This window comes from Burkholderia sp. JKS000303 (assembly GCF_002563755.1).
Taxonomy (GTDB): domain Bacteria; phylum Pseudomonadota; class Gammaproteobacteria; order Burkholderiales; family Burkholderiaceae; genus Burkholderia; species Burkholderia anthina_B.
Window position 1 is genome coordinate 3,244,217 of record NZ_PDBZ01000001.1, and the last position, 461,373, is coordinate 3,705,589.

General features: G+C 67.6%; 380 protein-coding genes and 10 pseudogenes (2 of these 390 only partly in view). 222 read left to right on the plus strand and 168 right to left on the minus strand.

What is annotated here, in order from left to right; all coding sequences use genetic code 11:
- Positions 1–179, plus strand: the 3' end of a protein-coding gene (locus BX604_RS15570; protein WP_098551576.1) for an SDR family oxidoreductase. It extends 631 nt beyond the left edge of the window; 179 of the gene's 810 nt are visible here — the last part of the coding sequence; the start codon falls outside the window, past its left edge; the stop codon is at positions 177–179.
- 79 nt (positions 180–258) lie between these two features.
- Here the strand turns inward: BX604_RS15570 and BX604_RS15575 are convergent, their stop codons facing one another.
- The 6 genes from BX604_RS15575 to BX604_RS15600 form a co-directional block, all read right to left on the minus strand.
- Positions 259–966, minus strand: coding sequence for a dihydrodipicolinate reductase C-terminal domain-containing protein (locus BX604_RS15575; protein ID WP_098551577.1), 708 nt, complete (start codon positions 964–966; stop codon positions 259–261).
- A 162-nt stretch (positions 967–1,128) separates the two neighbouring features.
- Complete coding sequence (locus BX604_RS15580; protein ID WP_098552898.1) at positions 1,129–1,902, minus strand: DUF4410 domain-containing protein; 774 nt, start codon at positions 1,900–1,902, stop codon at positions 1,129–1,131.
- A gap of 202 nt (positions 1,903–2,104) precedes the next feature.
- Positions 2,105–3,451, minus strand: a complete 1,347-nt coding sequence (locus tag BX604_RS15585; protein WP_098551578.1) for an ATP-binding protein — start codon at positions 3,449–3,451, stop codon at positions 2,105–2,107.
- Positions 3,451–4,164 (minus strand): response regulator, encoded by a 714-nt coding sequence (locus tag BX604_RS15590; RefSeq protein WP_098551579.1) that lies wholly within the window; start codon positions 4,162–4,164, stop codon positions 3,451–3,453. Before BX604_RS15590 ends, BX604_RS15585 begins: the two co-directional genes overlap by 1 nt.
- Positions 4,165–4,205: 41 nt before the next feature.
- Positions 4,206–4,511, minus strand: coding sequence for an EF-hand domain-containing protein (locus BX604_RS15595; RefSeq protein WP_098551580.1), 306 nt, complete (start codon positions 4,509–4,511; stop codon positions 4,206–4,208).
- 113 nt (positions 4,512–4,624) lie between these two features.
- On the minus strand, positions 4,625–5,734 hold the full coding sequence (locus tag BX604_RS15600) for a hypothetical protein (RefSeq protein WP_098552899.1): 1,110 nt from the start codon (positions 5,732–5,734) through the stop codon (positions 4,625–4,627).
- A gap of 504 nt (positions 5,735–6,238) precedes the next feature.
- Between BX604_RS15600 and BX604_RS15605 the strand changes: the two genes are divergently transcribed.
- From BX604_RS15605 to creD, 5 genes are all read left to right on the plus strand, one after another.
- On the plus strand, positions 6,239–7,147 hold the full coding sequence (locus BX604_RS15605) for a sterol desaturase family protein (protein WP_098552900.1): 909 nt from the start codon (positions 6,239–6,241) through the stop codon (positions 7,145–7,147).
- A gap of 105 nt (positions 7,148–7,252) precedes the next feature.
- Complete coding sequence (locus tag BX604_RS15610; protein WP_098551581.1) at positions 7,253–7,966, plus strand: SDR family NAD(P)-dependent oxidoreductase; 714 nt, start codon at positions 7,253–7,255, stop codon at positions 7,964–7,966.
- Positions 7,967–8,054: 88 nt separating this feature from the next.
- Positions 8,055–8,771 carry a two-component system response regulator CreB gene (gene creB, locus BX604_RS15615; protein ID WP_098551582.1) on the plus strand — a complete coding sequence of 239 codons (717 nt, stop codon included), beginning with the start codon at positions 8,055–8,057 and terminating at the stop codon, positions 8,769–8,771.
- Between the two features lie 16 nt (positions 8,772–8,787).
- Positions 8,788–10,239 (plus strand): two-component system sensor histidine kinase CreC, encoded by a 1,452-nt coding sequence (gene creC / locus BX604_RS15620; RefSeq protein ID WP_098551583.1) that lies wholly within the window; start codon positions 8,788–8,790, stop codon positions 10,237–10,239.
- Positions 10,240–10,351: 112 nt separating this feature from the next.
- Positions 10,352–11,728 (plus strand): cell envelope integrity protein CreD, encoded by a 1,377-nt coding sequence (gene creD / locus BX604_RS15625; protein ID WP_098551584.1) that lies wholly within the window; start codon positions 10,352–10,354, stop codon positions 11,726–11,728.
- A gap of 73 nt (positions 11,729–11,801) precedes the next feature.
- On the opposite strand, the gene BX604_RS15630 is transcribed toward creD, so the two are convergent.
- The gene (locus BX604_RS15630) at positions 11,802–12,224 is read right to left on the minus strand and encodes a RidA family protein (RefSeq protein ID WP_098551585.1); all 423 of its coding nucleotides are present in this window, start codon (positions 12,222–12,224) and stop codon (positions 11,802–11,804) included.
- Between the two features lie 236 nt (positions 12,225–12,460).
- Here BX604_RS15630 and BX604_RS15635 point away from each other — a divergent pair, with 236 nt between their 5' ends.
- Positions 12,461–12,667 (plus strand): oxidoreductase-like domain-containing protein, encoded by a 207-nt coding sequence (locus tag BX604_RS15635; protein ID WP_098551586.1) that lies wholly within the window; start codon positions 12,461–12,463, stop codon positions 12,665–12,667.
- An 86-nt stretch (positions 12,668–12,753) separates the two neighbouring features.
- Here the strand turns inward: BX604_RS15635 and BX604_RS15640 are convergent, their stop codons facing one another.
- A complete protein-coding gene (locus BX604_RS15640; protein WP_098551587.1) occupies positions 12,754–14,214 on the minus strand; it encodes an MFS transporter in 1,461 nt (486 codons plus the stop codon).
- A 157-nt stretch (positions 14,215–14,371) separates the two neighbouring features.
- Here BX604_RS15640 and BX604_RS15645 point away from each other — a divergent pair, with 157 nt between their 5' ends.
- Positions 14,372–15,244, plus strand: coding sequence for a LysR family transcriptional regulator (locus tag BX604_RS15645; protein ID WP_096501540.1), 873 nt, complete (start codon positions 14,372–14,374; stop codon positions 15,242–15,244).
- Between the two features lie 57 nt (positions 15,245–15,301).
- Positions 15,302–15,622, plus strand: a complete 321-nt coding sequence (locus BX604_RS15650) for a DUF7660 family protein (protein WP_098551588.1) — start codon at positions 15,302–15,304, stop codon at positions 15,620–15,622.
- A 51-nt stretch (positions 15,623–15,673) separates the two neighbouring features.
- Here BX604_RS15650 and BX604_RS15655 read toward each other — a convergent pair whose 3' ends face one another.
- Positions 15,674–16,573, minus strand: coding sequence for a LysR family transcriptional regulator (locus BX604_RS15655; protein ID WP_098551589.1), 900 nt, complete (start codon positions 16,571–16,573; stop codon positions 15,674–15,676).
- 98 nt (positions 16,574–16,671) lie between these two features.
- On the opposite strand from BX604_RS15655, the gene BX604_RS15660 reads away from it, so the two are divergent.
- Entirely contained in the window at positions 16,672–17,670 is a 999-nt protein-coding gene (locus BX604_RS15660; RefSeq protein ID WP_098551590.1) for an NAD-dependent epimerase/dehydratase family protein, read from the plus strand.
- A 35-nt stretch (positions 17,671–17,705) separates the two neighbouring features.
- Here the strand turns inward: BX604_RS15660 and BX604_RS15665 are convergent, their stop codons facing one another.
- From BX604_RS15665 to BX604_RS15685, 5 genes are all read right to left on the minus strand, one after another.
- Complete coding sequence (locus tag BX604_RS15665) at positions 17,706–18,407, minus strand: DUF2848 domain-containing protein (protein WP_098551591.1); 702 nt, start codon at positions 18,405–18,407, stop codon at positions 17,706–17,708.
- 50 nt (positions 18,408–18,457) lie between these two features.
- A complete protein-coding gene (locus BX604_RS15670) occupies positions 18,458–19,777 on the minus strand; it encodes an MFS transporter (RefSeq protein WP_098551592.1) in 1,320 nt (439 codons plus the stop codon).
- Between the two features lie 87 nt (positions 19,778–19,864).
- Positions 19,865–20,551 carry a DUF4286 family protein gene (locus BX604_RS15675; protein WP_098551593.1) on the minus strand — a complete coding sequence of 229 codons (687 nt, stop codon included), beginning with the start codon at positions 20,549–20,551 and terminating at the stop codon, positions 19,865–19,867.
- A 100-nt stretch (positions 20,552–20,651) separates the two neighbouring features.
- Positions 20,652–21,698, minus strand: coding sequence for a LysR family transcriptional regulator (locus tag BX604_RS15680; RefSeq protein WP_098551594.1), 1,047 nt, complete (start codon positions 21,696–21,698; stop codon positions 20,652–20,654).
- A gap of 136 nt (positions 21,699–21,834) precedes the next feature.
- Positions 21,835–22,626, minus strand: coding sequence for an SDR family NAD(P)-dependent oxidoreductase (locus tag BX604_RS15685; RefSeq protein ID WP_098551595.1), 792 nt, complete (start codon positions 22,624–22,626; stop codon positions 21,835–21,837).
- Positions 22,627–22,979: 353 nt separating this feature from the next.
- Between BX604_RS15685 and BX604_RS15690 the strand changes: the two genes are divergently transcribed.
- The 15 genes from BX604_RS15690 (at position 22,980) to BX604_RS15760 (ending at position 44,008) form a co-directional block, all read left to right on the plus strand.
- The gene (locus BX604_RS15690) at positions 22,980–25,124 is read left to right on the plus strand and encodes a hydantoinase/oxoprolinase family protein (RefSeq protein ID WP_098551596.1); all 2,145 of its coding nucleotides are present in this window, start codon (positions 22,980–22,982) and stop codon (positions 25,122–25,124) included.
- Positions 25,125–25,135: 11 nt separating this feature from the next.
- The gene (locus BX604_RS15695; protein ID WP_098551597.1) at positions 25,136–27,460 is read left to right on the plus strand and encodes a hydantoinase B/oxoprolinase family protein; all 2,325 of its coding nucleotides are present in this window, start codon (positions 25,136–25,138) and stop codon (positions 27,458–27,460) included.
- Positions 27,461–27,503: 43 nt separating this feature from the next.
- Positions 27,504–28,010, plus strand: a complete 507-nt coding sequence (locus BX604_RS15700) for an acetone carboxylase subunit gamma (protein WP_098551598.1) — start codon at positions 27,504–27,506, stop codon at positions 28,008–28,010.
- Positions 28,011–28,365: 355 nt separating this feature from the next.
- Positions 28,366–30,393: a sigma-54-dependent Fis family transcriptional regulator gene (locus tag BX604_RS15705; RefSeq protein WP_257146330.1), complete on the plus strand. Its 2,028-nt coding sequence runs from the start codon at positions 28,366–28,368 to the stop codon at positions 30,391–30,393.
- A gap of 341 nt (positions 30,394–30,734) precedes the next feature.
- A complete protein-coding gene (gene ypfJ, locus BX604_RS15710; protein ID WP_098551600.1) occupies positions 30,735–31,625 on the plus strand; it encodes a KPN_02809 family neutral zinc metallopeptidase in 891 nt (296 codons plus the stop codon).
- A gap of 235 nt (positions 31,626–31,860) precedes the next feature.
- Positions 31,861–32,592, plus strand: a complete 732-nt coding sequence (locus BX604_RS15715) for a helix-turn-helix transcriptional regulator (RefSeq protein ID WP_098551601.1) — start codon at positions 31,861–31,863, stop codon at positions 32,590–32,592.
- Between the two features lie 211 nt (positions 32,593–32,803).
- Complete coding sequence (locus tag BX604_RS15720) at positions 32,804–34,306, plus strand: aldehyde dehydrogenase family protein (protein WP_098551602.1); 1,503 nt, start codon at positions 32,804–32,806, stop codon at positions 34,304–34,306.
- A gap of 88 nt (positions 34,307–34,394) precedes the next feature.
- The gene (locus BX604_RS15725) at positions 34,395–35,735 is read left to right on the plus strand and encodes an aspartate aminotransferase family protein (protein ID WP_098551603.1); all 1,341 of its coding nucleotides are present in this window, start codon (positions 34,395–34,397) and stop codon (positions 35,733–35,735) included.
- A 246-nt stretch (positions 35,736–35,981) separates the two neighbouring features.
- Positions 35,982–37,484 carry an APC family permease gene (locus BX604_RS15730; protein ID WP_098551604.1) on the plus strand — a complete coding sequence of 501 codons (1,503 nt, stop codon included), beginning with the start codon at positions 35,982–35,984 and terminating at the stop codon, positions 37,482–37,484.
- On the plus strand, positions 37,481–38,071 hold the full coding sequence (locus BX604_RS15735; protein WP_098551605.1) for a DUF3156 family protein: 591 nt from the start codon (positions 37,481–37,483) through the stop codon (positions 38,069–38,071). The genes BX604_RS15730 and BX604_RS15735 overlap by 4 nt, the downstream gene beginning before the upstream one ends.
- Positions 38,072–38,140: 69 nt before the next feature.
- A complete protein-coding gene (locus BX604_RS15740) occupies positions 38,141–39,079 on the plus strand; it encodes a helix-turn-helix domain-containing protein (protein WP_098552901.1) in 939 nt (312 codons plus the stop codon).
- 166 nt (positions 39,080–39,245) lie between these two features.
- On the plus strand, positions 39,246–40,454 hold the full coding sequence (locus BX604_RS15745; protein ID WP_098551606.1) for a porin: 1,209 nt from the start codon (positions 39,246–39,248) through the stop codon (positions 40,452–40,454).
- A gap of 554 nt (positions 40,455–41,008) precedes the next feature.
- A complete protein-coding gene (locus BX604_RS15750; protein WP_098551607.1) occupies positions 41,009–42,247 on the plus strand; it encodes an ABC transporter substrate-binding protein in 1,239 nt (412 codons plus the stop codon).
- Positions 42,248–42,281: 34 nt separating this feature from the next.
- A complete protein-coding gene (locus BX604_RS15755) occupies positions 42,282–43,151 on the plus strand; it encodes a carbohydrate ABC transporter permease (protein ID WP_098551608.1) in 870 nt (289 codons plus the stop codon).
- A complete protein-coding gene (locus BX604_RS15760; protein WP_098551609.1) occupies positions 43,148–44,008 on the plus strand; it encodes a carbohydrate ABC transporter permease in 861 nt (286 codons plus the stop codon). Before BX604_RS15755 ends, BX604_RS15760 begins: the two co-directional genes overlap by 4 nt.
- Before the next feature lie 9 nt (positions 44,009–44,017).
- Here BX604_RS15760 and BX604_RS15765 read toward each other — a convergent pair whose 3' ends face one another.
- Positions 44,018–45,040 (minus strand): LacI family DNA-binding transcriptional regulator, encoded by a 1,023-nt coding sequence (locus BX604_RS15765; protein WP_098551610.1) that lies wholly within the window; start codon positions 45,038–45,040, stop codon positions 44,018–44,020.
- A 6-nt stretch (positions 45,041–45,046) separates the two neighbouring features.
- Between BX604_RS15765 and BX604_RS15770 the strand changes: the two genes are divergently transcribed.
- The gene (locus tag BX604_RS15770) at positions 45,047–45,967 is read left to right on the plus strand and encodes a phosphatidylinositol-specific phospholipase C (RefSeq protein WP_179894815.1); all 921 of its coding nucleotides are present in this window, start codon (positions 45,047–45,049) and stop codon (positions 45,965–45,967) included.
- 305 nt (positions 45,968–46,272) lie between these two features.
- On the opposite strand, the gene BX604_RS15775 is transcribed toward BX604_RS15770, so the two are convergent.
- Positions 46,273–46,884, minus strand: coding sequence for a LysE family translocator (locus BX604_RS15775; RefSeq protein WP_098551611.1), 612 nt, complete (start codon positions 46,882–46,884; stop codon positions 46,273–46,275).
- Between the two features lie 84 nt (positions 46,885–46,968).
- Between BX604_RS15775 and BX604_RS15780 the strand changes: the two genes are divergently transcribed.
- Positions 46,969–47,496 (plus strand): GNAT family N-acetyltransferase, encoded by a 528-nt coding sequence (locus tag BX604_RS15780; protein ID WP_098551612.1) that lies wholly within the window; start codon positions 46,969–46,971, stop codon positions 47,494–47,496.
- Positions 47,497–47,511: 15 nt separating this feature from the next.
- On the opposite strand, the gene BX604_RS15785 is transcribed toward BX604_RS15780, so the two are convergent.
- Positions 47,512–48,573: an alkene reductase gene (locus BX604_RS15785; protein WP_098551613.1), complete on the minus strand. Its 1,062-nt coding sequence runs from the start codon at positions 48,571–48,573 to the stop codon at positions 47,512–47,514.
- 81 nt (positions 48,574–48,654) lie between these two features.
- Positions 48,655–48,963, minus strand: coding sequence for an ArsR/SmtB family transcription factor (locus tag BX604_RS15790; protein ID WP_098551614.1), 309 nt, complete (start codon positions 48,961–48,963; stop codon positions 48,655–48,657).
- 395 nt (positions 48,964–49,358) lie between these two features.
- Between BX604_RS15790 and BX604_RS15795 the strand changes: the two genes are divergently transcribed.
- The 7 genes from BX604_RS15795 to BX604_RS15825 all read left to right on the plus strand — a co-directional run bounded on the left by BX604_RS15795 (position 49,359) and on the right by BX604_RS15825 (position 56,197).
- Positions 49,359–49,745, plus strand: a complete 387-nt coding sequence (locus BX604_RS15795; protein ID WP_257146331.1) for a thioesterase family protein — start codon at positions 49,359–49,361, stop codon at positions 49,743–49,745.
- Between the two features lie 13 nt (positions 49,746–49,758).
- Positions 49,759–51,102: a phenylacetate--CoA ligase family protein gene (locus BX604_RS15800; protein WP_098551616.1), complete on the plus strand. Its 1,344-nt coding sequence runs from the start codon at positions 49,759–49,761 to the stop codon at positions 51,100–51,102.
- Positions 51,102–51,860: an enoyl-CoA hydratase/isomerase family protein gene (locus BX604_RS15805; protein WP_098551617.1), complete on the plus strand. Its 759-nt coding sequence runs from the start codon at positions 51,102–51,104 to the stop codon at positions 51,858–51,860. Before BX604_RS15800 ends, BX604_RS15805 begins: the two co-directional genes overlap by 1 nt.
- A gap of 2 nt (positions 51,861–51,862) precedes the next feature.
- Positions 51,863–52,582, plus strand: coding sequence for an HAD family hydrolase (locus BX604_RS15810; RefSeq protein ID WP_098551618.1), 720 nt, complete (start codon positions 51,863–51,865; stop codon positions 52,580–52,582).
- Positions 52,579–53,718: a branched-chain amino acid ABC transporter substrate-binding protein gene (locus tag BX604_RS15815; protein WP_098551619.1), complete on the plus strand. Its 1,140-nt coding sequence runs from the start codon at positions 52,579–52,581 to the stop codon at positions 53,716–53,718. The genes BX604_RS15810 and BX604_RS15815 overlap by 4 nt, the downstream gene beginning before the upstream one ends.
- A 118-nt stretch (positions 53,719–53,836) precedes the next feature.
- Positions 53,837–54,232, plus strand: coding sequence for a thioesterase family protein (locus BX604_RS15820; RefSeq protein WP_098551620.1), 396 nt, complete (start codon positions 53,837–53,839; stop codon positions 54,230–54,232).
- A 240-nt stretch (positions 54,233–54,472) separates the two neighbouring features.
- Complete coding sequence (locus BX604_RS15825; protein WP_306668217.1) at positions 54,473–56,197, plus strand: sigma-54 interaction domain-containing protein; 1,725 nt, start codon at positions 54,473–54,475, stop codon at positions 56,195–56,197.
- Positions 56,198–56,278: 81 nt separating this feature from the next.
- Here the strand turns inward: BX604_RS15825 and BX604_RS15830 are convergent, their stop codons facing one another.
- Positions 56,279–57,418, minus strand: a complete 1,140-nt coding sequence (locus BX604_RS15830) for a patatin-like phospholipase family protein (RefSeq protein WP_098551622.1) — start codon at positions 57,416–57,418, stop codon at positions 56,279–56,281.
- Between the two features lie 266 nt (positions 57,419–57,684).
- Positions 57,685–57,993, minus strand: a complete 309-nt coding sequence (locus BX604_RS15835; RefSeq protein ID WP_098551623.1) for a DUF4148 domain-containing protein — start codon at positions 57,991–57,993, stop codon at positions 57,685–57,687.
- Positions 57,994–58,128: 135 nt separating this feature from the next.
- Here BX604_RS15835 and BX604_RS15840 point away from each other — a divergent pair, with 135 nt between their 5' ends.
- The 5 genes from BX604_RS15840 to BX604_RS15860 all read left to right on the plus strand — a co-directional run bounded on the left by BX604_RS15840 (position 58,129) and on the right by BX604_RS15860 (position 63,042).
- Positions 58,129–58,536: a hypothetical protein gene (locus BX604_RS15840; protein ID WP_143748046.1), complete on the plus strand. Its 408-nt coding sequence runs from the start codon at positions 58,129–58,131 to the stop codon at positions 58,534–58,536.
- A gap of 354 nt (positions 58,537–58,890) precedes the next feature.
- A complete protein-coding gene (locus tag BX604_RS15845; RefSeq protein ID WP_098552903.1) occupies positions 58,891–59,568 on the plus strand; it encodes a response regulator transcription factor in 678 nt (225 codons plus the stop codon).
- 74 nt (positions 59,569–59,642) lie between these two features.
- Positions 59,643–60,983, plus strand: coding sequence for a sensor histidine kinase (locus BX604_RS15850; protein ID WP_244108985.1), 1,341 nt, complete (start codon positions 59,643–59,645; stop codon positions 60,981–60,983).
- 35 nt (positions 60,984–61,018) lie between these two features.
- Positions 61,019–61,705, plus strand: a complete 687-nt coding sequence (locus BX604_RS15855) for a response regulator transcription factor (protein ID WP_098551625.1) — start codon at positions 61,019–61,021, stop codon at positions 61,703–61,705.
- A gap of 239 nt (positions 61,706–61,944) precedes the next feature.
- Positions 61,945–63,042, plus strand: coding sequence for a porin (locus BX604_RS15860; RefSeq protein ID WP_179894843.1), 1,098 nt, complete (start codon positions 61,945–61,947; stop codon positions 63,040–63,042).
- A 384-nt stretch (positions 63,043–63,426) separates the two neighbouring features.
- Here BX604_RS15860 and BX604_RS15865 read toward each other — a convergent pair whose 3' ends face one another.
- On the minus strand, positions 63,427–63,705 hold the full coding sequence (locus BX604_RS15865; protein ID WP_098551627.1) for a DUF4148 domain-containing protein: 279 nt from the start codon (positions 63,703–63,705) through the stop codon (positions 63,427–63,429).
- A gap of 344 nt (positions 63,706–64,049) precedes the next feature.
- Here BX604_RS15865 and BX604_RS15870 point away from each other — a divergent pair, with 344 nt between their 5' ends.
- Positions 64,050–65,231: a porin gene (locus BX604_RS15870; protein ID WP_098551628.1), complete on the plus strand. Its 1,182-nt coding sequence runs from the start codon at positions 64,050–64,052 to the stop codon at positions 65,229–65,231.
- Between the two features lie 76 nt (positions 65,232–65,307).
- Here BX604_RS15870 and BX604_RS15875 read toward each other — a convergent pair whose 3' ends face one another.
- The 8 genes from BX604_RS15875 to BX604_RS15910 form a co-directional block, all read right to left on the minus strand.
- Complete coding sequence (locus tag BX604_RS15875; protein ID WP_098551629.1) at positions 65,308–66,804, minus strand: efflux transporter outer membrane subunit; 1,497 nt, start codon at positions 66,802–66,804, stop codon at positions 65,308–65,310.
- Positions 66,797–68,008, minus strand: coding sequence for an efflux RND transporter periplasmic adaptor subunit (locus BX604_RS15880; RefSeq protein ID WP_098551630.1), 1,212 nt, complete (start codon positions 68,006–68,008; stop codon positions 66,797–66,799). Before BX604_RS15880 ends, BX604_RS15875 begins: the two co-directional genes overlap by 8 nt.
- Complete coding sequence (locus BX604_RS15885) at positions 67,998–71,246, minus strand: efflux RND transporter permease subunit (RefSeq protein ID WP_098551631.1); 3,249 nt, start codon at positions 71,244–71,246, stop codon at positions 67,998–68,000. The genes BX604_RS15880 and BX604_RS15885 overlap by 11 nt, the downstream gene beginning before the upstream one ends.
- A 167-nt stretch (positions 71,247–71,413) precedes the next feature.
- Positions 71,414–72,088, minus strand: a complete 675-nt coding sequence (locus BX604_RS15890) for a response regulator transcription factor (protein ID WP_098551632.1) — start codon at positions 72,086–72,088, stop codon at positions 71,414–71,416.
- A 25-nt stretch (positions 72,089–72,113) separates the two neighbouring features.
- Positions 72,114–73,037 carry a LysR family transcriptional regulator gene (locus tag BX604_RS15895; RefSeq protein WP_098552905.1) on the minus strand — a complete coding sequence of 308 codons (924 nt, stop codon included), beginning with the start codon at positions 73,035–73,037 and terminating at the stop codon, positions 72,114–72,116.
- 341 nt (positions 73,038–73,378) lie between these two features.
- Positions 73,379–73,753: a hypothetical protein gene (locus BX604_RS15900; RefSeq protein WP_098551633.1), complete on the minus strand. Its 375-nt coding sequence runs from the start codon at positions 73,751–73,753 to the stop codon at positions 73,379–73,381.
- Between the two features lie 144 nt (positions 73,754–73,897).
- Positions 73,898–74,239: a cupredoxin domain-containing protein gene (locus BX604_RS15905; protein WP_098552906.1), complete on the minus strand. Its 342-nt coding sequence runs from the start codon at positions 74,237–74,239 to the stop codon at positions 73,898–73,900.
- Positions 74,240–74,256: 17 nt separating this feature from the next.
- Positions 74,257–75,201 (minus strand): metallophosphoesterase family protein, encoded by a 945-nt coding sequence (locus BX604_RS15910; protein WP_098551634.1) that lies wholly within the window; start codon positions 75,199–75,201, stop codon positions 74,257–74,259.
- A gap of 255 nt (positions 75,202–75,456) precedes the next feature.
- On the opposite strand from BX604_RS15910, the gene BX604_RS15915 reads away from it, so the two are divergent.
- From BX604_RS15915 to BX604_RS15925, 3 genes are all read left to right on the plus strand, one after another.
- Entirely contained in the window at positions 75,457–77,046 is a 1,590-nt protein-coding gene (locus tag BX604_RS15915) for an inorganic phosphate transporter (protein WP_098551635.1), read from the plus strand.
- A gap of 80 nt (positions 77,047–77,126) precedes the next feature.
- Positions 77,127–78,881 (plus strand): ABC transporter permease, encoded by a 1,755-nt coding sequence (locus BX604_RS15920; protein WP_098551636.1) that lies wholly within the window; start codon positions 77,127–77,129, stop codon positions 78,879–78,881.
- 11 nt (positions 78,882–78,892) lie between these two features.
- Positions 78,893–80,233, plus strand: a complete 1,341-nt coding sequence (locus BX604_RS15925) for an ABC transporter ATP-binding protein (protein ID WP_098551637.1) — start codon at positions 78,893–78,895, stop codon at positions 80,231–80,233.
- Positions 80,234–80,263: 30 nt separating this feature from the next.
- On the opposite strand, the gene BX604_RS15930 is transcribed toward BX604_RS15925, so the two are convergent.
- Positions 80,264–81,142: a MurR/RpiR family transcriptional regulator gene (locus BX604_RS15930; RefSeq protein WP_098551638.1), complete on the minus strand. Its 879-nt coding sequence runs from the start codon at positions 81,140–81,142 to the stop codon at positions 80,264–80,266.
- Positions 81,143–81,512: 370 nt separating this feature from the next.
- Here BX604_RS15930 and ggt point away from each other — a divergent pair, with 370 nt between their 5' ends.
- Together ggt and BX604_RS15940 are read left to right on the plus strand one after the other, a co-directional pair.
- On the plus strand, positions 81,513–83,264 hold the full coding sequence (gene ggt, locus BX604_RS15935) for a gamma-glutamyltransferase (protein WP_098551639.1): 1,752 nt from the start codon (positions 81,513–81,515) through the stop codon (positions 83,262–83,264).
- A gap of 250 nt (positions 83,265–83,514) precedes the next feature.
- Positions 83,515–84,843, plus strand: a complete 1,329-nt coding sequence (locus BX604_RS15940) for a dicarboxylate/amino acid:cation symporter (protein WP_098551640.1) — start codon at positions 83,515–83,517, stop codon at positions 84,841–84,843.
- A 161-nt stretch (positions 84,844–85,004) separates the two neighbouring features.
- On the opposite strand, the gene BX604_RS15945 is transcribed toward BX604_RS15940, so the two are convergent.
- The 6 genes from BX604_RS15945 to BX604_RS15970 all read right to left on the minus strand — a co-directional run bounded on the left by BX604_RS15945 (position 85,005) and on the right by BX604_RS15970 (position 91,933).
- Positions 85,005–86,510 carry a cytochrome c gene (locus BX604_RS15945; RefSeq protein WP_098551641.1) on the minus strand — a complete coding sequence of 502 codons (1,506 nt, stop codon included), beginning with the start codon at positions 86,508–86,510 and terminating at the stop codon, positions 85,005–85,007.
- Between the two features lie 4 nt (positions 86,511–86,514).
- Positions 86,515–88,167, minus strand: coding sequence for a GMC family oxidoreductase (locus BX604_RS15950; RefSeq protein ID WP_098551642.1), 1,653 nt, complete (start codon positions 88,165–88,167; stop codon positions 86,515–86,517).
- A gap of 5 nt (positions 88,168–88,172) precedes the next feature.
- Complete coding sequence (locus BX604_RS15955) at positions 88,173–88,859, minus strand: sorbitol dehydrogenase family protein (protein ID WP_257146332.1); 687 nt, start codon at positions 88,857–88,859, stop codon at positions 88,173–88,175.
- 377 nt (positions 88,860–89,236) lie between these two features.
- Positions 89,237–89,854, minus strand: a complete 618-nt coding sequence (locus BX604_RS15960; RefSeq protein WP_257146333.1) for a GlcG/HbpS family heme-binding protein — start codon at positions 89,852–89,854, stop codon at positions 89,237–89,239.
- A 340-nt stretch (positions 89,855–90,194) separates the two neighbouring features.
- Complete coding sequence (locus BX604_RS15965) at positions 90,195–90,596, minus strand: DUF3331 domain-containing protein (protein ID WP_098551645.1); 402 nt, start codon at positions 90,594–90,596, stop codon at positions 90,195–90,197.
- Positions 90,597–90,640: 44 nt separating this feature from the next.
- Positions 90,641–91,933 carry an NAD(P)/FAD-dependent oxidoreductase gene (locus BX604_RS15970; RefSeq protein ID WP_098551646.1) on the minus strand — a complete coding sequence of 431 codons (1,293 nt, stop codon included), beginning with the start codon at positions 91,931–91,933 and terminating at the stop codon, positions 90,641–90,643.
- A gap of 148 nt (positions 91,934–92,081) precedes the next feature.
- Between BX604_RS15970 and BX604_RS15975 the strand changes: the two genes are divergently transcribed.
- Complete coding sequence (locus BX604_RS15975; protein ID WP_098551647.1) at positions 92,082–92,735, plus strand: TetR/AcrR family transcriptional regulator; 654 nt, start codon at positions 92,082–92,084, stop codon at positions 92,733–92,735.
- 13 nt (positions 92,736–92,748) lie between these two features.
- Here BX604_RS15975 and BX604_RS15980 read toward each other — a convergent pair whose 3' ends face one another.
- Positions 92,749–93,660 carry a LysR family transcriptional regulator gene (locus tag BX604_RS15980; RefSeq protein WP_098551648.1) on the minus strand — a complete coding sequence of 304 codons (912 nt, stop codon included), beginning with the start codon at positions 93,658–93,660 and terminating at the stop codon, positions 92,749–92,751.
- Between the two features lie 113 nt (positions 93,661–93,773).
- Here BX604_RS15980 and BX604_RS15985 point away from each other — a divergent pair, with 113 nt between their 5' ends.
- A complete protein-coding gene (locus BX604_RS15985) occupies positions 93,774–94,535 on the plus strand; it encodes an SDR family NAD(P)-dependent oxidoreductase (RefSeq protein WP_098551649.1) in 762 nt (253 codons plus the stop codon).
- Positions 94,536–94,568: 33 nt separating this feature from the next.
- On the opposite strand, the gene soxR is transcribed toward BX604_RS15985, so the two are convergent.
- Complete coding sequence (gene soxR / locus BX604_RS15990; RefSeq protein WP_098551650.1) at positions 94,569–95,045, minus strand: redox-sensitive transcriptional activator SoxR; 477 nt, start codon at positions 95,043–95,045, stop codon at positions 94,569–94,571.
- A 79-nt stretch (positions 95,046–95,124) separates the two neighbouring features.
- Between soxR and BX604_RS15995 the strand changes: the two genes are divergently transcribed.
- From BX604_RS15995 to BX604_RS16005, 3 genes are read left to right on the plus strand one after another with little or no spacing between them, the layout of a single operon-like run.
- The gene (locus tag BX604_RS15995; RefSeq protein ID WP_098551651.1) at positions 95,125–96,345 is read left to right on the plus strand and encodes an efflux RND transporter periplasmic adaptor subunit; all 1,221 of its coding nucleotides are present in this window, start codon (positions 95,125–95,127) and stop codon (positions 96,343–96,345) included.
- Positions 96,346–96,358: 13 nt separating this feature from the next.
- Positions 96,359–99,532 (plus strand): efflux RND transporter permease subunit, encoded by a 3,174-nt coding sequence (locus BX604_RS16000; RefSeq protein WP_098551652.1) that lies wholly within the window; start codon positions 96,359–96,361, stop codon positions 99,530–99,532.
- The gene (locus BX604_RS16005) at positions 99,529–101,010 is read left to right on the plus strand and encodes an efflux transporter outer membrane subunit (RefSeq protein ID WP_098551653.1); all 1,482 of its coding nucleotides are present in this window, start codon (positions 99,529–99,531) and stop codon (positions 101,008–101,010) included. Before BX604_RS16000 ends, BX604_RS16005 begins: the two co-directional genes overlap by 4 nt.
- A gap of 97 nt (positions 101,011–101,107) precedes the next feature.
- Here the strand turns inward: BX604_RS16005 and aceE are convergent, their stop codons facing one another.
- Positions 101,108–103,789, minus strand: coding sequence for a pyruvate dehydrogenase (acetyl-transferring), homodimeric type (gene aceE, locus BX604_RS16010; RefSeq protein WP_098551654.1), 2,682 nt, complete (start codon positions 103,787–103,789; stop codon positions 101,108–101,110).
- 173 nt (positions 103,790–103,962) lie between these two features.
- Between aceE and BX604_RS16015 the strand changes: the two genes are divergently transcribed.
- Entirely contained in the window at positions 103,963–104,418 is a 456-nt protein-coding gene (locus tag BX604_RS16015) for a MarR family winged helix-turn-helix transcriptional regulator (protein ID WP_098551655.1), read from the plus strand.
- A gap of 18 nt (positions 104,419–104,436) precedes the next feature.
- On the opposite strand, the gene BX604_RS16020 is transcribed toward BX604_RS16015, so the two are convergent.
- On the minus strand, positions 104,437–105,426 hold the full coding sequence (locus tag BX604_RS16020; protein WP_257146334.1) for a transketolase-like TK C-terminal-containing protein: 990 nt from the start codon (positions 105,424–105,426) through the stop codon (positions 104,437–104,439).
- A gap of 216 nt (positions 105,427–105,642) precedes the next feature.
- On the opposite strand from BX604_RS16020, the gene BX604_RS16025 reads away from it, so the two are divergent.
- Positions 105,643–106,290, plus strand: coding sequence for a glutathione S-transferase family protein (locus tag BX604_RS16025; protein WP_098551657.1), 648 nt, complete (start codon positions 105,643–105,645; stop codon positions 106,288–106,290).
- A 202-nt stretch (positions 106,291–106,492) separates the two neighbouring features.
- Positions 106,493–108,010 carry a purine-cytosine permease family protein gene (locus BX604_RS16030; protein WP_098551658.1) on the plus strand — a complete coding sequence of 506 codons (1,518 nt, stop codon included), beginning with the start codon at positions 106,493–106,495 and terminating at the stop codon, positions 108,008–108,010.
- Positions 108,011–108,181: 171 nt separating this feature from the next.
- Here the strand turns inward: BX604_RS16030 and tnpA (BX604_RS16035) are convergent.
- Positions 108,182–108,602: pseudogene (gene tnpA / locus BX604_RS16035) on the minus strand (IS200/IS605 family transposase); the annotation flags it as partial.
- A gap of 10 nt (positions 108,603–108,612) precedes the next feature.
- Here tnpA (BX604_RS16035) and BX604_RS16040 point away from each other — a divergent pair.
- Positions 108,613–109,065, plus strand: a pseudogene (locus tag BX604_RS16040) (RNA-guided endonuclease InsQ/TnpB family protein); the annotation flags it as partial.
- Between the two features lie 166 nt (positions 109,066–109,231).
- Here the strand turns inward: BX604_RS16040 and BX604_RS16045 are convergent.
- From BX604_RS16045 to BX604_RS16055, 3 genes are all read right to left on the minus strand, one after another.
- Entirely contained in the window at positions 109,232–109,987 is a 756-nt protein-coding gene (locus BX604_RS16045; protein ID WP_098551659.1) for a glucose 1-dehydrogenase, read from the minus strand.
- A gap of 43 nt (positions 109,988–110,030) precedes the next feature.
- On the minus strand, positions 110,031–110,567 hold the full coding sequence (locus tag BX604_RS16050; RefSeq protein ID WP_098551660.1) for a VOC family protein: 537 nt from the start codon (positions 110,565–110,567) through the stop codon (positions 110,031–110,033).
- Positions 110,568–110,784: 217 nt separating this feature from the next.
- The gene (locus tag BX604_RS16055; RefSeq protein WP_098551661.1) at positions 110,785–111,678 is read right to left on the minus strand and encodes a LysR family transcriptional regulator; all 894 of its coding nucleotides are present in this window, start codon (positions 111,676–111,678) and stop codon (positions 110,785–110,787) included.
- A gap of 129 nt (positions 111,679–111,807) precedes the next feature.
- Here BX604_RS16055 and BX604_RS16060 point away from each other — a divergent pair, with 129 nt between their 5' ends.
- From BX604_RS16060 to BX604_RS16075, 4 genes are all read left to right on the plus strand, one after another.
- On the plus strand, positions 111,808–113,139 hold the full coding sequence (locus BX604_RS16060; protein ID WP_098551662.1) for an MFS transporter: 1,332 nt from the start codon (positions 111,808–111,810) through the stop codon (positions 113,137–113,139).
- Positions 113,140–113,147: 8 nt separating this feature from the next.
- Complete coding sequence (locus BX604_RS16065) at positions 113,148–114,245, plus strand: M14 family metallopeptidase (RefSeq protein ID WP_098551663.1); 1,098 nt, start codon at positions 113,148–113,150, stop codon at positions 114,243–114,245.
- A 154-nt stretch (positions 114,246–114,399) separates the two neighbouring features.
- Positions 114,400–115,545, plus strand: a complete 1,146-nt coding sequence (locus BX604_RS16070; RefSeq protein ID WP_098551664.1) for a porin — start codon at positions 114,400–114,402, stop codon at positions 115,543–115,545.
- A 65-nt stretch (positions 115,546–115,610) separates the two neighbouring features.
- A complete protein-coding gene (locus BX604_RS16075; RefSeq protein ID WP_098551665.1) occupies positions 115,611–116,045 on the plus strand; it encodes a DoxX family protein in 435 nt (144 codons plus the stop codon).
- Positions 116,046–116,057: 12 nt separating this feature from the next.
- On the opposite strand, the gene BX604_RS16080 is transcribed toward BX604_RS16075, so the two are convergent.
- Entirely contained in the window at positions 116,058–116,975 is a 918-nt protein-coding gene (locus BX604_RS16080) for a LysR family transcriptional regulator (RefSeq protein WP_098551666.1), read from the minus strand.
- 298 nt (positions 116,976–117,273) lie between these two features.
- Between BX604_RS16080 and BX604_RS16085 the strand changes: the two genes are divergently transcribed.
- The 3 genes and pseudogenes from BX604_RS16085 to BX604_RS16095 all read left to right on the plus strand — a co-directional run bounded on the left by BX604_RS16085 (position 117,274) and on the right by BX604_RS16095 (position 120,805).
- On the plus strand, positions 117,274–118,590 hold the full coding sequence (locus BX604_RS16085) for an MFS transporter (RefSeq protein WP_098551667.1): 1,317 nt from the start codon (positions 117,274–117,276) through the stop codon (positions 118,588–118,590).
- A gap of 151 nt (positions 118,591–118,741) precedes the next feature.
- Positions 118,742–119,988: pseudogene (locus BX604_RS16090) on the plus strand (MFS transporter).
- Between the two features lie 205 nt (positions 119,989–120,193).
- A complete protein-coding gene (locus BX604_RS16095) occupies positions 120,194–120,805 on the plus strand; it encodes a cysteine hydrolase family protein (protein WP_098551668.1) in 612 nt (203 codons plus the stop codon).
- Positions 120,806–120,845: 40 nt separating this feature from the next.
- Here the strand turns inward: BX604_RS16095 and BX604_RS16100 are convergent, their stop codons facing one another.
- From BX604_RS16100 to BX604_RS16110, 3 genes are all read right to left on the minus strand, one after another.
- Positions 120,846–122,471, minus strand: a complete 1,626-nt coding sequence (locus BX604_RS16100; RefSeq protein WP_098551669.1) for an amidohydrolase — start codon at positions 122,469–122,471, stop codon at positions 120,846–120,848.
- Between the two features lie 371 nt (positions 122,472–122,842).
- Complete coding sequence (locus tag BX604_RS16105; protein ID WP_257146335.1) at positions 122,843–123,658, minus strand: helix-turn-helix transcriptional regulator; 816 nt, start codon at positions 123,656–123,658, stop codon at positions 122,843–122,845.
- A 213-nt stretch (positions 123,659–123,871) separates the two neighbouring features.
- Positions 123,872–124,348, minus strand: coding sequence for a nuclear transport factor 2 family protein (locus tag BX604_RS16110; protein ID WP_098551670.1), 477 nt, complete (start codon positions 124,346–124,348; stop codon positions 123,872–123,874).
- A gap of 263 nt (positions 124,349–124,611) precedes the next feature.
- Between BX604_RS16110 and BX604_RS16115 the strand changes: the two genes are divergently transcribed.
- The gene (locus BX604_RS16115; RefSeq protein WP_098551671.1) at positions 124,612–125,010 is read left to right on the plus strand and encodes a winged helix-turn-helix transcriptional regulator; all 399 of its coding nucleotides are present in this window, start codon (positions 124,612–124,614) and stop codon (positions 125,008–125,010) included.
- 548 nt (positions 125,011–125,558) lie between these two features.
- Here BX604_RS16115 and BX604_RS16120 read toward each other — a convergent pair.
- Positions 125,559–125,936: a YXWGXW repeat-containing protein gene (locus BX604_RS16120; protein ID WP_098551672.1), complete on the minus strand. Its 378-nt coding sequence runs from the start codon at positions 125,934–125,936 to the stop codon at positions 125,559–125,561.
- A 622-nt stretch (positions 125,937–126,558) separates the two neighbouring features.
- Here BX604_RS16120 and BX604_RS16125 point away from each other — a divergent pair.
- Entirely contained in the window at positions 126,559–127,671 is a 1,113-nt protein-coding gene (locus BX604_RS16125) for a porin (protein ID WP_098551673.1), read from the plus strand.
- Between the two features lie 200 nt (positions 127,672–127,871).
- On the opposite strand, the gene BX604_RS16130 is transcribed toward BX604_RS16125, so the two are convergent.
- Positions 127,872–128,270 carry a GreA/GreB family elongation factor gene (locus tag BX604_RS16130; protein WP_098551674.1) on the minus strand — a complete coding sequence of 133 codons (399 nt, stop codon included), beginning with the start codon at positions 128,268–128,270 and terminating at the stop codon, positions 127,872–127,874.
- 514 nt (positions 128,271–128,784) lie between these two features.
- Here BX604_RS16130 and BX604_RS16135 point away from each other — a divergent pair.
- Positions 128,785–129,114, plus strand: coding sequence for a DUF4148 domain-containing protein (locus BX604_RS16135; protein ID WP_098551675.1), 330 nt, complete (start codon positions 128,785–128,787; stop codon positions 129,112–129,114).
- Positions 129,115–129,267: 153 nt separating this feature from the next.
- Here BX604_RS16135 and BX604_RS16140 read toward each other — a convergent pair whose 3' ends face one another.
- Positions 129,268–129,729: a CBS domain-containing protein gene (locus tag BX604_RS16140; protein ID WP_098551676.1), complete on the minus strand. Its 462-nt coding sequence runs from the start codon at positions 129,727–129,729 to the stop codon at positions 129,268–129,270.
- A 176-nt stretch (positions 129,730–129,905) separates the two neighbouring features.
- Between BX604_RS16140 and ribA the strand changes: the two genes are divergently transcribed.
- Positions 129,906–130,556, plus strand: coding sequence for a GTP cyclohydrolase II (gene ribA / locus BX604_RS16145; RefSeq protein ID WP_098551677.1), 651 nt, complete (start codon positions 129,906–129,908; stop codon positions 130,554–130,556).
- 112 nt (positions 130,557–130,668) lie between these two features.
- Here ribA and BX604_RS16150 read toward each other — a convergent pair.
- From BX604_RS16150 to BX604_RS16160, 3 genes and pseudogenes are all read right to left on the minus strand, one after another.
- A pseudogene (locus tag BX604_RS16150) lies at positions 130,669–130,936 on the minus strand (IS3-like element ISBvi4 family transposase); the annotation flags it as partial.
- A gap of 60 nt (positions 130,937–130,996) precedes the next feature.
- A complete protein-coding gene (locus BX604_RS16155) occupies positions 130,997–132,280 on the minus strand; it encodes an EAL domain-containing response regulator (protein ID WP_098551678.1) in 1,284 nt (427 codons plus the stop codon).
- On the minus strand, positions 132,277–135,003 hold the full coding sequence (locus tag BX604_RS16160; RefSeq protein WP_098551679.1) for an ATP-binding protein: 2,727 nt from the start codon (positions 135,001–135,003) through the stop codon (positions 132,277–132,279). Before BX604_RS16160 ends, BX604_RS16155 begins: the two co-directional genes overlap by 4 nt.
- Before the next feature lie 243 nt (positions 135,004–135,246).
- Here BX604_RS16160 and BX604_RS39620 point away from each other — a divergent pair, with 243 nt between their 5' ends.
- The 15 genes from BX604_RS39620 (at position 135,247) to BX604_RS16240 (ending at position 172,856) form a co-directional block, all read left to right on the plus strand.
- Positions 135,247–136,395 carry a helix-turn-helix transcriptional regulator gene (locus BX604_RS39620; protein WP_143748047.1) on the plus strand — a complete coding sequence of 383 codons (1,149 nt, stop codon included), beginning with the start codon at positions 135,247–135,249 and terminating at the stop codon, positions 136,393–136,395.
- A gap of 307 nt (positions 136,396–136,702) precedes the next feature.
- Complete coding sequence (locus BX604_RS16170) at positions 136,703–137,215, plus strand: AmiS/UreI family transporter (protein ID WP_098551681.1); 513 nt, start codon at positions 136,703–136,705, stop codon at positions 137,213–137,215.
- A gap of 91 nt (positions 137,216–137,306) precedes the next feature.
- Positions 137,307–138,539: a formamidase gene (fmdA, locus tag BX604_RS16175; protein ID WP_098551682.1), complete on the plus strand. Its 1,233-nt coding sequence runs from the start codon at positions 137,307–137,309 to the stop codon at positions 138,537–138,539.
- Positions 138,540–138,595: 56 nt separating this feature from the next.
- Entirely contained in the window at positions 138,596–138,916 is a 321-nt protein-coding gene (locus BX604_RS16180; RefSeq protein ID WP_098552908.1) for a zinc ribbon domain-containing protein, read from the plus strand.
- 546 nt (positions 138,917–139,462) lie between these two features.
- Positions 139,463–139,924, plus strand: a complete 462-nt coding sequence (gspI, locus tag BX604_RS16185; RefSeq protein ID WP_373562418.1) for a type II secretion system minor pseudopilin GspI — start codon at positions 139,463–139,465, stop codon at positions 139,922–139,924.
- Positions 139,908–140,570, plus strand: a complete 663-nt coding sequence (locus tag BX604_RS16190) for a PulJ/GspJ family protein (RefSeq protein WP_098551684.1) — start codon at positions 139,908–139,910, stop codon at positions 140,568–140,570. The genes gspI and BX604_RS16190 overlap by 17 nt, the downstream gene beginning before the upstream one ends.
- A 499-nt stretch (positions 140,571–141,069) precedes the next feature.
- Complete coding sequence (locus BX604_RS16195) at positions 141,070–141,615, plus strand: STN domain-containing protein (RefSeq protein WP_179894816.1); 546 nt, start codon at positions 141,070–141,072, stop codon at positions 141,613–141,615.
- A 3-nt stretch (positions 141,616–141,618) separates the two neighbouring features.
- Positions 141,619–142,167, plus strand: a complete 549-nt coding sequence (locus BX604_RS16200) for an RNA polymerase sigma factor (RefSeq protein ID WP_098551685.1) — start codon at positions 141,619–141,621, stop codon at positions 142,165–142,167.
- An 11-nt stretch (positions 142,168–142,178) separates the two neighbouring features.
- Positions 142,179–143,156, plus strand: a complete 978-nt coding sequence (locus BX604_RS16205; protein WP_244109070.1) for a FecR family protein — start codon at positions 142,179–142,181, stop codon at positions 143,154–143,156.
- Between the two features lie 383 nt (positions 143,157–143,539).
- Positions 143,540–155,953 (plus strand): filamentous haemagglutinin family protein, encoded by a 12,414-nt coding sequence (locus BX604_RS16210; RefSeq protein ID WP_098552909.1) that lies wholly within the window; start codon positions 143,540–143,542, stop codon positions 155,951–155,953.
- Positions 155,954–156,146: 193 nt separating this feature from the next.
- On the plus strand, positions 156,147–156,860 hold the full coding sequence (locus BX604_RS16215; RefSeq protein WP_098551687.1) for an STN domain-containing protein: 714 nt from the start codon (positions 156,147–156,149) through the stop codon (positions 156,858–156,860).
- 6 nt (positions 156,861–156,866) lie between these two features.
- Positions 156,867–157,415, plus strand: coding sequence for an RNA polymerase sigma factor (locus BX604_RS16220; protein WP_098551688.1), 549 nt, complete (start codon positions 156,867–156,869; stop codon positions 157,413–157,415).
- 8 nt (positions 157,416–157,423) lie between these two features.
- Positions 157,424–158,413, plus strand: coding sequence for a FecR family protein (locus BX604_RS16225; protein ID WP_257146336.1), 990 nt, complete (start codon positions 157,424–157,426; stop codon positions 158,411–158,413).
- Positions 158,414–158,938: 525 nt separating this feature from the next.
- Complete coding sequence (locus BX604_RS16230) at positions 158,939–171,751, plus strand: filamentous haemagglutinin family protein (protein ID WP_098552911.1); 12,813 nt, start codon at positions 158,939–158,941, stop codon at positions 171,749–171,751.
- A gap of 349 nt (positions 171,752–172,100) precedes the next feature.
- Positions 172,101–172,856 carry a S1 family peptidase gene (locus tag BX604_RS16240; protein ID WP_098551690.1) on the plus strand — a complete coding sequence of 252 codons (756 nt, stop codon included), beginning with the start codon at positions 172,101–172,103 and terminating at the stop codon, positions 172,854–172,856.
- Positions 172,857–172,887: 31 nt separating this feature from the next.
- On the opposite strand, the gene BX604_RS16245 is transcribed toward BX604_RS16240, so the two are convergent.
- Positions 172,888–173,154: a hypothetical protein gene (locus tag BX604_RS16245; RefSeq protein WP_098551691.1), complete on the minus strand. Its 267-nt coding sequence runs from the start codon at positions 173,152–173,154 to the stop codon at positions 172,888–172,890.
- A 288-nt stretch (positions 173,155–173,442) separates the two neighbouring features.
- Here BX604_RS16245 and BX604_RS16250 point away from each other — a divergent pair, with 288 nt between their 5' ends.
- The 4 genes from BX604_RS16250 to BX604_RS16265 all read left to right on the plus strand — a co-directional run bounded on the left by BX604_RS16250 (position 173,443) and on the right by BX604_RS16265 (position 193,155).
- Positions 173,443–175,662, plus strand: coding sequence for a tetratricopeptide repeat protein (locus tag BX604_RS16250; RefSeq protein ID WP_098552912.1), 2,220 nt, complete (start codon positions 173,443–173,445; stop codon positions 175,660–175,662).
- Positions 175,663–175,810: 148 nt separating this feature from the next.
- Positions 175,811–177,979 (plus strand): tetratricopeptide repeat protein, encoded by a 2,169-nt coding sequence (locus BX604_RS16255; protein WP_257146337.1) that lies wholly within the window; start codon positions 175,811–175,813, stop codon positions 177,977–177,979.
- Positions 177,980–177,990: 11 nt separating this feature from the next.
- A complete protein-coding gene (locus BX604_RS16260; RefSeq protein WP_098551693.1) occupies positions 177,991–180,294 on the plus strand; it encodes a tetratricopeptide repeat protein in 2,304 nt (767 codons plus the stop codon).
- A gap of 333 nt (positions 180,295–180,627) precedes the next feature.
- Positions 180,628–193,155, plus strand: coding sequence for a filamentous haemagglutinin family protein (locus BX604_RS16265; RefSeq protein WP_257146338.1), 12,528 nt, complete (start codon positions 180,628–180,630; stop codon positions 193,153–193,155).
- Between the two features lie 220 nt (positions 193,156–193,375).
- On the opposite strand, the gene BX604_RS16270 is transcribed toward BX604_RS16265, so the two are convergent.
- Positions 193,376–194,911 carry a substrate-binding domain-containing protein gene (locus tag BX604_RS16270; protein ID WP_257146339.1) on the minus strand — a complete coding sequence of 512 codons (1,536 nt, stop codon included), beginning with the start codon at positions 194,909–194,911 and terminating at the stop codon, positions 193,376–193,378.
- A gap of 219 nt (positions 194,912–195,130) precedes the next feature.
- Positions 195,131–196,471 (minus strand): substrate-binding domain-containing protein, encoded by a 1,341-nt coding sequence (locus tag BX604_RS16275; RefSeq protein WP_098551696.1) that lies wholly within the window; start codon positions 196,469–196,471, stop codon positions 195,131–195,133.
- Between the two features lie 633 nt (positions 196,472–197,104).
- On the opposite strand from BX604_RS16275, the gene gspD reads away from it, so the two are divergent.
- The 3 genes from gspD to gspF are packed head-to-tail and all read left to right on the plus strand — an operon-like array spanning position 197,105 to position 202,168.
- Positions 197,105–199,441, plus strand: a complete 2,337-nt coding sequence (gspD, locus tag BX604_RS16280; protein ID WP_098551697.1) for a type II secretion system secretin GspD — start codon at positions 197,105–197,107, stop codon at positions 199,439–199,441.
- On the plus strand, positions 199,438–200,949 hold the full coding sequence (gspE, locus tag BX604_RS16285; RefSeq protein WP_098551698.1) for a type II secretion system ATPase GspE: 1,512 nt from the start codon (positions 199,438–199,440) through the stop codon (positions 200,947–200,949). The genes gspD and gspE overlap by 4 nt, the downstream gene beginning before the upstream one ends.
- Before the next feature lies 1 nt (position 200,950).
- Positions 200,951–202,168, plus strand: a complete 1,218-nt coding sequence (gene gspF, locus BX604_RS16290; protein WP_098551699.1) for a type II secretion system inner membrane protein GspF — start codon at positions 200,951–200,953, stop codon at positions 202,166–202,168.
- 8 nt (positions 202,169–202,176) lie between these two features.
- Here gspF and BX604_RS16295 read toward each other — a convergent pair whose 3' ends face one another.
- The gene (locus BX604_RS16295) at positions 202,177–202,623 is read right to left on the minus strand and encodes a type II secretion system protein N (RefSeq protein WP_098552913.1); all 447 of its coding nucleotides are present in this window, start codon (positions 202,621–202,623) and stop codon (positions 202,177–202,179) included.
- 100 nt (positions 202,624–202,723) lie between these two features.
- Here BX604_RS16295 and gspG point away from each other — a divergent pair, with 100 nt between their 5' ends.
- The 8 genes from gspG to BX604_RS16335 all read left to right on the plus strand — a co-directional run bounded on the left by gspG (position 202,724) and on the right by BX604_RS16335 (position 208,755).
- Positions 202,724–203,182: a type II secretion system major pseudopilin GspG gene (gspG, locus tag BX604_RS16300; protein WP_098552914.1), complete on the plus strand. Its 459-nt coding sequence runs from the start codon at positions 202,724–202,726 to the stop codon at positions 203,180–203,182.
- 40 nt (positions 203,183–203,222) lie between these two features.
- Positions 203,223–203,780: a GspH/FimT family pseudopilin gene (locus BX604_RS16305; RefSeq protein WP_098551700.1), complete on the plus strand. Its 558-nt coding sequence runs from the start codon at positions 203,223–203,225 to the stop codon at positions 203,778–203,780.
- Complete coding sequence (gene gspL, locus BX604_RS16310) at positions 203,731–205,305, plus strand: type II secretion system protein GspL (RefSeq protein ID WP_143748048.1); 1,575 nt, start codon at positions 203,731–203,733, stop codon at positions 205,303–205,305. The genes BX604_RS16305 and gspL overlap by 50 nt, the downstream gene beginning before the upstream one ends.
- A complete protein-coding gene (gene gspM, locus BX604_RS16315; protein ID WP_098551702.1) occupies positions 205,269–205,781 on the plus strand; it encodes a type II secretion system protein GspM in 513 nt (170 codons plus the stop codon). Before gspL ends, gspM begins: the two co-directional genes overlap by 37 nt.
- Positions 205,782–205,949: 168 nt before the next feature.
- Complete coding sequence (locus BX604_RS16320; protein WP_098551703.1) at positions 205,950–206,681, plus strand: STN domain-containing protein; 732 nt, start codon at positions 205,950–205,952, stop codon at positions 206,679–206,681.
- A 6-nt stretch (positions 206,682–206,687) separates the two neighbouring features.
- Positions 206,688–207,236: an RNA polymerase sigma factor gene (locus BX604_RS16325; RefSeq protein ID WP_098551704.1), complete on the plus strand. Its 549-nt coding sequence runs from the start codon at positions 206,688–206,690 to the stop codon at positions 207,234–207,236.
- An 11-nt stretch (positions 207,237–207,247) separates the two neighbouring features.
- Positions 207,248–208,243, plus strand: coding sequence for a FecR family protein (locus BX604_RS16330; RefSeq protein WP_098551705.1), 996 nt, complete (start codon positions 207,248–207,250; stop codon positions 208,241–208,243).
- Between the two features lie 242 nt (positions 208,244–208,485).
- Positions 208,486–208,755 (plus strand): FecR/PupR family sigma factor regulator, encoded by a 270-nt coding sequence (locus tag BX604_RS16335; RefSeq protein WP_098552915.1) that lies wholly within the window; start codon positions 208,486–208,488, stop codon positions 208,753–208,755.
- Positions 208,756–208,940: 185 nt separating this feature from the next.
- On the opposite strand, the gene BX604_RS16340 is transcribed toward BX604_RS16335, so the two are convergent.
- Positions 208,941–209,771: a hypothetical protein gene (locus tag BX604_RS16340; RefSeq protein WP_098552916.1), complete on the minus strand. Its 831-nt coding sequence runs from the start codon at positions 209,769–209,771 to the stop codon at positions 208,941–208,943.
- Positions 209,772–209,931: 160 nt separating this feature from the next.
- Between BX604_RS16340 and BX604_RS16345 the strand changes: the two genes are divergently transcribed.
- The gene (locus tag BX604_RS16345) at positions 209,932–211,617 is read left to right on the plus strand and encodes a type II toxin-antitoxin system Phd/YefM family antitoxin (protein ID WP_179894817.1); all 1,686 of its coding nucleotides are present in this window, start codon (positions 209,932–209,934) and stop codon (positions 211,615–211,617) included.
- Between the two features lie 33 nt (positions 211,618–211,650).
- On the opposite strand, the gene gspK is transcribed toward BX604_RS16345, so the two are convergent.
- On the minus strand, positions 211,651–212,643 hold the full coding sequence (gene gspK, locus BX604_RS16350; protein WP_098551706.1) for a type II secretion system minor pseudopilin GspK: 993 nt from the start codon (positions 212,641–212,643) through the stop codon (positions 211,651–211,653).
- A 32-nt stretch (positions 212,644–212,675) separates the two neighbouring features.
- On the minus strand, positions 212,676–213,257 hold the full coding sequence (locus BX604_RS16355; RefSeq protein WP_098551707.1) for a hypothetical protein: 582 nt from the start codon (positions 213,255–213,257) through the stop codon (positions 212,676–212,678).
- Between the two features lie 611 nt (positions 213,258–213,868).
- On the opposite strand from BX604_RS16355, the gene BX604_RS16360 reads away from it, so the two are divergent.
- The 17 genes from BX604_RS16360 to BX604_RS16440 all read left to right on the plus strand — a co-directional run bounded on the left by BX604_RS16360 (position 213,869) and on the right by BX604_RS16440 (position 229,581).
- On the plus strand, positions 213,869–215,155 hold the full coding sequence (locus BX604_RS16360) for a TIGR03032 family protein (RefSeq protein ID WP_257146340.1): 1,287 nt from the start codon (positions 213,869–213,871) through the stop codon (positions 215,153–215,155).
- A gap of 7 nt (positions 215,156–215,162) precedes the next feature.
- A complete protein-coding gene (gene cysC / locus BX604_RS16365; protein ID WP_098551708.1) occupies positions 215,163–215,849 on the plus strand; it encodes an adenylyl-sulfate kinase in 687 nt (228 codons plus the stop codon).
- 152 nt (positions 215,850–216,001) lie between these two features.
- Positions 216,002–217,636, plus strand: coding sequence for a ShlB/FhaC/HecB family hemolysin secretion/activation protein (locus BX604_RS16370; RefSeq protein ID WP_098551709.1), 1,635 nt, complete (start codon positions 216,002–216,004; stop codon positions 217,634–217,636).
- Between the two features lie 91 nt (positions 217,637–217,727).
- Entirely contained in the window at positions 217,728–219,500 is a 1,773-nt protein-coding gene (locus BX604_RS16375) for a DUF2341 domain-containing protein (protein ID WP_373562424.1), read from the plus strand.
- 19 nt (positions 219,501–219,519) lie between these two features.
- A complete protein-coding gene (locus BX604_RS16380; RefSeq protein ID WP_009687060.1) occupies positions 219,520–219,930 on the plus strand; it encodes an ExbD/TolR family protein in 411 nt (136 codons plus the stop codon).
- A gap of 8 nt (positions 219,931–219,938) precedes the next feature.
- The gene (locus BX604_RS16385; protein WP_098551711.1) at positions 219,939–220,637 is read left to right on the plus strand and encodes an energy transducer TonB family protein; all 699 of its coding nucleotides are present in this window, start codon (positions 219,939–219,941) and stop codon (positions 220,635–220,637) included.
- Between the two features lie 83 nt (positions 220,638–220,720).
- Positions 220,721–222,529 (plus strand): putative porin, encoded by a 1,809-nt coding sequence (locus BX604_RS16390; protein ID WP_098551712.1) that lies wholly within the window; start codon positions 220,721–220,723, stop codon positions 222,527–222,529.
- Between the two features lie 11 nt (positions 222,530–222,540).
- On the plus strand, positions 222,541–223,233 hold the full coding sequence (locus tag BX604_RS16395) for a hypothetical protein (protein ID WP_098552918.1): 693 nt from the start codon (positions 222,541–222,543) through the stop codon (positions 223,231–223,233).
- A gap of 56 nt (positions 223,234–223,289) precedes the next feature.
- Complete coding sequence (locus tag BX604_RS16400) at positions 223,290–223,886, plus strand: YbjN domain-containing protein (protein ID WP_098551713.1); 597 nt, start codon at positions 223,290–223,292, stop codon at positions 223,884–223,886.
- Positions 223,883–224,314, plus strand: a complete 432-nt coding sequence (locus BX604_RS16405) for a hypothetical protein (RefSeq protein ID WP_098551714.1) — start codon at positions 223,883–223,885, stop codon at positions 224,312–224,314. The genes BX604_RS16400 and BX604_RS16405 overlap by 4 nt, the downstream gene beginning before the upstream one ends.
- 87 nt (positions 224,315–224,401) lie before the next feature.
- Positions 224,402–225,265: a peptidylprolyl isomerase gene (locus BX604_RS16410; protein WP_373562425.1), complete on the plus strand. Its 864-nt coding sequence runs from the start codon at positions 224,402–224,404 to the stop codon at positions 225,263–225,265.
- 8 nt (positions 225,266–225,273) lie between these two features.
- Positions 225,274–226,101 carry a hypothetical protein gene (locus tag BX604_RS16415; RefSeq protein ID WP_098551716.1) on the plus strand — a complete coding sequence of 276 codons (828 nt, stop codon included), beginning with the start codon at positions 225,274–225,276 and terminating at the stop codon, positions 226,099–226,101.
- Positions 226,102–226,132: 31 nt separating this feature from the next.
- Complete coding sequence (locus BX604_RS16420) at positions 226,133–226,498, plus strand: hypothetical protein (protein ID WP_257146341.1); 366 nt, start codon at positions 226,133–226,135, stop codon at positions 226,496–226,498.
- Positions 226,499–226,556: 58 nt separating this feature from the next.
- Entirely contained in the window at positions 226,557–227,963 is a 1,407-nt protein-coding gene (locus BX604_RS16425) for a Do family serine endopeptidase (protein WP_257146342.1), read from the plus strand.
- Positions 227,964–228,048: 85 nt separating this feature from the next.
- Positions 228,049–228,519: a hypothetical protein gene (locus BX604_RS16430; RefSeq protein WP_098551717.1), complete on the plus strand. Its 471-nt coding sequence runs from the start codon at positions 228,049–228,051 to the stop codon at positions 228,517–228,519.
- A gap of 34 nt (positions 228,520–228,553) precedes the next feature.
- Positions 228,554–228,826 carry a hypothetical protein gene (locus BX604_RS16435; protein ID WP_143748050.1) on the plus strand — a complete coding sequence of 91 codons (273 nt, stop codon included), beginning with the start codon at positions 228,554–228,556 and terminating at the stop codon, positions 228,824–228,826.
- A gap of 173 nt (positions 228,827–228,999) precedes the next feature.
- Positions 229,000–229,581 (plus strand): GNAT family N-acetyltransferase, encoded by a 582-nt coding sequence (locus BX604_RS16440; RefSeq protein ID WP_098551719.1) that lies wholly within the window; start codon positions 229,000–229,002, stop codon positions 229,579–229,581.
- Between the two features lie 49 nt (positions 229,582–229,630).
- Here BX604_RS16440 and BX604_RS16445 read toward each other — a convergent pair whose 3' ends face one another.
- Positions 229,631–230,017: a VOC family protein gene (locus tag BX604_RS16445; RefSeq protein ID WP_098551720.1), complete on the minus strand. Its 387-nt coding sequence runs from the start codon at positions 230,015–230,017 to the stop codon at positions 229,631–229,633.
- Between the two features lie 42 nt (positions 230,018–230,059).
- On the opposite strand from BX604_RS16445, the gene BX604_RS16450 reads away from it, so the two are divergent.
- Complete coding sequence (locus BX604_RS16450) at positions 230,060–230,398, plus strand: hypothetical protein (protein WP_143748051.1); 339 nt, start codon at positions 230,060–230,062, stop codon at positions 230,396–230,398.
- Positions 230,391–230,591, plus strand: coding sequence for a hypothetical protein (locus BX604_RS16455; protein WP_257146343.1), 201 nt, complete (start codon positions 230,391–230,393; stop codon positions 230,589–230,591). The genes BX604_RS16450 and BX604_RS16455 overlap by 8 nt, the downstream gene beginning before the upstream one ends.
- A gap of 366 nt (positions 230,592–230,957) precedes the next feature.
- Here BX604_RS16455 and BX604_RS16460 read toward each other — a convergent pair whose 3' ends face one another.
- The 3 genes from BX604_RS16460 to BX604_RS16470 form a co-directional block, all read right to left on the minus strand.
- Entirely contained in the window at positions 230,958–231,719 is a 762-nt protein-coding gene (locus BX604_RS16460; protein WP_175801802.1) for a hypothetical protein, read from the minus strand.
- 52 nt (positions 231,720–231,771) lie between these two features.
- Positions 231,772–232,380, minus strand: coding sequence for an acyl-homoserine-lactone synthase (locus tag BX604_RS16465; protein WP_098551723.1), 609 nt, complete (start codon positions 232,378–232,380; stop codon positions 231,772–231,774).
- Positions 232,381–232,590: 210 nt separating this feature from the next.
- Positions 232,591–233,034, minus strand: coding sequence for a DUF4902 domain-containing protein (locus tag BX604_RS16470; protein ID WP_098551724.1), 444 nt, complete (start codon positions 233,032–233,034; stop codon positions 232,591–232,593).
- Positions 233,035–233,107: 73 nt separating this feature from the next.
- Between BX604_RS16470 and BX604_RS16475 the strand changes: the two genes are divergently transcribed.
- Complete coding sequence (locus tag BX604_RS16475; protein ID WP_098551725.1) at positions 233,108–233,827, plus strand: autoinducer binding domain-containing protein; 720 nt, start codon at positions 233,108–233,110, stop codon at positions 233,825–233,827.
- Positions 233,828–233,873: 46 nt separating this feature from the next.
- On the opposite strand, the gene BX604_RS16480 is transcribed toward BX604_RS16475, so the two are convergent.
- The 5 genes from BX604_RS16480 to BX604_RS16505 form a co-directional block, all read right to left on the minus strand.
- Positions 233,874–234,581: an MgtC/SapB family protein gene (locus tag BX604_RS16480; protein ID WP_098551726.1), complete on the minus strand. Its 708-nt coding sequence runs from the start codon at positions 234,579–234,581 to the stop codon at positions 233,874–233,876.
- 319 nt (positions 234,582–234,900) lie between these two features.
- Positions 234,901–236,448, minus strand: a complete 1,548-nt coding sequence (locus BX604_RS16490) for a TolC family protein (protein WP_098551727.1) — start codon at positions 236,446–236,448, stop codon at positions 234,901–234,903.
- Positions 236,435–238,528 carry an FUSC family protein gene (locus BX604_RS16495; RefSeq protein ID WP_098551728.1) on the minus strand — a complete coding sequence of 698 codons (2,094 nt, stop codon included), beginning with the start codon at positions 238,526–238,528 and terminating at the stop codon, positions 236,435–236,437. Before BX604_RS16495 ends, BX604_RS16490 begins: the two co-directional genes overlap by 14 nt.
- Positions 238,509–239,558, minus strand: a complete 1,050-nt coding sequence (mdtN, locus tag BX604_RS16500) for a multidrug transporter subunit MdtN (protein ID WP_098551729.1) — start codon at positions 239,556–239,558, stop codon at positions 238,509–238,511. Before mdtN ends, BX604_RS16495 begins: the two co-directional genes overlap by 20 nt.
- A complete protein-coding gene (locus BX604_RS16505; RefSeq protein ID WP_098551730.1) occupies positions 239,555–239,848 on the minus strand; it encodes a hypothetical protein in 294 nt (97 codons plus the stop codon). The genes mdtN and BX604_RS16505 overlap by 4 nt, the downstream gene beginning before the upstream one ends.
- Positions 239,849–240,406: 558 nt before the next feature.
- On the opposite strand from BX604_RS16505, the gene BX604_RS16515 reads away from it, so the two are divergent.
- The gene (locus BX604_RS16515) at positions 240,407–241,555 is read left to right on the plus strand and encodes a metallophosphoesterase (protein ID WP_098552921.1); all 1,149 of its coding nucleotides are present in this window, start codon (positions 240,407–240,409) and stop codon (positions 241,553–241,555) included.
- 6 nt (positions 241,556–241,561) lie between these two features.
- Here the strand turns inward: BX604_RS16515 and BX604_RS16520 are convergent.
- A pseudogene (locus BX604_RS16520) lies at positions 241,562–241,747 on the minus strand (malonic semialdehyde reductase); the annotation flags it as partial.
- A 105-nt stretch (positions 241,748–241,852) separates the two neighbouring features.
- Here BX604_RS16520 and BX604_RS16525 point away from each other — a divergent pair.
- The 3 genes from BX604_RS16525 (at position 241,853) to BX604_RS16535 (ending at position 244,319) form a co-directional block, all read left to right on the plus strand.
- A complete protein-coding gene (locus tag BX604_RS16525) occupies positions 241,853–242,449 on the plus strand; it encodes an alpha-ketoglutarate-dependent dioxygenase AlkB family protein (protein WP_098551732.1) in 597 nt (198 codons plus the stop codon).
- 328 nt (positions 242,450–242,777) lie between these two features.
- Entirely contained in the window at positions 242,778–242,984 is a 207-nt protein-coding gene (locus BX604_RS16530; RefSeq protein WP_098551733.1) for a hypothetical protein, read from the plus strand.
- 390 nt (positions 242,985–243,374) lie between these two features.
- Positions 243,375–244,319 (plus strand): IclR family transcriptional regulator, encoded by a 945-nt coding sequence (locus BX604_RS16535; RefSeq protein WP_098551734.1) that lies wholly within the window; start codon positions 243,375–243,377, stop codon positions 244,317–244,319.
- 107 nt (positions 244,320–244,426) lie between these two features.
- On the opposite strand, the gene BX604_RS16540 is transcribed toward BX604_RS16535, so the two are convergent.
- Positions 244,427–245,506 (minus strand): porin, encoded by a 1,080-nt coding sequence (locus BX604_RS16540; RefSeq protein WP_098551735.1) that lies wholly within the window; start codon positions 245,504–245,506, stop codon positions 244,427–244,429.
- Positions 245,507–245,953: 447 nt separating this feature from the next.
- Between BX604_RS16540 and BX604_RS16545 the strand changes: the two genes are divergently transcribed.
- The 14 genes from BX604_RS16545 (at position 245,954) to BX604_RS16610 (ending at position 259,324) form a co-directional block, all read left to right on the plus strand.
- On the plus strand, positions 245,954–246,271 hold the full coding sequence (locus BX604_RS16545) for a non-heme iron oxygenase ferredoxin subunit (protein WP_014898924.1): 318 nt from the start codon (positions 245,954–245,956) through the stop codon (positions 246,269–246,271).
- Between the two features lies 1 nt (position 246,272).
- Positions 246,273–246,584, plus strand: coding sequence for a recombinase-like helix-turn-helix domain-containing protein (locus BX604_RS16550; protein WP_098551736.1), 312 nt, complete (start codon positions 246,273–246,275; stop codon positions 246,582–246,584).
- A gap of 54 nt (positions 246,585–246,638) precedes the next feature.
- Complete coding sequence (locus BX604_RS16555) at positions 246,639–247,709, plus strand: aromatic ring-hydroxylating dioxygenase subunit alpha (protein WP_098551737.1); 1,071 nt, start codon at positions 246,639–246,641, stop codon at positions 247,707–247,709.
- Positions 247,702–248,472, plus strand: a complete 771-nt coding sequence (locus BX604_RS16560; RefSeq protein WP_098552922.1) for an SDR family oxidoreductase — start codon at positions 247,702–247,704, stop codon at positions 248,470–248,472. Before BX604_RS16555 ends, BX604_RS16560 begins: the two co-directional genes overlap by 8 nt.
- Before the next feature lie 34 nt (positions 248,473–248,506).
- Positions 248,507–249,034 carry a cupin domain-containing protein gene (locus BX604_RS16565; RefSeq protein WP_014898928.1) on the plus strand — a complete coding sequence of 176 codons (528 nt, stop codon included), beginning with the start codon at positions 248,507–248,509 and terminating at the stop codon, positions 249,032–249,034.
- An 18-nt stretch (positions 249,035–249,052) separates the two neighbouring features.
- Positions 249,053–249,949, plus strand: a complete 897-nt coding sequence (locus BX604_RS16570; RefSeq protein ID WP_098551738.1) for an alpha/beta fold hydrolase — start codon at positions 249,053–249,055, stop codon at positions 249,947–249,949.
- Positions 249,946–250,803 carry an IclR family transcriptional regulator gene (locus tag BX604_RS16575; protein WP_098551739.1) on the plus strand — a complete coding sequence of 286 codons (858 nt, stop codon included), beginning with the start codon at positions 249,946–249,948 and terminating at the stop codon, positions 250,801–250,803. The genes BX604_RS16570 and BX604_RS16575 overlap by 4 nt, the downstream gene beginning before the upstream one ends.
- Positions 250,800–251,597: an SDR family oxidoreductase gene (locus BX604_RS16580; RefSeq protein WP_098551740.1), complete on the plus strand. Its 798-nt coding sequence runs from the start codon at positions 250,800–250,802 to the stop codon at positions 251,595–251,597. Before BX604_RS16575 ends, BX604_RS16580 begins: the two co-directional genes overlap by 4 nt.
- Positions 251,590–253,260, plus strand: coding sequence for a thiamine pyrophosphate-binding protein (locus tag BX604_RS16585; RefSeq protein WP_098551741.1), 1,671 nt, complete (start codon positions 251,590–251,592; stop codon positions 253,258–253,260). Before BX604_RS16580 ends, BX604_RS16585 begins: the two co-directional genes overlap by 8 nt.
- Positions 253,253–254,092, plus strand: a complete 840-nt coding sequence (locus BX604_RS16590) for an aspartate dehydrogenase (RefSeq protein ID WP_098551742.1) — start codon at positions 253,253–253,255, stop codon at positions 254,090–254,092. Before BX604_RS16585 ends, BX604_RS16590 begins: the two co-directional genes overlap by 8 nt.
- Positions 254,093–254,172: 80 nt before the next feature.
- Positions 254,173–255,663 (plus strand): aldehyde dehydrogenase, encoded by a 1,491-nt coding sequence (locus BX604_RS16595; RefSeq protein ID WP_098551743.1) that lies wholly within the window; start codon positions 254,173–254,175, stop codon positions 255,661–255,663.
- Between the two features lie 18 nt (positions 255,664–255,681).
- A complete protein-coding gene (locus tag BX604_RS16600; RefSeq protein WP_098551744.1) occupies positions 255,682–256,644 on the plus strand; it encodes a VOC family protein in 963 nt (320 codons plus the stop codon).
- A complete protein-coding gene (locus tag BX604_RS16605; protein ID WP_098551745.1) occupies positions 256,641–257,885 on the plus strand; it encodes an NAD(P)/FAD-dependent oxidoreductase in 1,245 nt (414 codons plus the stop codon). The genes BX604_RS16600 and BX604_RS16605 overlap by 4 nt, the downstream gene beginning before the upstream one ends.
- Positions 257,886–257,923: 38 nt before the next feature.
- Positions 257,924–259,324 carry an MFS transporter gene (locus tag BX604_RS16610; protein ID WP_098551746.1) on the plus strand — a complete coding sequence of 467 codons (1,401 nt, stop codon included), beginning with the start codon at positions 257,924–257,926 and terminating at the stop codon, positions 259,322–259,324.
- A gap of 145 nt (positions 259,325–259,469) precedes the next feature.
- On the opposite strand, the gene BX604_RS16615 is transcribed toward BX604_RS16610, so the two are convergent.
- Entirely contained in the window at positions 259,470–260,396 is a 927-nt protein-coding gene (locus tag BX604_RS16615; RefSeq protein ID WP_098551747.1) for an ADP-ribosylglycohydrolase family protein, read from the minus strand.
- 181 nt (positions 260,397–260,577) lie between these two features.
- Here BX604_RS16615 and BX604_RS16620 point away from each other — a divergent pair, with 181 nt between their 5' ends.
- The 4 genes from BX604_RS16620 (at position 260,578) to BX604_RS16635 (ending at position 264,198) form a co-directional block, all read left to right on the plus strand.
- Positions 260,578–260,805, plus strand: a complete 228-nt coding sequence (locus BX604_RS16620; protein ID WP_098551748.1) for a DUF3079 domain-containing protein — start codon at positions 260,578–260,580, stop codon at positions 260,803–260,805.
- 193 nt (positions 260,806–260,998) lie between these two features.
- Positions 260,999–262,666 carry a hydroxylamine reductase gene (gene hcp / locus BX604_RS16625; protein ID WP_098551749.1) on the plus strand — a complete coding sequence of 556 codons (1,668 nt, stop codon included), beginning with the start codon at positions 260,999–261,001 and terminating at the stop codon, positions 262,664–262,666.
- Between the two features lie 13 nt (positions 262,667–262,679).
- Positions 262,680–263,702 (plus strand): 2Fe-2S iron-sulfur cluster-binding protein, encoded by a 1,023-nt coding sequence (locus BX604_RS16630; RefSeq protein WP_098552923.1) that lies wholly within the window; start codon positions 262,680–262,682, stop codon positions 263,700–263,702.
- Between the two features lie 94 nt (positions 263,703–263,796).
- The gene (locus tag BX604_RS16635) at positions 263,797–264,198 is read left to right on the plus strand and encodes a PPC domain-containing DNA-binding protein (protein ID WP_098551750.1); all 402 of its coding nucleotides are present in this window, start codon (positions 263,797–263,799) and stop codon (positions 264,196–264,198) included.
- A gap of 33 nt (positions 264,199–264,231) precedes the next feature.
- On the opposite strand, the pseudogene BX604_RS16640 reads toward BX604_RS16635, so the two are convergent.
- The 3 genes and pseudogenes from BX604_RS16640 to BX604_RS16650 all read right to left on the minus strand — a co-directional run.
- Positions 264,232–264,492: pseudogene (locus tag BX604_RS16640) on the minus strand (divalent metal cation transporter); the annotation flags it as partial.
- 388 nt (positions 264,493–264,880) lie between these two features.
- A complete protein-coding gene (locus BX604_RS16645) occupies positions 264,881–265,129 on the minus strand; it encodes an adhesin (protein ID WP_098551751.1) in 249 nt (82 codons plus the stop codon).
- A 630-nt stretch (positions 265,130–265,759) separates the two neighbouring features.
- Positions 265,760–266,194 (minus strand): universal stress protein, encoded by a 435-nt coding sequence (locus BX604_RS16650; RefSeq protein ID WP_098551752.1) that lies wholly within the window; start codon positions 266,192–266,194, stop codon positions 265,760–265,762.
- A gap of 394 nt (positions 266,195–266,588) precedes the next feature.
- Between BX604_RS16650 and BX604_RS16655 the strand changes: the two genes are divergently transcribed.
- The 6 genes from BX604_RS16655 (at position 266,589) to BX604_RS16680 (ending at position 271,564) form a co-directional block, all read left to right on the plus strand.
- Complete coding sequence (locus tag BX604_RS16655) at positions 266,589–268,073, plus strand: amidase (protein ID WP_098551753.1); 1,485 nt, start codon at positions 266,589–266,591, stop codon at positions 268,071–268,073.
- A 326-nt stretch (positions 268,074–268,399) separates the two neighbouring features.
- Positions 268,400–269,092, plus strand: coding sequence for a hypothetical protein (locus tag BX604_RS16660; protein ID WP_098551754.1), 693 nt, complete (start codon positions 268,400–268,402; stop codon positions 269,090–269,092).
- 124 nt (positions 269,093–269,216) lie between these two features.
- Positions 269,217–270,050, plus strand: a complete 834-nt coding sequence (locus tag BX604_RS16665; protein ID WP_098551755.1) for an arylamine N-acetyltransferase family protein — start codon at positions 269,217–269,219, stop codon at positions 270,048–270,050.
- 114 nt (positions 270,051–270,164) lie between these two features.
- Entirely contained in the window at positions 270,165–270,341 is a 177-nt protein-coding gene (locus BX604_RS16670; RefSeq protein ID WP_098551756.1) for a ribbon-helix-helix protein, CopG family, read from the plus strand.
- Between the two features lies 1 nt (position 270,342).
- On the plus strand, positions 270,343–270,693 hold the full coding sequence (locus BX604_RS16675; protein ID WP_098551757.1) for a VOC family protein: 351 nt from the start codon (positions 270,343–270,345) through the stop codon (positions 270,691–270,693).
- A gap of 10 nt (positions 270,694–270,703) precedes the next feature.
- Positions 270,704–271,564, plus strand: coding sequence for a class I SAM-dependent methyltransferase (locus tag BX604_RS16680; protein ID WP_098551758.1), 861 nt, complete (start codon positions 270,704–270,706; stop codon positions 271,562–271,564).
- Positions 271,565–271,579: 15 nt separating this feature from the next.
- Here BX604_RS16680 and BX604_RS16685 read toward each other — a convergent pair whose 3' ends face one another.
- Entirely contained in the window at positions 271,580–276,430 is a 4,851-nt protein-coding gene (locus BX604_RS16685; protein WP_098551759.1) for an NAD-glutamate dehydrogenase, read from the minus strand.
- Between the two features lie 262 nt (positions 276,431–276,692).
- On the opposite strand from BX604_RS16685, the gene BX604_RS39625 reads away from it, so the two are divergent.
- A complete protein-coding gene (locus BX604_RS39625) occupies positions 276,693–277,751 on the plus strand; it encodes an SAM-dependent methyltransferase (protein WP_244109107.1) in 1,059 nt (352 codons plus the stop codon).
- Between the two features lie 21 nt (positions 277,752–277,772).
- On the opposite strand, the gene BX604_RS16695 is transcribed toward BX604_RS39625, so the two are convergent.
- The 3 genes from BX604_RS16695 to BX604_RS16705 form a co-directional block, all read right to left on the minus strand.
- Positions 277,773–277,961 carry a 4-oxalocrotonate tautomerase gene (locus BX604_RS16695; RefSeq protein ID WP_014898956.1) on the minus strand — a complete coding sequence of 63 codons (189 nt, stop codon included), beginning with the start codon at positions 277,959–277,961 and terminating at the stop codon, positions 277,773–277,775.
- Between the two features lie 61 nt (positions 277,962–278,022).
- Positions 278,023–278,799, minus strand: a complete 777-nt coding sequence (locus BX604_RS16700) for a class II aldolase/adducin family protein (protein WP_098551760.1) — start codon at positions 278,797–278,799, stop codon at positions 278,023–278,025.
- Positions 278,774–279,667: an urea transporter gene (locus tag BX604_RS16705; RefSeq protein ID WP_098551761.1), complete on the minus strand. Its 894-nt coding sequence runs from the start codon at positions 279,665–279,667 to the stop codon at positions 278,774–278,776. Before BX604_RS16705 ends, BX604_RS16700 begins: the two co-directional genes overlap by 26 nt.
- A 124-nt stretch (positions 279,668–279,791) precedes the next feature.
- On the opposite strand from BX604_RS16705, the gene BX604_RS16710 reads away from it, so the two are divergent.
- Positions 279,792–280,346 (plus strand): putative glycolipid-binding domain-containing protein, encoded by a 555-nt coding sequence (locus tag BX604_RS16710; protein ID WP_098551762.1) that lies wholly within the window; start codon positions 279,792–279,794, stop codon positions 280,344–280,346.
- On the opposite strand, the gene BX604_RS16715 is transcribed toward BX604_RS16710, so the two are convergent.
- The 5 genes from BX604_RS16715 to BX604_RS16735 form a co-directional block, all read right to left on the minus strand.
- Positions 280,307–281,221, minus strand: coding sequence for an alpha/beta fold hydrolase (locus tag BX604_RS16715; RefSeq protein WP_098552925.1), 915 nt, complete (start codon positions 281,219–281,221; stop codon positions 280,307–280,309). The two genes, BX604_RS16710 and BX604_RS16715, sit on opposite strands and share 40 nt — an antisense overlap.
- Positions 281,222–281,225: 4 nt before the next feature.
- Complete coding sequence (locus tag BX604_RS16720; protein WP_098551763.1) at positions 281,226–282,131, minus strand: metal-dependent hydrolase; 906 nt, start codon at positions 282,129–282,131, stop codon at positions 281,226–281,228.
- The gene (locus BX604_RS16725; protein ID WP_098551764.1) at positions 282,128–283,069 is read right to left on the minus strand and encodes an SDR family NAD(P)-dependent oxidoreductase; all 942 of its coding nucleotides are present in this window, start codon (positions 283,067–283,069) and stop codon (positions 282,128–282,130) included. The genes BX604_RS16720 and BX604_RS16725 overlap by 4 nt, the downstream gene beginning before the upstream one ends.
- A 21-nt stretch (positions 283,070–283,090) precedes the next feature.
- Positions 283,091–284,668 carry a flavin-containing monooxygenase gene (locus BX604_RS16730; RefSeq protein WP_098551765.1) on the minus strand — a complete coding sequence of 526 codons (1,578 nt, stop codon included), beginning with the start codon at positions 284,666–284,668 and terminating at the stop codon, positions 283,091–283,093.
- A 246-nt stretch (positions 284,669–284,914) separates the two neighbouring features.
- Positions 284,915–285,586 (minus strand): lysoplasmalogenase, encoded by a 672-nt coding sequence (locus tag BX604_RS16735; protein WP_098551766.1) that lies wholly within the window; start codon positions 285,584–285,586, stop codon positions 284,915–284,917.
- Between BX604_RS16735 and BX604_RS38415 the strand changes: the two genes are divergently transcribed.
- Positions 285,576–285,785 carry a hypothetical protein gene (locus BX604_RS38415; RefSeq protein ID WP_143748052.1) on the plus strand — a complete coding sequence of 70 codons (210 nt, stop codon included), beginning with the start codon at positions 285,576–285,578 and terminating at the stop codon, positions 285,783–285,785. The genes BX604_RS16735 and BX604_RS38415 overlap by 11 nt on opposite strands.
- 40 nt (positions 285,786–285,825) lie before the next feature.
- Here BX604_RS38415 and BX604_RS16740 read toward each other — a convergent pair whose 3' ends face one another.
- From BX604_RS16740 to BX604_RS16750, 3 genes are all read right to left on the minus strand, one after another.
- Complete coding sequence (locus tag BX604_RS16740) at positions 285,826–286,659, minus strand: MerR family transcriptional regulator (protein ID WP_098551767.1); 834 nt, start codon at positions 286,657–286,659, stop codon at positions 285,826–285,828.
- Between the two features lie 9 nt (positions 286,660–286,668).
- Positions 286,669–287,235 carry a GNAT family N-acetyltransferase gene (locus tag BX604_RS16745; RefSeq protein WP_098551768.1) on the minus strand — a complete coding sequence of 189 codons (567 nt, stop codon included), beginning with the start codon at positions 287,233–287,235 and terminating at the stop codon, positions 286,669–286,671.
- 71 nt (positions 287,236–287,306) lie between these two features.
- On the minus strand, positions 287,307–288,230 hold the full coding sequence (locus tag BX604_RS16750) for a LysR family transcriptional regulator (RefSeq protein ID WP_098551769.1): 924 nt from the start codon (positions 288,228–288,230) through the stop codon (positions 287,307–287,309).
- A 131-nt stretch (positions 288,231–288,361) separates the two neighbouring features.
- Here BX604_RS16750 and BX604_RS16755 point away from each other — a divergent pair, with 131 nt between their 5' ends.
- The gene (locus BX604_RS16755) at positions 288,362–289,360 is read left to right on the plus strand and encodes a quinone oxidoreductase family protein (RefSeq protein WP_098551770.1); all 999 of its coding nucleotides are present in this window, start codon (positions 288,362–288,364) and stop codon (positions 289,358–289,360) included.
- A gap of 57 nt (positions 289,361–289,417) precedes the next feature.
- Here the strand turns inward: BX604_RS16755 and BX604_RS16760 are convergent, their stop codons facing one another.
- Entirely contained in the window at positions 289,418–290,932 is a 1,515-nt protein-coding gene (locus BX604_RS16760; protein WP_098552926.1) for an MDR family MFS transporter, read from the minus strand.
- Positions 290,933–291,160: 228 nt separating this feature from the next.
- Between BX604_RS16760 and BX604_RS16765 the strand changes: the two genes are divergently transcribed.
- Positions 291,161–292,720: a methyl-accepting chemotaxis protein gene (locus BX604_RS16765; protein WP_098551771.1), complete on the plus strand. Its 1,560-nt coding sequence runs from the start codon at positions 291,161–291,163 to the stop codon at positions 292,718–292,720.
- Between the two features lie 185 nt (positions 292,721–292,905).
- Here the strand turns inward: BX604_RS16765 and BX604_RS39630 are convergent, their stop codons facing one another.
- From BX604_RS39630 to BX604_RS16785, 4 genes are all read right to left on the minus strand, one after another.
- The gene (locus tag BX604_RS39630; protein ID WP_257146345.1) at positions 292,906–293,337 is read right to left on the minus strand and encodes a hypothetical protein; all 432 of its coding nucleotides are present in this window, start codon (positions 293,335–293,337) and stop codon (positions 292,906–292,908) included.
- Entirely contained in the window at positions 293,304–294,521 is a 1,218-nt protein-coding gene (locus BX604_RS16775; protein ID WP_179894818.1) for a DUF6402 family protein, read from the minus strand. Before BX604_RS16775 ends, BX604_RS39630 begins: the two co-directional genes overlap by 34 nt.
- Positions 294,522–294,712: 191 nt before the next feature.
- The gene (locus BX604_RS16780) at positions 294,713–296,380 is read right to left on the minus strand and encodes an ATP-binding domain-containing protein (protein WP_098551772.1); all 1,668 of its coding nucleotides are present in this window, start codon (positions 296,378–296,380) and stop codon (positions 294,713–294,715) included.
- A 132-nt stretch (positions 296,381–296,512) separates the two neighbouring features.
- On the minus strand, positions 296,513–297,367 hold the full coding sequence (locus tag BX604_RS16785) for a helix-turn-helix domain-containing protein (RefSeq protein ID WP_098551773.1): 855 nt from the start codon (positions 297,365–297,367) through the stop codon (positions 296,513–296,515).
- 497 nt (positions 297,368–297,864) lie between these two features.
- Here BX604_RS16785 and BX604_RS16790 point away from each other — a divergent pair, with 497 nt between their 5' ends.
- Together BX604_RS16790 and BX604_RS16795 are read left to right on the plus strand one after the other, a co-directional pair.
- Complete coding sequence (locus tag BX604_RS16790) at positions 297,865–298,074, plus strand: hypothetical protein (protein ID WP_098551774.1); 210 nt, start codon at positions 297,865–297,867, stop codon at positions 298,072–298,074.
- A 332-nt stretch (positions 298,075–298,406) separates the two neighbouring features.
- On the plus strand, positions 298,407–298,682 hold the full coding sequence (locus BX604_RS16795) for a hypothetical protein (protein ID WP_098551775.1): 276 nt from the start codon (positions 298,407–298,409) through the stop codon (positions 298,680–298,682).
- Between the two features lie 132 nt (positions 298,683–298,814).
- Here BX604_RS16795 and BX604_RS39995 read toward each other — a convergent pair.
- A pseudogene (locus tag BX604_RS39995) lies at positions 298,815–298,910 on the minus strand (manganese catalase family protein); the annotation flags it as partial.
- A gap of 446 nt (positions 298,911–299,356) precedes the next feature.
- On the opposite strand from BX604_RS39995, the gene BX604_RS16800 reads away from it, so the two are divergent.
- The gene (locus BX604_RS16800; protein ID WP_098551776.1) at positions 299,357–300,664 is read left to right on the plus strand and encodes an Nramp family divalent metal transporter; all 1,308 of its coding nucleotides are present in this window, start codon (positions 299,357–299,359) and stop codon (positions 300,662–300,664) included.
- Between the two features lie 123 nt (positions 300,665–300,787).
- Here BX604_RS16800 and BX604_RS16805 read toward each other — a convergent pair whose 3' ends face one another.
- Complete coding sequence (locus BX604_RS16805) at positions 300,788–301,069, minus strand: hypothetical protein (protein WP_098551777.1); 282 nt, start codon at positions 301,067–301,069, stop codon at positions 300,788–300,790.
- 438 nt (positions 301,070–301,507) lie between these two features.
- A pseudogene (locus BX604_RS16810) lies at positions 301,508–302,140 on the minus strand (hypothetical protein).
- A 260-nt stretch (positions 302,141–302,400) separates the two neighbouring features.
- Between BX604_RS16810 and BX604_RS16815 the strand changes: the two are divergent.
- The 5 genes from BX604_RS16815 to BX604_RS16835 all read left to right on the plus strand — a co-directional run bounded on the left by BX604_RS16815 (position 302,401) and on the right by BX604_RS16835 (position 309,104).
- Positions 302,401–303,735, plus strand: coding sequence for an NAD(P)/FAD-dependent oxidoreductase (locus BX604_RS16815; protein ID WP_098551778.1), 1,335 nt, complete (start codon positions 302,401–302,403; stop codon positions 303,733–303,735).
- 60 nt (positions 303,736–303,795) lie between these two features.
- Entirely contained in the window at positions 303,796–304,920 is a 1,125-nt protein-coding gene (locus tag BX604_RS16820; protein ID WP_098551779.1) for a potassium channel family protein, read from the plus strand.
- A 307-nt stretch (positions 304,921–305,227) separates the two neighbouring features.
- The gene (locus tag BX604_RS16825) at positions 305,228–305,833 is read left to right on the plus strand and encodes a M17 family peptidase N-terminal domain-containing protein (RefSeq protein ID WP_098551780.1); all 606 of its coding nucleotides are present in this window, start codon (positions 305,228–305,230) and stop codon (positions 305,831–305,833) included.
- A 154-nt stretch (positions 305,834–305,987) separates the two neighbouring features.
- Complete coding sequence (locus BX604_RS16830; protein WP_098551781.1) at positions 305,988–307,466, plus strand: sensor domain-containing diguanylate cyclase; 1,479 nt, start codon at positions 305,988–305,990, stop codon at positions 307,464–307,466.
- A 207-nt stretch (positions 307,467–307,673) separates the two neighbouring features.
- Positions 307,674–309,104: an MFS transporter gene (locus BX604_RS16835; RefSeq protein WP_098551782.1), complete on the plus strand. Its 1,431-nt coding sequence runs from the start codon at positions 307,674–307,676 to the stop codon at positions 309,102–309,104.
- A gap of 25 nt (positions 309,105–309,129) precedes the next feature.
- Here the strand turns inward: BX604_RS16835 and BX604_RS16840 are convergent, their stop codons facing one another.
- Positions 309,130–309,834, minus strand: a complete 705-nt coding sequence (locus tag BX604_RS16840) for an alpha/beta fold hydrolase (RefSeq protein WP_098551783.1) — start codon at positions 309,832–309,834, stop codon at positions 309,130–309,132.
- 63 nt (positions 309,835–309,897) lie between these two features.
- Positions 309,898–310,875: a helix-turn-helix domain-containing GNAT family N-acetyltransferase gene (locus BX604_RS16845; RefSeq protein ID WP_098551784.1), complete on the minus strand. Its 978-nt coding sequence runs from the start codon at positions 310,873–310,875 to the stop codon at positions 309,898–309,900.
- 220 nt (positions 310,876–311,095) lie between these two features.
- Here BX604_RS16845 and BX604_RS16850 point away from each other — a divergent pair, with 220 nt between their 5' ends.
- Positions 311,096–311,428 carry a cupin domain-containing protein gene (locus tag BX604_RS16850; RefSeq protein ID WP_098551785.1) on the plus strand — a complete coding sequence of 111 codons (333 nt, stop codon included), beginning with the start codon at positions 311,096–311,098 and terminating at the stop codon, positions 311,426–311,428.
- A 21-nt stretch (positions 311,429–311,449) separates the two neighbouring features.
- Positions 311,450–311,659 (plus strand): annotated as a pseudogene (locus BX604_RS40000) (H-NS family nucleoid-associated regulatory protein); the annotation flags it as partial.
- On the opposite strand, the gene BX604_RS16860 reads toward BX604_RS40000, so the two are convergent.
- Both BX604_RS16860 and BX604_RS16865 read right to left on the minus strand, forming a co-directional pair.
- Positions 311,622–312,380: an SDR family oxidoreductase gene (locus BX604_RS16860; protein ID WP_096499903.1), complete on the minus strand. Its 759-nt coding sequence runs from the start codon at positions 312,378–312,380 to the stop codon at positions 311,622–311,624. The pseudogene BX604_RS40000 and the gene BX604_RS16860 overlap by 38 nt on opposite strands.
- A gap of 115 nt (positions 312,381–312,495) precedes the next feature.
- The gene (locus BX604_RS16865; protein WP_098551786.1) at positions 312,496–313,440 is read right to left on the minus strand and encodes a LysR family transcriptional regulator; all 945 of its coding nucleotides are present in this window, start codon (positions 313,438–313,440) and stop codon (positions 312,496–312,498) included.
- A 183-nt stretch (positions 313,441–313,623) separates the two neighbouring features.
- On the opposite strand from BX604_RS16865, the gene BX604_RS16870 reads away from it, so the two are divergent.
- A complete protein-coding gene (locus tag BX604_RS16870) occupies positions 313,624–314,838 on the plus strand; it encodes an FAD-dependent monooxygenase (protein ID WP_098552929.1) in 1,215 nt (404 codons plus the stop codon).
- 90 nt (positions 314,839–314,928) lie between these two features.
- On the opposite strand, the gene BX604_RS16875 is transcribed toward BX604_RS16870, so the two are convergent.
- Positions 314,929–316,329, minus strand: coding sequence for an LLM class flavin-dependent oxidoreductase (locus BX604_RS16875; RefSeq protein WP_098551787.1), 1,401 nt, complete (start codon positions 316,327–316,329; stop codon positions 314,929–314,931).
- Positions 316,326–317,585, minus strand: a complete 1,260-nt coding sequence (locus tag BX604_RS16880; RefSeq protein ID WP_098551788.1) for an acyl-CoA dehydrogenase family protein — start codon at positions 317,583–317,585, stop codon at positions 316,326–316,328. Before BX604_RS16880 ends, BX604_RS16875 begins: the two co-directional genes overlap by 4 nt.
- 285 nt (positions 317,586–317,870) lie before the next feature.
- On the opposite strand from BX604_RS16880, the gene BX604_RS16885 reads away from it, so the two are divergent.
- Positions 317,871–319,109, plus strand: a complete 1,239-nt coding sequence (locus BX604_RS16885) for an SfnB family sulfur acquisition oxidoreductase (RefSeq protein WP_098551789.1) — start codon at positions 317,871–317,873, stop codon at positions 319,107–319,109.
- Between the two features lie 140 nt (positions 319,110–319,249).
- On the opposite strand, the gene BX604_RS16890 is transcribed toward BX604_RS16885, so the two are convergent.
- A complete protein-coding gene (locus BX604_RS16890; protein WP_098551790.1) occupies positions 319,250–320,173 on the minus strand; it encodes an alpha/beta hydrolase in 924 nt (307 codons plus the stop codon).
- A gap of 61 nt (positions 320,174–320,234) precedes the next feature.
- Positions 320,235–321,338, minus strand: coding sequence for an OpgC domain-containing protein (locus BX604_RS16895; protein ID WP_098552930.1), 1,104 nt, complete (start codon positions 321,336–321,338; stop codon positions 320,235–320,237).
- Positions 321,339–321,730: 392 nt separating this feature from the next.
- Between BX604_RS16895 and BX604_RS16900 the strand changes: the two genes are divergently transcribed.
- Positions 321,731–322,879 carry a porin gene (locus BX604_RS16900; RefSeq protein ID WP_098551791.1) on the plus strand — a complete coding sequence of 383 codons (1,149 nt, stop codon included), beginning with the start codon at positions 321,731–321,733 and terminating at the stop codon, positions 322,877–322,879.
- 46 nt (positions 322,880–322,925) lie between these two features.
- Here the strand turns inward: BX604_RS16900 and BX604_RS16905 are convergent, their stop codons facing one another.
- Complete coding sequence (locus BX604_RS16905; protein ID WP_098551792.1) at positions 322,926–323,837, minus strand: LysR family transcriptional regulator; 912 nt, start codon at positions 323,835–323,837, stop codon at positions 322,926–322,928.
- A 143-nt stretch (positions 323,838–323,980) separates the two neighbouring features.
- Between BX604_RS16905 and BX604_RS16910 the strand changes: the two genes are divergently transcribed.
- Complete coding sequence (locus BX604_RS16910; protein WP_098551793.1) at positions 323,981–324,997, plus strand: aldo/keto reductase; 1,017 nt, start codon at positions 323,981–323,983, stop codon at positions 324,995–324,997.
- Positions 324,998–325,123: 126 nt separating this feature from the next.
- Positions 325,124–325,864 (plus strand): sulfite exporter TauE/SafE family protein, encoded by a 741-nt coding sequence (locus BX604_RS16915; RefSeq protein WP_175801857.1) that lies wholly within the window; start codon positions 325,124–325,126, stop codon positions 325,862–325,864.
- A gap of 21 nt (positions 325,865–325,885) precedes the next feature.
- On the opposite strand, the gene BX604_RS16920 is transcribed toward BX604_RS16915, so the two are convergent.
- Both BX604_RS16920 and BX604_RS16925 read right to left on the minus strand, forming a co-directional pair.
- On the minus strand, positions 325,886–326,272 hold the full coding sequence (locus tag BX604_RS16920) for an ester cyclase (protein WP_098551795.1): 387 nt from the start codon (positions 326,270–326,272) through the stop codon (positions 325,886–325,888).
- 48 nt (positions 326,273–326,320) lie between these two features.
- Positions 326,321–327,217 (minus strand): LysR family transcriptional regulator, encoded by an 897-nt coding sequence (locus BX604_RS16925; RefSeq protein ID WP_098551796.1) that lies wholly within the window; start codon positions 327,215–327,217, stop codon positions 326,321–326,323.
- Between the two features lie 505 nt (positions 327,218–327,722).
- Between BX604_RS16925 and BX604_RS16930 the strand changes: the two genes are divergently transcribed.
- From BX604_RS16930 to BX604_RS16940, 3 genes are all read left to right on the plus strand, one after another.
- Positions 327,723–328,562, plus strand: coding sequence for a peptidoglycan DD-metalloendopeptidase family protein (locus tag BX604_RS16930; protein ID WP_098551797.1), 840 nt, complete (start codon positions 327,723–327,725; stop codon positions 328,560–328,562).
- Between the two features lie 217 nt (positions 328,563–328,779).
- Positions 328,780–329,682, plus strand: coding sequence for a class A beta-lactamase (gene bla, locus BX604_RS16935; protein ID WP_098551798.1), 903 nt, complete (start codon positions 328,780–328,782; stop codon positions 329,680–329,682).
- A 95-nt stretch (positions 329,683–329,777) separates the two neighbouring features.
- Complete coding sequence (locus BX604_RS16940; RefSeq protein WP_098552931.1) at positions 329,778–330,650, plus strand: LysR substrate-binding domain-containing protein; 873 nt, start codon at positions 329,778–329,780, stop codon at positions 330,648–330,650.
- Between the two features lie 22 nt (positions 330,651–330,672).
- On the opposite strand, the gene BX604_RS16945 is transcribed toward BX604_RS16940, so the two are convergent.
- Positions 330,673–331,008, minus strand: coding sequence for a hypothetical protein (locus BX604_RS16945; RefSeq protein ID WP_098551799.1), 336 nt, complete (start codon positions 331,006–331,008; stop codon positions 330,673–330,675).
- Here BX604_RS16945 and BX604_RS38425 point away from each other — a divergent pair.
- Positions 331,007–331,333 (plus strand): hypothetical protein, encoded by a 327-nt coding sequence (locus BX604_RS38425; protein ID WP_143748054.1) that lies wholly within the window; start codon positions 331,007–331,009, stop codon positions 331,331–331,333. The genes BX604_RS16945 and BX604_RS38425 overlap by 2 nt on opposite strands.
- 35 nt (positions 331,334–331,368) lie before the next feature.
- Here the strand turns inward: BX604_RS38425 and BX604_RS16950 are convergent, their stop codons facing one another.
- From BX604_RS16950 to sapR, 9 genes are all read right to left on the minus strand, one after another.
- A complete protein-coding gene (locus BX604_RS16950; protein WP_044843241.1) occupies positions 331,369–331,623 on the minus strand; it encodes a GlsB/YeaQ/YmgE family stress response membrane protein in 255 nt (84 codons plus the stop codon).
- Positions 331,624–331,771: 148 nt separating this feature from the next.
- Complete coding sequence (locus BX604_RS16955; protein ID WP_257146347.1) at positions 331,772–331,963, minus strand: hypothetical protein; 192 nt, start codon at positions 331,961–331,963, stop codon at positions 331,772–331,774.
- Positions 331,964–332,012: 49 nt separating this feature from the next.
- Complete coding sequence (locus BX604_RS16960; protein WP_098551800.1) at positions 332,013–332,789, minus strand: ABC transporter ATP-binding protein; 777 nt, start codon at positions 332,787–332,789, stop codon at positions 332,013–332,015.
- Positions 332,786–333,700 (minus strand): ABC transporter ATP-binding protein, encoded by a 915-nt coding sequence (locus tag BX604_RS16965; RefSeq protein WP_098551801.1) that lies wholly within the window; start codon positions 333,698–333,700, stop codon positions 332,786–332,788. Before BX604_RS16965 ends, BX604_RS16960 begins: the two co-directional genes overlap by 4 nt.
- A 1-nt stretch (position 333,701) precedes the next feature.
- A complete protein-coding gene (gene nikC, locus BX604_RS16970; protein WP_098551802.1) occupies positions 333,702–334,616 on the minus strand; it encodes a nickel transporter permease in 915 nt (304 codons plus the stop codon).
- Between the two features lie 66 nt (positions 334,617–334,682).
- Positions 334,683–335,753, minus strand: a complete 1,071-nt coding sequence (locus BX604_RS16975; RefSeq protein ID WP_098551803.1) for an ABC transporter permease — start codon at positions 335,751–335,753, stop codon at positions 334,683–334,685.
- 10 nt (positions 335,754–335,763) lie between these two features.
- Entirely contained in the window at positions 335,764–337,365 is a 1,602-nt protein-coding gene (locus BX604_RS16980; RefSeq protein WP_098551804.1) for an ABC transporter substrate-binding protein, read from the minus strand.
- Positions 337,366–337,430: 65 nt separating this feature from the next.
- On the minus strand, positions 337,431–337,994 hold the full coding sequence (ddpX, locus tag BX604_RS16985) for a D-alanyl-D-alanine dipeptidase (protein WP_098551805.1): 564 nt from the start codon (positions 337,992–337,994) through the stop codon (positions 337,431–337,433).
- 17 nt (positions 337,995–338,011) lie between these two features.
- Complete coding sequence (gene sapR, locus BX604_RS16990; protein WP_098551806.1) at positions 338,012–338,893, minus strand: sap1 transcriptional regulator SapR; 882 nt, start codon at positions 338,891–338,893, stop codon at positions 338,012–338,014.
- A 255-nt stretch (positions 338,894–339,148) separates the two neighbouring features.
- Between sapR and BX604_RS16995 the strand changes: the two genes are divergently transcribed.
- Both BX604_RS16995 and BX604_RS17000 read left to right on the plus strand, forming a co-directional pair.
- Positions 339,149–339,397 carry a helix-turn-helix domain-containing protein gene (locus BX604_RS16995; RefSeq protein ID WP_098552932.1) on the plus strand — a complete coding sequence of 83 codons (249 nt, stop codon included), beginning with the start codon at positions 339,149–339,151 and terminating at the stop codon, positions 339,395–339,397.
- A 3-nt stretch (positions 339,398–339,400) separates the two neighbouring features.
- Positions 339,401–340,735 carry a type II toxin-antitoxin system HipA family toxin gene (locus BX604_RS17000; protein ID WP_098551807.1) on the plus strand — a complete coding sequence of 445 codons (1,335 nt, stop codon included), beginning with the start codon at positions 339,401–339,403 and terminating at the stop codon, positions 340,733–340,735.
- A gap of 35 nt (positions 340,736–340,770) precedes the next feature.
- Here the strand turns inward: BX604_RS17000 and BX604_RS17005 are convergent, their stop codons facing one another.
- From BX604_RS17005 to BX604_RS17040, 7 genes are all read right to left on the minus strand, one after another.
- A complete protein-coding gene (locus BX604_RS17005) occupies positions 340,771–342,024 on the minus strand; it encodes a hypothetical protein (protein WP_098551808.1) in 1,254 nt (417 codons plus the stop codon).
- Between the two features lie 26 nt (positions 342,025–342,050).
- The gene (locus tag BX604_RS17010; RefSeq protein WP_098551809.1) at positions 342,051–342,593 is read right to left on the minus strand and encodes a class I SAM-dependent methyltransferase; all 543 of its coding nucleotides are present in this window, start codon (positions 342,591–342,593) and stop codon (positions 342,051–342,053) included.
- Between the two features lie 80 nt (positions 342,594–342,673).
- A complete protein-coding gene (locus BX604_RS17015; protein ID WP_098551810.1) occupies positions 342,674–344,263 on the minus strand; it encodes an ABC transporter substrate-binding protein in 1,590 nt (529 codons plus the stop codon).
- A 136-nt stretch (positions 344,264–344,399) separates the two neighbouring features.
- Positions 344,400–344,732 carry a sugar ABC transporter ATPase gene (locus BX604_RS17020; protein ID WP_098551811.1) on the minus strand — a complete coding sequence of 111 codons (333 nt, stop codon included), beginning with the start codon at positions 344,730–344,732 and terminating at the stop codon, positions 344,400–344,402.
- A gap of 243 nt (positions 344,733–344,975) precedes the next feature.
- A complete protein-coding gene (locus BX604_RS17025) occupies positions 344,976–345,305 on the minus strand; it encodes a hypothetical protein (RefSeq protein WP_098551812.1) in 330 nt (109 codons plus the stop codon).
- A 147-nt stretch (positions 345,306–345,452) separates the two neighbouring features.
- The gene (locus tag BX604_RS17030) at positions 345,453–347,012 is read right to left on the minus strand and encodes a DHA2 family efflux MFS transporter permease subunit (RefSeq protein ID WP_098551813.1); all 1,560 of its coding nucleotides are present in this window, start codon (positions 347,010–347,012) and stop codon (positions 345,453–345,455) included.
- A 415-nt stretch (positions 347,013–347,427) separates the two neighbouring features.
- On the minus strand, positions 347,428–348,330 hold the full coding sequence (locus BX604_RS17040) for a LysR family transcriptional regulator (protein WP_098551815.1): 903 nt from the start codon (positions 348,328–348,330) through the stop codon (positions 347,428–347,430).
- Between the two features lie 147 nt (positions 348,331–348,477).
- On the opposite strand from BX604_RS17040, the gene BX604_RS17045 reads away from it, so the two are divergent.
- Positions 348,478–350,508, plus strand: a complete 2,031-nt coding sequence (locus BX604_RS17045; RefSeq protein WP_098552933.1) for an FUSC family protein — start codon at positions 348,478–348,480, stop codon at positions 350,506–350,508.
- Positions 350,509–350,550: 42 nt separating this feature from the next.
- Here BX604_RS17045 and BX604_RS17050 read toward each other — a convergent pair whose 3' ends face one another.
- Both BX604_RS17050 and BX604_RS17055 read right to left on the minus strand, forming a co-directional pair.
- Positions 350,551–351,471 carry a bestrophin family protein gene (locus tag BX604_RS17050; RefSeq protein ID WP_098551816.1) on the minus strand — a complete coding sequence of 307 codons (921 nt, stop codon included), beginning with the start codon at positions 351,469–351,471 and terminating at the stop codon, positions 350,551–350,553.
- A 12-nt stretch (positions 351,472–351,483) separates the two neighbouring features.
- Positions 351,484–353,808, minus strand: coding sequence for an FdhF/YdeP family oxidoreductase (locus tag BX604_RS17055; RefSeq protein WP_098551817.1), 2,325 nt, complete (start codon positions 353,806–353,808; stop codon positions 351,484–351,486).
- A 152-nt stretch (positions 353,809–353,960) separates the two neighbouring features.
- Here BX604_RS17055 and BX604_RS17065 point away from each other — a divergent pair, with 152 nt between their 5' ends.
- The gene (locus BX604_RS17065; RefSeq protein ID WP_098551819.1) at positions 353,961–355,382 is read left to right on the plus strand and encodes an aminotransferase-like domain-containing protein; all 1,422 of its coding nucleotides are present in this window, start codon (positions 353,961–353,963) and stop codon (positions 355,380–355,382) included.
- A gap of 52 nt (positions 355,383–355,434) precedes the next feature.
- Here BX604_RS17065 and BX604_RS17070 read toward each other — a convergent pair whose 3' ends face one another.
- On the minus strand, positions 355,435–356,670 hold the full coding sequence (locus tag BX604_RS17070) for a mechanosensitive ion channel family protein (RefSeq protein WP_098551820.1): 1,236 nt from the start codon (positions 356,668–356,670) through the stop codon (positions 355,435–355,437).
- A 295-nt stretch (positions 356,671–356,965) separates the two neighbouring features.
- Here BX604_RS17070 and BX604_RS17075 point away from each other — a divergent pair, with 295 nt between their 5' ends.
- On the plus strand, positions 356,966–358,684 hold the full coding sequence (locus tag BX604_RS17075; protein ID WP_098551821.1) for a SulP family inorganic anion transporter: 1,719 nt from the start codon (positions 356,966–356,968) through the stop codon (positions 358,682–358,684).
- Between the two features lie 26 nt (positions 358,685–358,710).
- On the opposite strand, the gene BX604_RS17080 is transcribed toward BX604_RS17075, so the two are convergent.
- Positions 358,711–359,586, minus strand: coding sequence for a LysR substrate-binding domain-containing protein (locus tag BX604_RS17080; RefSeq protein WP_098551822.1), 876 nt, complete (start codon positions 359,584–359,586; stop codon positions 358,711–358,713).
- Positions 359,587–359,628: 42 nt separating this feature from the next.
- On the opposite strand from BX604_RS17080, the gene BX604_RS17085 reads away from it, so the two are divergent.
- Positions 359,629–360,279, plus strand: a complete 651-nt coding sequence (locus tag BX604_RS17085; RefSeq protein ID WP_098551823.1) for a LysE family translocator — start codon at positions 359,629–359,631, stop codon at positions 360,277–360,279.
- Between the two features lie 30 nt (positions 360,280–360,309).
- Here BX604_RS17085 and BX604_RS17090 read toward each other — a convergent pair whose 3' ends face one another.
- From BX604_RS17090 to BX604_RS17115, 6 genes are all read right to left on the minus strand, one after another.
- Positions 360,310–361,764, minus strand: a complete 1,455-nt coding sequence (locus BX604_RS17090) for a DHA2 family efflux MFS transporter permease subunit (protein WP_098551824.1) — start codon at positions 361,762–361,764, stop codon at positions 360,310–360,312.
- Positions 361,761–362,324 (minus strand): cysteine hydrolase family protein, encoded by a 564-nt coding sequence (locus BX604_RS17095; protein WP_098551825.1) that lies wholly within the window; start codon positions 362,322–362,324, stop codon positions 361,761–361,763. The genes BX604_RS17090 and BX604_RS17095 overlap by 4 nt, the downstream gene beginning before the upstream one ends.
- Positions 362,325–362,394: 70 nt before the next feature.
- Complete coding sequence (locus BX604_RS17100) at positions 362,395–362,850, minus strand: MarR family winged helix-turn-helix transcriptional regulator (protein WP_098551826.1); 456 nt, start codon at positions 362,848–362,850, stop codon at positions 362,395–362,397.
- 115 nt (positions 362,851–362,965) lie between these two features.
- The gene (locus BX604_RS17105; RefSeq protein WP_098551827.1) at positions 362,966–363,211 is read right to left on the minus strand and encodes a DUF7661 family protein; all 246 of its coding nucleotides are present in this window, start codon (positions 363,209–363,211) and stop codon (positions 362,966–362,968) included.
- 44 nt (positions 363,212–363,255) lie between these two features.
- The gene (locus BX604_RS17110; protein ID WP_098551828.1) at positions 363,256–364,335 is read right to left on the minus strand and encodes a serine hydrolase; all 1,080 of its coding nucleotides are present in this window, start codon (positions 364,333–364,335) and stop codon (positions 363,256–363,258) included.
- Between the two features lie 196 nt (positions 364,336–364,531).
- Positions 364,532–364,780 (minus strand): hypothetical protein, encoded by a 249-nt coding sequence (locus BX604_RS17115; protein WP_098552934.1) that lies wholly within the window; start codon positions 364,778–364,780, stop codon positions 364,532–364,534.
- 93 nt (positions 364,781–364,873) lie between these two features.
- Between BX604_RS17115 and BX604_RS17120 the strand changes: the two genes are divergently transcribed.
- Together BX604_RS17120 and BX604_RS17125 are read left to right on the plus strand one after the other, a co-directional pair.
- Positions 364,874–365,749: a LysR family transcriptional regulator gene (locus tag BX604_RS17120; RefSeq protein WP_098551829.1), complete on the plus strand. Its 876-nt coding sequence runs from the start codon at positions 364,874–364,876 to the stop codon at positions 365,747–365,749.
- Between the two features lie 71 nt (positions 365,750–365,820).
- Positions 365,821–366,105 (plus strand): transcriptional regulator, encoded by a 285-nt coding sequence (locus tag BX604_RS17125; RefSeq protein WP_098552935.1) that lies wholly within the window; start codon positions 365,821–365,823, stop codon positions 366,103–366,105.
- A gap of 51 nt (positions 366,106–366,156) precedes the next feature.
- Here BX604_RS17125 and BX604_RS17130 read toward each other — a convergent pair whose 3' ends face one another.
- The 3 genes from BX604_RS17130 to BX604_RS17150 form a co-directional block, all read right to left on the minus strand.
- Positions 366,157–366,900 carry a transporter gene (locus tag BX604_RS17130; protein ID WP_098551830.1) on the minus strand — a complete coding sequence of 248 codons (744 nt, stop codon included), beginning with the start codon at positions 366,898–366,900 and terminating at the stop codon, positions 366,157–366,159.
- A 67-nt stretch (positions 366,901–366,967) separates the two neighbouring features.
- Positions 366,968–369,730 (minus strand): magnesium-translocating P-type ATPase, encoded by a 2,763-nt coding sequence (gene mgtA, locus BX604_RS17135; RefSeq protein WP_098551831.1) that lies wholly within the window; start codon positions 369,728–369,730, stop codon positions 366,968–366,970.
- A gap of 724 nt (positions 369,731–370,454) precedes the next feature.
- Positions 370,455–372,119, minus strand: coding sequence for a S8 family peptidase (locus BX604_RS17150; protein WP_098551834.1), 1,665 nt, complete (start codon positions 372,117–372,119; stop codon positions 370,455–370,457).
- Positions 372,120–372,553: 434 nt separating this feature from the next.
- Between BX604_RS17150 and BX604_RS17155 the strand changes: the two genes are divergently transcribed.
- Positions 372,554–373,450: a glutamate/aspartate ABC transporter substrate-binding protein gene (locus BX604_RS17155; protein ID WP_098551835.1), complete on the plus strand. Its 897-nt coding sequence runs from the start codon at positions 372,554–372,556 to the stop codon at positions 373,448–373,450.
- Between the two features lie 327 nt (positions 373,451–373,777).
- On the opposite strand, the gene BX604_RS39020 is transcribed toward BX604_RS17155, so the two are convergent.
- Positions 373,778–373,915: a hypothetical protein gene (locus BX604_RS39020; RefSeq protein WP_175774248.1), complete on the minus strand. Its 138-nt coding sequence runs from the start codon at positions 373,913–373,915 to the stop codon at positions 373,778–373,780.
- Between BX604_RS39020 and BX604_RS17165 the strand changes: the two genes are divergently transcribed.
- The 4 genes from BX604_RS17165 (at position 373,914) to BX604_RS17180 (ending at position 378,170) form a co-directional block, all read left to right on the plus strand.
- A complete protein-coding gene (locus BX604_RS17165; protein ID WP_098551837.1) occupies positions 373,914–374,756 on the plus strand; it encodes an ABC transporter substrate-binding protein in 843 nt (280 codons plus the stop codon). The two genes, BX604_RS39020 and BX604_RS17165, sit on opposite strands and share 2 nt — an antisense overlap.
- 78 nt (positions 374,757–374,834) lie before the next feature.
- Positions 374,835–376,337, plus strand: a complete 1,503-nt coding sequence (locus BX604_RS17170; RefSeq protein WP_098551838.1) for an amino acid ABC transporter permease/ATP-binding protein — start codon at positions 374,835–374,837, stop codon at positions 376,335–376,337.
- A gap of 23 nt (positions 376,338–376,360) precedes the next feature.
- Entirely contained in the window at positions 376,361–377,701 is a 1,341-nt protein-coding gene (locus BX604_RS17175) for an amidase family protein (RefSeq protein ID WP_098551839.1), read from the plus strand.
- A 70-nt stretch (positions 377,702–377,771) separates the two neighbouring features.
- Positions 377,772–378,170 (plus strand): ectoine synthase, encoded by a 399-nt coding sequence (locus BX604_RS17180; RefSeq protein ID WP_098551840.1) that lies wholly within the window; start codon positions 377,772–377,774, stop codon positions 378,168–378,170.
- A 67-nt stretch (positions 378,171–378,237) separates the two neighbouring features.
- Here the strand turns inward: BX604_RS17180 and BX604_RS17185 are convergent, their stop codons facing one another.
- The 3 genes from BX604_RS17185 to BX604_RS17195 all read right to left on the minus strand — a co-directional run bounded on the left by BX604_RS17185 (position 378,238) and on the right by BX604_RS17195 (position 380,666).
- Entirely contained in the window at positions 378,238–378,912 is a 675-nt protein-coding gene (locus tag BX604_RS17185; RefSeq protein ID WP_098551841.1) for a GntR family transcriptional regulator, read from the minus strand.
- 85 nt (positions 378,913–378,997) lie between these two features.
- On the minus strand, positions 378,998–379,858 hold the full coding sequence (locus tag BX604_RS17190) for an urea carboxylase-associated family protein (protein WP_098551842.1): 861 nt from the start codon (positions 379,856–379,858) through the stop codon (positions 378,998–379,000).
- Between the two features lie 292 nt (positions 379,859–380,150).
- Positions 380,151–380,666, minus strand: a complete 516-nt coding sequence (locus tag BX604_RS17195; RefSeq protein ID WP_098551843.1) for a hypothetical protein — start codon at positions 380,664–380,666, stop codon at positions 380,151–380,153.
- Between the two features lie 350 nt (positions 380,667–381,016).
- On the opposite strand from BX604_RS17195, the gene BX604_RS17200 reads away from it, so the two are divergent.
- Both BX604_RS17200 and BX604_RS17205 read left to right on the plus strand, forming a co-directional pair.
- Complete coding sequence (locus BX604_RS17200; RefSeq protein ID WP_098551844.1) at positions 381,017–382,264, plus strand: multidrug effflux MFS transporter; 1,248 nt, start codon at positions 381,017–381,019, stop codon at positions 382,262–382,264.
- 93 nt (positions 382,265–382,357) lie between these two features.
- Positions 382,358–382,897 (plus strand): GNAT family N-acetyltransferase, encoded by a 540-nt coding sequence (locus tag BX604_RS17205; protein ID WP_098551845.1) that lies wholly within the window; start codon positions 382,358–382,360, stop codon positions 382,895–382,897.
- A 30-nt stretch (positions 382,898–382,927) separates the two neighbouring features.
- Here the strand turns inward: BX604_RS17205 and BX604_RS17210 are convergent, their stop codons facing one another.
- A complete protein-coding gene (locus tag BX604_RS17210; protein WP_098551846.1) occupies positions 382,928–383,617 on the minus strand; it encodes a hypothetical protein in 690 nt (229 codons plus the stop codon).
- Between BX604_RS17210 and BX604_RS17215 the strand changes: the two genes are divergently transcribed.
- Together BX604_RS17215 and BX604_RS17220 are read left to right on the plus strand one after the other, a co-directional pair.
- Positions 383,603–385,324 (plus strand): TPM domain-containing protein, encoded by a 1,722-nt coding sequence (locus BX604_RS17215; RefSeq protein WP_098551847.1) that lies wholly within the window; start codon positions 383,603–383,605, stop codon positions 385,322–385,324. The genes BX604_RS17210 and BX604_RS17215 overlap by 15 nt on opposite strands.
- Positions 385,325–385,402: 78 nt before the next feature.
- A complete protein-coding gene (locus tag BX604_RS17220; protein WP_098551848.1) occupies positions 385,403–386,023 on the plus strand; it encodes a LemA family protein in 621 nt (206 codons plus the stop codon).
- Positions 386,024–386,040: 17 nt separating this feature from the next.
- On the opposite strand, the gene pbpC is transcribed toward BX604_RS17220, so the two are convergent.
- Both pbpC and BX604_RS17230 read right to left on the minus strand, forming a co-directional pair.
- Positions 386,041–388,290 carry a penicillin-binding protein 1C gene (pbpC, locus tag BX604_RS17225; protein ID WP_098551849.1) on the minus strand — a complete coding sequence of 750 codons (2,250 nt, stop codon included), beginning with the start codon at positions 388,288–388,290 and terminating at the stop codon, positions 386,041–386,043.
- Positions 388,291–388,297: 7 nt separating this feature from the next.
- Positions 388,298–394,342: an alpha-2-macroglobulin family protein gene (locus tag BX604_RS17230; protein ID WP_098551850.1), complete on the minus strand. Its 6,045-nt coding sequence runs from the start codon at positions 394,340–394,342 to the stop codon at positions 388,298–388,300.
- Between the two features lie 305 nt (positions 394,343–394,647).
- Between BX604_RS17230 and BX604_RS17235 the strand changes: the two genes are divergently transcribed.
- The 7 genes from BX604_RS17235 (at position 394,648) to BX604_RS17265 (ending at position 400,736) form a co-directional block, all read left to right on the plus strand.
- The gene (locus tag BX604_RS17235; protein ID WP_098551851.1) at positions 394,648–395,154 is read left to right on the plus strand and encodes a sugar dehydrogenase complex small subunit; all 507 of its coding nucleotides are present in this window, start codon (positions 394,648–394,650) and stop codon (positions 395,152–395,154) included.
- Positions 395,154–396,773, plus strand: a complete 1,620-nt coding sequence (locus tag BX604_RS17240) for a GMC family oxidoreductase (protein ID WP_098551852.1) — start codon at positions 395,154–395,156, stop codon at positions 396,771–396,773. Before BX604_RS17235 ends, BX604_RS17240 begins: the two co-directional genes overlap by 1 nt.
- Positions 396,774–396,775: 2 nt before the next feature.
- Complete coding sequence (locus BX604_RS17245) at positions 396,776–398,053, plus strand: c-type cytochrome (RefSeq protein ID WP_098551853.1); 1,278 nt, start codon at positions 396,776–396,778, stop codon at positions 398,051–398,053.
- A 175-nt stretch (positions 398,054–398,228) separates the two neighbouring features.
- On the plus strand, positions 398,229–398,648 hold the full coding sequence (locus BX604_RS17250; RefSeq protein WP_098551854.1) for a DoxX family protein: 420 nt from the start codon (positions 398,229–398,231) through the stop codon (positions 398,646–398,648).
- A gap of 63 nt (positions 398,649–398,711) precedes the next feature.
- Complete coding sequence (locus BX604_RS17255; protein WP_098551855.1) at positions 398,712–399,818, plus strand: porin; 1,107 nt, start codon at positions 398,712–398,714, stop codon at positions 399,816–399,818.
- A gap of 219 nt (positions 399,819–400,037) precedes the next feature.
- Positions 400,038–400,349 (plus strand): NB-ARC domain-containing protein, encoded by a 312-nt coding sequence (locus tag BX604_RS39640; protein ID WP_257146348.1) that lies wholly within the window; start codon positions 400,038–400,040, stop codon positions 400,347–400,349.
- 123 nt (positions 400,350–400,472) lie between these two features.
- Complete coding sequence (locus BX604_RS17265) at positions 400,473–400,736, plus strand: PAAR domain-containing protein (RefSeq protein WP_098551856.1); 264 nt, start codon at positions 400,473–400,475, stop codon at positions 400,734–400,736.
- Positions 400,737–400,890: 154 nt separating this feature from the next.
- Here the strand turns inward: BX604_RS17265 and BX604_RS17270 are convergent, their stop codons facing one another.
- Together BX604_RS17270 and BX604_RS17275 are read right to left on the minus strand one after the other, a co-directional pair.
- On the minus strand, positions 400,891–402,216 hold the full coding sequence (locus BX604_RS17270) for an MFS transporter (protein ID WP_098551857.1): 1,326 nt from the start codon (positions 402,214–402,216) through the stop codon (positions 400,891–400,893).
- Positions 402,217–402,271: 55 nt separating this feature from the next.
- Positions 402,272–403,456 carry a M20 aminoacylase family protein gene (locus BX604_RS17275; protein WP_098551858.1) on the minus strand — a complete coding sequence of 395 codons (1,185 nt, stop codon included), beginning with the start codon at positions 403,454–403,456 and terminating at the stop codon, positions 402,272–402,274.
- A 181-nt stretch (positions 403,457–403,637) separates the two neighbouring features.
- On the opposite strand from BX604_RS17275, the gene BX604_RS17280 reads away from it, so the two are divergent.
- Positions 403,638–404,540, plus strand: coding sequence for a LysR substrate-binding domain-containing protein (locus tag BX604_RS17280; RefSeq protein WP_098551859.1), 903 nt, complete (start codon positions 403,638–403,640; stop codon positions 404,538–404,540).
- A 193-nt stretch (positions 404,541–404,733) separates the two neighbouring features.
- Positions 404,734–405,054, plus strand: coding sequence for a pyrimidine/purine nucleoside phosphorylase (gene ppnP, locus BX604_RS17285; protein ID WP_012366195.1), 321 nt, complete (start codon positions 404,734–404,736; stop codon positions 405,052–405,054).
- A 125-nt stretch (positions 405,055–405,179) separates the two neighbouring features.
- Here the strand turns inward: ppnP and BX604_RS17290 are convergent, their stop codons facing one another.
- The 4 genes from BX604_RS17290 to BX604_RS17305 form a co-directional block, all read right to left on the minus strand.
- Complete coding sequence (locus BX604_RS17290) at positions 405,180–405,512, minus strand: hypothetical protein (RefSeq protein WP_175774274.1); 333 nt, start codon at positions 405,510–405,512, stop codon at positions 405,180–405,182.
- 507 nt (positions 405,513–406,019) lie between these two features.
- Positions 406,020–407,807, minus strand: coding sequence for a chloride channel protein (locus BX604_RS17295; protein ID WP_098551860.1), 1,788 nt, complete (start codon positions 407,805–407,807; stop codon positions 406,020–406,022).
- Between the two features lie 29 nt (positions 407,808–407,836).
- Positions 407,837–408,250 carry a MarR family winged helix-turn-helix transcriptional regulator gene (locus BX604_RS17300; protein ID WP_098551861.1) on the minus strand — a complete coding sequence of 138 codons (414 nt, stop codon included), beginning with the start codon at positions 408,248–408,250 and terminating at the stop codon, positions 407,837–407,839.
- Between the two features lie 104 nt (positions 408,251–408,354).
- Entirely contained in the window at positions 408,355–409,530 is a 1,176-nt protein-coding gene (locus BX604_RS17305; protein ID WP_098551862.1) for an HPP family protein, read from the minus strand.
- Positions 409,531–409,894: 364 nt separating this feature from the next.
- Between BX604_RS17305 and BX604_RS17310 the strand changes: the two genes are divergently transcribed.
- Positions 409,895–410,860: a LysR family transcriptional regulator gene (locus BX604_RS17310; RefSeq protein ID WP_098551863.1), complete on the plus strand. Its 966-nt coding sequence runs from the start codon at positions 409,895–409,897 to the stop codon at positions 410,858–410,860.
- Between the two features lie 49 nt (positions 410,861–410,909).
- On the opposite strand, the gene BX604_RS17315 is transcribed toward BX604_RS17310, so the two are convergent.
- Positions 410,910–412,286: an MFS transporter gene (locus tag BX604_RS17315; protein ID WP_098552937.1), complete on the minus strand. Its 1,377-nt coding sequence runs from the start codon at positions 412,284–412,286 to the stop codon at positions 410,910–410,912.
- Positions 412,287–412,356: 70 nt separating this feature from the next.
- Complete coding sequence (locus tag BX604_RS17320; protein ID WP_098551864.1) at positions 412,357–413,295, minus strand: 2-hydroxyacid dehydrogenase; 939 nt, start codon at positions 413,293–413,295, stop codon at positions 412,357–412,359.
- On the opposite strand from BX604_RS17320, the gene BX604_RS39645 reads away from it, so the two are divergent.
- From BX604_RS39645 to BX604_RS17360, 9 genes are all read left to right on the plus strand, one after another.
- Positions 413,294–413,416: a hypothetical protein gene (locus BX604_RS39645; RefSeq protein WP_257146349.1), complete on the plus strand. Its 123-nt coding sequence runs from the start codon at positions 413,294–413,296 to the stop codon at positions 413,414–413,416. The genes BX604_RS17320 and BX604_RS39645 overlap by 2 nt on opposite strands.
- Positions 413,409–414,317, plus strand: a complete 909-nt coding sequence (locus BX604_RS17325; RefSeq protein ID WP_098551865.1) for a LysR substrate-binding domain-containing protein — start codon at positions 413,409–413,411, stop codon at positions 414,315–414,317. The genes BX604_RS39645 and BX604_RS17325 overlap by 8 nt, the downstream gene beginning before the upstream one ends.
- Before the next feature lie 269 nt (positions 414,318–414,586).
- Positions 414,587–415,618 (plus strand): TRAP transporter substrate-binding protein, encoded by a 1,032-nt coding sequence (locus tag BX604_RS17330; RefSeq protein ID WP_098551866.1) that lies wholly within the window; start codon positions 414,587–414,589, stop codon positions 415,616–415,618.
- A gap of 3 nt (positions 415,619–415,621) precedes the next feature.
- Complete coding sequence (locus tag BX604_RS17335; protein WP_098551867.1) at positions 415,622–417,508, plus strand: TRAP transporter large permease; 1,887 nt, start codon at positions 415,622–415,624, stop codon at positions 417,506–417,508.
- A gap of 8 nt (positions 417,509–417,516) precedes the next feature.
- Positions 417,517–418,593 carry a LacI family DNA-binding transcriptional regulator gene (locus tag BX604_RS17340; RefSeq protein ID WP_098551868.1) on the plus strand — a complete coding sequence of 359 codons (1,077 nt, stop codon included), beginning with the start codon at positions 417,517–417,519 and terminating at the stop codon, positions 418,591–418,593.
- Entirely contained in the window at positions 418,590–419,615 is a 1,026-nt protein-coding gene (locus tag BX604_RS17345) for an NAD(P)-dependent oxidoreductase (protein ID WP_098551869.1), read from the plus strand. The genes BX604_RS17340 and BX604_RS17345 overlap by 4 nt, the downstream gene beginning before the upstream one ends.
- Entirely contained in the window at positions 419,612–420,451 is an 840-nt protein-coding gene (locus BX604_RS17350; protein ID WP_098551870.1) for an amidohydrolase family protein, read from the plus strand. Before BX604_RS17345 ends, BX604_RS17350 begins: the two co-directional genes overlap by 4 nt.
- A 629-nt stretch (positions 420,452–421,080) precedes the next feature.
- On the plus strand, positions 421,081–421,851 hold the full coding sequence (locus BX604_RS17355; protein ID WP_098551871.1) for a hypothetical protein: 771 nt from the start codon (positions 421,081–421,083) through the stop codon (positions 421,849–421,851).
- Between the two features lie 20 nt (positions 421,852–421,871).
- Positions 421,872–423,005, plus strand: coding sequence for a transporter substrate-binding and LysM peptidoglycan-binding domain-containing protein (locus BX604_RS17360; RefSeq protein WP_098551872.1), 1,134 nt, complete (start codon positions 421,872–421,874; stop codon positions 423,003–423,005).
- Between the two features lie 85 nt (positions 423,006–423,090).
- On the opposite strand, the gene BX604_RS17365 is transcribed toward BX604_RS17360, so the two are convergent.
- Positions 423,091–424,179, minus strand: coding sequence for a calcium:proton antiporter (locus tag BX604_RS17365; protein ID WP_098551873.1), 1,089 nt, complete (start codon positions 424,177–424,179; stop codon positions 423,091–423,093).
- 545 nt (positions 424,180–424,724) lie between these two features.
- On the opposite strand from BX604_RS17365, the gene BX604_RS17370 reads away from it, so the two are divergent.
- From BX604_RS17370 to BX604_RS17385, 4 genes are all read left to right on the plus strand, one after another.
- The gene (locus BX604_RS17370; protein WP_098551874.1) at positions 424,725–426,278 is read left to right on the plus strand and encodes a 3-hydroxyacyl-CoA dehydrogenase; all 1,554 of its coding nucleotides are present in this window, start codon (positions 424,725–424,727) and stop codon (positions 426,276–426,278) included.
- Positions 426,279–426,336: 58 nt separating this feature from the next.
- Positions 426,337–427,659 (plus strand): phenylacetate--CoA ligase PaaK, encoded by a 1,323-nt coding sequence (gene paaK, locus BX604_RS17375; RefSeq protein WP_098551875.1) that lies wholly within the window; start codon positions 426,337–426,339, stop codon positions 427,657–427,659.
- A gap of 40 nt (positions 427,660–427,699) precedes the next feature.
- Positions 427,700–428,500, plus strand: coding sequence for an enoyl-CoA hydratase-related protein (locus tag BX604_RS17380; protein WP_098551876.1), 801 nt, complete (start codon positions 427,700–427,702; stop codon positions 428,498–428,500).
- Positions 428,501–428,628: 128 nt separating this feature from the next.
- The gene (locus tag BX604_RS17385; protein WP_098551877.1) at positions 428,629–429,300 is read left to right on the plus strand and encodes a MarC family protein; all 672 of its coding nucleotides are present in this window, start codon (positions 428,629–428,631) and stop codon (positions 429,298–429,300) included.
- Positions 429,301–429,313: 13 nt separating this feature from the next.
- On the opposite strand, the gene BX604_RS17390 is transcribed toward BX604_RS17385, so the two are convergent.
- Positions 429,314–430,168 (minus strand): oxidoreductase, encoded by an 855-nt coding sequence (locus BX604_RS17390; protein ID WP_098551878.1) that lies wholly within the window; start codon positions 430,166–430,168, stop codon positions 429,314–429,316.
- 243 nt (positions 430,169–430,411) lie between these two features.
- Between BX604_RS17390 and BX604_RS17395 the strand changes: the two genes are divergently transcribed.
- A complete protein-coding gene (locus tag BX604_RS17395) occupies positions 430,412–431,392 on the plus strand; it encodes an aldo/keto reductase (RefSeq protein WP_098551879.1) in 981 nt (326 codons plus the stop codon).
- Between the two features lie 36 nt (positions 431,393–431,428).
- Here the strand turns inward: BX604_RS17395 and BX604_RS17400 are convergent, their stop codons facing one another.
- The 3 genes from BX604_RS17400 to BX604_RS17410 form a co-directional block, all read right to left on the minus strand.
- Positions 431,429–432,295 carry a CPBP family glutamic-type intramembrane protease gene (locus BX604_RS17400; protein WP_098551880.1) on the minus strand — a complete coding sequence of 289 codons (867 nt, stop codon included), beginning with the start codon at positions 432,293–432,295 and terminating at the stop codon, positions 431,429–431,431.
- A gap of 92 nt (positions 432,296–432,387) precedes the next feature.
- The gene (locus BX604_RS17405; RefSeq protein WP_098551881.1) at positions 432,388–433,044 is read right to left on the minus strand and encodes a VC0807 family protein; all 657 of its coding nucleotides are present in this window, start codon (positions 433,042–433,044) and stop codon (positions 432,388–432,390) included.
- 175 nt (positions 433,045–433,219) lie between these two features.
- The gene (locus BX604_RS17410; RefSeq protein ID WP_098551882.1) at positions 433,220–434,284 is read right to left on the minus strand and encodes a 2,3-butanediol dehydrogenase; all 1,065 of its coding nucleotides are present in this window, start codon (positions 434,282–434,284) and stop codon (positions 433,220–433,222) included.
- A gap of 465 nt (positions 434,285–434,749) precedes the next feature.
- Between BX604_RS17410 and BX604_RS17420 the strand changes: the two genes are divergently transcribed.
- Positions 434,750–435,244, plus strand: a complete 495-nt coding sequence (locus BX604_RS17420; RefSeq protein WP_098551883.1) for a DUF3331 domain-containing protein — start codon at positions 434,750–434,752, stop codon at positions 435,242–435,244.
- A gap of 24 nt (positions 435,245–435,268) precedes the next feature.
- Here BX604_RS17420 and BX604_RS17425 read toward each other — a convergent pair whose 3' ends face one another.
- The gene (locus tag BX604_RS17425; protein WP_098551884.1) at positions 435,269–436,468 is read right to left on the minus strand and encodes a GNAT family N-acetyltransferase; all 1,200 of its coding nucleotides are present in this window, start codon (positions 436,466–436,468) and stop codon (positions 435,269–435,271) included.
- A 160-nt stretch (positions 436,469–436,628) separates the two neighbouring features.
- Here BX604_RS17425 and pdxR point away from each other — a divergent pair, with 160 nt between their 5' ends.
- On the plus strand, positions 436,629–438,101 hold the full coding sequence (gene pdxR / locus BX604_RS17430) for a MocR-like pyridoxine biosynthesis transcription factor PdxR (RefSeq protein ID WP_098551885.1): 1,473 nt from the start codon (positions 436,629–436,631) through the stop codon (positions 438,099–438,101).
- A gap of 34 nt (positions 438,102–438,135) precedes the next feature.
- Here pdxR and BX604_RS17435 read toward each other — a convergent pair whose 3' ends face one another.
- Positions 438,136–439,032 carry a LysR substrate-binding domain-containing protein gene (locus BX604_RS17435; RefSeq protein ID WP_098551886.1) on the minus strand — a complete coding sequence of 299 codons (897 nt, stop codon included), beginning with the start codon at positions 439,030–439,032 and terminating at the stop codon, positions 438,136–438,138.
- A gap of 196 nt (positions 439,033–439,228) precedes the next feature.
- On the opposite strand from BX604_RS17435, the gene BX604_RS17440 reads away from it, so the two are divergent.
- From BX604_RS17440 to BX604_RS17460, 5 genes are all read left to right on the plus strand, one after another.
- Complete coding sequence (locus BX604_RS17440; protein WP_098551887.1) at positions 439,229–439,888, plus strand: RraA family protein; 660 nt, start codon at positions 439,229–439,231, stop codon at positions 439,886–439,888.
- A gap of 29 nt (positions 439,889–439,917) precedes the next feature.
- Positions 439,918–440,598 (plus strand): RraA family protein, encoded by a 681-nt coding sequence (locus BX604_RS17445; protein WP_098551888.1) that lies wholly within the window; start codon positions 439,918–439,920, stop codon positions 440,596–440,598.
- 3 nt (positions 440,599–440,601) lie between these two features.
- The gene (locus tag BX604_RS17450; protein WP_098551889.1) at positions 440,602–441,246 is read left to right on the plus strand and encodes an RraA family protein; all 645 of its coding nucleotides are present in this window, start codon (positions 440,602–440,604) and stop codon (positions 441,244–441,246) included.
- Positions 441,243–442,460 carry a pyridoxal phosphate-dependent aminotransferase gene (locus BX604_RS17455; protein WP_098551890.1) on the plus strand — a complete coding sequence of 406 codons (1,218 nt, stop codon included), beginning with the start codon at positions 441,243–441,245 and terminating at the stop codon, positions 442,458–442,460. Before BX604_RS17450 ends, BX604_RS17455 begins: the two co-directional genes overlap by 4 nt.
- 72 nt (positions 442,461–442,532) lie before the next feature.
- Positions 442,533–443,330 carry an alpha/beta fold hydrolase gene (locus tag BX604_RS17460; RefSeq protein ID WP_098551891.1) on the plus strand — a complete coding sequence of 266 codons (798 nt, stop codon included), beginning with the start codon at positions 442,533–442,535 and terminating at the stop codon, positions 443,328–443,330.
- A gap of 87 nt (positions 443,331–443,417) precedes the next feature.
- Here BX604_RS17460 and BX604_RS17465 read toward each other — a convergent pair whose 3' ends face one another.
- A complete protein-coding gene (locus tag BX604_RS17465; RefSeq protein ID WP_098552938.1) occupies positions 443,418–444,671 on the minus strand; it encodes an MFS transporter in 1,254 nt (417 codons plus the stop codon).
- Positions 444,672–444,811: 140 nt separating this feature from the next.
- On the opposite strand from BX604_RS17465, the gene BX604_RS17470 reads away from it, so the two are divergent.
- The gene (locus BX604_RS17470) at positions 444,812–445,687 is read left to right on the plus strand and encodes a LysR family transcriptional regulator (RefSeq protein WP_098551892.1); all 876 of its coding nucleotides are present in this window, start codon (positions 444,812–444,814) and stop codon (positions 445,685–445,687) included.
- Positions 445,688–445,785: 98 nt separating this feature from the next.
- Here the strand turns inward: BX604_RS17470 and tnpA (BX604_RS17475) are convergent.
- Positions 445,786–446,263, minus strand: a pseudogene (gene tnpA, locus BX604_RS17475) (IS200/IS605 family transposase).
- A 7-nt stretch (positions 446,264–446,270) separates the two neighbouring features.
- On the opposite strand from tnpA (BX604_RS17475), the gene BX604_RS17480 reads away from it, so the two are divergent.
- From BX604_RS17480 to BX604_RS17490, 3 genes are all read left to right on the plus strand, one after another.
- Positions 446,271–447,473, plus strand: coding sequence for an RNA-guided endonuclease InsQ/TnpB family protein (locus tag BX604_RS17480; protein WP_098551893.1), 1,203 nt, complete (start codon positions 446,271–446,273; stop codon positions 447,471–447,473).
- A 286-nt stretch (positions 447,474–447,759) separates the two neighbouring features.
- Complete coding sequence (locus BX604_RS17485) at positions 447,760–449,397, plus strand: trypsin-like peptidase domain-containing protein (protein WP_098551894.1); 1,638 nt, start codon at positions 447,760–447,762, stop codon at positions 449,395–449,397.
- 239 nt (positions 449,398–449,636) lie between these two features.
- Positions 449,637–450,848 (plus strand): MFS transporter, encoded by a 1,212-nt coding sequence (locus BX604_RS17490; RefSeq protein WP_098552939.1) that lies wholly within the window; start codon positions 449,637–449,639, stop codon positions 450,846–450,848.
- Between the two features lie 123 nt (positions 450,849–450,971).
- Here BX604_RS17490 and BX604_RS17495 read toward each other — a convergent pair whose 3' ends face one another.
- The 7 genes from BX604_RS17495 to cobA form a co-directional block, all read right to left on the minus strand.
- Positions 450,972–451,670, minus strand: coding sequence for a fumarylacetoacetate hydrolase family protein (locus BX604_RS17495; protein ID WP_098551895.1), 699 nt, complete (start codon positions 451,668–451,670; stop codon positions 450,972–450,974).
- 129 nt (positions 451,671–451,799) lie between these two features.
- A complete protein-coding gene (locus BX604_RS17500) occupies positions 451,800–452,741 on the minus strand; it encodes a helix-turn-helix transcriptional regulator (protein WP_098551896.1) in 942 nt (313 codons plus the stop codon).
- Between the two features lie 174 nt (positions 452,742–452,915).
- Positions 452,916–453,656 (minus strand): SDR family NAD(P)-dependent oxidoreductase, encoded by a 741-nt coding sequence (locus BX604_RS17505; protein ID WP_098551897.1) that lies wholly within the window; start codon positions 453,654–453,656, stop codon positions 452,916–452,918.
- Positions 453,657–453,867: 211 nt separating this feature from the next.
- Positions 453,868–454,467: a uracil-DNA glycosylase family protein gene (locus tag BX604_RS17510; RefSeq protein WP_098551898.1), complete on the minus strand. Its 600-nt coding sequence runs from the start codon at positions 454,465–454,467 to the stop codon at positions 453,868–453,870.
- A gap of 110 nt (positions 454,468–454,577) precedes the next feature.
- A complete protein-coding gene (locus tag BX604_RS17515) occupies positions 454,578–455,630 on the minus strand; it encodes a CmpA/NrtA family ABC transporter substrate-binding protein (protein ID WP_098551899.1) in 1,053 nt (350 codons plus the stop codon).
- 5 nt (positions 455,631–455,635) lie between these two features.
- Positions 455,636–456,232, minus strand: a complete 597-nt coding sequence (locus tag BX604_RS17520; protein WP_098551900.1) for an ANTAR domain-containing response regulator — start codon at positions 456,230–456,232, stop codon at positions 455,636–455,638.
- Between the two features lie 156 nt (positions 456,233–456,388).
- The gene (cobA, locus tag BX604_RS17525) at positions 456,389–457,159 is read right to left on the minus strand and encodes a uroporphyrinogen-III C-methyltransferase (protein ID WP_098552940.1); all 771 of its coding nucleotides are present in this window, start codon (positions 457,157–457,159) and stop codon (positions 456,389–456,391) included.
- A gap of 662 nt (positions 457,160–457,821) precedes the next feature.
- Between cobA and BX604_RS17535 the strand changes: the two genes are divergently transcribed.
- On the plus strand, positions 457,822–459,147 hold the full coding sequence (locus tag BX604_RS17535; RefSeq protein ID WP_098551901.1) for an MFS transporter: 1,326 nt from the start codon (positions 457,822–457,824) through the stop codon (positions 459,145–459,147).
- 21 nt (positions 459,148–459,168) lie between these two features.
- Positions 459,169–461,373, plus strand: partial view of a nitrite reductase large subunit NirB gene (gene nirB, locus BX604_RS17540; protein WP_098551902.1) — the 5' portion only. It continues 393 nt past the right edge of the window; 2,205 of the gene's 2,598 nt are visible here — the first part of the coding sequence; its start codon is at positions 459,169–459,171; its stop codon lies off the right edge, out of view.

The following is a 461,373-nucleotide window of genomic DNA, read 5'->3' on the forward strand; positions in this document are numbered from 1 at the left end:
CGGTCGCCGCGCAGATCGCGCGCGACATTCCGCTCGCACGGATGGGCGAGCCGGAGGACATCGCGAACGCGATGCTGTTTCTCGCGTCGGCCGATGCCGCGTACATCACCGGGCAGACGATCGTCGTCGACGGCGGTGCGACGTTGCCGGAGAGCGGGGCGGTGCTGGGCGACGGGTAACGCGGGCGAAGAGGGCCGCGCGGTGGACGGTGGGTGCGGTCGTCGGCGCTGTCGACGGCCGTGCCGTGCGTTCGCGCGATTACAGCCAGCCGTTGCGGATGAACTCGACGATCGAATAACGGCGGCGTTCGAGATCGCGCTGGCGCACGGCATCGACGATGCGCGACACGCCGTCAGCATAAGGCGATGCGCCATGCACGCGGGATTCGAACTGCAGGCTGCATGCGCCGTCCTCGATGCGGATCCGGTGGAAGGCATGGCGGCCGAGCTGGTCGTCGGGAATCTGCAACGCATCGCGCTGCTCGGCGGGGTCGCGCACGGAGCGGATGGCCTGCGCCGGCACGCCGAGCGACTGACCGATGTCGACCGCGGTGCCGGGTACGGACGTCTTGCTGGCCTGATGCGACTCGGTCACGCTGATGTTGCAGTCGCGAAACAGATGTCCGCTGGTTTCCAGCATGCTCATGAACTTGAGCATCAGGATGTTCGTGTTCGGACAGAGCACGACGGGGAAATCGTGCGATCCGGTTTCGAGGTCGGAGCCGGTGGACAGCTCGATGAGCGTCGAACCCGTTGCGCGGCAGAACGCGATGGCGTCGGGCAGCTCGCGGCCGGAGCCGGCATGGACGACGATTGATCGGGCGTCGCTACGTCGGGCGTCACTACGTCCGGCATCGTCTCGCATGCCATCCGACCAGGGCATCACGTGACAGATTGCGGGATCGAGCTGATGCGAGCGGAGCAGTTCGGTTGCCAGCTTGCCGGTGCCAACGACGAGTACTTGCATGGGATAGACGGGTTGCGGTTCGGGTTTCGGTGCGGAAGCGGCACGGGCCGCTCAAGGGCCCGGCACGATCACGATGCACCGCGCGGCGCATCGTGATCGCGCATTATGCCCGGCCGCCCGCCTGCGCGTGCAGGCATGCGGTACCGGCGTAGCACCGGCGTATCAGCTTGCCGACGCCGTCAGCACCCATGCGTTCGCCGTGTTCTTCGCCGCGAACTGCTTGGCGATCGAGCGGGCGAGGCGGTCCGTATCCGATGCGATGGTGTCGTGCTTCACTTCCGACACGCCATGCAGGCCGGCACCGACGGCCGCCGACGTCGCGACGCGCCCGGCCACCGCGCCGACACCCGCGGTCTCGACCATGCCCGGCATATGGCCGCTGTTCGCGCTGGCGGAGAACGTGTCGAGCGGTTGCGGCGCGCCGTGGGCCGGCTGGAACAGCACGGCGACCGACGCGCCCACTTCGCTCTTGCCCGCGCCGAGCCCGATCAGCGTGCGTCGGCGGCGATTGCCGGCGTCGATCGTGTCGAACCGGCCCTGGACGACCAGCGCGTCGCGATCGTTCGGCACCGGGTTGTCTGCGCGCAGCGCCGGAATGCCCTGCGAGCGAAGTTCGCGCACGAGCGCGTCGGCGAGTTGCTGGCGCGTCTTCAGCGCGGTCTGCTGGCGTTGCGCGTCGGCGGACGAACCGCTCATCACCGTCGCGAGCTTGCTGATCATCCCGCCGTCGACCTTCACGGCGTTCGCGTTCGCATCGAACGTCGACACATAGACGACGGCTGCATGAACCTGCGGCAGCGCGCGCGCCACCGGCGCCGCGGCCGTGGTCGAGGTTGCAGTCGATGCACAGCCGGTCATGACGAGTGAACCGGCGATCAGCGCGGCACTGGTCAGACGTTTGGCTTGGGCGGCGAGTGCGTGAAGGGAAAGGGACATGTCGATCTCCGTGGCCTGGATGAAGGTGCCGATACTGTCGCGGCATTCAGGCACGCGAACGATCGGAAGCTGGGCGTGGACGCTGGCGGGGGAGCGGTTTCATGCCGTTGCGCAACACGCAGGCGAAGTATGCGGAGATCGGGCGCCACGCGCCACGCAGGAATTATGTCGACGTATGTCATGCGCCGGCGCGCATCGCGTATCAAGCGGAAAGCGCTGCGGGGGCCGGATGCGATGCGTCGAGCGGCAGCGCGACGACGGCCTCCAGGCCGCCGCCGTCGCGATCGCGGAACGTCAGCGAGCCGCCGTGCAACCGCGCGATCCGGTCGACGATCGCGAGGCCGAGACCGGTGCCGCCCGAGTGGCCGCGCGCGTTCGCGCCGCGGCTGAACGGCGCCTTGAGTCGTTCGAGTTCGTCGGCGCGGATGCCGGTGCCGCGATCGCACACCACCGCATACGCGATCCCGTGTTCGGTCCAGGTTCGCACGCCAAGGCCGGTCCGTCCGTAGACGACCGCGTTCTGCATCAGGTTCATCAGCAGCCGCATCAGGCTGATCGGACGGAATGCGAACGGCGGCACGTCGCTCTCGTCGAATTCGAATTCGTGCCCGAGCCCCGCGAAATCCGCGACGAGCTGGCCGATCAACGCATTCAGGTCGCCGGTCTGCGGGCTCTCTCGCTCGCCGCTGCCCGCGTAGTCCATGAACTGCTGCAGGATCGTGTCGATCTGGTCCAGGTAGTGCTCGGCCGATTCGGTGAGTGCATCGTGGGTGCCGCGCGGCAGCGCCATCGCGATCGCGAGCCGCAGCTTGGTGAGCGGCGTGCGGATGTCGTGCGACACGCCGGCCAGCATCAGCGAACGGGTCGTTTCCGCCTGTTGCAGCGCATCGGCCATCCGGTTGAACGCGCGGCTCACGTCGGCGATTTCGGTCGGCCCGTCGGTCGGCAGCGGCGGCGGCCGCTCGCCGGCCGTGACGCGTTGCGCGGCGCGTGCCAGCGCGTCGAGCGGACGGTTCAGGTGGAGCTGGATCAGGTAGCCGGTCAGCGCGGCGAGCAGCGCGAGCCCGACCGACAGCACGAGGGCGGTCGTGATGCCGCTCGCCTGCGCATCGGCGGCCATCGGCAACGAGATCCAGACCGGCGCGCCGGCGGCATGCAGGCGGATCCACAGCCGCTCGTCGTTGCCCGACTGCCAGCGCGCCGGCAGCTCCGCCGGCAGATGGCGCGCGAGCGCCTGCATGAACACGTCGCGCTGCCAGGTCCGGAAGAAGGCGGCCAGGTTCGGCGGCTGCGGCGGCCCGGCGGGCGGCGGCTCGGTCCGGCCGCCGAGCTGCGCGACCACCGCGCGGCCGGTGTCGGGCGGCAGGCTGGCGAGCGTGCGGTCGAGCAACTGGACGTAGTCCGAGAAAATGATCGACGCCCGCTCGATGCGCGGCCGCTGCACGTAGTGCAGCAGCACGACAAGCGAACAGGCGAGCGACAGCGCGACGAGCGCGACCAGCAGCGCGATGTTGCGCGCGAGCAGCGAGCGCGGCAGCGGGAGTCGCATCACGATTCGACGCCGGCCACCAGCATGTAGCCGATGCCCCAGACCGTCTTGATGAAGCGCGGCTTGGCCGGATCGTCCTCGACGATCTGGCGCAGCCGCAGGATCTGCACGTCGACGCTGCGATCGAGCGCGGCGTGATCGCGTCCGCGCGCGCGGGCGAGCAGGTTTTCGCGGCTCACGGCGCGGTTCGGCGACGAGCCCAGCGCGTGCAACAGCAGCATCTGCGCCGAATGAATCTCGACAGGCATGTCGTTGCGCATCAGCGTCTGCTGGCCCACGTCGAACGTGAAGGCGCCGAAGCGCAGCCGTTGCGACGTCACCGTCGGCTCGCCGGCCGCCATTTTCTGGCGGCGCAGTAGCGCCCGGACGCGGGCGACGAGTTCGTCGGGAAGAAACGGCTTGGCGAGGTAATCGTCGGCGCCGGTTTCGAGGCCGATCACCTTGTCCGCCGCATCGCCTTTCGCGGTGAGCATCAGGATCGGCAGCGTGTGGCCTTCGGCGCGCAGCCGGCGGCACACGCTCAGGCCGTCCTCGGGCTCCATCATCAGGTCGAGCACCAGCAGGTCGTACGGTTCGCGCTGCAGCAGGCGGTCGAGCCGCTTGCCGTCGGCGACCGCACGGACCTGGAAGCCGTGGCCGGTGAGGAAGCGTTGCAGCATGTTGCGCAGCTCCGCCTCGTCGTCGAGCACGACGATCCTGCAGGACTGTTCCATCGGCTGCCTCCGTGCGTGGCGCGACCGGGCGTGGTCCGCGCTCAGCGGGCCGCCATGCGCTGACGCATGAAGCCGGCGAGCTGCTCGAGCGTGACGTAGCCGTTGCGCTGCGTATCGATCTCGTCGAAGTGCTGCGCGACCATCGGCATGCCCGCGGCGGCCTGCTCGCGGGTGAGCTTGCCGTCGTGCGTCGTGTTCGCGTTCGCGAAGCGGGTCTGCAACTGCGAGAGCGCACGTTCGACGCGTGCGCCGCCGTTCGCTGCGCCGGCCGGCATCTGCTGCGCCGACGCTGCTGCTGAGACGATACACAAAACGGCGACGGCAATCATCTTCTGGATGGACTTCATGGGGTTTCTCCTTGCGTGGCCGACGCGCTGCGCCGGCTGGGTGGTTGATGAAACGGATGGAAAACGAACAGGATGTCAAACGAAACGGTTGGACCGGGCCGGCCCGGTGCAGCTCACGCCCAGTGCGCGGGCACCCAGACGCGGCCGACCCAGTGGCCGGGCACCCAGACGACCGCCCGCGGCGGGTGCGCGACATACACGGCGCGCGGCGCGACGTACACGGAACGCGGCAGCGGCGGCGCGAGGTACAGGACCTTCGGCGGCGGCGGTGCGACGTAGACGACGCGCGGTGCAGGCGTGACGACGACCGTCCTGGGTGCCGCGACACGCACGACTTTCGGCGGCGGCGTCACGACGACGGCCTTGGGCGGCACCGGCGCGATGACGACGGCGGCCGGCGCGGGCGGCGGCGCGGTGACGACCGCGGTTGCCGGCGCAGGCGGCACGACAGCGACCGTCGTGGTTGCCGGCGGCGGCGCGCTCACGACCACGGTGGCCGGCGGGGGCGGGGCCACCGGGACGACGACCGGCGCGGGCACCGGCACCGCGCCGGCCGCGACGACCACTGTGCCGCCGGCCGTCGTGCTGCCGTGGATCACGGCCGTCCCGCCGGTCGACACCGTACCGCCGTGCACGACGGTCGAGCCGCCCGATGTCGTGATGACGCCCGGCGCGACACGCGTCGCGCTGCCGGAATGCGTGACGCTCTGGCCGTCCGCGCCGGTCACGGTGCCCGAGCGCGAGCAGGTGGAGCCCGCGCAATTCGTCGATGCGCTGTGGCTCGCCGTGTTGCCGCCCGATCCGGTGATCGTGCCGCTCGACGAGTACTGGCCCGGGCCGTCGCGCGTCACGCTGCCCGACGTCGATGCGCTGCGGCCGTCCGAGCCCGTCAGCGAACCGGTGTGCGAGCAGGTGCCGTCCGCGCAGCTCGTGTCGCCGCTGTGCTGGACGGAGCGGCCGTTCGGGCCGACCGCGGTGCCGCTGTTCGAGAACTGGCCGGGCGCGGTGCGCGTGACGGTGCCCGTGTTGGTCGCGATGCCGCCGCCGGGACCGATCACGCCGCCCGCATGCGAGCAGCTGCCGCCGCCGCAGGAACCGGCGTGCGCGCCGCTGTAGGTGCCGTGCGGCGTGTAGGCGGTGCCGTGGCCGGCCCAGCCGGCGAAGGCCGGTGCGCTGGCAAGCGTGACGAGGGCGGCGGCGGTGAAGAGGAAGCGGTGTTTCATCGGGTGTCCTTGCGGTTCGTTGCGGTGCACGCAGTGGCGTGGCGACGGGACGAACTTTAGGACGACGACGCGCGCCAGTCGCGTCATAAAAGATGTCGTGGTGTTACACGTCGAGTGCGTTTTTCGGTACGACGAATCGGCGGCCGGGCGGTGTCGGTTGAGGATGTTTCAAGCCTGGCGCGGCTTCGGCGGAAGCGGTCGAGCGTGCTCGACGTGCGGCGCGATTCGGGTGGATGTGCCGTGAGCAATCCGGATTCATGTCGCCATGACATGGGGCGACATATTTGCCGCCAGCCGAACGCAACGTGTAACCGCAGCCCCCCAGGCCCCGCCGACGCAGCGCCACGGCCACGTCAGGCGCCCGAACCCATCCCCCGCGACATACTGCGACACATTTGATGCGTGGCGTTGCCGCACCGCGCCCACTACATTGCGTGTCATTCGACGCGACCGCAGCACGTGCTGCCCATGACGCGTCCGATTCAACCGAAGGAAAGACTCATCATGCTCATGACCACCGGAAAGCTCGCGTACTTCGCCACACTATTCATCGTCGCCGTGTCGCTCGTCGAAGCGGCCGTGCTCACCTGGCGCCGCAGCCGCCAGCCCGAACCGTTCGACTGGAACGAGGTCTGGCTGTCGCTTGCCGATCTCGTGGGCCGCAAGCTGCTCGCGCTGGTGCCGCTGTCGCTCGCCACGCCGATCTTCGATTTCGCGTGGGCGCACCGGCTGTTCACGATCCCGCTGCACAGCGTCACGCTCGCGCTGCTCGTGTTCGTCGGCCAGGAGTTCTGCTACTACTGGTATCACCGCGCGTCGCACCGGGTCCGCTTCTTCTGGTCGACGCATGCCGTGCATCATTCGCCGAACCAGCTGACGCTGTCGTCCGCGTTCCGGCTCGGCTGGACCGGCAAGATCGCCGGCGCGGCGATGTTCTTCACGCCGCTCGTCTGGCTCGGCGTGCGCCCGGAAGCCGTGCTCGCGATCCTGTCGCTCAACCTGATGTACCAGTTCTGGCTGCACAACACGTGGATACCGAAGCTCGGCTGGTTCGAATACGTGTTCAACACGCCGTCCGCGCATCGCGTGCACCATGCGTCGAACCTCGACTACCTCGACGCGAACTACGGCGGCGTGCTGATCGTGTTCGACCGGCTGTTCGGTACCTACGTCGCGGAACGCGCGGACGAACCGTGCCGCTACGGCCTCGTCACGCCGACCCGGTCGCGCAACCCGTTCGTCGTCGAACTCGAGCACTGGGCGAGCCTGGCCCGCGACGTCGCCACCGCCCGCGACGTCTGGACCGCACTGCGCTTCGTGATGCTGCCGCCGGGCTGGCGCCCGGACAACGGGGGCGAGACGACGGAGGAACTGCGTCGCCGCAGCCTCGTCGCCGTGCGCACGGATGCGTGAACGGCGCTACGCTGTCGCAACGCCGGCGCGCTACACCCGGGCCGCGGCCGGCATCGGTCTCGTAGCGCGCATAATCGAACCCCCTCGACACAGGAGAACGCATCGATGGAACACGAACTGAAAGGCAAGGCAGTCGCGATCACCGGCGGTTTCGGCCATCTCGGCCTGGCAACCGCCGCCTGGCTCGGCGCGCGGGGCGCACGCGTCGCGCTGATCGGCCGCGGCGCGGCGCCGGACGCGCAGGCGCTGCCCGGCTTGCCGGCCGACGCGCTGCGCATCGGCGGCATCGATCTCGTCGATCCGCAGGCGGCCGTGCAGGCGCTCGACACCGTGAATCGCGAATTCGGCCGGGTCGACGCGCTGCTGAACATCGCCGGTGCATTCGTGTGGCAGACGATCGCCGATGGCGATGCGGCCACGTGGGACCGCATGTACGAACTGAACGTGAAGACGGCGCTGAATGCGTCGAAGGCCGCGCTGCCGTACCTGGTGGCGAGCCAGGCCGGCCGCATCGTCAACATCGGCGCGGGCGCGGCGTTCAAGGCCGGCAACGGGATGGGCGCGTATGCGGCCGCGAAGGCGGGCGTCGCACGGCTCACCGAGGCGCTGGCGGCGGAACTGCTCGATCGCGGCGTGACGGTAAACGCGCTGCTGCCGAGCATCATCGACACGCCGCCGAACCGCGCGGACATGCCCGACGCGGACTTCTCGCGCTGGGTGCGGCCCGAACAGCTCGCGGCGACGATCGGCTTCCTGCTGTCGGCCGACGCGCAGGCGATCACCGGCGCATCGATTCCGGTGAGCGGCCGCGTGGCGTAACGGATGGCGGTCTCGCGGCGGGGCGGTGCGTGCCGCATCCGGCCGTGCGTACAATGTCGCACCGGATTGCGCGACAGAACCCGAGACCATGAATCAGCCACATATCCTGATCGTCGAAGATGAAATGGCGATCGCGGACACGATCGTCTACGCCCTCGGCACGGAGGGCATGCAGACCGTGCACTGCACGCTCGGACAGGCGGCGCTCGACCGCTTGAGCGACACGCGCTTCGACCTCGTGGTGCTCGACGTCGGGCTGCCGGACCTCAGCGGCTTCGAGGTGTGCCGCCGGCTGCGGACGTTCTCGGACGTGCCGGTGATCTTCCTCACCGCGCGGCACGACGAGATCGACCGGATCGTCGGCCTCGAAATCGGCGCGGACGATTACGTGGTCAAGCCGTTCTCGCCGCGCGAACTGGCCGCGCGGGTGCGCGTGATCCTGCGCCGCTTCTACCGGCCGGCGGTGCCGCATCCGCATCATGCGGCGGCACCGGCGCCGAACGCGCCCGAACCCGTTGCGCCGGGCTTCGAACTCGATACCGACGGCGCGCGCGTGGCATGGCTCGGCCACCCGCTGAACCTGACACGCTACGAATTCGGCCTGCTCGCACTGCTCGTCCGGCATCCGGGGCGCATCTACTCGCGCGAACAGTTGATGGACCTCGTGTGGCACGAGGCATTCGACTCGGCCGACCGCACGGTCGACACGCACATCAAGACGCTGCGCGCGAAACTGCGCGCGATCGACCCCGCACGCGACCCGATCCGCACGCATCGCGGCATGGGTTATTCGCTGCAACCGTGACGACCGGCACAGCACCATGCATATCGGCCTGCGCATCTTCTTCGGCTTCTTCCTGATCGTCGGTCTCGCCGCGCTGATCACGCTGCGGGTGTTCGTGCAGGAGGTGAAGCCCGGCGTACGGGAAGCGATGGAGGACACGCTGGTCGACACGGCCCAGGTGCTCGCGACACTCGCATCCGACGACATGGCGAGCGGCCACATCGCCGACGGCGCATTCGCGCGCCAGCTCGACACGCTGCACGCGCGTCCGGTCAGCGCGACTGTCTGGGGCATGCACAAGGACACGATCAGCTACCGGATCTACGTCACCGATGCGCACGGCATCGTCCGCTACGACTCGGCCGGCGTCGCGGTCGGCCAGGATTATTCGCGCTGGAACGACGTGTACCGGACCTTGCGCGGCGAGTATGGCGCGCGCAGCACGCGCGCCGATCCGAACGACGACAGCAGCACCGTGATGCACGTCGCGGCGCCGATCCGGCACGGCGACGCGATCATTGGTGTGCTGACGATCGCGAAGCCGAACCAGACGGTCGCGCCGTTCATCGCGCGCAGCCAGCGCAAGATCATGCTGTACGGCGCGTTGCTGATGGGCGGCGCGATCCTGATCGGCGTCGCGTGCACGTGGTGGCTCGTGCTCGGGCTGCGGCGCCTGCAGCGCTATGCGCGCGCGATCGCGGCCGGCGAGCGCGCGACGATGCCGCTGCAAGGCGCGAACGAACTGGCCGAGCTGGGCCGCGCGGTGGAAACCATGCACCAGCGTCTGGAGGACCGGCAATACGTCGAAACCTACATCCACACGCTCACGCACGAAATGAAGAGCCCGCTCGCGGCGATCAGCGGTGCCGCCGAACTGCTGCACGAAGAGATGCCGGTCGCGAACCGCCGGCGTTTCACCGAGAACATTCGCCGCCAGGCTGGCCGTCTGGAGCAGATGATCCGCAAGCTGCTCGCGCTCGCCGAAGTGGAGCAGAAGCAGCGGCTGTCGGTACACGAACCGGTCGCGCTGCTGCCGGTGCTCGACCAGCTCGTCGAGGACCTTGAACCGCGCGCACGTCAGCGCGGCGTGAGCGTGCGAATCGACGCCGACCGGACGGCCGGCGCGACGGTCGTCGACGGCGATCCGTTCCTGCTGCGCCAGGCGCTCGGCAACCTGCTCGACAACGCGCTGGATTTCGCGCCGCGCGGCAGCGCGATCCGGGTCGCACTCGAACGGCACGCGGCGGGGCGCGGGCAGGTCGCGGTCGTGCGCGTCGCCGACGACGGCCCCGGCGTGCCCGACTACGCGCTGGCGCGCGTGTTCGAGCGCTTCTATTCGCTGCCGCGTCCCGACGGGCAGGACCGCAGCACGGGGCTCGGCCTGTGTTTCGTCCGCGAAGTCGCGATGCTGCATCGCGGCCAGATCGCGCTCGCGAACCGCGACGAAGGCGGCGCATGCGCGACGCTCACGCTGCCGTCGCCGGGCTGAGCGCGCTTCACGTCCGCCACACACGCGCCACACCTTCGCTTCACACCGGCTTCAATCGGCCTTCACCGGGCCGGCTCATGCTGACCGTACCTTCACTCCGGTATCCGTCAGCATGAATCGAGTCCTGTTGTTCAAGTCCCTGATCACCGCGTTCCTCGCGCTGCTGATCCTGATCCCGCTACAGATGGTCGGCGGCATCGTGCAAGAACGCGCCGCGTATCGCGACAGCGCGCTGCAGAGCGTCTGGTCCAGCTATGCGGGGCCGCAGACGGTGACGGGCCCTGTGCTGGTGGTGCAGTACACGGAAGTCACGCGCGTGCGCGACGACACACCGGCCCGCGGCGCGCCGAAGACGAGCCTGCATCGCGAGAGCCGGCGCCTGTTCGTGTTTCCGAAGACGCTGAACGTCGACGGCACGCTGGCGACGAGCGTGCGCTATCGCGGCATCCACAAGGCGCTCGTGTACGACCTGCAGAGCCGGCTGTCGGGCACGCTGGTGCTGCCGGACCTGACGAAGCTGCCGCAGGCCGACGCTCACGTGAGCTTCACGATCGACAGCGCATACGTGTCGATCGGCATCGGCGATATTCGCGGGCTGACGTCGCAGCCGGTGCTGAACGTCGGCGGTCAGCCGCTCGGCCTGGAGCAGGGCACGCGGCTCGACAACCTGCGCCAGGGCGTGCACGCGAACCTCGATCTCGCGGCGCTGGCGGACGCGCATCCGGGGGCGGTCGTGCCGTTCAGCATCGCGCTGCCGCTGCGCGGTGCGGAATCCGTTTCGTTCGCGCCGGTGGCCGACCAGAACGATTTTTCGCTGAAGTCGACGTGGCCGCATCCGAGTTTCGGCGGCACGTTCCTGCCGCATAGCCGCACCGTCGACGCACACGGGTTCACCAGCAACTGGCGCGTGACGTCGTTCAACACGAAGGTGCGCGAGCAGATCGCATCCGGCAGCGGGGAGGGCGCGCTGGAGACGGCGTCGGTATCGGTGATCGAGCCGGTGAACGTCTATCTGCAGACCGAACGCGCGACGAAGTACGGCGCACTGTTCGTGATCCTGACGTTCGCGAGTTTCTTCATGTACGAACTCGTGAAGCGGTTGCGCATTCACCCGATCCAGTACCTGCTGGTCGGCCTGTCGCTCGCGCTGTTCTTCCTGTTGTTGCTGAGCCTGTCCGAGCACATCGCGTTCGGTTACGCGTATCTCGCGGCAAGCGGCGCATGCATCGGGCTGCTCGGCTTCTATCTGTCGTTCGTGCTGCACAGCGTGAAGCGCGGCGCCGGATTCGCCGGGTTGCTCGCGATACTGTACGCGGTGCTCTACGGCTTGCTGCTGTCGGAGGACAACGCGCTGATGCTCGGCTCGCTGCTGCTGTTCGCGATCCTCGCCGGGATCATGACGCTCACGCGTCGCATCGACTGGTATGCGCTGGGTGCCGCGTGGCAACCGCTCGCCGACAAGACGAAGCCCGAGGCAGCGGCGAAGTAGGCGCGACGGCCGCGGCAACGCGGTCGGCCGGTCGCATCCCGGCCGTCGCGTCGGCCGCCGCCGGGCCGTCGATTCATGCGTGCGGAGGCGGCCTGCGGAACCGCGTCAGCGGAATTTCCGCGATCGCCGCGATTTCGATCAGCAGATCGGGGTGGTACAGGCGTTCGACCTGGACGGTCGTCGTCACGGGATAGGGTTCGGCGAAGAACGTCTTGCGAACGTCGCCGGCCTGCATGAATGCGTCGATGTCGGTCGCGTAATGCACCAGCGAGATCACATCCTGCATTTGCCCGCCGAGCGCGGCGAGCACGTCCCGGATGTTGCCGAGCGTCTGCCGGATTTGCGCACGCATGTCGCCGGCACCGACGACGTGTCCGTCCCGGTCGAGTGCGACTTGCCCCTTCATATGCACGATCCGGCCGTCGCCCTGAATCACGGCCATCGAGAACGCGCCGAACGGCGCCCAGACTTCCGGTGGATTCACAGCTTCGGCCATGACGCGACTCCCGAGGGATGAGGGTTCGGCGGTCCGGACGGCGACGGCGTGCATCGCGACTTTCCCGGACGCCGGTTATGCAGGCAGCGAGCGTGGGGCGTCGACATGGCCGTCCGGGCCGCCGATAATCGGGCCATTATGGGCGAACGCGCGGCAACGCGTCGGCACATTGATCGCGAACGGATGTGACGCGGCATCCGCGTATACTGGACGGGTCTTTTCATCCGATTGTCGCCGTGTCCAAGTCTCCCGCCCCTGAATCCCCCGAATCCCCCGCAGACGATCCGCGTCCGACCCCGCCCGTACAACCCGAACTGGAAGACTGCTGCAACAGCGGCTGCTCGCCGTGCGTTTTCGACCTGTACGACGAAGCGCTGGCGCGCTACCGCGTCGAGCTGGCCGAATGGGAAGCGCGGCATCCGCAACAGAAGCATCGGCAGTGATGTGACGCCGATGCCGGCGAGCGGTCGCGCATGCACCGCTCCCGCTCCCGTTTCGCTGTCGCCCATGCGTTCCCGGCCCGGCAGCGTCACGCGTGGGCCTGCGCCCGCCGATGCATCGGCCCCAACGCGGCCGACAGCGCGATGCATACCAGCAGCAGGGCCGTCAGCGCCCACATCGCCGTCCTGAAACCCGCGACGTAATCGGCTGCGGCCGGCTGCGTGCCGAGCCGCGCGAAGAACAGCCCGCCGAGCGTCGCCGCGCCGACGGCCGCGCCGATCTGCAACATCGCGGTGACCATGCCGGATGCGACGCCCGCGCGGGCCGCGTCGACTTCCGCGAGCACGATCCGCACGACTGACGGCAGCACGAGCCCCTGTCCGATCCCGATCGCCGCGATGCCGGCATAGAAGCCGGCGCCGGGCGCATGGTCGCCGGCCAATGCGGCGGCGGTCGCGACACCGGCTGCTAGCAGCGCGAAGCCGAGCGTGAGCACGCGATAGCCGCCGAACCGGTCGACGAGGCGCGGCATCAGCAGCGGACTCGCCAGGAAGCCGATGCCGAGCGGCAGGATCGCGAGCCCGGATGCGAGCGGCGACCAGTTCAGGCAGCCCTGCAGATAGATCCCGTAGCTCAGGAAGAACGCGCTCAGCATGTAGAACAGGAACGCGAGCGTGAGCCCGAGCGCGATGACCGGATTGCGCAGCAGGCGCACGTCCAGCAGCGGATCGCGGCCGCTGGCGAGCCGGCGCGCTTCGACCGTCAGCAGCGCGCCGAGCATCGGCAGCGCGCCGACGATGCACGCGACCATCCACAGCGGCCAGCCGGCTTCGCGCCCGTGCGTGAGCGGATAGACGAGCATCAGCAGGCACAGCGACAGCAGCACCGTGCCGGGCACGTCGATGCGCTGGCCGCGCGGCGGCCGGCTTTCGGGGATGAAGCGCCAGCTGCCGATCAGCGCGAGGATGCCGATCGGCAGGTTGACGAGGAAGATCGCGCGCCAGCCGAGCCCGAACGGATGCAGGCTGATCAGCGCGCCGCCGCCGAGCTGGCCGATCACGGCAGCAAGCCCGAACACGAAACCGTAGAAGCCCATCACGCGTACCTGCTCCTGCGGGCTGAACACGCTGCGGATCGTCGCGAGCACCTGCGGCGCGAGGATCGCCGCGAACAGGCCCTGCAGCACGCGGCCGCCGACGAGCACCGCGCCGCTGCCGGCGAGCCCGCACAGGGTCGACGCGACCACGAAGCCGGCCATGCCGATCATGAACATGCGCTTGCGGCCGTACAGGTCGCCGAGGCGGCCGCCGGTGATCTGCACGACCGCGTTCGCGCACGCATAGGCCGACACGACGAGCTCCAGCTGGGCCGGGCGGGCGCCGATGCCGTCGCGGATGGCCGGCAACGCGAGATTCACGATGAAGTAGTCGAGCGGCGGCAGAATGGCGCCGACCAGCAGGACCACGAGCGCCCAGCCATGATGGCTGCGCGCCGGTGCCGCGGCGGCTGTGCCGGCCGGCGCGCAACGGGCGAGGGTGTTGTCGGTCATGTACGAAGGTCCGAAAGAATGAGGGCCGCATGCAGAACCGGACGAGCCGGCTTGGGCAGCATTGCCATTGAAGCGACATTCTGCGGATCGTCGATGATTCGGAAAAGCGGGAATAGGTGGTAGCATCCATCGGGTTATTCGATGGATGGGGGTGGCGATGCGCGGTTTCGACCTGGATCAGTTGCGCACTTTCGCGGCGGTGGCGGATGCGGGCAGCCTTACGGCGGCCGCGCCGCGGCTGCATTTGTCACAGTCGACGGTCAGCGAGCAGGTGCGCAAGCTCGAAGCGCGCGCCGGCGTGCCGTTGTTCGTGCGCAGCAAGCGCGGCGTCGAGCCGACGCCGGCCGGCGCGAGATTGCTGCAGCACGCACGGCGCATCGTCGCGTTGAACGAGGCGGCGTTCGACGAGCTGCGCGGGCAGGCGATCAAGGGCGAATTGCGCGTCGCAATCACCGATTACTACCGGACGCATGAAGTCGCGGGGCTGCTCGCGCGGCTGCGGGAGTGCTACCCGCAGCTGAGCCTGCACGTGAGCGCGATGAAGAGTGCCGAGATCGAAACCGCGCATGCGCGCGGGCAGATTGATCTCGGCGTCGTGATGAACCTGTCGAGCGGCCCGTTCCGGCCCGCGTCGGCCGATACGCGCTGGGTGTTGCGGCGCGAGCCGTTGTCGTGGGTTACGTCGCCGGCGCTGGCCGAGCAGTTGCCCGAGCCGTTGCCGCTCGTGCTGCTGCCGGACGACTGCATGATGCATCAGATCGCGGTGCGCTCGCTCGACGAGCAGCACGCGCCGTACGTGCTCGTGCACAGCGCATCGGGCGTCGCGGGGTTGCAGTCGATGCTGGCGGCAGGGCTGGGCGTGGGTTGCCTGTGCGCGTCGGCGATCGGTGAAGGGCTCGTGCGGCTCGGCCCGAAATACCGGCTGCCGGTGCTGCCCGACGCGGTGTTCTCGCTGACGCCGCCGATGCCCGGCGAACGCGAGACCGTCACGCAGGCGCGCGAGGTGCTGTCGCGGCAGTTGCTGATGTGAAATCGTGCCGCGCGCGGGGTGTCGGCATGGATTCGGGGGACCGGCAGGGGGCCACGCATGAACGACGAACTGAAGAGCCAGATGGCCGAGCGGTTGCAGCACGCGCTGGAGCGGGTGGTCGACGAGCGCTCGTTGATCCATTTCCTGCGCGTGCTCGGCCATGACTGGCACAAGGAGCGCCAGCTCGAGGCCGACGTGCCGCCGGGGCCGTATGCGGCCGCGGTGCTCGGCTGGGAGAACCGCTCGATCGGCGAATACCTGGAGGCGATGGTCGACTGGGCCGAGGCGTCCGAGGAAGGGCTGCAGTGCTACGACCTGCCAGCCAATCCGTGGCGGCGCATCGCGGACATCCTGCTCGCCGGCAAGATCTACGAGTAGCGCGCGGCGCGGCGACGTGTCGATGCGGGCGGGGCGGCAGGGGCGTGGGGCCTAGTCGGCCGTCCCCTCGGCATACGCGCGCAGCCCGTTCGCCAGCGCATCGAACACGGCCCGGCAACGCGGGCTCGTGCGCAGATCCTCGTGCATGACCACCCAGGTTTCCAGCGTCATCGCGAGCGTGTCCGGCAGCACGCGGGCGAGCCGTGCATCGCGTTTCGCGAGCCCGCTCTGGCAGAAGCCGATCCCGTAGCCGGCGCGGATCATCGCGAGTTGCGCGAGATTGCTGTCGGTGCGCAACGCGAACGCATCGCGCTTCCACATCGGCATCCCGCGGCTCGCCGAGCGGATGAACGGCGTGACCGTATCGAAGCCGATCAGCGCGTGGTGCGCGAGATCGTCGATCGTCGACGGTGCGCCGTTGCGTGCCAGATAGTCGTCCCGTGCATACAACCCCACTTCGATCTCGCCGACGCGCCGTGCGACGAGCGCGTCCTGCGCGGGCGGCGTCATCCGCACCGCCATGTCGGCTTCGCGGTTCAGCACGTCCTGGATGCGGTCGGTCGGCACCAGTTCGATCACGAGCCCCGGATGGTCGCGCCGCAACTGCGCGAGCATCGGCGGCAGCACCTCGACCGCGATCACGTCGCTGGCCGAAATGCGCACCGTGCCGCGCACGCCCGCGCCGTGGCTCGCGGCCGCGCGCTCGAACGCGGCTGCCGCGCTGCGCAACGCCTCCGCATGGCCGCGCAGCGCGAGGGCGGCCTCGGTCGGCAGCAGCCCCGACGGCGAGCGCGTGAACAGCGTCTGGCCAAACGCGCTTTCGAGCGCCGCGACGTGGCGGCCGGCCGTCGGCTGCGTGATGCCGAGCGCGCGCGCCGCGCCCGACAGCGAGCCTTCCGTCAGCACGGCGAGGAAGGTCCGGTAGCGTTCCCAGTTCAGATCGGTGGTCATGCATAAATGTATAGCCGATCCATAAGGTTCGGCAATTCCTTGTTAGCCAGCCGCGCGCCAGAATGCGCTCATCGACGGTTCATTCAGGGAGAGCGGCAATGACGACGAACGCAGGCGGGACGCAACGACAGGCACTCGTGCTCGGCGCGAGCGGAGGCATCGGCGGCGAGGTCGCGCGCCAGTTGCGCGACGCAGGCTGGCAGGTGCGGGCACTCAAGCGCGGGCTCGACGCCGAGACGGTGGAGCGCGACGGGATCGCGTGGATGCGCGGCGACGCGCTCGATCGCGAAGCGGTGGTCCGCGCCGCGCGCGGCTGCAGCGTGATCGTGCATGCGGTGAACCCGCCCGGCTACCGGAACTGGAGCGAACAGGTGCTGCCGATGATCGACAACACGATTGCGGCGGCGACGGTGGAGCAGGCGACTGTCGTGCTGCCCGGGACGGTATACAACTACGGCCCCGACGCGTTTCCGGTGTTGCGGGAAGAGGCGCCGCAGCATCCGACGACCCGCAAGGGCGCGATCCGCGTCGAGCTGGAACGGCGGCTGCAGGCGGCGACCGCGCAGGGCGTGAGGACGATCATCGTGCGGGCCGGCGATTTCTTCGGCGCGCACGCGGGCAACAACTGGTTCGGGCAGGGGCTCGTCAAGGCCGGGCGGCCCGTGGCCGCCATCAGCGTGCCGGGCCGGCCGGGCGTCGGCCATCAATGGGCGTACCTGCCGGACGTCGCGCGCACGATGGTCGAACTGATCGAGCGGCGCGACGCGCTGGAGCCGTTCGCGCGCTTTCATCTCGGCGGCCACTGGGACGCGGACGGCACGCAGATGGCGCAGGCCGTGCGCCGCGTCGCGCAACGGCACGGGATGCGGCCGACGGTGCGGCGTTTCCCGTGGTGGCTCGTGTGGGTGGCCGCGCCGTTCGTCACGACGATGCGCGAGATGCTCGAAATGCGCTATCTGTGGCGCGAGCCGCTGCGGATGGACAACGCGCGCGTGACGGCGGCGCTCGGCCGCGAGCCGGTGACGCCGCTCGATACGGCGGTGGAGGAAGCGCTGGCGGGGTTGGGGTGCTTGCGGCGCGCGGGCGCGGCGGGGTAAGCCGGTATCCGGCGGATGTATACCGCCGCCCGCCGTTACGCCACGACCGGCAACACCTCGACCGCATACCGGTGCCGCAGGCTGCGCCCGAGCACCGGATCGTGCAGTTCCATCTCGAACGCATCGCCGTCGCCCATCGCCGCGATGGCCCCATGCACGACGACGGTGCCGCCGAACATCGCGCAGCGCGCGGGCATCGTACGACGGTCGTCGAAGCGCTGCCACAGCGCATCGGGCGCGAGCAGCCCGCTGACCGCGCCATGCTGATACGCGACGCGTTCGCCGTCGCGCTTGAGCCACCACGAACGCATCTCGATCGCATCCCAGTGATCGGCGACGTCCGCGTAACGCCACGCGTCGCGGCCGAGCGGCTTCGCGCATACCTGCTTCGACACCGCGACGCCATACGCCTCGACCTCCCGATCGGTGTGATCCGACCCGAGCGTGACCAGCGTGCCGGCCGGGCTGTCGATCAGCACGCACTCGATCTCGCCGCCCGAGCGCGCGCCGAGCACGCCGATCGACGGCGCCTGCGTGAGCAGCGCGGATGCCACGCGATAAAAGCACGGCGTGGTCGACGGCGGCGCGACGCCGAGTGCCGCGAGTTCGTCGATGTGTGCGCGGATCGCCGCGGGATCGCGTCCGGCCCAGCCGGCGATCACGACGCGCTCGATCTCGACGTCGACGGCGGCCGGCGCGCCTGGCAGGGAAATCACGTTGAACGACAGGGCTTGCATGCGGATATCCGTTTGAAGTGCGAATGAATGAAACGATCGACGGGTGATGCTCAATCGGCGAGCGGCCGATGCGCGGTTTCGCGCGCGGCGAGCAGCGCGACCGACGTGACGACGAGCGCGGCGGCGACGTACAGCGACACGGCCGTCGTCGTGCCCGTCTGGCGGAACAGCGCGGCGATCACGAGCGGCGCGAAGCCGCCGCCGACGATGCCCGCGAGCGTGTACGCCAGCGACGAGCCTGCGTAACGCACGCGGGTCGGAAACTGCTCGGTGACGAATGCGCCTTGCGGGCCGTACATCACCGCATGGATCACGAGGCCGATCGCGACGGCCGCGACGATCGCGGCGGGCCGTGCCGAGTCGAGCATCGTGAAGAACACGAACGCCCACACGATGCCGGCGATCGCGCCGGCGAGATACACCGGACGGCGCCCGAAGCGGTCCGACAGCGCACCGAAGAACGGCACCGCGAGCGCGTTGCAGGCCGTGCCGACCATCACGGCCGTCAGTGCGACGGGGCGCGACAGGTGCAGCACGGTCGTCACGTAGGTCAGCGTGAACACGACGATCAGCGCGTACAGCACGTCCGAGCCGATCCGCGAACCACCGGCGATCAGCAGGCGCCGCCAGTGGCACTTCAGCACTTCGACGACGGGCACTTCCGCGGTCGCGTGCGATTCGGCCAACTGCTCGAACTGCGGCGTTTCGTCGACGCCGCGGCGCAGCCAGAAACCGAACACGACGAGCAGCGCACTGGCCGCGAACGGCACGCGCCAGCCCCACGACAGGAAGTCGCCGGACGTGGTCGACAGCGTGACGAGCGCGATGCAGCCGGTGCCGAGCAGCGTGCCGAACGACGGGCCGATCTGCGTCCACGACGCGGACAGCCCGCGGCGTTTCTGGTCGCCGTGCTCGACCGACAGCAGCACCGCGCCGGCCCATTCGCCGCCGAGCGCGACGCCCTGCACGAAGCGCAGCGCGACGAGCAGGATCGGGCTCAGGATGCCCGCCTGCGCATAGGTCGGCAGGGCGCCCATCAGCGCGGTCGTCAGCCCCATCAGCACGAGCGTGAGCATCAGCACCGCGCGGCGGCCGATCCGGTCGCCGAGGTTGCCGAACACGAAGCCGCCGAGCGGACGCGACACGTAGCCGACCGCATAGGTCGAGAACGCGAGGATCGTGCCGGCCAGCGGATCGACCGACGGAAAAAACAGGTGATTGAAGACGAGCGCGGCGAGCGTGTTGTAGATCGTGAAGTCGTACCACTCGAGCGACGTGCCGATCATGCTCGCGGTCGCGAGTCGGCTGTTGCGGACGCGGCGGGGCGCGTGGGCGGCGGGCTGGGCGAGAGTGCTCATGGTGTCGGGCATGTCGTGACGGATGACGGGATGGCGCGCGTGGCCGACGGGCCGGCCGCGTGCTGCGAGCGCGCGGCGCGGCCGTGGCGGCGTCGGGGTTCAGGCGGACAATGCGGCGGCTACAGGCTTCGTTTCGGCATCGTGGCGGGCGACCGCGAGCGGCGCGGCCGCGCGCCACAGCAGGTCGAACGTGCGCACGTCGTCGTGCCCGGCGAGCGCGGCGGCGACACGGCGCGTGGCGGCTGCGTCGCTGCCCTCGATCAGCACGAGCGCGTCGGCGGCCGGACGCGCGGCCGCATCGGCGCCGATCGGCGCGGAAAGATCGGGTGCGGTGCGGAACAGCCGTGCCGCATGGATGCCGGGTTCGCGCAGCGCGTCGTCGAAGCGTTCGCGCAGGCCCGGCACGTCGATGCGTTCCGGCGGCAGCACGAACAGCGCGAGATGCACGCCTTCGCCGTCGCCGGCTTCGATCGTCAGGTCGCCGACCCGTCGCTGCGTGCCGGTCATGCGCTCGAAGTTCGCGAGCGACCAGGGCGTCTGATGCGTGAACGCGCGCCGGTATGCGTCGCTGCGGAACGCGTCGAGCGTATCGGTCACGTACAGCGCGAGGTATTTGCGCGGGCCGTTATCGGTCGCGCGAAAACGCCGCGCATGCGTGAAGCCGGGAATCGCGACGCGTTCCTGCATGTGCTCGCGGTCGTACCACGCGTTGAAATCGGCTTCGTACGTCGGGTCGATATCCGTCCAGACGCAGAGCTGGCCGTGAGGAAGGGAAAGGCGGGTCATCGCGAAGTTCCTTGAGACGGGGTGTGTCAGGAACTGCAGTGTCCCGAAGACGGGCCGCGCCCGTCCAACAAGAAAACAAATTCGCGGTGAACAGGTTTTCTTATGAGCGGCGCGGACGGCGTTTCGCAGGCGGGGCGGGCGGGGCGGATTTCGGCGTGCGTTTTGCCGCCGCGGTTTTGGTTCTGGTTGCCGGCCGGACCGGCGCGTTGTCGATGGTATCGGTATCCGCATCAGCCTTCGCCGACGCGCCCGGCTTCGCATGACTCGCGGCCGCCGACATGGCACGCGCGACTTCGCTCGCCAGTTCGGCGATGCGCGCGGCGACCGGCAGGCCCTGCGTGCGATACGACGCGACCAGCGGCAGCGCGGGGAATTCGGGTTCGACATCGAGCAGTTCGAGCGCGCCTTCCTGCAGTTCGCGGCCGATGATCGCGGGCGGCAGCGCGGCGACGCCGAAGCCGTCCGCGACGAGCCGGATCATCGCGGCGACCGACGTGATGCAGTTGATGCTGGCCGGCCGCTCGACGGCCGCGAACAGCCGCTCGATCGTCGCGTGCGGGCCCGAGTGGCGCGAGAAGCTGATGATCGGATACGCGGCGAGCCGCGCGACGTCGAGCCGTTCGCCGCCGAGCCCGAGGCGCGGGCTCGCCGCCCAGTGCACCGGGAATTCGCACAGCGGCAGGTTCGTGAAGTCGGGGCCGGGCACCGGGTCGGTCTGCAGGATCAGGTCGACGCCGTCGGTGCTCAGCAGCCGGATCAGGTGCAGCGTCGTGTCGCTCGTGATCTCGACGTCGAGGCGCGGATAGCGCTCGCGCAGTTGCGCCATCAGCGCCGGAAACCAGCTGTGCACGATCGACTCGATCACGCCGATCCGGATCAGGCCGGCGTCGCTCGCCGCATCGATGTCGCGCCGCATCTCGCTGTCGAGCCGCACGATCCGCTCGGCATACGCGAGCATGCGCCGGCCCGCGGGCGTGAGCGTGGCCGAACGCGTGTTGCGGTCGAACAGCCGCACGTCGAACGCCTCTTCCAGCGACGCGATGCGGCTCGATACGGCGGCCTGCGTCGTATGCAGCTTCTCGGCCGTGAGCCGGAAGTTTTCCAGCTTCGCGAGCCAGACGAAGGTTTCAAGAAACCGGATGTTCATCGAATCCCGAACGGTGAGGCGGTGCCGCGCGCGGCGGCGGATCGGTCGATGTTAGCGGATTTTCGGGGCGGCAAACGATTCGGGCGAGCAGGGCGCCGGAAGACGAGCGAGGCGCGCAGCGGCGCAGCGCCTTTCGTCACAGCGTGTCGAACGCGAGCGTCGGTACGTCGACGACCATCGCGCCGCCGTCCGCGACGAGCGTCGCGCCGGTCACGAACGACGCGTCCGGCGACGCGAGAAACGCGCACACGGCCGCGATCTCGTCCGGATCGGCCGCCCGCCGCAGCGGCACGTCGGCGCTCACGCGCCCATACGCGCCGTCGAGCGTGTCGCCGTATGCGGACATCAGCGGTTCCATTTCCGCATCGGCCATCGGCGTGCGGACCCAGCCCGGGCAGACCGCATTCGCGCGCACGCCGTGCGGCCCGTAATCGCGGGCGAGCGAGCGCGCGAGCCCGAGCAGCGCATGCTTGCCGACCGTGTAGCCGCACACGCCGGGGCCGGCCGCGAGTGCGGCGATCGACGCGACCAGCACGATGCTGCCGCGCTGCGCGATCAGGTCGGGCAGGCACGCGCGGGCGCTGACGAACGCGGTGTCGAGGTTCGCGTGCATCGCGTCGCGCCACCCGGCGTCGTCGGTTTCGTCCGCGCGGCCGAGGCCGTGGCCGCCCGCGCAGGCGACGAGCGCGTCGACGCGGCCGAACCGTTCGGCGATCTCCGGCAGGAAGCCGGCCCAGTCGGCCGTGCTCGCCGCGTCGCCCGCGAGCGCGAGGCCGCCCGTTTCGGCGGCCAGCGCGTCGAGCGGCGCGCGCCGCCGTCCGATCAGCACGACGCGGTCGCCGCGGGCCGCGAAGCGGCGCGCGCATGCAGCGCCGATGCCGGTGCCTGCGCCGGTGATCGCGATCGTACGGGGGGGCGGGTGCGTCATGTCGTTCTCCGGAAAGGTGTCGTGTCGGGTCACTTTAGCGGGCGGCCCGCCGCGCGCCTATCAGCCGAATGGCTGAACGCGAACGCGGGAGCGCAGCCGGCGGCGCCGACTGATATCCGGACGCCGGAGCAGTCCGGAATCCGGACGTCCGTCGCGACGTCGCGCGCCCGCGCGAATGCGCCCGATTCGACGACCCCGCGCCAGGCATGGCCTGGCGCGCTTCGAGCGGCCCGATCCGCCGAATGGCACGGTTGTTGCCTCTTTGCAGACGAGCCGGCGCCCGGGATCGCACGATGGCCTCGCTCGAACCGGAACACGGCTCATCACGACTTCAATCATTGGAGACATCAACCATGGAAGGACTTTCGCAAGTCCAGGTCTTGGGCATCGACGCGGGCGGCACGATGACCGACACCTTCTTCGTGCGCGAGGACGGACGGTTCGTCGTCGGCAAGGCGCAAAGCAATCCGGAGGACGAATCGCTGGCGATCTTCAACTCGTCGCAGGATGCGCTCGCACACTGGCAACGCGACGTCGACGACGTCTATCCCGAACTCGTCACCTGCGTGTATTCGGGCACGGCGATGCTCAACCGCGTCGTGCAACGCAAGGGGCTCGAAGTCGGGCTGCTCGTCAACAAGGGCTTCGAACACGTGCACCTGATGGGGCGCGCGATCCAGAGCTACCTCGGGTACGCGCTCGAAGAGCGCATCCATCTGAATACGCACCGCTACGACGAGCCGCTCGTGCCGTTGTCGCGCACGCGCGGCGTCACCGAGCGTACGGACGTCCAGGGCGAAATCGTCATTCCGCTGCGGGAAGACGAAGTGCGGCAGGCTACGCGGGAGCTGGTCGCCGCCGGTGCCAAGGCGATCGTCATCTGCTTTCTCCAGTCGCACAAGAACGCGACGAGCGAGCGTCAGGCACGCGACATCGTGCGCGACGAGCTGGCCGGGCGCGGCGTCGATCTCCCGGTTTTCGCGTCGGTGGACTACTACCCGCAGCGCAAGGAAAGCCACCGGATGAACACGACGGTGCTCGAGGCGTATGCGGCCGAACCGTCGCGGCAGACGCTCAAGAAGGTGAGCGACCGCTTCCGCAAGCACGGCGCGAAATTCGACCTGCGCGTGATGGCGACGCACGGCGGCACGATCAGCTGGAAAGCGAAGGAACTGGCGCGCACCATCGTGTCGGGGCCGATCGGCGGCGTGATCGGCTCGAAGCTGCTCGGCGAGGCGCTCGGCTACGACAACATCGCGTGCTCGGACATCGGCGGCACGTCGTTCGACATGGCGCTCATCACCAAGGGCAAATTCGCGATCGCGTCCGACCCGGACATGGCGCGCCTCGTGCTGTCGCTGCCGCTTGTCACGATGGACTCGGTCGGCGCGGGCGCCGGCAGCTTCGTGCGGCTCGACCCGTACAGCGGCGCCATCAAGCTCGGGCCGGATAGCGCCGGCTATCGCGTCGGCACGTGCTGGCCGGACAGCGGCCTGACGACGGTGTCCGTGTCCGATTGCCACGTCGTGCTCGGCTACCTGAATCCCGACAACTTTCTCGGCGGCCAGATCAAGCTCGACGTGGAGCGCGCCCGCGCGCACATCCGCGAGCAGATCGCCGAGCCGCTCGGACTCTCGGTGGAAGATGCGGCGGCCGGCGTGATCGAGCTGCTCGACCTGCAGTTGCGCGAATACCTGCGCTCGAACGTCAGCGCGAAAGGCTACAGCCCGACCGAATTCGTGTGCTTCTCGTACGGCGGCGCCGGGCCGGTTCATACCTATGGCTACACCGAAGGGCTCGGTTTCAAGGACGTCGTCGTGCCGGCGTGGGCGGCAGGCTTCTCGGCATTCGGCTGCGCGTGCGCGGATTTCGAGTATCGCTACGACAAGAGCGTCGATCTCGCGTTGCCGCAACTCGCATCCGACGACGACAAGGCGGGGGCCGCGCAGACGATCCAGAAGGCCTGGGCCGAACTGACGGCCAAGGTGATCGACGAGTTTCGCATCAACGGCTTCAGCGAGCGGGACGTGATCCTGCGGCCGGGCTTCCGGATGCAGTACATGGGTCAGCTCAACGACCTCGAAATCGAATCGCCGATCGCGAGCGCGTCCGGTGCGCACGACTGGGACAAGATCGTGACCGCCTTCGAAGACACCTACGGCCGCGTGTACGCGAGTTCCGCGCGTTCGCCGGAACTGGGCTTCTCGGTCACGGGCGCGATCATGCGCGGCATGGTCATCACGCAGAAGCCGGTATTGCCGGAAGACCCGGTCGCCGATCCGGCGCCGCCGGCCGACGCGCACGTCGGCACGCGGCGCCTGTACCGGAACAGGCAGTGGCACGACGCGGTGATCTGGCGCATGGAGTCGCTCAAGCCGGGCAACGAGATCGCGGGCCCCGCGATCATCGAATCCGACGCGACGACCTTCGTCGTCCCCAAGGGCTTCGCCACCACGCTCGACAAGCACCGCCTCTTCCACCTCAGGGAAGTCAAGTAAGGAGACATGCGATGAACATGATGTCCAGCCAGGAAGTCGGTTTCGCCGATCTGCTGAAGAACGGCCAGACGCTCAAGCAGTTTCGCGACGGCATTCTCGAGCGCACGGCGCAAACCGGCCATTACAACGGGCTCGAGCGGCTCGCGCTGCGCGAGCGCGATCCGATCCGCTACGAGAAGATGTTTTCGAAGCTGCGCGGCGGCCTCGTGCATGCGCGCGAAACGGCCAAGAAGATCGCCGCGAGCCCGATCGTCGAACAGGAAGGGGAGCTGTGCTTCACGCTCTACAACGCGGCGGGCGACTGCGTGCTCACGTCGACCGGGATCATCATCCACGTCGGCACGATGGGCGCGGCGATCAAGTACATGATCGAGAACAACTGGGAAGCCAACCCGGGCATTCAGCCCGGCGACATGTTCACCAACAACGACTGCTCGATCGGCAACGTCCACCCGTGCGACATCGCGACGATCGTGCCGATTTTCGCGCACGGCAAGCTGGTCGGCTGGGTCGGCGGCGTCACGCACGTGATCGATACCGGCGCGGTGACGCCGGGCTCGATGTCGACGGGCCAGGTGCAGCGCTTCGGCGACGGCTACATGATCACGTGCCGCAAGACCGGGGTGAACGATACGCCGCTGCGCGACTGGCTGCACGAGAGCCAGCGCTCGGTTCGCACGCCGAAGTACTGGATTCTCGACGAGCGCACGCGCATCGCCGGCTGCCACATGATCCGCGACCTGATCGAGGAAGTGATCGCCGACGAAGGCCTCGACGCATACGAGGCCTTCAGCTACGAGGTGATCGAGGAAGGGCGCCGCGGCCTGCAGACGCGCATCAAGGCGATGACGCTGCCCGGCAAGTATCGCAAGGTCGCGTTCGTGGACGTGCCGTACAACCATCCGGACGTGCAGACGTCGTCGGCGTTCGCGAAGCTCGACTCGATCATGCATTCGCCGGTCGAGATGGAGATCCGCAAGGACGGCTCGTGGCGGCTCGATTTCGAGGGCGCGAGCCGCTGGGGCTGGCACTCGTACAACGCGCACCAGGTCGCGTTCACGAGCGGCATCTGGGTGATGATGACGCAGACGCTGGTGCCGACGCAGCGCATCAACGACGGCGCGTATTTCGGCACCGAATTCCATCTGCCCAAGGGCGCATGGATGAACCCGGACGACCGCCGCACCGGACACGCCTATGCGTGGCACTTCCTGGTGTCGGGCTGGAGCGCGATGTGGCGCGGCCTGTCGCAGGCGTATTTCAGCCGCGGCTATCTGGAGGAAGTCAACGCCGGGAACGCCAACACGTCGAACTGGCTGCAGGGCGGCGGGATCAACCAGGACGGCGACATCCATGCGGTGAACAGCTTCGAGGCGTCGTCGTGTGGCACCGGCGCGTGCGCGATCAAGGACGGCCTGAATCACGCGGCCGCGATCTGGAACCCCGAAGGCGACATGGGCGACATCGAGATCTGGGAGATGGCCGAGCCGCTGCTGTACCTCGGCCGCAACGTGAAGTCGAATTCCGGCGGCTACGGCAAGTATCGCGGCGGCTGCGGATTCGAGACGCTGCGGATGGTCTGGAAGGCGCAGGACTGGACGATGTTCTTCATGGGCAACGGCTACATGAACAGCGACTGGGGGCTGATGGGCGGCTACCCGCCTGCGACCGGCTATCGCTTCGAAGCGCATCGCACGGGCCTCGAGGAGCGCATCGCGCGGGGCGAGAGCCTGCCGCTCGGCGGCGATACGAATCCGGACCTGCCGGACTACGAAAGCCACCTGAACGCCGGCGCGCTCGTCAAGCGCGACCAGCAGTGCATGACCACCGAGGACTGCTACAGCAACTACGATCTCTACCTGAACTACCTGCGCGGCGGCCCCGGCTTCGGCGATCCGCTCGACCGGGAAATCGACGCGATCGAACGCGATCTCAACAACGCGGTGCTGCTGCCCGAATACGCGCAGAAGGTCTACGGGGCGGTCGCGACACGGGATGCCAACGGCATCTGGACGGTCGATCCGCAGGCGAGCGCACTGCAGCGCATCGAGATCCGCAACGCGCGCCTCGCGCGTTCGCAACCGACCCGCGAATGGATGAAGGGCGAGCGCGAACGGATCCTGCTCAAGCACGCGTCGACGCAGGTGCAGCACATGTTCGCGACGAGCTTCGGCCTGTCGACGAAATTCGAGCAGCAGTTCCGCGCGTTCTGGGAACTGCCGGACACGTGGACGCTCACCGAGGACGAGCTCGACGTGCCGACCTACGGCTCGAAATTCCGCATGGACCTGTCGAAGATGCCCGACGTCAATACGGTGGTGCTGGTCGAGGAGTGAACCGGACGCCCCTACCCACCATCACCCGCATGGAGAACTGAAGATGTCTACCTACACCAAGGAACAGATCAGGAACATGGTCGACGGCAAGCTCGACTGGGACACGACGTTGCGCATGCTGTCGATGCCGAAGGACGGCGAGCGCTTCCGGATGTATGTCGACGCGCTGCAGCAGAAGCTCGGCTGGAAGGACCGTATCGTGCTGCCGCTCGGCCCGCACCTGTACATCGTGCAGCAATGGGCGACCAAGCACTGGGTCACGCAGTGCGACTGCGGCCACGTGTTCTGCGATTACCGCGAAAACTGGAAGCTGCACGCGAACGTCTTCGTGCGCGAATCCGACGAGGCGATGGACGAGGTCTATCCCCGCCTGATGGCGCCCGACACGCAATGGCAGGTCTATCGCGAATACTACTGTCCGACCTGCGCAGCGATGCACGACGTCGAGGCGCCTACGCCGTGGTATCCGGTCATTCACGACTTCGAACCCGACATCGATGCGTTCTATTCGGAATGGGTGAATCTGCCGGTTCCGGAGCGCGCGCAATGATCTGACCGGCGAGGCTGTTCCCGGGGCTCGGCATGCGCCGGCCCCGCTCCGCTTCGGCCTGGTTCGCGCCAGGCGTTCGATTTCCGGCCGTTCGATTTTCGAACGGCCGGTTTCTTTTCGGTCGCCGGCATGCGGCGGCGCATCGCGCCGCACGACGGCTCGCGGGCCACCGCCGGCTGGCGCGCGCATTGCTTGCAGTGGTGCATCTCCGGACGGTCGTCACGGCGCCGTAACGGAGTACGATAGTCGCCACGCTCGCCGCCAGGTTGCGGTCGGGCACCCCGCAAAGTCGACAAAAAAGGCCGCTGCGACGGCCTTGCGGTTCGTGTCGTCACGAAACCGCCAGGAGACAGACATGCAACAGAGAGGCACGCCGATGGACTGGTTTCCCAGTCCACACCACGACGCGAGCATCATGGCCGCATGGGAGCATCTGGTGACGGGCAGCGACTGGCGTTCGCCCGACGTACGCGGCGTGGTCGACGATTCGTGGCAGCGCTGTCTCGTCAGCCACGTCGATCCCGGCGTCGATCGCGCGCCGCCGCCGCTCGATGAAGACGGGCTCGTGCAGCGGCGCAGGTCGAACGGCCGCCTCGTCGACGCCAGCCTGCCGCTGATGCAGCAGACCCGGGATTTCCTTGCACAGACGGGCACGGTGATGCTGCTGGCCGATCCGAGCGGCATGATTCTCCAGCACGAGGGCGACATGCGGATCGTCGAGCCGGCGCGCGAGGTCGGCCTCATTCCAGGCTGCGAGTGGACCGAGCTGAATTGCGGCACCAATGCGATCGGCACCGCGCTCGCGCTCAGGGAGCCGGTCCAGATCCACGGCGCGGAGCACTTCTGCGCGGGCATCAAACGCTGGACCTGTTCGGCGACCGTCATCCAGGATCCCCGCGACGGGCACGTCCTGGGCGTGATCGACATTTCGGGGCTCGCGCAGACCTACAACCCGTACAGCCTTGCGCTCGCGGTATCGCTCGCGGGCCGTATCGAAAGCCGGCTCGCGAAGGAGGGCATGGCGCGCCGCCTGAGCCTGCTGGACCGCTGCGCGTCGCGCTTCGGCGCGTCGTCCGCCGATGCGGTGATCGTCGTCGACGAACGCGGCCGGCTCGTCAAGGCCAATGCCCAGGTCGTGGCGGTGCTGCGCCGGCTCGGATTCGACATCCGGTGCGACGCGGCATTCGCGTTGCCCGAACTCGAGCGCTACGCGGACGACGGCCGCCTGCCGGCGAGTGCGCCGGCATGGCTGTCGAGCAGCCACGTCGAAACCGTGCGCGACGGCGCGGACGTGCTGGGCTACATGATCGTGACGCCGGGCATCGCGAATCCCCGCGGCGCCGTGCCGATCGCGCGCGGACGGGAACGGCGCGGCGGCGAGCCGCGCGGCTTCGAGCGCATCGTCGGCGACAGCGCCGCGCTGCGGGAGGCCGTGAATCGCGCGCGCCAGCTCGCGCCGTCCCGGGTGCCGGTGCTGCTGCTCGGCGACACCGGCGTCGGCAAGGAACTGTTCGCGCAGGGTATCCACCGGGCGAGCGATCGTGCCGACGCGCCGTTCGTCGCGCTCAACTGCGGCGGGTTGTCGAGAGACCTCCTCGCCAGCGAGTTGTTCGGCTATGCGGAAGGGGCCTTTACCGGCGCCCGCAAATCCGGCGCCGCGGGCAAGATCGAAGCGGCCGACGGCGGCACGCTATTTCTCGACGAAATCGGGGAAATGCCGCTCGACATCCAGCCGCATCTGCTGCGGGTGCTGGAGGAGAGCGAGATCTACCGCCTCGGCGAGAACACGCCGCGCAGGGTGAATTTCCGGCTGGTCGCGGCGACGCACCGCGATCTGAAGGATGCCGTTGCGACAGGCCGGTTCCGGATGGATCTGTACTACCGGATCGCGGTCACGACCGTGTCGATTCCGAGCTTGCGCGAGCGCGGCGAGGATCTGCCGGCGCTGATCGCGCATTGGCTCGGACACCTGTGCGAGTCCTATGGCCTTGCCCCGCGCTCGTTCGACGATGACGCGTACGAGCGGCTGTTGCGCTATGCGTGGCCCGGCAACGTGCGTGAGCTGCGGAACGCGATCGAAGGGGCGTTGCTGCTGTCGGATCGCCCGGTGATCACCGCCGACAAGCTGCCCGCCGAGATCGGCCTGGCGGCCTCGCGCGATGCGCACGCCACGCAGCCCGTCGATGCGCTCGCGCCGGATGCCGGCGAGTCGTTGAGGAAGGCAGAGGCGGAATCCATCCGGCGCGCGCTTGCGCGTCATGCCGGCAATCTGACGAAGGCGGCGAGTCAGCTCGGCATCGCGAAGAGCACGCTCTACGAAAAGATCCGCAAGTATCGCTTGCTCGACGCGGTGAGCGACGTCCGCCGGAGTCGCGCGAAGTAAGTCGCGGCAGGTCCCTGGCGGCGCGGACAAACCGGGTTCTTCCCCCCGGCGTCCCGTCCTGCCGGGCCGCACGAACCGTCATTTTGCAAAGAATGACGATGTCGCCGGCCTGATTGCCCGCTCCATGCTTCATAATTTTTAAGATAAGACGTCGGAGTTGGCAAAACGGTGTGTGCGCCGCGCTTGTCACCCGGGATCCGGGTGGCGCGTCCGTCATGTGTCGACAGGTCCGCGCGGGAACGACCGGACGGCGCCGTGCGATAGCGAGCCGGCCGACCGGAATCAATCGCCTGGCGGGGGCTGTCCCGTCAGCGCAACGACAAAAAAGGGAGGGCCCGGCAATGAGGCTGGACGACGAAAGAGAAAGCGTGAACGTAGAGGATCGCCGCGGCGGCGGCGGTTTCGTCGGCGGACGCGGCGCGACGATCGGCATCGGTACGATCGTGGTCGCCTTCGCCGCGTCGTATTTCTTCGGGATCGACCCGCGCGTGATCCTGGAAGGCGCATCGGCGCTGCAAGGTGCGCAGCAGCAGACGCAGCAGGCGCAACCCACGCCCGCGCAGCGTCAGGGCGCGTCGGCGAACGATCCCGGCGCGGTGTTCACGCGCAAGGTGCTCGGCAATATCGAGCGCACGTGGACGAATGTCTTCAATACCCAGTTGCACGCGCAATACGAGCCGCCGAAGCTCGTGATGTTCACGAACTCGACGCCGACCGCGTGCGGCACCGGCCAGACCGCGATGGGGCCGTTCTACTGTCCGGCCGACCGCAAGGTGTATATCGATCTCGGCTTCTACGACGAACTGCGCAAGCGGTTCGGCGCGGGCGGCGATTTTGCGCAGGCCTATGTGGTCGCGCATGAAGTCGGCCACCACGTGCAGAACCTGCTCGGCATTTCCGACAAGGTCGACGCCGCGCGCCGGCGTTCGAGCGAGGCGCGCTCGAACGCGCTGTCGGTGCGGATGGAACTGCAGGCCGACTGCTTCGCCGGCGTGTGGGCGAACAATGCGCAGCGCGCGAACCAGCGGCTGATGGAGCCGGGCGATTTCGAACAGGGGCTGAAGGCGGCGGCCGCGATCGGCGACGATCGGCTGCAGCAGCAAGGGCAGGGCTACGTCGTGCCGGAGAGCTTCACGCACGGCACCAGCGAGCAGCGCGTGTACTGGCTGCGGCGCGGGATGGAGTCGGGCGAGGTGAGCGCCTGCGATACGTTCGCCGCGAACGCGCATTGATGGGGCGCCGCGCCGGTGCTTCAGGCCGGCGCATGCGATGTTTCGCGCCCCGTTCCGCGTGCGTCGTCGATTGCGCGACACCCCACGCTGAACTTCCCTCGTCGCGACCCGGCCCCGGCGGGCGGCTTTCCCTCCGCCGCCCACGGCCGATTTGCCGATTTGTGCTCACCGGCGCATTTCGGCGCCGGTAGGCTGGCCCGAACTTCGACGCGTTCGGCCGCCCGCCGATTCCTCCATGCCGACCTCATCCGTTCCCGCCGATCACGAAGCCGCCGACTGGCAACGCGCGCTGCGCGCGTGCGTCGATGCGTTCGACGCATTCGCGAGCCCGTCCGCGATCGTGTTCTATCGGCTCGACCAGAGCGGCGAGCCGGCCGATTTCGAGCTGTTCGGGATGCCGGAGTCGATGCATCGCACCTATATCGCGCGCTACCGGATGCTCGATCCGCTGCATCCGTCGCGCTGCGCGGCAGGCGAGCGTGCGGTCGTCACGCTCGCGTCCCAATTGCCTGACGAAAGACGCGATGCGTCCGCGTACTGGACCCGCTTTCTGCGGCGGCACGATGTGGCCGATGTCGTCGAGATCTGGTTGCGCGACGAAGCGGGGCGGACGGTCGGTGCGTTTTCGCTGCTGCGCTTCGGGACCGGCGAGGCCCTTGGCAACAGCACGGCCGGACGGTTCGCGCCGGGCGAGATCGACGCGCTGGCGCGGTTGCAGCCGGTCGCGGAAGCGGCGCTGGGCCCGCTGCTGCGCGCGCGCCGCGGGATTCACCGGATCGGCTGCGAGGCGCGGCTGACCTACCGCGAGGAGCAGATCGCGCGGCTCGTGCGCGACGGCCGTTCGAACAAGGAGATCGCGCGCGACCTCGCGCTCGGCCAGCCGACCATCAAGACGCACCTGATGCGCATGTATCGCAAGCTCGGCGTGTCGAATCGCACCGAACTGGTCGGGGCGCTGTTCCTGTAAGTTTTTCCGGATTCGCCTGCGTGCCGCGCGATTGGTCTGACGATAGCGCGGCACTCGCACGTCGCCATCACACCTTTCCGAGTCACTCGCATTTCGATTCCCCACGCGCTGCCAATTTGCGCTCACCGGGCGCGATCCCCCGTCGATACAGTGGCCTGAAGCCCGCATGCCCGAGCGCATGCGGCCAGCCACGACAACTATCGAGACGCCCATGAGCAACACGAACTTCGTCGCCGTCAGCGACGCCGTGCGCACCTTCGTCGCGCGCGACTTCGGCCTTTTCATCGACGGTGACATGCAGCCCGCGCACTCGCCGGCCCGGCTCGACGTGTACGACCCGGCGACGGGCGAACGGCTCGCGACGGTCGCCGATGCCGACGCGCACGACGTCGATCGCGCGGTCGCCAGCGCGAAGCACGCATTCGACTCGCGCGTCTGGCGCGGGCTGCGCCCGGCCGACCGCGAGCGCATCCTGCTGAAGCTCGCCGACCTGATCGAAGCCGACACCGAAACGCTCGCGCAGCTCGAAACGCTGAACCAGGGGAAGTCGATCCACGTGTCGCGCGCGATCGAAGTCGGCGCGAGCGTCGAATACGTGCGCTACATGGCCGGCTGGGCGACCAAGATCACCGGCCAGACGCTCGACGTGTCGATTCCGTTCCCGCCCGGTGCGCGCTATACGGCCTATACGCGCAAGGAGCCGGTCGGCGTGGTCGCCGCGATCGTGCCGTGGAATTTCCCGCTGATGATCGCGGTGTGGAAGCTGATCCCCGCGCTCGCGGCCGGCTGCACGATCGTGCTGAAGCCGTCGCCGGAAACGCCGCTTACCGCGCTGCGTCTCGCCGAACTGGCCCGCGAAGCCGGCGTGCCGTCCGGCGTGTTCAACGTCGTCACCGGCGGCCGCACGTGCGGCGCCGCGCTGTCGGGCCACCCGTCGATCGCGAAGATCTCGTTCACCGGCTCGACCGCGACCGGCAAGCTGGTCGGCGCCGCGGCCGTGCAGAACATGACGCGCTTCTCGCTCGAACTCGGCGGCAAGAATCCGATCGTGATGCTCGACGACGTCGACGTCGCGCAGGCGCTCGACGGCGTCGCGGCCGGCGCGTTCTTCAACCAGGGGCAGGTGTGCGCGGCTGCGTCGCGCATCTACGTGCACCGCAGCAAGTTCGCGCAGCTCGCGGACGGCCTCGCGGGCGTCGCGCAGTCGATGAAGCTCGGCGCGGGCCTCGACACCACCGCGCAGATCAACCCGCTCGTCTCCGCGCACCATCGCGACAAGGTCGTCGCGCACATCGAAGGCGCGCGTCGCGCGGGCCTCACGTTCCTCGCGGGCGGCACGCCGGCCGACGACTTGCCCGGCTACTACGTGAAGCCGGCGGTGATCGCCGATCCGCATCCGGACAGCGCGATCGTGCACGACGAAGTGTTCGGCCCGGTGATCGTCGTCGTGCCGTTCGACGATGCGGCCGACGCGGTGCGCCTCGCGAACGCGTCGCCGTACGGCCTCGCGGCGAGCATCTGGAGCAACGACCTGAAGCGCGTGATGAACCTCGTTCCGCAGATCGAGGCCGGCACCGTCTGGGTGAATTGCCATATCCCGCTCGATCCGTCGATGCCGTTCGGCGGCTACAAGCAATCGGGCATCGGCCGCGAGTTCGGCCAGTACGCGATCGAAGGCTTCACCGAAACCAAATCCGTCTGCATCGCGCACTGACGCGCGGCGCCCGTTCCCGCACCTGAATACCCTGAAGACCGCGATCCGGAGCGATCGAGGTTCAAACGATCCGAAAGTGGAGACTGCAATGAGCTACAACGAAGCGAAGTTCTGGCACCCGATGCTGCACCCGAACGAAATGAAACAGCGCAAGCCGATCCGCATCGTGCGCGGCGACGGTTGCTACGTGTTCGACGAAGAGGGCCGCAAGCTCGTCGACGGCGTCGCGGGCCTGTGGAACGTGAACGTCGGGCACAACCGCCAGGAAGTGAAGGACGCGATCGTGCGCCAGCTCGACGAGCTCGAATACTTCCAGCTGTTCGACGGCATCTCGCATCCGCGCGCGGAAGAGCTGTCGAAGAAGCTGATCGACATGATGGAGCCTGAAGGCATGCGCCGCGTGCTGTACAGCTCGGGCGGCTCCGACTCGATCGAGACCGCGCTGAAGATCGCGCGCCAGTACTGGAAGGTGCGCGGCCAGGCCGATCGCACGAAGTTCATTTCGCTGAAGCAGGGCTATCACGGCACGCACTTCGGCGGCGCGTCGGTGAACGGCAACACGGTGTTCCGCCGCAACTACGAGCCGAACCTGCCCGGCTGCTTCCACGTCGAGACGCCGTGGCTGTATCGCAACCCGTTCACGCAGGATCCGGAGGAACTCGGCCGCATCTGCGCGGAAATGCTCGAGCGCGAGATCCAGTTCCAGAGCCCCGACACGGTCGCCGCGTTCATCGCCGAGCCGGTGCAGGGCGCGGGCGGCGTGATCGTGCCGCCGGCCAACTACTGGCCGCTCGTGCGCGAGGTGTGCGACCGCTACGGCGTGCTGCTGATCGCCGACGAAGTCGTGACCGGTTTCGGTCGCAGCGGCAGCCTGTTCGGCAGCCGCGGCTGGGGCGTGCGCCCGGACATCATGTGTCTCGCGAAGGGCATCTCGTCCGGCTACGTGCCGCTCGGCGCGACGGCCGTGAATGCGCGCATCGAGGATGCGTTCGCCGCGAACGCGGACTTCGGCGGTGCGATCATGCACGGCTACACGTACGCGGGCCACCCGGTCGCCTGCGCGGCCGCGCTCGCAAGCCTCGACATCGTCGTGAAGGAAGACCTGCCCGCGAATGCGGCGAAGCAGGGCGCGTATCTGCTCGAAGCGCTGCAGTCGTTCCCGGAACGTTTCGCGGCGGTCGGCGAGGTGCGCGGCAAGGGGCTGATGCTCGCGCTCGATCTCGTCGCGAACAAGACGACGCGCGAGCCGATCGACCCGCTGTCCGGCTACGCGAACGCCGTTGCGGAAGTGGCGCGCGAGCACGGCGTGCTGGTGCGTCCGGTCGGCACGAAGATCATCCTGTCGCCGCCGCTCGTGATTCAGCGCGAGCAGCTCGACCGGATCGTCGACGCCCTCGCGGCGGGCTTCGAGGCCGTGCCGTTCGCGTGAGCGCCTGACGGCATGCGCACGTGACGACGAACCGGCGGCGGGCGGCGAGGCTGCCGCCGCCGGTTTGCCGATTTGGGCTATGACCGGATTATTTTGCCTGCGTATTTTTTCGACATCGAAGCGAGTTTGAATGGACAGGGGCCCGGGTGCCGAAGCGCTGAAGCGCCGGCCCGGGCCGACCGCGAAGCAACGAACCGGAGCGGGCGCCAAAGCGCCGCCGCCGGTCGATCAAGGAAGGAGACAACGATGTCCGGATGGTCTGGAATGACCGGCGCCGCGGGCGATACGCCCGCCGGCACGCCGGTGGAGGCGGGCGGCGGCACGGTGCTGACGGCGGGCGCGGTCGGCTTTCCGACCGCGCTGGCGAGCGCCGTCGGCCTCATCATGGCGAGCCCGGTGATCCTCACCGCGACGTCGGGTTTCGGGATGGGCGGCTGGGCGTTCGCGGTCGCGATGATCATCGCGTTCGTGATGATGCAGGCGCAGGCGACCACCTTCTCCGAAGCCGCCGCGATGCTGCCGACGGCCGGCTCGGTTTACGATTACCTGTCGTGCGGGCTCGGCCGCTTCTGGGCGATCACCGGCACGATTTCCGCGTATTTCCTCGTGCACGTGTTCGCCGGCACGGCGGAAACGATCCTGAGCGGCATCATGGCGCTCGTGAACTTCGAGTCGCTGAACGCCGCATTCGAGAAACACAACAGCTCGTGGCTCGTCGGCGTCGCGCTCGTCGTCACGTTCGCGATCACTAACATCATCGGCATCAAGGTATTCAGCAAGCTCGAGATCGTGCTGACGGCCGGCATGTGGCTGTCGCTGATGATCTTCGGGATTCTCGGGCTCGCGGCCGCGCCGGCCGTGCATCTCGACGGCTGGTTCGGCGGCTCGGAAGTCGGCACGTCGGTGCCGGCCGTGCTGTCGCTGGTCGGGATGGCGATGTTCATGTTCGTCGGCTGCGAGTTCGTCACGCCGCTCGCGCCGGAAATGAAGGCGCCGGGCAAGACGATTCCGCGCGCGATGGCGCTCGGCCTCGTCGGCGTCGCGATCTGCATGTTCCTGTACGGCGCGGCGATCCGGCGCCAGGTCGCGAACGTGCCGGTCAGCCCGGACGGTCTCACGCACCTGCTCGATACGCCGGGCGCGATCCCCGCGTTCGCGCTGCAGGTGCTGGGGCCGTTCGGGCGCGTATGGTTCGGCGTCGCATTCCTGTGCGCGGGCGCCGCGACCATCAACACGCTGATGGCCGGGCTGCCGCGCATCCTGTACGGGATGGCGATCGACGGCGCGCTGCCGCGCTGCTTCGGGTATCTGCACCCGCGCTTCAAGACGCCGGTGGTCGGCATCGTCGCGGCGGCGATCGTGCCGATCTTCCATGCATGGCTGATCAACGGCAACCTCGACAGCATCCTGCACCTCGTGCTCGCCGCGACCTGCGCGTGGGGCACCGCATACCTGCTCGTCACCGCGTCGGTCGTGATGCTGCGCATCCGCCGCCCGGACCTGCCGCGCCCGTACCGCTCGCCGCTGTTCCCGCTGCCGCAGATCGTGTCGAGCGCCGGCATCGTGCTCGCGATCTGGTACATCACGCCGCCCGGCATGAACGCACGCGACATCTACGTGCCGTTCGGCGCGATGCTCGGGCTCACCGCGCTGTACGCGCTGTTCTGGACGGTCGTCGTGCAGCGCCGGCATCCGTTCAAGCCGGTGCCGGTGGAAGAAGTGCTGCGCAACGAGCACGTCGCATCGTGAGGGCCGCGCTCGCCCGCTGGCGCGCGGCGCCCGATACGCCGCCGCCCGGCCACCGGCCCGGTGCGATCGCCGCCCGCGTGCTCGCCGACCTGGGCGCCGCGCGCGATCCGCACGCCACGGCCGGCGGCACGATGGCGCGGCTGCCGAACGGCGTGCGCGTGCGCGTCGACGAACGGGTCGACCGGCAGTTCCTGATGCATACGGTCAGCGTGGCGGTCGCGGTTGCCGTGCGCGGGCCGGCCGCCGAGGGCAGCGCCCGCGTGCTGCAGACCGGCTGGCTGCGACGCACCGGCGTCGCGGCCGAACCCGCGCCGGGTTGTGACCCCGAATTTATGAGGACGGTGGCCGCGCTCGTCGCGGAGCCGTCGCTCGCCGACGCGCTGCGCCCGCTGCACCTGACCGACTGCACGATCGCCGCGCGCGACGGGCGCTGGACGCTTGCCATCGTGCCGTTCGGCGGCAGCGAAGTCGTGAACCGGATGCCGTCGTTTCGCCGTTACGTCCGGCTGACGGGCGAACAGGCCGCCGCGCTGTCGGCGGCCTGTCTCGCATTCGAAACCGCACTACGCGGAATTTTGCGGGGGTAAGCTGTGACGTTGCGTGCCGTGCGAACCCGGCGGGCGCGATGAAGAGTCAGGGTTTTACCGGAGATGCCGATGCTGTTCCAGTCACGCTCACACGAAGACGTGCACGACCACGGGCTCGCGATCGCGGGCTGGCATCAGGTCTACCGCCAGATGACGCCGGGCCGGTTCAAGGGCACCGTCACCCAGGTGCTGTACGACGACTTCCATTTCTTCCGCGAGACGACCAACCGCCGTGTCGCGCAAACCGGCCTCGCGCCGGGCGGACGCACGTCGCTCGCGGTGCCGCTGTCGGTGCCGCTTGCCGGCACGTTCCAGGGCCAGCCGATCGACGGCTATGCGCTGCTCGCGCTGCGCGCCGGCGAGGATTTCGAATTTCACACGCCGGAAGGGATGGGGCTCGTCGGGATCAGCGCCGCATCCGACATGGTCGATGAGTTGTGCGAAGCGGAGTTCGGCACGGCCGGCGCGCGCAAGCTGCGCCATGTCACGCGGCTGTCCGACGCGCAGGGCGTCGCGCTCGGCGCGCGGCTGTCGGCCTTGATCGACGACGCGCAGCGCAACCCCGCCTGCCTCGAATACGCGGCCACCCGCAAGATGTTCCGCGACGCGATGCTCGGCATGTTCCTCGATGCGCTCGACCAGGGCATCGGCGTCGAGCGGCGCGACATCACGCATGCCACCTACAGCGATATCGTCAGCCGTTGCGAGAAGCATCTGCGCGATCGGCCCGAGGAACCCGTTACCGTGCTCGAGCTGTGCCGCGCGCTGCGCTGCAGCCGCCGCACGCTGCAGACGAGCTTCCAGCGCGTCGCCGACGTCACGCCCGTCGGCTACCTGCGTACCATCCGGCTGAACGCGGTGCGGCGCCAGCTGCGCACGACGTCCGCGCAGCAGCTCGGCGTCGGCGAGGCCGCCGCGAGCTGGGGCTTCACGCATCTCGGCTATTTCGCGCGCGAGTATCGCGACCTGTTCGGCGAGTTGCCGTCGCAAACCTTGCGGCCGGAATGACGTCCGAACCTCGCGACGGCGTCGTCGAGCGCCGTCGCTCTCCGTCTGCTTCACCATTTGCTGATTTGGGATAGGGGTCCCGAATTTTCGCTGGATAGAGTCCTGTCACCCATATCGACAACACCATCGGTTTGCAGTGCGAATCGATGAAATCAGAGGGCGGGACATGAAGATCGGACGACGACTGGCCGCGGCGGCGGCTACGCTGGGTTGCATGCACGCACACGCGCAAACCTCCGGCAGCGTCACGCTGTACGGCACGGTGGACACCGGCATCATCTATTCGACGAACCAGCAGTTCACGCGCGCCGACGGCAGTACGAGCGGCGGGCATGCATGGCAGATGGGCGGCGGCAACCTCGTGCCGTCGCGTTTCGGCTTCCAGGGCGACGAGCTGCTCGGCGGCGGGCTCAGCGCGGTGTTCTCGCTCGAGCAGCAGTTCCTGTCCGCGAACGGGCAGGCGCTGCAGGGCGGCACCGCGTTCAGCCGGCAGGCGTGGGTCGGGCTGCGCAAGGACACGATCGGCACGCTCGGCCTCGGCCGGCAATACGACTCGTACACCGACATGCTCGGCGCGTATGCATCGAGCAACAACTGGGCGACGCCGTACGGCTCGCATCTCGGCGACGTCGACAACCTGAATGCCGCGTTCAACTTCAACAACGCCGTGAAGTTCACCAGCGCCGACTTCAACGGCCTGACGGTCGGCGGCACGTTCAGCTTCGGCGGGCAGGCCGGCGACTTTTCCGCGAAGCGCGGCTATTCGGTCGCGGCGACCTACAACCGCGCGCCGGTCGCGTTCTCGGTCGGCTATCTCGACCTGCACCAGCCGCTCGACGCGGCGCTCGGCGGCGCGAGCGGCTATATCGGCGACTTCGCGTGCAGCAACCCCGGCGCGATGTACTGCCTGCTGCAGGACGCCGGCTCGATGCGCGCGTTCGGCGCGGGCGGCTCGGTGACGCTCGGCGCGGCGACGCTCGCGCTGACCTACACGCACACGCGGCTCGGCGACAGCCGCTACTTCTCGACCGACGCGCAGCCGCGCACGCAGGCGTTCACGTTCGACATCGGCGAGCTGAACGTCACGTACATGTTCACGCCGGCGCTGCAGGGCGGCGTCGCGTACATCTTCAACGCCGCGCATACCGACGGGCGCGGCACCACGCGTTTCCACCAGGTGAACATCGGCACGAACTACAGCCTGTCGAAGCGCACCGCGCTGTATGCGGTCGCGATCGGCCAGATCGCGAGCGGCACGGGGCTCGGCACCGATGCGGACGGCAATGCGGTGAACTACGCGCAGATTCCGGTGCTCGCGAACAGCAATTCGAGCCGTCAGCTCGCGGTGATGGCCGGCATTCGCGTGAACTTCTGACCGGGAACGGCGGGGCGGCGGCACGCCGGTTACGGGTTGCCGCCGGCCCCGCGCGTACAAGGGCCGGGGCCGGTCAATTGATGGAAAGCCTTGCTTGAAAAAAATCGCCCGTATGCTTAACTGAACGGGCTGGATGGGCAGAAACTGAATATGGCAAGCAATGGCGCGAAGGATCGGGGACGGTCGTTCGGCCATTGTCATCAGGAACCGGATCGTTGTGCCCGGTGCGGCGTCAGGGGAACGGGAAAGCGGCATCCCGCGCTGAACCCGCACGCGCCGGCAGACCTTCGAGCGGCCCGCAGCGAATTTCGCTGAGGCGCGAGGTGCGCGGGAATCCGGCCGAGCCGGCTCCCGCGCGTTCGACGGTCCTGCCGGCGCGCGCGGTGTCGGCGCACGGGCACGAGCCTCGGGGCATCGGGCTTGCCGCTTGCCACAATACCTTCACGGTCTACGTGAACAATGGCGACGCTTCAGGCGACCCGAAGTGTCGCCGGCGTTGCACACGTGTGCAACGCCTGGCTGTCCCGCTACCTACGTCGATCGAGAGAGACCTCATGACCCTGCTGAGCCGCCTGCGCGCGCTGTCCGCCGCCGTTGCGCTGTCCTTCGCCGCCTCGCACGCCTTCGCGGCGGATCTCGTCATCGCTGGCCGCGACGACATCTACGGCAAGGGGCTGGCCGACGCCGTTGCCGGTTTCAACAAGCTGCATCCCGGCACCGACATCGAGCTGCTCAAGCTGCCGAACGCGAACCTGTACCAGAAGCTGAAGCTGTCGCTGCGCGAAAGCACCGGCACCTACGACCTCGTGATGATGGACGACACGTGGGCGCCCGAATTCATCGGCAACGGCTGGCTGAAGCCGCTGCCGGCGTCGCTGGCGGACGCCGATCTCGTGCCGTCCACGGTCGCGCTCGGCCGCAACCCGGCGGGCGCGCTGTACGCGCTGCCGATCGTCGGCAACGTCGAGATGTTCGCGTACCGCAAGGACCTGCTCGCGAAATACAAGCTGCAGCCGCCGCGCAACTGGGACGATGTGCTGAAGATCGCGCAGACCGTCGGCGGGGCGGACAAGGGCGTGTCGGGCGTGGTGTTCCGCGGCACCAAGGGCAACCCGATCGTGACGGGCTTCCTGCCGATCCTGTGGGCCTACGGCGGCGACGTGTTCGACCATGCGGGCAATGTGACGATCGACTCGCGCGAGTCGCAGGCCGCGCTGAAGACTTTCCTGGCGCTGAAGGCATTCGCGCCGAAGGACGTCGACGTGTACGGCGCGGCCGAAGTGCGCGATGCGCTGCAGCGCGGCACGGCCGCGCAGTCGATCGAGGTGTGGCCGGCGTGGGTTCCGGCGCTCGACGATCCGAAGCAGTCGCGCGTGGCCGGGCAGATCGCGCTGCAGCCGCCGCCCGGGCAGACTGCCGGCCCGGCGCCGATGCTCGGCATCTGGCAGATGGGCATCCCGAAGGACGCGCCGCACGCGAAGCTCGCGCAGGATTTCCTCGCGTACCTGACCGCGCGCGATACGCAAACGCGCCTGGCCGGCATCGGCATCCCGCCGACGCGCCGCAGCGTGTTCACCGATCCGGCGCTGGTCCGCCAGTACCGCTGGTATCCCGATCAGCTGAAGGCGCTCGAGGCCGGCCGTGCGCGGCCGCGCGTGAAGGACTGGCAGCAGATCGAGAGCATTCTCGGCGACCAGCTGCAGCTCGCGCTGACCGGGCAGGCCGCGCCCGACGCCGCGCTGCGCCAGGCGCAGCAGAAGATCACGCAGGCGATGGCCGCGGCCGGCAAGTGACGGCCCGTCGTCACGCATCGTCCGGAGTCCGCGCATGAAATCGCTCGGCCGCAGCCTGCCGTTCGTCGCGTTGCTCGGCCCCGCGCTGCTGGTGCTGGCCGCGCTCGCGCTGTACCCGGTCGCGCAGGTGCTGATCGATTCGTTCTGCCAGGTCGATTACGCGGCCGGCCATCGTGCGTTTGCCGGGCTCGCGAACTATCGGGCGGTGCTCGGCGATGACGCGTTCACGGCCGGCTTCGGCAACACGCTGCGCTTCACGATCGTCGCGTCGCTGGTCGAGGTCGCGCTCGGCTTCGGCCTCGCGCTGCTGTTCGTGCGCGCGTTCCCGGGGCGGCGCATCGCGCTGCCGCTCGCGATCCTGCCGATGATGCTGTCCACGCTCGTGTGCTCGGCGATCTGGCGCAACTGGCTGAACTTCGACGGCTTCCTGAACGCGCTGCTGGCGACCTTCGGCATCGAAGGCGTGCGCTGGCTGTCCGATCCGCATCTCGCGCTGTGGTCGCTCGCGCTCGTCGACGTGTGGCAGTGGACGCCGATGGCGTTCCTGATCGTGCTCGCCGGGTTGCAGTCGATCCCGCAGGAGCTGTACGAGGCCGCGCGCACCGACGGCGCGAGCGAGTGGCAGTGCCTGCGCGACATCACGCTGCCGCTCGCGGCGCCGCAGATCGGCCTCGCGATGCTGCTGCGCTCGATCGACACGTTCAAGCTGTTCGACAAGGTCTATGCGCTGACGGGCGGCGGCCCCGGCAATGCGACGCAGACGCTGTCGACCTATATCTACGACACGGGCTTCCGCTTCTTCAACGTCGGGCCGGCGAGCGCCGCGTCGGTGTTGATGCTCGCGGCGTCCGCGCTGCTGGTCTCGGGATACGTATGGCAGACGGTTCGCAAGCGGCGCGCATGACGGCGCGATCCGCAGGCATCGCGCACGCGCGCACAGGCGCCGCATTCGGCCGCGCGGTGCCGTGGGCGCTGCGCGTCGTCGCGCTCGCGCTGTTGCTGCTGCCGTGCCTGTGGATGGCCGGCGCGGCCTTCATGCCGACGCTCGAACGCCTCGATCATCCGCTGCGGATCTGGCCGGCCGCGCCGACGCTCGAGCATTTCGCGTCGGTGTGGTCGAACGGCATCGGCGCGCCGCTCGCCAATTCGTTGCTGGTCGGGTTCGGCACGACGCTGCTCGCGTTGGCGCTCGCGTTCCCGGCCGCGTATGCGCTCGTGCGGCTGCGCTTTCCGGCGCGGCTCGACCTGTTGTTCCTGATGCTCGTGCTGGCATTGAAGCTGATGCCGCCGATCACGATCGCGGTGCCGCTGTTCGCGCTCGCGAAGCGGCTGCATCTGCTCGATTCGACGTTCGGCCTGATGCTCGCTTACCAGATCTACGCGCTGCCGATGGCGATCTGGATGCTGCTCGCGTTCGTGCGCGACGTGCCGGTCGAATACGAGGAGGCCGCGTGCATCGACGGCGCGGGGCTCGCGCGGCGGCTCGTGCAGATCGTGCTGCCGCTGTGCGCGCCGGGGCTGATCGCCACCGCGATCTTCGTGTTCATCGCCGCATGGAACGAGTTCCTGATCGCGCTGCTGTTCGTGTCGACGCCGAGCCGCTTCACGCTGCCGCTCGCGATCGCCGGCTACGTGACGGAAAACGGCATCGACTGGGGCGACCTGATGAGCGCGGGGCTGCTGGCGTCGCTGCCGACGCTCGCGGTGGCCGGCTACGTGCAGCGCTACCTGTTGCGCGGGTTCGCGGGCGGATTGAAGTGACGCGGCGCGTCACGCGCAGCTATGCCGCACCACGTGCGTAACCGGCACCACGCGCGTGCGCGACGGCCCGTCGAACGTCTGGATCCGCTCGGCGAGCATGTCGATGGCCGCGTGTGCGAGGCCGTGCGTGTCCTGGCGCAGCGTCGTGAGCCGGTATGCGTCGTATTCGGCGGCGGGAATGTCGTCGAAGCCGATCACGCGCAGGTCGTCGGGCACGCGCAAGCCGAAGGCGTTGCGCGCGGCGTCGATCACGCCGAGCGCGAGCAGGTCGGACGAGCAGAACACGCCGTCCGGACGGTCGCCGGATGCGAACAGTTGCCGTGCGGCATCGAGCCCGCACGCATGGGTGTCGGATTGCGTGTCGAGCACGCGCACGAGCGTCGCGTCGAACGCGTCGCCTTGCTTCAGCGCTTGCGCGAACGCTTCCGCACGCGAGCGTGCGCTGTAGCTCGCCGTGCGCGGCCCGACGAACGCGAGCCGGCGCGCGCCGGCCCGCACGAGCCGTTGCGCGGCGTGGGCCGCGGCTGCCGCGTTGTCGCTGACGACGACATCCGCGCCCGGCAGGTTCGCCGCGCGGTTGATCATCACGACGGGAATCCGGTGTTCCAGATACTGCCGCGCGACCGACAGCGGCGGCGACGCGGACGTCATCACGAGCCCCGCGATCCGGTAGCTCAGCAGCCGTTCGAGCGATTGCCGGACCTGGCGCGGATCTTCCGCATTGGTCACGAGCGGCGTGAGCGCGCGCTGCCCGAGCGCGGCCATCAGGTCCGACAGCAGTCGCGCGCGGAACGGATTTTCGAAGCCGGCCGTCACGACGCCGATCATGCTGCTGCGCTGCGTGATCATGTCGCGTGCGATCAGGTTGACCTGGTAGCCGAGCGCACGCGCGGCCACCATCACGCGTTCGCGCGTTTCAGGGGCGATGCTCGCCGTCGGCGAGAAGGCGCGCGACACTGCGGAGCGCGACACGCCGGCCCGCACCGCGACATCCGACGCGGTCACCCATGTTTTTCTTTCCTTGTCCGTCATCGACTCATGATTCCTTCGCGACACGAAGCACACACGCCGCTGGCCGACTGGATGTCGGCGCTCGACGACACGCGGCCGCTGCATACGCTGACCCTACCGGGCAGCCATGACACCTGTGCGTATACCGTCGACGATACGCTCGTGCGCACCCAGCGTGCACCGCTTGCCGCGCAGCTCGAGCACGGCGTGCGGCTGCTCGACATCCGCTGCCGGCACCGGCGCGATACGTTCGACATCCATCACGGCGGGATCGCGCTCGGGATGACGTTCGACGACGTGCTTGCAGACTGTACGCGCTTTCTCGATGCGCATCCGCACGAATGCATCGTGATGTCGGTGAAGGACGAGTGGCCCGCGCACGCGTGCACGCGCAGCTTCGATGCGACGTTCGACGCGCATCGTGCGCGGCATCCGCGGTTGCGCTGGCATGCGGGCAGTGCGCTGCCGGCGCTCGGCGACGTGCGCGGCACGATGGTGTTGTTGCGGCGGTTTCGCAGCAGCCGGCCGCTCGGTATCGATCTGACCGCCTGGCCCGACAACGCGACGTTTGCGATCGATCATCCCGATGCGGCGTTCGTGATCCAGGATGAATACCGGGTGCCGGTGGCCGGGTCGATTGCGTACAAGTGGCGGGTGATCGATGCGCTGCTGAGCGGCATGCCGACGCCGCAGAGCGGCCGCTGGGCGATCAATTTCTGCAGCGGCACGGGGATGGGTGCGAATCCGTCGGTGGTCGCGCACGGCGACGGCAGGGTGGAGGGGATTCACGCGCGGCTCGCGGAACGGTTGCGCGAGCAGCCCGGGCCGTGCGGCGCGATGCTGCTCGACTTCTGCGATGACGATGATTGGGCGCTGGTGCGGGCGTTGGTGGCGTGCAATGAGCATGCGCAGGGGGCGGGTGTCTGGCGCAGACCGACGGGGTGCTAGTGCAAGGGCATGTCAAGCGTGAACTGGTCAGATTTGTTTGTCACACTTCCTGACGAATCACCGGACGGCTGTCGAACGGGGGTGAAGTCGACGGATGGTCGCAGCGGCGAGGCTCCCGATTCGGTTGAGTCCGACGTGGACGGACTGAATGTTGCCGGTGTGGTCACCCGTGCGGCGCAGCAACCGGTTTCTATCCTGGACCGTGAGGGTTGCCTGCTCGTATCGGGGCGCAGAAACAAAAATGGCACCTCCCGGTGCCATTTTTTATGCGCGGCTTGTGCGCGAGAAACGGTGCCTCAACCCACTCACCGCGTCGCGATCGCCACCGCCGCACCGGCCATCGCGGTCGCGCTCGCGCGGTTCGCGATCCGTTTCGCCCGCGCCGAAGTCAGAAATGCCCGCGCACGCACCGCGAGCAGCGACCAGAAGCAGTCGGTGAGGATCAGGATCCCGAGCATCGTGCCGACCAGCTCGGCCCACGCGAGCACGCCGACATGCGTCAGATCGACGATCGTCGGCAGCAGCGCCAGATAAAACAGCATGATCTTCGGGTTGCCGAGCGTGACCAGCGTGCCCGCGACGAACATGCGCCACGGCGACTGGCCGTGCGGCAGCTCGTCGGCCCGCGTGTCGGTCGGCGCGGTCCACATCTTCCACGCGAGGAACAGCAGGTACACGACGCCGAGCAATTTCAGCACGAGCAGGCCCGTCTCGAACGTGCGCGCGAACGCGGACAGCCCGGCCACCGCCAGCGTGAGCCACAGCGCTTCGCCGATCCACATCGCGGCGAGGAACGGCAGCACGTCGCGCATGCCGTTCGTCAGCACGCGCGCGACGAGCGCGGCGACGCTCGGGCCGGGCGTGCAGGCGATGACGAGCAGGGCGATGGCGAACACGGCGAGTGCGGACAGCGTCATGGCGAACCTCGTGAACAGGGGCGTTCGAAAGATGTGAAGTTTCGATTATAGTGACGGCCGTTCCCGCCTGCCTACCTCGTCGTGATGACAGCATCGATCCGGATTCGCCGCGCCACGCGCGAAGACGCGGCCGCCATGGCCGCCGTGGAAGTCGCCGCCGCGCAACGCTTTCGCGATATCGGCATGGCCGACATCGCCGACGGCGAGCCGACCGATGCGGCCGACGTGCTCGTGCGCATCGACGGCGGCCGCGCGTATGTGGCGACAGATGAAGCGGGCGTGTGCGTCGGCTTCGCGTTCTACCGGCTGCTCGATGCGCAGCGGCTGTATCTCGAGGAACTGGATGTCGCGCCGTCGCATGGCGGGCAGCGGATCGGCGCGCGTCTGATCGAGCAGATCGTCGCGCGCGCGGCCCAAGAGGGCGTCGCGCAGATCGTGCTGTCGACGTTTCGCGACGCGCCGTGGAATGCGCCGTACTACGCGCGCCTCGGCTTTCACATCGTCGACGACGCCGCGCTCGACGACACGCTGCGCGCGATCCGCGCGTATCACGTTGCCCGCGGGCTCGACGAGACGCAGCGTGTGTTCATGCGCGCGGACGTGCGCGCATGAACGGGTTGCCGGCCGTCAGGCCGCGTCGCTGAGCGCCGGGTAGTCGGTGTAACCCGTTTCGCCTTCCGCGTAGAACGTCTCCGGCACCGGCTTGTTCAGCGGCGCGTCGAGTTCGAGGCGCCGCGGCAGGTCCGGGTTCGCGATGAACAGCTTGCCCCATGCGATCGCGTCGGCATGGCCATTCGCAAGCGTTGCCTGCGCGGATTCCAGCGTGAACTGCTCGTTCGCGATCAGCGGGCCGCCGAACGCTTCCTTCAGGCGCGGGCTCAGCTGGTCGCCCGAATACGATTCGCGCGTGAAGATGAACGCGATCTTGCGGCGACCGAGTTCGCGCGCGACATAACCGAACGTCGCGGCCGGATCGGAGTCGCCCATCGTGTGCGCGTCGCCGCGCGGCGCGAGGTGCATGCCGACACGGCCCGCGCCCCACACGTCGATGGCCGCGTCGACCACTTCGAGCATCAGGCGCGCGCGATTCTCGATCGGACCGCCGTATGTGTCGGTGCGGTGGTTGGTGCTGTCCTGCAGGAACTGGTCGAGCAGGTAGCCGTTCGCGCCGTGGATCTCGACGCCGTCGAAGCCGGCCTTCTTCGCGTTCTCCGCGCCCTTGCGGTACGCGGCGACGATGCCCGGAATTTCATCGAGTTCGAGCGCGCGCGGCGTCACGAACGGGCGCGGCGGACGCACGAGGCTCACGTTGCCGCTCGCGGCGATCGCGCTCGGCGCGACCGGCAGGTCGCCGTCCAGGAATACCGGGTCGGACACCCGGCCGACGTGCCAGAGCTGCAACACGATGCGGCCGCCGGCCGCGTGCACGGCTTGCGTCACACGCTTCCAGCCTTCGACCTGCTCGTCGGACCAGATGCCCGGCGTGTCCGCATAGCCGACGCCCTGCGGCGTGACCGATGTCGCTTCGCTGATGATCAGGCCGGCCGACGCACGCTCGGCGTAGTAGCGGGCCATCAGGTCGTTGGGTACGCGGCCGGCGCTTGCGCGGGCGCGGGTGAGCGGCGCCATCACGACGCGGTTCGGCAGGTTCAGGTCGCCGAGGGTAACGGGATCGAACAGGGTGGGCATGGCAAATAACCTCTTCACGAAAAACGGGCAAGCCGGTGCAGTGCACACGGCCGATACCCGTGTGGCCGATTCGGCCGATGGCTAGAGTTCGCGGCGCAGCGCGGCGTGAAATGCGTCGATGACGGCCTCGTTGCGCCGGAAGAACGCCCACTGGCCGATCCGTGTCGATGTCACGAGCCCCGCGCGCTGCAGCGTCGCGAGGTGCGCGGAGACGGTCGACTGCGACAGCCCGCAGCGCGCGTCGATCTGGCCCGCGCAGACGCCGTGGTCATACGGCAGCGTCTGCGCCGGGAAATGCGCGTCGGGCGTTTTCAGCCAGACGAGGATTTCCCGGCGCACGGGGTTCGAGAGCGCTTTCAGGATCGCGTCGATGTCGAGTTCGGTCGGCATGGAAAGGGTGGGTGTCGGGGCGTTCGCTCAGGTGAGCCGGTGCTGACGGGGTATCGTCGATGGCCGAATCTTATATCGGAAAGTGACGATATGCACGGAAGGCACTGACGTCAATGGGGTTGATAGGCGTTGCCGCATGAAGGCGGCATTTTCGGGGCCAGATACTTGAGAAACGCTTCCGATCTGCTCGATGGTCACCGTCAACTTCCCTTCTGATCGTAAAGATTTTTTCCGTTCAAATTTGATACGGTGATCCGCCGCGTTGACCGCATACGCCCGCCGGACAAGGGTTTGCGGTGTGGTCGCGGCTTGGCACGGGCTTTGCGTGACTAGAGCGCAAATGAACCGGAGGAGCCCGCCCGATGCCCGCGAAACGTACGACGGTCCCGACAGCGATGGGGATGCCCGAGCCGGGCGAGCGTTGTCGCCGCGACGCGGCGGCACGCGATCCCGACGTGCTGTCCATGTCCGCCTTGATGGGCCTCGTGGAAGCCGCGTGCGTCGACGCGATGTGCGACCGAATGCGGGGCGATGAGTGGTCGATCGGCCGCATGACGCATTTCACGCATCTGGCGCCGACGCCCTCGGATGTCCCGGTTTTCGTCACCGCGACGTTCCGGACGTTCGACGGTGAACGGTACTGGTTCGATGTCGTTGCGGCCGATGCGGCGGGGCCGGTCGCGAGCGCGAGTCATGCGCGCTCGATCGTGGAGCGTTCGGCACTGGCATTCCAGTGTGCAAGCCGTCGCGGCGGTGCCGGCGAGATAGATTCGTCATGCTAAAGGAAGCGAGAACATGAAAGTGGAGTCGTCAATCAACGCAAGCAACGCGCTTTTCGACGAGGAATTCGAAACCCTGTCGCCCGGGCAGGTGCGCCGGCATCAAGACGGGCTATGGTCGCCGCAGTGGGGCTACATCCGTTCGATGTCGACGTTCTATCGCGGGAAGCTGTCGCGCTGGATCGACCGGGAGGTGACGCTGGATTCGCTGCAGGAGCTTCCCTTTACCGAGAAGGACGAGCTCCGGATCAGCCAGGAGACGACCGCTCCATTCGGTGATTACGTGGCCTGCGGCGAGGCGGGCGTGTCCCGGCTGCATCGTACGTCCGGGACCACCGGCCGCCCGCTGATTCTCGCGAACAGCGCGGCCGATGCGCACCGCATCGCACAGGTCGGCGCGCGGTCGATGTGGGCCGCCGGGTTGCGGCCGACGGACCGCGTGGTTCACTGCCTGAACTACTGCATGTGGACCGGCGGCTTCACCGATCACACGATTCTCGAGGCGACCGGCGCGACGGTCGTGCCGTTCGGCGTGGGCAATACGCGCCTGCTGATCGATTCGATCGTCAATCTCGGCATCAACGCGATTTCGTGCACGCCTTCGTATCCGGGGCTCATCGAACAGGTCCTGCGTGAATCGACCGATCTGCGCCCCCGCGACCTGAAGCTGACGTTGGGCCTGTTCGGCGGCGAGGCCGGGCTCGACAACCTGGATCTGCGCAATGCGATGGAAGAGAAGTGGGGTTTCAGGATTCGCAACGCCAACTTCGGTCTGTCGGAGGTGCTGAGCATTCTCGGCGGACAAACCGACTGGACCAACGATTTGCTGTATCACGCGAGCGACGTCGTCTTTGCCGAAATCGTCGATCCGGCCACGTTGCAACGCCTGCCGATCGAGGAAGGAACCGTCGGCGAACTCGTCTGTACGCACTTGCAGAAAGAGTGCCAGCCGCTCGTTCGCTACCGCACGCGGGACGTCGTCACCGTGACCGGTGTCGATCGCGGGCCGGACGGCCGCACGGCGTGGCGTTTTCGCGTGACCGGCCGGACCGACGACATGTTCAACGTGCGCGGCATCAACGTGTTCCCGAGCGCCGTTCGCGTGGCCGTCGAATCGCTGCCGCAATGGGCGTCGGGGATCTTCCGGATCGTGCTCAAGGGAGATGGGCCGTACGACCGGATCACGATGACGGTTGAAGCCGCGCAGGGGCTGCCGGCCACCGACTGGCCGAAGGCCAGGGAGCAGGTCGAGGCGGCGATCCGCACGCGGGTCGGTTCGACGGCAGACGTGACGATGGTGCCGTTCGAGCATTTCCCGCGCACCGAAGGAAAAACCCGCTGGGTCGAAAAGGAGGCGTGATGAGCTACGCAAGAATCGAGAAGTCAGGCGCCGTGTCGACGGTGATCCTCAATCGCCCGGAGCGGCTGAATGCGATCAGCGGCGACCTGCTGGACGATCTTCATCGGGCGCTGGTGGAGGTCAATGCCGATGACGGCTGCAACGCGATCGTATTCACGGGCGCGGGCCGGGCCTTCTGCGCGGGCGACGATCTGAAGGAGTTCGACAAGCAGACCGAGAGCGACGCAAGCATCCGCAGTCACGTCGAACGCATCCAGCAGATCACGCGCGACCTGATGTTCAACGGCAAGCCGGTCATCGGCGCCGTGCACGGGTTTGCCGTCGGCGGCGGATTCGAGTGGCTGCTCAACTGCGATATGGTCGTGGCGTCGGACGACCTGGTGTGCTTTTTCCCCGAAATGGAGTGGGGGCAGTTCGTCACCGGCGGCGTGACGCAACTCCTGCCGCAGAGCATCGGCCATCAGCGCGCGATGGAGCTGTGGCTGCTGGGCGAGCGCCAGTCGGCCCGGCAACTGCATGCGCTGGGCCTCGTCAATCGCGTCGTCGAAGCGGGGAAGGTCGTCGACACCGCACTGGAGCTCGCCACGCGTGTCGCCGAACGTTCCGTCTTTTCGGTATCGAGACTGAAGCGTCTGCTGACGATGGAGCTGTCGACCGATTTGACCCGCAGTCTCGAACTCGAGCAATCCGCAACCGTGGCGGCGTTTGCGACACCCGACGCCGCCCGCCGTGTCCAGGCCTTTGCCGCAAGGAAATGACCATGAATATCAAAGCACTGACGTTCGACTATTTCGGCACGCTGGTGGATGTCGACAAGGGTGGCATGGCGGGGATCGCCGAAGTCATGCGCATCCTCGGCGTCGCTTCTTCGCGCCCGGTGTTCGACGTGTACCTCGACTGGGACATGCGCAATGTGCAGACCTATCGCGGCGGCGCGTACCGCAGCTATCGCGCGGTCGCGCAGGATGCCCTGACCGGCTGCCTCGACGCGCTGTTCCCGAACACGCTCGACGGCCACGACGTCGAGGCGCTCACCGACGTGCTGCTCACGCACCTCGTCGAGTCGTCGCCGCCGCACGCGGATGCGATCGAGTTTCTCGACTGGGCCGGGTCGCGCTATCCGCTGATGCCGATCACGAACATGGACAGCGACCTCTGGCGCAGAAGCCAGCTCACGCGCTATTTCGAGCATGTCACGACGGCCGAGATGGCCAAGGCGTACAAGCCTTCGCATCTGATATTCAGCCTCGCGCTGGATCGCCTCGGGCTGGACGCGCACAACGTGCTGCACTGTTCGCTCGCCAGCTGGGCGGATATCGACGGCGCGAAGCCGCTCGGCATGCACGTGGCGTGGATCAACCGCGCCGCGGACACGCTCGGCCCGTGGCAGCCGCGTCCCGATTTCGAGTTCAAGACGCTGTCGCCCGTTCGCGATGTCCTGACCCAGTCGCAGTCCGCCACTTCGGGGGAATTGAAATGAAGCGCACGATCCTGATGTTGGCCGTCACCGTGGTCGGTGCCGGCGCTACCGGCGTGTCGTCCTGGGCGAGTGCCGATACTGTCGTCAAGATCGGCGCGGCCGGCCCGCTGACGGGCAGCTCGGCCCAGAGCGGCAAGGACGACGAACGCGGCGTGCAACTGGCCATCAACGAGCTGAATGCCCGCAAGCTGGTGATCGGCGGACAGCCGGTCAAGTTTCAACTGGTGTCGGTCGACGATCAGGGCGACCCGAAGGTGGGCGTGAACGTCGCGCAGAAGCTGGTCGACGGCGGTGTGGCCGCCGTGATCGGACACTACAACTCCGGCGTGAGCATTCCGGCCGCGCGGATATACAACGATGCGCACGTCGTGATGATCACGGGCGCATCGTCGAACCCGGAGCTGACCCGGCTGGGGTTTCCGTACGTTTATCGTCTCGCGACGAACGACAACGTGATGGGCCGGCGCATGGCCGATTACTCGGCCAACGTGCTGAGGCTCAAGCGCGCGGCCGTGGTCGACGACCGGACGGCCTACGGCAGCGGCGTGGCGGACGTGTTCGTGAAGACCGCTGAAAAGGACGGCATGACCGTCGTCGCGCGCGAGTACAGCACGGACAAGACGACGGACTTCAAGGGCATCCTGACGCACATCAAGGCGACCAATCCGCAGGTCGTGTTCTACGGCGGCTATTACGCGCAGGCGGCGCTGCTTGCGCGCCAGATGGTCGATCTCGGCATCAACGCGGTGCTGGTCGGCGGCGACGGCATCTGTTCGCCGGAGTTCAGCAAGCTGTCGAACAACGTGCTCGACAACAAGATGTTCTGTGCGCAGGGTGGCGCGCCGCTCGACAGTCTGCCCGACGGCATGCGTTTCAGGAGCCGCTTCAAGAGCACGTTCGGCGCCGACGTGGATACCTATGCGCCGAGTTTCTATGCGGCAACGCTGGTCGTGGCCGATGCGATGCAAAAGGCCAATTCGACGTCGCCCGAGGTGTATTCGAAGGTGATGCGCGAGCAATCGTTCAGCAGCATGCTCGGGCCGGTGAAGTTCGATGCGCAGGGCGACTGGGTCGATGCGCCGGTGACCGTCTACAAGCTGTCGGGCGGCACGCTGACGCCGGTCGGCGCGAAGTAGCGAACGCGGCGTCGAAGCCGGGCCGTGCGCCGATGCATGGATGAACGGCCCGACGCCGTGACGATTCAGCCGCGCTGCATCGGCAGTGCGGCAATGGTTTGACCGACAAGGAGATTTCATGATCCATTCCGGAGCGACGGCGACCCTGACGCGTCGGGTCGCCGTGCAGGACCTGGCTTCCGCGTTCGGCAACGATTCGGATGAAACGTATCCGGACGTGATGTCGACGCCCGCGATGCTCGGCCTGATGGAGCGGGCATGCGCGGAAATCATGCGCGGCGAACTGGGGGACGGGCAGTTGTCGGTCGGCGTCACGACACAGCTGACGCATTCGGCGCCCACGCCGGTCGACGCGCAAGTGAGCGCCACGGCCAGCTTCCGCGGGCGGGAAGGCAGCCTGTTCGTATTCGATGTCGTCGTGCACGATCCGAAAGGGCAGGTCGGTAGCGGAACGCATGCACGCGCGATCGTCGATCGCGCCGCCATCGAGAAAAAGGCCGGGTCGCGCCGTTGATCGTCGTCACGGCCGGCAGTGGCCGGCACTGGCGCGAGCGTTCGTCGCACGGGTGGCACGGGGTTCAACATGAACGGTTTTTGCGCTGGTAAGCTGGACGGATCTGCCACCGTGCTGCGAACGATAATGGACGAGCGAAGTCTGAGCGCTGCTGACCGATCCGGCGATCTCCGGTCCGCGATTGATACGGCTTGCTGGCGCGATGCGAGGCGGGTGGCGGCGCACCGGTTCGGCGCGTACGTGCTGACGTTGAGCGACGATGCCGTTCCGCTCGAAGCGGCGGACGACGATGCGCGCGCGCTGGCAGCGCAGTGCGGCATCGACGTCGGCGCGCTGGAATTCGACCGGCTGCTGCACGATGCGCGCGACTCGCTGCGGGCAAGCGGCGACGCAACGGTCGACGTGCCGCATGCTGGCGCGGACGGCCTGCACTGTGCCGCTACCTGCGTGTCGGCCGGATCCGCCCGGGTCTACCTGCTCGCGTTGCGGCGAGCCGGGCGCGACGCGCGATCGCTGCACGACATGCTCGCGCTGCTCGACATCACGCTGGGCGTCTCGCTGAAAAGTCATTTCGATCTCGTCGCGCACCAGACGCTGGTGGAGGAGCAGAAGGCGATCATTGATCACATCGGCGACGGGTTGATGGTGCTGGGTCGAGGCGGCATCGTGCGTCATGCGAGTACCGTCGCGGGGCGGATTCTCGGGATCGATCCGGTGGCCAGCATCGGGCAGCCGCTCGAGGCGCTGATCGACTTCGAGCCGATCATCGCGCCGATCTTCACGACGGGCGTGGGTTACGTCGATCGCGAACTCATCATTGATTCACCCGCGCGTCACCTGCACCTGATCGACACGGCGATTCCCGTGAAGAACAGCTGCGGGCAGGTGGTTTCCGTCGTCAACACGTTCCGCGAGATCAAGCGCGTGCGTAGCATCGCCGGCAAGTATGCGGGCAACTACGCACGCTATACGTTCGAGAACATCGTGGGGCAAAGCGACAGCCTGCTCGACGCGATCGGCGCTGCCCGCAAGGCCGCGCACGGCTCGGCGAATCTGCTGCTCAGCGGCGAGAGCGGCGTCGGCAAGGAGGTGTTCGCGCAGTCGATCCACAACGCGAGCGCGCGCCAGGCCCAGCCGTTCATTGCAATCAACTGCGCCGCGCTGCCGCACGACCTGATCGAAAGCGAGCTGTTCGGGCACGCGCCGGGCAGTTTCACCGGGGCGACCAAGGAAGGGCGGCCGGGGAAATTCGAGTCCGCCGACGGCGGCACCGTCTTTCTCGACGAAATGTCGGAGCTGCCGATCGACGTGCAGGCGAAGCTGCTGCGCGTGCTCCAGGAACGCGAAGTGACCCGGCTCGGCGATACCAGGGGCATCCCGATCGACGTGCGTATCATCTGTGCGAGCAACCGCGATCTGGAAGCGATGGTGGCGGCGAAGGAGTTCCGGGAGGATCTGTACTATCGCTGCAACGTCATCGAGATCTCGATTCCGCCGTTGCGATCGCGCAAGGCCGACATCACGGCGACCGCGAACTTTTTCCTGAGCAAGTACGCGACGCTGCTGAACAAGAAGACATTCGGGTTCAGCAAGCGGGCGCTCGATCAGATGCATGCCTATGCATGGCCCGGCAATGTCCGGGAGCTGGAGAATCTCGTCGAGCGCACCGTGAACCTGAGCGACGAAGGCACGATCGACGACGTGTCGGCGTTGTTGCGCCCGCCGCGTGGCGCAGGCGGGATGTCCGATCCGATCCCGGCACCGCTCATGCACGGAACGCCCGACACGCGGGCCGATCAGGCGATTCAGTCGCTGAAGGACGTCGAGCGCGACGCAATCCGTCACGCGCTGGCCGCGTGTCGATTCAACGTGACGCGCTGCGCGGCCCTGCTCGAAATCTCGAAGCCGGCGTTGTATGCAAAGGTGAAGCGATACAACATCAAGCTCGAACGGCCGTTGCATTAGCGGGATCCGGCCATTCGGCGCGTGGGGCGATGCCGGTGCCGAATGGCTCGGTCGGTCGAGCGCGGCCAGGCCGCGGCGGTATCAACCATGCTGCTCCCCGACCCGGTTCTCCTCCGGACTCCATACGCTCAACCCCTCCGTCGGGTCCATCGGCAGATCCCACGGCCGCGCGGCGATCGTCTGCATCGTCGCGTCGAACCCGGCTTGCCGGCGCGCCGCGATGCCGTCGGGCGTGAAATCGATGTCCTTCCACTGATCGTCGCCGTCGAGCCGCGGCGCCGCGAGCTTGATCACGCGCATCGTCGTCTGGCAGCCGTACGCGGCGAGCGCTTCCACGTCGGCCGACGTGCGCTCCGCCTCCGGGACGTGCATGACGAGTTCCTTGATCACGTGACGCAGCCGGTGAATCTGCTGTTGCCGCGCGATGGTGGTGTCCGTGCGGCTCGCGTACTGGATGTCCTTCTGCCGCTCCGACACCTGCCAGATGCTGGTCGGCTCGGGGCCGACCGGATTCCACATCTGCACCGAGAAGATGATCGAGCTGCGGCGCGGCGCGTCGTCCAGCACGACCTCGACCGGCGTATTCGAATAGAGACCGCCGTCCCAGTACGGCGCGCCGTCGATCCGCACCGCCGGAAACGCGGGCGGCAGCGCGCCCGAACTCATCACGTGCTCGATGCCGAGCGGCCGGTCGCGCGAATCGAAATAGCGCATCGCGCCGGTGCACGCATTGACCGCGCCGACGGTCACGCGCGGCTGCCCCGCGTTCAGCCGGTCGAAATCGACGAGCGACGCGAGCATGGCGCGCAGCGGATCGACCACGTAGTACGACGCGTGCTCGACGCCGACGTGCGCGAGCGGCCCGAGCCACGCGGCCGGGTTCGGCCGGAAAAATCCCGGGAGGCCTGCGCCGATGACGCCGAGTTCGGCGCCGATCTTGTCCCAGCTCGTCGGGAAGCCCGGCACGTTGAACACGGGCCGCTCGGTGACGCGGCGCCAGAACTCGGCCATGCGTCGCGCGCGGTGTCCGGGGGCGTTGCCGGCGATCAGCGCCGCGTTGATCGCACCGATCGACGTGCCGATGATCCAGTCGGGCTGGATGCCGGCCGCGTCGAGGGCCTCGTAGACGCCGAGCTGGTACGCGCCCAGTGCGCCGCCGCCCTGGAGGACGAGCACGACTTGCCCGGGCAGTTTCGCAGGTGCGGGTTGATTCGCCGTCATCGCTGGCCTCGTGGTCGGTGACGGCCGGTGGCGCCGGCCGGATGGAATCAGTGTAGGCGATCGGCGGATGGTTCTCGTGCCGGAATCGTTCGGGGCGGGCCGGGCGCAGCCGGGTTGGCCGTCGACCGCAAAGCCGGCATCGCAATGCCCTGCGTGCGAGCGGACTCGCCACGCGCCCCAATAAAAAGAGCCGCACGGCAATGCTGCCCGTGCGGCAAATCTCGCTCGTGATTCGGTGATTCCGTACTGCGGTGATCCGATCGTGCTTACGGCGTGTTCGATGCGATCGAGCTGCCGGCGGCGCCGTGGCAATCCTGTTGATACTCGGCCATCAGACGCTGCTGCGCGCTGTCGATGTCGTCCGGGTAATCGCCTTCGTCGCCGGCGGACGGGTTGTAGCCGACCGCTTCCAGTTCCGACAGTTCGTTGATCACCTGAGCGTGCGTGACGGGGCCCTTGGTGTGGACGAACGGGTATTCCGAGCATTGCTGCTGCGTCAGTTTCGGCGCGGCGTGCGCGGCGGTGCCCAACACCATCAGCAACGTGCAGGCCAGTACGCGGGGATTGAGTTTCATGAACGACTCCTTGGTGACGATCGTCCGGGCGAACGTGTCCGGGCGGTGGGTGACGGTTCGGCCGGTGCACGGCGCGAATCACGAGTCGAAGGCTAAGGGAGCGGGAATATCGGAACGGCAGAGCAAAGATGAAACTTGTTTCATGCACGCGAGAACCGGCTGCATGTCCGCCAGTCGTTGCGGGCGCATCTAAAAATCCGTTCACGTTTGCGTTCGCGATTGTTTAATCGCACGGGCTTATCGTCGCGTCTGTCGATCGCGCCGCGTCCGGTGCGAATCCGGGCCGCGGGCCCGGCGACCGATCACCTGGAGCGGATGATGAAAGGAAATACGGCAATGATCCTGATGGCGGCATCGCTGATGGCGGTGTCGGCGCTGTCGGAGGCGAAGGTTCAGGGTTCGGGCGTCGCCATCGCCGATGCGACCTTGCTGCATGCGCGCGTCGAGCGCGAACATCGAGCACAGGCGCTCGTGCATCGGGCCGCGGCATCGCACGCCGCGCAGGCGGCACGCCAGGCGGAGGGCGCGCCGCAACATTCGTGAGCGCCGGCGTAGCGGGGCGCGTGCCCCGCTGTCGATCTTCCGCGGCGCACGGCTGCCCGCTGCTTCGCACACCGTCCCCCGCAGCACCCGCCATTCCGATCCGGCATCGCTCGCATGCACCGGCTGCATCGGCGCGCCCGCTTCTTAAATTTTTTTTCATGAAACTGATCGGCGGCCGCCATGTACGCATGTGTAATCTGCGTACGACCGCCGGGATTCGAGCGCGGTCTTTCCCGGGACATCAGCGCGATGCGCTGCAAGTGCGAACCGAATATGGCAACATCAACGCCTTTGAACAGCCAGACACGTGTGCCGCACGCGATGGCCGATGGTGGTGCGGCATGCGAAACGATGATGCCGCGAGTGCTCACGATCGAAGACGATGAAATCAGTGCGAAAGAAATCGTCGGCGAATTGAAATGCCTGGGCTTCGATGTCGAGTGGGTGTCGAATGGCCGCGACGGCATGGCGCGCGCGATCAGCGACGAATACGACGTCATTACGCTCGATCGCATGCTGCCCGGAGTCGACGGGCTCACCATCCTGATGACGATGCGCAGCATCGGGGTTCGTACCCCGGTACTGATGCTCAGTGCGCTCGGCGACGTCGACGAGCGCGTGCGCGGCCTGCGCGCGGGCGGTGACGATTACCTGACGAAACCATTCGACCCCGAGGAAATGGCCGCGCGCATCGAGGTCCTGCTGCGCCGTAGCCAGGCGTCGCCCGCGCAAGCCGAAACGACGCTGAGTGTCGGCCCGCTGACGCTGAACCTGGTGTCGCGCAAGGTCTATCGCGACGGCGACGAGATTTCGCTGCTGCCGACCGAATACCGCGTGCTCGAATTCATGATGCGGCACGCCGGTCAGACCATCACCCGCACGATGCTGTTCGAAGCCGTGTGGGGCTACCATTTCGACCCCGGCACCAACCTGATCGATGTCCACATGGGACGCCTGCGCAAGAAAATCGAGCCGCCGGACTCGAAACCGTTGATCGTGACCGTGCGCGGGTCGGGCTACATCCTCTCGTGACTACGACTGTACTGACTGACACGCCCGGCGCGGCGCAAACGTCGCCGCCGCCGCGGCGCTGGTATTCGACCACGATGCGGCTGGTGGCCGTCTACGCGGTGACTTTTTCGCTGTCGGTGATGCTGCTGCTCGGCGTCCTCGCGACGGCGATCACGCACGGCATGGAGCGCGAAACCGACGTCGTGATCGACTGGCAGATGATCTACTTCAATTCGATACCCGATACCGAATTGGCGAACGCGATCCATCGCCGGCTCGAGCACGAGCGGATGCACACCAACTATTACGGTCTCTTTACGGCGGACGGCCGGCACATCGCGGGCGACGTGCTGGAGTTTCCGCCCGAGCTCAAGACGGACCGCAGCGGCACGACGCTCAACCACACGCTGAAGATCTCCAGCGGCCAGATCGCGCCCGTCGTGCGCGCGATGGGCGAGCAGCGCCCGGACGGCGACCGGCTCGTGCTCGCGCGTGATCTCACGCACATCCTGCGCATTCGCGAGGCGATCATCAATGCGCTGGTGGGCGGCGGCATCTTCTGCTTCGCGACCGGCATCGCGGGCGGTTTGTTGCTGAGCATCCGGCAGATGCGCCGGCTCAAGGAAATCCGGCAGGTCACGCAGCGCATCGCGCAGGGCGATCTCGGGCAGCGTCTGCCGGTTGGCGGACGCGACGAGATCGACATGCTGGCACATCTCGTCAACCACATGCTGTCCGAAGTCGAGCGTCTGATGAACGAGGTCAAGGGCGTCTGCGACGGCATTGCGCACGATCTGCGCACGCCGCTCGCGCACGTTCATACGCTGCTCGCGCATGCGGCCGAACGCAAGGCGGTGAGCGACGATGCGGAACTCGCGAGCCTCGTCGGGCGCGCGCGAGCGGAAACCGACGAACTGCTCGGACGCTTTCGCGCGATGCTGCGCATTTCGGAGATCGGCACGCTGCAGCGGCGCGGCGGTTTCGCCGAAGTGGACTTGCGGCAACTGGTCGCCGACGTCGGCGAGCTGTTCGAGCCGCTCGCCGACAGCCGCGAGATCCAGCTCGTCGTATCGGCGGACCAGGTCGAGCCGATCCACGGCGATTTCGCGCTGTTGTTCGAAGCGCTCACGAACCTGCTCGACAACGCGCTGAAGTACACCACCGCGGGCGGCGTCGTGCGTCTCGACCTGCGGCAGACGTCGTATGGTCCGCAGATCGACGTGGTCGACAACGGGCCGGGCATCGCACCGGAGGAGCGCGAGGCCGTGCTGCGGCATCGCTATCGCAGCAAGCGGACGGGGCACCTGGCCGGCTCGGGGCTCGGGCTGAGCATCGTGTCCGCGGTGATCCACGTGCACGATTTCTCGCTGCGGATCGACAGCGCCAATCCCGGCACCTGCGTGACGATCGAATGCTGGTCGAAGACGCTGTCATGACGGGTGCCGCCTTTCCACGCCTGGCAGAGTGCTGAATGCGCATCCTGTTCGTCACGACCCCGCATCCCGACGCCGCCTGGCTGTACAAGGCGCTGCAGGAGAGCGGTCACAGCCTGCAGCGCGCCGACGATCTGCGCGACGGCGCGTTCCTGTCCGCACAGGAACACTTCGACGTGATCGTCGCGATGGCATCCGAGCCGGCCGGCTATCCGGCGCTGCTGGCTGCGTTGCCGTCGTTTGCGCACGGCGGCAGCGGCGCGACGCTGGTCGTCGTGCTGGGCCGCGCGCTCGTGCAGGATCGCGTTGCCGCGCTGCGCGCGGGCGCCGATGCGTGTTTCTCGCAGCCGTATTCGTTCATCGAAATGCACGAGCGCATTCACGCGCTGCGGCGCATGGTTGGCGCGAGTGCCGCTCCCGACGTGCAGGCCACGAGCGGCGTCACGCCGGATACGCTCACACGTGAGCTGCTCGACGGCGAGCTGCGGCTCGCGGTGACGCGCCGCGAATATCTGCTGCTCGAATGCCTGATGCGCCAGGTCAATGCGCCGGTGGCGCGCGAGCAACTCATCCGCTACGCGTGGCAGGATCAGGAAGATGTCGATCCGTCCAGCGTCAATCTCGTCGTCTGCCGGCTGCGCCGCAAGCTGGCCCGTTTCGTCTCCGGCGTCGAGATCGAGACGGTCAGCCGCTACGGCTATCAGATCACGTTCGCGTCGCGCTGACGCGCGGCGTTCTTTCCCGCCTGTTGTTCGACCCGATACCGGTGTTTCGACCGGGGACGACGCACGTCGTCAATATCCGCCGCATGCGGATCCAACACAAAAACTGAAAGACGGAATTGCAAGTGCATGATGTTTTTGCGCCGATATATTGGCGCCCACGCAATCAATAAGAACAGGATTGCGAACGATCCATCTCCGTCTAGAAAAAGGGACCATCGAGCATGAACAGGATATTCAGACTGAACCGGGTGATCGTCGCACTGGTATGCGCCGGCGCGGCCGGCATCGCGCATGCGCAAAGCAGCGTGACGCTGTACGGCGTGCTGGATACCGGCATCGACTACGCGAACAACGTGAACGGCCAGCATCTGTGGCAGATGGCGAGCGGCGTCAGCGCGGGCAGTCGCTGGGGGCTGCGCGGCAAGGAGGATCTCGGCGGCGGCCTGTCGGCGATCTTCGACCTCGAAAGCGGGTTCAGCTCGACCGACGGCAGTCTGGGCAGCGGCCTGGCATTCTCGCGCAACGCGTACATCGGGCTTGCGAGCAAGACCTACGGCACGGTGACGCTCGGCCGGCAGTGGGATCCGATCGTCGACCTGATCGAGCCTTATTCGTTGAACGATGCATACGGCGGCTGGTATTTCTCGCATCCGAACGACATGGACAACCTCGACAACGGCTTCGCGATCAGCAACGCGGTGAAGTACACGAGCCCGACCATCGCGGGCTTCACCGGCGAAGCGCTGTATTCGTTCGGCGGGCAGGCCGGGCAGTTCTCGAACAATGCCGCGTACAGCGCGGCCGCGTCGTACACGAACGGGCCGTTCTCGGCCGGCGCCGGCTATTTGCGCGTGAACGATCCGGAGCAGTCGATCCAGAGCTACCAGAACGGCACCGGCTACACCAATGCCGTATACGGCGACTACCTGCAGAATGCGCGCAGCCAGGGCATTTTCGCGGCGGGCGCGTCGTACCAGCTCGGCGCGTTCAAGCTGATGGGCAACTTCACGAACGTCGATTTCCAGCAGAGCGACGACGGGCAGGACGTGAAATTCCAGAACTACGAAGTGGCCGGCACGTATGCCGCGACGAGCGCGCTCAACTTCGGCGCGGGCTTCACCTATACCGAAGGCCGCGATCATGCGACCGGTCAGGAGCCGAAGTATCAGCAGATCAACCTGAGCGCGGAGTACGAACTGTCGAAGCGCACCGCGGTCTACGCGCTGGCGGCCTATCAGCATGCGACGGGCGGGGCGGTCGCGCAGATCGCCGGTTTCGATCCGTCGTCGAACGGCAAGCAGGTGGTCACCCGTATCGGGATCCGCCACTCGTTCTGAGTCTTGTGCTGTCCGATGTAAAGCAGGCGCACCGTCCGAAAGGGCGGTGCGCCTGTGTCGTTGAGGCGCGGGATTGACGGCCCGGCGCTATGAGCCGAAATAGACGTTGCAGAAATCGGCCGGTCCGACGCAACCGTCGGGCGTGTCGGGGCGGGCAGCCGCGCAGCCGGACAGCAGGGCGCCGGCCGCGACGGCCAGCGCCACGAGTCGCGCGGCGCGTTTGAAAGCAGGGGAAATATTCATCGGGCGGGAAGGCAGCAGGCGTGAACGCAGGAACGGGGCGCGCCGAACAGGCCGGCGCGGGTGGGCGCGGTCGGTGGCGCCGCCGGCCGCCGGCGCGATGCACGCACCGGCGGGCAGGCGGCGGACGGCGACCGGTGCGTGTCAATTATGGGCATACAGCGTCTTGTTCAGGTACGCGAGCTGACCGTCCTGTTGCGCATGAACGAGTTCCTGGTAGACCTGCGCGCGCGTTTTCTCCTGTATCGGGCTGCCGTACGACCCGGCCCACGAACCGGCCTGTACCACCGCCGCGCCACCTGACATGCCGGGCGACGACACCGACGCGAGCTGCTGCGGCGCGGGCGACGCGTTCGACTGGGCAAAGGCCGGAACAGCGGCCGTGGCGCATACGGCGGCAAGGGCGATCATCATGGCTTTCATATTCGTAGTCCTCACAATATCTGGGTTGATTGGCCGAAGCGGAAGGCGTTCGCGTATTCGCACTCCGGTTGATCAAGAGCATAGTCACCGGGGGGTAGCGGATCGGTAGTCGAAGCATGAAAAGAAATTTATCCGGCGGCATGCGAAAACGCGCGTCGGCGCGCATTGAAAAGCGGTGTCGCGAACATGAAAAAAGCTTCATGAAACAGGGCGTTTTCATCACCGCCGTGTCACCCGCCTTGCCTAAATTCCGGCTAGCGCATCGCGGGTCGAATCGCGTCGTGGCAATGGCCGCGGCAGCCCGTCCGATGCGTGAACCATCGACTATTTTTCCGGAACGAAACATGACAAAGACATGGGCAATCACGCTGCTGACGCTGGCAGGCACGTTCGCAACCGCCGCGCAGGCGCAAAGCAGCGTGACGCTGTACGGCACGCTCGATACCGGCATCGACTACGTCAGCAACCAGAAAGGCACGGGCGGGGCGGGGCACGCCAACTGGATGATGGAGAGCGGCAACCTGAGCACCAACCGCTGGGGGCTGCGTGGTAGCGAGGATCTCGGCGGCGGCCTGAGCGCGGTGTTCGATCTCGAGAACGGCTTCAACATCGACAACGGCAAGCTCGGCAACGGCGGCGACCTGTTCGGCCGCCAGGCGTGGGTCGGTCTCGCGAGCCGGCAGTGGGGCACGCTGACGATGGGCCGCCAGTACGACTTCCTCGTCGATTTCGTCGCGCCGTTGTCGGCCACCGGTTCCGGGTTCGGCGGCAACATCGCCGATCACCCGTTCGACAACGACAACCTGAACAACGACATGCGGATGAACAACGCGGTGAAGTTCCGCAGCGCGACCATCGGCGGGTTCACGTTCGGCGGCGCCTACGCGTTCAGCAACGCGGCGGGCGGCTTCAGCGACAACAACGCGTTCAGCGTCGGCGCGGCATGGGCGGGCGGCCCCGTGAACCTCGCGGTCGCCTATCTGCAGGCGAGCCAGCCTGGCGGCGTGAACGCACCGGAGAACACCGGCGGCGCGCTCAGCAGCACGGACGGCGACGCGATCATGACCGGCGCGCGGCAGCGCACGTTCGGCGCGGGCGGCCGCTACACGTTCGGGCCTGCGGCGGTGGGGCTGGTGTTCACGCGCACGATGCTCGATGACCCGCGCCAGATCTCGCAGGGCGGCGCCTATGCGGCGCTCGCCGGCCAGATGCTGACGTTCGACAACTACGAAGTGAACGCGCATTACGCGATCACGCCGATGCTGTCGATCGGTGGTGCGTACACGTTCACCGACGGCCGCTTCGAGACGGCCGGCGCGAGCGTGTCGCCGAAGTGGAACCAGTTCATGCTGCAGGCCGACTACGCGCTGTCGCGGCGCACCGACCTGTATCTGGAAGGCGTCTACCAGCACGTCAGCGGCGCGGACGGCATCGCGGTGCTCGGCAATGCGTCGATCTACTCGCTCGCGCCGTCGGCGAACAACCGGCAGACGATCGTCGCCGCGGGTATCCGGCATCGCTTCTGAGCCGGCGCGACGATTGACGGGGCATGGCGTAGAAACGCCGCCGGGGTTGCCGGCGGCGTTTTTTTATCGCGGCGCGTCAGCCGGCGTGCGGCGTGCCGGCGGCCGCCACCACCGGCTGCGGCTTCGGCGACGCATCGGGATGCGCGTCGGACGGCGCCGCATTCGCCGTCGCGGACCAGCCGCCACCGAGCGCTTCGATCAGGCCGACGGAGGCGAGCTGACGCCGCGTGTCGAGGTTCAGTGCGGCGATCTCGGTGTGAAGTTCGGTGGTCTGCGCGGTGACCACCTCGAGATAGCTGACCACGCCGTCGCGGTACTGCGACATCGACAGTTGCAGCGTGCGTTGCGCGGCGGCCAGCGCCGAATCCTCGCGTGCCGCTTCGTCGCCGAGATGGTGAAGCAGCGCGAGATTGTCCTCGACCTGCTGGAACGCCTGCAGCACGACCGCCTTGTAGTGCGCGCCGTTCTCCGCGAGCTTCGCGCGGGCGGCCTGCGTCGCGGCTTCGCGGCGGCCGCCGTCGAACAGCGTCATCATCAGGCTCGGGCCGATCGACCAGATCTCGTTCGGTGCGACGAGCCACGGCGACAGTGTGTCGCTCTGATAGCCGCCGTCGAGGCCCAGCGAGATGTCCGGGAAGAACGCCGCGCGCGCGACGCCGATCTTCGCGTTCGCGGCCGCGACGCGTCGCTCGGCCGCCGCGATGTCGGGCCGCCGCTGCAGCAGCGTGGCCGGGATGCCGGCCGGCACCGACGGCAGGTACGCGGTATCGAGCGACGGCGGCAGCGAGAACGACGACGCGGGCACGCCGGTCAGCGTCGCGATCGCATGCTCGTACAGCGCGCGCCGTGCCTGCACGTCGGCCGCGGACGCCTGCGCCGAATCGAGCTGCGTTTGCGCGCGCGACACGTCGAGATCGGATGCGATGCCGCCTGCATGCCGGCTCAGCGTCAGCTGGAGTGCGTGCCGATACGTGCTGATCGTGTCGGCGAGCAGCTTCTGCTGTTCGTCGAGGCCGCGCAGGTTGAAGTACGCGTCGGCGAGACTCGCCTGCAGGCTCAGGCGGACCGACGCGAGATCGCCGGCGCTGGCCTGCAATTCGTCGCGGCCCGCCGCGACTTCGTTGCGCACCTTGCCCCACAGATCGAGGTCGTAGCTCGCGCCGACCTCCAGCGTGTTCGAGCCGTACACGTTCGGCTGGCCGGAGCCGCGCAGCGGGCGGAGCGCGGACTGGCGGTTCGACGACACGTTCGCGCTGGCGCCGATGGTCGGAAACAGGCCCGAACGGGCTTCGTCGAGATACGCGCCGGCTTCGTCGTGCCGCGCGACGGCCGCCGCGACGTCGGGGTTGGCGCGCGCGACCTGCTGCTCGAGCGTGTCGAGCTCGCGGTCGCGGTAGACGCTCCACCACGCGTCGCGCTCGATCCGGTCGGCGGGTTTCGCCTGCTGCCATGCGCCGGCTTCCTTGAACGTCGTGGGCATCGCCGTCGCGGGAACCTGATAGGTCGGCGCGAACGAGCATCCCGTCACGAGCGCGAGGCTCGCCAGCGCCGCATAGAGTCGTCGCTCACCCATGGGCGCGCCCCCCGTTGTTCGCGGCGAGCGATGCGGCAGCGGCCGGCGTGCGCGGCGCGGCGAGCCGTACCGGGTCGCCGCTTGCAAGCGAGTCGGGCGGATTGTCGATCACGCGATCGCCGGGGGCCAGGCCCGACGCGATCACGACCTGCGTGCCGAGGTCGGTGCCGACCGTCACCGACTTGAGCCGGGCGCGCTGATGCGCATCGACCACGGCCACCTGCAGGCCGTCCTGCCGGAAGATCAGCGAGCTGGCGGGAATCAGCAACGCGTGCGCATCGGTCGGCATCGCGAAATGCACTTCGGTGTATTCGCCGGGAATCAGCAGGCCGGCCGGGTTGTCGACCATCAGCTGGACCAGCAGCGTGCCGGACTCGGGCGTGATCGCGTCGTCGGTGTCGACCAGCTTCGCGTCGAAGTGCATGCCGGGATGCTCGGGCACCGTCAGCGTCGCGGTCATGCCGGGATGGATTGCCGCCGCTTCGCTTTGCGGCACGCTGACGTACACGCGCAGCTTGCGGGCGTCGGACACGGCGAACAGCTCGGGCCCGTTGCCGCTGCCCGCGTCGATCAGCGCGCCGATGTCGGTCTTGCGCGCGGTCACGACGCCGTCGAACGGCGCGGTGATGCGCTTGAACGATTCGAGCGCCTCGAGCCGCTTCACGTTCGCCTCGTTGGCGGCGACCGTCGCGCGCTTGGCGAGCAGGTCGCCGGTCTTTTCGTCGGCGGCCTGCTGCGACACGGAATCCTGCTGCAGCATCTTGGTCCAGCGCGCCGCGGTGGTTTCCGCGAGCTTCTCGTTCGCGAGCGAGTTCTGCAGGTCGGCGCGTGCCTGCTGCAACTGCTGGTCGAGATCCGGCGTGTCGATCAGGCCGAGCAGCTGGCCGGCTTTCACGGGCGTGCCGATGTCGGCATACCACGCATGCAGGTAGCCGGACACGCGCGCATAGATCGGCGCGTTGACGAGCGCCGACAGGCGCCCGGGCAGCACCATGCCCTGCGTCGCGCCGTCGTGGCCCGGCTGGTACGCGGCGACCGTCGGGATCGCCTGCTCGGCCGACCACGCCGACGTTTCCTGTCTGGCGTGCACACGGCTGGAAATGCCGGTGGCGACGATGCCGGCGGCCACCAGCAGCGTCACGAGGCCGACGAGCCGGAGATGACGCAGGCGCGTCGGGGATTGGATTTCGATCTCAGTTGACATGCGTGACTCCGGATTCGGAAGAGGAAAGGTCGCGTGCTGCGGGCGGCCGCAGCGCGTCGCGCCGGTGAACGAGGCTGAACACGACGGGCACGAACAGCAGCGTCGCGAACGTCGCGCAGAGCAGGCCGCCGATCACCGCGCGGCCCAGCGGCGCGTTCTGCTCGCCGCCGTCGCCGAGGCCGAGCGCCATCGGTGCCATGCCGATGATCATCGCGAGCGCCGTCATCAGCACTGGGCGAAAGCGCGTGAAGCCGGCTTCCATCGCGGCGACCAGCGCGTCGCCGGTCGCGGCGAGCCGGTCCCGCGCGAAGCTCACCACCAGGATGCTGTTCGCGGTCGCGACGCCCATGCAGAGGATCGCACCCGTCAGCGCGGGCACCGACAGCGGCGTGTGTGTCGTGAACAGCATCCAGACGATGCCCGCGAGCGCGGCCGGCAATGCCGTCACGATCACGAATGCGTCGGACCACGAATGGAAGTTCACGACGATCAGCAGGTAGATCAGCGCGACCGCGCCGAGCAGCCCGAGCAGCAGCTCCGAGAATGCGCTGTTCATCGTCTGGACCTGGCCGCGCACCGTGACGACCGAGCCCTTCGGCACGTCGTGCGCGGTGGCGTGCACGATCGCGTCGATGCGCGAGGCGACCGCGCCGAGATCCTGGCCCTGGGTCGTCGCATAGATGTCGAACAGCGGCTTGATGTTGTAGTGCGACACGATCGCGTCGCCGACGCCGCGCTGGATCGTTGCGATCGCACCGAGCACCTGCGAGTTGCCGTTCGCGCCCGTCACCGGCAGGTTCTTCAGGTCCGACAGCGACGTCATCCGGTATTGCGGCGTTTGCGCGACGATCGGATAGGACACGCCGTTGTTCGGGTTCAGCCAGAACGTCGGCGACACCTGGCCGGTGCCGGACAGGCTCGCGACCACCGAGTTGGTCACGTCGTGCTCGGTGATGCCAAGCTCGTCCGCGCGCGAGCGGTCGACGTTGATCGTGAATTGCGGATAGGTGGTGGCCTGCTGGATGCGCGCATCGGCGACGCCCGCGACGAGCCGCACCTGGCGCAGCAGCTCGGTCGCATAGCGGTGGTTGGCCGCCTGGTCCGGGCCGGCGATCTGGATGTCGATCGGCGCGGGCGAGCCGAAGTTCAGGATCTGGCTGACGATGTCCGCCGGCAGGAACGAGAACGTCGTGCCGGGAAACGCGCGCGGCAGCACTTCGCGCAGCCGGCGCACGTAGCTGGCGGTCGGTGCATGGTCGGCGCCCAGCGAGACCATGATGTCGCCGTCTTCCGGCCCGATCGTGCCGCTGTTGTTGTACGTCAGGTTGATGCCGCTGTGCGGCAGCCCGATGTTGTCGACGATGTTCGCGAGCTGCTTCGGCGGAATCACGCCCCGCACCGCGTTCTCGATGTGGTCGAACTCGTCGGCGGTGTCCTCGATGCGCGTGCCGACCGGCGTGCGCACGTGGATCGTGATCTGGCCGGCGTCGATGTCCGGGAAGAAGTTGCGGCCGAGCCACGGCACCAGCAGCAACGAAGCGGCGACCGCGACGAGAAAGCCGGCGATGAAGCGCTTGCGGTGCGTGAGCGCGAGGCCCAGCACGATCCGGTAGCGTGCGCGGATCCGCTCGAAACGGCGCTCGAAGCCGCGCTGCAGGCGCACCAGCGGATTGCGCGACGGCGGCTGGTGCGCATGCGCGCCGTGCGTCGTCGCCATGACGGCCGCCAGTTCACCGGAGGCGTGGCCGCCCGATGCATGCGGCTTCAGCAGGTACTGCGCCATCATCGGCACGAAGGTGCGCGACAGGATGAACGACGCGATCATCGCGAAGATCACCGCTTCGGCCATCGGCACGAACAGGAAGCGTGCGATGCCGTCCAGTTGCAGCATCGGCACGAACACGATGCAGATGCAGAGCAGCGACACGAACGCCGGCATCACGATCTGCGCGGCGCCGTCCATGATCGCGTGCCGGACCTCCTTGCCCTGTTCGAGGTGCCAGTTGATGTTCTCGATCGTCACCGTCGCATCGTCGACCAGGATCCCGACCGCGAGCGCCAGACCGCCGAGCGTCATCACGTTGAGGGTCTCGCCGAGCGCGGCGAGGCCGGCGATCGCGGCCAGCACCGCGAGCGGGATCGACGCGGCGATGATCAGCGTCGAGCGCCAGCTGCCGAGGAACAGCAGGATCATCGCGGACGTCAGCGCCGCCGCGATGATGCCTTCACGCGCCACGCCGCTCACGGCGCCCGTCACGAACGTCGACTGGTCGCCCATCGTGACGAGCTTCAGGCCCTGCGGCAGCGTCTGCTCGATCAGCGGCAGCTTCGATTTCACGCCGGAGATGATCGCCAGCGTCGACGCCGAACCGTTCTTCAGGATGCTCATCAGCACCGCGCGGTGGCCGTCGACGCGCACGATGTTCGGCTGCGGCGGATAGCCGTCGCGCACGTGCGCGACGTCGCGCATATAGATCAGCGTGCCGTCGACCGACTTGATCGGCAGCGCGTTCAGCGCGTCGATCGCGGTCGGGCTGTTGTTCAGCTTGATGTTGTACTCGAAGCGGCCGATCTTCTGCGTGCCGGCCGGGATGATCTGGTTTTGCTGCGCGAGCGCGTTCGCGACGTCCTGCGCGGACAGCTTGCGCGCCTGCAGCGCCTGCGGGTCGAGGTCGATCTGCACTTCACGCGTCTTGCCGCCGTACGGCGTCGGGATCGCGACGCCCGGCACGCTGAGCAGCTGCGGGCGGATGAAGTTCTCCGCATAGTCCTCGAGCTTCTGCTCGTCCAGCGTGTCGCTCGTCAGCGCGATCTGCAGCACCGGCACCGTCGACGCGTTGTAGTTCAGGATCTGCGGCGGCGTGACGCCGGGCGGCATCTGCTTGAGCACCGTCTGCGAGATCGACGTGACCTGCGCGGTGGCCGTGCGGATGTCGACCGTCGGCTGGAAGAAGATCTTCACGATCCCGTAGCCGCGGAACGATTGCGACTCGATGTGCTGGATGTCGTTGACCGTCGTGCCGAGCGTACGTTCGTAGTAGGTGACGATACGGCCCGACATGTCGTCGGGCTGCAGGCCCGAGTAATTCCAGATCACGCTGATGACCGGAATGCGGATGTCGGGAAAGATGTCCGTCGGCGTGCGCAGCGCGGCGAGCGGGCCGATCAGCAGGATCAGCAGCGCCAGCACGATAAAGGTGTAGGGCCGGGTTAAGGCGAGCCGGACTATTTTCAGCATGAGACGCTGCTCCGTTCAATGACATCGATGAAGGCGCGGACTCGCATGGAGCAGGGAAAACACCGACATGCGGCCGACGTGTGCATTCTGGAGAGCCGCGCCTAACAGCAAGCTGCTGGAAAGATGAAAGAAGTTTTAGTCGGGCGCGCGCGGCGGCGCGCACGACGTCAGCCGAGCATGTAGCCCGAGCCGCGGATGGTCCGGATCAGCGGTGATTCGCCGGGCAGGTTGACCTTCTTGCGCAGGCGGCCGACGTGCACGTCGATCAGGTTGGTGCCGGGATCGAAGCGGCAGCCCCACACCGCTTCGAAGATCATCGTGCGCGTCAGCACGCGGCCTGCGTGGCGCATCATGAATTCGAGCACGCGGAATTCGGTCGGCAGCAGTTCCAGCTCGTGTGCGCGATGCATGACCTTGCGGCGCACCAGGTCGAGCTCGAGCGCGCCCGTGCGCAGCACCGTCTCGACCTTCGAGTGGTGGGTGCGGCGCCGCATCAGCACGTCGATGCGCACCGACATCTCGTTGAGCGAGAACGGCTTGATCAGGTAGTCGTCGCCGCCCGCGCGCAGCCCCTGGATGCGCTGGTCGACGTCCGACAGCGAGCTCATCACGAGCACGGGCGTTTCGATGCCGCGCCCGCGCATGGTCGAGACGATCGTGAGGCCGTCGAGGTCCGGGAGCATCCGGTCGAGCGTCACGACGTCGTATGCGCCGATCATCGCCTTGACCATTCCCTCGTGTCCGGTGCGTGCGACGTCGACGACATGGCCGTCGGCATGCAGGGTGCGCGCGATGTCGTGTGCGATCAGCGCGTCGTCTTCGATCGTCAGTATTCTCGGCATGGTGCGTCGTCGAGCGTCCCGGCGGTCAGGCAACGGCCAGCAGCGGCGCAGGGTGTTCCTGCGCGCGGTACTGGCCGACGGTGAAGTCAATGAAGCTGCGCACTTTCATCGACAGGTAATTGCGGCCCGGATACAGGATCGACACGCAGCGCGGGCCGCCGTTGAACGCGTACTGGTCGAGCACGGGCACGAGCGTGCGCTGTTCGATGTCGCGCGCGACGAGCGGCAGCGGCAGTTGCGCGATGCCCATGTGATGGAGCGCGGCGATCCGCACCATGCCGCTGTCCGTCGACGTCAGTGCGCCGCCGACGTAGACGCGGTAGTTGCCGTCCGCGTCCGAGAACTCCCAGGTGCGCGACGAGCCGTCGGACACCGTCAGCAGGCTGTGCTCGCACAGCGCGCCGGGGTCGCGCGGCGTGCCGTTGCGGGCGAGATAGACGGGCGACGCGACGACCAGCTCGGTGGTCGTCGTCAGCGCCCGGCTGACCAGCGTCGAGCTTGCGAGCCGACGATCGTCCGAGAAGCACACGTCGTAGCCGCCTTCCACCATGTCGATGTGCGTGCCGGAGGTCGTGACGTCGAAATTCACGCGCGGGTGCAGCGCACGATACGCGGCGAGCAGCGCGCCGAGCCCGGCACTGGCGAAGCTCATCGACGACGCGATGCGCAACGTGCCGCGCGGATCGCGGGTGGCCTGCACGAGATTCGATTCCATCTCGTCGAGCTTGTCGATGATCGTGCGACAGCCGTCCAGATATTCCTTGCCGGCCTCGGTCAGCGACAGGCTGCGGGTCGTGCGGTTCAGCAGCCGGATGTTCAGATGGGCTTCGAGCATGCCGACGCTGCGGGTGACTGCCGCGGCCGACATGCCGAGCTGGCGTGCGGCGAGGCTGAAGCTGGCCAGATCGACGACACGCGCGAAGACGCGCATCGCTTGGAGCTGATTCATGATCGCGTGCATATAGGATGGGACGCGGACATCATCCGCGATGGCGAATGAACCGGAGCCGATACGTTGGTTAAGTTTTTTTTAAGTTCATATGACGTGAAAAATATCGGCGTATTGCGTGCGCGGCGAACACGGCAGGGTGCGGCCGGAGAAGGGAGTCGGACGGAAAGAACGGCAGGGGAATCGCACCACATATATGGAGTGCGAATGATTGTGGATGACGTAAATCGATGAGGCAACGAGACGCGCCGGCGGACGCGATGAACGCGTCACGCCGGCGGACAGAAGCGCACGGAACGTGCGCCGGGAAAGAGGGAATGGGGCGACGCGCGCGGTGCGCGTCAGTTCGGCAGGCTCATCGCCGCTTCTTCGGTTTCCAGGTGCCGCGACAGGCTTGCCAGAAGTTGCTTGAGACTCTGCGTGGGCAACGCGAAGCTCGTCCACCCGAGGCCCGTATGGCGCATGAACAGCACGGCGCCGTCGTAGAGCAGCGGCCTTTCGGTGTACCAGCACGGGTCGAGTTCCATCACGTACTTTTCGTCGCGTGACGGTTCGTCGGGAATCGCCGGTTGCATCTGCGCGCGCAGCAGGCTCAGATACTGAATCACGGCGTCGATATCCTCCGGGTCCAGCAGGGCCGACGACTGCTCTATCGAGACCAGCACCGCCTGCTTGCCATACTCGTTGATCATCTCGATCTTCATCGGGCGTGTCATGTCTCGCCTCCTCGTCAATCACGCGACACCGGGAATTATCGTGTCGACGCGCCGCGCGTAGATTGCAAGATCGTCGTCGCCAGATGAAACTTTATTTAAACGGCGGCAGCGCACCGGCGCGAGCGAACGATGCGCCGCCGCCGCTCATTCGACGGTGATCGTCTCCTTCATATAAGGATGGATTCCGCAAAACACCTTGTACACGCCCGGCTTGTCGAAGCGGAACGAATAGGTTTCGTCCTGGTCGAGCGCCTTCGAATGAAAGATCCCCGCGTCGTTGACGACGGTATGCGGTTCCGCGTCGAGGTTCTTCCACGTGATCGTCGTGCCGGTCTTGATCGTGGTCGACATCGGCGAAAACATGAAATTGCGGATCGTCACGAGCGCGTCGGACGGACCCTGCGCGAATGCGGCGAGCGGTGTGCCGCCGATGGCCGCACACAGGATCAGCGCGGCCGGCAGCATCGGTTTCCTGAAGAGGTTCATGTCGGTCTCCCGGTGCGTCATGCGAGCGTCGCGTCGTGCAGCGACGATGCGAGCGGATGGCCTGCGAAGTCGACGGTCGTGACGCCGAGCATCGCGGGCAGCCGGTCGCGCGGCACCGTGAGCGGCACCGGCCCCGGCCCGTTGCCGGCCGTCGGCTGCGGGAACGCGGTGGAGCGCGCGGTATGGAACGTCACGTTGCCCTCGACCTTCGACACGATCTGGTGGATGTGCCCGTTCAGCACGGTGACGGAGCCGAAGCGGCGCAGCAGCGCCATCGTCTGCGGCGCGTCGCCGGTGCCCCAGCCCCACGGTTCGTAGATGGTCCACATCGGCATGTGCGAGAACACGACGATCGGCGTGCTCGACGACTGCCCCTTCAGGTCCTGCGCGAGCCACGCAAGCTGATCGTCGCCGAAGCTGCCGAGCCCGTTCGGCTTGAAATGCATCACGTTGACGAGCGCGACGAAGTGCACGCCTGCGTGATCGAAGCTGTAGTAGCCGCGATTGTCCGATGCGTTGCCGAACCGGCTGAAGTACTCGGCGCCCGACCCGTCGGTGACGTCGTGTTCACCGGGCACCGTGTGCAGTTCGGGCACGCGCAGCGCGGACAGCAGTTGCGACGCGCGGTCGAATTCCTCCGGTCTGGACAGGTGCGTGATGTCGCCGGTGTGGATCGCCAGCGCGGGCGCGGCGGACATCCCGTTGACGAGGTCGATGGTCTGCCGCAGCGTCGCCGCGACATCGGGATTCGCGTCCTTGTTGAAGCCGATGTGCGTGTCGCTGATCTGCACGAACAGCGGCCGGCCCGCAGCGGCGGGGGGGAGCTCGCCGTTTTGCGCGAGCGCGAGGTCGAACGGCGTCAGGATGCCGCCCGACAGCGTAAACAGCGTACCGACGCCGCCGAACGCCATGCATTGCAGGGCTTTGCGGCGCGACGGACGGGTGGGAGTCGATGAAGACATGTGAGCCTCGCAATCGTATGACGGAACCGGACGGCCGGATCGTCCGGAAATAAACCGGCGTCGTTCGCTTGCCATACCGATGCGGCGACGGATTTATTCCCGTGCGTTACAAGGCCGGACGCCGATGCGAGCGGCTCGCGAGGCGGTATGGGGTCGCAGCAGGATGACCTGTCAATGTCTTGTAAGTGACATGTCACATTTGCGTCATGGCCGCCCTATAGCCTGCGACACCGAATCACCTCTCCGGAGCCCCTCATGCCGAATCTCGCGGCAACGGAAACCAGCGGTGCGGCCAGCCATCGCACGCGCACCATCAGCCTCGCGCTGTTTTTTCTGATCATTGCCTGCGGCATCGTCTATGTCGGCGTTCACCTGAGCGCGGATCTCGGTCCGGTCAAGGAAAGCTCGATCCTGCCGTTCCTGCTGCTCATCGTCGCGCTGCTGATCGCGCTCGGCTTCGAATTCGTGAACGGTTTCCACGACACCGCGAACGCGGTCGCGACCGTCATCTATACGCATTCGCTCGATCCGCACCTGGCGGTGGTCTGGTCGGGGTTGTGGAACCTGTGCGGCGTGCTCGTGTCGAGCGGCGCCGTCGCGTTCGGCATCCTGCAGTTGCTGCCGGTCGAACTGATCCTGCAGGTCGGCAGCGGGTCGGGCTTCGCGATGGTGTTCGCGCTGCTGATCGCGGCCGTCACGTGGAACCTCGCGACCTGGTATTTCGGGCTGCCGTCGTCGAGCTCGCATACGCTCGTCGGTTCGATCATCGGCGTCGGGCTGATGAACCAGATCGTCAGCGGCCCGTCGGGCACGAGCGGCGTCGACTGGAACCAGGCGCTCGGCGTCGGCAAGGCGCTGCTGTTCTCGCCGCTGGTCGGCTTCGTGCTGTCCGCGCTCGTGTTGCTGCTGCTGAAGGCGGTCGTGCGCGTGCCGGCGCTGTATCAGGAGCCGAAGGGCAACAAGCCGCCGCCGTTCTGGATTCGCCTGCTGCTGATCCTCACGTGCACGGGCGTGTCGTTCGCGCACGGGTCGAACGACGGGCAGAAAGGCATGGGCCTCATCATGCTGATCCTGATCGGCGTGATGCCGACCGCCTATGCGCTGAACAAGGCCGTGACGCCCGACCAGACGAGCACGTTCGTCGCCGTCGCGCGCCACGCATCGACGACGCTCGTGAAGTATGCGGACCCCGCCGCGCAGTCGGGCAACGCGCGCGCCGACGTCGAGGCCTATGTGCGCACCCACAAGCTGGCGCCCGCGACGATCCCCGCGCTGCGCCAGCTCACCGACACGATCGCCGACCAGGTCGCGCAGGCCGGCGGCATTTCGAGCGTGCCGCAGAACCTCGTCGACAACGTGCGCAACAACATGTACGTCGCGTCCGAGGCGATCCGGCTGATGGAAAAGGCGAAGGCGCCGGCGTTCTCCGTCGAGGATGCGAGCGCGCTCGACGCGTTCAAGCGGCAGATGGACCGCGCGACGAAGTTCATCCCGACATGGGTGAAGGTCGCCGTCGCGATCGCGCTCGGTCTCGGCACGATGGTCGGCTGGAAGCGGATCGTCGTGACGGTCGGCGAGAAGATCGGCAAGTCGCACCTCACGTACGGGCAGGGCGCGTCCGCCGAAGCCGTCGCGATGCTGACGATCGGGATGGCTGACGCATACGGGTTGCCGGTGTCGACGACGCACGTGCTCGCGTCCGGCGTGGCCGGCACGATGACCGCGAGCGGCGCGGGGCTGCGCTGGGACACGGTGCGCAATCTCGTGCTCGCGTGGGTGCTGACGTTGCCCGCGTCGATCGCGCTGTCGGCCGTTCTGTACTGGGCGCTGCACGGCCTGTTCTGAGCCGTGTCGGCTGATGCCACACCCGGCCGCGCGTCACGCGGCCGGCCCCATCGATTTTCAATTCCACCAAGACGCTACCGATGGATATCAGTTTCTTCGATCCGAATCGCACCGCCAACGCGTCTGCGTGGCGTGTGCTCCCCAACCGCTGGGATGCCGTCGCGTTTCCGCTGATCATCGGCATACTCGCGATGGCGATCGTCGGCTTCCATCAGACGATGGCGCCGATCGGCGTACTGCAGACGCAGAAGATCTCGCTCGATCCGTCGAACCTGCCCGAATATGCGTTGCGCACCACGCTGCGGATGCTCGCGGCGATGGTCGCGTCGCTCGTGTTTACGCTCGTCTACGGCACACTTGCCGCGAAAAGCCGCCGTGCAGGCATGGTGCTGATCCCGATCCTCGACATCCTGCAGTCGGTGCCGGTGCTCGGCTATATCTCGTTTACGGTCACGTTCTTTCTCGCGCTGTTTCCGGGGCGCGTGCTCGGCGCCGAACTCGCGGCGATCTTCGCGATCTTCACGAGCCAGGCGTGGAACATGACGTTCAGCTTCTACCAGTCGCTGCGCACCGTGCCGCGCGACCTGAGCGAAGTGTCGCGCGGCTTCCACCTGACGTCGTGGCAGCGTTTCTGGAAGCTCGAGGTGCCGTTCTCGATGCCGGGCCTGATCTGGAACATGATGATGTCGATGTCGGGCGGCTGGTTTTTCGTCGTCGCGTCGGAGGCCATCACCGTCGGCAACCAGACCATCACGCTGCCGGGCATCGGCGCGTATCTCGCGCAGGCCATCTCGGACAAGAACCTCGGTGCGGTGGGCTGGGTGATCGTCGCGATGTCGGTCGTGATCCTCGCGTATGACCAGTTCCTGTTCCGTCCGCTCGTCGCGTGGGCCGACAAGTTCCGGATGGAGAACACCGCATCGGGCGACGCGCCGCAGTCGTGGCTGCTCGACATGCTGCGCCGTACGCACCTGATCCATCAGTTGCTGGTGCCGGCCGGGTGGCTGCTGTCGCAGGCCGCACGGATTCCGCTGCGCGTGCCGTCGTTCAAGGGTGTCGGTGCGCGCGTCGCGTCGAGCCGTCGCTCGTCGCGCATCGGCGACATCGTGTGGGGCGCGTTCGTGATCCTGCTGACGGCGTACGTCGCATGGCGCGTCGTCAGCTTCGTCGCGACCGGCGTGACGATGGGCGAGGTCGGCCACGTGCTCGTGCTCGGGCTCATCACGCTGCTGCGCGTGCTGGTGCTGATCGCGATCGCATCGGTGATCTGGGTGCCGCTCGGCGTGCTGATCGGGCTGCGCCCGAAGCTGGCCGAGAAGATCCAGCCGCTCGCGCAGTTCCTCGCCGCATTCCCCGCGAACCTGCTGTTCCCGGTGTTCGTCATCGTGATCGTTCACTTCCACCTGAACGCGGATATCTGGCTGTCGCCGCTGATCGTGCTCGGCACGCAGTGGTACATCCTGTTCAACGTGATCGCCGGCGCGATGTCCTATCCGAACGACTACAAGGAAGCGACGAAGAACTTCCGCATCCGCGGCTGGCAGTGGTGGCGGCAAGCGATCCTGCCCGGCATCTTCCCGTACTACGTGACCGGTGCGATCACCGCGTCGGGCGGCGCGTGGAACGCGAGCATCGTGTCCGAGTTCGTGCAATGGGGCGACACGAAGGTCGTCGCGCACGGCCTCGGCGCATATATCGCGCAGACCACCGCCGCCGGCGATTTCCCGAAGATCATCCTGGGCATCGCCGTGATGTCCCTGTTCGTTACCTTGTTCAACCGTCTGCTGTGGCGTCCGATGTACGCCTATGCGGAATCCCGGCTCCGTCTCGATTGAGAGTAAGCGCGATGCAAAATTCGACTGTCATCAACGCCCCTGCCCAGACGCCGCTCCAGCCGCCGCGTCTCGGTGAAGAAATCCTGCGTGTCGAGCACGTGAACCGCGGCTTCAACAAGTCGCAGGGTGAACTGCTCGTGCTCGACGACGCGAACCTGTCGCTGCGCGAAGGCGAGATCGTCGGGCTGCTCGGCCGTTCCGGGTCGGGCAAGTCCACGCTGTTGCGCATCATCGCCGGCCTGATCGAGCCGACCGGCGGCGACGTGACTTATCTCGGCAAGCCGCTGAACGGCCCGGCCGAAGGCGTCGCGATGGTGTTCCAGACCTTCGCGCTGTTTCCGTGGCTGACCGTACTGCAGAACGTGGAAGCCGGGCTGGAAGCGCTCGGCGTCGGCGCGCGCGAGCGGCGCGAACGCGCGCTGGCGGCGATCGACCTGATCGGTCTCGACGGTTTCGAAAACGCATACCCGCGCGAGCTGTCGGGCGGGATGCGCCAGCGCGTGGGCTTTGCGCGCGCGCTCGTCGTCGATCCGACGATCCTGCTGATGGACGAGCCGTTCTCCGCACTCGACGTGCTGACCGCGGAAACGCTGCGTACCGACCTGCTGGACCTGTGGACGCAAGGCCGGATGCCGATCAAGTCGGTGCTGATCGTCACGCACAACATCGAGGAAGCGGTGTTCATGTGCGACCGGATTCTGGTGCTGTCGTCGAATCCGGGCCGGGTGATCGCCGAGATCAAGGTGCCGTTCAAGCATCCGCGCAACCGGCTGGATCCCGATTTCCGCAAGCTGGTCGACGACATTTACGCGAAGATGACCGCGCGCCAGACCAACGAGTCGACGAAGAAGGGGCTGGAGCCCGGCAGCTGGCTGCCGCGCGTGTCGACCAACCTGATGGCGGGTCTCATCGAAACGCTGGCGATGGCGCCGTACCACGGCCGTGCGGACATGCCGGAAATCGCGCGCACGCTGCATCTCGAAGTGGACGAACTGTTCCCGATCGCCGAAGTGTTGCAGTACCTCGGTTTCGCCGATGTGCGGGAAGGCGACATGTTCCTGACGCCGCCGGCGCGCGTGTTCGCCGAATTCGGTACGCAGGAGCGCAAGCTGATGTTCGCGGATCATCTGCTCAAGCATGTGCCGCTGGCTGCGCGGATCAGGAAGGTGCTCAACGAGCGCCCGGGCCATCGCGCGCCGCGCGTGCGCTTCGAGCAGGAGCTGGAGGATTTCCTGTCGGACGAAGCCGCCGAGGAAACGCTGGATGCGGTGATCGACTGGGGCCGTTACGGCGAAGTGTTTTCGTATAACGACAAGACGGAAGTGTTCAGTCTCGAGGACGTCGAAAGCTGACCCCCGCGCCCGAATGGCGACTACCGGCCGTCATTCGGGCAAATCCCGCAGGTTCGTATCCAGCTCGATGCCGCCGGTATTGAGCCGCTCGATCTTCTCCATCCGCTGCCGCGCGAGTTCCGGAAGCTGGTTCGTCACGCCGATCACGAGTGCTTCGGCCAGCGCCAGCGCCGGCACATTCGTTTGCAGCATCGCGAACGGCCGCCCGAGGATCCGCAGCACGATCTCCGCGAACGCGCTGATCGGCGAACGCCATTCGTCGGTGATCAGCAGCACCCGCGCGCCGAGCTGGTGCGCGGCCTGCGCGAACCGGATGCTGTCCTTCTGGTAGCGGCGGAAATCGAAAATGACCAGCACGTCGCCGGGCCCCATGTCGGCCAGCGCGACGGACGAGAGATTCACGTTCGGCTCGACGTATTGAACGTGCGGCCGCGCATATGCGAGCGTGAACGAAAACAGCGACGCGAGCGGCGCCGTATATCGCCCGCCGCCACAGAAGACGCGCACGTCCGGATCGGCCAGCAGCGTCACGGCCTGGTCGAAGGCGGCCGCGTCGAGTCCTTCGATCGTCGTCGCGAGCGATTGCGAGAGCCGCTGGAAGATCGCCGCATGGCTGTCGCGCATCCCGGATTCCGAGTGGAACGCATCCATGCGCGCGAGCGGCGAGTTCATCGCCGTGTCGATCTCGTCGTGCAACGCCTGCTGGAACGACGAGTAGTTCGGGAAGCCGATCCGCACGACGAAGCGGAACACGGTCGGGTCGCTGACTTCGGCTTGCTTCGCGAAGCTCGCGATCGGCCCGAGCCCGAGGCTCGGGTACCGATCCAGCAACGCCTGCGCGACCTTCTGTTCCGACGGCGTAAAGCTATCCATCTGGGATAGCAGCAACGCCCTGATGCTTGTCCCCATCGGGCACTCCGGCTTTCTCGTATCTGAATGACAAACGGCAGACCTGCGTCTGCCGGCGACTCCACGCATGTTAGCCGATCGGCGCGCCACGGGCCGCGTGCGGCTGCCGATTAGAGGGACGTATCGCCCGCCGACGCATTCCTCTTGGCGTGTAATAAAACAAACATGTAAGGCATGCCTGGTAGCGCAAGGCTTCGAGAGAAATTCACTGAATACCCTAGGTTTTGGCATGAAAATGCGAGTGCTATGATCGCGGCCTTGCTGAAATGTATCATTCATTACATGTCGGGTCAGCAGTGACGACCTGCCTGTCGGCGGGTCGCGCATCCCGGCATGGCCCGGTTATTTGAATTGTCTGGAGGATTCCGTCATGAGGCGGCTCGTAGTACTCACCCTGTTGTCGGCCATGAGCGTGTGCGCGTTCGCGGCGTCGGAACCCGCGGTCGAAGCGAAGAACGGCATGGTCGTGTCGTCGCAGCATTTCGCGTCGCAGATCGGCGTCGACATCCTGAAGGAAGGCGGCAACGCGGTGGACGCGGCGGTGGCGGTCGGCTACGCGCAGGCCGTGACCAACCCGTGCTGCGGCAACATCGGCGGCGGCGGTTTCATGACCGTTCACCTGGCCGACGGCCGCGACCGATTCATCAACTTCCGCGAAACGGCGCCGGCGGCGGCTTCGGCGAACATGTACCTCGATGCGAAGGGCAACGTCATTCCGGACGACAGCCTGTACGGCTATCGCGCGGTCGGCGTGCCGGGCACGGTCGCGGGCCTCGATCTCGCGCAGCGCAAGTACGGCAAGCTGACCCGCAAGCAGGTGATGGAGCCGGCGATCCGGCTCGCGCGCGACGGGTTCGTGCTGACGCGTGCCGATACGGACATCCTCGACACGACGATCGACCGCTTCAAGAAGGACCCGGACGCCGCGCGCATCTTCCTGCGCCCGGACGGCTCGCCGCTGCAGCCGGGCGACCGCCTGGTGCAGAAGGACCTCGCGCGCACGCTGGAGCGCATTGCAGAGCAGGGCCCCGACGCGTTCTATCACGGCGAGATCCCGAAGATCGTCGAAGCGGCCGCCAAGCGAGGCGGCGGGCTGATCACGGCGGCGGATTTCGCGGCGTATCGCGCGCAGGACATGGCGCCGCTGACTTGCACGTATCGCGGCTACGAGTTCGTGTCGGCGCCGCCGCCGAGCTCGGGCGGCGTGACGATGTGCGAGACGCTGAACATCCTCGAAGGGTATGACATGCGCAAGCTTGGCTACCATTCGGCCGCGTCGATCCACTACATGACCGAAGCGATGCGCCACGCGTACGAGGATCGCAACACGCTGCTGGGCGACCCGAACTTCATCGACAACCCGATCGCGAAGCTCACGAGCAAGGAATACGCGGCGCAGATCCGCAAGAGCATCCACGCCGACACGGCGACGCCGTCGGTCGACGTGCAGCCGGGCGTCGGCGTGCACGAGAAGCCGGAAACGACGCATTACTCGATCATCGACCACGACGGCAACGCGGTGTCGACGACGTATACGGTCAACGGCCGCTTCGGCGCCGTGGTCATCGCGCCGGGCACGGGCTTCTTCCTGAACGACGAGATGGACGACTTCACGGTCAAGGTCGGCGCGCAGAACATGTTCGGCCTCGTGCAGGGCACGCGCAACTCGATCGCGCCGGGCAAGCGTCCGCTGTCGTCGATGGCGCCGACCATCGTGAAGAAGGACGGCAAGGTGTTCATGGTGGTCGGCTCGCCGGGCGGCTCGCGGATCATCACGATCACGCTGCAGACCGTGCTGAACGTGATCGACTACGGGATGGCGCCGCAGGACGCGGTCGATGCGCCGCGTATCCATCATCAATGGCTGCCGGACGAGGTCTATTACGAAACCTACGGCCTGTCGCCCGACACGCTCGCGATCCTGCGCAACATGGGCTACAAGATGGTCGAGCAGACGCCGTGGGGCGCCGCCGAGCTGATCCTGGTCGGCCTGCCCGGCACCGAAGCGGCGAGCCGCCAGAGCTCCGGCAACGACTCGTCGGTCTCCGGCAACGTGCGCGTCGGCTTCGTGTACGGCTTCAACGATCCGCGCCGCCCGGCCGGTTCGGCGATCGGGTACTGATCCCGGGCGCGCTCCAGCGCGCAGCACGCTGAACGGCTGCAACCGGCGTTCGCCCCGCGCGCGAACGCCGGGGCGGCGGCAGCGCGTCCGTTCGCCGGCTTTCGCAGTCCCTTTCGTCGTCCCTTTCGCAGCAGCAAGCGCGGCGGCGGCCCGGCATGCCGGGCACGACCGACCCGCAGCACGCGCCGTGGCACGGCACCGGCGCGCGTCCTTCGTCCTTCAATTCCTGCCCCGTGCGTCGAATTCCGCTATGAACAAACGAATGTCCGCAGCAGTCTGGATCCTGCTCGCGATGGCGGCCGGCATCCTCATCGGCTACCTGATCTATACGCAATTTCCGAACAAGCAGTCGGCCGCCGAGATCGCCGGCTACATCTCGCTCGTGTCCGACGTGTTCCTGCGGCTGATCAAGATGGTGATCGGCCCGTTGGTGTTCTCGACGCTCGTCGTCGGCATCGCGCACATGGGCGATGCGTCGTCGGTGGGGCGCGTGTTCGTGAAGGCGCTCGGCTGGTTCGTCACCGCCTCGCTGATCTCGCTGCTGCTCGGGTTGCTGATGGCGAACCTGCTGCGGCCCGGCGAGAACCTCGGCCTGCCGCTGCCGGACATCGGCGCGTCCGCGCATCTCGCGACGTCGAAGTTCACGCTGAAGGATTTCGTCGGCCACATGGTGCCGAAATCGTTCGCCGAAGCGATGGCCAACAACGAGATCCTGCAGATCGTCGTGTTCTCGATGTTCTTCGGCGTCGCGCTGTCGGCGCTCGGCGAGCGCGGCAAGATTCTCGTCGCCGCGATCGACCAGCTGGCGCACGTGATGCTGAAGATCACCGGCTACGTGATGAAGCTCGCGCCGCTCGCGGTGCTGGCGGCGATGGCGTCGACGGTTGCGATCAACGGGCTGTCGATCCTGCTGAAGTTCGCGGTGTTCATGGGCGACTTCTACGTGAGCCTGTTCCTGCTGTGGAGCACGCTCGTCGCCGCCGGCCTGCTGTTCCTCGGCCGCCGCGTGTTCAAGCTGCTCGTGCTGATCAAGGAAGCGTTCATGCTGTCGTTCGCGACGGCCAGCTCCGAAGCCGCGTACCCGAAGATCCTCGATGCGCTCGACCGCTTCGGCGTGCGGCGCAAGATCTCGAGCTTCGTGATGCCGATGGGCTATTCGTTCAACCTCGACGGCTCGATGATGTACTGCACGTTCGCGTCGCTGTTCATCGCGCAGGCGTACGACATCCACCTGTCGCTCGGCACGCAGATCACGATGCTGCTGATCCTGATGCTGACGTCGAAGGGGATGGCCGGCGTGCCGCGCGCATCGCTCGTCGTGATCGCGGCGACGCTGCACCAGTTCGACATTCCCGAAGCCGGGCTGCTGCTGATTCTCGGCGTCGATACCTTCCTCGACATGGGGCGCTCGGCCACCAATGCGGTGGGCAATTCGATCGCCAGCGCGGTGGTCGCGAAGTGGGAAGGGGCGCTGATGTCGGAGTCCGAGGCCGCGGCGCATGCCGCGCATCTCGACGCCGAACTGGAACGGCAGACCAGCGGGGCCGCGCCTGACGCCGGTCGGGCAAGCCTGGTCTGAGCTTGCGTTTGCGAACGATGAGGCATCACGCGCCGGGACAACCGGCGGTTCGCGAGGTTGCCGCGCATCGCGGCAACCTCTGACGACGACATCGCGTTCATGCCGTCAGTCACGGCTGCCGCGGCGAACGTCCGGCGGCATCGTGACAAGGCCGCAGCCGATCAGACCGTGCTCTGGCCGGGCGCCACGCGACGCGCGCGGCGGTGCCGGACCATGATCCCGAGTGCGATCAGCAGCACGACAAGCACCGACGCCGGCAGCATCAGCGGCCGGGCCCGCACGAGCAGCGGAACCGGGCCGCCGCTGCGCACGACGGCTACATCGTCCGGCGTCACGGTCACGTCGGCATTGCCGTACTGCGCGAGCACATAGTTCGCGATCGCGGCGACCTGATCGTCCTTCAGCGGCTGGACGTACGAATCCTCGCCGAACGACGGCATCAGCACGTGCTGGCCGCCTGCGTCGCGGTCGACACCGTACAGGATCGCGGCAATCAGGTTCGACGGATTGCGCGAGCCCGTGGCGGTGTTGTTCGACAGCGACGGATACGCCTGACTCGGGCTGCCCTTGCCGTTGGCCTGGTGACAGCTCGCGCAGTAACCGCTGAACAGCGCCGCGCCCGTCGTCAGCGTGCCGTTCGCATTCAACGCGGACGCGCCGCGCAACGTTGCTTCGCTGCTGACTGCGCTGCCGTGCGTGAATGCCGGTACAGACTCGCGCTCGTCACGGATCGGCTTCGTGCTGCGCAGATACGTGACGATAGATTGCAGGTCCGCGTCCGACAGATACTGCAGGCTGTTCTGCACGGCTTCCGCCATCGGGCCGGCCGCCTGGTTCTTCCCGGGGGCGCGGCCGGTCTTCAGGTACGACACCAGCTCGTCGTCGGTCCACGCGCCGATCCCGCTCACCGGATCCGACGTGATGTTCGGCGCATACCACGCGCCGAGCTGAGCACCACCCAGGTTGCGGCCGAAGTCTTCGGCCATCAGCGCGTTGCGCGGCGTGTGGCACGCGCTGCAGTGCGCGAGCACGTTGGTCAGGTACGCACCGCGATTCCACTGCGCGTCGTGCGCCGGGTCGGCCTCGAAACGCTTGTTCGTCAGGAACAGCATGTTCCAGCCGGCCATGGCGGTGCGCATGCCGAACGGGAACGGCAGGTTCGTCACGGGGGCGGGATCGTCGACCGGCTTCACGGCGTGCATGAAGTACGCGTAAAGCGCGAGCACGTCGTCGTCGGTGAGGCCGCTGTACGACGTATACGGCATCGCCGGATACAGGCGTGCGCCGTCCGCGCGCACGCCTTCGCGCAGCGCGCGGGCGAACTGCGCCTCGGTGTAGTTGCCGATGCCGGCCGTTTTCGACGGCGTGATGTTGCTCGAATAGATCTGCCCCATCGGCGACGCGATGCCGTAGCCGCCCGCGAACGGCTTGCCGCCGTCGAGCGCGGTATGGCAGGCCATGCAGTCCGCCGCGATCGCGAGCTGATGGCCTTTTTCGATCAGCGCCGCATCGGCTGACGTCGACGTTGATGTCGACGTCGTGCCGGCCGTTGCGTCCTGCGCGAACGCGGGCGTGCCGACGCCGCCGCCGAACAGTCCGAGTGCGATGGCTGCGCCGTAGCCGGCGGCGCGCAGCGTGCGAAGTTGTCGTTGGATCGTGTGTTTCATCGCATCAACCCTTCGCGAGGCTGGCGGAAATCGAATCCGCGGCCTTCAGGCCGAGGGCCGCCATCGACAGCGTCGTGTTGACGACGGACGCCGACGGCATCGCGCCGCCGCCCGGCAGCCACAGGTTCGCATGGTCATGCGCGCGGCAGTCGCCGTCGACGACCGAGCTCTTCGGATCGGCGCCCATGATGGTGCCGCCCATGATGTGATTGTTCGCGTTCAGCGACGTCGTGATGTTGAACTCGACGGCGTCGAACAGGCTGCCGATATGCGTGAGCTGCTTGCATGCCGCGTCGTAGCCGCGTCGCACATAGTCGCCGACGTCGTAGTGGATGTCGGGGCACGCGAGGCCGAGCGGATCGACGCGCGTCTTGCTGAGCGTCAGGCGGTTGTTCGGATCGGGCAGCGGTTCCAGGCTGATCGACAGGTCGACGCCGTAGATCGCGCGACGCCGGATTTCCTCGTCGAGCGCCTTGCCGACCAGGCCGAGCTTCAGCGCCTGCTGCGTGGCCGGCCCGACGCGCGAGATGTTGTTCAGGATCATCTTGTTCGCCGAATACTGCCCGCGGAAATCGCCGTCGCGCGGGCCGACGATGCAGCTGCTCTGCGCGGGGCCGCGGCCGAGCCACATCGGCTCGTTCGCGAGGAACGTGCAGTGGAAGCCCGAGTGATCCATCATGTTGCGGCCGACCTGGTCCGAGCCGTTCGCGATGCCGTGCGGATTGCGCTCGTTCGCGGCGAGCAGCAGCAGGCGCGGCGTCTCGATGCCGTTGCACGCGAGCACGAACATCTTGCCGCTCGCCTTGTGCGACTTGTGCGACGTGTCGTACCAGTGCACGGCCGTCACGCGATTGTTTGCATCGGTGTCGATCTTGTAGACGACCGATTCGGCGAGCACCTTCGCGCCCTTGCGCTCCGCGCGCTCGATGTGATGGATGCCGTTGTACATCGCGCCGATCGGGCAGATCGGCTGGCAGTTGTTGTTGCCGCAACAGACCGGGCGGCCGTGCCACGGCCGCGTGCTGCGCGCCTGTGGAATCGGGATCGATTGGTAGCCATGCGCGTTGACGACTTCGGCGAAGCGCCGGTCGCCATGGCCCCACGGCACCATGTCCATCGGATACGGGCGGCTGCGCTGCGATGGCGACTGCATGGCCGGATCGCTCGGCCCGGCGACGCCCATCTGCTCTTCCGCGCGGCAGTAGTACGGCTCGAGCTCGTCATAGGAGATCGGCCAGTCGCGGCCGACGCCATACGTCGACTTCATCCGGAAATCGACCGGCAGGTGGCGCCAGCTCGACGCGGCCCAGTGCCACGTCGTGCCGCCGACCGTGCGCAGATAACCCTGCTGGAAACTCTGGCCGTCGCGGCCGCTCAGGCCGACGTAATTGTTCTTCGGAAAATACAGCGGGGCCGGCGCGTTCGGCGCCTGCGGGTAGAGCCCCTGGAAGTCGGAGCCCACGCGATTGTCGAAGGGCATGTTGCGCCAGTTCTCGACCGCCTGCGCGCGTTCGATGCGCAGGCCGGATTCGATGATCAGCACCGAATGGCCCTGGCTGACGAGTTGATCGGCGATCAGGCCGCCCACCACGCCGGAGCCCACGATCACGACGTCGGCCGACACGTCGCCGTTCGATTCAAAGACAGGAGTTCTCATGGGATTCAGGCGTGCTTTTGCGGGAGCGGGGTGGTTGCTGGCGCAACCGTTTTGCGGGGCGGCGCGACATCGGCCGGCGGCGGTTCGGCGGTCCACCACAGCGGGCCGTTCGAACAATAGGTCGGTGCGCTCATCCCGTCCTGGACGGTGTCGTACATCAGCGCATCGGCATAGGCGACCATGACGGCCTTCTGGCCATGTCCGACGGTGCCCGTGTACCACGCGGCGACGATCGCGAGCGCCGTGTCGTGCAGACCGGCGCTGTCGGCATCGGCCAGCAGTTGCGCGGGCGTCTGGCCGGCGCGGACGCGTTGCGCCAGCGCGGTCGCACGCGCGGCAAAACCGGCATCCGTGCGACTGAAGGCGTCGACCAGGCGCGAGGCCGTCGTCGGGTCGAGATTCGCATGGCCTGTCAGCGCTTTCGACAGTGCGAGAAAGGTTTTGCCGTCGAGCGACGGCTGCTGTGCGAAGGCGGATCCGGGGGCGGCGGTCAACAGCCCGACTTGCGTCAGCGCCGCCGCCATCACTTTCAGCGCCGTTCTCCGGGTAACGCCGGCGCGCGCAGTGACGCGCCTTTCATGATCGTGTGGGGCCATGTCGTTTTCGTCTTTTTGCGAGAGATATTTTCTTTCTTCGAAGATTCCGCGAGGGGAGTCGCTCCCGGTCGCAACGACCGGAATGTCTTCCTTCACAGCATTGCGTCACGCATCCGAACACACCGGCAAACGATCATGACCGGCTGAACGGAGAATGCCACATGCCGTGAGAATCGGCTTTTTATCTGTCAAGGCGGGGCATAATCCGGGCACGTGAAAATGGAACCGGTTCCATTTTCACGTCCAATGCTCCGTTCAAATTTTCATCGGGCGGGGAGGAGTGTAGCGATATTGCCCGGATCGCGTATTTTCGCGACGGAATCGGGCGCTGAATGCCGGCCGACGCACGGTTAATCCGCCGGGCCGCAACCGGCGCCGGACATGCGAGAGTCGGCCGTAATTAAAATGTCAGAATTTGATTATTCTTTTGAAGGAATAATCGTTTCGTCGAGAATCTGCCTGTTGCGTGCGATTTACTTGATTGCCGCCGCACCGGCAGCCGCGATCACGCTGTCCTGCACGCCCGCGCCGCCGCTGGTGCCGATCGCGCCGATCAATTGCCCGCCGATCACGATCGGAATGCCGCCTTCGCCGGCGAGAATACCCGGAATGCTGAGGTTGCCGGTCGCGCCGCCATTGTTGATCGCGTTCTGCATATCCTTGGTCGGCCTGCGGAAACGTACCGACGCACGCGCTTTGGCTTCGGCGATCTCGACGGACGCGAGTTGCGTGCCGTCCATTTTGTCGCACGAAATCAGATTGCCGCCGCTATCGACGATGACGACCGCGTATTTCCAGTTTCGGTGCCGCGCTTCGGCTTCGGCCGCAGCAATGACGGTCCGTGCCTGCGCGAGCGTAATGGGCGGGCCATACGGAATGTCGTACGGGAGTCGTTCGGGAACCGGCGCCGGCGCGGTCGATTGGGCGTGTGCATGAGCCGCGAAAATGGCGGCAGCCGCGATGAGGATTCGGGATTTCTTTGCAAGCATACGTCGCTGATACGGTTGGGCCTGGTTGATTGCAGGCGTCGGTCGGTGGCGAGGGCGGGGCGCTTCCGCAATTGAACGGCTGCCGGGTTCGATGGCCGGCATTCGCGGTGGTCGCGAGCGAAATATATTGCATTCCCGGCCGGTTTGCAGCGAAGCGAGATGGACGGCGGGATCAATACTTGCCGCGCCCGGTCACGTCATCGTGTGCATGACGGGACGTGGCCGATCGTCGTCGACAACGACGCAGCAGTCGTTCAGGCGCTTGCCGGCCGGCGAAGCCGACCCTGTCGATATCGGCCTGACACCCGCCGAACGGGATGTGAGCGGCCGGTGTGGTTCGCGCGGCTCGCGATCGAACGCGTCGAGGTCCGTGCGGGATGTTTACCCTCGGCATTGCATGCCGGGAAAACCGTTCGGATAACAGATGATCTGACCAGGCGCGTCACGCATCGGCCGTCTCGGAAACCGCGATATCAATGCATGTCGCGAGCACCATCGCGGCGGCATTGCCCGGCGCCGAGCCGAGCAATTGCGGCGCGTAGACGCTGTCGCCGGCCAGGATCGGCCGCCCCGACAGCGCGCAGACGCCGCGCTTGCGCGTCGTGAACAGCCGCCACTTCTGATAGCCGTAATGACCGGTGCACGCATCGCACCACGAAATCATCACGGTGTCGGCCGTGGGCCGTTCGAGCACGCTGATGGTCGGCTTGCTCGTCGGATCCCACGACGGCAACCGGTCGCGCGTGACGCTGCGCCGTCGCGGGCCGCCCCACGAGACGGGGGGCATGTCGAAGCTGCCGATCGCGGCAACGGTCATGAGCCAGGGCGCTGCACTGTCGTTCATGTCTGCTTTCCTCGAAACGTTACGCGATGCCGCGACGCGTGGCATCACGACAGGCGGATGCGCGGCTGCACGCAGCCGTTGATCCGTTCGGCGATCCACAGCAAGGTCGCCTTGGAGAATCCGTGCAGCGCCTGCTGGTGCCGCCGGTACAGCATCAGGTGGCTGAATTGCGCGAAGCGCCCCTGGATGAACCCGCCGCGAAAGAACCCGAACTGCCCGAGCGTGCCGAACGCGTCGTAGTCGCTGATCGACACGAGCGCGCCGAAATCGTGGAACGCGAACGGCGGCATCGGCTTGCCGTCGAGCCACGCGGGCAGATGCTTCGCGAGATGCTCGGCCTGCTGCGTCGCGACCTGTGCGGTCGGCGGCAGCGGCCGCTCCTGGCCGTCGAGCTGCAGGCTCGCGCAATCGCCGATCGCGAACACGTGCTCGTCGGCCGTGGCCTGCAGCGTGGGCTGGACCAGGACCTGGTTCGCGCGGTTCGTGTCGAGCGCGCCGAGCGCCTGCATGAAATCGGGCGCCTTCACGCCGGCCGCCCACACCATCAGATCCGCTTCGGCGAACGAACCGTCGCCATAGTGGAATCCGTTCGCGTCGGCGGCCGTCACGCGCGTCGACGTCAGCACATGAAAGCCGATCTGCTCGAGCCGCCGCTGCGCGGACGCGGAAATCTTCGGCGGAAACGCCGCAAGGATGCGCGGGCCGCTTTCGAGCAGCGTGAGCTGCAGCCGCTCGCGCACCGTCGCATCGCCGTAGGCCTGCGCCACTTCGAGCAGGCGGCTCAGTTCGGCCGCCAGTTCCACGCCGGTTGCGCCCGCGCCGACGATCGCGACGCGAAACGGCTCGTCGCGCGCGATGCTGCGGAACACCCGCATCCGCAACGCTTCGTTGAAGGTTTCGGCCTGTTGCTGGCTGTCGATGAAGTAGCAGTGCTCGCGCACGCCCGGCACGCCGAAATCGTTGGCCTGGCTGCCGAGCGCGAGGATCAGCACGTCGTATTCGATCTCGCGCGCGTCGATCACGCGTTCGCCGTCCTGCGAGCGAATCTCGCCGAGCTGCACGCGGCGGCGCGCGCGATCGAGCCCCTTCAGTTCGCCGGGCTGGTACGTGTAGCCGTGATCGCGGGCATGCGCGAGGAAGATGACCTGCTGTTGCTGCACGTCGCGCGTGCCGGCCGCGATCGTATGCAGCATGGGCTTCCAGACGTGGGTCGGGCTGCGGTCGACGACGGTGACTTGCGCGCGCCCGGAGCGGCCGAGGCGTTCGCCCAGGCGGGTCGCGAGCTGCAATCCGGCGATCCCGCCGCCGACGATCACGATGCGAGTAGGGGTTGTCATGAATAAATCATCACGTGATGAATAAGGTATGATCCTAGCGCCTCTCGACTTCGCGTGTCAACGGAGCGTGGCAGGCAGCCCGGTCGCGAGCACGCGAAACCGGGGCCCGAAAACGGGCATTCGATTCATTCAACGGGAGCAGGAAAACGTGGCTGAAGTCACTGAGCGCGCGCCATCGAAGCGGCGTACGCGCGGGCGGCCGCTGGCGGACGCGTCCGTCGGTCCGGACGTGATATTGCGGGCCGCGCGCCGCACGTTCGCGAAGCGTGGCTACGATGCGACGAGCGTGCGCGAGGTCGCGCGCGAGCTGGGCATCGACGCGGCGCTGATCGCCCATCATTTCGGCACGAAGGAAACGTTGTGGCTGGCCGTCGTCGACCAGATCGCCGACCTTGCCCAGCCGCAGTTCGACGCGTTGCGCGCGCTGCGCACGTCGTCATTGCCGCATCGCGAGCGCGTGCGGCGCGCGATCGAGCTGTGCGTCGATCACGAATTCAAGGAGCCGGACATCGGCATGTTCTTCTCCACGGCGGCGACCGAGGAGGGTGCCCGGCTCGACTGCCTGCAGCAGCGGATCGTGCACCCGTATCACGACGCGATGTTTCCGCTGCTGGCGGACGCGATCGAGGCCGGCGAGATCCGCCCGGTCGATCCGAACGTGCTGTTCTTCATGATCGCGAGCGCGGTCGGCACGACGGTGGCGTACAGCCACATGTTGCTGGAGTTCACGTCGCTGCCCACGCGGCAGGATGCGTTCCGCCAGGCCGTGCTCGACATCGCGCTCAACATCCTGCACGTCTGAGCGCCGCGCGCGGTCACGTCGCCGCGACGAGCCCCAGGGTGTCGACCGCCTGCCGCGCGGTCTCCCGCAGCGCATCGACGAGCGGCGACGGCGTCCGGTACGCGATGGCCAGTTCGTACGCGAGCGGGCTGCCCGCGCCGGTCAGTTCGCAGAACGTAATGCCTTGCGGCTGCATCGGCACGAACAGCCGCGGCATCAGCGCGACGCCGATGCCGCCCGCGACGAGCCCGGCCGTCGTCTGCATCTGGCGCGGCTGCTGAACCACGCGTGGCGCGAAGCCGGCCTGCGCGCAGGCGGTCACGATCAGCGCATGCATGCCGGGCCCGTGATGCGCGGCGAACAACACCCACGGTTCGTCCGCCAGCTCGGCCAGCGCGATGCGCCGGCGGCGCGCGAGGCGGTGGCCGTCGGGCAGCGCGGCGACCATCCGGTCGCGCAGCAGCGACTCGACGTGCACGTCGGCGGCGTCGGCGACCGGCGGCACGACGAGGCCGACGTCCGTGCGGTCCTGCCGCAGCGCGAGCACCTGCTCGGCGGTCGTGCCTTCTTCCAGCTGGAAATCGACGTCCGGATGCCGCTCCTGGAATGCGCGGAGGATCAGCGGCAACAGCGCGTTGACCGTGCTGTCGACGAACCGCAGCCGCAGCGTGCCGCCGAGGCCGGCGCCCGCGCGCCGCGCGACGGCCACCGCGCGCTCGGCCTGCTCGATCGCGCGCCGCGCTTCGAGCAGGAACGCGTCGCCGGCCGGCGTGAGCGTCGAGCCGCGGTTGTCGCGTTCGAACAGCGCGACCCCCAGCGCGTCCTCGAGCTTGCGGATCGCGGCGCTCAGCGGCGGCTGCGCCATGTGCAGGCGCTCGGCGGCGCGCCGGAAGCTCAGCGTTTCGGCGACGGCAATGAATTGCCTGAACTGGCGCAGATCAATCATGCGATACCTTTTTCGTATCAGTCGGTCATCGAATTCGTATTTTACCTATCGCTGCGCATTGCCCAGACTGCCAATGTCATCAATCGTCAACACCGAGGAAAGGAGGGCAGGACATGACGGGCAGCGAACAGCAGCGAACGGCGATCGTCACGGGCGGGTCGAGCGGGATCGGCTTCGCGATCGCGAGCAGGCTGGTGGAAGACGGCTATCGCGTTGCGATCGTCGGGCGCGACGCACGGAGGCTGGATGCCGCCGTCGCGCGGCTCGGCGCCGCGGCGATCGGGCAAGCGGCCGACCTGAGCAAGCGACACGACGCGACGGCGGCCGTCGATGCGATCGTCGCGCAGTGGCCGCGCATCGACGTGTTGGTCAACAACGCGGGGCTGACGGGGCGCGTCGGCGCGGATACGGAGGCGGCCGACGCCGAAACCGTGTGGGACACCGTGCTCGATGCGAACCTGAAAAGCGCGTTCGTCGCGACGATGGCCGTGTTGCCGTACCTGGCCGACCGCGCCGCGCGGATCGTCAACCTCGGCTCGATCGCGGCGCGCGCCGGCAGCCTGCTGCCGGGCGGCCTCGCGTATGCGGCGGCGAAGGCGGGCATCGAAGGGTTCACCGTCGCGCTCGCGCGCGAGCTCGGGCCGCGCGGCGTCACGGTCAATACGGTCGCGCCCGGTTATATCGCCGACACGCGCTTTTTTGGCGACGGCGGCGTGGCGCCGGCCATCGCGGCGACGATCCGCGAGCAGACGCCGGTCGGCCGTGCCGGGCATCCGGACGATGTCGCGGATGCGGTCGCATGGCTCGCCGGGCCGCGCGCGGCGTTCGTCACCGGCGCGACGATCGCGGTGAACGGCGGCTGGCGGGTCGGGTGACAGGGCAGGCCGGCGCGGCGCCGGCCGCCTGCGTCAGTCGAGATCGGGCGGCGTATCGCCGAGCCAGCGCCGCGCGCCGGGCCCGTTGCGGCCCGCGCGATCCTCGGGGTTGGTCAGCTTGCAGCGCTTGAGCGACAGGCAGCCGCAGCCGATGCATTCGTCGAGATTGATGTAGAGCCGCTGCAACTCCTCGATCCGGTTGGCGACGCGCTGCTTCCAGCCGCGCGACAGCCGCTGCCAGTCCTTGTTGGTCGGCGCGGCGTCTTCCGGCAGGCTCACGAGCTGTTCGGCGATCTCGTCGAGCGAATAACCGATCTTCTGCGCGAACACGATGAACGCGATCAGCCGCAGCACCGCGCGCGAATAGTGGCGATGGCTCGAACCGTTGCGATGCGACTTGATGAGCCCGCGCGTCTCGTAGAAGCGCAGCGTCGACGCCGGTACGCCGCTGCGCGCGGCCACTTCGCGGATCGACATCAGCGGCCATTTCGGTGTTTCGTCGATACCCATGACGCCCTCCGGGAAAACTTGACTTAAAGTTAACGTCAACTTTTATGCTACGCGGCAGTTTAACCCGTCGCGAGGCATCATGCTCTCCTTATCCCTACGCAGGACGTCGCCTTTGGGCGCGGCCTGCGCTCTGCTGCTGGCGTTGTCGGGCTGTCACGACGGCAAAGACGCATCGTCGGCCCATCCCCTTCCCGAAGTCGGGGTGACGACCGTCGCACCGCGCACGATCCGCCTCGCGGACGAATTCAACGGACGCGTTGAAGCCGTCGATGCGGTCGAATTGCGGCCGCGCGTGAGCGGCTATCTGCAACGCGTTGCGTACAAGGAGGGCGATCTCGTTGCGCAGGGCACCGTGCTGTTCGAGATCGACCCGCGTCCGTACCGGATCGCGCTCGACCGCGCGAACGCGCAGCAGCAGCGCGCCCGTGCGGCCGCGAGCCTCGCGAACGTGCAGCTCAAGCGCGTGCAGACGCTGATCGATGCGCATGCAACGTCCCAGGAAGAGCTCGACACCGCCCGCGCGACCGCCGAGCAGGCGCGCGCCGATCTGCAGGCGGCCGATGCGGCCGTCGCCGATGCGAAGCTCAACCTCGGCTTCACCGACGTGCGCGCGCCGATCGCAGGCCGCGTCGGCCGCGCGATCGCAACCGCCGGCAATCTCGCACGCGCGGACGACACGCTGCTGACCACCGTCGTGTCGCAGGATCCCGTCTACGTGTATTTCGACTGCGACGAACAGAGCTATCTGCGCTACAACGCGCGGCGTGCCGATCCGAAGCATCGCGCGATCGGCGCCGATCCGGTGCGCGTGGGCCTTGCGAACGAGACGGGCTTTCCGCACGCGGGCACCGTGGACTTCCTCGACAACCGGCTCGATCCGCAAACCGGCACGATCCGCGCGCGCGTGCGGCTGTCGAATGCGGACCATACGTTCACGCCGGGCCTCTATGCGCGCGTGCAGCTCGTCAGCGGCCGCGACCAGGATGCGCTGCTCGTCGACGACAAGGCCGTGCTCACCGACCAGGATCGCAAGTACGTGTATGTGATCGGCGCCGGCGACAAGGCGCTGCGCCGCGACGTGACGATCGGGCGCGAGCTCGACGGCGAGCGGATCGTCGAGAAGGGGCTGCAGTCGGGCGACCGCGTGGTCGTCGACGGCGTGCAGCGGATCTACTATCCGGGCGCGCAAGTGAAGCCGAAGGCGCTACCCGCGCGGGCGGATGCGGGTGCCGGCAGCGGCCCGGGCAGCGGTACCCAGGCCATGGCCAACGCGGACGCCGGCGCGCCGGCCGCGCAATAACGGGAGACACGTGATGGATTTCTCCCGATTCTTCATCGACCGCCCGATCTTCGCGGTCGTGCTGTCGATCGTGATCTTCGCGCTCGGCCTGATCTCGATCCCGATGCTGCCCGCCGGCGAATATCCTGAAGTCGTGCCGCCGAGCGTCGTCGTGCGTGCGACGTATCCGGGCGCGAACCCGAAGGAAATCGCCGAATCGGTCGCCGAACCGCTGGAAGAGGCGATCAACGGCGTCGAAGGGATCATGTACATGAAGTCGGTTGCCGGTTCGGACGGCAGCCTGCAGGTCGTCGTCACGTTCCTGCAGGGCGTCGATCCCGACACGGCCGCCGTGCGCGTGCAGAACCGCGTGAGCCAGGCACTGTCGCGCCTGCCCGACGAGGTGCGCCAGTACGGCGTGACCACGCAGAAGCAGTCGCCGACGCCGCTGATGTACGTGAGCCTCTATTCGCCGGACAACAGCCGCGATTCGCTGTACCTGCGCAACTACCTGACGCTGCACGTGAAGGACGAGCTGTCGCGCCTGACCGGCATCGGCGACGTCGGCGTGTACGGCTCCGGCGACTACGCGATGCGGCTCTGGCTCGACCCGAACCGGCTCGCGTCGCGCGGGCTGACCGCGAGCGACGTGATCGCCGCCGTGCGCGAGCAGAACGTGCAGGTGTCGGCCGGCCAGCTCGGCGCGGAGCCGTCACCGAAGAAAAACGACTTCCTGGTGTCGATCAACGTGCGCGGCCGGCTGCGCACCGTGCAGGAGTTCGGCGACATCGTGCTGCGCAACGGCGACGACGGCCAGGTCGTGAAGCTGTCCGACGTCGCGCGCATCGAACTCGGCGCGGGCGACTACACGTTGCGCTCGTATTTCAACGACAAGCATTCGGCGGTGGTCGGCATCTTCCTGTCGCCGGGCGCGAACGCGCTCGACGTCGCGAAGGCCGTGTATGCGAAGCTCGACGAACTGTCGAAGCGCTTCCCGCCGGGCGTCGCGTATCGACCGGTGTGGGACCCGACCGTGTTCGTGCGCGAGTCGATCCGCGCGGTGCAGCACACGCTGATCGAGGCCGTCGTGCTGGTCGTGCTCGTCGTGATCCTGTTCCTGCAGACCTGGCGCGCGTCGATCATTCCGCTCGTCGCGGTGCCGGTGTCGGTGGTCGGCACGTTCGCGTGGCTCTACCTGCTCGGCTATTCGATCAACACGCTGACGCTGTTCGGGCTCGTGCTGGCGATCGGGATCGTCGTCGACGATGCGATCGTCGTCGTCGAGAACGTGGAGCGCAACATCGCGCAGGGCCTGAGCCCGCGCGACGCCGCGCACCAGGCGATGCGCGAGGTGTCGGGGCCGATCGTCGCGATCGCGCTCGTGCTGTGCGCGGTGTTCGTGCCGATGGCGTTCATGTCGGGCGTCACCGGCCAGTTCTACAGGCAGTTCGCGGTGACGATCGCGATCTCGACGGTGATCTCCGCGATCAACTCGCTGACGCTGTCGCCCGCGCTCGCCGCGAAGCTGCTGCGCCCGCACGGCGCGCCGAAGGATGCGCTTACGCGTGGGCTCGACCGTGCGTTCGGCTGGCTGTTCCATCCGTTCAACCGGTTCTTCGAGCGCAGCGCCGATCGCTATCACGGCGTCGTCGCGCGCACGCTGAAGCGGCGCGGCGTGGTGTTCGCCGTCTACGCGGCCTTGCTCGCGGCCACCGCGCTGCTGTTCAACGCGGTGCCCGGCGGCTTCATCCCCGTGCAGGACAAGCTGTACCTGTTCGCCGGCGCGAAGCTGCCGGAAGGCGCATCGCTTGCGCGCACCAGCGCGGTGACCGAGCAGATGACGAAGATCGCGCTCGGCACCGACGGCGTCGAGATGGTGCCGGCGTTTGCCGGGCTCAATGCGCTGCAGGGCGTGAACACGCCGAACATCACGAACTCGTACGTGATCCTGAAGCCGTTCGACCAGCGTCACCGCACCGCCGCGCAGATCAACGCGGACCTGAACGCGCGCTTCGCGGCGATCGGCGGCGGCATCACCTATGCGCTGATGCCGCCGCCGATCCAGGGGCTCGGCAACGGTTCCGGCTACTCGCTGTATCTCGAGGATCGCGGCGGGCTCGGCTACGGCGAACTGCAGAACGCGTTGACCGCGTTCCAGGCGGCCGTCGCGAAGACGCCGGGGATGAGCTATCCGGTCAGCTCGTACCAGGCGAACATCCCGCAGCTCGAGGTGAAGGTCGACCGGCTGAAGGCGAAGGCGCAGGGTGTCGCGCTGACCGACCTGTTCAACACGCTGCAGGTCTATCTCGGCTCGATGTACGTGAACGACTTCAATGCATTCGGGCGCGTGTATCGCGTGATGGCGCAAGCCGACGCCGGGCACCGGCAGACCGCCGCCGACATCGCGAACCTGCGCACGCGCAACGCGAAGGGCGAGATGGTGCCGATTGGCTCGATGGTGACGGTGGCGCCCGCATACGGGCCGGACCCGGTCGTGCGCTACAACGGCTATCCGGCCGCCGACCTGATCGGCGACGCGGACCCGAAGGCGATGTCGTCGTCGCAGACGATCGCGAAGCTACAGCAGATCGCGAAGGACGTGCTGCCGCCCGGCATCACGCTCGAATGGACCGACCTCAGTTACCAGCAGGTCACGCAGAGCAACGCGGCGATCGTCGTGTTCCCGCTCGCGGTGATGCTCGTGTTCCTCGTGCTCGCATCGCTGTACGAGAGCTGGACGCTGCCGCTCGCGGTGATCCTGATCGTGCCGGTGTGCATGTGCGCGGCGCTGTTCGGCGTGTGGCTGTCCGGCGGCGACAACAACGTGTTCGTGCAGGTCGGTCTCGTCGTGCTGATGGGGCTTGCGTGCAAGAACGCGATCCTGATCGTCGAATTCGCGCGCGAGCTCGAAATCCAGGGCAAGGGCGTGATCGAAGCGGCGCTCGAAGCGTGCCGGCTGCGGCTGCGTCCGATCGTGATGACGTCGGTCGCGTTCATTGCCGGTTCGGTGCCGCTGCTGATCGGCAGCGGCGCGGGCAGCGAAGTGCGCGCGGCAACCGGCGTCACCGTGTTCGCGGGGATGCTCGGCGTCACGCTGTTCGGGCTGTTTCTCACGCCCGTGTTCTATGTGGCGATCCGCAAGCTCGCGGGCGGCACGCCGGCCGTGTGGAGCGAACAGCACGGCACCCTCGAAGGAGAAAACCGATGAGCGCCGCTTTTCGTCTTTCCGCGCTCGCGATGTCGGTGACGCTTGCCGCCTGCGCGGTCGGCCCCGATTTCAAACGACCCGACCCGGCGACCGCCGCGCGCTTCGCGCGTGACACGCATCCGGCTACGCAGGATACGTCGCCGCCCGATGCGTCGGCCGCTGCCGACGCCACGTTCTGGCGCGGCTTCGGCGATCCGGCGCTCACGCAGCTGATCGATGCGGCGCTCGCGGCGAACCAGGATCTGCAAGTCGCGGTGTCGCGCTACGACGCGTCGAACGCGCTGCTGTCGCAGGCGACGTTCGACCGCTATCCGACGATCACCGCGAGCGGGCAGATCGGCCATCAGCTGATGAGCAAGGATCAGGCGTTCGGCGCGCCGCGCAGCCAGCGCGATACGCCGGTCTCGAGCGTCGGGATCAACGCCGCATGGGAGCTGGACCTGTTCGGGCGCGTGCGCCGCTCGATCGAGTCGCAACGCGCGGAAACGGCGGCCAGCGCGGCCGACGTGCGCGCGGTGCGCGTCGCGATCGCGGGCGAGGTCGCGAGCACCTACGTCGATCTGCGCGGTTCGCAGGAGCGGCTGCGGATCGCGCGCGAGAACGCCGACAACCAGAAGCAGACGCTCGCGCTGATCAATGCGCGCGTCGGCGCGGGCCGCGGCTCCGAACTCGATGCGGCACGTGCGCGTGCGCAGTACGAGTCGACGACGTCGCGGGTCGCCGTATACGAAGCGGCGATCGGCGTCGACGAGCACCGGCTCGCGGTGCTGACCGGGCAGACGCCGGACGCGCTGATCGGCCGGTTCGACGTGCCGAAGGGCGCGACGGTGCCGTTGCCGGCGCTCGCCGCGGACCTCGATCCGGGCACGCCGGGCGATCTGCTGCGCCGGCGCCCGGATGTGGCTGCGGCCGAAGCGCGGCTGCATGCGGCGACCGCGCGGGTCGGCGTCGCGACGGCCGACCTGTTTCCGCGCTTCACGCTGTCGGGGTTGCTCGGCAGCGCGACGAGCAGTTACGGGTTCTTCCGCGCGGGCAGCGACACGAACCTGATCGCGCTCGGCATCGACTGGTCGTTCCTCGACGTCGGCCGCGTGCGGGCACGAATCGCCGCGAGCGACGCGGAAGCGGCCGGCCAGCTCGCGCAGTATCGGCAGACCGTGCTCGGCGCGCTGGAGGAAACCGAGAACGCGTTGCTGCGGGTTGCGCGTACGCGCGACGAGACCGCCCATCTGGTGCGTGCCGCGGACGACAGCGCACGCGCGGCGCAGCTCGCGCAGACGCGTTTCTCGGCCGGTGCGATCGACTACTACGAAGTGCTCGACGCGCAGCGGACGTTGCTGCAGGCGCAGGACGCGGCCGCCGACGGGCAGATGCGCAGTGCGGCGTCGACGGTCGCGCTGTACAAGGCGCTCGCGGGCGGCTGGCCGGCGGGAACGGCGCGGCCGGCACCCGGCCCGCTCGCGCAGTCGCGGCCGTAACGCGGGCAGGGGCCGCGCGGCAGGCGAAAACGAAGGTGCCTGCCGCGCGGCCCGACGCGCACGAAGTGTGCGACGTGTGCGACGTGCGCTCACGCGCTTACACCGTCGCCGGGTCGACCTTGCCGATGTCGATCCCGTAACGCCGGATCGCCTCGCCCACCTGCGTGCGCGCGATCGTGCCGTCGTCGGCGAGCGCCTTCAGCGCCGCGATCACGATGAAGTGCCGGTCGACCTCGAAGAACGTACGCAGCGCTTCGCGCGTATCCGAGCGGCCGAAGCCGTCGGTGCCGAGCGACACGAAGCGCCGGCCGTCGACGAAGCCGCGGATCTGGTCGCCGATGATCTTCATGTAGTCGGTCGTGACGACCACGGGCCCGGTGCGGCCGTCGAGGCATTGCTGCACATAGGGCACGCGCGCCGGCGCATCCGGATGCAGCAGGTTCCAGCGCTCCGCGGCGAGCCCGTCGCGGCGCAGCTCGGTCAGGCTCGTCGCGCTCCACACATCGCTCGTCACGCCGAAGTCCTGCGCCAGCAGGTCGCTCGCGGCGAGCACCTCGCGCAGGATCGAACCGCTGCCCATCAACTGGACATGCGGCGTACCCGTGCGCGCCGCGCCGTCCCGCAGCAGATAGAGGCCCTTGAGGATGCCGGTTTCTGCGCCGTCGGGCAGCGCCGGATGCGGGTAGTTCTCGTTGAGCAGCGTGATGTAGTAGTACACGTCTTCGTGCTCCGCATACATCCGTCGCAACCCGTCGCGCACGATCACCGCGAGTTCGTACGCGTAGGTCGGGTCGTACGACACGCAGTTCGGAATCACCGACGACAGCACGTGGCTGTGCCCGTCGTCGTGCTGCAGCCCTTCGCCCATCAGCGTCGTGCGTCCCGACGTCGCGCCGAGCAGGAAGCCGCGCGTGCGTGCGTCGCCCGCCGCCCACGCGAGATCGCCGACCCGCTGCAGCCCGAACATCGAATAGAAGATGTAGAACGGAATCGTCGGCAGCCCGTGGTTGCTGTACGCGGTGCCGGCCGCGATCCACGACGCGATCGCGCCCGATTCGTTGATGCCTTCCTGCAGGATCTGCCCGTCCTTCGCTTCCTTGTAATAGCTGAGCTGGCCGGCATCCTGCGGCGTGTAGAGCTGGCCGAGATGCGAATGGATGCCGATCTGGCGGAACAGGCCTTCCATCCCGAACGTGCGCGATTCGTCCGGCACGATCGGCACGACGAGCTTGCCGAAATTCGGGTCCTTCAGCAGCGTGCCGAGGATGCGCACGAAGGCCATCGTCGTCGACAGCCCGCGCTCGCCGCTGTCCTTGAGCTGGCCGTCGAACGCGGCGAGCGGCGGCACCGGCAGCGGCGCGACGTCGCTGAAGCGGGCCGGCACGTGGCCGCCGAGCGCCGCGCGGCGTTCCGCGAAATAGCGTGCTTCGGCGCTGCCGGGTTCCGGCTTCAGGTAGGGCAGTTCGTCGAGCTGTGCGTCGCTGACCGGCAGCGCGAAGCGGTCGCGGAATGCCCGCACGGCATCCGCGCTCATCTTTTTCAGCTGATGGTTCACGTTCTGGCCTTCGCCGGCTTCGCCCATGCCGAAACCCTTGATCGTCTTCGCGAGCACCACGGTCGGTCGTCCGTCCGCGCGCATCGCCTGCGCATAGGCCGCATGCACCTTCTCCGGATCGTGGCCGCCGCGCGCCAGTTTCCAGATGTCGTCGTCGGACAGGTCGGCGACGAGGTCGAGCAGTTCGGGGTACTTGCCGAAGAAGTGCTCGCGCACGTATGCGCCGCTCTGCGACTTGAAGGTCTGGTAGTCGCCGTCGACGCATTCCATCATCCGCTGGCGCAGCAGGCCGGTCGTGTCGCGTTCGAGCAGCCGGTCCCAGCCGCTGCCCCAGATCACCTTGACGACGTTCCAGCCGGCCGCGCGGAACGTGCCTTCGAGTTCCTGGATGACCTTGCCGTTGCCGCGCACCGGGCCGTCGAGGCGCTGCAGGTTGCAGTTCACGACGAAGATCAGGTTGTCGAGCCGCTCGCGTCCGGCGAGCGAGATCGCGGCGAGCGATTCGGGCTGGTCCATTTCGCCGTCGCCGAGAAACGCCCAGACCTTGCGACCCTGATGCGGTTTCAGCCCGCGATATTCGAGGTAGCGCATGAAGCGCGCCTGATAGGCGGCCGTGAGCGGGCCGAGCCCCATCGAGACGGTCGGGAACTGCCAGAAGTCGGGCATCAGGCGCGGATGCGGATAGGACGACAGACCGTCGCGTCCCGCTTCGCGGCCGGTCTCGCGGCGGAAGTTGTCGAGCTGCGCATCCGTGATGCGGCCTTCGAGATACGCGCGGCCATAGATGCCGGGCGCCGAGTGCCCCTGGATGTAGACCATGTCGCCGTCGAACGTGTCGGTGCGGCCGCGGAAGAAGTGGTCGAAGCCGACGTCGTACAGCACCGCGGCGGACTGGTAGGTCGCGATGTGGCCGCCGACGTTCGAATGCCGGCTGGCGCGCAGCACCATGACCATCGCGTTCCAGCGGATCATCGCGTTGAGCCGCCGCTCGAGCGCGAGATCGCCCGGATAGGCCGGCTGCCGCGCGCGCGGCACGGTGTTCACATAGGCGGTCGTCACGCGGCCGTGCAGGTCGCCGTGGCGGGCCGCATCGAGATCGGCCAGCTGGTCGAGCAGGTAGTGCGCGCGCGGACGGCCTTCGAGCGCGATGACGGATTCGAGCGCATCGAGCCATTCACGGGTTTCCTGCGGATCAATGTCGGGTAGCGCGAGAGGTGCGGTCATGCAGTGTCTCCAGAAGCATCAGGCTGCGCGGGGCGACGGTCGTGGCGCCGCTGCGCGTGACGGAAGGGCCGCCGATGGGCGGCCAGATAGTTGCAATTGCAATCGTATCGAGGCCCATTGTATCGAGGTAAAATTTAATTGCAACTGCAATTCAACGAGAGGAACGACCTGACATGAGTGCACCCGAACCGGATCTGTGGTTCTCGTTTGTCCGCGCGCACCGCACGATGATTCGCGAGATCGAGCGGCGCCTCGCGGACGCCGGCCTGCCCGCGTATGCGTGGTACGACGCGTTGTGGGGGCTGGAAAGCGGGCCCGACGGCACGCGTCGCATGCACGAACTGGCCGACGTGCTCGCGATCGAGCGCTACAACCTCACGCGGCTCGTCGACCGGCTCGAACAGGACGGGCTCGTCACACGCGTGCGTTCCGCGGATGACGGCCGCGCCGCGTTCGCGAGCATCACCGACAAGGGCCGCACGCTGCGCAAAAAGATGTGGAAGGTGTACCAGTCGACGGTCGCGGAGCTGTTTCTCGACCAGTTCGGCGCGAAAGAGCAGGCGGCGATGGCCGCCGCGCTCGATCGCACGATTGCCGCTGCGCGCGATGCGGCGGCCGACGCGAAGTAGCGGCCAGCGTCGCGCGTTTCAGTCGCGCGCATACCGCTGCATGGCCCGTGCGGCCCAGTCGGCCGGCACGCGGCCGTCGTCGGCCAGCATGCGGATCGCGACCGCGGCGATCCAGCGCGCATCCGGCGCCGGCGCGCCGGGGCCGGACAGATCTGCGCCGAGTGCCGTGAAGCGGGCAGGGACGAACGCGCCGATCTGCGCGGCGACGTGTCGCGCATAGCCCGTGACCGCGAGCACCGGCGTGCCGTCTTCGCCGAGGCACGCGCTGACGTGCGCGATGCGCGGCGCGGCGTGCGGGTGCAGCAGGTTCCAGCGTTCGGCGGCGCGCGCGTCGCGCGCGAGCCGCGTGTAGCTCGGGCAGCTCCAGATCGTCGAGTCGATGCGCCATTCGTCATGCAGCAGGTCGGCGGCTTCCAGTACCTGCGCGAGCGTGCTGCCCGCGCCGCACAGACGAACCTTGGCGGCGGGGCCGGCCGCCGCGCGCCGGCCGGCCCGCACCATGCCGTTGAACGCGTCGCGGGCCGCCGTGGCGGAAAGCGGCCGCACGCCGGGCACGCAGCCGTCGTGGCTCGCGAGATAACAGAATCCGGGCTGGCCGGCGACATAGAGCGCGCGCAGCGCGCCGCGCAGGATCGCGAGCGCTTCGTCGCCCGACGCGGGATCGTATGGCGTGCACGCCGGGTTCGCGGCCAGCCAGTGCGGGACGTCGGGCATCACGCCCTTGGGCCATGACGAGCGGGACGTTTCCGCGTCGTTCACGAAGATCCCGCGGTCGACCGTTTCGGCCGACGCCAGCCGCAGCCGGTCCGTCGCATGTGCCTGCAGCAGGTACAGCAACGGCCGTTCGAACTGTCCGGCCGGATCGAGAAAGCGCAGCGGCCACGCGCTGATGCGGCGCGGTGTCGCCGCCGCGGGGACGTCGGGGCGGATGACCCAGACGCGGCCCGAGGTCGCCGCATCGCGTTCGAGGCAGTCGGCGGCCGCGCGGATCGCATCGAGCGGGGTCATCGCGTCGCGGCGGGGCGAGAGTCGCCGCGTCGTCAGCCGTTCAACGCAGGCCGCCGCGGCGCGGCGGGTGTCGGGCGTCCGCACGGGCGGACCGGATCGCGCAGTCTGCATGTCCCTCCTTCGAGTACTGGCATGTTGCCGGGCGTGTCGATCCCGGCATAGGATTGCAATTGCAACGATTGTAGTTGCAACGATAAACGAATGACAAGGACCGACATGACATCGACGCACACACTCACGTTCCATACGGCCGACACGCCGAACGGCCACAAGATCGGCATCTACCTGGAGGAGGCCGGGCTGACCTACGACCGCGTGTACGTGAACCTGTCCGCCGGCGAGCAGCGCAGCCCGGCGTTCCTCGCGATCAACCCGAACGGCAAGATCCCGGCCATCGTCGACCATGACACCGGGCTGGCCGTGTTCGAATCCGGCGCGATCCTCAGCTACCTCGCCGCGAAAACGGGCTGCCTGCACCCGGATACGCTGGCCGAGCGCACGGCGGTCCAGCAATGGCTGCATGTCCAGATCGGCGGCATCGGACCGATGCTCGGCCAGCTCTGGTGGTTCCTGCGTGCATCGAAGACGGTCAATGCAGAGGCGATCGACCGTTATCGGAACGAGGCGCGGCGCCTCTATGGCGTCGTGAACGGACGATTGGCGGAATCGCCGTATCTCGCGTCGTCGCGGTATTCGATCGCCGACATCGCCGCCTTCCCGTGGCTGCGCGCGACGGCCGAACTCGAGATCGACATCGGCGGCTACCCGCACGTCGCGCGCTGGCTCGCCGACATCGAGAGCCGGCCGGCCGTTCAACGGGGCCTGATCGCCTGCCGCGCGCCGGCGGCCGTGCCCGCGCACTGACGTTGCATCGCCCGCGCCGCAGCGATGGCGCGGGATCCCGCCGATTCCCTGCCGCAAAACATTGTTCTCCTTCGTCGTAAACGTCTCGAATGCGTGATATTTGCGCCGCCTGATCCGGTTTAGAGTGGCCGCGAATTGATGACGATGTGTCGTATGGCCGCTGTCGCGGGCCGTACCGACGCACCAGAGGAGCTGGAGACAAATGAGTGAAGGCAGGATTACGCAAGTCGAATCGTTCGGTTTCGAGCGCATTCCCGACGTATCGCGCTATGCGCGTCCGATCGATCTGTTCCGGCTGCTGTTCGGCGGCTGCAATACGTTTTCCACATCGGTGCTCGGCAGCTTTCCGGTGCTGGTCGGGCTGTCGTTCAAGGCGGGTGTCGCCGCGATCGTGCTCGGCGTCCTGGTCGGCACGTGCATCCTCGCGCCGATGAGCCTGTTCGGCCCGCGCAACGGCACGAGCGACCCGGTCTCGTCCGGCGCGCATTTCGGCATCCACGGCCGGATCGTCGGTTCGTTCCTCGCGCTGCTCACGTCGATCGCGTTCTTCTCGCTCGCAGTGTGGAGCTCCGGCGACGCACTCGTCGGCGGCGCGCACAACATGGTCGGCGTGCCGGTCAACGGCTTCACGCTCGGCGCGGCGTACATGGTGTTCGCGGTGCTCGTGCTGATCGTCTGCATCTACGGCTTTCGCTTCATGCTGTGGGTCAACAAGATCGCCGTGTGGGCCGCGAGCCTGCTGTTCGTCGCCGGGCTGTTCGCGTTCGCCGGCCTGTTCGACGTGAACTACGCGGGCACGCTGAACCAGGGCAGCGCGGGCTTCTGGGCCGCGTTCGTCGGCGCGGTGCTGGTCGCGCTGAGCAACCCGGTGTCGTTCGCGTCGACGCTCGGCGACTGGGCGCGCTACATTCCGCAGCACACGCCGAAGCGGCGCGTGATGGGCGCCGTGTTCGCCGCGCAGATCGCGACCTTCGTGCCGTTCTTCTTCGGCCTCGCGACCGCGACGATCATCGCGTCGAAGGCGCCTGCGTTCATCGCGTCGAACGACTACGTCGGGGGGCTGCTCGCCGTGTCGCCGCGCTGGTTCCTGCTGCCGATGTGCCTGATCGCGATCATCGGCGGGATGTCGACCGGCACGACCGCGCTGTACGGCACGGGCCTCGACGTGTCGAGCATGTTCCCGCGCTTCCTGAACCGCGTGCGCGCGACGCTGCTGATCGGCACGATCGCGATCGCGTTCATCTTCGTCGGCCGCTTCTGGTTCAACCTCGTCGAAAGCGTCGCGACGTTCTCGACGCTGATCGACACGTTCAGCTGCCCGTGGATGGCGATCATGGTGATCGGCTACGTGACGCGCCGCGGCTTCTATCTCGCCGACGACCTGCAGGTGTTCAACCGCGGGCTGCGCGGCGGCCACTACTGGTTCACGCACGGCTGGAACCTGCGCGCGATGGGTGCCTGGCTGCCGGCGGCGTTCATCGGTCTGTCGTTCGTGAACCTGCCGGGGCAGTTCGTCGGGCCGCTCGGCAATCTCGCGGGCGGGCTCGATCTCAGCGTGCCGGTATCGCTGGCGGTCGGCGGGCTGCTGTATTTCGTGCTGCTGACGCTGTATCCGGAGGCCGACGGCGTGTACGGCCCGCACGGGCGCTGCCTGGTGCGCGGCGGCAAGCAGGGCGCGCGCGGTGTCGGCGCGCCGGCGATCCAGCCGAAGGGGTACTGAGCGCCGCATCGCGCGTTGTATCGCGTCGAAAGACACCATGCCGCCGCGCGGGAGAACCGCCGGCGGCATGGTCGTTTTTGGACACTTGATCTGAATGCGCGTCAAACCTCGTTCGTCAGGACGAGGAAGGATAGCGCGGACGCCGTAGGCGTCCTTTGCGGCTGCTAATGCGGTTTTTTGCTGTTCGATGTATTGGCGGACGATTTCGATAGGCGCTCCGCCACAATTTCCCGCAAAGCAAGACGGAGACCACGGCGCCCCGTCCCACGACTTTTTCCGAATGCGGGCGCATTCTGCCGGTTCATGCGACTTGAGACGCCGTTGAAGCTGTTCACCAGGGACGACACGGAATCCTTGGGCGGGTAGTGCACCAGCAGGTGTACATGGCCGTGCGCACCATCGAACTTCACCCGTTCGGATTCGAAGTCCAGACAGACACTGGCGAAGATGCTGCGCATGTCGTTCAGCATCTCCGTGGTAAGCACATTGCGCCGGTGCTTGTGGTCAGGAAGACCACATGCACACGGATCAGAAAGACGCAATGGCGACCACGTCGAATGGCTTGACTCTCGCTTGTGGGCCACGCATACAATGGCCCGATCTACCTGCACAAAGCCACGACCACGATCAGCCAAAACCACGCGATGGTGTGCATCGAGGACTTGCGGGTACGAAACATGTCGAAGACGGTGGCTGGCAGCCCCGATGCGCCGGGCAAAAACGTTCGGGCCAAGTCCGGCCTGAACAAAGCCATCCTCGATCAGGGCTGGTTCGAATTTCGTCGTCAGCTGGACTACAAGCTGGCGTGGAACGGCGGCTGGCTCATTGCCGTGCCGCCGGCGAATACGAGTCGCACGTGCCCGGTCTGCGAATACGCGAGCGCGGAAAACCGGCAGACGCAGGCCGCATTCCGCTGCGTCGCGTGCGGTCATGAGGAGCATGCCGATGTGGTCGGTGCGATCAACATACTGGCGCGGGGACACCGCGTTGCAGCCTGTGGAGAGCCGGTGCAGTCAGGCCGCTCCGTGAAGCAGGAACCCGCCGAGGCGCTCTGAGATAAGCATCATCGTCTCAGACGCGGCAGGAATCCGCCGCCTTCAGGCGGCGGAGGATGTCAAGAGCGATGCATATGACGGGCCGGCCCTGACTGATCACTTCTCCGGGCTGCAAACGAAAACGCCCGCCAGGGCACAGGCGGGCGTGTGTCGGCCGAGGCGCGAGTCAGTGGAACGTGCTGCCCGCGAGCATCCCGCCGTCGACGATGAATTCCGAACCCGTGCAATATGCGGATTCGTCGGATGCGAGGAACAGCACGAGGTTCGCCACTTCGTCCGGTTTGCCGATGCGCGCGATCGGCAGCCCGCTATAGATCGACGACGGGTCGAAATCCGCGTATTCCGGCGGGCGCGCCATCACGGTGTCGATCCCGCCCGGGTGCACCGAGTTCACGCGGATCCCGTAGCGGCCGAACTCGAGCGCGGCGGCCTTGGTCATCCCGCGCACCGCGAACTTGCTCGACACGTATGCGCTGCCGCCCGCCACGCCCTCCATCCCGGCCGTCGACGACACGTTGACGATCGAGCCGCCGCCGGCATCCTTCAGCGCGGCGAGCGCCGATTTCATGCCGAGCCAGCAGCCGATCTGGTTCACGTCGATCACCTTCCGGTAGTCGTCGAGCGAACACGATTCGATCGGCACGAGCTTCAGGATCGCCGCGTTGTTCACGAGGATGTCGAGCCGGCCGAAATGCGCGAGCGTCGCCTGCACGGCGGTGTGCCAGTCGTCTTCGTTCGTGACGTCGAGATGCTGGAATCGCGCGGCGTCGCCGAGTTCGGCCGCGACGCGCCGGCCTGCGTCGTCGAGCACGTCGGCGATCACCACGCGCGCGCCTTCGGCGACGAACCGTCGCGCTTCCGCCTCGCCCTGGCCGCGGGCGCCGCCCGTGATCAGCGCCACTTTGCCTTCGAGTCGTTTCATCGTGATTGCTCCTGTGAGTGAAGTGGGACGCGTGCGGGCCCGCTCATGCGGCGGCGGCCGACGCGTCGATGATGCGGACCGGATCGGCGCCGTCCCATGCGCGCGCTTCGGCGATGCCGTGCGCGATCATGTCGCGCATCCCGGCGCCTTCGATCACTTCGACGCGCACGCCGGGATCGTCGGCGTCGTCGAGATAGGCGACGCGCGTGGCCGGGTTGGCGGCTTCGAACACGACACGCAGGCCGCGTGCCGTGAGCCGCGCCACCGCGGCGTCGAGATCGTCGACCACCCAGGCGACGTGATGCAGGCCCGCGAGCGGTTGCCCGTGCGCGTCGCGGTAGGGCGACGGCGCGTCGTTCGTCACATGGATCAGTTCGATCTGCAGGTCGCCGCGATACGCGAGCCCGACGTCCATCGTGACCGTCACCGGCTCGCCGAGGTAGCGGCCTTCGAGGCGCACGTTGCGAAATACGGTCCACGGGCCCGCGTCGTGGCGGGCGCGCCAGCGCGCGATGCTGCGGTCGAGATCGGCAACCACATAGCCGATCTGGTCGATGGGGCCGAGGACGGGGTCGTTCATGCTGTCTCCGTGACGAGGACGCGCGAGTGGGCGCCGCGCCGCTCGATGCGGATGGCGGCGCGTGACGAATGACGGCCATGATCGCAACAAAGCGGGCGTTTCGTGCCACCCAAACGGACTAGCCGCGGCGGATCAGTGCAGTGACGAGGTGGCGTACCGGGCATCGTTGCGATGCCGGGTCACGCGCGAGAGGAAGCGGGAAGGGACGGGAGACGCGTCAGCGCGGCGCGAGCACGTCGCGCACGCAGTCGATGAATTGCGCGGCGGCCGGCGTCAGCGAACTGCCGCGCCGCTGGATCGCGCACATCTGCAGCACCGGCATCGGATCGTCGAGTTCGACCCGCCGGATGCCCATGCGCTTGAATACTTCGTCCGCGAGCGGCTCGACGAAGAAGCCGACGTGGTCCATCTGGGCGACCAGCGCGAGCGCGGTCGAGATCGAATCGCCATGTACGACGCGCGACGGCACCGGTAGCCCGAACGCGCCGAACAGCCACTTGGTCGCCGACATCGGATCGTTGCCGTCGCCGGGCAGCACCCATTCGGCATCGAGAAAATCGCGCACGGCGCGCCGGTTGCGCAACGGGTGCTTGTTGCGCACACCGAGCATCAGCCGCACGGGCGCGAGCGGTTCGCTGACGAAGTCGTCGTCAAGTGTCTGCGGGTCGACATGCATGATCGCGAAGTCGGTCTGCGCATCGCGCAGCCGGGCGAGCGTGCCGGGCAGCCCCGATTCGGTGACGTGCACGGTCACGCCGGGACGCCGCTCGCGCAGCAGCCGGTAGGCCGGCACGAACACCGTTTGCGCGAACGACGTGCTGACCGCGACGCGAACGTGCCCGAAATTGCCGTCGCGCAGTTGCACGATCTCGTCGCGGGCGCGCTGCATGTCGTCGAGCAGCAGCCGTGCGCGCGGCAGCAGCGCCGCGCCGTATTCGGTCAGCACGATGCCCTTGACGCTGCGCTCGACGAGCGGCGCGCCGATCTCGCGCTCCAGTTCGCGGATGATTTTCGTGACGGCCGGCGCCGACACGCCGAGCTGCCGCGCGGCGCCGCGGATGCTCATCTGCGCGGCCACGGCCACGAATGCATGCAGCTGGTTCGGTTTCATCGCAGCCCCATGGTGCTAACCAAATGGCAACGAGTGTAATGGATTGTTGTCTTTTCGGGTAACGCTCGCCCGCCTAGAATGCGTCGCATATAACCGGTGCGATACCGCACCCAGAAGGAGACACCCGTCATGGAACCCCAACCGCAGGCCGGCGAGCAGACGCGCCGGACGATTCTCGCGACGACCGTCGGCAACGCGCTCGAGTACTACGATTTCACGGTCTACGGCTTTCTCGCGTTCATCATCGGCAAGCTGTTCTTTCCGTCGTTCGATCCGGCCGGCCAGTTGTTGCTGGCGGTCGGCACATTCGGGGCCGGATTCGTGATGCGTCCGCTCGGCGGCGTCGTGATCGGCGCGTATGCGGATCGCGCGGGGCGCAAGCCGGCGATGGTGCTGACGATCTTCCTGATGGCGCTCGGCTGCGGGTTGATCGCCGTGGCGCCGACTTATGCGGCGATCGGCGTGGCCGCGCCGATCCTGATCGTCGTCGCGCGCTCGATCCAGGGGTTTTCCGCCGGCGGCGAATTCGGCGCATCGACGACCTTGCTCGTCGAGCATGCACGGCCGCGCACACGCGGCTACATGGCGAGCTGGCAGTTCGCGAGCCAGGGGCTCGGCGTGCTGATGGCCGCGCTGACGGTCGCGATCCTGTCGTTCGCGCTGACGCCGGAAGCACTCGAACGCTGGGGCTGGCGTGTGCCGTTCGCGCTCGGGATGCTGATCGCGCCGGTGGGCGCGTACATCCGCCGCCGGCTCGAGGAAACCCACAGTGGCGATCCCGCGCGGGCCGTGGCGGGCGGCGCGCGCCGCGGCGGCCGCGTCGCGACGCTGTGCCGCGACCACGGGCGCGCGGTCGTCGTCGCGATCATGGTCACGATGGGCGGCACGGGCGCATCGTACGTCGTCAGCTTCTATATGCCGACCTATGCGATCCGCGAACTCGGGATGAGCCCGGCCATCGCGCTGTCGGCCGCGGCGCTCACGGGGGCGCTGGCGCTCGTCAGCGCGCCGTTCGTCGGGCGCTGGTCGGACCGCGTCGGCCGCAAGCCGCTGATCGTCGGGGGCCGGATCGCGCTCATGCTGCTGATCTACCCGGCGTTCGCCTGGCTGAAGGCGTCGCCGACGCCGGGCGTGCTGTTCACGGTGGTCGGCCTGCTGACGGCCGTGCTCGCGATCCAGGCCGTGCCGAGCATCACGATCCTGCCGGAGATGTTTCCCGAGTCGGTGCGTGCAACGGGCATGTCGCTCGTGTACAGCGTCGGCGTCGCGGTCTTCGGCGGCTTTGCGCCGTTCATCAGCACGTGGCTCGTCCACGCGAGCGGCAACAAGGTCGCGCCGGCCTGGTACCTGATCGTCGTCGCGCTCGTGTCGATGGCCGGCCTGCCGTATCTGCGCGACCGCACCGGCGAAGCGATCGACGCTCCCGCCGTATCCGGCGTTTCCTCCTACTCGAAGGTCTGACCCGCACCATGGAACGTACCCCTGTCACCCGTCATTTCTCCGGCTCCTATGCCGAAGCCCGCCGCAAGTTTCTCGATGCCGCCGTGCACCGGCGCGCGACGCTGGAGTCGTTCGTGCTGCCCGACCAGCGCGGTGCGCTCGGCGAAACGCTGGCGATCGACGTTGCAGGCATCGGCGTTGCCGACGCCGAGCGGCTGCTGATCCTCAGTTCGGGCACGCACGGGCCGGAGGGCTTTTGCGGCTCCGGCTGCCAGATCGCCGCGCTGTTCGACGACGACCTGATGGCCCGGCTCGCGCGTGCCGGCGTCGGGCTGCTGCTGATTCATGCGGTCAATCCGTATGGCTTCTCGTACCTGCAGCGCACCAACCAGGACAACGTCGACCTGAACCGCAACCACATCGATTTCAGCGCGGCGTTGCCGGCCAACGACGCCTATCCGGAGGTCGACCGCCTCGTGCTGACGAGCACCTGGCCGCCGTCGCCGGACGACGAGCAGGCGCTCGCCGACTATATCGCCCGCAACGGGATGCTCGCGTATCACAGCGCGCTGAGCAGCGGCCAGTACGCGACGCCGGACGGGATGTTCTTCGGCGGTCGCGAGCCGACGTGGAACAACCGCACGATGCGAACGATCCTGCGCGAGCGCGCCGCGCATGCGACGACGATCGCATGGATCGATGCGCATACGGGGCTCGGGCCGCGCGGCCATGGCGAGAAGATCTACGCAGGGCGCAACGTCGCCGCCGAACTGGCGCGCGCACGCGCGTGGTGGGGCGCGGACGTCGTCGCGCCGTTCGACGGCGAATCCGAATCGCCGGGCGTGTCGGGCCCCGTCGCGTCAATCGTGCACGACGAGTGCCCGCGCGCGAACGTCGGCCTGATGGCGCTCGAATTCGGCACGTTGCCGTTCGACGAGGTGATTTACCGGCTGCGGGCGTCGCACTGGCTGCTCCGCCATCCGGATGCGCCGGCCGAACTGCGCCGCGAGATTCTGCAGCGGATTCGCGACGCGTTCTATGGTGACGACGACGCATGGAAGGGCGCGGTCTGGGGGCAGACCCGCACGGCGCTGTTGCAGGCGCTGATGGGGCTGGCCGCGGCCTAAGCGTGGCAGCGCAGACGGCAGGAGGCCGTCTGCCGATGGAAGGACGGGCAGGGCGATTGCGTCGGTCCGATCGCTCGGACGATGGCGGAATCGTTCGTCGGTATCAAGCAACCCTGCAATACCAAAAACATAAAATTAATATTCAGGAGATCTTATGAAATTAATCGGCATCATCGCGGCAGGCGTGGCGGCTTCGTTCGCCAGCGCCGCGCATGCGCAGAATTCCGTCACGCTGTACGGCACCGTCGACAACGGCGTGAACTACGTCAGCAACCTGGGCGGCGGCAAGGCGTTCCAGGCCGTTTCGGGCACGCTGTACGGCAACCGCATCGGCTTCAAGGGCAGCGAGGATCTCGGCGGCGGGATGCAGGCGATCTTCACGCTGGAGAACGGCTACGACGCGAACACGGGGCGGCTCGGGCAGGGCGGCCTGATGTTCGGCCGGCAGGCGTTCGTCGGCCTGACCGGGCCGTTCGGCACCGTCACGCTCGGCCGCCAGTACGACGAGCTGAGCGGCGAGTATCTCGGGTTGCTGGCGGCCGGCTGCAATTTCACCGGCTATCTCGGCGCCCATGCGGCCGATGTCGACAATCTCAACGATACGGCCCGCATCAACAACGCGATCAAGTACAAGACGCCCGATTTCAACGGCTTCTCCATGGCCGCGCTGTACGGCTTCGGCGGCGTGCCTGGCAGTTTTTCCTCGAATCGCGTGATCAGCGTCGGCGCGCGGTACGCGCGCGGGCCGCTGACCCTCGATGCCGCCTACGAGACGGTCAACAATCCGGCCGTGACGCTGTGGGGCGCGAGCGCGAACCCGTCGCCGGACGCGGCGTTCTCCACCGCGCTGCCCACGCCGATCTGGGGCGGCTACCAGTCGGCATCGAAGCTGCAGACCTACGGCGCGGGCGGCAGCTACGCGCTCGGCAACGCGACATTGCGCTTCGTGTACACCAACACGCGCTTCCAGAACATCGTGCCGACGCTGAACACGCCGTATCGCGGCAGCGCATCGTTCGACAACTACGAGGCGAACGTCACGTACCTGGTTACGCCGGCCGTGTCGCTCGGTGCGGCGTACACGTACACGACGGCACCCGACGCGAAGTACCAGCAGTTCAACGTCGGTGCGCAGTATTTCCTGTCGAAGCGTACGACGCTCTACATGGTCGGCATCTACCAGCACGCGTCCGGTCTCGACTCGTACGGACGCCAGGCCGTTGCGCAGATCAACCAGACGACGCCGTCGTCGACCGCCAACCAGCTGCTGATGCGGATCGGTCTGCTCGTCAAGTTCTGATGCATCGCGCGGCGGCAGGCGGCGCCGCGCGTGACCGATATTCAATTCCGATGGAGAGAGACACGATGTTCGAAGCAGGGTTTGAACGCTATCGCGACGCCACGATCCTGGTGGCGCGCGTCGCGATGATGTGGCTGATGGTGCGGTTCGGCTGGGACAAACTGATGGCCGTATCGCATACGGTCGACCTGATGGCCGGCTACGGACTGCCGTTTCCGGCGCTGGCGGCGGCCGTGGCGATCGGTGCCGAGCTCGGGCTCGGGCTGCTGCTGATGCTCGGCTGCGGCACGCGGCCGCTGGCGGTGCTGATGGCGGCGTACACGCTCGCGACCGCACTGACCGGTCATCGCTACTGGACGATGACGGGCGGCGCGCAGATGGCGAACGCGATCCATTTCTACAAGAACGTGAGCATCGTCGGCGGGTTGCTGCTGCTTGCCGTGACGGGGGCGGGCGCCTGGTCGTTCGACGGATGGCGTGCCGCGCGCCGCCGCGCCTGACGGATCCGCGCGTTATCCCGCGTGCGGCCCCTTGACCGTCAGCCGGCAGACGGTCGCGAGCGCGAGCAGGTTCGGGTCGCGTTCGCGCCGGTGCAGGAAGCTCAGGCCGATCGTCTGACGGATGGTCGGCCCCGCGAGCGGCACCAGCGCGATCTTGTGCGCAAAGAGGTCGCGCACGCGGCCGGGCAGCAGCGCATGGCCGACGCCGCCTGACACCAGGTTGATCAACGAGAAGATGTCGCCCACGCGCATCACGACGTTCGGCGTGACGCCCGCGGCCCGAAACGCTTCCGTGAAGCCGTGGTGCGTCGCGAAGCCTTCGCCGAGCGACACGAACGGCTCATCGCGGCACGCCACCAGATCGATCGCGTCGCGCTGCGCATACGGTGAATCGATCGGCGCGGCGAAGAACATTTCATCCTCGAACAGTGCGATCGATTCGATTTCGGCGTCCGGCTCGGGCAGCGCCATCAACGTCGCGTCGATCGCGCCTTGCCGCAGCTTGTCGAGCAGGTCGGCGTTCGAGCCGAGCACGAGTTCGGCCTGCAACTCGGGGCGACGCTCCTTCAACGCGATCACGACCTCGGGCACGGTGCGGATCGTCAGCGAATACAGCGAGCCGATCTTCAACTGCCCGGCACCGTAGCCGGCGGCTTCGCGGGTCGAGCGGATCCCGTTCGCCATCGTCTTCAGCACCTCGGCCGCGACTTCGGCGAGCACTTGCGCGGCGTCGGTCGGAATCAGGTTGCGTCCTTCGTGACGGAACAGCGCGCAGTGCATGCCTTCTTCGAGCGTATGCAGCGCGCGATGCACGCTGACCGTGCTGACGTTGAGCGCCTCGGCGGCTTTCGCGAGGTTGCCGGCTTCCATGAAGGCGAGCAGCACCTCGAGCTTGCGGAAGGTGATCTCTTCGTTGATGCGAGTGCGCATGGTCGGGGCAGCGGGAAGGGCGATCGATGATTCTGCCGCAGAACCCCGGACGCAACAATGCGCGAATATCCGGAATGGGCATGTCGCGGGGTGGCGCGGCGAGACATTTAATCTGCGGTTAAGCATCCACCGCTGCCGTTAATTGATGCGGGTTTTCGGTGTCCCTATCATCGGTTCATGCCGGCTATGCGTGCGGGCCGGATGCCTTTCTCGTCCGGCCGCGCGCAGCGGTTCACGATTGCCCGCCGCACACGGCGGCGGCCATGCGGTACGGCCCACGACACAGCAGGAGACAAGCATGCGGGACTCACGTCGGAACACGCGGCATCGGCAGGTGGTGGCTGCCGTCATCGGCAATACCCTCGAGTGGTACGACTTCATCGTCTACGGTTTTTTCTCCGGCATCATCGCGCGGCTGTTCTTTCCCGCAGAGAGCCAGTACGCATCGCTGCTGATGTCGCTTGCGACGTTCGGCGTCGGCTTCTTCATGCGTCCGGTCGGCGGCATCGTGCTCGGGCTCTATTCGGATCGCAAGGGCCGCAAGGCCGCGATGCAGCTCATCATCTTCCTGATGACGCTGTCGATCGCGCTGATCACGTTCGCGCCGTCGTACGCGACGATCGGCCCGGCCGCGCCGATCCTGATCGTCGTCGCGCGACTGCTGCAAGGCTTCGCGACGGGCGGCGAATATGCGAGCGCCACGGCGTTCCTGGTGGAGAGCGCGCCTGCGAACCGGCGCGGGCTGTACGGCTCGTGGCAACTGATCGGCCAGTGTCTCGCGGTGTTCTCGGGCGCGGCGATGGGCGCGTGGGCCACGCAGTCGCTGTCGGACGCGGCGCTGCACAGCTGGGGCTGGCGCGTGCCGTTCGCGCTCGGGCTGCTGATCGGGCCGGTCGGTTTGTGGATCCGCCGTCACATGGACGAGACCGAGGCGTTCCTCGACGCGAGCAAGTCGGTCGTCGAGCCGCCCGCGAGCGTGTCGCGCGTGCTGCGCGACAACCTGCGCGGCGTGCTCGTGTCGATGGGGCAGACGATCACCGGCACGGCCGTGTTCTACGTGATGCTCGTCAACATGCCGACGTTCGTGCACAAGACCTTCGGGCTGCCGCTCGACCAGGTGTTCAAGGCGCAGATGATCGCGGTCGCGTTGCTGACCGTGACGATTCCGGTGTCCGCGATCGTGTCCGACCGCATCGGCCGGCGTCCGGTGCTGCTCGCCGGGATGCTCGCGATGCTGACGGTCACCTATCCGCTGTTCTCGTGGCTCGCCGCGGCGCCGAGCATCGGCCGCCTGCTCGTGATGCAACTCGTGATCTGCACGATCATCGGCGTCATCTACGGGCCCGCGCCGACGACGCTCGCCGAGCAGTTCGCGACGCGCTCGCGTTCGACCGGCGTCGCGCTCGCGTACAACGTCGCGGTGATGGTGTTTGGCGGCTTCGCGCCGTTCATCGTCACGTGGCTCACGCGCGCGAGCGGGTCGCCCGTCGCGCCCGCGTGGTACGTGCTGTTCGCGGCGTCGTTCGGGCTCGCCGCGACCGTGTTCATGCACGACGGCGCGCCGTGCGTGCTCGCCCGCCGGCAGTTTCGGGCCGAGCCGCTGAGCGCCGACTAGCGGCCCTCCGCTCCGGGCCGGTCAGTTATCGGCGCATGCGGCGGGCAGGCCATCTGCGCCGCCGATGGTCAGTATCGCGGGCGGCGGCCTACCGGGGGCGCCGCCCGCTCATTACGCTTGGGCGATCATCCACGCTGTCCGGAAGGTCGCCATGTCCCGGCTCGATTACACGCTGCTCGGCCCCTGCCTGCTCGCCATCGCGATCGACGCGATGGGCTTCGGTCTCGTCTATCCGATGATGTCCGCGATCTTCAGCGATCCGCATGCGGGCATCCTGCCGGCCGATGCCGGCGAGCACGCACGCAATTTCTACCTCGGTCTCGGCTACGGGATCTATCCGTTGTGCATGTTCTTCGGCTCGTCGCTGATGGGCGAGCTGTCGGACCGCTACGGCCGCCGCCGGATCCTGCTGCTGTGCCTGCTCGGCCTCGCGGCAGGCTATGCGCTGATGGCGGCCGGCGCCTGGCACGCGGGCGTCGCGCTGCTGCTGGCCGGACGCGGGCTCACCGGTCTCATGGCCGGCTGCCAGGGCATCGCGCAGGCGGCCATCACCGATCTGAGCACGCCCGAGAACAAGGCATACAACATGAGCATCATGTCGCTCGCGTTCAGCGCCGGTGTGATCGTTGGCCCGGTGCTCGGCGGCGTTACGTCCGACCGGACGATCTCGCCGCTGTTCGACTACGGCACGCCGTTCGTGCTGGTTGCGGCGCTGTCGCTGGTCTGCGCGTGCTGGACCTGGACGTCGTATCGCGATACGGCCGTGCCGCGCGGCGATACGCGCATCGATGTGCTGCTGCCGCTGCGGATCGTGTGGGAAGCCGCGAGCCAGCGTAACGTCGCGTTCCTGTCGGTGGTGTTCTTCCTGATGCAGGTCGGCACGGGCTCTACCTGCAGACCATCATGCTGTTGCTGCAGGCGAAGTTCGGTTATACGAGCGCGCAGCTCGGGCTGTTCAGCGGCTTGATCGGCGTGTGTTTCGTATTCGGCCTGCTGTTCGTCGTGCGGCTGATGTTGCGTGTGTGGGGCGTGGTCGACATCGCGAAGACGGGGCTGCTCGTCGCCGGTCTCGGCCAGATGCTGTCCGCGCTGTTTCCGCACGAGCCGGTGCTGTGGGCCCTCGCGATGGTGGTCGGCTGCTTCGACATGGTCGCCTACACGACCATGTACACCGCCTTCTCCGACGCCGTCAGCGAGGACCGGCAGGGCTGGGCGCTCGGCGTCGCGGGCTCGGTGATGGCCGTCGCGTGGGTCGTGACGGGCGCGCTCACCAACCTGCTGCCGGTGTTCGGCGAGACCGGGCTGCTGCTGATCGGCGGCGCCGGCTTCCTGCTCAGCTTCGTGATGATGGCGTTCTACGGACGCAAGCAGGCCGGGGCGCGCGCGGCATTGTCGTAGGCGGTCGCGTACAGGTTGGCCCGATTCTGTCGGACGTTGTCCTGCGGGCCGCTGTCGCGCGCGGCTGCGCGGCCCGACACTGGCGCTTCGCGGTCACGGCAGGCCCGCCACCGGCGGTAACCGGGCCGAGCGATCGCGTCCGGCGGCGCTGGCCCGGCCGTGCCGCCGTTCCGTTCGATGTGCCAACCTGAGTAGAGAGCGACCCATGCAACATCCGACCATCCGCACCCTGGCCGGCGCGAGCGCGCCGACGTCGATCGACGCCGCCCGCACCGCGCTGCTGGTGATCGATTTCCAGAACGAGTATTTCAGCGGCCGCCTGCCGATTCCGGAAGGGCCGCGTGCGCTGGGCAACGCGCAGCGCGTGATCGCATTCGCCGATCGCGCGGGCATTCCGGTATTCCACGTGCAGCACGTCGGCGCGGCCGGCGGCCCGATCTTCGCGGACGGCAGCGACGGCTTCCGTTTTCATGCGGACCTGCAACCGGCGCCGCAGCACACGGTCGTGAAGAAGACGTCGGTCAGCGTGTTTCCGACTACAGACATCGACGCGCGCCTGAAGGCGGCCGGGATCGACACGCTGATCGTCACCGGGCTGATGACGCATGCGTGCGTTGCCGGCGCGGCACGCGATGCGGTGCCGCTCGGCTATGCGGTGATCGTCGTCGACGACGCATGCGCGACGCGCGACCTGGATGTTGCGGACGGCAGCACGGTGCCGTACCGCGACCTCCATCGCGCGACGCTCGCCGCGCTGTCGGACACGTTCGGCGATGTGCTGACGACCGATCAGGTGCTCGCGCTCGACGTCGCCTGACGAGCGCCCGGCCGGCGTCTGGCGCTCGCCCGGCCGGTGCTCAATCGGCCCACCCAGGCGCGGCATACACGACTTCGCCGCGGAAGCAGGTCTCGAGCACGCGTGTTTGCGCGAACGTGCCGACCGGGTGTTCGAACGGATTGCGGTCGAGGATCGCGAGACTCGCGTCCTTGCCCGCTTCGAGCGAGCCGGTGCAATCGTCGAAGCGCAGCGCATACGCGGTGTTCACCGTATAGGCCTCGAGCATCGTGAGCAGGTCGAGGCGTTCGTGCGGATTCCACGGCGGGCTGTCGGGCTGGTCGATCAGCCGGTGCGTGACGCCGGTCTGGATGATCTGCATCGGGTCCATCGTGCTGACCGACCAGTCGGAACCCGCCGCGAGCATCGCGCCCGCGTTGCGCAGGCTGCGGAACGGATAGTTGCGGGCGGTGCGTTCGGCGCCGAGCAGGTCGCGATAGAGCTGCTGCTGCTCCTCGCGCGCGGCCGTCCACAGGGTCTGGACGCTCGCGATCGCGCCGAGCCGGTTGAAGCGGCCCATGTCGGCCGGATCGACGAGCTGCAGGTGCGCGAGCTGCGCACGGCGGTCGCGCATGCCGTTGCGGATCTGCACGTATTCGAGCGCGTCGAGTGTCATGCGTACCGCGCGGTCCGCCAGCGTATGGAAGTGCAGGTCGAAGCCGGCCGTATCGGCGAGCAGGCAGATTTCGTTGAGTGCGTCCTGGCGCCACAGCGCGAGGCCGCAGTCGTCGGTGCCGGCGTACGGTTCGAGCAGCGCGGCGGTTTTCGATTCGGGCACGCCGTCGACGAAGATCTTCACCGTATGCAGGCGCAGGTTGTCGCGCTCGTACTCGCGACGCCACGCGACGAAGCGCTCGATCTGTTCGCGCGGATCGCGGCGCGGGTTCGCGTAGAGGCCCGCGCTCATGTACGTCTTCAACTGGCCGGCACGTTGCGCGGCGGCATAGGCCTTGAGCTCGGCCTCTTCGACGCGCGCGTCGAACCAGCCCGTGATCCCGTAGCCGTGCGCCATCGCATGCGCTTTCGCGAGCGACTTCGGATAGCCGGCCGGACTCAGTTGCGGAATGATCGGGCAGACGCGGTAGAACGCCGCTTCGTGCACGACGCCGTTCGGCGCGCCCGATGCATCGCGCTCGTACACGCCGCCGGTCGGGTTGGGCGTATCAGCCGTAATGCCGGCCGCTTCCAGCCCCTTCGTATTGAGACAGCCGCTGTGCACGTCGAAGCCGACCACGAGCAGCGGCCGATCGGGCACGATCCGGTCGAGCAGTTCGCGGCTCGGATACGCGCCGAACGCGGCGAGGTTCGCGCCGCCGAGATAGACCCACGGTTCGTTCGGCGTCGCGTCGGCACACGCGCGGATGCGCTGCAGGATCGCGTCCGGGTCGTTGATTCCGGACAGATCGAAATCGCCGAGAATCTGATGACCTTCGAGCGGGTGCACGTGGCCGTCGATCAGGCCCGGCAGCATCAGCCTGCCGGCCAGATCGACCATGCGCGTCGCGGGGCCGGCGAGCGGGCGGATGTCGTCGTCGCGACCGACGGCGACGATCTTGCCGTCCTTCGTGGCGAGCGCCTGCGCGAAGCGGCGCTGCGCGTCGCCGGTGTAGAGCAGGCCGTTCAGATAGACGGTGTCGGCGTGTTGCATGTGTCTCCTCCGGATCGGGGAATCGACGGGCGCACGCGTCCAGCGGGCGGGCCGTCAGGCTCGTCCGGTCGCGTGGACCCGGTCGGTTGGAATGGAATGAAGGGCGTTATGCCCGCGTGCGGCGCGGTACGCGATGCCGGTTCTGACGTGCGATGTGCGTCGGCCCGTCGTCGCGGAACGCATGCCCGGCCGGGCATGCGTTCATCCGTGGTTCGGCATCGCGTGTCTCCGTTGCATCCGACGCGCCGCTGTCGTCGGGTGAGTCAGATACTAGAAGCGGGCCGGCGGGCTGTCTGTCATCGTTTTAAGGACAAGCGCGACAAAGGCGGGAAGGCGGGGCGTCCGGAAGACGCAGACGGGGATGCGATTCTCTAGCGATCGCCGGCGGCCGGCGCGTCTTCGTCCGTCACGCACCATGCGAAGAGCCCGGCCCGGTTCGCGATGCCGAGCTTCGCGAGTGCACGGCCGAGGTAGGTGCGCACGCTGCTCGGCTTGAGCGCGAGCGTGTCGGCGATCTGCGGGACGGGCCGGCCTTGCAGCACGGCGCGGCACACGAGCCGCTCGCGCTGCGACAGCGCGGCGCCGCTGGCCGTGAGCCGTTGCTCGAACCGTTGCAGTAGCGCGCCGTCGTCCTGGCGCGGCGTGAGGCGCGCCAGGCGCGCGTGCTGGATCAGCAGCGGCAGCACGAAATCGCCGAGCTGCCGCAGCAGGCTCAGCTCGGCCAGCGTATAGGACGGCTGGCCGCGCCGCCGGAACAGCGAGAACGCATAGACGTAATCGCGCTCGCTGCCGAGCAGCGTGCAGTCCTCGCCGAGGTCGCCCAGCGCGAACTGGCGTCCGTACTCGGTCGCCGTGTCGATTTCCTCGTTGCACGAGAACACGAGCTGCGAATCGGTGACGCGTTCGATATGCGGCAGCAACGTGTCGTTGCGCCAGTCGCCCTGTGTATACAGATCGAGCGCATGGCGCGTGCCGCCGGGATCGTCGCCGCCCGCGAAGAACAGCACGTCGACGCCGTCGACCGCCTGCGATCCCGCGCCGCGCCGATAGCGGGTCGCGACGCTGTAGTGGGATTGCGTATCGACCGTTTCGCGCAGCCATGCCCAGAGCCGGGCGGGGAACTGCGGACTGCCGAGGCTGGCGACCAGGTCGCCGGCGCGATTCAGGGAAATGTGGGCGGGGTTCATCGTGGACACCATCTTCGCGAACGGCCGCCCGCGTCGGCCGTGCTGCGCGCGCGGTGGCGCGCGCACGGATGACGGCCCCGATCCGGTCAGGGGAGCCGGGGCGGCGTGGCGGCGATGCACGATTGTAGGTGACTTCGCCGGCGCCGGGCGGCCATGCCGTTGCGCGCGGTGCCCGCCGCGCGCCGATGGGCACCGATGCGCGGTCGCGGCCGGTCAGAACATCGTGTTCGCGTTCGCGGACTTTTCCGGCACCGGCTGGATCACGTCCCAGTGTTCGACGATCTGTCCGTCCTTCACGCGGAAGATATCGACGACCGCTTCGCCGCGATCGCCCGGATGTTCGGTCGCATGCACGTGCAGATAGACGAGATCGCCGTCGGCCGCGCTGCGGACGATGCGTGCGCGCGATTCCGGGTTCTTCTGAAAGGCGCCGACGAAGTACGACACGAACGGCTTCTTGCCGTCGGGCACGTGCGGGTTGTGCTGTTTGTAGTTGTCCGCGACGACGCCCGCGGCTTCGACCGCTTCATGCTTGTTGAAGAAGCGGTCGTAGAACCTCAGCACGAGCTGGCGGTTGGCTTCCTCGGAGGCCACGTCGCGCGTGGCCGGGCCGGCGGCCAGCGCGGCCGTCGATGCGGCGAGCAGGACGAACGCGGCGATGGTGCGAACGGGGAAGCGTAGCGATGACATGTCGGGGTTCCTGGTCTGGCGATTCGTGGATGGCGCGCGGTATGCGACTGCGGGTCGCGCCGATCGTGAGGATCGGTGCGTGACCGGGTGTGGCTCGCGCGATGCCGGCGTGCAGCCGCATGCTTCGTAGAACTGGTGAAACCGTGCGGCCCGTCGGGTCGCTCGAATGGTACAGTTGCCGCGAACCCGTCACAAGAAGTCACTGCGGTGTGAACAGGTCACACCGCAGTGACCTCGTATTGCCCGTGAAAGAGAATCCCGCCATGCCGTTCCCGTTCCCGTCTCCGTCCGCCGACGATTCCGTCGAACTCGATCAGCCCTGTCCGATTCGCGATGTGCTCGACCGTATCGGCGATCAGTGGAGCCTGCTCGTGCTCGAAGCGCTGTCCGGCGGCACGTTGCGCTTCAACGAACTCGGCCGCGCGATCGGCGACGTGTCGAAGCAGATGCTGTCGCGCACGCTCAAGCGGCTCGAGCAGGACGGCTTCGTCAGCCGCACGCTGTACGCCGAAGTGCCGCCGCGCGTCGAATATGCGCTGACCGAGCTCGGTCAGTCGTTCCTGACGCCGATGCACGCGATGATCCGCTGGGCCGACGAGCATCATCGTGCGATTTGCGCCGCGCGTCGTCGTGCGCGGGAGCTGGAAGGCAGTGGGCGTTGAGCGGAGCGCGGCACGCCGGGGCGCCATCCCGATGCGTGGCGAACCGGCGCGTATGCGCTTGCTTTGGTATCGGATGATTTCGTCATCCGAATTTTTCCGGCGAAACGGATGGGCTGCGCGTGTGCTATTGCGAAGGCGTGCGTACGCGCTGGCGAACCGAGCGGCGGCCAAGGTGTTGGTTCGCCGCGATCGTGGCGGGACCAGAATGGCATCCGCCGGATCGTTCACGTGGTGAGCGGGCTGCCTGCGATGCATTGATTGCGACGCGCGTTGAGGCGGTGCTTTCGTGTCGCGGTGCGATGGGGAGAGGGCGGAGTGGCTCGTGAGTGTCGATCGTTTCGTATCGACGTGGCCGGGATGTCACGGAAGCCCGATACAAGCGTGGCGCAGCCGGACGTCCGATCCATCGCTGTTCTGGTTCGGATCGGCGCTCGTGCGCTCAGGTGATATCGACCGATACCGGCGCCGGGCATGATCGTTCAGCAGCCGAACGGCGCGGAACCGGCCGCCGTCCGACTGCGCAGGGCCATCGCCGACGCGTCTGCTGCCTATCGCCACGCGCCGTCGACATAGATCCACACCTGGCCCTGGCGCCGCCAGTAGCCGGGGACCCACCGATGCCCAGGGCGACGGGCGACCCACCGACCGGACACCCATATATAGCGGCCGCGCTGCCAGCTCCAGTAGCCGTCGGTCCACATGTAGCCGTGCGACCTCGGCGGCGGCGGGCGGCGGTCGTGTCGCGGCGCGGGCGGCGCAAAGCCAGGCCGATTCGGATAAGGCGGCTTGCCGGGCCCGTGGTTCGGACCCGGCGGCCGGTATCTCGGCGGCGGCGCGGGCTGAGCCGAGGCGGTACGCAACCAGCCGCCGGTACCGACGAGGGCGGCGGTCAGTCCGATGGCGCGCAACAGTGAGCGTCGATTCATGGCGGGTCCTCTCCTGTAATAGGGTCTGCCTTACATTAACCTGCCAGTTCCGCGGCCGCGTTACGGCGGGCGTTAAGGCTGTTACTGCATGTCACGACGGTGACCACCGCCTCTGCTGCCTTTTTGCGGCCAGCGTCCCGCTGCAGGCGCCTGTGCAGGCGAATGGCGGCTGCAGCAGCGGCGTCCCCCTTCGTTTACTGTTGTTTACCAATTGGGCGTTGCATTTTTAGTCGGTCAAACCCGAGATTCGCGATGAAATTGGGTAAAAATTGCCGATTTCGTGGTGACGCCCCGTTCTGCTTGTTGTTTCTATGCAACCGTCAAGCTGGTGACATGAAAGAATGGTGGGATGGAGGCCTCCAAAAAGCACGCGTCAAGAAGCCAAAAAAATAAGCTAAAACAAATACTTATAACGCGTCCCCATTTCTATTATTTCTAGTTCTGGAAAAGCTTATTTCTTTATTTGCGGATCGCTCCCCTAGGGTACACCCCTAAACTCACGGTTCCCAAACGGGCAACTATCCGGGCGCAGCCAGCAGTACCGATGGCGTTTCCGGACGGTTGCAGACCGTTTATGAACAAGGTCGCGAGACCTGCCTCTTTTTAGAAGGGAGCTCCACGAATGAACAAGACTCTGATCGTTGCAGCAGCTGCAGCATCGTTCGCTACCGTCGCTCACGCGCAAAGCAGCGTCACGCTGTACGGCGTGCTGGACGCAGGCATCACCTACCAAAGCAACGTCCAGAACGCAGCCGGCCAAGGCAAGTCGCTGTGGTCGATGGGTTCGGGCATTGACCAGAGCCGCTTCGGCCTGCGTGGTTCGGAAGACCTCGGTGGCGGCCTGAAGGCAATCTTCACGTTGGAAAGCGGCTTCGGTATCGGTAACGGCAAGTTCGCGAACGGTGGCAACAACACCATTTTCAACCGTCAAGCATTTGTCGGTCTGTCGAGCCAGTACGGCACGGTTACGCTGGGCAAGCAGTATGACTCCGTTCAAGACTACCTGGCTCCGCTGACCGCAACGGGTTCGTGGGGTGGTACGTACTTCGCTCACGTCGGCAACAACGACAACCTGAGCACGAACGGCGGCTACTCGAACAACAACTCGATCAAGTTCACGAGCGCTAACTACGCTGGCCTGCAATTCGGCGGCACGTACTCGTTCTCGAACGACACGAACTTCGGCAACAACCGTGCATACAGCGGCGGCGTGGCTTACCAGTTCCAAGGCCTGAAGCTGGCAGCAGCTTACTCGCAAGCGAACAACCCGAACGCAACGTCGTCGGGCGCAGTTGTGTCGAACAACGCACTGTTCAACGGCCAAGGCCGCCTGCGCACGTACGGCGCGGCAGCTGCATACGCATTCGGCCCGGCGCAAGTTGGCGCAGCATGGACGCAATCGCGTGTTGACAACCAAGCTGACGGCGGCGGCACGTTCCACGCTGACAACTACGAAGTCAACGCAAAGTACAACCTGACGCCGGCTCTCGGCCTGGGTGCTGCTTACACGTACACGAACGCGAAGGTTGACGGCAGCAGCGCGCACTGGAACCAGTTCGGTCTGCAAGCTGACTACGCTCTGTCGAAGCGCACGGACGTGTACGCACAAGCTGTGTACCAACGCGCATCGAAGAACGCAGGCGGCGCGTCGATCTACAACGGCGACCCGACGACGGCAGCAAGCTCGTCGATCAACCAAACCGCAGCAACGGTTGGTCTGCGTCACCGTTTCTAAGCGTGACGGCTGGGTAACCAGCTTCGCAGCATCAAAAAAGGCGCCTTCGGGCGCCTTTTTTTCATCCATCGACGGCTGAAGCGGCTGGAGCGATGGCGGTGCCGGCGATGCATGGCGTCCGGACGCAAAAAAGCGAGGCCTCGTGCCTCGCTTTTTTCGTTTTGCGCCGCGACAGGGCGCGCGCTGGCCGGCCGGCGGCTTTAGCGCGTGTATTCGCCGTTGGCTTCCGGCTGGAACACGATGGCGGAGACCTTCATCAGCTTCTCGGCACCGCTCGGCTGCATGACTTTGACGAGCTGGCCGCGCTGCGTACCCAGCAATGCCATCCCGACCGGCGAGAACACGTTCAGGCGCCCCAGTTCGAGATTGGCGGCATCGGGATAAACAATCGTCCACGTGGCCTGTTCCTGCGACGCTTCGTCGAGCAGCGTGATCTGCGAGTTCATCGTGACGACGTTGGCCTTCACGGCGTCGGGCTGGACGATGTCGGCGCGCTCGAGCAGGGTGTCGAGCATCGTCTGGAATCGGGGATTGCTTTCGGCGTGCTTCTCGAGGCGGGCGACGTCGAGTTCGGTCAACTGGTAAAGGCGTTGTTTCATGGAGGTTCTCCAAATGATCGGCATGGGGCAGGCGTGGCGTGCCTATGAGGATCGCCCGGAGCCCGTCTGACGTGGCTCCGGGGAGGAGACCAGTCCGTCAGATCAGGCGCCGGGCAGCGGCGAGCGGCGCCTGGGCCGTACGTCGAGCGCAGGGGTGCGCCGGATGGCCGACGCGCGCACGCACGCCGGCCGGACCGGACGGCGAAACGAAAAGGGGCGTGAGCGCGTACATGACGGATCGAATATCGGCGGGTGAATAAAACCTTACGATTCTACAACATAACCTTCCGGGACGGTGATTCAGGTGTCGGCCTTTCGTCAGGCATTGTTGTGGAAATGGTTTAAGTGATAGCGATCTCATAGGCGAACAGCCGCCAATATTTGCCAAAAATGCAACGCTGTATGTCCAAACCAAGGGTTTCCCCTTGGTATCGCGAGCACTACACTTCTTCCATCGCTTCAGACAGTTCTGCCGGAAGCGACGTCAAAAGAGAACATATTTCGGAGGTCCACCATGAAGTCGATCATCTATGCAGCGATCGCTGCATCCGTCCTTGCCGCCCCGATTGCATCGTTCGCACAGTCCGACCAGGGCTTGACTCGCGCACAGGTCCGGGCCGACCTCGTGCAGCTCGAACAGAACGGCTACAAGCCGCTTGCGAGCGATTCGCAATATCCGCAGAACGTCCAGGCCGCAGAACAACGCATCCAGCCGAACCAGCCGATGCTCGCGCAAGCCGATACGAGTGGCTACGGTTCGGTGCCGACCGCCGCCGGCCAGTCGGGCCGCCGCATGATGCGCGAAGCGCCGAACCCCGTGAATTCGGTCTACTTCGGCAACTGATCACCCCGGGGTCTGCCCGAGCACAGCACATGACCGACGGGACGCGCGCCATTTGCGCGCGTCCGCGTCAGCAGAGCAGAACCTCCGTCGCCGCATTCCGGCGGCTTTCCCGCCCAGACGCTCGCGCGTTTGGGCCTTTTTTGCTGGGGCGGGTCAGGCGGACGTGACCGTGGGCGTGCCGTGGATGTAGTGTTCGAGCTGGCTGATCGTGAACTGCTGGTCGGCAATCACGCTCTTCACGAGGTCGCCGATCGAGATCAGGCCGATCAGCTTGCCGCCGTCGAGGACGGGCAGGTGGCGCATCCGGTGCTCGGTCATCAGCGCCATGCACTCGTCGGTGGATTGTGCCGGTTCGACGTAGCGCACCTTGGTCGTCATGATTTCGTCGACGCGGGTGGCCTTCGACGAACGATCCTGCAGCACGACCTTGCGCGCGTAGTCTCGTTCGGTAACGATGCCCGCGATGTCGTCGCCGTCCATGACCAGCAATGCGCCGATGCCTTTTTCCGCCATCAGCTTGATGGCGTCGTAGACGAAATCGGCTTTCGTGACGGTATAGATCGTGCGGCCCGAATCAGGCTTGGCTTTGAGAATCTGCGCGACAGTCGTGCTCATTTGCTTTCTCCGTGTGCAGAACGATGCAGGGAAGGCAGGGCGTGATGCGCGTCACCCGACGAGGCCAGTATAGCCGGGCCTGCGGCGGCAGTCGCGTGACGTTTCCAGATTAGCGGTAAACTCCGGTCACGCACTATCCACACAACTCCTATATTCCTGATCGTTCGATTGAATTCATGATGTCTTCGCGTCCCCAATCGCCCACGCCGGGCACTGGCCAGGTCGACGAGTGCGTGACGCTCGTCGCCACCGCGTCGCTGCCCACGCGCTACGGTACGTTCACGTCATACGCTTTCCGCGTATCGGGCAGCGATGCCGAACACCTCGCGCTCGTGATGGGCGACGTCACCGGCGAGCAGTCCGTGCTGACGCGGCTGCATTCCGAGTGCCTGACCGGCGACGTGTTCGGCTCCTACCGCTGCGATTGCGGCGAGCAACTCGATCTCGCGCTGCGCTACATCGCCGCGGAAGACCGTGGCGTGCTGCTGTATCTGCGCGGCCACGAAGGGCGCGGCATCGGCCTGAGCAACAAGATTCGCGCGTATGCGCTGCAGGAGCAGGGGCGCGACACCGTCGAGGCCAATCTCGATCTCGGCCTGCCCGACGATGCGCGTGAATACGACTCCGCCGCCGCGATCCTGCGGATCCTTGGCGTGACGTCGGTGCGACTGATGAGCAACAATCCGAAGAAGTTCGACACGCTGGCGAAGCACGGCATTCCCGTGTGCGAACGCGTGGCGCTTGCGGTGCCGATGCGCGAGGAAAACGAGCGCTATATCCGGACCAAGCAGGTCAAGTTCGGCCACTACTTCGAAGAAAACGAATAATTCTGGCTGGGGACGCAGCGAGGCGAGTGTTGGCCTCGCGTGGCACTCAATGGCATCCAGCCCGTGCTCAGGGCAGGTATCCGCCGGAACCACTTGCCGGCTCGGCCGGGCTTCGGCTCAGGCGCTCGGGCCTGAAACGCTCCCGGGTTCGCCGATGCGCCGCGAGCCCCTCCGCTTCCGGGCGAGGTTCCTGCTGCGTTCTTTCAGACGGCGTGCGCTTGCGCCACGCATCGTAGCCGCTTACCGATACGCCCTGTATGCGGCACATCGGCGTGGATGGTCCTGCCGCATGGGTTCAACCGCGCCGTACTTCACCGCGACGCCTTCGCGAAGGGTGTCGCGAACGCTTTTAGCGGATCGCGCGCCATTTTGACTTCGGCCTCCATTGCCCTGCGAGCGATTTCGGGCGTTTGCATGCGCGTTTCATACGGATACCGGGCCTAGCCCGCAGGCAACATCTGCCGCCAGTTCTCCGCGTCCCAGCGCGCGCCGGTCAGGTCGCCCTGACAAAGGTCGCAGCCCTCCCATTTGAAGAATTGCAGGTCCGCCGCCCGCGTGACGCCGCTGGCGAGCACCTGCACGCCGAGCGTGTGTCCGAGCGCGATCACCGCGCGCGCAATGGCCGCGCGTTCCGCATCGTCGGCCACTTCGCACGCATCGCTGGCCGCAATCTGCAACCGGTCCGGCAGCAGCCGGCGCAGATGCGCGAGCGAGATCGGGCCGTTGCCGATGTCGTTCAGCGTGATCGACACGCCGAGTTCCCGCAACTGCGCACAGGCGTCGCGTGCGGCTTCGGCGCTGTCGAAGACGGACGGCAGGTTCCCCGGCAGCTGGATGTCGAGCGCGCTGCCCGGCAGGCCGGCGTCGGCCAGCGCGTCGCGCACGAGGCTCGCGAGATGCTGAAACGTATCGGCGTCGTTGCCGGCCGCGGCGAGCAGCAGCGGCACGCTGATCCGCAGCGGCCGGCCGGCCGCGTCATGCCCGGGCGCGCGGTGGCCGCGCTCGGCATGCCACGCGTTCGCCAGTGCGCACGCATCGCGCAGCAGCGCCGCGTTGACGGCCGAGATCCGCGCCGCGTCGCGGATCCGGCCGGAGAGGGCCGCGTGCGCCATCCAGCCGTCGGCGACCGGCCATTCCGGCAGCAACGCAACGGACGCCGGCGTGCCGTCGGCCAGCTCGAACTGGCACTGGGCGAGCAGGCGGTAGCGGGTTGCTTCCAGCGCACGGGCGATGGCGGCGGCGTCATCGTCCGCGATGTCGGCGCCGTCCTGCGGCGCATGCCGTTGCTGGAGCGTCTTCAGGTACTGGTAGCTGCGCAGCCCGGCAATCACCACCGAGAGCAGTTTCTGCGCGGTGAGCTCGGTCTTGACGAAATAGCCGTTGATCTCATAGTCGGTCACGACCTGCGCCTCCGGCGCCATGCCGGGGTGACCGGTGCGCAACACGATCTGCACGTCGGTGTTGCGCAGCTGCTGGCGGATGTGCTGCACGACGTCCAGCCCGGCATGGTCCGTCTCCATCACGACATCCAGCAGCATCAGCGCCGTGTCGGGGTGGGCCGCGAGGTGGGCGATGCATTGCTCGCCCGAGTACGCGCTGTGGAAGATCACCGGGCGGCCGGAAAACGTCAGGTCGCGCAGCACGAGGCGGGTGACTTCGTGCACGGTGGGTTCGTCGTCGACCAGCAGGACCTGCCACGGGAGCATCGATGCGTCTGCGTTCATGAGGGATTTCCGGAGGGAACAACGGGAATGGTGGCCTTGGCCGACGGCGTGACGCGCGGTACCCGCACCAGAAAGGTGACGCCACCGCCGGCCCGGTCTTCCACCGAAATGGTGCCGCACAGCCGCTGCGTGATCAGGTTGTAGACGAGGTGTAACCCCAGGCCGCTGCCGCCCTGGCCACGGCGCGACGTAAAGAACGGCTCGAAGATCTTCCCGTGCAGCGCACGCGGAATGCCGCAGCCGTCGTCGCCGTGGCGGATCACGATCTCGTCGTTGTTCGCCTGCCCCGCGCTGATGCTGATGGTGCCGGTGCGGCCGCCGGCGAAGCCGTGCTGCAGCGAATTCATCACGAGATTGGTGGCGATCTGCGCGATCGGGCCGGGATAGCTGTCCATCACGATGCCGGGCGGGCAATCGACCTGCAGCGACACGCGGGTATCGCGCAGCGTCGGCTCGAGGCTCAGCAGCGTATTGCGCAGGTAGTCGCCGAGGTCGAAGCTGCGCCGCTTTTCGCTGGTCTGGTCGACGGCCACCTGCTTGAAGCTCTGTACGAGCTGCGCCGCGCGGTTCGCGTTGGCCAGCATCAGCTTGGCCGATTGAGCGGCGTCGGCCAGGTAGCGTTCCAGCTCGGCGGGATTCAACGCGCCGCGCGCGTGCAGCGCCGACGTCGCGTCGGTGCGGTCCTGCAGATAGGACGCTGCGCTGACGACGATGCCGACCGGCGTATTGATCTCGTGTGCGACGCCGGCGACCAGTCCGCCCAGCGACGCCATCTTCTCGGACTCGACCAGCGTCTTGCGCGCGGATTCGAGATGGCGCAGCGACTCGACCAGCTCCGCGCGCGCGAGTTCGCGGCTTTCGTGCGTGAGGACGATCCACCACGCGCCGAACGCGAGCAGCGGCAGCATGGCCGCGTAGGTGCGCAGCAGCAGATTGCCGAAACCCGGACCCGGCGGCGCGGCGCCGACGGACATCAGACGCCACGCCAGCAGAAAGAGGGCGCCCATCGCGGCGGCCGCGATCAGCAGCAGACCGAGGAAGCGGGCGAGGCGCCCGGTGAAGCTCGGCGCGAGCACCCGGGCCAGTTCGCCGTGGCTCGCCGGCGCGTGCGCGTCGAGCGCGTCCGGGCGCTTGCACGCGTCGTGGCAGTGGTTGTCGAGCCCGCAGCACAGCGAACAGATCGGGCCCTGGTAGAACGGGCAGTGCGCCATGTCCGGCGCTTCGTAGTCGCGCTCGCACACGCAGCAGCGGATCGTGTCGTCCGCGTCGTGCTCGCGGTAATGGGTATTGTCGCGCGCGATGTAATAGCGCCCGCCGGTGACGAACGCGATCGCGATGGCGCTGACGAACGACGCAAAGAGCGAGATGAATGCCGAATAGGCCTCTGCGAGCGGGCCGAACAGCCCCGCATAGGCGCCGACGCCGGCCAGCGACGCGATCAGCATCGCGCCGCAGCCGACCGGATTGAAGGCGTATAGGTAGGCCCGGCGGAATTCGACGTGGCGCGGGCTGATGCCGAGCGGCTTGAGCACCACCAGGTCGGCCGCGAGCGCGCCCAGCCACGCAATCACCAGATTCGCGTAGACGCTGAGCACCGCTTCCAGCGTGCTGAAGATGCCGAGCAGCGTCAGCAGCAGCGCGATCACGACATTGAACACCAGCCAGACCACGCGCCCCGGATGGTAGTGCGTGAGCCGCACGAACACGTTCGACCAGGCCAGCGAGCCGGCATACGCATTGGTCACGTTGATCTTGATCTGCGAGACCAGCACGAACAGCAGCGCCGCCGCCAGCACGAGCTCGTGCTGCTCGAACACCTGGCCGTACGCCCACTGGTACATATGGATCGGTTCCATCGCCTGCCCGCTGGGAACGCCGGCCTTGATGGCCAGCACGGCCAGCAGGCTGCCGGCCAGCACCTTGAGCCCGCCGATCAGGATCCACCCGGGGCCGGCGAGCAGCAGCGCGCTCCACCAGGCGACGCGGTTTTCACGCGTGCGCTCCGGCAGGAAGCGCAGATAGTCGACCTGCTCGCCAATCTGGCCGACCAGCGAAAACAGCACGCCGGTGGCCGCGCCGAAGGCGAGCAGGTCGAAGCGCGGCGAGCCGCCGTTGCGGCCGGTGAAGGCCGCCCATTGCGCAAGCACGTGCGGATCGCGGTACAGGATATAGATGAACGGCAACACCAGCAGCACGATCCACAGCGGTTGTGTCCACATCTGCAGCTTGTTGATCAGCGTGACGCCGAAGAACACCAGCGGCACGATCACCAGCGAGCAGATCAGATAGCCGAGCGTGAGGTTGAGCCCGGTGGCCAGTGCGAGCGCTTGAGCGAGGATCGCCGATTCGAGCGCGAAGAAGATGAACGTGAACGACGCGTAGATCAGCGACGTGACGGTCGAGCCGACGTAGCCGAAGCCGGCGCCGCGCGTGAGCAGGTCGATGTCGACGTTGGACACGCTCGCGTAGTAAGCCACCGGCACGCCGATCAGGAAGATCAGCAGGCAGACCAGCACGATCGCCGGAAAAGCGTTCTGGAACCCGAAGCTCAGCGTGACGCTGGCGCCGATGGCTTCCAGTGCGAGGAACGACGCGCCGCCCAGCGCGGTGTTGGCCAGCGTGAACGGCGTCCAGCGGCGATACGAGCGCGCCGCATAGCGCAGTGCGTAGTCTTCCAGTGTCTCGTTCGCGACCCAGGATTGATATTCTCGTTTGATGCGCATGGTGAGGGCGTCGATGCGGATTGCGCTGACTGCGGGCGCTCCGATTATTGTCGGATTCCCGATGCTGCGCAATGACGCGCGGGCGTCGGGCGCGGGCCGTGCGATCCGCGCGTGACCGCGCAGGTCTTGACTTTTATGGCCCGAGCGAAAAGACTTGCCGGCAACCATTCAGCATGCAGATCGCGCTGTTTCAGCTGCGCTGCCCGACAAACCCGCAGTAGGGGACCCAAGGAGGAGGCGCGGTTGCCAGCGCACAATGCCGATTCGCCCGGGACGGGCGAGCTGCTATACCGCATCCATGCCGCCCGCGACGAGGATGCATGGCGCGGCGTGATGGCGCAACTGCGCGAGCGCTTCGACGCCGCGTCGGCGGTGCTGGCGCAGCGTCATCTGGCCCGTGGCCAGGGCGAGGTGCTGTACGGCGCGCCGGACGATCCCGCGTTCGCGCGCGTCTTCGCCGAATACGCGCCGCGCAATCCATGGTTCCTGTCCACCGACGCATGCCAGCCGCTGCATGTCAGCAGCGGCGACGAGATACTGGGCGGCCGCGAGCTGGTCGGCACCGACTACTACAAGGCCTTGTTGCACCCGCAGCGCTTGCGGCACCGGCTGTGCGGCGTGGTCGCGCGCGACGACGATGCGCTGTGCTACGTCGAGCTGTATCGCAGCGAAGGGCAACGGCGTTTCGGCGCGAAGGAAAAGAGCGAGTTTCGCGGGTTGCTCGCGCATATCGCGCTGGCGATGGAGAACCGCTGGCACCGCCGCCATGCGGCCGATCTGGAGCAGGCGCTGATGCATGTCGTCGACGGCCATGCGAATGCGACTTTCCTGGTCGAGCCGGACGGCCGCATCGCCTACAGCAACCGCAATGCGCAAGCGCTGTGCGAGCAGGACAGCGGGTTGTATCGCGATGGCCCCTATCTGGCCGCCGTGACGCCGGCCGATCAGCGCGCGCTGCGCGAGACACTCGCCGACCTGGCCCGGCAAGCGGGCGAAGGCGGCCCGCGCGCCGGACTGCCGCCCACCCAGGTGCTGTCGGTGTCGTCGCCCGGCGCGCGCCTGCCTACCACGCTGACGTTGCAGCCGGCCGGCGCGTCGCTGCGCGGCGGCGCGGAGCACGCGCGTGTGCTGCTGGTGGTCAGCGCGCGTCGCCAGCGCGCGGAGCATGCGCACCATGACTGTTCGTTCGCGCGCCAGTTCAAGCTGAGCGACGCGCAGGCGCGCGTCAGCGCGCTGATTTTCGACGGGCACTCGATTGCCACGCTCGCGCAGACGCTGCACGTGTCCGAGAACACGGTGCGCAGCCATCTGAAGCAGGTCTTCCAGAAGACCAATACGCACGGCCAGATGGAGCTGGTGCGGCTGCACGCGCAGCACTGCCCGAACGCCTGACGCTTCGTGGCGCCGGTGTCGCCGCTTGTGTCGGCGGGCGCCTTTCACCCTCGTCCTCATGGTGTCGAACGCGCGTCCGCGCGGGTTTCGCTTCGTCATTGACGACACGATGGCTCACCCAGTCGGGTGAGCCCGCCTCCCGTTGTCGGGTGATGTGCAATTCGTCGCCGGGAGGGATTCGCATCGCCGGCCAACTGCCTATAGTTGACGCGTTCCCGCTCGCCGCAGAACGAAAACAGCCATCCAGGCCGCGGCAGCCGGCGACACGACGACAACACACGAAGACAAAACATCGAAGGAGACGTCGATGCTAGGCCTGACATTGCTGTACGTGGGTGCGGTGCTGTGTCTCAACGGCCTGTGGTTGCTCGGACGGATCGGCGACCGCGAAATCTGGGTCGTCAACATCTTCTCGGGCGGCGTCACGATGCTGGTGTCGTTGCAGCTGATCTTCGGCAGCGACGCGAGCATCGCGTCGATCAAGGCGGGCGCGCTGACGCTGCTGTTCACCTTCACCTATCTGTGGGTCGCGCTGAACCGGTTCAACGGGGCCGACGGGCGTGGCCTCGGCTGGTTCAGCCTGTTCGTGTCGATCACCGTGATCCCGGTCGCGATCGAGTCGTTGCAGCGCGCGACGACCATCTGGGACGTCTGGTTCGCGTGGTGCTGGGTCGGCTGGGGCGTGCTGTGGTTCCTCTATTTCGTGCTGCTGGCGCTGCAGCGCCCGATCCTGCGGCTGACCGGCATCGCGACCGTCGTCGCCGGCATTGCGACCGGCTGGCTGCCGGGCTATCTGCTGCTCAGCGGCGCGCTCAAGTAGGTCACGCGAGTTTGCAGTCCGCCGCCGCCGGCGGCGTCGTTGAAGTTCGCCATCCCGACGATGGCCGGATCCACCAACAGGAGACAGGCATATGACCGATACCCTTATCAAGGTAGACCTGAAGCAATCGGCCTACGAGAACGAGATGGTGCACAACCGCTGGCATCCGGACATTCCGATGGCCTGCTGGGTCAACCCCGGCGACGATTTCATCCTGGAGACCTACGACTGGACCGGCGGTTTCGTGAAGAACAACGAGTCGGCCGACGACGTGCGCGACATCGACCTGTCGATCGTCCACTTCCTGTCCGGGCCGGTCGGCGTGCGTGGCGTCAAGCCCGGCGATCTGCTGGTGGTCGACCTGCTCGACATCGGTGCGAAGGCGGACAGCCAGTGGGGGTTCAACGGCTTCTTCTCGAAGAAGAACGGCGGCGGCTTCCTGACCGACCATTTCCCGCAGGCGCAGAAATCGATCTGGGATTTCCATGGCGTCTATACGTCGTCGCGCCATGTGCCCGGCGTGCAGTTCGCCGGCCTGATCCATCCGGGCCTGATCGGCTGCATGCCCGATCCCGCACTGCTTCGCAGATGGAACGAGCGCGAGCTGGGCCTGATCGAGACCGACCCGCACCGCGTGCCGCCGCTGGCCAATCCGCCGTTCGGCCCGACCGCCCACATGGGCAAGCTGCACGGCGACGCGCGCGCCAAGGCCGCCGCCGAGGGCGCGCGCACGGTGCCGCCGCGCGAGCACGGCGGCAACTGCGACATCAAGGACCTGTCGCGCGGCTCGCGGGTGTACTTCCCGGTCTATGTCGACGGCGCGGGCCTGTCGGTGGGCGATCTGCACTTCAGCCAGGGCGACGGCGAAATCACCTTCTGCGGCGCGATCGAGATGGCCGGCTGGGTGCACATGCGCGTCAACGTGATCAAGGACGGGATGGCCAAATACGGGATCCGCAATCCGATCTTCAAGCCGAGCCCGATTACGCCGAACTACAACGACTATCTGATTTTCGAAGGCATCTCGGTGGACGAGGGCGGCAAGCAGCACTATCTCGACGTCAACGTGGCCTATCGGCAGGCCTGTCTGAACGCGATCGAATACCTGACCAAGTTCGGTTATTCGCGTGCGCAGGCCTATGCGATTCTGGGCACGGCGCCGGTACAGGGGCATATCAGCGGCGTGGTGGACATTCCGAACTCGTGCGCGACGCTGTGGATACCCACGCAGATCTTCGACTTCGACATCCGGCCCGATGCGAACGGCCCGGTCGTGCATGTCAAGGGCGATGCCGACGTGCTGCTCTCTCCTGACCTGAACTGAGTGCGCCGCGCGCCGGCCCGGCCGGCGCGCCCAACCCCCGATCCGGAGCCATGCCGATGCCGATCTATGACTACGCCTGTTCGTCCTGCGGCGACTTCACTTCCGTGCGGCGCATCGCCGAGCGCGATGCGCCGATTGCCTGTCCGGCCTGCGGCATCGCGGCGCAACGCATCGTGGCCGCCACTATGCTGGCACTGATGCCGGCGGCGCAGCGCAATGCGCATGCGGGCAACGAACGCAGCGCCCACGCGCCGACGGTGTCGCAGGGGCACCGTCACGGGCCGGGTTGCGGCTGCGGCGGCGCGCAGGCCAGGGCCGCGTCGGCCGGCGGCGCCAAATCCTTCGTCGGCAAGCGGCCCTGGATGATCAGTCACTAGTGTCGCGAGCGGGACATTCGTTGCATTGATCGGTTTCGCGCAAACCGTCGTCAGTGAGGATCACGGATCAGTACGGTCCTTCGTCAATCCGCTCCTTTCGACCGGTCCGTCGTGTCCGGCTCAAGTCCCGACGCCACCATCCGATCCGCCGCCGCGACGGCGGCGCGATCGGCCGCATGGCAGATCGACGAACGGCGGGGAGACCGGAATCCGGTAACGAACGCCGTCCCGACCGCCACACGCCCCCCGCTCAAATGGTGCGTATCTTTCGACATGCGAGTGCCACGCGCGCGGCTTAACGTGCTGACTGCACGCCGGCCGTCGGTCGGCTGCAGTGCGGGATGAGTCGGCGCGTTGAGATCCGGCGATGGCTTGCTGGGCCGAGGCGATGCCATATCGGGCCGAGCACCTGTCGACGTGCGCTGCTGACCATGCGCGTCACCGTTCGACCGAATCGCGGCAACACTGCCCAGGCGAGACCCCGATCAGGCCGGCGCGACCGGACGGCGAGACGCGGCCACGAACGGGGACTCCATGGATTCACGCGTGACGACCGAACGACAGGCATACGCCAGGCGCGACAACATCGGCCATGCCGGACGTCGCCGCGCGTGCGGCAGGCCATACGCGGTGCGATCGCCGCAACCGGGCTTCACGCTGATCGAGGTACTGGTCGCGCTGGCGATCGTGGCGATCGCGCTGGGCGCGGTGATGCGCGCGATCGGTTCGCTCGCGTCCGATACCGACGCCGCGCGCATGCGGTTGCTCGCGCTGTGGAGCGCGGACAATGCGCTCGGCGCGATACGCATCGCATCGACCTGGCCGCCGGTTGGCAGCAATACGTTCGCGTGCCCGCAGGGCGCGTACCGGTTCGTGTGCCGGCAGTCGGTGAGGGCATTGCAGAGCCCGCTGGTGCGCGAGGTCACGGTGAGCGTCTATCCGTCGGCGTCGAGCGCGACGTTGCTCGCACAAATGACCACCGTGGTGCAGGATGAAGCGCGGCACTGACGCGCGCGCACGATGGCGCGCCCGCGGCTTCACGCTGATCGAGATGCTGGTCGCGATCGCGCTGCTGGCCGTGATCGCGCTGCTGTCGTGGCGCGGTCTCGACGCGACGATCCGCGGACGCGACACGGTCGCGGCGACGCTTTCCCAGACGCGTCTGCTCGGCCGCTATTTCTCCCAACTGCAATTCGACCTGCTGAACCTGGTGACGGCCGACGAAGTATTCGGGCCGCCGCTGCGGCTGCGCCCGAACGAACTGGTGCTCGTCCGACACGTCGGGGTTGGCGGCGGGCCGACGCAGGTGCAGGTGGTGCGCTACGCGCTGAACGGCCGGGAGCTGACGCGCAGTGCGTCCGGGCCGCTCGCATCGCTGAGCGAGGTCGAGGACGCGTTGCACCACATGGATGCGTTCCCGAGCGTGGTCGTCAGTCGCGACGCGGGTGCGATGCAGCTATCGGTCTGGATCGCACCGGGCGGATGGACCACCAGCCAGGCGGCCGTCGAGCAGACCTACGCGAAGTTTCTCGCGCAGCACGGCCTCAGCAACATCGCGTCGCTCGGGATGCCGCTACCGCGCGGGATCCGGTTCGCGGTCTCGCTGGGGAAGCCGCCGGTCGACTACGTGCGCACCATGCCGATCGGTCAGTGAACGGCGTTGCCGGGCGGGGCGCCGCGGCCGATATGCGGATTTCGGCCGCCCGATACGTCTTCACTTGTACGAGCGGGTCCTGCGTGCGCGTCCGGGTACGGCTGCCGGGCGATCGCACCGGCGGGCCGGCGCGGCGGCGGGCGCCGCCGGGCGATTGCTCGGACGAACAGGCTGCATGTCATGTCCGCGTCAGGTCATCGCGATGTCATCCGGTGCTTTTACGATCGACTGATCCGTTTCGCGCGTGACGCGGGTGTCGCGTGCGGCCGGTTGATCTCATTTTCCTGTCGATCCGATGAGCCGGACCTGCGCGTCAATTGCGGTCTTGGCGGCGGCCCTTGCGTCCGTCGCGTTGCATGGCGCGGCGTGGGCCCAGGCGTCGTCGACGTCGCTCGCGGATTCCGCGGCCGGCGACGACGGCCCGGTCGCGCTCGATATTCCAGCGCAGCCGCTTGCTGCGGCGCTCAAACTTTTCAGTCAGAGAAGCAACTTGTCCGTGATGGCGCAAAGCAGCCTGCTGGATCAGCGCACGAGCACCGCGGTGCATGGCGTCTTGACGCCACGCGACGCATTGCTGCGTCTTCTCGACGGCACGGGGCTGGAAGCCCGCTTTCCGTCGTCGCGTGCAGTGGCGATCGTGCCGTCGCCGGCTGCGTCGTCCGGGCCGAATCCGGCCGGCGCGCCGCTGTCGTTCGAGATCGCGGAGTCGGCCATCGACGGCATCCATCACGGCGGCGCGGACTACGGCCCGTACGTCGCGTCGATGCAGGCGGCGCTGATCGGCGCGCTCTGCCGCTCGCCGCTGACGCGCCCCGGCGCGTACCGGCTGGCAGTGCAACTGCGCGTCGGTCCGGCGGGAGACGTGAGCGCCTTCCGCGTGGGCGGGTCGACCGGCGACGCGTCGCGCGATGCCGCGGTCGGGCGCGCGATCCGGTCCCTTGCGTTCGACGCGCCGCCGGCGGGCATGCCGCAGCCGGTGACGATTTTGCTGCGTCCGGCACAGGGCAACGTCGTGCCGGGCTGTACGTCGCAGGGCGGGGGTTAGCGGATGGCCGAAGACGCGCGAACCCGCCTGCGCACGCTGTTCGTTGCGAAGTACGCCCACCTGCGGCGCCGGCTCGAGTTCATCGTCGGCTCACGCGATGGCGCGGCCGACGCGATGCAGGAAACCTGGCTGCGGCTCGACACGATGAACGATCCGGCGCAGGTCGCCAATGCCGATGCGTATCTGCTGCGGATGGCGGCGAACGTCGCGATCGACCAGCACCGGCGCGAGCAGCGGCACCTGAGCACGGGCGACGTCGACGCGCTGTTCGAGGTCGGCGACGAACTGGCCGATCCGGACCGGATCGTGTCCGCGCGCCGCGATATCGAGGCGCTCCAGCAGGTACTCGACACGTTGCCGTCCCGTCAGCGCGCGATTCTGGTTGCCGCGCGGATCGACGGGCTGCTCAATCGCGAGATCGCCGAACGCTTCGGCATTTCCGAGAGCCTGGTCGAAAAGGAGCTACGCTCTGCATTGCGCGCGTGCCGCGACGGCCTGCGGCAGCACATGGCGCTGGAAGACGGCAGCACGCGCGGGCGGCGCAAATTCTGATGACTCAATCGATGACGAACACCGAACGTTCGCGTCAGGACGCGATCGATGAACAGGCGGAGTCGTGGCTGATCCGGCTGCGCTCCGGCGCGGCGTCGCGCGAGGATGCCGAGGCGTTCCGCCACTGGTGCGACCTCGATCCGCGCCATCGCGAAGCCGCGCAGATGCTCGGTCGACTGTGGGGCAATCTTGCACCGGCGCTGCGCGACGAGCCGGCGCCACGCCGCGCCACGGTTGCGCAGTCGCGCCCGCAGATGGGCCGGCGCCTGTTCGTCGGCGGCGCGGTGGCGGCCGCGGCCGGCTGGCTCGCATGGCGGCCGCCGCTGGCGCTGTGGCCGTCGGTTGCCGATCTCGCGGCCGACTATCGCACCAGCACGGGCGAGCAGCGTCGGCTCGCGCTCGCGCGCGATGTCGTGGTCGACCTGAACACCCGGACCCGGATCGACCTGCTGTCGTCGGCCGCGCCCGCGGCCGGGATCCGGCTGCTGGCCGGCGAGGCGGACATCCAGACGGACATCGCCGGCGCGCCGGGCGCGGCGCGGCCGTTCGACGTCGTGGCCGCCAGCGGGCGGGTGCGCGCATGGCGCGCCGGATTCAACGTGCGGCTGTCCGGCGATACCGGTTGCGTGACGTGCGTGACGGGCTCGGTCGAACTGCGGCATCCGCATGGCCGGGCGACGGTGTCGGCGGGGCAGCAGGTCATCTATGACGACCGGATGGTGCATGCGCCGTCGAATGTCGATACCGCCAGCGTCACCGCATGGCGTCGCGGCATGCTCGTGTTCGACAACGTGCCGCTGGCCGCCGTGATCGACGAAATCAACCGTTACCGGCCGGGCAAGCTCGTGCTGCGCAATCCGCGGCTGGGCGATGCGCGCGTGCAGGCGCAATTCTCGCTGCGCCGGCTCGACGATGCGATCGTGATGGTGCGCGACGTGTTTGGCGCGCATGTGACGATGCTGCCGGGAGGCATCGTGCTGCTGAGTTGATTCGGCATGCGACGCGACTCGATTGCTGTCCGCCGTCAGGTCAGTCGCGTAACCCGATGCCGCTGACCGATAAACCGGGCTCCGTGCCGCCGCACGGAGCCCGGTTTTCTTTTTTCGGGCCGTTGCGTCGAACGACGCGCGAGCGACATACGGCTTGGCAAGAATGTCCGGCATCGGCTGTCCGGCGCCGTGCGGGTTCCGACCCGGCCGCCACACCGAAATGCGATATCCGCGAAGCCGCTTCGTCAGGGCGTTAGATGACGGATGTTGCTAACGGGGAATTCGCTATGAGCGGTCGTACGCAGAGGCAGTCGAAATCGGTCCAATCCGCCGGGCAGGCGCGCCTGCTTCGGGTCCGCCCGCTGTGTCACGCGATCGCGCTGATGCTCGCTGCGGGTAGCGGCGCGCACGCGCACGCGGCGGGCATCATGAATCTGGGGCAGGTGGCGGCGCGCGCGCCGGGCGGCGGCGCGGCGGGTGCGGGCGGTTTGCCGGGTGCGGCGAACCTCGGCGTGTCGCCGCAGCAGGCGCTGCAGGCGAGCCAGCCGTCGATCCGCAACCTCGGACATGCGGCGCAGGCGGTGGCCGCGCAGATCGCCGCGCAGCAGAGCGCGGCGGCCGCGGCGGCGGCGCTGCCGTCGACCGTGCCGAACGGCCTGACACCGGGCGGGTTGCAGGTGGCGGCGGGCGCGACGAACGACCCGAACAATCCGGTGCTGTGGTTCAACGCAAACGCGCCGACACAAAACGTCGATGCGTCCGGCCACGTGAACGTGGACGTGAAGCAGACGGGCCAGAACGCGGTGCTGACGTGGGAGACGATGAACGTCGGGCGTCAGACGACGCTGAACTTCGACCAGTCGGCGGGCACGCAGACGAACGGCGCGAACAACTGGGCGGTGCTGAACCGGGTGAACGACCCGAGCGGGCGGCCGAGCCAGATTCTGGGGAACGTCACCGCGCAGGGCGCGGTGTACGTGATCAACCGCAACGGCGTGCTGTTCGGCGCGGGCTCGCAGGTGAACGTGCATTCGCTGGTCGCGTCGTCGCTCGATCTGCTGAACATGAACGACTACAACCAGACCTACGTCAACCGCCTGCCGGTCGCGGTCGGCAATCTGGTACAGGATGCGGCAGGCATCGTCGCGAGCAACCAGCAGTTCCTGAGCCTGCCGGCCGGCACGACCGGCGGCCTCGCGTATCCGGCATCGGGATCCTCGGGCACCGTGCAGGGCGAGGGCGGCGTGCCGTACGAGGTGCTCGGTCTGGGCAACCAGGTCGGCGTGAGTTCGTCGAGCCAGTATCAACCGTCCGGCGGCATCACGATCGAGCCGGGCGCGTCGATCACGACGCACATCAACGGCACGATCAGCGACGGCGGCTTCGTGATGATCGCCGCGCCCGACGTGACGAACGGCGGCCGCATCACCGCGACGGCCGGGCAGGTGGTGCTGGCCGCGGGCGTTGGCGTGAGCCTGCGGCCGAACACGAACAATCCGCAAGTGCTGCTGCCGGAGCTGACCGGCAAGATCATGATCCCGATCGACACGTATTCGTCGATCGACCTGACGCCGGCTGGCACGCTGACCAACACCGGCATCATCGAGGCCGCGCGCGGCAACGTGAACCTGCTGGGCAGCCGCGTCGCGCAGAACGGTGTGGTCGGCGTGACGACGAGTGTGAACGCGCCGGGCACGATCACGATTTCGACGGTCGACGAATACAACGCGAACAACCCGGCCGGCAACGCGTATTTCGGGCGCGCCCTGCTGACGAACAGCGACGGATCGGGCGTCAACGACACCAATCGCGCAGGATTGCTGAGCTTCGGCCCGAACTCGGTGACCGCCGTGCTGGCCGACCAGGACGGCCAGAAGGTGACGTCGGCGCCGGGCACGAGCTTCACGCCCGGCAGCATCTCGATGACGGCCGGCTCGGTCTGGTTCCAGGGCGGCTCGCTCGTCGAGGCGCCGGGCTCGAACGTTTCCGTCGCGGCGCTGTCCCCTGCAACCTATGCGCCGTCGCCGGACATCCAGGCAGTCGGCGGCCGGATCTACGTGGACGACGGCGCGACGATCGACGTGTCGGGGCTCGCGAACGTCGCACTGCCGATCTCGGATACGCTGGTGACGGTCGGCCGCGTCGGCCTGAACGAACTCGCGGATTCGCCGCTGCTGCGCGACGGTTTCCTGTTCGGCCTGAAGAACGTCGTCGTCGACAGCACGCTGTCCGGCACGCGCAGCGACGGCGTGCAGTGGGTCGGCAGCCCGATCCTGAACCTGTCGGGTTATGTAAACCTGATTCCGCGCACGGTCGACCAGTTGCTGACGAACGGCGGCACGATCACGCTGTCGGGTAACGAAGTGATGACGGCCGCCGGTTCGTCGATGAACCTGAACGGCGGCTACGTGCACTACGACGGCGGGATGGTGAATACGACGCGGCTCGTCGACGCGAACGGCGCGATCGTGCCGATCGGGCAGGCGAGCCCGTACGACAGGTATGTGGGCATCGCCGGCGAGTTCATTGAATCGCACCCGCGCTGGGGCGTGACGAAGACCTGGTACAACCCGCTACTGAACGCAGGCGTCTACGTGGGCGACTACATCGTCGGCGGCAACGCCGGGACCTTGAACCTGTTCGCGACGCAGGCGCTGGTGCTCGACGGCGACATTACCGCCCAGGCGTTTGCCGGATCGAAGCAGGTGCAGGGCAATAGCGAGCCGTCGGGCGGCACGTTCAGTCTCGGCAACAACGCGCAGCTCACGCAGGGCAGCACCACGTCGACGTCGGGCGACAAGAGCCTCGTGATCCTTCAGCCGCAGGCGCCGCAACTGGACGCGCTGGCGCCGGGCTTCGGGATCGCGACGCCGCTCGATCGCGACGCGCTGAATGCGCTGCCCGACACCGATCCGGACAACCTGCTCGCGACGCACGTCGTGCCGGTCGACACGCTGAACCGCGGCGGATTCTCGAAGCTCAACGTCATCGAGGACAAGATGGCGGGCAAGGGCTATGTCGTCACGGACGGCACGCAACTGAAACTGCAACCGGGCGGCAGCATCACGCTGGCCAACGGCATCCTCAGTCCGCACCCGATCACGGTGCTCGGCGATCTGGTCGTGCCGTCGGGCACGATCGCGCTGTCGACCTATGGCGATATCGTGGTGGGCCCGGACGCGCTGCTCAGCACCGCCGGCCAGTGGGTGAACAACGACACGCAGGCCGCGGCCGGCACGACGCCGGGCGGCAGCCACTACGTGAACGGCGGCAGCATCGTGCTGTCGGCCGGCGGCGGGATCGACCTGCAGGCGGGCAGCGTGCTCGACGTGTCGAGCGGCGGGCAGATGCTGTCGAACGGCCGGCTGCTGTCGAGCAACGGGATCCCGGTCGGCAAGGGCGGCAACGTATCGCTGATCGCCGACGCGAACCCGCTGTCGTATCTCGCGCCGCCGCCGGACGTCAACCTGAAGCTGGACGGCACGATTCAAAGTTACGGCTTCGCCGGCGGCGGCACGCTGACGTTGCAGACCTCGGGATTCCAGATCGGCGGCGATGCGTCGTCGGCACCCGCGTGGGCGCTCGCGTTGCCGGCCGATTTCTTTTCGCGGCAGGGGTTCGGCAGCTATCTGCTGAAGGCGATGTTCGATGCAAGCGTCGTGCCGGACACGACCGTGCTCGTCACCCAGCAGAACCTGATTCCGGACGTGCCGGCGCTGCAGCGGGCGCCGAGCGGCGCGAATCTCGCGGCGGGCGGGCTCACGTCGATCGGCGCGATCGACGCGTATCACCGGCAGCCGACGCAGATCGCGCTCACCGGCGGGAACTACCTGTGGGCCGGGCCGAACTACCTGAACCTGACGGGGCTGTCGGCCGGGCCCGTGCCGATCTACCCGGATGCGACCGGCAGCGTGCTGATCGGGCACGGCGCGTCGATCGTCACCGATCCCGGCGGCAGTATCGGGCTCGGTTCGCCGACGCAGGTCACCGTGCTCGGCTCGCTGGTCGCGCCGGGCGGCGCGATCACGCTGAGCGCCGATTCGCACGCCAACAGCCCGTACTCGCAGAGCGGACAGTTCGACTCCGGCTATACGAGCGCGGGCAAGTCGGTGTGGCTGGGATCGGACGCGGTGCTCGACGTGTCCGGGGTCGCGCTGACGAACCCGCTCGCGGCGCCGGTGAAGAACGGATCGACGATCGGTGTGCCGGTGACGGGCAAGGTGCTGCCGGGCGGTTCGGTCGCGCTGTCCGACGATTCGGGCTTCGTGGTCGCGCAGGCCGGTGCGCGGATCGACGTGTCCGGCGCGTCGGCGCACTTCGACCAGCTGCAGGCGAACGGCACGTACGCGTCGCAGCCGGTGTGGAGCGACGCCGGCTCGATCACGCTGGCCGCGTCGCACGGGCTCTTCTTCGATGGCACGCTCGACGCGCATGCCGGCGCGGCGCAGGCCCAGGGCGGCACGCTGGCGATCCTGCCGCGTCTGAGCGGTGCAACCGCGCTGGTCGTGCGACAAGGCGGCACGCTCGTGCCGGCCGGGTTGACGCCCGGCCAGGATTTTTCGAGCGCGATCGATCCGACGACCGGCCTGCCCGTCGTCGCGCAAGGGGGCGTGATCCAGTTCGCGGCTGATCGGTTGAACGGCTCGGGGATCGCCAGTCTCGTGCTCGGCGATCCCGCCGTGATCGGCGTACCGGTCCCGATCGTCTTTGCCGGCGACGTCGATCTGAAGCTGGCCGAATCGGTGAGCGTGAACAGCGGACGTATCGCCGCGATCAGCGACGCGCAACTGAAGACGCTGCTGTCGACGCCGCCGGCGCAATCCGATCCGTACTCGACGCCGACACCGGTGCTGCAGACGATGCTCGCGCAGCCGCAGCCGGCGATCGGAAGCACGGTGACGATCGATGCGCCGTATGTCGCGTTCTTCGGACCGCAGATCACCGGATCGACGGAACCGTTCAGGCCGGTCGCCGCGGCCTCCGATGCGACGCTGAACGTGAATGCGTCGTTCATCGATCTCGAGAATCAGTTCCAGCTGAACAACTTCGACAACGCGAATTTCACGAGTCGCGGCGACATCCGGCTCAGCTCGACGAATGCGCCGCTGACGGCGGACACGCCGCTCGCGCCGGGCAAGCTCTATACGCCCGGCAACCTGACGTTCAAGGCGGCGGACGTGTATCCGTCAACCGGCAGCACGTTCATCGTCGATGCGGTCGGGCCCGTTGACAGTGCGACGGGCAAACCGGTGCCGACGACGGTCACGTTCGAATCGAACGGCACGTCCGGTACGCCGCTGTCGGCCGGCGGCACGCTGCTGGTCGATGCGACGCACATCGTGCAGGGCGGCACCGTGCGCGCGCCGTCGGGCACGCTCGTGTTTGGCGTCGGCGATCCGTCGAATGCGGCGACGCAGGCGCAGTTCGACAACCTGCCGCTGGTCGCGACCGACTCGGTGACGTTGGCAAGCGGCAGCGTGACGTCGGTGTCGAACGGCAACCTGACGCTGCCGTACGGCACGACCGTGGATGACGTCGAGTGGCAGTTCAACCCGTCGGCGGGCAACGCGCGCCCGGACCTGAGCGCACCGCCGGCGAAATTCATCGGCGTGAACGGCAGCAGCGTGGCACTCGACAAGGGCGCGACCGTCGACCTGTCGGGCGGCGGCAACCTGCAGGCGGTCGAATGGGTGCAGGGCACCGGGGGCACGCGGGACGTGCTGTCGCAGTACAACGTGAGCTACGCGACCAACGCGTCGGGCGTTGCGGTGCCGGTGAATGCCGGCAGTACCGATGTGTATGCGATCGTGCCCGGTGTGCAGTCGCCGGTCGCCGCTTACGATCCGGTGTTTGCGCAAACCGTGCAGCCGGCGACGAATGCGAACGGTTCGGTGAGCAGCGCGACGCTCAGTGCGGGCGTCGGGCAGGCGTCGCTGACGAGTGCGATCGGCAAGGCCGTGTATCTGTCGGGGGTGCCGGGGCTGACTCCGGGCTACTACACGCTGCTGCCGGGCAAGTATGCGACGCTGCCGGGCGCGTATCGCGTGACGGTGTCGAGCACGACGGGCAATGTCGCGCCCGGCGCGAGCACGGTGTTGCCGGATGGGACGGTGGTGACGGCGGGTTACTTCGCCAATGCGCTGACGGGCAGCCGCGGCGCGATGCCGACGCTGTTCAACGTGCAGTCGGGGCCGGTGTGGCAGCAGTACTCACAGTACACGCTGCAGGACGCCAACAGCTTCTTCCCGGCGCTCGCCACGGGCAAGGGGAATGTGACACCGCCGTTGCCGATGGACGGCGGGCAACTGGTGCTGGCCGCGACGAAGGCGCTCGCACTTGGGGCGACGCTGAATACGGCGGCGGCGACAGGCGGTGCGCCGGCCGAGGTCGATATCGCGTCGCAGGATATTCAGGTTACGGGTAGTGGCGCGCCTGCATTGGCGGGGTATTTGCAAGTGAGTGCGGATGCGCTCGATTCGTTGAATGCGGGCAGCTTGCTGATCGGCGGTACGCGCACGGCCACCACGAACGGTGTGACGATCACGCCGATCGCGAATAGCGTCGTGGTGTCGAACGACGGCAATACGTCGCTGAAGGGGCCGGAGATTCTGCTGGTCACGAAGGCCGATGCGAACGGCACGGATCCGAGCGCGGCGAACGGGCTGCGCGTGGATGCGGGCGCGTCGATTACAGCCGACGGCGATTACCCGGCGGCGAAGGACCAGCCGATCGCGATCGCAGGCGACGGCGCGCTGCTGCGCGTGTCGAACGGCGCGATGGCGCCGCTCACGCGCACCGATAGTACGGGCACGGGGCTGCTGACGGTCGGTGCCGGCGCGACGCTCGCGGGCGGGCAGGCGCTGACGCTCGATTCGTCGGGCGACCTGAAGGTCGATCCGAGTGCAGTGCTGTCGGCGAAGGCGATCACGGCCGATGGCTCCGCGATTACGTTCACGAACGCAGGTGGAGCGGCTGCTGCGACCCTGCCGGGCTTCGTGATCGACCCGGCCGGGCTTGCGCAGTTCGCGAACGCGCAGCAAGTCACGCTGCGCAGCTATGGCGCGATCGGTTTCGTGGGCGACGTGAACGCGACGTTCGGCAACAGTGTCGATTTGAGCGCGGGCACGTTCACGAGCGACGGCGGTCATGTGACGTTGAATGCGCCGCAGATCGCATTCACGAACGAAGAGAGTGCACCGAACGCGACCTCGACCACTGGCAGCGGCACGCTGACGGTCAACGCGAAGGAGATCGACTTCGGCACGGGGACGAAGACATTGAGCGGATTCGGCTCGGTCAGCATGACCGCGACGGGCGGGATCGTCGGGCAGGGCACGGGCACGTTCGACTTCGGCGCATTGCCGGTGACGCTTGCCGCGCCCGTGTATCTGGCCGATACGAGTTCGGCGTCGACGGTCCAGACGACCGGCGCGCTGACATTGAATGGCGCACCGGGTAGCGCACTGACGAAGACGCCGGTAGGCGGTGCATTCAACTTCATCGGCGGCACGCTTGCCGACAACGGCGCGACGATCATGGCGCCGGCAGGCAACGTGAGCCTTGAGGCGACGAGCGGCGACCTGACGATCGGCAGCGGTTCGACGGTGAGTTCGGCGGGCGTATCGAAGCAGTTCTTCGACGTGACGCAATACGCGCCGGCAGGATCGATTACGCTGACCGCGGACCACGGTACGGTCGACGTGCAATCCGGTTCGACGCTGGACTTCTCGGGTGCGACCGGTGGTGGCGCAGCAGGCAGCCTGACGTTGTCAGCTCCGCAACAGGTCGTGAACCTGAACGGCACGTTGAAGGGCGGTGCGGCGGCCGGCTACGCGGGCGGTTCGTTGTCGCTCGATACGAGCGGCGCGGCGGACCTCGACGCCCTTGCTAAAACGCTTGCCTCAAGCGGCGTGAACAACGCGATCACGATGCATACGAAGGCGGGCAATCTGACGCTGTCTTCAGGCAACACGCTGACCGCGCATACGGTCTCGCTGACCGCGGACGGCGGCGCGGGCAACGCCTCGGACACCGCGAACGGCAACGTGAACGTGCTCGGCACGATCGACGCATCGGGCAACGCGGGCGGGGAGATCGACCTGTATGGCCGCAGCGGCGTGGATATCGAAGGCACGCTGCTCGCGCGCGGCTCGGACGCGAAGCAACGCGGCGGCAAGGTGAACATCGGCACGAGCGCGGTGTTCGATCCAACGATCGTCGACGCGAACGGCCACTCGATCGCGACCAACGCGACCTACGGCTACGAGAACATCGAACGGGCGAACTCGGGCCGGATCGTGCTGGGCGCGAACGCGCTGATCGACGTATCAGGCGGCACGGCAGGCGGCCTGTCGGGCGGCACGGTGAATTTCCGCGCGCCGCTGTTGATGGACGGCACGACCAACGTGACGCTGAACGCGCCGTCGGATCCGAAATACGGAATCAAGGGTTCGCGTTCGACGACGCTCGAAGCCTATGCGGTATGGAGCACGACAGACGCGACGACAGGCGCGCAGCACTTCGACGGTATCGTCGATCCGGCCGGCTGGTACGACGCGACGGGCAACCTCGTGTCGGGCACGTTCACCGACGGCAATGGCAACACGGTGCTGAACTACACCGCGGGCAGCCTGAGCGCGGATCAACTGAAACCGTACCTGAGCGCCGACTATTTCGTACCGGCAACGGCGAACGCCGATCACCAAACCTTCTACGGCTATCAGAACGGCGACGCGACGGCGGCGGCGCCGGGCACGCTGATGGGCTTCGTGCGCGACGGGCTCGCCGCGATGCCGGATCCGTTCGCCGGCACCGGGATCGCGAACGCGCGCGTGGTGCCGGGCATCGAGCTCGACAACCCGAGCGCCGCGATCAACGGCGGCAACATCCAGGTGCTGACGAACTGGAATCTCGGCGCGGGCGCGTCGGCGTCCGATCCCGCGTTCCGTTTCCACGGCCAGGCGCCGATCGTGACGCTGCGCGCGGAGAACGGCGTGAAGGTCAATGCCAGCCTGACCGACGGCTTCTTCCAGATCGGCAATCCGCTCGGCGGCGGGTCGATCGTGGTGCCGCCGCTGTCGTCGCTGGACGCCGCGCAAGCGGCCTACCAGACGCCGAACGGCACCTATGCCGAATACGGCTACGGCGTCTGGTACTACGGCCAGACGTCGCTCGGCGGCCCCGCGCACCACATCACGTTCGGCCCGGGCCAGCCGGTCGGCGGTACGCCGGAGGAAATCGCCGAGTACTACACGCTCTATACCGCGTATGCGGAGTATCTCGGCCGGACCGCGACCTCCGACATCACCGCACCGCTCGGCTGGAAGCCGAACAACAGCAACATCCAGATCATCTTCCAGTTCCATTTCGGCGGGCAGCCGCAGGTTGGCGCGCCGGTGGCGCCGGTCGCACCGACCGCGGCCGAGCAGGCCGTCAATCCGGCGTCGTACCTGATCTACCTGAACGACTACAACAAGTACCTCGTCGCGACGAGCCAGTTCTACGCGAAGACGCTGAAGGAAGCCTATGTGCCGGCGGTGACGCCGCCGGCCGTCCAGCCGGTCGCGGTGATCACGTCGACGTCGATCGCGTTGCCGGTGCAGACCGACAACACGCCGGCGCCGGTCGCGACCGCCGGCAACCCGCTGCCGCTTCAGTCCGCGTCGCTGGCCGGCGGCGACAGCAGCTCGTTCCGCGTGGTGTCGGGCGCCGACCTGAGCAGCGTGAACCCGCTCGCGCTGCAGGCGCGCGCCGCGTTCAACGGCGGCAGCCCGAACGACGGAAGCGTCACGATGGACGGGCATACCGCGTATCTCGACGGCAACGGCATGCTGCTGCTCGCGCCGACGATGATTCGCACCGGTACCGGCTCGATCGACGTGGCCGCGGGCAACAACATCGCGTTGTTCGACCTGACCGCCAAGGACGATCCGGCCAACCCGCGCGTGCCGGGCGTGATCTATACGGCCGGCGCGCCCGATCCGAACGCGCCGGCACAGGGCACGACGACGCTGATCGTCAACGCCGGCGGCAACTCGTACCTGCCCGACATCCTGGTGTCGCCCGTCGTCAACCCGGACGCGGCCGGCGACATCCGGCTGCGCGCGCAGGGCGACATCACCGGCATCGAGTACACGACCGATACGACTGGCGCCGTCACCGGTCTCACGGGCAGCGACACGAGCCAGTACTGGTGGCAGTGGATGCAGATCACGCCGACCCGCACGTTGAGCGCCGGCAACACGTCGTCGTATGTGCCGATCACGCGCACGTCGATCGATTTCGGCGAGTTCAACCAGGGCGTGATGAGCGTCGGCGGCAACGTGTCGATCGACGCGGGCGGCAACATTGCCGATCTCGGCGTGTCGCTGCCGACGACCTGGTATCTGGACCGCACCGGCAAGGTGGTGACGGTCGGCGGCGGCAACCTCAGCGTGCACGCGGGCGGCGACATCCTGAGCGGCGACTACTTCGTTGCCCGGGGCACCGGCACGCTGACCGCGGGCGGGCAGATCGCCGCCGATTTCAGCGTGCCGCCGCCGTACCTCGGGCAACCGCCGCTGCCGGTGGCGACGGTGCTGGCGGTGCAGGACGGGATCTTCGACGTGAGCGCGCGGCAGGGCGTCGACATCGGCGCGGCGGTCGATCCGTCCTATACGAGCAGCAACGCGTCGCGCTACTTCGTGTACCCCGATGCGCAGCCGTATTCGGCGACGTCGGCGGTCAACGTGCAGTCGACCACCGGCGACGTGCGGTTCGGCACGCTCGGCAGCAACCTCGTGGGCGGCGGCACGGACCTGCCCGCAAGCCTGAACCTGACCGCGTTCACGGGGGGGATCATGGTCGCCTCGGGCGGCGTGCTGTTCCCGTCGGCGTTCGGTCAGCTGAACCTGATCGCGGATCAGTCGGTGAGCCTGTCGAGCCCGACCGCGACCTTCGGCATGTCGGATTCGGATCCGGCGGCGATGCGCTCGCCCACGCAGCCGTTCGCGGTCGCGAACGCACACGGTGCGAGCCCGTTGCACGCGGACGATACGAGCCCGGTGCGAATCTACAGCGTGAACGGCAGCGTGACCGACGGCGTACTCGATACGTCGAACGGCAACAGCGCAGGCTTCTACAAGAACATCGTCGACGTCGTGCTGCCGAAGCCGGCGCTGATCCAGGCCGGCCAGGACATCGTGAACCTCGCGTTCGAAGGGCAGAACCTGCGCGAAGCCGACATCACGCGGATCCTCGCCGGCCGCGACATCTACGACACGACGGTCGCGCCCAACAGCGGCGGCGCCGCGCCGCGGCTGTTGCTGGCCGGCCCGGGCACGTTCGACATCGAGGCCGGCCGCGACATCGGGCCGCTCACGAACCAGGCGCAGCTCTATGCCGCACTGACGTCGGCCTACCGCCCGACGCAGACCGGCATCGACGCGATCGGCAACGCCGACAACCCGGCGCTGCCGCACGAGAGCGCGAACATCAACGTGCTGTTCGGCGTCGGTCCGGGCGTCGACAATGCGGCGTTCATCTCGGCGTACATCGATCCGGCGAGCGCGGTGCCCGGCGTGCCGAGCGCGACGCCGGCGCTGATCGCGTTCATGGAGCAGTACGACGCCGGGCAGGTCATCGATACCGGGCTGGCCAGGGACAAGCAGGCCGCGCAGGCGCAGGTGGGCTCGCTGACGGCCGGCGACGCGTGGAAGCAATTCCAGGCGCTGCCGTCGTACGTGCAGCAGCTGTTCGCCGAGCAGGTGCTGTTCAGCGTGCTGAGCCGCGTCGGGCTCGACTACAACGATGCGGCGAGCCCGTACTACCAGCAGTACGCGCGCGGTTACCAGGCGATCAACACGCTGTTCCCGAGCGCGCTCGGCTACACGGCGAACAATCTCGGCGGCGGCACGAACGGCGCGAACCATCCGGTCACCACCGGCAACCTCGACATCCGCAGCACGACGATCCAGACGCAGCAGGGCGGCAACATCTCGATCCTCGGGCCGGGCGGGCGCGCGCTGATCGGCAGCACCTCGGCGCCGCCCGCGATCGTCGGCTCGTACGGCGCGGTCGTGGCCGGCCCCGGCACGATGGGGATCCTGACGCTCGAGCAGGGCGACATCGACATCTTCACCGACCAGAGCGTGCTGCTCGCGCAGAGCCGGATCTTCACCGAGCAGGGCGGCAACATGACGATCTGGAGTTCGAACGGCGACATCAACGCCGGCAAGGGCTCGAAGTCGGTGGCCGACACACCCGCGCCGAATTATGTTTGCGATCCGAACCATTACTGCACGGTCGACGCGCGCGGCGAAGTGACGGGCGCGGGCATCGCGACGTTGCAGACCATCCCGGGCGCGCCGGTCAGCGACGCGAACCTGATCGCGCCGCGCGGCACGGTGGACGCGGGCGATGCGGGGATCCGCGTGTCGGGAAACCTGAACGTCGCGGCGCTGCATGTCGCGAACGCGGACAACATCCAGGTGCAGGGCAAGGCAACGGGTATCCCGATGGTGCAGGCGGTCAACACCGGTGCGCTGACCGCGGCGAGTTCGGCGGCGTCGGCGGCGGGCCAGATGGCGCAGGATCTCGCGAAGAACAACGCGGGCGACGGCCAGCGGCGCTGGACGATCTCGGTGCAGGTCGAAGGCTTCGGCGACGCCGGCGGTGCGGACCAGAAGAAGCGGCGCGGCAGCGAAACCGTCGGCTACCGGCCGAACGCGTCGGTTGCGGTGCTCGGCCTCGGCGAGCCCGGCGACACGCAGCGGCGCTTTCTCACGCGGGAGGAGCAGAACCGGTTGAACGGAAGCTAGGGCGGCGTTCGTCTCGTCCGGCAGGCGGGCGACGGACGCAGGGATGCGACCGTGCCGCCGGCCGGTGCCGGCCGCCGGCACGCGCCGCTGACTTGGGAGTGTCACATCCGGTTTCTAGGATATGCCGTCCGGTTTCATGCGGATGGCGCTTCGGAGACCACGTCGCGTCGAACCTATTTTCCGGTTTCGAGCTATGACAGGCTACCGGGCGGCGGCCGGTGCGCTCGCGCTTGCCGCCTGCGTCGCGGGATGGGGTTTCATGACGACGCAGTATGCCCGGGGGCAGGATGCCGAGGTAGCCGATGCGCAACGCTTCGATCTGCCGGCGCAGCCGCTGGCGGACCTGCTGCGTGCGTTCTACGCGACGCGCCTCGTCGTCGTCGCGCCGAAGCCGTTGATCGACGGTCGCGTCAGCGCGCCGGTCCACGGCACCTATACGCCGGCGGACGCGTTGCGCATGGCGCTGGCCGGAACCGGCCTGCGGGCGAATGTCGTCGGCGCGGACCAGGCGGTCGTCGAGCCGGACGATGCGGCGCCGCCGGCCCGCGCGCAGTCAACGACGAACACCACCGACGGGGCACTGGATGGCGGCGACTTCCGTCCTTATATCGCGATGATCCAAGCGAACCTGACCACCGCGCTGTGCGCGTCGCCGCTGACCCGGCCGGGCGATTACCGGCTGGCCGCGCAATTGCTGATCGATCGCGGCGGCAAGGTCGCGATGGTCGACCTGCTCGCGTCGACCGGCATGCCCGCGCGGGACGCGGCGATCGGCCGCTCGCTGCGCGGGCTGACGCTCGACGTGCCGCCGCCCGCCGGGTTCCCCGAGCCGGTGACGATCCTGCTGCGCCCGGCGGGCAACGGGATCCACGCCGACTGCCCGGCCGCCGAACAGGAGGCGCGGTAACGCATCATGACCGACAGCACCCGCAGTCACCTGAAGAAGCTGCTCGAATCGCGCTACGCGCACTGGCTGCGCCGCTTCGAGCGGCTGGTCGGAACGCGCGACCGGGCCGCCGACCTGTTGCATGAAACCTGGCTCAAGCTGGAGAATGCGAGCGTGCCCGGTACCGTTTCGAATTCCGAAGCGTATCTGATGCGCATGGCGAACAACCTCGCGATCGACCAGCATCGTCGCGACCAGCATTACGTCGACCAGGCGGACATCGACGAGGTGCTCGAGATGCCCGACGATCGCGCCGATCCCGAACGGATCGTCGGTGCGCGGCTGACGGTCGACCTGCTGGCCGAGGTGTTGCAGGAACTGCCGCCGCGGCGCCGGGCGATCCTGCTCGCGGCGCGCGTCGAAGGGCAGCTCAACCGCGAGATCGCCGAGCGGATGGGCATCTCGCTGCGGCTCGTCGAGCTCGAGTTGCGCCACGCGATCGGCTATTGCCTCGAACGGATGAACGCGCGCGGCGAAAGCGGCGAGAGCCATACCAGCGGGCGGCGGAAATTTTGAATACCTCGATGATGACCCATCCGGACGACTCTCCCGACGACGTACAGGCCCAGGCCGCCAGGTGGCTCGTGCACCTTCGCTCGGGGCAGGTCACGCCGGCCGAGCTCGATGCGTTCCGGCAATGGTGCGCCGCGCATCCGCAGACCGCGGCGACGGTTCGCCAGATGTGGGCCGGACTGCGCCCGGCCGGCGTGCGCGTTGCCGAGCAGGAGGCGGCGGCAGGGCGCGCGGCGGCGGCCGGCACACGCCGCCAGGCCGCGTTGCGGCCGGGACGGCGCGCGTTCGTCGGTTTCGCGGTGGCGGCCGGCGCGTCGTGGCTCGCGTTGCGTCCGCCGTTCCGGCTGTGGCCCGCGCTCACGGATCTCGCCGCCGACTACCGCACCGGCACCGGCGAACAGCGCCAGATCGCCGTTGCGGAAGGCGTGACCGTCGCGATGGGCGCGCAGACGCGGATCGATGCGCTGCGCGCGTCGGCCGGTGCCGCGCCGCAGCGCGGCATCGACCTGCTCGCCGGCGAGGCGGAGATCGTCGCGGAGCCGGCCGCGCGCGGCTTCGTGGTCGTCGCGGGGCGCGGCCGGATGCGTGCGACGCAGGCGCGCTTCGATGTCCGTCGCGGCGACGACGGGCAGGTCTGCGTCACGTGCGTGTCCGGCTCGGTCGCGTTCGAGCATCCGCACACCAGGCTGACGCTGTCGCCCGCGCAGCAGCTCGTGTACGACGACCGGTTCGTCCATCCGGTCGCGACCGTCGATCCGGTCGCGGTCGTCGCGTGGCGGCGCGGGATGCTCGTGTTCGACGGCGTGCCGCTCGCGCAGGTCATCGACGAAATCAACCGCTATCGCCACGGGCGCGTGATTCTCCGGAACGCGTCGCTGGGCAGGACCAGCGTGGCCGCGCAGGCGCCGGTCTCGCGGCTCGATGCGCTGATCGACACGCTCGGTCACGCATACGGCGCGCGCATCACGCGGTTGCCCGGCGGCATCGTCGTGCTCACCTGACCCTCACGCTTACCACCGCCTGCCGTCGTGTCCCGGCGGCAGGCGCACCCCGCGCGCTTGCGGTATCCGGCGCGTCGCCCGTCATTTCCCATGAGGCCGTGAATTCCGGCGCTTCCCGTCCCGCGCGTGCAATACGCGGATGAGAGGCTGCCGGTCGGGCCCGTGCGCGTCCCGTCGACCGTCATCCGAGCCACGCTGCGTTGTGCTTTTGCGGTATCCGGATTCTCGCGCGTCATCGTAGTGAGTCGTCCAGTTCCTGTCTCGCGCTCCCGGGCCTGCCGGATACCGGCGCGTGCGTTCGTGCACGCACACCGGCATCGGCCGCTCGCCCGGCGCGCGGCGGAGGGTTGCCTGTCCTCGAACTGGTCATCCATTCGTTGTCGTTTGCCTAACCAAATCGGGTTCGTTATGCCATCGCGGGTGTCGGGAAGCAGCGGTCGTACCAGCCAGCAGTCGGGCGCGGCCAGGGCCGCTCAGGAAGCGTATTTGCTGCGGCTTCGGCCGCTTCACCATGCCGTGGTGCTGATGCTCGCGGCCGGCGTGGCCGGGCATGCGCACGCGGCGGGCATCATGAATCTGGGGCAGGTGGCGGCACGCACGCCGGGCGGCGGTGCAGCGGGTGCGGGCGGGTTGCCCGGCATGCCGAATCTCGGCGTGTCGCCGCAGCAGGCGCTGCAGGCGAGCCAGCCGTCGATCCGCAACCTCGGGCACGCGGCGCAGGCGGTGGCCGCGCAGATCGCCGCGCAGCAGAGCGCGGCGGCCGCGGCGGCGGCGCTGCCGTCGACCGTCCCGAACGGCCTGACGCCGGGCGGGTTGCAGGTGGCGCCGGGCATCTCGTTCGCGAAGGACGGCAACGGCAATCCGGTCAGCCAGAACACCGACGCAGGCAATCCGCTGCTGTGGGTCAACGCGAATGGGCCGACACAGACGACGGACAGCAGCGGTCACGTGAATGTCGACGTGAAGCAGACGGGTCAGAACGCGGTGCTGACGTGGGAGACGATGAACGTCGGGCGTCAGACGACGCTGAACTTCGACCAGTCGGCGGGTACGCAGACGAACGGCGCGAACAACTGGGCGGTGCTGAACCGGGTGAACGATCCGAGCGGGCGGCCGAGCCAGATTCTGGGGAACGTCACCGCGCAGGGCGCGGTGTACGTGATCAACCGCAACGGCGTGCTGTTCGGCGCGGGCTCGCAGGTGAACGTGCATTCGCTGGTCGCGTCGTCGTTGAACCTGCTCGACGTGAAGAACCAGCCGATGCCCACGCCCGACGGCATCGTTGCGAGCAACCAGCAGTTCCTGAGCCTGCCGGCCGGCACGACCGGCGGCCTCGCGTATCCGGAATCGGGCAACTCGAATCCCAGCGGCCTGCAAGGTGCGACCGGGGTGCCGAACGAAGTGCTCGGGCTCGGCAATCAGGCGAACCTCGGCGGCCCGTATCAGGCACCGGGGGATATCACGATCGAGCAGGGCGCATCGATCACGACGCATACGAACGGCACGGCCAGCGACGGCGGCTTCGTGCTGGTCGCCGCGCCGAACGTGACGAACGGCGGCAGCATCACGGCGACGGCCGGGCAGGTCGTGTTGGCCGCCGGCGTCGGCGTCAGCGTGAAGCCGAATCCGGGCAATCCGCAGATCCTGGCGCCGGAACTGAGCGGACAGCTCGTCAAGGTCGATCTGCAAACCGGCGCATCGATCGACGTCACGCCGGCCGGCACGCTGACCAACACCGGGATCGTCCAGGCCGCGCGCGGCAACGTGAACCTGCTGGGCAACCGCGTTGCGCAGAACGGCGTGGTCGGCGTGACGACCAGCGTCAATACGCCGGGCGCGATCACGATCTCGACCGCCGACGAATACAGCTCGAATACGCCGTCGGGCGCCGCGTATCCGGGGATGGCCGGCGTGGGCGGCGGAACCGGCGGCGGCGACGACGTGCATCGCGCTGGCCTGCTGAGCTTCGGCCCGGAATCGGTGACGATGGTGCTGCCGGACGACAACGGCCAGACGGCGACGTCGACGCCGGGCACGGTTTTCACGCCGGGCAGCATCGCGATGAAGGCGGGCGCGGTGTGGTTCCAGGGCGGCTCGCTGATCGAGGCGCCCGGTTCGACCGTGTCGGTGACGGCATGGACGCCGTCGATGGCTGGCGCCGTGGCGGCCGGACAGACGGCGGTACCCGGGCGTATCTATCTGGACGACGGTGCGACGATCGACGTGTCGGGGCTCGCGAACGTCGAGTTGCCGATCGCGCAGACGCTGCTGACGGTCGAGCGGATCGGGCAGAACGAACTCGCTGATTCGCCGCTGCTGCGCAACAGCTTCCTGTTCGGCCTGAAGGGCGTGGTGGTCGACAGCACGCTGTCCGGCACGCGCAGCGACGGCGTGCAGTGGGTCGGCAGTCCGATCCTGAACCTGTCGGGTTATGTGAACCTGATTCCGCGCACGGTCGACCAGTTGCTGACGAACGGCGGCACGATCATCCTGTCGGGCAATGAAGTGATGACGGCCGCCGGTTCGTCGCTGAACCTGAACGGCGGCTACGTGCATTACGACGGCGGGATGGTGAACACGACACGACTCGTCGATGCCAATGGCGCGATCGTGCCGATCGGGCAGGCGAGCCCGTACGACACCTATGTGGGCGTCGCCGGCGAGTTCACCGAGTCGCATCCACGCTGGGGCGTGACGAAGACCTGGTACAACCCGCTGCTGAACGCGGGCGTCTACGTGGGCGACTACATCGTCGGCGGCAATGCGGGCACGCTGGATCTGTATGCGGCGCAGGCGCTGGTGCTCGACGGCGACATTACCGCGCAGGCGTTCGGCGGATCGAAGCAGGTGCAGGGCAATGCCGAGCCGTCGGGCGGCACGTTCAACCTCGGCGTCGATCCGAAGCTCGCCAGCGGCGCGGTGATCGGCCTGGCGTGGAACCAGTCCAGTGGTGCGCCGTCCGGCCTCTCCGGCCTCGTGATCGTGCAGGACCAGGCGCCGCAACTGACCGACCTGTTGCCGGGGTTTTCGATCGATACGCCGCTCGTCGCGAGCGCGTCGCCGGCGCCGACGATGGCCGCCGCTGATCCGGACAACCTGCTGACGACGATGGTCGTGCCGGCCGCGACGCTCAACCGCGGCGGCTTCGCGAACCTGAGCGTGACCGAGGACCTGACCGCGGGCAAGGGCATCGTGGTCGCGCCGGGCACGCAGTTGAACCTGCAACCGGGCGGTTCGATCGCGTTCAACAGCCCGCCGGTCGGCGCGGACGTCGACGTCGGCGGGCGCCTGTCGGCGCCGTCGGGCTCGATTTCGATCGCGAGCGGCGGCAACGTCGTCGTCGGGCCGCAGGGCACGATCAGCACCGCCGGCCAGTGGGTGAACAACGACGTGCGCGCCCAGCCGGGCACGACGCCCGGCAACAGCCAGTTCATCAACGGCGGCAGCATCGCGCTGTCGACGAACGAAAGCTCGGTCGGCCTGAGCGACGGCACGTACGCCGACACGACGGGTTCGATCCTGCTGCAGCCGGGCAGCGTGCTCGACGTGTCGAGCGGCGGCGAGATGCTCGCGAACGGCCAGTTGCTGATGCAGAACGGCGTGCCGATGGGGCGGGCCGGCAATGTGTCGCTGATCACGTACGCGACGCCGTCGTACTCGCAATACGGCAATGGCGACGTTCACGGACACGCGCTGCCGACCGCGCAGCCGACGGCTGGCACGGTCGCGCTGGGCGGCTCGATCCTGAGCGAAGGGTTTGCGGGCGGCGGCACGCTGACGTTGCAGGCGCTCGGTTTCCGGATCGGCGGCGATCCGGCGGCGGCGTCGCCGTGGGACGTCTATTTGCCGGCGAGCTTCTTTGCGCAGCAGGGCTTCGGCAAGTACGTGCTGAACGCGTATTACGACACGACCGTGGCGTCCGGCGCGACGATCGCGCTTACGCAGCAGAACCGCCTGCCGGACGTGCTGGCGTTGCAGCAGGCGGGCACCGGCGCGGACCTGTCGGCGGCGGGCCTGACGACGAGCGGCCAGCTCGACGCGTATCACCGGCAGGCGACGAACCTCGTGCTGACCGGCGGCAACTACGTGTCGTGGCGCGCTTCGCCGACGACGATGCCGTCGTATCCGGGCGTGACCGGCGCGGTCACGCTGTCGGCCGGCGCGTCGATCCACGCCGATGCCGGCGCGAGCATCGGCATCGGTTCGCCGGTGCAGGTGACGGTGCTCGGTTCGATGGTCGCGCCGGGCGGCTCGATCACGCTGAGCGCCGATACCGGCGGCGTGTTCGCGCAGCCGGGGCAATCCGGCGTATTCGTTCCGAGCGACAGCCGTTCGGTGTGGCTCGGCGCCGACGCGACGCTCGACGTGTCGGGTATCGCGCTCGCCAATCCGCTCGCCGCGCCGGCCCGGATCGGCGCGGCAATCGGCGTGCCGGACACCGGCAGGGTCTTGCCGGGCGGCGCGGTGACGCTGTCGAGCAACAACGGCTATGTCGTCGCGCAGGCCGGCTCGAAGATCGACGTGTCCGGCGCGTCGGCGCACTTCGACCAGTTGCAGGCGAACGGCACGTATGCGTCGCAACCGGTGTGGAGCGATGCGGGCTCGATCACGCTGGCCGCCGGATATGGCCTGTTCGCGGACGCAACGCTGTCCGCCCGGGGCGGCGCCGCGCAGGCGAGCGGCGGCACGCTGACGATCCTGCCGCGCCAGAGCGTCGGCGTGCCGGGGGCGACCGGACTGGTCGTGCGGCAGAGCGGGACGCTCGTGCCGGCCGGGCTGGCCCCGGGCGACGATTTCACGGCCGCGATCGATCCGACGACCGCGCAGGCGATCGGACAGCCGACCGGCGTGATCCAGTTCGTCGCCGACCGCCTGGACGGCTCGGGCATCGCGAACCTGGTGCTCGGGGACAGCACGCCGTCGTCATTGCCGATGCCGTTGCCGCCGATCGTGTTTGCCGGCGACGTGACGCTGGCGTTGCCTGCATCGGTGACGCTGAATACCGGCCGGATCGCCGCGCTGGGCCTCGACCAGTTCGACGCGCTGCTGTCGACGCCGGCGCAGCAGTGGGGCCGCGACAACGCGCTGTCGGCCATGCTCGCGCAAGCGCCTGTGCATCCGCTCGGCACGCACGTGACGATCGACGCGCCGTATGTCGCGGTGACCGGCCCGGTGAATACGTCGTTATCCTTGCCGTTTGCGCCGGTCGCGACGGTGTCGGATGCCACGCTGAACGTCAATGCGTCGTTCATCGACCTGAGCAACCAGTTTCAGTTGAACAACTTCGGTCACGCGAACTTCGACAGCCGCGGCGACATCCGGTTGAGTTCGACCAGCGTTGCAACGAACAACCAGGCCGCGCTGGCGCCCGGCATGCTGTATACGCCCGGCAACCTGACGTTCAAGGCGGCGGACGTGTATCCGTCGACCGGCAGCACGTTCATCGTCGACGCGGTCGGGCCGGCCGATCCGGTCACGGGCCTGCCTGCGCCGACGACGGTCACGGTCGCATCGAACGGTGCGTCCGGTACGCCGTTGTCGGCCGGCGGCACGCTGCTGGTCGATGCGACGAACATCGTGCAGGGCGGCACCGTGCGCGCGCCGTCGGGCACGATCGCATTCGGCGTCGGCGATCCGTCGAATGCGGCGACGCAGGCGCAGTTCGGCAACCTGCCGCTCGTCGCGACCGACTCGGTGACGTTCGCCAACGGCGGCATCACGTCGGTCTCGAACAACGGCGCGATCATTCCGTACGGCACGACCGTGGATGGCGTCGAGTGGCAGTTCAATCCGTTCACGGGCGTGACGGCACCCGACCTGAGCGCGCCGCCGTCGAAGTTCATCGGCGTGAACGGCAGCCGTGTGACGCTTGCGAAGGGCGCGACGATCGACCTGTCCGGCGGCGGTGACCTGCAGGCGGTCGAATGGGTGCCGGGCACCGGCGGCACGCGCGACGTGCTGTCGCAATACAACGTCAGCTATGCGGGCGGCAAGGGCGCGACGGCCGTACCGACCAATGCCGGCGCGGGGAACGTCTATGCCATCGTGCCGGGCGTGCAGTCGCCGGTCGCGGCGTACGATCCGGTGCTCGCGCAAACCGTGCAGCCGGCGGTCGCCGCGAACGGGACGCCGACGACCTCGACCGAGACCCTCGGCATCGGCCAGGCCGCCATCAACGACGGGATCGGCAAGGCCGTGTATCTGTCGGGCGTGCCGGGGCTGGCGGCGGGCTACTACACGCTGCTGCCGGGCAAGTATGCGACGCTGCCGGGCGCGTATCGCGTGACGGTGTCGAGCGTGGCCGGCAACGTCGCGCCGGGCGCGAGCGCGGTGCTGCCGGACGGGACGGTGGTGACGGCGGGTTACTTCGCCGATGCGCTGACGGGCAGCCGCAGTGCGACGCCGACGCTGTTCAACGTGCAGTCGGAGCCGGTGTGGCAGCAGTATTCGCAGTACACGATGACGCGCGCGAACCATTTCTTCACGACGCTTGCGGCAAGCAAGGGGAACGTGACGCCGCCGTTGCCGATGGACGGCGGGCAGCTGGTGCTGGCCGCGACGAAGGCGCTCGCGCTCGGGGCGACGCTGAATACGGCGGCGGTCACGGGCGGTGCGCCGGCCGAGGTCGATATCGCGTCGCAGGATATTCAGGTCACGGGCAACGGAAGCGCGGCGCTGGCGGGCTATCTGCAGATCGGCGCAGATGCGCTCGATTCGCTGAACGCGGGCAGCTTGTTGATCGGCGGCACGCGCACGGCTACGACGAAGGGCGTGACGATCACGCCGATCGCGAATAGCGTCGTGGTGTCGAACGACGGCAATACGTCGCTGAAGGGGCCGGAGATCCTGTTGGTCACGAAGACCGATACGAGCGGCACGGATCCGAACGGGGCCAACGGGCTGCGTATCGATGCGGGTGCATCGATTGCGGCTGACGGCGATTACCCGGCGGCGAAGGATCAGCCGATCGCGATCGCAGGCGACGGCGCGCTGCTGCGCGTGTCGAACGGCGCGATGGCGCCGCTCACGCGCACCGGTGGCACGGGTTCGGGGTTGCTGACGGTCGGTGCGGGCGCGACGCTTGCGGGTGGGCAGGCGCTGATGCTTGATTCGTCAGGTAACCTGAAGGTCGACCCGAGTGCAGTGCTGTCGGCCAAGGCGATCACGGCGGATGGTTCCGCGATTACATTCACGAACGCTGGTGGCGCAGCTGCTGCGAACCTGCCGGGCTTCGTGATCGATCCTGCGGGGCTTGCGCAGTTCGCGAACGCGCAGCAAGTCACGCTGCGCAGCTATGGCGCGATCGGTTTCATCGGTGATGTGAACGCGACGTTCGGCAACAGCGTCGATTTGAGCGCGGGCACGTTCACGAGCGATGGCGGTCATGTGACGCTGAACGCGCCGCAGATCGCGTTCACGAACGAGGCCGGTGCACCGAACGCGACCTCGACCACCGGCAACGGCACGCTGACGGTCAACGCGAAGGAGATCGACTTCGGCACGGGGACAAAGGCGCTGAGCGGTTTCGGAAACGTATCGATGACCGCGACGGGCGGGGTCGTCGGGCAGGATACGGGCACGTTCGACTTTGGCGCGTTGCCGGTGACGCTCGCCGCGCCGGTGTATCTGGCCGATACGAGTTCGGCGTCGACGGTGACGACGACCGGCGCGCTGACATTGAATGGCGCAACCGGCACCGCATTGACGAAGACGCCGGTAGGCGGTGCCTGGAGCTTCGTCGGCGGCACCATTGCCGATAACGGTGCGACGCTTGCCGCGCCGGCGGGCAACGTAAGCCTGGACGCGACGAGCGGCAACCTGACGATCGGCAGCGGCTCGACGGTGAGTTCGGCGGGCGTATCGAGGCAGTTCTTCGACGTGACGCAGTACGCACCGGCAGGATCGATCGCATTGACGGCAGACCACGGCACGGTCGACGTGCAATCCGGCTCGACGCTGGATTTCTCGGGCGCGACCGGCGGCGGCGCGGCCGGGAGTTTGACGTTGTCTGCGCCGCAGCAGGTCGTGAACCTGAACGGCACGCTCAAAGGCGGTGCGTCGAATGGTTATGCGGGCGGCTCGCTGTCGCTCGATACGAGCGGCGCGGCGGACCTCGACGCCCTTGCTAAAACGCTCGCCTCAAGCGGCGTGAACAACGCGATCACGGTCCACACGAAGACCGGCAACCTGACGCTGTCGGCCGGCAATGCGCTGACCGCGAGGGCTGTCTCGCTGACCGCGGACGGCGGTGCGGGCAACGCCTCGGACACCGCGAACGGCAACGTGAACGTACTCGGCACGATCGACGCATCGGGCAACGCGGGCGGCGAGATCGACCTGTACGGCCGCAGCGGCGTGGATATCGAAGGCACGCTGCTCGCGCGCGGCTCGGACCCGACCCAGCGCGGGGGCAAGGTGAACATCGGCACGAGTGCGGTATTCGATCCGACGATCGTCGACGCGAACGGCCACTCGATCGCGACCAACGCGACCTACGGTTACGAAAACATCGATCTGGCCCACTCCGGTCGGATCGTGCTGGGCGCAAACGCACTGATCGACGTATCGGGCGGTACGGCCGGCGGCCTGTCGGGCGGCACGGTGAATTTCCGCGCGCCGCTGTTGATGGACGGCACGACCAACGTGACGCTGAACGCGCCGTCGGACCCGAAATACGGGATCAAGGGTTCGCGCTCGACGACACTCGAAGCCTATGCGGTATGGAGCACGACGGACGCGACGACGGGCGCGCAGCACTTCGACGGCATCGTCGATCCGGCCGGATGGTACGACGCCAGCGGACATTTGCTGGCCGGCACGTTCACCGCGCAGGGCACCGGCGGCGCGACGTTCGCATTCGCGCCGGACGGGCACGGCGGCGGCACGCTGACGAACAACGCGACCGGCGCGCAGGCGACGCTGACCGGTAGCCAGACCGATCTCGCATCGCTGTACAACGGCGTCGCGTCGATCGATTTTCCCGGCATGGACAGCACGTACTTCGTGCCGACCAGCCCGAACGCCGATCACCAGACCTACTACGGCGGGCAGATCGCCAAGGCGAGCGACGGCACGCTGACGATGGTGCCCGGCACGCTGATGGATTTCGTCCAGAACGGCCTCGGCGCGAACGGGCCGACGCTCGCCGGGCAGCCGTCGAGTATTCCGAATTTCCGCGTGGCGCCGGGCATCGAGCTGGACAATCCGAGCATGGCGATCAACGGCGGCAACATCTCGATCCTGTCGAACTGGAACCTGGGCACCGGGTTGCCGAACAATAGCGGCACGATCGTCCCCGTCTTTCGCTACCAGCACACGATCGCGCCGATGCTGACGTTCCGGGCCGCGAACGATTTCGATGCGCAGGCGAGCATCACGGACGGCTTTTTCCAGAACACGGTGGCGACGATCCTGGGGGCGGCGGGGAATGCGGGGGCGACCGGTACCTATACCGATGCGCTGACGCTCTACAACAGCCTGATGTCGGTCGACGATCCGGCGTCGATCACCGTGCAGTTCACCGACGGAACGAGCCAGTCGCTGACCGGGATCGGCAGCGACGCGACGAACCCGCTGCACGACCCGAATCTCGCACTGAGCGCACCGCTCACGAATCAGTCCGCGGAATACTATTCCGACTATCTCCAGTACGCGAATGCGTGGGGAACGTATTACGGCAACTGGGCCAGCGGACGCTATGAGTTCCATATGCTGCCGTGGTCCCCGTTGCATGTCGCGGCGCCCGTTCGCGCGAACTACGCGTCGTATCAGGATTATCTGACGGCGTACTTCGGCGGGGCGGATAGCTGGCTGTGGGGGTACAACACGACGTCCGTCGCCGGGGTAGTCCGGAACGGGGCCGTCCTGATCGAGAAGTTCGGCACACCCACACCACCGGATTTTTCATCGAATCCCGGCGATTACGGGCAGTACCTGGCCGTCTACGACCGCTATCTGGACAAGGTCTCCGGCACGAAATCGCTGCCGTCGCCGTTCGTGAATCCGAAGAACGCGTACAGCTTCTTCTACGCGCCGACCGCACCGTTGTCGATCCCGTACACGGGGCTCAATATCGGGACCTTGCCCGGCAATCTGCCGGCCAGTGTCGCAACGCCCGACAACCCGTTGCCGATCAGTTTCGCGTCGTTGCTCGGCGGCCAGAGTGCGTCGTACCGGATCGTCGCCGGCGCCGACGTCGCGAGCGCCAATCCGCTCGCGATGCAACCGATCGGGATGTCCGGTGCCGGCAGCGCGTCGGGCGGCAACGTGACGCTGAGCCAGCATACGGCCTACGTCGATTCGAACGGGCTCACGCTGCTGCAGCCGACGACGATCCGCACCGGCACGGGCTCGATCGACGTGGCGGCGGGCAACGCATTCACGCTGGCGGACCCGATCGCGCCCGGCGTCGTCTATGCGGCCGGCGCACCGGCGCAGACGGAGCCGCCGCAGGGTATCGTCGCGGCGCTGATGAGCGGCGGCTCGGGACGGCAGGACATCCTGGTCACGCCGGCCGTCAATCCGGACTCGGCCGGCGACATCACGATTCATGCGCAGGGCAACATCAACGGCGTCGAATACGTGACCGACGCGACGGGCACGGTGACGGGCCTGGCCGGCAACAGCATCAGCCAGTACTGGTGGCAGTGGATGCAGATCTCGCCGGGCATCACCAACGGTCAAGGTGCGTTCGCGCCGTTGACGCGCACGTCGATCGACTTCGGCGCGTTCGGCCAGGGCGTGATGAGCGTCGGCGGCAACGTGTCGGTCAGCGCGGGCGGCACGATCTCGGACCTGGCCGTATCGTTGCCGACCACGTGGTACCTGGACGGCAGTGGCAAGCCGGTCACCGTCGGCGGCGGCAACCTGACGGTGCACGCCGGCGACAGCATCCTGAGCGGCACCTACTTCGTCGCGAAGGGAACCGGAACGATCGCGGCCGGCGGCCGCATCGGGCCGGATATCGCGGTGCCGTCGCGCGTCACCGGTCAAGGCCCGGTGGGCGTGTCGACAATCCTCGCGACGCAGGACGGCGTGTTCGACGTGACCGCGCGGCAGGGCGTCGAGCTCGGCGCGGTGCTCGATCCGTCGTATTCGAACGCGTTCCCGCAGGCCGGCGGTGTGCCGTCCGGGAACATCACGCTCGCGAACTATTTGCAGTACGCCGACAGCCAGGGCTACTCGCCGACTTCCGCGGTGAACGTGCTGTCCACGACCGGCGACGTCCGGCTCGGCGCGATCGGCGGCCTGTTGACCGGCACGAACGGGGTGCTGCCCGCCAGCGTGAACCTGACGGCATTCAGCGGCGGCATCGACATCGAAACGGGCGGCACGCTCTATCCGTCCGCGATCGGACAGTTGAGCCTGATCGCCGATCAGTCGGTGCATCTGTCCAACATCGCGGCGAGGTACGTGAACGATGCGGCGCTGTCGAACCAGTTCGGGATGTCCGACGCCGATCCGGCGATGATGCCGTCGCCGACGAACCCGACTGCGACGGTTCCCGCGCTGATGGGTACGACGCTCGGTTCCCATGCGCCTGGCGCACTGCACGGCGACGACACGACGCCCGCGCGGATCTACAGCCTGGACGGCAGTATCGTGAACGGCATGGCCGATGCGTCCGGTAGCGGCTTTTACCGGAATCTCGTCACGTTGTCGATCGACAAGCCCGCGCTGCTGCAGGCCGGGCAGGACATCGTCAACCTCGCGTTGTTCGGCCAGAACCTGCGCAGCTCGGACGTGACGCGTGTGGTGGCCGGCCGCGACATCTACGACACGCCGCTGCCGTTCAACGCAGGCGCGATACCGGTGCTGGCGCTCGGCGGACCGGGCTGGTTCGACGTGCAGGCCGGGCGCAACATTGGCCCGCTGACGAACCCGGTGCAGCTCTACAACGCGCAGGGGAACACCGGCTCGCTCGGCACGTTCTTTGCCGGTATCGACGCAATCGGCAACGCGAACAATCCGAACCTGCCGCACGAGAGCGCGAACGTGAACGTGCTGTTCGGCGTCGGGCCCGGCGTCGATTTGCAAGGGTTCATCTCGACCTACATCGCGCCGGGCAGCGCGGTGGCCGGCGTGCCGGGCGCGACGCCAGCGCTGATCGCGTTCATGCAGGACTACGACGCCGGGCAGATCGTCGACACCGGGCTGGCCAGGGACAAGCAGGACGCGCTGGCGAAGGTGAGCCAGATGACGGCCGATGATGCGTGGAAGCAATTCCAGGCGCTGCCGTCATACGTGCAGCAGTTCTTCGCCGAGAAGGTGCTGTTCAGCGTGCTGACGCAGGTCGGCGAGGATTACAACAATCCGGCCAGTGCGTATTACCAGAAGTACGCGCGCGGCTACGAAGCGTTGAACACGCTGTTCCCGGCCTCGCTCGGCTATACGGCGAACCACCTCGACGGCGGAGGCAATGGCGCGAACCAGCCGGTGAGCACTGGCAACCTCGATATCCGCAGCACGACGATCCAGACCCAGCAGGGCGGCAACATCTCGATCCTCGGGCCGGGCGGGCAGGCGCTGGTGGGCAGCACGTCGGCGCCGCCGCAGATCGTCGACAGCAGCGGAAGCGTCGTCGCCGGCCCCGGCACGATGGGCATCCTGACGCTGGAAAAGGGCGACGTGAACATCTTCACGGATCAGAGCGTGCTGCTCGCGCAGAGCCGGATCTTCACCGAGCAGGGCGGCGACATGACGATCTGGAGTTCGAACGGCGACATCAACGCGGGCAAAGGCGCGAAGTCGTCAGCCGATACGCCCGCGCCGCAGTACGTGTGCGATGCGAACCATTACTGCACGGTCGACGCGCGCGGCGAAGTGACGGGCGCGGGCATCGCGACGTTGCAGTCGCTGCCGGGCGTGGCGGCGGGGACGGTGAACCTGATCGCGCCGCGCGGCACGGTGGATGCGGGCGATGCAGGGATTCGTGCGGGCAACCTGAACGTGGCGGCGCTGAGGGTGGCGAACGCGGACAACATCCAGGTGACGGGCAAGGCGACCGGTATCCCGATGGTGCAGGCGGTGAACACGGGCGCACTGACCGCGGCGAGTTCGGCGGCATCGGCGGCGAGCCAGATGGCGCAGGACCTCGCAAGGAACAACGCGGCGGGCGGCAATCAGCGACGCTGGACGATCTCGGTGCAGGTCGAGGGCTTCGGCGACCCGGGCGGCGATGACAAGCGCAGGCGCCGCGGCGCGCAGCAGCTCGGCTACGACGCGTCCAGCTCGGTGGCCGTGCTCGGGGTCGGCGCGGTCGGCGACGCGCAGCGAACCTTGCTGAATCCGGGCGAGCAGGCGAAGCTGGGGAGGGCGATCAAGGTCGGCAGGCTCTGATGCGGGATGGCATCGCCCGATCCGTCTTGTTGTTATGAGGGCATTTCCGCATGAGCGGACGGAGGTGGGCGATGCGCAACGGCCTGGCAACGATCGCCGCGATCACGGAGGCGGATCGCGCACCGGTCGACGTGGATGACGCGCGACACGGCGGTCGCGAGCGGCGCGCCGGTACGTCATCTGCCGGACGCCCGTGCCGTCGTCGGTGCGGCGGCGGCAATCCGGAAACGAATGCGCAAAGACGATCCGGTCCGCATGCGCGGTTCGACGCGTGCGATCGGTCGGCAAAGCACCGGATCCGGCCCGGCCGGCCGCTTTGGCGCGACTCGCCCGGCGTCGGCTCACCTGAATGAAGCGCGTGCTGCGCACGGCATCGGCGGCGGCGCTGTTGTTCGCCGTCGCCGCGGTGGCCCAGACGACGCGCGAGCCGGTGATGAACGCGCCGTCGAAGCGGATCGACGCGTTCGCGCTGGAGGCCAACGCGACGGGCTTCTTCGTCAACGACGATGGCGACCTGCTGACCGCGCGTCATGTCGTCGACGCGTGCCGGACGCTGTTCGTGATCAAGGATGCGCGCGTCGCACGGGCGACGGTCAAGGCGGTGAGCCGCGACCGGGATCTGGCCGTGGTCACGAGCACGATCCGGCCGTTGCTGGCGGCCAGCTTCGCGCGGCGCGCCGACGTGCATGCGGCGCAGCCGGTGTTCGCGGCGGGTTATGACGTGCTGCGGCACATGCCGGATCGCGCGACGACGCTGTACAACGCGTTCACGCGCGCCGACGCGCGCAGCGATGTCTCGGACGAGTTCACGCTGATGTCGGCCGCGACCCACGGCGCGAGCGGTGCGCCGGTGCTGGATCAGGCGGGCCGGGTGATCGGGCTGATCACCGACCGCGCGACGGTGGCTGGCGACGATGCGCGATCGGTCGCGACGCGCTCGGACGCGGCAAGCTATGTGATCGCGATCCGCGGCGATCCGATCAAGGCCTTCCTGCGCACGTCCGGCGTGCCGTTCAGCGAATCGGACGCGCCGCAACTGGAGCCGATGCAGGCGCGCGGGCCGCGCGCGGCGACGCTGGAGGCCGGGATCCTGTGCGGGGAATGAAAAGGGCGTCGGCGCACACGCGCAGCGGACGTTAGAAGTCCGCCGGGCCGAGCGGCACGCGCTTGCCGTCGGCGGAAAAGCCGCGGTTCGTGACGGCCAGCGCAATCCTGTCGATCTCGCGCGCGAAGACCCGTGCCAGGTGCGGGCCGCCGGCGTCCGTCGCGCCCAGTGTCCGGCGTGCGACTTCGTGAGGAATCTCGAATGCGGTGTAGCCCCATCCGAGGTGGTATGCGGAGAACCACAGGTTGTTGTCTTCCGTGACGAACGGTGTCGTCAGCGATACGCTCGTGTCGTGCATGATTCGCAAGCCGCTCGTGGATGACCCGAACGCATTATCCGGTTTCATTGCGACAGCGCAACATCGCTTCGAACACGAAGAATTTGCGCCGACGGCATTTCCGCGATGCCTGCCGATCGACGCAGGCCCACCGCGACGCCGCGTCCGTCGTGCCGGCCGAAATGGTCCGTAACATTCGTCATACGCGTGTTGTCGCGCGCCCGCTAGTCTGATGCAGGAACGTGCCACTACCCGGAGCGATCGCTTCGGGCGAGAGGTGGCGCTGTGCAACACGACGAGGGGGCGAAGATGGCGGTTGAGTACCCGCATCACGCGGCGGCAGGTGCGTCGGCCGCCGGTGCGTCCGACAGCCGGAGCCGCGCGGCGAACCTGTCCCGTGCACGGGACTGGCACGCGGCCGGCCGGTTCGACGACGCGGCGCGCGAATACGAGGGCGTGCTCGCGAACGAGCCGGATCGCGCGGACGCGCTGCACCTGTATGGCGTGCTGCAGCATCAGCGCGGCAACACGGCCGACGCGAAACGGTTGATGCGCCGCGCCGTGTCGATCGCGCCGGACGCCGCCATGCTGTCGGACCTCGGCGTGCTGGCGGCGGCGGACGGCGACCTCGACGCGGCGCTGGCGAATTTCGAGGCGGCGTTGCAACTGGATCCGCACCACGTGGCGACGCTGGTGCGCCGCGGCAACACGATGATCGGCGTGCGCCGGTACGCGGCGGCGCTGGCGGATTACGATCGCGCGCTGGACGCGTCGCCGTTGCTGTTCGATGCGCTGTGCAATCGCGGCGCGGCGCTGCGTGCGTTGGGCCGGCTGCAGGATGCGCTCGACACATACGAGCGTGCGCTGACCGTCGATCCGCGTTCGTTCGAATCGCTGTACAACCTCGGAAACGTGCTGCGGGACTTGCAGCGTCCCGCCGATGCGCTGCTCAACTACGAGCGCGCGCTGGCGCTCGCGCCGAACCATCCGGACATCCTGTCGGTGAAGGGCCGCACGCTCGTCGAGCTCGGCCGGCCGAAGGAAGCGCTCGCCAGTTTCAACGAAGCGATCGCGGCGCAGCCGGATTCCGTCGAGGCGCTGTACAACAGCGCGGTCGCGCTGGAGCGGCTCGGGCGCGCGGAAGAAGCGATGCAGCGCTGCGACCGGGTGCTGACGCTCGATCCGCGGCACGCGAAAGCCCATGCGACCCGCGGCAATGCGCTGCTGCACCTGAAACGGTACGAAGACGCGCTCGCCGACTACACGCGCGCGCTCGACATCGAGCCCGGCGCGGTGGACGTGCTGTGCAATCAGGGCACCGCGTTGCGGCAGCTCGAACGTCACGATGCGGCGTTGCAGTGCTACGACGCCGCGCTGGCCGCGAACGCGGCATTCGCGGAAGCCTGGTGCAATCGCGGCAACGTGTTGCAGGACCTGCGCCGTTACGACGCGGCATTGGCATCGTTCGACCGTGCGCTCGCGATCAACCCGAAGTACGCGATGGCGTGGTTCAACCGCGGCAGCGTGCTGCTCGAGATGCTGCGGTTCGACGACGCGCTGGCGTCGTTCGACCAGGCGATCGCGTTCGAGCCGAACTACGTCGACGCGCACTTCGCGCAGGGCTTCATCCATTTGCGGAACGGCGACTTCGCGCGCGGCTGGCCGAAATACGAATGGCGGCTGCGCGACCCGAAATCCGAACATCGCGATCGCGTATTCGCCCGGCCGCGCTGGACCGGCACCGAGTCGCTCGACGGCCGCACGATCCTGATTCATGCGGAGCAGGGGTTCGGCGACACCATCCAGTTCTGCCGTTACGCGGAACGCCTCGCCGACGCGGGCGCGCGGGTCGTGCTGGAGGTCCAGCCGGCACTGCGCTCGCTGATGGCGTCGCTGCGCGGACCCGCGCAGGTCGTCGCGCGCGGCGAGCCGTTGCCGGCCCACGATTTTCACTGTCCGCTGCTCAGCCTGCCGTTCGCATTCCAGACGGACGCCGCGACCATTCCCGGCAAGACGCCGTACCTGCAGGCGGATCCGGGCCTGGTGCGCGACTGGGAGAGCCGGCTCGGCGCGCGGCGCAGCCTGCGCGTGGGCCTCGCGTGGTCAGGCAACCCGGAACACCGCAACGATCGCAACCGGTCGATCGCGCTGGCCGAACTGATGCCGCTGCTGGATCTCGACGTCGAATGGATCAGCCTGCAGAAGGTCGTGCACGCGCGCGACGCGGCGCTGCTCGAACGGGCGCCGATCGACAGCTTCGACGTGGAACTCCGTGATTTTTCGGATACGGCGGCGCTGATCCGCTCGCTGGATCTGGTCGTGTCCGTCGATACCGCCGTCGCGCATCTGGCCGGCGCGCTCGGCTGTCCCGTCTGGATCCTCGTCACCCATCTGTCCGAGTGGCGATGGATGAGCGAGCGCAACGACAGCCCGTGGTATCCCGCTGCGCGACTGTTTCGGCAACCCGCCGCGGGGCGCTGGCCGGACGTGATCGACGCGGTGCGGGCGGAAATCGCCGGTCTGATTTAGCCGGATGACACAAGGTGCAAAGGGCGGACAGACGCCCGGGAGAGGAACAATGGGGTCTCGGGCGGGTAGCGGCTCGCAGCGCGAAGCGCGGTCGCGGTCGGCGTCGGCGCGCGCGGACGAACGGAATGCGTCGGCGACGATCGACGACATGTTGCGACGCGCACGCGCGTCGCACGAGCGCGGCGCATTGCCGGACGCGGAACTCGGTTATCGCGAAGTGCTCGGCGTCGATCCGGATCATGTGGACGCATGGCATCTGCTGGGCGTGCTGCATTTTCAGCACGGCCGGCTGGAGGACGCCGACGCGGCGATCGCGCGTTCGATCGCGCGCGCACCGTCGGCGCTCGCGCTCGCCAATCACGCCTCGGTGCTGGTCGGTCTCGGCCGCCGCGACGAAGCGCTGGCGCGGCTCGACCATGCGCTGACGCTCAATCCCGCGCATCTGCGCGCGTTGCTGCTGCGCGCCGGCGTGCTCGCGGACCTCGGGCAGCACGCCGAAGCCGTCGTCGCGTACGACCGGCTGCTCGAACATGCGCCGACGCTGATCGAAGCGCTGTGGCGGCAGGCGGCCGCGCTCCATGCGCTGCAGCGTCATGCGGATGCGCTGCACGCATGCGACCGCGCGCTGGCGGTCGATCGCCGCGCGTTCGACGCGCACCGGCAGCGCGCGCGGATCCTGCGCGACCTGCGCCGGTTCGACGAAGCGCTCGAACACTATGCGCACGCGCTGGCGGTGACGCCGAACAGCGCGGAAATGCTGCTGATGCAGGGGCTGACGCTCGCGGATCTCGGCCGGCTCGACCAGGCGCTGGCCAGCCTGAACGAAGCGATCGCCGGGCAGCCGGATTTCATCGACGCGCTGTACAACAGCGCGGTGATGCTCGAGCGCATCGGCCGTTACGTGGATGCGCTCGCGCGCTGCGATCGCGTGCTGGCGCTGGATGCCGCGCATGCGGGGGCGCTTGCCAATCGCGGCAACGCATTGTTCGGGCTTGCGCGCTATCCCGATGCGCTGGCGAGCTACGACGCATCGCTGGACGTGGCGCCGCAATTCATCGAGGTGCTGTGCAATCGCGCCAGAACGCTGACGCGCATGCGGCGCGAGACGGAAGCGCTCGCGAGCTGCGATCGGGCCATCGAGATCGACGCTGGCTATGCGCTGGCGTGGTTTACGCGCGCGCGCATCCTGCAGCGCTTGCACCGCTACGCGGACGCGCTCGCCGGTTATGACCGCGTGCTCGCGCTCGACCCGGCCGACCAGCTGGCTCATTATCAGCGCGGCAACGTGCTGCGCTCGATGATGCGTCACGACGAAGCGCTGATGGCCTACGACCGTGTGGTCGCGCTGGATCCGGAGAACATCGCCGCGAACTTCACGAAGGCGTTCGTCTATCTGCAGATGGGCGATTTCGAGCGCGGCTGGCCGGCATACGAATGGCGCTGGCGCGAAGATCAGGTTGGCGCACACAAGCGCGCGTTCGCGCAGCCGCTGTGGCTGGGGAACGAATCGATCGACGGCCGGACGATCCTGCTGCACGCGGAACAGGGGCTGGGCGACACATTGCATTTCTGCCGCTACGCGAAATTCGTCAAGGCGCTCGGCGCGCGCGTCGTCATCGAGGTGCAGGGTGCGCTGAAGTCGGTGCTGGCGGATGTCGAGGGCGTCGACGAGGTGGTCGGCTATGGAGAACCGTTGCCGCCGTTCGATATTCACTGTCCGTTGCTGAGCCTGCCGCTGGTGTTTCGCACGGATTCTGCGTCGATTCCGGCCGACGTGCCCTATCTGCGCGCGAGCCCCGAACGGATCGCGGCATGGCAGGCGACGCTCGGCGAGCGGACGCGTCCGCGCGTCGGTATCGCGTGGTCGGGCAACCCGAATCACCTGGACGACCACAATCGCTCGATCCTGCTCGAACATCTGCTGCCGCTGCTGACCGACGACGTCGAATGGATCAGCATCCAGAAGGTCGTGCGCGACGAGGACCGGCCGGTGCTGGACGCGTCGCCCATCCGGCACTTCGGCGACGCACTCGGATCGTTTGCCGATACGGCCGCGCTGATGGCATGCGTCGACTGCATCGTGAGCGTCGATACGTCGGTCGCTCACCTGGCCGGCGCGCTCGGCAGGCCGTTGTGGATCATGCTGCCGTTCCTGCCCGACTGGCGCTGGCTGCTCGATCGCGACGACAGTCCGTGGTATCCGAGCGCGCGGTTGTTCAGGCAGTCGCGTGCAGGCGAGTGGGGCGACGTGTTCGAGCGGATCGGAGCGGCGCTGAAGTCGTTGCCGAATGCGGTGCCGGCCGCGATACCGACCTGAGCGGAGGAGCGATGGCGCACGCGAAGCGGCACGAGGATAGGATCCGCGGCGGGGGCCGGGCGGCATCCGATGCGGACGCGACGGACCTCACGGGCGGACGTGCCGCCGTGATGGGCGCGGCGATACGAGATGCGCTGCAAAGGGCGCGCGCGTTGCTCGAGCGCGGCGAGTTCGCGCATGCACAGCCGCTGTATCGCGGCGTGCTCGCGATCGATCCCGGGAATACCGAAGCGTTGTTGCTGCTCGGCGTGGCCTGCGACCAGGGGGGCGATTGGGTCGAGGCCGAGCGCCTGATGGCGCGCGCGCTGCGGAGCGAACGGCGCTACGCATGGGCGTTCGCCAACCACGGGCTGGTGCTCGTCAAGCTCGGGCGCCATGAAGCCGCGCTCGAACCGTTGCGGGAAGCGCTGCGGCTCGACGGGCGGCATGCCGCCGCCCACGTCAGCCTCGGCAACGCGCTGCTCGCGCTCGAACGCCATGCCGACGCGCAGAAGGCCTATGAGCAGGCGCTGGCCATTGCCCCGGCGCTCGCCGAGGCGTGGAGCAACCGCGGCAATGCGCTGCGCGCGCTCGGCCGTCCCGCCGATGCGCTGATCAGCTTCGATCGCGCGCTGGCGATTTCCGGGAACGATTTCGCGACCCATACCAATCGCGGTCATGCGCTGCGCGATCTCGGCCGGCACGACGACGCGTTGCGCAGCTATCGGCTCGCGCTGGTCATTCGGCCGCGCGTGCCCGAGTTGCTGTCGCAGTGCGGGGCGATGCTGCTGGCGCTGGGGCATGATGCGCAGGCGCTGGCCGCTTTCGATCAGGCGCTCGACGTGAAGCCGGACGACGTCGACATCCTGTATCAAAGCTGCGTTGCGCTCGACCTGCTGCACCGCTATGAGGAACTGCTCGAGCGGTGCGAGCGCATCAGGGCGCGCGCGCCGGACCATGCAGGTGCCGGGCTCGGGCGGGCCAACGCGCTGCAGGGCTTGCGCCGCCATGCGGAAGCGGCCGACGCGTATGCGCAGGCGCTCGCCGGGCATCCGGACCTGCTGGTGGCGCTGAGCAATCAGGGCGTCGCGTTGCGGATGCTGGACCGCTATGCCGACGCATTGAACAGCTACGACGGCGCGCTCGAGCGGATCGGCGCGAATGCGCAACTGCTGATGAGCCGCGGACACGCGTTGCAGCAACTGGGTCGCTACGACGACGCGCTCGCGAGCTACGCGGCGGCCGCCGAAGTCGAGCCGGCCGATGCGGATGGCTGGGCGCTGCGGGGCGGCGCCATGCAGCAGTTGCTGCGCTTTGACGACGCACTCGACTGTTACCGCCGGATGCAGTCGATGGCGCCCGACAACGACGCGGGGCATCACGAGGAAGCCTATTGCCGGCTGCTGATCGGCGATTTTGAGCAAGGCTGGAAGAAATACGAATACCGCTGGGTGGATCCTGACGCCACCCGGTCCCGCCGTCACGCTCACCGGCCGTCCTGGTCCGGGAGCGAACCCGTTGCCGGCAAGACGATCCTGCTCCATTCGGAGCAGGGCTACGGCGACACGCTGCAGTTTTGCCGCTACGCGAGTCTCGTCGAGGCGCGTGGCGCGCATGTCGTGCTGGAGGTGCCACCCGCGTTGAAGGCGCTGTTGTCGTCGCTTCAGGGCAGCCCGCAACTCGTCGCGATTGGCGAGCCGTTGCCGGCCTTCGATCTGCAATGTCCGTTGCTGAGCCTGCCGCTGGCGTTCGGCACCGACCTGGCGACCCTGCCCGCACCGGTGCCGTATCTGCGCGCGGACGTCGCGCGCGTGCGGGCCTGGGCGCGCAGGCTGGGCGAGGGCGCGCGGCCTGGACCGCTCAACATCGGGCTCGCGTGGTCCGGCAATCCGACGCACAACAACGACATGAACCGCTCGATCGTGCTGGCGGCGCTCGCGCCGTTGTATTCGCAGCGCGCGAGGTTCGTCAGCCTGCACCAGCAGGTACGCGAGCGGGACACCGCGGCATTGGCCGACAGCGGCATGCTCGACGTCGGCGCCGATTTGCGGGATTTCGCGGATACGGCGGCGTTGATCGCGTCCCTCGATCTGGTCATTTCGGTCGACACGTCGGTCGTGCACCTGGCCGGTGCACTCGGCAAGCCGGTCTGGGTGCTGCTGCCGCGCGTGCCTGACTGGCGCTGGCTGCTGAAGCGGGAAGACAGCCCGTGGTATCCGACCGCGCGACTGTTCCGCCAGGACAAGCCGGGCGACTGGCCCGCCGTGATCGAGCGGGTCGGGCAGGCGCTGGCGCGACACATCGATGAAAGGCCCGCGCATGCCGGCGACGTTTGATGTGGGTACGGACGCGGCCGGCTGAACGGCGCGGATCCGGACGGCCCTAAAAAGGTACGTACCTTTCCTGACGACCGGAATCGTCCGTAACACCCGAAACGCATCTGCCACGTCGAGTCCGTACCTTTGGCACATTTACCGACCGATCCGGGCGGGTGTCGTCGCGGCTGCGTTTGCCGGCCGTGCGGCGGCCGCCTGCCGGATCCGGCGGTCCATTCTTTGTATTCGGGACAGTCGACAATGGCAGCACGTGTGCGCGTTCAACAAACGGTCTCCCTCTCACCGGCCTGCCTGCGGGCGAATCTCCGGCCGCTGTGCCACGCAATCGCGTTGATGATCGCGGCCATCGCGCCGGTGCACGCGCACGCGGCGGGCATCATGAATCTGGGGCAGGTGGCGGCGCGCGCGCCGGGCGGCGGCGCGGCGGGTGCGGGCGGGTTGCCGGGCGCGGCGAACCTCGGCGTGTCGCCGCAGCAGGCGCTGCAGGCGAGCCAGCCGTCGATCCGCAACCTCGGGCACGCGGCGCAGGCGGTGGCCGCACAGATCGCCGCGCAGCAGAGCGCGGCGGCCGCCGCAGCGGCGCTGCCGTCGACCGTGCCGAACGGTCTGACGCCGGGCGGGTTGCAGGTGGCGGCGGGCGCGACGAACGACCCGAACAATCCAGTGTTGTGGTTCAACGCGAACGCGCCGACGCAAAACGTCGATGCGTCGGGCCACGTGAACGTGGACGTGAAGCAGACGGGCCAGAACGCGGTGCTGACGTGGGAGACGATGAACGTCGGGCGTCAGACGACGCTGAACTTCGACCAGTCGGCGGGCACGCAGACGAACGGCGCGAACAACTGGGCGGTGCTGAACCGGGTGAACGATCCGAGCGGCCGGCCGAGCCAGATTCTGGGGAACGTCACCGCGCAGGGTGCGGTGTACGTGATCAACCGCAACGGCGTGCTGTTCGGCGCGGGCTCGCAGGTGAACGTCCATTCGCTGGTTGCATCGTCGCTCGATCTGCTGAACATGAACAATCATCTGGTGCAGACACCCGATGACGTGGTCGCGAGCAACAAGCTGTTCCTGAGCATGCCGGCCGGCACGACGGGCGGGCTGGCCAGCCCCGAGGCGACCAACCTGACCACGCCGTCCAATGCGAACGTGCCGAACGAGATCCTCGGGCTCGGCAATCTGGCCACGGTCAGCGAGTCGAACCCGTACCCGATGCCGGGCGACGTCACGATCGAGCCGGGTGCGTCGATCGCGACGCACGCGAACGGCACGGTCAGCGACGGCGGCTTCGTGCTGGTGGCGGCGCCGAACGTGAACAATGGCGGGAGCATCACGGCGACCGCTGGCCAGGTCGTGCTGGCCGCGGGCGTGGGCGTGAGCCTTCGGCCGAATCCGAACAGCCCGCAGGTGCTGTTGCCGGAGTTGAGTGGTCAACTCGTGACGGGGAGTGGATTGCAGCAAACGGACGTGACGCCGGCCGGCACGTTGACCAACACGGGCATCGTCCAGGCCGCGCGCGGCAACGTGAACCTGCTGGGTAGTCGCGTCGCGCAGAACGGCGTGGTCGGCGTGACGACCAGCGTGAATACGCCGGGCACGATCACGATTTCGACGGTCGATGAGTACAGTTCGAACAATCCGTTGGGGCAGTCGTACACGGGTGGGCAGCCCGTTGGTTACACCGGTGGGAATGCGGGAGCGGCCGACACGCACCGCGCCGGGCTGCTGAGCTTCGGTCCCGATTCAGTGACGGCGGTGCTGCCGGACAACAACGGGCAGACGGCGACGTCGGCGCCGGGCACGGTCTTCACGCCGGGCAGCATCGCGATGACGGCGGGTGCGGTGTGGCTCGAGGGCGGTTCGCTGATCGAGGCGCCAGGCTCGAACGTGACGGTGGTCGCGTTGACGCCGTCGGCGGCGCACGATGCGACGCCGCCCGGGCAAACCGCGATGCAGGGCCGCATCTACGTCGATGACGGCGCGACGATCGACGTATCGGGCCTCGCGAACGTCGAGCTGCCGATTGCGCAGACGCTGCTGACGGTCGAGCGGATCGGTCAGAACGAACTTGCTGATTCGCCGCTGCTGCGCAACAGCTTCCTGTTCGGCCTGAAGGGCGTGGTGGTCGACAGCACGCTGTCTGGCACGCGCAGCGACGGCGTGCAGTGGGTCGGCAGTCCGATCCTGAACCTGTCGGGTTATGTAAACCTGATTCCGCGCACGGTCGACCAGTTGCTGACGAACGGCGGCACGATCACGCTGTCGGGTAACGAAGTGATGACGGCCGCCGGTTCGTCGATGAACCTGAACGGCGGCTACGTGCACTACGACGGCGGGATGGTGAATACGACGCGGCTCGTCGACGCGAACGGCGCGATCGTGCCGATAGGGCAGGCGAGCCCGTACGACAGGTATGTGGGCATCGCCGGCGAGTTCATTGAATCGCACCCGCGCTGGGGCGTGACGAAGACCTGGTACAACCCGCTACTGAACGCAGGCGTCTACGCGGGCGACTTCATCGTCGGCGGCAATGCCGGGACGCTGGATCTGTATGCGACGCAGGCGCTGGTGCTCGACGGCGACGTTAGCGCGCAGTCGTTTGCCGGATCGAAGCAGGTGCAGGGCGATGCCGAGCCGTCGGGCGGCACGTTCAACCTCGGGCGTGATCCATCGACTGCGCTGTCGTTGGCCGCGTCGGGCAACCTCGCCGGGTTGACACAGGGCGCGCAGGGCGTCAGCACGGGCACCACCGGCACATCGGGCCTCGTGATCCTGCAGGATGCTGCGCCGCAACTGGGCAGTCTGTCACCCGCGTTTTCGATCGACACGCGGCTCGATCCGGTCGCGCTCGGCGCGCTGTCGGGCACTGACCCGGACAACGTGCTGGCCACGACCGTGATCCCGTTGAGCACGCTGAACGCAGGCGGATTCGCGAAACTGAACATCACCGAAGACCAGACCGGCGGCAAGGGGCTCGTGGTGGCCGACGGTGCGCAGCTCAAGCTTCAACCCGGCGGCAGCTTCAATTTCAGCGCGTCGTCGGGCAACGCACTCGTGGCCGGGGCCATGGTCGTGCCGTCGGGCACAATTTCGATCTCGGCCGGCGGCAACATCACGGCCGGCCCGAACGCTGTGATCAGCACGGCGGGTCAGTGGGTCAACAACGACGTGCAGACCGCAGCGGGCACGACACCGGGCAACAGCCAGTTCATCAACGGCGGAAGCGTGACGCTGTCGGGGGCGGGCATCGACCTGCAACCAGGTAGCGTGATCGACGTATCGAGCGGCGGCCAGATGCAGGCGAACGGCCAACTGATGATGAGCAACGGCATTCCGGTCGGCAGCGGCGGCAACGTGTCGCTACGTACCTTTGTCGGGCAGCTCGGTTTTCCTGCCCAATTGCCGTCCGACGATCGGCTGCAACTGGATGGAACGATTCTGGGCTTCGGCTTTTCAGCAGGCGGCACGTTGACGCTGCAGACGCCGGGTTTCCAGATCGGCGGCGATCCGGCCGCGGCGCCATCCTGGGCGACGGTGCTGCCGGTCGATTTCTTTGCACGGCAAGGTTTTGGCAAATACGTGTTGAATGCGCTGTTCGATGCGACCGTCGCACCGGGCTCGACAGTCATGCTGACGCAGCAGAACCTGATTCCGGACGTGCCGGCGTTGCAGCAGGCAGCGAGCGGCGCCGACCTGTCGGCAGGCGGTCTGACGACGATCGGGACACTCGATGCCTATCATCGCCAGCCGACGAACCTGGTCATGACGGGGGGCGGTTATCTGACGTGGCAAAACAACGGCCAGCCAGGCGTCACCGAACCGGTTCCCGTCTATCCCGGCGTGACCGGCAGTGTGAGCGTGGGGCAGCACGCATCGATCGTCGGCGACGCAGGAGCGAGCATCGGGCTAGGCTCGCCCACGCAGGTGACGGTATCGGGTTCGCTGATCGCGCCGGGCGGTTCGATCGCGCTGACGGCGGATGCATTGCCGCAAGGACATGAATTGACCGGACAGTACACCGCGAGCGGCGGCTTCACGAGCGCGAGCAAATCGGTGTGGCTTGGGCCGGACGCGGTACTGGACGTGGCGGGCGTGGCGCTGGGCAATCCGCTGGCGGCGCCGGTCAGGAAGGGATCGACGACGGTCGTGCCGGACACGGGCAAGGTGCTGCCAGGTGGTTCGGTCACGATTTCGGACGATTCGGGGTACGTGGTCGCGCAGGCGGGTGCGCTGATCAATGTATCGGGTGCGTCGGCGAATTTCGACCAATTGCAGGCCGGCGGCGGATACGTCACGCAACCGGTATGGAGCAATGCAGGCTCGATCACGCTGGCGGCTTCCAGCGGTCTCTACTTCGACGGCACGATGAAGGCGCAACCGGGCGCGGCGCAGGCGCAGGGCGGTACGCTGTCGATCCTGCCGCAAGCTAACGCGGTGTCGAGAGCGGTCGGAATGGAGGGAGCGGGCGTTGCGCTGCCAGGGGCCACCGCGCTGCTGATTCAGCAGAGCGGTAATCTGGTGCCGGCGGGCCTCGCACCGGCGCAGGTATTCGATCAGCCACTGACCGGTGTGCTGCAGTTCGCCGCGGACCGGCTCACGGATTCTGGCATCACGACGCTGGTGCTGGGGGACGGCACCGCGCTCTACGCGCCGCCTATCGTCTTCGCGGGCAACGTCGACCTGCATCTGGGTAGGGCCGTGATCATCAACACGGGCCAGCTCGCGGTACTCGGCAGCCAGCAGGTGCAGTCCCTGTTGACCACGGCGGCACCGACAGGCGGCAGCCCTCGTCCATTGTCTGTGCTGTCGGGTCTGTTGCCGGACGGCGTGTCGTCCACGACGGTCGATACTGCAGTCACGATCGATGCGCCGTATGTCGCGCTCGTCGGCCCGTATCTGGGCGTCGGCACGCAGAATGCACCCTTGTCGCCTGCCATGGCACTGGCCGACGGCACGTTGAACGTCAACGCGGCGTTCATCGATCTCGAGAACCAGTTTCAGCTGAGCAACTTCGGCCAGGCGAATTTCACGAGCCGCGGTGACATCCGGCTCAGCTCGACGAACCCGACGGCGTCGGGCAACGGCGCGCTGACGGCTGGCGCGCTGTTCACGCCGGGCAACCTGACGTTCAAGGCGGCGGACCTGTACCCGTCGACCGGCAGCACGTTCATCGTTGATGCGGTCGGGCCGACCGACCCAGTCACCGGCAAGCCGATGCCGACGACGATCACGTTCGAAGCGAACGGCGCGTCCGGCACGCCGCTGTCGGCGGGCGGTACGTTGCTGGTCGATGCGACGCACATCGTGCAGGGTGGCACCGTGCGCGCGCCGTCAGGCGCGCTCGTATTCGGCGTCGGCGATCCGACGAATGCGGCGACGCAGGCGCAGTTCGACAACCTGCCGCTGGTCGCGACCGACTCGGTGACGCTGGCAAGCGGCAGCGTGACGTCGGTGTCGAACGGCAATCTGACGCTGCCGTACGGCACGACCGTGGATGGCGTCGAGTGGCAGTTCAATCCGTTGCCGGGTGTCGTACAGTCCGACCTGAGCGCGCCGCCGTCGAAATTCATCGGCGTGAACGGCAGCAGCGTGGCGCTCGACAAGGGCGCGACCGTCGACCTGTCGGGCGGTGGCGACCTGCAGGCGGCCGAATGGGTGCCGGGCACCGGCGGCACGCGCGACGTGCTGTCCCAGTACAGCGTCAGCTATGCAAACAACGCGACGGGAACGGCGGTACCGGTGAACGCCGGCGCGACGAACGTCTACGCGATCGTGCCCGGAGCGCAGTCGCCCGTGGCGGCCTACGATCCGGTGTTTGCGCAAACGGTTCAGCCGGCGACGAATGCGAACGGCACGGCGGGCACGCAGACGGTCAGCGCAGGCGTGGGACAGGCGTCGCTGACGAGTGCGGTCGGGCAGGCCGTTTATCTGTCGGGTGTGCCGGGGCTGGCGGCGGGCTACTACACGCTGTTGCCGGGCAAGTATGCGACGTTGCCGGGCGCATATCGCGTGACGGTGTCGAGCACGACGGGCAGCGTCGCGCCGGGCGCGAGCGCGGTGCTGCCGGACGGGACCGTGGTGACGGCGGGTTACTTTGCCGATGCGCTGACGGGCAGCCGCAGCGCGACGCCGACGCTGTTCAACGTGCAGTCGGGGCCGGTGTGGCAGCAGTATTCGCAGTACACGATGAAGGGGGCCAACGACTTCTTTACCGCGCAGGCGGCGAAGAACGGTAGTGTGAGTCCCCCCCTGCCGATGGACGGCGGGCAGCTGGTGCTGGCTGCGACGAAGGCGCTCGCGCTCGGGGCGACGCTGAATACGGCGGCGGCGACAGGCGGTGCGCCGGCCGAGGTCGATATCGCGTCGCAGGATATTCAGGTCACGGGCAACGGAAGCGCGGCGCTGACCGGCTATCTGCAAGTGAGTGCGGATGCGCTCGATTCGTTGAACGCGGGCAGCTTGTTGATCGGTGGAACGCGCACGGCCACCACGAAGGGCGTGACGATCACGCCGATCGCGAACAGCGTCGTAGTGTCGAACGACGGTAATACGTCGCTGAAAGGCCCCGAGATTCTGCTGGTCACGAAGACCGATGCGAGCGGCACGGATCCGAATGCAGCGAGCGGATTGCGTGTGGATGCGGGTGCATCGATTGCAGCCGACGGCGATTACCCGGCGGCGAAGGATCAGCCGATCGCGATCGCAGGCGACGGCGCGCTGCTGCGGGTGTCGAACGGCGCGATGGCGCCGCTCACGCGCACCGATAGTACGGGTACGGGGCTGCTGACGGTCGGCGCGGGCGCAACGCTCGCGGGTGGGCAGGCGCTGACGCTCGATTCGTCAGGTAACCTGAAGGTTGATCCGAGCGCGGCGTTGTCGGCCAAGGCGATCACGGTGGATGGTTCTGCAATCACGTTCACGACCACGGGCGGTGCAGCTGCGGCGAACCTGCCGGGCTTCGTGATTGATCCGGCAGGACTTGCGCAGTTCGCGAACGCACAGCAAGTCACGCTTCGCAGTTATGGCGCGATTGGGTTCATCGGTGACGTGAGCGCGACGTTTGGCAACAGCGTCGATTTGAGCGCGGGCATGTTCACGAGCGACGGCGGTCATGTGACGTTGAATGCGCCTCAGATCGCATTCACGAATGAAACCGGGGCACCGAACGACACGGCGACGCCGGGCAGTGGCACGCTGACGGTCAACGCGAAGGAGATTGATTTCGGCACGGGGACGAAGGCGCTGAGCGGTTTCGGAAACGTATCGATGAGCGCGACGGGCGGGATCGTCGGGCAAGGTACCGGTACGTTCGACTTCGGCGCGTTGCCGGTGACGCTTGCCGCACCGGTGTATCTGGCCGATACGAGTTCGGCGTCGACGGTCAAGACGAGCGGTGCGCTGACATTGAATGGCGCACCGGGTACTGCACTGACGAAGACGCCGGTAGGTGGCGCGTGGAGCTTCATCGGCGGCACGCTCGCCGACAACGGCGCGACGATCATGGCGCCGGCGGGCAACGTGAGCCTGGAGGCGACGAGCGGCAACCTGACGATCGGCAGCGGTTCGACGGTGAGTTCGGCGGGCGTATCGAAGCAGTTCTTCGACGTGACGCAGTACGCACCGGCAGGATCGATCGCATTGACCGCAGACCACGGCACGGTGGATGTGCAATCCGGTTCGACGCTCGACTTCTCGGGCGCGACCGGCGGCGGTGCGGCCGGGAGTTTGACGCTATCGGCCCCCCAACAGGTCGTGAACCTGAACGGCACGTTGAAGGGCGGTGCGGCAGCCGGCTACGCGGGCGGTTCATTCTCGCTCGACACGGGCGGCGCAGCCGACCTCGACGGCCTAGCTAAAACGCTCGCCTCAAGCGGCGTGAACAACGCGATCACGATGCATACGAAGGCGGGCAATCTGACGCTGTCTTCAGGCAACACGCTGACTGCGCATACGGTCTCGCTGACCGCGGACGGCGGGGCGGGCAACGCCTCGGACACCGCGAACGGCAACGTGAACGTGCTCGGCACGATCGACGCATCGGGCAACGCGGGCGGGGAGATCGACCTGTACGGCCGCAGCGGCGTGGATATCGAAGGCACGCTGCTCGCGCGCGGCTCGGACGCGAAGCAACGTGGCGGCAAGGTGAACATCGGCACGAGCGCGGTGTTCGACCCGACGATCGTCGACGCGGACGGCCACTCGATCGCGACCAACGCGACCTACGGCTACGAGAACATCGAACGGGCGAACTCGGGCCGGATCGTGCTGGGCGCGAACGCGCTGATCGACGTATCGGGCGGCACGGCCGGCGGCCTGTCGGGCGGCACGGTGAATTTCCGCGCGCCGCTGTTGATGGACGGCACGACCAACGTGACGCTGAACGCGCCGTCGGATCCGAAATACGGAATCAAGGGTTCGCGTTCGACGACGCTCGAAGCCTATGCGGTATGGAGCACGACGGACGCAACGACGGGCGCGCAGCACTTCGACGGTATCGTCGATCCGGCTGGGTGGTACGACGCCAGCGGACATTTGCTGGCCGGCACGTTTACCGCGCAGGGTACGTCGGACACACCCGCGACGTTTACGTTCACGCCGGACGGCACTGGCGGCGGAACCGTGAAGAACGACGCGACCGGTGCGACGTCAACGGTGACGCAGGCGCAATTGCAGAGCGGTAATGCGACGATCGGCTTCGACGGGTTGCAAGGCATGTTCTTCGCCCCGGTATCGGGCGGCGCGAACGTGGATCACCAGACGTTCTACGGCTACGGGAACGGCGACGTGACGAACGGGCCCGGCACGTTGATGGGTTTCGTCCAGCACGGACTGGACGGCGTCGCGACCCAGTTTGCCGGGACGCCCGTCGCGAATTTCCGCGTGGTGCCGGGCATCGAACTCGACAATCCGAGTCCCGCGATCAATGGCGGCGACATCTCGATCCTGACGAACTGGAATCTGGGCGCGGGCGAATCGCCCACGCAACTGGCGTACCGGTTCGACGGCCAGGCGCCGGATATCACGTTCCGGGCTGAAAACAACGTCAAGGTTCAGGCAAGCCTCACGGACGGGTTCTTCCAGATCGTCAATCCGACCGCGCCGCCGTTGACAACCGTGACCATCACGCCGCCGTCGCCTTACGACTTTCATGATCTTTACCGTCGCTTCTACTACAACAGGTACTGGAAATATCATCTCGCCTATGGCGGCGATTATGGTCCGAAATACGGGTTTTCCTACAGCCTTGCGGGCCAGAACAAGACCCAGTTCAACAGTTTCATCCAGGCAGCTGCGTCGTCGACCGTGTTTGCCGGCGGGGATCCCGAGGCGATCGCGCAATACTATGGCGAGTACAAGGAATATCTTGATTACGTCATGGGTCCAGGTCAGCCGACGGTGCTGGGGCTTGGTGCCAGGGACGGGTTCTTCAACAACCCTGTTGTGAAGGGACAACCTACGTTTACAGAAGCCGTTCCAACAGTTGCGGAAGAAACGAGTCACCCGGGCTCGTATCTCGCCTATCTTCAAAGCTACGAAAGCTATATAACCGCCATCGAAGCATTCGTAAATGTCCCATTGAGCCCAAAGCCAAATATCGCCCAGCTGCAACCGCCACCCGTTGTACTGACGGCGCCGATACAAGCCGGAACGACCACGGTTGGCCATATTCCTACCGACAATACGCCGTCGCCTGTCGCAACATCGAACAATGGCCTGCCTGTCCAGTCATCGACACTCAACGGCGGGGCCAGCACTTCCTGGCGAGTGGTCGCGGGCGCGGATTCGACCAGCGCGAATCCGCTTGCCGTTCAGGCGGCATCGCTGTTTCCTTCGGTTAGCACGGGAAGCGTGACGGTCGATGGGCACTTTTCCTATTCGGATTCGAACGGGAGCGTACTGACCGCTCCCACGACCATTCGTACCGGTGCAGGCTCCATCGATATCGCAGCGGGAAACAACATTGCGTTACTGGACAACGTCGCGCCGGGCGTCATCTACACAGCCGGTACGCCGACCGCAGCGGCAGGTGCGCCGGGTGTGGGAACCGCGGCGACGATCGTGAAAGGCAATGCGTCCCAGGGGCGCCCCGACATTCTCGTTTCCTCGAGCGTCAACCCGGATTCGGCGGGAGATATTTCCATTCACGCTCAGGGTGACATCACGGGCGTCGAAAACGTGATCGACCAAACCGGTGCGATATCGGGCTGGAAGGGCAACAACATCAGCCAGTTCTGGTGGCAGTGGATGGAGATCGGCAATCCGGTCGGCTCCGTCGGACTCGGCACGCCCGTGACGCAGACGGTTCAGACGTCGATCAACTTCGGCGGATTCGATCAAGGCGTGATGAGCGTCGGCGGTAACGTCTCGGTGACGGCCGGTGGCAACATCACGGATCTGGCGGTGTCGCTGCCCACCACGTGGTACCTGACCCAGGCCAATACGGATACGCCGACCGTCAATACGGTAGGCGGCGGCAATCTGTCCGTGCGCGCGGGCGGAAACATCCTCAGCGGCGACTACTTCGTCGCGAAAGGGACGGGAACGATCACTGCAGGCGGACGGATCGGCACGGACGGTGTGGATTACACGACCTATAGCTTGGATAATGCCGTTCGAGGATTGGATCCCATCGTCTCCTTGGGGCAGGTCGGTACGGTATTGGCGGTTCAGGACGGGGTGCTGAACGTCAGTGCGCGTCAGGGCGCGAATATCGGCGGTGTACTCGATCCGTCATACTCGGACGCGACCGCGGCCGCCGTGCGAGATTACCACCAGCAAGCCGACGCCCAGGGCTATTCGTCGACGTCGGCGGTCAATGTGAATGCCGTGACGGGCAACATCGACTTTGGAACGTTGGGCACGACGTTGGCGGGTGCGAACACGACTTTGCCCGCCAGCCTGAACCTGACCGCCTTCACCGGGGGGATCGCGCTCGATTCCGCCAGTACGCTTTATCCGTCGGCCACGGGCCAATTGAATCTGATCGCGGACCAGACGATCAACTTCTCGAACATCGCGCTGAGTGGCACGACGTTCGGCATGTCTGACTCGGATCCGTCATCGATGCCGTCGCCGACGAAACCTCAGGCGACGCCCAACGCGCACGCCTCGACCGCACTGCATGCCGACGATACGGCGCCGGCGCGTATCTATAGCCTGAACGGCAGTATCGTCAACGGGGTCCTTCAGCCGGCCGGTACAGCCGACGCGGGGCGCTACGACAACCTGGTCACGGTCGGTATCGATAAGCCGACCGTGATTCAGGCTGGGCAAGACATCGTGAACCTGGCGTTCCTGGGGCAGAACCTGCGTCGTTCGGACGTGACGCGCATTGTGGCCGGGCGCGATATTTACGACGCACCTGCGAACGGAACGGTGCCGGCGCTGGTGATAGGTGGCCCCGGCTGGTTCGACGTGCAGGCTGGACGCAATATCGGGCCGTTGACGACGGCGGGTGTGGCTGCAGGCGCCGCACTGACCGGGATCGACGCAATCGGCAACGCGAACAACCCGAACCTGCCGCACGAGAGCGCGAACGTCAACGTGCTGTTCGGCGTCGGGCCCGGCGTCGATTTGCAAGGGTTCATCTCGACCTACATCGCGCCTGGCAGCGCGGTGGCCGGCGTGCCGGGCGCGACGCCGGCGCTGATCGCGTTCATGCAGGACTACGACGCCGGGCAGATCGTCGACACCGGGCTGGCCAGGGACAAGCAGGACGCGCTGGCGAAGGTGAGCCAGATGACGGCCGATGACGCGTGGAAGCAATTCCAGGCGCTGCCGTCATACGTGCAGCAGTTCTTCGCGGAGAAAGTGCTGTTCGGCGTGCTGACGCAGGTCGGCGAGGATTACAACAATCCGGCCAGTGCGTATTACCAGAAGTACGCGCGCGGCTACGAAGCGTTGAACACGCTGTTCCCGGCCTCGCTCGGCTATACGGCGAACCACCTCGACGGCGGTGGCAATGGCGCGAACCAGCCGGTGAGCACCGGCAACCTCGACATTCGCAGTACGACGATCCAGACGCAGCAGGGCGGCAACATCTCGATCCTCGGGCCGGGCGGGCAGGCGCTGGTGGGTAGCACGTCGGCGCCGCCGCAGATCGTCGACGGCAACGGCAAAGTAGTCGCCGGCCCCGGCACGATGGGTATCCTGACGCTGGAAAAGGGCGACGTGAACATTTTCACGGACCAGAGCGTGCTGCTCGCGCAAAGCCGGATCTTTACCGAGCAGGGTGGCGACATGACGATCTGGAGTTCGAACGGCGACATCAACGCGGGCAAAGGCGCGAAGTCGTCAGCTGATGTGCCCGCGCCACTGTATGTGTGTGATGCGAACCACTATTGCACGGTCGACGCGCGCGGCGAAGTGACGGGTGCGGGCATCGCGACGCTGCCGAGCGCGGGCGTGGCGGCGGGGACGGTGAACCTGATCGCGCCGCGCGGCACGGTGGACGCGGGCGACGCGGGCATTCGCGCGGGCAACCTGAACGTTGCGGCACTGCGAGTGGCAAACGCGGACAACATCCAGGTGACGGGAAAGGCGACCGGTATCCCGATGGTGCAGGCGGTGAACACGGGCGCGCTGACCGCGGCGAGTTCGGCGGCATCGGCGGCGAGCCAGATGGCGCAGGACCTCGCAAGGAACAACGCGGCGGGCGGCAATCAGCGGCGCTGGACGATCTCGGTGCAGGTGGAAGGTTTCGGCGAGACCAACGGCGACGATCGGCGAAAGCGGAACAGGGCCGAACAAGTCGGATACGACTCGTCCAATGCCGTTTCCATTCTGGGATTCGGCAAGGTTGGTGCATCTCAACGAATGGCGCTCAGCGACGAAGAACAGCGGAGGCTGGGGAAAATGTAGGTTGCGGACGGTGTGTCGCGAGATGCCGGAATAACCTCGCCGAGCGTGCTACTCGGCGGGGGGCGGGTAAAGCGTCTGGCATTTTCGCTCGCGTCACGATTTTTTGTTGGCGTTGAAGCCGCCGGCTTCGACACGTCGCCCGGACGGGTTTTCCTATCAATTGCGCCCCCCGTCGAGTCCTCTGGGAGGCGCGTCTACTGCGTTTTGAACAGCTCACTGATTATCGACCGGCGTAAGGTCGGCAAGGGCCCACTGCGCCGCCGGTTTTGATGTTCAGGCCGCTGCCGGGCGTCAGGAAGTCAGCCTTGATGGCAGTGGAGAAGACCGACGGCACCGTATCGAAGCCGTTGCCGTGAATGATCGCGGCATTGCTGAAGTAGTGCAGGTTCAGGAAGTCGACGACGGAGGCGGCGACCGACGGGCTGCTGCCAGTATTCGCATAGCACTGGCTGAGGATGATCTGGCTGGTGCCCGAAACCGGGTAGCCGGTCGTCGGGTTGCTGGCCTGCGGCACCCATTGACGCGGGTCGGCGGCGTTGGCGCCCGTGGGCACCGTTACCGTGCCGAGTGCCACGGTCGCGTTTCGGTACGTCGGCGCGACGTCCTGGTTGGTCGTCGCGTTACGCAGGCTCGCCACGGACAGGTTGTTTATCTGGGCCGGCGCGCTCGACGGTGCGAGAAACGTGTTGGTGTACGCGGGACTCAGGTAGCTGATGCCGGCACCTGCAAGCGCCAGCAGGCTGGCCGCGACACCGCCGCTGCCGGTTGCCGACTTGAACGTCCACGGAACGCCGGCGGTGAACAGGCCCGCGAAGTTCTGCGTTTCCGAGAAGCTGATGTTCGAGTTCGCGGCCACGGTGACGCCGTTGCGAACGAACGGCGTCGTGTGGCAGACCTGCGCGAGGTGGGCGGTCAGCAGGTCGGTCGTGCCGCTGTTGTCGGCACGATAGACGACCGTGATCGGGGCGTTCAGCGTGTAGGTGCTGGCGCCGCTGGTGATATCCGGGTTGACGACCTGATTCCAGTTCGTCAGCTTGCCCGAGAAGATCCCGCACAGATCGTCGTCGTTGAGCGCGACCATCGGCGCCGACAGGTGGCTCGAGTTGTTCGGATCGACCAGCTTCGGTCCCGTGCCCGTCGGCGCGTTCACGAGGGGAATCGTGATCGGTGTAACGACGTACGGAATCTGGATCAGCGGGCCGTGGGTGACGCCGAGACCACCGGTCGACGTATAGGCCGAGATCTGCGCCGACGACAGCGGCGCATCGCTGTTCGCGAAATCGACCGGGCCGGATGCGGTGATCATGGAGCCAGCACCGACGGCGGTAAACTTCGTTGCGTCGTTGGTCAGGAACGCGGTCTGACCCAGGCCTGAGCTGGCGGACCAGTACGCGATCGAGCCATCGGCAACCGGGAAATTGGCCGGGAGGATTTCAGTGCTGATCAGCGGTGTGACCAGCGACGAACCGCCGCCGAGCAGTGGCGGAGCAGTCTGCGCCATCGCGGCCGAAGCACCGATGGTGGAAATGACGAAAGCGACAGCTTGACAGATCTTGCGCTTGCTGGATTCCATGAGAATTTTCTCGAACGAAGATAGACGGGAAGCCTGCTGATTCGCAGCCGGAGTGTCGTGTTGGCCGTCGAATCTGTCGGGCGAAACAGGAAAATTTCGGTCAAACGTGCGATTGACTGCCCTTGGTCTCAGGCGTTGGATGCACGTCTCGATCGGTCGGGGATCGCTCTCGACTTGCTGCATCGTGTTTTGCGATTCCAGTGAACTTTTTCCATGTCCCATCTCGGGTAAAAGGCTGCGAATCGTCGGCTGGATAATTGTTATCTAGGTACTCCATGCCATTGCGACGCCAAGGACGAGTTTCCGATGGCAGATTGAATATTTTCAGTAGGACGAATGAAATAACGCCTCCCCGAAGCTTCCGGGGAGGCGCGTCTACTGCGTTTGTAAACAGCTCGTCGATTACCGGCCGGCGTAATTCTTGCAGGAGCCCACGGCACCGCCAGCGCTGATGTTCAGGCCGCTGCCGGCCGTCAGGAAGTCAGTCTTGATAGCACCGGAGAAGGTCGACGGCACCGTATCGAAGCCGTTGCCGTGAATGATCGCGGCGTTGCTGGAGTAGTGCAGGTTCAGGAAGTCGACGACGGACGCGGCAACCGACGGGCTGCTGCCAGTGTTCGCGTAGCACTGGCTGAGGATGATCTGGCTGGTGCCCGAAACCGGGTAGCCGGTCGTCGGGTTGCTGGCCTGCGGCACCCATTGGCGCGGGTCGGCGGCGTTGGTGCCCGTGGGCGGCGTCACCGTGCCGAGTGCCAGGGTCGCGTTCTGGTACGTCGGCGTGACGTCCGCGTTGGTTGCCGCGTTACGCAGGCTCGCCACGGACAGGTTGTTCGTCTGGGCCGGCGCGCTGGACGGTGCGAGGAACGTGTTCGTGTAGTCCGGGCTCAGATAGCCGACACCAGCACCCGAAAGCGCCAGCAGGCTGGCCGCGACACCACCGCTGCCGGTTGCCGACTTGAACGTCGAAGGCACGCCGGCGGTGAACAGGCCCGCGAAGTTCTGCGTTTCCGAGAAGCTGATGTTCGAGTTCGCGGCCACGGTGACGCCGTTGCGAACGAACGGCGTCGTGTGGCAGACCTGCGCGAGGTGGGCGGTCAGCAGGTCGGTCGTGCCGCTGTTGTCGGCACGGTAGACGACCGTGATCGGGGCGTTCAGCGTGTAGGTGCTGGCGCCGCTGGTGATATCCGGGTTGACGACCTGATTCCAGTTCGTCAGCTTGCCCGAGAAGATCCCGCACAGATCGTCGTCGTTGAGCGCGACCGTCGCCGCCGACAGGTGGCTCGAGTTGTTCGGATCGACCAGCTTCGGCCCCGTGCCCGTCGGCGCGTTCACGAGGGGAATCGTGATCGGCGTGACGATGTACGGAATCTGGATCAGCGGGCCGTTGGTGACGCCGAGACCACCGGTCGACGTATAGGCCGAAATCTGCGCCGACGAGAGCGCTGCATCGCTGTTCGCGAAGTTCACCTTGCCCGTCACCGTGACCGTGCCGGCGTTGAACTGCGACGGATCGTTGTTCAGGAAGGCCGTCTGGCCCTTGCCGGAACCGACCGAGTAGTAGGTGATCGTGCCGTCGGCAGCCGGGAAGTAGGCCGTCGTGATTTCGGTGCCGATCGTCGGTGCGACGAGCGACGAACCGCCGCCTTGCAGCAGCGGAGCGGTCTGCGCCATCGCAGCCGAAGCACCGATGACGGAAATGATGAGAGCGACAGCTTGACAGATCTTGCGCTTGCTGGATTTCATGAGAATTTCCTTAGACGAAGATAAACGAGAAGCTTGCTGATTCGCGGCCGGAGTGCCGTGTTGACCGCCGAATAAATGTAGGGGGAAATGCTTAAATCGCGTGTGAATTTTTCATAACGAATGGTGCGCAACATTTTCAACGGTTACGCGATTCGATTATTCGGCTTGATAAAACCTGTGAGTGCGGTCGATTCACATGCGAATGCGCATCTGGAGTGCCGACCCATGACACGCATGTCGTGCGCTTAACCCGGTACCAAGTCGTCTTCATGGCAAAAGCTACGGAACATTTCTGTCGCAACGAATTTCCCGAACTTATTCCCGATGTCTGCTGCTCGAATATCAAATGAAAAGCGGAATCGACGAAGAATATTATTTTCGAGATTGATTAAAGAATGTCGATGACAAATAAAACCCCGCCAGCGAATAACCCCGCCCGCCCAAAAAGGTAGCCCAACATCCGTCACAAATTTGCGCTGCTTCGATCCTTAGTCTTTCCCGGCACTTCCATTCGGCACGCATCACGCCGACGGACTCGACCCGCAAACGCGGCCAGCGAGGTGAATGCCGGAGTCCCGACGCGCGCGTCGGCCGCGTTCGCCAAGCCTGTCTGCCGCTCGTCACCCAGCCCAGATGACACGCACCCGCTCCGGTTTCGGCCGTCTCTCGTTTCGTTGCACGTGGTTGGCCATCGGTCTCCTCGTCGTTCGGTTCGCGCACGCGCAGGTGCTGCTGAACTTCACGAACGCCGACGTGAACCTGGTCGCGAAGGCGATCGGCGCGGCCACCGACACGACGATCATCGTCGACCCGCGCGTGAAAGGGCAGATCAACCTCGTGTCCGACAACGCAGTCACGCCGGAGCGCGCGCTGAAGAGTCTCGAAGCGTCGTTGCGGATGCAGGGCTTCGCGCTCGTGCGCGACCACGGCATCCTGAAGGTCGTGCCGGAAGCCGATGCGAAACTGCAGGGCGGTCCGACCTACGTCGGCAACACGCCGCGCGCGAGCGGCGACCACGTGATCACGCAGGTGTTCCGCCTGAAAAACGAATCGGCGACCAACCTGCTGCCGGTGCTGAAGCCGCTCGTCAGCCCGAACAACGCGATCGGCGCGTACCCGAACGACAACGCGATCGTCGTCACCGACTATGCGGACAACGTGCGCCGCATCGCGGAGATCATCAACGGCATCGACGCGGGCACGTCGCAGAAGGTCGCGGTCGTGCCGCTGCATCATGAAAGCGCGGTCGATCTCGCGCCGGTCGTGCAGAAGATGCTCGACCCGAGCGCGACCGGCAACACCGATGCGACGCTGAAGGTCTCGGTCAGCGCGAACCCGCGCCTGAACGCGCTGCTGCTGCGCGCGACGGACCCGGGCCGCATCGCCGACGCGAAAGCGCTGATCGTGCAGCTCGACGCGCCGACGCGCGTGCCGGGCAACATGCACGTCGTGCGGCTGCAGAATGCGAATGCGACCGAGCTCGCGAAAGTGCTGCGCGGGATGATGGGAATGGCGGCCGACACCGGCACGTCGTCGTCCGACAAGTCGTCGCTGAAGCGCTTCAGCGACATGGATGGCAGCTCCGGCAAGAACGGCACGGGCAGCGCGAGCACGTCGACCGGCACGCCGGGCCTGCCGCCGCTGCCCGGCACGACCGACGCCGCATCGACGGCCGCGAACGGCGATCCGGCGACGAGCCGCGGCGGCCTGCTCGCGGGCGCGACGGGCGGCACGGACACGAGCGCCGGCACGATCCAGGCCGACCCGGCGACGAACTCGCTCGTGATCACCGCGCCCGAGCCCGTCTACCAGAACATTCGCAACGTGATCGAGCAACTCGACCTGCGGCGCGCGCAGGTCTATCTCGAAGCGATGATCGTCGAGCTGACCGCGACCGATGCCGCGAATCTCGGCGTGCAATGGCAGGGCGCGCTGCAGTCGGGCAACGGCAACAACGCGCTGTACGGCGGCACGAACTTCAACACGTCGACGAGCCAGGGCATCGTGAACCTGACCGCGCAAGGCCAGTCGCTCGGACAGACGCTGTCGACCGCGACCGCCACGACCCTGCTGAACAACGGCATCAACATCGGGTTGCTGCACCGGTTCGGCAAGTTCTTCGGGCTCGGCGCGCTGGTGCAGGCGCTGGCGACGGTCAGCAACGCATCGATCCTGTCGTCGCCGAACCTGATCACGCTCGACAACGAGGAAGCGCGCATCGTCGTCGGCGCGAACGTACCGGTGCAGACGGGTTCGTACTCGACGGCGAGCGCGGTGTCGAGCACCGGCGTGAACGCGTTCAACACGTTCGATCGCAAGGACGTCGGCATCGTGCTGCACGTGAAGCCGCAGATCTCGAAGGGCGGCGTGATCCGGATGCAGATCTACTCGGAGGACTCGTCGGTCGATGCGACGTCGATCAACAATCCCGGCGGCGTGACGATCATCAAGCGCTCGGTGCAGTCGACGGTGCTGTCCGACGACGGCGAGATCATCGTGCTCGGCGGGCTGATCCAGGACAACTACTCGGACGGCAACAACAAGGTGCCGTTTCTCGGCAACCTGCCGCTGATCGGCTCGCTGTTTCGCGCGGAGAGCAAGAACCGCACGAAGACCAACGTGATGGTGTTCCTGCGCCCGGTGATCCTGCAGGACAGCGACACGACGGCGGCGATCTCCGGCGACCGCTACGACCTGATGCAGCGGCAGATGAACGACTACCGGTCGGACAACCGGATCGAGCGCGATCGCAACAGTCCGGCGCTGCCGCCGCGCGCGCCGGGCCCTGCACAGGGCGCGCCGGCCGCGGCGGGGATCTTCGATCTGGGCCGGATGACGCGCCAGGAATCGGCCGCGCCGGATGCATCGCCGCGCGGTGTGGAAGGCGGGCAACCCGGTGCCCGCGACGAACCGGCGCCGCCGCTCACGGCCGCACCGCCCGCCATCGACGCGACGCAGGGGCAACCATGAGCACGGATGCGCTGATCCAGTCCGTATCGTCGCCGCCGGCTGACGCGCATGCCGGTGCACGGCAGCCGGTATTGCCGCTGCCGTACGGTTTCGCACGCAACGGCCGGATCCTGATCGCAAACGAAACCGCGCGTGCGCATCCGGACCTGCATGAGGTGTGGATCAGCGATCGCACGCCGCCGAGCGCGATCGCCGAGGTCGCGCGGCGTATCGGCCGCCTGTCGCTGGTGTGCGTGGCCGACGACGTGCTTGCCGACGCGATCAACCAGGCGTACGCGCGCCAGGACGGCAGCGCGGCGCAGATCGTCGGCGAGGTCGAAGGTGAAGTCGACCTGTCGCGCTTGATGCAGGACATTCCCGAAGTCGAGGATCTGCTCGAATCGGAAGACGACGCGCCGATCATCCGGATGATCAACGCACTGCTCACGCAAGCGGCGCGCGAACAGGCATCGGACATCCACATCGAGCCGTTCGAGAACGCGTCGGTCGTGCGCTTTCGCGTCGACGGCACGCTGCGCGACGTCGTGCGCCCGAAGAAGGCGCTGCACGGCGCGCTGATCTCGCGGATCAAGATCATGGCGCAGCTCGACATCGCCGAGAAGCGCCTGCCGCAGGACGGCCGCATCACGCTGCGCGTCGGCGGCCGGCCGGTCGACGTGCGCGTGTCGACGTTGCCGACCGGGCACGGCGAACGCGCGGTGCTGCGTCTGCTGGAAAAGGATGCGGCGCGGCTGAATCTCGAAGCGCTCGGGATGGGCCGCGACACGCTCGGCCAGTTCGACAAGCTGATCGCGCGCCCGCACGGGATCGTGCTGGTGACGGGGCCGACCGGTTCGGGCAAGACGACCACGCTGTACGCGTCGATGTCGCGGCTCGAAACGGCGACGACCAACATCATGACCGTCGAGGATCCGATCGAATACGACCTGTCCGGCATCGGCCAGACGCAGGTGAACGAGCGGATCGGGATGACCTTCGCGCGTGCGCTGCGTTCGATCCTGCGTCAGGATCCGGACGTGATCATGATCGGCGAAATCCGCGACCTCGAAACCGCGCAGATCGCGGTGCAGGCCTCGCTGACGGGCCACCTCGTGCTCGCGACGCTGCACACCAACGATGCGGCGTCCGCCGTCACGCGTCTGACCGACATGGGCGTCGAGCCGTACCTGCTCGCGTCATCGCTGCTCGGCGTGCTCGCGCAGCGTCTGGTGCGCCAGCTCTGCCCGGTGTGCAAGGAAGAGCGGCAGGAAGACGGCCGCACCGTGTGGCATCCGGTCGGCTGCGCGAAGTGCGGCCATTCGGGCTATGCGGGCCGGCGCGGCGTATACGAACTGCTGGTGATCGACGACGCGATCCGCTCGCTGATCCACCGCAACGCGGCCGACGCGGAGATTCTCGCCGCGGGCCGTGCGGAAGGCATGCGCACGCTGCGCGACGACGCCGAACGCTGGCTCGCGGCCGGCGCGACGTCGCTCGAGGAAGTGTTGCGCGTAACGGGAGGACACTGACATGTCGGCATTTCGCTACGAAGCGATCGACCCCGCCGGCCGCACGCTGAAAGGCGTGCTGGAGGCGGACAGCGCCCGCGCGGGGCGCAGCCAGTTGCGCACGCAGGGCTTGATTCCGCTCGTCGTCGAGACGGCCGCGACGCGCTTGCACGGCGAGCGCAGCCAGCGCCTCGCGCTGGGCCGCAAGCTGTCGCAGCGCGAGCAGGCGATCGTCACGCGCCAGCTCGCGAGCCTGCTGATCGCGGGGTTGCCGCTCGACGAAGCGCTGTCGGTGCTGAGCGAGCAGGCGGAGCGCGACTACGTGCGCGAACTGATGGCGTCGATCCGCGCGGAAGTCGTCGGCGGCCATTCGTTCGCGAACGCGCTCGAACAGCATCCGCGCGACTTTCCCGACATCTATCGCGCGCTCGTCGCCGCGGGCGAGCACACCGGCAAGCTCGGCATCGTGCTGTCGCGGCTGGCCGACTACATCGAGCAGAGCAATGCGCTCAAGCAGAAGATCCTGCTCGCGTTCACGTATCCGGCCGTCGTCACGCTGATCGCGTTCGGCATCGTCACGTTCTTGCTGAGCTACGTGGTGCCGCAGGTCGCGAACGTGTTCACCAGCACGAAGCAGCAGTTGCCGTTCCTGACGGTGCTGATGCTCGCGCTGTCGGATTTCGTGCGGCACTGGTGGTGGGCGGCGCTTGCCGCGTTCGCGGCAGTCGTCGTCGCGATCCGCAAGGTGCTGTCGCAAGCGGGCCCGCGGCTCGCGTTCGACCGCCGGCTGCTGCGCACGCCGCTCGCGGGCCGGATCGTGCGCGGCTACAACACGGTGCGCTTCGCGAGCACGCTCGGCATTCTGACGGCCGCCGGCGTGCCGATCCTGCGCGCGCTGCAGGCCGCGGGCGACACGCTGAGCAACCGCGCGATGCGCGCGAACATCGACGACGCGATCGTGCGCGTGCGCGAGGGCTCGTCGCTGTCGCGCGCGCTCGGCCATACGAAGACGTTTCCGCCGGTGCTCGTGCACCTGATCCGCTCGGGTGAAGTGACCGGTGACGTGACGACGATGCTCGACCGCGCGGCCGAAGGTGAAGCGCGCGAGCTGGAGCGCCGCACGATGTTCCTGACGAGCCTGCTCGAACCGCTGCTGATCCTCGCGATGGGCGGCATCGTGCTCGTGATCGTGCTCGCGGTGATGATGCCGATCATCGAGCTGAACAACATGGTGCAGTGATGCGCGGGTCAGCGCACGAACGCACCCGGATTCTGCGCGGCGGGCAGCGCGATTTCGCGCTGCAGCCCGTCGCGATCGACGACGATCGAGCGCGCGCGCACCTCGGCCAGTGTGCCGGCGTTGCCGACCGTGCTGCCGAGCCGCACGACGCGCGCGGGGTCGCCGCCGATGCTGACGATCGCGGCCGCGCGACGCGCGTCGAACGACAGGATGCCGAGCAACTGGATCGCGTGCTGCGCGTCGTCGCCGGGCGGGGTGCCGAACAGCCGCGCGCCGGCGGACACGTCGAACGGCGGCGGCACGGCGCGCGCGGGCACGGGCAGGTCGGGCGTGCGGAGCACGTGCACGGACCACGCGACGACGCCCGCGAATGCGAGGCCGGCGGCGAGCGTGGCGACGGCCGGCGCGGCGGCGGACGGAGGCGGGAAGGAGCGAAGCAGGTCGGCGGGTTTCATCGCGGTCTGACGATTGAGGGTTCGGCGGTGGAGTCGATCGGGGTTGCGGTCCGCGTTCGCGCGGCATGTCGACATTCTTTGATGCGAGGGTGAATGCATGATGACGCCATACGTTACGCACGCGCCACGGCGCGTTTCACGCCGCGCGCGACGCGGCTTCACGCTGATCGAGATCATGGTGGTGATCGCGATTCTCGGGATTCTCGCGGCGCTGATCGTGCCGAAGATCATGAGCCGTCCCGACGAGGCACGCCGGATCGCCGCGAAGCAGGACATCGGCACGATCATGCAGTCGCTGAACCTGTATCGGCTCGACAACGGCCGCTATCCGGCGCAGGAGCAGGGGCTGACCGCGCTCGTGCAGAAGCCGGCGACCGATCCGGTGCCGAACAACTGGAAGGACGGCGGCTATCTGGAACGGCTGCCGCGTGATCCGTGGGGCAACGCCTACCAGTATCTGAATCCGGGGACGCACGGTGCGATCGACGTGTTCAGCTACGGCGCGGACGGCAAACCCGGTGGCGAGGGCAACGATGCTGACATCGGCTCCTGGCAGTAGCGGCGCGCCGCGCACGGGTCGCGTGTCCGGCGCGCGCCGCATGCCGGCCGTGGCCTCGGCCACGGTCGACTGCGGTTGCCGTCGCCGCGGCCCGCAACACGCTGCCCGGCAGCGCGGGACGCAACCGCGTTTTCTCCGGCGCGCGGCGGGTTTCACGCTGCTCGAAATGCTCGTCGTGCTCGTGATTGCCGGGCTGCTCGTCGCGGTCGTCGCGCTCGCGCCGTCGCGCAACCGCCGGACCGATCTCGCGGAAGAAGCACAACGTCTCGCCAGCCTGCTCGAATCCGCCGCCGACGAGGCGCAGGTGCGCTCGCAGGCCATCGCATGGCAGCCGGTGAGCGGCGGCTACCGGTTCCTGCAGCGCACCGAAAGCGGCGCGTGGTCGCCGATGACCGACGAGTTGTTCCGCGCACGGCGCTGGAGCGCCGACGTGACAGGCGTATCAATTCGCTACACGGGCGGCGGCGGGGCGGTATCGCGCATCGTGATCGGCGACGAAAGCATCGACGTGCCGGTGACGATCACGCTGTCGTCCGACACGGTGCAGCTTGCCGTCATGTCGACCGGCATCGGCAACTACGTTGTGCGCCGGCCATGAGCGACGCGATGCGCATGCCCGCACGGCGACGGTCCTGGAGCGCGCGATGTCGAGCCTGATCGTACTGTTGCCGCCGCTCGACGTGTTCGATGCCGCGTCCTGGGCCGCGATGCCGATGCCGTATGCGCGCTTCGACGGCCGCGCGCGGCTCACGCACGCGGGCGACGCGCTGCCGCACGCATGGCCGCAGGCCGCCGTCACGGTGCTCGTGATGGCGGCGCGCGACACGTTGCTCGTCGACGTCGCGTTGCCGCCCGTCACCGGCGCGAAGTTGCGCCGGATCCTGCCGCATGCGGTCGAAGCGTTTCTGATCGACGATGTGCAGCGCTGCCATGTCGCGATCGGACCGGCAGACAAGGGGGCGTCGCTGCGGCGCGTCGCGGTGGTGGAGCACGAACGGTTTCGCGCGATGCTCGACGCGTTCGCCACCGCCGGCCATCGCCGCGTGCGTGTCGTGCCGTTGATTCATTGCCTGCCGGTTCGCGACGATGCGTCCTCCGCATCTGCGCCGCCGCCGGACGAGCACGCAAGCGACGTGACGACCGAGACGGTCACGACGACGCAAGCGGATGCCGTGACGGAAACCGCCGCGAACATCGACGCGGGCCCGGCGGACGAAGCCGACGTGCTGATCGTGCCCCGTGCGACGCCACACGACGAAGCGGATCGGGACACACACGAAGAACGGCAGTGGGTTGAACTTGCGGTGAGACAGCGCCTGTCCGGTTACGGATTCACCGCGCATGGAACGGCGCTCGATGGCGTGATTGCCGAACTGGCGCGCAGCCAGCCGGTTCGCGTGCATGCGCTGGTCGTCACGACGTACGACCACGCGCCGCACGACGGCGACTCGCGCGACGCGCAGGCCGATACCGATACCGGAAGGCCCGCTGCCCCCCATGCTGCCGCACCGGCGCGAACCGCATCGTCCGTCGCCAGTGCATTCCCGCTCGCCGCACGGACCTTGCCCTGGGAAATGCTCGCGCGCGGCGCGCTCGATTGCCCGTTCGATTTGTGCCAGTTCGAGTTCGCATCCGGTGCGCGCGCGGCGGGCATCGCGCCGGGCTGGCGTCCGTGGCGGTTCGCGCTCGGCCTCGCGGCGGCGTCGCTCGTGCTGGCGATCGCAATCGTCAACATCGACGGATACCGACTGCACGCACGCGAAAGCGCACTGAACGCGCGGATGATCGACACCATGAAAGCCGCATTCCCCGGCACGACGACCGTACTCGATCCGCACGCACAGATGCGGGCCGGGCTCGAACGGCTTCGGGGCGCGGCGGGCGAATTGCGCGCGTCCGACTATCTGGTGCTCGTGGCAGCGCTGTCGCGCGCGCTGGCGCCGATCCCGTTCGACGCGGTCGCGACGCTCGACTACCGCGACGGCACGCTCGACCTGACGTTCCGGCCGGGCACGACGCTCGATGCCGGCGCCTTGCGTCGCCGATTGCAGGCACAGGGCCTGTCCGTTCAGGAGGATGACGCGAAATGGACTCTCGGTTCCGCGCGGCCCGCGCCGCGCTGACGGCCTGGCTCGACGCACGCGCGCCGCGCGAGCGCAGGCTGCTCGCGGCGGGCGGTGCGCTCGCGCTGGCGGCATTCGGCTACACGGTGTTGTGGGAACCCGCGCAGACGAGTCGCGCGCGGATCGCCGCGCGGTTGCCCGAACTGAGCATGCAGCTTGCCGACGTCGAAGCGCAGCTCGGCGACGTGCGCCGGCTGCGCGCGGCCGCGGCGATCCGCGCGCCGGCCGGCACTGTGCTGCGCGATGCGCTGGCCGCGTCGCTCGCGAATGCGGGCATCGCCGGCGCGCGGGTGGCGGTGCTCGGCGGCGGCATCCAGGTCGATGCGAAGGGCGTGCCGTTCGCCGCATGGATGGACTGGCTCGAACGCGCGCGCCGCGAGCAGCGCGTGCGCGTCACGGCCGCGCATGCCGGCAACGACGGCAAGTCCGGCATCGCGACGGTATCGGCAACGCTGCAGCCGGCCGATGCACCGTGAGCGACGTGCGCGCGGCGCCGCCACCACACATCGCGATCCGCCATCCGGCCGCCGCTTCACCGCGCTGTCACAGTCGCTCCCGACAATCGGACGTTCGCTTGCTAAAAGGCCGGACACGGGGCCGGCCGCGTTGCGGCCACGCGTCATTCCCGATCCGGCCATCGATTCATGACACGTTTACGGGCGCCGGCCGGTGTCCTGGCGCTGGCGCTCTGCCTGATGTTCATCGCCTCCTTCGCACGCGCGCAGGAAGCGGTGCGAGGTGGCCGCCAGCCGGGCACCACCGTTCATTTCGACCTGCCGGCACAGCCGCTCGCGAAGGCGTTGCAGGATTTCGCGCGGATCAGCGAGCTGATCGTGCTCGCGCCCGCGCCGTTGCTGGAGGGGCGTACCAGCGCGCCGATCGCCGGCGATTTCCTGCCGCGCGACGCGCTCGAACGCGTGCTGGCCGGAACCGGCCTGCGAGCGGATTTCACACGGCCGGACGAGGCAATCATCGTCGCGCAACCGGCAACAGGGGACGCGGCGCCGGATGCGCCGGACGCGATGTCGGGCGGCGCGCTGCCGATCGACGGCATCGGCGATTCGGACGAACGGCGCGCGTTTGCGGGCATGCTCCAGGCGCGCCTGATCGACGCGCTGTGCGCGCTGCCGGCACTGACGCCGGGCGGCTATCGGCTCGTCGCGCAGCTGCGCATTGACGACAAGGGGGCGGTGGTGGCGGTCAACCTCGTGGCATCGAGCGGTCTTGGCGTTCGCGACGCGGCGATCCTGCGCGCGCTGCGCGTGCTGAAGCTCGACACGGCGCCGCCCGCCGGGTTGCCGCAGCCGGTGACGATCCTGCTGCGCCCGGTCGGCCGCGGCGTGCATTTCCGCTGCCCGGCGGACGCGCGAGGCTAGGCGACGATGACCGACGACACCCGCACGGGCCTCCGCAAGCGCATTGCCGCGCAGTATGCGTCGCTGGTCAGGCGTCTCGAACGTGCGACCGGCTCGAAGGACCGCGCGGCCGACGCGCTGCACGAGACCTGGCTGCGCCTCGAGAACGCGAACGTGTCGTCCCAGGTCGGCAATGCGGACGCCTATATTCTGGGGATGGCGAACAACGTCGCGATCGACCAGTACCGGCGCGAGCGTCGCCATCTTCACGAGGACGATCTCGATGGGGTGCTCGAACTGCCCGACGAGCTCGCGGATCCCGAGCGCATCGTCGCCGCGCGCCGCAAGGTCGATGCGCTGAAGGAGGTGCTGCGCGGGCTGACGCCGCGCCGCCGCGCGATCCTCGTTGCCGCGCGCGTCGACGGCCTGCTGAATCGCGAGATCGCCGAGCGCTTCGGCATTTCGCTGCGCCTCGTCGAAAGCGAGCTCAGCGCGGCGATGAAACACTGCCTTCAACGCATGCAGGACGAAGGCGATTCGTACCCGGGTTCGCGCGGCGGACCCCGTAAATTTTGAGTCTCTCGACGATGACGAAAGCCGAGCCCGATCCCGCCGACAACGCGCACGACACCGCGAGCGCGTGGCTGCTGCGGCTGCGTTCCGGGGACGCGGGCGCAGCCGATATCGACGCATTCGAACGTTGGTGTGCGGACGATCCGCAGGCCGCGCACCGGCTGCGCGATACATGGAGCACGCTGCGCACCGCGGCGGCCGAGCTCGCGCAGGAAGAACGCGCGAGCGGCGACGCATGGGCCGGGGTAGCGAGGCGCGAACGCGCGATCCGCACCGGCCGCCGTGCGTTCGTCGGGTTCGCGGTCGCGGCAGGCGCATCGTGGCTCGCGCTGCGTCCGCCGCTGGGCCTGTGGCCGTCGCTCGGCGAACTGGCCGCGGACTACCGCACCGGTACGGGTGAACAGCGCCAGATCGCGCTGTCGTCGCGCGTGACGGTCGAAATGAACACGCAGACGCGGCTCGACGTGATCGCGACGCAGGCCGAGCGCGGCGTCGAACTGGTGGCCGGCGAGGCCGAAATTGACGCGCCGCCGGCCGTCGCCGGCCGTGCCGGCGCGCTGCAGCCGGTGACCGTCGTCGCCGGCCGCGGCCGGCTGCAGGCGGAGGTTGCCCGCTTCAACGTGCGCCGCATCGACGACCAGGTGTGCGTGACCTGCCTGTCCGGCACGGTCGCGCTCGATCATCCGGGCGGACGGCGCGCGCTCGGCGCGAACGAGCAGGTGACCTACGACGACCGGCGCGTGCAGCCGGTCGCGCGCATCGATCCGGGCGCCGTCACCGCGTGGCGCCGCGGCATGCTCGTGTTCAACGGCGTGCCGCTCTCCGACGTGATCGACGAGATCAACCGCTATCGCCGCGGCAAGGTCGTGCTGCGCAACGCGTCGCTCGGCGCGAACCGGATGCAGGCGCAGTTTCCGATCAACCGGCTGGACGACGTGATCGACATGCTCGGCCATCTGTACGGCGCGCACGTGACGCGGCTGCCCGGCAACATCGTGCTGCTGAGTTGAGCTGAGCGCCGCCGCGCGGTCCGCCGCGCGCCTGCCTGATTTCCATTGACGCCGCGACCCGCCGCCGTGCGGGTTCTGCGCGCCCGATCCGACTTGATCCTTGAGGGCCGGCAAACGGCCGGCTGCGGCGTCGCGGCCGGGCAGCGCGTCGCCGGTCCCGGAGCGGGTGTGGCAAAGCGCCCCGGGCGCGTTTATCCGCGCGGGGAGGTCGGGTGCATTGGGCTTCGGGCGGCGACGTGATCATGACGATATCGAAACCGGACATTCGGGGGCGGCGCGCGCAGGACGCGGACGACGCGATCCGCGAAGGCGCGATTCGCTGGCTGCTGTGGCTGCGCAACGGCGACGTGGTCGCACGAGAACTCGACGCGTTCGAGTGCTGGTGCGCGCAGAGCATCGAGCATGCGGTGGCCGTCTACGACGTGATGTGGCTCTGGGCGATGCTCGGCATGCTCGGCGCGACGGAGCCCGACGGCGCGACGGAGCCGGACGGCACACCGCTCGTGCACTGACGGGCGGCAGCGCCGCCGCGCAGAGCGCATCGAAAGAAAGTCTGCGGGTTACGTGAGCCCGCTTCGACCTTGTTTACGAGGGCCGTGCAGCGAAGACCGGCGGCCGGCGCACCTGGCCGGCTGCCGGATCGACGCGCGTGGCAGCAGCCGGCGAGCGCCGGCGGGGGGGGCCGACACCGGCGCGATCAGTTCGACGCCGGGCCGTCGTCGTGCGCGCTGGCGCGCGCGGCGGCCCAGGCGGCGTCGAGCGGGTCGCCGGCACTGCGGTGCGGTTCGAGCAGAAACGGAAAGCGTTCGACGAACGGTGCGGATTCCTGCAACGCCACGATATGGTTGACCATCCATTGCAACAGATCGCTGCCGTGCCGGACCTGCGCCGCGCGCCAGTCCGGCATGCCGGCGAACAGCGCCGAGAACGCGGCCCAGCGCGACGGCCGGTCGTTGTCGCCGGGCCGGAAATAGGTGTTCAGGCACACGTCGTCGCTCGCGGTCAGCGCACCGACGAACAGCCCGCGCGCGGTCGGCACCGCGAGCTGCCGCCAGTGTTCGGCGAGTGCGAGCGAACGCACCACGCGCGCGAGCACGAACGCGACACGCGTTTCGTGCTCGATCGCCGCGAGCGTCAGCGTGCCGTTGCGCTGCATGCAGCGCGCGACCGCGTGCGGCCGGATCACGCTCGTCGCGAAACTGCGCAGCACGAGATCAGGCACCGTCAACTGCAACTGGAACTCCCGCAGCCCGTGCTCGGCACTCATCGTCGAGAAATTGACGAACAAGCCTTCGCACGCGCCGAGCGCGCCGACATACGGTTCGAGCCCGAGCCGCGCGAGCCGTGGCGCGATCTGGCGCGCGAGCAGGCGCATCAGGTTGCGGCGGTTTCGCTCGCCGGCATAGGTATCAATGCCGTTCGCGATGATGTCGCCGATTTCCCCGCGCCGCGCGTCGGCGACGAGGCGCGGCGAGCGGCTCAGGTCCAGCCGGGCGCGGCCGTGTGCCACGCGGGGGTCTACATACATGCCGGGGCCTTGTACGTGCGTTGCGTGCGGATCGGTGCGCACGTGCGCGGCGATCCGTTCGGAAGCGATGCTCGGGCACCCGGGGCGGCACGTCAAGTGCGGCGGTCGCGTCGGGCGGCTGCCCAATCCACAACGATGAGGTGATCAGGTGATACGCACGGTGTTGGAACGCTTTGTCGAACACAGCCCGATGGCGATCATGACGCGGCTCGTGATGCAGGGCGCGATCCACGACGAGTGGCTCGACGCGGGCGTCGACCTGGACGACGAGCCGGACGGCGAGCAGATCCGCGAGGCGGTGTTCGCGTGCGTGGTCGATGTGCTCGTCGCGCTCGCGGCCGGCGCGGGGCACGCGAACGGCCAGCCGGCCGCGCCGGTGGCGATCTCGCCCGCGTTCGCGCCGGCCGTCACCGCGCTGCACGACCGGATGAGCCGGTTGCGCGCCGGCTGGGGGCGCATGCTCGTGAAGGACAGCGTCGACCTGCTGTTGCCGCTGACGACGCCGCATGGCGCCAGCGGCCCGGCCGCCGGCTGGCGGTTGCGCGTGCTCGACGGCGGCCGTCTGCCGGCGGGCCTGGCCTGTGCGCCCGGGCCCGCCGGCTGCACGCACGGCGCCGCACTATCGGCCGACGGCGCGCTGCCCGTCTACGATCCGGATCTCGGCATGATCGTCGATCTAGTGCCGTACGAACGGAGCCGCATGCACGAGCGCGCGTTCGCCTCCGGGCTGTTCGCCGCGGCGCAGCCGGGCGAACTGTGGATCGTCGACGGCCGCTTCAATACGGCCGCGATCCTGTCCGGCTGGCCGCGCCGGGGCGGCGCGCTGATCGTGCGCGAGCACGGCTGCACGCCCGGGTGGCGGCCGCTCGATGCGCCGCGCGAATGCGGGGCGCTCGACGGCGGCCATGTGTACGAACAGGCGGTCGAGATGCCGGGCGACGGCGGCTCGGTCGGTACGTTCCGGCGCATCGAATGGCGGCCCGACGACGCGGTGGCTGCTACGACGCCGGCGGCGAGCGTGCTGACGAACGCGCCGGCCGCGCAGTTCGACGCGGCGCACGTGATGCGGCTGGCGCGCCGACGCTGGCGCGATGCGCAGCCGCTGCCCGTCGAGACGGTGCTCGACGACGGGCCGCTCGCGAACGTGCCGGCGCGTGCGGTGCTGCTCGCGCGCGGGATCGCGGCGGTCGCGTACAACGTGTACGGCGTGATGGCACGCGCGGTGCAGGCCGCGCTCGATCTCGACGCGCGCGACGTCGACCGGCTGCCGTCGCATATCGCGACCGGCGTGCGCATGGCCTACGCCGGCATGATGATCGCGCTGCCGCCCGCGTGGTGGCGGCGCTACGACCAGTTGCCGGCGACGGCGCTCGGCGAGGCCGTGCGGCTGCTCGCGGGTCACGTCGATCCGCGCAGCGAGCGCCGCCGGCGTCGCGAGAGCCGGTTGACGGTGAAGTCGCAGGCGCTGCTGCGCGCGGCGGCGGTCGACGGGCTGCTGCACGACGAAGGCGACGACGCGACGTCGAACGTCTTCAGCCTGCGCACGATCGCGATGGCGACGCGCGACTTCAGCAGCAATCCGTCGAAGGCGCTGCGCCATGCGAGCGAGGCGCTCGTGATGGTCACGAAATACAACCGGCCGATCGCGCTGCTGGTGTCGATCGAGGACTGGAACCGGCTGCTCGGCGAAGTACGCGAGACGAGCGTGCGGCGGCTGTCGCTGGATTATGCGGAGGCGGTTCATATCGAAGCGCCCCATGCCGGCGCGGTCCATGCGGAAGCCGCGCAGCGCACGTCGGCAGCGGTGCTCGGCGAGTTGCCGCTGACCGGGCGCCGCATCGCGTAGCCGCCGCGCCGGATCGCGCCCCGGCGCGGCCGGTCAGCCCGCGAGCCGGTGCACCCAGATCACCGACGTCCACGCGAAGTCGCCGATCCCGTAGCGCGCGATCAGCGTGTCGATCCGCGCGTTGACGCGCGCCGAGTGGATCCGGCAATGGACGATGAAGTACCCGCTGTCGACGCCGGCAAGCGCGCCTTCCGGCAGCGTCGCATTGCTCTGCAGCGGCGCGAGGATGTTCGCGACATCGCCGGTATTGACGAAATACGCGGTGTTGCGCCGGTCGACGAGCCGCTGTGCCTGGCTGCGCGACAGCGTGGGGATCGCCGCGACGAGCACCGGCTCGGGCGCGGTGTTCACGTTGACGTTCGTCAGGTCGGGCAGCACCGTCACGACTGGCGTGAGCGTCGCGATCGCGCGTGCGTCGTAGCCGGGAATCCGCGCGAGGTCGTCCGCGGTGACGAGCTGCAGCGGCCAGCCGCCCGGGCCGGCCGCGTCGCGCAGCGAGCGCAGCATGTAGTCGGCGGTGCGCTCCGCGAGCGCTGGATCCAGCGACAGTTCGCCGAGCAGCCGGCGATAGGCGAGCACGCCGTTTCCGTTGACCTGCCAGGGCTTGCCCGGCGCGCTGCGTGCGACGAGATTCGTCAGGTTGAAGCGCGCCTGCGCATCCTCGACGTGCCCGGAGATCCATGCGCGCGCGAGTTCGGCATTCAGCGCGGCGGCATCCGGCGGCAGGAAGTCGCCGAGCTGCACGTCGCGAACCGGTGCCGACCACGTCTGGCCCATCACCGTGACGGTCGACGTCGCGCTCTGCGCGCGCAGCAGCGCGCGCGCCCATTCGACGGCCGCCCGTTCGGCCCACATCGTCTGCGTCGCGAGGCGCTGGTTCTCGACATCGCGCGTCGCGACCTGCTGGCGCCACAGCACGCTCGCGGCGAGCGTCGCCGCCAGCGCAACGACGAGCAGCACCGTGATGAGCGCGATGCCGCGCGAGTGCGACGGAAAGCGCATGCGAAGCGGAGCGGGTCGAGGCATGGTCGTGTTCCTGGATGCGAGGCGCGCGGCCGTCAGGCTTCGAACGCCAGCCACGCATGCAGCATGCTGGCATGCGCGGATGACGAGAATCCGAATCCCGCGACGAGCGCCGCGACCCACGCGGCGAGCGACGCGTCGCGCGGCCCGCCGGTCGACCACGCGAGCGGGCCGATCAGCGCCGAGATCGCGTCCGCGCGCCACAGCAGCAGCGCGAACAGCACGCACGCGAGCGTCATGGCGACGCCGAAGCAGTGCGCGGCGACCGCGCGACGGCTGGTGAACGGCGTGCGGTGATGATGCTGGTTCGCGGCGACGATCGCGATACCGTTCGCGATCGGCACGATGGCCATCGCCGCGGCCCAGAAGAACGGCTGGTCGCTCGACGGGTTGATCAGCAGCAGCGTGCCGATCGACCAGAATGGCGGCGCGAGCATCGTCATCGCGACCCACGACAGCAGCTGCCAGCGCAGCCACGGCCCGCGCCAGCGCAATGCGCGTGCGTGCGGCATCGCGCGGGCGCGGCCGGCACCGCGCACGCGGTTGCCCGCGGCGCCCGCCTGTGCGGCGGTCCGCATCCCGGCCAGCCAGCGCCTGAGTATCGTCGCGATCGACATCGTGTCACCGTAGGTGTGCCCGTTACATTCACCAAGACGTTCGGCCGGCCGCTATCCCGCAGGAATCGCGGCGGGATCGCCGGACGCCGGCCGATCCGGATGAAAGTTCCGTTCAATGTCATAAAAAGTTACCTGTTCGAAGCCGACGATGAGCTAATTGCCGTACGGAATACGTAAGTTTTGCCGCTTCCGGCAGCATGCCGGCGGGCGGCCGACGTGTATCGGTGGCACCGGTGAGCGGCAGGGCGGCGCGCGTGCGTGAGAGGGTGCGACGTGTCAGGTTCCGTGTTGCCCATCGAGCGGCGGTCGACACCCGCATCACTGACGTCGAGTGACGGCGCGATGATCGACGCGCGCCAGCCGATGGACAGGCCGATGCGTCCGGTTCGCGCGACGCGCCATCTCGTCCCTGGTTTCATTGCGTGCGCGAGCGGCGCGGCCGCCGCGCAGCGGCTTCCCTGACGTGCATTTCCTCTCCCGAAGCATCGTGATCGCACCTTCCGCGACGAGGTGGCCGACTGCGCTGCCGGCCGCTCGGCGGTGAATTGCAAAAAAATGTGCGGCAATGCGCAAGTCGTTGCGTCTAGGTAGGTGTGAGCTGGATTCGGGGAGTGCGCTTCGATGTGCAACGCGACCCGGGTGCGGACGCAACGAACCGCGATGCGACGTGCGCAAGGCCGATCGGCCGTCGTCGCGAGCGGCGCGCAACCAACGGGTACATCGACGTGGAACAGTTCGACAACAGTCGCTCGACGAGCGAATCCGCAACGCAGCAGGCTGTCACGACCTCGACGCAGCCCGACGGACGCGCCGATCTCGACGCGCCGTACATCAACCTGCGCGATACCGGCCGCTTCCTCGACGTGCTCGCGTCGCTGCGCTGCTCGCTCGCGATCAGCCGCCGCCCGTCGGGCGTCGCGCTGGTCGGCGTCGACGACGGCATTCCGACGCTGTCCGCCTGCCTGCTGCCGCGCTCGATGGGCATGGCGGTCGCCGGCAACCGGCTCGCCATCGCGACGACGCACGAGCTGATGGTGTTCGCGAACGTGTCGACGCTCGCACCGGAATATCCGCCGCGCCCCGCCCATTACGACGCGATGTTCGTCCCGCGCATGTCCTATTACACCGGCGATCTCGATCTGCACGACATGGCGTTCGACAAGCAGGTGGTGCTCGCGGTCAACACGCGCTACTCGTGCATCTGCGTGATTGACGGTTACTTCAATTTCACGCCGATCTGGCAACCGCCGTTTGTCACCGCAATGGCGCCCGACGATCGCTGCCACCTGAACGGGATGGCATTCAGCGAAGGCAAGGTGCGTTATGCGACCGCGCTCGGGCAAAGCGATGCGCCGTTCGGCTGGCGCAAGAACATGGCCGGCGGCGGCATCGTGATGGAAGTGCCGTCGGGCCGGATCGTCGCATCCGGGCTGTCGATGCCGCATTCGCCCCGCGTGATCGGCGGCCGGCTGCATGTGCTGGAAGGCGGGCGTGGCCAGGTGCTGCAGATTGATCCGCAGACGGGCGCGATCCATGTGCTCGCGACGCTGCCGGGCTTCACGCACGGGCTCGCCGAGTACGGCGGTGTGCTGTTCGTCGGCCTGTCGAAGCTGCGCGACAAGCGCGGGCCGCAGGGCCTGCCGATCGAGAGCGGGCAGGAACCGCTCGTCGCTGGCGTCGCCGCGCTCGATGCCGGCAGCGGCGAAGTGCTCGGGATCCTCCAGTTCTTCAACGGCGTCGATGAGGTGTTCGACGTGCAGGTGCTGCCGAACGTGCGGCGCGGCGAGATTCTCGGCCCGCGCGAATGGAACGACACGCCGTCGATCGCGACGATGCACGGCGGGTTCTGGCAAACGCGTCCGCGCGAAGCGGACGAGCCGGCCGCGACCGGTCGGTGAGCGCGCGATGAACAGTCGTTCTTGCGGGTTATCCCTGCCGGTTCCGTCTTTGTCGGTAGGGGCTGCCGATCGGGCATCCGATGACGACGCGGCGCCGTCGGAGACGCGCGGGCATGCACCGGCGTTCGCGGGCACGGGCGGTGGCGTGCTGTGGTTGACCGGGTTGCCGGGCGCCGGCAAGACGACGCTTGCCCAGACGCTCGTCGTGCGGCTGCGCCAGCGCGGCACGCTGGCGGTGGTGCTCGACGGCGACCGGTTGCGCAATGGCATGAATCGCGACCTCGGGTTTTCGGAGCGCGACCGGTTCGAGAACGTGCGGCGCACTGCCGAGGTTGCCGCGCTGTTCGCCGAAACGGGCTTCGTCGTGATTGTCGCGATGATCTCGCCGCGTGCGGCGATGCGCGAGCAGGCCCGCGTGGTGATCGGCGACGTGTTTCGCGAAGTGCATGTGAGTGCGCCCGTCGAAGTGTGCGCGGCGCGCGATCCGAAGGGCCTGTATGCGAAGGCGTATCGCGGCGAGCTGCCGGAATTCACCGGTGTGTCGGCGCCGTACGACGCGCCGGCGAACGCGGCGCTCGTGCTGGACACCGCGAGCGATTCGATCGGTGCGTGCATCGATGCGCTGCTGCGGCTCGCGGCCGACGCGTTCGGTCGCGGCCTCGAATTGGCGACGGCAGTGCACGGGAAGCGCTGACCGAAGCAGGCACGGTGAAGGATGAAGGTTTGATCGATATATTAAGGATGACTGATGGTAAGTCATCAAACTGAAACAGGGCTTTGATAGCGGGCAGGCCGAATGGCGGCCTGCCTGCCCAGCGGGATTCGGAACAACAAGGGGAAGGGCGCATGCCGCCGAGAGTAGACCGTAAATCACACGACCAGCGGCGACGACGCCGGTGCCTGGCCGGCGTTGCGCTGGTCGGCGGGCTGAGCCTCGCGTCCGGCGCGCGTGCGCAGGACGCCGCGCCCGATGCGAAAACCGCGCAGGGCGCGCCGCGCACGTTCGACGTCAACGAGTTCATCGTGCGCGGCAACACGACGCTGCCGTCCATCGAGATCGAGAAGGCCGTCTATCCGTTCGAAGGGCCGGGCCGCACGCTCGCCGACGTGAACGCGGCGCGCGACGCGCTGCAAAAGGCGTATCAGGACCGCGGCTATCAGTCGGTCGTCGTCGAGCTGCCGCAGCAGCAGGTGAAGAACGGCGTGATCCTGCTGCAAGTCGTCGAGGCCAAGGTGGGCCGCTTGCGTGTCGACGGCGCGCAATACAACTCGCCGCAGAAGATTCGCGACGCCGTGCCCGCGCTCGCGGAAGGCGCGGTGCCGGATTTCAATCAGGCGCAGCAGCAGTTGACCGACCTGAACCGCTCGGCCGACCGGCAGGTGATTCCGGTATTGAAGCCGGGCACGCTGCCGCAGACCGTCGACGTCGACCTGAAGGTCGACGATCACAGCCCGCTGCACGGCTCGCTCGAGCTGAACAACGACAACAGCCCCGGCACGTCGACGCTGCGCACCACGGCAAGCGTCAGCTATTCGAACCTGTGGCAGCTCGGTCACGTGATATCGGGCACCTACGTGCTGGCGCCGCAGCATCCGACCGACGCGCGCGTCTACTCGTTCTCGTATCTCGCGCCGCTGAAGGACACGCACTGGAGCCTGCTCGCGACGATCGTGCATTCAGACAGCAACGTCGCATCGGTCGGCGGCACCAACGTGCTCGGCAAGGGCACGACCTACGGCTTCACCGCGATCTATGCGCTGCCGTCGTCGGACACGTACGCGCATTCGGTCAGCGTCGAGATCGATCGCAAGCACTACGACGAAAACGTGAGCCTCGCGGGGCAGACGTCCACCGCGCCGCTCACCTACGTGCCGGTCACGTTTGCGTACAACGGCCAGTTGAGCCTGCAGCAGTCGCAGACGTCGTTCTCCGCGTCGCTGACGACGAACATCCGCGGGCTCGGCAGCGACTGGGGCGCGTGGGACAACAAGCGCTACAACGCCACGCCGGATTTCCTCTACGGGAAATTCGACGTGAACCACACGCAGCGCTTCAAGAACGACATGCAGGCGAACGCGCACGTGAGCGCGCAGATCTCGAACTCGCCGCTCGTGTCGAGCGAGCAGTTCGCCGCCGGCGGGATGAACAGCGTGCGCGGCTACATGCAGGCCGAAGACACGGCCGACAGCGGCGTGATCGGCTCGCTCGAAGTGAGAAGCCCGTCGCTCGCGAAATATCTCGGCGGCCGCGTGAACGAATGGCGCTTCCATGCGTTCGTCGATGCCGCGCATCTGTGGCTGCTGAGCCCGCTGCCGGAGCAAACGTCGAGCTTCAACCTGCTGAGCGTCGGCGTCGGCACGCGGCTGCAGCTGTTCAAGTATGCGAGTGCGGACTTCGAGGCGGGTTGGCCGCTGAAGGCCGGCGTCTATACGAAGCAATACAGCCCCAGGTTCGATTTCTACGTGCGGCTGGGGTTCTGACCTGACGGATTTTTGATCGGACGGGTCCCGCGCCGAGCGCCGGGATCGTTCATACCGGGAGTGGATCGTGAAGCGAGTCTTGTTTTTACTGATGGCGGTGATGCTGGGCGTGCTGCCCGGCATTGCGAACGCGTGGTGGCAGAACGACTGGTCGTACCGGAAGGCCATCACGATCGATGCCGGACCGAAGGGCGCGAACCTGACGGAATCGGCCGGCCGCGTGCCGCTGCTCATTCGCCTGCATTCGGGCAACTTCCAGTTCGACGGCGTCGCCGACAACGGCGCGGATATCCGCTTCGTCGCGGCCGACGACAAGACCCCGCTCAATTACCACATCGAGCAGTACGACGCGATGCTGGGCGTCGCGCTGATCTGGGTCGACATTCCGCAGATGCCGGCCGGTACCGCGCAATCGATCTGGATGTACTACGGCAACAAGAAAGCGCCGGACGGCGGCAAGCCGGCCGAGACCTTCGATGCGGACTACACGCTCGTCTATCACTTCAACGGTGCGTCGGGCGTGCCGCCGAAGGACGCGACCGCATACGGCAACAACGCGCAAAACGCGCCGTTCAAGACCGTCGAGGACGGCATCGTCGGCAAGGGTGCGCAGTTCGACGGCAGCAGCGCGCTGACGCTGCCGGCCAGCCCGTCGCTGAACGTCGCGGCAGGCGGCAGCTTCACGTTCAGCGCGTGGGTGAAACCTTCGGCGCTCGCACCGAACGCGCTGCTCTACAGCCGCCGTGACGGCGCGAATGCGCTGCTGATCGGTCTCGACAACGGCGTGCCGTTCGCGGAAATCGACGGCGGCGCGGCACCGGTGCGCGCACCCGGCACGACACCGGTCGTGGCGAACCAGTGGACCTATCTCGCGGTGACGGCCGACGGCAAGAACCTGACCGTCTATGCGAACGGCAAGCAGGTCGCGCAAGTGGCCGCGACGCTGCCGGCGCTGACGGGCGCGGCGGCGGTCGGCGCCGACGTCGCCGGCGCGCCGGCCGGCTTCGCCGGTTATACGGGCGCGATCGACGAACTGCGACTGTCGAAGATCGCGCGCTCGCCGCTCGCGATCGCGGTCGACACGCTCGCGCAGGGCTCCGAATCGAAGCTCGTCGCGTACGGCAACGACGAGAAGCAGTCGGGCTTCGGTTTCGGCTACTTCGGCGTGATCGTGCAGTCGGTGACGGTCGATGCGTGGGTCGTGATCGCGATCCTGCTCGGCATGGCGGTCGTGTCGTGGGTCGTGATGTGGACGAAGGCGCGCTATGTCGGCACCGTCGACAAGGCGAACCAGTATTTCGTGCAGCGCTTTCGCGAAGTGGCGGGGCGCCACCTGGTCGGCCTCGCGCACGTCGAGGAGGCGAGCACCGAAGGGCGCCGCTTGTACCAGTCGTCGCTGTACCGGCTCTACAAGGCCGGCGTGCATGAAATCCACAGCCGGATGGACGGCAACGGCCGCACGGTGATCACGAGCGAGTCGATCGAGGCGATCCGCGCGTCGATGGACGCCACGCTCGTGCGCGAGAACCAGCGGCTTTCCAAGTCGATGGTACTGCTGACGATCGCGATCTCGGGCGGCCCGTTTCTCGGCCTGCTCGGTACGGTGGTCGGCGTGATGATCACGTTCGCGGCGATCGCCGCGGCCGGCGACGTGAACGTGAACGCGATCGCACCGGGTATCGCGGCCGCGCTGCTGGCGACCGTCACGGGCCTGTTCGTCGCGATTCCCGCGCTGTTTGGCTACAACTATCTGCTGATCCGCAACAAAAACGTGACCGCGAACATGCAGGTGTTCGTCGACGAATTCGTCACGCGCCTCGCCGAAGCGCACCGCACGCCGGATCACGCGGTGCTGGCCGACTGAACGCACGCAGGAGACCACCATGCAGGTTCAGGACGACGACAAGCCGTACGACGACATCAACATCACGCCGATGCTCGACCTCGCGTACGTGCTGCTGATCATCTTCATCATCATGACGACCGCGTCGGTGCAGGGCATCAAGGTCGATCTGCCTAAGGCGAGCTCGTCCGCGAGTCTCGCGAAGCCGAAGACCAAGGCGATTACGGTCGCGGATTCGGGGCAGATCTTCCTCGACGCGTATCCGGTCACGATGGACGAGCTCGAAAGCCGGTTGCGTACCGAGAAGGCGACCAGCCCCGAGTTCCCGATCGTGCTGAAAGGCGACGCGGCGGTGCAGTACCAGCGCGTGATGGACGTGCTCGACCTGCTGCGGCGTCTCGACCTGTCGCAGGTCGGGCTCGTGACCGGCAAGTCGAAACAGGGCGGCTAGGAACGGCGATGGAAATGACCTACAACGGCGGCTCGCCTGACAAGGGCCCGGGCCGCTACGTGAAGCCGGTCGTGATTGCGCTCGTGCTCGCGGCGATCGCGGCGCTGATCTGGCATTTCGCGAGCGATACCGCGGGCGTGAAGCGCGCGAGCGCACCGCAGGTGACGACGGTGATTCCGCTGCCGCCGCCACCGCCGCCGCCGAAACAGAAGCCGCCGCCCGAGAAGGTGAAGGAGGAGGTGAAGACGCCGGTCGACAAGCCGACCGTCGCGCCGAAGCCGTCCGAGGCGCCGAAGCCGTCGGACAACCAGCCGAAGCAGATGACGATGAACGCGCCCGCGCAGGCCGGCACGGACAGCTTCAACATCGGCGCGGGCGATGGCTCGGGAATGGTCGGCAGCGGCGGCGGTGGCCGGTTCGGCAACGCGAGCTACGCGCAATACATGGTCTACGTGCTGCAGCGCGCGATCGAGCAGGACAAGGGCGTGCAGGACGCGGGCGGTGCGCGTTTCGCGGGCAGCCTGAACCTGTGGATGGATCCGTCGGGGCATATCACGAAGGTCACGATCGCGCAGTCGACCGGCGACGCGAAGATCGACGCGGCCGTGATCGCGGCGGTCGAGTCGCTCGGCAGGGTCGACGAGGCGCCGCCGCCCGCGACCGCGTATCCGGTGCTCGTCAGGTTGCAGGGCCGCAAGCCCGCCTGACGGCGCGCGGCGAACACGTCATGGGGCAGGTCCGACGCTCGGACGCTGCCGGAAGAAGAACAGTCATTGTTCGGAGTGCTTTGATGATGCAAAAGATGAACGGACGGGGTGGGGTTCCCCGCAGCGGGGCGACGCCCCATCGACTGTCGCGCGTCGGCGCGGCGGCGCTGACGCTCGGGCTGACGTGCGCGTCCGCGAGCCATGCGCAGTCGCTCGAGACGCAGGCGGCGACCGGCAAGGCCGCGCCGACCGAGAGCGTGGTGGTCAACCTGATCAACCTGCTGGTCAAGCGCGGCGTGCTCACGCAGCAGAGCGCGAGCGAGCTGATCAGCGAAGCGCGCACGGAAGCCGTGCAGGCGAGGACGGCACGCGCGCCTGGCGCGGTGGGCGGCGCCGCGGTCGTCAACGCGCCGACGCAGCCGGGCGACGTGTCGGTGCCGTACGTGCCGCAGGTGGTGCGCGACCAGATCCGCGACCAGGTGAAGCAGGAAGTGATCGCGCAGGCGAAGTCCGAGAACTGGGCGCAGCCGAACACGTTCCCCGACTGGGTGTCGCGCATCAAGATCGACGGCGACATGCGCGTGCGCGACGAATATCACTTCTACGGCAGCCGCAACACGAACGGCGTGACGAATTTCGCGGCGATCAACCAGGGTGGCGGGTTCGACGTGAACTCGAATACCAACCTGACACAGCTCCCGACCCAGAACACCACGCAGAACCGCAACAACCTGCTGCGCTACCGTGCGCGGCTCGGCGTGACGGCGACGCTGTCCGACGACATGATCGCCGGCCTCCAGCTCGCGAGCGGCAACGACAACGGCCCGGTTTCCACCACGGGCACGGCCGGCGGCGGCTGGGGCAAGAAGAACATCTGGCTGAACAAGGCGTTCTTCGCGTACCGGGCGTCGCCGTGGCTGAACCTGACGGCCGGCCGCTTCGACAATCCGTTCTTCAAGTCCGACCTGGTGTTTGCCGACGACCTGATGATGGACGGACTCGCCGCGAACCTGCGCCATGCGCTGCCGTGGAATCCGGACGTCACGCTGTTCGGCACGCTCGGCGTGTTCCCGATCCAGTACACGAGCGAGAACTTCCCGTCCAACAGCACCGACAAGGCCGGCAGCGACACGAAGTGGATGTTCGGCGCGCAGTTCGGCGCGGAGTGGAAGATCGACGCGAAGAACCGCCTGAAGGGCGCGGTCGCGTACTACGACTTCCAGAACATGCGCGGCACGCTGTCGTCACCGTGCGCGCTGGGGCAGGGCCCGACGAGCTGCAGCACCGACAACGAGGCGCCCACCTTCATGCAGGGCGGCAACACGCTGATCGCGCTGCGCAACATCGTGCAGAACCCGCAGCTCGCGCCGGGGATGACGCCGCAGCCGCAACTGTTCGGGCTCGCGTACAACTACCGGCTGCTCGACCTGAAGGCGCAGTGGGACACCGTCGTCGCCGACCGCTTCAAGCTGAGGCTCGACGGCGAGTACGTGCGCAACCTCGCATACAACGACAACAAGGCGTTCGCGGCCGCGTCGCTGCCGGTCAACAACTACGAATCGACGTCGATCAACGCGACGCGTGCCGATTATCGCAGCGGCCCGAACGGTTTCCTCGCGAAGGCGACGATCGGCGAGCCGGAGCTGCGCGAGAAGGGCCAGTGGAATTTCTCGGTTGCGTACAAGTACCTGCAGCCGGACGCCGTGCTCGACGCATTCAACGATCCGGACTTCCATCTTGGCGGCACCAACGCGCGCGGCTACGTGCTCGGCGCCGCGTATGCGGTCGCGCGCGACACGTGGGTGTCGGCCCGCTACCTGAGCTCGAAGGAAGTGTACGGGCCGCCGGTCTCGATCGACGTGCTGCAGCTCGAGCTCAACGCTCGCTTCTGATGGAGTGCCCGATGAATACTGCTCAACACGCGCTGCTCGCGGCGTCCTTCGCCGGCGCGCTGCTGTCTGCCGCCGGCCCTGCCGCCGCGCAGAGCATCGAGGACAAGCTGCGCGGCCAGTTGCGCTCGACCGTGCAGGAGCTGCGGCAGTTGCAGGACACGCAGTCGCAGCTCCAGGCGGAAAAGACGGCCGCCGAGCAGCAGCGCGACGCCGCGCTCGCGCAGTTGAAGACCGCGCAGGCTCAGCTCGCGGCGGCGAAAGGCGATTCGGGTGCCGAAGCGGCCGCGCGGCGCGCGCTTGCACAGGAGCGCTCCGCGCGGGAACAGGATGCGCAGGCGCTCGCGAAGTACAAGGCGTCGTACGAGGATCTGCTGACGGTGTCGCGTTCGCGCGACGCGCAGCACACGCAATTGCAGGGCGAAATCAGCGCGCGTGACACGCAGCTGAAAACCTGCCAGGCCCACAATGCCGAACTGTACCGCGTCGGTCACGACATTCTCGACGCGTACGAGCATGTCGGCATCGGCACGCTCTTCGCGTCGCGGCAGCCGTTCGCGAACGCGGCGCGCGTGAGGTACGACGATCTCGCGCAGCGCTACGGCGACGCGCTGTATGCGGGCAAGTACGACCCGGCCGCGCGCCCGGCGGTCGCCGCGAATGCGTCCGCGCCTGCCGCGGCGGCCGCACCGGCAGGCGCCCCCTGACGGACGGCGCACGCGCCGAACGATCCGATCGACTCGTTGAAAAAAGGAACCGAACCATGCAGGACAACAGAATGGAAGCGTCGGGCGAGCGCCCGGCAACGGATGCGCTGCTCGAGGCGGTCGGCATCGAGCAGCTCGCGGACGTGTTTCGCGCCGCCGGCTACCGCGTGACGGCCACCGAGCAGAACGGCGCGGTGCAACTGATGAGCGCGAGCCAGGGCGTCGGCTTCGCCGTGCGCTTCGGCAACGCGGTGCCGGCGGCTGTCGGGCAGGACGCCGCCGACGCGCGCTACCTCGACTACACGCTCGGCTGCGTGCTGCAGGTGCAGGGCGATCTGCCCGCGCAACTGGTCGCCGACTGGAACCGCACCAAGCGCTTCGCGCGACTCGCGAGTCACGGGCCGTTCCTTGCGCTCGAAATGGACGTGATCGTTGCCGGCGGCGTGTCGACGCGTTACGTCCGCTCGACGATCGAGCTGTGGGACCGCATGGTGCAGGAATTTCTGCTGCACCTGCGTAACCGGCCGGCGCTGGCCGAACAGGAAGCCGCTGCGCGCACGGCGGCGGCCGGCCCGCAGGGCGACGGCGATGCTGCCGACGTCGATGCGACCGGTGACGCACGCGCCGAACGGACGGAGGCGGCCGGACGATGAACGGGTTCGCGCGGATCGGCGCGACGCTGCGGGCGCTGTGGAAGGGCGTCTCGCAGCCGCGGTCCGCGCAGGTCGTCGATGCCGACGATGCGCCGACCGCGTGGATCGACTATGCGACGCGCGTCGCGCAGCAGTTGACGGTCGCGCTCGACGACGGCGCCGACGCGGCCGCCAGCCGCGTGCGCACGCATCTGGAACACGAGGCGACGCGCGACAGGGAAGACGGCATGCCGCCGTGCGCGCTGCGGCTGAAGGCGTGGCTCGACGGCAACGGCGCGATCGAGCGGGTCGAGAGCACACCCGGATTCGGTCCGGCATTCGCGACCGACCTGAGTGCGGCGCTGGTCGCTCGGGCGGTGGGCGTTGCGCCGCCGTCCGGGATGACGCAGCCGGTGGTGGTGCGCGTGCTCGTCGCGCGCGCGCCGTAAATGAAGGCGGGCGTCGTGCATCGCACGAGGTCCGGGATCGAAGGCAGCAATCAGACAGGAACGGGAAAGACGGTGAAGAATCTTGCAATGATCGTGGGCAGCCTGATGCTGAGCATGCCACTCGTCGCGGCCGCGCAGGACGACGTGATCGCGAATGCGGCGCAGGCGTCGGTGACGCAGTCCGATATCACGACGCTGTTGAAGTCGCTCGGCGACGAAGGGCGCACGCGTCTCGCGGCCGATCCTGCCGCAATGGATCAGGTCGTGCGCGCGACGCTGGCGCAGAAGGCCGTGCTCGCCGAAGCGAAGGCGAAGGGCTGGGACAAGCAGGCCGACGTGCAGACGGCTGTCGAGCAGGCGCGACGCGACATCATCGTGCGCAGCTACCTCGCGTCGGTCAACGCACCGCCGGCCGACTACCCGTCCGACGCGGAGATCCAGACCGTGTACGACCAGAACCGCGCCGCGTTCACCGCGCCGCGCGCGCTGCACGTCGCGCAGATCTATATCGCCGTTGCGTCGAACGCGGACGCCGCGACCGTCGACAAGGCCCGCAAGCAGGCCGCCGATCTCGCGAGCCGCGCACGCAACGGCGATTTCGCCGCGCTCGCGAAAGCGAATTCGCAGGACAAGGCGAGCGCCGCCAACGGCGGCGACATGGGCTTCGTGCCCGAACCGATGCTGGTGCCGGCCGTGCGGCAGGCGGCCGATGCGCTCAAGCCGGGCCAGGTGTCCGCGCCGATCCAGACGCCGACCGGCTTTCATGTGGTGAAGCTGATCGACGTGCGCGCCGCCGCGCCGCGCCCGCTCGCGGACGTGAAGGAGCGCGTGCGCGCGATGCTGCGCGCGCAGCGCACGCAGCAGGGCGTGCAGGCGTATCTCGCGAAGCTGGGCGGCAACGCGCCGATCAACGAAGACGCGCTGAAGAAGGCGCTCGCGACCGCGCAATAGGCTCCGCCATGATCCTGACGAGTTCCGTGCCGGACGGCGACGGGGCCGATGTGCATGCACCCGGCCCCGCGACAGCCGGGCCGGCGCGCACCAGCCCGGCCGAGATCGACGCGTTTCCGGTCGGGCGCGGCGGGATGCCGCCGCATTGTCCGCTTTGTGCGGGGGCGCTCGAGCCGGTGCCCGGCATGCCGGGCCATGCGCGTCACCGCAGCGCGCGCGTCGCCGCGCGCTGCGTGCTGACGACCCGGCAGTGCCAGCCCGACGAACTCGCGGTGCGCGGCCTGCGCGACGTGCGCGTCGCGGCCCGCCATCGCGCGCGCTTCGTCGAACAGTGGGCGCGGCATTACGCGCTCGTGCGGCGCGTGTGGCCGGCGTTCACGATCGGCCGGTTCACGACCGTGCTCGCATGCGCGGACGTACAGGACCTGTGGTCGTATCCGGCGTTGCGCGACGACGACCTCGCGGCCGTCCTGCTCGCGCTGGCCGGTTTCATGCGGGTGCCGGACGAACGCGCGCCCGACGATCCGGAGCCGGCTGACGACGCGGTGCGCTGGGTGCGATTCTGGTTCGAGGCGAGCATGCGCGACGTCGGCGATCTGTGGACGGCGGGCGCGGACGCGCCGCGCTTCTTCCGCGTCGACTATCGCGGCACGCGTGCGACGCTGTTTCCGACCGGCGCGCAGGTGCAGGCCTGGCAGCCGATCGGCGGCATGCGCGACGCGTGGACGCAGCACGATGCCGCGCCGAGCGCGGAGATCACGCGGTCCGACCATGCGGCATTCGCGCGTTTCGTCGCGCGCGAGCCGGGGCAGGACGGGACTTTACGCGGCCGCTGAAGCGCGGCGGCTCACGCATACGGAGGGTGACATGACCGGACAGCGGAACACGTGCGTGGCGTTCGCGTGCCTGTTGCTGGCGGGCGTCGCGCATGCACAGGGCCGGCCGCCGGCCGCCGGCAACCCGGCGGCGGCACCGACGCGGCCGGTCTGCGTCGATGCCGAGGTGGACGGCAAGCGCGCGCTGTCGTACGACTGCCTGAGCGCGCAACTGAAGCCGTCGCCGACACCGGAGGCCGGTGCGTCGCAGACGGCGGCGGAAGGTCTCGCCACGGCGCCGTCGAACCGGCTCGGCACCTTCAACCTGTCGACCGAGCAGAACCGCTTCGGCGCGAACTGGGGCAAGTCGGTCACGCCACAGCGTCCCGCAACGCCCGTCGCCGTGCCGCCGAAATGAACGCGCGTGGCGCGCGACACCGCGGTCGTGGCCGCGCGAACGAAGGGGGAAGACGACGGTGAATCCGGAACTCTGCAAGCGAACTGCCGCGGCGCTCGCGCTACTGGCCGCGCTGTCGACGGTCGCGCCGGCGTCGGCTGCCGACAAGCCCGGGCCCGCAGCGGCGATGGCCGCGAGCACGGTGACGCTGCCGAACTTCGCCGTGCTCGTGAAGCGGTATGGCGCGGCGGTCGTCAACATCAGCGTCACGCGCGAGGTCACGCAGATGGGTATCCGGCTGCCGCCGGGCATCACGCCGGACAATCCGCTCGCACCGTTCTTCGCGCGCCGCGTGATCGGCAATCGCGAGGAGGTCAGCCTCGGCTCGGGCTTCATCGTCGGCGCGGACGGCATCATCCTGACCAACCGGCACGTGGTCGGCGACGCGGCGACGGTCGACGTGAAGCTGACCGACAAGCGGCAGTTCAAGGGCAAGGTGATCGGCAGCGATCCCGTATCCGATGTTGCGGTGATCCGGATCGACGCACGCAACCTGCCGACGGTCGTGACCGGCGATCCGGCCCGCACCGAGGTCGGCGACTGGGTGATGGCGATCGGCTCGCCTTACGGATTCGCGAACACGGTCACGCAGGGCATCGTCAGCGCGAAGGCGCGATCGTTGCCGGGCGAGAGCTATATCCCTTTCATCCAGACCGACGTCCCGATCAATCCCGGCAATTCGGGCGGCCCGCTGTTCGACCTGAACGGTCGCGTGATCGCGATCAATTCGATGATCTATTCGAAGACCGGCGGTTATCAGGGGCTCGCGTTCGCGATTCCGATCGATCTGGCGCTCGACGTGAAGGACCAGTTGCTGCGGACCGGCAAGGTGACGCGCGGCCGCCTCGGCGTCGCCGTGCAGGAAGTCGGCCAGGCACTGGCGCGCTCGTTCGGGCTGCCCGATCCGGACGGCGCGGTGGTCACGCAGGTCGAGCCGCGCGGCCCCGGCGCGGTGGCCGGGCTGCAGGCCGGCGACGTCGTGCGGGCGATCGACGGCAATGCGGTCACGGATTCGGCCGACCTGCTCGGCACCGTCGCCGGCATGCGGCCGGGGCGCACGGTGGATCTGCTCGTGTGGCGCGCGGGACGGGCGATGCACATGCAGGCGACGATCGGCGCATTCGACAGCGGCACCGGAACGGGCGGCAATTCGCCGGCGCTCGCGCGTATCGGGCTCGTGCTGCGTGCGGCCAACGAGCAGGAGCGGCGCCAACTCGGCGCGAGCCAGGCGCTCGTGATCGAGCAGGCCAGTGGCGAGGCCGCCCGTGCGGGGTTGATGGCCGGCGATGTGGTGTTGTCGGTCAACGGCACGCCGGTTGCGAGCGCCGGAGGGCTGGCGGAGGAAATCGACCGGGCGCGCGGCACGATCGCGCTGCTCGTGCAGCGCGGCGGTGCACGGCTGTATGTGCCGGTCGAACCGGGTTGAACGCGGGGCGGCGGACGGCAGGACAGGGTCGTTGAAGCGGCGGCGCATCGCGCAACGCCGGGACTATGAGTCAACAGGAATCGTCATGCAGCGAAACCAGTGGTATCGCGTATCCGGACCGGTAGCGGCGTTCGTCGTCGCCTGGGCGCTCGTGACGGGCATGCCGGCTCGTGCGCAGACGGCCGACGTGCCGCAGACCTGGATCAGCTATGCACAGCTGGTCGGCCGGCAGTTCCAGGGATGGCTCGAAGGCGACGGGCCGGCGGCCGACGCGCTGCACGCGTATCTCGAGGATCGCGTGGTACACGCGACGGCCGACGCACCGCCGCCGGCGATCGTCGTTCGCGCATGGATCGGCGCGACCGGCGCAGTCACGCGTGTCGAGTTCGACACGCTCGGCGATGCGAACGCCGATGCCGCGCTACGGCAACTATTGACCAAGGCCGGCCCGCTGACGGAGCCGCCGCCGCCTGACATGCGCCAGCCGCTGCGTGTGCGTCTGAGGTTGATGCCCAACCCGGATGCCGACAACGGGGCGGTCAAGTCCGGCCCCTGACGACGAGAGACGCAGCGATGCGCGGAACGCGATCATGGTCCTCCTGCTGACGGGGCTGGTCTGTGCGAATGCGGCACTGCTTGTGTTCGCGCTTCATGTCGATCCGCTGACCGGGCGCATCGGGCACGCCGCCCGGCGGGCGTGGTGCGCGCAGTTGCGTACGGGGTGGCGCACATGCTGGCTGACGGCGTGGCAATTCGTGCGGAACACCTTCACCGGACAGCATGCCCCGTCGCGTTCGGCCCGTTTGTTGGCGACGGCCGATCTGGACGCGAGGATAGGCGCGGGAGAGCGTATTCGCTTTTAGATGCGGGTTAAGAATTACCCGCCCCGTGACATTCGAGCGTTTCATTGCCATCATCGAGCCGTTTCTGCAGCGCGAGCGTGCGTCGCGTGACGTGCTGCAGGCCGGACTGAACAAGGCCGAATCGTCGTGCGGAGCGGCGCAGGAGCCGGCACGGCGACGAGGGATCGACAGGCATGAACGCATCTTGGGAAATCGAGACCGCCCGGCTGAGGTTGCGTCGGTGGCGGCCGGACGACGCAGCGCCGTTTGCGGCGATCCATGCGGATCCCGACGTTACCGCGTGGTTGGCACGCGGCCCGATGAGCGTTGACGAGGCGCGCGCCGGCATCGAGTGTTTCGAAGCGCATTTCGACGAACACGGTTTCGGTCAATGGGCCGTCGAGCGCAAGACCGACCGCGCGCTGATCGCGTTATGCGGACTGTCGCGCGAGGTGCGCGAGGTGCGCGAGACGCATCCGATGGCGCCCTGTGTCGAGATAGCGTGGCGGCAGGCTCGTGCCGCGTGGGGGCACGGTTACATCGCCGAGGCGGCTGCCGCGGTGTTGGCCGACGGGTTCGAGCGAATCGGGCTCGCCGACATTTTCGCGTGGACCGCGCAACGCAATCTGCGATCGCAACGCGTGATGCAGCGAATCGGCATGGTGCGGCAACCGGTGCGCGACTTCGACCATCCGGTGTTGCCCGAGGGGCATGTGCTGCGGCCGCACGTCGTTTATGTTGCGCGGGCGTCTGCATCCGATTGTCGGGGGGCATAACCGGCGCGTAGCCGGCTGGCGCGAAGTGTTGCGTCGCGTGGGCCGTTTCTCAAGGCCATCCGGCGTTCTGCAGGACGATCCGGTAGCCGTCGGCGTCCTCGAACGTCTGTCCTGATGCATCCCAATACGGATTGAACGACGTCACGCGCATGAAGCCGTGCGCGGCTGCGCGCACACAGGCGGCTTCCCATGCGTGAGGGGCGGGCAAGTAGAAGACGATCAGGTCTTCCGGCGTCGGCGACGGCGCAACCGGATGTGCCGGACAGTGCGTGAATTCGAAGTGGTAGTCGAGGCCTTCACGGCCGAGCATCACGCCGGAGAAGCCGTCGTGATCGTCGAAGCGCGCGAGCACCGACAATTCGAACGCGTCGCAGTACATGCGCTCGGTTCGGGCCAGGTCGACGACGGGGCGGGCAATGCGCAGGTGGGCGTGCATGAGGGCCTTGGGCGTGCGTGGCGGTTCCGGCGATGATAAGTCGTGAGTGTGTCGCTTGTGCAAGCGTCCGCGCGTGCGGCTATCGCAATCGTATTGATATTGTCGCGCCCGTTGAACGCGTTTTTGGGAAACCACCACCATCAGACAATCGTCTCCATTGCGATCGTGCGCGATGCCACGTGCTTCGACAGTTTCCGGATATGGGCGCTGTACAGCGCGATCGGCGGCTCGTGTGCGGGCGCAATGGTGGCGTTCCGCCTGTCGCGAGTCGATATGGCAAGCGTGATGACGGAGTCGCCTTTGTTCCGTTTATGGCTGTTGCCGGCGGTCCGGTGCGATGCGCCGCATGCATGCCGGATCCGCTGCGAACACGATGCGTAAGCCCGACCTGCGCCGGCCGGTTGCCGGACCTTATCGTCAGTCTCGCTGGATGGCTGCGCCGGAAGTCGCGTTTGGCTGGGTCGCGAAGGGGACGCTGGTGTTAGCGGGGCTGGCAGTCGTCGCGCTGATGGCGCTGACGGGCGATGCGAGCGGCGTGTCGGACCTTCCTGGTCGTATCTGCTGCTGGTATTGATCGTGGTGCTCGCGCTGCTGTTTGCCTTCCTCTACTACTGGCCAGCGCTGGCAAAGGTATACGCCGCGGGCGGATAGAGCGGTGATGCGGCCCCGATAAATTATCGCGGGCAAGAAAAAGCCCGCTACTGGAGCGGGCTGAATCCATGTTTGGAGACATGGAGGAGACAGACGCAACTTTAAGGGAAAACCCGAGGGATGGCAAGCCCTAGTTGTAATTGTGCAACGCAGCGCTGCGGCGTCTTCCCGATAACGGCGAACCGGCTTGTCGTGCGGACATTGCCGGCGCTCGGCAGGGGGCTGCTGCCGGAGCCGGTTTGCATCCCGTCCGGCGGCCGTCACCCGGCGGCACGGTCGCCGTCGCACCTCACATGCCGCCCGCCCATGCATGCGCGGGAAATGCACCGAATCGTTCCTGCGCGACCGGCACGGCGTACTTGTTGCGCATTTCGGTCTCGATCCATGTACAGGCGTCGCGCGCGCAGTCGGTCAGGACGTGTCGCGTCGCGTGTCCGTCGATGTCGTAGACGAAACGCACGCCGACCTCGTCGTCGGACACTTTTCGCTGAAGCTGGTTGAGCTGCAGTTGCGGCCCGTGTCGCTGCGACAGCGCGCGCAGCTCGTCGAAGTGATATTCGAGCCAGTCGGCGAAGAACAGCGCATCGCTGTGGCACCGCAACCGGAATGCCGCGCTGCGCGACGGACGCGCGGTGGCGTCGCCGCCAGCCGATGGCTCGCCGTTCGGCACGTCGGCCGCATCGACGGGTGCGAGCGGCTGCCGGATCTGCCGATACGGTTCGCGCTCGCGCAGCGCGTGCCACAGCAGCTCGTCGCCGGCGGCGCCGGACGGCTGCATCGTCAGGTCGTGCCGGCCGTCGCCGACAGCGGCGACGTCGCGAATCACGAGGCGCAGCGAGCAGAGCGGTGCGTCGGCGGCCAGCAGCGTGGCGGCGCGCGGCAGCCCGCAGACGAGCGGCGCGGCGCCGGCCGCACGGAACACGAGCCCGCGGCGATCGAGCCGCACGAGCGGCAGCGGCCGCGGAAATGACGGGTACGCAACCGCGATGCGGGCGCCGCTGGCGCTCGTCAACCCGGGCATCATCGCGCGAAAGACCTGAGACTGGTCCACGGTGATTCTCCTTCGTTACGATGCCGCCCGGACGGACTACGCGCGTTCCGGCTCAGGCGGCGATGGCTTGCCGGGCAGTTTCTCCCGGCTCGATTCCAAGTGCAGCAAACGTTTGCGGATCAATGTCGATCCAGCACGCGACGACCAGACGACCGTCCACCTGTTTCGGCGGGCCTGCGCGGTGCGCGTGCACGCCGATCCGGCGGAACAGCCGCTCCATGCTCGCGAACGTCACGCCGATCAGCTGCCGCGCGCCCAGTTGCGCCGCGCATTCGACGACCGCGGCGAGCATCGGGCGTACGGCCCACTCGGCGTTGCCCGCACCGCCTTCATCGCCCGTCGCCGCGAACCGCGACAGCTCCCAGACGGCCGCCGATTGCGGCAGCGGGACGTCTTCGGCGATCAGGTCGGCAAACAGCGACTTCAGCAGATACGGGCGGGTGGTCGGCAACAGACGGGCGCATCCGCACATCTCGCCACCGGCGTTCCTCGCGAACACGTAGACGGTATCGTCGCGATCGAACTGGTCGCGCTCGAAACTTTCGTTCGCCGACGGGAGCGCCCAACCGAGCTGTTCGACGAACACATGGCGCCGATAGCGCCCTAGATCCGCTGCAAGTTCGTGTGGCAACCGCCCTTCATCGTGAACGAAGGTCCGCATGGGTGTCCTCGGATCTGTACTTTGGTATGCCCGCATTACAGCGCGCGTCCCGAGGGGGCGGTAACTGGTAACTCTTACAGGGTGAGGGTGGGCCGACACGGTTTTTCCGGTGGCACCGGTTTCTTGCTCAACGGGATTGAAATGCCGGCCGCTTTTGCTTATAAAGAGCGCCAGTCGTGCGGAAACATCAGAGGAATGCGCGACCGGTTGTCACTGGAGCGTCGGACCGGCATGATAGGCATCGTTGCGGCCGAGCAACGCCGAGGCGACCGCGGCGGCCCAGTCGACGCCTGCGAGCCGCGCGGCAAGCGTGGCGGCGGTGCGGGCCATGCCGAGGTCGGCGCCCGCAGCGTCGACGACCATGATGTTGCTGCGGATGTCGTCGCCCGCGATCACGAACGTGCCCGTTGCGCGTTCGAGATACCAGTCCCAGCCGAGCGTCAGGTATGCGACGCCGGCACTGGCCGGGCGATGCCATTCGGTGTAGCCGGCCAGGCGTGCATCAATCGCGCTGTCGCGCAGTTCGGCGAGCAGCGATGCATCGAGGCCGCTCGCGACATGGTCGAGCACGAGCGTGGCCAGTGCGGTTTCGCACAGGCGCACGTAACCGTCCGGGGACGGGCCGCGGACCGGATGCAACAAAGGTGAAGTCATGCGCGGAATGTATCAGCCCCCAACTGGCGCTGGCACCTGACAGGTATGACAGCGTGACGTTGTCGGAGAAAGAATGGAATTGCGCTGGCAGGATGCCTACCAACAATTTAGCGCCGCGGAAGACGAGCAGCAGCTCTTCCAGCAGATCGCCGCTTATTCTAAACGCCTGGGCTTCGAATATTGCTGTTACGGCATTCGCGTGCCGCTGCCCGTATCGAAGCCGGCGGTTGCAATCTTTAACACTTATCCCGACGGCTGGATGGCGCACTACCACGCGCAGAACTACATCGAGATCGACTCGACGGTTCGCGACGGCGCGCAGAGCACCAACATGATCGTCTGGCCGGACGTCGACCAGATCGACCCGTGTCCGCTCTGGCAGGACGCGCGCGAGTTCGGGTTGTCGGTCGGCGTCGCGCAGTCGAGCTGGGCGGCGCGCGGCGCGTTCGGGCTGCTGAGCATCGCGCGTCATGCCGACCGGCTGACACCTGCCGAGATCAACATGCTGACGCTGCAGACGAACTGGCTCGCGAACCTGTCGCATTCGCTGATGAGCCGTTTCATGGTGCCGAAGCTGTCGCCCGAGGCGGGCGTCACGCTGACCGCGCGCGAGCGCGAGGTGCTGTGCTGGACGGCCGAAGGCAAGACCGCGTGCGAGATCGGCCAGATCCTCGGCATCTCGGAGCGCACGGTCAACTTCCACGTCAACAACATCCTCGAGAAGCTCGGCGCGACCAACAAGGTTCAGGCAGTGGTCAAGGCGATTTCGGCCGGGCTCATCGAGACGCCCTGACCGGGCGCCGGTGGTGGGGCGGTCACGCTGCGCCGCCCGCCGCCGCTCATTCCATCAGCGGTTCCGCTTCCTTCGCGGTCCAGCTCACGCTGGAAATGCTCTTCTCCATGCTCATCCGGCTCGCGATCTGCTCGAGCTTCTGCTGATCCTTCGGATGCAGCTTCAGCGTCGCCGTCACCTTCAGCCGATCGGGCTGATCGGGCACGTCCTCGCTCGTCAGGCTCTGGAACGACAGCGGTTTCGCGTACATCGAATTCGACAACAGCGTGCGGATGTGCACTTCGTCGGCGGTCAGGCATATCACGGTGATCTGGTACTCGCGCACGAGATCGGCGTTCGACACGGGCGTCGCATTGATTGCCTGGCTGACGCCGCGCAGCACCGTATTGGTGAGCAGCACGACGCCGGTGCCGGCGAGTGCCGGCACGTAATGGCCGGAACCCGACAGCACGCCGACGGCGGCCGAGCACCACAGCGTCGCGGCCGTATTGATGCCCTGGATCGAACCCTTGTCGCGCATGATCACGCCGCCGCCGAGAAAGCCGACGCCGGACACGACGTACGCGGCAATCTGCGTGACGCCGGCTACGCCGTTGCCGGTCAGCACGCCGAGCGTGACGAACAGGCACGCGCCGCTCGCGACGAGCGTGATCGTGCGCAGGCCCGCCGTGCGTTGGCGCATCTGGCGCTCGAGGCCGATTGCGACGCCGCAGGCGAACGCGGTGAAAAGACGAAGTGCGAAATCGAAAGTCATGGTTGTCCTGCCGTGCAAGGCGTGCATGCCGGTCCGGGTCGCGACGGCGCAATGCCGAAGGCGACACGATGGTGGTCATCGCGCACGACTGTAGCGCGCGAATGCGTCGTTCAGTGTGAAACGGGTGGCGTGCGGGCTCGCGGAACGCGAGCCGGGCAGGAGAACTGCGTCGGACAGGCGTTCAGGCGGCAAGCGGCGCACGCAACGGAGTGCTGCAACTGTCCACGATGGTTCCTGAAGGGAGAATGGGCGGCATTCTAGTGGGCCGCGCGCACTGGCGTCAACGAGTTTGGCTGCCGGCCGGGCACGGCCGGCAGCGTCACTGCGACGAACCGATCGTGCCTGTCGCGAGCGCCAGCGCGGCGGCGGCGGACAGCGCGCCGGCGTAGCTGTCGACCTCCGCGTTGCGCGCCGCGAGCAGCTGGCTTTGCGCGATCGTCGCATCGGTGACCGAGCCGACGCCGTTGCGGTACGCGGTCAGCGCCGCGTCGTAGCTGGTCTGCGCGGCGTCGACGAGCGCCTTGGCCGCGTCGTGCGACGCGAGGCTCGTCTGCACCGCGTTCTGCGCGGCGACGACCTGGCGGACGGCTTCCTCCTTGGTCCGCGTGAGCCGCGCGGACGCGCTCTGCGCGTCGTTGCGCGCCTGCATCAGCACGGCCGAGCGCAGGCCGCCGTCGTACAGCGGGATCGTCACGCCGAGGAACACACCGCCGCCGTAGCGGCTGCCGTTCAGGTTGACGGTCGGCGCCTGGTCGCCGATCGCCGGCAGCGCGGAGATGGCCGTGCCGCCGCTTGCATACGACGTCGACGCGGACAGGAAGATCTTCGGCATGAATGCGGCTTCCGCGGCCTTGATTTTCGCGCGATTGGCCTGCTCGAGCGCATACGCGCCCTGCAGGTCGGGGCGGCGCGCGATCGCGTCCGACACGATCGCGTCCACCGACGACGCGAGCGCGGGCGGCAGCGGCCGCTTCGGCAGCGCCGCGATCGACGGCTTCGACAGCGGCGAGATGCCGAGCGCGGCAACCAGTGCGAGGTAGCTGTCGCTTTGCGCACCGTTCGCCTGCACGAGTGCGAGATTCGCCTGCGCGCGGTTCTGCGTCGCCTGCGCAAGCTCGACGACCGTGCCGACGCCATGCTTCAGCCGCGCGCGGGACGCCGCGAGGATCGCGTCCGCGTTCACGAGGCCCTGCTGCGCGCTGGCCGCGCGCGAGCGGGCGGCTTCGTAGCGGTAGTACGCGACGGTCACGTCGTGGATCACCTGCTGGTGCACGGCCGTGAACGCGACGTTCGACGCGACCGACGCCTGTTCGGCTGCCTCGACGCGGGCCGCGCGACCGCCGAAATCGAACAGCAGCCATTGCAGTGACAACGCTGAAATCGTGCCGTGCACGGTCGAGTTGCTCGACGCGTCGCCGAGAATCGTCGAGGTCGACCCGTGGCTCGTCTGGTACGCGCCCATTGCCGTCGCGGACAGGTTCGGCAGGTACGCGGCCTTCGCGATGCCGACCGCGAGCGCCGCGTTGCGCGCGTCGTTCCACGCGATGCGGGTCAGCGGGTTCGTCGTTTCGGCGAGATCGATCAGCTCGGGCAGGGTGTACGGATGCGCCGCATCGAGCGCGGCGGGCGGCGGGACCGACGCGAGCGCGGGCGAGGCAGGCAGCGTGTAGTCGTGCGGTGCGCGTGATGCGGATGCCTGCGGCGGCGCCGGCACGATGTCGCCGGCGGCCGACGTCTGCGGCTGCCACGGACGGTCGGGCGCTTCCGGCGCCAGGTCGATCGACGACGTCGCGCAACCGGTCAGCGCGACGGCAGTCGCGAGCGCGGCGGCGGCGAGCGACGCGGCCGGCGGTTCAGGTACGCGCATGAGGGGCGGGCTCCTTCGAGGTGGCTCGACGGGCGGCGTCGGCGATGTGCGCGAGCCGCGTGTCGATCAGGTTCAGCAGCGCGTCGCGTGCAGGGTCGGCGGGGGTGGCGGCCGGCGGCGGGGCCGGCACGGCAGTGACGCCCGCGGTCGATGACGAGGGTGCGGGCGTAGCGGCGTCGGCAGCCGGGTCGTCGTCGCGCAACGCGGCGACGCGTGCGAGCCGCGCGACGATCGCCGCGTCGCCCGGCGTGCGCTCGGCGAGCAGGAACAGCGGGCCTTCGAGCGCACCGAGTTCCGCGAGCGCGCGTCGCCGGGTGGCGAGCCACGTGGCGGCCGGCCGTACCCACGACGGCTCGTAGTGGACGAGGCCGAGCTCCTGCGCGATCGCGCCGTGGCGCGCGAAGGCTTCGGCGGCGAGCGTGCGGCGTTCGGACGGCTGCGCGATCTGCACGACGCGGCGCCACTGCTCGAGCAACGTGGAAAGTGCGATGTCGATCTGCTTGCCGATGCTCACGGGCCAGATGCGCGTGAAGACGAGATACACGACGACGTTGCCGAGCAGGATGCCGATCGTGCGATCGCGCGCGATCGTCAGGTCGAAGCCGGGGCCGGCGCCCTGGATCACGCACAGGAAGAATGCGAACGCGATCTGGAAGCCGGCATATCCGATGCGCGGCGAGCCGAACGCGACCCACGCGGACAGCCACGCGCCGGCGAACACCAGCGCCATCAACTGTCCCACCGACGACAGCGCCGGGACGACGAACACGAGCGCCGCGGTGCCGAGCAGCGCGCCGGCGATGCAGCCGACGATCCGCAGCGTGAGCTTCTCGACCGTCTCGGCCGTTGAGCCGAGCGACACGATATAGCAGGTGACGACGCACGTATGGATGCCCGACCAGTCGAGCTGCGAATACAGCAGATAGCAGAAGATCGCCGCGGCGGTCGTCTTCAACGCATAGCGGATGTGGTCGGGGTTGCTGCGCGCATCCGGCAGGAAGAAGCCGCCGCGCGGCGCGGGTGCGGGCGATGCGGCAGGTTTGGGGCGGGCGGCAGCGGACGTGTCGACGGGGTGGGCCGGCGCCGGTGCTGCCGCATCGGCCACCTGGCCCGGTTCCGCGAAGCGCGTGATCGCGCTATGGAGATCCGCCGCGGCGATGCGCGCGAGTGGCGGCAGTGCATCGGCCGGCGGCAGCGTGAGCGTCACGTCGACCGGATAGCCGCCGCGCTCGAGAATGGCCGCCATCTCGTCGAGCGTGGCCGCGATCGGTGTCGCGAACGCGGCGGGCAGTCGCGCGTCCGGTTCGCGATCGGCCAGCGCGACGCCGACCATCAACGCGGTGCTCGATGCGATGGCCTGTCGCAGCGCCGCGACGTCGGCCACGCTCGACGAGCCTTCGAGTTTCGACAGCTTGAGCCACGTCAGCAACTGCTTGTCGCCTTCGCGCAGGCTTGCGTCGAACGCGCCGCGCGTGTCGTCGTCGCCGCACAGTCGCAGCGCGGCAAGTCGCAGCCGCTTCGCGAGCTGCGCGAGCATGAGCCGGCGCGGCGACGGCGCGATCAGCAGGTTGACGACGATCGCGACGCCGACCGGGATCGCGACCGTCAGCCAGATATAGAGCAGCGCGCGCGTCGCGGCTTCGCCGAACGGCGCGAGGCCGAGCTGGTCGAGCCCGAAGCCGACGATCATCGCGAGGATCGCGCCCACGGGGCGCAGCTTGCTGGCCGACGTCAGGTACAGCAGCCCGACCGACAGCACGGCCATGCACGCGACCCGCAGGATCGAATAGTCGATGCTGAAGATCGCGATGCCGAGCACCAGCCCGATCACGATCGTGACGATCAGCAGCAGCGCCGCGGCGAGCACGACGCTCGTCACGCGGTCGGCGCGGATCATGAAGAACACGACGTAGGCGGACAGCGCCGCCTCGGGCGTACCGTACATGCTCGTCACGAGCACGGTCAGCGCGCAGATCAGCGCGACCCGCACGGCCATCGCGGTGCGTCCCGGAAACGGCGCGAGCAGTCGCAGGACTTCGCGCGGGCCCGGCGACCGAACCTCAGCGGCAGGCTGAGCCATGCCGGACCTCGACGATCGCGCTCGCGCCGACACGCACGAGCTTGCCGTCGGGTTCGTCGAGCTTCACGCGCACCGGAAAGCGCTGCGCGACGTGCACCCAGTTCACCGAGCGCTGCACGATCGGCAGCGCGCGCGGCAGGTTGATGCGATCGCTGTCCGAGATGCCCGCGCCGATGCCGACGACCTTGCCCGTCAGCGGGCGGCTGCGGTCGATCATCGAATAGACGGTCGCGCAATCGCCGACTGCGATGCGGTTCAGCGACGTTTCGCGGAAATTGCCGACGGCGAACCATTCGCTCGCGTCGATCAGCGTGAAGATCGACTGGTTCGGCGCGAGGGTTTCGCCGGCGAGCACGGTCAGCCCGGTCACGAGCCCGTCGTGCGGCGCGCGCACGACCGTATCGTCGAGGGCATGCTGCGCGCGGGCGAGTGCGGCTTCGCGCGCGTGGAGCGTCGCGATCGCGTCGGCGTCGTCGCCGATCGTCTGTGCCGATGCGCGCTGTTGTTCCTGCGCCTGCGCGAGCGATACGGCCGCGTCGCGCTGGCGGACCTTCGCCTGGTCGAACTGCTGCGCGCTGACGTAGCCTTGCGCGGCGAGCGGCGCGAGCCGGTTCACGTCGCGCGTCGTGAGATCGTGGTTTTGCGTTGCGCGCTTGACCTGCTCGGCGGCGACCGCCGCATTCGAGCGCTCGCCGATCAGCGACCGATGGCGCGTGTCGAGCGACGCGCGCGCGAGTTCGAGATCGGCCTGCGCCTGCGCGACCGTCAAGCGATACGGCACGGGATCGATTTCGTACAGCAGGTCGCCTTTCGCGACGCGCTGGTTCTCGTGCACCGCGAGCTGCACGATGCGCCCGCCGACGGGCGACGCGACGTGTACGACGTCCGCGTCGATCGACGCGTCGTCGGTGGACGGATAGGCCGTCGTGCGGTGATATGCATACGCGAGCGCCGCGATGCCGAGCGCGACGATCGCGAGCGCGATCACGCGGCCTTTCGTCGAGGGGCGGGTGACGCCGGCGGCCTTCATGCGAACGGCCCCGTGCCGGTGAGCCAGACGATGACCGCGACCACGAGGCCGATCGCCGTGCATACGGCGAGCTGGTAGGGCACCGTGGCGGCCCAGCCGGTCGCGACGAACACGCGGTGCGCCACGATCGCGCCGGCGATGCCGACGATCGCACTGACGAGCCACAGCGGGAAATACGCGCCGAACAGCACGTACGACGGTGCGCCGCGCGAGGTGCAGCCCGCGAGCGGCAGGGCGGGCGCCAGAGCGGCGGCAACGCGCAGGGGCGCGCGCGGCGTTGTTTTTCTCATGGTGTGGCGAGCTCGACGTTTGGGGTGGATGCCGGGCGCGGCGCAATGCGCATCGTCGCCGCGACGACGATGCCGTGATACGGAGCCGATGATAAATCAGCACGATGCAGACCGCCAGCCGTGCGGCGGGCCCGGGATTTTGCCGGCGAATGCTCGTGTAGGGTTGCTAACGGACTGTAAAGGATCGTCAGACGATACCGGGGCAACGGCGTTGGTTCGCCAAGGCGGCGGAATGGCTGCGTGAATGCCGGATTGCCGCATCAACGCCAGGGAATCCGGGCGGTAGGGCCGGCCGATGCGATTGACGCCTGCATTCGGTGCGGCGCGGCCGTCTTGCGGTGGCATCGCACCGGGATGGTGCTGCCGGCCGATGCGTCGACGCTCGCCACCGGACGAAGCCGCCCGGTGCTGCCGGTGGCGCCGCCCATCGTGTCAACCGGTATCTGTGTACCATCCTGCGTAGGTGCGCCGCGCGGCGCGCAGCCCGTCGACACGCGATGTCACGGCGCCGTTCGCCGCGCCGCGCGGAAGCGGTATCGCTACGAGGACGAGCGTTCCATGCGAAGTTTCTTTGTCCGGTTCATTGCAATCGGCGTGCTGTTCCATCTGTATGTCGGGCTGCGGATCATTCCCGACGCGTTTGCGTCGCCGCTCGCGCGCACGATCGCGGCGCTGGTGCTGGCGAGCTTCGTCGTGCTGATCCCGGTCGGGATGTTCTCGCGGCGCTTCGACGAAGGCTGGGCCGCGACGCTGGTCGGCTGGGTCGGCTCGATCGTGATGGGGTTCTTCTCGTCGTTGCTCGCGCTGACTTTCCTGCGCGAACCGGTGCTGCTCGGCGTGGTCGCGTGGCGGTATCTCGGGCATGACGGCGCCTGGCGCGGCGCGGCATCCGACACGGCGCTCGCCGTGCTGGCGGGTGCGGTGCTGGTCAGCGCGATCGGTTTCGTCGGTGCGCGCCGCACCGCGGCGGTCAAGCGCGTGTCGATTCCGGTCGACGGGCTGCCGGCGGCGCTCGACGGGATGACGATCGTGCAGCTGTCGGACATTCACGTCGGGCCGACGATCAAGCGGCCTTATATCGAGCGGATCGTGCGGGCGGTCAATGCGCTGAATGCGGATCTCGTCGTCGTGACGGGCGACGTGGTCGATGGTTCGGTCAAGCGGCTGCGCGAACACACGGCGCCGCTCGGGCGCATGCAGTCGCGCCACGGCAGCTTCCTCGTGACGGGCAACCACGAGTACTACGCCGGCGCGCATGCGTGGATCGACGAGTTCCGGCGCATCGGGTTGAAGGTGCTGCTCAATGAACACGTGCTGATCGAGCACGACGGTGCGCGCGCGGTGCTCGCGGGCGTCACCGATTTCACGGCGGGCGGGTTCGATCCCGCGCATCGCAGCGACCCCGAGCAGGCGCTCGCGGGTGCGCCGCACGATGTCGCGACGAAGATCCTGCTGGCGCACCAGCCGCGCAGCGCGGAAGCGGCGAACCGGGCCGGCTTCACGATCCAGCTGTCGGGCCATACGCACGGCGGCCAGTTCCTGCCGTGGCCGCCGTTCGTGCGCCTGCAGCAGCCGGTGATCGGCGGGCTGAACCGGTTCGGCGCGATGTGGCTCTATACCAGCCGCGGCACCGGTTACTGGGGGCCGCCGAACCGCTTCGGCGTACCGTCCGAGATCACGCTGATCCGTCTGGCGCGCGGCCGGTAGCGCGCGTCAGACGATGCACGCGATATCGTCGAAATCGAAGCGCGGGCTGCGGGGGAACCGGCCCGCCGGGCCGCCGTAGCCCAGATTCACGAGGAAGTTGGCGCGGGTCGCGGTGCCGGCGAAGAATTCGGCATCGACCTTCGCGGCGTCGAAGCCCGGCATCGGGCACGCATCGGGGCCGAACGCACGCGCGGGCGTGTCACGCGCCGGAATGACAGCGCATGGCGGCGCGCGTCGCCGTTGGCTACCATGCAGACATGGTTCGTTTGCACCGTTCATTCCCTGCCTGATCCCGACATGTCGACGCCCGATCTTTTCGCCGATACACCCGTGCCCGACGTGGACTGGTACCCGGACTGGCTCGCGCCGGCCGACGCCGATCGCATGCTGGCCGCGCTGCTCGACGAGGTCGCGTGGCGGCAGGACACGATCCGCACGCCGCGCGGCCGCATTCCGCTGCCGCGGCTCACCGCGTGGCAGGGCGAGCCCGATGCCGTCTACGTGTATTCGGGGATCCGCAACGTGCCTGCGCCGTGGACGCCGGCCGTGCTCGACCTGAAGCGTGCGGTCGAGGCGACCTGCGGCGCGGGTTTCAACAGCGTGCTGCTCAATCGCTACCGCAACGGGCAGGACGGCCTCGGCTGGCATGCGGACAACGAGCCGGAGCTCGGCGACGCGCCGGTGATCGCGTCGGTGAGCCTCGGCGCGATGCGCGTGTTCGACTTGCGCCATCGTGCGACCGGCGCCGTGCATGCGTACCGGCTGACGCATGGCAGCCTGCTGGTGATGCGCGGCCGCACGCAGGCCGAATGGCAGCACCGCGTGCCGAAGGCGCCGGCCGTGCAGGGCGAGCGCGTCAACCTGACGTTCCGGCGCGTGATCGCGGCGGGGTGAGCCGCGCCCCGTGCCGGGCGTCGGGCTTCGGTCGGGTCGGATCACGCCCCGTTTTCCCGTAAATACGGATGCGTGCGCGTCCATGCGGCACGTTGCCGCACGAGTGACGCACCAGCCGCCGGCCATGTGTCCGAGAGGCTTGTCGCACAAGGGTTTCGGGTAGTTTCGATCGACCGCCTGGTTCCAATAGGCAGGTGAAAGCCCTGATGGTGCGTCGCAACATTTATTGACTAGACTAGCGAATGGCTGAAACGCGCCGCCAGCCGGCGCATCTTTTTTGACATGTCCGAGCGTCGCCGATGCGGCGCACAGGGCAGGAGCACAACCCGTGACCGTACTGGACTCATCCTTCGAACCCTCGCTGCACGTCTTTGAACAAGACGGTGGATGGCAATGGGCGCTGACGGTGACGCGTGCGTCCGGCGTCGGTGTGAAGGTCGTCGCATTCAGCACGGACGGCTTCCGGGGCGAAGCGGAGGCGTACGCCGCCGGCCAGCTTGCCCGCGCCGAATATGACGACGCCGTGACGGCCTGACGCCGTAGCGCGCCGATCCCGTTCGCGGCTCGGCGCGAACGTTCGTTTCCGCATGTTTTTCCCGCAGGTTTTCCGTTCGTCCATCGACCGCAGCGACGCGGTGCGCTATCCCGCACCGGATGCACGCGTATCGGCGCAATGTGCGTCGCGCATTGCCGCAGACCGCCGCCGCCCTGGGGCGACGTTCCGATGGGCAGCCCCGTCTATCGCTGTTATCCTTCCGATCGCATCAGGCTATATGACAGTCCGGCTGGCCGGTCGGCTGCACCGGGCCGTCGGCTGTCCGCGCCGGATCGTGTTGATCCGGTCCGGTCGAAAATCCATAATCAAGCATTGCGGGACTTTCGTGAACGCTTTCATTCCGTCCATGTGCACAGGGTCAATTCAACGATGAGCGGTGCCCCGAAACCGCCGGCGAAGCCGGCCAGCGCGCCGCGCGCGACAGCCAGCGACGACGCCAGCCAAGACGCGTCCAAGCAGGCCGCGGGCGACGACGAGTCGTCCGGCGGCGGGTCGTCGTATCTGGTGCCGGGCCTCGAGCGCGGGTTGCGGATCCTCGCCGAATTCTCCGCGCGCGAGCCGGTGCTCGGCGCGCCCGAACTGTCGAAGCGCATCGGCATTCCGCGCACGACGACCTTCCGTTTGCTGCAGACGCTTGAAGCGCTCGGCTTTCTCGAACGCGTGAACGGCGATCGCTATTTCCGGCTCGGCGTCGGCGTGCTGCGGCTCGGCTTCGAATACCTGAATTCGCTCGAACTGACCGATCTCGGTGCGCCCGTGCTCGAACGGCTGCGCGACGCGACGGGCCTGTCGACGCACCTGCTGATCCGCGACCAGCGCGATGTCGTATTCGTCGCGAAGGCGCAGAGCAACACGTCGATGTTCGGTTCGGTGAAGGTGCACGTCGGCACGCGGCTGCCCGCGCATGCGACGGTGCACGGCCACGTGCTGATGGGCGACCTCACGCGCGATGCGCTGCGTCAGCTCTACCCGGAAAAGCGCCTCGAACAGTTCACCGAGCGCACGCCGGGCACCGTCGACGAGCTGTACGAACGGGTGCGTCATTACGCGCGGCTCGGCTACGCGGTCAGTGAAGCCGCGTTCGAAAGCGGGATCTCGGCCGTGACCGCGCCCGTGCGCGACCATTCGGGCGGGATCGTCGCGGCGATCACGGCGACGGTGCCGCGCTCGGAAATCGGCGAGACCGGCGAGAAGGAACGGCTCGTGGAAGCGGTGTGCGGCGCGGCGGTCGACCTGTCGCTGCGGCTGAACTACCGGCCGCTCGAAAGCGATCCGACGTTCGCGCATGCGCGCCACCGCGTCGCGATGTTCTGACCGGTCGAGCGAGCCGCGTCGCGCGGTTTCGCCGACAACCCATGAAAAAGAGCAGCCCGCGGGCTGCTCTTTTCGTTTCCGGCGTCGGGCGCGGTGCCCGGCATCGTTCAGAACGAGTGGTGAATGCCGGTCAGCACGATCACCTGGTTCGCGGTGCTCGATACGCCTGCCGTGAAGAACGACGCGTTCGCGCCGCCCGAGCCGTGTTCGACCAGCACGTTCGCATAGAGCTGCGTGCGCTTGGACAGCGCGTAGATGTCGCCGAGCTCGACCTGGGTCCAGCGGCGGCCGGCCAGCGTCGTCGTCGCCGCGCCGCCCGCGATCGTGTTGAACGCGCTGCTCTGGTAGTTCACGCCCGCGTCGTAGCTCTGGAACGTGTCGGAGTAGCCGTTCGACTGCATCTCCACGCGCGTGTAGAGGCCGTGCAGCAGGAAGTCGCCGAACCGGTACGACGCGCCCGCGCCGATGTTCTCGACCTTGTTCGCGACGTAGCCGTTCGCGGTGTTCTGCCCCTGGAAGGATGCGATGCCCGTCTGGCTGATCAGGATCGAGCGGTCGTGCTCGTTCGAGTAGACGGCCGACGCCTTGAACGGCCCGTTCGCGTAGTTCAGCGCGACGCCGACCGACTTGCCGGTCGAGAAGTTCGTCGTGTTGCCGAGCGCCATCGTCGCGGCGGCCGAGAAGCCCGCGAAGTCCGGCGAACGGTACTTGACCGAGTTGTTGTACGGCACGTTGCCGGTTGCGGCGAGCCCGTCGATGTTGCCCGGGTGGAACGCATACCAGCTCATCGCGAGGTAGGCCGTGCTGAGCGGATCGAGATAGTCGAACGTCAGCGGCGTCTGGCGGCCGAGTGTCAGCGTGCCGTAGCGATCCGAGCTGAGGCCGACGAACGCCGCGCGGTTCCACAGCGTGTTCGCGGTCGCGAGCTGGCCATTGTTCGTATAGAAGCCGTTTTCGAGCTGGAAGATCGCCGACAGGCCGCCGCCGAGGTCTTCCTTGCCTTTCAGGCCCCATCGGTCGGGCTGCGTATTGCCCTGGATCATCGCCCATTTCGCGTGACCGCCGACGTTGTTCACGTACGCGACGCCGGCATCCAGGCTGCCGTACAGCACCACGCTGCTCTGCGCCCACGCGCCCGACATGACGCCCATTCCGATGACTGCTGCTGCTACCGCATGCTTGACCATTTGATCTCCTGACTCTCCGAACCTGATGAAAGGTGCCGCGGCGGCAAACGCGGGGACGGCCGGCCATCGCGCGTTCTTCACCACCGGGCGGGCATTTTGAATGTTCCATATAAGGAACAGTGTGCCTCTGATGGAATGGAGTATAGGGGCGTCGCGTGGGTGATCAAAAATAAATTTATCGGGACGGATGCGTCCGACGCCACCGCGCAACACGGGGGCGGGGGTTCCGAAAAAAGCGCTTAAATCCCTGCTGCAAAACAAAAAACCCCCTCCGACCAGGGGTGCGGCGACGCACGCCGATTCCGCGGTCAGTGTTTTCCCTAGGACATGCAGCTTTTTGTTTTACTCGTGGAAAGTCGCTCCTATAATCACCATCCATAAACTGCTGTTCCGGATATGGAACAAATCCGGAGCGAACCCAGAGTCGATCAGAAGGAAGGGTGTGAGATGTCTGAACAATGGATTTGTGCCGGGCACGCCGGCGCGCTGTCGGAAGACACGCCGATCGAGTTCAAGCGGACCGACGGCGTCGAAATCGGGATCTACCGCGTCGGCGACGAGGTATATGCGCTCGAGAACGTGTGCCCGCACGCCTACGCGCTGCTGACGCAGGGCTTCGTCGACGAAGGCACGGTCGAATGCCCGCTGCACGAAGCCGTGTTCGACATCAAGACGGGCGAATGCCTGAAGGGCCCGGGCGGGCGCGCGCTGAAGCAGTACGCGGTGCGCCTGGCCGGTGAGGAAATCCAGATCAAGGTGGAATGACATGAAAGAAGCGACCGTCAACTTCAATCCCTTCCTGAAGCCGTGGGTGGCGCCTCAGCCGAACAACGTCGCGGGCAAGGGGCAGATCGAAATCCCGGGGCAGGTCGAGAACCAGGTGTGGCAGAACCGCAAGGCCGTGCCGACCCAGTACGAGAACGACCTCGGCGATGCGCTCGAACGCGTGTTCGAGAGCGGCGCGACCGAGCTGGACGATGTCGTCGCGGGCCTGAACCGCATCGGCTTCCGCGCGCCGGACGGCACCGCGTGGACCGCCGAGCGCTTTCGCGCCGAAATGGCCTCGCTGGCGGAATGAGCACGCGCGCCGCGTGACCGCCGACCCGACGACAACCGCATCCGGAGCACACTGATGACGTCCCCCGCACAACACGAAGTCCAACACGACCCGGTCCGCGACTATCTCGATCGCGGCATCAAGAACTACTGGTATCCCGTCGCGCCGAGCTGGCAGGTGTCGAATGCGCCCGTCGGCCTCACGCGCCTGTCCGAGCAGATCGTGCTGTGGCGCGATCACGAAGGCAAAGTCCACGCGCTGGAAGATCGCTGCCCGCACCGCGGCGCGCGCCTGTCGCTCGGCTGGAACCTCGGCGGCAACCTCGCGTGCTGGTATCACGGCATCGAAGTCGACGGCGGCGGCACGGTCAACCGTGTGCCGGCCGTGTCGAACTGCCCGCTCGAAGGCACGAAGTGCGTGAAGTCGTATCCGGTCGAAGAGAAGGCCGGCGCGATCTTCCTGTGGTTCGGCGACGAAGCGCACGGCGAGCCGGCACCGCTGAACCTGCCGGAAGAACTGGTCGCCGACGAATACGGCCACTTCCTGTGCGTGTCGAACTGGAAGTGCAATTACCAGTACGCGATCGACAACGTGATGGACCCGATGCACGGCGCGTATCTGCACGCGACGTCGCACTCGATGGCCGAAGGCGACAAGCAGGCCGACATGCGCGTGCGCAAGACGGAAACGGGCCTGATGTTCGAGAAGGTCGGCCAACGCGACGTGAACTTCGACTGGGTCGAGCTCGGCGAAACCGGCTGCCTGTGGATGCGCCTCGCGATTCCGTACAAGCAGAAGTTCGGCCCGGGCGGCAACTTCGGGATCATCGGCTTCGCGACGCCGGTCGACGGCGACCACTGCCAGGTCTACTTCTGGCGTACCCGCAAGGTCAGCGGCTGGCAGCGCGACGTGTGGCGCTTCATGTACCGCAACCGCCTCGAGGGCCTGCACTGGGACGTGCTCGAGCAGGACCGCTACGTCCTCGAAAGCCTCGCGCCGCAAGCACGCGATCACGAATACCTGTACCAGCACGACGTCGGCATCACGCGTGTGCGCCGGATGCTGCGCCAACGCGCGCAGGAACACCTGGCCGCGCTCGATGCGCACCGCGCGGCGCACGCCGCGGCGGAGCCCGCACATGGCTGAGTTCGTACCGGTCGTGTCGCTGCCGGGGCGCCGCGTGCTCGTGACGGGCGGCGCGCGCGGGCTCGGCGCCGCCTTCGTGAAGGCGCTGGTCGAAGCGGGTGCGCAGGTCGCGTTCGGCGACGTGCTCGCCGAAGAGGGCCGCGCGCTGGCCGCGCAGCTCACGCAAGCCGGCCACGCCGCACATTTCTTCACGCTCGACCTGGCCGATCCGGCGAGCGTCGACGCGTTCGTCGCGCAGGGCGCCGCGGCGCTCGGTGGCGTCGATGCACTGATCAACAACGCGGCGATCACGAACTCGGGCGGCAAGCTGTCGACGGAACTCGACGTGCCGACCTGGGATGCCGTGATGAACGTGAACGTGCGCGGCGTGTGGCTCGTCAGCAATGCGGCGCTGCCGCACCTCGCGAAGTCGGGCCGCGGCGCGATCGTGAACCTCGCATCGGACACCGCGCTGTGGGGCGCGCCGAAGCTGCTCGCGTACGTCGCCAGCAAGGGCGCCGTGATCGCGATGACGCATGGGCAGGCCCGCGAGTTCGGCGCGCACGGCGTGACGGTCAATGCGATCGCGCCGGGGCTCACCGAAGTCGAGGCGACGGCCTACGTGCCGGCCGAACGCCACGCGTTCTACATGCAGGGCCGCGCGCTCACGCGTGCGCAGGTGCCCGAGGACGTGACGGGCCCCGTGCTGTTCCTGCTGTCGGACGGCGCGCGCTTCGTGACGGGCCAACTGCTGCCGGTGAACGGCGGCTTCGTAATGAACTGAATTGAAGTTTTCACTCGGAATGAAGGAGAGGACGATGGCGGACGCAGATCTCGAACGCAAGTCGTGGGACCAGCCGGAAGACGCAAGCTTCGGCGACTGGATGGAAGGGCGTGTCGCGCGCTATGAGACGCGGCGCTACGACTGGGACGCGCTGAAGTTCCAGGCCGACTACGACCCGAAGTACCGCCGTGCGCAGATGCGCTATGTCGGCACGGGCGGCACGGGCGTCGCGAAGGACGTCAACACGGTGCCGGCCGGCAACTTCACGTTCTCGACGATGGTGATTCCGGCCGGCAACATCGGCCCGAGCCATATCCACATCGACGTCGAGGAAATCTTCTTCGTGCTGCGCGGCAAGATGAAGGTGATCTGCGAGCGCGACGGCGAGACCTGGGAAGCGATCCTCGGCGAGCGCGACCTGATCTCGGTGCCGCCGGGCGTGTATCGCACGGAAATCAACATCGGCGAGGAAGACGCGCTGATGTGCGTGATGCTCGGTTCGTCGAAGCCGATCACGCCGACGTATCCGCCGGATTCGCCGCTCGCGAAGATCAAGCGCTGAGACGGAGCGGAGCCAGCAATGAGTGTCATCGACAAACGTGAACGCGACCGCACCGCGGCGTTCGCCACGCTGCTCGGGCAGTTTCCCGAACAGCGCTGCGAGGCCGGCGCGGCGGGCACGATCGGTTATCGCGAGGCCGGCGCGCAGCATGCGGGCCACGCGCTGCCCGTCGTGCTGCTGCACGGGATCGGCTCGGGCGCCGCATCGTGGGTGCGCCAGCTCGACGCGCTCGGCGCGTCGCGGCGCGCGCTTGCGTGGGATGCGCCGGGCTACGGCGTCTCGACCCCCGTGCACGGTGCATCGCCGGCGGCCGCCGATTACGCGGCGTCGCTGAGCGCGTGGCTCGAGGCACTCGGCATCGAACGCTGCGTGCTGGTCGGGCATTCGCTCGGCGCGATCATCGCGGGCGGGTTGGCCCGCGTGATGCCCGCGCGGATTGCCGGCCTGCTGCTGATTTCGCCCGCGGGCGGCTACGGTAGCGCGCCGGCGGAAACGCGCGACACGCGGCGTGACGCACGCCTCGCGATGCTCGAGGAACTCGGCCCGGCCGGGCTCGCCGAGCAGCGCAGCGGCAACATGCTGTCCGGTTTCGCGAGCGACGACGCGCGTGCATGGGTGCGCTGGAACATGGCGCGCATCGTGCCGGCCGGCTATGCACAGGCCACGCATCTGCTCGCGAACGCCGATCTTGCTACCGATCTCGCCGGCTTTCGCGGCCGCACGGCGGTGGCGGTCGGCGCGAACGACGCGATCACGCCGCCGGCTGCCTGCGAGCGCATCGCCGCGGCCGCGCACGTCGGGCTGCAGGTGATTCCGCAGGCCGGTCATGCGGGTTACGTGGAAGCGCCGACGGTCTACTCGTCGCTGATCGACGGCTTCTGCCGCCAATGCGATCGTCAACGGGGGCTGGAATGAGCGAACCGTTGCAACAACAGGATGCAGAAAACGCGAAGTCCGAGGCCAATTACGTGGTGCCTGGCCTCGAGCGCGGACTGCGGATCCTCGCCGAATTCTCGCCGCGCGAGCCGGTGCTTGGGGCGCCGGAACTGTCGAAGCGCCTCGGCATTCCGCGCACGACGGTGTTCCGTCTGCTGCAGACGCTCGAATCGCTCGGCTTTCTCGAGCGCGCGGACAAGGATCGCAATTACAAGCTCGGAATTGCCGTGCTGCGGCTCGGCTTCGAATACCTGAGCTCGCTGGAGCTGACCGATCTCGGCCTGCCGGTGATCGAGAGCCTGCGCGACGCAACCGGCTTCACGACGCACATCGTGATCCGCGACGGCCGCGACGTGGTGTTCGTCGCGAAGGCGCAGAGCCAGTCGCCGGTGTTCAGCTCGATTCGCGTGAACGTCGGCACGCGGCTGCCCGCGCATGCGACGACCCACGGCCACGTGCTGATGGGCGACCTGTCGCTCACGGAGCTGCGTGCGCTGTATCCGGAAGGCAAGCTGAACCGGATGACGAGCGCGACGCCGGAAACGGTCGACGCGCTGTATGAAGTGATCCGCGAGGATGCGCTGCGCGGCTACGGGGTCAGCAATTCGTCGTTCGAACGCGGCATCTCGGTGGTCACGGCGCCCGTGCGCAACGACACGCAGAAGATCGTCGCATGCATCACGGTGACGGTGCCGCGCCCGGAGATCGACGCGTCGCTGATCGCCGACGGGCTGATCGACAAGGTGCAGCGCGCGGCGGCGGAATTGTCGCGGCGGCTCAATTACCGCTCGGATGACGAGCACACGTTTCTGAAGGCTTTAGGACTGCGATGATTCAGATCGATCTGACCGGGCAAGTGGCGGTGGTGACGGGCGGTTCGTCCGGCATCGGCCTCGCGACTGCCGAACGGTTCCTGCAGGCTGGCGCATCGGTCGCGATTTGCGGCCGCGACGGCGAACGCCTCGCCCGTGCGCAAGCGCTGCTCGGCGAAAAATATCCGGGCGCGCCGCTGCTCGCCGTGCGCTGCAACGTGCTCGACGAAGCCGACGTGACCGCGTTCGCGCAGGCCGTGTCCGACCGCTTCGGCCGTGCCGACATGCTGGTCAACAACGCCGGCCAGGGCCGCGTGTCGACCTTCGCGGACACGACCGACGACGCATGGCGCGACGAGCTCGAGCTGAAGTATTTCAGCATCATCCGCCCGACGCGTGCGTTTCTGCCGCTGCTGCGCGATGCGGCCGCACCGTCGATCACCTGCGTGAACTCGCTGCTCGCGCTGCAGCCCGAGCCGCACATGGTCGCGACGTCGTCGGCGCGCGCGGGCGTGCTGAGCCTCGTGAAGTCGCTCGCGACCGAACTCGCGCCGCACCGCATCCGCGTGAACTCGATCCTGATCGGCATCGTCGAGTCGGGTCAGTGGCGCCGCCGCTACGAAGCGCAGGCGCAGGCCGGCGAAAGCTGGGAAGACTGGACGGGCGCGCTCGCCCGCAAGAAGAACATTCCGCTGAACCGCTTCGGCAAGCCCGACGAGGCTGCCTGGGCCCTTTTTTATCTCGCAACGCATCTGTCGTCCTATACGACGGGCAGCCATATCGACGTTTCTGGAGGTTTTGCACGCCATGTCTAAAAAAACCACGGTTGGCGAGCTGATTGCCGCCTTTCTCGAGCAGTGCGACGTCAAAACCGCATTCGGTGTCATCTCGATCCACAACATGCCGATCCTCGACGCGATCAACTCGCGCGGCAACATCCGGTATGTCGGCGCGCGCGGTGAAGCGGGCGCGGTGAACATGGCCGACGGCCTGGCCCGCGTGTCGGGCGGCCTGGGCGTGGCGTTCACGAGCACCGGCACGGCGGCGGGCAACGCAGCCGGCGCGATGGTCGAGGCGCTGACGGCCGGCACCGCGCTGCTGCACATCACGGGGCAGATCGAGACGCCGTACCTCGACCAGGACCTGGCCTACATCCACGAAGCGCCGGACCAGCTGACGATGCTCGACGCGATCTCGAAGGCCGCGTTCCGCGTGCGCACGGTCGAAACCGTGCTGCCGACGATCCGCGAAGCGGTGCGCATCGCGCAGACCGCGCCGACGGGCCCCGTGTCGGTCGAGATTCCGATCGACATCCAGGCGGCCGAAATCGAATGGCCGGAAGACCTCGCACCGGCGCACGTCGCGGTGCGCGAGCATGACGATGCCCGCGTCGCGAAGCTTGCCGACGCACTGGCGGCCAAGCGCCGTCCGCTGCTGTGGCTCGGCGGCGGCGCGCGTCATGCGCGTGCGGAAGTCGAACGCCTGGTGAAGCTCGGCTTCGGCGTCGTGACGAGCGTGCAGGGCCGCGGCGTGCTGCCGGAAGATCACCCGGCGACGCTCGGCGCGTTCAACGTGCACGCGTCGGTCGAAGCGTTCTACAAGACCTGCGACGCACTCGTCGTGGTCGGCTCGCGCCTGCGCGGTAACGAGACGCTGAAGTACAAGCTCGCGCTGCCGCAGCCGCTGTTCCGCGTCGACGCCGATGCGCTCGCCGACAACCGCGGCTATCGCAACGAGCTGTTCGTTCATGGCGATTCGAAGCGCGTGCTGGCCGAGCTGGCCGACCGCCTCGAAGGCCGTCTGTCCGTCGATCCGGAATTCGCCGCCGATCTCGCCGCTGCGCGCGAGCAGGCCGTCGCCAGCGTGGCGGAGGGCCTCGGCCCGTACAAGACGCTCGTCGACACGCTGCAGGGCGCGGTGGGCCGCGACTACAACTGGGTGCGCGACGTGACGATCTCGAACAGCACGTGGGGCAACCGCCTGCTGAAGATCTTCGAGCCGCGCGCGGGCGTGCATGCGCTCGGCGGCGGCATCGGCCAGGGCATCCAGATGGGTATCGGCGCGGCGCTGGCCGGCGCCGCGGCGAAGACGGTGTGCCTCGTCGGCGACGGCGGCCTGATGGTCAACGTCGGCGAACTCGTGACGGCCGTGCAGGAAAACGCGAACGTGATGATCGTGCTGATGAACGACCAGTGCTACGGCGTGATCCGCAACATCCAGGACGCGCAGTATGGCGGCCGCCGCTGCTTCGTGCAGCTGCACCAGCCCGATTTCGCGCAGTTCTGCGCGAGCTTCGGCCTCACGCACTACCGGATCACGTCGCTCGACCAGGCGGAAGCGATCGTGCGCGAAGGGATCGCGAAGGAAGGGCCGGTGATGGTCGAAGTCGACATGCTGTCGGTCGGCTCGTTCGCATCGGCATTCGCGGGCCCGCCGGTCAAGAAGGAAGAAACGCCGTCGGAGCGGCAATATGCTTAACGGACGCCACCCGGGCCACGGACACGGGCACGCGCCCGTCGACGTCGCGATGATCGGCTTCGGCGCGATCGGTGCCGCCGTGTATCACGCGGTCGAACACGATGCATCGTTGCGCGTCGCGCACGTGATCGTGCCCGAGCATCAGCGCGACGCGGTGCAGCGCGAGCTCGGCGGTGCGGTGGAGGTCGTGTCGTCGGTCGACGCGCTGGCCCATCGTCCCGAATTCGCGCTCGAATGCGCGGGCCACAGCGCGCTCGTCGATCACGTCGTGCCGCTGCTGAAGGCCGGCACCGACTGCGCGGTGGCGTCGATCGGTGCGCTGTCCGATCTCGCACTGCTGGACGTGCTGTCGCAGGCCGCCGACGAAGGCGACGCGACGCTCACGCTGCTGTCCGGCGCGATCGGCGGGATCGACGCGCTGGCGTCGGCGAAGCAGGGCGGCCTCGACGAGGTGCTGTACGTTGGCCGCAAGCCGCCGCTCGGCTGGCTCGGCACGCCGGCCGAGGAACTGTGCGACCTGCGCGCGATGACCGAAGAGAAGGTGATCTTCGAAGGCACCGCGCGCGATGCCGCCCGGCTGTATCCGAAGAATGCGAACGTCGCGGCGACCGTCGCGCTCGCGGGCCTCGGCCTCGATGCGACGCGCGTGCGCCTGATCGCCGATCCGGCCGTCGCGCGCAACGTGCACCGCATCACCGCGCGCGGCGCGTTCGGCGAGATGTCGCTCGAAATGAGCGGCAAGCCGTTGCCTGACAACCCGAAGACGTCCGCGTTGACCGCGTACAGCGCGATCCGCGCGCTGCGCAATCGCGCGGCCCGCTGCGTGATCTGAGCGGACTTTCGGGCCATTGAGCGCCCGCCTGCGCCACGGCGCGGGCGGCAGCGCACTGACAGATTTGTGGGACTTGTGACATGACTCCTTTCGATACGAGCCTCGTACCCAACGGCGACATCCTGATTGGCGGCGAGTGGCGGCGCGGCCGTGGCGCGCCGTACGCGAGCATCTATCCGGCCGACCAGTCGCTGAACATGGAAGTGTCGACGGCGAACGCGGAAGACGCGGCCGACGCCGTCGTGGCCGCCGACGCCGCGTGGCGTCGCGCCGACTGGGCCGGGCTCAAGCCGCACCAGCGCGCGCTGGTGCTGTACCGGATCGCCGACCTGATCATGCAGCGTCACGAGGCGCTCGCGAACCTGCAGCGCCGCGACAACGGCAAGCCGATCAGCGAGACGCGCGTGCTGGTCGCGAGCGCGGCGAACACGTTCCGCTATTTCGCGGCGTGCCTCGAAACGCTCGACGAAGAACTGACGCCGTCGCGCGGCGATTACATGACGATGAGCGTGCACGAGCCGATCGGCGTGATCGCGGCGATCACGCCGTGGAACTCGCCGATCGCATCCGACGCGCAGAAGCTCGCACCGGCGCTCGCCGGCGGCAACGCGGTGGTGCTCAAGCCGGCCGAAGTCACGCCGCTCGTGTCGCTCGCGCTGGCCCGCATCTGCGAGGAAGCCGGCGTGCCGAAGGGCGTGCTGAGCGTGCTGCCGGGCAAGGGCTCGGTGATCGGCGACGTGCTGGTGCGTCATCCGCTCGTGAAGAAGGTGTCGTTTACCGGCGGCACCGAAGTGGGCCGCGGCATCGCGCGCATCGCCGCGGAAAAGCTGATGCCCGTGTCGCTGGAACTCGGCGGCAAGTCGCCGACGATCGTGTTCGACGACGCGGATCTCGACCACGCGGTGAACGGCGTGCTGTACGGGATCTTCAGCTCGTCGGGCGAGGCGTGCATTGCCGGTTCGCGCCTGTTCGTGCATCGCGCCGTGTACGACGCATTCATGCAACGTCTGGTGGCCGGCGCGCGCAAGCTGCGCGTGGGCGACCCGACGCGCCCCGACACGCAGATGGGCCCGCTGATCACCGCGAAGCATCGCGAATCGGTGGAGCGCTACGTCGCGCTCGGGCTGGAAGAAGGCGGCCGCCTGCTGTGCGGCGGCGAGCGGCCGTTGGGCGACGGGCGCGAGGACGGCTTCTTCTATCAGCCGACGATTCTCGAAGGCTTGCCGAACAGCGCACGCATCTGCCAGGAAGAAATTTTCGGGCCGGTGCTGGTCGCGATGCCGTTCGACGACGAGGCCTCGCTGATCGCGCAGGCGAACGACAGCGTGTTCGGTCTTGCCGCCGGCATCTGGACACGCGACTACAAGCGCGCATGGCGCACCGCGCGCGCACTCGAGACGGGCACCGTCTGGATCAACACGTACAAGCTGTTCTCGATCTCCACGCCGTTCTCGGGCTGGAAGGAGAGCGGGATGGGCCGCGAGAAGGGGCGTCTCGGCATCCGCGAATACATGCAGCAGAAGAGCCTCTACTGGGGCTTGAACGACGCGCCGCTGCCGTGGGCAAACTGAGCGAAGGGGAATGACGCAATGAGCATCTTGGGTATCGAGCAGATCACGTATGGTGTCGACGACCTCGCGACGTGCCGGCGCTTTTTCGCCGACTGGGGCCTGAAGGAAGTCGCGCACGACGACACGCGCGCCCGTTTCGAGACGATGAACGGCTGCACCGTGCTGGTCGTCAAGGCAGACGATCCGTCGCTGCCGCCCGCGTTCGAAGCGGGTCCGACGCTGCGTGAAGTCACGTGGGGCGTCGCGACGCAGCAGGAAGTCGACGCGTTGCGCACGAAGCTGGCCGGCCAGCCCGGCTATTACGCACAGGACGATGCGGTCGGCTGCATCGATCCGAACGGCATGGCGATCCGCATCGAAGTGACGCGCAAGCGCGCACTCGACATCACCGGTTCGCCGTCGAACGTGTGGGGCCAGACGGCGCGGGTCGACCAGCCGAGCCCGATCTATGCGCGCGCCGAGCCGATCGAGGTCGGGCATGTGGTGTTCTTCACGAACTGCCTCGACGCGCAGGAAAAGTTCTATCACGAGCTGCTCGGCTTCGAGACGTCGGATCGCTATCCGGGCCGCGGCGCGTTCATGCGCTGCGCGCCGCACGGCGGCCACCACGACCTGTTCCTGCTCGCGCTGCCCAACGGCAAGCGCGGCCTGAACCACGTCGCGTTCACCGTGCGCGACATCCACGAAGTGTTCGGCGGCGGCATGCACATCGACCGCTGCGGCTGGGAAACGCAACTCGGCCCGGGTCGTCACCCGGTGTCGTCCGCGTACTTCTGGTACTTCCAGAATCCGGCCGGTGCGCTGATCGAGTACTACGCGGACGAGGACGTGCTGACGCCCGAATGGCAGCCGCGCGAATTCGAGCCGGGCCCGACCGTGTTCGCCGAATGGGCCGTCGACGGCGGCCTCGACGGCAACACGCGCCGGCAGAAGAACGCGAAGGCGCCGGAAGGCAAGTTCATGACGGAGCGCAAGTCATGACCGAAGCGAACACACAGGCGCAGGCCGCGCCCGGCACCGTCGTCGTGATCGGCGGCGGCCAGGCCGCCGGCTGGGTGCTGAAGACGCTGCGCGCGGAAGGCTTCACGGGCCGTCTCGTGATGATCGCCGACGAGCCGCATCTGCCGTACGAGCGTCCGCCTCTGTCGAAGGCCGTGCTGGCCGGCGACGCCGACATCGAAACGGTGCGCGTCGTGCGTCCGGACGAATTCGACGCGCTGAACGTCGAGGCATGGCAGCCGGAGCGTGCGGCGTCGATCGACCGTGCGCGCCGCGTAGTGAAGACCGAAAGCGGCCGCGAAATCGAATACGACCGGCTCGTGATCGCGACCGGCGGCACGTCGCGCCGCTTGCCCGATGCGATCGTCAACACGCCGAACCTGCATTACCTGCGCACGCTCGACGAAGCGGCCGCGCTCGGCGAGAAGCTGCGTGCGAGCCGGCGCGTGCTGGTGATCGGCGGCGGCTGGATCGGCCTCGAAGTCGCGGCGACCGCGCGCAAGCTCGGCGTCGACGCGGTCGTGGTCGAGGGTGCGCCGCGTCTGTGCGGGCGTTCGGTGCCGCAGATCGTGTCGGACTTCCTGCTCGACCTGCATCGCACGAACGGTGTCGACGTGCGGGTCGGCGCGGCGCTCGCGTCGCTCGATGCGCAGCCGGACGATGCGTCGAAGGTGCGCGCGACGCTCGCCGACGGTACGACGATCGACGCCGATTTCGCGGTGGCCGGCATCGGCCTCGCGCTGAACGCGTCGCTCGCGAGCGACGCCGGTTTGGCGATCGACGACGGCATCGTCGTCGACGAATTCGGTGCGACCAGCGACCCGGCGATCTTCGCGTGCGGCGACGTGGCGAATCATCACAACGGCTGGCTGAAGCGGCGCGTGCGGCTCGAATCGTGGGCGAACGCGCAGAACCAGGCGATCGCGGCGGCGAAGGCCGTGCTCGGCGTGCGTGCGCCGTACGCGGAGATTCCGTGGTTCTGGTCCGATCAGTACGACGTGAACCTGCAGATCCTCGGCGATCTGCCGGCCGACGCACAGATCGTCGTGCGCGGCGATCTCGGCGCGCGCCGCGCGACGCTGTTTTTCGTGGGTGAAGGGCACGTGAGAGGTGTCATCGCCGTCAATAACGCACGCGAGCTGAAGCTCGCGCGCAAGTGGATGAACCAGGGCCGGGCAGTGGATACGGAAGCCCTGGCAGACACGACCAAAGCGCTTGCCTGACCGGCCAATCCGGTAAAAAGATCCAGGAGACACCCCGCATGAGCACTTTCGACAACGTCGTGGCCGGCAGGGCCACGATGGAAGCTGCCGCCTCCACGCCCGGCGCGATCATCGCGCGGCTCGAGCGGCTTCCGGCCAACTCGATGCAGATCCGTGCGCGCGTGCTGATCGGCGCCGCGACGTTCTTCGACGGCTTCGACGTGATCACGATCGCGGCGACGCTGCCGCTGCTGATTCACAAGTGGGGGCTGTCGCCGACGCAGATCGGCCTGTTGATCGCGTCCGGCGCGATCGGCCAGCTGATCGGCGCGTTCCTGTTTCCGGCGCTCGCGGAGAAGCACGGCCGCGTGAAGGCGATCGCGTGGAGCTCGGCCGTGATCGGCATCACCAGCATCGCGTGCGGCTTCGCGCCGACGTTCGAGATCTTCGTGCTGCTGCGGATCCTGCAGGGGCTCGGCCTCGGCGGCGAGTTGCCGGTGGCGGCGACGTACATCAACGAAATCACGCGCGCGCACGGTCGTGGCCGTTTCGTGCTGCTGTACGAAATCGTGTTCCCGATCGGCCTGCTGGTGTCGATGGCGCTCGGCGCATGGCTCGTGCCGCGGTTCGGCTGGGAGATCATGTACTTCGTCGGCGGGCTGCCGCTGATCCTCGCGCTGCTGCTCACGCGTCTCGTGCCGGAATCGCCGCGCTGGCTCGCGTCGCGCGGCCGGCTCGCGGAGGCCGGGCGGGCGGTGAGCGTGTTCGAATCGTCGGTGCGCGGCGAACTGCCGCCGGTCACGCAGGCGGCCGCGTTCGACGAGATGGTGCGCCATCACCCGAAGCGCCGGATGATCGACCTGTTCAGCGCCGCATATCGCAAGCGCACGATCGCAGTGGCGACGCTGTGGGCGACCTGCGGGTTCATCCAGTACGGGCTGTCCACGTGGCTGCCGACGATCTACAAGAACTTCTATCACGCACCGCTGCAGCTCGCGCTGAACCTCGCGGTGATCGGCTCGGTGATGGGCGTGTTCGGCTCGCTCGCGTCCGCGCTGCTGGTCGACAAGCTCGGCCGCAAGCCGGTGATCGTGTGGTCGTTCGTGCTGTGTGCGTTGTCGCTGGCGTTGGCGGGCATCTATCACGCGTCGTCGGTGTACGTCGTCGCGCTCTTCTGCTCGCTGTCGCTCGGGCTGATGGCGTCGGGTTTCATCACCGCGTACGTCTATACGCCGGAACAGTATCCGACGAGCATCCGCGCGTCGGGCTGCGGGCTCGGCAGCGCGTGGCTGAAGGTCGCGTCGTTCGCGGCGCCGATGATCGTGCCGCACGCGATCATCGGCGGCAACCTCGCACCGGCGTTCTACCTGATCGGCATCGTCCCGCTGATCGCGGCGGTGACCGTGCACTTCGTCGGGATCGAGACGAAGGGCAAGGTGCTCGAAGCGCTGGAAGCGTAAGCGCGGCTGGCAGCAACAGCTGACTGGGAAGGCCCGGACGATGTCCGGGCCTTTTTGCTTGGGCGCGACTCTCGTGTAGTGTCGGTCGGCCGGGGGGCGGCCGCCGGGTTGGATTCGACGCCCGGCCGGAGCATGTGCGACATGCTCATGCTTGCGTGAGCCAGCCCTCGACCATGCCCTTGCCGCGCAGCATCGCGACCCATCGGTCCGGCAGCGCCTGCTCGCCATGCAGTGCGCCGGCGAGGCTGCCCGCGATTGCCGCGGTGGTATCCGTGTCGTTGCCGAGCGCGATCGCGCGCTTCACGCAGTCTTCGTAGCTGCCCGTCGACAACAGGCAATGGATGGCCGACCAGAAGCTGTCGACCACGTAGCCGGAGCCTTGCGGCGCATCGAAGCGGCCATCGAGCACGATCTTCAGTTCGAACTCCTCATCGGTGCCCTCGTAGCGCATCAGCAGTTCGTCTTCCGCCGTGCGCACGGCATCGGGCGCCGGCTGGCCGTCGACGATGCCGAGGGCCGTCAGCGCATACAGCGCGCAGCACAGCTGCGAGCGCGAATGCGCGTGCGTGACGACGCTCTGCTTGCGCGCAAGCCGGATCGCTTCGTCGCGCGACGTGGCGATCATGACGACAGGAAAGCAGCGCATCAGCGATCCGTTGCCGTTGTCGCGCTCGTCGGCGGGGCCGGCCGCGGCCGACGCGGTGCCGGCCGCCAGTGCGTGAAGCGCGCGCTGCGTCTGCAGGCCGACGTCGAACACGCGGCCGTCCGGCGTGAACGCGCCGCGATGAAGCCAGTCCTGCAGGTTGCCGGCGAAGGTGTCGAGATTCAGGCCGCGGTCGTGCGATAGCGCGTCGAGCAGCGCGAGCGCCTGCGCGCCGTCGTCGCTCCAGGTGCCGGGCGGCACGCCGGCGTGCGTGCGCGCAAAGCCCGGCGGCGGCGTCATGTCGATCGCGGCGGAAGGCGGGAGTGCCGACGCGGCGTGGAATTCATACGGGACGCCCAGCGCGTCGCCGATCAGCAGGCCAAGCAGGCCGCCGCGCAGGCGGGATGGTCGGTTCGGAATGGCGGTCATCGGATCGTGTTCGAGGGGCGCGGCGTGCGCCGCGCAATACCGTGCAGACTAGACGAATCGCGTCCGCATGCCTAGCCGATGCAACGCGCGCGGTGCGAACGAATGTCGCATCGGCATCGTTCACCGCGCGGACTAGAGTCGAACGGTAACGTGCATGACGATACCGGGAAGACGACGAACGATGGCCAAGAAATTTCCGCTGCATCCCGTACATCCGGAACGGATCTGCTGGGGATGCGACAACTACTGCCCGACACACGCGATGCGTTGCGGCAACGGCTCCAGCCGCACCCAGCACCCGTGCGAACTGCTCGGCGACGACTGGTATCGCTACGGCGACTGGGGCATCGAAGGTACGGACGACGAAGCCGAAAAAGATGCCGCTGCGGCGGCCGGCGGGCCGTCGTAGCGACAAGTTGTCCCACCTCGCGCGTCGCGTTTCTTGATCTGCGTCACGGTGGCCGAATGCGTGCCGAAACATCATGAAAAAAGATGCATAAGGCAAGCATCTTGAAGCGGGCGGGATGCCCGGCGGCAGGGACCATGCGTTCCGCCGCCGTTCGCGCCGACCCGCGCCCCCATGATCGAGAAAGGAGAGCACCGTGTTTTGCTATCAATGCGAACAGACCGACCGGACCGGCACGCGGCCCGGCTGCGCATCGGCGAAGGGCAACTGCGGCAAGGACGAGACGACGGCCGATCTGCAGGATCTGCTGATCCATGCGGTGAAGGGCATCGCGCAGTACGGCGCGATCGCGCGCACGCTGGGCGAGCCCGACCGCGAAGCCGACCGGTTCGTGCTGTACGCGATGTTCACCACGCTGACCAACGTGAATTTCCATGCGGCGCGCTTCGTTGCGTTGCTGCGTGAAGCGGCGCAGACGCGCGAGCGCGTGAAGGCCGCCTGCGAAGCGCACGCACGCGCCGCGGGGACGATCGTGCCGGTTCAGCACGGTCCGGCCGAATGGCAGCCGGCGGACGATCTCGCCGGCCTGCTGAAGCAGGCGGCGACCGTCGGCATCGAAGCGGGCCTCGACACGGTGGGCGCGGATATCGTCGGGCTGCGCGCGCTGGTGCTGTACGGGCTGAAGGGCGTGTGCGCGTATGCGCATCATGCGCGCGTGCTCGGCTACGAGCGCGACGACATCTACGAAGGCGTCGAGGCGGCGCTGGCGTTTCTCGCCACCGAGCCCGACGACGTCGACGCGCTGCTCGCGCAGGCGCTCGATCTCGGCCGGCTGAACCTGACGGTGATGGAGCTGCTCGACAGCGCGAACACCGGCCGCTTCGGCGCGCAGCAGCCGAGCGCCGTGCGCGTGACGCCGGTGGCGGGCAAGGCGATCCTCGTGTCGGGCCATGATCTCGGCGATCTGCACGCATTGCTCGAACAGACGGCCGGCACCGGCATCCAGGTCTATACGCACGGCGAAATGCTGCCGGCTCACGCCTATCCGGCGCTCAAGGCGTTCCCGCATCTGGCCGGCAACTACGGCGGCGCGTGGCAGGACCAGCAGAGCGACTTCGCGCATTTCCCCGGGCCGATCCTGATGACGTCCAACTGCATCATCGAGCCGATGCCGCAATACCGGCAGCGGATCTTCACGACCGGGCCGGTCGGGTGGCCGGGTGTGCGGCATCTCGAACATCAGGATTTCTCGATGCTGATCCGCGCCGCGCAGGCGTTGCCCGGGTTCCCGGTCACGGCGCCCGAGGAGACGATCACCGTCGGGTTCGGTCGACATGCGGTGCTGGGCGTCGCGGACCAGGTGATCGACGCGGTGAAGGCCGGGCAGATCCGCCATTTCTTCCTGATCGGCGGCTGCGACGGCGCGGCGCCGGGGCGCAACTACTACACCGAGTTCGCGGAACAGGCGCCGGACGATACGGTCGTGATGACGCTTGGCTGCAACAAGTACCGGTTCAACCGGCACGCGTTCGGCGATATCGGCGGCATTCCGCGCCTGCTCGACGTCGGGCAGTGCAACGACAGCTATTCGGCGATCCGGATCGCGACGGCGCTCGCCGACGCGTTCGAGTGCGGGGTGAACGACCTGCCGCTGTCGCTCGTCATCTCGTGGTTCGAACAGAAGGCGGCAGCCGTGTTGCTGACGCTGCTCGCGCTCGGGATTCGCAACATCCGCCTCGGGCCGACGCTGCCGGCGTTTATCACGCCGGGCGTGCTCGCGGTGCTGGTCGAGCAGTTCGGGATCCAGCCGATCGGTGACGCCGGCGCCGATCTGGCCGCGGCGCTGGCGCGCCACGCTGCATGACCGGGATCGCGCGATGAGTTACCGGATCGAGATCACCACGCGCGACGGCGAGTCGTTCGATTTCGGCTGCGAACCCGGCCAGGATCTGCTCACGGCGGCGGCGCAAGCCGACATCACGCTGCCGTCGCAGTGCCGGCGGGGCAGTTGCGGCGCGTGCCGGGCCAGCGTCGTCGACGGCCCGTACGAGATGCAGTCGCACAGCGGCGATGCATTGCCGGCCGGCCAGCCCGGCGCGGTGCTGTTGTGCCGGACGACGCCGCTCGGCGATCTGCGGGTCGCCGCGCCGTACGACCGGACCAAGGTGCTGCTGCATCCGGTGCCCGTGCGCACCGCGCGAATCGTGGCGCTCGATCCGGTTGCGCACGACACGATGCGCGTCGAACTGCTGATCGAACCCGACGACGCGTTCGGCTCGGCGGCCGAGTTCGAAGCCGGTCAGTTCGCGGAGCTGGAGGTGCCGGGCAGCGACGTGCGCCGGCCGTATTCGCTCGCCAACACGAGCAACTGGGACGGGGGCCTCGAATTCCTGATCCGGCTGCGACCGGACGGCTGGTTCTCGACCTATCTGCGCGAGCGCGCGCGGCCCGGCGATCCGCTGACCGTGCGCGTGCCGATGGGCGGGTTCGGACTGTTCGCGGATAGCCTGCGGCCGCGCTGGTTCGTCGCGGGCGGCACGGGGCTCGCACCGATCCTGTCGATGCTGAGACGCATGGCCGAATATCAGGAGCTGGGCGAGGCGCGGCTGTTCTTCGGCGTCAACGACGAAAGCGAACTGTTCATGCTCGACGAGCTGGAACGATTGCAGCAGGCGTTGCCGTCGTTGCGGGTCGATCTGTGCGTCTGGCGGCCGGGAGCGGATTGGGCCGGCTTTCGCGGCACGCCGGTCGATGCGTTGCGCGCGGCGCTCGCGCAGGGTTCGGTGCTGCCGGATATCTACGTGTGCGGCCCGCCGCCGCTGGTGGAGGGGGCGAGGGAAGTCGCCGTCGCGGCCGGTGTGCCGGATGCGCAGTTCGCGAGTGAGCGGTTCACGGTGTGATGCGGGGGGCCTTCCTTCTGGCCGGTGCCTTGCCGGATCGCGTGGCCAAACGTACTCTCTGTTGAAATCCGGAACCGCGAGCACGTTACCGACCATGCAAGCCCATCCACTACGTCTTTCCCCCGGCGACGACCTGCGCGCGTCGATCGAGCATGCGTTGCGCGGGCTCGACGCGCAGGCGGCCTTCGTCATCCAGGGCATCGGCAGCCTGAACGTCGCGCAGTTGCGTTTTGCCGGCGTGGACGCGCCGACCGAACTGCGCGGCGACCTCGAGATCCTGACGCTCGCCGGCTCGGTATCGCCGGACGGCGCGCACCTGCATATGTCGGTGTCCGATGCACAAGGTCGCGTATCGGGCGGGCATGTCGCGAGCGGGTGCGTCGTGCGCACGACCGCCGAGATCCTGCTCGTGCTGTTGCCCGCGCATCGTTTTTCCCGCGAGCCCGATGCGGGCACCGGGTTCAACGAACTGGTGATTCGTCCGGAGGCGGGCTGATCGGGCGCATGGTTCGCGATGCGCGCCGCTTCAGCGAACCGTCTTGCCGAGCACGTGGCGCCGGCAATGATCGAGACGCGCGCTCACAAGCTGGATGGCCGTCATCAGCGAATAGGTCAGCAACAGCACCCACAACAGCTCGAATCCTAATTGCGCACCGGCTTGCGAGTACGTGCCGATTCCGGACGGATCGTCGTCGGCAGCGCCGGTGATCAGGCCCGGCCCGAGGCGCCGCAGCCATGTTGCAGTGCGGGGACGCTGTTCCGCCGAATCCAGTGGCTCGTTGTCGTTCATGATTGCGGCCCGATGGGGAGGGGCAATCGACACGCAATCGGCATGCCCGGGTCGCGGCGTTGCGCGATCGTGGTCGGCCGATGGCTGACGGGCGCGAATTGTTACGGAAAACAGACTTTGTTCCGCGCGTGCGGAAGCAGAGGGTGCAGGAGAGGGAGCGTGCGCGGCGCGCACACGAAAGACAGCGGCCCGGGCGTTGGGCCGCAGCGGACGTTGCCGGGCGACACGCATCAGCCGTCAGGGCGGGCGCGCGTTTGACGTGCTGCCGCTACCCGCACGTCGACAGTTGCGGCGGTGCACAGCGGGAAAACCCCGACGCGTGCCGACTACGACCGGCTTCGATCAAGCGATTCGATGCGAACGCAACCGATTCGGTTTTCGTTTAGCGTCAGCGGGACGCCATCGCGACATCCGGCGCACCGCGCCCGGTCACCAGGCAGCCGGACATGAAGGCCTCGCTCTGGCTGCCGGCCGCCGCGCTGCCGAAGCCTCGGCTAAGCGCGTCGTACTTGACCTGTTCGGCAGCCTGCGAGCACGCCAGCGGGCTGGAGTCGCGGCCTTGCGCGTGCAGCATGGCACGGTCGCCGATCAGATAAACCAGCAGCGCGAAAAAAACGACGTGTACGGTTCGTCTCATGGTTCGTCTCCTAGTTGCTCAAGCGTAACGCGGACTGGTTCGAAGAAACACTTGGGGGTTCCCCCGGTAAACGTCTGCTGAAACGCTCACCAGCAGCGGGGGATCGCGTCCCATTTTGTGGCGTTCCGTGCGGGAAAAACAGGGGGTTGGTGACGTGACAGGCGTGCGATTGACGCGAATTTGACGAATATCAGAGTACGGGCGGGGCGTGACGGTCGAGCCGCCGGTCAAAGCGATAGCATGAATGCATGTTTTAACGGAACGCGATGGGCGGCGAGCGATGAGCGCATCGGTTCCTGAAGCAGCAGCTATGTATTGAGCATCGCTATCGAAATAGTGAGGAATCCAAATGCTTAACGTGTCTTCCGTGCTGATCAGTCTGGCGCCGATGTGGGCAATCCTGCTGGTGGCGTCGTCCGCGGCGACCTATCTGGTGTTCTGGCGCAAGGTCATCAAGTAAGCGCAGGGCGAAAGAGGCCGCTCTGCGGTTGAGCCGCTGCGGTCTCGTTTCCGTTTGAGACTGCGCATCGGCGCTTTGGCAGCGTTCAGCGACGTTTTGGCAGTGCTTCAGCCGTGATACCACGCAACGCGCGTCGCGACGAAACCCGCGACGCGAAGCAGACGCGTCGCTCACTGCACCGCTGTCACCGGCACATTCGAAATCCGCACGAGCCGCGCCATCATGCTGCGCCGGAACATCGACAGCAGCGTGTGAAACGGATCGTGCCGCGGCGCGACGACGACGATTCCGTCGCAGCCGGTTTCGGCCGCAACGGTCGCGATCGTGTCGACCACCGGCCCGACCTTCTTCACGACGCTGTAGCGCACGCCGGCTTCCCGCAGGATTTGCTCGGCCACCGCCAGATCGTCGCACGCGAATTTCTCCTCGATCGAGCGCAGCCGCGACAGCGGATGGAATGCTTCGAGCCGCGTCGCCTCGAGCGGCGCCTGGACGTTGATCAGCACGATCTCCGACGCGCAGCGTTCGCGGTACAGGAACGTCGCGTGGCGGACCGCCTGAAGCGAGCGGGGCGAGTGACCGACCGGAACCAGCAGCTTGAGCATGGAGAATGCCCCGGAATCGAGATGTTTACAGCGTAGCGGGGCGTCGGATCGCGCCATCTAAAGAGAGCGGGCGGCCGCGTAAAAATGTCGTCAACGTCCCGCCACGTTGGGCGGCGCCTATTAGAAATATAAGAAATTTAAGTTTATGCGCATAAACGTTTTTATCGGCAGGCCGTCCGAACGGCTGTGCGATGGGGGGAATCCGATCCAGCGGCGCGTCGCAGCGATTTAGTCGGATCCTCAATGAATCGCGACGGAAAATATCGGAGGTCGGCCGTCCGGCGTCGCGTAGAGTAGAGCATCATCGGCCGCGGCGCGGCCTGTCCCGGCCCGGCCGGGGCGGTCTGCCGCCGTCACGCGGCCCGCCGACCATTCCGATTTCAGGAGACCCCGCATGCCGCATGGCGCCCCGCAGCTTCTCGCACCCGCATCCATCACCGTCGACCCGATCGTGCGCCTGTCGGCCGGCGAACTCGCGTCGGCGATCCGCAGCAAGGCGGTGTCCTGCGTCGAGACGATGCGCGCGTATCTCGATCACATCGAGCGCGTGAACGGCGCGGTGAATGCGCTGATTTCGCTGCGCGATCGCGACACGTTGCTCGCCGAAGCCACCGAAAAGGACGCCGCGCTCGCACGCGGCGAGTATCACGGCTGGATGCACGGGATGCCGCAGGCGCCGAAGGATCTCGCGATGACGAAGGGGCTGCGCACGACCTACGGCTCGCCGATCTTCCGCGATAACGTGCCGCAGGCGGATTCGGTCGGTGTTGGCCGGATGCGGGCGGCTGGCGCGATCTTCATCGGCAAGACCAATACGCCCGAGTTCGGTCTCGGCTCGCATACGTTCAACGAAATCCACGGCGCGACGCGCAATCCGTACGACCTGACGAAGAGCGCGGGCGGCAGCAGCGGCGGCACGGCGGCGGCGCTGGCGTCGCGGATGCTGCCGGTCGCGGACGGCAGCGACTTCGGCGGCTCGCTGCGCAATCCGGCCGCGTTCTGCAACATCTACGGTTTCCGTCCGTCGCAGGGCCGCGTGCCGCGCTGGCCGGGCGTCGACGTGTACATGCAGCAGCTCGGCATCGAAGGGCCGATGGGCCGCACGGTCGGCGACGTCGCGCAACTGCTGTCGATCCAGGCCGGCTACGATCCGAACGATCCGTTGTCGCTCGCGGAGGATCCGGCCGTGTTCGCGAAACCGCTCGACAAGGATCTGCGCGGCGAACGCATCGCATGGGTCGGAGACTGGAACGGCTATCTGGCAACCGAACCCGGCGTGCTCGCGCAGTGCGAAAAGGGCTTGGCGACGCTGCGCGAGATCGGCTGCGACGTCGACTCCGCGTTGCCGGCGTTCGCGCCCGACCGGATCTGGCGTCTGTGGCTCGCGCATCGGCACCTGCTGTCCGGCGGCGGCTTGCTCGCGCACTATCGCGACCCGGCGCGGCGCGCGCTGTTGAAGCCCGAGGCGATCTACGAGGTCGAAGGGCTGCTCGCGATGCAGGGGGCGGCGGTGTTCGACGCGAGCATCGAGCGCACCGCGTGGCATCAGGCCGTGCTGAGTTTCTTCGATCGCTACGACTTCATCGCCGCGCCGACCGCGCAGGTGTTCCCGTTCGATGTCGAGCAGCGCTGGCCGACGGAAATCGCGGGCCGCGCGATGGATACGTACCACCGCTGGATGGAAACGGTCGTGCCGTGGACGCTGGCCGGTTGCCCGGTGATCAGCGTGCCGGTCGGCTTCAACGACGCGGGGCTGCCGATGGGGATGCAACTGATCGGCCGACCGCGTGCGGATCTCGCCGTGCTGCAACTCGCACGCGGCTACGAGCGGGCGGCCGACTGGGTCGGCCAGCGCGTACCCGGCTGGATGGCCGCCTGACGCGCGGCACGACGGGCCGATCGGCAAAAGGCGGCGGACGCGCATGCCGATGCGCGCTCGCCGCCGCGCACACCAGAAAACGCGCATCGCGCCGTCGATTGCCGAAACCCGAAACACGCCATATTGATGCGGCAAAGGAACGAATCGCGCGGCGTGCTTGATATCGCGCAGCCGGTTCGGATGAATGCATGTCGCGAGGTAATGCGGCGGCGGAATTGCAAGCGGCCCTGACGGGCGATTTCGTTTCGATGTGTTTCAGTCGTTGCGGCGGTGCGCGACGCGCTTCGAAAATGTCGGCCTCAATCATTCCGGCACGAGGGAAACACATGGAGCACATTCGCGCGACGGGCAAGCGCCTCGCATCGGCGGGCATCGCATTCGGCATCCTGCTTGGCGCGAACGGCACCGCGCATGCGCAACTCGACCTGCAGTCGATCGGCTCGTCGCTGCTCGGCGGCGGGCAGCAACAGGCCGCGCCCGCGCAGGGCGGCGTCGCGCAATTGATGCAGGCGTACGTCGGCGCGAACCAGCAGGTGCTGGTCGGCCAGTCGTCGCTCGCCTCGGCGATGGGCCTGACCGGCGCGGCCGGGCAGGCGCAGCAGGCTGCCGGTCAGCTGGGCAACGGCAACGCATTGACGCCGGCCGCGCTGTCGCAGATGGGCGGCGCGCAGCAGTCGGTGTCGCAGGCGCTCGGTCAGGCCTTCGCAAGCGGTGGCGCGACGCAAGGCCCGGTCGACAAGCAGGCGTTCAGCAGCGGCCTCGCGTCGCTCGGCCAGGGCCTCACGCAGTATTCGCAACTGCAGTCCGGGCTCGGCAATCTCGGTTCGACGAGCGCCGCGTCGCTGCTGCAGTCGGGCCTGAGCCCGCAGAACATGCAGGCCGCGTCGTACATCGCGCAAAGCGCGCCGGGCCAGCTGCAGTCGCTCACGTCGACGCTCAGCCAGGCCGTGCAGTTCGCGACGAGCCAGGGCATTTCGGTGCCGTCGGTCGCATCGTCCGCGCTGAAACTGCTGCCGTAACGGCGCCGCCTGCCGTGCGCGACGCGGTGCCGGCGTCGCGCGCGGCTCGCCGGGATGGCCCCGCGTAACATGGGGATTTCGCTCGATGCTATCGTGGCGTGTCCCCTGTTATCGGTGCCGGTTCATGACTGACTCGTTCGACCTCCCGCGCTACTTCGCCCGCATCGGCTACGACGGCCCGGCCGAGCCGACGCTCGACGTGCTGCGCCGACTGCATCTGCTGCACCCGCAGGCGATCCCGTTCGAAAACCTCAATCCGCTGACCGGTGCGCGCGTCGCGCTGGATCTGCCCGCGATCGTCGACAAGGTGATCGGGCGCCGTCGCGGCGGCTACTGCTTCGAACTCAACAAGCTGTTCCATGCCGCGCTCACGACGATCGGCTTTCGCGTGACGCCGCTGATCGCGCGCGTGCGCTGGATGCGGCCGCCGGAGGCCGTCACCGCGCAGACGCACATGCTGCTGCGCATCGACCTCGACGGCGCGATGTGGCTCGCGGACATCGGTTTCGGCAGCGCGACGCTGACCACGCCGCTGCGGTTCGTGCCGGGCGAGCGGCAGTCGACGCCGCACGGCGCGTTTCGCGTCGTCGACGCGCCGGTCGACGGCGAGTTCGACATGCAGTTCGAGATCCCCGACGGCTGGCAGACCACCTACCGCTTTGCGCTGAAACCGGCCGAGTGGATCGATTACGAAGCCGCGAACTGGTTCACGTCGACGTATCCCGAATCCATCTTCGTGAACGACCTGATTGCGTGCCGCGTGCTGCCGGACGGCCGCGCGGCGCTGTTCAACACGGCGCTGACGGTGCGCGACGCGGCAGGCGCGGGGCGCACGACGACGTTCGACGATGCGGCCGGGTGGGGCGCGTGCCTGCGCGACACGATCGGCATTGATACAACGGGCTTCGATCTCGACGCGCTGTTCGCACGGGTGGCGGCGCGCGCGAACAGCATGTGAGCGCCCGGCGGTGCGGCGCCGGCGCCGGGATGCGCGCCGTCCGTCGTGCCGCTGCGATGGCGGGTTCCGGATACCGTGTTTGACATTTGCTAGATTACTAGCATACTAGCTTCCATGACCGACGAAGAAGTGAAGCAATTCAACGTGTACCTGCCGCTGAGCCTGATCCGGCAGGTCAAGCATCGCGCCATCGAAACGGAGCAGTCGCTGTCCGCGCTGGTGGCCGACGCATTGCGCGCGTATCTGGCCGCGGCACAGCCGGAGGCCGGGCCGTCCACCAAGGAGGAGTGACATGTCATCCGAGCGAATCGAAGCCGTGTTCCTGACGACGCACAACTGGGGCAAGTCGGCGAAGTTCTTCCAGGCGCTGGGTTTCACGCTGGAATTCGAAACCGATCACCACTCGGGCCAGTTGCGCAGCGGCGACGGCCCGTATCTGTTCATCGCCGAAGTGCCGCCGAGCGAGACGCCCGACATGCAGGTCGTGCTGAAGGTGCCCGACGAACAGGCGGTCCGCCCGCAGCCGATCGTCGACGTGGTCACGCCGTTCGAGGACACCCACTGGGGCACGCGCGACATGACGGTGCGCGATCCGGATGGTCGCGTCTGGCGCCTGCAGGCGCCGGGCAAGCCGAACGTGTGAGGCGACGACGATGACCGACAAGCACCCCGACGCCCCTGACAGCACCGCCGCGCGCGTCGCGCTGTGGCGTGCGCTGCACGTTGCACTCGATGCGCCGCCGCACGTGCTCGCCGACGAAGTCGGCCTGCGCCTGCTCGCGCCGGCGCCGGGCTGGCAGCAGCGCGGCGACATGGACCCGCAGTTCACGCGGCCGTTTCGCGCGTCGATCGTCGCGCGGGCGCGCTTCATCGAGGATCTCGTCGTCGAGCAGGCCGCGCGGGGCGTGAGCCAGTACGTGATCCTCGGCGCGGGCCTGGACAGTTTCGTGCAGCGCCGGCCCGAGATGGCGGCGCGCGTCACCGTATTCGAGGTCGATCCGCCGGCGCCGCAGGCATGGAAGCGCCGCCGCCTGACCGAGACCGGTTTCGGCGTGCCGGACTGGCTGCGGTTCGTGCCGGTCGATTTCGAAGCGAAGCAGTCGTGGCGCGACGCGCTCGTGCGCGCAGGCTTCGATGCGGGCAAGCCGGCGGTCGTGGTGTCCACCGGCGTCAGCATGTACCTGACGCGCGAAGCGAATGCGGCGGCGTTGCGTGAAGTCGCGTCGCTCGCGCCGGGCTCGACGTTTGCGATGACGTTCCTGTTGCCGCTCGAACATGCCGATCCGGACGTGCGTCCGGGCCTGGAGATGGCCGCGAAGGGCGCGCGCGCGAGCGGCACGCCGTTCATCAGCTTCTTCATGCCGTCGGAAATCCGCGCGCTCGCGACGCAAGCCGGCTTCGCGCAGGCCGACCACGTATCGGCCGCGGCGCTCACGCGCCGCTACTTCGCCGATCGCACCGACGGCCTGCGCCCGCCGAGCAACGCGGAAGAACTGCTCGTCGCGACGGTGTAGCGCCGCGACCGCCGGTCACGCGCGTTCGAGCACGGCCATCTCGCGCACGACCACGAGCAGCACCGCGAGGCTCGCGCTGCCCGACGCGCGCAGGTCGGCGAGCAGGTGTTCGTAACGCTGCAGCGCGGCCTCGCGGCGTTCGCGCCACGTGTGGACGATCGTCTCGGGCGCCGTCGAGTCCGACGATTCCGAGAGTGCGCTGCTCGCCAGCGCGCGCTTGAGCCGCGCGACTTCCGCGAGCGCCGCCGCACGTGCCAGCATGTCCCAGTGCGTCGGGGTCGGGAGTGCCGCCGCGCGCTCGCCGATCCATCCGTAGTTGAGCAGCGTGCCGAGCGAGAAGTAGACGCCCGCGACGAGTTCGAGGCTGCGGTTGCAGGTGGCCGCCACTTCGGCGATGTCGAGCAGCGCGGCCGAGATGTCGCCGCTCGCGACGCGCACCGCCAGCGCGCTGTCGACGCCGGCGTCGACCAGCACGCGCTGCCGTTCGGACAGCGCGTCGAGCACGTCAGCCGGCAGCAGCGACGGCAACTGCGGCGCGATGCGCTGTACCGCGTCGCGGCAGCGCGCGATCAGCCCGGCCACGCCGCCGTCGGCCACCGCCCCCGACTGCAGGTGCCGCAGGAACCACAGCGCCGCGCGCTCCAGCAGCCGCGCGACATCGACGAACATGCGCGCCTGCACGTCGTCGGCGACCCGGTTGTCGAGCGCGTCGATGTCGCGCCACACCGCATCGAGATCGAACACGTCGCGCGCCATGATGCACGCGCGCACGATGTCGCCCGGCTTCGCGTCGGTTTCCTCCATCAGCCGGTGCACGAACGTGCAGCCGACGCGGTTGACGAGCGCGTTGGTCAGGTGCGTCGCGAGAATCTCGCGGCGCAGCGGATGGCGCTGCATCGGTTCGCCGAAGCGCTGTTGCAGCGGCTTCGGGAAGTAGTCGACGAGCATCGCGGCGACGAGCGGATCCTCGGGCACGTCGGTTTCGAGCAGCGCGTCGTAGAGCCACATCTTGCTGTACGCGAGCAGCACCGCGCGCTCCGGCGACGTGAGGCCCTGTTTCGCGGCCTGCCGTTCGGCGACCTCGTCGTCGGTCGGCAGGAACTCGATCACGCGGTTCAGGCGGCCCGCGCGTTCGAGCCAGCGCATCAGGCGCGCCTCGGCGTCGAGCAGCTCGACGCTGTAGCGGCCCGCGATCGACAGCGCCTGCGTCTGGTAGTAGTTGTCGTGCAGCACCAGCAGCCCGACTTCGTCGGTCATTTCCGCGAGCAGGGCGTTGCGCTGCTTCTCGGTCATCTCGCCGTCGGTGACGACGAGCCCGAGCAGGATCTTGATGTTGACTTCGTGATCCGAACAATCGACGCCGGCCGAGTTGTCGATCGCGTCGGTGTTGATGCGCCCGCCGCGCTGCGCGAACTCGATGCGGCCGAACTGCGTGCAGCCCAGGTTGCCGCCTTCGCCGACGACCTTGCAGCGCAGGTCCGCGCCGTTCACGCGCACCGCGTCGTTCGCGCGATCGCCGACCTGCAGGTGGGTTTCGCGCGCGGCCTTCACGTAGGTACCGATGCCGCCGTTGTACAGCAGGTCGACCGGCGCCTGCAGGATCGCGCGGATCAGCTCGGTCGGCGGCAGCGCGTGCGCGTCGATGCCGAGCGCGGCCTGCACGGCCGGCGACAGCGGGATCGTCTTCGCGGTGCGCGGATAGACGCCGCCGCCCGACGAGATCGTGGCCGTATCGTAGTCGGCCCAGCTCGAGCGTTCGAGCGCGAACATCCGCTGGCGCTCCGCGAAGCTCGTCGCCGGATCGGGGTTCGGGTCGAGGAACACGTGCCGGTGATCGAAGGCCGCGATGAGCCGGATATGCGGCGACAGCAGCATCCCGTTGCCGAACACGTCGCCCGACATGTCGCCGACGCCGACCACGGTGAAGTCGGTCGTCTGCGTATCGACGCCCATCTCGCGGAAGTGCCGCTTCACCGATTCCCACGCGCCGCGCGCGGTGATCGCCATCTTCTTGTGGTCGTAGCCGACCGAGCCGCCGGATGCGAACGCGTCGTCGAGCCAGAAGCCGTATTCGTGCGAGATCGCGTTCGCGTAGTCGGAGAAGGTGGCCGTGCCCTTGTCGGCCGCGACGACCAGATACGGATCGTCGGGGTCATGCCGTACCACGTCGGGCGGCGGCACGATCGCGTTGCCGGCGAGGTTGTCGGTCAGGTCGAGCAGCCCGCGCAGGAAGGTCTGGTAGCACGCGATGCCTTCGCGCATCCACGCTTCGCGATCGCTCGGCGACGGCGGGTTCTTCACGACGAAGCCGCCTTTCGAGCCGACCGGCACGATCACGACGTTCTTCACCATCTGCGCCTTCATCAGCCCGAGCACCTCGGTGCGGAAATCCTCGCGGCGATCCGACCAGCGCAGGCCGCCGCGCGCGACGCGCCCGCCGCGCAGGTGTACGCCCTCGACGCGCGGCGAGTACACCCAGATCTCGAACATCGGCTTCGGTTCGGGCAGGCCCGGCACTTTCGCCGGGTTGAACTTGAACGACAGGTACGGCTTCGGTTCGCCATCCGCGTCGCGCAGGAAATAGTTGGTGCGCTCGGTCGCGTTGATCACGCCGAGGAACTGGCGCAGGATCCGGTCTTCGTCGAGGTTCGGCACCTGGTCGAGGGCCGTCTCGATCGCCTTCAGCAAGCGTTCGGCCTGCACGTCGCGCGTGCCGCCCGTGCCGCCGGTGGCCGGATCGAAGCGCAGCAGGAACAATTCGACGAGCTGTCGCGCGATCGCCGGATTGCCGGTCAGCGCGCGCTCGATGTACGCGTCGCTGAACGTCGAGCCGACCTGCCGCAGGTATTTCGCATACGCGCGCAGAATCGTGACCTCGCGCGCGCTCAGGTGTGCGCGCAGCACGAGGCGGTTGAAATCGTCGTTCTCGATCCGGCCGCTCCAGATGCGATCGAACGCGTCCTCGAACAGGCCCTTCACGCGCTCGATGTCGAACTCGGTATCGTCGGCCAGTTCGAGCCCGAAGTCGTGCACCCACGCGTGCGCGGCATCCTGCGTCTGGATCCGGTACGGCCGTTCCTCGTCGACGCGCACGCCGAGATGTTCGAGCATCGGCAGGCTGCGCGACAGCGCGATCGGATCGCCCGCGCGATACACCTTGAAGCGGAACGCGCGCGGCTCGGCTTCGATCGGGCGGTACAGGTTCATCGCGAGCTGGCCCGAATCCTTCACGCGTTCGATCAGCTCGATGTCGCGCACGGCGGTGCGCGCCGGATAGTCGTCGCGATAGCCGGCCGGGAACGATTCTGCATAGCGCTGCAGCAGGCGGTTGCCTTGCTCCTCGCCGAATGCGTCGAGCAGCGCGTCGGCCAGATCGTCCTGCCAGCGGCGCGCGACCTGCACGAGCCGCGTTTCGAGCTCGCGCGTGTCGACGTCGGGCATCGTGCCCGGTTCCGCATGGACGACGAAGTGAATGCGCGCGATCGCCGATTCCGACAGCAGCGGCGTGAACTCGACGTTCACGCCGTTGTACGCGTCGACGAGCAGCTTCGCGATGCGCCGGCGCAGGTCGGTGTTGTACTTGTCGCGCGGCACGAAGGCGAGGCACGACACGAAGCGGCCGAAGCGGTCGCGCCGCACGAACAGGCGCGTGCGCTGGTGTTCCTGCAGCCGCAGGATGCCGAGCGCGATGTCGTAGAGCTGGTCTTCGTCGGCCTGGAACAGTTCGTCGCGCGGATAGGTTTCGAGCACCGTGACGAGCGACTTGCCGAGATGTCCCTTCGGCAGGAAGCCCGCGCGCCGCACGATGTTCGCGCACTTGCGGCGTACGATCGGGATCTCGGCGCTCGACACCATGTAGGCGGTCGACGTGTAGAGCCCGATGAAGCGGCGTTCGCCGATCACCTTGCCGTCGGCGCCGACGAGTTTCACGCCGACGTAGTCGAGATAGCCGGGGCGGTGCACGGTCGCGCGCGAGTTCGCCTTGGTCAGGAAGATCGGCCAGGGGCCGGTGATGATGTCGGCGGCGGCCGGTGGCAGCGGCGTCACGTCCGGTGCGCCGGACGGGCGCAGCGCTTCGCGCAGCAGGCCGGAGCCCGAGCCTTCGATGCCGCGCAGGCCGAAGCCCGTGCCATCGGATACCAGCGCGTAGTCGCGCTGGCCGAGGAACGTGAAGTGGTCGGCCACCATCCATTCGAGGAACGCGCGCGCTTCGATGTCTTCCGCGGTCGATTCGCGGGCTTTCATGTCCTTGATCGTCGCGCGCGCGATGTCGACGATCTTCGGCCAGTCCTCGACCGAGGCGCGCACGTCGCCGAGCACGCGAGCGATGTCTTCGCGCAGCGTGTCGAGCAGGGCGGTGTCGCCGCAGCGGTCGACTTCGAAATGGATGAACGACGCGAGTTGCGACCGGTTGTCGTCGGATGTTGCGCCGCCGGCGTCGACACGCTCGATGCCGCCGTTACTGCCGCGCCAGATGCGGAACACGGGATGCAGCGCGGAGTGCAGCGCGAGCCCCAGGCGGTTGACGGCCATCGTCACCGAGTCGACGAGAAACGGCATGTCGTCGTTGACGATCTCGATCACCGTGTGGTCCGAGTGCCAGCCGTGCTGTTCGAGGATCGGGTTGTACACGCGCAGCCGCTCGCTGCCGGGCACGAATTTCTGGGCGGTCTGCCAGTGCGCCATGGCGGCGCCATACAGGTCGGCGATGCTGCGATTCTGCAGATCGTCGGCGTCGACGAAATCGTAGTAGTGACGCAAGAACGGTTCGACGATCCGGAACGTCGCTTCGGGCAGCCGCCCGCGCGCGAACTCGACGACGTCGGAGAGCAGGTGTGCGACGACTTCCTCGTTCTTCGCTTCCATGGCGGTCTCCTGTCGGGTGGCCATTGGCTGCTGCGTCTGTCCGGCATTATGCGCCGATTGCGTGACGGCACGATGTGCGGGCGCACAACGAACGGGCATGCATAGGCGAGCCGACGCGCCAGTGCAAGCCCGCATGATGGCGGTGGGTTACGATTTATTGCATGATGTCGTACCTGTTCCGGCCGGTCCCAGGGATCGAGCCCGCATTCGACGGTATCTGACAGTAAGTACGCGGTAAGCCATCTTCGGAGAAATTTGATAGATGAACATCACGCGCATGACCCCGTTTCGTCAAATGACCCGCATGTATCACGCGGTGCTGGATATTCAGAATTCGCTGTCGCAGTTCGCCGTGTCCGCGCAAACCAAAAGCGATCGTCACCTCGGCGATATCGACGCGCTCAATGCGCGAATTGCGCAGCTGGAATCCACGTGCAGGGAATTGACCGACATGGTCAGGCAGCCGCCGCGCGTCGTCGAACGGCCGTTCGTGCCGTCTCCGCCGTTCACCGCCACCTCGCAACCGGGGGAATTCGCGCGGTATTCAACCTGCAGCGTCGCGGATTTCTACCATCCGCGCTTCCTCGAAATCTGCGGGATGCTGAATCACCACTTCGTGTTTCACCGCAAATTGTGGGAATGGGTTTTCGTGATCCACCATTTGCTGCAGTCGGGCGCGGTGAAACCGGGCGCGCGCGGCCTGGTATTCGGTGTGGGCAGCGAGCGATTACCGGCGCTGTTCGCGAAGCTGGGCGCGCAGATCGTCGCGACCGACGCGCCGGAGGAAATCGGCGAAGCGAATGGCTGGAAAGCCACCGGTCAGCACAGCGCGGCGTCGTCGCAGATTCGCTACGAGGACATCGTCGACGGACGCCTGTTCGACGAGCGCGTGTCGTACGAAGCGTGCGACATGAACCACATCCCGGATCATCTGCGCGATTTCGATTTCAACTGGTCGTCGTGCTGCTTCGAGCATCTCGGCGATCTCGAGGCCGGCAAGCAGTTCGTCGTCAATGCGGTCGAAAAGTGCCTGCGCGTCGGCGGTGTCGCGGTCCATACGACCGAATTCAACCTGACCTCCGACGACGACACGCTCGACAGCGGGCAAACCGTGCTGTATCGCCGTCGCGACATGGTGGAGCTGGTCGAGCGGCTGAGAAGCCGCGGGCACGAGGTCCAGCCGTTCGTCGTCGCGCCGGACGCGCACCCGCTCGATTTTCACGTCGACGCGCCGCCTTACAAGAACATCCCGCATCTGAAGCTGGCGTACGAGAAGTACGTGGGCACGTCGGTCGGGCTGGTCGTCAGGCGCGGGCGCTAACCGGGCGGGGCGGCGTCGAGCTTAGCGCTCGTCGCTCCACAGCTTGCCGGCCGTCGCCCAGTTCTCCTTCTTCACGTCGGCAAGGATGATGTCGACCGAACCCGGGTCGCAGCCGAGCGTCTCGCACGTGACACGCGTGATTGCTTCGACGAATGCGCGCTTCTGCTCGACCGTGCGGCCTTCGAACAACTGGATATTGAAAGTCGGCATGACTGAATGCTCCGATGGTTGGGGGTAAACGATTCGTCCGGATAGCGGCGAAGGCGGCCGGTCAGTCGCGATACGACCGGTCGATCCGGTCGAGCCGACGCAGCAGCGCCGGCCATTCCAGTTCGCCTTCGATCGCGCCGCCGTCGCGCAACTGCTCGGCCGTGCGCTCGGCGACGGCGGGCTCGGGCAGCACCAGCGGCCCGCCGCCTGCCTGCGCACGCACCTGGATGTCGCAGGCCTTGATCAGCGTATCCATCAGCACGTAAGCCTCGGCGACCGTGCGGCCGACCATCAGCGTACCGTGGTTGCGCAGCAGCATCGCGGATTTCCCGCCGAGGCTCGCGGTCAGCCGCGCGCCTTCGGCCGGCGAGAACGCGAGCGCTTCGTAGTCGTGGTACGCGAGGTCGCCATGAAACCTCAGTGCGTGCTGCGACGCGGGCAGCAGCCCGTCGCGCTGGATCGACACCGCGATGCCGGCGCTATTGTGCAGATGCATCACGCAGACGGCATCCGGCCGCGCGGCGTGCACGGCCGCGTGCAGCGCGAAGCCCGTCACGTTGACCGCGTGTTCGCCGTCGCCGATCCGGTTGCCGGCCAGGTCGATCTTCACAAGATTCGACGCACATACTTCGTCGAACGTGAGACCGAACGGGTTGATCAGGAAATGGCCGGGCTCGCCTGGCACCGTCGCGGAAAGGTGCGTGTAGATCAGGTCGTCCCAGCCGTTCAGCGCGACGAGGCGATAGGCGGCGGCGAGATCGACGCGCAGCCGGCGCTCGGCGTCCGAGATCGGACCGCCGGGTTTCACGGCATCAGGACGGTGTGCGAATGACGACATCGGGTTCTCCGAGGGTAAAGCGGCGTGCGACGACCACCGTGATCCACGACGCGAGCGCGAACGGGGCGGTGAGCACGATGAGGCCGGCATGCATCGCGAGCCACTGGATCAGCGCGGCCAGCGCGGCGGCTGCCAGCGCCGCGCGGGTGCCGCGCGACATCAGCGCAAGTGCGGCGAGCGCGCCGTTGAAGCCTAGCAGGCCGTCGGCGAAGGGGGCGCCGCTTGCGCCGAGCGCGACCAGCAGCGCGGTCGACACGATCGCGCCGGCCAGCGCGAGCGCGGCCGCGCGTCGCGATGCGGCGGCGATGCCGGCGACGATCAGCGCGCCGGCCCACGCGCCTTGCGCGAACGTGGTTTGGGCGACGCCCGACAGCAGCGCGGGGGCGAACGATTCGAACGTCGGAGCGGTCGCGGCAGACATCGCGCCCGCATGCTGCGCCGCGACAAACGGCAGCCACAGCGCGGTGGCGACGAGGCACGGGCTCGAATACGGACATTGCCGCCATTTCGCGAGTGGCGTGCGGATCGCGCGCTGCACGAGCCCGGCGCCGATCGCGGCGAGCGGCACCAGCGCGAGTGTCGCGAGCGCGGTCGGGGCGAACAGCACGACCACCAGCGCGGCCAGCGCGCCGTTGAAGCCGTGCAGCCCCTGGTCGATGTCGCGGCGCGGCGCGCCGGTCAGTACCGCGGTCAGGTTCGCGGCCGCCGCGCCGACCAGGGCCGCGCAGGCGAGCCGCAGGTCGGTCAGCGCGAGGGCGGCGACCAGCATCACGCCCGTGAACGCGTTCGCCTGCAGCACGATCTGTCCGATGCTGCGCAGCAGGATGCGCAGGTCGATCGACGGCGAAGCGGAGCGGGCGGTAGGCATGGTGGCGGCGGAACAGGACGAGCCGCGAGCATAGGACACAATGCCATGCACCGGAATAGGGAATTCTGGATAGTCGGGATTTGTGCGACGATGCCCCGGTGTGGGGCATGGAGGAGGGGCAACGATGCGGGAAGTGCGCTGGGCGTCGCTCGAGGGCGACGGGATCGAACACCTGACGTTCGAGCGGAGCGACGGCGGCATCGTCGTCGAAAGCGCGGTGGTCGGCCAGCGGTACGGCCGTGCGTACGGGCTGGCGTACCGGGTCGAGTGCGATCCGCGGTGGCGGGTGACGTACGCGGCGCTCAGGGTGATGGGCGGCGGCACGCTCGAACTGAGCAGCGACGGGGCGGGGCACTGGCGCGACGGAGCAGGCCGCGCGCTGCCGGAACTGGACGGCTGCGTCGATATCGACATCGCGGCCACGCCGTTCACGAATGCGCTGCCGATCGGCCGCCTTGGCCTCGAGCGCGGCGAACGGCGGCCGATCGACGTCGCCTACATCTCGACGCCGGACCTGACCGTGAAGCCGGTCAAGCAGGCCTATGCGTGCATCGAGCCCGGCCGGCGCTATCGCTACGAAGGGATCTTCCGGGATTTCACCGCGGAAATGGACATCGACGCCGACGGGCTCGTGATCGACTACGAAACGCTGTTCAAGCGACTGCCGACGGTGCGCTGAACCGCTGCGGGCGCTGTCGTCGCGACCGCCGGCCTTTCCTGCGCCGTCGCAAACCGGTCGATCCGCGACGCGATCAGATCGGGATTGCGCAGCACGATCCAGTGTGCGCCGTCGATTTCCTCGCGCACGTGCTCACCGAGCCAGCGGTCGAGATCGATCGACATTTCAGGCGTCACATAGCGATCGCGCACCGGCACGAGAATCTGCACCGGCGCCTGCGCGTGCCGTTCGCGCGGCTTGCTCGCCCGCGCGAGGAAGTTCGCGCGATAGAGTTTCAGCCCGTTCAGCGCATTCTTCAACTGGGAAGGATCGCGTTCCGGCCGGACGCGTTCGGTGAGCTGCAGCCAGCGCGGCCACAGCGCGGCGCCGCCGAGTCGCCAGACCAGCGACGGCACGACCGGCAGATGGAAGAACGCGATGTACCACGACTTCAGGCTCTGCCTGAGCCGCATCTTCGCGCGGAACACGTGATCGAGGCACGGCCCGGAGATCGACGTGTACGACGCGATCCTGCCGCGAAACGCCGGGTCGGTCACGGCCTCCCAGCACTGGATCGATCCCCAGTCGTGGCCGACGAGATGGAACGGCCGGCCGCCGCAGGTCGCGTCGGCGACGGCCTTCAGGTCGTCCGCGAGCCGCGCGAGCGCGTAGTCCGCACGACGGCGCGGCGCATCGGATGCGCCGGCGCCGCGCACGTCGTACGCGATCACGCGATAGCGCTTCGCGAGCCGTGCGCGGATCGGCGCCCATACGGCCGCCGAATCGGGGTAGCCGTGCACCAGGATCAGCGGCGGCGCGCGACGCGGGCCGCTGACGTAGACGGCGAGTTTCACGTCGCCGGAGTGGACGGTCAGCATGTCGTGTGCGCGCGCCATGATGTCATGCCTGCGGAACCGGATGCAGCGGCACGCGGCGCGGCGCGGCCTGCGCCGCATAGCGCGCGTTGGTCGCATCGATGTTCGCGAGCAGCGTGTCGAGCCCCTGCAGATACTGGTGGTTGTCGTGGTCCCACGGATGGAAGCCCGGACGGAAATAGTCGAGCCATTCGCCGGCGATGCTCGGGAACACGCCGGTCTTCGGGCTGTACAGATACTTCACGAGACGCCACATGCCGCCGAACCCGCCGTGCCTGCGACGATGCGACAGCATCAGCCGCACGTGGAAGTCGAACACGATCGTCCAGAACATCGCGGTGGTCAGCAGCATCGTGGTGGTGCGCAGCAGGTAGCTGCCGAGGCCGGGCTTCATCACGGCGTTCCATACGTCGTACGACACGGCCTTGTGCTCGGTTTCCTCCATCGCGTGCCACATCCACATCTGCTGATAGCCTTCGACCGACCCGTCGATCCGGTGCTCGTGGCCCGACAGCAGCTGGTTCGCGAGGATCGCGGTGTAGTGCTCGAGCGCGATCGTGATCGCGAGCTGCATCGAGTGCGGCAGCACCTTCCTGAAGAAGCCGAGGATCGTCCACAGCCGCTTGTCGAGCTTGTGCGCGGGCAAGCCGGACGATTGCAGCAGGTCGTTGTACTCGATGTGCTCGCGCGTGTGCATCGCTTCCTGGCCGATGAAGCCGAGCACCTGCTTCTTCAGTTCCGGATCCTCGATGCGATCGCGATAGTTGCGCACCGAGTCCATGAAGAAGCGTTCGCCGGCCGGGAACAGCAGCGACAGCGCGTTCATGAAGTGCGTGACCGGCACGCCCTGGACGTGCCAGTCCTTCGCGTGTTCGGGCGGCAGCGCGAAACGGATGTCGCGTCGCACGGGCATCATGTTCGGGGTTGTCATGATTGTTCTCCTCCCTGATTGCCTGCGTTGTTGTAGGTGGCGTGAAGCGGGGCGGCGGCCGCCGGCACGCCGTAGCGGGCCGCCATGCGGCGGGCCTTGGCGGCCTCGCGGCGCGACTTCAGCACGACGAGCGCCTGATACGCGGCCGGCAGCACGCGCACCATCCAGTCGGCGGCCTTCGCGTCGCGGCCGATCAGCACGCGGCGCTTGTTCCTGCGCACGCCGGCGAGGATCGTGCGCGCCGCGTCGTCCGGCGTCGTGATGAAGAACTTCTCGAAGTCGTCCTTGCCTTGCTGCTCGCTCTCGATCATGAAGCCGATCATGTTCTTCGAGATGCGGCTCGACTGCGCGATGTTGGTGCGGATGCCGCCCGGATGCACGCAGGTGGCCGACACGCCGCAGCGCTGCATGTCGAGCTCCTGGCGCAGCGATTCGGTGAAGCCGCGCACCGCGTACTTGGTCGCGTTGTAGCCGCTCATCCCCGGCTGCGCGAAGATCCCGAAGATGCTCGACGTGTTGATCACGTGGCCGTCGCCGGTCGCCTTCAGGTGCGGCAGGAATGCCTTCGTGCCGTGCACGACGCCCCAGAAGTTGATGTTCATGATCCACTCGAGATCGCTGTATTCCATGCCGTCGATCGTGCTCGACAGCGCGACGCCCGCGTTGTTGAACACGAGGTTGACCTTGCCGTGTTCCTTCGCGGTGTCGTCGGCCCACGCGAACATCGCGTCGCGGTCGCCGACATCGAGCACGCGTGTCGAGACGCGCACTTTCGGCGCGATCGCGCGCACGATCCGCTCGGTTTCGGCGAGGCCGACGCCGTTCTTGTCGGCGAGCGACACGTGGCAGCCGGCCTGCGCGAGCTGGACCGCGAGCGAGCGGCCCATGCCCGAGCCTGCGCCCGTGATCGCGGCGACCTTGTTGGCGAAATCTCTCATGTCGGTGACTCCTTGTCTGACTCAGGCCGCTTCGATGGAAGCGGAAGCGGCGGGCGCGGCGACGGGCCGCGCGCTCGTGTCGTAGTGCGGCGCGCGATACGCGTGGTAATCGGCGATCGAGAAGTGCGCGGTCGCCTGGCGGAAGCGCCACGTGAAGCCCGGCCACAGCGTCGTGTTCTTGCCGGTGCGCGGATCGAGATACCAGCTCTTGCAGCCGCCGGTCGACCAGATCGCCTTCTTCAGCTTGCCTTGCAGCGCGCTGTTGAACTGCGCCTCGACGAGCGGGCGCACCTCGATCGCATCCGCGCGCTCGTGGTGCATCGCCTGCAGCGCGCCGAGGATGTATTCGATCTGCGACTCGATCATGAACACCATCGAGTTGTGACCGAGGCCCGTGTTCGGGCCGACGATCATGAAGAAGTTCGGGTAGCCCGGCAGCGTCGTGCCGAGATACGCGTGCGCGCCGTCGCGCCACGCATCGACGATGTCGAGCCCGCCGCGACCGATGATCGCGCCGCGCGGATACGGATCCGCGACCTGGAAGCCCGTGCCGTAGATCAGACAGTCGACTTCATGGCGCTTGCCGTCGGTCGTCACGACCGCATCGGCTTCGATGTGGTCGATGCCGGTCGTGATCACGTCGACGTTCTTGCGCGACAGCGCCGGGTAGTAGTCGTTCGAGATCAGCACGCGCTTGCAGCCGAGCGTGTAGTCCGGCGTGACGGCCGCGCGCAGTTCCGGATCGGGGACCTGCTTGCGGATATGGCGCAGCGCGAGCTTCTGTACGTTCTTCATCAGCCCGGGATGGATCGCGAAGCCGAGCACGCGCGATTCGAGCATCCAGTAGATGCCGCTGCGCACGGCCTTCTGCGTGAACGGCAGCGCGCGGAACAGCCACTTCTCGATGCCGCTCAGGTTGCGGTCCGGCTTCGGCATGATCCACGGCGGCGTGCGCTGGAACAGCGCGAGTTCCTTCACGCGCGGCGCGATCTGCGGCACGAACTGGATCGCGCTCGCGCCGGTGCCGATCACCGCGACGCGCTTGCCTTCGAGCGCGTAGTCGTGATCCCACTGCTGCGAATGGAACGCGCGGCCCTGGAAGGTTTCGACGCCGGGAATCGCCGGCAGCGCGGCGCGCGACAGGCCGCCCATCCCCGACACCAGCACGCGCGCCGACAGCCGCTTGCCGTTCGCGAACGCAAGGCGCCAGCGCTGCGCGGCCTCGTCGTATTCGGCGCGCTGCAGCTCGTGATTCAGGCGCAGGTGCGGGCCGACGCCGAAGCGCTGCACGCAGTCTTCCAGATACGCGCGGATTTCCGGCTGCGGCGCGAACATGCGCGTCCAGCGCGGGTTCGGCGCGAACGAGAACGAATAGACGTGCGATTGCACGTCGCATGCACACCCGGGGTAATGATTGTCGCGCCACGTGCCGCCGACCGACGCCGCCTTTTCGAGGACGACGAAGTCGGTGACGCCTGTTTGCCGCAGGCGAATGGCCATCCCGAGACCGGCGAAGCCGGTGCCGATGATGGCGATGTCGGTGGTTTCGTCCAGGCCGTCGTGGCCGGGCGGGCCGAAAGGCAACGTGCGAGCATTCATCCGGGTGTCTCCGATTTGGCTCATTTTCGAATGTTACATTGTTTGATGTAACGATAGTGGGTGAACCCGGAAACCGCAAGAGGCTAGAAGCGGCGCTCTAAGGGCCGGAAGCCGCGCGGGAAAAGGCTGAGCGGGGTTTGGAACGGTTCGGTTCGCGCATCGAGGGATGCGCGGAAACGGCCGTCGGCAGGGCGTGGGAGGTAGTGAGCGAGGCCGCCGGCATGCGGCGGCCTGTTTGAAACACAATCAGGGACGGATCGAGCGGGCGGCCGTCTCATGGAAAACCCCGGCCACGATCGTGACCTGTGCGAGCGCGTAGAGCCCCCAGATCAGGTAGTCGATGCCGGGAAAGCCGCCGAGAAAGCGGCCGACGCCGATCAGCGTGTCGGAACCGACGAAGATCAGGCTGCCGACGGCGACCAGCGGGCCGCGTGTGCGGGCCGCGAGCGCGAAGCTCGCCATTGCGCACAGCACGAGCATGTAGACGGCGACCGGCACGAGCAGTTCGCCCAGGTGCGGCAGGAACGCTGCGTAGAACGCCGGCGCGGCGATCCACAGCGCGATCAGCGCGACGATGCGCCAGCCGTGCGGCCGCGCGCGCCAGCGCACGAAGATCGCGCAGTAGCACAGGTGCGTGAGCAGGAACGCGCCGAGACCGAGCACGAACGACAGCGGCCAGTCAGGCAGCGCGAGCAGCACGTCGCCGAGCACGGCCGTGGCGAGCGCCGCGCACAGCCACGTGCGTTCGCGCGCTGCCGAGCAGGTGCTGCCGGCCGCGAGCAGCAGGATCCCCATTGCCGCCTTCGCGGCCGCCTGGCCGGGATAGGGGGCGGCCGCGAGCGACAGTCCGTACAGCAACGCGGCGGCGACGGCGAGCGGCCAGAGCCGGCGATAGGTGGCGGGAAGCATGGCGATCAAGGCGGGTGTCTCCGGTTTGTTGTTGTCTGCGGTGGACCGACGCGCCGTCGGGGGCGCGGCTGCAGGCCATTATCCGGAAGAACGGGTGGGTGAAAACCGGCGAACCCTTCTAGTGCGCGGCGGGATCGAAAAAGGAAAAAGCCGGCGGGCATGGCATGCCGCCGGCTTTTTCCTGAGCAGTGCGTGTGCGTGTGCGTGAGCGTGACGTCGCGGCGCTTGTGAACGCGGTGGTGTCGTGCTCAGCGTTCGTCGTCTTTCGGCGCCGGCGTGCCGGACAGTCGTGCGGCCTCGTCGCTTAGCTTCTTGTCGAGAATCGTCGCGACGCGGCCGCCGAGATAGGCGCTGGCCGCGGTCTCGAGCGCACGGTTCGTCTCGCCCTCTACGAACACGGCCGCGAGCGGGCGCAGCCGCCAGATCGCATCGACGAGCGCGGGCACGTCGTTGACCGGCGGCAGCGTGCCTTCGTCGTAGCGGTCGAGCCGTTTCACGACGAGATCGACGAGCAGCCGCGCGATCGCGTCGAAGTGCGGCCGTGCGAGGCTGATCACGTCGAGCAGTTCGCGCGGCGGGATGCCTTCCTTCGTCATCGCGGCGGCCGCTTCGAGCAGCGCGGGGCTCTTCGCGACGAACGACAGGCCACGGCGTTCGAGCAACCCGAGTTCGGTCACGCGCGACAGTTGCGACGCCGTCTGCGGGCCGAACATCTGCGCGAGCGCGGCGAGCGAATAGGTTTTCGGCAACTCGTGCGACCAGCGGCCGCCGATCGCGTTTTCCAGGCCGAGGATCGAGCGCAGGTCGTGACCTTCGTCGATCGCCATGATCAGATCCTGGATGTTCGACAGCGTGTAGCCGCGTGCGAGCAGATGGTTGATCAACTTCAGCCGCGCGACGTGCGTGTCGTCGTAGATGCCGACGCGCCCGCGCTTTTCGGGCGGCGCGAGCAGCCCGCGATCCTGGTATGCACGGACGTTGCGCACGGTCGTGTCGGACACGCGCGCGAGTTCGTCGACCGTGTACTCGTTGCGGGAATCCGCAGCGGCCTCGTCGGTATGAGTTGGAGTCTGTTTTGACATGCGGCCATTCTAGCGCGACGCGACAGGCTCGGGCGAGGCGGGGAGCGACCGCGAGCCGTCGCCCAGCGTGCGCTGCATCAGCGCGGAATCGATCCAGCGGCCATGCTTGAAACCGACCGCCTTCAGCACGCCTGCTGGCTCGAAACCGAACGCGCGGTGCAGCGACGTCGAGCCGCCGGTGCCGCCGTCGGCGATCACCGCGATCATCTGCCGCCACGGGCCGGCCTCGCACCGGGCGATCAGCGCGGCGAGCAGCGCGCGGCCGACGCCGCGTCCGCGTTGTGTGTCGTCGATGTAGATCGAATCCTCGATCGTGTAGCGGTACGCGCTGCGCGGGCGGTACGGCGTCGCATATGCGTAGCCGGCCACGCGGCCGTCGCATTCGGCGACGAGATACGGCAGCCCGTGACGCAGCACCGCGTCGCGGCGCGCGCGCAATTCGTCGACACCGGGCGGGATTTCCTCGAACGACGCGACGCTGTGGCGCACGTGGTGCGCGTAGATCGCGTGAATGGCGTCGAGATCGGCATCGGTCGCGGCGCGGACGACACAGGCGGGAGCAGGGGCGGCGGACATGGTGGCGGAGCGGACGGACGAAATCGCTACTATGCCGGCCGCCGGGCCACGCGGTAAAGGTGGCGGCGCGCCTACAGGTGGCCGTCCGCCGCGCGAACCGCGTCCGCGATCGCGTCGGCGACGCGTTGCACGCGCGGCGACCGGCGTACGTCCGGGTGGACGACCAGCCAGATCTCGCGCTCGACATCGCAGTGCGGCGCGGCGGTCAACTCGACGAGCGGCGCGGGCGCCGACGACGCAGCGACGGTGGCGGGGACGCCCGTATTCGCGTTCTCATCCGTGTCCAGCGCCCGATCGTCGACGAGAAAGCGCGGCAGCAACGCGATGCCCGCGCCGGCCACGCACGCACGATGCAACGCGGCCAGATCGTTCGCGATGAACGCGAAACGGCGGCCGGCTGCAAAGCGTTCGAGCCACTGCTGCTGCGGCATTTGCGCGAGCGCGTCGTCGTAGCCGAGAAACGCCCAGGTGTCGGGCGGTGCGGCGGCCCAGTCGGGCGACGCGCACAGCGCGAAGCGCATCGTGCCGAGCCGGCGCGCGGCCAGCCCCGGCTCGCTCGGCCGCGACAGGCGCACCGCGAGGTCCGCTTCGCGCGCATACAGGTTCGCCGCGTGCATCTCGCCCATCAGGTCGATCCGCAGCGCGGGCCATGCACGCTGCGCGCGGGCGAGCCGCGGCGCGAGGAAGTGGCTCGCGAACACCGGCGACGCCGACACGCGCACGACGCCGTCGAGCGTCGCCGCGCCCTGGGCGGCCCGCGCGAATGCATGCACGTCGGCTTCGACGCGCGCCGCATGTTCGGCGAGTTGCAGCCCTTCGTCGGTCGGCGGCCAGCCGCGCGGCAAGCGGTCGAACAGCCGGATGCCGAGCGCGGACTCCAGCGCGTCGATGCGCCGCGCGACCGTCGAATGCTGAACCTGCAGCGCCCGCGCGGCGGCCGACAGGCTGCCGCCGCGCATCACCGCGAGGAAATAGCGCAAGTCGTCCCAGCTCATCGGCGATGGCGATGCCGCAACGGGATCTGGGTCGGTCGAATTTTGCACAGTAAGTGGGCGTGTGGCGGGAATTCTGATTGATTATGCACGATGGGATGATCGTGTCACTTTATTTGATTGCGAGGAACGTCATGACCCAGACTGTGACTGCCACCCGGATCGGGATCGACCGCTACGGCGACGCCGGCGTGCTGCGCCGCGTCGACGCGCCCGTGGGGCTGCCGGGTGCCGGCGAGGTGCGGATTCGCCAGACCGCCGTCGGCGTGAATTTCGTCGATATCTATTTCCGGACGGGCGCGCATCCGCTGCCGGCGCTGCCGGACGCGCTCGGCGTCGAAGCGGCCGGCGTGGTCGACGCGGTCGGGCCTGGCGTGACGGATCTCGTTCCGGGGCAACGGGTCGCGTATGCGGGATTGCCGACCGGCAGCTATGCGAGCGTGCGCACGCTGCCTGCCGAACGCGTGGTGCCGGTGCCCGACGGCGTGAGCGACGACGCGGCCGCCGCCGCGCTGCTGAAAGGGATCACCGTCTACATGCTGCTGCACCGCGTGCGGCAGGTCGGTGCAGGCGAGACCGTGCTCGTGCATGCGGCGGCCGGCGGCGTCGGGCTGCTGGCGACGCAGTGGGCGCGCTCGCTCGGCGCACGGGTGATCGGCACGGTCGGCTCGGCCGCGAAGGTCGCGCTGGTGCGCGCGCAGGGCGCCGATGCGGTGATCGACTATCGCGAGGCGGATTTCGTCGCGGCGGCGCGCGCGTTCGGCGGCGGCGCGGGCGTCGACTATGCGATCGACGGGATCGGCGGCGACGTGCTGACGCGTACGCTCGGCGCGGTGCGGCCGTTCGGCATGGTCGCGAGCATCGGGCAGGTCGCCGCAATTGGTGCGCGGCACACGATCGATCTCGACGAACTCGGGCCGGCCCGCTCGATCGCGCTCGCGCGGCCGAGCGTGCTCGGCTTCATCGCGCGCGACGTCGCCGGGTATCGGGAAGCGGCGCGCGCGACGCTCGACCGGCTCGCGGGCGGGATGCATGTGGAGATCGGCGCGCGGCTGCCGCTGGCGCAGGCGGCCGATGCGCACCGGCTGCTGGAGTCGCGCAAGACGACGGGGGCGGTGGTACTGGTGCCGTGACGGGCGCAGCACGCCGCGGCTTCGCAGGAGACCGCGGCGACGCGGCCTCAACGTCGCTCAATGATGCGTGCGCAGCGGCGCGCTTTCGACGAACCACGCGAGCACGAACGCGATCGCGATCACGGCGGCCGCCGCGAGATACACCACATGGAGCGACCCGGCGAACGCGTGCAGGTAGCCATCGCGCACGGCATCCGGCAACTGGTGCACGGCGGCCGGGCCGAGCGCGGGCGGCAATTCCGTGCCGGCCGGCAGCGCCTGCATCACCCGCGATTCGAGCCCGTGCGAGAACAGCGCGCCGAACGCGGCGACGCCGATCGAGCCGCCGATCGAGCGGAACAGCGTGACGCCCGACGTCGCGACGCCCATGTGGCGGAATTCGACCGTGTTCTGCACGGCGAGCGTCAGCACCGGCATCACCATGCCGAGCCCGATGCCGAGCAGCGCCATGTACGCGTACATCGTGTGCAGCGGCGTGTCGAGCGACAGCGTCGACAGCAGCGCCATCGCGACGCCGCCGATCAGCGTCCCTGCGATCGGAAACGGGCGATACGTGCCGAGCCGCGAGATCAGCCGGCCGCTGAGCACCGACATCGCGAGCATCCCGCCCATCATCGGCAGCAACTGCATCCCGGCCTGCGACGGCGTCGAGCCCTTCACGACCTGCAGATACAGCGGAATGAACGTGACCGAGCCGAACAGCGCGATGCCGACGACGAAGCCGATCAGGCCCATCAGCACGAACGTGCGCTGACGGAACAGCTCGAGCGGCATGATCGGCTCGGCCGCGAGGCGTTCTTCATAGATGAAGCCGCCGATCGCGACCAGGCCGAGCACCAGCGTCATCCACAGCTGCGGCGACGACCACGGCAGCAGCGAACCGCCTTCGCTCGTAAACAGGATCACGCAGGTGAGCGCGGTGGCGAGGAACGCGGCGCCCATGTAGTCGATCCGGTGCTTCACGTGCGCCGTGTGCGGCCGGAATGCGATGCCGATTACCGCGAGCGCGAGAAAGCCGAGCGGCAGGTTGATCGTGAAGATCCAGCGCCACGACAGGTGTTCGACCAGGAAGCCGCCAAGCAGCGGCCCGATGATCGTCGCGAGGCCGTACACGCCGCCGAACATCCCCTGATAGCGCGCGCGGCGATCGGGCGGCACCAGGTCGCCGATCGCGGCCATCGTGACCACCATCAGGCCGCCGCCGCCGAGCCCTTGCAGCGCGCGCAGCACGATCAGCTGCGTCATGTCCTGCGCGACGCCGCACAGCGCGGAGCCGGCGAGAAACAGGACGATGGCGGCCTGCAAGACGATCTTGCGGCCGTACAGGTCGCCGAGCTTGCCGTACAGCGGCAGCACGATCGTCGACGAAAGCAGGTACGCGGTGACGACCCACGACAACTGGTCGAGGCCGCCGAGCTCGCCGACGATCGTCGGCAGCGCGGTCGACACGATCGTCTGGTCGAGCGCAGACAGCAGCATCACGAGCAACAGCGCGGCGATGATCAGCCCGGTCGGCGCGTCGCGGCGGGCCGCTTCGGCAGTCAGCGGAGCAACAAGGGTATGGGTTCTCATCGAGATATCTGCCATGGCAGGGAATTGACCGAAATATAGAGGGAATTCATTGACTGGTCAATTTCTGCCGGGGCTCGATTTGTTGCATTGGTAACAGGAGGTTGCGGCGAGGGAATTTGATCCGGATCACGCTGAAAGGGGGCTGGACTCAAGTTTTTTGCAGGCAAACCGTAATCCAGAGTGCCGCGGACCGATTGCCGCCATACTTTTCATCGCTCACGTGCCGTCATGAACCTGAATGCCCTGTTTTCCCGTTTCTCCATCCGTACGCGGATTTTCTCCACGCTCGGTCTCGTCGCCGTGCTGCTCGTCGTGTCGGGGCTGATCGGCCTCGTCGGCATGCAGAGTTCGAATCGCGCGCTCGACCAGGCCTATACGCAGCAACTGGCCGCGAAGACCGCGCTGTCGGCCGCGAGCCTGAACCTGACGATCGTGCGGACGACGCTCGATCGCGTGCTGCTGCATCCGGACGCACCGGAAGTGCCCGATCTCGTCAAGAAGGCCGAGCGCTATCTCGCAAAGGCCGACGCCGCGTGGCGCACGTACGCGGCGCTGCCGCACGAGGGCGACGAGGGGGCGCTCGCGAGCCGGCTCGATACCGCGCGCCAGGCGCTGATCGGGCAGGCGTTGAAGCCGCTGATCGACGCGATCCGAGACGGGCACCGTGACGACGCAGACCGCTTGTTGATGACGGTTGCGCCGCCGCTGTCGGTCGCGCTCACGGAGGCGACCGATGCGCTCGATACGTACCAGGCCGAGCGCGGCAAGGATGTCTACGACACCGCGCAGATGTACTACGGCTGGATGCGCGCGGGTGCGATCGCCGGCATTGCGTTCGGCCTCGCCGCGTGCCTGGGTTGCGCGGTCGGGCTGCATTTCGCGATTACGCAACCGGTGAACCGGCTGCTCTCGCATTTCCGCCGGCTGTCCGAAGGCGATCTGACGTCGGAAGTGCGCTGGTCGTCGCGCGACGAAATGGCCGAACTGGTCAGGGGCGTGACCGGCATGCAGCGCAGCCTCGCTGATACCGTGCGTCAGGTGACGCAGGGCTCCGAGGCCATTTCGACCGCGACGCACCAGATCGCCGCGGGCAACACCGACCTGTCGCAGCGCACCGAGGAACAGGCTTCGGCGTTGCAGGAAACGGCCGCGAGCATGGAGCAGCTGACGGCGACCGTGAAGCAGAACGCCGATCATGCGATCGAAGCGCAGGCCTGCGCGGACGACGCGAGCGAGATCGCGACGCGCGGCGCGACGGTCGTCGGCGAAGTGATCGGCACGATGAACGAGATCGACCAGAGTTCGCAGAAGGTTGCCGACATCATCGGCACGATCGAGGGCATAGCATTCCAGACCAACATCCTTGCGCTGAACGCGGCGGTCGAAGCCGCGCGCGCCGGCGAGCAGGGCCGCGGCTTCGCGGTGGTCGCGGGCGAGGTGCGCACGCTCGCGCAGCGTTCGGCATCCGCCGCGAAGGAAATTCGCACGCTGATCGGCGAATCGGTGGAACGCGTTGCGACGGGTTCGCGGCTCGTCGGCGTGGCCGGTGACACGATGCAGGATATCCAGCAGGCGATCGGCCGCGTGACGGGCATCATGACCGAGATCGCCGCCGCGTCGAACGAGCAGCGCGACGGGATCGAACAGGTGAACCGCGCGGTGTCGCAGATGGATCAGGTGTCGCAGCAGAACGCGGCGCTGGTCGAGCAGGCGGCCGCGGCTGCGGCGTCGCTCGAGGAACAGGCGGAAGGGCTGCGTCGGGCGGTGGGGGCGTTTCAGGTGGCTTGAGTGATGATGGGGGCGTCGTCGTCGTTGATCGGGTGTGCCGCCTGCGATGCACGTTACCGCAAGCATTGGCCCATGCTGTCGCGATGATTCGATCGAGACGGTTTGTATCGTCCGCAAGGCTTTCCGAACCGGTCAATGTCCATGCATCGACCAACTCGTCGCGGAGCATGTTTCCGTCGACACGCTCAGAACAAAGGCAACCTGGCACGAAACCAATCCCACTTGCTTGGTGGAATTGTCAGGTATTTGTCGTGGTTCGACTCATCGGTGAAGTCGACGTAGCGAACCACGTTGCCCTCGTAATTCAAGGGCTGATGAAAACTCTTTCCGTGGTACCAGTTTACGGAGAAGTATCGTCTGGCCAGGAGTTCGCCTTTATCGCTGAAAACCCTCAATTCAATTTTGTCATTCGTTCCGTCCTGATCATTTCCCCCGGTGCCGCATATCGCGAACCGATATGGAACCCCATTCATGTTTTTTATGCCGCCGTCTAACGTTTCGGGGCGATCATAAAAATCGCAGCGCCCATAGGCTGGACGATTAAGGTGGATGACCAAGCCGATGCCAATGTAGATGATAATGGCTAGGCCAATGTATCTGATGGTTCTAATCTGCATATCTCGCCAAGATTGATCTCGATCGGTTTTTTCAGCTTCAGATAGACGGGCTTTGAATATATCATGAAGTCCTTGCCGCGTTGATGCCGCTCTCGCCAGCGGACGTAGTCAGCGTTGTAGACTGGAAAGTAGATGTCGGACTTTCTGAGTTTTCTGAATAAGCCTTTTCGGGTGTCTACGGGTTTGCTGATGCTTTTCGACCAAATGTCGATATCGGAATCGTGCTTAGGCGAGCTGGAACCGGCGAGCAGCGAGCCGGGTGCAATGATGACTCCATGTCTGTTCCAATGTCCCAAATACTGCTTCCCGTTGAATGAGTAGTTGTCTTTCACGTAGGCATAGATGTGCGTGATTTTCCCGGAGGCATTGATGCAGTAGAAATTTCCTGATTTATCGTACTTGAAGTATTTTTCATTGGAGATTTCAACATTCCCTATGGCGATATAGATGTTGAAGTTGGCCAGTGCCCCGGTGAGATCCGTGGGGGTGAAATTTTCCAAGGTTTCCCAGTTTTTTATTGGCAGTAGTTGAAATTGCCAATCGTTATGGAATTTGAGCAAGTCACGGGTGAGTCGTGAGGTGTTGAAATTAAATGTAGAACTTCTTTCGAGAAAGAGATTTTTTACGAAAGGTCTGATGATATTTGTCGCTGTTTCTACGGATCGCCGGCTATAAATGCCGTTCGCAAGGAGGTGTTCGAATTTCCTCCGGATGCTACCGAACTTCAGCGTCCAATCGAGTGTGATATTGTCGTCATTCAATGGTTGGGGTGACGTTGGGTCGTCATTGTACGTATGCGCCGCACCCGCAAACCACATTCGCGCCAGTCTGGCAGAAACCTTCCAGCCTAAATTGTCCATCGCAACCGGCACATCCTGGAGGTCGAAAGGCGGCGGGTTTTCGCATACTTCCGACTCCGGTTGCGTTGGCGATTCTTTCGCTATTGCCGGATCGGTTTTCGGCAGCGGCCGAGGAGCCGCACTTTGCGGCGGGTTTTTTGGCGCGCGAGAAACCGGTTCGGGAGGAGCGGGCGGCGGCTTCGCCCCCGGAGCCGGCCGGTCGAATGACACGCTTTTTTGAGTATCCAGCGGGATGCATCCTTCGGCTCCCTTGTATTCCTTCAACTCCGATCCGAACAACCCCTTCTGCGGCTTGTAGTAAGGCGCCTTCTTGACGTCGGCCATCGAATATTCCGCTTGCAACGAATGGCCGGCCATCGTAATGGCAGGCTGCAAGCGGATGAACCATCAGGTGTTGCCGGAACAGGCCGAAAGGCGAGTGGATAAGGGGCGCGGGCAGAAGGAAATGTGCCGGATTGTTTCAATGAACATCATGCTGAAGTTTGCCCTCGTGGCGGACGAGTCGTCCCGCTCCGTCAACCGTCCGCAAGCTGCGCGGCCGCCCGCGACGACGCGACGAGCAGCAGCTTCATCGTCGCGCGCGTCGCACCGACGAACAGCTTGCGCGCCGCGCGCGCATCGAGCGTCTCGAAGTCGATCTCGGTGAGGATCACGCACGGCGCGGACTGTCCCTTGAAGCGGTAGATCGAATCGAGCAGCACGTCGCCTTCGCGATATTCCGGGTTGCCGAACAGGTCGTACTTGCCCGTGAAGTGCTTGATCCGGTGCGGGCCGAGCTGGTCGAGCGACGCGAGCACCGAGCTTTCGCGGCCGCGATACGACAGCACCGCGATGTCCTGTTTGCGAAACCCGAGCGACAGCGCATGCGTGATCGCGCGCTTGGTCGCGTCGATGCAGGCTTCGGCGAGCGCGTCGCCCGATGCGCCATCTTCCCCGTATGACGACACCGACGGATCGGAACCGTCGAACGGGCTGCCGGAGCGCAGTTCGGCCGCAAGCGGCTCGATGCGACCGACGACATCGCGCACGAATTCGAGCAGATCGCGCGGGCTGCGGTAGTTCGTCAGCGCTTTCAGCATGACCCAGCCGGGCAGCGCGACGGGCTCGCGCAGGTAGAGGTTCTGCAGCGGATCTTCGAGCCACCACCATGCGCCGTCCGGCGCGAGCAGGCGCTCCAGTGCCGCTGCCCACGGCGCGTGGAAATCCTGTCCTTCGTCGACGATCAGGACATCGAAGCGCCAGTGTTCCGGAATCGGCGCTTCCGCGAAGCGCGCCTCGAGCCGCTCGAACGCGCCGGGCACGGTGAAGTCGGGCGTATAGCCGCCGTCGCGCGCAACCCAGTCGCACAGCTGATGGTAGTTCGCGATCTTCGCGCCGGCCGGCGCGATGCGTGCGATGTAGTCGGCAAGCGGCCGGTTGAAACACACGTAGAGCACCCGCTTGTCGGCCGCGATCGCGTCGCGCATCGCCTGCACCGCAAGCTGCGTCTTGCCCGAACCCGCGGTGCCCGTCACGCGCAACCGGAACGGCGTGAATTCGAGCTGGCGCGCCCACGCGGCGAGCCCGCCGGACAGCCGCGTGACGAGCGTGCCGGCCTGACCGACGAGTGCGCTCGTGTCGGGCGTGAGCGCCAGCTCGTCCGCGAGGAAATGATGCAGCTTCGATGCGTTCGGCAATGGCTCGTCGTGTTCCGGCAGGATCTGCAGGATCACCTGCGCGAGCTGCGCCTTGCGCGATGCGTCGACGATGCGGTCGGCCGCGACGCCGGCGATCGCCGTCTCGCGGATCGAGTAGTCGGGGCAGTACAGCAGCGCCTCGACGCCGTAGACGCCCGCGCCGAGCGCGGCGGTCAGGCGCCGGTGCAGCGTCTCCTGCGTACGCGCGAGCTGGATCGGGACGTTGCGCTCCTTCTGCAGGTAGACCTTCACGAGCCCCTTCGGCGTTTCGCGCAGGAAACCGGCCTTCTGCTCGATCAGCAGCACGCGGCCGGCCGGGCTCACGACGACGAACGCCGCTTCGCCGAACACCGAGAAGCCCTGATCGGCACGCGTCCAGTGCACGCCGTGATAGACGGTGTAGCTGTCCGGCAGCGCATGTTCGAGGGCCGCGAGCGTCTCGCGCTCGCGTTCGGCCGCGCCGGTGGCGGCGAGGCTTTTCCAGTCGTCGGGAATGAGGCGGGCCATGAGCTCGGGCGGCGGATGCCGATAAGGACGTGAACAGGTCCGGCTATTGTACTGAGGAACCTGTTTGCGACCGCCGTGCTGCACGGACGTTGGCCGTTCGGAAGAGGGGCGGTTGCGGCCGACGGCCGCGAATTACCCGCGCGCGAGCCGTTTCGCGAGATCGGCGCTGAGGATCGCCATGCGTGCGGGTTTTTCGTAGCAGACGACGTCGAACGCGCGAATCACTTCGCTGATGTCGGCTTCGCTTGCGCGGCCTGTCAGCAGGTCGCCCGTCAGCACGAAGATCGGCGCGCCCGGATTGTCGGACGTGCGCACGGCCTTGATCGCGGTCGCGGCGGTGCTGTCGTCGAACAGCCATTCGGTGACGACGGCGTCGAACGCCTGGCCCTGCAGTGCGTCGACGAACGGCGCAAGGCCGTCGAACGCGGCGGTCGCGAAACCCTGCCGTTCGAGATAACGGCACAGCTCGGTCGCGCTGACGCGATCGGGATCGATCACCGCGACGACGAGCTTGTCGCTCTCGGCGCGGCGCGGATAGATCTCGATCTTGTGCACGTCGTACGCGTTCTGGTACAGCACGCCGGTATGGCGCAGCACGCGCCAGCGACCGTTCTGTTCGTACGCGACGAACTCGGGGCGTGCACCGGCTTCGAGCGGCGCGCCGATCCATGCTGTGCACGGAATTTCGGCGACGCCGGCATACAGGATGGCCTCTTGCGAATAGGCGCCGACCATGCCGGGGTCGAGCGCCTGCGCGCCGAACAGCTGGGCGGCGGGTTCGCCGTAGGCTTCAGCGACTTTCTTGATCTGCGCGAGGGTCCAGGGGCTGCTGCCACGCAGTTTGCGATGGCCCTGCGAAAAACTCAGGTCGAGGATGCGGCACAGCTCGGTCGTTTGCTGGCGTTTGCCGATGCCGTTACGGCTCATCAGCTCGCGCACGCGCTCGGCAACCGCGAGGGAATCCGTGGTGATTGCTTCAGTGGTCATGCTAGGGGAACGGATCGTGACGTTCAGAATGACGCCTTGCGGCAGTCTCGGCGGACAGTCTTGACGACGTCCAGTGGCGAGCCGACCGGCCACGCGCGGAAAAGATAACTTTACCGCAAAATGGCCGTCATTCCATGCGGCGAAAAGTGCGTTTGTGTGAAAGGTGTGTCTTGACGTTACGTCTGATCTCAGCTGTGGGGCGAGTGCAGAAAATGCGTTGAAAACCCTCAGGCGCGGATTCGGGTTTGCCGCACGCGTATTCCACGTGGCTCGGCATGTAATGCACCGCAGCAGGGACGCGATGCACCAGACGTGGGCGTGTCGCCGCGGCACGACGCCGGCATCGCGGCCGTCGCAGTCGACAATTCTGCACAGGGCATCCGGAGGGGATAGATGGTTTCCTCTAGTGAAACTGACGCAGATACATTTATCGGCGAACTCGAACGCACAGCGCCCGCATGCTACGATTCCCTGTCTCAAAAAAATATGTTGAACCGATGCAGAAGAAATTTGTGATGCGCGGCTACGAGATGAACTGCGAGCCGCGCATGACGGCGGACGGCAAGTACGCCGCCCAGGTCGAGGTCACGAAGCTGGGTTTCAGCCGCGAGGCGGCGTTCCGCAATCTGGGCGAATTCGACACCGAAGCCGAAGCCGTCACCTATGCGCAAAAATTCTCCGAAGAGTGGCTGAGCCGCTACGCGTAGCGCGTCGCATGCCCGCGCAATGCGGGCGCTGGATCGACCGGCGAGACGGCGTGCGTTGATCCGCCGACGTCCCCATTCATCTGAAGCAAGCAAAGCGACCGACGCGCCAACGCGTGGCGCGGCGTTCGCGTGCGTTCGCGTCCGTGCGGTGCAGCGATCGCAGTTTCCCGGTCGATGGCTGGCAGCGTGAAAGATGGCGCGTCCAGCCGGTAGTGATGCCGACCGATTCGAATTGATGCGCAACAGTTGCCAATGCCGAGAGAACTTTGTAGATTAATGCCTCACGTTGTGAGGTACTGGTCGTGTCAAGGCAACCCAACTGGAGACGGTGAATGTCCACCTTGTGCATGCAGGCCGTCGTTCACGGTAAAACTGTCCAGGTCGTGTTGTCGCCCGAGAATCGATCCGTCAGGATTCACATCGTCGACGGAGAGTCGGGCTGCTATCCGCCCCGCACGATGAGCATCGAGCAGTACCTCCATGCCGGCATGGGGCACGACGAAATCGTCCGACATGTTCTCGAAGTCGTCACGATGTCGGTCGAACAGCTTGCGAGGCTTCAACCGTTCGGTCGCGCGGTCGGCACTCGAACGCGTTACGTCTACTGATTGGCGGCGGTTGTGCCGGGGTAGTCCTGGCGCAGACCCGCGTCGTTTCCAACCACACCTTTGCTTCTTCTACTGCTTCGTCCGATTCTCGGGCGAGGTGCGTTCGCCTATCGTGATCGTCGGTGCTTGTTTTTCCGTTGTGTGCGCATCGCGCAACCGGCGGTATAGCCCGGCCTGTTCGTCGACGGCTTCGGCAAACTCATCCTTTGCGCCGAGGTTCAGCATCGCGTCGACCCGCGAATTTGCGCGACATTCGCCGTGCCGAAACGGGACGAACCGATCTCGCGTCCGGCACCTAGCCGGTCGCAAACGGACGACGACATCAGGCACGCCTGATGCTTCGCGGGTGCGAGCGGCGCCCGGCGGCTGTCCTGACGATGCATGTGCCGTCGATTGCGCACCGCATGCGCATCAACCGGCTCCGCGTGTTGACCGCACGCCGTGACGCGAGCAATCTCGATTGCGGAAACAGCACGCAAGAGGCCGGCGATTCATCCAGCATGCAGTCGGATATAGGGGCGAAAACGCGACCGTATGCGATGAAGGCATGCACCGGCCGATCGAAACGACGTGTCGTAATCGACGGCAGCTGCCGCCGGATTTTCAGGCGGGTGCCGTTCGGGCCGAGTCGGATGCCGGAGTCCGTCCGGATCCGGTTTCTCGAAGGAGGGCAAATGGCGACGTGCGACAGGAACGCGCTGACCGAGCGTACCGCGACCGGTATGCGCGACGTCTTCGCAGGCCGACGACACGGCGTGCGCGCGGCACTTCTGTTCGCGGGGCCGGCGATCATCGCGTCGGTCGCGTATATGGACCCCGGCAACTTCGCGACGAACATCCGGGCCGGCGCGCAGTTCGGCTACTCGCTGCTCTGGGTCGTGCTGCTGGCGAACGTCATCGCGATGCTGTTCCAGGCGCTGTCCGCGAAACTCGGCATCGTCACCGGCCGCAATCTCGCGGAACTGTGCCGCGCCCATTTCCCGCGGCGAGTGGTCGTCGCGATGTGGATCGTCAGCGAGCTTGCGGCGATGGCAACCGAACTCGCGGAGTTTCTCGGCGGCGCGATCGCGCTGTCGTTGTTGTTCAAGCTGCCGACGCTCCCCGGGATGTTCGTGATGGCGCTCGTCACCTACGGCATCCTGCTGGCCGACCGGAACGGCTTCCGGCCGATGGAGATCGCCGTGGGCGTGCTCGTCGGCGTGATCGGCCTCTGCTATCTCGCCGAGATGTTCATTGCGCCGGTCGCGTGGGCGGAAGTCGGGCTGCATGCGGTCGTGCCGGAATGGCCTCGCGGCGAGGCGCTCACGGTGTCCGTCGGGATCGTCGGTGCGACGATCATGCCGCATGCGCTGTATCTGCACTCCGGCCTCACGCAGCGACGTGTGTCGGGGCTCGATGTCGAACAGCGTCGGATGATGCTGCGCTTCTCCAACCGCGAAGTGATCGCCGCGCTATCCGTTGCCGGCGCGGTCAACATGGCGATGGTCGTGATGGCGAGCGCGGCGTTTCATGCCGGCTATCGCGATGTCGCCGAAATCGAAACGGCATACCGGACGCTGACGCCGTTGCTCGGCGCAGCCGCGGCCGTGTTCTTCCTCGTGTCGCTGATGAGCTCGGGCATCTCGAGTTCCGTCGTCGGCACGATGGCCGGGCAGATGATCATGCAGGGCTTCGTCGGCTTCCGGATTCCCGTCTGGGTGCGCCGGCTCGTCACGATGGTGCCGGCGTTCATCGTGGTCGGGCTCGGCGTCGATTCCATGCAGGCGCTCGTCATTAGCCAGGTCGTGTTGTCGTTCGTCTTGCCCGTGCCGATGCTTGCGCTGGTTTACTTCACGAGCCGCCGGGACGTCATGGGCGAATTCGCGAGCACGCGCACGACGCGTCGGGCGGCGATCGGCGCGACCGTCGTCATCGGTGCGCTGAATGTCGTTTTGCTTGTGCAGTCGCTTGGAGCGATGGTGCCGCACCTGAGCGGGAATTGAACCAGGATCGCCGCATCGTTCAGGCGGGCAAGAAGGGCAGCGGTTACGGGCGGGGTGTGCGATGACGAAGGCCGGATGACGACGAGCCCGCGTGGGCCGGGCTGGTCCGGCGGGCGTGCCCGTTCATCGCGCCTTCAACATTTCGTCGGCGAAACGATAGGCGCTGACCGCGCGCCTGGATTCGTAGTCGGCGATCGTCGACACGTTGCGGCCGGCGTCGCGTGACAGCAACCCTTGCAGCGCAGCCGCGGCGAAGAAATCGCGTAGATCGGGCGTTGCAGACTTCGGTTCCGGCGGCGGTGTTGCGACCAGCGGATCCGACTTCCAGAAAACGGGAGACGGCGTTGATGCTTTCGATACGGCAACGGTCTTTTTGATGCTCACATCCTGGGACAACGGCATCATTTCTACCCCTTCGATCAAGTATCAGTTGGCGAAGCAACGTAAGGTCCTCGTTACATGGCGAGCAGCGTATTTTTTATGTTTTTAGAAGTACTAACCGGTAGATCGACGCGAATATTCGCCGGTAATACGCAATCCGTCAAAGAAAATAAATTGGTTCCACTTCTTTGTGCGGGGAGCATGATTTGTTCCCGGGCGTGGCGAAAGAGCGCGCACGCATTGCGCGAATCGATAGCGATGGTATGTCGGTGAGCGTTACGTTCCGATGACGTGCAGATGTGTCGGATAACGAACCGACATGCGTGCCGGTTTCGATGCCGTCGCGAAGCATCGAAGGAGGGTGCGATTCACGAATCGTCCCGTCAGCATCATGACGATTGCGAAAGCAATCCGACGATTTCCCTTGCGACCGACACGCGTGTTGCGAGCGCGCCAATCGCCTCATGGCGGCATGTACGTGAACGGCTCGCCGTCTTCGCGCTCGACGGACAAGAGCCGCTTGAGTTGATCGAGCGCGAACAGTTGCTTTCCTGCCGCTGCCGCTTCGGTGATCGCGGCGTCGACCAGTTTCCTCGCGCGCGCGAGGATCACGGATCGCTGGCGGGCAATCTCGAGCACCATCCGTTGTTCGACGTTCTGGCGCGTCGACTTCCTGTCGCCCGGATGACGCCAGCGATCGCGAAGCTCGGCCCAGGTGACGCGCTGGAATTCCGGAATCGTGCACGGCAGCGTGCCCGGTTCAGCGGGTTCGGGCGGCGTGCACAGCGCAGCGCTTCGCGGGCGCGCCATTCGTCCGAAAACGGTGCATGCACGTCGCGCGTGCGGCCGATCGGATTCGCGCGTTCGATCTCCTTTTCGAGCAGGTAGCCGAAGCGCGGGGCCGTGCGCGAGCATGTCCGGGTCGAGCACGCGGATCCGGCGCGATGCATCGGCGACGTGGGACTTCAACTCCCACAACGTCAGGCGCAGGTGCTGCACTTCGAGGATCAGGCGCCGGACGTCGGCATAGCTGCACTTCGTCCACCATTCGGTGAGGTCGTTCAGCTTCGAGGGATCGAATGGGGGGAGGATCATTTCTACTGCGGAGATACTGTATGGATATACAGTTTGCCGCGCGGTAAGATAGCCCCGTCAAGGCGAAAAAATGGGGACGGCCGGCGGGCAAACATGACCGCTGTCGGATGCCGGTGCCGGTGCCGCGACAGGCCGACCCGATCGCTCGCCGACCCGTTCGGACGTTTTCCGCGAAAATCCGGGACAGGACAGCATCACTCGGCGCTCGTCATCGCGTATGTCGATGCCTGCGCCGGGCGTATCGACGCCAACAGAGAACAATGACGACAACCTATCCGTTGCATGATGCATTGAGCCACGCCGATACGGCGTTTCCGGCCGAAGCCGACATCGTGATCGCCGGGGCCGGCATCATGGGTTGCGCGGCCGCGTACTACCTCGGGCTGCGCGGCCTGAAGGCCGTCGTGCTCGACAAGTCGCGCATCGCCGGCCAGCAATCGACCCGCGCATGGGGGTTCGTGCGCCAGCAGGGCCGCGAGTCCGCCGAAGTGCCGCTGATGATGGCCGGCATGCGGATCTGGGAAGGGCTCGAGCAGGCGCTCGGCTTCGATCTCGAATGGCGGCAGGGCGGCTGCCTGTACATGGCCGGCAACGAAGACGACTGGTCATCGTTCCAGGCATGGCTCGCCGTCGCACGCGAACACGGGCTCGACACGCGCACGCTCACGCGTGCGGAAATCGACGCGCGCGTGAGCGGCCTGTCGACGCAGGCGCGCACGCTCGGCGGGCTGTACACCGCAACCGACGGGCAGGCCGAGCCGCGCCGTGTAGCCGCCGCGTTCGCGGCGCGCGCGATCGAAGCCGGCGCGCGCTTCTTCGAAGGCTGCGGCGTGACGGCGATCGAGACGGCCGGCGGCGCGGTCGTCGGCGTCGCGACCGAGCGCGGCACGATCCGCACGCGGCGCGTGATCTGCGCGGCCGGCGCGACCAGCTTCCGGTTGCTCGACGGCGTCGGCATCCGGCTGCCGCAGCAGGCCGTGCGCGGCACCTGCATGCGCACCAACGTGCTGCCCGACGTGTCCGCGTCGACGATCTGGGGGCATGGGCTCGGCATCCGGCAACGCAAGAGCGGCGCGATCAATCTCGCCGACGACATGCAGGTCGATGTCGACATGACGCTCGGCCACTTGCGCGGGTTGAGCCTGTTCTGGCCGGAGTTCTGGTCGCAGCGCGAGAAATTCCGTTTGCATCTGAATACGGCGGCGTGGCGCGATGCCTGCGCGCGCATCGGCGGCCGGGTCGACCCGATCGAGCCGCGCGATCCGCAGCCGCAGCCGAATCGCGCGCATGCGCCGCGCGCGCTCGCGAAGCTCAAGGCGATCTTCCCCGCGCTGAAGGATGCGCAGATCGTCGAGGCGTGGGCCGGCCTGATCGACGTGCTGCCCGACGGCATTCCGGTGATCGATGCGCCCGGCACGCCGTCCGGGCTCGCGATCGCGACCGGGTTCTGCGGGCATGGCTTCGCGATGGGGCCGATCGTCGGCCGGCTGCTGGCCGAATGGGTCGACACCGGCGCACCGTCGCTCGATCTTTCGGCGTTCCGTGCGCAGCGTTTCGTCGACGGCACGATGGTTCGGCCGCGCAGCATGCTGTAACGCCGACGCCCGCATGTTCCCGTCGTAGAATCGAGCTCGCATCGTTCAGGAGAATCCTCGTTGGCAACGCCTTCCCAGCGCCGCTCGTTGCGTTCGCGCCTGCGTCGCGCCCGTGACCCGTGGCAGGCGCCGCGCACGCGCACGCTGTTCACCCGTCCCGCGACGTCGCCGCGCCGGACGCTGCTGTTCCGTCTCGGCGCGGTCGTGCTGCTGTGCATGCTCGCGTTCCTCGTGCTGTATCTCGACCGCGACGGGCTGCGCGATTCCACCAAGAGCACGCCGATGAACGTCGCCGATCTCGTGTACTTCACGATGGTCACGGTCGCGACGGTCGGCTACGGCGATATCGTGCCGGTCACGGCGCGCGCGCGTCTGATCGACGCGTTCTTCATCGTGCCGATCCGCATCGGCATCTGGTTCATCTTCCTGGGCACGGCCTATCAATTCGTGATCCAGCGCGTCATCGAGGAATTCCGCATGAAACGCTTGCAGAAGCAACTGTCCGATCACATCGTGGTGTGCGGTTACGGCCTGTCGGGATCGATCGCCGTACGCGAGCTGCTCGAAAGCGGCGTCGATCCGTCGACGATCATCGTGATCGATGCGCAGCAGCAGGCGCTCGAGGCCGCGACGTCGCTCGGCGTAACCGGGCTGCTCGGCGATCCCGCACATGAGGATCTGCTGCAGCAGGCGCAGGTGCGCTCGGCGAAGGCCGTGATCATCTCGGTGACCGACGATCCGACCGCGATCCTGCTGACGCTGTCGGTGCGCAGCATCGCGCCCGAGACGAAGATCGTCGTGCGCATCCAGGAGAACCTGTATCAGCGACAACTGCGGCAGGCCGGTGCCGACGTGATCGTGTCGTCGACGAAGATCGGCGCGCTGCTGCTCGCGGATGCGGTGCATAGCCGCTACATCGTGCCGTTCGTGAACGACATGCTGTCGACGCGCGGGCGGGCGACGCTACTGGAACGTGAGGCACTGCCGCACGAGATCGGCTGCATGACGAACGTCGTGCCCGGCGCGATCGTCGTCGGGCTCGATCGCTGCGGGAAGATTCTGTCGTTTTACGAGGATCCGCCGTGCCGGATCGAGGCGGGCGATACGCTGGTCGTGATTCAGTCGGCGAGGATCCCGGATCCGGACATTGATGGTGTCGGGCGCGGCACTGGGCCACGGCCATGAGCGCATGTGGGGCGACGTTCGGCGCCGCATTGATCGCGTTCCATCATGCTCGGCGTGCAGTTCTGTCGCTGGATGCGGACTGCGGAATCATGTCGTGACGCGTCGATGGGGTGTTCAGTCCCAAAGGGCCGCCGGCATGTGCAAGAATGATTCTTGCCGCTACGCTTGACCCGACCTGTGGGTCGGCGACACGTCCGCAAACGATGGCGAGTAGATTGTGGGCGTTTGGCACACGCATCGCGGCCGCAGATTTGTGCGGGTTGCGAGATAGTTGGACCGAGCAGGCCGACCTTACGGGAGAGACGATATGGTTCCTCGACAGATCATCGGTAGTTGGCGGGATGTGTCCTTCGAGGTCGCAGCATGGGATGGCGTCGGCGCACAAGTCGATCTCTCCTGCGGCTGCATGTTCGCCCACGAGGCGACGGCCGACGGTCCGACGGGCGGACTCCACCATCTCGACGTCGCCCTCTTGGGTGCGCTCACCGACCTGCGGCGCGAAGGTCATTTTCTTGCCGCGCCGATGGAAACGCTGTTGATCGACCTCCCGCCCGCCGGCATTGCCGCGCGCACCATACTGCTGGTCGGACTCGGTGATCCGGCAAGCTGGACGATCGAAAGAACCGCGGATGCCGCCGCCACGGCCGCGCGGACGGCGATGCATCACGGCGTCGAAAGCGCAGCCTTTGCGCCGAGCGTACTCGACGGCGGGCTGACGACCGCGGCCACCGCAGGCATGCCGCAAGCCATGGTGAGCGCCGTGGTGGCCGCGATCGACACCCGGTATCGGCTCGCGGAGCGCGGTCTTGCTGCGCCCCCGTCACTGCGCCGCTGGGTCTTCGACGTGGGCGCGGCGCGCTTCGACGGCGCCGTGGAGCATTTCGGCAACGCGCTGGCCGCTGCACGGACTTGACCGACTCGATCTGGTCGGGCGCGAACGACCCGGTATCGACATCCCGATGTCGCGCCATGACCAGGCAGCCCCCGCTTGATATGCCCCCTCTGTTTTTTAGTATCCAGTAGTCGCATCGTGCACCCGCACACAAGCTTGGTCACCGAGGAGACACATGCAATCCAGGTCTGCGGCTCCCTATACCATCGTCGTGATCGGCATCGTGGTCGCTTGTGCATTGATGGGTCTGTGCGTGCTGCAACTGTTCCAGAGCCGCAACGACGCGCTCGAGCGGGCGAGCGAAACCTCCCGCAATCTCGGCCTGATCGCCGAGCGCGACATCCAGCGCAACTTCGAACTCTACGACCCGTCGCTACAGGCGGTCATCCAGGGGCTTCGACGTCCCGACGTGATGAATGCGCCGCCGGGCTTGCGGCGTGCCGTGCTGTTCGACAACGCGATGACCGCACAATTTCTCGGCTCGATGCTGGTGCTCGATGCCGGCGGCAACATCGTCCTCGATTCGGCCAACGACGTGCCGCGCCACGGCAATTTCGCCGATCGCAAGTACTTCACCGTCCACCGCGACGATCCGAATGTCGGGCTCTACGTCAGCGACCCGTTCCCGTCGCGTCTGCGCGGGGGCTCGCTCAGCGTCGGCCTCACGCGGCGGATCTCGAACCCGGACGGCTCGTTCGCCGGCGTCGTGCTCATCGCGGTCAACCTCGAATATTTCCATCAACTGTTTGCCGGCCTGTCGCTCGGACAGCACGGTTCGATCTCGCTGATCGGCAACGACGGCGTGATGGTGATGCGCCAGCCGTACGACGTCCACACCATCGGTCGCGACATCAGTCAGGCCGCGACCTTCCGGCGGTTCCAGGCCGCGCGGGAGGGGGTGTTTTCGGAAACCTCGTCGCTCGACGGCGTGCGTCGTCTCTACTACTTCAGACACTTGCCGAAGCTGCCGCTGATGATCATGGTCGCGGAAGCGGAGCCGGACATCTACGCCGCGTGGCGGCACCGGGCCACCACGATCGGCGCGCTGGTAGCGACGTTCGGCGCCGCGTTCATCGCGGTGTCCATCATGCTCGGCACGCAATTGCGGCGCCGCATGCGCGCCGAGTCGGAACTCGTGCTGCTCGCGCGCACCGACGGCCTCACCGGCCTGAACAATCGCCGCAGCTTCGCGGAAGTGCTGGATCGCGAATGGCGTCGTGCGCGGCGAGCGCGATCGGTTTTCTCTTTGCTGTTCGTCGATGTCGACCGCTTCAAGGCCTATAACGATACCTACGGCCACCAGGCGGGCGACGACGCACTGGCGGCGGTGGCACGCTGTATCGGCGACAACATCCGCCGGCCGGCCGATACTGCGGCCCGCTACGGCGGCGAGGAATTCGTCGTGCTGCTCCCGGATACTTCCGAGACGGGCGCCGCCCAGATCGCCGAACGCATTCGCGCGGCGATCGACGGGCTGCCGCTCGAGCACGCCGGCAGCGAATACGGGCACGTCACCGCCAGTATCGGCCTGGCGAGCTGGACGCCCGAGCACGATGCGCAAGCCGAAGCCGTGATCAAGGCCGCCGACGAGGCGCTGTACTACGCGAAGGCGAACGGCCGGAACCGGGTGGCGGCCTTTCACGCACCGGCGTGACGCGGGGCGCCGGACGCCGGCATGCAGCGGCCGCACGTACACGTCCGCAAGACTTTATGACGCACACCGAATAATTTATCGGTTTATATCGGTTGGGATAACCGGATCGCAAGAACAGAATCTTCGCTTCCGGAGCCCGGCACGCGCGTGTCGGGTTCCTGTCTCCGTGCAGACATCGCCGGCTATCCGGCGGAACAAGGGAATGCGATGAGTTCGATCGATCTGAATGCTGCTATCACGCCGGTTTCCGCGCCCATCCGCTCCGCGAGCGACGTGGCACGCCTGATCAACACGACGGACAGCGCCGTCAGCCATGCGCGGATGATCGTGCTGCTCGCGCTCGGCGGGGTGTTTCTCGATGCGTACGACCTGACGACGCTGTCGTACGGCATCGACGACGTCGCGCGCGAGTTCGGCCTGACGCCCGCGCTGACCGGGCTGGTCGGGTCGGCGATCATGATCGGCACGATCTTCGGCAGCCTGCTCGGCGGCTGGCTCACCGACAGGATCGGCCGCTATCAGGTGTTCATGGCCGACATGCTGTTCTTCGTGATCGCGGCGATCGCGGCCGGGCTCGCGCCGAACGTGTGGGTGCTGATCGGCGCGCGCTTCGTGATGGGGCTCGGCGTCGGCATCGACCTGCCCGTCGCGATGGCGTTTCTCGCGGAGTTCTCGAAGTTCAGCGGCCGCGGCAACAAGGCGTCGCGGCTCGCCGCGTGGTGCCCGATGTGGTACGTGGCGTCGTCGGTCTGCTTCCTGCTGATCTTCGGGCTGTACTTCCTGCTGCCGGCCGAGCATGCGGGCTGGCTGTGGCGCGCGTCGCTGATCTTCGGCGCGGTGCCCGCGCTCGTCATCATCCTGGTGCGCAATCGCTTCATGAACGAATCGCCGCTGTGGGCCGCGAATCAGGGCGACCTCGCCAATGCCGCGCGCATTCTTCGCGAGTCGTACGGGATTCACGCCCACGAGGCGGAGGACGCGCCACGCGCGCCGAGCCAGCCGCCGGTGCGGATACGCGTGCTGTTCCAGCGCCCGTATCTAGGCCGCACGATCGTCGCCAGCGTGATGAACCTGTGCATTCCGTTCGAATACACGGCGATCGCGTTCTTCCTGCCGTCGATCCTGTCGCAGTTCCTCGGCGCGGGCGTGTTCGAGACGATCGCCGCGTCGCTTGCGCTGAACGTGCTGTTCGCGTTCACCGGCGGTTTGCTGGGCATGCGACTCGCGTATCGCTATCCGTCGCGCCATGTCGCGATCGCGGGCTTCGCACTGCAGTGCGTCGCACTCGTCGCGCTCGCGCTGGCCGGGCATCCGCACGGCGCGATCGCGATCGGCGTCGTGTTGTTGATGCTCGGTACCTGGCTGTTCGCCGAGGGCTTCGGGCCCGGTGCGCAGATGATGATCTATCCGACGCTGTCGTACCCGGCGGCGATCCGCGGCACCGGGGTCGGCTTCGGGCGTTCGCTGTGCGGCATCGGGCAGGCGCTTGCGCTGTTCGTGCTGCCGATCCTGCAGGCCCGGCTCGGCACGGACATGTTCTGGGTCGTCGCGGTCAGCGCGGCCACGCCGATCGTGTTTCTGCTGATCGTGCGTCACGAACCGACGGCGCGGGATATCGACGACGAGACGGCTGCGTGACAGGCGGCGTGAGCGGATCGGTGCGTCAACGTGCGGACAAGGGCGTCAGGCCGGACTCGATCAACCATCGACGCGCGATCGCCGTGCATCGCGACGGGCGCTCCAGGGTCGGAAAATGGCCGCACGCGTCGATCGATTCGAAGCGGGCATGCGGCATCGATGCGGCGATGCGGCGGCCGACGTCGACGGGAACGAAACGGTCCGCGTTGCCCCAGACGAGCAACGTCGGGATCCGCGTCGATGCGAGCGTGGACCAGCGATCCATCCGCGTCGACGTTGCATCGGATTGCCGTGCGAACACGTCGGCACCGGCATCGCGCGCCATCTGAACGAATGTCGTTCTCGCCGCGATGTCGTCGGCGGGGATGGCGTTCTCGGCGAATTCCGCGATCACGCGCTCATGTTCGCCGGAGCGGATTCTGCGACTCGTGGCGCGCGCCGACGCCGGATCCGGATGGGCGCCGGGCTGACAGTTCATCAACCAGAGGCCTCGAACGCGATCGGGCATCCTGGCGAGAACTTCGAGTGCCAGACAGCCGCCATACGCGGTGCCTGCGAGGATGAACGACCCTTCCGTGACGGACAGCAGGTGCTCGGCGCTTTCCGCGAAGGTCGGGTGCGACAGCACGTGCACGGACGGCAACACAAGATCGCTCAGCCCGTCGACCTGCGCCGCATACATTCGTGCGTCGCATGGCATGGCCGGCAAGAAGACAAGAGGGAGCGGCATCGTGGCAGGCGGGTTCGTTCGAGGCGGGCGGTTTCCCGATGAAGGGCGGTGCGGGGCCGTGCGCTAGCCGCCCGATTTTCGCCGGCTGAAGCGTTGCTCGACGACCTCGGTTCCCCATTGCGAGCCTGCCGATTCGCCGGTCAGCGCGAAGCCGAACGATTCGTACAGGTGACGTGCCGAATCGAGTCCCTTGAATGTCCAGAGATACGTCTCGTCGAACTGCTGCTCGTCGACGAACCTCATGGCAAGCGTCATGAGCTGCCGCCCGATTCCCGAGCCGCGCAACGCATCGTCGACGATGAACCATCGCAAGTGCGCGATGCCCGACATCTTGTCTCCATCGATGGCGAGAGAGGCGAGCGTGCGGCCATTTTCCGCGCAGAGCCAGAGCGCCTTGCCTGCGGCCGGGAGCGCGCCCGCAAATTCGGCGAGTTCGGTCGCAACCTTCTTCTCGAAGAACGCGCCGAATCCCCAGTGTTCCGAATAGAACCGTGCGTGAAGGCTTGCTATGTCGCCGATGCAGCCGGGCCGGTAGCCGTCGAGGATCTGCGCGGCGTTCTGCTTCGCGGCTGGCGGTGTCGCAACGTTGTCCTGCGCCAGCGCGTCGCTATAAAGCGCGAGCGAGCGGATCAGGTTTTGCTGGTCTGCCGGAACCATGCGACGTAGCGCATTCGACACCTGATGGGTCGCAAACTGGTCGATTTTCTCCCGGAGCTTTTGCCCGTCGGCGGTCAGGTACAACTCGGTCGCGCGCGCATCGTCGGGCGAGACGCGGCGCGTCACGAAGCCGGCTGCTTCCAGTCGGGCAAGCTGTCGGCTCGTATTCGATTTGTCGAGCCGAAGGATATTGCCGAGATCCTTTGCGCTGATACCGGGCGCCATTCCGATTTCGAGCACGGCGTGAACGGCCGATGGCGCGAGGTCGCTGTCGGCCAATGTCGTGCGCATGAAACCCAGTTCACGGACCAGTTTCCGGGAAAAGTCGCGAAGCTCGAGGATCGTTGCGTCGCGAGTCTTGGCGGGAATATCGATGAGGTCCATGATCAGCCCGGGAAAGTTGCGGTTCGCAAGTCATATTAGTTGCGATGCGCAACTTGTCAAGGCGGTTTTGTCGCTGGGGCGCGTTTCGTCGGGTATGTCGGTGACCATCCTGACGGGTGCGCCGAGTTGATACCCGCAAAACGAGTTCGCCCCGACGACGGTCGCCACGCTACAGTGGACGTCAACCGCCTTCACGCGGAGGGCGACGGGAGGTCGAATCATGCAGCTTCAAACCGGCAACCTGTTCGGCATCGAACGGACCCGAAGCGACGACGAGCAGGTCGACGTACTCGTCGCCGGATCGCGCCTGAACGTCGAGCGGATCGTGTCGATGGGGCACACGAGTCCCGACGGATTCTGGTACGACGACCCGCGCGCGGAGTGGGTTGCGTTACTGTCCGGCGCGGCCGCGCTCGAATTTGAAGGCGATCCGGCGCTGCACGACATGCGCCGCGGCGACTACGTGCTGATCGAACCGCATTGCCGGCATCGTGTCGCGTGGACGCATCCGGAAGAGCCGACCGTATGGCTCGCGATTTATCACGACCGCTGAACGCCGGGGCGCTATCGCGATCCGGCGAGCGGCAACGAATGGAGCGGGCGCGGTAACGCGCCGCTCTGGATCCGGGGCAAGGATCGTCGTCGGTTCGTCATCGTCAAGCCGCCGTCGATGGGCAGGAAGACGAGGAGGGGAGTAACGGAACAGGCGGTGCGCGGCAACGCCCGGTCGATCCCTGCGATCCCGTTTATCCACGCCCCACGAACGGCATCGTCGTCGCCATGATCGTCATGTTCAGGATGTTCGTATCCAGCGGCAGATTCGCCATCTGAACGACCGCGTTCGCCACGTGCGTGACATCCATCCGCGCCTCGGGCGCCATGCGTCCGTCGGCCTGCAGCACGCCGTCCGTCATCCGGTCCGTCAGCGATGTCGCCGCGTTGCCGATGTCGATCTGGCCGCACGCGATGTTGTACGCGCGACCGTCGAGGGCGAGCGACTTGGTGATGCCGGCCACCGCATGCTTGGTGGCCGTGTACGCGATCGTGTTCGGGCGCGGCGTATAGGCCGAGATCGAACCGTTGTTGATGATCCGGCCACCCTGCGGCGTTTGCGCTTTCATCACGCGCCATGCGGCGCGTGCGCACAGAAAGACGCCCGTCAGGTTCGTCGCGACGACGGCGTTCCACACGTCGAATGCATATTCGTCGAGTGCAACGGCCGGCGCGTTGCGGCCGGCGTTGTTGAAGAGCACGTCGAGCCGGCCGAACTGCTGCGCGATCTGCGCGAACGCGTGATCGACCGACGCTTCGTCGGTGACGTCGGCCGGAAACACGTGCGCGTCGCCGTGAGCGGCGACGATTGCCTCTTTCGTTTCACGCAACGATTCTTCGCGGCGTCCGATCAGTGCGACGGTAAATCCCGCGCCGGCGAGTGCGATCGCCGCGGCACGACCGATGCCGGATCCGGCGCCCGTGACGGCTGCGAATTTCTGCGAGACAGACATGACTTGATTCCCTGCGGGTTGGGGTGACGAAAGAGGCGGCAAGAGCGCGATGGCATCGCCGTGCGCCGGTTGAAGCGACATCGTACCGCGCACGGCCGGTTCGCGGCGCGGGCCGCTATTTCCTGCGTGCCGGCGCGGGTTTTCGTCCGCGCGTTTCGGCTTCCGAGAACAGGCTGACCACGACCTCCCGCAACCACCGGTTGCCTTCGTCCTGATTCACGCGCGTGTGCCACAGCATATGAATCGGCGCACCCGGCAGCGTGACGGGCAACGCCCGCCAGCTCAGCGAAAACGGCGCGGCGAGTTGCAGCGCGAGATGCTCGGGCACGGTCGCGATCAGGTCGGTGCGTTGCAGGATATAGCCGACGCTCATGAAATGCGGGACCGTGAGCCGCACGCGGCGCTTGACGCGTCGCCGCTTCAGCCATTCGTCGACCTGCCCGTGGCCGGTGCCGGCCGACACCACGACCAGGTGCTCGGCTTCCCGCCATGCGTCGACCGTGAGGGGCGCGTCCTCGAGCGGATGCCCGCGGCGGAACAGGCACACGTACCGCTGATCGAACAGCCGGCGCTGATAGAACCCGCCCTGCAATTGCGGCAGCAGCCCGATCGCGAGATCGACGCGGCCATCGGCCATTTCGTCGCTGAGGTTCACGCTCGTGTTGCGCACCGTATTGAGCGCGATGCCCGGCGCCGCTTTCGACAGATGTTCGAGCAACGCGGGCAGGAACACGACTTCGCCGATATCGGTCATCCCGATCGTCATCGTGCGCGACGCGCGTAGCGGATCGAAACCCGTCTCCGGATTGAGCGCGGCGTGCAGCGTCGACAGCGCCTGCGCAACCGGCTCGGCCAGCCGCAACGCGAACGGCGTCGGGACCACGCCGCCGGGCCCGCGCACGAACAGCGGATCGCCGAGCCGGCGACGCAGCTTCGCGAGCGCGTTGCTCACGCCCGGCTGGCTCATGTTCATCTGCTCGGCGACGCTCGACACACGCCGCTCCTGCATCAGCCGCTGAAAAAGCAGCAGCAGATTGAGGTCGATCTCGCTCAGTTCCATGGTGTCGCCGTGTTCCCGGTCATTGCGTTCAGTGATGAAGCAGATTCCCTGCATTTTATTGTGGGATGAGGGTTGGCTGCTGACAATACCGATACGGCGCATGCATTCGACACGCGCGCAGAGCAGGCCACGCGCGCCGCGGCCTCGATAACTGACTATCTGAATACCGGAGACACCTTCATCATGCAGACCCATCTGAACATCGCGATCGTCGGCGCCGGCATCGGCGGCCTGACCCTGGCGCTTGCGTTGCGCGAGCGCGGCATCGACGCGCAACTGTACGAGCAGACCGACGTGCTGCGCGAGGTCGGAGCGGCCGTCGCGCTGTCGGCGAATGCGACGCGCTTCTACGAGCGGATGGGATTACGTTCCGCTTTCGACGCGGTGTGCGCGGAAATCCCGGCGCTCGTCTATCGCGACGGCCGCAGCGGGGCGGTCATCGGCCATCATCGCGGCGCACCCGACTATCGCCGGCAGTTCGGCGGGTCGTACTGGGGCGTGCATCGTGCGGATCTGCAGGCGATCCTGTCGCAGGCCGTCGGGGTCGAGCAGATCCATCTGGGCCATCGGCTGGTCGATCTCGCGCAGCATCCGGATCGCGTGACGCTGACGTTCGACAACGGCAAGCGCGTCGATGCCGATCTCGTGATCGGCGCGGACGGCGCGCGTTCGATCACGCGGCGCTGGATGCTCGGCTACGACGACGTGCTGTATTCGGGGTGTTCGGGTTTTCGCGGCGTGGTGCCGGCCGAGCGGATGGACTTGCTGCCTGATCCGGAAACCATCCAGTTCTGGGTCGGACCGCACGGCCACCTGCTGCACTATCCGATCGGCGACAACGGCGACCAGAATTTCCTGCTGGTCGAGCGTCATCCGTCGCCGTGGCCGTCGCGCGAGTGGGTCATGCCGGCCGAAGAGGGCGAGCAGTTGCGCCTGTTCAAGGACTGGCACCCGGCGGTGGTGCAGATGATCACCGCGGTGCCGGTCAGCCAGCGCTGGGGGCTGTTCCACCGGCCGCCGCTCGGCCGCTGGAGCCGCGGGCGCGTGACGCTGATCGGCGACGCCGCGCATGCGCTGGTGCCGCATCACGGGCAGGGCGCGAACCAGTCGATCGAGGATGCGGTGGTGCTGGCCGAGCAACTGGCGAAGGCCGGACCGGGCAACTGGCGCGAGGCGCAGGAAGCGTACGAGCGGCTGCGGCGCGGTCGCACGCGCAAGGTGCAGTACGCGTCGATCACGGCCGCCGACGTGCTGCATCTGCCCGACGGGCCGGCCGCGCAGGCGCGCAATGCACGGCTCGGCGAACGCGACAGCGTGCTGCATCACCTGGACTGGATTCACGATTTCGACGCGCTCGCCGACGAGCCGAACGAGCGCCAGGGCGGGACGTGGCTTTGATCGGCCGCGCATGGCGCGACCGGCCCGGCGCGCACGCGGGCGGTTGCCGCCAGGCCCGGCTGACCCGCGCGCGGGCCGGCCGCATGGCCCTCACGCGTAGTCGGCCACCTGTTCGGCGTCGCGCTTGACCTGCTCGATGTCGCGAAACCGCGCAGCCGGATGCGCGTCCGGCAACCGCGCGGCGCGGCCGAACAGCTTCTCGCGCAGCGTGCCGGGCGTGTATCCGGTCGGGTAGACGCCGCGCCGCTGCAACTCCGGCACGAGGTAGCGCACGATGTCCTCGAACGTTTCGTGCGCCACGGCGTACGCGAGATTGAAGCCGTCGACGTCGGTTGCGGCGACCCATTCCTGCAGGATGTCCGCGACCGTCTGCGCGGAGCCGACGAACACGGGGCCCATCCCGCCGATGCCGCCCCACGCGGCCAGTGCCTCGATCGTCCACGCGGTGTCGCCGCCGGCCAGGTGCTCGACGGCCGATACGATCGCATTCGTTTCGACGCGCCTGACGGGATCGGTCGGCGCGTACTGGCCGAAGTCGATGCCGGTCCAGCCGGACATGAACACGAGCGAGCCGTCGTACGACACGTAGCGGCGATATTCGTCGAACTTCGCCTGCGCCTTCTCGTCGGTTTCGTCGACGATCACCGTGACGAGGTTGTAGATCAGCACGTCGCGCGGGTCGCGCCCCGCGGCCGCGGCCTGCGCGCGCACGTCGGCGACATAGCGCGCGAGTTGCGGGCGGGTGGGCGCGGCGACGAACACGCATTCGGCGTGTTGCGCGGCGAACGCCTTGCCGGGGCCGGACGCGCCGGCCTGGAACAGCACCGGCGTACGCTGCGGCGACGGCTCGCACAGGTGATAGCCGGGCACGTCGAAGAAGCGCCCCTTGTGGCCGATCTCGTGCACTTTCTCCGGATGCGTGAACACGCGGCCGTCGCGATCGCGCACGACCGCGCCGTCTTCCCAGCTCCCTTCGAACAGCTTGTACAGCACCTCGACATATTCGGCCGCGACCGCATAGCGATCGTCATGCGTGCGCAGCCCGTTGTCGCCGATGTTTTTCGCGCCGCTTTCCAGGTACGACGTGACGATGTTCCAGGCGAGCCGGCCCTTGGTGTGATGGTCGGCCGTCGACAGGCGGCGCGCGAACGTGTACGGATGCTCGAATGTCGTCGACGCGGTGATGCCGATGCCGAGATGCTCGGTCGCCATCGCGATCGGCGCGGCGAGCTGCAGCGGATCGTTGACCGGAATCTGCGCGGCCTGGTGCAGCGCGTGATAGTTGCTGCCCTGGTAGACGTCGTAATAGCCGATCACGTCCGCGATGAAGATCGCATCGAAGATCCCGCGTTCGAGCACGCGGGCGAGATCGGTCCAGTAGTCGAGGTCCTTGTACTGCCACGAGCGGTCGCGCGGATGCGCCCACAGCCCCGGCGACTGATGGCCGACGCAGTTCATCTCGAACGCGTTGAAGCGAATGGTCTTGCTCATCGGGCCGCTCCCGTTTCCGTGCCGGCACGTGTACCGTCGCCGACGCGCCAGACGAACGGCGGCGTGCGTCCGTTGATGATCCAGTCACCGACGATCCGCGCCTTGTAGACGAGCGGATTGTGCGACGACACCGTGCGCGCATTGCGCCAGTGGCGGTCGAGCGCGGTGGTGCTGCGCGTCGCGGATGCGCCGAGCGCATCGAACAGTCGCGTCGCCGCGCGCAACACGAGTTCCGACACGACGAGCTGGCTCTGCGCGGATTCGATTTCGGCCGCGACGTTCGCGTCGTGTTCGGCTGCGTCGTCGTCGCCGAAGCGTGCGACGTACGCACGTTGCAGCGGCTGCGCGGCGCGCAGCGCGAGCGCGTCGGCCGCATACGCCCACGACGCGATTTCGCCGATCACCTGCTGGAGCTGCGCGTCGTCGCCGGCGCGTGCCGCGTTGCCGTGGCTGTACACGCGCGTGCGGCCGCGCACGAGTTCGCCCGCGTCGCGCACGATCGCATGGCCGATGCCGGCCAGCGTCGCGACGTGGAACAGCTGGTAGAACGCGGTCTGATACTTGAAGCGGCGGCCGAAGTCGATCACGTGGTCGGCGTCGACCGCCGCATCCTCGAAGCGCGTCGTGCCGCTGCCGGTCGTCGTCTGGCCGAAGCCGTCCCAGTCGTCTTCGCGGATCACGCCGGGCTGTGCCGTGGCGACGGCGACGATCACGTCGCTGCCGTCGTGCGCGCGCTGCGCGAATACGTCGATCCAGTCGGCGAACAGGCTGCCGGTGCTGTAGAACTTGCGGCCGTTCAGCACGAGCCGGCCGTTTTGCTCCGACACCTTCGTGATGGTCTGGCCGAGCGGCACGTCGCCGGCCTCCGACCACGCGTTGCCGACCAGCTGGCCGTTCGCGAAGCGGTCGAACCACGCGCTGCGCTGCGGCCCGGGCGGCGCGTTCAGCCAGTCCTCGACGAACGCGAAGTGGCCGCGCAGCGCCTGCGGCAGATTGGAATCGGCCGTGGCGAGCTCGGTCAGCAACTGGAACAGTTGCGGCAGCGACGCACCGTCGCCGCCGTCGCGCACCGGCAGCCGTATCGCGCCGAAGCCGGCGTCCTTCAGCCAGCCGATCGCGTCGTGCGGCAGTTCGCGGCGGCGGTCGCGCTCGGCGGTGCCGGCCGCGATGCGCTCGAAGATCGGCCTGAAGCGGCTCGCGAGTGCGTCGTAGTCGGCGCCGGTGGAAAGATCGGTGTCTGCGTGCGACGAAGTCATGCGTGTTCCTCGAAGGGCGGGGCCGTTTGCACCGGGAGACCCAGTATAGGAAGCGGGACGCGAGCGTTCCAATAACGGATTCGCAGATCGTTATCGTCGATACGCATTACGCGCGCCGGCTACGCGGGCATATCGACGTCAGCGCGTCGATTGCGACGTCGAAACGTGGAGGCGGGCACCATGTCGTTTGTTATCCGAAGGAATAACGTTACGAGAATCGCTCGGTTTGCCGGCCCGCGACGCACTGCTAGATTGAATGCTTTCGTCATCCATCAGGAGAGCCCGATGTCCGATACGAGCGCCACGATTCACGAGCCGCCGGCCGACGCGACACCGCAGGTCGCCCGCGTGATCGCCGACGATGCACAGGCGATCGCGGCCGCGCATGCGCTGGCGCAGCGGCTCGCGCAAGGCGCGGCCGAGCGCGATCGCGAGCGCCGGTTGCCGCGCGACGAGATCGAATGGTTTTCGCAGTCGGGGTTGTGGGCGATCACGGTGCCGAAGGCCTACGGCGGCGCGGGCGTGTCGCATGTGACGCTCACCGAGGTGATCAAGATCATCGCGGCGGCCGACGGGTCGCTCGGGCAGTTGCCGCAGAATCATTTCGGGCTGGTCGACGTGATCGCGCTGGTCGGCAGCGACGCGCAGAAGCGCCATTTCTTCGCCGAGATCCTGAGCGGCAAGCGGTTCGGCAACGGCTTCTCGGAGAAGGGTACGAAGCACGTGCTCGACCTGAAGACGCGCGTGCGCCGCGACGGCGACGACCATGTCGTCGACGGCACCAAGTTCTATTCGACGGGCGCGCTGTTCGCGCATTACGTGCCGGTGCTCGGCCTCGACGATGCGCAGCAGGCGTGGCTCGCATACGTGCCGCAGCCGACGCCCGGGCTCACCGTGATCGACGACTGGTCGGGCTTCGGCCAGCGCACCACCGCGAGCGGCACGGTCGTGCTCGATCGCGTGCGCGTGCCGGCGTCGCACGTGCTGCCCGCGCAGCGCGTATCGGACGAGCCGACGCTCAACGGCCCGCTGTCGCAGATCATCCAGGCGGCGATCGACGCAGGTATCGCGAAGGCGGCCATCGCCGATACGGAGGCGTTCGTGCGCACCCGCACGCGCCCGTGGGTCGACAGCGGCGTGGAGCGGGCCACCGACGATCCGCTGATCGTGCGCGAAATCGGCCGACTGCATATCCAGCTTCATGCGGCGGAAGCGCTGCTCGAACGCGCGGCGCGCACGCTGGACGAGATCGGTGCGCGCGGCACGGTGACGGACGACGACGTTGCGCGCGCATCCGTCGCGGTCGGCGAAGCGAAGGTGCTGACGACGGAAATCGCGCTGCTCGCGGGCGAGAAGCTGTTCGAGCTGGCCGGCACGCAGTCGACGCTCGCCGAACACAATCTCGATCGCCACTGGCGCAACGCGCGCACGCATACGCTGCACGATCCGGTGCGCTGGAAATATCACCTCGTCGGCAACTACTACCTGAATGGCGTGCGTCCGGCGCGCCATGCGTGGAATTGAACGTCGCGCGCGACCGCGCACCGATCGGGCGTCGCGCCCCGGGGCCGCGGCGCAGTGCAACTCAGTTCAGTTCAGGATGACGTGGAGGGTGACGCGTCACGCACGCGTCGCGTACGCACCCGGCATGCGGCCGGGCTTCATCACTTCACGCATTCGAGCGTGTACTTCAACCCCTGCCCGAGCAACCCGCGCCACACTTCCCACGTATGCCCGCCGCCGACGATGCGTAGCTCGGCCGCGTTCTGCGCGCGGCGCAGGTGCGTGTACAGCACGCTCGATTCCGCCTGGATCGTCAGGTCGTCGTCGCCGGCCGCGATGAACATCGGCACGCGCCAGTTGCGCGCGAAATAGCCGCGCATCAGCGTCGGATAGTTGAGCTCGTGCCACACGCGCGGGTCGAACTGCCGGTCGCCGAATACGCCGACGTAGCGCGCGGCGGAATTGAGCGGCGGCTCGTTCGCGTAGATCGCGGGGCTCAGCAGCATCGCGCCGCAGAACAGGCCCGGCTCGAGCAGCGAGAAACGCAGCGCGCCGAAGCCGCCCATCGACACGCCGCCGATCGCGCGGCCCGCGCGCTGGTTCGATACCGCGAAGTGCGCTTCGACTTCCGGCAGCAGATCGTTGAGGAACGCGCTCTGCATCTTCTCCTTGCGATCGACGTACCAGTCGGTGCCGCCTTGCGGCATCACGATCACGACGGGCGGAATCTCGTGGCGTTCGATCAGCGTGTCGGTCGTGGCCTGCAGCCGGCCCTGCGTGATCCAGTCGTTCGCGTTGCCGGCATTGCCGTGCAGCAGGTACATCACCGGATAGCGCGCGCCCTCCGGGTTGTAGCCGGGCGGCAGGTAAACCGTATAGGACCAGTCGCGCTTCAGCGATGCCGAACGAAACGCGCGCAGCACGATGCTGCTGCCGGGATTGACCGGCGCTTCCTGCACGGCCGGCGCCGGCGGGGCGGCCTGGACCATCGACGGCGATGTCGCGGTCGCGCCCTGGGTGGCATGGGCGGTGGCGACGGAGCCGGCGAGCAGGACGGCGGCGAACGGAAGGGCAAGTCGGCGCATGGCGAATCGTTTCAGGAAGGGCGCCCGCTATCGTAGCAGCGGTGCGTGACGGCGCGGCGCGTCATCGCCGCGAACGGAACGGGAACGGCAGCCGCGACACGAACGGCGCATAGAGCTTCGCGACGAGATACAGCAAGCCGATCGCGACGACGTCGGCGGTCAGGCCGAGCGGCACGTCGAGATAGCCTTCGGTTGCCTGGTACAGCAGCGAATCGACCGCGAGCGAGATGCAGGTGCCGGCCACGAAGCACAGCAGCCCCTGGCGGCCGATCGTGCCGATCCACGGCATCGCGTGCGCGACCTTCTTCATCCATCCGAGGTGCACGAGCTTGGCCGCGAGCCAGGCGATCGCGAGGAAGTTGCCGAGCCGCAGCGCGCCGAGGTTCTGCTTGATCGACGGATCGGTCGGGAACGGTTCGACGCGCAGCCGGTAGTACGCGCCGGCCGCGACGATCGCGAGCGCCGCGGCCGTCAGCAGCCAGCCTTGCGGCTTCGGCGCGAGCGTCTGGTACACGGGCTGGCAGCGCGCGATCACGCCGAACACGAACAGGAACTGCCACGCGAACGGATTGAAGTCCCACGGCAGGCCTTCGACGGTCGGCAGGAAGCGCGCGACATGCGGCGCCGCGTACCACAGCGATCCGCTGAACGCGAGCAGCAGCCACGGCTGCGTGCGCGCGAGCGGCAGCGCGAGCGGGACGAGCAGCGCGAAGAACGCGTACATCGGCAGCACCGATGCGAGATACGGCTGGCGCCGGAACAGCAGGATGTCGCGCAGCGCCGCGAGCGGCTTGTGGAGCAGGCCGTCGAGATCGTTGGTCGGCATGTTCGGGCCGTCGATCGAGAACGCGTTCAGCACGGCCGTGATCAGCAGCATCAGCCCAGCCGTCACCAGAAACGCGCGGTAGATCTCGAACGCGCGGCGGATGAAGCGCTGGCGCGCGGCGGCCTCGTCGTGGCGTTCGGCGAGCGCGTTGTACGCGATGGCGGTGGCGAAGCCGCCGAGGAACACGAACACCTCGGCCGCATCGCACAGCGCGTACGCGTGCAGCGTCACGCGCGACAGGATGCTGCCGCCGATGTGGTCGACGACGATCACGAGCAGCACGAGGCCGCGGAAGAAATCGAGCTCGGCGTAGCGGCCGGCCCGGGCGGCGGCGGTCATCGGGCCGCCTGCCGGCGCGCGCCGCGCGCGCCGCGTGCGCGGCTGGCAGCCGCCGCGCATGAATCGGGGTGAAGCATGACTTCGTGAAGAAATGACGAACGGATGCGCATTGTGCCATTGATGCGACATCGCCCGGGTTTATGCGGATGGCAGGCCGGTCAGCGGCTGCCGGCAAGCCCGGTCGGGCCGACGGTCGAACCGCGCAGTTGGCGCCGCGCAACGCTTTGAATGCCGGCTCCATGCCCCCGATGGACGGCCGGTTTGCGACGTGACACCATTTTGTCTCGCGGCCGCACACCGCGGTGTCCGCCCTGCGGGCCATGCACATATAAACAGACAAACAAAATCGCCGGGCGCAAGGCCTGCCCGGCCCCCGGCTCCGGAGAACCGTCATGAAGAAGCACGTCATTTTTGCCGCCGCGCTGGCAGCGTTCGCCGCGCCGGCCTTCGCGCAGGACAGCGTCACGCTGTACGGTCTGATCGACGAGGGCTTCAACTACACGAACAACGTGAACGGGGTCGGAAAAGCGGATTACCAGCTCGCGAGCGGCTATGCGCAGGGCAGCCGCTGGGGCCTGAAAGGCAGCGAGGACCTGGGCGGCGGGCTGAAGGCGATCTTCACGCTGGAAAGCGGCTTCGACGTGAACAACGGCGGGCTCAATCAGGGCGGCCGGATGTTCGGTCGTCAGGCATTCGTCGGGTTGAGCGCGTCGCGCTTCGGCACGCTGACGTTCGGGCGCCAGTACGACTCCGTCGTCGACTATCTCGCGCCGCTGACCGCGAACGGCAACTGGGGCGGCACGCTGTTCTCGCATCCGTTCGACAACGACAACACGGACAACTCGTTTCGCGTCAACAACACGGTCAAGTACGCGAGCCCCGACTGGAACGGGCTGACCTTCGGCGGCACCTACAGCTTCAGCAACAGCACCGGCTTCTCGACCAACCGCCAGTACAGCGTCGGCGCGCAGTATTCGCTGGCCGGGCTGCAGGTCGCGGCCGCGTATCTGCAGGCGAACAGCCCGGGCGTCGGCAGCGCGGGCGCGATCGCGTCCGACGATGCGAATTTCGTCGCCGAGCGCCTGCGCATCTTCGGCGGCGGCGTCAACTATACGTTCGGCCCGGCGACGGTCGGCTTCGTCTATACGAAGACCGACATGAAGAACCCAGTGTCGACCATCTACCTGCCGGCGACGACGTTCGACGGGCTCGGGCTGACCGCGACGAAGTTCCAGAACTTCGAGATCAACGGCAAGTACCAGCTTACGCCCGCTTTCTATCTCGGCGCGCAGTACGTGTACACGGACGGCAAGTTCGACGGCGCGGGCGGCTCGTTCAAGCCGAAATACCACACGGTCGGCCTGATGGCCGACTACAGCCTGTCCAAGCGCACCGACGTTTATCTGCAGGGCGCATGGCAGAAGGTCGCCGGCGACAAGACGGGCACGGCGGCCGACGGCGGCTACGTGGTCGGCACCGATGGCCCGTCGTCGTCGTCGAACCAGTTCGCGGTGCGTGCCGCGATCCGCCACAAGTTCTGATCGCGCGACACCGGGCCGGGGCCTGACCGCGCCGGCAGCGGTGCCGTCATTCCGCCCGGTGCGTGTCGCCGAGCGTTTGCGCGAGCCAGTCGACGAAGATCCGCACGCGCGGCGCCAGATGGCGGCCGTGCGGAAACACGACCGACACCGGCAGCGGCGCGGCACGCCATTCCGGCAGCACCTCGATCAGCGAGCCGTCTTCGATGAGCGGCGCAAGCCCGTCGCGCGGCGCCTGGATCAGCCCGAGGCCCGCGAGGCAGCACGCGAGATACGCTTGCGAGCTGCTGACCGAGACGACGCTGCGCATCTTCACCGTGTGCAGCTCGCCTGAATCCATGTCCGCATATTCCCAGTCCAGCTCGCGGCCCGTGCGGTTCGAGAAATAGCCGACCGCGAGGTGGTCGGGCAAATCGTCCGGCGAGCGCGGCGTGCCGTGTCGCGCGAGATAGCCGGGCGATGCGCAATTGATCTGCGCCATCTCGCCGATGCGCCGCGCGACGAGCGACGTGTCGGACAGCACGCCGACCCGCACCGCGCAGTCGATCCCGTCGGCGACGAGATCGACGAAGCGGTCGGACGTGCTCAGCACGACGCGCAGGTCGGGATAGCGCGCGTGGAAATCCGGCAGCGCCGGAATCACTTCGTTCAGCGCGAAGCGCTCGGGCAGGTCGACGCGGATCAGGCCGCGCTGCGCCGCGCCGGCTTCGTCGAACAGCGTCTCGGCGTCGTCGAGATCGGCCAGCAGCTGCGTGCAGCGCTCGTAGTAGGTCGCGCCTTCGACGGTCAGCGCGACGCGTCGGGTGGTCCGCTGCAGCAGGCGCACCCTCAGGTGTTTTTCCAGATACTGGACGGCATTGCTCACCGTCGGGCGCGGCAATTGCAGTTGCTCGGCCGCTTTCGTGAAACTGCCGAGGTGGGCGACGCGCGCAAAGATGCGCATTGCTTGCAGATGATCCATGCGGGGTCGGGGCGTTGGGGAACGGGCAAAGGCTCCATTGTTAATCAGCGTCGAATGATTTGGTTGGGCGTTTCGCGTTTATCGCGCGCGGCAATGCGCCCAGAATGCGGTTCATTCACTCACCACACTGCAAGGAAACGGACATGGACACGCGTCAACTGGGCCGCACGGGCCCGCAGGTTTCGGCGATCGCACTCGGCTGCATGGGGATGTCGGATTTCTACGGGCCGGCGGATCGCGACGAAAGCATCGCGACGCTGCACGCGGCGCTCGACAACGGGATCACGCTGCTCGATACGGGCGACTTCTACGGGATGGGCGACAACGAAATGCTGATTCGCGATGCGCTGCGCGGCCGGACCCGCGACCAGGTGCTGATCAGCGTGAAGTTCGGCGCGCTGCGCGATCCGGTCGGCGCGTTCACCGGCTACGACGCGCGGCCCGAGGCGATCCGGAACTTCGTCGCGTATTCTCTGAAGCGGCTCGGCACCGACCATATCGACATCTACCGGCCCGCGCGCGTCGATCCGGCCGTGCCGATCGAGGAGACGGTCGGCGCGATCGCCGAGCTCGTGAAGGCCGGCTACGTGCGCCATATCGGCCTGTCGGAACTCGGCGCCGACACGATCCGCCGCGCGGCGGCCGTCGCGCCGATCACCGACCTGCAGATCGAGTACTCGCTGCTGTCGCGCGGAATCGAGGCAGACATCCTGCCGACCTGCCGCGCACTGGGGATCGGCGTGACCGCGTACGGGGTGCTGTCGCGCGGGCTGCTCGGCGGCGGCTGGAGCGCGGCACGGCAGGGCGAGCGCGATTTCCGCGCGGCCAGCCCGCGCTTCCAGGGCGAGAACCTCGCGCACAACCTCGCGCTGGTCGACGCGCTGCGCGCGATCGCCGGCGAGAAGGGCAGCAATCCCGCGCAGATCGCGATCGCATGGGCGCTGTCGCGCGGCGACGACATCGTGCCGCTGATCGGCGCACGCAAGCGCACGCAACTGCAGGACGCATTGCAGGCGTCTAAATTGCAACTAACGGTCAATGATCTCGCTCGCATCGAAGCGGCGGTTCCCGCCGGGGCGGCTGCCGGCGAGCGTTATCCGGCCGCGCAGATGGCGCACCTCGACAGCGAGCAGGGCCGGGGGCCGACGCACGGCGCATGAACGCGAGGCTGGCCGATGACGGGGTCCGTCGGACGGGCCCGAGCCAGCCTCAGGCAAAACCAGATGGCAGGCGGCGCGGCGGTGGTTCACCATCGGCGCCGTGTTCAACCGGACGGAATGCCATTCATGCACCTGCATACGCTGACGATCATCGTGCTGGTCTTTCTGCTGGCCGGCGCGGTCAAGGGGATGATCGGCCTCGGGCTGCCGACGATCGCGATGGGGCTGCTCACGCTCGCGATGCCGCCGTCGGCGGCCGCGAGCCTGCTGCTCGTGCCGTCGTTCATCACCAATGTGTGGCAGCTGTGGCTCGGCCCGTCGTTCGGGCCGTTGCTGCGTCGTCTGTGGCCGCTGCTCGTCGGGCTGACGATCGGCACGCTGACGGGCGGCCTGCCCGCGCTCGCGGCCGGCAACGCCTGGACGCACGCGGCGCTCGGCGTCGTGCTGATCGCGTACGGCTGCTGGGGGCTGGCCGCGGCACGGCTGCCTGCGCCGGGGCGTCACGAAAAGTGGCTGTCGGCCGTGGTCGGCTATCTGACCGGGGTCGTGACGGCCGCGACCGGCGTGTTCGTCGTGCCGGCCGTGCCGTACCTGCAGGCGCTGCGCCTGTCGAAGGACGACCTGATCCAGGCGTTGGGGTTGTCGTTTACCGCATCGACGATCGCGCTCGGCCTGCAGCTGCGCGTGACCGGCGCACTGCAGACGGTCGATCTCGGCGTGTCGGCGCTGGCGCTCGTGCCGGCGCTCGCGGGGATGATCGGCGGCCAGTATGCCCGCCGCGTGATGAGCGAGAAGGCGTTCAAGCGCTGCTTCTTCGTCGGGATGGTCGCGCTCGGCGCGTACATGGCGGCGTCGGGGCTGCGATAAGCGTCGCGACGGCAGGGGCCGTCACAGTTGCGCTTCGATCGCCGCCTTGTCGATCACCGACCACACCTGCCGGATCTTGCCGTCGTGAAATTCGTAGAACACGTTCTCGGCGAACGTGACGCGCGTGCCGTCGACGGCGAGCCCCATGAACGTCCCCCTCGGCGCACATGCGAAGCGAAGCCGGCACGCGACGCGCGGCGGTTCGCACACCAGCAGCCGGATGTCGAAGCGCAGATCCGGAATGGCGCGGAAATCCTGCTCCAGCAGCGCGCGATAACCGGATAGCCCGAGCGGCCGGTCGTTGTGGATCACGTTGTCGGCGACGTGCTCGCCGAGCGCCGCCCAGTCCTGCCGGTTCAGGCAGTCGATATACGCGCGGTAGCGGGTCGCGAGATCGGTTTCTGCCATGGCCATGCCTCCCTCGGTATCAATGGGGTGCGCCGGATCCGGCGCGCGTTACCGCGACGCGGTCTCGCCCGACAGGAACGCGACGAACGCCTGCGTGTATTTCGGCAGGGCGTCGAACGAGCGCGCGCAGAGCGTCAGCTTGCGGTGGCTCCACGCGTCGGACAGCTCGACGAGCCGCACGTCCATCGTCTGCATCGCCCGCTCGGCCGCATGGCGCGACACGATGCCGATGCCGACACCGCTTTCGATCACGCGGCAGATCGCGTCGAAACTCTTCAACTGCACACGGTAGCGGATCCGCTTGCCGAGCGCGCGCGCCTGATCCGCGAGATGGACCTGCAGCGCGCTGCCGTCGGTCAGCCCGACGAAATCCGCGTCGGCGATCTCGTCGAATGCGACCCTGTCGCGCGCGGCGAGCGGGTGCGCGGCCGGCACGACGACGATCAGCCAGTCCTCGCGGAATGGCTTCTGCTCCAGCCCGCCGAGCCCGACCGAATCCGCGACGATCCCGACCTCGGCCGTCTTGTTGCGGATCGCATGCACGATCTCCTGGCTCGAGCGCTCCTCGACGCTGATCGACAGTTTCGGGTGATGCGGCAGATACGCGGCGAGCGCGTCGGGCAGGTACTCGCTCAGCGATGCCGTGTTGCACAGCAGCCGGATGTGCCCGCGCAGCCCCTGGCCGTATTGCTGCAGTTCGCCGCGCATGTGGTCGATCTGCTGCAGCACGGTGCGTGCGTGGTGTTCGAGCGCGAGGCCGGCGTCGGTCGGCTGCGCGCCCGACTTGGTCCGGTGCAGCAGCGGCACGCCGAGCTCGTCCTCCATCCCGCGAATGCGTTCGCTCGCGGCCTGCAGCGTGATGTGGGTGCGCTCGGCGCCGCTCGTGATCGTGCCGGCCTCGCAGATGTTCAGGAAAAGCCGCAGGTCGGTCAGGTCGAAGCGCATGGTCGGGTGGGGGCGCGTAAGGACTGGAATGGCCGATAAGTTAGCAGGAACCGCAGCCGCGGTCTCAGGCTGCGCTTGAGGCCCCGTTCGCCGGTTCCGCATTTTCGGGGCGCGATCGATCCCGGATCATGGCCGCATATCAACCGGGGGAGACTGTCATGCGGGTCGATTCGTCGTGGGGGGTGTCGTTCAAGATCGCGTTGCACCTGCTGTTCCTGTGCATCGGCATCGCGTGGGCGTGCGCCGAGCTGGTGGACTGGTTGCGCTGAGCCGCGCGCTCGCTTCGTTATTGAAAGCCATTCGAAATAACGGGACATCGCGAAATTTCCTTCGCATGGTGAGTCGAAAGCGGCGAAATTATTCCGGATCCGATCGGGTTACCGGCAAGAAAACTGCGCCGGTGCCGGGCTCGTGATCGTTTGTCATCATTGTTTGCATCCGGTTACACGTCGGGCGTTCCGTTTTTGAGATGCTTGAAAGATTGTCAAACCGGAGTCGATCGTCCATGAAACAGCACGAGATTTACCGCAAGGCGGCGTGGTTGTCGGGCCTGGCCGCCGTGCTCGTCATGGCCGGTTGTGCAAGTACGCAGTCCGTTCCGCCAAGCGACACGCTGGCGGGCTCGGCGCCGTCGAGTCAGCCCGCCGCGGCGCCGTCGGTTGCCGCGGCGACTGCGCCGGCGCAGGCGCCGATCCTCGTCGCGCAGAAGTACGTCGTGAAGCGCGGCGACACGCTGTCGGGCATCGCGTCGTCGAACGACTGCAGCGTGGCGGAGTTGCGCACCTGGAACAAGCTCGGCGCGCGCGGCCCGCTGCGCGCGGGGCAGGTGCTGCGTATCGTCCGGCAGCAACCGTTGCAGGCGCCGGGTTCGACCGGCGGCACACAGCAGACCACCGCCGCGAGCGATGCGGCGACCGGCGCGTCGGCCTCGACCGACCGGCAGGTCGTGCAGGAAACGAAGCGGCACGCGGGGGCGGTCACGCTCACCTGGCCCGCGCAAGGGCGGATCGTCGACGCGTTCCGGCCGGGGCAGAACCGCGGCATCCAGATCGCCGGGCGCTCCGGCGACCCGGTCCGGGCAGCGGCCGACGGACGCGTGATGTATGCGGGCACGGGCCTGAACGATTACGGCAGCCTGATCATCGTCCAGCACAACGCGGATTTTCTGACGGCGTATGCACACAACCGCAAGCTGCTGGTGAAGACCGGCGACATCGTGCATCAGGGCGACGAGATCGCCGAGATGGGCGACCTCGACAACGCGCGCGTCGCGCTGCTGTTCGAGGTGCGGCGCGACGGCAAGCCGGTCAATCCGATGCCGTACCTGCCGTCGTCGCAAGGCTGACGTGCGCCGCACTGCTGGAACGCGGGCGCACTCGCTGCTACGCTAGAAGCTGTTCATGCGACCCCGTTCATCGGGGGCAGACGGACGTCTTTCGGGGATGCGCGGCACACGCCGCCGCGAGCCGGCCGTCGGCGTGAACCGGCGCGCATCGTCGGGTTGTCGTGTTGCGCGCCTGCGTTGCTTCGTGCCACCGTTTCCGACAGAACACCACACATCCATGGAACACTCTCCGACACGCCGCTCGCTGTTGCTCGCCGCCGTCGTCGCACCGTTCGTCGCCGCGTGCTCGTCGGCGCCCGTGGCCGACCAGGGTCGCGCCCATGCCGCACAAGCCGATCTCGCCACGCTCGAAAAAACATCGAATGGCCGGCTCGGCGTCGCCGTGCTCGATACGTCGGACGGCACGCGCATCGCGTATCACGCACGCGAGCGCTTCCCGCTGTGCGGGACCTATGCGGTTTCCGCCGCCGCCGCGATACTCGCGCGCGGCGCACTCGACGCATCGCTGCTGCCGCGCCGCATCCTGTATCGCCGCTACGACGTCGTCACCGGCTCGCCGGTGACGGAAAGCCACGTCGACACGGGGATGACGATCGCGCAGCTGTGCGTCGCGATGCTGCAGTCGGGCGACAAGGGCGCCGGCAATCTGCTGATGAACGTGCTTGGCGGCCCGCAGGCCGTGACCGCGTTCGCACACGAGAGTGGCGACACCACGTTCCGCCTCGACCGCTGGGAGCCCGAGCTGAACGACGCCGCGCCGCACGACGTGCGCGATACGTCGACACCGGTCGCGATGGTCGACATGATGAAGCGTCTGCTGCTCGGTGACACGCTGGGCGAGCCGCAGCGCGCGCAGTTGACGGCGTGGCTGGCCGGCGGCGCGCGCGGCGCGACCGGGATCGCGGCCGGCGTGCCGCCCGGCTGGCGCATCGCGGACAAGGCCGGCAGCGGCGGTTACGGCACGACGACCGACGTGGCGGTGGTCTGGCCGCCGTCGCGCGCGCCGATCGTGATGGCCATCTCGTTCACGCAGCCGCGTGCCGATGCGCCGGCGCGTGCCGACGTCGTCGCGTCGGCCGCGCGCATCGCATCGCGCGCGCTCATCCCGACGGCGGCCTGAGCGCGGCACACCTCGCGCAAAGCCGGCGTTTGGCTTATCGTGTCGGTCAGCGCGCGCCGGTGCCGGCGCGCGGTTTTCCGTTTACCCGCTTCGTCATGCGCCGACTTCCGCCCCTGCACGCGTTGCAGATCTTCTCGACGGTGGCCCGCCACCGCAGCTTCACGCGCGCGGCCGAGCAGCTGTGCCTCACGCAGGGCGCGGTGAGCCGGCAGATCCAGACGCTCGAGGCGCATTACGGTTTTCCGTTGTTCAAGCGCCATGCGAAGGGCCTCACGCTGACGGCGGAGGGCGAGCAATTGCTGCCGGTGGTCGACGAGAGCTTCGCGCGGATCGAGGACGTTTCGATGAAGCTCACGCGGCAGCGCACCGATCTCGCGCTGAAGGTGCCGACCTGCGTGATGCGCTGGATGCTGCCGCGCATCATGCGCTTCCAGGGCGAACATCCCGATCTCCATGTGCAGATCACGACCGCGTGGCAGCACGTCGTCGATTTCTCGACCGAGCCGTTCGATGCGGCGATCGTCTACGGCATGTCGCCGGGTGCGGGCGTATCCGCGCTGCCGCTGTTCGACGAACGGTTGACGCCGGTATGCGCGCCGGAGCTGCGGCAGGCGTCGCCGCTCGATGCGGTCGGCGATCTCGCGCGCCATACGCTGCTGCATCCGACGCGCGACCATCGCGACTGGCGTGCCTGGCTCGAACACGCGGGCGAGCGCGCGGTCGATGCGGAGCGGGGGCCGACCTTCGACACGCTCGATCTCGCGACCAACGCGGCGATGCAGGGCTTCGGCGTGGCGATCGGCGATGTGACGCTGGTCGACGACGACGTCAGCGCCCGCCGGCTCGAGCGGCCGTTCGACATCGTGCTCGAAACGGGCGCACGCTACTTCTTCGTCTATCCCGAGAGCATCGGCAGCCAGCAGAAGATCCGCGCGTTCAGTGACTGGATCGCGGCCCATCGCGATTGATGCGCGGCATCTCGGGCGAGCCTCACTGGTAAGTCACGACGGCGATCATCGGTGCATGATCGTTGCCTGGGCGGTCAGGTAAAACGATTGCGCGCGAGGCCTGCGTAAAGGTCGTGGTCTTGATCGTACGCAGGCTGGCCGCGTCGACGAACGCAACCTGCCCGTTCGCCGGGCGCGGGCAGTCGGGGCGCACGTGCGCATGCGCGGCGTCGGCCGTATCGAGTGCGAACGAACACGGCGGCTCGACGATCATGCCGGTGAAGTGAATGACGCCGGACGCGCCGGCTGCAAATGAAGAGGACGAGGCCAGAAGCGCGGCAGCCAGGACGAACGAGGCGGCAAACAGGCGATGCTTCATGACAGGCTCCAGAGAGGAAGCGCGTCACAGCGGGGCCGCTCGAATGGCAGTCCGTCAACGCTGCGATGCTGAATGCGTAAACGGCAACTTCATCGAACCTCTTGAATGGAAAACCCGAAATAACGGCAGGAAGCAAATGACGCCGTATTCCTTCAATCAATTTATCTCATATTTGTGCGTCCGCAAGTCAGGGTATTGCCGGTGGCGTACGCTTGCGGAACGGGCGCCGATGGACGCGTCGTTCGCAGGTCAATCGTTGAGAACTCAACGAGTCCGCGATCCGGTGAATCGCGACGATCCAAAAGGAAACGGCCGCTCGGGATGAGCGGCCGTCCGGTGTTGAAGCGGGGGATGCGGCTATCAGCCCGCGCGCTTGCGTACCGCGCCGACGATCACGAGCAGCACGATCGCGCCGATGATCGACGCGATCCAGCCGGCGCCCTGGCCTGGTGCGTACCAGCCGGCGGCGCGGCCGACGTAACCCGCGACGAGCGAGCCGACGATGCCGAGCACGATGGTCATCAGGATGCCCATCTTGTCGTCGCCGGGCTTGAGCGCGCGCGCGAGGAGGCCGACGATGAGCCCGACCACCAGGGTTTCGATGAATTGCAGCATGAATGCCTCCCTGTAGCTGTTGACGAAAGGAAGTGGACTCGTGCGGCACGCCGGGGTTCCCGGTGTCGGCAATCTGGCGTGCTGCAGCGCGAGTATCGCATTGCGCCGTGTCGTGCGGATGTCCGCATTGCCCGGGGGCGCATGCCGTTCATTGATAGTCGGGCAGTACCTGCGCCGCGGCATGAACGGAACCGCCGCCGATCTTCGCGGCCGTTTGCAGGTAGGACGCCCGGAGTCGAATCGACGGCAATCCGCCGGTGGCCGGGTTGTAGCGCGCCACCGTGTGCGATTTTTGCAGCGTCAGCAGCTTGCCGGTCGCGTTGCGGGCGCGGCGCGTCATGCGACGTTCGCGCGTGCGACCGGTCGAAACTATCGTCGTGCGACGCGTGTCAGGCAGCAGGCGCGTCGACGGCCGGGTCGAGCCGGCGATAGCCCTCGGTCGCGCGCAGCAGCGTGCGCGTGTAGTCGCGTGCGACCTGTTCGGCGCGCACGTCCTCGATCCGCAGCTGTTCGACGATCTCGCCATGCTGCATCACCGCGACGCGCTGGCACAGGAAGCCGATCACCGCGAGGTTGTGGCTGACGAGGATCATCGTCAGGTTGCGTTCGCGATGCAGGCGGCGCAGCAGGTTCAGGATCTCGGCTTGCACCGATACGTCGAGCGCGGAGGTCGGCTCGTCGAGCAGCAGCACGCGCGGCTCGACGATCAGCGCGCGCGCGATCGCGACACGCTGGCGCTGGCCGCCCGACAGCTGGTGCGGGTAGCGGAAGCGGAACGTCGGGCCGAGCCCGACTTCGGCCAGCGCGCGGGCGATGCGTGCGTCGGCGTCGTCGATCCTGTGGATCGACAGCGGCTCGCGCAGCGTCTGATCGACCGTGAAGCGCGGATGCAGCGACGCGTACGGATCCTGGAACACCATCTGCACGTGGCGGCGGAACGCGCGCTCGAGCGTGCCGCCGACCGGCCGGCCGTCGATCGACAGGCTGCCGCCCGCGAGCGGCACGAGGCCCGTCAGCGCGCGCAGCAGCGTCGACTTGCCCGAGCCCGACTCGCCGACGAGCCCGAACACTTCGCCGTCGCGCACCGCGAAGCTCGCATCGCGCACGGCGTCGACATGGCCCGTGCGGGTCGGAAAACGGATCGAGACGTGATCGACGTCGATCATCGTGCGGCCTCCTGCGGTTCGGTCGGCGCGGATGCGGGCGACGCGGCGTCGAGCCACGCCGGATCGCGCCGCAGCACCGGCAATTCGTCGGGCGGGTTCACGAGCGGCGGATTCGCCGCGAGCAGCCCGCGTGTATAGGGATGCGTCGCGTGGCGCAGGTCGCGCGCGGCGCAGGTCTCGACCACGCGGCCCGCATACATCACCGCGACGCGATCGCAGAACGACATCACGAGCGGCAGGTCGTGGCTGATGAACATCAGGCCCGTGCCGTGCCGCGCGATCATCGCGTCGAGCACCGCGAGCACCTGCATCGACACCGCGACGTCGAGCGCGGAGGTCGGTTCGTCCGCGATCAAGAGGCGCGGGCCGGTCGACACCATCATCGCGATCATCACGCGCTGGCCCATGCCGCCGGACAATTCATGCGGATACGCATCGGCGACGCGCGCCGGATCGCGGATCTGCACGGCCTCGAGCGCCTCGACGATCCGCTCGCGCAATGCGCGGCCGCGCAGCCCCGGCTCGTGCAGACGGAACGCTTCGCCCATCTGCTTGGCGACGCTCATCACCGGGTTCAGCGAATACTTCGGGTCCTGCAGGATCATGCCCATCTGGCTGCCGCACAGGCGCCGGCGCTCGCGCGGCGACATCGCGAGCAGGTCGTGGCCCGCGAAGCGCATCGTGCGCGCCGAGCAGCGCGCGGATTCGGGCAGCAACCCGAGCAGTGCGCGGCCCGTCAGCGATTTGCCGGAGCCTGATTCGCCGACGATGCCGAGCCGTTCGCCGGGCGCGAGCGTCAGCGACAGGTCGCGCACCGCGTCGGTGACGACGCCGTCGTGCCCGCGAAAGCCGATCTTCAGGCCGTCGATCTCGCAAAGCGGCGCGGATGCGTGGACGGAATTCACTGGCATGTCACGCTCCATGACGGGGATCGAAGACGTCGCGCAGCCCGTCGCCGAGCAGGTTGAACGCGAGGCTGACGAGCAGGATCGCCACGCCGGGCAGCGTCGCGACCCACCACGCGTCGAGCAGCACGTTGCGGCCCGACGCGACCATGAAGCCCCATTCGGGGCTCGGCGGTTGCGCGCCGAGGCCGAGGAAACCCAGGCCCGCGACGGTCAGGATGATGCCGGCCATGTCGAGCGTCGCGCGCACGATCACCGACGACATGCAGAGCGGCATGATGTAGCGCAGCAGGATGCGCGGGCCCGACGCGCCTTGCAGCCGCGCCGCGTGAATATAGTCGGCCTGCGCGACGCGAATGGTCTCCGCGCGCGCGAGCCGCGCATACGCGGGCCACGCGGTGATCGAGATCGCGACGACCGCATTGATCACGCCCGGCCCGAGTGCGGCGGCGAACGCGAGCGCGAGCACGATCTTCGGGAACGCGAGCGCGATGTCGGTGAAGCGCACCAGCACGCTGTCGACGAAGCCGCCGCAATAGCCGGCCGTCGTGCCGATCAGCAGGCCGATCGGCACCACGATCACGACGACAAGGACCGCGATGCCGAGCGTGAGCCGCGAGCCGGCGATCATCCGCGAGAGGATGTCGCGGCCGAGCTGGTCGGTGCCGAGCCAGTGCGACGGCGAGCCGGGCGGCAGCAGTCGGTCGGGCAGCACCTGGTGCAGCGGATCGTGCGGCATGATCAGCGGGCCGAGGATCGCAACGACGATCAGCGCGACCAGGATCGCGAGCCCGAACAGGTTGAGCGGATTGACGGCGAAACGGCGCCAGCGGCGATACGCGAGGCCGAACGCGGCCTGCGAGCGCGATGCGGGCGCATCGGAGAGAAGCCACGCACGCAGCGTGAGACGCTCGGCATTCATGATCGGGCGACCTTCGGCATGGACGATGGAAGAAGCAGGGTGGAAACGGGCATGTCGAAACGATCCTCAGCGTGCGCGCGGATCGAACACGCGGTACAGCGCATCGGTCAGCAGGTTGACGGTGATGAACATCGCGCCGATCACGAGCGTCGCGCCGAGCACCGCGTTCATGTCGGCGTTCAGCAGCGCACCCGTCAGGTACGAGCCGATCCCCGGCCAGGCGAACACGATCTCGGTCAGCACCGAGCCTTCGAGCAGGTTGCTGTAGGTGAGCGCGATCACGGTCAGCAGCGGCACCGCGATGTTGCCGAACGCGTGCCGCCAGATCACGCGGCGCTCGGACAAGCCCTTCGCGCGCGCGGTGACGATGTATTCCTGGCTCAGCTGGTCGAGCATGAACGAGCGTGTCATCCGGCTCAGGTAGGCCACCGAGTAGTAGCCGAGGATCGCGGCCGGCAGCGCGATGTGCGACACCGCGTTGCGGAACACGTCCCACTCGCCGGCGAGTGCCGAGTCGATCAGCAGGCTGCCGGTGTGCGTGTCGACCATCCCGTCGTACGCGGGGTCGAGCCGGCCGGGGCCGGCGACCCAGTGCAGCCGCGCATAGAACAGCAGCAGCCCCATCAGCCCGAGCCAGAACACCGGCACCGAGTTGCCGATCAGCCCGACGAAGCGCGCGACGTGGTCGATCGGCCGGTTGTGCTTGACCGCGGCCACGACGCCGAGCGGCACGCCGATCGCGATGCCGATCAGGGTGGCGATCGACGCGAGTTCGAGCGTGGCCGGGAACACGCGCTTGATGTCGTCGAGCACGGGGTTCGCGGTCAGCAGCGACATGCCGAGATTGCCGTGCAGCACGTCGCGCGCGTAGATCAGGAATTGCGTGACGAGCGGCTTGTCGAGGCCGAGCGCGATGCGTTCGGCCGCGTACGCCTCGGCCGACGCGCGATCGCCGAGGATCGCGAGCACGGGATCGATCGGCACCTTGCGGCCGATCACGAACGTCAGCGCGAGCAGGCCCGCGAACGTGACGGCGAGCGTGAGCGCCCAGCGCAGCACGCGCAGCGCCCAGCGTACGGCCGGGCGCCGCGCGGGCAACGTGCGCAGCGCTTCGAGGGAGGAGGCGGGAGTCGACATGCGGCGAATCTTATTGCTTCTTCAGGTTGCGGTACGACACGAGATCGTTGATCGGTCCGACTTCGAGCCCGCTCACGCCGGGCCGGGTCGCGACCTGCGCGACTTTCTCGAACATGATCACGAACGGCGAGCGCGCGAGCATCTCCTTCTGCATCGTCTGATACAGCTGCGCGCGTTTCGCGGCCGTCGGTTCGGCGAGCGCGGTGTCGGTTTCCTTCGTCAGTTGCGGGATGTCCCAGCTGTTGCGCCAGGCCAGCATTTTATAGCTCGACTTGTCGGAGTTGTCGGGGTTCCATGCAAAACCCTGCGCGTTGCTGTGCGGGTCGATGTAGTCGGCCGACCATTCGCCGATATAGATGTCGTGCTGGCGCGCGCGGTATTTCGCGAGCGTCTGCTTGTTGTCGCCCGGAATCAGCTGCACCTTGACGCCGGCTTGCGCGAAGTTCGCCTGCACGGCCTGCGCGATCTCCGTGTACGGATAGTCGTTGCGCACGTCCATCGTCACCGAGAAGCCGTTGGGCACGCCGGCCTTCGCGAGCAGCGCCTTCGCCTTTGCGACGTCGAGCTTGTACGGATTCGAATTCAGCGTGCCGAGGAAGCCTTCGGGCAGGAAGGTCTGGTGCACCTTGTAGGTCGTCTTCACGACGTTGGCCTGGATGCCCGAATAGTCGACCAGCCACTTCAGCGCTTCCTGCACGTCGGGCTTCGCGAGCGTCGGGTTCTTCGTGTTCAGCCCGAGGTACAGCAGCGTTGCCTGCGGCGAGGCCGTGACCTTCGCCTTGCCGGATTTCACGACCGAGGCGAGATCGTCGGGGCTCAGGTCGCGCGCGGCGTCGACATCGCCGTTCTCGAGCAGCAGGCGCTGGCTTGCCGCTTCGGGCACGTGGCGCAGCACGATGCGTTTCATCGCGAGCGGCAGCCGGTAGCCGTCGAAACGCTGCAGCACGATGCTGTCGCTGGGCGTCCACTTGACGAGCTTGTACGCGCCGGAGCCGGCCTCGTTGGTCTTCAGCCACGCATTGCCGAAGTCGTTGCCCTGCTGGTGCGACAGCAGCAGCTTCTTGTCGACCACCGACGCGGGCCACGAGCCGAGCACGTTCAGCACGAAGGTCGGCGCGTATTTGTGGTCGGTCGTGACCGACACCGTCAGGTCGTCGAGCTTCTTCACGTTCGCGGCGACGTTCGCCTTCGTGAGGCCGATGCCGGTCAGCACGGCAGCCGGGCCCTTGTCGAGCAGCACCGCGCGCTGGATCGACCATGCGACGTCGTCGGCCGTCAGCGGATTGCCGGAGTGGAACTTCAGGCCGGGGCGCAGCTTGAACGTGTAGGTCAGCCCGTCGGGGCTCACCGTCCACGACTGCGCGACGTCGCCGTTGAATTTGGACGGATCGCGCAGGTCGACACGCACGAGCCGGTCGTACGTGTTCGCGACATATTCCTCCGGCACCAGTTCGTAGATCTCGCCCGGATCGAGCGTCGTGAATTCGTCGAGCAGCGTGGCCATCACGAACATGTCCTTCGGCGTTTCCGCGTGCGCGGCGGAAAGCGGAGCGACGGCGAGAACGGACGCGGCGGCCAGCGCCGCGACGAGCCGGGAGGTCAGGGGTTTCATGTGCGCTTCTCCAGTTGTCGTTGAAGTCGTTGTACGTGAACGGTGAAAGAGGGCATGCATCGTCGTTACATCAGGCGCCACGGGCCGCTCGCCGCGTTGTCGATCTGCGGCAGTGCGTGCGAGCCGGGCAGTTCGTAGTGCCACCACTCGCTGTCGATATGCGTGAAGCCGGCCGCGTGCATCACGCCGAGCAGCAGCAGCCGGTTGCGTTGCACTGCGTCGGGCAGCCCCGCGTGGAAATGGCCCGACGCGGCCACCATTTCGTCGAAGCCGGTGCCCATGTCGAGCGGCGCGCCGTCGGCGCCCACCAGCGTCAGGTCGAGCGCGGTGCCGCGGCTGTGATTCGAGCCGCGACCGAGATCGGCGACGAAGTTCGGATCGGGCAGGAAATCCCACAGCACCTGCTGCGCCTGCGGCGGCCGGTATGCGTCGTAGATCCGCAGCGTGAAGCCGGCCTGTGCGGCGACGTCGACCGCGCGGCGCAGTGCGGCTTCGGCCGGTTCGAGCAGCAGGCAGTGCGCGTGGCGGTAGATCGGCTTGCCGGTCAGGTTGCGGTCGGTCGCGTAGACGAGGTCGATGTCGACGCGATGCGTGGCGGGCGTGATTTCGACGAGGCGGGGATGGGTCATCGGCGGTTCGGGGTCGCTCAGGATTCGAATTGGTCGAACGTGTGCTGCAGTTCGCGGTTGCGCGCGACACGGCGGTCGATCGCGGGGCCGAGGCGGTCGACCACGGCCGTGATCAGCAGGTTGAACAGGCAGGTGAGCGGCGCGAGCGAATCCCAGAACTGGCCGACGTCGGTCTTCACCTGCAACAGGTCGGCCGGCCATTCGCGCGCCCACGGGCAGTAGAGGTCGGTGACCAGCGCGAACGGCTGGCCGCGCTCCGCGGCCGCCTGGCAATAGCGGCGCGCGCTGCGCGAATACGCGCGCGTATCGGTGACGATGCAGTACGGCCGCTCGAACTCGGAATTCAGCGAGTCGACGTACGAGCCCGATTGCCCGTCGGAATAGAACACGCGCGGGCGCAGGTATTCGAGATAACTGCTGAACGCATTGCTGATACCGCGGGTCGACTGGATACCGAGGATGAACACGGCGTCGGCCTGCGCGATCCGGTCCGCGACCTGCGCGAACACCGGTTCTTCGGCGAGCCGGTACACGTGACGGATCGCGTCGAGTTCGCGCTCGAGCGACGACGCAAGCGTGCCGTCGCTGCGCGTGTTGGCGGCGGTGCTCGGGTGCGTGCCGTTGGTGCGCCGGTATTCGTCGAGACGATCGGTGATCATCCACGGACGGTCGCTGCCGCCGCGCAGTTCGCGTTTCAGGTCGTCGAGGTTCCGGTAGCCGACGCTGCGCAGGAAGCGCCCGACCGAGATGCCGCTGGTGCCGGTCTGCTGCGCGATCTGGTCGGCCGTTTCGAGCCCGAGCCGGTCGAGGTTCGCGAGCATGTAGCTCGCGATACGCTTCGCGGTTGGCGTCAGCTCGGCAAAGCGGGATTCGACGGTATGGGCGAACGCGCAGGTCATCGGGATGTTGGATTGTTGTCATCGGATGATTCGATGTCATCCATCTAACAAAGCCAAAATCCTCTGCGCCAGCAGATAAAAACTATGGTTTAGCGGAGGGTGATAGGTTGGCGGACGTGTTCGACGACAGGATCGTGAAGTGAGGCAGCGAAAATTATGCCTGTCAGGCATACTTTGCATTTATCTCTGATAGGAATAATTTGCATTTATGTCTGTCAGAGATATACTGCATTGATTACCTACTGGACCCATACCGTGAATCTTATCGTCAATACTCCCGGTCAACTGGGTGAAATCCTGTCGTCCGCGCGTCAGGCCAAGGGGCTGACGCAGGCCGAGGCGGCGATGCGCATCGGCGTCGGCCAGTCGCGCCTGTCGTCGCTCGAGAGCATGCGCACCGAAAGCCTGTCGCTTCGCCAACTGCTCGAATTGACCGCGCTGTACGGCCTCGAACTCAGCATCCGAACGAAGGACGGGCGCGACGCTGCCGACGTCGAGTGGTGAGCGGTGGGACGTAAATCGCACACCCGCGCACTGTCGATCTGGGCCAACGGCCGGCGGGTTGGGACATGGCGGATTCCCGCGCGCGGCGACGTGGAACTGTTGTACGACACCGGCTGGAAGCAGTCCGATGCCGGGCGTCCGCTGTCGCTGTCGCTACCGTTCGGGGTCGGTGACGCGCCGTTGCGTGGCGCGCGCGTGAATCACTACTTCGACAATCTGCTGCCCGACAGCGATGCCATCCGTCGCCGGCTTGCGTCCCGGTTCGGCACGGCGACGATCGAGCCGTTCGATCTGCTCGCTGCGCTCGGACGGGATTGCGTCGGCGCGGTGCAGTTGCTCGGCGAGGATGAAACACCGACCGGCCATGACCGGATCGACGGTACGCCGTTGTCCGACGACGAGGTGGCGCGCGCGCTCGATCAGGCGAGCGGGGTGGCGGCAGGTGCCGAGGACGACGACGATTTCCGCCTGTCGCTGGCCGGCGCGCAGGAAAAGACCGCGCTGCTGTTTCACGCGGGACGATGGATGCGCCCGCATGGCGCGACGCCGACGACGCATATTCTCAAGCTACCGCTCGGGCTGGTTGGCAACAAGCGCGCAGATCTTACGGCATCCGTCGAGAATGAATGGCTGTGTCTGGCGATCCTGCGCGCGTACGGTTTGCCGACGGCTCGTGCCGAAATCGTGCATTTCGGCGAACACAAGGTGCTGTCGGTCGAGCGTTTCGATCGCGTGCCGCATCGTGACGGCGGCTGGTTGTTGCGCTTGCCGCAAGAGGACTTCTGTCAGGCGCTCGGCGTGCCGCCGCATTTGAAATACGAATCGCAGGGCGGCCCGGGCGTGCCGGATCTGGCCGCCATCCTGCGTCGATCCGAGGCTGCGCAGCCGGATCTCGATACATTGTTCAGCGCGCTCGTCGTGTTCTGGATGCTCGCCGCGCCGGACGGGCATGCGAAGAACTTCAGCCTGCGCTTGCTGCCGGGCGGACGTTTCCGCCTCACGCCGCTCTACGACGTGATGTCGATCTGGCCGGTCGAAGGCGACGGTGCGAATCAGTGGTCGTGGCACAAGGCGAAGCTCGCGATGGCCGTGCACGGCAGACGCAAGCACTATGCGATGCGCGACATCACGCGTCGGCACTTTACCGCGATGGCTGAACAATGCCTGCTCGGCGATATCGCGACACCGATCGTCGACCGGCTGGTCGCGGCGACGCCGCAGGTGATCGAGTCGGTCGGCGCGGCGTTGCCGGCCGGGTTTCCGGCGCGGATCGCCGAGCGCATTCTGGGCGGATTGCGCTTCGCCGCGCAGCGTCTCGACGACATGCCGCGCACGTGATGTCCGGCGCGCGCGCCCGACACCACGCCCGTCTTTCACTGCTGCATGTCCGGCGCTTCGCGCAGCCGCCAGATTGCATTGCACTGCTGGCCGCCGAGGCTCGTCGAGCGCAGCGTGATGACGGCGCCGGCCACGATCCGATACCAGAAGTGCGCCATCAGTTCGGTGCCTTTGCGCTGCGCGTGCCCGTCGATCAGCACTTCGCATCGCAGCGGCGACGGCGATCCGGACGGGTGCGTGATGTACACGTTCAGCCGCTCGATGTCGCGGGTCGCGGTGAACACGATCTCGTGATTGCCGCTGCCGACGAGCATCGTGCCGCCCGGTTCGTCGATTGCCTGCAGGTAGGCGCCCGCGCTTGCCTCGAGCGCGGCGGCGGTGACGGTCAGCCCGGCCGAGCGCACGTACTCCGTCGCGGCGATGCGGGCAACGATCGCGTCGGACGGCGCCGGCGTGCCGTCGGACAGCGCGAACGGCAGGCCGTCGCGCAACGCGGAGTCGACATGGTTCGCGTAGTAGCGCCAGCGGTCGAAGAAGCGGATGTCGCCGGTCATGTGCAGCGCGCGGATCGGTTCGCCCTGATACCGCAGCGTCGTGATGCCTTCGCGCGCGTCGAACGATTCGTGAATGCCGTTCTTGCTGACGAAGTTCTGCACCGGATCGAGCAGCGCGGTTTCGCCGCGTGCGCCCCACAGGTGCAGGAACGTGGTGTCGATCCCGAAGCATTCCTGGAAGTCGGTGCCGATGCGCGCGACGCAGTCGCGCAGGTGCTCCGCGTAGCGCGTCCATGCCGCGGTCGTGCCGGCCACGAGCCCGGCCTGCAGCGCACCGCCGTGGCGCGCCGTGACTTCGTCGACGACGAGACGCCAGTGATGGTCGCGCCGCTCGCCGATCAGCGGCGTGACGACGAACGTGCAGAACAGCGGGTCGGGGCACGCGTACAGGCGGTCGTCTTCGATCTGCGAGAACAGGTCGAACGACGGCGCGCAGAACCAGATGTCCGCGTCGTACAGCGCGAGTCGGGTGATCTGCGGGTTGCGCGTGCAATAGTCGGCGGCCTCGATGAAGCGGCCGACCGGCAGCGCATGCGCGCTCGATGCTTCGATCACGTCGACCGACTGGCTGGCAAGGATGCGCCGCTTGTGTTCCGACAGCCCGTAGCCGATGACCGCCACGGTTCCGTCGTAGCCGGTTTGCCGCAGCGACAGCAGGAACGGCACGAGCATTTCGTACCAGGCGCGGTTGTTGTCGTTGATCGCCACGCACACCGCGTGTCCGTTCGAATGCATGGTGCCTCTCCGTCGTGCGCGCCGGCTCAGTAGCCGACGTGGCGTTCGCAGACGACCGCGCCGCAACCGCGGCTGTCGTGATAGGTGATGTGAAACTGCTTGTTGTCCCACAGCCACTGGAACACGGCCTGGTACACGCCGGACGTGGTCATGTCGTGCAGCACGATCTTCTTGCGCGCGAGCGGGCCGAACCGGTTCAGCTCGGCGAGCGTCTGCTCGTACGTATGCGTGGTGTCGATGAACAGCAGGTCGGATGCCAGCGGCTCCATCGCGAGATCGTCGGCGATCCTGAATTCGAAGTCGATCGACAGGTTCTTTGCCGCGTGCTTCAGTTCGTCCTGGATGTGGAAATACTGGTCGGTGATGTCGACCGACACGAGCCGCTTCGGCTGCGCGAGCATGAAGGCGGTCGTGGTCAGCCCGGTGAAGACGCCCAGCTCGAGGATGCTGTCGCATCCGGCGGCCGTGTCGGTATAGAAGTCGAAGCGCGACGGGCTGTCGCCGAGCCAGCCGATCGGTTCGATCTTGTACTGGAGAAACTCCAGCCGCAGTTCCTGTAGCGAGCGCATGGTGGGGGCCCCCGAGTGAAGCGTATTGGAAGTGTGATGCGCCTGCGCGCCGGGGTGGCCGGCAGCGCGGGCGGCGGGTGTTACTTGGCCAGCGTCCGGTACGACACGAGGTCGTTGATCGGCCCGATCTCCGGCCCCGTCGCGCCGGGGCGCGTCGCGACCTGCACGACCTTCTCGAACATGATGATGAACGGCGAGTTCGCGAGCACGGATTTCTGCAGCGCCTCATAACGCTGCGCGCGCTTGGCGGGCGACGGCTCGACGAGCGCGGCCTCGGTGTCCTTCGTCAGTTGCGGGATGTCCCAGCTGTTGCGCCATGCGAGCATCTTGGTGGTCGACTGGTCGGAATTGTCCGGATTCCATGCGAAGCCGCGCGCATTGCTGTTCGGGTCCATGTAGTCGGGCGACCATTCGCCGATGAAGATGTCGTGCTGGCGCGCGCGGTACTTGCCGATCACCTGCTTCGCGTCGCCCGGGATCAGCTTCACGCGGATGCCGCCCTGCGCGAAGTTGGCCTGCAGCGCCTGCGCGATCTCGATGTACGGATAGTCGTTCGGCATGTCCATCGTCACGTCGAAACCGTTCGGCAAGCCGGCCTTCGCGAGCAGCGCCTTCGCCTTCGCGACGTTGAGCTTGTACGGGTTCGCATTCAGCGTGCCGAGGAAGCCTTCGGGCAGGAAGGTTTCGTGCACCTTGTAGGTCGTGCTGACGATGTTGCGCTGGATGCCGTCGTAGTCGACGAGCCACTTCATCGCCTGCTGCACGTCGGGCTTTGCGAGGTTCGGGTTCTTCGTGTTCAGGCTCAGGTACAGCAGCGCGGAGACCGGCCACGACGCGACCTTGATCTTGCCGGCCTTCGTCAGCGCGGCGAGGCTGTCCGGGCTCAGGTTGCGCGCGGCGTCCACGTCGCCGTTCTCCAGCAGCAGCCGCTGCGCGGACGCTTCGGGCACGTGGCGCAGCACGACGCGCTTCATCGGGTACGGCGTGCGGTACTTCTCGAAACGCTGCAGCACGATGCTCTCGTTCGGCATCCACTTGACGAGCTGGTACGGACCCGAGCCCGCATCGTTGGTCTTCAGCCAGCCGCTGCCGAAATCGTTGCCTTGCTGGTGCGACATCAGCAGCTTCTTGTCGAGGACCGACGCCGGGCATGCGCTCAGCACGTTCAGCACGAAGCTCGGTGCGTATTTGCGGTCGGTTTCGAGCACGAAGGTCTGCGGGTCGACCGCGCGGACCTTCTGCATCACGTTCGCCTTCGTGAGGCCGAGATCGGCGAGCACGCCGGCCGGGCCCTTGTCGAGCAGGATGGTGCGCTGCAGCGACCATGCGACGTCGTCGGCGGTCACCGGGTTGCCGGAGTGGAACGTGACGCCGGGGCGCAGCTTGAACGTGTAGGTGAGCCCGTCGGCGCCGACCGTCCACGATTGTGCGATCTGTCCGTTGAAGTGCGTCGGGTCTTTCAGGTCGACCCGCACGAGGCGTTCGTAGGTGTTCGCGACGTACTCGGACGGCACGAGCTCGTAGATTTCGCTCGGGTCGAGGGTCGTGAATTCGCTGAGCTGGGTGGCGACGACGAAAATGCCGGGCGGCGTCGCGGCCTGCGCCGGCAGCGCCGGGACAAGGGCGACGAGCGCGGCGCTGACGAACAGCCGGGACAGCAGATGCTTCATGCAGGCTCCATCGAAAAGGAATCGTGGTGCGATTCTCTCATCGACGGCGGCCCGGATGAAAATATTCGACAACGCGCGCACGACGGCGCGCAAGCGGGGGCAGGCAGGCCGGGCGAGCGCCCGGCGCCGGCGGTGCTCAGATCACGCAGCGCGCGATCGCGAAGCGCATCGCTTCCTCGGCCGGCTCGCTGCCGGAGCCGCGCACGACCTTGACGACCGAGCCGTTGGCCGACGGCGTAAGCGTGACGAAATACGAGCGCGAGCCGACGGTAATGTCGGTGACGCCGTTGTGCTGCGACTGCTCGGTGCCGGACAGGCGGCTGTCGAGGCAGTTGGCGATCGCGTAGGCCGGACGTGCCGACGACACGTAGATCATCGGCGCCGAACCGGATGCGGCCGAGTTGGACGAGGGCGAGGAACCGCAGGCGGCGAGCAGGGCGGCGGGCAGGAGCAGCAGGAATCGTTTCATGATCGGAATCGTCGTGTGTCTCGTGTCGAGGCGGGGGCGCGGGGTACGCGAAACGCGGAGCTTCGCGACGAAACCGCCGGAATCGTGCCGTTTTTGACGGTCGATGCGGGAGGCGGCTGACGTCGGAGTATACCCGCGGCACTTGACGCGAGCACCGTGCTGAAACGATTCGATACACAAGCACCCGCTGTCGCGCGGCGGCAGCGGGCGTTTCAAGCGGTGGCGAATCGACGCTCGCCGGCGTTACTGGCCGATCTTGTGGCTGACCGAATTTTCCTGCTGGTTCAGCGCGTGCTTTTCGCTCTGGGTAATGTGGCTGCGATCCTGCGCAGCCATGTCCCGCTCTTCCTGGCGGATCCGGTGGTCGTCACGGTGCAGGCGCGCGGCCTGTGCGTGCGACATCTCGCCTTCCTTCACTTCGTGGTGGATCCGGCGATTCTGGTTGGCGAGGCGATGGTTGACCTCTTCGCGGCGCGGATGCGCCTGTTGCCATGGCGTGTCGGCGAACGCGGTGCCGGTCAGCACCGACATCAGGGTGGCAGCAATCGCGAGATGGCGGGTGAAGGCTCGCATGACGTTTTCTCCTGTCGTTGCGCGTCACGGAACGTGCGCGCCTGCCGAAAAAACGCTGTGCGGGCCGCGGCTGTTGACGTTTCCTGCTGTATCGATTGCAAGTCTTTATTACGTCTGCCAACCGCGCTTCGCGATTGCCGCGCGCGCTCAATGCGCGCCCGCTGCCGCCGCATCCGTATCGCCGCCGCCCGAGCGCGACGGCTTCGTGATCCAGATCAGCGGAATGATCGCGACGAAGATGATCGCCGACACGTAGAAGATGTCGTTCAACCCCATCACGGCCGCCTGCGAATCGACCGACGCGTTGAAGAACGCGAGCGCCGCATCGGGGCTCAGGTGCAGCAGCGAGCGGGCCGCGTCGATCTGCTGCGCGAAGATCGGGTTGCCCGCGCTCGCCTGTTCGGTGAGCCGGACGTGATGCAGGATCGTCCGGTCGTTCCACGCGTTGCTGATCAGCGACGTGCCGACCGCGCCGCAGAACGTGCGGCCGAAATTCGACAGGCCGGCGGCGGCCGGGATCTTGTCCGGCGGCAGCCCCGACAGGATGATCGCGGTGAGCGGCACGAAGAACATCGCCATCGGAACGCCCTGCAGCAGCGTCGGCAACACGAGGTCCCAGTGCGACACGTCGGAATAGAACATCGTGCGCATCATGAACACGACGGCGAAGCCGATGAACGCGAGCGTCGCGAGGTAGCGCGGATCGGTGCGCGGCAGGATGCGTCCCATCACCGGCGTCAGCACGATCGCGAAGATCCCGAGCGGCGCGGTGGCGAGCCCCGAGTCGATCGCGCGATAGCCGAGATAGCCCTGCATCCACTGCGGCAGCAGCACGAGCGTGCCGAAGAACATGCCGTAGGCGACCGAGATCGCGATCGTGCCGCCCGCGAAATTGCGCTGCGTGAAGAGCCGCAGGTCGACGATCGGATTGGCCGCGGTGAGCTCCCACACGAGGAAGAACGCGAAGCCGACCAGCGCCACGATGCCGAGCGCGACGACGACGGGCGAATTGAACCAGTCGAGATCCTTGCCCTTGTCGAGCATGATCTGCAGCGACGCGACCCACAGCACGAGCAGCACGAGGCCGACCGTGTCGATCGGCATGCGGCGCATGGCCGATTCGCGTTCGCGGAACACGATCCACGTGACCGCCGCCGCGAAGAAGCCGACCGGAATGTTGATGTAGAAGATCCACGACCAGTTGTAGTCGTACGTGATCCAGCCGCCGAGCGATGGTCCCGCGATCGGGCCGACGAGCGCCGTCATCGACCACAGCGCGAGGGCCGTCGCCGATTTCCGGCGCGGCCATGCGCCGAGCAGCAGCGCTTGCGACAGCGGCGCGAGCGGCCCGGCGACCGCGCCCTGCAGGATCCGTGCGGCGAGCAGCGTCGGCAGGTTCGGCGCGATCCCGCACAGCCACGACGCGAACACGAACAGCAGGATCGACGTGACGAACAGGCGCACCTGGCCGAAGCGCTGCGTAAGCCAGCCCGTCAGCGGAATCGACACCGCGTTCGCGGCCGCGAAAATCGTGATCACCCACGTGCCTTCGTCGACCGATACCCCGAGGTCGCCCGAAATCGTCGGAATGGCGACGTTGGCGATCGACGAGTCGAGCACGTTCATGAACATCGCGAGCGATACGGCGATCGTGCCGATCGCGAGCCGGCCGCCTGTCAGCGGGCCGGGATTGGACGGAGAGGACATGGCGTTCCTGCGTGATGGAAGGGGGCCGCGCGGTGCGTGCGGCCGGCACGCGCACGCATGCGCGTGCGACGCCTGCGCGGACGAACCGCGAAGCGGACGGACGCATGCTGCCCGCGGGCGGCGCGCTCAGGCGGCGCCGTCGCGTGGCAACGCGCGGTTCAGTTCAGGTGTTGCGTCGGAAGTGCGAAGCCGTGACGGGCTCCGGCAGGCGGGCTGGCGCCGGTCAGGACGGGGCGACGCGCGTGACGCGTCGGCGGGCAGCGGGCACATGGCTGCCGTAGCGTGTGGTGTCGTTTTTCATCGGCACAGGCTAACGATGCGGCGAGTGTCGATCAACGCTCGCCCGCTCACTAATTCCTTTCGTCGGCCGCAATAATCCGGCCGTACGGGCCGAATGCCGGTCGGGCGATGCCGGTTACGGTGCGCTGCGCCAGCCGGTGAAGACTTCCGTCAGGAACTCGACGAACGCGCGCACCTTGCTGTCGAGCGTCGCGCGGCGCGGATAGAGCGCATGCAGCTCGACGTCGTCGGTGCGGTGCCAGTCGGGCAGCACGATCTCGAGTTCGTTCTTCTCGAGCCGGCGCGCCGTGTAGTGCGTGGAGACCAGCGCGATGCCGCCGCCGCTCGCGGCCTGGCGCAGCACCGTGATCGACTCGTTCGAGATCAGCACGGGCCGCACCGGCACGTCGGCGACGTCGCCGGCCGCGTTGGTGAGCCGCAGCGTCAGGCCCGGCGCATCGCGGCCGACGTACAGGATGTCGTGCTGCGCGAGTTCCTGCGGCGTGTGCGGCCGCCCGGCGCGGTCCAGATAGGCCGGGCTCGCGGCCAGCTTCGCATGCGACCAGCCTAGCGAGCGCGCGACGTAGCCGGAATCGGTCAGCATGCCCGCGCGCAGCGCGACGTCGAAACCGTGCTCGACGAGGTCGAGCGGGCTGTTGTCGTAGATCAGCACGAGCTGGACGCGCGGGTAACGCCGGCGAAACTCGGCGAGCGCCGGCTCCAGCTCGAACAGGCCGATCGAGTAGGGCACCAGCACGCGCAGCGTGCCTTCGGGATCGGTGCGCAGCGCGCGCGCCTGGCGGTCCGCGTCGAGCAGGATCTCCTCGGCGCGCAGGCAGCGTTCGTAATAGTCGCGTCCGGCTTCGGTGACGGACACGCGGCGCGTGGTCCGGTACAGCAGTTGCACGCCGAGATCGTCCTCGAGCTGCTTGACCTTGCGGCTGACCCGGCTGAGCGCCAGGTCGAGTTGCACCGACGCGGCGGTGAAGCTGCCGCGTTCCACCACGCGCAAGAATATCCGGATGCTCTCGAAGTCCATACAGGTCGTTTCCGTGTTCGGCTTACGCGCATCTTACCGTCGCCGGCCGGATCGTTCCGTGTCGGCCGCGCGATTATCCCGCCCGCTGCAATAACGCATCCCGTGCGGGCCGTAGTGGCCGCCGCCGCGCGACCGTATGCTCGCCGGATGAAATTCGCTCTCCCCAGCCTGCCGCCGTTCGCGACGTTGCGCACCGCGTTGCGCGATGCCTGGCCCACCTTGCCGCCCGGTGCGCTCGGCTTCGCGCTGCGCAACACGGCCGCGTCGCTGCTCGCGCTGTACATCGCGTTCCGGATGAATATCGACGACCCGAAATGGGCCGCGTCGACCGTATGGATCGTCGCGCAGGGCAGTCGCGGCATGGGGCTGTCGAAGAGCCAGTACCGGATTCTCGGCACCGCGATCGGCGCGGCCGTCGCGCTCGCGCTGACGGGCGCGTTCGCGCAGACCCCCGAACTGTTCCTGCCGGCGCTCGCCGTATGGATCGGCCTGTGCGCGGGCGTCGCGACGTTTCTGCGGAATTTCCGTGCGTATGCGGCGGTGCTCGCCGGCTACACGGCCGCGATCATTTCGATGGATGCGGTGTCCGCGCCGCAGCACGCGTTCGACATCGCGACCGCGCGGTTCCTGTACGTGGTGGTCGGCATCCTGTGCGGCGCGGCGTTCGAAACGGTGTTCGCGCCGGGGTCGCCGCTGCGCGATGTCCGTGCGCGGCTCGCCCGTTATCTCGCGCGTGCGGTGGCCGTCGGTGCCGAAGCGTTGCGTCGTGAACCGAACGGTGCGGCCGTGCACCGGCTCTTCGCCGACGCGGTCGACCTCGACACCGCCGCCGAATACGCCGCCGCCGGCGCACCGCCGGTGCGCAACGCGATCGGCCATCTGCGCGCGGCGGTGCTGGGCGTGCTGTCGGCCCATGCGGCGGGGCAGGCGATCGACGCGCACGCGGCGCGCAGCGGCGATGTGCCCGATCCGCTCGTCGCCGCTGCCGCGCGCGTGCTCGACGGGGTGGCCGCGTCCGGCGAAGCGGGGCCCGACCTGGCGGCGCTGCGTGCGCGCGTGGACGACGCACTGCGTGCCGAGGCCGCCGAGCCGGCCGGCTCGGACGCATCGCGCCTGCTCACGCTCGACCGGCTGGATGCACTGCTCGCGGGGTTCGACCGTGCGTACGCGAGCAAGGCGCAGATCGACCTGCCGGTTCCGCCGCCGTCACGCGTGCGCTACGCATTTCATCGCGACGCGGTGCTCGCGTTTCACAACGGCATGCGCGCCTTCATCGCGGTGCTGGTCGCCTCGGCGATCTGGATCGTCACCGCGTGGCCGTCGGGCGCCGGCTTCGTCGCGATCACGGCCGTGGTCGGCGCGCTGTTCTCGACCCGCCCGAATTCGGCCCGGGCCGCCATGGGCTTCCTGAAAGGCGCGGCCTGCGCGGCGGTGGCGGGCGTGGTCTGCAACTTCGTCCTGTTGCCCGCGGTGTCGGGCTTCGAGATGCTCGCGTACATCATCGGCGTGTTCATGATCGGCACGGGCGTCGCGCTGCGCCATCCGCGCACCGCCGCGCTCGGCAGCGCGTTCTCGATCTTCTTCTGGAATTTCACGTCGCCGGACAATACCGCCCGCATCGGCGATGCGGCGTTCCTGAACAGCGCATTGTCGACGCTGCTCGGCATCGCATTCGGCGTGCTGGTGTTCGCGCTGGTGTTTCCCGGCGATCCGGGCACGAGCCGGCGGCGTCTGCATCGCGCGGTGCGCCGCGATCTGACCGAGATCGCCCGCAATCCGGGCGGCTGGTCGGCAAGCGCATGGCTCAGTCGCACGGCCGACCGGCTCCGGTGCGAGCTCGGGTTCGCGGGCGGCCTGCCGCACACGCTGATCGAGCGCGACATGCGCGACCTGCTCGCGATCTGGGGCATCGGCGACAGCCTGTTGTCGCTGGCGGAACTGGCAGCCCGCGAGCCGGCCGCGCGTCGCGCGGCGGCGGTGGTGCGCGGCCGCGTCGCGCGTGCGGATTGCGCGCGGCTCGAACGGAGCTGCGATGCGGCGGCGCGGTTGCTGCGGCGGCACGTGGCCGATATCGACAGCGACGGGGGACGCGCGCTGCTGCGCGGCATCGTGCTGCTGAGACGGATCGCGGACGCGGCGGCCGAGCACGGCGGCTTCCTGCGCGGCCGACGCGACTGAAGGCGCGACTGAACGGCGCGCGTGTCGCGGGGCGTCGGCGCTTCAGGTGAGCCGATACGCCGGGCCTGGCGTCACTTCCGCCGGCAGCGGCTCGCGGTTCAGTTCGAGCAGCGTGCGCTCGATCATCCGCGTCATTGCATCGAGCGCGAGATGGTTCGGGCCGTCGCCGAACGGTTCGGCGATCGCATGCGCAATCGCATCGAGCGCGATCAGCGTATACGCGACGAACACGGTGACGAACGGCGTGGCCGCGCCGATCGAGTCGACGAGACCGAACGGCAGCAGCACGCAGTACGCGTAGATGGTCCGGTGCAGCAGCACGTCGTACGAGAACGGGATCGGCGTCGACGCGATGCGCTCGCAGCCGCTCACCATCGACACGAGGTCTTCGAGGCGCGCGTCGAGCATCCACAGCCGCGTATCGGCGAGACGGCCGGCGTCGGCGCGCGCGGCGAATGCCTCGCGCAGTTCGTGGACGATTGCGACCGGCGCATACCGGGCGGCGACGATGCGCGTGAAGGTCGCGCCGTCGAGCAGCGTGCGCAGGTCCGCCGCCGGATCGGTGCCGCGCAGCTGATGCTTCAGCGCATAGACGAACGCGACGACCTTGCGCACGAACGCCTGCCGCGACGAGTCGTCGTCATCGACCGCGCCGTAGCAGAGCGCCTGCGACACCAGCGTGCGCGACGCGGTCAGCACGCCCCCCCAGAGTTGCCGCCCCTCGCGGTAGCGTTCGTAGCTCGCGTTGTTGCGAAACCCCGCGAAGATCGCGAGCGTGAGGCCGATCAGCGTGAACGGCGTCGGATTCAGCGGCACTTTCTCGCCGAGCACGCGGCCGCCGCCCCAGAGCGCGACGAGGCTGATCGCGAGCGTCAGCACGAGCTGCGGCAGGATGGTCGGCAGCACCGACCCGTTCCAGACGAGCAGCATGCGCAACCAGTGCTCGCGAGGCCGGACGATCATCGCGGCGCTCCGTCACGCAGCGACCGACACCGGCGCGGCCGCACGATGCAGCAGCACGGGCACCGACTTCGATGTCGGCGTGTTGCACACGTCGCCGACGCTGTCGAGCGGCACCAGCGGATTGGTTTCCGGGTAGTACGCGCCGATGCAGCCGCGCGGGATGTCGTATTCGACGAGCAGGAAGCCGTCCGCGCGCCGCTCGATGCCGTCGTGCCACACGGTTTCCATGTCGACCCATTCGCCGGCCTTCAGGCCGAGCATCGCGAGATCGTCGCGGTTGGCGAACACCACGCGGCGCTGGCCGTATACGCCGCGATAGCGGTCGTCGAGCCCGTAGACGGTCGTGTTGTACTGGTCGTGCGAGCGCGTCGTCATCAGCGTCATCAGCCGTTCGCCGTGCAGCGCGCGGGCGCGCTGGATCGGCGTGTCGGTCGGCAGTGCATGCGCGATGAAGTTCGCCTTGCCGGTCGGCGTCAGCCACTCGCGGTCGCGCGACGCGACGCGCAGGTGGAAGCCGCCGGGCCGCGCGATGCGCGTGTTGTAGTCGTAGAAGCCGTCGAGGGTCGCCTCGATCGCGTCGCGGATCTTCGCGTAGTCGTCCTTGTACGCGAGCCAGTCGATCTTGCCGCTGCCGAACAGCGCGTGACCCATGTGCGCGACGATCGCCGGTTCCGACATCAGGTTCGCCGAAGCCGGCTTGTTCATCCCGTACGACACGTGGACCATGCTCATCGAGTCCTCGACCGTCACGCCTTGCGCGACGTTGTCCTGCAGGTCGATCTCGGTGCGGCCGAGCGTCGGCAGGATCAGCGCGTCGTGGCCGTGGATCAGGTGGCTGCGGTTCAGCTTCGTCGTGATGTGCACCGACAGGTCGCAGCGGCGCATGCCTTCCCACGTGCGCGGCGTGTCGGGCGTCGCCATCGCGAAGTTGCCGCCGAGGCCGATCAGCACCTTCACGTGGCCGTCGAGCATCCCTTCGATCGTCTCGACGACGTCGTAGCCGTGGTGACGGGGCGGTTCGAAGTCGAACACCTGGCCGAGCCGGTCGAGGAACGCCTGCGACGGCTTTTCCTCGATGCCGACCGTGCGGTTGCCCTGCACGTTCGAGTGGCCGCGCACCGGGCACAGGCCGGCGCCCGGGCGGCCGATGTTGCCGCGCATCAGCATCAGGTTGGTCAGTATCTGCACGGTCGCGACCGAATGCTTGTGCTGCGTGATGCCCATGCCCCACGTCGCGATCACGCGCTCGCTGCGCGCATAGAGCTGCGCGAGGCCGTCGATCTGTTCGTACGGCACGCCGCTTTCGGCGGTCAGCGCGGACCAGCTTTCGTTGCGCAGATCGTCGGCGAATGCGTCGAAGCCGGCCGTGTGCTCGCCGATGAACGCGGTGTCGAGCACGCGCGGCGCACCGGCGGCGCGCGCGGCATCGTCGAGTTCGAGCACGCGCTTGGCCATCCCCTTGATCAGCGCGAAATCGCCGCCGATGGTCGGCTGGATGAAGGTCGACGCGATCTTCGTGCCGGACATCGTCAGCATCTCGAGCGGGCTTTGCGGATCGGCGAAGCGCTCCAGCCCGCGTTCCTTCAGCGGGTTGATCGACACGATCGTCGCGCCGCGCTTCGCGCATTCGCGCAGCTCGCCCATCATCCGCGGATGGTTGGTCGCCGGGTTCTGGCCGAAGATCAGCAGCGTGTCCGCATGCTCGAAGTCGTCGAGCGTGACGGTGCCCTTGCCGACGCCGACGGACGCCGGCAGCCCGCGGCTCGTCGCCTCGTGGCACATGTTCGAGCAGTCGGGGAAGTTGTTCGTGCCGTACAGGCGCACCAGCAGCTGATACAGGAACGCGGCTTCGTTGCTCGCGCGGCCGGACGTGTAGAACGCGGCCTGGTTCGGGTCCGGCAGGGCGCGCAGGTGGCGCGCGATCAGCGCGAACGCGTCGTCCCACGCGATCGGCACGTAGCGGTCGGTCTGCGCGTCGTACACCATCGGGTCGGTCAGGCGGCCGTGCTGTTCGAGCTCGAAATCGGTCTGTTCGAGCAGCTCGGCGACCGTGTGCGCGGCGAAGAATTCGGGCGTCACGCGCTTGCCCGTCGCTTCGGCGGCCACGGCCTTCACGCCGTTCTCGCAGAATTCGAACGTCGACGCATGCTGACGGTCGGGCCATGCACAGCCCGGGCAGTCGAAGCCGTCGGGCTGGTTCTGGCGCAGCAGCGTGCGGTAGTTGCCGCCGGTAACTTTTTCCTTGATCAGGTTGATCGCGACGGCTTTCAGCGCGCCCCAGCCGGCGGCCGGGTGGTGATACGGTTCGATGCGCGCGGCGGCGGATTTCTTTTTCATGATGCAGGTGTCAGGGTCGATGGATGGAGAGTACGCGGGCCGCCCCGGTGGCTGTGTGTACACCTTTCAGCTTCAAAAAAGAGTACAGTTGCGCCCAATCAAGCCGCGCGGAGCGCAACTGTGTTGTTGAAGGGAAGTTGAAAGGGAGGCGCGTGAAGCGTTACGAACAACTGGCCGACGATCTGCAGGCGCAGATCGAGCGTGACGTGTACCGGCCCGGCGAGCGGATTCCGTCGGTGCGGCAGGCGAGCCGGCAGCAGCAGCTCAGCGTCACGACCGTGCTGCGCGCGTACCTCGTGCTGGAGAGCCGCGGGCTGATCGAGAGCCGGCCGCAGTCGGGCTATTTCGTGCGGGCGCGCGCCGTGGCGCCGGCCGAGGCCGAGCTGCACACGTCCGCGCCGGCCGCGGAGCCGTCGGCGGTGGACGTGAGCCGGCTCGTGCTGTCGACGCTGCGCTCGATCGCGCGCGACGACGCGGTGCCGCTCGGTTCGCCGTATCCCGATGCGTCGCAGTTTCCGGTGCAGCGTCTCGCGCGCTACGCGCAGGCGATCGGGCGCCGCCGCACGCGCTGGGGCGTGATCGACGACCTGCCGCCCGGCAACCAGGAGCTGATCCGCCAGATCGCGCGACGCTACGCGGAGCGCGGGATTGCGATCGAGCCGGGCGAGATCGTGATGACGATCGGCGCGACCGAAGCGATCAACCTGTGCCTGCAGGCCGTCGCGAAGCCGGGCGACACGATCGCCGTCGAGTCGCCGACGTTCTACGCGATGCTGCACGCGATCGAGCGGATGGGCATGCGCGCGCTGGAAGTGGCGACGCACCCGGGCGACGGCATCGATCTCGACGCGCTCGAACGGATTCTCGAGCGCGAACGCATCGCCGCGTGCATGGTGATGCCGAATTTCCAGAACCCGCTCGGCTTCCAGATGCCGGACGAACGCAAGCGCGCGCTCGTCGAGCTGCTCGCGAAGCATGGCGTGCCCGCGATCGAGAGCGATGTCTATCACGAGCTGCATTTCGGCGACACGACGCCGAGCGCGCTGAAGTCGTACGACCGCGACGGGCTCGTGCTGCATTGCGCGTCGTTCACGAAGAGCCTGTCGCCGCGCTACCGGATCGGCTGGGCGATGCCCGGGCGCTACCGCGACCAGGTCGAGAAGCTGAAATTCCTGAACACGCTCGCGACGCCGGCGATCGAGCAGCTCGCGATCGCCGAATACCTGAAGTACGACGGCTACGATTTCCACCTGCGCCGGATGCGCAAGCAGTATGCGCAGCAGGCGAGCCTGATGAGCGCGATGGTGCGGCGGTTCTTCCCGGAAGGCACGCGGCTGTCGCAGCCGCAGGGCGGCTACGTGCTGTGGGTCGAGCTGCCGCCGCAGGTCGACGCGATGAAGCTGTATGCGCTCGCGCTCGCGCAGCGGATCACGGTCGGGCCCGGTCACATGTTCTCGGCGACCAACGACTACCGGCATTTCATCCGGCTCAACTACAGCTATCCGTGGTCGCGGCAGATCGAGGATGCGTTGAAGGTGCTCGGGCGGCTCGCGTCGGAGTGCGCGGGGCGGTGAGCGGCGCGACGGCGGCCGGCGGCCGCCCGTTGCAGGCCGCCGCCGGCACGCATCACGCTGCGCGCGGCAGTTCGCGCTGCGCGGCGCCGGCCATGCTGCGCATGTCGAAGCCCGACGGGTGCTGGTACACCCGCAGCCCGAACTCCGGCAGCACCGCGATCAGGTGATCGAACAGGTCGGACTGGATCGTCTCGTAGTCGACCCACGTCGTCGTGTCGGTGAAGCAGTACAGTTCGAGCGGAATGCCTTCGGCCGTCAGCGGCAGTTGCCGCGCCATGCACGTCATGTCGCGACGGATCCGCGGATGCCCCTTCAGGTAGTTCGCGACATACGCGCGGAACGTGCCGAGATTCGTCAGCTGGCGACGGTTCGCCGGGCATTCGCCGGCCGCGCCGAGCGTGCCGTTCCATTGCGAGATCGCGTCGACCTTGTCTTCCAGGTAGTCCTTCAGCAGCGTCAGGCGTTCGAGCCGCCCGATCTCGTCGTTGTCGAGAAAGCGCACGCTCGTCGCGTCGACGAACAGCGCGCGCTTGATCCGGCGCCCGCCGGCCTCGGTCATCCCGCGCCAGTTCTGGTAGCTCTCGGTGATCAGCTTCCACGTCGGCACCGTGATGATCGTGTGATCGAAGTTCGCGACCTTGACGGTGTTCAGCGTGATGTCGATGACGGTGCCGTCCGCGCCCGCCGACGGCATCGTGATCCAGTCGCCGATCCGCAGCATGTCGTTCGACGACAGCTGCACGCCCGCGACGAGGCCGAGCAGCGTGTCCTTGAAGATCAACATCAGCACGGCCGACATCGCGCCGATGCCCGACAGCAGCAGGCCGATCTGCTTGCCGGTGGCGTCGCCGATCACGACCAGCGCGGCCGTGATGAACATCACGAGCTTGACGAGCTGCATCGCGCCTTTCAGCGACAGCCGCGGCTGGTCGCGCTGGCTCGTGCGATGCGCGTGTTCGAGCGCGGACAGCGTCGCGCTGATCGTCATCGACACGAGGAACACGATCAGCGCGAACAGCACCTTGTCGGCGGCCTGCGCGGCCGTGGCGGGGAGGCCGGGCACCGCGCCGAGCCCGAGCTTGATCACGACGAACGGGACGATGCGGTTCAGCCACCTGAACGCGCCGAACTCGAACAGCGCGTCGTCGATGCGGGTGGCCGACAGCCGTGCGATGCGCGCGACCACGCGAAACAGCAGGAAATGAACGGCGGCGGTGATCGCGCCGGCGGCGGCGATCAGGATGAGGGTGCCGACGAGCGGCGCAAACCAGGATTCGTTCAGGGTCATGGGGGCAGCTTGGGTCCTTCTCGTGCATTGAAATCGGTGCCGCGATGCGGCGCGTACCCGGTGAAGGGCACATGAAAGGGACCGTGATTGTGCCATCGGGTTCCGGATGCGTGCCGCGAATGCGCCGCGCGGCTCCCGAACATCCTCACCGTTGCGCGGGCATCCGTCGGGCGCGCGCCGCGCAACATACTGTGTACTTGCCACGGGATGCCTGCTCGGGGCACGATGCGCGAACGACTTCGCGAACCGCGTTTTCACGGCACCTACGCAACCCACGCAATTCACGCATTCACGCATGCAAGACTCCAACGAAACCCGCCCGCCCGGGCTGCGGCTGCTGAAGGGCATTCTTCCGGTCCACCGCGCGACGGCGATCCGCGACATCTTCGCGGGCATGTCGCTCGCGTCGATGGATATCCCGCAGGTGCTCGGCTATGCGCGCATCGCCGGCATGCCGGCCGTGACGGGCCTCTATACGGTGTTCCTGCCGCTCATCGCGTTCGCGTGCTTCGGCGCCTCGCGCCATCTGGTGGTGGCCGCCGACTCCGCAACCGCGACGATCTTCGCGAGCCGCCTGTCGTCGATGGCGCCCGCCGGCAGCGCCGACTATGTGGCGCTGGCCGGCATGGTCGCGCTGCTGACCGCCGCGATGCTGCTGCTCGCGCGCATCTTCAAGCTCGGCTTTCTCGCTGATTTCCTGTCACGCACGGTGCTGGTGGGCTTTCTCGCGGGCGTCGGCGTGCAGGTGTCGATCGCGATGCTCGGCGACATGCTCGGCCTGTCCGTGCCGTATCCGGCGTCGCGCAGCGTCGCCCAGCTCGACTACGTGATCACGCACGCGGTCCATGCGCATCGGCCGACGCTCGCGCTGGCCGCGCTCGTCGTCGTCGCGATTCTCGTGTGCAAGCGGTTCCTGCCGCGCGTGCCGATGCCGATGATCGCGGTCGCGGGCAGCATCGCCGCGAGCTATGCATTCGGCTTTTCCGCGCGCGGCATCGAGGTGCTCGGGCCCGTCGCGGGCGGCTTGCCGCCGCTGCGCTGGCCGTCCGTCACGTGGCAGCAGTTCCTCGATCTCGTGCCGGTCGCCGCGTCGTGCTTCGTGATGATCATCGCGCAGAGCGCGGCGGCGGCGCGCGTGTTCGCGCAGCAGTACGGCGAGGACGTCGACACCAACGCCGACATCCTCGGGCTCGCGGCCGCGAACGCGGCGGCGGCGGTGGGCGGTGCGTTCGTCGTCAACGGCAGTCCGACGCAGACCGCGATGGCCGATGGTGCGGGCGTGCGCAGCCAGATCGGGCACCTGACGTTCGCCGCGGTCGTCGCGGTGGTGCTGCTGTTCCTGAGTTCGTATTTGCAGTACCTGCCGCATGCGGTGCTGGCCGGCATCGTGTTTACGATCGCGCTCGGGCTGATCAACGTGCGCAGCCTCGCGGCGATCCGCAAGGAAAGCCCTGGCGAATTCACGCTCGCGCTCATCACCGCCGTGGCCGTCGTGACGGTCGGTGTCGAGCACGGCATCCTGCTGGCCGTCGCGTTGTCGTTGATGCGGCACGTGCGCCACAGCTACCAGCCGCATACGATGGTGCTCGAGGCCGCGGAAGGCAACGGGCGCTGGCAGCCGGTGCCGTCGCGGCCCGGCGCGACGACGGCGCCCGGGCTGATCGTCTACCGGTTCGGCTCCGACCTGTTCTTCGCGAACGACCATCTGTTCGCCGCCGAAGTGACCGAGCTCGTCGACGCGGCGCCCGCACCGCTGCGCTGGTTCATCGTCGACGCGGGGGCGATCACCGATCTCGACTACTCGGCCGCGCGCACGGTGACCGATCTCGTCAAGGCGCTGCATGCGCGCCGGATCGGCGTGCTGTTCGGGCGCGTGAACCGCTACCTGCAAGCGGACATGGAGCGTCACCGGATCACGGAGATCGTCGGGGCGTCGTGCATTTTCCCGACGCTGCACCAGGCGCTGGATGCGGCGGGCGTGGCAGCGACGCCACAGGAGCCTGGCGTGGTGTAGCACGCAGTGCGAAGCGTCGACAGTGCCTAGGCGGCTGCGCGCAGGCGTGTGAAGCCGTTGCGCAAGTGACGGGCCAGTTCGGCGGCGGCCGGCGTGCGCTGGCCGCGCGGCAGATGGAGGTTGATCGCGAAGTTCGGCAGCGCCGGCAGGCCGCTGTCGGCCGGCAGGATGTCGAGGTCGGCCGGCACGGTGGACGCGAGCCAGACGGTCACCGCGAGATCCGCGCGCACGGTCGCGGCCGTCGCGTCGAGGCTGCCGTTCTCGAACAGCGTGCGCCATTCGCGATCGCATTCCCGCAGCGCGTCCAGCACGGTCGGGCGGAACGCGCAGGTTTGCGCGACCATCGACACCGGCAGCGGCGTGCGCCGATACGCGGCGCCGCCTTTCGCACCGACCCACACCAGACGGTCGACGGCGACGCATTCGCCGCCCGGTTGCCCGACCGGCGCCTCGATCAGCGCGACGTCGATCTCGCCCTGCCTGAGCGCACGGCGCAGTTCCGGCGATGCCGCGCACACGAGCGACAGCGCGACTTGCGGATGCGCTTGCGCATAGCCTTTCAGGATCGGCGCGAGACAACTGCCGACGAGATCCTGCGGTGCACCGACGCGCACCGTTCCTTCCATGGCACCGGCCGTCATGTCGGCCAGCAGCGCGTCGTGCGCGGCGAGCAGCCGGCGCGCCTGCCCGAGCAGCCGCTCGCCGTCCGCCGTGAGCAGCAGGTTGCGATGCTCGCGCACGAACAGCGGGCCGCTCAGCGTTTCGAGCCGCGCGACCTGCTGGCTGACCGCGCCTTGCGTCAGGTGCAGCGCGTGGCTCGCCGCCGTCATGCTGCCGTGATCGGCGACGGTGACGAAGGCGCGAAGCAGGGCGATGTCGAGGTTGCGTACCATGAGTCGCATTATGAATGCTAATGGCAGGCATAAAAAGCTTTCGCTGTCGTAATGCTTCGGGTACGGGTAAAAACGGGGTTTCGACGACGACCGGGAGCCCACGTGCTGCTTCGCGATTACCTGCCGCTGATGCTTTTCGTGATCGTATCCACCGGGACGCCCGGCGGCGCGACGACGCTCGCGACCGCGTCGGGCGCGCATTTCGGCTACCGGCGTTCGTTGCCGATGATGGCGGGCATCGCGGCCGGCCTTGCGTCGATGGCGGCCGCGGCGGCGGCCGGGCTCGGCAGCGTATTGCTGGCGCTGCCCGCGCTGCAGCTCGCGATGAAGGTGCTCGGTTCGGTGTATCTGCTGTGGCTTGCCGTGCGCATCGGGCGCGGCGGCAAGCCCGGCCTCGACACCGCCGTGCAGCGGCCGCAGCGGTTCGTCAGCGGCGTGTGGATGCTGTGGCACAACCCGAAAGGCTGGGCGATGACGCTCGGCGCGGCCGCGTCGTTCGCCGCGCTCGCGTCCGGCCCCGTGAGGCTCGGCGCATTGCTCGGGGTCGCGTTCGGCGTGGCCGCGATGGCGTCGCTGTCGCTCTGGTGTTGCGCCGGATTGCTGTTCGCGCGCGTGTTGCGCACGGAGCGGCAGTGGCGTTGCGTGAATGCGGGGTTGGGGCTGTTGCTCGCGGCGTCGATCGCGCCGATGTGGCTGCCGTAGCGGGGTGCGCGCGAAGCGCAACCCCGCGGTTCAGCGCGAACCGGCTCGCGCGTTGCGCGTGCGCGCTCCGCCCGCGCCGCTCGACCACAGCGGCAACCGAAGGGTCGTGACGAAGCTTGCCGCATGCAGCGCGCAAAGCAGGCCGAACGCCCACGCGTACGCGGCGCCATGCGTGCCGCCGGCCGACACCGATTCGACGTGCAGCCGCCACGCGAGAAACAGCGTGCATATCGTCGTGAACGTCGGGCCGCCGAGCCGCTGGACGATATTGAGCGACGTCGTCGCCATCGGCAGGTTGCGCCGGTCGACCGACGCATACGCGGCGGAAATCGACGGCGCACCGATCGCGCTCTGGCCCATCCCGCGCAGGAACAGCGCGGGCACGAGCACGTAAGGATCGTAGCCGGTCAGCGCGAGATACACGAACGGCAGCGTGGCGAACAGCGCAAGCATCGCGCCGGCGGCGGCGAGCCGGCGCACGCCGAACCGGCTCGTCAGCGCGCCCATCGACGGATAGGTGACGAGCATCCCGAGCCCGAGCGGCGCCAGCAGCCACCCCATCTCGCCGGGCGAGCGGCCGCACGCCTCGATCAGGAACACCGGAATCAGCATCTGGCCCGCGTAGATCGTGCCGTTCGACAAAAACTGCGTGCCGGCCGCCGCACCGAACACACGCGAGCGAAACAGCGCGAGATCGATCAGCGCGTGCTCGCCCTTGCGTCGTTCGACGCGCAGGAACGCCGCGAGCAGCAGCGCCGAACACGCGATCGCCGCGATGCCGAGTGCGGCGTCGATGCGCTCGGCGCCGTACAGGAACAGCACGAGCGCCGGCGACAGCAGCGCGAGGCCGACCCAGTCGAGCGCTCGCCGTTGCGTTTCCTCGCGGTCGCCGGGCAGGAACCAGACGGCCAGTGCGAGCGCCAGCGCGCCGACCGGCAGATTCACGAGAAAGAGCCACCGCCACGACGTGTGCTGCAGAATCGCGCCGGCAACGACGGGGCCCAGGATCGGCGCGATCAGGACGGGCACCGCCGCATACCCGATCACGCGCGCCATCTGCTGGCCGGCGACGCGCGCGATCATCATCTGCGCCATCGGCGCGAGCAGCCCGCCGCTGACGCCTTGCAGCACGCGGAACGCGATCAGCGACGGCGCGGACCACGCGAGCCCGCACAGCGCCGACGTCAGCGTGAACGCGGAGAAACACCACAGGTACAGCGCTTTCGCGCCGATGCGATCGACCAGCCAGCCGTTCAGCGGCAGCACCAGCGTGAGCGCGAGCAGGTAGCCGCTCGTCACCCACTGGATCGTCGACAGGCTCGCGTGCAGGTCGGTCGCGAGGCTCGACAGCGACACGTTGACGATCGTCGCGTCGAGCTGCGACAGCAGCGAGCCGAGCGTCGCGACCGCGCTGACCTTCCAGATCGACGGATCGACCCGGCCGGCCGCGCGGCCCGGCGAGGGCTGCGCGCGCGGGTTGCTCACGCGCCGCGCTGGTCGAGCAGCGCGAGGACGTCTTGCGTCGAACCCGTTTCGCCGAGGCGCGGGAACAGGCGTTCGACGCTGTTCGTGTGCGCATCCGCGTTCAGGTCGGTCATCGCGTCGACGGCGAGCGTCACGTTGTAGCCGAGTTCGTGCGCCTGGCGCGCGGTCGATTCGACGCCGATGCTGGTCGCGATCCCGGTCAGCACGATCTGCGTGACGCCGGCCGCCTTCAGGTGCGCGTCCAGATCGGTGCCGGTAAACGCGCCCCAGGTTTTCTTCGTGACGACGTGGTCGCCGGGCTGGCGGTCCAGTTCGGGGATCAGGTCGGCCCAGTCGGCCGGGAACGGGTCCTTGCGCGGCGGCAACTGCGTGCGGCCCGGTGCGCCGCCGGCGACGTTGACGAGTACGACCGGCAGGCCGCGGCTGCGGAATGCGTCGAGCAACGTGCGCGTGTGTTCGATCACCGGAGCGACTGGATGGGAGGTCGGCAGCGCAATGATGCCTTTTTGAAGATCGATGACGACGAGCGCCGTGTTCGTGTCGAGACGGGTTGTGCTCATGAGGCGGATGCTCCGTGAATGGGGCGAGGGAAAGCGTGCGCGCGGAGGCCGCGCCGCACGCTGGCGGAGATTACTGCTCGCCGATGCGCCGGATCAGCGGGATCGCGGCGGCGAGCGTGCGAACGTCTTCGGGATCGAGCTTCTCGATCGCGGCGCCGAGCCACTTGTGCTTCGCGGTGTCGCGCTTGCGCCGCGCTTCGACGCCGGCCGCGGTCAGCAGGAACAGGATCTGGCGGCCGTCGGTCGGATGCGGTTCGCGTTCGACGAGCCCGTCTTCCTCGAGGCTCGCGAGAATCGCCTTCATCGACTGCGGCTTCATGGCTTCGGCGCGGGCGAGATCGGCGGTCGTCATCGGGCCTTGCCGTTCGAGTCGCGCGAGCGCGCTCGTCTGCGACATGCCGAGCCCTTCGGACTCGATCTCGGAGCGCAGCCGGCGAATGAGCTGACCGACCGCGAGGGTCAGATCGGCGGCGACGGCTTCGGCGGAAACGCCGGGTGTGCGGGGAGGATTCATGCGGCGGATCATAGAACACGACAGTTAAACTTGCAAGTTTAACTGTCTAATTGAGCGAGGAATCGCGGCGCGCGATGCGTCGGCGATCGGGCGGGACGAACCGCGCTCGGCGCGGATTGGCGGGGCGCTATGCCCGGCGCGGCGGCGCGTCTGGCGCGATCGGCACGACGTCGTGGTATCGCGGCGACGCGTTCTCGTGCAGCAGATCGCCGAGATATTGCGCGAGTTCGTCCGCGGCGATCGCGGACGGAATCTGCAGGTTGGCGGGCCGGCGCTTGCCCTCGGTGCCGAGATCGAACACGGCCCAGCGGTCGTTCGCACGCACCACGGCGAGCAGGCGTCCGAACGCGTTGAAACGGTACTCGTGCGGCATCGTAGCGCTCCTTCGTGACGACTGCGCCGGTTGCGGGCGCGGGCTTACCGGATCGAGCAGGTCAGCCAGCGATGAATCTTCAGCGCATCGTTCGACACGCCGGCGCGCGTCGGCGCGCCGAGCAGCACGATCGTTTCGCGGCGGCCCTTCACGCGCATGCGCATCACGACGCCGTGCCCCGATTCGTTGATGAAGCCGGTTTTCTGCAGCCGGATCGGCAGGCGGCCGTAGCGGACGAGCGGATCGGAATTGACATACAGCAGCTCGCCGTCGCCGGGCCGCACGGTCGTCGACGTGTCCGTCGAGAAGTAGCGGATCAGCGGATCCTGCGCGGCGGCGCCGACGAGCCGCGCGAGATCCTCGGCCGTCGACACGTTGTGCGGCGACAGGCCGGTCGGCTCGCGGAAGTGCGTATGGCGCATGCCGAGCCGGCGCGCTTCGTGGTTCATCGCCTTCACGAACGCCGCGCGTCCGCCCGGATAGTCGCGGCTCAGCGCGGCCGCCGCGCGGTTTTCCGACGACATCAGCGCGATATGGAACATCTCGCGGCGCGACAGTTCGGCGCCGATCGGCAACCGCGAACCCGTGAACTTGATCGTGTCGCGGTCGCGCGCGGTGACGCGCAGCACGCCGTTCAACGGACGATCGGCGTCGCGCGCGACGACGGCCGTCATCAGCTTCGAGATCGACGCGATCGGCCGCACGGTGCGTGCGTTGCGGGCCAGCAGCGGCGTGCCGGAGTCGACGTCGAGCACGTAGGCTGCGCGCGAATGCAGCGCGCGCACCGCGCGCGGGCTGTAGCCGCAACTCGCGAGCAGGTGCGGTTTGGCGGCCGGGCGCGTACGAACCGCGCTCGTGCGCTTCGCGCGCCGGTGCTGCGGCGCGGGTGCGGCGTGATGCTTGACCGCATGATGCTTCGCGCGCGGGCGGCGATGCTTGACGGTCTTGTGCTTGCGGTGGACGGGTTTCTTCTTGACGACTTTTGCATGCGCATGGGGTGTTGCGGTGCGATGCGGTTGCGCGGGCTGCGCGGACGCGTTCGTCGCGAACGCGAGTGTCAGGAACGAGAGGGCGATGATGAGGGTGGTCCGGGCGCGGGGCAGGCGCGCGATGAGGCCGGTCAAGCGAAAGTCTCCTTTTCACGCGCGTTGCGGCGGCGCGAAATGCGTGGGCGGTCAGCGAGTGCGGGAAATTATAAGGTCGATCGCGTGGCGATGACGAGAGATACGGATGAAATCGCGCGTGATATGGCCGGATTCCTGTGGTTTTTTGCGGAGGATCGAACGCGCCCGGTCGGCGAAAGGCGTGCTGCGCTGCCACTCAGCGCGGCCAGTTCCGTCGCGACACGACCGCGAAACTGATCGCGATCGATCCCGCCACCGGGCGCGACGGCGCATCGTTCGGCGCGTCGTCCAGTGCATTGCCGAAGCGCGGGCGGCGGTTGCGTCCGTCGGCGCGCACGGCACGGCGCGCGGGCGTCGGTGCGTCGGGCGCGGCAACGCATTCATCGGCGACGACCGTGTCGCACGACGGCTCGGACAGGCATTCGGACGCGTGATCGACGCACATGGCAGTGAATTCCGTCAGGGGGATGTCCGTATTGAACGTCACGCCGTTCGATCAGTAAAATGAATGTTTTGATCGTTACGATTCCTTTGAAGAATGGAACTGAAACTGCTGCGCACGTTCCTGACGGTCACCGAGCTCAGTCATTTCAGCCGCGCGGCCGATACGCTGCACATGAGCCAGCCGGCGCTGAGCAAGCAGATCGGCGCACTCGAGGCGAGCCTTGGCGGCAAGCTGTTCGAGCGCGGGCGGCATGGCGCGGAGCTGACGCCGTTCGGCGAACGCTTCCTGCCCGACGCGCAGGCGCTCGTGCGCGATGCCGACGAGATCCTCGCGCGGGCGAGGGAGGCGACCAGCGGGCAGCGCGGGCATTTGCGGCTCGGCATCTGCCTGTCGGTGCTGACGCTCGTGCCGAAGCTCGTCGCGGAATTCCGTCGCCGCAATCCGGGCATTGCCGTCACGCTGAGCGACCTGTCGTCTGCCGAGCAGACGCGCCGGCTGCGCGCGGGCAAGCTCGATGCCGGTTTCCTGCGCCTGCCGTCCGATGACGGGCTGTCGTCGTTCAAGGTGATCGACGAGGCGCTGGCGCTCGCGGTGCCGCCGCATCTCCGCTTCAAGCGCGTGCCCGCCGAGCTCGACGTGCTCAACGAGATCGGCTTCATCGCGCTGCAGCGTGCGCGCGGCCCAGGGCTTGCCGCACAGATCGACCGCTGGTGCGTCGAGCGGCGCTTCGTGCCGCACGTGACGCAGCAGGCGGAGGACGTGCAATCGGTGCTGACGTCGGTGGCGGCCGGCGTCGGCGTCGCGTTCATTCCGTCGCGCGCGCAGTACCTGCTGCGCGACGCGACCGTGTTGCCGCTCGACGGTCGCGACGCGAAGTGGCGCGTCGGGCTGGCGTGGCTGTCCGGCCGCGACGATCCGGTCGCCACGCGTTTCGTCTCGTTCATGCGCAGCGCGATCAAGGGCGCATAAGCGCGCGTATAGTGTTCGCGATGGCGTCTTCCCCGAATGCCGGCGTTGCGCCGGCTCACGAACCCGAACCGATGACTTCAGAATCCGACGATTCCCCGCTCGATCCCGCACTCGTCGCGACGCTCGCGACGCTGAACGAAGCCGCGGCCGATCCGGCCGGCAAAACGTGGTCGCTGCCGAAGATCGCGAAGCGCACGCAGTTGCCGATGAGCACGCTGCGCCGCGTGCTGACGCAGCTCGACGCCGCAGGCCTCAGCGCGACGACGCTGAACGAAGACGGCACCGGCAGTGCCGCGTTGACCGACGAAGGGCGTACGGTGTGCGCGCAATTGTTCGGCGCGAACGACGCGAAGTAAAAAAGGCCGCTCGAAAGCGGCCTTGCGTATTGCGGTTCGAGAGGCGGCGCATCACCACCGTGCCGTCAGCCCGCCCATGATCGAGTGACGATAGGTCTGGTCGTTCAGTCCATGCCGGTAGCCGACGTCGAGATCGAGCCAGCTCTTTGGCGAATAGATCGCCCCGGCGATCACGAACGCCGGATGCGCGCCGGCCGTGCTCTCGGTGTTGCGCGACATGCCGATGTCGGCCACGAGCTGCAACGTGTCGGTCGCCTTGAAGAGCGCCGCGGCCGACACGGCCCATGCCGAACTCAGGTCGCCCTGGCGATTTGGCTGGTAAGCCATGCCCGCATTCGCGAGCAGCGACACACGCCCGACGTCGGCCTGTGCGAGCAGCGTCGCGCCGGTGCCGACGCGGCCCGTGCCGAGCCCGCGACCGTCGTTGCCGGTCGGCATCGTCACCTGCGGTTTCAGCGCGAGCGACAGCGGCCCGCGCTCGACGAAGCGCCATTTCATGCCGATCTCGACATCGCCGATTCCGGTGCCGTTGTCGTCGGTCCGCGTCTGCAGATGCGTATAAGGCGCGTTCACGTAGAGATCGACACGTTCGCCGAATCCGCGCGTGAGCGTCGCGTTCCAGTATTGATGGCGGCCGTTCTCGTCCTGTTTCGAGGTTTCCTCGGCATTGAGCTCGAACTGCCAGTTCGCGTTGCCCTGCGTGCCCGTGTCGTCGCTGACGAGCGGATGGGCCGCGTAGGCACCCGGCGGTGCGAGCAGGGCGCTCGCGGCCGCGAGCGGGAGCATTCTTTTCATCACGTCACCTGTCGTGCGTCGTGGGCGGCCGGCCCGGGCGGGCCGGCACGCCATCGTCGGAAGGGAATCAGAACCACTGCTTGTAGCGGCGCACGTAGATCGTCTTCACGATCTGCGCGAGCAGGATGTAGCCGACCATCGTTGCCGCGAGCCACAGCCAGTACGTGCCGGGCAGGTGCATGAAGCCGAGCGAATCCGCGAACGGCGAGAACGGCAGCCAGCAGCCGATCGCGATCGCGGTAAACGTCGACAGCAGCACCGGCAGCGCGGCCGTGCTCTGCAGGAACGGGATCTTCTGCGTGCGCAGCAGGTGCACGACGAGCGTCTGCGACACGAGGCTCTCGATGAACCAGCCCGAGTTCATCACGATCTGGCCGCCCGAGCCGCCGTGCAGGTGATACATCGCGCCCGCGCCGAACACCGTCCACATCAGCACGTACGTCGTGATGTCGAACACCGACGAGGTCGGCCCGACCCACAGCATGAAGCGGCCGATGTTGCCGGCTTCCCACTTGCGCGGCTTCTTCAGGAACTCGGGATCCATCTTGTCCCACGGCAGCAGCATCTGCGACGTGTCGTAGATCAGGTTCAGCACGAGCAGCTGGGTCGCGAGCATCGGCTCCCACGGCAGGAACGCGCTGGCGACGAGCACCGAGAACACGTTGCCGAAGTTCGAGCTGGCGGTCATGTTCAGGTACTTCAGGATGTTGCCGAACGTCTCGCGGCCCTTGATCACGCCTTCTTCCAGCACCATCAGGCTCTTTTCGAGCAGGATGATGTCGGCGGTTTCCTTCGCGATATCGGCGCCGCTGTCGACCGAAATGCCGACGTCGGCGTCGCGCAGCGCAGGTGCGTCGTTGATGCCGTCGCCAAGGAAGCCGACGGTGTGGCCGTTCGCCTGCAGCGCCTTGACGATGCGCGCCTTCTGCAGCGGCGTGAGCTTCGCGAACACGGTCGTGCGTTCGACGACCTTCGCGAGCGTCGCATCGTCGAGTGCGTCGATTTCGCCGCCGAGCACCGGTTTGCCCGGCTCGAGGCCGACCTGCCGGCAGACCTTCATCGTGACGGTCGGGTTGTCGCCCGTCAGCACCTTCACCGCGACGCCGTTCTCGCGCAGCGCGGCGAGCGCCGGTGCGGCCGATTCCTTCGGCGGATCGAGGAAGGTCAGGAAGCCGCGCACGACGAGGTCGCGCTCGTCGGCAGTGCGGTACTGTTCGCGTTCATCGCCGCGCGGGATCATGCGCGTCGCGAGCACCAGCACGCGGAAGCCGTCCTCGTTGTACGCGCCGGCCTGTTCGAGCAGCCGCTTGCGCGCGACGAAATCGAGCGGGCGCACGCCGTCTTCATCCTGCACGTGGGTCGACACCGCGAGCATTTCCTCGACCGCGCCCTTGCAGATCAGCAGGTGCGTGCCGCGGCTATCTTCGACGACGACCGACAGGCGCCGGCGCACGAAGTCGAACGGCAGTTCGTCGATCTTCTTGTAGCCCTGCGGCTTCACGCGCTCGCCGATCTCGTCGGCGCGTGCGACGACCGCGATGTCGATCAGGTTTTTCTGGCCGCTCTGGTGGAAGCTGTTCAGCCAGCCGAGCCGCAGGATGTCCTCGTTCTTGTGACCGGACAGGTCGAGGTGATGTTCAAGGATGATCTTGTCCTGCGTGAGCGTGCCGGTCTTGTCGGTGCACAGCACGTCCATCGCGCCGAAGTTCTGCACCGAGTTCAGCCGCTTCACGACGACCTTGCGACGCGCCATCGCGATCGCGCCGCGCGCGAGGTTCGCGCTGACGATCATCGGCAGCATTTCGGGCGTGAGGCCCACGGCCACCGCGAGCGCGAACGTGAGTGCGCTGAGCCAGTCGCCCTTGGTCAGGCCGTTGATCATGAACACGATCGGCACCATCACGAACATGAACTTGATCAGCAGCCAGCTCACGCTCGCGACGCCGCGATCGAAGCTCGTCTCGATGCGCTTGTGGCTCACGACGTTGCGCGCGAGCGAACCGAAGTAGGTGTCCTCGCCGGTCGCGACGACGACGGCCGTCGCGGTGCCGCTCACCACGTTGGTGCCCATGAAGCACACGTTCTCTAGATCCAGCAGCGAGGTCGACGCATCGTTGGCCGCGCCGCCGGAGCCCGTGTTCGCGGACTTGCCGGCCACCGCGCCGAGCGTGTCGTACTTCTCGACCGGCAGCGCTTCGCCGGTCAGCACGGCCTGGCTGATGAACAGGTCGCGCGACGCGAGCAGGCGCACGTCGGCGGGGATCATGTCGCCGGCCGACAGGTGCACGATGTCGCCGATCACCACTTCGCGCATCGGCACGTCGCGACGGGCGGGCTCGGACGTGTCGGTCACCGCGCGCTGCACGGTGGCGGTGGTGCGGACCATCGCCTTGAGCTTCTCGGCCGCGCGCAGCGAACGGAATTCCTGCACGAAGCGCAGCAGCGCGCTGATCGTGACCATCGACAGCAGGATCGTCATGCCGACGTAGTCGCGATCGTCGGGCGCCGCGAAGTAGACGTCGGTGCAGAAGCTGATCGCGGCCAGCACCAGCAGCACGTAGACGAACGGATTGTGGAACGCGTGCAGCAACTGGCGGGTCCAGTGCGGCGGCTTGTCGTGCGCGATTTCGTTCGGGCCGTTGTGCTGCAGCCGGTCGGCAGCCTGGTCGTAAGTGAGGCCGCGCGAGCTGGTGCGCAGCGACTTGAAGGTTTCCTCGAGCGGGCGGGCCGCTTCCTGCGCGGCACGCATGAGGTGCGGTTCGTTCTGCTGGCTGGCGCCTGCGGTGATGAAGCCGCGCTGTTTCTTTTGCGATGTATTTCGTTGTGTCATGAGTCGCTCCTAGCGCACGAGGCGGCGGGCGGGGAGCGACCGTGACGTTATCGACGCACGAGCGCTCCCCGCCGCGTCGCGTCAGGCGCGATCGGCTGTGGATCGGTGAAGGGAGGGACGCTCGCCGGCGCACGGAGTGCGATCGGATGGACGATGCGCAGCGTCGCACCGGCGAGCGGTAATCGACTACTGTCGTCTGAGTTCATCTGCACTCCTGTCGGTTTCGGCTAGTCGGCACGGGCGATCGACGGCTGCGCACGCACGAGGGTGCGCGGCCGGACGGCACGCGAACGGAAGACGCACGCAGCTTGCGCTGCGCGCAGCTCGAACGCACGCGCGCGTCACGCACGGTTGCGCAGCGCGGGCATTCGGCAATATCGAAAAAATCTGGGCGGGGATTCTGGCCGGTCAGGCCGGAAGGACGCCGCATCCTGCTTCCCGGGATGCGGCAGAAGACGAGGCTCTGCGCGGTTTCCTCAGGCAGCAGTCAAGTTGGTCGAGGACCAACTACAACTCGCATCGGTGTTCACAGAACACTCCATGTAATTAGACGGGGGCGATGGTAATGGGTCGTCATGCGAAGCGTCAACCCCTTTTCTGCCCTTTATTCCGGCATTTCTTGCGGGACTTTCTTGCAGACCGTCAACGCGACGATGCCGACGCGCCGAATGGAATACCGCGCGCATGCGAGGCATGCGCGCGGTCGGGGCGAAGTCGCGCCGCGTTACTGCGACGATGCCGTGACGGCCGCGCCTGCGTCGAGAATGCCGGAGCCGGCCGGCAGGGCCGTGCACGACGTGCTCGTCGGCAGGAGCGCCGCACGCGCACCGCCTTGCAGCTTCTGCTGGATCTGCGCGGGCGTGAGGTTGCCGTTCACCGCCAGCATCAGCGCCGCGACGCCTGCCACCTGAGGCGTCGCGAAGCTCGTGCCGCTCGCGGTGCCGTACGTGTCCGCGCCCGGCGTCGTCGTGCCGTTGTTGGCCGTCGACAGGATGTTGACGCCCGGTGCGCTCAGTGCGACGTCGGTGCCGAAGTTGCTGAACGAGGCACGCCGGCCGGCCGCATCGGTCGCGCCGACGCTGATCACGCCGCGGCAATTCGCGGGCTGGTCGAGCCCGGTCGACAGGCCGTCGTTGCCGGCGGCGACCACGACCGTCACGCCCTTCGCGTTCACGTCGTCGATCGCCTGCTGGAACGTCGCGCTGCATGCGCCGACGCCGCCGAGGCTCAGGTTGATGATCTTAGCGGGCGTCGGGTTCGTCGGGACGCCGTTGACCGGAATGCCGGCCGCCCAGCGCATCGCGTCGGCGATGTCGCTCGTCACGCCGCCGCACTTGCCGAGCACGCGCACCGGCAGGATCCGGCCGAGCCACGACACGCCGGCGATGCCGATGCCGTTGTTGGCGGTCGCGCCGATCACGCCCATCACGCGCGTGCCGTGCCAGCTGCTGGTGCTCGGCTCGCTCGCGCAGCGATAGTACGGGCCGCTCGCGTCGTCGAGTTCCTGCTGCGTGACCCAGTCGCCCGGATCGGTTGCGTCGCCGCTGCGGGTCTGGCCGTTGTTGCTGGTGTTGATGTTCGAGATGAAGTTGTAGCCGGGCAGCAGGTTGCCGACGAGGTCGGGGTGCGGCCGGTAGCCGGTGTCGAGCACGGCCGTGACGACGGTCGGCGAACCCTTGGTGCGCGTCCAGGCGGGCGGCACGTCGATGCCGGCGGCCGGATCGAACAGGTTCCACTGCTGGCTGTAGTCGGGATCGCTCGGCGTGTCGCGGATCTGCATCGGGTGATCCGGTTCCGCGTAGTCGACGTCGCTGTCGGCGGCGAACGCCTGCGCGAGCGCCGCGGCGTCGCCGGCCGCGATGCGCTGGCCGATCGACAGCACGGCCGCGCCGTTCGACAGGGTTCGCTCGACCTGAACGTCGAGCGGCGCCTGCGACGTCGTCGCGGCGGCATACGCGCGTGCGGCGCCGCTCGCCGTCGGCGCGTTCCAGCGTGTCATCGAACGCTGGATCACCGCATCGAGCCGCGTGCCGGTGTCGACCGCCGCCATCGCGCGAGCGGCCGTCAGCGTCTTCAGTTTGACGATCAGGTGATCGACCGGCGGCTCGGCAGGCGCGGCGGTCTGGGCCGCCATCTGCACGGCGGCCTGCTGCGTGGCGCACGCGTTGCTGCCGCTGGTGGCGGGCGGCGTCGTCGGGGTTGGGCTCGGCGTCGGAGCCGGGGTCGGCGTGGGCGCCGGTGCGGCATTGGAAGACGACGGATTGCTGCCGTCGCCGCCACCGCCGCCGCAACTGGCGAGGGGAACGAGCACGGCGGCGGACAGCAGGCCGGCGAGTACGCGCGTATGAGTGGAGCGGACCCGCGCGGAATTGAAACGTTTGGCTCTCATGGTGAAACTCGATCCTCGTAGATAACCGTCGTGCCGGCGGTAACGCTCGATCCGGTAAATGCCGGACCTTGTGGTTTTTGTCTGACGATCGGAGCAGGTTGCTGCGACGCGCCATGCAATGGGTAACGGCTGCCACGGCGGCTTCTTGAGCGGGTTCCGGCAGAAAAAAACGGGCGGGCGCAAACGATTACGTTGCCGCGATGCAGCATGTGCGCGGTATCCGGCACGAACGGCCGGGAAGACGGGGCGCAAGCGAGCCCGGCTGGCCGGGCTCGACGCGCGGCGCACGCGCACCGGACACGCGTTTGCGCGGCACGGAAAAGGGCCGCCCGCGCGCGTTCGCGCTGGAAGGTTCCTTACGCTTTCCCTGATGCGACGCGAATTCTTTTGGGCGTACGATCGCGGTTCGATCAACGTTTCGTCAGGAGAAAAGCATGGATCGTCGCTTCCGTTGGCTGGCCGTCGCGTTGACCTGCGCGCTGGCCGGCACCGCGCATGCACAGGCGCTTACCGGCACGCTGAAGAAGATCAAGGACACGGGCATCGTGTCGCTGGGTATCCGCGAATCGTCGGTGCCGTTCTCGTATTCGGACAACCAGCAGAAGAACATCGGCTACTCGCGGGACATCGCGGCGCGCATCATCGACCAGATCAGGACGGATCTGAAGCTGCCGAACCTCACGGTGAAGGAAATCCCGATCACGTCGCAGAACCGGATTCCGCTGGTGCAGAACGGCACGATCGACTTCGAGTGCGGGTCGACGACCAACACGCTCGAACGACAGAAGCAGGCCGCGTTCTCGGACAGCATCTTTCTGTACGGCATCCGCTTCAGCACGCGCAAGGATTCGGGCGTGAAGGACTTCCCGGACCTGGCGGGCAAGACGGTCGCGACGACGGCCGGCACGTCGGACGAGCGTCTGCTGCGCAAGCTCAACGAGGAGAAGGGGATGAACATGACGATCATCAGCGCGAAGGACCACGCCGAAGCGTTCATGAACGTCACGACCGGGCGCGCGGTGGCGTTCGTGATGGACGAGCCGCTGCTGTACGGCGAGATCGCGAAGGACCGCAACCCGGGCGCGTACACGGTGACGGGCACGCCGCTCGTTCACGAAAACTACGCGTGCATGATGCGCAAGGACGATCCGGCGTTCAAGCACGTGGTCGACGACGTGATCGCGAAGATGCAGACGTCAGGCGCGGCCGAGAAGCTCTACGACCAGTGGTTCACGCAGCCGATTCCGCCGAAGGGCATGAGCCTGAACTATCCGCTGTCGCCGGAGATGAAGCAGCTGTTCAGGAATCCGACGGATCAGGCGCAGTACTGATCGCGGCATCGTGCCCGCGAGCAGGCCGGCACGTCGAATGTGCGGGCCTGTCCGACTGAATCCCGTGAACCGGCCCGCTGCGCCTGACTGCGACGCAGCGCGTAGCCGGCGGCCATGAAGCGCATCCGCGCCCGTCGCGCAGGATGCTGAAACCCGCTCCCTGATCTCCCTGCGGCCGCGCCGCATCTCGACGGGCCCCGGCCGGGGCCACGTCATTCCTTTTTCCCTGTTTGCCTGACCCGCCCCGCGCATCGAACCGCGGTTCGCGCATGCGCGCCAGGTTGGCGTCCGATGACGTCGTTTGTCGCGTAAACCCGGATTCAGATTTCAATTTGAACTGGTCAGAATCGGCCGAAATTGTTCAACAATTTTCGGCGGAAAATCCCGGAAAGCCGCACAGGGCGGCGTGCGGGAGGCGTTGTGATGTTTCAGCGCGAGCGCCGAATAACTCGGGAGCTTCGTCATGTCCGCTCGTTTTTCGCTTCGCCATTTCCTCTGCGGCGCGCTGGTGCCGCTGACCTTCGCATGCTCGCTCGCATCGGCGGCTCCGCTGCAGACGGTGCGGCCCGGCACGCTGCTGGTGGGTTCCGACCTCACGTATCCGCCTTACGCCTACCTGGAGGCCGGCAAGCCCGCCGGCTTCGACGCCGAGTTCTCGCGAATGCTGGCGCGCCACCTGAAGCTCGAACCCGTGTTCCTCGACACCCGGTTCCCGGACCTGATCCTCGGGATGAAGGCGCGCCGCTTCGATGTCGTCGCGTCCGCGCTCTACGTGACGCCCGATCGCGTGAAGCAGGTCGATTTCGTGCCGTACCTGAAGACGGGCGCATCGCTGCTCGTCGCGAAGGGCAGCGCGTTCCTGCCGAAGACGCCGCAGGACCTGTGCGGCAAGCGGGTCGGCTCGATCAAGGGGGCATCGTGGACGCCGAAGTTGCGCGCGGTGTCGGAAGACACGTGCAAGGCGGCCGGACGCGGCGAGATCTCGATCCTCGAATTCCCGACGTCGCCGGAAGCGACGTCCGCGCTGATGTCGAAAGCGGTCGACGTCCAGATCGAGGATGCGGCCGTCGCGCAGGGCATTCCGAAGCAGACGAACGGGCGGGTCGAGCTCAGTTCGACGACGCTGCTGTATCCGATCGTGATCGGCCTCGGCGTGACGAAAGGCGACAGCGGCCTGCAGGGTGCGCTCGAAGGGGCGTTGAACGACGCGAAGCGCAGCGGCGAATACGGCAGCCTCGTGAAGAAATACGGCTTGCAGGAACCCACGCCGGCCGACGTCGCCGGCGCACTCGGTACTGCGAAGTAAGCCCCGGGGCAAGCACGACCCGACCACCGCGTGCCGCGCAGGGCGGCCGCATCACCCTCCGGGGTTGAGGAGTCTTCGATGCAGTTCGATTGGCACTATGCATTTCAGCTGTTGTGGGACAAGGATTTCTGGCGCGCGTGCGTCGTGGTCGTCGAACTCAGTGTCGCCGCGTGGGTGCTCGGGGTGGTGCTCGGGTTTCCGGTCGCGCTCGCGAGGCAGTCGCACCAGCCGCTGCTGAAGCGGGCGGCGGCCGTGTACATCTGGTTTTTCCGCAGCCTGCCGCTGCTCGTGCTGCTGGTATTCATCTACAACCTGCCGCAGGTCTTTCCCGCGACCAGCGTGGTGCTGTCGGATCCGTTCACGGCCGGCCTCATCGCGATGGTGCTGAGCGAAACCGCGTATTTCGCGGAAATCCATCGCGGCGGGATCCTGTCGGTGCCGCGCGGCCAGCTCGAGGCCGGCCGCGCGCTCGGCATCCGTTTCACGGGCATCCAGCGGCTGATCGTGATGCCGCAGGCGATCCGCATTGCGTTGCCGGCGCTCGCCAACGAGTTCATCACGATCGTGAAGCTCACGTCGCTGGTGTCGGTGATTTCGCTTGCCGAGATCCTGCTCGTCGGCCAGCGGTTGTATACGCAGAACTTCCTCGTGTTCGAAACGATGCTGGCCGTCGCGTTCTATTACGTGCTGATCGTCACGGTGTTCAGCCGGCTGCTCGGCTATCTCGAGCGGCACCTCGACGTCAGTCGCCGCACGCCCGCGCAGGCCGCTCACGCGGATCTCGATCTGCCGCTGTCGGTGCCCGCCGTCGCGCCGAGGCCGCGGGCGAACGTCGAGTTCGCGCTGCGTCTGAAGGGACTGCAGCAACGCTACGGCCGCCACGAGGTGCTGAAGGACATTCGTCTCGACGTCGCGCCGGGGCAGGTCGTGTCGATCATCGGCCCGTCCGGCTCCGGCAAGACCTCGCTGATCCGCACCATCAACGGCCTCGCGCCGGTGAACGCGGGCGAGATCGACCTGTACGGCGAGTCGTTCATCCGTGCGTCCGGTTCGCATCCGCCGCGCGTGTCGAACGAGCGAATCCTGGATATCGGCATGGTGTTCCAGAGCTTCAACCTGTTCCCGCACCGCACCGCGCTGCAGAACGTGATGATGGCGCCGTGCTATCACCGGCAGGCCGATGCGGCGGCGATCCGGCTGCAGGCGTTGTCGCTGTTGTCGAAGGTCGGCATGCTCGAGCATGCGAACAAGTACCCGCATCAGTTGTCGGGTGGGCAACAGCAGCGTGTCGCGATTGCGCGCGCGCTGGCGACGCGGCCGTCGATCATGCTGTTCGACGAGCCGACGTCGGCGCTCGATCCGGAGCTGGTCGGCGACGTGCTGAAGGTCGTCGAAACGCTGGCCAGGGAAGGGATGACGATGATCATCGTGACGCACGAGATGAATTTCGCGTTCAAGGTATCCGACCGGATCGTGTTCATGGAGCACGGACGCATCCTGTACGACGTGCCGCCCGACCGGATCCGCGGCAGCGCGGACGCACGCGTGAAGGATTTCCTGAAGCACGTTCACTTCGCATGACGAATCACGGGAGGGGAACAGGCATGGATCCGACGGCTTTCCGGCTGGGCGACACGAACGCACACGCGTGCGCCGAGCGGCTGCATGCATGTCTTGAACGCGCCGGCACGTATCCCGGCGACATCGTAACGGCGTGGCTCGCGCGTCGCGACGCAGCGGCGGCCGCGGAAGCGCGGGCATGGGATACGTCGTTGCGCGCCGGCTGCGCCGCTGCGCCGCTGGCCGGCACCGTACTGACGGTGAAGGCCTGTTTCGATTGCGAAGGCTGGGTCACGCACGCCGGTTCGCGCGTGCTGGCAGACGATCCGTCGGCGAGCACCGACGCCGCACCGGTGTCGGCGCTGCGTCGCGCCGGTGCGGTGCTGATCGCGCAGACGGCGATGACCGAGTTCGCGTACGGCGCGCTCGGCGTGAACCACGCTTACGGCACGCCGACGACCCCGCTCGATGCACGGCGCGAGCGGGTGGCAGGCGGATCGAGTTCGGGCGCGGCGGTGTCGGTGGCGCTCGGCGCGGCCGACCTGTCGCTCGGCTCCGATACGAGCGGTTCCGCGCGCATTCCGGCGGCATTTTGCGGCGTGACCGGATTCAAGCCGTCACGTGGACGCTACGCGACCGACGGCATGCAGTTCCTGTCGCCCCGCTTCGACGTGCCGGGCGTGCTGGCTGCGACGGTCGACCTGTGCCGGCGCGCGGACGCCGTGCTGCACGGCCGCGACGTGCAACAGCCGCGGCCGGCGACCCTGCGCGACCTCGAATTTATCGTGCCCGAGCCGTTCGCGACCGACGACCTGGACCCGGACGTCGGTCGCGCGTTCGACGCATGGCTGTCGCGGCTCTCGGCGCGTGGTGCCCGCGTCCGGCGCAGGCGGCTCGATTGCGTGGCGGAGGCCGGCGCGGTCGCGCGCGCGGGCGGCATCATCGCGGCGGAAGCGTTCATGCTGCATCGGGCGCGACTGGCAACGGCGGCCGACCGCTACGATCCGCTCGTCGGCCGGCGCATCGCCGCGGGCGAGCAGGTGCGCGCGCACGACTATGCGGCGGCACTGCTGCGCCTGGCGGCACTGGCCGACACGTACCACACCGAACTCGGCGACGCGGAGGCGGTGCTGATGCCGACCGTGCCGATGCTGCCGCCGCGCGTGGCCGATCTGGCGGACGAAACCGTGTACCTCGCACAGAACGCGCGCGCATTCCGCCTGACCGAGTTCGCGAACCGGCTCGATCTGCCGAGCATCAGCGTGCCGGGCGACCTGCGGCACCGGCAGCCCGTCGGCTTGCTGATCACGGGGCGGCGTGGCGCGGACGCGCGGTTGCTCGATGTCGCAGCGCTGATCGAGCGCGCGCTGACCGACGCCGCATGACCTGATTTCCGGCGGCAAGGCTTGCCTTGCCATTTTTCTTCGTTACCTTCCTTACTATTCAGAGGTACTTATGATCGTCGTAAGATCCGCCGACATCGCCAATACCGAGCGTCACGCACGCGGCCCGGGCTGGGACAGCAAGCGCATGATCGTCCAGCAGGACGGCGTCGGTTATTCCGTCCACGAGACGCACGTGCATGAAGGCGCGGAGCTGCATCTGCATTACAAGAACCACTTCGAAACCAACTACTGCGTGGCGGGGGAAGGGGAAGTCGTCGACACGGCGACCGGCGACGTACACCGGATCGTGCCCGGAACGATCTACGCGCTGAACCTCAACGATGCGCATATCCTGCGCGCGACGCGCGGCGACCTGCACCTGGTGTGCGTATTCAATCCGCCGCTCACGGGGCGCGAGACCCATCGGGAGGATGGCAGCTATGCGCTGCCGGCGGGGGAGCAAGCCTGACGATGAGTGATGCCGCGCCGTTGCGTGCCGCGCCGTGCGGCGTGCAACGGCGGCGCGGCGTCCGGATTCAGGCGGCCTCGCGATGGCTGCGCTTGATCGCTTCGACGAGCATGCGCTCGGAGTCGTCGAGATAGCGCGTGAGCGCGGTGACGGCTTCGCTGCGGCGGCTCTGCGTGAGCAGGTCGTAGATCTGGTATTCGCGCTGGATCCAGTCGGGCGTCTGCACGCGCTTTTCGTCGGGATCGGCGGCGAACACGAGGCGCAGCTGCGCCGAGATGGTGCGGAAGAATTCGTCGAGCAGCGCCGACTTCTGCAGCGCGACGATGTGCTGGTGAAATCGCAGGCTGTGCGTGCCGACGGCCTGCCAGTTTTCCTTGGCGAGTTCGCGCTCGGCGGCCCGAATGGCGGCCTGCATCTTTTCGAGCAACGCCGGCTGCGCGAGTTCGGCCGTGTTCAGCGCATGCAGTTCGAGCGTGCGGCGTGCCACGTAGAGATCGCGTACGTCCTGGCGATTGAGCGTGCGCACGACGACGCCCTTGTGCCGCACGAACGTGACGAGCCCTTCACGGCCGAGCTGATGCAGGACTTCGCGAAGCGAGTTGCGCGACGTGTCGTACTCGGCGGCGAGGTCCATCTCGATCAGTGCCGTGCCCGGCGGCAGCTTGCCGCTGATGATGTGCTCGCGCAATTGATGGCTGATCCGGTCGGCGACCGATTGTCCTCTCGCTTTTTCGCTTGCCATGCCGTTCGTTCGCTCCTCTCCTGATCGTGCGCCGCCGGCGTGACCGGCCGGCGGCATTTTGCCATTCTACGGGCTGCGGGCCCGGTCAAGCCGTTTTGCCGGACTGCCAGTCGGCCTGCGGCGGCTGCATGCCGTGCATGCCGCGATACGGTGCGACGGGCGGCGACGCCCAGCCTTCGAGCAGGCTCGGATCGAGCCGGTACACCTCGACGCCGAGCGGCCGGCACACGTCGATCGGGTCGCGCGCGTCGGGCCCCCACATCGGCACCGACAGATCGCCGCCCGGGCAAGTGGACATCGCGCACAGCACGTCGATTTCCGCGAAGAACTCGAGATAGTCGCCGGGCTGCGCGGGGCAGGCCTTCATGAAGTATTTGTCGTCGTCGTTCAGGCCCGTGCACTGGAACACGTTGAGCACGTCGTGCACGTCGAACTCGGTCAGCCCATACGACGCGACCGCGCGCACGAGGTTCGAGTGGCAGTGGAAATGAAAATCCTCGCCGGTCAGCAGCTTGTTCACGTAAGGATCGCAGCGCGTGCCGAGCAGGTCGTGCACGCGGCCGCCGTCACCGTCGACGCCGTAGCCGGCGAGCGTGTCGTCGGTGATCGTGACCATCGGGCGCAGGTACGGCAGCGTCGACCAGAGCCGGTCGAACGTCGTCACGTGCGCGGCCTGCAGCTGACGCGTGCGCGATGCCCACATGCGCTCGCGCGGATTGTGCAGGTTCCACATGTTGAAGTCGGCGACTTGCGGGCCTTCCAGCGTGACGATCCGGAAGACGTGACCGGCCGGCACGGTCCACGCGAAGCCGCTGCGGATCGGCACGATGTGCGACGCGATGCGCTCGCGCGCGTCCTGGCGCTGCGCAATCGCGGAATAGAAGGCTTGGTCGACGTTCAGGACAGAGCCCTTGGTGACCTGGTATGCGGCGGGATAGTTCGACATGACGCTGTGCTCTCGGGGAAAGTTGGCAGATGCGGCGATCCGGCCGAAGTCCTTTGTGGTGGCCGGTCAGGCGTCAATTTCGGCGTTGGATTGTTCAACAATTTATTGGCGCTTCGGGGAGTATAGGGGGAGGGCGGGGAGGTGTGTCAATGGGTGGAAAGTACCGAGGGCGGGTGCGGGCGGCAGTCCGGTCGGCCGGCGCGGGGCACGCGCGAGACCGCCCATAAAAAACCGCCGGCGGGTGCCGGCGGTTTCGTTTGCAGAACCCGTCGCTTGCGCGACGGAGCTGTCGTCAGGCCTTGATTGCCGGCCCGCGTGCGGCCGGTCGGGCCGGCGCGGCCGGTGCCGGCGCGATCGACTGCGTGGACGGCTGCGCCGGCACGATCACGACGACCGGTTCCGGCATCGCCCACAGCGGCATCGCGAAGCCGACCGGTTGCGGCATCGGCATCGCGAACGCGTCGCCGAACGCCACGTGCTGCAGCGCCATCATCTGCTGCTGCATCGCGGCCATCTGCGCCTGCGCCGCCTGCATCTGCCGCAGCACGGCCGCCGGCGGCATGCCGCCCGTCGAGGTCTGCATCTCGAAGCTGGCGCCGCCATGCGGGCTGTGCCAGCTCCACGTGCTGACCTTCATCGGGCCGGCCGCCGTCTGGACGACGTGCGTTTCGGCTTTCACGGGCACGGCGTGCCCGTCGACATTGACGAACATCGGTTGTGCGGCCGGGGCGGCAGCGGCCTGGCCGGCCAGGGCGAGCACGGGCATCAGCGCCAGCGCGCCCACCGTCATATACGAACGGAATCGCATATTCGTATCTCCATCAAACGAAACAGATCGAATCAACAATGAACGAATCGTGTGGCTCACGGATGAAGCCATGACTGACTATGCGAGCGCTGGCTTAAGTCAGGATTAAAGCCGGCGCCCGCCCGTGGCAAGCGCCTGTCCGGTGCGATCGCGACCCATCCGCTGCCGCCGCGGCAGCGCACGTAGCCGGTTTCCGGCTGTGCCGCAATCGGCATTCAACCTCGCCCGCGCCATGGAATTCCTGTCGCGTCACGCAACAACAGGCACAATATGCGATTCGCCACGCACCACTGTTCGTAATTCGAACAAATTGACGTGTGTTGCCGCCGTCCGAATCCTTCCCGGTTGTCATGAACGCCTCGCTCACTCCCGCGCGCGAATCGAACTCGCCGCGTTTCCTGCTGTTCCTGATCTGCCTGTTCGCCTCCGCCGGCCAGCTCGCGATCGACATCTACGTGCCCGCGCTGCCCGACATGGCGCGCTCGTTCGCGACGACGCCGCAGGCGATCCAGTCGAGCGTGTCCGGCTACATGGCCGCCTATGCGCTCGGCCAGCTGATCTTCGGCCCGATCGCCGATGCGTACGGGCGCAAGCGCGTGCTTGCGTTCGGGCTCGTGATCTACACGATCGGCTGCCTGCTGTCGCTCGGTGCGCCGAACCTCGAGACGTTCGTGCTGGCGCGCTGTCTGCAGGGCTTCGGGATCGCGACCACGAACCTGCTCGCGAAGGCGATCATCACCGATTCGTTCTCCGGCCAGGCGCTGATGCATGCGTTCACGTACATGTCGATCGCGTGGGGCCTCGCGCCGATCATCGCGCCGGTGATCGGCGCGCATCTGCAGGAATGGTTCGGCTGGCGCGCGTGCCTGGTGTTCCTGCTCGTGTATTCGCTCGTGATGTGGGCGCTGCTGTGGCACTACCGCGAAACCTTGCCAAAACCGGTGCATCTCGAGCCGCGCACGCTGATGACGAACGCGGGCAAGGTGCTCGCGAGCCCGGTGTTCCAGAGCTGCTTCCTGGCGCAGGGGCTGTGCTACAGCATCCTGCTGGTGTTCAACATCGTCGGGCCATTCATGGTGCAGACGACGCTGCACAAGCCGCCGACCTTCTTCGGCTATCTCGCGCTCGGGATCGGGATGATGTATTTCCTCGGCGGGCTGTCGAACCGGATTCACGGGCACGGGCTGCCGAGCGCCGAGCAGCGGCTGCGCATCGGCGCGCGCGTGATGGCGGGCGCCGCCGTCGCGATGCTCGTGCTGGCGCTGGCCGTCGGCCTGCGCGTGTGGACCCTCGCGACACCGGTGCTCGTGATGGGCTTCTGCGCGGGCGCGATGTATCCGACGCTGATGGCCAAGGGCAACTCGCTGTTTCCGCATATCGCGGGGCTGACCAGTGCGATCCTCGGATGCGCGCTGCTGCTCGTGTCGTCCGCGATGATGGGCCTCGCCGGCTTCGTGTCGATCCAGGTGCTGACGCCGCTCGCGGTGTTCTTCGTCGTGCTGTCGTTCATCGTCGTGTGGATGGTGACGAAGCTGCTGCGCTACCTGACGCAGCAGCAGGCCGCGACCGTCGCGTGCGGCAGCGGCGAGGCCGCCTAAGCGCATCTCGCTGGTTAGGGCGGACGCGGCAACGCGCGGCGAGCGCCGTTGCATGCCGGTCCGCTTTCGCAACACGCCGACCTCGACCGACCCATGAGCCCGATCCAGCTGAACCGCGTTGCCCGAACCGATGCGCCGGACCTGATCGCCGCCAACCGCGCGAGCCGCGGCCACCATCTGCCGTGGGTCGAGTCGTTCATCGACCAGTCGGGGTTCGACCAGTGGTTCACCCGCTGCATGACCGGGCCGAACGTCGGCCTCGTCGCGCGCGAGCGGGCGTCCGGCGCGGTCGTCGGCGTGGTGAATCTCAATGAAATCGTCGGCGGCCCGTTCCAGAGCGCGTATCTCGGCTACTACGGGATGGCGGCGTTCAGCGGGAAAGGGCTGATGACGGCAGCGCTGCGCGCGGCCACCGGCGTCGCGTTCGACGAACTCGGGCTGCATCGGCTCGAAGCCAACATCCAGCCGGCGAATCACGCGTCGATCGCGCTGGTTCGGCGGCTCGGTTTCCGGAAGGAAGGGTTCTCGCCGCGCTATCTGCGCATCGGCGGCGAATGGCGCGATCACGAACGGTGGGCGTTGCTGGCCGATTCGGGTGCCGATGCCGACCCGGCGATCCAGGCGGGCGCCTGACGTCCGCTCCTTGTCTCGCGGCAGTGCCGCCTATAGCGGCTGCGCCGCGCCCGCCTGAGTCAGCAGCGTCACCGCCGCCGCATCCGGCATCCCGTTCGAATCGATCGCGCCGGCCTTCGCCAGCGCGTCGAGATCGCTGTCGACACCCGGTTGCCCGACCACGAACGGCGTCGTCAGGAACGCCGGTGTCGACAGCGTGACCGCATAGCGCTGCTGCAGATTCGTCACCACCGCCGATTGCGCGGCCTGCACCGTGTTCGCGTTGTCCATCACCTGCTGGAAGTGCGCATTGCCCTGGAAGTTGCCGATCAACCCGGCCGTGTTCGTGCCGAGCTGCGCGGCGAGATAGACGAGCAGCAGCTCGGTCTCGGGCGTCGTGTTGAAGGTGCCGCCCGCATACGTGAGCGAGTGCAGGCTCGTGCCGCCCGATGCGACGGTAATCACGCATGGAAGCGTGGCGTTGACGGTGACGCGGTAGTTGCCGCCGCCGTCGGTCAGCGTCGTCGCCGAGCCTTGCGCGCAACTGACCGTCACCGATGCGCTCGCGAGCGCGTCGCCGGTGGCGGCCGTGCCGGACAGCGCGACGGTCTGCGTGTTGTCGTTGAAGCAGACGTCCACGCCGAAGCACGCGTCGCCGTTGCAGGCCGCAAGGGTTGCGAGCGTTGCGGCGCAGACGGTGCCCAGCGCAGGGCGGATGAAACGCGGATGACGAAGGTTCATGGTCGCGGGCAAGCGCAAGAAGGGGCAACCGGTGGGCGTCGCAGGGCGCGGCGCCGTTCATATTCTAGGTCCCGGATTCGGGCAGTGCCTGGCCGTTTTACTGGCGGATCGCGGGCAGGAGGCGCCGACGGGCGGCCTTTGCCCCGTTTGGGCGTAGGAACGGGAACGGCATCGCGGCAACCCGTAACCGCTCGGACCCGGAACCTTTCGATTCCCTTCGCAATTGGTTATGCTGCGGGACGATTAAAAAACGACGAGAGAACGCGCTGTTTCCGACGGAACACGCGTGTGGTTGCCGACATGAACCTGAAACGACTGACGGGCCGGCCAGGCCTTCCGGATTGCAACGGCGCTCCGGTTTCGATGGCAGGTACTTCCCGCAATCCGCTGCGAACCGCACGCCTGCGCGGCCATGCCGGCGCCAGCGGCATGGCCAGGGCGGTGCTGGCGGCCGGGCTGCTGGCAGGCGCGGCGTTCCTTTGCGGCACGGCGTTCGCCGCGTCGGCCGACGCCGTCACCAATGCCGGCGGCGGCGATGGCAATGGCAGTGGCGCCATTCCGCTGGTAGCCGGAGCGCCGTCGGCCTGCACGGACGTGGCGACCGCAGCGGCCTATCCCGTCGCGAACGATCCCGAAGCACCGCCGCCGCTGAAAGGCCGCGTGACCGACATGACGGGCGCGCTGAGCGCCGCGTGCGCGTCGGAGCTGACCGGGCGCCTCGCCGATCTGGAGCGCCAGCTTGGCGTGCAGATGGCGATCCTGCTGGTCGGCTCGACCGGTCATTCGACGATCGAGCAATTCGCGACCGCGGTGTTCGAAAAATGGCGTCTCGGCCAGAGCAAGATCGACAACGGGCTGCTGCTCGTTGCCGCGCTCAACGATCACACCGTTCGGATCGAGGTCGGATATGGCCTCGAAGGCGCGATTCCGGACCTCGTCGCCGGGCGGATCATCCGCGAGCGCATCGCGCCGGCGTTTCGCGAGAAGCGGATCGAAGCCGGCGTGAGCGACGCGGTCGATGCGCTGGTGCGCGAGATGACGCCGCCGGAAACGGCGGCATCGGACAGCACGCCGGCCGGCGACGAAGCGGCGCTCGCGTCGTCCCGCGACACGCGGCGGCTGTCGAACGGCTTGCCGGACCTGCCGCCGGCCGACATGGGCAGCTTCATGTTCTGGTTGCTGCTCGGGCTGATCGGCGTCGCGCTGGGCGCGCTCACCGAGTGGCGCAAGCTGCGCTGGCAGGTGATGTTGCCGGTCAGTTACCTCGTCGCGACGATCGTGCCGGCTGCGATGCTGCCGGTCGGCGCGATCTTCCACGGCGATGTCGAAGCGATCCTGAGCGCGCTGGCGATCGTTCCGACGGGCGTCGGTGTCGGTGCATGGCTGCTCGGCATCGGCGTCGTGCGTTCCGCACGCATCCGCAAGTACACGGCGATCATCGGCGGGACGTTGCTGACGCTGATCGGGATCGGGCATCTGATGGGCTATTCGCCCGGCGAGGTCCTGGTGGCGGTTTGCTTCGTGGTGGTGGCGATCCTGTGGATCGTCGACAAACTGACGGGCGGCGGGTCGTCGTCCGGCAGGTCCGCGTCGTCCGGCTTCAAATGGCCGTCGTCCGGCTCGCGTTCGTCCAGCTCCGGTTCGTCCGACTCCTTCCGCGGCGGTGGCGGGTCGAGCGGCGGCGGTGGGGCATCGGGCCGCTGGTAGCCGCCGTCTGTGGCGTTGCCGCGCCAGTCCTTTTTACTTACCGCTCCGGCCGGGGCGTTCAACGGGAAACATCAAGCAATGAAATGGTTTCGAATCCTGCTCGTGTGCTGCGTGCTCGCGCCGCTCGCCGGTTGCGGCTATAACGCGATTCAGTCGTCGGACGAGGACGTCAACGCGGCGTGGTCCGAGGTGCTGAACCAGTATCAGCGGCGCGCCGACCTGGTGCCGAACCTGGCCGCGGCCGTGAAGGGATATGCGTCGCACGAGGCGCGCGTGCTGACCGAGGTCGCATCGGCCAGAGCGCGCGTGGGCAGCGTGCAGATGACGCCGGCGATGGCGAAGGATCCCGCCGCGCTGGCGGCGTTCGATCAGCGGCAGGGTGAATTGTCGGGCGCGCTGAGCCGGCTGATGGTGGTGTCGGAGCGTTATCCGGAACTGAAGGCGAACGAGGCGTTTCGCGACCTGCAGACGCAGCTCGAAGGTACCGAAAACCGCATCGCGGTCGCGCGCGGCCGCTATATCAAGACGGTGCAGCAGTACAACGTGCAGATCCGCCAGTTCCCCGGTGTCGTGATCGCGCGGATCTTCGGCTACCAGCCGCGCCCGAATTTCAGCGTCGCGAACGAGGCGGCGATCTCGACCGCGCCCGTCATCGACTTCTCCGCGCCGGCGCCGAAGGCGAACGCAGCCGGCCAGTAAGCGGCCGGCTCACGCACTCAGGGTTTGCGCGCGGCCGGTTTCGCGAACGCGCCGCGCACCTCGAAGCCGATCGCATCCGCGACGTTGCCCCGCGCGTCGACGAGTTCGAGCCGGTGCCGGCCCGGCCACGGCATCCATGCGACGCGGTCGGCGTGGCCGATCACCTTGTCGTCGAGCCGCCATGCAAAGCGGCCGGCGTTTCCGGACGCGCGCTCGAACCAGATCCGCTGGTTCTTCGGCGGAATGTCCGGATCGATCGCGAAGATCGTGCCGTCGGTCGGCGTGCCGATCGTCAGCGGCGCGCGTGCGCCGTCCTTGCCCGGCGTGACGGGCGCGGCGAGCCGGATCGTGTCGAGCGCCGTCCCCGTGAGGAACCACTCGTTGCGCGACAGCTCGACGTCGCGTTCGAACGTGATGCGGCGCATTTCGACACCGGCAGGCGGGCGCGGCGCACGGCTCGGCAGGTCGCGGTGCAGATACCCGACGACGGCCGACCAGACCGGCGACGCGCCCGTCACGCCCGACACGTCCCACATCGGCGAGCCGTCCGCATTGCCGACCCACACGCCGACCGTGTAGCGCGACGTGAAGCCGACGGTCCAGTTGTCGCGCATGTCCTTGCTCGTGCCGGTCTTGACCGCCGAGAAGAAGCGCGTCGCGAGCGGGTTGTCGAAGCCGAACGTGCGCACGCGCGCGTTGTTGTCCGAGATGATGTCGGTGACGATGAAGGTGGCCGCTTCGCTGAACACGCGCGGGCCGCCATCCGCGCGTGTCGTCGTGGCGGTCGGGGCCGATGCGCCGGCAGCGGGCGCCGCCGCGGGCAGGTCGACGGTCTTGCGTGCGACGCCGCCGTTCGCGAGCGCGCGATACGCATTGGTCAACGACAGCAACGTGACGTCCGCGCTGCCGAGCGCGAGGCTGAAGCCGTAATAGTCGCCTTCCTGCGCGAGCGGCAACCCGAGCGCGGTCAGCGTGCGCGCGAAGCGATGCGGCGTGACGAGCACGAGCGTGCGCACGGCCGGCACGTTCAGCGAGCCGCCGAGCGCGCTGCGCACGCTCACCCAGCCCTTGAAGTCCTTGTCGTAGTTCTGCGGAATGTACAGGCCGCCGCCGGCGGCGAGGTTGATCGGCGCGTCGTCGAGCAGCGACGCGGCGGTCAGCCGTTTCTCGTCGATCGCCTGCGCATAGAGGAACGGCTTGAGCGTCGAGCCGGCCTGGCGCGGCGCGAGTACGGCGTCGACGTCGCGCGCGTTCGACAGCGCCCCCGATGACCCGACCCACGCGCGAATCTCGCCGGTCGCGTTGTCGATCACGACGACCGCGCCATCCTGCACGTTGCGCCGGTGCGCGGGCGCGTTGAGCTCGGTCAGCGCGCGCGTCAGCGTGTCGCGCGCGAAGCGCTGCAGCGGCGCATCGAGCGTCGTGCGCACCTGCGCGCCGGCCTTCGGCCTGACCTCGGCCGCGATACGTCGTGCGAAGTGCGGGGCGAGCGCGGCGCCGTCGTCGCGCACGGCGTTGGCCGGGCGCGCGGTCACGAGCTGCACGTAGCCGTCGAGCGACGCGCACGCCTGCCCGGCGTGCATGTCGCGCAGGATCCGGCACGCGCGCTCGGCGACCTTCGCGGGTGCGGCGTTGGGCGCGCGCACCAGCGCGGCGGCGATCGCGGACTCGCGTGCGTCGAGGCCGGACGGCGCCTTGCCGAACAGCACCTGCGACAGCGCGGCGAGCCCGACCGTCTCGCCGCGAAACGGCACGAGATTCAGATACGCCTCGAGAATCTGGTCCTTGCGCCAGCCGCGTTCGAGCAGCAGCGCGTTCACCGCCTGCGAGGCCTTCTGCGGCAAGGAGCGCTGGCCCGAGCGGCGCGGCGAATCGCTGAGCAGCCCGGCGAGCTGCATCGTCACGGTCGACGCGCCGCGCGTGCGCTCGTTCCACAGATTGCCCCACGCCGCGCCGGCGATCCCGCGCCAGTCGACGCCGCTGTGTTCGTAGAAACGCTTGTCTTCCGACACGACGATCGCCTCGCGAAATGCGGGCGACACGTCGGCGAGCGACACCCAGTCGCCGCGACGTTCGATGAGGTCGACGCGCGTGCGCTGCAGCGGCGTGCCGTCGCGCGCGAGCAGCACCCAGTCGGAACTGCGCCAGTTGCGGCGCACGTCGTCGTAGCCGGGCAGCGCATGCGCGACGAGCGGCGCGGCGAGCACGACGGCGACGAATACGCGGCCGGCGAAACGCGCCGGCCGCGGCAATACCGGATCGATCATCGCTTGCTCACGGCTTGTTCGCGTCGGCCGGCTTCACGGTCATCGGCGGGTTCGGCCACAGGCCGTACACGGACGGCGCGTACAGCGCCTCGACACGCGTCGGCGGCAACCCGAACGTACCGACGTTGTTCAGCCGCACCGTGTATTCGACCGAGAATTTGCCCTTCGGCAAATAGTCGTAATACGCGCGGTAGCCGTCGAAGTCGCGTTCGATGAACGACGGCCACGCGCCGTCCGGCGTCTTCTCGCCCTGGGTCGCGGCTTCGGAATCGCGGCCGAGGCCCGAGCCGAGGATCGTCGCGCCGGACGGGATCGGGTCGTTGACGACGACCCACGTCATGTCGCTCTGCGCATCGATGTCGAGATGCACGCGCACGACGTCGCCACGTGTGAGCGCGCCCTTGACGGCGGGCGACACGGGCGTGATCGTCTTCGTGATCCGGTAGCCGGCCGCGAACGGCGTGCGCAGCGGCACGGCCGCGAGGCTCTCGACGGTTGCCCACGGGCGGCCCGTGCCGTCCTGCGTGACGGACAGCGTGGCCGGCGCCTGCGACGCGCGCGGCCACGACATCAGCACGCTGCGTGCCGTGGCCGCACGCGTCGCGGCCGTGGCCGACGCCGGGGTATCGGCGGGTGCGGGCGTCTGCGACCACGAGATCGCGCGCTCGTTGCCGCCGAGCGCGACCTTCGTCGTGCCGGTGACGGGCGTGCTCTCGTAAGTGCGCGAGAAGCGCTCGACCGCGAGCAGGCCGAGTGCGTTCGACGTCGTCGTCTGCCATGCGCCCTGGCGTTGCAGCGCGAGCAGGCCGGCGGTCACGCGCGGCATCTCGTCCTTCCACGCCGGGTCGCCGGCGAATTCGAGCGCGAGACGGGCGGCATTGGTCTCGTTGCTCGTCATCAGCCACCACAGGTCGTCGTCGCGTGCGGTCGAGAACACGAGCTGCGTGCCCTGGTACGTGAGGCGCGCCCGCAGGATCTGCTCGACCTGCGCGCGTTTCTCGTCGCGTTGCGGGATGTCCTTCACGCGCGTGAGGATCGCGTGATAGTCGATCAGCGCCGACGTCGGCCACTGGTTCGGCGCGATCTCGATCGAGCCGAGCATGCGGCCCTGGGCGGCGCCGTAACGCGACAGCGCCTCGACCGCGGCGAGCTTGCGCAGGTCGCGATCCTGGCGCGGCGCCCAGGTGTTGCGCTCGATGCGGCCGTCGACGAAGCGCGCGAGCCCGGTTTCCAGCTGCGTGCGCATGTCTTCCGGCAGCGCGAAGCGCGGGTCGAGGCGGCTCGCCTCGTCGGACACCACCAGCAGGTACGACGACAGCGTCGGGCTGCCGTAGTGCGAATCGTCGGACGACGGCGGGAAGTAGCTCGCGAGCCCGTCGCTGTCGAGGTAGACGGGCATGCGCGCCACCAGCGCCTGCCATTGCGCCGGGTCGTGCAGGCCGATCGCGCGCGACGCCTGCTGTTCCAGGCAGCGGTACGGATAGCGTTCGAACCAGCGCCGCACGCCGGGCAGGCCGTCCGCGAGCTTCGACTGCAGCGACACGGCGATGCCGCCGCGCGGCGTGCCCTGTGCGTTGTCGACCGCGCCGGCCGGCGCCGACACGGGCACCGTCAGCGTGCCGTCGACCTGCGCGAGCGTGGCCTGCTGCACGGTGACCGGCAGCGCGGGCAAGACCTTCTGCGCGACGGCCAGCGCATCGGACGCGCGCTTGCCGCCTTGCTCGGCCGCCTCGATGCGCCAGTTCAGCGCGCCGGCCGCGTCGAGCGCCTGCTCGGGCACAGTGATCGTCCATGCCACCTCGGTCGCCGCGTTGGCCGCGAGCGATACGGTTTGCGGCGCGACATCGAGGCCCGTCACGCGCGGCGTCACGACGACCTGCATCGCACGGTCGGTCGTGTTGCGCAGCGTGACCTGCGCGCGGAACGCATCGCCTTCGCGCACGAGCGGCGGCAGGCCGGAGATCAGCTGCAGATCCTGCGTGCTGCGGATCGACGTGCTGCCGGTGCCGAAGCGATCGGCGCCGACCGCCGCGATCGCGACGATCCGGAAGCGCGTGAGCGCGTCGTTCAGCGGTACGTCGACGGTCGCGCTGCCGTTCGCGTCGAGCGTCACGCGCGGGTTCCACAGCAGCAGCGTGTCGAACAGCTCGCGCGTGGGCGCGCTGCCGCCGCCGCCGCCGGCCGGCACGGCCTTGCGGCCGAAGTGGCGGCGGCCGACGATTTCCATCTGCGCGGTGGCCGTTTCGACGCCGTATGCGCGACGCTGCAACATCGCGTCGAGCAGGTCCCAGCTGTTGTTCGGCATCAGTTCGAGCAGTGCCTCGTCGACGGCCGCGACCGCGATCTGCGTGCCGGCCGGTGCGGGCTGGCCGTTCGGCAGCGTCACTTTCACGTGCGCCTGTGCCTTGCTGCGCACCGTGTAGCGCGTGGCGTCGGTCGTCACGGTCACGCCGAGACGATGCACGCCCGTGCCGACCTTGATCTCGCCGAGGCCGTAGCGGAACGCGGGCTTCGACAGGTCGACGAACGCGGTCGGCGCTTCGTAGTGGCGGCCTTCGCGCCAGAATGCGCGCGCCCATTCGACCGGCGCCTTCCAGCCCCACGTGAAGAACGAGTACCACGGCACTTCGCGAATCCGGCCGCGCAATGCGAGCACCGACACGTACACGTTCGGCCCCCACGATTCGCCGACCTTCAGGTCGACGGTCGGGTTCTTGCCGTTCAGTTGCACGACGTGCGTTTCCATCACGCCGCCGCGCTCGACCGCGACGAGGGCGGTGGCGTAGCGGAACGGCATGCGCACCTGGAAGCGCGCGGTTTCGCCCGGTTCGTACGAGGTTTTTTCGGGAATCACGTCGATCCGGTCGGTGTTGTCGCCGCCGAACCAGAGTTCGTCCTCGCGCGTGACCCACACCGACGTCGATGCGTTCGACGCGCGGCCGTCGCCGTCCTTCGCGACCGCGATCAGTTGCACGTTGCCGGCTTGCTCGAGCGTCGCGTCGCAGGCCATGCGGCCCTTGTCGTCGGTCTTGCCCGAGCACAGCACGCCGAGGTCGCGCGTGTCGCTCTTGTTGTCGTATGCGTAGAAGCCGCCGACCATCCGCTTGCGCGACGACGTCGTGACGTGCGCGACGCCCTTGATCTCGATCGACACCGACGCACGCGGCTTGCCCTGCAGGTCGACCGCCAGCGCCTGCACGGGCACGCGCTGGCCGACCGACACCCAATGGCCGGCCTTGATGCCGACCGCCACCGCGGCCGGCCACAGGATCGTGTCGCCGCGGATCGTCTGCACTTCGCCGTTCGGATCCGCGAACGTCGCCTCGAGCGCGATGCGCTTCGGCGCGTCGACGTCGGGCAGCCCCTTGAGCGTGACGGAGCCCGCGCCGTTGCGATCGAGCGTCAGCGGCAGCTTGTCCGCGATCAGCTTCGTCGCATCGGGGTCGCTGTTCGACGACGACGCGTTGTCGCCGTCCTGCGAATCGTCGTCGGCGTTGCCGTCGCTCGTGTCGGGGCGATACGGAGAGAAGCTGAAGTCCTCGAAGCGATCCGCGAACGGCGGCGATGCCCACTTCATCAGCGCCGACACCTGCACGGGCAGGTTCGATGCGCCGCCGCCCGACACGTAGTCGATCTGCACGGCGAGCGGTGCTTCCTTCACGGCGACGAGCGGGCTCTTCTGCGCGTCGCGCGCGCTGATCGACCCTTTCAGCACCGGCAGGCGGAACGCCTCCACGCGGAAGCTGCCGCTGTAGTAGCTGGTGGTCGGCGCATCGTCCGGGCCGCCTTCGAGCGACACGCTGTATTCGCCGAGCTTCGCGGCCGGCGGCAGCGTGAACTGCGTGTCGGCGCTATGGTCGGCCGTCCACGTGAGCGGCAGCTTGTACGTCTGGTCCGAGCCGAGATGGCGGATCGTCACGCGCGTCGGGTATTGCGACGGGAACGCGAGGCTTTGCAGCGTCTCGGTGCGCAGGAAATGCTTCATCGACACGGTTTCGCCGGCGCGCAGCAGCGTGCGGTCGAACACGGTATGTGCGCGCACCGTCGGCGCGCTGTCGTTGTCGGTCGGCACGTTGAAGCGCCACGATTCGATCCCGCGGTTCCAGTTCGAGCTGACGAACGCCATGTCGGGGCCGGTCTTCGGGTCGTCGACGCGTGCGGACACGAAGTAGTCGTCGAAGCGTTGTTCCGACGACTTGCATTCATGCTTCGGCTCGAACGGGCCGTCGATCTTCAGCAGGCCCTGCGCGTCGGTCTTGCCGGCCGCGATCTCGTCGCCGTTGCAATCCGAGACGCGAATTTGCGCGTTCGGCACGGGCTTGCCCTTGTCGAGCGTCGTGACCCACACGAGGTTGTTTTCGCGGCCTTGTTTCAGATGCACGCCGAGGTTCGTGACGAGCACCGTGGTGCGCACGTACATGCTCGACGGTTTCGCGAGCAACGAGCGGCCGAGCGCGGGCGACGCGAGTTCGAGCACGTAGAAGCCGGGCTTGTCGATCGGCACGCCGACGATCTCGAACGGGCGCAGCGTCTTCGGATCGGCCTTCGGCAGCGTCAGCGCCTGCGCGCCCGGTTCGCCGGCGAGCAGCGACAGCGAGCGCACGTCGATGCGCCGGTCCTGCGGCGCGGGCATCTTTTCGCCGGCTTCGAGCGGCACGTAGACGGGATGCTGGCCCTTGCGCCGCAGCAAACCCGGCATGCGCTCGTCGATCGTGCCGGCCGTCATCGACCAGTTGTCGAAGCGGTCGACGGTTCGCATCCACTGACGGATCGCGGTGTCGTTCTCGACCTTGAGGTTTGCGAATTGCGCACCGCCCGCGTTGAGGCCGGCGATATGGAGATCGGCTTCGACGTTGCGCAGCGTGACCGGCACGAGCGCGGGCGTATCGGGTTCGGCGAAGCGCTCGACGATGCCGAAAGTGCCCGACGAGAATTTCGCGAGCGGCGGCATCGGCGCGGTGCGCGTCGCGAGCGGGAACAGGTCGGCGTTCGCGAGCGAGCGGTCGGTCACGTCGCGCAACCCGGACGGCAGCTCGATCGTCAGGTTGGCCTGCGCGGGCAGCGGCGGAGTGAACGTAACGGTCGTCACTTCGTCGCTGTGGTCGTCGGCCGCGAAGGTCGGCGAAAGCGAACCGTCAGGACCGCGCAGCTTGATCGCTTCGGCGTTCTTGCGCGAGATCGGCGCGTTGAACGACAGCGTCAGCGGACGCAGCGGCGTGCAGGGCGCCTTCGCGTTCTCGCGTTCGCACGAGAAGCTCGCGGCGAACGGTGCGCGCACGGTGAAGTCGAAACGCCGCTCGGTTTCGTTCGCGATGCCGCTCGGGCTTGCCACGCCCTTGCCGTAGACGAGCTGCATCTTCGCGCTGGCCGGCAGCGCCTGCGCGCACGACAGCGTGAGCACGCGCGCGGCGTCCTTCTTCAGCCCGAAGTGATCGAGCAGCGCGGTGCGGGTGTCGTCGTCGGCGGCCGTGACGGGGATGCGGTTGCCGATGCCGGCCGCTTCGCACCAGATGTTCGCGAGTGCGGAGCGCGGTTCGGCCGGGCCGTTCAGCTTCAGCACGAAGACCTGGCGTTCCTCGATCTCGCGCGAGCCGGGGCGCACCGTCACCGGGAACGGGCCGCCCGTTTGAAACGTGAAGCGGCGCGGGCCGCTCACCGCATTGCCGGCGACCGAGCGCAGCGTGTCGTTGAGTGCGACCGAGCAGCGTACGCCCGGCGGCAGGTCGTTCTCGAAATCGTAGACCCAGGTCTTGTCGTCGAGCCAGTGACCCTGGCCGCGCGCGGCAGCGGCATCGTTGCAGGTCATGCGCGCGGGACTCGGCGCGGACGCCGAACCGAACGCAACCATCGCTTCGTCGAACTTGACGACGCTTTGCCGGACCTCGGTGACGGTGCCTTGCGGCGACACGCTCACGGTGCGAGCCGCGCCCGCATGCAGTGACAGTGCGGCCGCGGCGCCGAGCGCCGCCACCGCGCCGATGCGCAGGAGCAGCCGGGTGGTGTGATTGGAATTGGATTGATTCGTGTTGTTGTGTTTGTCGCGCTGCTTCATCGCTCGATGCCCTCGGAGGGAAGCTTTCTGTTTGATTGCACGCGATTCTAACCGACGCGCATATGAGCGGATGACGGGATGCAGCGTGTCGTCGGCTTGCGACACACGGCATCCCGATGCAGAATTGTCGCGTCGACGACACAAAGATGCAGCGAAATGTCGATTGTCTCGGAATGCGGAACATTTAATGGACTATAAAGCCATTGTCCGATCCGATTTGTGCGCGTACATTTCAGGGCCGCGCCAATGTTTGAGAATTATCAAGCGTGGTTTTCCCGAATCCGGTGTTCGAGAGAAAAGGAAACATGCACAACGACAACACTCCCCACTCGCGTCGCGATAACGACGCAGCCGCAAGCGGCATCACGCGGCGTCAATGGCTGCAGGGCGCACTGGCGCTGACGGCGGCGGGCCTCACCGGCTCACTGGCGTTGCGGGCCCTGGCCGACAATCCCGGCACCGCGCCGCTCGATACGTTCATGACGCTCTCCGAAGCACTGACAGGCAAGAAAGGGCTGAGCCGCGTGCTCGGCGAGCGCTTCCTGCAGGCATTGCAGAAGGGCTCGTTCAAGACGGCAGACGGTCTGTCGCAACTCGCCGGCGCACTCGCGTCCGGCTCGCTGAGTCCCGATCAGGAAGCCACCGCGCTGACGATCCTCGAAGCGTGGTATCTCGGCATCGTCGACAACGTCGTGATTACGTACGAAGAAGCATTAATGTTCAGCGTCGTGTCCGATACGCTCGTGATCCCTTCGTATTGCCCCAACAAACCCGGCTTCTGGGCCGAAAAACCGATCGAGAGGCAAGCCTGATGGCCGATACCGATACGCAAAAGGCCGACGTCGTCGTCGTCGGGTCCGGTGTCGCAGGCGCGATCGTCGCGCACCAGCTCGCGATGGCGGGCAAGTCGGTGATCCTGCTCGAAGCGGGTCCGCGCATGCCGCGTGGCGATATCGTCGAGCGCTTTCGGAACCAGCCCGACAAGACCGACTTCATGGCGCCGTACCCGTCGAGCCCGTGGGCGCCGCATCCGGAATACGGCCCGCCGAACGACTACCTGATCCTGAAGGGCGAGCACAAGTTCAACTCGCAGTACATCCGCGCGGTGGGCGGCACGACGTGGCACTGGGCCGCGTCGGCGTGGCGTTTCATCCCGAACGACTTCAAGATGAAGACGGTGTACGGCGTGGCTCGCGACTGGCCGATCCAGTACGACGATCTCGAGCATTACTATCAGCGCGCCGAGGAAGAACTCGGCGTGTGGGGCCCCGGCCCCGAGGAAGACCTGTACTCGCCGCGCAAGGAGCCGTACCCGATGCCGCCGCTGCCGTTGTCGTTCAACGAGCAGACGATCAAGAGCGCGCTGAACGGCTATGACCCGAAGTTCCACGTGGTGACCGAGCCGGTCGCGCGCAACAGCCGCCCGTACGACGGCCGGCCGACTTGTTGCGGGAACAACAATTGCATGCCGATCTGCCCGATCGGCGCGATGTACAACGGCATCGTGCACGTCGAGAAGGCGGAGCAGGCCGGCGCGAAGCTGATCGACAGCGCGGTCGTCTACAAGCTCGAGACGGGCCCGGACAAGCGCATCGTCGCCGCGATCTACAAGGACAAGACGGGCGCCGACCATCGCGTCGAAGGCAAGTACTTCGTGGTGGCCGCGAACGGCATCGAGACGCCGAAGATCCTGCTGATGTCGGCAAACCGCGATTTCCCGAACGGCGTCGCGAACAGCTCCGACATGGTCGGGCGCAACCTGATGGACCACCCGGGCACGGGCGTGTCGTTCTACGCGAGCGACAAGCTGTGGCCGGGCCGCGGCCCGCAGGAGATGACGTCGCTGATCGGTTTCCGCGACGGCCCGTTCCGGGCGACCGAGGCCGCGAAGAAGATCCACCTGTCGAACATGTCGCGCATCAACCAGGAGACGCAGAAGATCTTCAAGGCGGGCAAGCTGATGAAGCCCGACGAGCTCGACGCACAGATCCGCGACCGCTCCGCGCGCTACGTGCAGTTCGACTGCTTCCACGAAATCCTGCCGCAACCCGAGAACCGCATCGTGCCGAGCAAGACGGCCACCGATGCGATCGGCATTCCGCGCCCGGAAATCACGTACGCGATCGACGACTACGTGAGACGCGGCGCCGCGCATACGCGTGAAGTCTATGCGACGGCCGCGAAGGTGCTGGGCGGCACGGAAGTCGTGTTCAACGACGAGTTCGCGCCGAACAACCACATCACGGGTGCGACGATCATGGGCGCGGACGCACGCGACTCGGTCGTCGACAAGGACTGCCGCACGTTCGACCATCCGAACCTGTTCATCTCGAGCAGCTCGACGATGCCGACCGTCGGTACGGTGAACGTGACGCTGACGATCGCGGCGCTTGCGCTGCGGATGTCGGACACGCTGAAGAAGGAAGTCTGACCGTGCGGAAATCTACTCTCACCTTCCTCCTCGCCGGGTGCCTCGCGCTGCCCGGTCTCGTGCGCGCGGCCGACTCGGCCGATCCCGCGCAGATCAAGCGCGGCGAATATCTGGCGATCGCGGGCGACTGCATGGCGTGCCACACCGCGAAGGGCGGCAAGCCGTTCGCGGGCGGTCTCGGGATGCCGGTGCCGATGCTCGGCAAGATCTATTCGAGCAACATCACGCCCGACCCGGACACCGGCATCGGCAACTGGACGTTCGAGGACTTCGAGCGAGCGGTGCGCCACGGCGTCGCGAAGAACGGCGACAACCTGTATCCGGCGATGCCGTACGTGTCGTACGCGAAGGTCAACGACGACGACGTGCAGGCGTTGTACGCGTACTTCATGCACGGTGTCGAGCCGGTCAAGCAGGCGCCGCCGAAGAACGAGATTCCCGCGCTGCTGAGCATGCGCTGGCCGCTGACGATCTGGAACTGGCTGTTCCTGAAGGACGGCGCCTACCAGCCGAAGCCTGCGCAAAGCGCCGAGTGGAATCGCGGTGCGTACCTGGTGCAGGGCCTCGCGCACTGCAGCACGTGCCACACGCCGCGCGGCGTCGCGATGCAGGAGAAGTCGCTCGACGAGACGGGCGGCAGCTTCCTGTCGGGTTCGGTGCTCGCGGGCTGGGACGGCTACAACATCACGTCCGACCCGAACGCGGGGATCGGCGGCTGGACGCAGCAGCAGCTCGTCCAGTACCTGCGTACCGGCAGCGTGCCGGGCGTCGCGCAGGCGGCCGGTCCGATGGCCGAAGCCGTCGAGCACAGCTTCTCGAAGATGACCGACGCCGACATCGGCGCGATCGCGACGTACATCCGCACGGTGCCGGCCGTGGCCGACGGCAGCGCGAAGCAGTCGCGCTCGTCGTGGGGCAAGCCGGCCGAGGACGGGCTGAAGCTGCGCGGCGTGGCGCTCGCGTCGTCGGGCATCGATCCGGCGCGGCTGTATCTCGGCAACTGCGCGACGTGCCACCAGATGCAGGGCAAGGGCACGCCGGACGGTTACTACCCGTCGCTGTTCCACAACTCGACGGTGGGTGCGTCGAACCCGGCCAACCTGGTCCAGGTGATCCTGAACGGCGTGCAGCGCAAGGCCGGCAGCGAGGATGTCGCGATGCCTGCATTCCGCAACGAACTGTCGGATGCACAGATCGCCGCGCTGACGAACTACCTGACCGCGCAGTTCGGCAATCCGGCCGCGAAGGTGACCGAGCAGGACGTCGCGAAGGCGCGTTGACGCCGGCAGCACGCGGCACGAAGCAGGCAACACTGACGAGAGGAGGGGCACAGCACATCGGGCGGAACCCGATGCCGGTTGTTGCAGAGGAGGGCAGGCGGCGCAGGCGGCCGCCCGTCCTGGTTCGTTGGCAATCCGGTGCGCGCGCGTGCGCATCGTTTTCGTTGATCACACCATGACACCGAATCAACCGTTTCTCGCGTCCCAGCGCGATGTGCTGCTGCTGCTGTCCCGAATCCTGCTCGTGATCCTGTTCGTGATGTTCGGCTGGAAGAAGATCGTCGACTTCTCCGGCACGATCGCGTTCATGGGAACCGAGGGCGCGCCGGCGCCGATCATTTCGGCGGCGATCGCCGTCGTGATGGAGCTGTTCGTCGGCATCGCGATCCTCGTCGGCTTCCAGACGCGACCGCTCGCGCTGCTGCTTGCGCTGTACACGATCGGCACCGCGCTCATCGGCCACCGCTACTGGACGATGACGGGCGGCGAGCAGATCAACAACATGATTCATTTCTACAAGAACATCGCGATCTCGGGCGGCCTGCTTGCGCTTTGCGCGGCCGGCCCCGGACGTTTTTCGATCGATCGCGGGTGAACGGGCCGCCGGCGCGCGCATGGGGTGCGCGCCGGACGGTCGAGACTCCGAGGGGGCATCATTTTGCGACTCAAACATTTCGCATGGCTGATTGCGGCTGCCACGCCCGCAGCCGCATTCGCACAGACAAGCGTGACGCTGTACGGCCGGATCGACGGCGGCGTCGAATACCTGAACCACATCGCTCAGCCGAACGGCGGTAGCGCGACACGCTGGAGTGCCGAAAGCGGCGACTGGGGCACCAGCATGTTCGGCCTGAAGGGCGTCGAGGATCTCGGTGGCGGCATGTCAACCGTCTTCAACCTCGAAACCGCATTCCAGGTGATGAACGGCCAGACGGGCGGCGGGCGCATGTGGTCGCGCCGCGCGTATGTCGGGTTGAAGAGCGAAACCTGGGGCCAGTTGCAGGCCGGCCGCAACCTCTTCATCGACAGCGACGGCGTGTGGGAATTCGATCCGTTCGTCCAGCAGGCGTTTTCGTCCGCATCGCTCGTGCGCGGCCGCAACTGGCAACAGAGCAGCAACAACATCGAGTATCACAGCCCGGTGATCGGCGGTTTCGACGTGCAGGCGCAATACGCGTTCGGCAATCAGTCGCGCGGTTTCAACTACGGCGCGGCCGACGACTTCGGCCGCTCGGACGGGATCATGCTGTCGTATCACTCGGCGCTGCTCGACGTGCGGGGCATCTACGACGAACTGCGCGACAACAACGGCAAGTTCAGCAACATCTTCACCGCGTCGCGCGAGTATTTCGTCGGCGCGAACGTGAAGGTGGCGAAGTTCAAGATCCAGGGCGCGTATACGCACTACCAGGCGCCGGACAGCCCGGCGGGCGTCGCCGATCGCGCCGATCACTACTGGCTCGGTGCGACCTATGCGGCCAATCCGCAGTGGGCCGTGACGGGGGGCGGTTATTACGTGAAGGTCGGCGACGGCGGCGGCGATGCATCGCACGATCCGTCGGGCCACGCGATCATGTACGTGCTCGGTACTACCTACAACCTGTCGAAGCGCACGTTCCTGTATGGGACGGTGGCGTATGTGCGTAATGGCGGGAATTCGAACTTCTCGCTGCTCGCGTCGCCACGCGATGCGACGTCGGGCACGAGCCCGATGACCGGCGAGTCGCAGACGGGCGCGTATGTGGGGATGATGCATACGTTTTGAGCGGGGCGTAGCGCAGGCAAGGCACGGGTGAGGGTGGCCCGTGCCTTGTTGCGTTTACCGGGCTTAGACGACCATTGCTGGCGGTGGGCATTGTTGTCGGCAACATACGCACGATGGATTCTCATTCTCTGACATTTGTGGACTGGAAATTCTGCGGCAAAGAACGGTTATGAGATTCGTTGTCATCTGACTGGAGTGAACCACGGCGGGAACATGAGGGTGTGTATCGTAGGCCCGTCGGGAACCGGAAAAACGACGATCGCCGCGGAATTGGCGGGCAGATTCGATATCACGGTGCGTGAATTCGACAACATCTATTGGGACAGGATCGGTGCAACGTCAGTGAAGAACTCGGATCAGGCGATGGCGGACGCGGCGCACGCGCTGGCCGATGAACAGGCATATGGGAAAGTCGTGTACCAAATGAACATCCAATGGCAACGTTGTACAACCGGTGGGACCGTCAAGCTTTCGTCGAGAAAGGGCAGACGTTTCCGCATGCCGGAGACTATTGCGTTGATGTCGCCGTGAGCGATGTGCACTGGACGTATCTGGGAAGTCCAAATGCGGAAACCGGTATGCCGGGCATATCCATGATCGATCTATAAAAACACAGAGAGATGCAGTGCGGTCACTCGTGAAGGGAAAAAACAGATGGCTCGTCAGGTCATTGTGGTGGGCGATACGCTTGCGCCGCACGGCGGCACAGTTACGACAGGTTCGAATGCTGATGTCGTTGATGGCAAGGCGATCGCCCGCAAGGGCGATACGGTCGAATGCATGGAACACGGGACGCAGACGATTGTTGAAGGCGACGCGAACGGCATGATTGGCGGTGCACCGGTTGCGTTGCATGGACATCGTGCAACATGTGGCTGCACGCTGGTGAGTCGTTCCACCACTATTTCGTGGTCATAAAACGCGACCCTTCATATCGAGCACTTATGCGTATGACACATGCGGTCTGCCAAGCGGTGCATTATGACGCGCGGAGATGTGCTCGACCGGCGGCACGGGCGTGTCCACCGAAGGTGCGCGCAGCGTCAACCGCGCGCCGCACATCCCCCACCATTCAATCCAACGCCTTCCCCGCCTTCTCATCCATGCAGCGAATCGCAAGCAGCGTGAACACGCCGCACCCGATCGCATACCACGCAGGCGCATTCGGGTTGCCGGTCGCCGCGATCAGCCACGTGACGAAGAACTGCGCGAAGCCACCGAAGATCGCGACGCCCACGCTATACACCAGCGCGCCGCCGGTCGCCCGCACCGCACGCGGGAACAGCTCGCCGAGCATTGCGCCCGTCGCGCCGATGTTGATCGCATGCACGATCGACAGGATGGCGATGATCGACAGCAACGATGCGGCGCCTGGCCAGCGGTTCAGCGCGATGAACGCGGGATAGATCGCGACCATCAGCATGATGCGTGTCCACCAGACGATCCGGTTGCGCCCGTAGACGTCGGACAGGTGGCCACCGATCGGCGTCACGAGCATCAGGATCGCACCGGCGACGCAGCCGGTCGTCATCGACAGCCAGGTCGGCAGGTGCAGCACCTGCACGCCGTAGATCGCCATGTAGAACACGATGATGTAGTGGATCGACGTGCCGCCGATCGTCACGCCGAGGCCCGCGAACACGGCCTTGCCGTGATGGCGCAGCACGTCGGCGAGCGGCAGCGACACGACCGCTTCTTCCGATGCGTGCGTAGCGGCAGGCGCGGCGGCCGGCACTTCCTCGACGGTGCGGCGCAGCCAGTAGCCGATCGGCACGAACAGCGTGCCGATCACGAACGGGATGCGCCAGCCCCAGCTTTCGAGCTGCGCGGCGTTGAGCGTCGACGTCAGCGCGACGCCGGTCAGCGCGCCCGCGAGCGCGGCGAGCCCCTGGCTGGAGAACTGGAACGACGCGTAGAAGCCACGGCGGTGCTGCGGCGCCTGTTCGAGCAGCAGCGTCGTCGACGCACCGACTTCGCCGCCCGATGCGAACCCCTGCAACAGGCGCGCGAGCACGAGCAGCAGCGGTGCGGCGATGCCGACCTGCGCGAAGGTCGGCGCGACCGCGATCGTCAGGGTCCCGAGCGCCATCAGCAGCAGCGTCAGGATCATCGCCTTCTTGCGGCCGGCGCGATCGGCGTACATGCCGATCACGAGACCGCCGAGCGGACGCGTGACGAAGCCGACACCGAAGCTCGCGACCGCGAGCATCAACTGCCCGAACGACGAATGCACGGGAAAGAACAGCTTGCCGATCAGGATCGCAAAGAAGCTGTAGACCGTGAAGTCGTAGAACTCGAGCGCGTTGCCGACGGCGGCGGCCGCGATCAGGCGGCGTTTCTTCGCGGCGGTGCGGGCATCGGCCGGCGAGCCGGCGAACGAAAGAGCGGACGTTTCCATGGGGTTCCCCCGGTAAGCGCGGAACTGCGTGATGAAGAGCCGTGAGGAACGGCCGTCAGGCCGCGAGCCAGGCTTCGGCGACGCGCACCCAGTAGCTCGCGCCGATCGCGAGGATGTCGTCGTTGAAGTCGTAGCCGGGGTTGTGCACCATGCAGCCGCCCTTGCTGCCGATCCCGTTGCCGATGAACGCATAGCAGCCGGGGCGCGCTTCGAGCATGAACGCGAAGTCTTCGCTGCCCATCAGCGGCGCGGCCTCGGTTTCGACGCGCTCGGCGCCGAGCATCTGGCGCGCGATGCCGGCCGCGAAGGCGGTCGGCTCCGGATGGTTGACGAGCACCGGGTAACCGTAGTCGTAATCGACTTCCGCGGTGACGCCGAAGCTTTCCGCTTGGCCTTTGACGAGTGCTTCGATGCGCCGCGCGAGCAGCGCGCGCACGTCGGCGTTCAACGCGCGCACCGACAGCTTCATCACGACGGTTTCGGGAATGATGTTGAAGGTCTCGCCGGCCTGTACGCTGCCGACCGTGATCACGGCCGCGTGCTGCGCGTCGACCTCGCGCGCGACGATCGTCTGCAGCGCGACCATGATGCTGCCCGCGGCCGACATCGGATCGCGTGCGAAGTGCGGCATCGCGCCGTGGCCGCCGACGCCGCGCAGCGTGATCGTCACGCGGTCGGCCGATGCCATCGCGGCGCCGCTGCGGAACGCCATGTCGCCGGCCGCACGGCCCGGCATGTTGTGGATCGCGAAGATCGCATCGCACGGGAAGCGGTCGAACAGGCCATCGTCCATCATCGACTTCGCGCCGCCGAAGTTCTCCTCGGCCGGCTGGAAGATCAGGTTCAGCGTGCCGGAAAACTGGCGCGTGGCCGCGAGGTGGCGCGCCGCGCACAGCAGCATCGCCGTATGGCCGTCGTGGCCGCATGCATGCATCTTGTTCGCGTGACGGCTCGCGTACGGCAGGCCGGTCGCTTCCGCGAGCGGCAGCGCATCCATGTCGGCGCGCAGGCCGACGGTGCGCGTGCCTTGTCCTTCGCGCAGCACGCCGACGACGCCCGTCTTGCCGATGCCGCGATGCACTTCGTAGCCCCAGCCCGTGAGCAGCTCGGCGACGAGATCGCTGGTCAGCGTTTCCTCGAAGGCGAGTTCCGGATGAGCATGGATGCGGCGGCGCACCTCGATCAGGTCGGGGGCGATCGCGGCGATGCCGGGGATAACGGGGTTCACGGCTTGCAGCATGGTGTCTCCTGTGGGGCCGGTGGGGCGTTTGACGCGCATATGACGTGCAAGCATATAAATTTCTTTTGCGCACCAGAAGCTGCTAAATTGCTTTGGTGCACACCACCGGTTGCCGCTCGGGAATACCCTGAGCCGGCATGCGTCGCAGCACACAGGGTTTCCACGAATCACGCATGCCGTCATGAAATACCATCAGCTGAAAGCGTTCGTCACCGTCGCGGAAGAAGGGAGCATCCGTGCGGCCGCGCGGCGCCTGAACGTGTCGCCGGCGGCATTGACGAAGGCGGTGAAGGAACTGGAGATCGCCCTCGGCGTGTCGCTCGTCGTGCGCACCGCGCGCGGCGTGCAGCTCACCGCGTTCGGCCAGCAGTTGCAGGTGCGCGCACGGCTGATCGTCGCCGAGATGCAGCGCGCACGCGACGACATCGAGCAGGCCCAGGGCGCGATGACGGGCTCGGTCGCGGCGGCGATCACGCCGGCCGCCGCCGTGACGATCCTGCCCGATGCATTCCGCGCGTTCCGGCGGCGCTTTCCGGTCGCGCGCGTCAGCCTCGTCGAAGGGTTTCCGGGCGTCGCGCTGCCGCGGCTGCACGACGGCTCGCTCGATTTCGCGGTGGCCGTCGTCGTGCCCGAACTGCTCGCGGCCGAGTTCGATCACGCGGAACTCTATGCGAGCCGGTCGCTGATCGTCGCGCGCAACGGGCATCCGCTCGCGTCGGCCACGTCGCTTGCCGATCTCGTCGAAGCCGACTGGCTGATGAATCCGTCGCCGGAAAGCTCGACCCAGGTGTTGTTCAATTCATTCGTCGCATACGGGCTGCCGGTGCCGCAGCGGGTCGTCGAATGTCCGAGCTTCGGGCTCGCGCACAGCCTGATGACGAACTGCGACCTGATCGCGTCGATGCCCGAACAACTGTTGGACGTGGAGTGGGCGCGCGACCAGCTCGTGGTGCTGCCGATCCGCGAGCGGCTGCCGGCCGTGTCCGTGCAGGTCATCACGCGCCGCGACAGCCCGCTCACGCCGGCTGCCGCGATGCTGCTCGACTGCCTGCGCGATTCCGCGCGGCGCAAGGGATTGCGGTGAGCGGCGCGCGTGCAGGTTCGGGCAATCAACAATGTAGTGATCCTGACTATTGGTCGCGTGCCTTCGTCGTTTTCCGCGCGCGATTGCGTGCTGGCGGCACGCGCGCCGAGAGCCGGTATCATATCGGCCGGCCCGCCGACCCGGCCGGCTTCCAACCACACGCCATCCGGCATCCAGCAATCAGAGGCATCACATGACCAGTGCAACCCAATTCGACAACGTATCGGTCGTCAAGCGCGCGAACGTCTATTTCGACGGCAAGTGCGTGTCGCATACCGTGCTCTTCCCGGACGGCACGCGCAAGACGCTCGGCGTGATCCTGCCGTGCGCGCTCAACTTCGGCACGGACGCGGCCGAATTGATGGAAGTGCAGGCCGGCAAGTGCCGCGTGAAGCTCGACGGCAGCAGCGAATGGCAAACCTACGGCGCCGGCGAATCGTTCTCGGTGCCGGGCAAGAGCCGCTTCGACATCGAAGTGCTCGAGACGCTCGACTACGTCTGCAGCTACCTGTAAGCGCATTCGCGCAGGTACGCCCGCGCGCGAAGCGCGCATGCAGCGGCCGCTGCGTAGCAAACAAAAAGCCCCGCCGAAGCGGGGCTTGTCGCATGCGGGCGGCGCGATGCCGCCCGGCACGGCGCTTACAGGCAGGCGCTGATGTCGCCCGCGGAAGCGGCGTCGCCGCGAACGCCGACCCACGTCTTCGCGCCCGGCTTCCACGCCGGACGGATCATCGCAGCGGCGCCGTTCGGCGGCTGCTGGCCCGGTGCGTAGACGTCGGTCGCAAGGCCGTTGGCGAGCACGTTCTGCGAGATCACCTGTTGCTGCGACTTGTCGGCCCAGGTCTTCGCGATGCATGCGGAGACGTCTTGGGCGGGTTTCTGGCTTTGTCCCACATTCTGCACGGCCGGATCGGCCGCGTGAGCAGAAATTGCCACGGTCAATGCGATGAGCGGTAAGTATTTCACGTTCACGTTTTATCTCCCTCGAGTCGTGATTGATTGAGTGGGATGCGCAGCAAAACTGCGTGCCTGTGAGATTGCATCGAACGAGCGCGGTTCCGGTGAATCGGAAACAAGATGTTAATGCGCTTGCCGGACGTCAACCCGAGGGCGGTGCGTTTTGCGGCGCCGCGACATGCGTCGTGCGCGACCCGAACGAGCCGGAGGACGCGCGAACGACGTCATGCGCCGTGTGGTCTGCTCGCTGCCCGGTGATGTGGCGAATGGACGATCGCGGCGTGCTGCATGTCTTCGCATGTTGCGCCGCGACGTTTCTTTATTGGCTGACGAAGTGGAATGGCTGAATGGTGGCCCCGTCGCATGCCTGCCATGATGACAAACTTTCGTCAGTTGAATTGTCAACGAAGTTTAAGCACGGAATGCGCTAAATGCAAAAACGGCGCGCTGTGCGCGCCGTTTCGTGAGGCGGAGTGAAGCAGGGGAAGCGCGGTGCGCAGCATGCTGCGCACGCGGCCGGCGTCAGCCGGGCTTGCGGGTGCCGGTGTCGCGCAGGTTGGCCGGCACGATCGGGCGGAAGCGTTCGCGCTTCTGCTCGTCGTCGAAGTGCTGGAGCGCGGGCTTGATGAGGTCGCTGCGCGACACGATGCCGGTGATGCGCAGCGATTGCGGATCGTCGACGACCGGCAGGCGCTCGAGGCCGAGCATCGCGAGACGCGACGCGACGACACGGCAGGTTTCGTGCGCATACGCGACGGCGGGCTCGCGCTCGGCGAACGCGCTCGCGAGCGTCGCGCCGGCACCGGCTTGCGCGCGCTGCGCATCGAGCGTCGCACGATCGACGAGGCCGAGCAGGCGGCCATTCTGCACGACCGGATACGCACGGTGCGTCTGCTTCGCGCCGAAGTACTGCGACTCGACCGCGTCGAGCGTCGTTGCACCGTCGATCGCGACGAGCGCATCGGCGGACGTCATCACTTCACCCACGTCATGCCGCTCGAGCGGGTCGACGCCGTATTCGCGGTAGATGTGATAACCGCGGCGCGCGATCTTTTCGGTCATGATCGAGCGCTTCATCACGACGGTCGCGAAGCCGTGCGCGACGAGCGTCGCTGCGAGCAGCGGCAGCAGTGCGTTTGCATCGTGCGTGAGGCCGAACGCGAACACGATCGCGGTCAGCGGTGCGCCGAGCGTCGCACCGAGCGTCGCGGCCATGCAGACGAGCGGCCACAGCGCCGGATCGCCGCCGGGCAGCACCGGCGACAGCACGGTGCCGAGGCCCGCGCCGAGCATCAGCAGCGGGGCGAGCACACCGCCCGACGTGCCCGAGCCGAGCGCGACCACCCACATCACGGCCTTCACGATCAGCAGCGCGAGCGCGATCTTCAGCGCGATGTGCTGGTGCAGCAGGTCGCCGATCACGTCATAGCCGACGCCGAGCGCGCGCGGCTCGAGCCAGCCGCCGATGCCGATCACGACGGCGCCGAGTGCCGGCCACCACATCCAGTGCACCGGCAGTTTCGCGAAGCCGTCTTCGATGCGGTACAGCGCAGCCGACAGGCCGCATGCGAGCATGCCCGACAGCAGGCCGGCGACGATGCACGACAGCAGCGCGACGGGCGTGGGCGCGGAAGTCGTCAGCGGAAACAGCGGGCCGGCGCCGAAGAACACGGCGCGCGCAAAACCGGCCACCGCGCATGCGAGCGCGACCGGCAGGAAACTGCGCGGACGCCATTCGAACAGCAGCAGCTCGACCGCGAGCAGCACGGCGGCGACCGGCGTGCCGAACACGGCCGTCATGCCGGCGGCCGCGCCCGCGACGAGCAGCGTCTTGCGCTCGGCGGCGGTCACGTGCACGCATTGCGCGATCAGCGAGCCCAGCGCGCCGCCCGTCATGATGATCGGGCCTTCGGCACCGAACGGGCCGCCACTGCCGATCACGACGCCGGACGACAGCGGCTTGAGCACGGCGACCTTCGGCGACATGCGGCTCTTGCCGAACAGGATCGCCTCGATCGCTTCCGGAATGCCGTGGCCGCGGATCTTCTCCGAGCCGAAGCGCGCCATCAGGCCGACGATCAGCCCGCCGATCACCGGCACGACGATTACCCATGCGCCGAGCGTATTGTTGGCAGGCGAGTGGTCGGCGAACGAGAACTGCTGGAAGAAGAACAGGTTCGTGAACAGGTGAATCAGGCTCAACAGCACGAACGCCGCCAGCGTGCTGAGCAAGCCGATCCCGGCAGCTAGCAACGCGATCCTGGGCAGGCGTTCGTTGGTCGAGAAATCGCGTTTGTGTGGTGCGTTCATCGGAGTTGAAAAGGTCGGTAAAGCTTGGGTCAGTAATCGATCTGCGGAACCTGGAATGCGTCCTTGAGCGACGTCAGCTCGGCGCGATGCATCGCCGCGAGACGGGCAAGCAGCGTTTCGCCGGCCTGCTCGAGGTGAACCTCGACCTGTCGGCGATCCGCTTCGCTCGTCTTGCGCTTCACGAGGCCGAGTGCCTCGCAGCGCGTCACCAGCGCGACGACGCCGTGATGCTGCGCCTGCAGGCGTTCCGCGATTTCTCCGATGGTTGCCCATTCGCGGTGCGGGTAGCCCTTGATGTGCAACAGCAGCAGGTATTGCAGCGGCGTCACGCCTTCGCTTTGCGCGGCGCGTTCGGAGAAGCGCTCGAAACGGCGCATCTGGTAGCGGAACTCGGACAGTTGCTGAAAATCGCTTTTGGCCAGTGCGCGTCGGGTGTCGGTCATTGCGGTCGGTCGGACAGTCGGTTTCGGTAGCGTGGAATGTATCACAATATGATATAAATAGCCGAGTTTTCGCGGAATGACCTGCATTCCGCGTTGCGCCGGTGTTACGCGGCCTCGAGCATCTGCGTCTGCCGGTACAGGCCGGTGACGAGATCCGTCTGCGTAATGATCCCGACGAGCCGGAGCGATGCGTCGACGACCGGGATGTGGTGGTGGCCCGAATGCGTGAACAGCGGCACCAGCGCCGTGATCGGCATGGTCTGCGGTACGGAGGCGACGTCGCGCGTCATCACGGTCGCGACGCTGGCCGGCTGGCCGCCGAACGACTGCGGCAGCCGCGCGGACAGCCGCTGCCACAGCGGCGTCGGGCGACGCAGCTGGCGCGTGAGGTCCGCGCGCGTGACGATGCCGATCAGGCGATCGTCGCCGTCGACGACCGGCAGCGCCTTCACGCGATGGCGGTCGAGCAGCGTGAGCGCGGCCGGCACCGACGTCGATGCGGCGACTTCGATCGCGTTCTTCGTCATCAGGTCGGCACACGTGAGCTGGCCGAACGTGCGCGTATATGCCTGCATCTCGGTTTCGCGCAGCAGCATTTCGAGGTCGTCCGGATCGACGTCGAGCCATTCGCTGCGGCGCTTCAGCACCGCGTCGAGGTCGCCGCGCGTGAAGCCGCCGCGTGCCGGCGCGGCCGTGCCCGCCTGCGGTTTCGTGTCGGGACGCACGCCGCCGTGCGGGTAGCGGTGGCCCGTCAGCGCGTGGTACAGAAGTGCGGCCGACAGCAGGATCGCGGACTGCAACGCGATCGGCTCGACCACGAAGCCGAAGCCGAGCGCGTGGATCGCCGGGCCGCCGAGCACGGCCGTCAGCGCCACCGCGCCCGACGGCGGGTGCACGCAGCGCAGCGCGAACATGCCGCCGATCGCGAAGGCGATCGCGACCGCGGCAGCCGTGATCGGATCCGCGATCCACTGCGCACACGCCACACCGACCGTCGCCGCGACGAGATTGCCGCCGATGATCGACCACGGTTGCGCGAGCGGACTCGCGGGCACCGCGAACAGCAGCACGGCCGACGCGCCCATCGGTGCGACGAGCAGCGGCACGAGGCCCGGCACGCCGGGCATCAACCGCATCGTGATGCCGACCGTCGCGATGCCGACGAGTGCTCCCGTGCACGAACGCATGCGTTCGCGCCAGCCGAGCGTCATCGGATGGGGAATGAAGCTGTGCAGCCACTGCCGGAGCGTGCGGCGCGACGGGGAGGAGCCTGACGACATGGACGGTAAGCGATAAGAATGACGGCGCGAGCTGACGCATCGCGGACAAGAGCGGAATTATATCGCGTCGTGATACAAATTGTCGCACCGCATCAAGGCGTTGCATGCGCGCGACGCATATATCTTGCAAAAAGCTTTCATCGGGTGAAAGCCTTGGCGGCCTCGGGATTGCACAAATTTGTCTGCAGCGGCGTACAATTCGGCCGACCGAATCCCCCGATATGTCAGAACCACGTACGCGATGCCCGCTCTCACGCCTGTTTCCCGGCACGGTGATCGCTTTGGCGTGGTTCGCGCGCGCGTCCCGTTTCAGCTCTGACGCGAACGCCGCCTTTTCTCCACCGACACTCCCCAAGCCAATTCAATGGACATGCTCGAAAACATGCGCCTGTTCGTGCGCGTTGTCGAAGCCGGCAGTTTTACCGCGGTCGCCAAGGAAATCGACGCGACCACCGCGCAGGTGTCGCGCGCGGTATCGAATCTCGAGGCGCACGTACAGACGCGTCTGCTGCATCGCACGACGCGTCACCTCGGTCTCACCGAAAGCGGCGAACGCTATTTCGAGCGGGCGAAATCGATCCTCGCCGAAATCGACTACGCGAACGCCGAGGCGCGCAACGCGCTGCTGAGGCCGAGCGGCAAGATGCGCATCCATGCGATGACGGGGCTCGGGCAGAGTCACGTCGTGTCGTCGATCGTGCGTTACCAGGAAGACAACCCGGACGTGTCGGTCGAACTGACGCTCGCGCAACGGATGCCGAATCTCGTCGAGGAAGGCTACGACGTGTCGATCGTGACCGCGTCGCAGTTGCCCGATTCGGGCTACGTCGCGCAGACCTGCGGCACGAGCTGCAGCGTGCTGGTCGCATCGCACGACTATCTGGCGCGCCACGGCACGCCGAAGACGCCGGACGACCTGCCGAACCACGTCTGCCTGCGCCTCGATACGCCCGCATCGCCGGCCAGCGAGTGGCGGCTGGAGAGCAACGACGGCGAAGAGACCGTTTATGAATTGCAGCCGGCGCCGTTCCAGGTCAACGTGCCGGACGCGTTGTGCGTCGCGGTGCGGGCCGGGCGCGGTATCGCGTGCGTCGCGCTGTACACCGTGCTCGACGACATCCGCGAAGGGCGGCTGATTCGCGTGCTGCCCGAGTACCGTTTGCAGACGGTCAGTGTGTATGCCGTCTATGCGACGCGCCGCTATCTCGACGCGAAGATCCGCACGTTCCTGGATCACCTGCGCACGACGCTTACGCCGGCGCTGGAAAACGATCTGCGCGAACTCGACCGGCTCGCGGTCGAGGACGCGCCGGCCATCCCCCGCGCGTAACGCGGCGCGCGCTTCGCCGCGCGAGCGGGAGCGCGCGGCGTGCCGACGCTCACGCCGCCGGCGTCACGCGAATCCGCTCGAAGCGGCCTGCGAGCCACGCGTACGCGGCGATGCCGATCAGCCCGTGCGCGGCGACGAACCACAGGGCGCCCGCGAACGAGCCGGTGTGCGCGACGAAGTAGCCGATCACGAGCGGCGTGACGATCCCCGCGATGTTGCCGAGGCCGTTGAACACGCCGCCGCTCAGGCCGACCATGCCTTCCGGCGCGGTATCGGCGAGCACTGCCCAGCCGACCGCCGCAAGCCCCTTGCCGAAGAACGCGATCGTCATCAGCGCGATCACGACGGCGTTCGACGACGCGCCGTTCGCGAGCACGAGCAGCGTCGCCATCGCCATCCCCACGACGAACGGCGTCTTGCGCGCCTTCGACGGATGCACGCCGCGCCGGATCAGCCAGTCCGACAGCACGCCACCCAGCACGCCGCCCGTGAACCCGCACAGCGCCGGGAGCGCGGCGACCCAGCCGGCTTCCATGATCGTCATCCCGCGTCCCTTGATCAGATAGATCGGGAACCACGTGATGAAGAAGTAGGTGAGCGCCGTGATGCAGTACTGACCGACATAGATCGCCCACAGGTTGCGGTGGCGGAACAGTTGCGACGCATCGCGCCACGATACGCGTGCGCGGTGGCGGACGCGGTTCGCTTCCAGATCGACGAGCGCACCGTGCGCGCGCAGGTAGTCGCGCTCTGCGTCGCTCACGCGCGGATGGCCGTGCGGCTCGCGATACCACGCGAACCACAGCGCGGCGAGCGCGATACCGAGCAGCCCCATCCACAGAAACACGTGTTCCCAGCCGAGCGTGTGCGTGAGCCACGCCATCGCGGGCGTGAACAGCACGACGGCCATGTATTGCGCGGAATTGAACAGTGCCGACGCGGTTCCGCGCTCGGCCGTCGGGAACCAGCACGCGACGATGCGCGAATTGGCCGGGAACGCCGGCGATTCGACGAGGCCGAGCATGAAGCGCATCGCGAACAGCGCGAGCGTCGCTGCCACGCCCTGCAGGGCGAACCCGCCGACCGTGCCCTGCAGCATCGTGAACACCGACCACAGCAGCAGGCTCAGGCCATACACGCGGCGCGCGCCGAAGCGGTCGAGCAGCCAGCCGCCCGGGATCTGGCCGATCGCATAGGCCCATGCGAACGCCGAGAAGACGATGCCGAGCTGTACGGGCGTCAGCCCGAGATCGTGCGCGACGCCGGTGCCGGCGATCGACATCGTCGCGCGGTCCGCATAGTTGACGACCGTGACCGCGAAGATCAGCGCGAGCACCGTGTAGCGGACGCGACCGATCGTGCGCGATGCGGCGGGTGAGGTGGACGATGCGGTGGCGGCTGCGCCGCCGCTGGATCGATTGGACATGCGTGTCTCCTGGCCTCCGTCGTGCGGAGGCATCCGGTTTCGTGTGGTCGTGCAGGCGGGCGAGTCGCGATCAGCGCGTGACGCGGGTCGGCGGCTGTTGGCCCGCGAAGCAGGCGGCGAGGTTGGCGAGTACGATGCGTCCCATCGCTTCGCGCGTCTCGTGCGTGGCGCTCGCGCGGTGCGGCTGCACGACGACGCGCTCGAGTTCGAGCAGCGCGGCCGGCACGTGCGGTTCGTTGGCGAACACGTCGAGGCCGGCGCCGGCGATCGTGCCGTCGGCGAGCGCGCGCACGAGCGCGGCTTCGTCGACGAGCTTGCCGCGTGCGACATTGATCAGGAATCCTTTGCTGCCGAGCGCGGCGAGCACCTCGGCCGTCACCAGCACGTTGCCGTGATCGGCGGACGCCGCGAGCACCAGCACGTCGCTGTCCCGTGCGAGCGCGATCAGGTCGGGCTCGTAGCGATAGCCGCTGTCGCGATGCTCGCGCGGGCCGAAATAGCTGACGGGCATCCGGAACGCCTGCGCGCGTTGCGCGATCGCGCGCCCGACGCGGCCAAGGCCGACGATGCCGAGCCGCTTGCCCGTGACCTGCGTCGCGAGCGGCTGCGCGGCCTTGCCCCAGCGGCCGGCGCGCACGATGCGTTCGCCGGCGCCGAGGTCGCGCAGTGTCATCAGGATCAGTCCCATCGCCATGTCGGCGACGTCGTCGGTCAGCACGTCGGGCGTCGTCGTGACGTGGATGCCGCGCGCGTGGGCGCGCTCGAGATCGACGGCGTCGGTGCCGATCCCGCTGATCGCGATGATTTCGAGTGCGCTCAGCCGGTCCATCAATGCGATGGACAGCCCGTTCGCGCCGCCGGTGACGACGCCGCGGATGCGCGACACGACGCGATCGAGCAGCGCGTCGGGCTGGTCGGCCGCATACAGGCGATGCACCGCGTAACGGGCGGACAGTTCGGCGTCGATGACGTCGGGAAGCGGCTGGGTGAGCAGGATATCGATGGTCATGAAGGTCTCGGTCGTCGTGCGCGGCGCGGGCCGCGCATCAGGTGCAACCGAGTATAGAAATCGTATTGATATCGGTCTAACATCAAAAGACTATCAATTGATTCAAGAATTGAATGATTGAACTGAACCAGCTTCGCTGTTTCGTCGCGGTGGCCGAGGAGTTGCACTTCGGGCGCGCGGCCAAGCGGCTTTTCATGACGCAGCCGCCGCTCAGCCGGCAGATCCAGTTGCTCGAACATGCGCTCGGCATCGCGCTGCTCGAGCGCAGCAGCCGGCAGGTCAGGCTGACCGCGGCCGGCGAGCGCTTCCTGCGCGATGCGCGGCACATCCTCGAGTTTTCCGCGCGGGCGGAGCAGGCCGCGCAGCGTGTCGCGCATGGTGGCGCCGGGCGCATCACGCTCGGCTTCACGGCCGTCAGCGCATACCGGATGATTCCGGTGCTGCTCGCGCATGCGGCGCACGCGCTGCCGGACGTCGATGTCGAACTGCGCGAGATGGTGTCGACCGTGCAGATCGACGCGCTCGCGTCGCGCATGCTCGATGCGGGCTTCGTGCGCCAGCGTGCCGCGCGCCACCCGCTCGAATACCGGCTGGTGCAGCGCGAGCCGATGCTCGTCGCGGTCGCGCAGGGGGCGCCGCTCGCCGCGTACGACCGGATCGGCCCCGACGAACTCGACCGGCAGCCGTTCATCGCGTATTCGCCCAACGAGGGGAAGTACTTCCACGACATGATCTCGGGGATGTTCGCCAGCGCCGGGCGCCTGCCGAACTACCTGCATTACGTCGGGCAAACGCATACGATCCTCGGCCTCGTGCGCGCCGGGCTCGGCGCCGCGCTCGTGCCGGCATCGGCGCGCGAGCTGCATGTCGACGGCGTGGTGTTCCGGCCGCTTGCGGGTGTCGACGTGGCGGCCGAGCTGTATCTCGCGTGGCGCGCGGATAACGACAATCCGGCGCTACCGGTGTTCAACGCGATGGTCGAGCGGTTTCTGACGGAAGGGGCGGACGGCGGCGTGGTGTAACGCCAGCGCGCATCACGAAAGTCAGTTGTCTGATGATATGGGCGACGATTGAGCCTGACACCGCGCCAGCGGCCCTGGAACGCAAGAAATACTCAAAAAAACCCCGCATTTCATGCCGAATTGGGGTGGAAAACCGCCCCTGAGTCCCTCCGCTTTTGATCCGGGAACAGGGGAAACCCTCATTTTGTTCTCGTCGGTCGTCGTATTACTGTATCGATATACTAAACCGATACAGTGCGCCGGGAGGCGCAATCGCAAAGGAGACGTCCATGACTACCTTCACCCGGCGGCGCTTTCTGCAAACGGCGTCCGCAGCCACGCTCGCGGTCGCGGGCGGTTTGCCGGAATTCGCCCGCGCGGCGCAGCCGACCGTGACGTTGCGCTGCTCGTCGTCGATGCCGGCCGACCAGAACGCCGCGCATTACGTGTGGTACGAGCGCCTCGCCGCGAACCTGAAGGCGAGCGTCGGCGACGCGATCCGGGTCGACTACTTTCCGAATAGCCAGCTCGGCAAGGAGAGCGACGTCGCGCAGCAGGTGAAGATCGGAGCGGTCGACATGATGATCGCGGGGTCGTCGATCTGGGCGACGGTTGCGCCGGAGCTCGGCATGCTCGATCTCGGCTACCTGTTCGACAGCTATGCGCACGTTGCGAAGGTGCTCGACGGTCCGGTCGGCACCAGCCTGAACGCGCTGCTGCAAAAGCGCTCGGGCTGTTCGGTGCTGACGTGGGGCTCGCACTTCGGCGGGCGCTGCGTATTCACGAAGCAGCCCGTGACGGCGCTGCAGGGCTTGAAGGGCACGAAGCTGCGCGTGCTGCCGACGCCGGCGTTCATGGACACCTTCAAGGTGATGGGCGCGGTGCCGACGCCGATTCCGTTCGGCGAGCTGTACATGGCCGTGCAGACGGGCGTCGTCGACGGGCTCGAGCACGATCCGGCCACCGTGCTCGCGAGCCGCTTCGACGAGGTCGTCAAGTCGTGCTGGCAATCGCACCACGTGTTCGCGGCGATGACCGTGGTGATGGGGCGGCGCGCGCTCGACCGGATCCCGGCGAATCTGCGCCCGGCGTTCGATCGCGCGGTGGCCGATGCGACCGTGCAGCAGCGCGCGATTGCCACGCAGAAGGCCGCGCAGGCGGAGCAGGCATTGAAGCAGCACGGGATGACGTTCCATCCGATGGCGGACGCAGAGCGCACGGCGCTGCGACAGGCGATGCACGACCGGCTCTACGTCGCGTTCGCGAAGCAGTATCCGGCGACCGCGTCGCTGTTTCCGGCGATCGCCGCCGCGCGGGGTTGAGCGATGGATACCGGTTCCGTCTCGAGCGCCATGCCGGCGGCCGGCGCAAGCCGTCCGGCCCGCATCGCGTCGCGCACGCTGGACGCGGCGATGCGCTGGATCGAATACGTGTCGGCGGCGGTGCTGGCCGCCGACGTGCTGGTCGTGTTCGTGTCGGTCATCTTCCGCTATTTCCTGCACGATCCGGTCGACTGGGCCGAGGAGGTCGCGAGCGCGCTGATGATCGTGCTGGTGTTCTTCGGCGCGGCGACGGTGCTGGGGCGCAGCCAGCACGTCGGCATCGACCTGTTCCGCGGCTGGTTGCCGGCGAGCTGGCAGGGCGCGCTCGTGCAGATCGGGCACTGGATCGTCGCGGCGGTTTCGCTGAACCTGCTGGTGTCGTCGTGGCAGTTGCTCGGCGACTCGTACGACCAGTTGACCACCGGCGGCCTGCCGGGCTGGATCAACGTGTATCCGATGATGTTCGGCGCGCTGTTCATGAGCGTGTTCGCGCTGGCGAACGCACTGAACGCGCCGCGCCGCCGCGTGATCGGCACGCTCGCGTGCTGCGTGGTGCTCGCGGGCGCCGTGTACGGCTGGAATGCGCTGCAGCCCGAGCATGCGATCGCGCCGGGCGCGCTGCTGATCGCCGGCTTCGTCGGCGGGCTCGTGCTGGGCGTGCCGATCGGCTTCGTGCTCGCGTTCTCGGCGTTGCTGTACTTCCTCGCCGATCCGACGATGCCGCTGCTGGTCTACTCGCAGCAGGTGATGGCCGGCGCCGATCACTTCGTGCTGCTCGCGGTGCCGTTCTTCGTTCTCGCCGGCTTGCTGATGGAGTCGAACGGGATGTCCGCGCGGCTCGTCGAATTGCTGCTGCGGATGTTCGGGCGTGTGCGCGGCGGGCTCGGGCTGATCGTGATCTTCGCAACGGCATGCTTTTCCGGCGTATCGGGTTCGAAGCTGGCCGACATCGCGGCGGTAGGCGGCGTCGTGATGCCGGCCGTGCGCCGCGCACGCCAGGACCCGGACGAAACCGCCGCGCTGCTCGCGTGCAGCGCGGTGATGGCCGAAACGATTCCGCCATGCGTGAACATGATCATCATGGGATTCGTCGCGAACATCTCGATCGCGGGGCTGTTTCTCGCGGGGATCGTCCCGGCGGCCGTGCTGGCGGCGTCGCTGGCCGTCGTGACCGTGATCTGCGGGCGCCGGATCGACATCGACGCGGTGTTCACCGAGCGTCGCGCATGGCTGCCGCTCGCGGGCGGCGCGCTCGTCGCGCTGATCATGGTCACGATGATCGGCAAGGGCGTGACGTCGGGCATTGCGACGTCGACGGAAGTGTCCGCGTTCGCGGTGATCTATGCGCTCGTGGTCGGCTGGGCGGCGTTCCGCGAACTGACCTGGCGTTCGGTCGGCCGCGTGTTCGTGCGTGCGGCGTCGATGGCGAGCGGTATCCTGTTCATCGTCGCGGCGGCGTCGAGCGTGTCGTTCGCGCTGTCCATCGAGCAGATTCCGGCGCTCGTCTCGGGCACAATGACCGCATTCGGCCATCAGTACGGCTCGACGGCATTCCTGTTGCTGGCGGCGTTGCTGATGATCGTGTTCGGCGCGGTGCTCGAAGGTGCGCCCGCACTGATCATCTTCGGGCCGCTGCTCGCGCCGATCGCGCTGCAGCTCGGCATCAACCCGCTGCACTTCGGCACGGTCGTGGTGGTGGCGATGGGGCTCGGATTGTTCGCGCCGCCGGTCGGGCTCGGCCTGTTCACGACCTGCGCGATCACGGGAACCGAGGTCGGGCGCGTTGCGCGACCGATGCTGAAATACCTGCTGGTGCTGTTCGCCGCCCTGGTGGCGCTGATCTTCGCACCGGCGTTTTCGTTGTGGCTGCCGGCCCATTTCGGTCTGTAGCCCATTCAATGCAAGACGACATGAGTACGATTCAGGACGTGGCCCGTCATGCGGCCGTTTCGGTCAGCACGGTTTCGAACGTGCTCAACGGCCGCACCGATCAGATGAAGCCCGCGACGCTCGAACGCGTGCAGGCGTCGATTGACGCGCTGCAATACCGGCCGAGCACGCTCGCCCGCCAGCTCAAGACGGGGCAGACGCCGCTCGTCGGGCTGCTGGTGCCGTCGATGGCCAACCCGATGTACGGCTACATCGCGCGCGAGATCGAAGCCTGTGCGCAGGAGCAGTACGGTCATCGCGTGCTGATCGGCAACACGTATCGCGATGCCGGCAAGGAGGCGTCGTTCTTCGAGGACCTGTTCGCGCACGGTGTGCGGCGCGTGATCGTGATCTCGTCGCTCGCCGACGAAAGCCACCTCGAGCGCGCGGCCGAACGCGGGATGACGGTCGTCAGCTACGACCGTCGCGCGACGCCCGGCGAGCAATCGCAGGTCGATCACGTGACGGCCGACAACGAGGCGGCCGCGCGGCTCGCGACCGGCTGCCTCGTGGCCGCCGGCCATACGCGGCTCGCGTTCGCGACGGTGGCCGGCATCACCGTGAGCCGCAGCGACAAGATTCACGGCTTTCTGTCGGTGGCGCGCGATGCGGGTGTCGATGCGCAAGTGCTCGACGGCGGTCCGGCGAACGAATACGGCGACGCGGTAATCGTCGACGTCGGTCGCGCACTCGGCGCCGCGCTCGCGGCCGACCCGGCGCGGCCGACCGGCATCGTCGCGGTCAACGATCTGTTCGCGCTCGGCCTGATGGCCGGGCTGCGCGACGGCGGCTTGCGGGTGCCCGACGATGTGTCGGTCGTGGGGATGGACGGTCATTTCCTGTCGGCGATTTCGTCGCCGGCGCTGACCACGGTGCAGTTGCCCGTCCCCGACATGGCCGCGGAGATGGTGCGGCGCGTGATGCGGCACGACGGCGATGCGTCGCCGGGGCCCGGGCAGTGCGTGTTTCCGGGCGTCACGCTCGTGGAGCGCGCGTCGGTTGCGCCGCCGCCGCGTGCGCTCCACGCTGACGGAGGTCAGGCATGACGCGCGTCTACGTCACCCATCCGTCCGGGATGCTCGATCACTACTTTGGCGCGAAGGCGCTGCGCGCGCTGCAGGCGATCGCGGACGTCACGTGCAACCCGCTGGACCGCGAACTCGGCACGGACGAGCTGATCGCCGCCGCGCACGGATGCGACGCGATCATCGCGTACCGGCAGACGCCGGCGCCGCGTGCGCTGTTCGAGGGGTTGCCCGCGCTCGCCGCGTTCCTGCGCTGCGCCGTCGACATCCGCACCGTCGACGTCGGTGCGGCCAGCGCATCCGGCGTGCTGGTCACGCAGGCGAGCCCCGGCTTCGGGCCGGCCGTCGCCGAATGGGTGATCGGCGCGATGATCGACCTCGCGCGCGGCATCGGCGGCTATGCGAACGCGTACCACCGTGGCGCACCGCCCATGCCGCTGATGGGCCGGGAGTTGCGCGGCAGCACGCTGGGCGTGGTCGGCTACGGACAGATCGCGCGCCGTCTCGTGCCGATCGCGACCGCACTCGGCATGCGCGTGCTGGTGAGCGACCCGTACGTGCGGGTCGACGCAGCATCGCTCGAACAGGTCGATTGGGCGACCTTGCTGCGTGACGCCGATTACGTCGTATGCCTCGCGCCGGCGACGCCGGCGACCGCGAACCTGTTCGATGCGCGCGCGTTTGCCGCGATGAAGCCCGGTGCGTGTTTCGTCAATGCGTCGCGCGGCGAGCTCGTCGACGAGCAGGCGCTCGCCGCTGCGCTCGACGGCGGCCGGCTGGCCGGTTGCGCGCTCGATGTCGGCCGTGCGGCGGACCAGATGCCGACACCGGCACTCGCCGCGCATCCGCGCGTGATCGCCACACCGCATATCGGCGGGCTGACGCGGCCGGCGGTCGAGCATCAGGCGCTGGAGACGGTCGAGCAACTTGCCGCGCTGCTCGACGGGCGCGTGCCGAAGGGCGCGGTCAACGCGGCACAGGCGACGCGACTCGAGCGCTGGCGTTCGGCCGATACGTCCGCCGTGCAGGACGACGCACGATGACGCGCGACGACGGCGGCATGCACGCGTGCGATTGCCATATCCACATCTACGACGATGCGTATCCGCTGGCGCCGACGGCGACGTTCCGGCCGCCGCACGCGCCGGTGGACGCGTATCGGCGCGTGCAACAGGCGCTCGGCCTTGCCCGCGTGGTGGTGGTGCAACCGACCGGCTATGGCTTCGACAACCGCTGCACGCTCGCTGCGCTGGCCGCGCTCGGCCCGCAGGCGCGGGGCGTGGCAACGGTGCCGGTCGACGTGCCGGATGCCGAACTGGAGCGGCTGCACGCGGCCGGCATCCGCGGCGTGCGGTTCATGATGCTGGCGGGCGGCACGTCGCGATGGGACGAACTGGAACGGATGGCCGCGCGGATCGCGCCGCTCGGCTGGCACATCGACCTGCAGCTCGACGGCCGCACGCTGCCCGACGTCGAGCCGGCGCTGGCGTCGCTGCCCGCGCGCATCGCGATCGATCACACGGGCAAGTTTCTGACGCCGGTTGCACCGGATGCCCCCGCGTTCGTTGCACTGCGGCGCCTGCTCGATCGCGGCCACGTGTGGGTGAAGCTGTCCGCGCCTTACGAGACGTCGCTGTCCGGTGCGCCGGGTTATGACGACGTCGCCTGCCTCGCGACCGTGCTCGCGCGCGGGCATTCGGCGCGCTGCGTGTGGGGGAGCAACTGGCCGCACCCGAACGCGTCGCCGGTGCCCGACGATGCGCGCCTGCTCGGCTGGCTGCACGCCTGTACGGCGGACGATGCGGCTGGTCGAGCGATTCTCGTCGACAACCCGGCGGTGCTGTACGGATTCGAGACGAGCGCCGCGCCCGGCCCGTGACGTAACCGCCCCGTCGGCCGGCAGCGAAGGTTCGATGACAAGCAATCCTGACCGAGCGCCGCGAATCGCGCGATCGACAACATCCTTACCGTTCTGAAAGCTGACGCGCCGTGCGCGCTTTCGATCGCGAAAGCAACGCACTGCGTCGACCGCTTGACGCTGCATGCCGGTCGGCGCAGGATACGTCCGAGTATCTGGAGCGAGGCGCGCTGGCCGCGCGCTCCCGCATCCGCGACGCGCAAAAGAACAACGATGAGCCTTCACGCACTCGTACCGGTATCCCGGCGCCGCATTCATCGGCAGGCCGGCACAACGATCTTCCCGACGGCCGTCGCGTCACGTATCCGTCATCCCGTTCCGTACCGTCCGTCGGTACACTTTCCCGTCCGCGCGCCGAGCGCGACGATGAGCGCTGTCCAACGGCGCCACCGCGTCTCGCCGCAGCCTGCCGCACCCGAACACCGTATTGCGCACGACGCCTACGCCGGCGTCTGGTGACGCTGCCGGCGCGCGTTCGCGCAACGTGCCGCCGACCGTCCCGCACGGCGGCACTGGAGTCCGAAGCATTTCGATCGAGCATGACGTAGCACACGCACGCAGTTCAGTTCGAGGTTCAAGGAGAGAAACTCATGTCGCAGCTTTCGAATGAAGCAAACGGCAGTTCGGGGAGTGGCAAGGTAAAGCTGATCAAATGGGCGATCATCATCGCCGGCGTCGCGATTGCGGCACCGGCCGCGCTGTTCATCCTGAAGGGGATGATCGCGCTGATCGCGGCGGCCGTGATCGGTCTCGGGGCCATCTATTTCGCACCGGTCGTCGCGATGAAGTTCGCGAACCAGAAGGTGAGGATGATCGTCGAGGAAGCGCAGTCGAATCCGATCGAGACGCTGATCAACCAGCTCGCGGAAAAGCGCCAGGCGGCGCAGAAATTCGCGGACAGCATCACCGCGTTCCGCACCGAAGTGAAGAACTTCGAGAGCAAGACCGAGCTGTTCGAGAAGCAGTATCCGGACGACGCGCCACGCTTTCGTTCGCAGCTCGACACGATGAAGCAGCTGCTTGCTTTCCGCGAAGGCCGCTACAAGCAGGTGCAGGCCGAACTGAAGAATTTCGCGTCGGCGATCGACCGCGCGAAGGCGATGTGGGACATGTCGCAGGCGGCGCAGCAGATGAACAAGCTCGCGGGCCGGCAGACGGCCGATACGTTCGAGCAGATCAAGACCGACGTGGCCGTCGATTCGGTGATGCGCTCGGTGAACAAGGCGTTCTCCGAAATGGAGACGTCGCTGATGGATAACCCCGAGGTCAAGCAGGCGCAACAGCAGGCGGTGATGAACGGCGCACCCGTGCCCGGCCCCGATGCGGCCCATGCTGCCGCATTGCCGTCGAAACAACAATAACTTCCCGCGGGCATGCAACCATGAAAAAACTTCTCGGCGCAATCGCGTTTCTGGTGGTGCTGGTCGGCGTCTGGATCGTCCACCAGGGCGGCCTGTCGACCCTGATTCCCGCGCACGACGCGGCTTCGGGCGCGACGTCCGCGCAGTCGGCCGATGCCGGCCAGCCGGCGCAACCGCCGACAGCGGACAACGTGGTGCCGGCCGGCTTCACGCCGCAGGCCAGCACGCTGAAATCGATCGCCGAAAACGGCCTCGTGCGGATCTCGGTGCAGAACCCGAGCGAGCCGTTTTTCGGCGAGGACAAGGGCGCGCCGCATGGTTTCAACGTCGAGTTCGCGCGGCTGCTGTTCGCGGATCCGTCGTTCTCGCACGGCGGCAAGCCGATCGTCGTCGATACGCGTCACGAAGTCGACACGTACCCGGGCGTGCCGAAGCAATTGCTCGATACCGATGCGAAGGGCAACCACGTGGTCGACGTCGCGATGGACGGGCTGACGTTCCCGGACAACACGCCGGCGGGCGTCGTCTACTCGGTGCCGTACGTCGACGATTTCGGCTATTCGCTGATCGTGCGGCAAGGCTCCGCGATCCGGTCGGCCGACGATCTGGTCGGCAAGACGGTCGGCATCCTGAAGGGCGACCCGGACGTGCGCGGGTTCGTCACGCGCCAGTATCCGAACGTGCGGTTCGTCGAGGTCGACGATTCCGATCCGGCATTCATCGCGAAGAGTCTCGACGGCCGTACGGTCGACGCGTTCATCTACGACTATCCGTTCGCGGTCAGCTCGATCAAGGGCACCGACCTGAAGTTCGCGGTGACCAAGCTCGACGGCTCGAACATCGCGTACAAGATCGGCGTGCGCGCCGACGACCAGGACCTGCTGATCTACCTGAACGCCGCGATCGCGAAGCTCAAGCAGTCGCCGCAGTATCTCGACCTGCTGCGCAAGTACTTCGTCAGCGACCAGGCGATGACGACCGCGGCGGCGTCGGGCGAACTGACGTACGTGGTGAAGGCGGGCGATACGCTGAACCTGATCGCGGCGAGCAAGCTCGGCAGCGGCCAGCGCTATCGCGAGATCCAGCGCCGCAACAACCTCGCGAACCCGAACCTGATCCTGGCCGGCCAGCATCTGGTGATTCCGGTTCGCTAGTCGCGATGGGAATATGAAGCGGGGAAGGTGAAGCGATGCGCGGGGCCCGGCGGAGACGATCCGCCGGGCCCCGCGTCGTTGTGGATCAGTGCGTGATCGACAGGAACAGGTAGGCCGCGAACAGCGCCAGGTGCACGACACCGTGCAGCACGGTCGTGCGCCCCTGGCTGAGGGTGAGCGTACTGACCAGCAGCGTGAGGGCCAGCAGCACCGTTTCCATTGCGCCGATGCCGAGCGTGAGTGGCTGGCCGACCCAGATGAACACGGCCGCGACGGTCGGGATCGTGAGCCCGATGCTCGCGAGCGCCGAACCGAGCGCGAGGTTCATGCTGGTCTGCAGGCGGTTCGCGCGTGCGGCGGTGACGGCCGCGAGCCCTTCGGGCAGCAGCACGAGCGCGGCGATCACGATACCGACCGCCGCTTCAGGCGCGCCGAGCTTCATCACCGCATGCTCGACGGCCGGCGACAGCAGCTTCGCGAGCAGCACGACCGCGACGAGGCTCACGAACAGCAGGACCATGCTGAGGATCGCGGTGCGGTTGCTCGGCGCCGCCGCGTGCACCGTTTCGTTCGCGCTGTCGTGCGCAGCGAGGAAGTAGTCGCGATGGCGCACGGTCTGCACGAACACGAAAGCGCCGTACAGCACGAGCGATGCGACGCCCGCGAACGCGAGCTGCGATTTCGAAAAGAACGGACCCGGCGCGGCGCTCAGGTAGTTCGGCATCACGAGCGACAGCACCGACAGCGACGCGAGCACCGCGAGCGCCTTGCTCGCGCCGCGCCCCTGGAAATCCTGTTCGCCGTGCTTCCACGCGCCGACCAGCAGGCAGATGCCGACGATCCCGTTGCAGATGATCATGACGGCGGCGAACACGGTGTCGCGCGCGAGCCCCGACTTCTCGGGGCCGGCGCCGAGCATGACCGACACGATCAGCGCGACTTCGATGATGGTGACGGCCACCGCGAGCACGAGCGTGCCGAACGGCTCGCCGACGCGGTGCGCGACGACTTCGGCGTGATGGACGGCGGCGAACACGGCGCCGGCGAGGGCGATGGCGAACAGCGCGATGACGAGGCCTTCGGCCGGCACGACGCGCGACAGCGCGAGTACCAGCCATGCGGCAAGCGGGGCCCAGAGGGTCCAGCGCGGGAGCTGGTTGGACGAGAGCGGCATGGACGGTTTCCTATGCGAGTGGCGGCGCGCGACGCGCCGTCACGGGTTGACGAAGCCCGGCCGGATGATCCGCCGAACGAGGACGATGAAACGGATGAGCAGGTGCTGCCAGGGGTTCGCCACGATGAGGCGGCGAGGGGCGCGGGCGGGCCGAAGCCCGTCGCTGGATGAAACTGAAACGGTTCGATGCGGTCGGCCGCCGATGGCGGGGTGCCGGCACGCGACGACCAGGCTGGCCGACAGCCTGGATCCGACCCCGGACGGGCGGCGGCGATGGACGACAGCGGCGGCTGTGACACGCGGGTTCCCCCTGAAATCCGGCGGTTTGTCGAATTTTATCAGGCGTTCGGGGGCTACTATCTCACATTAGATCGCTTTCATTGACCTTTCGGTTTACAAAAAGTGCCCCGATCGTTCGATTTTTTTGTTTTTGCAGTTTCCGTAACGGTCTATTGCACGACAAATTCGGGCTCACCCTGACATAAATCTACCGACCGGTCGGTTTATAATCGCTCGCACTTCCACTTCATGACGGATCGCAAGCGATGGCTGTTTCTTCTGCACATTCGGTGAATTCGGGCGCGCTGGCGCAGTCGGCAGTCGTCGGCGTGATCGGCGCGGGCGCGATGGGCGCGGGCATTGCGCAGGTCGCGGCGGCGGCCGGCCATACGGTGCTGCTGCACGACCTGAACGAAGCCGCCTGCGACAAGGCGCTCGCCGGGATCCGCGCCCAGTTCGCGCGGCTCGCGGAGAAGGGCCGGATGGCGCCGGCGCAGGCCGAGGCGGCCGGAAGCCGGATCCGCGCGGTGCGCGCGCTGGCCGATTTCGCGGGCGCCGCGCTGATCGTCGAGGCGGCGGCCGAGCGGCTCGACGTGAAGCGCGAGATTTTCGCGACGCTCGAACGTCACGTCGACGACACCTGCGTGCTGACGACCAACACGTCGTCGATCTCGATCACGTCGATCGCTGCCGGGCTGCGCGCGCCGCAGCGCGTGGCCGGCCTGCATTTCTTCAATCCGGCGCCGCTGATGGCGCTCGTCGAGGTGGTCAGCGGGCTCGCGACGGCGCCCGAGGTTGCGCAGGCGCTGTACGACACCGCCGCCGCGTGGGGCAAGAAGCCGGTGATGGCGAAATCGACGCCCGGCTTCATCGTGAACCGCGTCGCGCGCCCGTATTACGCGGAGGCGCTGCGCGTGCTGAACGAACAGGGCGGCACGCCGGCGTCGATCGACGCGGTGATGCGCGACGCGGGCGGCTTCCGGATGGGGCCGTTCGAGCTGATGGACCTGATCGGCCACGACGTGAACTTCGCGGTGACCGAGTCGGTGTTTCGCGCGTACTTCAACGACCCGCGCTATACGCCATCGCTGATCCAGCAGGAGCTCGTGAACGCCGGGTTCCTCGGGCGCAAGTCGGGGCGCGGCTTCTATGCATATGCGGATGGCGCGACGCCGCCCGCGCCCGATCTCGAACCGCCGCGCGACGCGCCGGCCGACGTCGCGCTGTTCGCGCAGGACGGCCCGGCCGCTGCGCTGCACGCGCGCTTCGCCGAGCGTATCACCGCCGCGCGGCAGAGCGGCGCGCACGCCGACGCACTGCTCGCCGTGGCCGGCCGCGCGTCGATCGCGCTGACCGACGGTCGCACCGCGACGGTGCGCGCCGCGCAAACCGGCGTGGCCGATCTCGTGCTCGTCGATCTCGCGCGCGATTACGCACAGGCCGGGCTCGTCGCGCTCACGCGTGCGCTGCAGTGCAGCGACGCCGCGTATGCGGATGCGGTCGGCCTGTTCCAGCAAGCCGGTTTCCGTGTCGTCGGCATCGCCGACGTGCCGGGCATGGTCGCGATGCGCACTGTCGCGATGCTCGCAAACGAGGCGGCCGACACGGTCAACCAGGGCGTGTGCTCGCCCGCCGATCTCGATCTCGCGATGGAGAAGGGCGTGAACTATCCGTGCGGCCCGCTCGCGTGGGCCGATGCGATCGGCATCGGCCGCGTGCATCGCGTGCTGTCGAACCTGGCGGCGAGCTACGGCGAGGACCGCTATCGCGTGTCGCCGCGCCTCACCGCGCTGCACGCAGCCGGGCGCACCTTCCGTTAGCCGCCCGCGCGCCACCCCGATTACGACAACGACATCACTCCACTGGAGGAGCACCCCGATGACCCACCCGACGCATCCTGCCGCCGCGCTCGACCCGATCGAGACCGCCAGCCGCGACGAACTGCAGGCGCTGCAGCTCGACCGCCTCAAATGGTCGCTGCGCCACGCGTACGACAACGTGGCGCACTATCGCCGGACGTTCGACGCGGCGGGCGTGCACCCCGACGACCTGAAGACGCTCGCCGATCTCGCAAAATTCCCGTTCTCGACCAAGAACGACCTGCGCGACAACTACCCGTTCGGGCTGTTCGCGGTGCCGCGCGAGCAGGTCGTGCGCGTGCACGCGTCGAGCGGCACGACGGGCAAGCCGACGGTGGTCGGCTACACGGCGCGCGACATCGACACGTGGGCGAACGTGACCGCGCGTTCGATCCGCGCGGCCGGCGGCCGCCCGGGCGACACGCTGCACAACGCGTTCGGCTACGGGCTCTTCACCGGCGGCCTCGGGATTCACTACGGCGCGGAACGGCTCGGCTGCATGGTCGTGCCGATGTCGGGCGGCCAGACCGAGAAGCAGGTGCAGCTGATCCGCGATTTCGAGCCGAAGATCATCCTCGTCACGCCGTCGTACATGCTGAACCTGATCGACGAGATGGTGCGGCAGGGGATGGACCCGGCGGAGTCGTCGCTGAAGATCGGCATCTTCGGCGCCGAGCCGTGGACGCAGGCGCTGCGCGAGGAGGTGGAGACGCGCGTGGGCATCGACGCGCTCGACATCTACGGGCTGTCGGAAGGGATGGGCCCGGGCGTCGCGTGCGAATGCGTCGAGACGAAGGACGGCCCGGTGATCTGGGAAGACCACTTCTATCCGGAGATCATCGATCCCGTGACCGGCGAAGTGCTGCCCGACGGCAGCCAGGGCGAGCTGGTGTTCACGTCGCTGACGAAGGAAGCGATGCCGGTGATCCGCTACCGCACGCGGGACCTCACCGCGCTGCTGCCGCCGACCGCGCGCGCGATGCGCCGGCTCGCGAAGATCACGGGCCGCTCCGACGACATGCTGATCGTGCGCGGCGTGAACGTGTTCCCGAGCCAGATCGAGGAGATCGTGGTCGCGCAGCCGAAGCTGTCGGGGCAGTTCCAGATCACGATCTCGCGCGAGGGTCACATGGACCGGCTCGACCTCGCGGTCGAACTGCGTTCCGAGGCCGTCGCGTGCGTGACCGACGCCGAGCGTGCGGCCATCGCGCGCGAGGTGCAGCACCGGATCAAGACGATGATCGGCGTGTCGGCCGGCGTGACGGTGCTCGCCGCGGGCGGCATCCCGGCCAGCGCGACCGGCAAGGCGCGCCGCGTGATCGATCGCCGGCATGCGGCCTGAGCGTGTCCGTTCCCTGTTCTACCCCGAGGAAACCTGTTCGATGGATGGATTGAAGACCCTGGCCGTCGCCGTCGATGCGCGCGGCATGGCGACCGTCGCGCTGCAGCGCGGCGACGTGCTCAACGCGTTCGACGAGACGATGATCGCCGAGCTGACCGACGCGTTCACGACGCTCGGCCGGCGCGACGACGTGCGCGCGATCGTGCTGCGCTCGGAGGGCCGCGCGTTCTGCGCGGGCGCCGACCTGCAGTGGATGCAGCGCGCGAGCGCGAACGATGCGGCAGCGAACCTGCGCGATGCGGAGCGGTTCGCCGCGATGATGCGCGCGATCCGGCAGTGCCCGAAGCCGACGGTCGCGCGCGTGCAGGGTCACGCGTTCGGCGGCGGCGTCGGCCTGTGCGCGGCCTGCGACATCGTGATCGCGAGCGATCATGCGCGCTTTTCGGTGAGCGAGGCGCGTTTCGGGATCCTGCCTTCGGTGATCGGCCCGTATCTGGTCGAAGCGGTCGGCCAGCGCCAGGCGCGCCGGCTCGCGCTGACCGCGACGCAGCTCGCGGCCGGCGAAGCCGTCGCGATCGGGCTGATTCATCAGGCCGTGCCGCTCGACGCACTCGACGAAGCGCTCGACAAGACGCTCGCCGAGCTGAGCCGCAACGGCCCGAACGCGCTGATGGAGATCAAGCGCTTTTTCGACGCGATCGGCGAATATCCGCCGTCGGACGAACGCGGGGCCTTCACCGCGCAGACGATCTCCCGCGTGCGGGCGACGCCGGAGGCGAAGGAGGGCTTCGCCGCGTTCTTCGCGAAGCGGCCGCCGGCATGGGAGCCGGGCGTCGAATAACGCGCGGCGGGGCGGCGGCGGGGGTGTTGCGCGCGGGCCGCGATTTGCGTCTCGGGCGAGGGCGCTTGCTCTACAATGCGTGACCCCCGGCGCACCGCCGGCCCAGCCCTGACCGTTGCTTCGCTCCGATGATCGTCAACCGCCTTATCTCCGAGATCCTGTTCGGCTTCACCGGCCTGATCGGCATCATCAACCCGATCGGCATTGCGTTCCTGTTTCTCGAACGCACCGAGGCGCTGACCGAGCAGGAGCGGGACCTGCTGGCGAGGAAGGTCGCATTCAACGCGTTCGTCGTGCTGATGGTCGCGTTCTTCGCCGGCACGCCGGTGCTGCATTTCTTCGGGATCTCGATGGAAGCGCTGCGGATCGGCGGCGGCTTCGCGGTCGCGGTGGCAGGCTGGCAGATGCTGAACGAGCCCGACGGCCCGGGCGGCGGCGATACACCCGTCAAGCCGATCGACGCGGGCGCGATCATGACCCGCGCGTTCTTCCCGCTGACCATGCCGCTGACGGTCGGCCCCGGTTCCATCGCGACCGCGATCGCGCTGAACGCGAACCGCACGCACAAGCTCTCCGAGTTCATGCTGTCGAGCATCGTGTCGATCTCCGTTTCCGTGCTCGTCGCGGTCGTGATCTGGCAGGTCTACAGCCGCTCCGCGCTGCTCGCGCGCTATCTCGGCAGCGAAGGCACCAAGGTCGCGAAGCGCGTGTCGGCGTTCCTGCTGCTGTGCATCGGCGTGCAGATCATGCTGACCGGATTCTCCGAATTCCTGCAGCCGCTCGCCGACCAGATCAAGTAAGCGGCGCGTCTCTTCACGCGTCCGGATAGTCCGCGCCGCGCGACACGTCGGCCCAGCCGTCAAAGTCGCGCTTGAGCGCATCGAGCTTGCGGTTCGCGCTGGTCAGCGCCACCTTGCCGAGCAGCAGGCGCAGCGGCGGGTCGTCGCTTTCCACCATCTTCACGATCGCGTCGGCCGCGCGCGCCGGGTCGCCCGGCTGCTTGCCGCTGTAGCCGCGGATCGTGTCGGTGCGCAGCTTCGCGGTCGCTGAGTAGTCGTCGAGCGTCTGCGGCGCCTGATTCGCCGAGCGGCCGGCCCAGTCGGTGCGAAACGGCCCCGGTTCGACGATCAGCACCTTCACGCCGAGCGGTGCCAGTTCCTGTGCTAGCGATTCGGACAGCGCTTCGACCGCGAACTTCGTCGCGTTGTAGAAGCCGACGCCGGGCGACGCGATGATCCCGCCCACCGACGAGATGTTCACGACCGTGCCGGCACGCTGCTTGCGCAGCGTCGGCAGCAGCGCACGCGTCATGTCGACGAGCCCCCACACGTTGATGTCGAACATCCTGCTGACTTCGTCGCGTTCGCTTTCCTCGAACGAACCGAAATAGCCGATCCCCGCATTGTTCACGAGCACGTCGACGCGGCCGAAGCGGGCGAGCGCAGCGCGCGTCGCCGCGTCGATCTCGGCCGGTTTCGTCACGTCGAGCTGCAGCACGAACGCGAGTTCGCCGAATTCGCGGGCAAGCGCGGCGAGCGAATCCGGGTTGCGCGCGGTGATGACGGTCGGGTAGCCGAGGCCGAGCGTCTTGCGCGCGATCTCGTGGCCGAAGCCGGTCGAGCAGCCGGTGATGAACCAGACCGGCTTGTCGGGGGTGGGGGTGGCCATGGAAGCTCCTTTCATGAGGTGAACAGGTGCTGCGGTGCGACGGCGGGCGTCGCAGGGGCGAACCTTCCGAAGCGCCGATTGTGCGCCCGATGCGCGCGGCGTGCAGCGTGCGCGCCGATACGCGTTTGCGCGCTGCGGGATACCATGCGACGTCTGGCGGATGCGCGCCGCATCGTTCGTGCACGGTGCGCGGAACCGCGGCGCGCATCCGGCCGCAAACCCCCTTCAATGACGAGGCGTGCGATGGAATACGTGAAATTCGGGTCGACCGGGATGGACGTGTCGAAGCTGGTGCTGGGTTGCATGACGTTCGGCGAGCCGACCCGCGGTACGCATCCGTGGACGCTGCCGGAAGCGGAAAGCCGCCCGATCATCCAGCGCGCGATCGAGGCCGGCATCAACTTCTTCGACACCGCGAACATGTATTCGGACGGCACGTCCGAGGAGATCGTCGGCCGCGCGCTGCGCGACTTCGCGAAGCGCGACGAGGTGGTGATCGCGACCAAGGTGTTCTACCGGATGCGCCCGGGGCCGAACGGCGCGGGGCTGTCGCGCAAGGCGATCATGACCGACATCGACCAGAGCCTGAAGCGGCTCGGCACCGACTACGTCGACCTGTACCAGATTCACCGCTGGGATGACGGCACGCCGATCGAGGAGACGCTCGAAGCGCTGCATGACGTCGTGAAGGCGGGCAAGGCGCGCTATATCGGGGCGTCGTCGATGTTCGCGTGGCAGTTCGCGAAGGCGCTGTATACGTCGAAGCAGAACGGCTGGACCCGCTTCGTCAGCATGCAGAACCACCTGAACCTGCTGTATCGCGAGGAGGAACGCGAAATGCTGCCGCTGTGCGAGGCCGAGGGCGTCGCGGTGATTCCGTGGAGCCCGCTCGCGCGCGGCCGGCTCACGCGCAACTGGGACGAATCGACGGGCCGGCAGCAGAGCGACGACGTCGGCCAGCGACTGTACGACGCGACGGCGGAGGCCGACCGGGCGGTCGTCGAGGCGGTCGCGGCGATCGCCGCTGCGCGCAACGTGCCGCGTGCGCAGGTTGCGCTCGCGTGGGTCGCGCACAAGCGCGGCGTGACCGCGCCGATCGTCGGTATCTCGAAGCCGCACCATCTGGACGACGCGCTCGGCGCACTTCAGTTGAAGCTGACGGACGACGAAATCGCGGCGCTCGAAGGCCCGTACGTGCCGCACGCGGTGGCCGGGTTCAACTGAGCGGCACCGGCGGGAGCTGGCCGCTGCGCGTGGCGTTCAGCGCGCGGCGGCGAGCATCGGGTAGGTGAACAGCCCGAAGTGGATGATGTTCAGCCCCGCATGCGCGAGTGCGGCCGCGAGCAGCCCGCCGCGCCGCCACGCGAGGCCGTAGCCGACGCCGGCCACCGTGCCGAGCACGATCCACGGCCAGCCGCCGGCCGCGTGCGCGGCGCCGAACAGCGCCGCGGCGATCGCCAGCGCGGCCCACGGCCCCCACGCGAAGCGGCCGAGGATGCGCGTCAGCCCGCCTTGGATGTAGCCGCGGAACAGCGCTTCCTCGGCGAGCGTCACGAGCAGCACATTGTTGACGAGCCACATCCAGCCCGACGCCGGCCATTTCGGCGCCCAGCCGACCATCCCGAACAGAAGCGCGCCGGCCAGGCAGGCCGCCGCGGTCCCGACGGCCGCCACGGCGCCGGTGCGCAGCACGCGCGACAGCGGGACGTCGGGCGCGACCCACGGCAGCACCCACAGCAGCCACAGGCCGACGAGCGGCTTGTCGAAATTCAGGTACATCGTGAACGGCACGGCATCCGGCGTGAACCGCGTCGGTTCGATCACGCGCGGATTGTGGAAGCCGGGGATCAGGTGCAGGCTCAGCGCGATCGCGAGCGCGGCAAACCCGAGGTGGGCGGCGAGGCGAACCGCGAGCAGGCGGCCGGGCGCGACGCCCCAGGCGGCGGCCGCGAGCAGCGCGAGCGGCGCCAGCGCGACGGGCGACAGCTTGCCGAACGCCAGCGCACCCGCATAGCCGAGCGCGGCGAGCGCGATGCTCGGCCCGTGCAGCGGACGATGCCACGCGAGCGCGGCGGCCGCGAACAGGGCGAGCCAGATCGTGGCGCACGGGAGAAGCGAAAGGGACATGGAGCGGCGCATGGGGCGGACGAGACGCCGCGCATCATACCCCAGCGCCCGTGACGTACCGCCCGGCCGCGCGCGCCGGGCCGGGACGGCGCTCAGCGGCCGACGATTTCGGTCACGCCGTCGCGGGTCGGGATGTCGACGCTATTGCGATCGCGCACCCGCCGCCGATACCAGAAGGTCCACAGCAGCAGGGTGCCGAACACCGCGTAGCCGATGATCGGCGACACGACGAGCACGCGCTCGACGGGCCAGGTGACGACCATCCACAGGCGCAGCAGCATTTCGAGCGTCATGCACGCGCCCCAGACGAACGTCATCAGCCGGAGCATCCTGCGCAGCTGCGGCTGCTCGGCCCAGACCGTCTCGAAACGCGCGGCGCCGCCGGCCATCTCGCGGGCCACCGTCGCGCGTGCGAGATAGAAAATCAGCGGGCGGTCGCGGAACAGCGACAGCAGGAAGGCGACGCCGATCGAGCCGGACGCGAGCGATTCGCGCATCAGCAGCGTGCGCGCGCTGCCGCCGAGCGCCATCCCGGCAATCGACAGCGCGATGCCGAGCAGCACGACGGCGGCGACCGCGTCGATGCGGCGGGAACGGATGAATTCGACGATGGACCAGACGATTGGCGGGACCGCCGACGCATACAGCGCGCCGGTTTCGCCGAAATACGGATGCGCGATCCGGTATGCAACCCAGGGCAGCAGCAGGTTGACGACGAGTTCGAGAATCAGGCCGGCTCGTGGTTTCACGGGAGCGGGCGCGCGGGTAGCGCGCGTAGCGGTGATGTCGCTTCGAGTATATCGAAGTCGGACCCCGTGTGTCGCGGCGCGCGCCGTTGCGCGCGCATCGAAAACGGGCGCGAACGCACGCCGGCCGGGCGGCCGCGCTGCACGGGGCGCGGCCGGCGTGCTCGTCATGCACGCGTCATGCGGTTGCCGGCCGGACGATGATCTTCACGTTCCGGTCCTTGTGGTTGACCAGCTCCTCGAAGCCGTACGTGACGATGTCGCCGAGCGCGATGCGGCCGGTGATCAGCGGCTGCACGTCGATGCGGCCGTCCGCGATGAAGCGGATCACGTCCGCGAATTCGCCGTTGTACGCGAGCGAGCCGATCACTTCCTTCTCGGTCGACACGATGTCGAAGAAGTTGAACGGCGTCGGTTCCTCGAAGATGCCGACCATCACCGATTTGCCGGCCTTGCGGATCACGTCGATCGCGAGCTTCGCGGTGGTGGTGTGCCCGATGCACTCGAACGACACGTCGGCGCCGTAGCCGCCCGTCAGCGCCTTGACCTCCGCGATCGCGTCGGACGATTTCGGGTCGATCACGACCGTTGCGCCGACTTCGAGCGCCTTCTGCTTGCGCGCGGCCGACATTTCCAGCGCGATCACGCGCCCGGCGCCCGCGGCCTTCGCGCACATGATCGTGCAGAGGCCGATCGTGCCGGCGCCGACCACGACGACCGTCTGCCCGACGATGTTGCCGGCCTTCTTCACCGCATGCAGCCCGACCGCGAGCGGCTCGATCAGCGCGCCGGCCTCGGTCGGGAAGTTCTCCGGCAGCCGGTACAGCAGTTCGGCCGGCACGTTCACGTATTCGGCGAATGCGCCGTTGTTCATCAGGCCGGTGAACGCGAGGTTTTCGCAGATGTTGTACAGCCCGTGCGTGCAATACCAGCATTTGCCGCAATGCTGGCAGGCGTCGGCCGTCACGCGGTCGCCGGGCGCGAAGCCCGTCACGCCCTCGCCGAGCGCCGCGATTTCGCCGCTGAATTCGTGGCCGAGGATGCACTGGCCCTTCAGGCCCGTCAGCGGATGCGGGGCATCGACGGGAATGAACACCGGCCCCGCGACGTATTCGTGCAGATCCGAGCCGCAGATTCCGCACCAGTGCACGCGGATCTGGACCCAGCCAGCCGGCGGGTGTGCCGGAACGGGTACCTCTTCGACGCGGATGTCGCGGCGGCCGCGCCAGACGGCGGCCTTCATGCTCGGTGCGGTGTTCGGTGCCGGTGTACTCACGTTGCTGTCTCCGTCAGGTTGTCGTCGGGCGCGGGGCAAGGGGGCCGTCGCGTCCGTCGCGCGATTGCGCGAGCGACCGATATGCAGGAACGGGGCCAGCGTGAAGGCGGGGCGCGCGGTGTGCGGTGCGGCAGGGCGCTTCGCGGCGACCGCCGGGGACTCCGCGCGAAGCGCGTGCGAAATTTGCTGCAGCTGCGATACCGCGGCCCGCATGAGACGCCGGGACATTCGTCTCACCCGTTTGAGACGAAACGCGAGACGCGCGGTCCGGTCGGTGTCGCCGCCGTGACAGCCCATTGTTCCGATCGGTGAAACGCAACGTTGCGCACGCGCGCTCTTTACTTGAAGTTAACTTCAATTTGTATCATCTGCGGTAGTCCGATCGCCTGCGCTGCACCGGCCCGTTTCAACTTTCACGGAATGTCGTCAAGCATGCCGAACTTCATCGAAAACCTGATCTGCGAATACGTGTCGTATCACATGCTGGTCGCCGACGAGCGGGATGCGATGCCGTTGTCGGCAGCGGCCGGAATGGAGCGGGAGCGGGGGCGACCGTCGGCGAGTGCCTGTCGCGCGCGGGTTCCGGAGTCGGTCGCGCCGGGCGCTTCACCGTTGCGGCCGCAATTGTTCGTTACGGTTCTGGAGGCTGGTGACGACGGCTTGCTGGTGCGCTGGAGCGAAAGCGGGCGCTGCCATTACGGCGAGCAGCGCTGGCGCTTGCGCGTCGCGTTGCAGGCGGGCCGCTGCGCGATCTCGGGGCGGGCGATCGAGCCGGGCGAACCGGTGTATCGGCCGGTGCGGCGGCCGGTGCCCGTCAACGGCGACGAGATGATCCGCCCGGCGTCGGTGCCGGGCGCGGCGGGCGCCGTGCGTCAGGTGGCGCCAGCTTGCGGCGACGCGGCCGATCCGGCCGACGTGGCCGGCTGAACGCCGGCCGGCCGCGGTTACGCGTTACTTGAAATCCTTCCGGTACTGGATGAACCCCGCGTTGTTCGCGAGCTTGTCATACAGCGCGCGGGCGGTCGTGTTGGTGTCGTGCGTGAGCCAGTACACGCGGCTCGCGCCGGCTTCGCGGGCCCGCTCGTACACGGCTTCGATCAGTGCGCCGCCCGCGCCTTGGCCGCGAGCGTCGGCTGCCGTGAACAGGTCCTGCAGGTAGCAGTACGGCCCTTCCGTCCAGCACGAGCGGTGGTAGATCGCGTGCACGATGCCGACCAGCTTCCCCGACGCATCGAATGCGCCGAGCACGAACATCGGCTCGGCGGGATCCATCAGCCGCGCCCACGTGGTCGCGAACACGGCGTCGCTCAGCGCGGTCTCGTAGAACTTCTGATAACCCTGCCACAGCGGGCGCCATGCGGCTTCGTCGGCAGCGACGAGCGGGCGGACCGTGACGCGCGTCGCGTCGTTCGCGCGGCCGGCCGCATCGCGGGCCTGCGCCTGCGCGTGCCGGATCGCGATGAGCGACTCGCGCTGCGCGCCTTGCGCGTCGAAGTTCGCCGGCGCGAGCCATGTTTCGAACGCGGCCCGCACGGCCGGCCATTCGCCGTCGATGATCGAGAACCACGCGGTGTCGCGGTTGCGGCCCTTGTAGATGATCGCCTGCCGGAACGTGCCTTCGTAACGGAACCCGAGCCGCGCGGCCGCCTTGCGCGACGGCTCGTTGAGGTCGTCGCACTTCCATTCGTAGCGCCGGTAGCCGAGCGTGTCGAACGCGTACTTCATCAGCAGGTACTGCGCTTCGGTCGAGATCGGCGTGCGCTTGAGCAGCGGCGAGAACGTGACGGAGCCGACCTCGATCACGCCGTTGGCCGGATCGATGCGCATCAGCGCGAGCGTGCCGACCGCGCGGTTCGTCGCGCGGTCGATCACCGTGTAGTGCAGCGGATCGGTGCTCGTCGCCGCGCCGCGCGCGTAGTCGCGGTAGCCCGACTCGTCGGCGTACGGGCCGTGCGCGAGATAGGTCCAGTCGCCGCCGTCGGGGGCCTGCGCGTACGCGGCATACAGGTCGGCCGCGTGGCGGTCGGCGTCGAGCGGTTCGAGCCGGCAGTAGCGGCCTTCGATCACGATGCGCTCGGGGCGCGGGCGGGCGGACCAGTCCGGAACGGGTTGGCCGATGGGCTGCTGGAAGGCGTTGGTGAGCGTGGACAAGGTCGATCTCGCTTCGGTTGGCGGCCGGCGACATGCCGGCATGCAGACGATCGTAGTCCCGGCGAGGTACCATGAGAAGCGCCAGACTATGCTGAATTTATGGTGCCACGACGGCGCCACGATGGCGCCATGTCCGAGACCTCCACGCCGCGATACCCCGATGACGACTGCCTTTCCTCCCGGCGACGCGCCGCTGTTGCCGCTCGACGCGCCGCTCGCGCGCACGGCCGGCGCGCCTTCGCTGCAGCGCCAGTTGCTGCGCCGCGTGCGCGACGCGATTCTCGGCGGCGCGATGCCGGCCGGCACGCGCTTGCCCGGCACGCGCGCGCTGGCCGAGACGCTCGGCGTGTCGCGCAACACGACGGCGGCCGTCTATGAGCAGCTGGTCGCCGAAGGCTTCCTGCAATCCGATCGTCGCGGCACGCGGGTGGTCGGGCTGTCGCGGCCGGCCGCGCCGCGTCGCCGGGCGGCGCCGCCGGCCGTCGCGCAGCGGCTCGGGCGGATCCGTCCGAGCCTGATCGGCACCGGCGAGTCGGAGGGCTTCCGGCCGGGCGTGCCCGCGCTGTCGCATTTCCCGGTGGATGCGTGGCGGCACGCGATCGACCGCGCGTTGCGTCGCGAGGGCCGTGACCTGCTGGCGTACGGCGATCCGCTCGGCGAGCGCGCGCTGCGCGAATCGATCGCGCGCCATCTGGCGGTGACGCGCGGCGTGCGCTGCGATCCCGAGCAGATCGTGATCACGGAAGGCGCACAGGGCGCGATCGCACTGTGCGCGCAATTGCTGACGAACCCCGGCGACATGGTCTGGGTCGAGGAGCCCGGCTATCGCGGCGCGCGCAGCGCGATGCAGGCGGCCGACCTCGACGTCGTGCCGATGCCGGTCGACGCGGAGGGGCTGCGCGCGGCAGACGAGGACTGGCGCGAACGGACCCCGCGGCTCGTCTATACGACGCCGTCGAACCAGTTCCCGACCGGCGCGGTGCTGTCGATCTCGCGCCGGCTCGCGCTGATCGATGCCGCGCGCCGGCATCGCGCATGGATCATCGAGGACGATTACGACAGCGAGTTCCGCCACACCGGCGAGCCGATCGGCGCGCTGCACGGGCTCGCGGCCGATTCGCCGGTCGTCTATCTCGGCTCGTTCAGCAAGACGATGTTCCCGGCGCTGCGGATCGGTTTTCTGGTGCTGCCCGACGCGTTGCTGGCCGCGGTGCGGCCGGCGCTGCCGGAAATGCTGCGCGGCGGCACGCGCCACGTGCAGCTTGCGCTTGCGGATTTCATCGAGACGGGCGAATACGGGCGGCATCTCGGGCGGATGCGCCGGCTGTATCGCGACCGGCGGCGGTCGCTGCTCACCGCGCTCGACGAAGCCTTCACCGTGCCGCATCAGGTCGAGGGCGGGCCGTGCGGCCTCCATCTGGCGCTGCGGCTGCCGGCGCGCTATCGCGACCGCGCGATCGTCGAGGCGGCGCGCGCGCACGGCATCGGGCCGTTTCCGCTGTCGGGGTTTTCGATCCATGCGACGTCGGCGGCCAACGGGCTCGTGCTCGGGTTCGGCAATACGTCGGCCGATGCGTTCGCGCCGATGCTGCGAACGCTGTCGGCGATCGCGCATCGGGTTGCGGGAGATTGAGACGGGTGCGGCGTGCGTCGCTTGCCGCGACCCGCTACTTCTTCAGCATCTCGAGCGCTTCATCGACCATCGGGTGATGCCGGTTCGTGTTCCATACCGCGGCGGCCGTCACGACCGTTACCTTTTCCTTCAACGGCCGGACGACGACGTTCTCCGGCGCGAGCTTGCGCATCGAGGCCGGCACGAGCGCCACGCCCTGACCGCAGCCGACGTAGGCAACCTGCGACGTCACCGAACGCACTTCGTGAATCACGCGCGGCGTCAGTCCGTGCGCGCGGCAGACGGACGTCAGCATGTCGAAGTAGACGGGGCTCACTTGCCGCGACGACATGATCAGCGGCTCGTCCATCAACGCGCGCAGCCGCACGGTCGGCATGGCGGCCAGCGGATGGTCCCGCGGCAGCGCGACGGCCAGCCGGTCCTCGGCCAGCGGCATCGTCGCGATGCCGTTCGCGACCTCGCCGTCGACGCGCGCGAACGCGAGATCGAGCTCGCCGGCCTCCAGCGCCGGAATCGCGTCGACGCTGTCGATCTCGTTGACGAACACGGTCAGGTGCGGATGCGCGCGCTTGAGTGCGTCCAGTAGCGGCGGGACGGTATCGAGCATCGCGGACGTGATCGCGCCGACATGCAGCACGCCGGACTGGCCGGCCGCGACCTCGCGCACGACGCGTTGCAGCCGTTCGGCCTGACCGGCGAACTGCCTGACGGCCGGCAGGATCGCGGCGCCCGCCGGGCTCAGTTGCGTCCCTTGTCGCGAGCGGTAGAACAACTGGATCTTCAGCGATTGCTCCAGCACCTTGATCTGTTCGGTCAGCGGCGGCTGCGACATGTTCAGCCGCTTCGCCGCCCGCCCGAAATGCTGTTCCTCGGCGACGGCGAGAAACATCCACAGCTGCCGAATCAGCCGGTAGTCGATCGTGTTGTTCATGGCGGGGTACCCAGGATGACATAGCGCGCAAGCGGCGGTGGGGCAGGCGCTGCGGCGCGCCATTATGGGGGCGTGCCATGCCGCGAGCCACGCTTTCAGTGATCCGGAAATCGTATCACGCAGATACGAAATGCGAAATTTACATACCACGCTGCCGAAGCGACGATTGCCGCACTTGTCAACCGGGATCAGCGTGATGAACCAGCCTGCCATTCTCGAGCGTCTTGCATCGCTCGACACGAACACCGTATCCGATGCACTCGACTTTCTCGGCCTGCCCGGCGCGACGGTCGGCCTGCGTCCGCTGTGGAACTGCCCGAAAGTCGTCGGGCGTGCGAGCACCATCCAGCTCGGTCCGAAGACCGATGCCAAGCCGACCGTGCACCTCATCTCGTCGGTCGTCGATGCCGTTACGACGGACGATCGCGTGCTGGTGATTGCCGGCGGCGCCGACGGCATTTCCTGCTGGGGCGACATCCTGGCCAACGCGGCGACCGCGAAGCGGATCCGCGGCTCGGTGATCGACGGCTTGAGCCGCGACATCGAGGGCAGCGAAGCGGTCGGTTATCCCGTGTACGGGCGCGGCGTCACGATGATCAGCGCACGCAACCGCGTGGTGCAGATCGCTTCCGGCACGCCGGTGCAGATGGGCGGCGTGACGGTCAATCAGGATGACTATGTGATTGCCGATCGCTGCGGCACGGTGTTCGTGCCGGCCGCTCGCATCGACGACGTGCTCGATCTTGGCGAGCGGATCGCCACGCGGCAGGCCGGCATGGTCGCCGCCGTGCGCGCCGGCCGCCCGGTCGCGGACGTGATGCACGACAAGGAATTCGAAGCCATCGCGGTGCGCTGAACGCCGATCCTCATTCCGGAGAATTTGATATGACGCATTCACACAAGGCTACGGCCGACGACCAGGAACTGGTCGCACTGTTCGAAGGGCTCGATACGCCAGGCGTGTCGGACGCGATGGACAAGCTCGGACTGCCCGGACAGGCGCTCGGCATCATGCCGCTGGCTGATTACACGAAGGTCGTCGTCGGCCCCGCATTCACGGTCAGGTACGTGCCGGCCAGCGTGCCGCCCGGCACCGTCGGCGATTTCATCGACGACGTCGCACCAGGCGACGTCGTCGTGATCGACAACGACGGCCGCACCGACTGCACGGTGTGGGGCGACATCATGACCCAGTACGCGGGGCTGCGCGGCATCGCGGGCACCGTGATCGACGGCGTGTGCCGCGACGTGAACAAGGCGCTCGGCGACAACTATCCGCTGTTCACCGCGGGCCGATTCATGCGGACCGGCAAGGATCGTGTGCAGGTCGAAGCGGTGAACGCGACGGTCGCGATCGGCACCGTGCGCGTGGCGGCGCGCGACATCGTCGTCGCGGACGCCAACGGCGTCGTGATCGTGCCGCGCGGCCGCGCGCGCGAAGTGGCGCAGGCTGCACGCCAGATCGAAGAAGTCGAATCGCGCATCCGCGAACAGATCGCACGGGGCAAGACGCTGGGCGACGCCCGTGCGGCGCTCGGTTATCACACACTGCAAAGCAAAGCCTGAACGATGAACCCGACCCGGACTTATGATGCGGCGCTGCTCGAGCAGGCGCGCAAACTCGGCACGTCGACGCTTTACGAAGCGTCGGGTGTCGCCACCAACTCGGTCGATCCCGCCATTCGCACGGTGTGGCCGGGCGCGTCGATCGCCGGCCCCGCGTATCCGCTCGAATGTTCGCCCGGCGACAACCTCGCGATCCACATCGCGATGGAGAAGGCGCCGCGCGGCAGCGTGCTCGTCGTGTCGACCGGCGGCTTCGTGTCCGGCTATTGGGGCGAGGTGCTGACGGTGGCGGCGGAAGCGGCCGGCGTAGCCGGCCTGATCATCGACGGCGGCGTGCGCGACATCGCGGCGCTGGTCGCCCGCCGTTTCCCCGTGTTCACGCGCGGCGTGTCGATGCGCGGCACGATCAAGGCGAGCGCGCCGTCGGTCGGGCAGCCGATCAGTTTCGCGGGGACGCCGGTGGCGGCCGGCGATCTGGTCGTGGCCGACGACGACGGCGTGCTCGTGATTCCGGCCGCGCACGTCGAAGCGACGCTGGCCGACGGGCAGGCGCGCGCCGACAAGGAAGCGAAGATGATGGACGCGTTGCGAGAAGGGCGCAGCACGCTCGAGCTGATGGGGCTGACGAGATGGAGGAGCGGGCAATGAGCACACCGATCGATACGCTGAACCGCTTTCTCGCCGCCGCTCGCCCGTCGGCGACCTACAAGGTGATGGATCGCGTCGCTACCCGGCGCGCGAGCGGCGCCGCGGTGATTTCGCTGAGTGCCGGCGAGCCGGATTTCGACACGCCAGAGCACGTGCGTGAAGCCGGTATCGCCGCGATCCGCGCAGGCCACACGCGCTACACGCAGGTGGCCGGGCTGCGCGGGCTGCGCGAGGCGATCGCCGACAAGTTCCGCCGCGAGAACGGGCTGGACGTGGACTGGCGCGACACGCTCGTCTGCAGCGGCGGCAAGCAGGTGATCTTCAATGCGCTCGCTGCCACGCTGAACGAGGGCGACGAAGTGATCGTCCCCGCGCCGTACTGGGTCAGCTATCCGGAGATCGTGCAGCTGTGCGGCGGCCGGTCCGTCACCGTCGCGTGCGGTGCGGAGAGCGGCTTCAAGCTCACGCCCGACGCGCTGCATGCGGCGATCACGCCGCGCACGCGGTGGCTGATCCTCAACTCGCCGTCCAATCCGACCGGCGCGGTGTACAGCCGTGCGGAACTGCGGGCGCTTGCCGACGTGCTGCTCGCGCATCCGCATGTACTGGTGCTGTCCGACGACATCTACGAACACCTGATCTTCGACGGCATCGCGTTCTTCACGATCGCACAGGTCGAACCGCGACTGCGCGAGCGCGTGCTGACGATGAACGGCGTGTCGAAGGCGTATGCGATGACGGGCTGGCGGATCGGCTTCGGCACCGGTCCGCGATGGCTCATCGACGCGATGGAGAAGTTGCAGGGACAACAAACGTCCGGCGCGTCGACGATCTCGCAGTACGCGGCGCTGGCCGCGTTGACAGGGCCGCAGGATTTCATCGCGCATTCCCGCGTCGCGTTCGAGCGTCGCCGCGATCTGGTCGTCGAACAACTCAACCGGGCGCCGGGCTTGCGATGCGACGTCCCGCAGGGCGCGTTCTATGCGTTCGCGTCGTGCGACGCACTGATCGGCAAGACGACACGTGCGGGCACGCGTCTCGACAGCGACGAGGAGGTGGTGAGCGCGTTGCTCGACGAAGCGGGCGTGGCGACCGTACACGGCAGCGCTTTCGGGCTGGGCCCGTATATCCGGATTGCCTACGCGCTGGACGACACGTCGCTGCTGCGCGCGTGCGCCGCGATCCAGGAATTCTGCCGGACGTTGGTGGACTGAACGCCGTTGTGCCTCGGTCGCGCGTGTCGCGCCGGGACCGGCGTATGTCATCTTTACTCGGGATTCGATCAGATGCGTAATGCGTTTTCCCAGTCGCGGTTCTCGTTCGCCATCGGCGACACCGCGCTGGATGTTTCGGCCATTCATCGCGACGGCGACGGCGCGCCCGTCGTGTTCCTTCACGGCTTCGGCTCGACGAAGGAGGATTACGCGGACATCGTGCGTCATCGCGAGTTCGACGGTCGGCCTTTCGTTGCATACGACGCGCCCGGCTGCGGGGAAACGCAGTGCGCGAATCTGTCGAAGATTTCGATCCCGTTCCTCGTCGACACCGCATTGCAGGTGCTCGACCGGATCGGCTTCGCGCGCTTCCACCTCGTCGGACATTCGATGGGCGGGCTGACGGCGCTGATGCTCGCGCATCGGCATCCGGAGCGGGTGCTGAGCTTCGTCGACATCGAAGGAAACATCGCGCCGGAGGACTGCTTCCTGAGCCGACAGATCGTCGATCATCCGCGCGACAACGCCGAGCGCTTCTTCGACGACTTCATCGACCGGACCCGCCGCGCACCGGCGTACGCGAGTGCGCTGTATTCGGCCAGCCTGCGTCACAAGGTGCGGGCCGAAGCGGTCGGCGGCATCTTCCGCTCGATGGTCGACCTGTCCGACAACGGCGACCTGATGCGCAAGTTTCTCGGTCTGCCGTTCCCGCGGATGTTCATGTACGGCGAACAGAACGCGTCGCTGTCGTACCTGGGCGCAATCGAGAAAGCGGGCGTCGTGCTGTCCGAAATCCCCGATTGCGGGCACTTTCCGATGTACTCGAATCCGGTGCTGATGTGGAAGGCAATCGCGGCGTTTCAGGCGTGACGCAGCTGATGCGAAGCTGCCGAGCCGAGGCAGCTTCGTATCGAACGCACGCGAATCATGCGGTTTCGACGCGTGCGTCGATGCCGTTCACCGCACCCGTTCCGCCCGCATGATCCGACTTGCGGCCACCAGGCTGAGCACGAGCAGCACCGCGACGAACGCGACGACGGCGGCCCACGCCCCGTGTTGCCAGAACGTGCCGCCGACCGAGCCGAGCACGCTCGACCCGAGGTAATACGCGAGCAGGTAGAGCGACGCGGCGTGCCCCTTCGCGGAACCGGCAAGATGCCCGACCCAGCCGCTCGCGACCGCATGGGCGACGAAGAAGCCGATCGTGATCAGTACGATCCCGACGATGATCGCAACGAGCGAATGCGACAGCGTCAGCGCGAGGCCCGCCGCGAACACGACAATGCCGCTCACGAGCACGGGTGCCCGCCCGAGGCGATCGGCCAGCGCGCCCGCGCTCGACGACGAAACCATCCCGAACAGGTACGCACCGAAGATCAGCCCGCATGCCGTTGCGCTCAGGTTGAACGGCGCTGCCGTGAGCCGGAACCCCGCATAGTTGTATACGGTCACGAACGAGCCCATCACGAGGAAGCCGATCGCGAACACGAACGGCAGCCGCGCGTGCTGCAGTTGGGCGCGCCACAGCCGCAAGTGGTGGCGCAGCGTCAGGTCGGTGCGCTTCACGAAGCGTCGCGACCGCGGCAGCAGCATCACGAATGCGATCGCGGCGAGCAGATCGACGACGCCGATCGTCAGCATCGCGGTCCGCCACGAGAAATACTCTTCGAGCGCGCTCATCCCGATTCGGCCGATCATGCCGCCGAATGCGGTCCCGCCGACATACAGCCCCATCGACAGCCCCAGCCCTTCGGACGCGATTTCTTCTGCGAGATAGGCCATCGCCACCGCCGGCACGCCGCCGAGCGTGAAGCCTTCGAGCGCGCGCCAGACCAGCAGCAGGTTCCAGTTCGGCGAAATCGCCGCGAGCAGGTTGAACAGCGCGGCGAGCGTCATCGACGCGAACATCAGCCCGCGTCGCCCGACGCGCTCGGACAGCGCGCCGGCGCACAGGATCGAGAGGGCCAGCATCCCGGTCGACAGCGACAGGGACAGCGAACTCGACGCCGCGCCGATGTTGAATTCGCGCGCGAACGCCGGCAGCAACGGCTGGACGCAGTACAGCAGCGAGAAGGTGGAGAAGCCGGCAAGGAACAACGCCAGCGCGATGCGCTTGTAAGCCGCCGAGCGCGGCGACACGCCGGCGGGCAGCGCATCGGCCGCAGCGTTCGGGACGCGCGTGGCGGCAGGCGAAATCGCAGGAGAAGACATGGTATGCACCCGCTTGTTCAGGGAATACCCGAATTCTTGCGCATGGTCAAACATATGTCCAATATATGAAATGAACCGTAGCGATACGTTTTACATCTAGCTTTGAAGCTGCTTCCGTTTACTCCGGGACGACATCACGCATGGAACTCCGACATCTCCGCTACTTTCTCGCCGTGGCCGCCACGTCGAACTTCACCAAGGCCGCGGAAGCGCTCGGCATGGGGCAGCCGCCGTTGAGCCAGCAGATCAAGGCGCTCGAGAGCGAACTGGGCGTCGAGCTGTTCAAGCGGACCGTGCGCGGCGCCGAGTTGACCGTCGCGGGCGAGGTGTTCGCGGAAGAGGCGCGGCGCGTGCTCGACGATGCGGAGCGCGCGGCGCGGGCGGCCAGGCGGGCTGCACGCGGCGAAATCGGGCAGCTGCGGGTCGGCTTCACCGGCACGGCGGCGTTCAATTCGAAAGTGGCCGACCTGATTCGCCGCTTTCGCGAAGCGTTTCCGGACACGGAGCTGACGTTGCAGGAAGCGACCTCCGGCGTGCTGCTGGAGGCGCTGGAAGCCGGGCGGCTCGACGTCGCGATCGTGCGTCCGGAGCGTCGCATCGCCGACACGTTGCTGGCGGCGGACTGGGACGAGGAGCCGATGTTCGTCGCGCTGCCGGTCGCGCATCGGCTGGCGCAGCGGCGCCGGATCGATCTGGCGGAGCTGGCCGACGAAGCGTTCGTCCAGGTGCCGCGTGAAGCGGGCAGTGCGCTGTTCGACGACATCGTCGCCGCCTGCAATGCCGCGGGCTTCCAGCCACGCATGGCGCAGCCGGCGCCGCAAATCGCATCGGCGGTGACGCTCGTCGCGGCCGGGCTCGGCGTGTCGATCGTGCCGAAGGCGATCACGCAGGTGCAGGTCGCGGGCGTCGTGTATCGGCCGGTCGCAGGCAATGGCCTGCGCGCGCGGCTTGCGATCGCATCGCGCCGTGATGATCCGTCGGCGGTGGTGCGTAATTTTCTGGCGCTGGCGTGGTAGTGCGGCGCGGCGATTTCCATCGTCGCGCGTGAACGCCGAACGCGTCAGGTCGCAGGTTGCCGGGCTCATTGATCTGAATGCGCGTCAAACCTCGTTCTTCAGGACGAGAAAGGATAGCGCGGACGCCGTAGGTGTCCTTTGCGGCTGCTAATGCGGTTTTTTTGCTGTTCGATGTATTGGCGGACGATTTCGATAGGCGCTCCGCCACAATTTCCCGCAAAGCAAGACGGAGACCACAGCGCCCCGCCCCACGACTTTTTCCGAATGCGGGCGCATTCTGCCGGTTCATGCGACTTGAGACGCCGTTGAAGCTGTTCACCAGGGACGACACGGAATCCTTGGGCGGGTAGTGCACCAGCAGGTGTACATGGCCGTCCGCACCATCGAACTTCACCCGTTCGGATTCGAAGTCCAGACAGACACTGGCGAAGATGCTGCGCATGTCGTTCAGCATCTCCGTGGTAAGCACATTGCGCCGGTGCATGTGGTCAGGAAGACCACATGCACACGGATCAGAAAGACGCAATGGCGACTACGTCGAATGGCTTGACTCTCGCTTGTGGGCCACGCATACAATGGCCCGATGCAACGACTCCAGGCTTTCAAGTTCGAACTGACGCCTAATGGCGAGCAGCAGCGCAAGATGCGCCGCTTCGCTGGGGCATGCCGGTTCGTTTTCAACAAGGCGCTGGCGTTGCAGAAGGAGAACCACGAGGCGGGCGGCAAGTTCATCGGGTATGTGGCAATGGCAAAGCACTTGACGGCGTGGCGCAACGGCACGGAAACGCCCTGGCTCAAAGATGCTCCGGTGCATCCGCTCCAACACGCACTCAAGGATCTGGAGCGAGCGTACAAGAACTTCTTCGCCAAGCGTGCGGCGTTCCCGCGCTTCAAGAAGAAGGGGCACAGCGACAGCTTTCGCTATCCGGACTCGAAGCAGATCAAGCTCGATCAGGTCAACAACCGCGTCTTTCTGCCCAAGCTCGGCTGGCTCCGTTATCGCAACAGCCGGGATGTGTTGGGCGAAGTGCGTAATGCCAGCGTGTCGCGAAACGCGGGCAAATGGTTCGTGTCGATCCAGACCGGGCGTGAAGTCGCGCAGCCGGTGCCGCAGGCCACCAGTGCGATCGGCATCGACCTGGGCATCGCACGGTTTGCCACCCTGAGCGACGGCAGCTTTCTCGCACCGCTCAACAGCTTCAAGCGGCACGAGGATCGGCTGCGCAAAGCGCAGCAGGCAATGAGCCGCAAGTCGAAGTTCAGCAGCAACTGGAAGAAGGCGAAAGCCCGTGTCCAGCGTATTCATTCCCGCATCGGCAACGCTCGCCGCGACTACCTGCACAAAGCCACGACCACGATCAGCCAAAACCACGCGATGGTGTGCATCGAGGACTTGCAGGTACGAAACATGTCGAAGACGGTGGCTGGCAGCCCCGATGCGCCGGGCAAAAACGTTCGGGCCAAGTGCGGCCTGAACAAAGCCATCCTCGATCAGGGCTGGTTCGAATTTCGTCGTCAGCTGGACTACAAGCTGGCGTGGAACGGCGGCTGGCTCATTGCCGTGCCGCCGGCGAATACGAGTCGCACGTGCCCGGCCTGCGAATACGCGAGCGCGGAAAACCGGCAGACGCAGGCCGCATTCCGCTGCGTCGCGTGCGGTCATGAGGAGCATGCCGATGTGGTCGGTGCGATCAACATACTGGCGCGGGGACACCGCGTTGCAGCCTGTGGAGAGCCGGTGCAGTCAGGCCGCTCCGTGAAGCAGGAACCCGCCGAGGCGCTCTGAGATAAGCATCATCGTCTCAGACGCGGCAGGAATCCGCCGCCTTCAGGCGGCGGAGGATGTCAAGGGCCGGATGCGATCCGCGGTGAATATGCGGATTGACGAAACGCCCACTTTGACCGGAACGACCGCTGTCGCGGCTCCGCGGTCGCGCGGCCACCCGGCATGCGGGTTTCGATTCGTATGTTCCGCGAGGCGGCGTGGACTATAAATGGAGCGTGTACCGGTGCTTGTCGGGCGTCCGCGCGTCTCGCGCCGGGCGTCGCGCGACTGCCGGGGGAGGTGCACCGTGGTTCGCCAGACGCTTGCTCGCGCCGTGCTTCGCACCGCGTTGATCGGGGGCGTGTTCGCCTGCTTTTTGTCGTCCCTGCCGCCAGCCATTGCCGCGACCGTCGCGCCGCCCGCCGCGACACCCGTCACACCACCGACACCGCCCGCCACACCCGCCGCACCGCCTGTCGCGAAGAATCGCGCGGTCGCACCGCCTTACTCGATGCCGGTCGACTTTCCCGCGATCGTCGACCGCTACGGCCCGGCGGTCGTGACCATCATGACCGCCGCGCCCGACCAGCAGGCGGCCGGCCCGTCGTTCATGATCCTCGATCCCGACGATCCGGTCGCTGCGTTCTTCCGGCGCGGCGCGCCGCCGCCGTCGACGCAGGGGCCGCAGGCGCCGGCGCCCGACACGTCGCCGCGCGCTGTGTCCGGCAGCGGCTCGGGCTTCATCGTCAGCGCCGACGGGCTGATCCTGACGTCCGCGCATGTCGTCGGCGATGCGAGCGACGTGACGGTGCGGCTCACCGACCGCCGCGAGTTCAAGGCGACGGTGCTGGCCGTCGATCCGCAGAGCGACGTCGCGGTGCTGCACGCCGACGCGACGAAGCTGCCGTTCGTGCGCATCGGCGATTCGTCGCGGGTGCGCGCGGGCGAACCGGTGATGACGATCGGCGCGCCGGACGGCTCGGGCAACACGGTGACGGCCGGCATCGTCAGCGCGACGTCGCATGCGCTGCCGGACGGCGGCGTGTTTCCGTTCTTCGAGACGGACATCGCGGTGAACCCCGACAATTCCGGCGGCCCGGTGTTCAACCGCGCGGGCGACGTAATCGGCATCGCGGTGCAGGTGTACACGGGCGCGAACCGCTACGCGAGCATGACGTTCGCGATTCCGATCGCGCTCGCGGCGAAGGTGCGTGCGCAGGTTCAGGCGCAGATGCGGGCCAATGCGCAGGCGCAGCGTGCGTCGTCCGGCAATGCGCTGGGCGTCGACGTGCAGGACGTCGGCATCGGGCTGGCCGCCGCGTTCGGCCTGCCGCGTCCGGCGGGCGCGCTGGTCAACGGCGTCGATCCCGGCTCGCCGGCAGCCGCGGCCGGCGTGAAGCCCGGCGACGTGATCGTGCAGTTCGGCGACAAGCCGATCGGCCGGTCGGCCGAGCTGAACGACCTGGCCGCCGCGTTGCCGCCCGGCGGGAAGGCGCCGCTGCGGCTCGTCCGAAACCGCGTGCCGATGGTGCTGACGGTCACGGGGGCGGACGACGCGATCGGCAACGCGGCCGCGGCGGGCAGCGCTGGCGCTGCGGGTGCTGCGGGTGCTGCGGGTGCCGCGGGTGCCGCGGGTGCCGCCGGCGTGGCAGCGGCTGCCGCCCGGCCGGCCGATGGCGGCGATCGCCTCGGGCTGACGATGCACCCGCTGAGCGACGACGAACGGCGCTCGACGGGGCTCGCGGTCGGGATGATGGTCGACGCGGTGCACGGCCCGGCGGCGAGCGCGGGGATCCTGCCGGGAGACGTCGTCCTCGAACTCAACGACACGCTGCTCGAAACGCCGGACGACGTGCAGACCCTCGAAGCGACCGGCGGCAGCGTGATCGCGGTGCTGATCCAGCGCGACAACGCACGCAGGTTCGTGTCGGTGCATGCGCGGTAGGGCGTTGACGCGGGCTGCGTCGAGCGCCTACCATCGTTCGACATCGTTGCCCGTGACCCGGGCATTCAGGCGCCATCCGGCATGAAAACAGGCATGAACGCGGCAAGCTTCATCGTAGTAGCACACAGGCGCAGGGTCCGGTAGCGGCACCGCGCCGGCACCCATGCGCCCCCGACTGGTTCGGGGGCTTTTTTTTGCGTTGCGCACGGCCATGCGGCGTGTGCGCGGAGGGCATCCTCTTGCAATCGAACCTGCCGATCGCTTCCGAACCGGCCGCGCCGCGACACGCGACGCTGCTCCTCTTGTGCGCGTTCTCGGTGCTGCCGTTGAGCCTGTTCCTGCCGTCGTTGCCGGCGATCGCGCGCGACCTGGACGCCGACTATGCGATGGTCGCGCTCTCGCTCGGCGGTTACGCGGCGGTGGCCGCATCGCTGGAGTGCGTGATGGGGCCGCTGTCGGACCGGTTCGGGCGGCGGCCGATCGTGCTGACGAGCGTCGGCGTGTTTACGCTCGGCTCGCTCGGTTGTGCGATGGCGACCGATATTCGCGTGTTTCTCGGCTGCCGGCTGATGCAGGCGGCGATCACGTCGGTCTATCCGGTGTCGATGGCGACGATTCGCGATACCGGTGGCGGTGCGCGCGCGGCGAGCCGGATCGGCTATGCGGCGATGGCGGCCGCGTTCGCGCCGATGATCGGCCCGACGCTTGGCGGCGCGCTCGATCAGACGGCCGGCTGGCGCGCGAGCTTCTGGCTGCTCGGCGCGGCCGGAATGGCGTTGCTCGGCTGGTGCGCGTTCGATCTCGTCGAAACCCATACGAACCGGTCGTCGTCGCTCGCGCGCCAGCTTCGCGCGTATCCGGCGCTGCTGCGTGCGCGCCGCTTCTGGGCCTATGCGCTCTGCATGGCGTTTTCGACGGGGACGTTTTACGCGTTCCTGGCCGGCGCGCCGCTCGCCGCGCAAACGGTGTTCGGCATTCCGCCGGCGGAGATCGGTGTCTGCATGGGGGCGGTCACGGCGGGGTTCGTGTGCGGCAGCTTCCTCGCCGCGCGGCGTGCGCGCGGGTATCCGCTCGCCACGACGATCCTGTGCGGACGTGTCGTTGCGTGCCTGGGGCCGGCGATCGCGCTTGCGCTGTGGTTCGGCGGGGCGACGCACGCGATCGCGTGGTTCGGGCCGTGCGTGCTGATCGGCATCGGCAACGGGCTGTCGAATCCGGGCGCGCATGCCGGCGCGATGTCGGTGCGGCCGGAACTGGCCGGGAGTGCGTCAGGGCTGGCCGGCGCGATGACGATCGCGGGCGGGGCCGCGTTGTCGGCGTTGACGGGCGCGGTGCTGACGACCGGCAACGCGGGTTATGCGCCGCTGGTCATGATGCTGCTGTCTGCGGCGCTTGCGCTCGCGGCCGCCGTGTGTGTGCGCCGGTTCGATGCACGCGCCGGCGACGTGTAACCGGCGCCGGCATGTGAAGGGCGTGCCGATCCGGAGCGATGCCGGCACCGCAGCGATCGGCCGCGGGCTGTGCAACGCGACGGCCATCGACTGGACGGCCCGTCGCGCGCGCCTGCGGACGCGTTACGGCTTCGCGCCGACCACGAACTCGAACGAAGCCACGCCATCGACGCCACCCGTCACGCGGTCGCCTGGCTGCAACGCGCCGACGCCGGCCGGCGTGCCGGTGAAGATCAGGTCGCCGGCCTTCAGCCCGACCGAGCGCGACACGTACGCGATCACGTCTGGCACGGCCCAGATCATGTCCGCGAGATCGCCTTGCTGGCGCGTTTCGCCGTTGACGTCGAGCCAGATCCGGCCGCTCGCCGGGTGGCCGGTCGCGGCGGCCGGGCGCAGCGCGGTCACGGGGCCCGACGCGTCGAAGCCCTTCGCCCAGTCCCACGGACGGCTCAGCTTCTTCGCTTCGGCCTGCAGGTCGCGGCGCGTGAGGTCGACGCCGACGCCGTAACCCCACACGTGCGACAGCGCGTCGGCCGGGTCGATCGACCGGCCGTCCTTGCCGATCGCGACGACCAGCTCGATTTCATGATGGAGATCGTTCGTCAGCGGCGGGTACGGGACGGTGCCGCTGGCCGGGACGATCGCATCGGCCGGCTTCGTGAAGAAGAACGGCGGTTCGCGATCGGGATCGGCACCCATTTCGCGTGCATGGTCGGCGTAGTTGCGGCCGACACAGAATACGCGGCGCACCGGAAAGCGCGCGGACGACTGTTCGACTTCGACGGAAGGACGCTCGGGAGCGTCGATGACGTATGCGGACATCGGATGACCTCGTTCGACAGGAAGACGGATACCGGCGCCCGCGCAACGCGGCACGGGCCGGCATGCATGAAACGATACCCGACGGATGCGCCACCGGATGCGACGCAACTGCGTTTTAACCGGACAAAACTACGCGTCGCCGGCCGTCGCCGTGTCGTCGGCGTCCGGCAGCGCGGCGTTCGCGTCCCGGTATGCCTTCGGCGACACGCCGACCCGCGCGCGAAAGCGCCGTGCGAAATACCCTTCGTCGCGGAAGCCGACCGAGCGCGCGATGTCCGCGATGCGCCGGCTCGTATGCGCGAGCAACGATTGTGCGAGCGCGATCCGGCGCTCGGTCACGAGATCGGTGAAGGTGCTGCCGGTTTCCTTGCGCACCAGGTGCGCGAGGTAGTTCGGCGACAGGAACGCGGCCTCGGCGGTCGCGGCGAGCGTCAGGTCCTCGCGGGTCAGGTTCGCACGCACGTGCCGCAGCACGCGCGCGAGCGCGTCGCGCCGGCCGGCACGTTGGGCGCCGCGCTGCGCGAGCTTGTCGAGCGCGCCCGCGTACTGCGTGCAGACGAGCCCGATCAGTTGCAGCAGGTAGCCGCGCAGCAGCGTGGTCGAGCCGAACGTGCGCACGCGGTCGGTGTCGAGCATGCACAGCGCGAGGCGGCGCGCCTCGTCGAACGCGTCGCCGGTCAGGATGAAGTCGAGGTGTTCCTGGAAGCGGAACGGCGTCAGCTCGGGAAAGCGGTGCGCGGGCACGTCCTCGAGATCGAGCGGATCGACGTCGAGATCGGCGCGCAGGAACGCCTGGCTGAAGTTGATCACGACGAAGTGCGCGCCTTCCGGATGCGGAATCAGGTGCTCGCGGTGCGGCAGCACGAACGCGAGCGCGCCGCGCGGAAACGGCCGCGTGACGCCGCCGATCCGCTGCTCGGTGTCGCCACCGAGGTTGAACTGGATCTGGAAATACGCGTGCCGGTGCGGCTCGGTGATCGCCTGGCGCGACGTCTGGTCGCGGATGTAGAAGTCGAGCCGGTCGCTGCGTTCGGGCATCCCGTACAGGCGCGGCGGGGCGGTGGAGGGCATGAAGGATTCTGCTGTTCGTGACGCGGTTGAGCCGCGATGGTACAGCGAAATCGGTCTGTCCCAGGCTTCGGCCGAAATCGGGGGCCGGAAGCGGGCGCCGTTGCGGAGCCGGCGGGCGGGTGAACGGGGGAGCGGGCGGGGCGGCCGAATCGTGCCGGCATGCCCCGCATGTCGTTACTGCGCGGTGTAACCGCCGTCGACCATCAGCGACGAACCGTTGATGAACGACGCCTCGTCGCTCGCCAGGAACAGCACGGCGTTCGCGACTTCGTCGGCTTTCCCGAGACGCCCCATCGGATGCAGTGCCGCCAGCGCCTGCTTCTGCGCGTCCGGCACGTTTTTCAGCAGCGGCGTGTTGATGTAGCCAGGGCACACGGCATTCACGCGGATGTTGTGCTGGCCGTAGTCGATCGCGAGCGTCTGCGTCAGCAGCTTCACGCCACCTTTGGCGGCGGCATAGGCCGTCACGCCCGATTTCCCGACGTGGCTATGGATCGAGCCGCAATTGACGATCACGCCGCCGCCTTGCGCGTGCATGTGCTGGATCGCGTATTTGTCGCAGAGATACACGCCGGTCAGATTGATGTCGATCGTCTTTTTCCACGCGGATTCGTCGAGCTGCTCGATCCGCGCGTCGTCGGCGATGCCGGCATTGGCGAACATGATGTCGACCCGGCCGTAGATCCGCACGGTTCGCGCGATCAGGTTCTGAACGGCTTCGCTGTCCGTGACATCGGTTTCGATATAGACCGCTCGTCCGCCGTTCTCGATGACGTCGGCGGCGAGCTGCGCGCCCTTGTCGGTCAGATCGGCGATGACCACGCTCGCACCTTCGCGGGCAAAGGCGCGGACCGTGGCTTCGCCAATGCCGCTTGCCCCGCCGGTGACGATCGCCACCTTGTTTTCGAAACGCATTGCTGAACTCCTCGAGCACGTGCTCGCCATTCGTTTGGACGGAAGTCAGGCTAGCACGGCGGATTCGGCGAGGCGTCGGCGCACGGACATTTCGATCCGAAAACCCGCATTACCTTGAGATAAGTCGTGTTTTACGGATGCTGATTCGGGTGGAAATCATGGAAACCGCGCACGGAAACCGCGGCGATCGTGAAGACGGTTTCCGTGCCGGCTACCGGTCGAGCAGCGACACAACCCGGCGCCGCAGCTCGGGCACGACGTCGGCGTCGAACCACGGGTGGTGCTTGAACCACGCCTGGTTGCGCGGCGACGGATGCGGCAGCGGCAATACGTCGGGGCCGTAGTCGCGCCAGGCGTGCACGGTGTCGGTCAGCGTGGCCTTGCGCGTGTCGCGCAGGAAATGCCGCTGCGCATATTGGCCGATCAGCAGCGTGAGCCGGATCGACGGCAACTCGGCGAGCAACCGGTCGATCCACAGTGGCGCGCATTCGGGGCGCGGCGGGTTGTCGCCGCTTGCGCCGCGGCCCGGGTAGCAGAAGCCCATCGGCACGATCGCGAAGCGCGTCTCGTCGTAGAACGTGTCGGCGTCGACGTCGAGCCAGCCGCGCAGCCGCTGGCCGCTCGCGTCGTCCCACGGGATGCCGCTCGCATGAACGCGTGCGCCGGGCGCCTGCCCGACGATCAGGATGCGCGCGTCGCGATGGGCGCGCACGACGGGGCGTGGGCCGAGCGGCAGGTCGGCTTCGCAGACGCGGCATGCGCGGATTTCAGTGAGCAGCACGTCGAGCGGCGCGCGCGTGGGTTTCGGCATCGATGATTCTGAGCGGGGACGGAGTGTTCATGCGGCGTCACCCGAGGGTGCGTGCCGGGCGCCGACAGGCGACCCGGACAAGCAGGGCGCGGGCGCGCACGCCGCCTGCATCACACCCGCGACGGGCCCGCTGCGCCGCCTTCGGCGACCGCAGCATCATACAACGCGGTTTGCGCGATCGCGCGGGCGATCCCCGCGTCGTCGTGCGAACCGTCGAGCATGCCCCAGCGCCGGTACTGCGACAGAAACCACTCGCCTTCGCGCGGATCGGGCCGGTTCACGGCGCCGCCGTCGTGGAAGCGGATCGGCAGCGGCGGTACGGCGAACGGCCCCGATCCGTAGTCGCCGAGCAGGCGCGGCGCGATCAGCCGGGCCGGCACGCCGAGCGCGTCGGGCGACGCGAGCCAGTCGGCCGCCTCGCGACGGTGCGCGGCGCTGTCGAGCCACGCGCAGGCATCGACGAGCGTGCGGATCAGCGCGCGCGCGGTGGCCGGGTACAGCGCGACGAAATCGCGCCGGGCCGCGAGCACCTTCTCCGGATGATCAGGCCAGATCTCGCTGGTGACGGCGACGGTTCGCCCCGCGCCGCAGGCGTCGGCCACCGCATGCCACGGCTCGCCGGCGCAGAAGCCGTCGAGCTCGCCGCCGGCGAGCGCGGCCACCATCTCGGGCGGCGGGATCACGACGCTGCGCACGTCGCGCAGCGGATCGACGTCGTGCGACGCGAGCCAGTGGTTCAGCCACATCGCGTGCGTGCCGGTCGGGAACGTCTGCGCGAGGAGCGGTTTGCGGCCGAGCGTCGCGAACGCGTCGCGCACGCTGCCGCTGTCGCGATACGCGTCGGCGAGGCCGCGCGACAACGAGATCGCCTGGCCGTTGCGGTTCAACACCATCAGCGCGGCCATGTCGGCCTGCGGGCCGCCGATCCCGAGCTGCAGTCCGCAGACGAGCCCGTACAGCGCATGCGCGGCGTCGAGTTCGCCGCTCAGCAGCTTGTCGCGCACGGTGGCCCACGACGGCTGGCGGCCGAGTTCGAGCGTGAGGCCGTGCCGCGCGCCGAGGTTCAGGCGCTGCGCGACGATCAGCGGGGCCGCATCGCTCAGCGCGACGAACCCGAGGCGAAGATGTGCGCGCTCCGGCGCGACGGGAAGTGAGGTATCCATGGCAGTCATGACTGGGGTGGCGCGTCGAGCAGTTGCCGCGCGACGTCGACGATGCGCAGGCCCTGGTCCATCGCGCGCTTGCGCAGCGCCGCGTATGCGTCGTGTTCGGACAGCTTGCGCTGGTCCATCAGCAGGCGCTTCGCGCGGTCGATCAGCTTGCGCTCCGCGAGTTCGCGCTCGACGTCGGCAAGCCGGCGGCGCAGCGCGTCGTCGTGCGAGAAGCGGGCGAGCGCGACTTCGAGAATCGGCGCGAGGCGCTCGGCCGACAGCCCTTCGACGAGATACGCGCTGACGCCCGCGCCGACCGCCGCGCGGATCAGCGACTGATTGGCGTCGTGGCTGAACATCAGCACGGGGCGCGGTGCGGTGGCGTGCATCACGGCAAGCTGCTCGAGCGTGTCGCGCGACGGGGAATCGGTATCGATGATCACGACGTCGGGATGCTGCTCCTCGACGGCGGCCGGCAGGCGCGCGGGCGTCGCGACGTCGTTCAGCATCTCGTAGCCGAGGTGCGCGAGCGCGTCGCCGAGCTCGCCGATCGGCTTGTCGGTATCGGTGACGAGCAGCACGCGCAGGCGGGCGGAGGAAGCAGGCGTACTCATGATGCAAACGGCGGCGGCGAAATCGTGGCGCGATGCACGGATCGGGGGCGGTGGCCCCGCGCGGGCATCGTGTCGGTGCCGGGCGCGATGGCCCGGCGGCCGGTGCCGCTGTCTTCATGATAGGTGGGCGGCCGATGCCGCGTGGTGTCGCGCATGCTACGCGGCCCGGGGCAAGGCTGTTTCGATCGCCGCACCCGCGTCCGGCAGGTGCTGCGCGGCCGCTTCGCCGATCGCGCCGCCGACGAGGATCACGGCCGGGCTGCCGAGCCGTGCTTCGTCGATGCCGCGCGCGAGCGCGCCGAGCGTGCCGGTCCAGCGGCGTTCGTCGGGCGTGCCGGCCCATTGCACGGCCGCGGCCGGCGTCGAGGGCGGCAGCGCGGCGAGCAGGCCGGTGGCGATGCTGTCGACGCGGCTCATCCCCATGTAGATCGCGAGCGTGGTGCCGGTTGCGGCGAGCGCCCGCCAGTCTGGCTCGCCATGGTCCTGTCGATGCGCGGTAATGAAGGTGACGCCCTGGCAATGCTCGCGATGCGTGAGCGAGATGCCGAGGCTCGCGGCGGCCGCGAATCCCGACGAGATGCCGTTGACGATCTCGACCGGAATCGCGGCGGCGCGCAGCGTCGCGAGTTCTTCGCCGGCGCGGCCGAACAGCAGCGCGTCGCCGCCCTTGACGCGCACGACGTGCGCGCCGCGCAGCGCGTAGCGGCGCATCAGCTTCTCGATGAATGCCTGCGGCGTGGAGCGGCAGCCGCCGCGCTTGCCGACGCGGATCACGCGTGCCTGCGGCGCGAGTTCGACGATGCCGGGCGCGACGAGGTCGTCGAGCAGCAGCACGTCGGCGGCGGCCAGCGCCTTCACGGCCTTCAGCGTGAGGAGATCGGGATCGCCGGGGCCGGCGCCCAGCAGCGTGACTTTGCCTGTCGTCATGTCGTGTTCCTGTGCCGCCTGCATGCGGCGGTCGATAGCGCGTTGTCTGCGCGGCGGCGGCGGGCGGTCGAAACGCACCGGCATCCGGCCGTGCCGCGCACGGGGGGACACCGTTGTCCTGATCGGCCCGCCGTAAGACGGGCATGGTTTGCGGGGACTGCCCACCGGCGCCGTTGCCGGTGTCATGCATCGGATTCAGCAATATCCGGGCCAACCGGCATGACCCGTCGCACTGGCGCGGCAGGAACGGCGCGCACCGCGCCGCGCGATGGCCCCGTGCATGCATGCAGCCGCCGCGCGGGCAGCCGCAATGCCGCATCGGCGTGCATCGTGCCCCGTCTGCGCGCACCGCGATGTCGCACGGCGACAGTGCTGCAGCGCACCACATCTGTGCTTCGCTGCTTCACCGCGCATCGTGCGTCGCGCGTCGCAGGGCACCGCATGCCGGCCGGCGAGCCTTGTGCGGCGGGGGCGAGGGCCCGATTTGCGGCGACATGGCACGGCGTTTGCGTAAGCTGGTTCGGGCGGATCAACGGCGATTCGTCCGGCAATACCGATTACTAGACGCGCCCGGCAACGGGCTTCATGGGCAACGGCGTCCTACGCATCGGGTCTCGACGAGACCGGGTGCGCAGGACGCCGTTTTTCGTTTGGCGGATGACATGACCGACAAAGCTACCCGTATCGATCTCTTCAGCTTCCGCACCGCGCCGATGCGCGCGTTCCACCTGACGTGGATGGCGTTCTTCGTGTGCTTCTTCGCGTGGTTCGCGTGCGCGCCGCTGATGCCGCTGATCGCGCGCGAATTCCATTTCACCGCGGCGCAGGTCGCGAACATCAATATCGCCGCGGTGGCCGCGACGATCGCCGTGCGGCTGCTGGTCGGCCCGATGTGCGACCGCTTCGGCCCGCGCCGCGTGTACGTCGGCCTGCTGGTGCTCGGCGCGATCCCCGTGTTCGCGGTGTCGTTCACGCACGACTACCTGTCGTTCCTGATCTGCCGGCTCGGCATCGGCGCGATCGGCGCGGGCTTCGTGATCACGCAGTACCACACGTCGGTGATGTTCGCGCCGAACGTGGTCGGCACCGCGAACGCGACGACGGCCGGCTGGGGCAACGCCGGTGCGGGCGCGACGCAGGCGATGATGCCGCTGCTCGTCGCGGCCGGCCTGATCCTCGGCTTCGGCGACGACGCGTCGTGGCGCATCGCGCTGGTCGTGCCGGGCGTCGCGATGCTCGTGATGGCGTGGGCGTACTGGCGCTTCACGCAGGACTGCCCGCAAGGCGACTTCGTCGCGCTGCGCAAGCAGGGCGTGACGGTCGACAGCGGCAAGAAGGGCGGCTGGGCGAGCTTCTTCGCCGCGTGCGGCAACTATCGCGTGTGGATGCTGTTCGTCACGTACGGCGCGTGCTTCGGCGTCGAGGTGTTCATCCACAACATCGCCGCGCTGTACTACGTCGATCACTTCAATCTGTCGCTGAAGGATGCCGGTTTCGCGGTCGGCCTGTTCGGGCTGCTCGCATTGTTTGCCCGCGCGCTCGGCGGCTGGCTGTCGGACAAGATCGCCGCGCGCCGCAGCCTCGACGTGCGCGCGACGCTGCTGTGCGCGCTGATCATCGGCGAAGGGCTCGGGCTGATCTGGTTCTCGCATGCGCAAGGTATCGGCATGGCGCTCGTCGCGATGCTGACCTTCGGCCTCTTCACGCACATGGCCTGCGGCGCGACCTACGCGCTCGTGCCGTTCATCGACCGCAAGGCGCTCGGCGGCGTCGCGGGGATCGTCGGCGCGGGCGGCAACGTCGGCGCGGTGGCCGCGGCGTTCCTGCTGAAGGGCGTCGGCGACGTGCAGCAGACGCTGAGCATGCTCGGCCTCGCCGTCACCGCGACCGCGCTGTGCGCGATGGCCGTGCGCTTCAGCGAAGAACACAAGGCACGCGAGGCCGAGCTGCGCGATCGCGCGCTGGCCGCCGCCAACGCCGCGAACTGACCGACCGAAGGAATCGTCATCATGAAACTCATCGTCATCGGCCACGGGATGGTCGGCCACAAGCTCCTCGAATGCATCGCGGCACAAGCCGGCACGGCGCACGCGCTGCAGGTCACGGTGCTCGGCGAGGAACCGCGCCCGGCGTACGACCGCGTGCACCTGTCGGAATTCTTCGCGGGCAAGTCGGCGGACGACCTGTCGCTCGTCGAACCGGGCTTCTTCGAACGCCATCCGCAGTTCGACCTGCGCCTGAACGCGTGCGTCGCGTCGATCGACCGCGCCGCGCACACGGTCACGCTCGCGTCGGGCGAAACGCTCGCGTACGACAAGCTGGTGCTCGCGACGGGCTCGCGCCCGTTCGTGCCGCCGATGCCGGGTCACGACCGCGCAGGCTGCTTCGTGTACCGCACGATCGAGGATCTCGAAGCGATGCAGGCCTGCGGCACGCACGCGAAGCGCGGCGTGGTGGTCGGCGGCGGGCTGCTCGGCCTCGAATGCGCGAAGGCGCTGCGCGACATGGGCCTCGAAACGCACGTCGTCGAATTCGCGCCGCGGCTGATGGCCGTGCAGGTCGACGACGGCGGCGGCCGGATGCTGCGCGCGAAGATCGAGGCGCTCGGCGTGACCGTGCATACGGGCAAGAACACGCTCGAGATCGTCGACGGCGTGGAAGGCGCGCACCGGATGGCGTTCGCCGACGGCTCGCACCTCGACGCCGACATGATCGTGTTCTCGGCCGGCATCCGTGCCCGCGACGAACTGGCGCGCGCCAGCGGGCTGGACCTCGGCCCGCGCGGCGGCGTCGCGATCGACGATGCGTGCCGCACGAGCGACGCCGACATCTACGCGATCGGCGAATGCGCGGCCTGGAACGGCATGGTGTACGGCCTCGTCGCCCCCGGCTACGACATGGCGCGCGTGGTCGCGAAGCAGCTCGGCGGCGATGCGAACGGCGAGGTCGAGGCCGCATTCGCGGGCGCCGACATGAGCACGAAGCTGAAGCTGATGGGCGTCGACGTCGCGAGCATCGGAGACGCGCACGGCACGACGGCCGGCAGCCGCACCTACCAGTACGCGGACGAGCGCCGCCAGGTCTACAAGAAGCTGGTGGTGTCGGACTGCGGCAAGTTCCTGCACGGCGCGGTGATGGTCGGCGACGCGGCCGAATACGGCACGCTGCTGCAGATGATGCTGAACCGCATCGAACTGCCGGAATCGCCGGAATTCCTGATCCTGCCGTCGTCGGACGGCGCGGCGAAGCCCGCGATCGGTGTCGACGCGTTGCCGGAAGGCGCACAGATCTGCTCGTGCAACAACGTGTCGAAGTCGCAGATCTGCACGGCGGTGGCCGGCGGCGCGACGAGCCTCGGCGCGCTGAAGTCGTGCACCGGCGCCGGCACGTCGTGCGGCGGCTGCGTGCCGCTCGTCACGCAGATCATGAAGGCCGAGATGAAGAAGCAGGGCCTCGCGGTCAACAACCATCTGTGCGAGCACTTCCCGCATTCGCGCCAGGAGCTGTTCCACCTGATCCGCGTGGAGCGCATCACGACGTTCGACGAACTGCTGGCGAAGCACGGCCACGGCCTCGGCTGCGACGTGTGCAAGCCGGCCGTCGCGGGCATCCTCGCGTCGTGCTTCAACGAGTTCGTGCTGAAGAAGGAGCACGCGGGGCTGCAGGATTCGAACGATTACTACCTCGCGAACATCCAGCGCGACGGCACGTATTCGGTCGTGCCGCGCATGGCGGGCGGCGAGGTCACGCCGGAAGGGCTGATCGCGGTCGGCCAGGTCGCGCAGAAGTACGGGCTCTACACGAAGATCACCGGCGGCCAGCGCGTCGACCTGTTCGGCGCGCGCGTCGAGCAACTGCCTTCCATCTGGGAAGAGCTGATCGCGGCCGGCTTCGAGTCGGGCCATGCGTACGGCAAGTCGGTGCGCACGGTGAAGTCGTGCGTCGGCTCGACGTGGTGCCGCTACGGCGTCGACGATTCGGTCGGCCTCGCGATCGACATCGAGAACCGCTACAAGGGCTTGCGCGCGCCGCACAAGATCAAGTTCGGCGTGTCGGGCTGCACGCGCGAGTGCGCGGAAGCGCAGGGCAAGGACGTCGGGATCATCGCGACCGAGAAGGGCTGGAACCTGTACGTGTGCGGCAACGGCGGGATGAAGCCGCGCCATGCCGAACTGCTCGCGTCCGACCTCGACCGCGCGACGCTGATCCGCTAC

Excerpts from the sequence above, each read along its gene's own strand:
- BX604_RS16275 (WP_098551696.1), bottom strand. The coding sequence starts at position 196,471 with ATGAAATCCAGCAAGCGCAAGATCTGTCAAGCTGTCGCTCTCATCATT.
- BX604_RS16230 (WP_098552911.1), top strand. The coding sequence starts at position 158,939 with ATGCTCGCGGCCGGCGTGGCCGGGCATGCGCACGCGGCGGGCATCATG.
- BX604_RS16630 (WP_098552923.1), top strand. The coding sequence starts at position 262,680 with ATGAGTTACCGGATCGAGATCACCACGCGCGACGGCGAGTCGTTCGAT.
- BX604_RS16835 (WP_098551782.1), top strand. The coding sequence starts at position 307,674 with ATGAGTTCGATCGATCTGAATGCTGCTATCACGCCGGTTTCCGCGCCC.
- BX604_RS15795 (WP_257146331.1), top strand. The coding sequence starts at position 49,359 with ATGGGGATGCCCGAGCCGGGCGAGCGTTGTCGCCGCGACGCGGCGGCA.
- BX604_RS16025 (WP_098551657.1), top strand. The coding sequence starts at position 105,643 with ATGACATCGACGCACACACTCACGTTCCATACGGCCGACACGCCGAAC.
- BX604_RS15580 (WP_098552898.1), bottom strand. The coding sequence starts at position 1,902 with ATGTCCCTTTCCCTTCACGCACTCGCCGCCCAAGCCAAACGTCTGACC.
- BX604_RS17055 (WP_098551817.1), bottom strand. The coding sequence starts at position 353,808 with ATGAAAAAGAAATCCGCCGCCGCGCGCATCGAACCGTATCACCACCCG.
- BX604_RS16465 (WP_098551723.1), bottom strand. The coding sequence starts at position 232,380 with ATGCGGACCTTCGTTCACGATGAAGGGCGGTTGCCACACGAACTTGCA.
- BX604_RS17185 (WP_098551841.1), bottom strand. The coding sequence starts at position 378,912 with ATGGCAAGCGAAAAAGCGAGAGGACAATCGGTCGCCGACCGGATCAGC.
- BX604_RS16975 (WP_098551803.1), bottom strand. The coding sequence starts at position 335,753 with ATGTCGACTCCCGCCTCCTCCCTCGAAGCGCTGCGCACGTTGCCCGCG.
- BX604_RS39645 (WP_257146349.1), top strand. The coding sequence starts at position 413,294 with ATGAAGGTCTCGGTCGTCGTGCGCGGCGCGGGCCGCGCATCAGGTGCA.
- BX604_RS16325 (WP_098551704.1), top strand. The coding sequence starts at position 206,688 with ATGACCGACGACACCCGCACGGGCCTCCGCAAGCGCATTGCCGCGCAG.
- BX604_RS15770 (WP_179894815.1), top strand. The coding sequence starts at position 45,047 with ATGATTCCTTCGCGACACGAAGCACACACGCCGCTGGCCGACTGGATG.
- BX604_RS17180 (WP_098551840.1), top strand. The coding sequence starts at position 377,772 with ATGATCGTCGTAAGATCCGCCGACATCGCCAATACCGAGCGTCACGCA.
- BX604_RS16130 (WP_098551674.1), bottom strand. The coding sequence starts at position 128,270 with ATGAAACAACGCCTTTACCAGTTGACCGAACTCGACGTCGCCCGCCTC.
- BX604_RS17020 (WP_098551811.1), bottom strand. The coding sequence starts at position 344,732 with ATGAAACGATTCCTGCTGCTCCTGCCCGCCGCCCTGCTCGCCGCCTGC.
- BX604_RS16965 (WP_098551801.1), bottom strand. The coding sequence starts at position 333,700 with ATGCCAGTGAATTCCGTCCACGCATCCGCGCCGCTTTGCGAGATCGAC.
- BX604_RS15595 (WP_098551580.1), bottom strand. The coding sequence starts at position 4,511 with ATGAAGTCCATCCAGAAGATGATTGCCGTCGCCGTTTTGTGTATCGTC.
- BX604_RS16190 (WP_098551684.1), top strand. The coding sequence starts at position 139,908 with ATGAAGCGCGGCACTGACGCGCGCGCACGATGGCGCGCCCGCGGCTTC.
- BX604_RS17330 (WP_098551866.1), top strand. The coding sequence starts at position 414,587 with ATGACTACCTTCACCCGGCGGCGCTTTCTGCAAACGGCGTCCGCAGCC.
- BX604_RS17045 (WP_098552933.1), top strand. The coding sequence starts at position 348,478 with ATGAAATTCGCTCTCCCCAGCCTGCCGCCGTTCGCGACGTTGCGCACC.
- BX604_RS16470 (WP_098551724.1), bottom strand. The coding sequence starts at position 233,034 with ATGACTTCACCTTTGTTGCATCCGGTCCGCGGCCCGTCCCCGGACGGT.
- BX604_RS15875 (WP_098551629.1), bottom strand. The coding sequence starts at position 66,804 with ATGGGTGAGCGACGACTCTATGCGGCGCTGGCGAGCCTCGCGCTCGTG.
- BX604_RS16560 (WP_098552922.1), top strand. The coding sequence starts at position 247,702 with ATGGCTGAGTTCGTACCGGTCGTGTCGCTGCCGGGGCGCCGCGTGCTC.
- BX604_RS16925 (WP_098551796.1), bottom strand. The coding sequence starts at position 327,217 with ATGCGCTTCGACCTGACCGACCTGCGGCTTTTCCTGAACATCTGCGAG.
- BX604_RS17195 (WP_098551843.1), bottom strand. The coding sequence starts at position 380,666 with ATGCGATTCCGTTCGTATATGACGGTGGGCGCGCTGGCGCTGATGCCC.
- BX604_RS15605 (WP_098552900.1), top strand. The coding sequence starts at position 6,239 with ATGCTCATGACCACCGGAAAGCTCGCGTACTTCGCCACACTATTCATC.
- BX604_RS17295 (WP_098551860.1), bottom strand. The coding sequence starts at position 407,807 with ATGAACGCACCACACAAACGCGATTTCTCGACCAACGAACGCCTGCCC.
- BX604_RS16060 (WP_098551662.1), top strand. The coding sequence starts at position 111,808 with ATGGAACCCCAACCGCAGGCCGGCGAGCAGACGCGCCGGACGATTCTC.
- cobA (WP_098552940.1), bottom strand. The coding sequence starts at position 457,159 with ATGACGACAGGCAAAGTCACGCTGCTGGGCGCCGGCCCCGGCGATCCC.
- BX604_RS15885 (WP_098551631.1), bottom strand. The coding sequence starts at position 71,246 with ATGCTGAAAATAGTCCGGCTCGCCTTAACCCGGCCCTACACCTTTATC.
- BX604_RS15960 (WP_257146333.1), bottom strand. The coding sequence starts at position 89,854 with ATGCCGGCCATCGAACCCGGCAGCCGTTCAATTGCGGAAGCGCCCCGC.
- BX604_RS16590 (WP_098551742.1), top strand. The coding sequence starts at position 253,253 with ATGCTTAACGGACGCCACCCGGGCCACGGACACGGGCACGCGCCCGTC.
- aceE (WP_098551654.1), bottom strand. The coding sequence starts at position 103,789 with ATGACCGCACCTCTCGCGCTACCCGACATTGATCCGCAGGAAACCCGT.
- BX604_RS16370 (WP_098551709.1), top strand. The coding sequence starts at position 216,002 with ATGCCGCCGAGAGTAGACCGTAAATCACACGACCAGCGGCGACGACGC.
- BX604_RS16830 (WP_098551781.1), top strand. The coding sequence starts at position 305,988 with ATGCAATCCAGGTCTGCGGCTCCCTATACCATCGTCGTGATCGGCATC.
- BX604_RS15665 (WP_098551591.1), bottom strand. The coding sequence starts at position 18,407 with ATGCAAGCCCTGTCGTTCAACGTGATTTCCCTGCCAGGCGCGCCGGCC.
- BX604_RS16305 (WP_098551700.1), top strand. The coding sequence starts at position 203,223 with ATGCCGGCCGTGGCCTCGGCCACGGTCGACTGCGGTTGCCGTCGCCGC.
- BX604_RS16115 (WP_098551671.1), top strand. The coding sequence starts at position 124,612 with ATGCCGTTCCCGTTCCCGTCTCCGTCCGCCGACGATTCCGTCGAACTC.
- BX604_RS15880 (WP_098551630.1), bottom strand. The coding sequence starts at position 68,008 with ATGTCAACTGAGATCGAAATCCAATCCCCGACGCGCCTGCGTCATCTC.
- mgtA (WP_098551831.1), bottom strand. The coding sequence starts at position 369,730 with ATGACACAACGAAATACATCGCAAAAGAAACAGCGCGGCTTCATCACC.
- BX604_RS17470 (WP_098551892.1), top strand. The coding sequence starts at position 444,812 with ATGGAACTCCGACATCTCCGCTACTTTCTCGCCGTGGCCGCCACGTCG.
- BX604_RS17130 (WP_098551830.1), bottom strand. The coding sequence starts at position 366,900 with ATGAAAAGAATGCTCCCGCTCGCGGCCGCGAGCGCCCTGCTCGCACCG.
- BX604_RS17450 (WP_098551889.1), top strand. The coding sequence starts at position 440,602 with ATGAACCCGACCCGGACTTATGATGCGGCGCTGCTCGAGCAGGCGCGC.
- BX604_RS16390 (WP_098551712.1), top strand. The coding sequence starts at position 220,721 with ATGATGCAAAAGATGAACGGACGGGGTGGGGTTCCCCGCAGCGGGGCG.
- BX604_RS17235 (WP_098551851.1), top strand. The coding sequence starts at position 394,648 with ATGCACAACGACAACACTCCCCACTCGCGTCGCGATAACGACGCAGCC.
- BX604_RS15865 (WP_098551627.1), bottom strand. The coding sequence starts at position 63,705 with ATGAAAGCCATGATGATCGCCCTTGCCGCCGTATGCGCCACGGCCGCT.
- BX604_RS15765 (WP_098551610.1), bottom strand. The coding sequence starts at position 45,040 with ATGACGGACAAGGAAAGAAAAACATGGGTGACCGCGTCGGATGTCGCG.
- BX604_RS16930 (WP_098551797.1), top strand. The coding sequence starts at position 327,723 with ATGAAACAGCACGAGATTTACCGCAAGGCGGCGTGGTTGTCGGGCCTG.
- BX604_RS17230 (WP_098551850.1), bottom strand. The coding sequence starts at position 394,342 with ATGAAGCAGCGCGACAAACACAACAACACGAATCAATCCAATTCCAAT.
- BX604_RS38425 (WP_143748054.1), top strand. The coding sequence starts at position 331,007 with ATGACAGGCTCCAGAGAGGAAGCGCGTCACAGCGGGGCCGCTCGAATG.
- BX604_RS15585 (WP_098551578.1), bottom strand. The coding sequence starts at position 3,451 with ATGCGACTCCCGCTGCCGCGCTCGCTGCTCGCGCGCAACATCGCGCTG.
- BX604_RS17345 (WP_098551869.1), top strand. The coding sequence starts at position 418,590 with ATGACGCGCGTCTACGTCACCCATCCGTCCGGGATGCTCGATCACTAC.
- BX604_RS16000 (WP_098551652.1), top strand. The coding sequence starts at position 96,359 with ATGGATTTCTCCCGATTCTTCATCGACCGCCCGATCTTCGCGGTCGTG.
- BX604_RS16700 (WP_098551760.1), bottom strand. The coding sequence starts at position 278,799 with ATGTCGTCATTCGCACACCGTCCTGATGCCGTGAAACCCGGCGGTCCG.
- BX604_RS17025 (WP_098551812.1), bottom strand. The coding sequence starts at position 345,305 with ATGCGAGCCTTCACCCGCCATCTCGCGATTGCTGCCACCCTGATGTCG.
- BX604_RS16480 (WP_098551726.1), bottom strand. The coding sequence starts at position 234,581 with ATGACTTTCGATTTCGCACTTCGTCTTTTCACCGCGTTCGCCTGCGGC.
- BX604_RS15655 (WP_098551589.1), bottom strand. The coding sequence starts at position 16,573 with ATGACCACCGATCTGAACTGGGAACGCTACCGGACCTTCCTCGCCGTG.
- BX604_RS16100 (WP_098551669.1), bottom strand. The coding sequence starts at position 122,471 with ATGCAACACGCCGACACCGTCTATCTGAACGGCCTGCTCTACACCGGC.
- BX604_RS17370 (WP_098551874.1), top strand. The coding sequence starts at position 424,725 with ATGGCTGTTTCTTCTGCACATTCGGTGAATTCGGGCGCGCTGGCGCAG.
- BX604_RS16725 (WP_098551764.1), bottom strand. The coding sequence starts at position 283,069 with ATGAGAGATTTCGCCAACAAGGTCGCCGCGATCACGGGCGCAGGCTCG.
- BX604_RS16375 (WP_373562424.1), top strand. The coding sequence starts at position 217,728 with ATGGCGGTGATGCTGGGCGTGCTGCCCGGCATTGCGAACGCGTGGTGG.
- BX604_RS16620 (WP_098551748.1), top strand. The coding sequence starts at position 260,578 with ATGGCCAAGAAATTTCCGCTGCATCCCGTACATCCGGAACGGATCTGC.
- BX604_RS16055 (WP_098551661.1), bottom strand. The coding sequence starts at position 111,678 with ATGAAACCGAACCAGCTGCATGCATTCGTGGCCGTGGCCGCGCAGATG.
- ribA (WP_098551677.1), top strand. The coding sequence starts at position 129,906 with ATGATGTCTTCGCGTCCCCAATCGCCCACGCCGGGCACTGGCCAGGTC.
- BX604_RS17010 (WP_098551809.1), bottom strand. The coding sequence starts at position 342,593 with ATGCGCTCGCTACAGGAACTGCGGCTGGAGTTTCTCCAGTACAAGATC.
- cysC (WP_098551708.1), top strand. The coding sequence starts at position 215,163 with ATGAACAGTCGTTCTTGCGGGTTATCCCTGCCGGTTCCGTCTTTGTCG.
- BX604_RS16760 (WP_098552926.1), bottom strand. The coding sequence starts at position 290,932 with ATGAGAACCCATACCCTTGTTGCTCCGCTGACTGCCGAAGCGGCCCGC.
- BX604_RS16210 (WP_098552909.1), top strand. The coding sequence starts at position 143,540 with ATGCTCGCTGCGGGTAGCGGCGCGCACGCGCACGCGGCGGGCATCATG.
- BX604_RS16120 (WP_098551672.1), bottom strand. The coding sequence starts at position 125,936 with ATGAATCGACGCTCACTGTTGCGCGCCATCGGACTGACCGCCGCCCTC.
- BX604_RS16405 (WP_098551714.1), top strand. The coding sequence starts at position 223,883 with ATGAACGGGTTCGCGCGGATCGGCGCGACGCTGCGGGCGCTGTGGAAG.
- BX604_RS17500 (WP_098551896.1), bottom strand. The coding sequence starts at position 452,741 with ATGCCCTCCACCGCCCCGCCGCGCCTGTACGGGATGCCCGAACGCAGC.
- BX604_RS15630 (WP_098551585.1), bottom strand. The coding sequence starts at position 12,224 with ATGGCCGAAGCTGTGAATCCACCGGAAGTCTGGGCGCCGTTCGGCGCG.
- BX604_RS16385 (WP_098551711.1), top strand. The coding sequence starts at position 219,939 with ATGGAAATGACCTACAACGGCGGCTCGCCTGACAAGGGCCCGGGCCGC.
- BX604_RS16815 (WP_098551778.1), top strand. The coding sequence starts at position 302,401 with ATGACGACAACCTATCCGTTGCATGATGCATTGAGCCACGCCGATACG.
- BX604_RS16845 (WP_098551784.1), bottom strand. The coding sequence starts at position 310,875 with ATGGACCTCATCGATATTCCCGCCAAGACTCGCGACGCAACGATCCTC.
- BX604_RS15830 (WP_098551622.1), bottom strand. The coding sequence starts at position 57,418 with ATGACGGCGAATCAACCCGCACCTGCGAAACTGCCCGGGCAAGTCGTG.
- BX604_RS17240 (WP_098551852.1), top strand. The coding sequence starts at position 395,154 with ATGGCCGATACCGATACGCAAAAGGCCGACGTCGTCGTCGTCGGGTCC.
- BX604_RS16850 (WP_098551785.1), top strand. The coding sequence starts at position 311,096 with ATGCAGCTTCAAACCGGCAACCTGTTCGGCATCGAACGGACCCGAAGC.
- BX604_RS16195 (WP_179894816.1), top strand. The coding sequence starts at position 141,070 with ATGGCGCAAAGCAGCCTGCTGGATCAGCGCACGAGCACCGCGGTGCAT.
- BX604_RS15645 (WP_096501540.1), top strand. The coding sequence starts at position 14,372 with ATGCGCGGTTTCGACCTGGATCAGTTGCGCACTTTCGCGGCGGTGGCG.
- BX604_RS16660 (WP_098551754.1), top strand. The coding sequence starts at position 268,400 with ATGGAGCACATTCGCGCGACGGGCAAGCGCCTCGCATCGGCGGGCATC.
- BX604_RS15805 (WP_098551617.1), top strand. The coding sequence starts at position 51,102 with ATGAGCTACGCAAGAATCGAGAAGTCAGGCGCCGTGTCGACGGTGATC.
- BX604_RS16490 (WP_098551727.1), bottom strand. The coding sequence starts at position 236,448 with ATGCGCGTACCTGAACCGCCGGCCGCGTCGCTCGCCGCCGCCGCGCTC.
- BX604_RS16155 (WP_098551678.1), bottom strand. The coding sequence starts at position 132,280 with ATGAACGCAGACGCATCGATGCTCCCGTGGCAGGTCCTGCTGGTCGAC.
- BX604_RS16795 (WP_098551775.1), top strand. The coding sequence starts at position 298,407 with ATGTCCACCTTGTGCATGCAGGCCGTCGTTCACGGTAAAACTGTCCAG.
- BX604_RS16065 (WP_098551663.1), top strand. The coding sequence starts at position 113,148 with ATGGAACGTACCCCTGTCACCCGTCATTTCTCCGGCTCCTATGCCGAA.
- BX604_RS16475 (WP_098551725.1), top strand. The coding sequence starts at position 233,108 with ATGGAATTGCGCTGGCAGGATGCCTACCAACAATTTAGCGCCGCGGAA.
- BX604_RS15800 (WP_098551616.1), top strand. The coding sequence starts at position 49,759 with ATGAAAGTGGAGTCGTCAATCAACGCAAGCAACGCGCTTTTCGACGAG.
- BX604_RS15680 (WP_098551594.1), bottom strand. The coding sequence starts at position 21,698 with ATGAACATCCGGTTTCTTGAAACCTTCGTCTGGCTCGCGAAGCTGGAA.
- BX604_RS16140 (WP_098551676.1), bottom strand. The coding sequence starts at position 129,729 with ATGAGCACGACTGTCGCGCAGATTCTCAAAGCCAAGCCTGATTCGGGC.
- BX604_RS17220 (WP_098551848.1), top strand. The coding sequence starts at position 385,403 with ATGAAATGGTTTCGAATCCTGCTCGTGTGCTGCGTGCTCGCGCCGCTC.
- BX604_RS16535 (WP_098551734.1), top strand. The coding sequence starts at position 243,375 with ATGAGCGGTGCCCCGAAACCGCCGGCGAAGCCGGCCAGCGCGCCGCGC.
- BX604_RS16005 (WP_098551653.1), top strand. The coding sequence starts at position 99,529 with ATGAGCGCCGCTTTTCGTCTTTCCGCGCTCGCGATGTCGGTGACGCTT.
- BX604_RS17395 (WP_098551879.1), top strand. The coding sequence starts at position 430,412 with ATGGAATACGTGAAATTCGGGTCGACCGGGATGGACGTGTCGAAGCTG.
- BX604_RS16910 (WP_098551793.1), top strand. The coding sequence starts at position 323,981 with ATGGACACGCGTCAACTGGGCCGCACGGGCCCGCAGGTTTCGGCGATC.
- BX604_RS16600 (WP_098551744.1), top strand. The coding sequence starts at position 255,682 with ATGAGCATCTTGGGTATCGAGCAGATCACGTATGGTGTCGACGACCTC.
- BX604_RS16095 (WP_098551668.1), top strand. The coding sequence starts at position 120,194 with ATGCAACATCCGACCATCCGCACCCTGGCCGGCGCGAGCGCGCCGACG.
- BX604_RS17215 (WP_098551847.1), top strand. The coding sequence starts at position 383,603 with ATGACGAAGGTTCATGGTCGCGGGCAAGCGCAAGAAGGGGCAACCGGT.
- pdxR (WP_098551885.1), top strand. The coding sequence starts at position 436,629 with ATGACGACTGCCTTTCCTCCCGGCGACGCGCCGCTGTTGCCGCTCGAC.
- BX604_RS16495 (WP_098551728.1), bottom strand. The coding sequence starts at position 238,528 with ATGGCTCAGCCTGCCGCTGAGGTTCGGTCGCCGGGCCCGCGCGAAGTC.
- BX604_RS16860 (WP_096499903.1), bottom strand. The coding sequence starts at position 312,380 with ATGTCTGTCTCGCAGAAATTCGCAGCCGTCACGGGCGCCGGATCCGGC.
- BX604_RS17315 (WP_098552937.1), bottom strand. The coding sequence starts at position 412,286 with ATGTCCAATCGATCCAGCGGCGGCGCAGCCGCCACCGCATCGTCCACC.
- BX604_RS17115 (WP_098552934.1), bottom strand. The coding sequence starts at position 364,780 with ATGTGCGTCGATCACGCGTCCGAATGCCTGTCCGAGCCGTCGTGCGAC.
- BX604_RS16885 (WP_098551789.1), top strand. The coding sequence starts at position 317,871 with ATGTCCGATACGAGCGCCACGATTCACGAGCCGCCGGCCGACGCGACA.
- BX604_RS17275 (WP_098551858.1), bottom strand. The coding sequence starts at position 403,456 with ATGCTGCAAGCCGTGAACCCCGTTATCCCCGGCATCGCCGCGATCGCC.
- BX604_RS17440 (WP_098551887.1), top strand. The coding sequence starts at position 439,229 with ATGAACCAGCCTGCCATTCTCGAGCGTCTTGCATCGCTCGACACGAAC.
- creB (WP_098551582.1), top strand. The coding sequence starts at position 8,055 with ATGAATCAGCCACATATCCTGATCGTCGAAGATGAAATGGCGATCGCG.
- BX604_RS17465 (WP_098552938.1), bottom strand. The coding sequence starts at position 444,671 with ATGTCTTCTCCTGCGATTTCGCCTGCCGCCACGCGCGTCCCGAACGCT.
- BX604_RS17165 (WP_098551837.1), top strand. The coding sequence starts at position 373,914 with ATGTCCGCTCGTTTTTCGCTTCGCCATTTCCTCTGCGGCGCGCTGGTG.
- BX604_RS16945 (WP_098551799.1), bottom strand. The coding sequence starts at position 331,008 with ATGAAGCATCGCCTGTTTGCCGCCTCGTTCGTCCTGGCTGCCGCGCTT.
- BX604_RS16605 (WP_098551745.1), top strand. The coding sequence starts at position 256,641 with ATGACCGAAGCGAACACACAGGCGCAGGCCGCGCCCGGCACCGTCGTC.
- BX604_RS16915 (WP_175801857.1), top strand. The coding sequence starts at position 325,124 with ATGCACCTGCATACGCTGACGATCATCGTGCTGGTCTTTCTGCTGGCC.
- BX604_RS17210 (WP_098551846.1), bottom strand. The coding sequence starts at position 383,617 with ATGAACCTTCGTCATCCGCGTTTCATCCGCCCTGCGCTGGGCACCGTC.
- BX604_RS16540 (WP_098551735.1), bottom strand. The coding sequence starts at position 245,506 with ATGGTCAAGCATGCGGTAGCAGCAGCAGTCATCGGAATGGGCGTCATG.
- BX604_RS16445 (WP_098551720.1), bottom strand. The coding sequence starts at position 230,017 with ATGCACGCCCACCTGCGCATTGCCCGCCCCGTCGTCGACCTGGCCCGA.
- BX604_RS16110 (WP_098551670.1), bottom strand. The coding sequence starts at position 124,348 with ATGTCATCGCTACGCTTCCCCGTTCGCACCATCGCCGCGTTCGTCCTG.
- BX604_RS16720 (WP_098551763.1), bottom strand. The coding sequence starts at position 282,131 with ATGACAACCCCGAACATGATGCCCGTGCGACGCGACATCCGTTTCGCG.
- BX604_RS15725 (WP_098551603.1), top strand. The coding sequence starts at position 34,395 with ATGAGCTACAACGAAGCGAAGTTCTGGCACCCGATGCTGCACCCGAAC.
- BX604_RS17100 (WP_098551826.1), bottom strand. The coding sequence starts at position 362,850 with ATGATCCGCCGCATGAATCCTCCCCGCACACCCGGCGTTTCCGCCGAA.
- BX604_RS16920 (WP_098551795.1), bottom strand. The coding sequence starts at position 326,272 with ATGGCAGAAACCGATCTCGCGACCCGCTACCGCGCGTATATCGACTGC.
- BX604_RS16955 (WP_257146347.1), bottom strand. The coding sequence starts at position 331,963 with ATGACGCGCCGCGCCCGCAACGCGACCGGCAAGCTGCTGACGCTGCAA.
- BX604_RS16655 (WP_098551753.1), top strand. The coding sequence starts at position 266,589 with ATGCCGCATGGCGCCCCGCAGCTTCTCGCACCCGCATCCATCACCGTC.
- BX604_RS16505 (WP_098551730.1), bottom strand. The coding sequence starts at position 239,848 with ATGAGAAAAACAACGCCGCGCGCGCCCCTGCGCGTTGCCGCCGCTCTG.
- BX604_RS16200 (WP_098551685.1), top strand. The coding sequence starts at position 141,619 with ATGGCCGAAGACGCGCGAACCCGCCTGCGCACGCTGTTCGTTGCGAAG.
- BX604_RS17365 (WP_098551873.1), bottom strand. The coding sequence starts at position 424,179 with ATGCCGCTCTCGTCCAACCAGCTCCCGCGCTGGACCCTCTGGGCCCCG.
- BX604_RS15890 (WP_098551632.1), bottom strand. The coding sequence starts at position 72,088 with ATGCCGAGAATACTGACGATCGAAGACGACGCGCTGATCGCACACGAC.
- BX604_RS15970 (WP_098551646.1), bottom strand. The coding sequence starts at position 91,933 with ATGACAACCCCTACTCGCATCGTGATCGTCGGCGGCGGGATCGCCGGA.
- BX604_RS16670 (WP_098551756.1), top strand. The coding sequence starts at position 270,165 with ATGACCGACGAAGAAGTGAAGCAATTCAACGTGTACCTGCCGCTGAGC.
- BX604_RS15910 (WP_098551634.1), bottom strand. The coding sequence starts at position 75,201 with ATGTCTTCATCGACTCCCACCCGTCCGTCGCGCCGCAAAGCCCTGCAA.
- BX604_RS39020 (WP_175774248.1), bottom strand. The coding sequence starts at position 373,915 with ATGACGAAGCTCCCGAGTTATTCGGCGCTCGCGCTGAAACATCACAAC.
- BX604_RS16665 (WP_098551755.1), top strand. The coding sequence starts at position 269,217 with ATGACTGACTCGTTCGACCTCCCGCGCTACTTCGCCCGCATCGGCTAC.
- BX604_RS17150 (WP_098551834.1), bottom strand. The coding sequence starts at position 372,119 with ATGAGAGCCAAACGTTTCAATTCCGCGCGGGTCCGCTCCACTCATACG.
- BX604_RS16125 (WP_098551673.1), top strand. The coding sequence starts at position 126,559 with ATGAACAAGACTCTGATCGTTGCAGCAGCTGCAGCATCGTTCGCTACC.
- BX604_RS16750 (WP_098551769.1), bottom strand. The coding sequence starts at position 288,230 with ATGAGCTGGGACGACTTGCGCTATTTCCTCGCGGTGATGCGCGGCGGC.
- BX604_RS16170 (WP_098551681.1), top strand. The coding sequence starts at position 136,703 with ATGCTAGGCCTGACATTGCTGTACGTGGGTGCGGTGCTGTGTCTCAAC.
- BX604_RS15925 (WP_098551637.1), top strand. The coding sequence starts at position 78,893 with ATGCAAAATTCGACTGTCATCAACGCCCCTGCCCAGACGCCGCTCCAG.
- sapR (WP_098551806.1), bottom strand. The coding sequence starts at position 338,893 with ATGACCTGCGCGTTCGCCCATACCGTCGAATCCCGCTTTGCCGAGCTG.
- BX604_RS17435 (WP_098551886.1), bottom strand. The coding sequence starts at position 439,032 with ATGAACAACACGATCGACTACCGGCTGATTCGGCAGCTGTGGATGTTT.
- BX604_RS15610 (WP_098551581.1), top strand. The coding sequence starts at position 7,253 with ATGGAACACGAACTGAAAGGCAAGGCAGTCGCGATCACCGGCGGTTTC.
- BX604_RS16650 (WP_098551752.1), bottom strand. The coding sequence starts at position 266,194 with ATGCTCAAGCTGCTGGTTCCGGTCGGTCACTCGCCCCGCTCGCTTCAG.
- BX604_RS17535 (WP_098551901.1), top strand. The coding sequence starts at position 457,822 with ATGACCGACAAAGCTACCCGTATCGATCTCTTCAGCTTCCGCACCGCG.
- BX604_RS16240 (WP_098551690.1), top strand. The coding sequence starts at position 172,101 with ATGAAGCGCGTGCTGCGCACGGCATCGGCGGCGGCGCTGTTGTTCGCC.
- ddpX (WP_098551805.1), bottom strand. The coding sequence starts at position 337,994 with ATGACCCATCCCCGCCTCGTCGAAATCACGCCCGCCACGCATCGCGTC.
- BX604_RS16785 (WP_098551773.1), bottom strand. The coding sequence starts at position 297,367 with ATGACCACTGAAGCAATCACCACGGATTCCCTCGCGGTTGCCGAGCGC.
- BX604_RS15675 (WP_098551593.1), bottom strand. The coding sequence starts at position 20,551 with ATGACCCGCCTTTCCCTTCCTCACGGCCAGCTCTGCGTCTGGACGGAT.
- BX604_RS15845 (WP_098552903.1), top strand. The coding sequence starts at position 58,891 with ATGCCGCGAGTGCTCACGATCGAAGACGATGAAATCAGTGCGAAAGAA.
- BX604_RS15820 (WP_098551620.1), top strand. The coding sequence starts at position 53,837 with ATGATCCATTCCGGAGCGACGGCGACCCTGACGCGTCGGGTCGCCGTG.
- BX604_RS17200 (WP_098551844.1), top strand. The coding sequence starts at position 381,017 with ATGAACGCCTCGCTCACTCCCGCGCGCGAATCGAACTCGCCGCGTTTC.
- pbpC (WP_098551849.1), bottom strand. The coding sequence starts at position 388,290 with ATGATCGATCCGGTATTGCCGCGGCCGGCGCGTTTCGCCGGCCGCGTA.
- BX604_RS17040 (WP_098551815.1), bottom strand. The coding sequence starts at position 348,330 with ATGGACTTCGAGAGCATCCGGATATTCTTGCGCGTGGTGGAACGCGGC.
- ggt (WP_098551639.1), top strand. The coding sequence starts at position 81,513 with ATGAGGCGGCTCGTAGTACTCACCCTGTTGTCGGCCATGAGCGTGTGC.
- BX604_RS15985 (WP_098551649.1), top strand. The coding sequence starts at position 93,774 with ATGACGGGCAGCGAACAGCAGCGAACGGCGATCGTCACGGGCGGGTCG.
- BX604_RS38415 (WP_143748052.1), top strand. The coding sequence starts at position 285,576 with ATGGCGATCAAGGCGGGTGTCTCCGGTTTGTTGTTGTCTGCGGTGGAC.
- nikC (WP_098551802.1), bottom strand. The coding sequence starts at position 334,616 with ATGAATGCCGAGCGTCTCACGCTGCGTGCGTGGCTTCTCTCCGATGCG.
- ppnP (WP_012366195.1), top strand. The coding sequence starts at position 404,734 with ATGACCAGTGCAACCCAATTCGACAACGTATCGGTCGTCAAGCGCGCG.
- BX604_RS15780 (WP_098551612.1), top strand. The coding sequence starts at position 46,969 with ATGACAGCATCGATCCGGATTCGCCGCGCCACGCGCGAAGACGCGGCC.
- BX604_RS15600 (WP_098552899.1), bottom strand. The coding sequence starts at position 5,734 with ATGAAACACCGCTTCCTCTTCACCGCCGCCGCCCTCGTCACGCTTGCC.
- BX604_RS16410 (WP_373562425.1), top strand. The coding sequence starts at position 224,402 with ATGATCGTGGGCAGCCTGATGCTGAGCATGCCACTCGTCGCGGCCGCG.
- BX604_RS16205 (WP_244109070.1), top strand. The coding sequence starts at position 142,179 with ATGACGAACACCGAACGTTCGCGTCAGGACGCGATCGATGAACAGGCG.
- BX604_RS16550 (WP_098551736.1), top strand. The coding sequence starts at position 246,273 with ATGAAAGAAGCGACCGTCAACTTCAATCCCTTCCTGAAGCCGTGGGTG.
- BX604_RS15835 (WP_098551623.1), bottom strand. The coding sequence starts at position 57,993 with ATGAAACTCAATCCCCGCGTACTGGCCTGCACGTTGCTGATGGTGTTG.
- BX604_RS17095 (WP_098551825.1), bottom strand. The coding sequence starts at position 362,324 with ATGAGCACAACCCGTCTCGACACGAACACGGCGCTCGTCGTCATCGAT.
- BX604_RS17175 (WP_098551839.1), top strand. The coding sequence starts at position 376,361 with ATGGATCCGACGGCTTTCCGGCTGGGCGACACGAACGCACACGCGTGC.
- bla (WP_098551798.1), top strand. The coding sequence starts at position 328,780 with ATGGAACACTCTCCGACACGCCGCTCGCTGTTGCTCGCCGCCGTCGTC.
- BX604_RS17360 (WP_098551872.1), top strand. The coding sequence starts at position 421,872 with ATGAAAAAACTTCTCGGCGCAATCGCGTTTCTGGTGGTGCTGGTCGGC.
- BX604_RS16255 (WP_257146337.1), top strand. The coding sequence starts at position 175,811 with ATGTTGCGACGCGCACGCGCGTCGCACGAGCGCGGCGCATTGCCGGAC.
- BX604_RS15995 (WP_098551651.1), top strand. The coding sequence starts at position 95,125 with ATGCTCTCCTTATCCCTACGCAGGACGTCGCCTTTGGGCGCGGCCTGC.
- BX604_RS17455 (WP_098551890.1), top strand. The coding sequence starts at position 441,243 with ATGAGCACACCGATCGATACGCTGAACCGCTTTCTCGCCGCCGCTCGC.
- BX604_RS16610 (WP_098551746.1), top strand. The coding sequence starts at position 257,924 with ATGAGCACTTTCGACAACGTCGTGGCCGGCAGGGCCACGATGGAAGCT.
- BX604_RS16840 (WP_098551783.1), bottom strand. The coding sequence starts at position 309,834 with ATGCCGCTCCCTCTTGTCTTCTTGCCGGCCATGCCATGCGACGCACGA.
- BX604_RS17505 (WP_098551897.1), bottom strand. The coding sequence starts at position 453,656 with ATGCGTTTCGAAAACAAGGTGGCGATCGTCACCGGCGGGGCAAGCGGC.
- BX604_RS15895 (WP_098552905.1), bottom strand. The coding sequence starts at position 73,037 with ATGAATCAGCTCCAAGCGATGCGCGTCTTCGCGCGTGTCGTCGATCTG.
- BX604_RS17265 (WP_098551856.1), top strand. The coding sequence starts at position 400,473 with ATGGCTCGTCAGGTCATTGTGGTGGGCGATACGCTTGCGCCGCACGGC.
- BX604_RS17510 (WP_098551898.1), bottom strand. The coding sequence starts at position 454,467 with ATGCCGAAACCCACGCGCGCGCCGCTCGACGTGCTGCTCACTGAAATC.
- BX604_RS15640 (WP_098551587.1), bottom strand. The coding sequence starts at position 14,214 with ATGACCGACAACACCCTCGCCCGTTGCGCGCCGGCCGGCACAGCCGCC.
- BX604_RS15930 (WP_098551638.1), bottom strand. The coding sequence starts at position 81,142 with ATGGGGACAAGCATCAGGGCGTTGCTGCTATCCCAGATGGATAGCTTT.
- BX604_RS17320 (WP_098551864.1), bottom strand. The coding sequence starts at position 413,295 with ATGACCATCGATATCCTGCTCACCCAGCCGCTTCCCGACGTCATCGAC.
- creD (WP_098551584.1), top strand. The coding sequence starts at position 10,352 with ATGAATCGAGTCCTGTTGTTCAAGTCCCTGATCACCGCGTTCCTCGCG.
- gspE (WP_098551698.1), top strand. The coding sequence starts at position 199,438 with ATGAGCACGGATGCGCTGATCCAGTCCGTATCGTCGCCGCCGGCTGAC.
- BX604_RS16905 (WP_098551792.1), bottom strand. The coding sequence starts at position 323,837 with ATGGATCATCTGCAAGCAATGCGCATCTTTGCGCGCGTCGCCCACCTC.
- mdtN (WP_098551729.1), bottom strand. The coding sequence starts at position 239,558 with ATGAAGGCCGCCGGCGTCACCCGCCCCTCGACGAAAGGCCGCGTGATC.
- BX604_RS17250 (WP_098551854.1), top strand. The coding sequence starts at position 398,229 with ATGACACCGAATCAACCGTTTCTCGCGTCCCAGCGCGATGTGCTGCTG.
- BX604_RS15815 (WP_098551619.1), top strand. The coding sequence starts at position 52,579 with ATGAAGCGCACGATCCTGATGTTGGCCGTCACCGTGGTCGGTGCCGGC.
- BX604_RS15785 (WP_098551613.1), bottom strand. The coding sequence starts at position 48,573 with ATGCCCACCCTGTTCGATCCCGTTACCCTCGGCGACCTGAACCTGCCG.
- BX604_RS15905 (WP_098552906.1), bottom strand. The coding sequence starts at position 74,239 with ATGAACCTCTTCAGGAAACCGATGCTGCCGGCCGCGCTGATCCTGTGT.
- BX604_RS16455 (WP_257146343.1), top strand. The coding sequence starts at position 230,391 with ATGCGTAAGCCCGACCTGCGCCGGCCGGTTGCCGGACCTTATCGTCAG.
- soxR (WP_098551650.1), bottom strand. The coding sequence starts at position 95,045 with ATGGGTATCGACGAAACACCGAAATGGCCGCTGATGTCGATCCGCGAA.
- BX604_RS16085 (WP_098551667.1), top strand. The coding sequence starts at position 117,274 with ATGCGGGACTCACGTCGGAACACGCGGCATCGGCAGGTGGTGGCTGCC.
- BX604_RS17205 (WP_098551845.1), top strand. The coding sequence starts at position 382,358 with ATGAGCCCGATCCAGCTGAACCGCGTTGCCCGAACCGATGCGCCGGAC.
- BX604_RS16960 (WP_098551800.1), bottom strand. The coding sequence starts at position 332,789 with ATGATCGACGTCGATCACGTCTCGATCCGTTTTCCGACCCGCACGGGC.
- BX604_RS16780 (WP_098551772.1), bottom strand. The coding sequence starts at position 296,380 with ATGGCCCGCCTCATTCCCGACGACTGGAAAAGCCTCGCCGCCACCGGC.
- BX604_RS15700 (WP_098551598.1), top strand. The coding sequence starts at position 27,504 with ATGTCTACCTACACCAAGGAACAGATCAGGAACATGGTCGACGGCAAG.
- gspM (WP_098551702.1), top strand. The coding sequence starts at position 205,269 with ATGGACTCTCGGTTCCGCGCGGCCCGCGCCGCGCTGACGGCCTGGCTC.
- BX604_RS16135 (WP_098551675.1), top strand. The coding sequence starts at position 128,785 with ATGAAGTCGATCATCTATGCAGCGATCGCTGCATCCGTCCTTGCCGCC.
- gspD (WP_098551697.1), top strand. The coding sequence starts at position 197,105 with ATGACACGCACCCGCTCCGGTTTCGGCCGTCTCTCGTTTCGTTGCACG.
- BX604_RS15670 (WP_098551592.1), bottom strand. The coding sequence starts at position 19,777 with ATGCCCGACACCATGAGCACTCTCGCCCAGCCCGCCGCCCACGCGCCC.
- BX604_RS16180 (WP_098552908.1), top strand. The coding sequence starts at position 138,596 with ATGCCGATCTATGACTACGCCTGTTCGTCCTGCGGCGACTTCACTTCC.
- BX604_RS16730 (WP_098551765.1), bottom strand. The coding sequence starts at position 284,668 with ATGAATGCTCGCACGTTGCCTTTCGGCCCGCCCGGCCACGACGGCCTG.
- BX604_RS15965 (WP_098551645.1), bottom strand. The coding sequence starts at position 90,596 with ATGAACGACAGTGCAGCGCCCTGGCTCATGACCGTTGCCGCGATCGGC.
- BX604_RS17190 (WP_098551842.1), bottom strand. The coding sequence starts at position 379,858 with ATGTCGAACTATCCCGCCGCATACCAGGTCACCAAGGGCTCTGTCCTG.
- BX604_RS16685 (WP_098551759.1), bottom strand. The coding sequence starts at position 276,430 with ATGGAAGCGAAGAACGAGGAAGTCGTCGCACACCTGCTCTCCGACGTC.
- BX604_RS16225 (WP_257146336.1), top strand. The coding sequence starts at position 157,424 with ATGATGACCCATCCGGACGACTCTCCCGACGACGTACAGGCCCAGGCC.
- BX604_RS16790 (WP_098551774.1), top strand. The coding sequence starts at position 297,865 with ATGCAGAAGAAATTTGTGATGCGCGGCTACGAGATGAACTGCGAGCCG.
- BX604_RS16570 (WP_098551738.1), top strand. The coding sequence starts at position 249,053 with ATGAGTGTCATCGACAAACGTGAACGCGACCGCACCGCGGCGTTCGCC.
- BX604_RS17085 (WP_098551823.1), top strand. The coding sequence starts at position 359,629 with ATGCTTCGGGTACGGGTAAAAACGGGGTTTCGACGACGACCGGGAGCC.
- BX604_RS16420 (WP_257146341.1), top strand. The coding sequence starts at position 226,133 with ATGACCGGACAGCGGAACACGTGCGTGGCGTTCGCGTGCCTGTTGCTG.
- BX604_RS16020 (WP_257146334.1), bottom strand. The coding sequence starts at position 105,426 with ATGACCCCGCTCGATGCGATCCGCGCGGCCGCCGACTGCCTCGAACGC.
- gspG (WP_098552914.1), top strand. The coding sequence starts at position 202,724 with ATGACGCCATACGTTACGCACGCGCCACGGCGCGTTTCACGCCGCGCG.
- BX604_RS17445 (WP_098551888.1), top strand. The coding sequence starts at position 439,918 with ATGACGCATTCACACAAGGCTACGGCCGACGACCAGGAACTGGTCGCA.
- BX604_RS15915 (WP_098551635.1), top strand. The coding sequence starts at position 75,457 with ATGCCGAATCTCGCGGCAACGGAAACCAGCGGTGCGGCCAGCCATCGC.
- BX604_RS16940 (WP_098552931.1), top strand. The coding sequence starts at position 329,778 with ATGCGCCGACTTCCGCCCCTGCACGCGTTGCAGATCTTCTCGACGGTG.
- BX604_RS16895 (WP_098552930.1), bottom strand. The coding sequence starts at position 321,338 with ATGACCGCCGCCGCCCGGGCCGGCCGCTACGCCGAGCTCGATTTCTTC.
- BX604_RS16395 (WP_098552918.1), top strand. The coding sequence starts at position 222,541 with ATGAATACTGCTCAACACGCGCTGCTCGCGGCGTCCTTCGCCGGCGCG.
- BX604_RS16805 (WP_098551777.1), bottom strand. The coding sequence starts at position 301,069 with ATGATGCCGTTGTCCCAGGATGTGAGCATCAAAAAGACCGTTGCCGTA.
- BX604_RS16645 (WP_098551751.1), bottom strand. The coding sequence starts at position 265,129 with ATGAGACGAACCGTACACGTCGTTTTTTTCGCGCTGCTGGTTTATCTG.
- BX604_RS17080 (WP_098551822.1), bottom strand. The coding sequence starts at position 359,586 with ATGCGACTCATGGTACGCAACCTCGACATCGCCCTGCTTCGCGCCTTC.
- BX604_RS15740 (WP_098552901.1), top strand. The coding sequence starts at position 38,141 with ATGCTGTTCCAGTCACGCTCACACGAAGACGTGCACGACCACGGGCTC.
- BX604_RS15870 (WP_098551628.1), top strand. The coding sequence starts at position 64,050 with ATGACAAAGACATGGGCAATCACGCTGCTGACGCTGGCAGGCACGTTC.
- BX604_RS15755 (WP_098551608.1), top strand. The coding sequence starts at position 42,282 with ATGAAATCGCTCGGCCGCAGCCTGCCGTTCGTCGCGTTGCTCGGCCCC.
- BX604_RS15745 (WP_098551606.1), top strand. The coding sequence starts at position 39,246 with ATGAAGATCGGACGACGACTGGCCGCGGCGGCGGCTACGCTGGGTTGC.
- BX604_RS17325 (WP_098551865.1), top strand. The coding sequence starts at position 413,409 with ATGATTGAACTGAACCAGCTTCGCTGTTTCGTCGCGGTGGCCGAGGAG.
- BX604_RS16900 (WP_098551791.1), top strand. The coding sequence starts at position 321,731 with ATGAAGAAGCACGTCATTTTTGCCGCCGCGCTGGCAGCGTTCGCCGCG.
- BX604_RS16545 (WP_014898924.1), top strand. The coding sequence starts at position 245,954 with ATGTCTGAACAATGGATTTGTGCCGGGCACGCCGGCGCGCTGTCGGAA.
- BX604_RS39625 (WP_244109107.1), top strand. The coding sequence starts at position 276,693 with ATGAACATCACGCGCATGACCCCGTTTCGTCAAATGACCCGCATGTAT.
- BX604_RS16580 (WP_098551740.1), top strand. The coding sequence starts at position 250,800 with ATGATTCAGATCGATCTGACCGGGCAAGTGGCGGTGGTGACGGGCGGT.
- BX604_RS17380 (WP_098551876.1), top strand. The coding sequence starts at position 427,700 with ATGGATGGATTGAAGACCCTGGCCGTCGCCGTCGATGCGCGCGGCATG.
- BX604_RS16265 (WP_257146338.1), top strand. The coding sequence starts at position 180,628 with ATGATCGCGGCCATCGCGCCGGTGCACGCGCACGCGGCGGGCATCATG.
- BX604_RS15650 (WP_098551588.1), top strand. The coding sequence starts at position 15,302 with ATGAACGACGAACTGAAGAGCCAGATGGCCGAGCGGTTGCAGCACGCG.
- BX604_RS17305 (WP_098551862.1), bottom strand. The coding sequence starts at position 409,530 with ATGTCGTCAGGCTCCTCCCCGTCGCGCCGCACGCTCCGGCAGTGGCTG.
- BX604_RS15850 (WP_244108985.1), top strand. The coding sequence starts at position 59,643 with ATGCGGCTGGTGGCCGTCTACGCGGTGACTTTTTCGCTGTCGGTGATG.
- BX604_RS15945 (WP_098551641.1), bottom strand. The coding sequence starts at position 86,510 with ATGAAACACACGATCCAACGACAACTTCGCACGCTGCGCGCCGCCGGC.
- BX604_RS16980 (WP_098551804.1), bottom strand. The coding sequence starts at position 337,365 with ATGAAACCCCTGACCTCCCGGCTCGTCGCGGCGCTGGCCGCCGCGTCC.
- paaK (WP_098551875.1), top strand. The coding sequence starts at position 426,337 with ATGACCCACCCGACGCATCCTGCCGCCGCGCTCGACCCGATCGAGACC.
- BX604_RS16440 (WP_098551719.1), top strand. The coding sequence starts at position 229,000 with ATGAACGCATCTTGGGAAATCGAGACCGCCCGGCTGAGGTTGCGTCGG.
- BX604_RS16825 (WP_098551780.1), top strand. The coding sequence starts at position 305,228 with ATGGTTCCTCGACAGATCATCGGTAGTTGGCGGGATGTGTCCTTCGAG.
- BX604_RS17075 (WP_098551821.1), top strand. The coding sequence starts at position 356,966 with ATGCAAGACTCCAACGAAACCCGCCCGCCCGGGCTGCGGCTGCTGAAG.
- BX604_RS16220 (WP_098551688.1), top strand. The coding sequence starts at position 156,867 with ATGACCGACAGCACCCGCAGTCACCTGAAGAAGCTGCTCGAATCGCGC.
- BX604_RS16380 (WP_009687060.1), top strand. The coding sequence starts at position 219,520 with ATGCAGGTTCAGGACGACGACAAGCCGTACGACGACATCAACATCACG.
- BX604_RS15760 (WP_098551609.1), top strand. The coding sequence starts at position 43,148 with ATGACGGCGCGATCCGCAGGCATCGCGCACGCGCGCACAGGCGCCGCA.
- BX604_RS15660 (WP_098551590.1), top strand. The coding sequence starts at position 16,672 with ATGACGACGAACGCAGGCGGGACGCAACGACAGGCACTCGTGCTCGGC.
- BX604_RS17120 (WP_098551829.1), top strand. The coding sequence starts at position 364,874 with ATGGAACTGAAACTGCTGCGCACGTTCCTGACGGTCACCGAGCTCAGT.
- BX604_RS17515 (WP_098551899.1), bottom strand. The coding sequence starts at position 455,630 with ATGGATACCTCACTTCCCGTCGCGCCGGAGCGCGCACATCTTCGCCTC.
- BX604_RS16765 (WP_098551771.1), top strand. The coding sequence starts at position 291,161 with ATGAACCTGAATGCCCTGTTTTCCCGTTTCTCCATCCGTACGCGGATT.
- BX604_RS16435 (WP_143748050.1), top strand. The coding sequence starts at position 228,554 with ATGGTCCTCCTGCTGACGGGGCTGGTCTGTGCGAATGCGGCACTGCTT.
- BX604_RS17350 (WP_098551870.1), top strand. The coding sequence starts at position 419,612 with ATGACGCGCGACGACGGCGGCATGCACGCGTGCGATTGCCATATCCAC.
- BX604_RS16585 (WP_098551741.1), top strand. The coding sequence starts at position 251,590 with ATGTCTAAAAAAACCACGGTTGGCGAGCTGATTGCCGCCTTTCTCGAG.
- BX604_RS15790 (WP_098551614.1), bottom strand. The coding sequence starts at position 48,963 with ATGCCGACCGAACTCGACATCGACGCGATCCTGAAAGCGCTCTCGAAC.
- BX604_RS16755 (WP_098551770.1), top strand. The coding sequence starts at position 288,362 with ATGACCCAGACTGTGACTGCCACCCGGATCGGGATCGACCGCTACGGC.
- BX604_RS16335 (WP_098552915.1), top strand. The coding sequence starts at position 208,486 with ATGACGATATCGAAACCGGACATTCGGGGGCGGCGCGCGCAGGACGCG.
- BX604_RS16880 (WP_098551788.1), bottom strand. The coding sequence starts at position 317,585 with ATGACTTCGTCGCACGCAGACACCGATCTTTCCACCGGCGCCGACTAC.
- BX604_RS17280 (WP_098551859.1), top strand. The coding sequence starts at position 403,638 with ATGAAATACCATCAGCTGAAAGCGTTCGTCACCGTCGCGGAAGAAGGG.
- BX604_RS17340 (WP_098551868.1), top strand. The coding sequence starts at position 417,517 with ATGCAAGACGACATGAGTACGATTCAGGACGTGGCCCGTCATGCGGCC.
- BX604_RS16710 (WP_098551762.1), top strand. The coding sequence starts at position 279,792 with ATGCGGGAAGTGCGCTGGGCGTCGCTCGAGGGCGACGGGATCGAACAC.
- BX604_RS16080 (WP_098551666.1), bottom strand. The coding sequence starts at position 116,975 with ATGCGCACTCGCATCAACGAAGAGATCACCTTCCGCAAGCTCGAGGTG.
- BX604_RS17170 (WP_098551838.1), top strand. The coding sequence starts at position 374,835 with ATGCAGTTCGATTGGCACTATGCATTTCAGCTGTTGTGGGACAAGGAT.
- BX604_RS17050 (WP_098551816.1), bottom strand. The coding sequence starts at position 351,471 with ATGATCGTCCGGCCTCGCGAGCACTGGTTGCGCATGCTGCTCGTCTGG.
- BX604_RS16525 (WP_098551732.1), top strand. The coding sequence starts at position 241,853 with ATGTCGACGCCCGATCTTTTCGCCGATACACCCGTGCCCGACGTGGAC.
- BX604_RS16245 (WP_098551691.1), bottom strand. The coding sequence starts at position 173,154 with ATGCACGACACGAGCGTATCGCTGACGACACCGTTCGTCACGGAAGAC.
- BX604_RS16950 (WP_044843241.1), bottom strand. The coding sequence starts at position 331,623 with ATGCTGCAATTCATCGAAACCCTGGTGGTCGGGCTCATCGTCGGCCTC.
- creC (WP_098551583.1), top strand. The coding sequence starts at position 8,788 with ATGCATATCGGCCTGCGCATCTTCTTCGGCTTCTTCCTGATCGTCGGT.
- gspK (WP_098551706.1), bottom strand. The coding sequence starts at position 212,643 with ATGCCTCGACCCGCTCCGCTTCGCATGCGCTTTCCGTCGCACTCGCGC.
- BX604_RS16800 (WP_098551776.1), top strand. The coding sequence starts at position 299,357 with ATGGCGACGTGCGACAGGAACGCGCTGACCGAGCGTACCGCGACCGGT.
- BX604_RS16740 (WP_098551767.1), bottom strand. The coding sequence starts at position 286,659 with ATGTCAAAACAGACTCCAACTCATACCGACGAGGCCGCTGCGGATTCC.
- BX604_RS17400 (WP_098551880.1), bottom strand. The coding sequence starts at position 432,295 with ATGTCCCTTTCGCTTCTCCCGTGCGCCACGATCTGGCTCGCCCTGTTC.
- BX604_RS15695 (WP_098551597.1), top strand. The coding sequence starts at position 25,136 with ATGAACATGATGTCCAGCCAGGAAGTCGGTTTCGCCGATCTGCTGAAG.
- BX604_RS16615 (WP_098551747.1), bottom strand. The coding sequence starts at position 260,396 with ATGACCGCCATTCCGAACCGACCATCCCGCCTGCGCGGCGGCCTGCTT.
- BX604_RS16680 (WP_098551758.1), top strand. The coding sequence starts at position 270,704 with ATGACCGACAAGCACCCCGACGCCCCTGACAGCACCGCCGCGCGCGTC.
- BX604_RS15590 (WP_098551579.1), bottom strand. The coding sequence starts at position 4,164 with ATGGAACAGTCCTGCAGGATCGTCGTGCTCGACGACGAGGCGGAGCTG.
- BX604_RS16070 (WP_098551664.1), top strand. The coding sequence starts at position 114,400 with ATGAAATTAATCGGCATCATCGCGGCAGGCGTGGCGGCTTCGTTCGCC.
- BX604_RS16875 (WP_098551787.1), bottom strand. The coding sequence starts at position 316,329 with ATGAGCAAGACCATTCGCTTCAACGCGTTCGAGATGAACTGCGTCGGC.
- BX604_RS15950 (WP_098551642.1), bottom strand. The coding sequence starts at position 88,167 with ATGAGAACTCCTGTCTTTGAATCGAACGGCGACGTGTCGGCCGACGTC.
- BX604_RS16555 (WP_098551737.1), top strand. The coding sequence starts at position 246,639 with ATGACGTCCCCCGCACAACACGAAGTCCAACACGACCCGGTCCGCGAC.
- BX604_RS17495 (WP_098551895.1), bottom strand. The coding sequence starts at position 451,670 with ATGTCCGCATACGTCATCGACGCTCCCGAGCGTCCTTCCGTCGAAGTC.
- BX604_RS16250 (WP_098552912.1), top strand. The coding sequence starts at position 173,443 with ATGGCGGTTGAGTACCCGCATCACGCGGCGGCAGGTGCGTCGGCCGCC.
- BX604_RS16215 (WP_098551687.1), top strand. The coding sequence starts at position 156,147 with ATGACAGGCTACCGGGCGGCGGCCGGTGCGCTCGCGCTTGCCGCCTGC.
- BX604_RS16105 (WP_257146335.1), bottom strand. The coding sequence starts at position 123,658 with ATGAACCCCGCCCACATTTCCCTGAATCGCGCCGGCGACCTGGTCGCC.
- BX604_RS16415 (WP_098551716.1), top strand. The coding sequence starts at position 225,274 with ATGATCCTGACGAGTTCCGTGCCGGACGGCGACGGGGCCGATGTGCAT.
- BX604_RS15575 (WP_098551577.1), bottom strand. The coding sequence starts at position 966 with ATGCAAGTACTCGTCGTTGGCACCGGCAAGCTGGCAACCGAACTGCTC.
- BX604_RS17460 (WP_098551891.1), top strand. The coding sequence starts at position 442,533 with ATGCGTAATGCGTTTTCCCAGTCGCGGTTCTCGTTCGCCATCGGCGAC.
- BX604_RS17270 (WP_098551857.1), bottom strand. The coding sequence starts at position 402,216 with ATGGAAACGTCCGCTCTTTCGTTCGCCGGCTCGCCGGCCGATGCCCGC.
- BX604_RS17410 (WP_098551882.1), bottom strand. The coding sequence starts at position 434,284 with ATGAAGGCCGCCGTCTGGCGCGGCCGCCGCGACATCCGCGTCGAAGAG.
- BX604_RS16400 (WP_098551713.1), top strand. The coding sequence starts at position 223,290 with ATGCAGGACAACAGAATGGAAGCGTCGGGCGAGCGCCCGGCAACGGAT.
- BX604_RS15690 (WP_098551596.1), top strand. The coding sequence starts at position 22,980 with ATGGAAGGACTTTCGCAAGTCCAGGTCTTGGGCATCGACGCGGGCGGC.
- BX604_RS15705 (WP_257146330.1), top strand. The coding sequence starts at position 28,366 with ATGCAACAGAGAGGCACGCCGATGGACTGGTTTCCCAGTCCACACCAC.
- BX604_RS15855 (WP_098551625.1), top strand. The coding sequence starts at position 61,019 with ATGCGCATCCTGTTCGTCACGACCCCGCATCCCGACGCCGCCTGGCTG.
- BX604_RS15940 (WP_098551640.1), top strand. The coding sequence starts at position 83,515 with ATGAACAAACGAATGTCCGCAGCAGTCTGGATCCTGCTCGCGATGGCG.
- BX604_RS39630 (WP_257146345.1), bottom strand. The coding sequence starts at position 293,337 with ATGCAGATTAGAACCATCAGATACATTGGCCTAGCCATTATCATCTAC.
- BX604_RS17385 (WP_098551877.1), top strand. The coding sequence starts at position 428,629 with ATGATCGTCAACCGCCTTATCTCCGAGATCCTGTTCGGCTTCACCGGC.
- BX604_RS16775 (WP_179894818.1), bottom strand. The coding sequence starts at position 294,521 with ATGGCCGACGTCAAGAAGGCGCCTTACTACAAGCCGCAGAAGGGGTTG.
- BX604_RS17030 (WP_098551813.1), bottom strand. The coding sequence starts at position 347,012 with ATGTCCTCTCCGTCCAATCCCGGCCCGCTGACAGGCGGCCGGCTCGCG.
- BX604_RS17335 (WP_098551867.1), top strand. The coding sequence starts at position 415,622 with ATGGATACCGGTTCCGTCTCGAGCGCCATGCCGGCGGCCGGCGCAAGC.
- BX604_RS15750 (WP_098551607.1), top strand. The coding sequence starts at position 41,009 with ATGACCCTGCTGAGCCGCCTGCGCGCGCTGTCCGCCGCCGTTGCGCTG.
- BX604_RS15730 (WP_098551604.1), top strand. The coding sequence starts at position 35,982 with ATGTCCGGATGGTCTGGAATGACCGGCGCCGCGGGCGATACGCCCGCC.
- BX604_RS17310 (WP_098551863.1), top strand. The coding sequence starts at position 409,895 with ATGGACATGCTCGAAAACATGCGCCTGTTCGTGCGCGTTGTCGAAGCC.
- BX604_RS16160 (WP_098551679.1), bottom strand. The coding sequence starts at position 135,003 with ATGCGCATCAAACGAGAATATCAATCCTGGGTCGCGAACGAGACACTG.
- BX604_RS15775 (WP_098551611.1), bottom strand. The coding sequence starts at position 46,884 with ATGACGCTGTCCGCACTCGCCGTGTTCGCCATCGCCCTGCTCGTCATC.
- BX604_RS16575 (WP_098551739.1), top strand. The coding sequence starts at position 249,946 with ATGAGCGAACCGTTGCAACAACAGGATGCAGAAAACGCGAAGTCCGAG.
- BX604_RS17105 (WP_098551827.1), bottom strand. The coding sequence starts at position 363,211 with ATGCCGCACGAGTACCGTTTCAACGCGTTCGGACGCCTGCTCGCCGTG.
- BX604_RS17480 (WP_098551893.1), top strand. The coding sequence starts at position 446,271 with ATGCAACGACTCCAGGCTTTCAAGTTCGAACTGACGCCTAATGGCGAG.
- BX604_RS16320 (WP_098551703.1), top strand. The coding sequence starts at position 205,950 with ATGACACGTTTACGGGCGCCGGCCGGTGTCCTGGCGCTGGCGCTCTGC.
- BX604_RS16430 (WP_098551717.1), top strand. The coding sequence starts at position 228,049 with ATGCAGCGAAACCAGTGGTATCGCGTATCCGGACCGGTAGCGGCGTTC.
- BX604_RS16050 (WP_098551660.1), bottom strand. The coding sequence starts at position 110,567 with ATGAACGACCCCGTCCTCGGCCCCATCGACCAGATCGGCTATGTGGTT.
- BX604_RS15810 (WP_098551618.1), top strand. The coding sequence starts at position 51,863 with ATGAATATCAAAGCACTGACGTTCGACTATTTCGGCACGCTGGTGGAT.
- BX604_RS16260 (WP_098551693.1), top strand. The coding sequence starts at position 177,991 with ATGGCGCACGCGAAGCGGCACGAGGATAGGATCCGCGGCGGGGGCCGG.
- BX604_RS16340 (WP_098552916.1), bottom strand. The coding sequence starts at position 209,771 with ATGTATGTAGACCCCCGCGTGGCACACGGCCGCGCCCGGCTGGACCTG.
- fmdA (WP_098551682.1), top strand. The coding sequence starts at position 137,307 with ATGACCGATACCCTTATCAAGGTAGACCTGAAGCAATCGGCCTACGAG.
- BX604_RS16565 (WP_014898928.1), top strand. The coding sequence starts at position 248,507 with ATGGCGGACGCAGATCTCGAACGCAAGTCGTGGGACCAGCCGGAAGAC.
- BX604_RS16075 (WP_098551665.1), top strand. The coding sequence starts at position 115,611 with ATGTTCGAAGCAGGGTTTGAACGCTATCGCGACGCCACGATCCTGGTG.
- BX604_RS17390 (WP_098551878.1), bottom strand. The coding sequence starts at position 430,168 with ATGGCCACCCCCACCCCCGACAAGCCGGTCTGGTTCATCACCGGCTGC.
- BX604_RS17300 (WP_098551861.1), bottom strand. The coding sequence starts at position 408,250 with ATGACCGACACCCGACGCGCACTGGCCAAAAGCGATTTTCAGCAACTG.
- BX604_RS16270 (WP_257146339.1), bottom strand. The coding sequence starts at position 194,911 with ATGCAGCAAGTCGAGAGCGATCCCCGACCGATCGAGACGTGCATCCAA.
- BX604_RS17015 (WP_098551810.1), bottom strand. The coding sequence starts at position 344,263 with ATGAAGCATCTGCTGTCCCGGCTGTTCGTCAGCGCCGCGCTCGTCGCC.
- BX604_RS17520 (WP_098551900.1), bottom strand. The coding sequence starts at position 456,232 with ATGAGTACGCCTGCTTCCTCCGCCCGCCTGCGCGTGCTGCTCGTCACC.
- BX604_RS16515 (WP_098552921.1), top strand. The coding sequence starts at position 240,407 with ATGCGAAGTTTCTTTGTCCGGTTCATTGCAATCGGCGTGCTGTTCCAT.
- BX604_RS16695 (WP_014898956.1), bottom strand. The coding sequence starts at position 277,961 with ATGCCGACTTTCAATATCCAGTTGTTCGAAGGCCGCACGGTCGAGCAG.
- BX604_RS17070 (WP_098551820.1), bottom strand. The coding sequence starts at position 356,670 with ATGACCCTGAACGAATCCTGGTTTGCGCCGCTCGTCGGCACCCTCATC.
- BX604_RS16295 (WP_098552913.1), bottom strand. The coding sequence starts at position 202,623 with ATGAAACCCGCCGACCTGCTTCGCTCCTTCCCGCCTCCGTCCGCCGCC.
- BX604_RS16635 (WP_098551750.1), top strand. The coding sequence starts at position 263,797 with ATGCAAGCCCATCCACTACGTCTTTCCCCCGGCGACGACCTGCGCGCG.
- BX604_RS17355 (WP_098551871.1), top strand. The coding sequence starts at position 421,081 with ATGTCGCAGCTTTCGAATGAAGCAAACGGCAGTTCGGGGAGTGGCAAG.
- BX604_RS15920 (WP_098551636.1), top strand. The coding sequence starts at position 77,127 with ATGGATATCAGTTTCTTCGATCCGAATCGCACCGCCAACGCGTCTGCG.
- gspF (WP_098551699.1), top strand. The coding sequence starts at position 200,951 with ATGTCGGCATTTCGCTACGAAGCGATCGACCCCGCCGGCCGCACGCTG.
- BX604_RS16595 (WP_098551743.1), top strand. The coding sequence starts at position 254,173 with ATGACTCCTTTCGATACGAGCCTCGTACCCAACGGCGACATCCTGATT.
- BX604_RS16045 (WP_098551659.1), bottom strand. The coding sequence starts at position 109,987 with ATGAAACGACTCGAAGGCAAAGTGGCGCTGATCACGGGCGGCGCCCGC.
- BX604_RS16355 (WP_098551707.1), bottom strand. The coding sequence starts at position 213,257 with ATGTCGATCGCGACGATACTCAGGCGCTGGCTGGCCGGGATGCGGACC.
- BX604_RS15685 (WP_098551595.1), bottom strand. The coding sequence starts at position 22,626 with ATGACGCACCCGCCCCCCCGTACGATCGCGATCACCGGCGCAGGCACC.
- BX604_RS16890 (WP_098551790.1), bottom strand. The coding sequence starts at position 320,173 with ATGCGCCGACTTGCCCTTCCGTTCGCCGCCGTCCTGCTCGCCGGCTCC.
- BX604_RS16030 (WP_098551658.1), top strand. The coding sequence starts at position 106,493 with ATGAGTGAAGGCAGGATTACGCAAGTCGAATCGTTCGGTTTCGAGCGC.
- BX604_RS16715 (WP_098552925.1), bottom strand. The coding sequence starts at position 281,221 with ATGGCGCGCGCACACGACATGCTGACCGTCCACTCCGGCGACGTGAAA.
- BX604_RS15715 (WP_098551601.1), top strand. The coding sequence starts at position 31,861 with ATGCCGACCTCATCCGTTCCCGCCGATCACGAAGCCGCCGACTGGCAA.
- BX604_RS17005 (WP_098551808.1), bottom strand. The coding sequence starts at position 342,024 with ATGCATTCGAACGGACACGCGGTGTGCGTGGCGATCAACGACAACAAC.
- BX604_RS16870 (WP_098552929.1), top strand. The coding sequence starts at position 313,624 with ATGCAGACCCATCTGAACATCGCGATCGTCGGCGCCGGCATCGGCGGC.
- BX604_RS16675 (WP_098551757.1), top strand. The coding sequence starts at position 270,343 with ATGTCATCCGAGCGAATCGAAGCCGTGTTCCTGACGACGCACAACTGG.
- BX604_RS15980 (WP_098551648.1), bottom strand. The coding sequence starts at position 93,660 with ATGATTGATCTGCGCCAGTTCAGGCAATTCATTGCCGTCGCCGAAACG.
- BX604_RS16745 (WP_098551768.1), bottom strand. The coding sequence starts at position 287,235 with ATGTCCGCCGCCCCTGCTCCCGCCTGTGTCGTCCGCGCCGCGACCGAT.
- BX604_RS16015 (WP_098551655.1), top strand. The coding sequence starts at position 103,963 with ATGAGTGCACCCGAACCGGATCTGTGGTTCTCGTTTGTCCGCGCGCAC.
- BX604_RS17420 (WP_098551883.1), top strand. The coding sequence starts at position 434,750 with ATGCCGAACTTCATCGAAAACCTGATCTGCGAATACGTGTCGTATCAC.
- BX604_RS15900 (WP_098551633.1), bottom strand. The coding sequence starts at position 73,753 with ATGACACGCCCGATGAAGATCGAGATGATCAACGAGTATGGCAAGCAG.
- BX604_RS17125 (WP_098552935.1), top strand. The coding sequence starts at position 365,821 with ATGACTTCAGAATCCGACGATTCCCCGCTCGATCCCGCACTCGTCGCG.
- ypfJ (WP_098551600.1), top strand. The coding sequence starts at position 30,735 with ATGAGGCTGGACGACGAAAGAGAAAGCGTGAACGTAGAGGATCGCCGC.
- BX604_RS16705 (WP_098551761.1), bottom strand. The coding sequence starts at position 279,667 with ATGCCTACCGCCCGCTCCGCTTCGCCGTCGATCGACCTGCGCATCCTG.
- BX604_RS15720 (WP_098551602.1), top strand. The coding sequence starts at position 32,804 with ATGAGCAACACGAACTTCGTCGCCGTCAGCGACGCCGTGCGCACCTTC.
- BX604_RS17155 (WP_098551835.1), top strand. The coding sequence starts at position 372,554 with ATGGATCGTCGCTTCCGTTGGCTGGCCGTCGCGTTGACCTGCGCGCTG.
- BX604_RS16865 (WP_098551786.1), bottom strand. The coding sequence starts at position 313,440 with ATGGAACTGAGCGAGATCGACCTCAATCTGCTGCTGCTTTTTCAGCGG.
- BX604_RS16330 (WP_098551705.1), top strand. The coding sequence starts at position 207,248 with ATGACGAAAGCCGAGCCCGATCCCGCCGACAACGCGCACGACACCGCG.